The sequence below is a fragment of the Paenibacillus sp. FSL W8-1187 genome (assembly GCF_037965485.1).
GTDB lineage: Bacteria > Bacillota > Bacilli > Paenibacillales > Paenibacillaceae > Paenibacillus_O > Paenibacillus_O pasadenensis.
This window is the reverse complement of sequence record NZ_CP150181.1, coordinates 897,843-1,359,215: the sequence shown is the minus strand read 5'-3', so window position 1 is coordinate 1,359,215 and position 461,373 is coordinate 897,843. Positions and strand designations below refer to the sequence as shown.

Sequence of the window (461,373 nt, the reverse complement as noted above, 5' to 3'; positions counted from 1 at the left end):
GCGGGCAACCTGATTACGGGCTACGCGCTCGGCGTCGGCATCGGCGCGCCGGTGCTGGCGCTCGCCACGGCACGATTTCCCAAAAAGCTGCTGCTCTCGCTGCTCATGGTGCTCTTCATCGCCGGCAACGCCGCCGCAGCGCTCGCTCCTACCTACGGCATCCTGCTGGCGGCCCGCATCTTCACCTCGCTGGCGCACGGCACGTTTTTCGGCATCGGAGCGGTCTACGCCTCCAGCCTCGTCTCCGCTCAGCGCAAGGCCGGAGCGGTCTCGGTCATGATGGCCGGACTGACGATCGCCAATGTCCTCGGAGTGCCGTTCGGCACGTTCATCGGCCAGGAGCTCGGCTGGCGGATGTCCTTCGTCGCCGTCGCGGTCATGGGCGTCGTCACGCTGATCGGCCTGGTCGTGCTGATTCCTTCCGTCAAGCAGGAAGAAGATACAAGCCCGGCCCGCCAAATCCGCGCGCTGCTGCAGCCAAAGCTCGGACTGGCGCTGCTCACCGGCGCGATGGGCTGCTGCAGCCTGTTCGCGCTGTTCAGCTACATCAAGCCGCTGCTCACTGACGTGACGGGCATGTCCGAGGGCATCGTCCCGTGGGTGCTCGTGCTGTTCGGCTGCGGCGTGACGCTCGGCAACATGATCGGCGGCAAGCTGGCGGACCGCGCGCTCATGCCGACCGTCATCGGCTCGTTCCTGGCGCAAGCGCTGCTGCTCGCCCTGCTCGGCCTCGTCGACACGACGCCTGCGGCGACGCTCGCCGTCGTCTTCCTATGGGGCGCGGCTTCGTTCGCCTCGATGCCGGGCTTGCAGGTGCGCATCATGACGCTCGCCAAGGACGCGCCGGCGCTCGCCTCTACGTCCAACCACGCCGTGCTGAACTTCGGCAACGCCTTCGGCGCCTTTTTCGGCGGCTGGATCGTCGTCCGCTTCGAGCTCTCCTCCGGCGCCTACGACTACAGCGTGCTCCCGTGGACGGCAGCCGCGTTCTCGCTGCTCGGCCTCCTGCTCGCCTGCGTGATGCTGGCCTGGGATCGCCGCGGCAAGGCCTTCTCTTAAGCTAGAACCCAAACGGCCACGCCCCCCACTCCTCAGCCGTTCAGCGGCAAAACGCAAAAGGACGAAGCAGAACCGATCGGTTCCGCTTCGTCCTTTGTTTTGCGTCTGGCCGAAGCTTGGCTCAGCCCGCTTTCTGCGGCTTGCCGCCGCCGGGCATGAACACCGCGAGCACGCCGGCAAGCGGCAGCACGCTGGTCCAAAACATCATGCTCTGCAGGCCGTACAGGTCGCCCAGCCGGCCGAGCACGACGGCGCCGAGCGCGCCCATGCCGAAGGCGAGTCCCGTGATCAGGCCCGAAGCCATGCCGACGCGTCCCGGCAGAAGCTCCTGCGCATACACGACGCTGACGGAAAAGCCGGACTGCAGCACGAGGCCGAGCAGCGCGGCGAACGGATACATCGCGATCAGCGGCAGATGCGGCAGCAGCAGCGCGAACGGGGCCGCTCCTAGCAGCGACAGCAGCATCATGCGCTTCGCTCCGATTTTATCCGAGACAATCCCGCCGAAAAAGGTGCCGACGACGCCGAAGATCATGAACAGGAACACCGGCACCTGCGCCGCCTGCTTGGTGAGGCCGTAGTCGTGGATGAGGTAGAATTGATAAAACGTGCCGATCGCCGCCCCGTACCACGAGCGCGCGAAAACGAGCGTAATGAGCAGCGCCAGCGCCAGCGCGACGAGCTTTTTCCGCTTGCGCGCGTCAGCCGACAGCTCGCCGCGCGGCACGGCGGCTTTCTTGACCGGCTTGCCGTGCTCCGCCAGCTGGCGGCTGTACCATGGCACGACCTTGAGCAGGACGAGAATGCCCGCCACGGCGAGCAGCGTGCCCCAGATCGCGCCTTGCTGGCCGAGCGGGATGAAGATCAGAATCGTCATGAGCGGCGCGAGCGACTGGCCGAAGTTGCCGCCGACCTGGTAGATCGACTGGGCGAAGCCGCGGCGGCTGCCGGCCGCGAAGTAGACGACCCGCGAGCCCTCCGGGTGGAACACGGCCGAGCCGAGCCCGACGAACAGGATGAAGAACACGAGCCACCCGAAGCTCGGCGCGTAGGCCAGCCCGGCGATGCTTATCATGCTCATGATCATGCCGCCGACGAGCAGCCAAGGGGACGGCCGGCGGTCCGAGAACAGGCCGACGACGGGCTGCATGACCGAGGAGGTCATCTGCAGCGTGAAGGTCAGCCACCCGATCTGGGTGTAGCTGATGTGCAGCGTATCCTGGAAGATCGGGAACAGCGCGGGGATGACCGACTGCATCGAGTCGTTGAGCATATGGACCACGCTGATGGCGATGAGGATCGCATAGACGGTTCCGGTGCGCGCCGCGCCGATCCGGGCCGTTTGCGAAGCGGACATGGACAGGACTTCCTTTCGGTTGAACTTGAAAATGAATAGCTACAGAAAACGGATGCAGACCGGAGACGGCAGGCTCAGAACGGAATCCGTCCCTTGCAGCAGGCCCGTCTGCGGATCGCGGCGCAGCACGTTCACGCTGCCGCTGTTCTGATTGGCGGCAAGCAGCCAGCCCCCGTCCGGCGAAAGCGCGAAGTTCCGCGGGTAGCTGCCGCCGGTCGATTCATGCTGGATCAGCCGCAGCGTGCCGTCCGCCGCATCCGCCTCGAACACGGCGATGCTGTCATGGCCGCGGTTGGACACGTACAGGAAGCGGCCGTCCGCCGACAGATGGATGTCCGCCGCCCAGCTTTCCCCGGCGAAGCCTTCCGGCAGGGCGGACAGGCGCTGCACCGGCTCCAGCGAGCCGTCCTCGCCGAGCCTCGCGACGGTCACATGGGAGTCCAGCTCGCCGATGATGTACATGTAGGGTGAGCCTTCGCGAGCCGCCGCATGGCGCGGTCCGGAGCCCGGCTCGACGCGCAGCGCCGATGTCCGCAGCAGCGAGCGTCCGTCGACCGAGCGCCGGTGGATGTAGACCGTATCCGTGCCCAGATCGGCGACATAAACGAACGGCGTGCCCGGAATCGGTCCGATGCTGTGCGCATGGGCCTTGTCCTGGCGGCTCGTCATCGGGCCGAGCTCGCCCGGATTCTCGATCACGGCCGATGCCGGCTCCTCCAGCCGCCCGGCTGACGAGAGCGGGAACACAGCCGCGTTGCCGCCGCTGTAGTTGGCCGCATAGAGCGAGGCTCCCTCCGGAGAGACGCTGACATAGCAAGGATGCTCGCCGTGCGTCAGCTGGCTGCCGAGCGCCTCGAGCTCGCCGGTGGCGCCGTCGATCGCGAGCTCATGCACGGAGCCGCCCGGCTTGCCGCGCGTCTTGCCGACCTCGCTGCAGGCGTACAGGATGCTTCCATTCGGATGCGCCGCCAGAAAGGAGGCCTGCTCGACGCCGGCCAGCCGCTGGAATACAGCCAGCCTGCCGCTCTCTTCGTCGAGCCGGCAGCCGTAGATGGTCGGCTCCGCCGCCTCTCCATAGGCGCCGATATAAAAGATGCCGCTGTTGTTAGCCAAACGAGTCGCCTCTTTTCCCCCGTCCCGGGGTCTATTTTTTGTGACCATACCATAATCTACCCATTCCTACAATTCGTCCAGCGACCGTTTTCGGAGGCCAGGGCCGGGCTTCCCCCCGCATCCGCGGCCAAGCTCGCCCGCAGCGCGCGCGTCTCTGCCGCAGGCGACCATTCGACTTGCTGCGCCAATCTCTTACAGAAAGGGTACACAATTGATATACTTGTAGAGCAGGTATTTCCCGGGGAATAGGAGGGGAGGCGAAGCATGAGGAATCGTGTCGACATCATCCGGACATGCCGCCGCGCGGCGCTGACGGCGGCCGCGGCCGCCATCGTCGTCCTGGCCGCGCCGCTGCCGCACGCGCACGCCGGCATCTGGAGCAACATCAAGGAGATCTACGACACTCCGGCCAAGGTCGAGGAGCTGCAGAAGCAGTATAGCGAATCGGTCGGGCGCCTGGAGGAGCAGCAGCGGAAGCTGCAGGAGGACTACTCGCGGAAGCAGGCCGAGCTCGAGCAGCGCCAGCAGGAGCTGATGCGGCAGAACGAAGCCTACCAGGAGCAGAACGGGCGGCTGCAGGAGCGGAATGCCGCGCTCGAGGCGGAGCTCCATCAGGCCGCGGAGCGAAGCGCCGCCATCAAGAGAGGCATCGCCTGGACCGTGCTCGTCCTCTCCTCGGCGTTTCTCGGCTACATCGCGGCCGTCCGCATCTGGCGCTACCGGGCTTATCGCGCGCAGAGCCGCAGCGGCGGAGGGGCCGCTTCATGAAGACGACCGCGCCGCCTCCCCAAGGCTATGTGCGGGTCGAGCTGGAGGCCGGCGAAGCGCTGCATGTGCTGCATCCAAATGCGATCCTCGCGTATCGGGGAGCGGGGCGCGGCCGCGAAGACCGCATCATGGACGCGGGCGGCATCTACCGCAAGCGCAAATGGATCCGCTCCCTGCTGCGCGGGCAAAGCGAGCTGCTGCTCGGCCTGCCTCCCGGATTCGGCCTGGAGACGGTCGCCATCCCGGCTGGCAGCGATCTGCTGTTCGACTTCCGGCATGTGATATTCTACAGCGACGGCATGGCGCTGAAGCCGCGCATCCAGAAGCTCAAGACCGCCTGGATCACGAAGGAGCTGACCCGCATGCGCTTCAGCGGTCCCGGCTCCATCGGCATCCTGACCGCAGGCGGCCTCGCCCGAATCGATCTTGACGAGGAGCAGCCGCTGTTCATCGACGCCTCCGCGCTCGTCGCCTTTCCCGAGTCCGCGAGCATCCGGCTCTCCGTCTACGGCAATCCGCTGGCCTCTCAGCACATGAACGTGCAGTGGGAGCTGCGCGGGACCGGCTCCGCGCTCATCCAGACCGGCTCGTTCGACCGCGCGCTGCCCGAGCTGCTGGACAAAGGCGGCTTCATCCGCCGCACGCTGCGCGAGCTGCTGCCGTTCGGCGGCGTCTACATCAAATAACGAGAAAAACCCCCGTACGGGGGTTTTTCCTTTTCAACACCTCGTCCGCATCCTCCCCGGCTCTAGCGGGCCAGCGGATCCAAGTCTGCCGGCGCCTCCGCCGCGCCGCGGCTTCTCGCCTCCGACGGAGCGTAGCCCCGGTAGCGCCGGAAGATGCGGCTGAAGTAGCTCAAGTCGTTGTAGCCGGCGGCCATCGCGATTTCGGCGATCGTCTTTTCGCTGCTGCGCAGCAGATACTCGGACTTGTTGATGCGGATCCGGTTCACGTAGTCCGTCACCGTCCGTCCCGTCAGCTGGCGGAACAGCCGGCTGAAATGATAGCGGCTGAGCGAAGCTCTGGCAGCCAGCTCCTCCACTGTGATGTCTTCTGTATAGTGCGTCTCGATATAGTCGAAGATCGGCTCGAACCGCGCGAGATTGCGCAGCCGGGCCGACGACTCCTGCTCGCTCAGGCGCAGCTCCACATAGCCGCGCAGCAGCAGCGTCAGCATGGCGTACAGCTGCGACTTGACCGACAGCTCGAAGCCGGGCTGGCGCTCGCGGAACTCCTCCGCCAGCCGGTCCAGAATCGCGGCCAGGCCCGCGTCGCCGCTGATCCGGTTGCAGAACAGGATGCGGTTCTGCGCCATCGGCGTAATGTACTTCGTCTCCGCGGCGTCCGGGGACTGGCTCTGCAGCAGCGCAAGATCGGCGATGAGGATGTCGTACTCCACCGCATCCGAGCTCAGCAGTCCCATATGGATGTCGTTGCTGTTGAACACCATCACATCGCCGGGGCCGGCGTCGAACGGCACATGGTTGACCTCCACCCGCGCGTGCCCGGAGAGGAAATGCAGCACCTCGATATGGTTGTGCCAATGGGCCGGAAACAAGGTCGCTCCCTTCCCGGCCGCCTTCATCTTGCCGAGCTTGACCGGAAAGCGGGGATCCGGCATGCTCATCGGCTCCAACAGGGACAGCGGACGTTCCATATTCTTCAACCGGCTCCTTCCCGTTGCTCCCGCGCCGCCGCACATTTGTCCAAATAGTCCGCATGATCGCCCATGCCGAACCGCCGCGCGCGCCGCTATACTTTCCGTATATCAAGGTTACCAAGCAAACGAGGAGTGAGGCAAGCATGAGCATCCGAATCGGCGTCATCGGGGCAGGATCGATATCCGAGTTCCACCTCAAATCGTACGCGGCCAATCCGAGCTGCGAGCTTGTCGCCGTATGCGACCTGAATCGCGAGCGCGCCCAGGCGGCGGCGGACAAGTACGGCGCAGCCAAAGCGTTCTCCGACTACAAGGAGCTGCTCGCCGATCCCGAGATCGACGCGGTCAGCATCTGCACCTGGAACGACACGCATGCGGAGATCAGCATCGCGGCGCTTGAGGCCGGCAAGCATGTGCTCGTCGAAAAGCCGCTTTCCCGCAAGCTCGAGGAAGCCTATGCCGTGCAGGAAGCCGTCCGCAAGTCGGGCAAGACGCTGATGGTCGGCTTCGTGCGGCGCTACGATCCGAACGCGCTCATGCTCCGCTCGTTCGTCGACGGCGGCGAGTTCGGCGAGCTGTACTTCGCCAAGGCGTCCTACATCCGCCGCATGGGCAACCCGGGCGGATGGTTCTCCGACCGTTCCCGCTCCGGCGGCGGGCCCGTCATCGACATCGGCGTGCATGTCATCGACCTGTGCTGGTACATGATGGGCCGCCCCAAGGTGCGATCCGTCAGCGCCAATGCCTACAGCAAGCTCGGCAACCGCGACAGCGTCAAATATTTGTCGCGCTACAAGGCGGCGGACTACAACGCCGAGCTGAACGACGTCGAGGACATGGCGAACGCGCTCATCCGCTTCGACAACGGCGCCTCGCTGCTCGTCGACGTCAGCTTCTCGCTGCACGCCTCCAAGGACGAGGGCATCGTCAAGCTGTTCGGCACGAAAGGCGGCTTCGAGATCGATCCCGAGGTCGTGATGGTGACCGAGAAGCATGATACGATCCTCAACGCCTATCCGCAGACCGACAGCAAGGGCATGCAGATGAACCTCGCGTTCCAGAGCGAGATCGACCACTTCGTCGACAGCGTCATGACCGGCCGGGCTCCGATCAGTCCGATCGAGGACGGCGTCGAGGTCATGAAGATTCTGGACGCGATCTACGAGTCCGCCGCCAAGGGAGCCGAGGTGACGTTCCCATGAAGCTCGGCCTCAGCACCTACAGCCTGTACGCCGCCTTGCAAAAGGGCGAGATGACCGTGCTGGACGCGATCGACTTCATCGCCGACAACGGCGGCGAGCATGTCGAGATCGTGCCGCTCGGCTACGATCTGGCCGGCAGCCCGGAGCTCGTCCGGCAAATCGCCCGGCATGCGGCCGCGCGCGGGCTCGACATATCCAACTATGCGGTCGGCGCGAACTTCCAGGGGCTGGCCGACGAGGCGCTGCGCGCCGAGATCGACCGCGTCAAGCGCGAGGTCGACATCGCCCATGCGCTCGGCGCGCGCTTCATGCGGCATGACGTGGCGAGCGACGACGACCGCTCGATCCAGAACTTCAACCGCTCGCTGCCGCGCCTGGCGGACGCCTGCCGCGAGATCGCCGACTACGCTGCGGCCGCCGGCATCACGACGAGCGTCGAGAACCACGGCTACTTCATCCAGGCGAGCGACCGCGTGCAGGCGCTCGTCTCGGCGGTGGACCGGCCGAACTTCCGCACGACGCTCGATGTCGGCAACTTCATGTGCGCCGACGAGGATTCCGTCTCGGCCGTCCGGAAAAACCTGCCGATCGCCTCGGTCGTGCATGTGAAGGATTTCTATTTTCGTCCTTCCCATCGTCCTCCGGGCGAGGGCTGGTTCCCGACCGCCTCCGGCAATTTCCTGCGCGGCGCGATCGTCGGCCAGGGCGACATCGACATGCCCGAGGCGATCCGCGCCATCAAGGCCTCCGGCTTCGACGGCTACATCTCCGTCGAGTTCGAAGGGCTGGAGGACTGCCGCTTCGGCTCCCGGGTCGGCATGGCGAACGTGCGCCGGCTCTGGGACGCCTGCTGAAGCGGCGAGGCCGCCCGTCCGATCGTCAAAAAGGCTTTCCCCAATCCGGCTGGAGACGCCGGATGCGGGAAAGCCTTTTTTGGAGGAAAAATCAGGTCGAGCGCGCAGCGGCGCCTTCTTCGAAGGCAGTCGTAAGCGCATGGATCAGAAAGAAGCGCCGGATCGGCTTGACCAGCATCGTGCGCGGCTCCAGTCCCGACGCCGCCGGCCTAGCTCCGCCGAGCGGCGCCATCAGCACGAGCGGAAGGCCGCAATCCGAGGCCCGCTCCACGAGGCTCGTCATCGCCTGCGACGAGGCGAAGCTCTCGTCAGCCAGCAGCACGTCGAAGCGTCCCTCCGCGGCCAGCGCCCGCATCGCTTCCTCCGGCTCGGCGCAGCCGGTTACGGCTACGCCCCATTGCTCCAGCTGCTTGCCGACGATTCTCCGCAGCTCCTCGCTGCCGTCGAGCAGCAGCGCCCTCTTCCCTGCGACAGGCGCATGGTTCAGCTGGACGAGCGGCGTCGGCTCCGCGCGGAGCATCATCTCGAACGTGAAGACGCTGCCTCGGCCCGGTACGCTCGACGCGCGCAGGCTGCCCTCCATCCGCTCCGCAAGCTGCCGGGAGATGTACAGGCCGAGCCCGGTGCCGACCTCCTGCTTCCGCTTGCCCTCATGCGGACGGCTGTACTTGTGGAACAGCTGCTCCAGCTCCTCCTCCGTCATGCCGCTGCCCGTGTCCGAGACGGACAGGCTTACGCGCAGCCGGCCCGGCTGCTGAGGAAGGCGCTGCGACCGGATCTGGACCGTGATGCTGCCCGTCTCCGTGAACTTGACCGCGTTGCTGAGCAGATTGAGGAGCACCTGGCGGATCTTGCCCGCGTCTCCGTACAGGAGAGGCAGCTCCTCCTCCGCGTCGATCAGCAGCTCGAGCCGCTTCGCGAGCGCCTGGGAAGCGAACAGGAAGACGCTGTCCTCGACGACCGACAGCAGATCGATCGGAAACGCCTCCAGGCTCACCTCGCCTTCGTTCAGCTTGCTGTAGTCGAGGATGTTGTCGAGCAGCTGCAGCAGATTGCGGTTGCTGTCCTCCATGAAGCGGAGGTAGACGTCCTGCTCCTCGGTCGTGCCGCTCTGCTGCATGAGATCGGTCATGCCGATCGTGCCGTTGAGCGAATTGCGGATCTCGTGGCTGAGCATGGCCAGCAGATCGGAGCTCTGAGCCAGCTTGGCCTGGGCTGTGCGATGCCGCTCCCTCAGCCGCTTGAGCCGCAGCTCCGCCTGCTGCCTGCGCAGCTTCTGCCGCTCGCCGCGACGCCGCTCGCGCTCATGCTCGCGCTCGAGATCGATCGTATAGGATAAAAAGACGGACATCGAATTCAGCGTGCGAAGCTCCCAGCTGCTGACCGGGTAGCCCGGTTCGTCCATCGCGCAGAGGGTTCCGTAGAGCGTGCCGTCGGCGAGCCGGATCGGCACGCCGACGAACGAACGGTCGCCGAGCGCGTCCGTGACCGCCATGGCGGAGGCGGACGCATGGCTGCGCGTGCTCGGGATGACGACGAGTCCGCCGCGGCGGTTGGGAACGAGGCTGCAGTAGGCTTCGGGGAGCGGCAGCAGGCTGCCGGCCTCGACGAGCCGCTCGCCGCGGTTGAACGCCCGGATAATATGGTTCGTGCTGCCGTCGTTGACGGCGATAAACAGCGTATTCAGCTGAAGAAGCCGTGACAGCAGATCGAGAATGTGATCGGCGGCCTCATTGAACGTCTCGATCGCTAGATGCTCTCTGCTCATTCTTCACCGGCTTTCTTTAGAACGTTAAGGATTAGTCCATTATACCAGAGCCGGGCGCGAAATCCTACGGCGGACGCGAAAGGAGCCGTTCTCCCGCTTCCCAAAAAAGCCGCGCTGTGCTATGATATGTAAGCGTTATCAATAAATCAGCATTTGCAAGGGGGAAACGGAATGGAAAACGTGCCATTAAAGGACCGCAACGTTTACGAGGACTTTGATGTCGAAACGGACATTCTGTACTACAGGCTCGGCAGCTCGGGCCTCGTCAGCTTCCACGGCAGCAACTACAACATAAAAAAGAAACTGTCTGCCGACCAGATCGGCCGCCTTCGGAGCGGCTCCTTTTACCCGCTCAGCTCTGACTGCTACGTCAATACCTCCCTCATCAGCGACATCGTCGACAACACGATCTACTTCGGCAGCAAGGGCCCTGAGGCGAAGCGGGTGCCGATCTCGCGCTGGAAAGCCTACCTGCTGCGCAGCCATTTGAGCCGCCTGCATAGCCCTACCGCGCAATAGCGGCCTCGCCGCCGCTGGCCGCGCGAATGAGAAAAAGACGTTCCGCCTTTTCAGGCGGAGCGTCTTTTTTCATGCCGTCACGGCAGCAGGTCGCTATCGCGCTTGACGCCTAGAATCTTGTACTCCGGCTCGGGTCCGTACAGTTTGGAGTTGACCATGAACCAGCGGAACAGATGCGTGACGAACACCTTGAGCACGGCATAGCCGGGCACGGCCAGGATGATGCCGAGGAAGCCGAACAGCTTGCCTGACGTCAGGATGACGAAGATGATCGTGATCGGATGGATCTTGAGCGACTTGCCCATCACCTGCGGCGAGATGAACTTGCCCTCGATCAGCTGCACGATCGTCCAGACGGCGATCATCTTGAGCAGCATGATCGGCGAGGTGAACGCCGCTACGACGAGCGCAGGCGTGATCGCGATCGCCGGCCCGATGTACGGCACGACCGCCGTGCACGCGGCGACGATGGCGAGGATGAGCGAGTACTCGAGCCCGATGACGAGATAGCCGACGTACAGCAGGCAGCCGATGCAGATGCTGACGATGATCTGGCCGCGGATGTACGAGCTGATCTGGTCATTGGACTCGCTCAGCACGCGGCGCGTTTCCGGACGCAGCCCCGTCGGCAGCAGCTTGAGGATGAACTCCGGCAGCCTGCGGCCGTCCCTCAGCATGTAAAACAGGATGAACGGCAGCGTCACGAGCGCGAGCACGAACTCCGTCACGGTGCCGAGGAAGCCGCCGATGTTGGTCAGCGTCGTCTGCACGATCGAGCCGGCGCGCTGGGACACCTCCCGGGCGAGCTGCTGCGGATCGAAGTTGAACTCCCGTTGAAGCTCCGTCACGGTATCGTTGCCGAGATAGCGCGCGAACGTGTCCTGCACGTACTTCGTATAGGCAGGCACGTTGTCGATCAGTCCCTGGATCTGCTCCCGGACGACGGGAACGACGATCGTGACGAGCAGCGTCAGCAGGCCGAGGATGATGACGTAGAGCGCCGCGATGATCCAGCCTCGCTTCATGCCTCTCTTTTCCATCCAGTCGACGAGCGGATTGAGCAGATAATAGGCGACTCCGGCCAGCAGGAGCGGCAGCAGCACCGTCTTCACCAGGACGATCAGCGGAGCGAAGATGAACGTGATATGCGCCAGGACGTAGACGTTGACGCTGACCAGAAGCAGGACGAGCAGAAACAGGACGAACTTGTTGTTGATGAAAAAGGTGCGGAATCGGTTGAAGCGCGCTTCTTCCTGGCGCTCCTGCTGGATTTGGTCCAAAAGGCTTCCCTCCAATTATGCCAAGTATTGCTGTTCCCCACATCATAATCATCCGGCCCTGCGACTGCAAATACTAAGCGGGCCATGACGCTCTTATACGGGTGGGAAAGCCTTCTGGATTCAGCTTTCATCCCTTTACGAATCCGCACCGTTCCGTTTATAATAAGGTTAAAGCGGTTTTTGAAATGAAGTTTTACTGTGTGAAACCATGCCTGACCGATGCCTGTTTGCCGGAAGTTCCGCCCCCCGGCGCTTCGTCATGTCCGGCCGGCCGCGTTTCACGCCTGCCTGGAGTCGCCCACCCGACGCTCCCGCAGCCACACTTTCGTTTCATCAATTGCAAATCCGCCTGAGGGGAGCATAAGCCTGATGCCATTGCAGAACCAGTATTCTGTCCGTTCCACGCTGGAAGTCGGCGGCAAGTCGTACACGTACTACCGCCTGGAAGGCCTGGAAGAGAAGGGACACGGATTCATCTCCAAGCTGCCTGTCTCCATTAAAGTCCTGCTCGAGGGCGCCATCCGCCAGTTCGACGGACGCGGCATTACCGCCGACCACGTCTCGCAGCTCATGAACTGGGCTCAGAAGCGCGAGGACAAGGAAATCCCGTTCATCCCCGCCCGCATCGTGCTGCAGGATCTGACCGGCGTGCCGGTCGTCGTCGACCTGGCCGCCATGCGCGAGACCGTCAAGAAAAACGGCGGAGATCCGAAAAAGATCAATCCGCTCGTGCCGGTCGACCTCGTCATCGACCACTCCGTCATGGTCGACGCGTTCGGCTCGCCGGACGCGCTTGAGATCAACCAGCGCATCGAGTTCGAGCGCAACGCCGAGCGCTACAAGTTCTTCCGCTGGGCGCAGACCGCGTTCGACAACTTCCGGGCCGTGCCGCCGGATACGGGCATCGTCCACCAGGTCAACCTGGAGTATCTCGCCTCTGTAGCCGCGACCAAGGTCATCGACGGCGAGACCGTCGTCTTCCCGGACTCCCTCGTCGGCACCGACTCCCACACGACGATGATCAACGGCCTTGGCGTCGTCGGCTGGGGCGTCGGCGGCATCGAGGCGGAAGCCGGCATGCTCGGCCAGCCGCTCTACTTCGTCGCGCCTGAAGTCATCGGCTTCAAGCTGACGGGCATGCTCGCCGAGGGCGCGACCGCGACCGACCTGGCGCTGACCGTCACCGAGATTCTCCGCAAGCGCGGCGTCGTCGGCAAGTTCGTCGAGTTCTTCGGCCCCGGCCTGTCCAACATCAGCCTGCCGGACCGCGCGACGGTCGCCAACATGGCTCCGGAGTACGGCGCGACGGTCGGCTTCTTCCCGGTCGATGCGATCACGCTGAACTTCCTCCGCCAGACGGGCCGCACCGAGGAGCAGATCGAGCTCGTCGAAGCGTACTACAAGGCGCAAGGCATGTTCCGCACCGACGATACGCCGGACCCGACGTTCACCGACGTCATCGAGCTTGACCTGTCCACGATCGTGCCTTCCCTGGCCGGTCCGAAGCGTCCGCAGGACCGCATCGAGCTGACCGCCATGAAGGAAGCTTGGAACAGCACCGTGCGCACGCCGGTCGACAAGGGCGGCTACGGCCTGTCCGACGCCAAGATCGAGGAAGTCGTCGAGATCAAGCATGCGAACGGCAAAGTGAGCAAGATGGGAACGGGCGCCGTCGTGCTCGCCGCCATCACGAGCTGCACGAACACGTCCAACCCGAGCGTCATGCTCGGCGCCGGCCTCGTCGCCAAAAAGGCCGTCGAGAAAGGCCTCGTGAAGCCGGAGTACGTAAAAAGCTCGCTGACGCCAGGCTCGCTCGTCGTCACCGACTACCTCGTGAAGGCTGGACTGCTGCCGTACCTCGAGCAGCTCGGATTCCATGTGGCCGGCTACGGCTGCGCGACGTGCATCGGCAACTCCGGTCCGCTGCCGGAGGATGTCAGCCAGGCGATCGCCGACAACGACATGACCGTCGCGGCCGTCCTGTCCGGCAACCGGAACTTCGAGGGCCGCATCCATGCCCAGATCAAGGCGAACTACCTGGCGTCCCCGCCGCTCGTCGTCGCCTATGCTCTGGCCGGCACGGTCAACATCGACTTCGCGAACGAGCCGATCGGCCACGATCAGCAAGGCGAGCCGGTCTACCTGCGCGACATCTGGCCTTCCTCCGAGGAGATCGCCAATGCCGCCAGCTCGGCGATCACGCCGCAGATGTTCCGCGACAAGTACGACAACGTCTACACGCATAACGAGCGCTGGAACCAGATTCCGGTGCCGGAAGGCGAGCTGTACGAGTGGGATGAGAATTCCACCTACATCGCCAACCCGCCGTTCTTCGAGAACCTGGCGGACGGCATCCGCGACGTCGCGGACATCAAGCATGCCAAGACGCTGCTCCTGATGGGCGATTCCGTCACGACGGACCACATCTCCCCGGCCGGCAGCATCCGCGCCGACTATCCGGGCGGCAAGTACCTCCTGGAGCACGGCGTCGAGAAGAAGGACTTCAACTCCTACGGCTCCCGTCGCGGCCATCATGAGGTCATGGTGCGCGGTACGTTCGCGAACATCCGCATCCGCAACCAGGTCGCTCCGGGCACCGAGGGCAGCTTCACGACCTACCTGCCGACCGACGAAGTGACGTCCGTCTACGAAGCCTCGATGAAGTACCAGGCCGACAAGACGAACCTGATCGTCATCGGCGGCAAGGAATACGGCACCGGCAGCTCCCGCGACTGGGCCGCCAAGGGCACGTTCCTGCTCGGCGTGAAGGCCGTCATCACCGAGAGCTTCGAGCGGATCCACCGCGCGAACCTCGTCGGCATGGGCGTCCTGCCGCTCTGCTTCCAAGAAGGCCAAGGCTGGAAGACGCTCGGCATCACCGGCCGCGAGACCTTCGACATCGAAGGCCTCACGAACGACGTGAAGCCTGGCGACCAAGTGACCGTCACCGCGACCCGCGAAGACGGCAGCAGCTTCCAGTTCCAGGTTACGGTACGTCTGGACTCCCTCGTGGAGGTCGACTACTACCGCAACGGCGGCATCCTGCAGACCGTTCTGCGCCAGATGCTGAGCGAGCAGAAGTAAGATTTTTCCCTTTCCGCGCCGGAAGCATCCGCTTCCGGCGCTTTTTTTGTATTCCGCTCCCGATCCGAGTAGAAATGGTCCCAGCTGAACGACGAGCGCTCCTGCAGCAGAGCGTCCAACATCGCCAAGACATCCTCCTTCGATCGAATTTCCTCTGCTCCCATTGAACTTCACCCCTTCTCAGCTCTACATATCCTGCTTTCATTCGACAGCATTCGACTTCATAAAACGCTTGGCAAGCATCCAAAGAAGCAGATTTAGCGCTTCAACCGAAAAAAGCAATTCCTTCCTAATTCTACCTGAAGTCCTACTCCGGCACATCCTCCCCGGGACTTAATGATGAGATGCCGTGAGCTTTCCTTGAACTTTCACTTCTAAAGAATCAATTGTTACTTTTTAGAATTTTCTGTATTTACGAACGATTTCTCCCGTGATAGATTTATTCACACGGCTGCAATCTGGAAATATCAGATCGGTTATTGCCGAATAAATTAATGGGGGTGCATAAATAATCTCTTTTCATGCGGTTTAGCTTTGTTTAATCTGCACTTACTAAAAAAACGAATTGGAGTGAATTAATTTCATGAAAAGATCCGTCTCGGCCCTGCTGGGAAGCATTTTGCTGCTTTCTTCCGTTTCTTTGGTTAACGCCGCCCCTTCGATGAGCGTCATTCCCGAGGATTCGCTCGCGCCTCAATTCATCGGCGGCGATACGAATGCGGCTGCCGCTGGCGGCACATCCGAGGATAAGGTATGGGCTTTCCTGCGCAGCCAGCAGACGAAGCTCGGCCTGACGACGTCCGATCTCAAGACCGCCTTCCAAATCAAGGACAAGCAGCTGGACGCGGGGTCCGGCATCGAGCATTTCCGCCTCCAGCAGGTCGTGAACGGCGTCCCGGTCTACGGCGCCGATCAGACGATCCATGTCGACAACAAAACCGGAAAAGTGACCTCCTTCCTCGGCGCCGTCATTCCTTCCAAAAAGCAGGAGCAGTTCGCCGCGAAGGCGCTCCAGCCGCAGCTCAGCCCGACCGACGCCATCGCCGTCGCGACCGCGGAAGCCGCCTCGCGGATCGGCAGCCTCGGAGCCTCGGAAAAGGCGCCTTCCGCTCAGCTGTTCGTCTACGCCGAAAACGGAGCGAACAATCTGGTGTACGAGACGGAAGTGAACGTGCTGGAGCCTGAAGCGCTCCGCACCCGCTATCTGATCGATGCCGTCGACGGCCATATCGTGCTGCAATACGACCTGCTGCAGCATGCGACCGGCACCGGCACCGGCGTCGCTGGCGATACGAAGACGTTCCAGACGACGCTGTCCGGAAGCACGTATCAGCTCAAGGACACGACGCGCGGCAACGGCATCTCGACGTATACGGCTTCGAACCGCACCTCCTTGCCGGGCACGCTGCTGACCGACAGCGACAACGTCTGGTCGGACCGCGCGGCGGTCGACGCGCATGCGTACGCCGGCCAGGTGTACGACTTCTTCAAGAACAAGTTCGGCCGCAACAGCCTCGACGGCAACGGCTTCGCGATCCGCTCTACGGTCCACTACAGCTCGAGGTACAACAACGCTTTCTGGAACGGCTCGCAGATCGTATTCGGCGACGGCGACGGAACGACATTCACCTATCTGTCCGGGGACCTGGACGTCATCGGCCACGAGCTGTCCCACGGCGTCATCGAATACACGTCGAACCTGCGCTACCTGAATGAATCCGGCGCCCTCAACGAATCCTATGCGGACGTGCTCGGCAATTCCATCCAGGCGAAAAACTGGCTGATCGGCGACGACATCTACACGCCTGGAGTCGCCGGCGACGCGCTGCGCTCGATGTCCAACCCGACGCTGTACGGCCAGCCGGACCATTACGCCAACCGCTACACCGGCACGGCCGACAACGGCGGCGTCCATACGAACAGCGGCATCACGAACAAAGCGTTCTACCTGCTCGCCCAAGGCGGCACCCATAACGGCGTGACCGTCGCCGGCATCGGCCGCGACGCCGCCGTGAACATCTTCTACAACACGGTCGCCTACTACCTGACGTCCACGTCGACGTTCGCTTCCGCCAAAAACGCCTCCATCCAGGCGGCGAAGGACCTGTACGGCACGAGCTCTCCGTATGTGACGTCTGTGACTAATGCGTTCCGCGCCGTCGGCCTTTAGCTCCGCTACGGATTGACGGCAGCGTTCCGCGCCGTCGGCCTTTAGCTCCGCTACGGGTTGACGGCAGCGTTCCGCGCCGTCGGCCTGTAGAAACCGGCGAGGCGATTGGACGCTGCGGCGAAGCGGGTAGAAGGAGAAGATCCGACCATCCCGTCCGCAAAGGAGAATCGCCATGACCGCACCGAAAGAACCGATGCCCTCTCCCGCCGAGCTGCCGGCCCGCTCGGTCGACGCCATCGAGGAGCTGGCCGGGAGCCACCCCGGCCAGCGCCGCGCGCATGCCCGCGGCATCTGCGCCCGCGGCGTGTTCACGCCAAGCGGCGAGGCCGCCCGCCTGACCGGCGCCGCGCATCTGCAGCGGGAGCCGAGCGACGTCGTAGTGCGCTTTTCCAATAGCGCCTCCGACCCGTCGACGAGGGACCTGCTCTCTCCCGCCAAAGGAATGGCCGTGCAGTTCCAGCGCCCCGACTCCGCCGGCGTAAAGCCGGTCATCGTGGCGGTGACCGCGTCCGTGTTCGTCGCCCGTACGCCGGAGTCGTTCCTCGAGATGATGCTCGCCGCTCGCGATCTGGCCCGCGACGGCTTGTCCGTCAAGGAGCGGCTGAAGTCGCTGCTCGGAAGCTTTCCCCATGCCGGCGAGGCGCTGACGATCCTCTCCGAGCTGAAGCCGCCCGCGAGCTTCGCCTCCGTGCCGTACCATTCGATCCATGCGTTCTACCTCGTCGACGGCGAGGGGCGCAAGCAGCCGGTCAAGTACGAGTGGATCCCGGATGCCGAGGTGGCCTATCTGCCTCTGCTGAAGACGGCGGCAGCAAGCAAGGACTACCTGGAGGACGAGCTGCGCGAGCGGCTGGAGAAGCTGCCGGCCGGCTTCACGCTGCGGATCGCGCTTGGCGAGCCGTGGGATCCGGTGGACGACTCCAGCGCGCGCTGGCCGGCCGATCGGCCGACGCTCGATATCGGCCATCTGTCGATTGCGGAGCTGACGGACGAGCCGGCAGGGCTGCTCATGGACCCGACCGCGACCGGGCAAGGGATCGAGATTACCCCCGATCCGATTCTGAGCTTCCGCCGCGAGGCGTACGCGGTCAGCTATGAGCGCCGCATGAAGGGCATTTAGCCGGCGCAAATGTCAAAAAAACAGCCTGCGGACCGATCGGTCCGCAGGCTGTTTGGTTTTGGCATGCCGATATTTTGGAATGAATGGCAAAAGCTGCTCTCGGCGTCCGAAACCCGCTCCTCTGCCGTTAGTAGGTCAGTCCCCACTGGGCGCGGATCCGATCCATCGTCTCCAGGATGCGGACGCTCTCGGCGATCGGCATGATCTCGCTGGACGTCCGGCCCTCGCGCAGGGCGTCCATCGCCTCCTCCGCCTCGAACGCATAGCCGTTGCAGACGCGGCCGTCCTCGAACACGACCGGCTCCTCGCCCTTCACGCGCAGCTCCGCCCCGCGGCTCCAGAGGAAGCCGGGGATGCGGATGCGGCCCTTGGTGCCGTAGATCCAGGCGTCGTTCTCCATCTCCAGCCGGATCGAGCCGTGCAGCGAGGCCGCGCGGCCGTCGCCGTAGCCGAGCAGCAGCGAGAACTGCTCGTCGACGCCCGTCTCGCCGATGCGCGCGACGCTCTCGATCCGCTCTGGCTGCGCGCCGAAGACGAACGAGGCGAACGACACGGGATAGATGCCGGCATCGAGCAGCGTGCCGCCGCCGAGGTCCTTGTTCAGCAGCCGCCCGTCCGGATTCCATCCGGCGTCGAAGCCGAACTCGGCCTTGAGCAGCCGCACCTCGCCGATCGCTCCCTCGTCCAGCCAACGCCGCGCCTGGCGGATCGCCGGCAGGAAGCGCGTCCACATCGCCTCCATCACGAACACGCCCTTGGACTCGGCCAGGCCGGCGATCTCCCGCGCCTCGGCCGCGTTCATCGCCAGCGGCTTCTCGCACAGCACCGGCTTGCCCGCCGCCAGAGCGGCGAGCGCATGCTCCTTGTGCACGGGATGGACCGTGCCGATGTAGACGATGTCGACCTCGGGATCGGCAGCCAGCTCCTCGATGCTGCCGTGCGTCTTTGCGATGCCGAACTTGCCGGCGAACGCCGCCGTCTTGTCCGGATCGCGTCCGGCTACGGCCGCGAGCTCCGCTCCTTGCGCGTGCGCCAGGTCCTTGGCGAAGCCTTCCGATATGCCGCCCGGCCCCATGATGCCCCAGCGGATCGTCTTTTTGCCTTCCATGCGCTCAGCTCCTGTCGGATAGTGATTGCCTTTCCTTACCCGAAATCAAAGATGCTTCATCACGATCCGCTCCACATGCTCCAGATGGGCCTGCATCTCGGCGGCGGCGAGCGCTTCGTCGCCCGCCTCCACCGCCAGCAGGATGCGCTCATGCGCGTCGGCGAGCCTTCCTGCGACCTCGCGGCTCGCATACAGCTCCGTCCGGCGCACGGCGCGGATCGCCCGCTCGATCGGCGCCATCAGCGACTCGTACAGCCGCGCCATCATGCGGTTGCCGGTCGCATGGGCCAGCGCCAGATGGAACTCCATGTCGTAGCGCTCGCCCTCGAGGTCGTCGCCGAGCGTGCCGCTCATGCCCTCGGCCAGCTCGCGCAGCCGGGCGACGTCGTCCGCGCTGCGCTTGCGGGCCGCGAGCGCGACGTTCGCCAGCTCCAGCGAGCGCCTCGCCTCCAGCAGCTCCAGCAGCTCCTCGCGCGTCGCGCCGGCGGCCGCGAGCAGCGGCGGCAGGCCGCCCGCCCGCTCTTCCGGCGGACGCACGACGCTGCCGCCGCCCTGGCGGATGTCGATGTAGCCCATCGCCTTGAGCGCGCTCAGCGCCTCCCGCATCGTCGACCGCCCGACGCCGAAGCGCTCCGACAGCTCGCGGGCCGAGGGCAGCTTGTCGCCCGGCTTGACGCTGCCGTCGTCGATCAGCCGGCGCAGCTGCCCGGCGATCGCTTCATAGTGATTTTGCTTGTTCAGCGGCTTTACCTCCACGGCTGCCGTCCCCCTTTGCCCTCCATGCTACCCGATGAGCAGGATCGTGACAATGCCGGGGCCGTGCACGCCGATCGTCAGGTCGTTCTCGATGTCGGCCGAGCGGCTCGGTCCGGAGATGAAATGCACGCCCGCCGGCATCGCCTCCCGTCCCGCCTCGTCGAGCGGCAGCAGCAGCTCGCCGAGCCGGGTGGCGAGCCGCTCGCGCGGCAGCACGACGAACAGCGCCGTCGGCAGCAGGCTGACGCTGCGCCCCTTGTGGGGAGCGGAGCGGACGCACACCGAGCCGGTGTACGCCGCCGCTCCGTCGGCGAGCACGACGCCGAAGTCGGCTTCCGCCGCCCGCGGCAGCCAGCTCTCGCGGCCTGCGCCGTCCTCGTTCCAGACGCGCACCTCGCAGCCTTCGGGCTCGAGCGCGGGCTCCAGGCCGAGCCGCGCGAGCTCCGCCTCGTCCTGCCGCAGGATGCGCCGCGCCTTCATCTCCCGCGCCTGCTCGGCGATGAAGCGGCCCGCCGCCTCCAGGTCCGGCAGCTCCGCGAGCTTGCCTCCCGCCGCCTCGAAATGCTCGCGCAGCTTGGCCGCCCGCTCCTCCGGGCTCCACTGGAACTCGCGCCAGAACGCAGGCGCGCCGCGCCGCGGCTGCACCGGCCGCTCCAGCTGCCGCGGCCGGCCGAGCTTGGCCGCGATGCCGTCCATGAACGCCTGCTGGCGCCGCTTGGACTGCTCCTCCAGCTCGCTCAGCCATTCGCGCCGACTCGCGGCCGACTCCGGCGGCGCCGTGCCGCCGGGCGGCTCGGCTTGCGCCGACTCGCTCTGGCCAGCCGATGCGGCCGCTTGAGTTGCCGCTTCCGGCGGCGCCGCGCTTTCGCGAGTCGACGCAGTCGATTGAGCGGCCGAATCCACCGCCCGGCCGGCTCCGACGCCCTCGCCGCCTGCGGCGCTAGCTTGCTGCCGCTTCATGTCCTCACCCATGCGAGTCTCCTCCTTTGCGCCCGCCCCGGCGCGCGAGCTCCTCCAGCCGGTTTTTCACCGCCGGGTCCATCTCCCGCAGCTCCCCCGTCAGCTCCTGCTCCAGCGTGCTCCACCGCTTGCGGAAAGGCTGCTTCGCCAGCGTCGGCGTCACGCGATACTTGTTCCAGCCCTTCAGCGGCCCGAGCCGCAGCCGGATCTCCCCGCCGCGGGCGACGAGCCGCTGGCCGAGCCGTCCCGCTCCGAGCGCCGCGCCCATGAGGCCGGCGCGGCCGGCGACCGCTCCGAAGCCTTTCATGCCCAGCGTCTCAAGCGCATCGGCGCGGCCGGCCTCGACCTTGCGCCGCCGCAGCGACACGAGCATGTCATGCAGCGGGATCTTGACCGGACACGCCTCATAGCAGGCGCCGCACAGGCTCGATGCGCTCGCGATGTCGTCCCACTCGGCGACGTTGCTCTTGAGCGCCGGCGTCAGCACCGCTCCGATCGGTCCGCTGTACGTGCCGCCGTAGGCATGGCCGCCGATGTGGCGGTACACCGGGCAAGCGTTCAGGCAAGCCCCGCAGCGGATGCAGTTGAGCAGCTCCTGGAATTCCGGGTCGCCGAGCTGGTTGGAGCGCCCGTTGTCGAGGATGATGAGGTGCATCTCCTCCGGACCGTCGGCGTCGTCCGCGCGCTTCGGCCCCGTGATGCCCGACATGTAGACGGTCAGCCGCTGGCCGGTGGCCGAGCGCGGCAGCAGCGTCGCCATCGTTTCGAGATCCTCCCAGGAGGGGATGATCCGCTCCATGCCCATGAGGGTGATCTGCGTTTTCGGCACGGTCGACACCATGCGGGCGTTGCCTTCATTTTCAAAAAGCACCATCGACCCCGTCTCCGCGATCGCGAAGTTGCAGCCGGTCATGCCGATGTCCGCCTCGAGGAACTTCTCGCGCAGCTTGCGCCGCACGAAGCCCGCGAGGATCGTCGTATCCGGCGGCAGCGTCTCGCCCGCCTCGGCCGACAGCAGCTCGGCGATCTGGTAGCGGTTCTTGTGGATCGCCGGGATGATGATATGCGACGGCGTCTCGCCCGCCAGCTGGATGATGTACTCGCCGAGGTCCGTCTCCACCGCCTCGACGCCGATCGACTCCAGCGCATGGTTGAGATGGAGCTCCTCGGTGACCATCGACTTGGACTTGACGACCGAGCGCGCTCCGGCCGACTCCGCGATCGCGAGCGACAGCGACACCGCCTCCTCGGCGGTCGACGCGAAATGCACCTGGACTCCGTTCGCCCGCGCGTTGTCCGCGAACAGGTTCAAGTAATAGTCCAGATGCGCGATCGTATGCAGCCGGATCTGCCGCCCTTGCTCGCGCCATTCGTCCCAATGGCCATGCGCCTCGGACGCCGCCTTTTTGCCCGAGCGCAGCCGCTCGGTCGTGAACTTGACCGCCTGGCGGAGGAACTCGTCGTTCAGCGCCAGTCCAGCCCGCTCGCGCACCGTGTCCGGCTGCGCTGGCTTGGCCTGCTCCTTGATCATCCGACTCTCGCTCCTTCCTCCAGCAGCTCCGCCAGATGCAGCACGCGAACCGGCTCGCCCCGGCGGCGCAGGTTGCCGGCGATGTTCATCAGGCAGGCCATGTCGAGGCCGACGAGCACCTCGGCTTCCGTCTCTTTCACATGGTCGGCCTTTTCCGTCACCATCGCGCCGGAGATATCCGCCATCTTGACCGCGAACGTGCCGCCGAACCCGCAGCAATCCTCGGCGAAAGGCAGCGGCACGAGCTGCAGCCCATCGACGCCGCGCAGCAGCTCGAGCGGCTCCTCCTTGACGCCGAGCAGACGGCTGCCGTGGCAGGACGGATGGTAGGTCACCTTATGCGGGAAGCGCGCCCCGATGTCGGTCACGCCGAGCACCTGCACGAGGAACTGAGTGAACTCGTATGTTTTGGAGCGGAGCTCCCGCGCCTCGCGCAGCGCCTCCGGCTCGTCCTTGAACAGCTCCTCGTAGTGATGGACCATGTACGTGCAGGAGCCGGACGGCGAGACGACGAAATCGCTGTCCCGGAATGCGGCGAGGATCGTGCGGGCGGTCTTGCGCGCCTCGTCCCAATAGCCGCTGTTGTACGCCGGCTGTCCGCAGCAGGTCTGGACTTTGGGAAAGTCCAGCTTGACGCCTTGCCGCGCCAGAATGCGCGCCATCGCTTCGCCGACCCGGGGATAGATCGCATCGCTCAGGCAGGTGATGAACAGGGAAACTTTCATGAGTGCACCTCTCCGTCAATTGGTCAGGTTGTCAGACAAGTTGAGTTGATGCCATTATACGCCAGCCTGCTTCGCCGCGCTAGAGCGAATTGCGCCGAGGGGCTGCTTCGGGAGAGCCCTCGTCCTCGTCCGCTCTCGCTGGCGGCGCTGCGGATCGAGCTTCCTTCGGGCGACTGCAACCCGATTTTTTTCGGGTTGCAGCCTTAGATTCGCCCTCTCGCACGCCTGGAACCCGACTTTTTCGGGTTGCAGCCTTAGATTCGCTCTCTCGGGCGACTGCAACCCGATTTATTCGGGCTATCGCCGACGGAACGCTCACCTCGGTGCCCAGTAACCCGATTTTTTCGAATTATTGCCCACTGATCGCTCACTTCGGAGCCCAGTTACTCGGTCTTTCCGCGCAACTCCCCTGCTCCGCACCCTCTTCGAGCCCAGTTACTCGGTTTTTCCGCGTTATTCCCCCGCTCCGCACTCTCTTCGAGCCTAGTTACTCGGTCTTTCCGCGCAACTCCCCTGCTCCGCACCCTCTTCAAGCCCAGTTACTCGGTTTTTCCGCGTTACTCCCACGTCCGGTCACTCTGTTCGAGCCCAGTTGCTCGTTTTTTCCGCGCAACTTGCAGGAAAACAAAAAAGGGACGAAGCCGAGCATAGCTCAGCTCATCCCTTCCCTTCTAGAACACCACGCTGAGCCGCCACTCAGTGGCACACCCAGCGGAGCAGCGCATCTCCTAGCATCGCCTACTCAGGATCCGTGCCTGCGACCGGCTCATCCGGCTCCGCCTGCCGCGTACCTCCGTCGGCTCACCCAGCCCCGCCTTCCGCCGGCTCCTCCTGCTAAGCGCGGCGCGCCCGGCGGCGGCCCAAGGCCAGCCCCGCGCCATAAACGGCGAGGAGCAGCGCCATCGACAGCGCCGCCCAGCGGTACATGACCGCATAACCGGTCGCGGCCGCGACGGCGCCGAGCAGCATCGAGCCGACCGCGACGCCGAGGTCGGTCGAGTTGTAGAACAAGCTGTTCGCCGACGCCTGGCGGGCAACCGGCATGCTGCGCAGCATCCACGCCTGCGCGGTCGGCTGAATCGAGCCGAAGCCGAGTCCGTACAGCAGCGCCGAGAGCAGCAGCAGCCCGGTCGTATCGGACCAGCTGAGCAGCAGCAGGCCGCCCATCAGCAGCAGCGAGGCCGCGGGCAGCACCGCGAGATGCCCGAAGCGGTCGAACAGCCGGCCGGCGATCGGCCGCACGAGCAGGATGGCGACGGCGTTCAGCAGAAAGAAAAGGCCGATATTCGGCAAGCCCATTTCCCGTCCGAACAGCACCAGGTAGCTCAGCAGGCCGCCATAGGTAACCGCCATCAGCGTATTCAGCAGCGCGGGCAGCCAAGCTGGCCCCGCCTCGCTGCGCCCGAGCTCCTCGCGCGCTCCTGCCGCTGCCGAGCCGACGCTCGCCCTCTCCGCGGCCGTGCCTCCGATTGCCGCAGCAGGCACTCTGACCCGGACCGGCGGGATAGCTCGAAAAACGAGCAGCAGCGGAATGATGACGAGCGAGGACGCCGCTCCCGCCAGCGACAGCGCGCGGAAGCCGAGGCCGTCCATGATCGACAGGCCGATCATCGGACCGAGCGACATGGCCATGCTGCTGGAAAGGCCGAAGTAGCCGACCCCCTCCCCCATCCGCCGCGGCGGAATGATGCCGGTCACCAGCGTCGGCAGCACGGTGCTGGCCATGCCGAAGCCGATGCCGAACAGCACGCGCAGCGCCAATAGCGCTCCGATGCCCGACACGGCCGAAAAGCCGAGCGTCGCCAGCGCGGATACAGCCAATCCCGCGAACAGCACGATGTTGCGCGAGATGCGGCCGAGCATCCACGCCGTCGCGAAGCGGGCGGCGATCGCCGCGAGCGCGAACAGGCTCGTCACGAGGCTGATGACGAACGGTCCCGGCGCGAAGCGCTCTTCGACATACGAGGGCAGCGGCGACATGAGCATTTGCAGGCAAAGGAACATGAGGAACGCTCCGATCGTCAGCACGATGAACGAGCGTGTCCATAACGGCTCCTTGCGCAGCGTCAGCGGCTCAGCGCTCATCGGCTTCCTCCTGCGCCTCAGCCAAGGACGATGCCGGCGGCTGCACGATGCGCTGCAGTAGCTGCCGCAGCTGCGCCCGATCTTCCTCCGTCAGCGCGCGGAGGCCGATGTCGAGCGCCTTGCGCTCGACCGGCCTGGTCTCGGCCAGCAATCGCTCGCCCTGAGCCGTCGCATGGATCCGCTGCGAGCGCCGGTCCTTCGGATCGGGCTGCTTGACGATCAGTCCCTTTGCCTCAAGCAGCTCCAGAATGCGCGTCGTCGTCGGCTTGTCTTTTCCGGTCAGCTCGCCAAGCTCCCTCTGGATCCGGCCTCCGCGCTCGCAGATCCGTGCGAGCATCGACCACTGTTCCGGCGTAATATCCCAGTCGCGCAGCTGCTGCAGCAGCGTCAGGCTCACCTTTCGGTAAGCCGCTCCGAGCAAAAATCCGATCGAATCGTCCAGACCGGCGCCGGACGCCGGACCAGATCGAGGATGAGTCAAGTCTTCTGATTCATGCATGATGGCCTTCCTTCTTTCTGTCCTGTTCATTAGTTGTCACAACAACTATACGCCTTTGAACGAAAAGGGTCAACCTGCGGGCATGGCGCCATGATACAATGGCCATCATAACGACAAGAAAGCGAGTCCTTCCATGTCCTCGAAAGCCGCCCTCCGGTGGCTGGCTGCAGCCGCTGCCGCCGCCGTCGCCTATGTGCTCTACAAATCCTATCTGGCCGACCCGCAGGCGGCCGGCTTTCTGGCGCTCAAGCCGCCCGGACAAGGGCCGGACAAGCTCGGCTCATGGCTGGCCGTGCTGCAGCTCCACATCGCCGCCGCCTGCGCGGCGACCGCTTGCGGCCTGCTCGGCTTCGCTCCGGCCGGCCGCCGCACGCCGCGACGCTTGCCGTTTCACCGCTGGAACGGCTATCTCTATTTCATCTGCGTCTTCCTCGTCTGCTTGACTTCAGGCTACATGGCGCCGTATGCGACCGGAGGCAAATGGGCCAGCGTCCCGTTCAACCTGCTCAACATGCTGTGGCCGGCGATCACGCTGCTCGCCATCCTTCGCGCCCGCAAGCGGCGGCTGGCCGCCCACAAGCGGCTGATGATCCGCAGCTATGCCTTTTGCTTCAACAACATGACGCTGCATCTGTTCACCGGCTTGTTTACGGGCTTGCTTGAACTGCCCTATGCCGCCGGCTATGCGGCCGCGCTTTACGCCAACATCGCCTTCCTGCTGCTCGCAGGCGAGCTCGCTATCCGAATGCTGCGGGTGCCCCGAGATGAAGGAGGCCGCGCTTGAGGAAAAGGATGCCGCAAGCGCGGCCCTTTTTCGGACCGGGAAATGACGACCGGGAATAGAATTGGAACTTGGCCGCCCCGCTCCGAATCCGCTTCAGCTTCAGCGAAAGCTGAAGCTTATTCCCGTTTCAACCGGTAGTCCAGGATCGGCCAACCTCTTTTGCATCGAAAATAGGATTCATTTTGCATAAGAAAATAACCTTTTTAACGTAAACTCGATCTTTCATCCGCAAATCCGACTGAATAGTTTGAATATTTTACCCTTTTAAACTACGTCAATAAACCTAACTCCATCTAGCATTGGCATCCATAAATGGGACTAAAGCCTCTTCCTCTTGCTCAAATGAAGCGCTTCCATATCAATTAAAACAAATAAATATCTGTAATAATGAGTATTTATTCACTATTTACGAACACACAGCTTTTGATTTACAATCAGTGTCACGAAATATGACGTATTTTCTTGCAGCTTTGCCGTTGTCCTCCTTTATTTCTCAAAAAAAGAAATTAAATCAACGCATTGCTTTCATGATGCATCAACGCATTAAAGTAAATAACATCCAAAACGTCATGAGGGAGAGATGGCATGGCACCGAGCCTGCTGGAATTGACAGACCTGCATACGCACTTCGCCACCGATCGCGGAGAGCTGCCGGCCGTGGACGGGATCGACCTGACGATCCGCTCCGGCGAGATTGTCGGCATCGTCGGAGAATCCGGCTGCGGCAAAAGCGTCACCTCCCTGTCGATCATGCGGCTGCTGCCCGAGCCGCTTGCCCGCTATGCGGGCGGATCGATCCGCTTCAAGGGCGAGGATCTGCTCCGCGCCAAGGAAAAGCGCATGAAGCAGGTGCGCGGCAACGAAATCTCGATGATTTTCCAGGAGCCGATGACCTCGCTCAACCCGCTGCTGACGATCGGCGAGCAGATCGGCGAGACGCTGCGCGTCCACCGTCCGGTAGGGCGCAAGGATGCCGCAGCGAAGGCGGTCGAGATGCTGCGCAAGGTCGGCATCCCCCGCGCCGAGGGCGTCGCCAAAGCTTATCCGCATCAGCTGTCCGGCGGCATGCGCCAGCGCGTCATGATCGCCATCGCGCTTTGCTGCGAGCCGGAGCTGCTCATTGCCGACGAGCCGACGACAGCGCTCGACGTGACGATCCAGGCCCAGATCCTCGACCTGATGAAAACGCTCAATCGCGAGACGGGCACGGCGATCATGATGATCACCCACGATCTCGGCGTCGTCGCCGAGCTATGCGAGCGGGTCGTCGTCATGTACGCCGGCAAGATCGTCGAGGAAGGCTCCGTCCACGATATTCTGACGGACCCGCGCCATCCGTACACGCAAGGACTGATCCGCTCCATCCCGCGTCTGGACGAGGAGCGCGAACGGCTGTACTCGATCCCCGGCCAGGTTCCGCGGCCCGGCGCGATCGCCCAGGGCTGCCGCTTCGCCCCGCGCTGCGAGCATGCGATGCCGATCTGCGGCGAGCAGCTGCCGGAGCTGATCGCGGGCGCCCGGCCGGCCCATCGCTCGCGCTGCTGGCTGAACACGGCCCAGGAGGTGGCGAATTGAACGCGGCGTCGAAGATCGAAACAACCCCGCAGGCCGAAGCGCTGCTCGAAGTCGAGGAGCTCCGCACCCATTTCCCGATCCGCAGCGGCCTGTTGCAGCGGGTATCCGGCCATGTGAAGGCCGTCGACGGCGTGAGCTTCCAGGTCCGGCGCGGCGAATCGTTCGGCATCGTCGGGGAGAGCGGCTGCGGCAAGTCGACGACCGGCCGCTCGCTGCTGCGGCTGCTGGAGCCGACGAGCGGACGGGTCCGTTTCGACGGCGAAGACTTCCTTGCCTTGAAGGACGAGGCGCTGCGGCGCAAGCGCCGGGACATGCAGATGATTTTCCAGGATCCGTTCGCCTCGCTCAACCCGCGGCACCGCATCGGCAAGATCCTCGAGGAGCCGCTGATCGTGCACGGCATCGGCAGCGCGGCGGAGCGCCGCGAGCGGGTCGCCCGTACGATGGAGACGGTCGGCCTCAGCGCCTGGCAGCTCGACCGGTATCCGCATCAGTTCTCGGGCGGCCAGCGGCAGCGCGTCGCGATCGCGCGGGCGCTCATGCTGGAGCCCAAGCTGATCGTCGCCGACGAGCCGGTATCCGCGCTCGACGTGTCGATCCAGTCGCAGATCCTCAACCTGATGCAGGACCTGCGGGAGCAGATGGGGCTGACGTACGTGTTCATCGCCCATGACCTGAGCGTCGTGAAGCATTTTTGCGACCGGGTCGCGGTCATGTACCTCGGCCGGGTCGTGGAGATCGCGGACAAGCGCGGCCTGTACCGGGAGCCCCGGCATCCGTACACCAAGGCGCTGCTGTCCGCGGCTCCCAGCCCGGTGCCCGGCGCGGCCGCCGAGCGGATCGTGCTGCAGGGCGACGTGCCCAGCCCCGCGAACGTGCCGGAGGGCTGCGTGTTCCACACGCGCTGCCCGGTCGCGATGGACGTCTGCCGCTCGCAGCGGCCTCCGCTGAAGATCGACGGCGAGGGACATGGAACGGCTTGTCATCTCTATCCTTGAGGCTCGAAGGCAGAGATTTCAACATCATACAGCAAGGCATAGACCACACTCGGCATCAACCAACGACAAGGGGAGGAATCGATCTTGACCATCATCAAAGGCACCAAATGGACTTCCACCACGGCGATGCTGCTCGCCGCGACGCTCGCCTTCGCCGGCTGCAGCGGCAACAGCAATGCGCCTGCGGCACAAAACGGCGGCGCGACCGGCAGCCCGGCGCCGACCACGAGCACGGCTCCGTCCGATGGAGCGGCCAGCTCCCAGGACACGCTCATCGTCGCTCGCGGCGGAGACTCCGCCGCGCTCGATCCGGCCATCGTCACCGACGGCGAATCGACCAAGGTGACGGAGCAGATTTTCGAAGGGCTGCTGTCCTACAAACCGGGCACGACCGAGGTCCAGCCTGCGCTCGCCGAGAGCTATGAGGTGTCGGACGACGGCCTCACCTACACGTTCAAGCTGCGCCAAGGCGTCAAGTTCCATGACGGCACCGACTTCAACGCCGACGCCGTCGTCTTCAACTTCAACCGCTGGAGCGATCCGAACAGCCCGAACAAGTACGAGGGCGACTCGTTCTACTATTACGACTCGATGTTCGGTCCGGAAGGGTCGCGCGTCATCAAGGAAGTGAAGGCGATCGATCCGGCCACCGTGCAGTTCACGCTGAACAAGCCGCAGGCGCCGTTCCTGCAGAACATCGCCATGCCGTCGTTCGGCATCGCGTCGCCCAAGGCGGTCGAGGAGAAGAAGGACAAGTTCAAGAGCGAGCCGGTCGGCACCGGGCCGTTCGTCTTCAAGGAGTGGAAGCGCAGCGAGTCGATCACGGTCGAGAAGAATCCGAACTACTGGCAGTCCGGCCTGCCGAAGCTGGCGCGCGTCATCATCACCGTCATCCCGGACAACTCGGCTCGCCTGACGGCGCTGCAGAACGGCGAGATCGACCTGATGGAGGGCGTCAACCCGGACGACCTCGGCACGCTGGAGAGCAACGCCGAGCTGCAGAGGATCGAGCGTCCGTCGTTCAACGTCGGCTACGTCGGCTTCAACCTGAAGAAAAAGCCGTTCGACGATCCGAAGGTGCGCGTCGCCCTCAGCCACGCCGTCAACAAGGAAGGCATCATCAGCGCCTTCTACGCCGGCCTCGCTGAAGCGGCGGTCAACCCGATGCCGCCGAGCACGCTCGGCTGGAACGCGGACGTCAAGGATTATCCGTACGATCTCGAAAAGGCGAAGCAGCTGCTCGCCGACGCCGGCTACCCGAACGGCCTGCCGGAGGAGATGGTGTTCTACGCCATGCCGGTCGCGCGCCCGTACATGCCGGACGGCAAGAAGGTGGCCGAAGCGATCCAGGCCGACTTCGCCAAGATCGGCGTCAAGACGCGCATCGAATCGCCGGAGTGGGCGACCTATCTCGACGACGCGAAGGATGGCGAGAAGGACGACCTGTTCATGCTCGGCTGGAACGGCGACAACGGCGATCCGGACAACTTCCTGTTCACGCTGCTGCACAAGGATACGATCGGCAGCAACAACTACAGCTTCTATTCCAATGAAGAAGTGAACAAGCTGCTGAGCGAAGGCCAGGCCGAGACGGATCCGGCCAAGCGCGAGGAGCTGTACAAGCAGGCGCAGGTGCTGATCAAGCAGGACGCGCCGTGGATTCCGCTCGTGCACTCGACGCCGCTGCTGGCGGGCAAGGCGAATCTCAAGGGCTACGTGCCGTCGCCGACCGGCGGGGAGCCGTACAGCGAAGTCTATTTCGAGTAGGCCGATATGCTGAACTATGCGATTCGCCGCCTGCTGATGCTCGTCCCCGTGCTGCTCGGCATGACGGTCATCGTGTTCATGATCATCCGGGCCATCCCCGGCGATCCGGCTGAGGTCATCCTCGGGGAAAAGGCCAGCCCGCAATCGAAGGAAGCGCTCCGTCAGGAGCTGAAGCTCGACGAGCCGCTGTACGTCCAGTACGGCGACTATCTCGGCAAGCTGCTGAGCGGCGACCTCGGCAAGTCAATCCGCAGCAAGGAGCCGATCGCCACCGAGATCGGGCCGTACCTGGCGGCGACGCTGGAGCTGACGGCGTTCGCGATGCTGTTCGCGATTGTCGTTGGCGTCAACGCCGGCATCGTCAGCGCCTGGCGGCAGAACTCCTGGTTCGACTATGCCAGCATGCTGATCGCCCTCGTCGGCGTGTCGATGCCGATCTTCTGGCTCGGCCTGATGGAGCAGTGGATCTTCGCGCTGGAGCTCAAATGGCTGCCGTCGATCGGCCGCGCGAATCCGCGCGACCCGGTCGACGCCGTCACCGGCCTGTACCTGATCGACACGCTCGTCGCCGGACGGTTCGACCAGTTCGGCACCGTGCTCAAGCATCTGGTCCTGCCGGGCGTCGCGCTCGGCACGATCCCGATGGCGATCATTGCGCGCATGACGCGCTCGAGCATGCTGGAGGTGATGCGCTCCGACTACATCCGCACCGCCAAGGCCAAAGGACTGTCGCAGCTCGCGCTCATCTACAAGCATGCGCTGCGCAACGCCTTCATCCCGGTGCTGACCGTCATCGGCCTGCAGTTCGGCCTGCTGCTCGGCGGCGCGGTGCTGACCGAGACGATCTTCGCCTGGCCGGGCATCGGGCGTTACATCTTCGACGCGATCAGCTCGCGCGACTATCCGGTCATCCAGTCCGGCATCCTGATCATCGCGTTCCTCTTCGTCCTCATTAATCTGCTGGTCGACCTGCTCTACGCGGCGGTCGATCCGCGCATCAGCTATAAGTAGGAGGGGTATCCGTGTCGCAACCGGCTGTGCGCCTGCCCGTCCCGCTGCCCAAGCCGGAAGAGGCGTCGTCCCCGTGGCGGGACGCCTGGCGCAGCTTCCGCCGCAATCGCATGGCGATGGCGGGGCTCGGCATCATTGTCTTTTTCATCCTCGTGGCCGCGCTCGCTCCGGTGATCGCCCCCTACGACTACAAGGAGCAGGAGCTGATGAACCGGCTCCAGCCTCCGGGCGGGGAGCACTGGCTCGGCACCGACGACCTGGGGCGGGACATCCTCTCCCGGCTCATCCACGGCGCCCGCATCTCCCTGTGGGTCGGCGTCTCGTCGGTGGTCGGCTCGATCGTCGCCGGCACGATGCTCGGCATCCTTGCCGGCTACTACGGCCGCTGGTGGGACGCGATCATCTCGCGCCTGTTCGACATCCTGCTCGCGTTCCCCGGCATCCTGCTGGCGATCGCCATCGTCGCCGCGCTCGGGCCGTCGCTGCAGAACGCGCTGCTCGCGATCGCCATCGTCAACGTGCCGGTGTTCGGCCGGCTCGTGCGGGCGAAGGTGCTCAGCCTGCGCGAGGAGGAGTACATCGTCGCCGCGCGCTCGCTCGGCATGAAGAGCTCGCGCATCCTGCTGCAGCATATCCTGCCTAACAGCCTCGGGCCGATCATCGTGCAGGGCACGCTCGGCATCGCGACCGCGATCATCGAGGCCGCGGCGCTCGGCTTCCTCGGCCTCGGCGCGCAGCCGCCGGATCCGGAGTGGGGCAAGATGCTGTCCGACTCGCGCCAGCTCATCCAAAAGGCGCCGTGGACGGTGCTCTTCCCCGGCCTTGCGATCATGCTCACCGTGCTCGGCTTCAACCTGATCGGCGACGGCCTGCGCGACGTGCTCGACCCGCGCATGAAGCGCTGATCGGGGCGCGGGGCGGGGCGCGCAGCGATTGGCTGGGCGCGGGACGCGCGGCGATTGGCTGAGCGCGGGCGCGCAGCGATTGGCTGAGCGCGAGCGTGCAGCGATTGGCTGAGCGCGGGACGCGCGGCGATTGGCTGAGCGCGGGCGCGCAGCGATTGGCTGAGCGCGAGCGTGCAGCGATTGACTGAGCGCGGGCGCGCGGAGCTTGCGCGGGTAGCCGGGCGCGGGACGCGCGGCGACCTTTGCGCTCCATACATCCGCCGCTCCTAACCCGCCCATCCCGGCGCGTTCCCGCCCATCCAAGGCTCATTTGTGCCTTGGATTTCCTATTCCGACGCCTCTCCCGCCCATCCAAGGCACATTTGTGCCTTGAATTTCCCATTCCGGCGCGTTCCCGCCCATCCAAGGCACATTTGTGCCTTGGATTTCCCATACAGGCGCGTTCCCGCCCATCCAAGGCACATTTGTGCCTTGGATTTCTCATTCCGGCGCGTTCCCGCTCATCCAAGGCACATTTGTGCCTTGGATTGCCCATTCCGGCGCGCTCCCGCCCATCCAAGGCACATTTGTGCCTTGGATTTCCTATTCCGGCGCGTTCCCGCCCATCCAAGGCACATTTGTGCCTTGGATTTCCCATTCCGGCGCGCTCCCGCCCATCCAAGGCACATTTGTGCCTTGGATTTCCCATTCCGGCGCGTTCCCGCCCATCCAAGGCACATTTGTGCCTTGGATTTTAATTTCTATCATCCCAGGTTGGCAGTCCCCTAGCCGAATCAGGTACACTAGCAGCAAAGAGGTGACAAGTCATGAAACAACATCGCTCTACATCCGGCGAGGTTAGGACCCAAGTAGTTCGAGAGTCGCTCGACGGCGTTCCCACGGCTGAGCTGGCCCAGAAGTACGCGGTTTCCCAAAGGTCGATTCGCGCCTGGGTGCGGGAGTATCAGGAGAAAGCTGCCCTTGCGAAAAAATCGACAGCATCGACAGGAGCTAGGCCCGACAACGCTCAGCGGCTGGCGGAGATGGAGGCGAAATACGAGCAAGTGCAGAAGCTTCTTGCGGAAAAGGAGCTCGAGTCGGAAATCCTGCGTGCCTTGATCAACACGAAAACGAATAGCCCTGCCTCGATGAACGACTCGAAGTCTCGAAATCATTCATCGGGCAGGGGAAATCGATAGCCCGCTTGCGCGGGCAGCATGAGCTGACGATCAGCAAGTAGAAGTTGCTTCGCTTCGGCCTTCGCTTCGGCCAAGAACTGATCTTGCTGAACTCTCGCAAAAGAAAACCTGGCTATGCGCCGCTACGCCAAATCCGGACGAAGGCGATAGCGGCATACTTTTCCTCCGGCCGCAACAGACTCGAACAAGCCTTTTTCCGCCAACCGCTTCAAATGGATCGCCGCCGTCCGCCGATGGACGCCGATCGCTTCCGCAGCCTTGAACGGATAGATGTCTCCTCCATGAGCGCGAGCGTAGCGCAGCAAAGCAGCATCGACTCGATTCATGCCTTCCCCTGCTCCATCCCCCTTGATGCCGACCGAGAAGTCCGAGCCGCTGCGGGCGATTTGCGCGATCAGATCCCGGACTTGATCCGGCTCCTCCTTCAGGGAGTCGTACGCGACGGTCAAGGTGCGGAACCCATGCGAGTGGAGAAACATTTCCCGCATCGCCTCTCTCCTGTAGCCGCTCCGGTCCATCTGCTGCACATGAGGGCCGAATCCTTTGACATCGATGTTGAAGCGCACGCCTTCGGCGAACCAGGCGAAGTCCAGATAACAGGCGGCTCCTCTCCAGTCCTTGACCTCATATTCGGGATGGAGATCGTCAAAATGACCGAACAGCGGCCACCATACCGCCCGCAGGAAAAGGATCTCTCCGTGAGCATGTCCGCGCTTGAGCCGGTCCTTCCGCTCTCCCGTCCGGGCATCGACATGCCGCTGAAGCCACGCCGCATGCGCCGAATCGAAAGACTGCCCTCGCCGATGCCCGGCGTGACGGGAAAAATCCATGCGGCTCAACGCCGCCTCCAGCCTTGGGGCAATTCGATATAACGGTAGACTCTCCGCTCTGACGGGAACAAGCCGAACTTCCCTTGATCCGCCTTTTCCTTAAACGAAGCCATCAGCGAACGAATCTCCGCTGGATCTTCCACCAGCGCATCATAAGCGATCGGCAGCATCCGGTATCCGCAGATCGTCATGTAGGCGTTGAACATCATCTCCCGGTTGCGCTCCTCTTCCGTCTGCCTGGCATACGTCTCGAATTCCTTGACCGCAATATGGAAATATTGATTGCCCTGCAGCCAGGCGAAATCAAGAAAAACCGGCGCTCCCTTCTCGTCCTGGACTTCATATTGCGGATGCAGATCGTCCAATCGACCGAACACCGGCCACCAGATCTCTTTCAGGAAAAGCATATCCTTCTCTTTCTGCCCCTGCTCCAGCCGCCGCCTCCGCTCCTTCGTGCTGCTTCGCAGATGGCGCTGAATCCAAGCCAGGCGCGCTTCCTCGAATCGCTGCTCTTGCTCTTGCCGATCCTCCATGCTCGTACAGCCTCCTCTTGAAAAAATGGATGCAAAAAAGCCCTGTACCGCCTCCCTGCCAGCCGGACGGTCTCAGAATTACGAGAGCTGTCGCTGACAGAAAAGATGGAACAGGGCGTTCTTCGCCACGAAACCAATCGGTCGGCACTCTTACATCCGTGCCGCTACAAGCCTATTCTAGCCAAGCGGCCGTCTGCTGGCAAGCCCCTTCTTCCGCTCGACGCTGCGGCCTCGCGTAGCTTGATCTTGCCACGCCTTGCCACGCCTTGCCATGCCTTGCCACGCCTTGCCATGCCTTGCCATGCCCTGCCACGCCTTGCCACGCCTTGCCATGCCTTGCCACGCCTTGCCTTGTCATGCCATGCCATTTCTGCGCGAAAACTCCTCACAGCGCCCCAAGCGCCCACAGCCCGGCCTGGCGGACGAGCTTGCGGTACTCCGGATGCTGGAACGATTCGCGGCGATGGCCCGGCGACAGGTAGGCGACGCGTCCGAGACCAAACGCATGAGCCCAAGCAGCCGGCCAGCGGCTGCCTTCATGCTCGTACTCCAGCAGCACGGACGCCGTCGTTACGGTCGCTGGATCGAACCGGTAGGGCTCCTCTTCCATCCGGAAAGGCTCCACGCCGTCCAGCATCGGATGCGCGCAGCCCGCCTCGGTCGGCGAGTAGGCCAGCTCCGTCCAGTCCGGATGCCCGGTGAAAAAGCCCCCGATCAGCTTCGCGAGCTCCGGATCCGTCTGCAGGGAGATGCCGTTGTGCAGGACGAGCAGAGCTCCGCCCGCCTGTACGAACGACAGCAGCCCTTCGATCTCCTCCGGCTGCTTGCCGGTGCGCCAGTTGTCCGAGTAGGAAACGACGAGGCGATAAGGAGCCAGCGCCTCCGCGCGCAGCCGGCTGTAATCCTCCGTCGGCTCCAGCTCCAAGGCGCCGGCGAAAATCGTCTCCAGCTCCGGATAAGCCGCGTCCAGCGGATGATACGGCGCCCGCTCCCCTTTGTCTCCGATTACGAGCGCTCGCGGCAGATGTCCATGGGATGTTGTCATGGGATGATTCCTCCTTGGAAAAAAATGCGTCATCGTCCGATGACGGAACGCAGCGAAGCGGGAGGCCCCGCTCGCTGACGGCTCCCTACGTCCAGCTCATCTCCGCGCCGGTGTTGTCGATGAACGCCGGGTGATCCCGAGGCGTCCGATCCGCCCGATGCCCGTCGATGACGGTCGCGATGCCGGCGGCCGACTCTGCGGCCGTGTAGGTGCCCTCTTCGCTCAGCTTGCCGCTCATGTAGCTGCGCACCCAGCCGGGGTGGATGACGAGCACGCGGCCGCCGCGCGGCTTCAGCTCGTTGTGCAGGATGTTCGACTCGATGTTGAGCGCGGCCTTGGACATGCAGTAGCCGTACCAGCTTTCCCGCCACGTCTGATTGATCTGTCCCGCCTCGGACGAAATGTTCACGACCAGCTTGTCCTCGCCGGCGAGCAGCAGGCCGCTCAGCGCCTGCACGACCCGCAGCGGTCCGACCGCATTGACGGCGAACTGCCGGAACATCGCGTCATAGTCGATCTCGCCCAAGGCGCTTCCTTCCTTGTCGCCGACGACGCCGGCGTTGTTGACGATCAGCTCGAGACGGTCCGTCCGGCGCGCGACCTCCTCCGCTGCGGCGCGCACGCTGTCCCCGTCGGCGACGTCGATGGCGAGCGGCACGAGCCGCTCCTTCCATTCCTCCGGCACCGGCTGCGGCTCCTGCCACTCCGGCATGTAGCGGCCGGCGAACACCGTATAGCCGCGCTGCAGCAGCTCCAGCGCCAGCGCGTAGCCGACGCCGCGGTCGGCTCCTGTTACAAAGGCATGTTTCATGCCCTTCCCTCCTCTATCGGTTCTGTTGAAAAGGCGACGGACGCTCGGCATGATCCTTCAAGCCGAACGGCCTGAAGCCGCGCCTGTCAAAACGCAGCCCCTGCTTATGAATGCGCTTCCCTCTCATTCTACCTGCAGAAGCCTGCCGGCGCCAACGCCCGAATCGGGCAGCGCGCAGCCTGCCTCCCGCTCACCGCCAGCTCCGCGTCGGCTGCCAGCCGAGCAGCCTCTTCGCCTTGGCGTTGCTCGACCAGGCCGCATGCGGCGGGCCGGAGCGGGCGAACTCCAGCAGCGACGGGTAAAAGCGAGCGGCCAGCTGCTCGTTCGGCACGAGCGAGCAGGTGTCGTCCGCCGTCACGTTCACCGCCTCGAAGCCGAGGCCGTCCGCTTCCACCGCGAGCCGGCAGGCGGCGGCCGCGTCGCGCGAGTCGACGTGGCTCCACAGGAAGCGCTCCGCGCCTTCGTAGCGGCTCAGCCACTCGTATTCCTCGGGGAGCGGCACATGCCCGAACCGCAGCGCGACCGCCTGCATGCCCGTCCGCCGATGGAACATCGCCATCGCCTGCTCGCCGGCGATCTTGGACAAGCCGTAGCTTTCCTGCGGCAGCAGCGGATGCGACTCGTCGACCGGCGCATGCTGCGGGGCGAAGCGATGGCGGGCGAAGCACCAGCCGTAGATCGACTCGCTCGAAGCGGCGGCGACGCGAGAGATGCCGAGCCCGGCGGCCGCTTCCAGCACATGGTACGTCGACAGCGAGTTCAGGCGGAAAAGCTTCTCCGGCGACAGCTTGCCCGGCGCGTTGACGCCGGCCAGATGAAGGACGGCGTCCGCACCCTGGAGCGCGCCGTACACCTCTCCAAGATCGGTCAGGTCGGCGATCGCCGTCCGGCAGATCCGCTCCGCCGGCGCGGCGAGGTCGACGTTCACCGGCTCGTGGCCGTGCTCCAGCAGCTCGCGCAGCACGAAGCGTCCGATCCGTCCGCTGCCTCCGGTGACGGCGATCTTCATCGTCTCTCCTCCTTTTTCAGCCGGGCTGACGGACGGTTCCAGCAGAGAGGGAACGGGGCACAACCCCCTTGAGTCCAGCGCCGCTTCATCGCCCCGCCTCCTCGTCGAGCGCCCTCAGCATCGTCAGCGCCGCCCGCATGTAGCCGAGCGCATACGCCATGCCGGCATGCCACGGCGCCGCGCAGGCGACCGAAGGCGTATGGTCGGGAATGAGCACGCCGCCGAAGCCGCCGTCCCGCAGCAGCCGCAGCGCCTCCACCATGTCGATATCCCCCTCGTCGAGGAACACTTCGTCGTAATGCGGCACCTTGCCCCGCACGTTGCGGAAATGCACGTAGCCGATCTCGCCGGCATGCGCTCGGATCGTCTCGTACACGTCGCCGTCCGTCATCTCCGCCGTCGTCCCGAGGCACAGCTCCAGCCGGCTGTTCGGACTCGGCACGAGATCGAGCAGCCGCCGGTAATAGTCCGTCCGGTAGACGAGCCGCGCCGTGTCGCGGACGACCGGCAGCGGCGGATCGTCGGGATGCGCCGCGAGCACGACGCCCGCCTCCTCCGCCACCGGCACGAGCTCTTCGAGGAAGCGCCGCACGCGATCCCACAGCTCCGCCTCCGAGACCGGCGCGATGACGCCCGGACCGGCATCCGGATCATAGATGAAGTTCCATACCGAGCCGCTCGGCATCGGCGACTGCGGCGGATCGTGGAACACCGCCGTGCGCGCCCCTCCGCGCGCGGCTTCGACGTAGCTCAGCCCCCATACGCCGGCCAGGCTGAAGTTGTAGCCGAGCATGCGGATGCCCGCGCGGCCCGCGTCGCGCACGATCCGCTTCAGCCGGTCCATCTGCTGCGCTCGCTTCGGTCCGTCCAGCAGCACGTCATGCCAGTGCGCCGGGCAGAAGTTCTCGATCGCATGCAGCTCCACGCCCTCCGCGTTCATCTGCGCCTTGAGGCGCAGCATCGTATCGAGCGAGTACATCTCGTCGTGGCGCGCGAGATCGAGGACCGGCTCCGTATAGTCGGTCAGATGCGCGACGATGTCGGTGCAGCCCATCTGCCGGGCAAAACGGAAGTTGTCCCGCGTCAACGCGCGCTGGCCAAGTCCGAGTCCGAGCCTCATCGGCGGCCGCCTCCCTTCGGCGCGCCGGCCGCAGAGGCTGCGTCGGTCGAATCCGGCGCATCGGCCGGATCAGACGAATCGGACGCATCACGCGGATCGGACGCCTCGCGCGGACTGGCCGCAACGCCTCCGCCGCCTGCCCCGGCCTCTGCGGCCGGAACGTCCGCAGAGGCTGCGTCCGGGCCGTACACGGACAGCCTTCGCAGCTCCAGCCCGAGCGTGCCCGCAGGCCGGATGGCCGCGAGCCGGACATGAGCCGCTTCGATCGTCGGAAAGGCCAGCTCCTCCGCGCCTGCCCCGCCAGAAGCGCTCGTGTCGGACGCGAGATGATTCAGCCGCATGTTCGCCTCCTCACCGTTCCGCTCCAGCACGGCCGTCCAATTCGCGCCGTCCGCCGAGGCTTCGAGCCGGTAGCGGGACGGACAGCCCTCTCCCCACTCCAGCTTGACGCGCCCGATGCGGCGCAGGCCGTCCAGACGGACGGCGATCTCATGCTCGCCGCGGACGCGGGTCCGCCACGCCGTATGGCGCAGGCCGTCGACGGCGCATTCCGGCCCTGAGCCGCGATGATGCAGGCTGATGCTACCGCTTGCAGGACGGCCGCGCGCCAGGTCGCCTTCACCGGCGAATGGCTGGACGCCCCAGCTCAAGCCGAAGGCTTCCGGCCGCTGCGGCTTCCGCTGCGGCTTCCGCTGCGCCTCCCGCCCGGCTGCCGCATCAGTCGTCTGCCGGCTTGCCGTCTGCCGACCGTGCGGACCGTCCTCCGGCATTGCCGTCGTGACGAACAGCACGCCCGGACCGTCCAGCTCCAGCTCGATGCCGCGCGCCGCATCGGCGCCGGACAGCGTCAGCGCCGGCGCGGGATAGCCGTCCGCATCCGCCGGACGCTCCCGCTCGCTGCAGCGGTAGACGGCCAGGTCCGCGCCGCCGGACGCCTGCGGCAGCACGAGCCGCAGCGACTGCCGCCCCTGCCGGTGGCTGACGATGGCGGCGCTCCAGCCGTGGCCGCCGCCGTCCAGCGGCACGAGCGCGGCGACGCCCCGGACGCCTGCCAAGACGGGCTCGCGCCATCTGCCCGGCTCCCCTACGCTCACGCTGCCGCTGCCGCTGCCCCCGGTCCCCGGCCCGGCTCCCTCTCCACCTTCGATGCCTCCGGCTCCCGGCTCGCCTACGCTCACGCCGCCGCTGCCTCCGGTCCCCGGCCCGGCTCCCCATGCGCCTTCGTCGTCCCACACCGAGGCCGCCACGATCCGGCTGCCGCGCGGGAACAGCCGCGACAGCAGCGCCATCGGATCGTACCACGGCCGCAGCGCGCGCTCCTGCGCGTCGCCGGACGAATTCCAGAACCCCCACGTCTTCCACTCGCCGGAGCTCCACGGATAACCCTTGGCATGATGCATGACGTCGTCGAGCATCCAGGCGATCACACCCGACTGGCCGCCGCGCATCGCCTGCAGCGCGAAGTCCGCCATGAGCACGCCGTACTCGAACGTCCGCACGCGCGGCTGCTGGTCATGCGCCTCGTCCTTGCCTTCGACGATGCCCGCCTCGGTCATCAGATACGGCTTCGCCGCGCCATCCGGATCGTTGCGGTCGATGAAGCGCCGCTTCTCGCGCACCTGCCGCTCCAGCCGGCCCGAGATCAGGTCGGCGTCCTGCACGTAGCGGTGGATGTCATAGGCGGACAGCAGGCCGCCGACGCCGTACACCGCAAGCTCGACCCACTCGTCCTCGTTGGACGAGTCCGGGCCGATCAGCCCGATCCGCCCCGCCAGGCCGCGCCGCTCCAGCACCTGCGCGAGCTGCAGCATCCCCCGCCGCCACAGCGCGAAGCGGTCGCCGTCCTCCGTCGCCCAGTCGCCGTTCGGCTCGTTGATGAAGTTGTACCAGCGCGCGCAGCGGTAGCCGCGCACGTCCAGCAGCTGATGCAGGAACTCGCCGATCAGCTCCGCCCACGCCGGATCGTCGGAAGCCGTCAGCCCGAGCTCCGGGCTGCGGCTCCATTCGCCGACGATGGCGTCGATGCCGCGCCGCTCGCAGTGGTCGAGGATGCGCCACAGCCTCCGCATCATCGGCGTCTCCCAGTCGTAGACCGGCTCGCCGCGCCCGTCCCAGCCCGCCGTATAGGCATTGGCCCGCAGCATGACGCGCACGAGCGGCGTCCGCGTGAAGTCCACTCGCTCCAGCAGCGTCTCCCACTGCTCGTCCGTATGCTCGTACGTATCGCAGGGGTCCCACTCGAAGCCGATGCCGTCGAAAGCATCCACGAGCACGTCGTCCGCATCGATGCGGACCGTCCAGGCGGCTGCGCCTTCCAGCCTTTCCGCTACCGCCTTCGTCTCCACGCTCATCCTCCTTGCCCCTTTCCATCCGCTTCCCGTTGGTCCTCCGCCTCGCCGCCGCGCAGCGGCAGCCAGTCCAGCACGTCCCGGATCGCCGTGTCCCAGTAGCTCCATTCATGGCCGGCTCCCGGCGTCTCGACATAGGTCAGGCCGATGCGCCCCTCGAACTGCCGGCGGAAGTCCAGGTTCAGGCCATAGTTGAAGTCCGCCGTCCCGCAGCCCTGGTAGAAGCGCGGCAGCTCCGTGCCCGCCGCCAGATGCCCCTCCAGCACATGCGCCAGATCGTCGGGACTGCCGTCGTACGCCTCCGCCGAGCCGAACGTCAGCTTGGCCATGCGCAGCATCGCCTCGTTCGCGATCGGCGACTCGCCGGTCAGCCGCGTCCGCTGGCTGAGGCTGCCGGACAGGCTCGCCACGGCGGCGAACCGCTGCGGACAGCGGATGCCGAGCTTGAACGCGCCGTAGCCGCCCATCGACAGCCCGGCCGCGAACGTATCCTCGCGCCGGTCCGACAGCCGGAACATCGCCCCTGCGACGGCCGGCAGCTCCTCGCTCAGGAACGTGAAGTAGTCCAGTCCCTGCTTCTGATCGGAATAAAAGCTCAAGTGGACCGACGGCATGAGCACGGCGATGCCCTTCTCCTGCGCGTAGCGCTCGATCGAGCTGTAGCGCAGCCAGCTCATATGGTTGTCCGTCGCCCCGTGCAGCAGGTACAGCACCGGCCAAGGCGGCCCGCCTGCGGACGGCCCGGCCGCTCCGATCGCCGCCCCGCGCTGCGGGATGACGGCGGCGAGCGAGCTCGACAGGCTCAGCGTTTCCGAGAAAAATTCGACTTGCGCCAGCGGCATGGTTCATGAAGCTCCCTTCCGGATGAAAAATGAAAAGCAGCCCCCGGACGCCAAGATCCGGGAGCTGCTTCGCGTCAGCCTTTGACGGAGCCGATGAGGGCTCCTTTCACGAAATGCTTTTGCAGGAACGGATAGACGGCCAGGATCGGGGCGCTCGAGACGAGGATGGACGCCATTTTCACCGTGAACGGGTTGACCTGCTGCTGCACCGCCACCGAGATCCCCGCCTGGGAGATCGCCTGCGACGTGTTGCTGATGAGGTCCTTGAGCACCATCTGCAGCTGCCACATATCCTTCTCCGTCGCATACAGCACCGAGGAGAAGAAGTCGTTCCAGTAGCCGACCGCGATGAACAGGCCGACCGTCGCCAGCACCGGCTTGGACAGGGGCAGCACGATGCGGAAGAACACGGTCAGGTCGTTCGCGCCGTCGATCTTGGCCGCCTCCTCCAGCTCGTCGGGGATGCCCCGGAAAAAGCTGATCATGACGAAGATGTTCCACGCGCCGATCGCGCCGGGCAGGATGAACGCGCCGTAGCTGTCGATCAGGCCGAGCATCTTGACGAGCAGGTACGACGGCACGAGGCCGCCGCTGAACAGCATCGTGAACAGGATGAGCAGCGAGAACAGCTTGCCGCCGCGCAGCCTTTTCTTGGAGACGGCATACGCCATCCCCGCCGAGAGGAACGTGCCGATCAGCGTGCCGGCCACGGTCGTGATGATCGTCACCTTGAAGCCCGACAGGATCGAGACGTTCTGGAACACCGCCTGGTACGCCGTGATCGAGAAGCCGGCCGGCACGAGGAACAGCCCGCCGCTCGCCGTCAGGTCGGGGTCGCTGAACGACGCCATGATCATGTACCAGAACGGGTAGATCATGAGCGCCATCAGCAGGATGAAGAACAGGATGTTCGCTACATTAAAGACGCGTTCGCCACGGGACAATGCCATCTTGCCCTCGCCTCCCTTACCACAGGCCTTCCTGGCCGCTTTTTTTGACGATCGTGTTCACGGTCAGGATGAGCGTCATCGCGACCGCCGACTTGAACAGTCCCGCCGCCGTCGCATAGCTGTAGTTGGCTTCCTGGATGCCGACGCGGTAGACGTACGTGTCGATGATGTCGGCGACGTCGTAGACGAGCGGATTGTACAGCAGGAAGATCTGCTGGAAGCCGGCCTCGAGGATGTTCGCCAGGCTGAGGATGACGAGGATGAGGATGACCGGCCGGATCGCCGGCAGCGTCACATGCCAGGTCTGCTTCAGCTTGTTCGCGCCGTCGATGCGGGCCGCCTCGTACAGGTCGGCGCTCACGCCGGCGATCGCCGCCAGATAGATGATCGTGCCCCAGCCGACTTCCTTGTAGATGTCGCTGATGACGAGGATCGAGCGGAAGTACCGCACGTCCCCGAGGAAGTCGATCGGCATGACGCCGAACCGCTGCAGGATCAGGTTGACGAGGCCGTCGACCGGATTGAGGAACGTGATCAGGATGCCCGAGAAGATGACCCAGGAAATGAAGTGCGGCAAATAGACGACCGACTGCGCGAAGCGCTTGAACAGCTTGCTGCGCAGCTCGTTGAGCAGCAGCGCGAGGATGATCGGCAGCGTGAACGACGCGATCAGCTTGTAGACGCTGATGATGATCGTATTGCCGAGAATCTCCGTGAAGTCCGGCGAGTTGAACAGGCGGGTGAACTGGTCGAACCCGACCCATTCGCTGCCGGTGATGCCTTTGTAGATGTTGTACTCCTGGAACGCGATGATGACGCCGTACATGGGCATGTACTTGAACACCAGCACCAGAAGCAGGCCGGGCAGCAGCAGCAGGTACAGATAGCGGTCCCGCAAGATGTCCTTCAGCAGCGATCCGCGGGCCTCCCGCGTCCGCTTGCCGGCCATGACGGCCGGCTTCGTTGCAGCCATGTGGCGCTCCTCCTTCAGGCGGGCTTATTTGTACGGCGTGATGTTCTCCTCATACCACTTGTCGTACTCGACATGCTCGGCCTGCTGCTTCTCGAACAGCCCGGCCGCTTCCTCGTCGATCTTCTTGCCGCCGAGCTTCTCGTACTGGGCCGGCCACTTGTCGAACGCGTCGAGCGGCGTCTTGCCCGTGATGATGCCCCAGAACAGCTCGTCGCGCACCTTCTTGACGTCGGCGGAGTAGCGGTCCCACTCGGGACGGTCGATCGCCTTGAACACGACGATCTTGTCGCGCATCGGCTGGCTGGTGGCGATCTTTTCCTCGAACATCTTCGTCACTTCCGGCGTGTTCTTGATGTTGGCGGCGTCCTTGCGCTGGATGTACCAGCCGAAGTTGCCGAGACCGAGCTTGCTGCCTTCCTCCGGCTGGATCGTCGGCGTGAAGATGCCGCCATCCATCTTGTAGTGCTCGCCCTCGTTGCCGAACGTGATCGTCTTGAACACCTCCGGCGTCGCCATCGTGTTCAGCACCTGCACCGCGCTGTCGACGTCCGTCGCGTCCGTCACGACGAGGTAGCACCAGCCGATGCCCGGATCGGGCAGGTCGGAGCTGAAGCCGTCCGGTCCCTGGATCGGCGCGATCGAGATGTACTCGCCGTCCGGATTGAGCTTCTTGAAGCTGATGTTGACCGAGTTGCCCGGGTTGAAGTAGTCGACCCAGCGGTAGAATGAGCCGACCTTGCCGGAGGCGTAGATGTCGTTGACCTTGTTGTCGTCGTTGTTGGCGCTCGTCGTCATGCGCGGGTCCATGACGCCTTCCTTGTACAGCTCGCTGAGCAGCTTCAGCACGTCCTTGACCTTCGGATCGAGCGCGCCGAACTGGATCGAGCCGTCGGCGTTCTTGACGAAGTTCTCCACGTCGAGGCCGTTCGCGTAGAAGAACGGCGCCAGCGAGCGGTAGTAGTTGTCGCCGGAGATGCCGTACGTATCCTTCTTGCCGTTGCCGTCCGGATCGCCGTTCGCGAAGGCGCGGAGCACCTCGACGTACTCGTCGAGCGTCTTCGGCGCCTGCAGGCCGAGCTTGTCGAGCCAGTCCTTGCGGACGATCGTCGTCATGTAGCTCGCTTCCGGCACGTCGCCCGGGATGCGGAAGATCTTGCCGCTCTTGTCCCAGTGGTAGAACAGCGTGTCCTTGCGGTAGTAGTCGAGGATCTCCTTGCCGTATTTCTGGAGGGATGGGGTGACGTCCTGCGCGATGCCGGCATCGACCCACTTGGTGTACTCCTTGGTGTCGCCGGTCCACAGGATGCCCGGACGCGTGTCCTTGGCGCTCATGAGCAGGTTGATCTTCGTGTTCAGCTCCGACCAGTCGGGCAGGAAGATCGGCTGCACGTCGACCTTGCGGCCCATCGATTTTTCCAGCTCGCCCTCAAGCGCCTTCTCCGCCCAGGAGTCCGGCGTCTTCGGTCCGGCCATGAGCGCCATCTTGATGGTGAAAGGCTCCTTCGGAGCTTCGGCTTCGCCGCCGCTGCCGGCCGCGTTCTGCGCGTTGTTGTCCGTGCCGGCCGCCGCGCCTTCGTTGCCGCCGCCGTTGCCGTTTCCGTTTCCGTTGCCGCCGGAGCAGCCGGCCGCCAGCAGCGCCATCGCCATCGTCGCGCTGAGCAGCATCGTCGTCTTTTTCATTCTCCCAATCCCCCAATTGTGAAGTGGATGCGTCATGCAAGCGAGTCATTGATTACGCTTACAAGGAACGGTTTGATTATACGCCCGGCCTGCGGGATCTGTAAACAACAAAATTTAATTTTATTTAATTTGTTTCATTTTGTTTATTTCGTGTCGAAGCTTGGTGGAAAAGGCGGATGCAGCTCAGTTGGACGGGTAGGTCGGGAGCTGGGGAAGGCTGGGCGATCGGATGGGTGCGTGCCGAATTGGAGATGCGTTTCGTGGACTAATTTCACAACATGCGTATTTGTTGAAGGATGTGGAAAAAGAGCGGAGCCTGGGCGATCAGCTGCTTGCAGCTGCGGGCGGAGCCTGGCGCGGGGCGGCTCAGCGGCGCGAGGGGCGGCATCTCCGCTACCGTTGCACGTACGCTCTACGCTCGTCGCGTTGCTCCATCCGGCCGCGCTCGGCGTCAGCTGGCTCCGCCTGCGTGAAAAAAGCATCCCGACCGCGTGCGGTCGGGATGCTTTTTGAGGCGCGCCTGGCGCGCGGGCTGCGCGCGTGGTGAAACCGCGCGTAGCCGGCGGCTTCGCTCCGCAGGCGAGCCCTACGCGCGGAAAAACCGCGCGTTGCCGGCGGCTTCGCGGCGCTAGCGCGCCCTACGCGCGGTAAAACCGCGCGTAGCCGGCGGCTTCGCGACGCCAGCGCGCCCTACGCGCGGAAAAACCGCGCCTAGCCGGCGGCTTCGCGGCGCTAGCGCGCCCTACGCGCGGAAAAACCGCGCGTAGCCGGCGGCTTCGCTCCGCAGGCGAGCCCTACGCGCGGAAAAACCGCGCCTAGCCGGCGGCTTCGCGACGCCAGCGCGCCCTACGCGCGGAAAAACCGCGCCTAGCCGGCGGCTTCGCTCCGCAGGCGAGCCCTACGCGCGGAAAAACCGCGCGTAGCCGGCGGCTTCGCTCCGCAGGCGAGCCCTACGCGCGGAAAAACCGCGCGTAGCGGGCCGCTTCGCTCGCCGGCGCGGACGTTTCCCTCTCGACGACTAGATGCCGCTTACGTTTTCGAAAGAATTTCCCAGAACGACTCCGCATTGAACTGGATAGCCGCTTCGCGAATCTTATTCAACTCATGGTGAGGAATTGTCGAGGTATTTCGGTTCATGTGCGTCATCCCGTCAAGAAATACCGTTGCGAATTCGTTGATCCGGGCTAAATAGATCTCCCGGTCCATCTCCGACCTTTCCAAGCCCGCCATCAGTTTGGATGCCTTCTCAAAGCCGAGCCGGATCTCTCGCCATGCTTCGTGATCGGATTCATCGATGGTCTCCATCTGAAGCGACAATTGGCCTAGGTTTGAAAAAGCAACGAAACAGGCAAGGAAACGATCATCGAGTTTCATTTTAGCCGAGGAAGGATTGCTTGCCTCGGGCAGAAACGAATCCAAGAAGGCAGCATTGCTCATCATGGAAGAAACCGCCGCTGCAGCGACATGATTCTTGATTTCCGCCAGCTCGGCGGATTTTCGATCCATTTCCCTCTCATGAAAAGCATAAAACAAGCCTGCTGCAATCAAAACCGCAGCTGCCATCACAAGCCACAGACGCTTTTTCTGTCTTCCTCCTTGAATCTCGGTGTCTGTCTATTGGGAGGCGGAAAGCCGCTGGAAATGATCGGGCGTCGTCGAACGGGCATCACCGTCCAGCCAGTCAGCCTACTGTTCGATGACCGGACCGAGCCGATACTGGATGAGCCGGCCGTCCTTCCCGAGGTAAGCCTCCCGGCCGACACGACTGATTTCAACGAAGCCGAGCTTTTCCAGCATCCTTCTTGAACGGGCGTTTTCCTCGTTCGTCTCGGCGTTGAAAAGGGTGATTCCGTATTTCTCCCTGGCCAATTCCATCATCTTCCCGGCGGCCAAGGATCCGATCCCCTTTCCCCAAAGGCCGCTCTCCCCGATTGAAATTCCGAGTTCCGCTGCATTCGTCCGGATCTGGGCCAGGTCCGCATATCCGATCAGCCTCCCCTCGAACTCGATTGCCATGCGAACCTGCGAATCTAGCATTTCAGATTCCTCATTCCGATTCAGGATTCAGCATGCCGAATGACGGCAGTCCCGCCCCCTTCACGCCCCGTACAAAAAGGACCTCATTCCGCCTGAAAGGCACGAAATGAGGTCCTCGCCTGACCTACGCCTACACCACCACGACCGCCAAGCCGCTCTCCCGCAGCGCCTGAGCCGCTTCGGCCGTGATGCGGTCGTCCGTGACGAGCCGCCCGACCTGCTCCAGGCTGCCGAAGCGCGTGAACGACTGCAGGCCGATCTTGCTGGCGTCCGCCAGCAGCACGACCTCGTCGGCCATCCGCAGCATCTGCTGCTTGACCCGCGCCTGCAGCTCGTTCGACTCGCTGAGGCCGCGCTCGACATGCAGCCCCTTGCACGAAAGGAACGCCTTGTCGACGTGATACTCCTCCAGCGAGCGCTCGGCCGAAGGGCCGACGAAGCTGAGCGAGGCGCGCGACAGCTGCCCGCCGGTACAGATGACCTGGATCTGCTCCTTGGCCGCCAGCTCCACCGCCACGCGCGCGGAGTTGGTCAGCACAGTCAGCGGCATGTCCGGCAGCTCCCGCGCCATGTACCACGCCGTCGAGCTGGCATCCAGCAGGATGCGCTCGCGCGGGCGCACCTGCCGCGCCGCCTCCGCCGCGATCCGCCGCTTCTGCGCGGCGAATGTCACCTCGCGCTCCGCGAACGGCGTCTCCGGCTGGGCGTCGCGGACGCTGACCGCGCCTCCGTGCGAGCGGCGCAGCCGCCCCTCCTGCTCCAGCCGGTCCAGGTCGCGGCGGATCGTCTCCTCCGTCACCCGGCACAGCTCGCTCAGCTCGGTGACGCGGATGCTGCCGCGCTCGTTGACCAGCTGCACGATCTGCTCGTAGCGCTCTGCCGCCAGCATGCTTCCTTCCTCCTCGCGGCCGCCGCGTCCGCTAGCGCAGGCGGCGGTCCTTCATTTCGTCCTGTTCATGAGCCGCCCCGCGTTCCTTACTCCGAGCGGCGGCCTTTGATCTAGTCTTGGGCGTTACCCCGAGCGGCGGCCCTTCCTCTTGTCCTTGAGCGCCTGCAGGCGTCCGTACGCTTCCGCCATCCGCTCGCCCGAGCCGGGCGTCGGCTCGTACGTCTCGACGCCGAACGAATCGCCGATGACGCGCCGCGCCTCGGACAGGCCGGACAGCTCGCCCGCCGAGATCCACTGCACGGCGAGATTGCCGATCGCGCTGCCCTCCGCCGGTCCCGCCCACACAGGGCGGCCGATGCTGTCCGCCGTCCACTGGCAGAGCAGCCGGTTCCGGATGCCGCCGCCGACCATATGGAGCCCGGAGAACGAGCGTCCGCTCACGAGCTCCGTCTGCTTCAACACATACCGGTATTGTAAAGCCAAGCTTTCCAGAATACAACGGGCATGCCCGGCATAGCCTTGCGGCTCCGGCTGGCCGCTCTCGCGGCACCACTGGCGGATGCGCGGCCCCATCGGGCCGGCAGGCAGGAACAGCGGATCGTCCGGGTCGATGAGCGGCCCGCCCGCAGGCAGCGCCCCCGCTCCGGCCAGCAGCTCCTCGTAGCCTGGACAATGGCCCTCACGCTGCCATTCGCGGCGCAGCTCCTCCAGGATCCATAGGCCCATGATGTTCTTCAGCAGCCGCCATGTGCCCGCCGCACCGCCTTCGTTGGTGAAGTTGTACGCCAGCGCCTGCTCGCTCAGCACCGGCTCCGGCACCTCCGTGCCCATGAGCGACCAGGTGCCGCAGCTCAGGTAGGCGAAGCTCTCCTCGCGCGCAGGCACGGCGACGACGGCTGAGGCGGTGTCATGCTCCGCCGCGCACAGCACCTGCACCTGCGCGGACAGGCCGAGCTCGGCGTGCACGGCGGCGGTCAGCTCGCCCGCGGCGTCGCCCGGCTGGGCCAGCGGGGCGAACAGGCGCACCGGCACCCCGGCCGCCTTGAGCAGCTCGTTGTCCCACTGGCGCGCGGACGGATTCAGCAGTCCGGTCGTCGTGGCGTTCGTGAACTCCTGCTTCTTTTCGCCGGTGAGGAAGTAGCGCAGCAGGTCCGGAATCATGAGCAGCGTCTGCGCCTGCCGGAGCTGAGGCGAGCGCCGCTCGCCCATCGCCGCCAGCTGGTAGATCGTGTTGAAAGGCAGGAACTGCAAGCCGCTCCGCCGGAACAGCCACTCGTCGCCATAGCGCTCGCGCAGCCGCTCCATCATGCCTTCCGCATGGCGGTCGCGGTAGTGGAGCGGATTGCCGAGCAGCGTCCCGTCCCGGCCGAGCAGGCCGAAGTCGACCGCCCACGAGTCGATGGCGAGGCTCGCGGGAGGCGCTCCGCCCTCGCGGGCGGCCAGCCGCAGCCCCTGCTTGAGCTCATGCAGAAGCCGCAGGATGTCCCAGTACAGCCCGCCGCCGGCCTGCACCGGCTCGTTGGCGAAGCGATGCACCTCCGTCAGCTCCATGCGGCTGCCGCCCAGCCGTCCGAGCACCGCGCGGCCGCTGCCCGCTCCGAGATCGAAGGCGAGCCGCGTCGTCATACGCGGGCTGCCTCGCCGCGCGGCAGCTGCACCTCGCGCTCATACGCCTTGACGTCGTCCAGCCACGCCTCGCGGGCCGGCACGCCGCTGCGCTCGCAGTAGTAGTCCCACACCGCGCCGAACGGATACGACTTGAACTCCTCGGCCAGCGCCAGCCTCGTCGTGTAGTCGCCGTCCAGCTCGGCCTGCCGCAGCGCTTCCGCCGGCTCCAGCAGCGCCCGCAAGAGCGCTTTCAGCGTGCTGCGCGTGCCGATGACCCAAGCGGCGACGCGGTTGATGCTGCCGTCGAAGAAGTCGAGGCCGATAAACGTGCGCTCCAGCAGCTCGCCGCGCACGAGCTCGCGGGCGATCTCCAGCAGCTCGTCGTCGAGGATGACGACATGGTCGCTGTCCCAGCGCATCGGGCGGCTCACATGCAGCAGGATGCCGCTCGCGAACAGCGACAGCGAGCTGAGCTTGTTCGAGATCGTTTCCGTCGGGTGGAAATGGCCGGAGTCGAGGCAGATCAGCTTGTCGTTCTGCAGCCCGTAGCCCATGTAGAACTCATGCGAGCCGACGACGTACGCCTCGGAGCCGAGCCCGAACAGCTTGCTCTCGACCGCGTCGAGATGATGCGCCGGGTCGAGCGGCTCGGCGAACACCTCGTCGAGCGCCTCCTTGAGCCGCCGGCGCGGAGCGAGCCGGTCGGCGGGCAGGTCCTTGTAGCCGTCCGGCACCCAGACGTTCGTGACGCATGGCTGGCCGAGCTGCTCGCCGAACGACGCGCCGATGCGGCGCGACGCCTGGCAGTGCTCGATCCAGAAGCGGCGCACGGCCTCGTCCGGATGGCTGAGCGTGAAGCCGTCGGCGGCTTTTGGATGCGAGAAGCAGGTCGGGTTGAAGTCCAGCCCGAGCCCCTGCTCCTTAGCCCAGTCGACCCAGCGCTGGAAGTGCTTCGGCTCCAGCTCGTTCAGGTCGACCGCCTCTTCGGTGTCGGCGTAGATCGCATGCAGGTTCACCTTGTGCTTGCCGGGGATGAGCGAGAACGCCCGCTCCAGGTCGGCGCGCAGCTCCTGCGGCGTGCGGGCGGCTCCGGGATAGGAGCCGGTGACGGAGATGCCGCCGGACAGCTCCTGCTCGCGGAACAGGAAGCCGCGCACGTCGTCCCCTTGCCAGCAATGGACGGACAGCTTGATGCGGGAGAGCCGCTCCAGCGCCTCGTCGGTATCGATGCCGTGGGCGGCGTATTGGGCGCGGGCGAGCTCGTAGCTCTGCTTTACGGTTGGATTCATCGGCGATTGAGCCTCCTTGTCGGGTTCGGTTATCGGGTAAAGGCGGCCGGCACGCCGCCGTCGACCGTCAGCATGCAGCCGGTCGTCTTCTCCGCGCGGGCGGAGGCGAAGAAGGCGATGCCCTCCGCGATGTCGCGCGGATAGATGTTGACGCGCAGCGTCGTCCGCTGGCGGTAATACTCCTCCAGCTGGTCCGGCTCGATGCCGTAGGCGGCCGCGCGCTCCTCGCGCCAGGACGAGTTCCAGATCGCCGAGCCTTGCAGGATCGCGTCCGGCAGCACCGTGTTGACGCGGATGCCGAGCTCGCCTCCCTCGGCCGCGATGCAGCGGGCCAGATGGGCCTCCAGCGCCTTGGCCGCGCTGTAGGCGGAGGCGTTCTTGCCGGCGTAGACGGAGTTTTTGGAGCCGATGAACACCATGCTGCCGCCGCGCGCCTGCTCCTTCATCTGCCGGAACGCCTCGCGCGCCACGAGGAAGTAGCCGGTGCCGAGCACGTTCATGTTGAGGTTCCATTCCTTGAGCGTCGTCTCCTCGAACGGGCTGGACGTCGCCAGTCCGGCGTTGTTGACGAGGATGTCGACGCCGCCGTACGCGAGCGCCGTCTCGGCGAATGCCGCCGCGACCTGCTCCTCGCTCGTCACGTCCATCCGCACGGCGAGCGCGCGGCCTTCGCCGAAGCGGGCGTTGATGTCGTCCGCGACCTTCTGCGCGCCTTCGAGGTTGAGGTCGGCGAGCACGAGATGCGCGCCGCCCTCGGCCAGACGGCGTGCCGTCTCGCTGCCGATGCCGCCCGCGCCGCCGGTGATGAAGGCGATCTGGCGGGAAAATTCCGCTTCGGCCGGAGCGAGCGACAGCTTATACAGCTCCAGCGGCCAGTACTCGACGTTGTAGGATTCGTTTTCGCTCAGGGAGACGAACCGGCCGAGCGCCGTCGCGCCGCGCATGACCGCCACCGCCCGATGGTACAGCGCGCCGCTGACGCGGGCGCTGGCAAGGCTCTTGCCCGTATTCACCATGCCGACGCCCGGGATGAGGATGACGCGCGGCGCGGCCTCGAAGCGCCGGTCGCCTTCGTTCTTGTTTCGCTCGAAGTAGGCCTTATAGTTCTCCTTGTACGCCTCGATTCCCTGCCGGAGGGCGGCCTGAAGAGCCGCGATGCCCGCCTCCGAGCTGTCCGGCGTCCAGTCGGCGAGCAGCGGCACGACCTTCGTATGCACGAGATGGTCCGGGCAGGCGGCGCCGACCTGCGACAGCTGCGGCGCGTCCGCTCCGCCTGCGAAGGCGAGGATGTCGTCGCCGTCGTCGAACGACAGCACCATGCGCTTCTCGTCGCTGACGAGGCCGCGGATGAGCGGCATGACGGCCGCGGCGACGCGGCGGCGGTCCGTCTCCGGCAGCGGCGCGGACTTCAGTCCGCCGAACAGGCGCGAGCCGTCGACGCGGGCTTCGATGAACGCCTCCGCCTCGGAGATGATTCGGATCGTCTGCTCGTAGCACGCCTCCTGCGTGTCGCCCCAGGTGACGAGGCCGTGCTTCTCCATGAGCACGAGCTCGGCGTTCGGGTTGGCGCGGACGCCGTCCGCGATCATCTTGGAGAGCGTGAAGCCGGGGCGGATGTACGGCACCCAGACGAAGCGCTCGCCGAAGATCTCGGCCGCCAGCTCGCGGCCGTTGTCCGCGCAGCAGAGCGAGATGATCGCGTCGGGATGCGTGTGGTCCACATGCTTGAACGGCAGGAAAGCATGCAGCAGCGTCTCGATCGACGCCCGCGGGTGGGACGCGTCGATCATGCAGTGGCCGAGGTAGGCGACCATCTCCTCGTCGCTCATCGCCTCGCGCTCGCGCAGCTCAAGCACGTCGTCGAGGCGCAGGCCGGTGAAGTTCCGGGCCGTCATCGACGCGAGGTCGGAGCCGCTGCCTTTGACGTACATGACGTCGATCTCGCGTCCGCGGAAGTCCTTCACCGTCGTTTTCGTCGACGTGTTGCCGCCGCCCCAGTTGCAGACGGAGCGGTCCGCCCCGATTCGGTTGGAGCGGTAGACGAGCCCCGCCAGTCCCTCGAGCGATTCGTTCTGCTCCTTTGCCGCTTTTTCCGCCGCTTCCTGATTCCACAAGCTTTGTACCATGCGAGTCCGCCTCCGTTTGGCTTTGAATGATGGATGAATGCCAGAGATGAATCCGTTCTCTTCGTTTTCATGATGTCCGAATGAGTTTGAATTCGTTTGATTCATTTTAATCCAACTATATCATGTTTGTTTTTGTTTGGATATATGGATTTATTTTTGAAAAGGCTCCCGGCCGATCACCAGCGAGCGGACCGCGAGCCGGATCAGGCCGTAGGCGAACCCGTTGGCCGCGCCGGAGAGAACGAACAGCCATCCGAAGCCGCCAGGCGCCAGCGAGCCGGGCTCGGCCAAGGCGTTGAAGGCAAGCATCAGCGCGCCTCCGGCCGCCCCATGCAGCAGCACGGAAAGCAAGGCGCGTCCCGAGCCGTCCTTTTTCCCGACGATCCGGCCGATCATCCAGGAAACCGGCATCGCGACGCATAACGTGCCGATCCAGCTGAATAGTAGGACGTAGATCAGCGCGGCAGGCTCGAGCAGAAACAGGCTGATTCCGATGGAGGCGAGCAACGGCGCGACAAACAGAGCCGCCAGATGGGAAGCCAGCTCCGCCTTCATCCGCCGCTCGGCCGCGTTCCGCCGGATGCGCCGTTCTTGCTCTTTTTCTCCCTCAGCAGCCCTCTCGAAGTCGCGCGGGCGCGCTTCCTCGTGGTCATTCGGGCCTGCTCCGTCGTGCTCGGCTTCATCTTCGTGCTTGTCTGCTATTGCTCCATCGTGCGCGTTCGGGCCTGCTCCTTTGTGCTCGGCTTTATCCTCGTGCTTGTCTGCTACTGCTCCATCGTGCTCAATCGGGCCTGCTCCGTCGTGCGCGTTCGGGCCAGCTTTCTCATGCTCAGGCACATCCTCATGTTCGGCCGCTACCGCTTCCTCGTACTCGTCTGCCACTGCTCCCTCTTGCTCGCGAGCTCTCCCCTTCACTCCCTGGCAATCCTCCGTCTCTCGACGAGCGTATTTCCCCATGCCCTGCCCCGCTCCAGCACCTGCTTGCTCCGGTTTCTTCGTCTCTTCATGCGGCATTCGGCGCGCCTCCTTCATCAGGCAGATCCGTGCGGTTCCAGAGCCCGCGCTCCCGCGCTCGGGACCGTGAAGCTGGAGCTCCGGCTATCGGATTCCGCCTTTTCTTTTCCAGCCTAACCCAGCTTCTCCATGCCGCCCAGTACGAACTTTCATAGGCCCATCAGTGGGACAGCAAGTTGGAGATGGCGATCCATAAGAAACAACCTCATCCGGAATCTGTTATACTGCAATTAATTTAGTTATAAGATATTTTCATGGACAAAGGAGAACTGAAGATGAGAAAGCTCGTTCTTTTCCTGCACGCATCGCTTGACGGCTTTGTCGAAGGGCCGAATGGCGCGATGGATATCGGCTGGGTTTCCTACGATGCTCATTTGGAAAAGCATGCGAAAGAAATTCTGAGCACAGCCGACACGGTCATCTGGGGACGCGGGACTTACGAGATGATGTACGGGTACTGGCCGTCCGTGCCGTCGGATCCATCCGCTTCGCAGCATGAGCGGGATCATGCCGAGTGGATTGAAAAGACAACCAAAATCGTGTTCTCCACGACGCTGGAGAAAGTCGAATGGGCGAATTCCCGACTCGTGAAAGAGGAGGTCAAGGAAGCGATCCTAGCCCTCAAGCAGCAGCCAGGCAAGGACATGGTCATTCTCGGCAGTCCTAGGCTCGCGCACCGCCTTATGCAGCTTGATTTGATCGACGAGTTTAAGATTACGGTTTCTCCGGTCCTGATCGGCAAAGGATTGCCGTTGTTCCAAGGCATCGAGGAGAAGATCAGCCTGGAGCTGGTCGAAAACAAAACCTTTGACTCTGGAGCCATCGGGCTCGTTTATCGAAGGGCAAGATGAGCACGGCATTGGATTTTCCATTGTCCAAAGGAACGTACATGACCGTTCCGGTCACGCATCATCCATGAAAAAAGGCTTCCTTGGTTGCCCCGGCAACCAAGGAAGCCTTTTTGGATAGAGGGAAGCTAGGCGTTAAGCGGCGCCGCAGCAGAAGAAACCCCCGGTCGCGCCGAGCTGCTCGGGTTTTCCGCGCAACTCCGACTCGTTGGCACCCGGTCGCGCTCAGTTACTCGGTTTTTCCGCGCAAATCCGACTCGTTGGCACCCCGTCGAGCCGAGTTACTCGGATTTTCCGCGCAACTCCGACGTGGAGGCACCCGGTCGCGCCGAGCTGCTCGGGTTTTCCGCGTAACTCCGACGTGGAGGCGCCTGGTCGCGCCGAGTTACTCGGGTTTTCCGCGTAACTCCGACGTGGAGGCGCCTGGTCGCGCCGAGTTACTCGGGTTTTCCGCGTAACTCCGACGTGGAGGCACCGGGTCGCGCCGAGTTGCTTGGGTTTTCCGCGTAACTCCGACGTGGGGGCGCCTGGTCGAGCCGAGTTGCTCGGGTTTTCCGCGTAACTCCGACGTGGAGGCGTCTCGTCGAACCGAGTTACTCGGGTTTTCCGCGTAACTCCGACGTGGAGGCGCCCGGTCGAGCCGAGTTGCTCGGATTTTCCGCGTAACTCCGACGTGGAGGTGCCTGATCGAGCCGAGTTGCTCGGGTTTTCCGCGTAACTCCGACGCGGGGGCGCTGGGTCGAGCCGAGTTGCTCGGATTTTCCGCGTAACTCCGACGTGGAGGCGCCTGGTCGCGCCGAGTTGCTCGGGTTTTCCGCGCAACTCAGACGCAGGGGCGACGAGTGCGCCTTCCTTAGCGGTAGTTGGAATTGGGGAGCGCCGCGACTCACGCTGCGGGACGCTCGAAGTGGTTTTTTTGCAAAACAACCGGCTGTAACCCGAAAAAATCGGGTTACTGCCTCCACCGAGCGCGATTCCAAAGCTGTAGCCCGAAAAAATCGGGTTACGGCCTCCCTCGAGCGCGATTCCAGTGCTGCAACCCGAAAAAATCGGGTTACTGCCTACCCGGAACGCGATTCCAGAGCCGTAACCCGAAAAAATCGGGTTGCAGCCTCCCCCGAGCGCGGCTCCAGTGCTGTAACCCGAAAAAATCGGGTTGCAGCCCTCCCCGTTCGCTTCCATCCCCTGATCTCAGCAGCCTGCAAAAATAAAAAGCCGCCTCCGGAATACCGGAAGCGGCTGAAGCGAACAGCCTTCGCACGCACGGTGCCGATAGGCTCGGCGCCTACAGATCCTGCATGAACTGCAGGATCCTATCGTTCAGGCCCGGCAGCCCTTCGTGGCCGAAGTCGGGGTAGATCTCCAGCGACTTGGGCGCGGTGATCTTGTTGTAGGCGGCGAACTGGGTGGACGGCGGGCAGATCGAGTCCATCAGGCCGACGCCGAGCAGCGTCTCGCCCTGGATGCGCGGCGCGAGATTCTGGATGTCGATGTAGCCCAGGCGCGTGAAGATCTCCTGCTCGCGCTTGTGCTGCGGATCGAACAAGCGGAAATAGTTCCGCAGCTCGGCGTAAGCGTCCTTGGCCTGATCCATCTCCCAGACGCGGCGGTAGTCGCTCAGGAACGGGTAGACCGGCGCCAGGCGCTTCACGCGAGGCTCCAGCGCGGCGCAGGCGATCGTCAGCGCGCCTCCCTGCGACCAGCCGGTCGCGCCGATGCGCTCCGCGTCGACCTCCGGCATGTCCATGGCGATGCGGGCGAGCTGCGCCGTGTCGAGGAAGATCTGCCGAAACAGCAGGTCGTCCGGCTCGCCGTCGAGGCCGCGGATGATGTGACCGTTCAGCGTGTTGCCTTTGACGCCGCCGCGGTCCTCGGAGCCGCCGCCCTGTCCGCGGCAGTCCATGGAGAAGACGGAGTAGCCGAGCGAAGCGTAGCTGAGCTTGTCGGCCCAGTCGCCGGCGTTGCCGGAGTAGCCGTGGAACTGCAGCAGCGCGGCGTGAGGCTCGGGCACGTTTTTCGGACGGATGTACTTGGCATGGATGCGCGCGCCGCGCACGCCGGTGAAGTACAGGTCGAAGCAGTCTGCAGTCGGCACCTGGAAGGCGGACGGCACGAGCTCGACCTCGGCCGCGGTCGCGTCGAGCTCCTGGAGCGCGCGCTCCCAGTAGGCGTCGAAGTCGTCCGGACGCGGATTGATGCCCTCGTAGCGGCGCAGCTGCTCGAGCGGCATGTCTAGCATTGGCATGACGAATACCTCGCTTTGTTAGGTAGGATGAGATCGCTTTCCTTCCTTTTACCACGCTTTTCTTGGCAGCGTCAATTATTCAAAATAAAACAAGGACAGCTAATACCGCTAATAAAGGGATGAGAAAATAGGCTTACTTTAGAAAAGTCTACGAAAGGAGAGAGCCGGATTCACATGAAGGAAGAAAATGATGTCAATCCCAAAAGCAAACCCCGGGCCCTTCTGGAGCTATTCGCGGCATCAACCAAGCTGGGACTGACTTCATTCGGAGGTCCGATCGCCCACCTTGGCTATTTTCACGACGAATACGTAACTCGCCGGAAATGGATCGACGAGCGCGTTTACGCGGAGCTGGTCGCATTGTGCCAGTTCCTTCCCGGACCAGCCAGCAGCCAAGTCGGCATTGGAATCGGCCTGATCCGTGCAGGGCTGTTGGGAGGGGTGGTCGCCTGGATCGGCTTTACCCTCCCCTCCTTTCTTGCCCTGACTCTGTTCGCGTTCTTGCTGCAAGGCTATCCTATGGATGCTGCAGGATGGATACACGGGCTTAAAATCGTCGCCGTAGCCATCGTCGCTCATGCGATTATCGGCATGGGACAGAAACTGACGCCTGACCGGAATCGGGTGGCAATCGCGGTTATTTCGGCGACCGTCACCCTCTCGTGGCAGACCGCGTTCAGCCAAGTGCTGCTCATCGTTGCGGCAGGGCTGATCGGGCTTTTGATGTACTCTAAAACGGCCTCATCTGATTTTTCCAGCCTATCCGTGCCAGTAAGCCGTGGAACCGCTGCGCTATGTCTCGGCCTCTTTGCAAGCTTATGGATTGCGCTGCCTCTGCTTCGACCCTTTTCAAACACGGGTTTTCTCCCTCTGTTCGACAGCTTCTACCGTGCAGGCTCCCTTGTATTCGGAGGGGGACATGTCGTACTCCCCTTGCTTGAACGTGAGGCTGTGCCCGCCGGATGGGTTACGAGCGAGGACTTCCTGGCCGGTTACGGCGCCGCTCAGGCGGTCCCTGGACCCTTGTTCACCTTTGCCGGCTATTTGGGAGCCATGGCATTCGGCTTTTCTGGCGCTGTGGTGGCTACCCTTGCTATATTCCTGCCTGCCTTCTTCATGATCATCGGCGCCTTGCCCTTTTGGAGCTCCTTGCGCAGCATTCCGAAGGTGCAAGGCGCATTGATGGGGATCAATGCGGCGGTTGTCGGCATTCTGCTCGCTGCGCTATATGATCCTCTATGGACGACAGCCATTTTGTCCCCCGCTGATTTTGCGTTGGCCATGATCTTGTTCGTTCTGATTGCGCTCTGGAAATGGCCGCCTTGGATCGTTGTCGCGGCAAGTGCCGCAGGAGGAATGATGATAAGCTGAGCTCCCGGGTCCTCTGTGAGGACGGTCACATCCCTTCCGTGCGGTATTTGCTACAGTTAGGGCATCAACGGAAGGAGGGCACGATCATGGATGCAGCAAGCGGCGTCACTAAGCCGGAGACGGCTCCGGGCAACTCGGCCGCCTTTTCTGCGGACAGCCTCGCGAAGCTGTCGGCGCTCATGCGCAAGCATCGGATTCCTGCGGGCGGCCACGTGTTCTGGGAGGGCGAGCCGGCGGAATACTGGTACTACCTCGAGCACGGCCATGTCAAAGGCATGAAGACGAGCGCCGAGGGCAAGGAATTCACGATGTACCGCTACAAGCAGGGCGATTTCTTCGGCCAGCTCGGCTTCGACGGAGAGCCGTCGCAAAGCTTCAGCGCCGTCGCGCAGACCGACTGCGTCATCAGCTTCATCCCGCGCGGCGAGCTGGAGTTCGCGCTGTGGCGGTTCGGCGGCCTGGCGCTGGAGTGCATCGGCTGGATGAGCCAGATGAACCGGCACACGCAGACGAAGCTGCGCGACCTGATGCTCTACGGCAAGCCCGGCGCGCTCTGCTCCACGCTCATCCGCATGGCCAATACGTACGGCATGCCCGTCGACGACGGCATCCTGATCACGCAGCGCATCACCAACTCCGAGCTGGCCGAGACGATCGGAGCCGCGCGCGAGAGCGTCAACCGGCTGCTCGCCGATTACCGCCGCGCGGGCGCGCTGTCGATGCGCCAGGGCCATATCGTCGTCCACGACCTGGAGCAGCTCATGCAGCACTGCCGCTGCGAGGGCTGTCCGAAGGAAATCTGCCGCATGTAGCTCATGCGCTGGCCGGACCGGGACCGGACCGCAGCCAGCGGCACGGCCGGCGGCCGCAAAGGCGCAGAGCCGCGGCGTCGATCGCAAAGAAGCCGTCCGAGAGGACGGCTTTTTGCTGCGGGGCGGGGGGACGCCAGGCGCTGGCTAGTCCTTCAGCACCATGCCGAACAGCGCGGCGAAGATGAACGCCTGCTCGCGCGAGATGATGCAGCCCCGCAGATCGTCCGGATTGCAGGACAGTCCCGTGAACTCGCTGTCGCTCAGGTCGATGCCCCTCAGCGGCGTGCCGAGCAGCGCGCCGTCCAGCTTGCAGCGGTGGAATTCCGTCTTGGCGAGCTTCGCCATGCAGAAGTCCGCGCGGTTCAGCGAGCTGTCGGCGAACACGACCCCCTTGAGGTCGGCAGCGCGCAGGTTGGCATAGTCGAGCTGGCAGTCCTCGACGAGCACGTTGCGCAGCATCGCTTCGCTCAGATCGGCTCCGACGAGCTTGCAGGAGCGGAACTGCGCGCGGTGGACGACCGCTCGGCTCAGATCGGCGTTGGACAGATCGCAGCGGTCGAACAGCACGTCCGTGAGCTCCAGGCTCCGCAGCTTGGCCGAGTCGAATGTGACGCCTCGGAACACGACGCCGTCGAACACGACCTTGTCGGCGTCCAGCTCTTCCAGCCGCTCGCCTTCGACGAGCCCGTGCTCGAACGCATCCCGCGTGCCCAGCCGCGCCGGCAGCGACAGCCTTTCCGGCTCCGCCGGCAGCCGCGGCGCCTCCAGCTTCAGCCTCTTTCGCGTCTCGCTCATCGGCTCACCTTCTTCATTAGAAATAAGAACATCCGTTCCAGCATAGCGCATCGCGCCGCAGCCGCGCAAGCCGCCAGCCGCAATGTCGCCGGCGCTCGGGGCGCTTGCACGCGGGGCGCTGCAGGCCGCATGAGCATCGCAAAAAGGCCTTCCCGCAGGAAGGCCTTGAATTCCGTTCCGCCGCCTAGCAACGCTCCAGGATCAGCTGCGTCTTGAGGGAATCCTGCGGCGTCAGCCAGCCCTTGCCCTGCAGGAAGGCGATCCGCTTATCCCGCTCCGCCGCGGCCTCGGCGAGTGCGTTAAATCCGCCGTTAAAGGTTGAATGCCGCCCAAGGTTTATTGAATCTGTTCCCAGCCCTGCAGCAGCTCCATCATGCTATCCAGCGGGCCGGAGTGATGGCGGTCGCGGTTGGTGGCGCAGCTGATCTTGCGCCGATGGCGGAATTCCGGGATCGCTCTTGCCAGCAGCTGGCCTCTGGCCACCTCTGCCTGGATCGCGAGTCCCGATGCGAATGTAACATGCCCGCCCTGAATGACCATCTGCTTGATCGCTTCCAGCGAATCCAGCTCCAGATGCTGCTCCAGCCGGACTCCATGCTGCTCCAGCCAGCGGTCCGTCAGCTCGCGCGTGCTGGAATGCGGTCCATGGAGCACAAAATCAGCCGTGCATAGGAGGCCCGGGGTCAGCTCAGAGCTCGCGGCCAGATCATGGCTCGGAGCATGCGCCAGCACCAGCTCGTCGTCGCAGAGCTCGCGCACGTCCAGCATCGGCAGGCGGAACGGCTCCGCCGACAGGACGCCGAGATCGATCTCGTGATTCAGCAGCATCTCCTTGATCACGGCGGAGGGCTTGACCGCCAGCGTGACCGTCACCTTGGGATGGCGCGCTGCGAACTCCTTGAGCAGGCGCGGCAGCATATAAGTAGCCGGGACATAGCTGGCTCCGACGCGGAGGGTCCCTCTGCCGGGAGTTCCGTATTCCTCGACGGTCCGCTTCGCCTCGGAGGCCAGGCAGTTGATTTTGCCGGCATAATGCAGCAAGGCGCGTCCAGCTTCGGTCAGAATCACCTTGTCCATCCGAGGCTCGAACAGCTTCACGCCGTACTCCTGCTCCAGCGACTTCATATGGTAGGTGACCGTAGGCTGCTTGAGGCCCAGCGCCTCTGCCACGGCGGTTATTTTGCGGTGCTTGTCGAGCAGCTCGACGATCTGGAATTTAAGCAGGTTCATCTCCCTCACCCGCCTCCCAATCGTTGATGGCGACAGCGGCTTGCTCCTGACCCGGACCAGCGGGAGAAGTCGGACAGGAATAGTCCTTGCGTCCGGTCAGATCGACGAGCGTCAGCCGCAGGCCATGCTTGGCCCCGGTATCGATGCCGAGCTTGCCGGGACCGCGCCACAGCTCTCCCGGCGGCGCTCCGATCTTGTGCGTCGGCGTATGCCCGAACACGATTTGTACTTGCGGCAGCCATTCGCCGCTTGTCTCCAACGTCCCGCCGCCATGCATCGGCGGCGCCTCTGCGGCCTCCGCGGCCCCCCAGAATTCTTCCCGGATGCCGATGAGATCGCGCTCCGCCTGCCGCTCCAGAGGCACTCCGGGACGGATGCCGGCATGCACGAACAGCCATCCGCCAGCCGCGGCATGCAGCGGCAGGCGCTTCAGAAACTGCAGCTGAACGGAGCTGCCGTGATCCAGGCTCCCGCGGCTCTCCAGCTCCTGCTCCAGATGCCGCTGCAGATGCCGCTCCATGTTGCCGGCGAGCGCGACGGCGCCGCCGGCCGTCAGCTCCATGATTTCGTCCAGAGAACTCCATGTACACGGCTCGTAATCGATATAATCGCCCAGCAGAAAGAGCTTGTCCCGGCCCGGCTCGTAGGCGGCCGCTTGCAGCAGCCGGCGAGCCTCGGCGGTGAAGCCATGGATGTCGGACAACGCGAGTATTCGGGACATGAGGATCAGTTGGCCTCCAGTATGGGATAAAGGTACAGATCGGTCGGGGATATCGTCAGCAGGCCCTCGTCGCCGGCTGCGAGCGGCCGATGATGCAGGAACGTCAGCGGCTGTCCGTCGGACGTGCGGGCCAGCACTCTCCAGCCCTTGCCCTCAAAGACGCTGTGCACGACATGCACGGGCAGACGGTTCCGCTCCCAGGCCGGCTCCAGCGAAGCCGCTGATTCAGCGGCCTCGCCCGAGGTGCAGACGACATGCGGCTGAAAATCCGCCGCATCCGGACGGAAGAGCAGCTGAGCGGGTCCTTCTGCGTTGGACGCAGCCAGCTGGCCGGGCCACACCCCGGCCAGCTTTGCCTCTCCGACCGATACGCCCCCGCCGATCCTGCCCATGACCTCCAGCCGATTGCCCGCTCCCAGCAGCTTGGCCGCCGATGCGGATGCCGGCCGGCGCCAGCATTCCTGAGGCGTGCCGATCTGGTCGATCGCGCCTTCGCGCATGATGACCAGACGGTCGGCCATGGAGAAGGCTTCTTCCGGATCGTGGGTCACATGGAAGACCGTCGTGCCCAGCTTTTTGAACAGATAGGCCATCTCCGTGCGCATCTCGACGCGCAGCTGCATGTCGAGGTTCGAGAGCGGCTCGTCGAGCAGCATCAGATCCGGCTTGGTCGCGAGCGCCCGCGCGATGGCGACGCGCTGCTGCTGGCCGCCGGACAGCTGCGGCGGCAGGCGCTGCTCCAGTCCTTCCAGCCTGAGCAGCGCAGCCAGCTCCGCCACGGAGGCCTTGATGCCGGCCTGGTCCTGCCTGCTCCGGCGCATGCCGTAGGCGATATTTTCGAACACCGTCATATGGGGCCACAAGGCATAATCCTGGAATACCATGTTGATGCCGCGCTTCTCCGGCGCCAGCATGGCCGACCGGGAGGCGGCCAGCTTGCCGCGCAGCAGGATCTCGCCGCGGTCCGGCTGCTGCAGGCCGGCGATCAGCTGCAGCAGCGTCGACTTGCCGCAGCCGGACGGACCGAGCACGCTGATGATCTCTCCAGCCTGCACGCTCAGATCGACGCTCCCCAGCACCTCCTGCTTGCCGTACGATTTGCCTACTTGCTTGATCTCCAGCATCGCTGTCATGAAGTCGTTCTCCTTGAACGTCGGCGCGTCCCCCGGGCCAGCAGGTCCACGCTCAGAATGATCAGGACGACCAGTCCGGCTCCCGTCAGCGTCGCCGCCGATGCGTAGCCGAACCGGAGGTCCTCGAAGGCTTTGTTGATGACGACCGGCAGTGTCATATAGTTGGGCGGATACAGCACGGAGGACAGCGCCAGGTCGAATACGCTGGAGCCGAACGCCGTCAGTCCGGCCGAGAGGAGAGCGCCCTTCACGAGCGGCGCCAGCACCGTCCGCAGCCGGGAGAAGAAGCCGGCCCCCTGCAGCTGCGCCGCGGCCAGCAGTCGTTCCGGCACCTGGGCCATCGCTCCCGCCATGATGCGGGTGATGACCGGGATGGCGCCGGCCACGCCGCCGAGCGCGAGAATCCACGGCGTGCCGTACAGAAGCAGCCCGATGTGCTGCAGCCAGGCCTGGTTCCAGATGAAGATATAGCCGATGCCGAGCACGATGCCCGGCACCGCCAGCGAGACGAGGGACATGACGTCGATCGTCTTCTTCAGCCTGAAGGAGGTATAAGTCAGGACATATGCCGTCAGGAAGCCGACGACAAGTCCGATTGCCGCCGCGGTCAGCGCAATTTCCAGGCTATGCGCCAGACCCTGCGCGAGGCGGCTGTCCCCCTGGAACAGAGCGCGGTAGTTGTCCAGCGTGAACTCCCCGCCGGCGGAGTCGCCCTGCAGCGACATCAGCAGATTGGAGCCGAGCGGGATGCCGATGGCGATCGCCAGAAAGGCCGAGTTGGCCAGCGCCAGCAGCGCGCCGCCTTTGGCCGGACGGCGAGGCTGCGACTCCACCGCGCGCGAGGAGAGAAAGTCGAAGCGCGACTTGCGCATGGCATACAGCTGGACACTCATCGCGAGCGCGATCAGCAGCACGAGATAGAACGACAGCGCCCCTGCCATGTCGAAGCGGATCGGGGATGTGTACAGCGCGGAGTAGATGGAATAAGGCAGCGTCGGAAAGCGGAACACGGCTGCGATGGAGGCAGGCAGGCCGAAGTCGCCGACCGTGTCCATGAACACCAGCATCGCTCCCGAAGCGATGGCGGGCAGCAGCAGCGGCAGCTCCACGGTGCGCAGCACCGTCCATGGAGAGGCGCCCGACAGCCGCGCCGCGTCGCTCAGCCTCTCGACCCTCCACTGCAGCGCCGCCTTCACCGTCAGATAGGCTAGCGGGAACTTGCTCAGCGTCATGACGGCGATCAGCCCCGCTGGCTGGAACACCAGCGCGGCCGCTCCGTTCCAGCCCAGCCGCTGGGCGGCGAGGCCGTCCGGAGCCGCGAACATGACCCATCCCTGCGCCAGAATGAAGGAAGGGGTGATCAGCAGCAGCCAGACCGAGATGTCCAGCAGTCTGGCCGTCGGAAAGGCCCAGCGGGAACGGGCAAAAGCCAGCGCTCCGCCGAGGAGCGTGGCCAGAACCGTCGTGCCCAGGCCGAGCAGGACCGAATTTTTGAGCGAGGCATACCATAGCGGCCGTCTGAAGATGTCGAGCAGCAGGGAAAGATCACCGATCTTCAGGGTGCCGAAGAAAATGCCGGGAAAGAGCACCTGGATGACGACGGCGAGCAGCGGCAGCAGAATGAGGACAAACAGGACGGCCAGCATCAGCCAGCCCGTCCTGTTGCCTTGACTCGGCAGGAGCTTCATTCCGTCACTTCACCGCTTTGTCTGCGAACCATTGCTTGATCTCGCCTTCATGCTCGCCGGCCCAAGCCGCTTCAGCCAAAACAAGCTTGGCATCTCCCGCGCGGTCGGCCTTGGCGTTCACGCCTTTGGCGGAAGGCTCGAAGTAGCTCTCCTCGCCCTTGTCGATCAGCGCCTGCTGCGTCTTGGGATCGAGCAGGAACTCGACAAACGCCTTGGCGGCTTCCAGATGCTTCGTCTCTTTCTGGATCGCGGCGACGCGCACCGACGCAGGGGCTCCTTCGGCAGGCCAGATGATATCGATCGGCTCGCCTTTGTTTTTCAGCGCGTAGGCGTTGCTTTCCTGAAGGGCGGCTGCCTTGATTTCCCCGCCGGTCAGCGCTTTGGCGACGTTCGGATTTTTCGGGTACACATGCATGCCGTTTTTGAACAGGCTGTCGAAATACCCTTTAGCGGCATCCATCCCTTGGCTTTGGAAGAAATAGGAGACGAACGGATAGGCCGGGGCGGCGACGGCAGGATCAGCCATGCCCAGCGCATTCTTGAACTTCGCATCGGCCAGATCGGCCCATGTCTTCGGAGCCGTGTCCTTCGTGAAGGCTTTCGTGTTGTAGGCGATGACGGCGGCAGCATGGGCGCCGGTCGGGTAATAAGTTCCGTTCGCCGGCACGAGTCCGCTGGCGAAGTCGGTCAGGTTGCCGATGTCCGCCGGCGTCCAGCCCTCCAGCAGTCGGCCGGTTTTGCCCAACTGGTCGATCAACGGCATGGAATCCATCCAGACGACATCCCAGTGCGGATTGCCCTTCTCCGCTTCGATGCGGGAGGCCAGCTCGGCGCCGTTGCCGGATACGAGCTCCAGCTTGTAGCCGGTCGCCTGCTCGAACATCGGCTGGATGATTTCGTCGAAGTCGTTCAGGTAGACGACGAGCGGCTCGTCCGATTTGGACGGCGCCGTCGATGCCTCCGGAGCAGCCGATGCTTCCGTGCCGGCCGGAGCCTGTCCTTTTGCAGCGGGACCGGCTGCATTCTGGGACGCGTTCTGGGCTCCGCATGCGGATACGGCGAGGGAGAGCGACAGCGCGAGAAGGGCGGTAACGGTCTTGCGGCGGACCATTGCTGGCATATCGAAACCTCCTGATCAATGTCTTGATGCTACAAGCATAGAAGACCTGTGTCAGGGATCCGTCAACGTCAGGGTAAGGTTTTATTAAATAAATTCGATAAAATTGGATGGAATCATAGATTTATTCGATATCGAAATCGAAGTATTTTTTAGGAAACGGCTCCTTCTCCAACGTGTAATGCCACCATTCCTTGCTGTACGGCTTGAAGCCCGCCAGCTCCATCGCCCGCTTGAGCAGCGCGCGCCGCTCCGCCGGCGCCTTGCCGATCTCGGGGGTGCCGTGACTCGAGATGTCCCCGAAAAAATCGAACGGCGAGCCCATGTCGGCCTCCTTGCCCGTCTTCCGCTCGAACAGCGTCAGATCGACCGTGCTTCCCCGCGAATGGCCGGAGCGCGAGGAGATATAGCCGAGCTTGAACGCCTTCGCCTTGTCCACCTCGGGGTAGAACTCCTCCTTCATCCGCTGGTCGGAGGCGTCCTTGGACCAGGCGACGAACTGCCGCACCGCCTTGGCCGGACGGTAGGCGTCGAAGATTTTCAGGCCGTAGCCCTTGGGCGCCAGGAAGTCATGGGCTTCCTTGAGCGCCTCGGCCGCCTGCTTCGTGAGGATCGCGTAGGGGGCATTGTAGCCGTCCAGCCGCGCTCCGACGAAGTTATAGTCCGTGAAATAGCGGATCTCGTATTGCGCCGTCGGAATGACTTCGTCCACATAGACGAAGCCGGACGGCAGCTTGCGCTTGCGTTCGGGCACGGGCTTCTTCTCCTCCCTGGGCGAGGCGGGCTTCGGCGACATCGCCGGAGCCGGCGAAGCGGCCGGCTCGGCCGGAGCCGGCGATGCGGCGGCGCTTGGCGATGCGGCGGCGCTTGGCGATGCGGCGGCGCTTGGCGATGCGGCGACGCTTGGCGATGCGGCATTCGCGCTGCCGCCGGCCGCTTCAAGGCTGCCGCTGGCGGCACCTTGGCCGCCTGCGTCGCAGGCGCTCAGCAGCAGCGCGGCGGCGGCTGCAAGCATGGCGGCTTTTCGCGTTCGACTCATCGACTCTCTCCTCCTTCGCACTCGCTTCTACTCCTACGATTCTATCGGAGTCGGACGAAAAATCATACAAAACAAAACGCCCCGTACCGTCCCTCTCCGCCGATGCGCCTCCACCAGTGGTACATTTACCACATACGGGCTCCCTTTCCACCGATGCGACATCACCTCGTCTAGCCGCATGGACAGTGAGACGGACTCTGGATCCGCTCAAGGAGTTCTTTTACGCGAAAAAACCGTGCAGTAGACTCTCCGAGAGCGCGAGGCTAGGGATGTCACCCAATAATTGGGCACAGCCTCCCCTGTTCGCCTCCATTCCGATCTCGGCAACCTGCGCAGATATACAAAAATCCAAGGCGCCCAAGCGCCTTGGATTCATTCATTCTTCTCATCTGCCGCCTTGCCGAGCTAGACGCCGCTGCCGCCCGCGCAGCGCAGCTCCTGACCTGGTGCGGGGGCTGTTCTGCGATCGAAGCTCTGCTTGCAAGGCCTGCCTGCGCTGCCCACGTCCTCCGGCCCGGCGGCGCCTCGCACCGTCTCGGCCATGCCGCCATTCGCCGCGGCCGTCCCGTCTTGGCGCCCTTGCTCGGCGACCTCCCTGCTTCGGCGCCCTTGCTCGGCGGCCGTTCCTTCTCTGCGCCCTTGCTCGGCGGCCCCTTCCCGGCGGCCTTGCTCGATCCATTTCACGGCGCGATCGACTTCTTTGGCGTCCGGTTCGCGGTAGCCTTCCAGCGAGTACGGACGTCCGAGCTGCTGCCATTTGAATACGCCCATCCGGTGATAAGGCAGCACCTCCACCTTCTCGACCGTGCGCAGGCCGGAGATGAAGCGTCCAAGCTTCATCAGATCGGCGGCGTTGTCCGTCAGTCCCGGCACGAGCACGCGGCGGATCCACATCGGGATGCCCATGCGCGACAAGCGGCAGGCGAACGTCAGGATGCGCTCGTTGGGCTGCGTCGTCAGCTTGCGATGTCCTTCCGAATCCATGTATTTCAGATCGAGCAGCACCAGATCCGTCGCCTCGAGCAGCGCCTCCGCGTGATGCGGATCGCAGAAGCCGGAGGAGTCGAGCGCCGTGTGCAGCCCCCAGCGCCTCTTGCACTCGCGGAACAGCTCGGCGACAAACGGCGCCTGCAGCGTCGGCTCGCCGCCGGTGACCGTGATGCCGCCGCCCGAGCTTTTGTAATAGTCGACGTACGGTTCGATTTCGGCCAGCACCTCCTCGACCGTGCGCGGCTGTCCCGCGGCCGTATCCCAGCTGTCCGGGTTATGGCAATAGCGGCATTGCAAAGCGCAGCCCTGCATGAACAGCACGAAGCGGATTCCCGGACCGTCGAGCGTTCCGAACGTTTCGAGAGAGTGGATTCTCCCGGTGTGCATGATGGTTCCCTCCCTCTGCCGTTTCGGGGCTTTCGTCCGCCCTGTTCTTCTATTACCAAATTCTACCATCTCATCCAAGGCACTCTCGACTCCCTGGATCCGGCCAGTCGGCTCTTTCCTCTCATCCAAGGCACTCTCGGCTCCCTGCTTCCAGCTGACCGGCTCTTTCCTCTCATCCAAGGCACTCTCGACTCTCACGGTCCTGCTAACCGGCTCTTTCCTCGCATCCAAGGCACTCTCGGCTCCCTCGGTCCGGCTGACCGGCTCATTCAACTCTTGCGGGAGGGTGCGATTGAATCGGAGAGCATTCGGACTGCTAGCCGTCGGCGTTCAGAACATCAGCTTGCCGCTCTGCGACAGCCACGTAGGTGCTCCTCCGCGCAGCGGCTATCGGCTTGAATGTTTGAATGTCTTTTTCCTTTCGCGCAGCGGCCTTTAAGCTCCGGGGCTAAGCGGCATCCTCTTCAAGGGCCCGCCAGCGGAGCGAAGGGAAGGAGCCTGGAGAAGCGGACGCGTTCGCCTTTGAAGGCGGGAATCCACCTTTTTGGAAAAGAGGATCGGGGATTCCTGCGTTCAAGAGCGATCGGAGGGCCCTTCCCTTCGCGGAGCGGTTATCGGGCTCCGAGCTCCTCGTGACGGCTCAGCTCCATGCGCGCCCCGAGCTCCTCGCACCGGCTGCCATGCGCCCGCTCCAATTCGCTCCCACCTATCGCCAGCGCCGTCCCGTCACACCGAGCCGTGGAACGTCCGGTTGATCACGTCCAGCTGCTGCTCGCGCGTCAGCTTGATGAAGTTCACCGCATACCCCGACACGCGAATCGTCAGCTGCGGGTACTGCTCCGGATGCTCCATCGCGTCCATCAGCTGCTCGCGGTTGAACACATTCACGTTCAGATGGTGCCCGCCCTTGGCGCTGTAGCCGTCGAGCAGCGAGACGAGGTTCCTCACGCGGACGTCGGCCTCCTTGCCGAGCGCCTTCGGCACGATCGAGAACGTGTTCGAGATGCCGTCGAGGCTGCTGTCGTACGGCAGCTTGGCGACCGAGTTCAGCGAGGCGAGCGCGCCCTTGCGGTCGCGGCCGTGCATCGGGTTCGCGCCGGGGGCGAAAGGCTCGCCGGCCTTGCGGCCGTCCGGCGTGCTGCCGGTCTTTTTGCCGTAGACGACGTTCGAGGTGATCGTCAGCACCGACTGCGTATGCACCGCGCCGCGGTACGTCTCATGCCGCTTCAGCTTGTTCATGAAGCGCTCCGTCAGCTCCACGGCGATGCGGTCGACGCGGTCGTCGTTGTTGCCGTACTGCGGGTAGTCGCCCTCGATCTCGAAGTCGACCGCCAGCCCGCGCTCGTCGCGGATCGGACGCACCTTGGCGTGCTTGATCGCGCTCAGCGAGTCGGCGACGACCGACAGGCCGGCGATGCCGCAAGCCATCGTGCGCACGAGGTCAGTGTCGTGCAGCGCCATCTCGATGCGCTCGTAGCTGTACTTGTCGTGCATGTAGTGGATGACGTTGAGCGTGTCGATGTACAGCCCCGCCAGCCAGTCGAGCATGCTGTCGTAGCGCTTCAGCACTTCCTTGTAATCAAGCACGTCCGCCGTGATCGGCGCGAACGCCGGTCCGACCTGCTCGCCGAGCTTCTCGTCGACGCCGCCGTTGATCGCATACAGCAGCGCCTTGGCCAGGTTCGCCCGCGCGCCGAAAAACTGCATCTGCTTGCCGATCCGCATCGCCGACACGCAGCACGCGATGCCGTAGTCGTCGCCGTACAGCGGACGCATCAGATCATCGTTCTCGTATTGGATCGAGCTCGTGTCGATCGACACCTTGGCGCAATACTCCTTGAAGCCCTGCGGCAGGCGCGCCGACCAGAGCACCGTCAGGTTCGGCTCCGGCGCGGGACCGAGATTGTACAGCGTGTGCAGGAAGCGGAAGCTGCTCTTCGTCACCCGCGAGCGTCCGTCCAGCCCCATGCCGCCGATCGATTCCGTTACCCATGTCGGGTCGCCGCTGAACAGCTCGTTGTAGTCCGGCGTGCGCAGGAACTTGACGAGCCGCAGCTTCATGACGAGGTGGTCGACCAGCTCCTGCGCCTGCGCCTCGTCGAGGCGCCCTTCCCTCAGATCCCTTTCCACATAGATGTCGAGGAAGCTGGAGATGCGCCCGATGCTCATCGCCGCGCCGTTCTGCTCCTTGATGGCCGCGAGGTAGGCGAAATACAGCCACTGCACCGCTTCCTTGGCCGTCGCGGCCGGCTCCGACAGGTCGAAGCCGTACGAGGCCGCCATCTGCTTCAGCTCGCCGAGCGCCCGGATCTGCTCGGACAGCTCCTCGCGCTGGCGGATGAGGCTCTCGCTCATCGGCGTGCCCTCGCGCTGCTTCAGCTCGGCCTTCTTGTCGGCGACAAGCCGGTCGATGCCGTACAGCGCCACGCGGCGGTAGTCGCCGATGATGCGGCCGCGGCCGTAGGCGTCCGGCAGGCCGGTGATGATGCCGGCCTTGCGCGCCAGGCGCATGTCGGCCGTGTAGGCGTCGAACACGCCCTGGTTATGCGTCTTGCGGATGTCGGTGAACGTCTTCACCATCGCCTCGTCCGCCTTGTAGCCGTAGGCCTCGCAGGCGTCGATCACCATGCGGATGCCGCCGAACGGCTGCACGGAGCGCTTCAGCGGCGCGTCCGTCTGCAGGCCGACGACCTGCTCCAGCGGCCGGTCGATGTAGCCGGGGCCGTGCGAGACGATCGTCGAGACGACGTCCGTGGAGATGTCGAGCACGCCGCCGCGCTCGCGCTCCTGCTTCATGAGCCGCAGCACCTCCTCCCACAGCGCGCGCGTCGCTTCCGTCGGCTCGGCGAGGAACGCCTCGTCGCCCTCGTACGGGGTCAGATTGGCGCCGATGAAGGCATTGACGTCGATGGCGCGCTGCCATTTGCCGGGACGGAAGCCTCTCCAGGCGTCCAGGCCTCCGATGGCTCGGATGTCCTTTTCATTGATGGCCATAGCTGTACTCCTCCTTCGCTTGGTCGCCGCGCCGCGACGATCGCTTGATCGCCGCAGCGCGGCCTCCCTCCTAGAACCGTCCGTAGAAAGCGCCCCGATAGACGTCGGCCAGCTCGGCGACGAGCGGCATGCGCGGGTTGGCGGTCGTGCACTGATCCTCGAAGGCGCGGTCGGCGAGCTCGTCGACGCGGGCCTCGAAGTCGCTCTCGTCAAAGCCGAGCGCCTGGAACGACTCCGGAATGCCGAGCGAGCGGTTCAGGCCGCGGATCGCCTCGATCAGGCTGGCGACGGCCTCCTCCGTCGTGCGGGCCGGCAGGCCGAGCAGGCGGGCGATGTCGGCGTAGCGCTTGTCGGCGACGAAGTGGTCGTATTTCGGGAACGAAGCGAACTTCGACGGCGCCGACGCGTTGTACTTGATGACATGCGGCATCAGGATCGCGTTCGTGCGGCCGTGGGCCGTATGGTACTGGCCGCCCCACTTGTGCGCCAGGCTGTGGTTGATGCCGAGGAAGGCGTTCGCGAACGCCATGCCGGCGATCGTCGAGGCGTTGTGCATTTTCTCGCGGGCACGCGGGTCTGCCTGATGGTACGACGCCTCCAGGTTCTCGAACACGAGCTGGATCGCCTTGAGCGCGAGACCGTCCGTGTAGTCGTTCGCCATGACCGAGACGTACGCTTCGATCGCATGCGTCAGCACGTCCATGCCAGTGTCGGCGACCGCTGTCTTCGGCAGCGTGTACACGTAGTCCGGGTCGACGATGGCGACGTCCGGCGTCAGCTCGTAGTCGGCGAGCGGGTACTTCGTGTTACCCTTGTTCTTGTCGGTGATGACGGCGAACGAGGTCACCTCCGAGCCGGTGCCCGACGTCGTCGGGATGGCGACGAACTGGGCCTTGCTGCCGAGGCGCGGGTACTTGTAGATGCGCTTGCGGATGTCCAGGAACTTCATTTTCAGCGAGTCGAAGCTCGTGTCCGGGTACTCGTAGAACAGCCACATCGCCTTGGCCGCGTCCATCGGGGAGCCGCCGCCGAGCGCGATGATGCAGTCCGGCTTGAACGCCGCCAGCATGCGCGTGCCGCGCTCGACCGTCTCGACCGACGGATCGGGCTCGACGTCGGAGAAGATCTCGATGGCGACCGGCAGCCGGCGCTTGCGCAGGTAGTACTCGACCTTCTCGACGTAGCCGAGCTTCACCATCGCCTCGTCGGTGATGATCGCCACGCGGGTGATGTCGGGCATTTTCTCCAGGTACTGGGTCGCGCCGCGCTCGAAGTAGATTTTCGGCGGGATCTTGAACCACTGCATGTTGTTCGTCCGGGTCGCCACGCGCTTGATGTTGATGAGGTTCACCGCCGATACGTTGTTCGTCGTCGAGTTGCTGCCGTAGGAGCCGCAGCCGAGCGTCAGCGACGGCAGGTTCGTGTTGTAGATGTCGCCGATCGCGCCGTGCGTCGAAGGGGAGTTGACGATGATGCGGCCGGTCTGCAGCCGCCCCGCGAACGCCGCGATGACCGCGTCGTCGTGCGAGTGCACGACCGAGGAGTGGCCCATGCCGCCGAAAGCGACGACCTGCGCGGCCCGCTCGATGCCGTCCTGCGCCGTCTTGACCTTGTAGCAGGCGAGCACGGGGCTCAGCTTCTCGGCCGACAGCGGGTATTTCTCGCCGACGCCTTCAAGCTCGGCGACGAGCACCTTCGTGGCGGCCGGAACGGAGATGCCGGCCATCTCGGCAATCTTGGCCGCGGACTGGCCGACGATGACGGCGTTGACCGCGCATTTGTCCGTCTGGATGACGAGCTTGGAGACGGCGGCCTTTTCCTCCTCGTTCAGGAAATAGCAGCCCTTCTCGCTCATGAGCCGCTTCGCCTCGGCATAGATCGGCTCGTCGAGGATGACCGCCTGCTCGGAGGCGCAGATCATGCCGTTGTCGAACGTCTTGGACAGGATCAGGTCGGTGACCGCCTGCTCCAGGTTCGCCGTGCGCTCGATGAAGCAAGGCACGTTGCCGGGACCGACGCCGAGCGCCGGCTTGCCGGTGCTGTACGCGGACTTGACCATCGCCGAGCCGCCGGTGGCGAGCACGAGCGCGATGTCCTTGTGGTTCATGAGCAGCTGCGTCGCTTCGACGGACGGATGCTCGATCCACTGGATGCAGTGCTCGGGAGCGCCGGCGGCAACGGCCGCCTGCAGCAGCGTGCGGGCCGCCTCCGAGCTGGAGCGCTGCGCCGACGGGTGGAACGCGAACACGATCGGGTTGCGGGTCTTGGCCGCGATCAGAGCCTTGAACATCGTCGTGGACGTCGGGTTGGTCACCGGCGTGATGCCGGCGATGACGCCGACGGGCTCGGCGACCTTGCGGTAGCTTTCGTGGACGTTCTCCTCGATGACGCCGACCGTTTTCTCGTTCTTGATGCTGTGGTAGATGTATTCCGTGGCGAAAATATTCTTGGTGATCTTGTCCTCGTAGACGCCGCGCCCGGTCTCCTCGACCGCAAGCTTGGCGAGCGGCATGTGCCGGTCGAGGCCGGCCAGCGCCATCGCCTGCACGATCCGGTCGACCTGCTCCTGGTCCAGCTTCATGTAGGCCGCCTGGGCTTTTTTGGCCCTTGCGGCCAGCCGGTTCACTTCATCCTGCGCGGAAACGACCTGCTGCTGGGCTTTTTCCTTCATCGCCATGACTCTCCTGCCTCCTGTCGGTCCTTTGCGGACCGTTTCTATGGATGCCGATCGCATGAGGAGCCGGCGGACCGCCGACCCCTCATGCCCCGGCGAGCCGGATCTGGATCAGATTCGGCTCGGATCTTCGTGGAGCTGTCTATGAGGTGCTGCCTGGATGAGCGTCTTGCTGGCGCTGGACTCGCGCCGGTTCAGTGCTTGGCGGCTTTCTTGGCGAACAGTCCGCGTCCGGCGCCGGCGTCCTCGCCGCCGCGCTCGTTCCACCACTTGCGCAGATGCGGCTTCAGCAGGCCGTCCAGTCCGAACCGTCCGGCGTTGGCGCCGGCGAAGAAGATGATCGTGCCGATCAGCAGCAGCCACGGGTTCGTGCTTACGGTGCCGGCGAAGAGGAAGAGGAAGTTGAGCATCATGCCGAAGAAGGCTGCCGTCAGCGTCAGTCCGCCGACGATGAGGCCAAGGCCGATCAGGAACTCGCCGACCGGGATGAGGAAGTTGATGATCTTCACGTTCGGCAGGGCGACATGCTCGATGAACCAGGTGTAGGTCGGGAACAGCACCTCCTGCGTCGCCCGATCGGCGACCGGCTTGGCGACCGCGTTCTGGAGGAAGCCTCCGGCATCGAAGCCGTCCCTCATCTTCTCCCACCCGTGCGTCATCCAATCCCAGCCTACATATACCCTCAGCAGCAGGATCGCTGCCCCTACCCATGCGTTTTCTCTGAAAAATTTGGCGACCATGACGGTCAACCCCTTTCGTGGATTAGACTTGCTTGCCTGGCTGTTTCTTCCTTGCTCCTTCATTATGCTTCTTGCCGGAAGGCTCGGATGTGCGGTTTGTCACGTTTGCCGTATTTTATTGTGAATATTTTCACTTAGTTCGGCGCGGCTAGGGTGTGTTTGCATCCTTCGAAGGAAGCAGATAGGGCCGAATTTTTGATCCCTGCGAGGAACGTAGGCGAAGGCGTACCGGGGGTACGTCGAGTCTGCGTGACGAAGCAGGGGGCAAAAAGGCGGTGATAGACGCTCCTGAGCGGGGTTGCAAACACGCCCTAGAAATCGTACCGGTTGGACCGGTCCTTCAGCTGCTGCACGAGCTCCTCTTCCTCCAGCATGCGGTTTTTGAGGATCGCATACGCTTGGAGCAGATGGGAGGTCAGCTTGCGGGCATCCTCCGGCTCCAGCGGCACGGCTGCCTGGCCGAGCCGTTCGTTGAAGCGCTCCAGGCACCGTTCGGCGAGCTCGTATTCATGGTCCATGAGCGCGAACAGATCGGGCTCCTCTCCCCAGTACCACGTCACATACGGCAGAAACTCCGTCTCCACCCAGCGGCTGTGCGCCTGCCAGTCCTCCTGCAGCTTCAGCACCTGGCTCGTCAGCTTGCGGAATTCCCGGCTCAGCCTCACCGGCTCTTCCGCCTGACGGACGGAGCAGGTCTGCCGGACGAGCGCCTGCAGCTCGGCGTGCAGCCGCTCCTGCTCCCGGGATGCCCGCTCGACTGCGATGTCGGGAGCGGGATGCGTCAGCGTCGAGAGCCTTTCCTCTTGCGGGGCCATGGTTCTCATCTCCATCAACCTCCTTGTTTCATGGCTTTAGTGTATCCTGCTTCTCACGGTATGTATGTGAAATAAATCACATTATAGAGAAAAGAAAGCCCGCCTCGCCCATCGGGCGGGGCGGAGCAGGGGCGGAGCAGGGGGCGTTGCCGCCGGGACGGGGCGCTCCCGCCGGGGCGAGGCGCTGCCGCTGGGCGGGGCGCGGGTGCTGGGCGGGGCGCTCCCGCCGGGACGGGGCGCTGCCGCCGGGACGGGGCGCGGGCACTGGGACGGGGCGCTGGCGTTGGGCGGGGCGCGGGTGCTGGGCGGGGCGACGCGTTCTCACTACGGAGGCATCCTCGGCGCTAACGATACTAGGAAACGCTATTCGGCGGTTTTGCAGGCTTTTTTTCCGCTAACGAAACGGAGGATCGCTATTTAGTTGGAAAGGCGGCTTTGGGAGCGGTTTGGACAGCAATAAGGCGTGTCCGTTTCGTTAGCCGGTTAAACCAGCACAAATCAGAACGAATAGAGCTCGTGAGTATCGCTAGCTTCGAGCAGAGGCATGTGATTGCTCCTGCACACCCGGTTTTTCCGCGCAGCTCCCCTCGTTCTTCCGTCTCCGCTACCCAGTTACTCGGTTTTTCCGCGCAACTCCGCTCGTTCGTCCGCCTCCATACCCGAGCTGCTCGGTTTTTCCGCGCAACTCCCCTCATTCGCCGCCTCCGCACCCGAGCTGCTCGGTTTTTCCGCGCAGCTCCCTCTCTGCATCAGCTAAGCCCAGCGCAGCTTCACGGCTGCTTCCGCTCCGCGGGCAGCGTCAGCTTCACCTCGGTGCCGAGGCCCGGGGCCGACCGCACCTCGAGCACGCCGCCGGCGGCGCGGGCCCGCTCCTCCATGCTGAACAGCCCGACGCCTCCGCCGCGCGGCTGCAGCGGCTCGAAGCCGGCGCCGTCGTCGCGGACGAGCGCCTCGAGCCGGCCCTCCTCCTCCTTCAGGGAGACGGAAGCCTCGGACACGCCCGCGTACTTGGCCAGATTGGTCAGCGCCTCCTGCACGACGCGGTAAAGCGCCGTCTCCGCGCCGAGCTCGGGCCGCCGGGACAGCGTCGAGACGAAGCGGACGCGGATGCCGTAATGACGCTCGAAGCTCTGGATGTAGGTGCGCAGCGCCGGCACGACGCCAAGATCGTCCAGCACGGACGGACGCAGCTCCCAGGCCATGCCGCGCACCTCCTCCATGAGCTGCGACACATCGGTCCGCAGCGACTCGAGTCGCGTATCGGCGCCCTCCAGCAGCATGCGGTCGAGCGAGATCTTGAGCGAGAACAGGCTTTGTCCGATCCCGTCATGCAGCTCGCGCGAGAAGCGCCGCCGCTCCTCCTCCTGGATCTGCATCATGCCCGCCATCGCCTGCTGCAGCTGGTCCTGCGTCTCCTTGAGCTCCGTCACCTCGTGGCGGATCGCCAGATACTGGTACGGCCGGCCCGACTCGTCGGCGAACGGTACGATGGTTGTATCGACCCAATACAGGCGGCCGTTTTTGGAGCGGTTGCGGATCTCGCCTTTCCATACCTGTCCGGAGGAGATGCGGCTCCATAGCTCGCGAAAAAAAGCCGGATCATGATGGCCCGACTTGACGATGCGATGCGTCTGGCCGATCAGCTCCTCGCGCGCGTAGCCCGAGATCGCGCAGAAGCGGTCGTTGACGTAGCGGATGCGCCCCGCCGCGTCGGTGACCGCCACGATCGAAGCCTCGTCGAGCGCGAACTTGACATTCGACAGCTGCCGCAGCGACTGGCGCAGCAGCTCCCGGAACCGCGGATCGTCCATCCGCGAGCCGATGCCCTCCAGCAGCAGCTCCACGTTCGCCCCGATCTCGCCGGGAGCAGGGGAGGACGCGGACGCTCCTGCCACTTCGGCAGCCTGCTCCAGCGCGGTCGAGGCCGCTTCCGCATGCTCCGCACATGCTCCTGCCGCTCCGGCGGCCTGCTCCGGCGCAGACGCTCCCGCTCCCTCCTCCGCCGCAGACGCTCCTGCCGCTCCGGACTCCGGACGCGGCTCGCCTTCCTTTTCCCGACCTGTCTCAGTCAAAATTCAACAGTCCCTTCTTGGCCGCGTATTTCACCAGGTCCGGCCTCGTGCGCAGGTCGAGCTTATCCATCAGGTTGCTCTTGTGGCTCTCGACCGTCTTGACGCTGATGAACAGCTGCTCGGCGATCTCCTTGTTGGAGTAGCCCTGCGCGACCTTGGCGAGAATCTCGCGCTCCCGGTCGGACAGCGACTCGAAGCTGCCGGCGAACTCGCCGCTGCGCGCCTTGTCGAGATAGTCGCTCATGAGCCGCTTCGTCGCCGCCGGGGACAGATATGCCTGGCCGTCCGCCACATGGCGCACCGCGCCGAGCAGCTCCTCGTAAGGAGCGCTCTTCAGCACATACCCCGACGCCCCCGAATGGATCGCGCGGAACAAATACTCCTCGTCGTCGTGCATCGTCAGAATGAGAACGGCGACATCCGGCAGCAGCTTCTTGAGCTCCGACGTCGCGCTCAAGCCGTCCTTGCCGTGCGGCATGCTGAGGTCCATCAGCACGACGTCCGGCCGCAGCTCCAGCGCCCTCGCGATCGCCTCGTCTCCGTCCGCCGCCTCGCCCGCCGCCTCCAGCCCGTCCCGGCCGTCCATCAGCTGGACGAGGCCGGACCGGACGACCGCATGATCGTCTACGACCAATACCCGTATCAAACGCCCGCCTCCTTGACCTTGCGCATTTTTTTCCAGTGTATCACAGCTGTCCGCTCCGCGGCTCGCCCGGCGGCGCCGCGATCCCTGACGCATGCGGCTCGCGGCCCCCGCCTCGATCCGATCCGAGATCCGATCCGAGATCGGGTTCAAGATCCGATCCGCGCCCGCGGACGGGGCGCTCCTCCAGCATCGCCTCCAGCCGTCTCGCTCCGGCATCCGCCGCGCTCCGGTCCGCAGCGGAAAACGCTTTCGGACCGCGGCAGCCGACGAGCAGCACGCCTCTCGGCCGGCCGGACGCCAGCAGCGGCACGGCATACGCCGAGCAGATGCCCTCCGCGATAAGCAGCGGATAGTCCTGCAGCTGCCGCCCGGCCCGCAGCTCCGCCGCCTGCAGCGTCATCGGCCGCCCGACCTTCAGCACCGTGCCCGCCAAGCCGCGGCCCGGCCGCTCCGCCATGATGCGGTAGCGCTCGCTCACCGCGCCGGACGCGACCCGCCAACGCAATCCGCCTCCAGCCAAGGCGAGCCCCGCGATCGCCAGGTCGCAGCCCAGCTCGCGCCGCAGCCGCTCCAGCTCCTCGCGGCCGCCCCTTTCCCCCTCCGTCATTGCCGTTCCCTCCTCTGGCGCATCCGCAGGCTGCGGCTCGATCCGCCTACCCCATGCGCCGATGACTTCCCTATGATCCAGTGTACGATGCCCGAGCGCGCAAGTAAGTCCGGGAGTTCCCTGATTCGATCCGGGAAAACTCCCCGAACTGCCCTTCGGATGTGATCAATCTCACCAACAAATAGGGGAATTCCTCCCCCTCGGTTCAGGCGGTTCCCTGATAACGGCAGCCGGCCGCATCCCGTATGATGGAATCAGAAAAGAAGCAAGGGAGCGAGCGGACATGGCGATGAGGCAGCCGGCGGCGGGATCCGCCTATGCGAAGGAAGCGGCAGAGGCTCAGCGGAGCGGATTTTCCGCCTTTTTCACGGCGGAGCAGTGGAGGAGCATCGAGGCGCTCATGACGGAGCGCCGCGTCGAAGAGGGCAGCTTCCTGTTCTGGGAAGGCGAGCCCGCCGACAAGCTTTATTTCATCCTTTCGGGCAAGGTGAAGCTGCGCAAGTCGACCGAGGACGGCAAGGAATTCATCCTGTCCATCCTTCAGGAAGGCGACCTGACGGGCGGCCCCGAGGCCGGGCGGCAGTCGGTGTACGGCTTCAGCGCCGAGGCCGCGCGGGAAGCGCGCATCGGCGTCATCGCCTGGAAGGAGCTCGAGGCGCTGCTGCTGAGCAGCGGAGAGCTCGCCGTGCGCTGGATGAACGGAATGGCGCTCCAGCAGCGCATCGCCGAGTCGAAGTTCCGCGACCTGCTGCTGTACGGCAAGCCGGGCGCGCTCGCCAGCACGCTGATCCGCCTGTCCAACAGCTACGGCCGGCTGCGGCCGAACGGCCTCGAGATCGGGCTGCGCCTGACCAACGCCGAGTTGGCCGAATTCATCGGCACGACGCGCGAGAGCGTCAACCGCATGCTCGCGTCGATGAAGGACGAGGGCATCGTCTCGGTCAAAGGCGGCCTCATCACGATCGCCGACCTGCCCGCCCTGCGGCGGCTGTGCGGCTGCCCGAGCTGCCCCGCTTGTCCCAAGGAAGTATGCCGCATCTGAAGCGCAGGCCCGGCTTCCCGCTCCGCGTCCGCGCGGCCAAACAGCCTCCGCCCCATCAGACGATGGAGCGGAGGCTGTTTCCCTGTGTCGATCAGCTCATTGCCGTGAGCAGCACGGCGATCGTATTGAACGCCCCGTGGATGATCATGCCGGGTATGACCGATCCCGTCCGCTCATAGGCCCATGCAAACACGATTCCGCTTACGAAATTGACAGGCATCGCATTCAGGGTCGGGTAATGGGCAAGCGTGAAGATCAAAGAGCTGACCGCGATCGCCCCCATCCTTCCCATGCGGGTCCTTAACCAGCGATACATGAATCCGCGATAGAAAATCTCTTCATACACCGGCGACACGATGCCGGCGGATACGATGCCGATCAGCACCGCGACGAGAGAGGCGTTCTGCTTCAAGCTCTCGGTCTTGCTGTTGTCCACCGTATTTCCGAAAAAGCTCGTCAAATAAACGACCGCTACGCTTCCTGCAATCAATACGAGCAGCCAGAGCAGAATTTTCCACCATGCCTTCGCCGGAAACCGTTTCAGACCGACTTCCTCCCATGACGCCCGTTTCGGCCGCAGAGCGACCACATACACCCCGGCCAGCAAAACAATCGCAATCGTCGCCCCTGTAAGCGTTCCTGAGTACAGCGTATTTCCGAGCCATTCCTCGTAGATCGACTGCATGCCGTACTTGACCGCGACCATGACAAAGAAGAATTCCAGCGCGAGCAAGGCGGCGAATTCACGCCAAGTCCACTCATCCCTCTTCCACTCGATAACCGTTCCTTTCATCCCGTTCCCTCCGTACTCTGTGATATCCTTGTACTCAGGATAGACGGTGACGCAACGTCACCTGCAAGCTTTTTTTCGGGAGGAAGGAAACGATGTCTAGATGGACGACAGGGCAAGTATCCAAGCAGCGGAACATTTCCGTTCGAACCTTGCGGTACTACGATCAGATCGGTCTTTTGACGCCCAGCGAGAAGGAAGAGAACGGCCGCAGGTATTATTCGGAGGAGGATCTGTTCACGCTCGAAAAGATCACCTTGCTCAAATCCCTCTCGCTGCCGCTCGAGGAGATCCAGCATGTCATGGACAAGCTGTCCTTCCGCCATGTTCTGGTTGCCCATCACAATCATCTGCAGGAGCAGCTCGCCGCTCTGCAGAGCAGCATGGAAAATACGACTTCCTTGATCAACATGATGGATCTGGAAGGCACGCTCTCCTGGGACCGGGTGTCTCATCTGGTCCGGACCGTCCAGCCCAAGTCGAAGCAATGGATCGATTATTTCAACGATGACGAAAGCTCCTTCCTGCAGGACGCCCTTCCGAGCCTCAACCGCGGCGACAAGACTTCTCAACACTATGTTTCCTTGCTGCGCCGGATCGAATGGTGCGTGCGGCAATCCATTCCGCCGGAATCGGAAGAAGGCCTCCGCATCGCGAGCGAGCTGATGAAGCTGTCGCTCGAGACCTTCCAAGGGGACGAACAATTGATGAGCAAGTTCTGGGAGGTAAGGAAGCTGCCTGCCGAGCAGTCGGGCCTCTATCCCGTATCCAATGAAGTGCTGGAGTTTGTGGAAAAAAGCCTAGCTTACGCATCCGAAAAAGACGGGGATTAGGGAGCAAAAGCAAACAAGCTGACGCCGGTGGATAACCGGCATCAGCTTGTTTTTTTGCAGCTTCGTTCCGTATAAAGGCGAAAGCGGGGGAGGCGGGGGCCGAAGCCCCCGTCATCCTCCCGGACGGCGCAGCAGCGAGCTGACGGTGTCCAGCCGGAAGCGCGCCGCCAGCTCCGGCAGCGCGCGCTCGAGCGCCTCCACCGTCTGGCTGCGGTCGCCGCCCGCGTCATGCATGAGCACGACGTCTCCCGGCCTGGCGCGGGAGAGCCGCTCCGTCAGCGCATCGGCTCCCGGCAACCGCCAGTCCTCGGTGTCGACCGACCAGAGGCAAAAGCCGAATCCGAGCTCTCCGGCCAGCTCGAGCAAGCGGTCGTCATAGGTGCCGTAAGGGCTGCGGAACAGGACGGGAGCGCGCCCGGACAGCCGCTCCAGCAGCTGCTGGGCTTGTCCGATCTCGCGCCGCGCCGTTTCCTCCGGCTCGGCCGTCAAGTCGGGATGCAGCCACGTATGATTGCCGATCTCATGTCCTTCGGCCGCGATGCGCGCCGCCAGCTCCGGCTGCTCCGCCGCCCGCATGCCGAGCAGGAAAAACGTCGCCTTGGCACCGTAACGGGCGAGCAGCTCCAGCACCCGCGGGGTGAACTCCGGGTCCGGTCCGTCGTCGAACGTCAGGGCAATGCCCTCCGCTCCTTCGCCCAGGCTTTCAATGATCCTTGCCGCTTCTCGATCCATGCCCTCCCGCCTTTCTCCTTTGCGCTTGCCTTCATTATAGAGCGGATTCCGGCGGCGGGCCTAGATCAATATTGCATCAGCAAGGATACGTTTTGCCAGCCCGCTCCGACGGTCCAGAACACCAGGTAGTCGCCGCGCTCGATGCGCCCGGCCTTGATGGCGTCATGCAGCGCCAGAATCGGGCTGTTGCTCGCCGTGTAGCCGTACTTGTCGCCGACAAAATGGATTTTGGACTCGTCGAGTCCGAGGCGCTCCGCCACGAGCCGGTTGTTGCCGATCGAGAACTGGGAGAACAGATAAGCGCCGACCTGCGAAGGCTGGACGCCGCTGCGCTCCATCAGCTCGCGCAGCGAGTCGACCGCCGAGTCGACGCAGACCGAATCGTCGAACGGCGTGAACTGGACCTGGATGTCCGCCGCCGAAACGCCTTCGCCGTAAATGCGGGACAAGCCCGTGCCCGGGAAGAGGGAGTTGTCGATGACATGCGTGTCGGTCTGGTAGACCGAGTCGATGAAGCCGCCTTCTCCTTCTTCCGCTACGAGCAGCACGGCTGCGGCCGAATCGGCGAAGGTGGAATGGTAGACCGGATTGTCCGGGCTATGGACGGAGAAGTGGTCCGCTCCGACGACCAGCGCCTTGCGGATGCGGACATCGCCCTGCATCAAGCAGCTCGCCTGCTCGATCGCGACGAGCATGCCGGCGCAGTTGGCGTTCACGTCGAAGCATCTCGTCTGCTTGCCTCCGCCCAGCGCATGATGCAGCTTGAGCGCCATGCTCGGCAGCAGATATTCCGGAGTCTGGGACGCGAACAGGATCAGGTCGAGCTCCGAGCCCTGCTGTCCGGTCGCTTCCAGCACCTTGCGGGAAGCCTCGACCGACATCGTGTACGTATTTTCATCCGCATTGTCGATGACGAAACGCTTCTCCCGGCCGAGCGCCTTCAGCAGCCCGGATACCGGCACGCCGGCAGCGGAGAAGCGATCGATGTAATAGTCGTTGCCGACCTCCAGCTCAGGATGATAGATCTCGATGCCACGAATGCGAACCGCTGTCATGGAACTTCCCCCTCGGAATCTTCTTATTTTTCGATGATCTCGCAGTTTTCCAGGCCGACCGTGCGGGCGACGCGTCCGAGCTGCATTTTCAGGATCGGGTTGCGGGCGAGCGTCAGCACGACCTTCTTGAAGCCGTCCTGCTTGTACATCTGGAAGCAGCCTTCCAGAATCGGCAGCGCCGACGGCGAAGAGACGTTCAGCTCCGTGCAGTCGATATGGATCTCGTACTCCGGCACGGCGATCGTGGCGATCTCTTTTTGATAGGCTTGTACGGACGCCATGCCCTCCTCCGGCGTGAACGTGCCCTCTACTACGGCATGGAATACCTGGTTTGTGCGATCTACGTTGATGTTGAAGCTGCCCATCATGATTCCTCCTCGTGTTGGTTGAAAATAAAGCGGGAAGACGCTCAGCTGCTGACAAGCGCCTTGAGCCGATCGAGAATCGGAGCCGGCTCGCTGCCGTCCGTGACGACCTCGATGACGCAGGGACCGTCGAGTCCGTCCACGAAGGAGCGGACCTCGTCCATCTGCTCCAGCTGCCGGACGGTCATCGAGCGGACGCCGGCCGCCTCCATCATCGCGGCGATCGAGATCCGCTCCTGCTTGTAGTCCGGCAGCGTGCGCTTGAACAGGAACTGCTGTCCTCTCTCGACATAGCTTAACATGGCGTTGTTGATGATGACATAGATGATTTTATAGCCATATTCCTTGGCCGTGAGAATGTCCATGCCGTTCATGAAGAAGCAGCCGTCGCCGGCCAGCACCGCGATCGGCCGCTCCGGCTCGGCCACGGCCAAGCCTGCCGCTCCGGCGATCGCAGAGCCCATCGCTCCGTAGTCGAGGTTGATCTCGAAGTCGCCGGCGGCCGGAACGGTCAGGTACTTCAGCGCGAAGTTGGTGAACTCGCCGATGTCGCAGGCATAGCGGGTGTCGGCTGGCAGCGCTTCGCCGAGCTCCTCCAGGAACAGCCGCAGCGACAGTCCCGTATGATCGCGCACGTACGGATCGTTGATCGGACGCTCCGCGGCATAGGGCTCGCGGGCCGATCCGGCCTGCTCGAGCAGATGCGGCAGCACGTCGCCCAGATCGGCCTCGATCGGGATGTCGGTCGGGAACACCTTGCCGAGCTCGGACGAGTCGCGGTCGACATGGATGACCTTGCGGCCCTTCACGAGCACCTCGTTGAAGTTGCAGGTCGACGCCTCGCCGAGGCTCGTGCCGAGCACGAGCAGGCATTCCGGCTCGCTGCCGTTCACATAGCGGAAGGCTGCGTCCGAGCTCGAAAAGCCATAATTGCCGAGATAGAGCGGATGATCCGAGGCGACGGCTCCCTTGCCCGCAGGCGTCGTGATGATCGGCCAGCCGAGCCGCTCGGCCAGGCGCTCGATGTCGGCGCCGAAGCCTCTGCCGCCGCGGCCGACGAAGATGAGCCCCCGGCTGGCCGCCTGCAGCGCCGCGGCCGCCTGCTGCAGCAGCTGCGGATCAGGCCGCCTGCGCTCCGGCAGCGGAGCGAGCGCCGGCGGCTGCGGGAGCGGACCGTTGAACGCCGCGCGCTGGATGTCGATCGGGATCGACAGGTACACCGGTCCGCAGGGCGGCGTCAAGGCCGCCCGCACGGCGCGATCGAGCTCCGTCAGCACATCCTCCTCGCGCAGCACGGTCGCGCTGTATTTGGTCACGACCTTGACCATCTGCTCGCCGTCCAGCTCCTGGATCGCTCCCTTGCCCATCTGCCAGCGGTTGACCGCGCCGGCGATGACGAGCATCGGAGCTTTGGCTCGCTTGGCGTCGGCGATGCCGTTCATCATGTTGCTGACGCCGACCGCGCCCGCCCCCGCGCATACGGAGAGCCGGCCGGTCGTGCTGGAGAAGCGGGCCGCCATATAGGCCGATCCCGCCTCGTTTTTCGTGATGACCGGCTTGATGCCGACATCGATGAGCGAGTCGTAGATCGGTCCGATGATGCCTGCGGGAATGCCGAACAGATGCTCGACGCCCTGGTCCTTCAAATAACGAAGCATGGCTTCTGCGACGATCATGGAATCCACTCCTTGGTTGATCTAGATCGATCTCTGTCTCTATCTCTGTCTTCAGCTCTTTATCTGTCCCCCAGCAGCGCCGCGAGCTCTTCGGCCGCAGCCGCCTCCTCGTCCGTGAACGTGTGCAGCTCGCCGATGGAAGCGGCGATCAGCAGCCCTTCGACCTCGTCGCCGCGCCGTACCGGGGCGATCATCAGGCTGTCGATGCCGAACAGGAAAAACTCCTCCTGCGAGCGCGGATCGTTGGCTACATCGTCCAGCCGCACGACTTCCGGACGCTCCAATAGCGCCGTCAGCAGCGAATCGTTGCGGATGTACACCGGGTTGTCGGCGTGCACCTGCTTCCAGCGCTCCATGCCGAGCCGATCCGTCTCGGTCTTGAGCAGCGGGATCAGCTTGCCGTCCGCGATCCGATGGCAGGCGATGTCCTTCACTCCGGTCGCGGCCCTCAGCCGGTCCATCACGTCGGCGATCAGCGAAAGATCCTCCGTCATCGAGCCTCTCCCGCCTCTTCCAGAACCGCCAGCTCCTGCAGGCGCGCGGCCTGCTCGCGCAGCTGGCGCGCATGATTCAGCGTCTGCTGGATGGATTGCAGCTGGTCGTCCACGCACAAGGCGATCTCCTTGGAGCTGGCCATCGACACCTCGGTGCTGTCCGACGTCTGGCGCACGGAGACGAGAATCTCCGACGTGCCTGCGTTCACCTGCTCCGTCACGCTGGAAATCTCCTGCACCTTCTCCGAAACCCGCGCCGTCATCTGCACGATGTGGTGGAACGCTTGGCCGGCTTCGCCGACATGCTCCACGCCGGAGCGCAGCTCGCCTCCGAAGCGGTTCATCGCTTCCGCCGACTGCTTGGAATTGCTGCGGATGTCCGCCGCCGTCTTGCCGATGTCGCGGGCCGACGCCGCGGACTGCTCGGCCAGCTTGCGGATCTCGTCGGCGACGACCGAGAAGCCTCGTCCGTACTCTCCGGCATGAGCCGCCTCGATCGCCGCGTTGAGGCTCAGCAGATTGATCTGGCTGGAAATCTGGCCTACGATGAGCGCGATCTGCTCGATCTCCTCGTTCAGCCGGTTCATGCGGGTCATCGACTCGATCTGCAGCTCGGCATAACGGGATACCCGCTCCATCTGCTCCACCGCGCGGTCGATCGTGCCGAGGCCGACTTCCGCCCTGCCCGTCACGTCCGCCGTCTCCTGAGCCAGCGCATAGGAAGAGTCGGCGATATGGCTCATCCCGAGCGACACCTCCTCGAGCATCGCGCGGTTGGACAACGCTCCGGCGGCGATCGACTCGCTGCCCTGCGACACCTGCTCGATCGAGAGCGCGATGCCCTCCGCCATTTCAATCGTGAATTCCGCTTCCTTCACCAGCTTGGAGGACGTCGCCGCCATCTCCTCGGACAAGCCGCGGATGCCCTCCAGCGCCGCGCGCTCCCGGGCCGAAGCCTCGTCTTGCCGATGAGGCGGCAGCCCCGCTCCCGGCCGCTCCTGCTCCCGGCCGTTCTTCTCCTCGCGGCTCATGCCGCTGCGCCAGCGCTCCGGAAGGACCTTCAGCCAGCGCGGCCATGTTGCTTTCGTTTTCAACGATTTCTCCTCCATCTTCGCGACTAAACTGGATGCTTCGCGTTTCACAAGACTCCGTGCCCACCTCCTCGAGAATGCCGCATGTCATGTTATATCGGATCAAGTGACATTAAATTTCATCTTTCGGAGCGCCTGCGACGGCAACGAATCGGATTCCGACAAGAACTCCTCTGCTTTCTCTCTGGCAGAAAAACGCTTTTCAGCCTAAACTGGCAGCGCCGCACAAGAAAGGAGGGAATCAAGGAATGGCAGATGTCGAATGCCTATCGGACGAGCTGGGCTGCGCCAGCAGAAGCAGGCCGGCCTTCGGTTCCGCGCCGGCGGCCGACGAGCGGTTGGCTCGGGTCGTCCGCTATATTCACGAAAACTACGCGCAGCCGCTTTCCCTGTCGCTGCTCGCCAAGGAATTCCATTTCAGCCCGTTTTATCTCAGCAAGCTGTTCAAACGGACGGTCCGGCTCACCTATCGGGATTATCTCGCCACGGTCCGCATCATGAAGGCGCAGCAGCTGCTGCGCGAGACGCCTTGGAAGGTCAGCCTCATCGCCGAGAAGGTCGGCTTTCGCGATCCGGCTCGCTTCGGCAAGACGTTCAAGGCGCAGACCGAGTGCACGCCTCTGCAGTATCGCAAAAAGCACCGGAAGGACCCGCTTCGCTTCCCGGCTCAAGGCCGGAGCTGACCAAAAAAAGCATCCCGCGGCGGGCGCGGGATGCTTTTTTGGTCATGGCTTATGGCGTATACAGGTCGGGAACGGGCTGAGCCGCCATCCCTTCTCCCAAGTAGAAGCCCGTATGGGGAGGCTGGTTGTAGGCGACGTTCTGCCAGGCGATCGACAGCCGATAGACCGGATCGTGCATCAGCGTATAGAAGCGATGGCTCGTCTCGTACGGCGTCGTGTAGATGCGCAGCGCCGAGTTGTCGCTCTTGCGCCAGATGACTTCTTCCCGCCAGTCGCCGAATAGATCGGCCTGCAGGCTCGGCGTGCCCTTCGTATGGTTGTTCGACAGCGTGCCGGAGGCGGTCAGCAGATTGGTCACGCTCGAGGTCGCGTAGTTCCACTTCTCGATCTTGCCGACGCCCGTGCTCGTGCTGCCGCTCCACGTATGATCCAGCAGCTCGCGCTGCAGATCGCCGTCCCACCAGATGCCGAAGTTGACCGAGGCTGGGGACGAATTCGTAATCAGGACCCCTTTGGCCGTCCGCAAGCCGACCCCGTTCGTGGCCCACATCTCCTCGCCCAAGTAGCGCGGATCGATGTCCGCCGTCATGCCGCGTCCGGTATCCGCGCTGGCCGTGACGCTCCATAGGATCGAGCCCGTTTTCGGATCGTAGGAATAGGCGCCGTAAGGCGAGCTTTCGTTGACCTTGAACACCTCGAGGCCGGGACGGGACGGATCGAGATCGCCGACATGCAGCGCATCGCCATGCCCTCTGCTCGTGTTGACCAGCTTCGTTCCGTTGTCATCGACGACGAACGCGCCGTATACGATCTCATCCTTGCTGTCGCCGTCGACGTCGGCGACGGCCAGCTGATGATTGCCCTGTCCGGCCGTTCCCGCATTGGCCGAGCTGTTGCTGTCGAACGTCCAGCGCTTAGTGAGGGCGCCGTTGCGCCAGTCGTAGGCGACCAGCACGGCGCGGGTGTAATAGCCTCTGGCCATGACGATGCTCGGCCGGACTCCGTCCAGGTAGGCGACGCCGGCGAGGAAGCGGTCCACCCGGTTGCCGTAGCCGTCGCCCCAATCGCTCACGTTGCCGCGCGGCGGGTCATAGCTGACCGTGGATAGCGCAGCTCCCGTATTGCCTGCGAATACGGTCAAATATTCCGGCCCGGCCAAAATGTAGCCGCCGCTGTTGCGATGATCGGCTGTGGCGCTTCCGATCGTTACATTTGTGCCGTCCACCGTGCCGTCGGCTGTCTTGCAGACGACCTCCGCCTTGCCGTCTCCATTGAAGTCATAGACGAGGAACTGCGTATAATGCGCGCCAGCGCGGATGTTCCTGCCGAGATTGATCCGCCAGAGGCGGGTGCCGTTCAGCTCGTAGGCGTCCAGATACACGTTGCCGGTATAGCCGCCTTGCGAATTGTCCTTCGCATTGGTCGGGTCCCATTTCACGACGATCTCGTAGCTTCCATCTCCGTCCAGATCGCCGACGCTCGCGTCATTCGGCTGATACGTGTAGCTGACGCCGTCCGGAGTCGTTCCCCCGGCAGGGATCTGGAGCGGCACGTCCAGGTAGTTGTTCGCCCACACCGACGCCGGCGGCGATGCCGCCTGCTCTACGCCTCCGACGATGGCGCGAACCGTGTAGCTCGAAGAGGTCGTGCCGGCCGCATCGAGGTAGTTCGTCTTGGAGGTGATCGGACTGGCGTTCACCTTCGTGCTTCCGCGGTACAGATTGAAGCTGACCGAGCCGGCGTCTGTGCCGAGCAGCCTCCAGCTCACCAGCACGCCTCCATTGATCTTGACCGCCGTCAGGCCGCGGTCGAGCTTCTCCATCTGCCTGGCCGCGGCGGCCTGAGCGGGAGCGCTCGTCAGCAAGGCCGTGCCCAAGATAGCGCTGGACAGGGCGATTACAGCCCATTTCAGCGGCTTGCGGTACCATGAGTTCATCAATTTCTCCTCCTTGTTTCATTAAAATAGCGATGGCGTCGGCTATGCGTTCCGACGGGTTGCATTCTCGCCTCCCCTCTTAATGTAAACGCTATCATTTATTTTCGCCCTTAGTGTAGCATCGAAAGGTTCACGGAAACAGGGCGTTTTTTGCCTTTTTCAAGAAAAACAGGTTTATTTTGTCCGTATATTCGACTTGCCTGCCGTCCGATCGGCATGGCAAAGCCTCCGTCTTCTGCGCATGGCAGGAACAGAGGCTTCATCACGTGACGCGGCTTGCAAGCCTGCGATACTTCCCCGGGCGGCGCTCGCCGCAGAGCAGCGCCGTCAGCGCGGCTGCTGCAATCCGCGCACCCAGGCCAGCGCGGAGTCCAGGCTGTCTCCGTCCACTTCTTCCAACGACAGGTCGAGGAGCGGCTTGGCCGCATGCAGCCGCGCGAGAAACGGCTCCGTCGCGAACTGTCCCTGGCCTGGAGGCAGGTGGCGCAGCTCGGAGCCGGCGGTAGCCGCATCCTTGAGATGCGCGAGCACGATCCGGCTGCCGAACCGCTCGAACGCCTCGTCGAGAAACGCTTCCTGATCATCCATGAGGCTGACAGTCAGCAGGTTGACCGGATCGAACACGACGCCAAGCGTCGACGAAGGCACCTCGCCCAGCAGCCGCTCCATCTTGGCTGCGCTGGACAGCGTATGGTAACTGACCGGCTCCAGCCCGATCGTCACTCCCCAGCGCTCCGCTTCCTCGGCCAGCTCCTCTACCGTCTCCTTGAGGACGCTCCAGCCGAACGCTTCGTAATCGTCCGGACGCCGGCTCGCATACGTCTGGAGCGATGCCGTCTCCGTCGCCACGATCGGCGCGCCGAAGTCTCTGGCGAACCGCAGATGCTCCTTGAACCTCCCGATTTCGCGCCTGCGCGCCTCCGGATCGGGATGGATCGGATCGATGTAGCAGCCCAGCACTCCGATCCGCACGCCGACGCGCTCAAATTGTTCCGCGATATGGTTGGCAAGCGCCGGACTGAGCTTGCCCGGGCTCGTGTCGATATCCGCAATCGCCTTGGAGAGCGCCAGCTGCACGAAGTCGATGCCCCGGCCGGCAAGCTTGCCGGTCAGCTCGCGCAGCGGCAGCCGGCCGACCGTATGCGCCAATGTGCCATAACCCATCTGCCCATTCTCCTTCCCGCTGCAGACTCGCCATCTCATACAGAAGACGCGCAGCATCTTCATTTTACAATGCCCATGGTCCAAAAACCCGGCTGAAATCAGTGGAAAACGGTTGCAAAACAGACCCCCTGAACCGTCCTTGGAGCTGAAAAGCCTCCAAAGCCGATTCAGGGGGCAGCCATTCCTTTTAGCTAGCTCGCTGCTCCGCCGCGAACCGGCGCGAGCAGGAACCAGCGCGGATCGGAACCGAGCCTCCGGTCATGCTTGAATTCGCTGCCTTCCGCCAGGATCAGCTCGCCGCTCTGGCGATCCTCCGCCATCGCCAGCGCCAGTCCCGATTGCCGGTGGATCAGCATGCCCCTCTCCTCGTCGATCGGCAGCAGGCTCCATTCATGCTCGCCGGCCGCTTCGGCGGCGGCCAGCATGACCTTCCTCTGTTCGGAGTCCGCTGCAAGATAGCGTCCCGTCCGGACATTCCGAAGGCGCATGCTTCCCTCGGCGGCGGGCTCGACCGCCCAGATCTGCTCGGCGGCCTGATAATGGAGATTCGTGCCGATCGCCGCTTCGCCGTCCGCTGCGAGGTACAGCCGCTCGCCTACGTCGCGGATTCGGATCCGCTGCTCCTCCGGCTCTTGGACGACAGCCTCGACCCGCCCCGTCTCGAAGTCGATCTCCAGCGTATCCGCCCAGCGCATCTCCATCGTCCGGTCGTCCGGGAACTCCAGCAGAAGCAGCGCATAGCCGGACTGCTGGTAGTCGGTCGGATCCCAGCGGTCTCCCAGGTAGAGATAGGAGGTCGTCTCCGTGCCGCGTACCGGCACGATGAACGTCGGCTGCGTGTCATAGGTCGTCGCGTCCCCAAGCGGCAGCAGCGGCGACCAGCGGCCGGTCAGGCTATCCGCGTACGCATAGGCTCCGGGATTGGGATGCCAGCCCGTGCAGGCCGAGGTCGTCATGAAGTAGACGCCGTCGCGCTTCATCACCGCCGGGGCCTCCCGGTATTGGCCCGGCCACAGCGTCTTGACGAGCTCCTCGATGACCAGGTAGTCGTCCGACAGCCGGTAGACGAGCAGATCCGCATTTTCCCTGGCCGCCGACAGGAAGTAAGCCGTGCCGTCGTCGTCTTGGAACAGCGTGCAGTCCCGGGACATGTGGCCGATCGGATTGAAGCTGCCGCGATACGTATAGTCGCCGTCGACCGTGTCGCAAGTCGCGACCGCGCAGCGGGCATCCCGATAGTCGTTGCCGTTCTCCCAATGCATCCACATGACGTATTGCCCCGTCTTGGCGTTGAACAGCACCTTCGGCCTTTCGATATTGGCTCCGATGGCCGTCGAATACGGATTCAGGTCGAGCGAGGAGCGGCAGTAGAGCGGCTCGACGTCGGAATCCAGCGTCAAAACGTCGCCTCGCCATTCCCAGTCCGACAGCGTCCGGGACCGGTAGCAGCTCACCTTGCGGCGGCCGGTCCGGTTCTCGCCGAACAAATAATAGAAGCCGTTGTCGTACAGGATGCCTCCGCCATGCGCATGGAGCGGCTCCCCGTCCTGGTCCAGCCACGGCGCACCGTTTTGGTTTTGGATGATCTTCGTTCGGCTCATGCTTGCTTCCCCTCCGTTAAGCTCTATTTCAGTCCCATATTAGCCATCGTATCGACTTTCTTGACGTCGCTGTACCACTCGTTCACTTCCTTGGCGATCTGCTCTCCGCCCTTTGCATACCATTGCTTGACGAAGGTGTCGAACGCCTCGAGAGGCTCTTTGCTGTAGATGATTTTCGTATACGTCTCCTGCTCCATCGTGTTGAGCTGCTCCAAAGTGCTTTGCATCGTTTTCGTCGGAGGCCCGTTGAACGCGTTCGGCAGCAGCACATCCGCGTTCTCGTAGGAGATGACGTAGCCTTTTTGAGTCGTCGCATCGTTCGAGTTCGATCTCATCAGAACGCCGTTGTCCGGCTTCACGCCTTGCGCGAGATCATAGAACGATTTGCCGGGACCGTCGACGGTCGGCGTATTTTTCGTGAAGGACATCTTTCCGACGCTCTGCACCGCATCCAGCGGCTTGTTGAACTTCTGCGGATCGAAGGTGACCTCGCCGTTCACGATATCGTAGTCGTACCCTTGGGCATAGCCGTACACGAAGTCTCCGGTGCCGAACGCCGCATCGTACAGCTTGTCGTAGTAAAGGAAGAAGGCATCCATCTGGTTGAAGTCCTTGTTGAACATGAATACGCCGTCATTGAGCTGGCCCGACTGGTACGTCTTGCCTCCGTCGATGCCGTTGATCGTCGGATAAGCCTCGATCTTGGCGCCTTTGACGTTCTTCTCCACGTCTTTGACCGAGCCGTACAGCCAAGGACGGCCTACGATGATGCCGGCCTTGCCTTCCGTGAAGTCGGCCAGCGCGTCCCAAGCGCCTTTCGTCGCCAGCTCCTTGTTCAGATACCCCTTGGAGTACCAGTCCCTCAGCTTGGCCAGCGCTTCCTTGTTGCCCGGATCGACCGAGCCGTAGACGAGCTTGCCGCTGCTGTCCTCATTCCACTGGCGCGGGATGTTCTTGCCCGTGAAGGCGCTGAAGATCATGACCGGATCGCTGACCCAGCCGGTATTGTAGGAATCCTTGCCGGACAGCGTGAAGCCGTACGTGTCTTTCTTGCCGTTGCCGTCCGGATCTCCGTCCGTAAAGGCGGCGATGACCTGCTCGAACTCCTCGATCGTCGTCGGCGCCTTCAGCTTCAGGTTGTCCAGCCAGTCTTGGCGGATCAGCATGACTTCGCCTTCGGTCAGGTTGGGCGCGATCGCCATGCCGTACACCTTGCCGTCCCGGATGACCGGATTGAACGTCATCGGATATTCCTTGTAGATCTTTTTCAGCCGCTCCGGCATGTAGGACTTGATGTCCTCCGTGATTTCCTTCACGCGTCCCGACTGGATTAGGTCGTTGGCCAGCATCGTATCGTAGACCGGGATGATGTCCGGCAGCTGCTCGGAGCCGGTCAGAGCCAGCCGCAGCTTGTTGTTGTATTGAGCCCCGTCTCCGCCGAGCAGCGTCGTCTCGACCTTGATGCCGAGCTTCTCGACTCCCCAGCGAGTCAGCACGTTGTCGTTCAGGCTTTCGCCCGGCAGATACTTGCCTGCGTTCTCGTCCTGCTGCTTGGCGATCTTCAATGTAATCGGAGGATCGAACTTGCCGTCTTTCAGGGTGCTTCCCTTTTCGGAGGAAGGCTGGTCGCCGCCGCTGCAGCCGGCGAGGAGGCCTGCCGACAGAAGGGCCGTCATCAGAATCGAGCTGGCTTTTTTCATCGTTCTGTCCCCTTTTCATTGTTTGCTTTATATGGGTTGAGTCATTGAAGCCGCTATTCTTTTACCGCGCCCAGCACGATCCCTTTGACAAAATACCGCTGGAGGAACGGATACACCAGGATGATCGGCAGCGTGCTGATGAAGATCTGCGCCGCCTTGATGCTCTGCTCGGCCATCGCGTCGACTTCCGCCTGGCTCATCGCCAGGTTCTGCATCGTGTTCTGGACGACGACCGTCTGCAGGAACGACGCCAGCGGATACCGCGAGGTGTCGGACATGTAGAGGAGGCCGTCGAACCAGGAGTTCCAGTGGCCCACCATGATGAACAGCGCGACCGTCGCCAGTCCGGGCAGGGACAGCGGCAGATAGACGCTTCGGAAGATCACGAAGAAGGAGGCTCCGTCGATGAACGCCGCTTCCTCAAGCGCCTTCGGAATCGTGCGGAAGAAGTTCATGAGCAGGATCAGGTTGTACGCTCCGAACGCTCCCGGCAGCACGAGCGCCCAGATCGTATCCTTCATGCCGAGGCCGGTCACGAGCAGATACGACGGGATCAGGCCGCCGGAGAAGAGCATCGTGAAGACGAAGATCCACATCAGCGCGTTCCTGCCGCGGAACTCCTTAGACAGCGCGTAGCCGGCCGTCGTCAAGATGGCCATGCTGATCGCGGTGCCCAGAATCGTCCGGATGATCGAGATCATCATCGAGCCGGTGAAGTTGGAGTTGTTGAACGTCTTGACGTAGGCGTCGATCTGGAAGGACACGGGCCAGAACGAAACCATATTCCCGTTGATGGCCGCTTTGCTGCTGAATGACTGGGCCAACAGGTGGAGGAGCGGCAAGAAGCAAGACAGTGCGATCACGATGAGAAGGAGATGATTGAAGATCGAGAATACCTTGTATCCCGTCGTTTTATGGTACAATTCGCACCCTCCTTTTTAAAAGATCCTGTAGTTGGCGAACTTGTAGGCGAAGCGGTACGATAGGACGATCAGGATGAGGCTGATGACGGACTTGAACAATCCGACCGCCGTGCCGAAGCCGTATTGTCCGTTCAGCAGCGAGGAGCGGTAGACGTAGGTGTCGATGATGTCCCCGGTGCTGTACACAAGCGGATTGTACAGGTTGAAGATCTGGTCGAAGCCCGCGTCCAGGATGCCTCCCAGGCTCAGCGTGGCGATGACGATGATCATCGGCAGCATCGACGGCAGCGTCACATGCCAGATCTGCTGGCGCCTCGTCGCGCCGTCGATCTCGGCCGCTTCATAATAAGAGGGATCGATTCCGGCAATGGTGGCGAGATAGACGATCATGCCGAACCCGAAGTTTTTCCACAGGTCGCTCAGGACGACCGTCGGCCGGAATAGAGACGGATCGCCGAGGAAATAGATCGGCTCGGTTCCGAAAACGCTTGTCAGGATGTGGTTGATGCCGCCTTCCAAGCCCAGGATGTCGATCATCATGCCGGCCACCGTCACCCAGGACAGGAAATGCGGCAAGTAGACGAGCGTCTGGATGCTCTTCTTGAGCCCCATGCTCCGGATCTCGCTGAGCAGGATGGCCGTCACGATCGGAACGACGATGCCGACCGAGATTTTGGACACCGCGATGATCAGCGTATTGTAGATGGCCTGAGAGGCCTCTTCGTACTGGAAGATCCTGCGGAAGTTCTCCAGCCCGATCCAGCTCGATCCTGTGAGGCCGAGCCACGGCTTGTAATCCTGGAAGGCCATGATCAAGCCGACCATCGGACCGTAGGCAAAGGTAAGCACAAAGACTAATGCGGGCAGGCACATCAAGTAAAGCGGCCAGCTGGCTCGGATTTCCTTGCTCCATGGCTTCTTGCTGCTCCTGACGGAGCGGACCTTTTTCGTCGTGCCGGGCACGGGTTGCGTCGCGCTGTCGATGGTCATCCCCTCCTCATGTAACCGGTTTCTGCAATCATCTTAGCAAAAGCGCTTCCACTCCGAAATGTCCCGATTTTAACATCATGGCTATAATCTGAATCACTTTAAGAGCGCTTTCATCAATTGCTGGAAACGGCTTTTTCTTTTTGGAAATCGAGCTTATGATAAAGGGAACGGAATTGATCTAGCTCTGCGCCGCGGAAAGGAACGCTACCATGAGAAGAAAAGTCACGATGAAGCAGTTCATCTATTTCTTCATCATTTATTTCCTGCTTACGCTCGCCCTGTTCATCGTCATGAACCAGCTCAGCTCCCGCACGGTCGAGTCGAGCCTGATCCATTCGTCCAAAAACCAGATGGAGTATGCGGACGAAATTCTGGACGGCATCATTTCCGAAGCCGCCCTGTATGGAACCCGCTTCGTCTCCGACATCGACGTCCGCTTCTATCCGCAGCAGCGGCGGGAGCTCGGCAATTATGACTATCAGATGAAGAAAAACGAGATTCTGCGCCGCCTGGAGGACATCCTCATCTCCAGCCATGTCGTCGAGTCCATCGGCATCTATTGGCCATCCGACGGCACCTTCATTACGACGAGCCATGACTTGCTCGCCAGCCAGATCTACCAAAAGGTCCAGGCCAAAGGGTGGCAGACGGTCGGCGGCAGCCTGTACTATTTCGCCAAATATCCTTATATCCAGACCGATGCCGGAGCGTTTCCGGAACCGTATATCGTCGGCGTCCAGCTGAAGACGGACTACCTCCGAAGCCTGCTTGGCAAAGCGGTCAGCGATGCCGCCAGCTCGAATGCCTTTTATGTCGTGAACGGAAAGGAGCTGTGGAGCAGCCGGAAGGTGGATGAGCAAATCGCCGCCGCCATGCCGGAGCTGATCGTCGAAGGCCTCGGAGACGGCATCCAAGACGGCGAGATTCGGAAGTTCGACTACAAGTCGAGCGAAGGCGACTTCTACATCCTCGCCCAATACATCGCGCAGATCGACACCTATCTCGTCACCTACACGCGCATGAGCGATTTCCTGCTCCCGCTCGACCGCAACCGCCAGGCCTTCCTGCTCAGCATCGCGGCCGTCGTCTTGCTCGGACTGTTCGTGATCCAGATGTTCTACCGCAATTTCTATCGGCACGTCCATCTGCTGCGCAAAAAGTTCCAGCTGGTCGAGCAAGGGAACTACAATACCCGGATCCCGCACAAGAACGACAATGAATTCTCGAGCCTGTTCAACGGCTTCAACCATATGATGGGAGAGATCCAGGGGCTGTTCGCCTCCCTCGAGACGGAGACGGAGCTGAGGCGGACGGCCGAGTTCAAGCAGCTGCAGGCCCAGATCAATCCGCATTTCCTGTACAACAGCCTCTTCTACATCATGTCGGTCGCCCATTCGTCTCCCGATGCCATTATTAGGATGAGCAAGCACCTCGCTGAATATTACCGGTATATGACGAGACTGGACACAAGGCCGGCCTCCCTCGCTTCGGAGCTCCAGCTGGCGGAGCACTACCTGGCGATCATGTCTCTCAGCAAGCAGATCCGCTACGAGATCGACCTGCCGCCCGAGCTGGCGGATCAGCCCGTCAAGCCGCTGATGATCCAGCCGCTCGTGGAGAACGCGATCCAGCACGGCATCGAAGGACGGCAAGGCGCCTGCGAGGTGTCGATCCAGGTCCGGCATGACGAGGAAGGGGGCGTCGTCATCGCCGTCTCCGACGACGGCAAGGGACTCGATCCGGCCGAGATCCAGCTGCTGGCGGAGCGGATCGAGCGCAGCGAGCCTCCGGAGGGAGATCGCGGCATCGGGCTGTGGAACGTCAGCCGCCGATTGAAGAATACGTACGGCGAGTCGAGCGGCTTGCGCTTCGTCGCCAACAGCCGGGGCGGGCTGTCCGTGCTCATGACGATCGCTTCGCCGACGGAAGGAGGAGGATAAGATGCGGGTACTGATCGTAGATGACGGGCATTATGTCGTGGAGTATTTGAAGCATCTGCTCGATTGGAAAAGCTTCGGCATCAACCGCGTGGAGACGAGCACGAATTCGATCGAAGCCAGGGAGCTGCTGGACGGGAACGGCATCGACCTGCTCATTACCGATATCCGGATGCCGGAGGTATCGGGCATCGACTTGCTGGAGCATATCGACCGCTCCAAGCTGAAGACGAAGGTCATCTTTTTGTCCGGATACTCCCAGTTCGACTACGCGCAGAAAGCGATCCGCCTCGGCCTCCTGGACTATCTGCTCAAGCCGGTCGACAAGGACGACATGGAAAAAGCGGTCCGGCATGCGACCGAATCCGTGCGCGAGCACGAGCGGACGCGTCCGCTCGTGTGGGAGCGGTTCGACGGCTTGCGCTTCCTGCTGTCGATCGTCGCCGAGAGCCGAAGCATGGCGAGGGAGGACGAGCCCGCCCTCCGCCTGCTCGGGGAGGAGCCGTTCTGCTTCTTCAGGCTGCCGGAGCCTTCGGACATGGAGGAGGCGTCCGTGCGGGACCGTCTGGGCAAATTCGACCGCTTCGCCTGGAGGACGGAGTCCGCGCTCTCCGGAGCGATGCCTCATGCCGCGGCCGAGGCGCTGGCCGGACGGATCGGATCGCTCGCTTTTTCCGAGCCGTTCTCGTTCGCCCATCCGCATCAAGTCCGGCATCGCTTCTATTCGTTCTTCCTCCAGGAGAACGTGAGCTTCGCCGAGGTGGAGCGCATCTCCAGGGACCTGCCGAGCATCGGCGAGAAGGAGCCGCGAGGGAAGCTGTGGAGCAAGAGGTACGACCAGCTCGACGGGGCCAAGCAGCAAAAGATCTACGTCATGGAAATCATCGCGAGCCTGCATGCAGGCAGCGGGTCCGACCGGACGGCCGATGCCGCCGAATGGATCTTCGATCTGCTGCCCGATCCGCAGCTCGCCTTTCAAGCGATCGTGCGCGACAGGAGCGAGACGGAAAAGAGCAGCCGGCACTGCAACGCGAACGTCGTGCGGATGGTCCGCGACTACGTCGACGAGCATCTGGCCTGCGGCCTGAGCCTGGAGGAGCTCGGCGAGCATGTCCATCTGCATCCGGTCTATCTGTCCAAGCTGTACAAGCAGGAGACCGGCCAGAACCTGTCCGCCTATATCGCGCTGAGACGGCTGGAGAAGGCTTCCCGCCTCCTGAAGGAATCGAGCCTGCATGTCGCCGACATCTCCCGGATGGTCGGGTACAAGAAGCCGCAGTATTTCATCAAGCTGTTCAAGGACGAGTACGGCATCACGCCCCACCAGTACCGCAGGCTGCAGCTGGGGTGAGCGGCGCCGGCTCCGCAACAAAAAGCCTCCGCCTCCTGCATCCTGCAGGAGGGGAGGCTTTTTCATCATGCGATGGTTCTAACGTCTGGCGCCAGGTTTTTTCCAGAACGCCGCCAGGCTGTAGATCAGCCCCGTGATGGCCAGGCCTGTGATCAGGCCCTGCCAGAAGTCGCTCAGCGGCGTGCCGAGGCGATGGACGAGCAAGCTGGCGACGACGAGCACGAGCGTAGCGATGGGAACGATCAATTTCATGGCATTCTCTCCTGTCCGATAAAAGATGGCGTTCCGAATATCCTCAAGCGTTGATGGCGTTGATGCCGAGCAAGACGAGGGCTCCCGTCCCGACCGCCCACACGACGATGGCGACGGTCTGCCATAGGACGACGGACCGCTTGGGCGCGCCGGAGGCGATGCAGATGAGAGCGGCGATATGATCGCCGATCAGCAGCGGCCCGAGGAGGGATACTCCGGGCACGCCGTATTTATGAAACAGCTTCTGGCCTTTCTGCCAGCGCTTGTTTTCTTTTTCCTGCGTCCGCTGCGACTTGCTCCGCCCCTGCATCCACTGGCGGAACCGGTCGCTGGCCAGGATGACGGCCATCACGGACACCCAGTTGCCGACGATGGCCGCGCCGATCGTCAGCAGCGCCGGGAAGCCTACGGCGATTCCGAGCGGGACCGCGAAGTAGCCCTCGAGAAACGGAATCATCGCGACGACCATGACCCCGAAAAATTGAACCAGCGGATTGGATTCTCTAAGCTGTTCAAAAAACGATTCGAATTCCAACGAATTTACTCCCCTTGAGATCAGATTTTATAGGCCTTCATCGCCTTGCGCAGCTCCTTGAAGCTCGGTCGCTTGCCGTAGAGCAGCACGCCGGTGCGGTAGATCTTGGCCGACAGCCAGCCGAAGACGTAGATGCTGACGAGCATGATGATCAGCGAGACGCCGATCTCCCAGTATTCGACGCTGCCGACGCCGGAGCGCAGCACCATGACGTACGGCGAGAAGAACGGGATGAACGAGGTGATCTTCACCAGCATGCTGTCTGGAGCGGCCAGGTTGAACATGCCAAGGTAGAAGCCGCCGAGCGACAGGAACGTGAGCGGCATGACCGCCTGGCCGAGATCCTCGGTGCGGCTGACGAGCGAGCCGACGGCCGCGTACAGCGTCGCGTACAGGAAATAGCCGGTCAGGTAGAACAGCAGCGCCACGATCAGCAGGTCGGGGCTGACCTCGGACAGATGGATGTTCATGTCCCCGAGCGCTCCCTTGTTCGTCGGCAGGCTGACGTTGACGAACACGGCCAGCACGTAGATCGCGATCTGCAGCAGGCCGACGAGGAACATGCCGAAGATTTTGCCGAACATGCTGTTCAGCGGCGATACGCTCGTGATGAGCACCTCCATGATGCGCGAGCTCTTCTCCGTCGTCACCTCGCTGGCGATGATCTGTCCCGTCGCCATGATCGACATGAACAGCAGGAACAGGATCGCGTAGACGAGGCCCATGTTGATGCCCTGCTGGGTAGCGGAGCGTCCGTCCTCCTCGCCGGTGCCCGCGTTGATCTGCACCGACTTGACGTCGACCGGCGAGTAGAGCAGCTGCTTCTGCTCGGGCGTCAGGCCGGCGGCGTTCGCCTTGACGAGCTGCAGTCCGGCCCGCAGCTCCTCGGCGGAAGAGCCGTCCATCATCTTCTCGGACTTGTAGACGGCGTCGTAAAAGCCCGTGTCCGCGTTCGGCTGGAGCTGGATATAGCCGTCGATGCGGCCGTCCGCGATCGCAGCCTTCAGCGCGGCTTCATCCGCGGCCGCATCGCCGGAGGCGTCGATCGGCACCATCGCGAGGCTGCGCGCCTCCTCCGGCTGGGAGGCGAAATACTCCTCCAGCCAGCCGCCGACGAGCGTCGGCGTGACGCGGCTCTCCGCCGCCTCGGCCTGGACGGACGCATAGCCGACCTGCTTGGCGCTGGAGCCGCCCTCTCCTTTGAACAAGGAGATGATGTAGGGCAGGTTGATGACGAGCGAGAGGATGGCGACGAGGATGATCGTCGTAACGATGAACGCCTTGCCTCTCGTCTTGTTGCGGAACGTGAATCCGGTTACGTTCAGGAAATCATTCATGCGTCTCACCTACCGTCTTGATGAAGATTTCGTTGAGCGTCGGCTCGAGGATCTCGAACCGGCTCACTTCCGCCTGCGCCATCGCATGGCGCAGGATGCCCCTGCCGGACGCCTCGTCGGCGATCCGGATCTCCCAGCCTCCCTGCTCGAGCGCCTTCACGCCGAGCACGCCCGGCAGCCGCTCCAGTCCGTCGATGTCGCCGTCGGCGGCAAGCCGCACCTTTTCTCGCGGGAAGCGGCCCTTGATCTCCTTGAGGCTGCCCTTGAGCACCTCATTGCCGTACCGCAGGATCGTGATCTGGCGGCACAGCTCCTCGACATGCTCCATGCGGTGCGTCGAGAACAGGATCGTCGAGCCGTTGTCGCGCAGCTCCTTGACCGTCGCCTTGAGCAGCTCGACGTTGACGGGGTCGAGGCCGCTGAACGCCTCGTCGAGGATGAGCAGCTGCGGCTGGTGGATGATCGTCGCGATGAACTGGATCTTCTGCTGGTTGCCCTTGGACAGCTCCTCCACCCGCTTGCCGTAATACTCCGGCACGCCGAAGCGCTCCAGCCACTGCTTGAGGCTCCTGTCGGCGTCGGCCGCCGACATGCCCTTGAGGCGGGCGAGATAGACGAGCTGGTCGCTCACCTTCACCTTCGGGTAGAGGCCCCGCTCCTCCGGCAGGTAGCCGATGCGGCGCAGCTGCTCCTTGGAGTAAGGCTTGCCGTCGTACAGGATCTTTCCTTCGTCCGGGAAGATCAGTCCGAGCACCATGCGCATCGTCGTCGTCTTGCCGGCGCCGTTCGCTCCGAGCAAGCCGTAGATCTCCCCGCGGTCCACCTCCAGGCTGATGCCGTTCACGGCGGTCTTGTCTCCGTACTGCTTGACGACCTGGTCGACTACTAGCGGCTTCATCGTTCGCATTCCCCCATTCGTTGGTAAAAAAAGCTTATCGCGCCTGCCGGATCAGCTGCTCCATGATCTCGTCGAGCTCGAGGGCGCGCTGGCCGGTGATCGGCAGCCCTCGCTCCCGGCACCAGCCTTCCGCCTCCCAGGCCCGGCTCGTCACGACGCGGCAGGTGCCGCCTCCCGACTCCTCGGCCTGGACAAGGCCGGGCAGGTCGGCGACATCGCCTTCCGACACGGCGCCCCCGAGTCCCGGCCCGACGTAGAACCGGTGCCAGGAGGAGAGCAGCTCATCCTTCTCGTACACGCCGATGATCCGGCCGTCCGCCATGATCGCGATGTAGTCGGCCAGCCGCTTGACCTCGTCCAGAATATGCGTGGCCATCAGGATCGTATGCCGCCCCCGCTCCATATAGCGGTGCAGCTCGCCGACCAGCTTGCGCCAGGACAGCGGATCGAGGCCCGAGGAAGGCTCGTCGAGCAGCAGCAGCTCCGGCTCGCGGGCGAGCGCCAGCGCCAGCTCGAACTTGCGCCGCATGCCCTTGGACATCTTGCCGAGCCGCTTGGACGGCTCTACCTCGAATTCCCGCAGCAGCCGCTCGAACTCGCCTTGATTCCAGTCCGGGTACCAGGCGGAGACGAACTCCGCCTGGCTCGTGCCGCGGAGCGAGGCTTCGATCTTGCTGTCCTCCTCCGGCACATAGGCCATCCGCCGCTTGAGCTCCGTATCGTCGAGGCCATCGCCGACGCGCTCTCCGAGCAGGCGGATCTCCCCCTCGTCCGCCGCCGTCAGGCCGAGCAGCAGCCGGAACGTCGAGCTCTTGCCGCTGCCGTTCGGGCCGACGATCGCGGTGACGCAGCCGACCGGCGCTTCCAGGTTCAGCGGCCCGAGCCGGAACGCCTTGCGCAGCTGGACCGCCCCGTGGAGCCATACCGCCGCTCCCGCCGTTTCCCGCTCGGCGGCTCTCGCTTCCGTGTTCATCTCCCGCATGCCAGCCTCTCCCTTCTCCGTCATGATGGGTCCTGCCTATCGCCTGTCTTCGGTCCGCAGCGCCGGTCCAGCTCGACGGCGAACAGCCGCTCCAGCTCCGCCCGCTCCAGCCCGGCGGCCAGTCCGGCGTCGACGGCCGCGCGGATCGCTTCCTCGGCCGATTGCCGCAGCTGCCTCGTGCCCGCCTCGGAATCGACCTTGGCGACAAAGGTGCCGCTGCCCTGGCGAGAGCGCAGCAGCCCCTCGGCCTCGAGATCCTGATACACCCGCCGGATCGTGATGAGGCTGCAGCCGAGCGACTGGGCCAGCTCCCGATTGGACGGGAGCAGCGTATTTTCGGTCAGCTGCCCGCTGACGATGAGCGCCCGCAGCTGCGATTCGATCTGATGATACAGCGGTTCCGCGCTGTTGTCGTTGATTTGGATGGGAAGCCGCACGGCCGCACCTCGTTTCGTTCGTTATCGCCCTCAGGCGTGCAGGCTGCGCCTGCCGATCGAGCGCGCCATCAGCCGCTGGACGACGAGCGTGACCGCCGCTCCCGCGGCTGCCGTCGCCAGCATCGGCAGCCAGCGGCCGGCCGCGGCCTGCTCCAGCGCCCAGCGCATGATCTCGAAGCCGCTCACGGAGAGGACCACGCCGACGCCGATGAGGACGACCGTGACGACGGAGCAGAAGAACAGGTAGCGCTTGCCGTCCATCACGATCTCCATCCAGGCGTACAGGCTCCCTCCCGCCGCCGCATAGCCGATCCAGAACAGCGAGTAGAGCGCCATCCCGGCTGGATCGACCTCATGCCTCAGCACCATCGCGTATTGAAGGACCAGCAGCAGCAGCAGCGACGGCACGAGCAGCGACAGCATCGTCAGCAGCCGGCCGGCCGCGATCTGGCTGCCGGTGATCGGCAGCTGCCTCCATGCGGCGAGCTTGCCGGACATATAGTTCAGCCGCCATCCGCCCAGCGTCGCCCGGTTCAGGAAAAAGCCGAAGCAAGGCAGAAGCGCCAGCATGATGAAATTGGCCGCGCCGCCCGGGTACCAGGCGCCGTCCCTCGCCTGCGGCTCGGTCACATCGCCGAGCAGCGGAATGGTCATCAGCGTGAAGTACAGCACCAGGATCAGGTTGAACCAGGATCCGTGTCCGGCCAGGCTCCATTCGTATCGGGCCAGCCTGACGGCCCCTTTCCACGTGCTCACTTGCGTAGCCTCCCTGTGCGCCCCGGCCGCCAAGCGGCCCTATTCGGTCTATATAATGTATATATCTTTATATACACTATACACAGCGTTTCCTGCTTCTGTCAATAGGTCGAGACGATAAAAAACCCGCATCGCCCCGCCTCCTCGGCGGGTTCGATGCGGGCTGCCGCATGCGGCGGCGCTGGTCACAAGCGATCGCTTGGACGCGGCGCAATTCAATCGTTCGGCCAGCTCGGCCAAGAGGCGGAGCGGCGGCGCTATCCGCCACGGACCGGCTCGCCCCGACTAGACGGATTCGGCCGCCTCGGCCTTTTCCTTCAGCCGCTCCAGCTCCTTCGACACCTTTTCGATCATGCCGATGAACAAGCCGAGCTCCGTGGAGCTCGCCGCCTGCTCCTGCGCCGCTCCCGACGTTTCGGCGGAGAGCGCCTGCACGCGGGACAGCGCGGCCGTGATCGCCTCCAGCTTGTCCTGGATGAGGTCGAGCGACTCCTTGGAGTGCCGGGCAAGCTTGCGCACCTCGCCGGCGACGACCTCGAAGCCTCGCCCGGCCTCGCCGGCCCGAGCCGCCTCGATGGCGGCGTTGAGCCCGAGCAGATGGGTCTGCTCGGAGATGCCGTTCATGACCGAGCCCATCGATTCGATGCCGCCGATCTGCTCGCCGAGCAGATCCAGCTGCGCCATCGTCTGCTCCTGCGATTCTACGGTCCGCACCGCCAGGCGGCCGACCGTATCGGCGCTGCGGCCGACCTGCTCCATGCCGGCGGCCAGCTCCTGCACGGCGGCGTTGACTCCGTGCAGGATGTCGCTCTGGCTGTCGCTGATGCGCTGCAGCTTCGCCTTTTCGTCCCGCTCGTACGCCTCCAGCACGAGCTGGGAGTCGAGGTTGAACATCTTGGTCAGCGCATGCAGCACCGGCCGCCAGCGGTCCGGCAGCGCCGCCGCCAGATGCGCGGAGGCGAGGTCGAGATAGATCATGTACGTGCCGAGATACCACTGGCTCGTCAGTCCGATCCGCGAGTGGATCGCGCCAATCTTCAGCCTCTCCTCGAAGTAGCGTTCATCGATCGCGCCCTCCGTCATCGACAGGAAATAGCGCTTCTGCGCCCCCATGAGCCGGTCCAGCGAGCTGTGCCGCTCGATCAGCGCCTTCAGCTCGGGCTGCCGCACGATCTGCCCGTAAAGCGCCTCCACGATGCCGTCGGCCGCCTCCTCGAAGACGGGCGCCGCTCCCCGCAGGAGCTGCAAGTCCTCTTCCTTCAGTCCGATGTAGTCCAGCTGTTTCTGCCTTGCTTCGGATAAGGCGATCACCGTGTCCATCTCCTTGTTGCGCGATGTAGTACCATCTGACTCATATCGGATTGCGATCCGGGAAAATGAAGGGCGTCCGCCGCCAGGCGGACGCTCCTGCCTCCTGCTGCCGGACGCGCTCAGCGGCTGCCGGCGAGCAGCTCCTCGACCTCATGCGGCCTCGGCAGCGCCGCGATCGCGCCCGGCCGCGTCGTCGTAATCGCCGCCGCCGCGTTGGCGTAGGCGAGCAGCTCGCGCGCCGCCCGCTCGTCGATGCCGGAGCGGAAATCCGGCCGCCGCTGCACGCCGTACAGCAGCGCTCCGATGAACGAGTCGCCCGCCGCCGTCGTATCGACCGCCTTCACGGCATGGCCGGGCACGTCCGCGCGGAAGCCGCGGCTCAGCCACGTCGCGCCCGCCGGGCCGCGCGTGTAGATGACATGCTCGACGTCTCCGGCCAGCAGCGAGCTCAGCGCCTCCTCCTCGTCGTCGATGCCCGTGATGAACGCGAGCTCCTCGTCGCTGATCTTGACGATCCGCGCGAGCGGCAGGAACTCCAGGATCGCCTGGCGGCAAGCTTCCGGCGACGGCCAGAGCGGCAGCCGCACGTTCGGATCGAAGCTGACGATGCCTCCCGCCTCGCGGCACCTGGCGATGGCCGCTCGATGGGCCTCCTTGACCGGAGCGTCGATGAGGTCGACCGAGCAGAAGTGGAGCACGTCTCCTGCCGCGAACCAGTCGCCGATCTCCTCCGGCCGCAGCAGCATGTCCGCGCTCGGGCTGCGGTAGAAGCTGAAGTCCCGGTTGCCGTCTTCCTTGAGGCTGACGAACGCCAACGCCGTATTCGCCTCGCGTGTGCGAAGGACGCGCGTCGTGTCGACGCCGACCTCGTCCATCGTCTCTACGAGGAAGTCTCCGAACGCATCCTCTCCGAGCTTGCCGATGAAGGCGCTGGCTCCGCCGAGGCGGGCGACCGCGCAGGCGACGTTGGCCGGAGCGCCGCCCGCCGCTTTCGAGAAGGCCGTCACCTCCTTCAGTCCGACTCCCTTCTCCGCCGGAATCCAGTCGATCAGCGCTTCTCCGATTGTGAACACGCGACTCATCCTTCGCCTCTCCTCTCGATGCTTCCGATGCTCGGCCATCACCCTTGATATGCGCATTATAGGATGAGCCGGCATCATGTGTCAAACGTTTGACATGACAGCTGAAAAATAAGCTCTCCCGCGCGGCCGAAGCCGCCTCGGAGAGCATCAGGTCGTGCCGCGCTGGACCAGCGTGACCGGCAGCGGCCTCGCCGGCTCGAGCGGAATCCCCTCCAGCTGCCGCACCAGGCAGTCGACCGCCAGCGCCGCCATGTCCGCAAGCGGCTGGCGGATCGTCGTCAAGCCGGGCTGCAGCCAGCGGCTGACGCCGGAGTCGTCATAACCGACGAGCTTGATCCGTTCCGGCACGCGCCAGCCCGCCTCGGCGCAGGCTCGCAGCGCATAGGCCGCCATCAGATCGCTCGTAAAGAACAGTCCGTCCGCCCGGGGATGCTGCTTGAGCACGCGCGCCATCAGCTTCGGATAGCCGGTCTCGTCCAGCGCGTCCCCGACCGTCTCGACGATGTCGGCCTGCACGCCGGCTGCGCGAGCGGCTTGCAGGAAGCCGCTCGCGCGCCCGGCCGTGAACATGTCCGGCTTGTAGCGGCCGCTGACCATGATGAGCCTGGAGCAGCCTCTCTCGATCAGATGCTCGGCCGCGAGGCGCCCTCCCTGCTCGTTGTCCGAGGTGAACCACGGAATGTCGGGCGAGAGCCTGCGGTCGAAGCTTGCCATCGGCGCCTTCAGCTTGCGGTATTCCTCGACGTCCAGCTCATGGCTGCCGAGGATGATGCCGTCGACGCGGTTGCGCGCCAGCAGCCCGAGCAGCTCCCTTTCCTTGGATGCGTCGAACCCGGAGTGGCAGAGCATGAGCTTGTAGCCGCGCTCGCAGGCCGCGGCCTCGACATGATGGGTCAGCTCGCCGAAAAAGGGATGCGCCGTCGTCGGCACGATCAGGCCGAACACATGCGACTGCTTGCGCAGCAGCGAGCGGGCGATCTCGCTCGGCTCGTAGCCGAGCTCGTCCATCGCCCGCCGCACCTTCGCTCTCGTCGCCTCGCTGATATAGCCCCGGTCGTTCATGACCCGGGATACCGTCGTCACGGACACGCCCGCTCGGGCCGCGACATCATGGATGGTCGCCATGCGCAGCGCTCCTTACAGCCGGAACAGGATGTCGAATACCGGCTTCGTATGTCCGCCCGGATACATGATGTACAGCATGATGTAGACCGCCACGCCGGTGATCGCGGTGATGAACCAGATGACCGAGGTGACGCGTCCGAGCCGGCGGTGCTTGGCGAACTTCTCCTTGAAGCCGAGCGTGAGCGTCGTGATGCCGAATACGGCTGCGACCGTCGCCAGCACGATGTGGAAGATCAGGAAGACGTAATAGTACGGGGCGAGGCTATCCGGGCCGCCCCAATCCGTATTGCCGACAAGCAGCGTACGGGACGAATAGATGATGAAGAACACGATCGCGGCGATGGCGCCGGCGATCATCATTTTTTTGTGGGCCTCGAGCCGGCGCTTGATCGCCAAGCTCCAGCCGATGGCGACCAGAATGGCGCTGACGACGATGAAGAATGTGCTGATGGTCGGAAATAACGTGTACAGATCCAAGCTGATTCCTCCGCTTCGGGATGTAGGCGCGCGAGCCGTCCGGTCAGACCGGATCGGCTCCGCGCACGTCGCTGTCGTTGCCGGCATTTTCGTGGCGGTACCACTGGGCGAAGATGATGCCCAGGATGCAGCCGTACATGATCTCCTGTACGAGCTTCATCAGGATGCCGCCGAGCTGCTGGTCTTCCTTGGCGCTCATGAGGTTGAAGAACATCGGCCCCTGGAAATTGTCCAGCAGCCATTTTGTGTCGCCGGAGACGCAGAAGCTCATTGCTTGCGCCCAGACGTTCGGATCGTTGTACACCGCGTACATGGACTCTCCGGCGAAGATGATGAGCGCGCAGGCCGGCGTCAGCAGCACGCCGCTTGCGAATACGTAGGCCATCTTGCGCAGGCCGTTCAGGCGCGTCCACTCCGGCACCGGAGAGGTGATCTGCCACCACATGATCATCGCGGCGATGAAGAGCGCCAGATAATACGCCTCATGCAGCCAGTAGCGCGTCATCACATAGTCATGGATGTCCGGCAGATGGTAGAGCGAGAACAGGACATTGAACAGCAGCAGAGAAAAGATCGGGTTCATGACCGGGCTCAGCCGCTTCCAGAACGGAGCGCCGAAGGCCGAGCGCCATATGTACGCGGGCGTGCCCAGGATAAGGAGCGGCGGCGCGATCAGATAGCTGATCGACATGTTCGCCATATGGAAGCTGAACATGAGATGGCCGAGCAGATTGAGCGGTCCGCCCTGCGCGAGATAAAGCAGCACGAGGCCGGATACGGCCATCACCTGCTGCCAGAAGCTCGGCCGTTTCTCCAGCGGATGATGCTTTTGCCTCCACGGTCCGATCAGGTAGAAGTAGCCGATCAGCATCGCCAGCATAATGAAGAGCAGCCAAGGGCTCCAGAGCGCCTTGAAGCTGAAGTATTCGAGTCCAAGCATAACGATTCATCTCCTTCAAGCTTACTTTACCGGATGCGGACAGCCAAGGCAAAGGGCAATATTGCGAACGCTGTCATGCCCGCCGCCAAAATAAAAAAGAGGAGGTCTGCGGGCAGACGCTCCTCTATGGTCATGCGCGGCTTACCACCAAGTCCAGTATTCCGCCATGATGACAATCGTAAACACGACGAACACTCCGGTGAGAATGCCGACGATCGGGAACAGATGTCCCCGGTCCTTCATATGCATCCAGAAGCCCATCTGGATGATAACCTGCAGCACGGCCATGACGAGCAGCAGGATGTACGTGAAGGAGGCGTTGATCTCTCCGCCGATGACCGTCGCGAAGGCGACGAGCGTCAGCAGCATCGAGAAGATGTAGGCGACGATATGCTTGCGCGGGCCTTCGTGCTTATGCCGCTTGGCGGGTTCTTCGGAATGGGTCGTATGATTGGCTGCCATTCGTTACCCCACCTTTCCCATCAGATAGACGACGGTGAAGATGAATACCCATACGACGTCGATGAAGTGCCAGTACATGCCGGCGACGTATACCTTCGGAGCCGTCACGACCGTCAGTCCCTTGCGGTAGACCTGCCCGATCAGGAGCGAGATCCACACGATGCCGAACAGGACGTGCGCGCCGTGGAAGCCGACGAGCGTATAGAACGACGAGCTGAAGGCACTCGTGCTGAACTTATGTCCCTCATGGACGTAATGGAAGAACTCATAGATCTCGAGGCCGAGGAAGCCGAGGCCGAGCACGACCGTCACGATCAGCCACAGCTGCATCGACTTCACCTGATTGCGGTGCATCGCCTGGATGGCGAACACGCTCGTCAGGGAGGAGGTCAGGAGCAGCACCGTCGCGATCGCGACGAGCGAGAGCTTGAACAGCTCCTGGCTGGTCGGGTTGCCGTCGCCGACCTGGTCGCGGAGCGCCAGGAAGGCGGAGAAGAGGGTGCCGAACAGCACCGTCTCGCCTCCGAGGAACAGCCAGAATCCGAGAACCTTGTTGCGTCCTTCCAGGGTCGCGCGTTCCGGCTCATGAGGCAGCTGGCCGTCTAGATGCGAATGTGCGCTCATGCCTTAACCCCCTTGCCCGTAATTTCATCCGGCTCGATGTGGAAGCCGTGGTCGTCCTTGAGGGAACGGACCACCATGCAGCCCAGCGTAATGAGCAGGCCGGCGCCTGCTACCGCATGCGAGGCGAACAGGTCGTGCATGATGCCGGTCCATTCGTTCTCGGCGTACATGAAGCCGTAGCCGGCGATGAACAGACCGAGCGACATCAGGAACGGCAGGATCGACGGAGACGGCATATGGATCGGTCCGATCGGCTCGGCCGGCGTCATCGCGTCGTTGCCATCCATTTTTTCTTTCCAAAGCGCGTCGTAGCCGCGGACGAGCGGAGTCTGCGCGAAGTTGTATTCCGGAGCCGGGGAAGGAATGGACCATTCGAGCGTGCGGCCGTCTTCCCACGGATCGTCGCCTGCCGTTTTCGGCTTGGCGGCCGTGACGATGATGTTGATGATGAACAGGATCGTGCCGACGCCCATCAGGAACGCACCGATCGTGCTGATCAGGTTCATCGTGTTGAAGCCCAGTCCGTCCAGATACGTCCAGACACGGCGCGGCATGCCGAGCAGGCCGAGGAAGTGCTGCACGAAGAACGTCAGGTGGAAGCCGATGAAGAACGTCCAGAACGTCAGCTTGGCGAGACCCTCATTCAGCATGCGGCCGAACATCTTCGGCCACCAGTAGTGGAGGCCGGCGAACAGGCCGAGCACGAGGCCGCCGACGATGACGTAGTGGAAGTGGGCGACGACGAAGTAGCTGTCATGATATTGGAAGTCCGCCGGAGCGGCCGCCAGCATGACGCCGGTGACGCCGCCCATGACGAACGTCGGGACGAAGCCGACCGCGAACAGGTTGGCAGCCGTGAACTTGATCGAGCCGCCCCACATCGTGAAGATCCAGTTGAAGATCTTGATGCCGGTCGGCACGGCGATCAGCATCGTCGCGATGGAGAACAGCGCGTTGGCTACAGGACCGAGGCCGACCGTGAACATATGGTGGGCCCATACCATGAAGCCGAGGAAGCCGATCAGCACCGTCGCGAACACCATCGAGCTGTAGCCGAACAGGCGCTTGCGCGAGAAGGTGCTGATGACCTCGGAAATGATGCCGAAGGCCGGAAGGATCAGGATATAGACCTCAGGGTGACCGAAGATCCAGAAAATATGCTCCCAAAGGACGGTATTGCCGCCGCCGCTGACTTCGAAGAAGTTTGCGGAGAACAAGCGGTCGAACATCAGCGCGACCAGGCCGACCGTCAGCGCCGGGAAGGCGAACAGGATCAGCGCCGAGGTGATGAACACGGTCCAGGTGAACATCGGCATGCGCATGAAGCTCATGCCCGGAGCGCGCATGTTGATGATCGTGACGAGGAAGTTGATGCCGCCGATCAGCGTGCCGATGCCCGCGATCTGCAAGCCGAGGACGTAGTAGTCGACGCCTTTGTGCGTGCTGTAGGTCGGGCTCGCCAGCGGCAGGTAAGAGGTCCAGCCTGCATCCGGCACCGCCTGGGCGATCCAGCTGAGGTTCAGCAGCAGGCCGCCGAACAGGAACGTCCAGAAGCCGAGCGCGTTGAGGAATGGAAACGCGACGTCGCGCGCTCCGATCTGCAGCGGCACGATGGCGTTCATCATCGCGAAGATGACCGGCATCGCCGCGAGGAAGATCATCGTCGTGCCGTGCATCGTCAGCAGCTCGTTGTATGTATCCGCTCCGACAAAGTCGTTGAGCGGCTTCCAGAGCTGGACCCGGATCAGCAGCGCCTCGAGGCCGCCGATCAGGAAGAAGAATCCACCGGCAATCAGGTAAAGGATGCCGATTTTTTTGTGGTCAACAGTCGTAAGCCAGTCCATAAGACCGGTATAACGCTTGACCGGATGTGCATGAGCCAAGGCTGGTACCCCCTTCATTACCGATAGGTTATTGCTCCACGTTCAGCTTGTATTCCGACAGATACTTGGCGATGCCTTCGATCTGTTCCGGAGTCAGGTCAACCTTCGGCATGGAGTTGCCAGGCTTAACCGCTTGCGGATCTTCGATCCAGCGCTTCAAGTTGTCATGCGTCGTGCCTTCGTTCTTGTACTGCGGGTCGTCCGTATTGACGAGGATGCCTGCGATGGTCTCCTTGTCGCCGATGCCGGTCAGGTTCGGATACAGCTGCAAGCCCTTGTCGCCGACGGCGTGGCAAGTGAGGCATTGCTTCTCGAACACTTCGGCGATCGCCGGATCGGCCGGCAGCTTGCCCGGCTCCTTCATCGCCGCTACCCAGCGGTCGAAGGCGCCTTCGTTGACGGACTTGACCTTGAAGTCCATCAGAGCATGGGAAGGTCCGCAAAGCTCGGCGCATTTGCCGAGGTAGACGCCGTCGTGATCGGCGCTGAAGAACATCGTATTGACGTTCGCGCCCGGGTTCGTGTCGATCTTGCCCGCGAGCGCCGGAATCCAGAACGAGTGGATGACGTCGGCAGACTTCGCCTGCACCGATACCGTCTTGCCCGTCGGGATCATGAGCTCCTGGGAGGTCTTGATTCCGTATTGCGGGTATTCGAATTCCCACCAGTATTGATGAGCGGTTACGATGACTTGAACCGCATCGGGATCTTTCGTGTAGTCCTTGGCCAGGCCGAATACATGCTTGACCGTAGGCACGGCGAGGATCAGCAGCAGCACGATCGGAACGACCGTCCAGATGATCTCCAGCTTGTGGTTGCCTTCCACCTGCACCGGAATCTTGTCGTTCGGACGCCGACGGAACTTGACGATGACGTAGAACGCCAGCGCGAATACGACGATGACGACGAGCACCATGATCAGAATGGACAGCTTCATCAATCCAAATTGAGCTTCCGCCACCGGACCTTGCGGATTTAGAGTGGACAAATCCTCCCGTCCGCAAGCGGACAAGAGCAAGGCCATCCCTGCGAGCAGCGGCAGGAGACGTCGTGCAAGGTGCCACCTTTTCATCATTCATCAACCCCACTTTTGACATTTTAGCCATTTGCCCAAGCAAAAACGGAGAACCGCCGGAGGGCGGCTATCCGTTTACGGAATCAATTTAGAAGTTGGAAAACCCGCCGGCAAAAGCCGGTTAAACGCTTTCTCTTCCTTATGTACGGCTTGCGGCAAATGCTTCATGCACAGCTGTAAAATGGCAACTCCTGCATGTCAATTACACTTTATTAAATATAAAGTTGAAGCCCTTGATTGTCAATGTTCCACAGAGAGTTCACAAATTGTTCTCAAAGCTGTCAAAAAAGCGATTTCGCGCGATTTGACCGGTCTTGACGGATGTTTCTCCCGCCGGCTCCTTATCATTTTTAACCAAAGCCGTGGGCATTTATGTATGCTCCCGAGGACGCATATTTGAAGCTCTGGAGCGAACCCTAACGGCATGGCTCGAAACTCTGAAGGAGGCCTGATGACCGATGCCAATCCCGCGCAAGACCGCCCTGCTCCACTCGCTGCTCGTCCTGTCGATCGCCGCTTCGGGCTGCGGCTACAAGCAGCTCGTGCAGGACAGCGACCAGAACTACGGCACCCGCCAGAAGAACGATCCGAAAGCGTACGGCAGCAAGATGTACGGCAAGTCCGGCTCCACCCCCGGCCAGCACGACAACCGCTTCATGGAATACAGCGCCCATCTGTCGCGCGAGGTGACGGGCCTGAACGGCGTCGCCCAAGGCATCGTCATGCTGACGGACCGCAACGCCTACGTCGGCATCGTGCTCGACTGGACCGCGACCCAGCCCGTCAAGAGCGGCAGCAAGATCATGCGCGAGCAAGACAACGGCGGCTGGATGGAAGGCGTCTACGACAACAAGACCGGCAGCGACACCTGGACCAACCGCCAGCTCGTCACGCCTTATAATTCCTACTTCTCCGTCAACGACCACAACGAGCTGTCGTCCAAGCTGAAGCAGACGATCGCCATCCGCGTGCGCAAGCTCGCTCCATCCGTACAGGAGGTCCATATCACGGCCAATCGCGACGTCGTCAACCAGTTCGTCGAGTACGCGCGCGAGTCATGGGGCGGCCGCGATCTGAACCGCTACGTCAAGCCGTTCAACGTGCTCGTGCAGAAGCATTTTGTCGGCGGAGCCGCCATGCCGGTGCCGCTCAACCTCATCAAGGAACGCGCCGCGAAAGGCAAGAGCGTCGAAGGAACCTCGATCTCGCAGAGCGGCCATGCCGGCAGCAACCCGAGCAGCGGCAGCTTCGGCAGTCCGGGACTGGCGCGCGGCGAGAAGCCGCGGCGCTGACAGCCCTCGTTCTGTTTCTTCATATTATATAGTAGCTATTCGAGCGGGAGGTCACTTCAGCTCCGGCTGCGCCTGGCGAATCACTTGCTTCAGCTGGCGCGAGCAGGAGAGAAGCGCCTCCCGCTCTTCTTCGCTGCGGGCGAACCGGCCGAACTGCTCGAAGTCCGACTCGCATTGCTGCAGCGTCTGCAGCAGCTGCTGGCGCGCGGTCTGCTTGGCCGGAGCGAGCGATCCGTCCTGCGAGCCGGTCTGCACGTCCAGCTGGCCCTGATCGTCGATCTGGGCGAGGAATACGCTATCCGGCTTCACCTTGAGCTTCGCCAGCTCATGGCGCAGCCACTGCTCGTCCTTGCCGGTGCTGCGGAGCGGCTCCTGAAGAACCTCGCCGTCCATCATGACGGTCTGCGGCTCCGTCTCCTTCGACATCTTCCAGCCGAGCATGGCGGGCGTGAGCGGCTGGTTCTCCTTTTTCAGCAGAAGGTTGATCTCTCCGCTCTTCTCCATGACGGCGAATTCGACCTCCGCCACCTTGAATACGCTCTTCTTGCGCAGCTGCTCGAGCAGCTCGTCGAGCGTGATCCGCTCCTTGAACAGATTCGTCTCCAGGATGGACCCGTTCTTGATGAGCACCGTGCCTTGCCCGTCCGCGATGCCGCGGACCCAGCGGCTCTTGAGCGTCCAGAACTCGATGCCGACGGATACGATCGTCCAGGTGCCGATGGCGACGAACCCCAGGTACCACTCTGTATCGGTGTCGAGCGAGATGTAGCCGGCGATGTTGCCGATCGTGATGCCGGTAATGTATTCGAACAGGGACAGCTGGGAGATCTGCCGCTTGCCGAGCAGCTTCGTCACGAGGAACAGGACGACGACCGAGCTCAGCGTTCGCAGAATAATCTCGAGCCATAACGACATTCAGGCTCCTCCTTCCTTCCGTATGTTTCCTAATCTGCTCCAATCCCCTTACGTCCATGCGCGCGAAAAAAAGTTGTTGCCATCCTCACCTTCAAGATGGTAGGATATTTTTCCGCTCTCTGCCGCATTTCACCTTATTTTCCGGACATTTCAGGATGATCTTTCGAAATGAGGTGCCTCATGGTCTTTTTCGCGCTTGCGCGCGCCAGCTTTTCCCGCAACCTGCAGTATCGGGCTTCCCATCTGCTCCATAATGGAGCAAGCGCCATGTTCGGCTTCATCTACCTGTCGATCTGGATCGGCATCGGCGAAGGCCGCGATCTCGGCGAGTACGGCCTCAGCGGGCTCGTCTCCTACGTCGCCCTCAACCAATGCCTGCTCTGGGTCACCTCGTTCACGACGTTCGGCCTTGGCATGCCGCAGCTGGTGAGAACCGGCGCGATCGCCATCGAGCTTGCTCGTCCCGTGCATCTGTTCTACAGCATGATGAGCCGCGAGTGGGGCACGATCGCCTACCAGCTGCTGTACAAAAGCTTGCCGATCTACTTGCTGTACGTATTCCTTGTCCCGCTGCGCCTGCCCGCCGGCCTCGCCGAGACGGCCGCATTTTTCGCCGCGCTTCTATGCGCCGCCTACCTGGCACTCTGCATCCAGTATCTGATCGGGGCCGTCTCGCTCTGGACGACCGAGGCGATGTGGCTGCACTGGGTCAACAACGCGCTGCTGATGCTGTTCTCCGGCTTCCTCGTCCCGATCGAATGGCTGCCCGGCTGGCTCGCCTGGCTGAGCCGCTGGTCGTTTTACCCGTCCCTGCAGTACATACCGACCCGCATCTATCTCGGGATGGACGGCATCGCCGCCGTGCTGCCCTCGCTGGCCTGGTGCGCGGCGCTCACCGCGCTCTGCTTCGCCGCCACCGGCGCGATGCGCCGCCGAACGGAGGTGCAGGGAGGATGACGACGCTCCGCTCCGTGCGCGGCCTGATCGCCATGCACCTGCTGCTGATCCGCTTCAGCTTCCGCAGCAGCATGCAGTACCGCTTCAACTTCTGGTTCGGCACGATCGCCTCCGCCGTCATCGCGTCGGTGGAGTTTTCCTTGCTCGCCGTCATCCTCGCGCGCTTCGGCGCGATCCAGGGCTGGACGCTGACCGAGTCCGCCTACCTGTACGCGGTGCTGGTGCTGGCCAAGGCGCTGTACCGCTCATTGGCCTCCGACGTGCATCATCTGGAGAAATACCTGGTCAGCGGCGATCTCGACGGTCTGCTGCTGCGGCCCGTGCCCGTGCTGCTGGCGCTCATGACGAGGAACTTCTCGGTCCGCGTCGGAGAGACGCTGCTCGGCGCCTCGATGCTCGCCTACAGCTTGGCCGCGCTCGCGCGGGACGGCGCGATCGAGCTGTGGGTCGCGCTGCCGCTTACGCTGGCGGCCGTCGTGAACGGAGCGCTGCTGCTGTTCGGCATCGGGCTCGCGACCGCGGCCATGGGCTTCTGGATGACGCGGATCGAGGTGCTGCAGAACATGACGGAGGATGCCGCCCACACGGCGGTGCGCTATCCGCTGTCGATCTATCCGGGATGGCTGAAAGCGCTGCTTTCGACTGCCCTTCCCGTCGCCTTCGTCAATTACTGGCCGGCGATGTTCATTCTCAAAGGCGCTGTCGGCGGCTGGACGCTCGCGCTGAGCGCAGCTGCCTCCGCCGCGGCGCTGGCCGCAGGCGGCTGGCTGTGGAGCCGCGGCCTGCGCAGCTATCAGAGCACCGGCTCGTAACAGCGCTTTCGCTTCCAATTCCAATCCAATTCCGATTCCAATTCAAACAAGGAGGCCTGTCTCTCATGATCGAAGCCGCCCATCTGCATAAGTCCTTCAAGCTGCGAAAGCCCGGTCCGCGCAAAGGACTACGCTCGCTGATCGGCGGACCGACCTTCGTCAAGGAAGCGGTGCGCGACGTCAGCTTCACGATCGCCTCCGGCGAGTTCACCGGCTTCATCGGCCCGAACGGCGCCGGCAAGTCGACGACGATCAAGATGCTGTCGGGCATCCTGCATCCGAGCTCGGGCTCGGTCCGGCTCGGCGGCATCGATCCCCATCGCCGCCGGGTCGAGACCGCGCGCACGCTCGGCGTGCTGTTCGGGCAGCGCACGCAGCTGTGGTGGGACCTGCCGCTGCGGGACTCGTTCGAGGTGCTCGGCGCGATGTACCGCATGGATCCGCAGCGCCGCCGAGCGCGGCTTGCCGAGCTCGACGGCCTGCTGCGGCTTGGCGAATTCCTCGACACGCCGGTGCGCAAGCTGTCGCTCGGCCAGCGCATGCGCGGCGACCTCGCTGCCGCGCTGCTGCATGAGCCGCCCATCCTCATTCTCGACGAGCCGACGATCGGCCTCGACGTTTCCGCCAAGCGGGATATCCGCTCCCTGCTGCGCGGCATCAACGAGGAGCTCGGCACGACGATCCTGCTGACGACCCACGACATGGACGACATCGAGCAGCTGTGCGGCCGCGTGCTCGTGCTCACGGACGGCACGCTCAGCTACGACGGGCCGATCGGCGGATTGCGCTCGCGCATCGGCATGCCGGCGTCGATCGAGGCGACGTACCGGACGCTCGAGCAGGCGCAGGCGGCGTGGAGCGCCCTGCAGCGGCTGGACTCCGCAAGCCTCGCCGCAGTCGGCCTCCAGGAGCGGACGCTCACCGTCCAGTGCAGCCTGGAGCAAAGCCGCTTCATGGACGTGCTGCGCAAGCTGGAGGCGTACGGAGAGCTCGAGGACGCGCGCATGCGCGAAGCCGATTTCGAGGATGCCGTCCAGCGGCTGTACGCGAATTAGCGCGGCGCATCGCCGCAACAGGAAAAAGGCTGTCTCCCGTCGATGAAGTCGACGGAGGGACAGCCTTTTTTTGGCGAAAGAGGCTCGTTCAGGCAGCCCGGCGGCGGGGCTTGCCAGTATGATTCGGCATTCTGCTGTCAGCGGGTCGGCTATAGCGACGGAGAGCCGTCGCGCGCATCCATCATCCGCATGAGCAGAACCGCCGCTTCGGCACGCGTGGCCGCGGCAGCCGGGCCGAAGCTTCCGTCCGGCCGGCCGCCAGCCAAGCCGCGTGCGATCGCTGCGGAAACGTAGCCCGCCGCCCAGGCTGGAATGCGGGAGCGGTCGGCCACATTGCGCAGCGCCGAAGCGGCGGCCTCTTGAGCGAGCGGCTCCAGCCGCAGCGCGTTGCCGGCCATGACGAGCATTTCCGCGCGCGTGACGACCGCGTCCGGGCGGAAGGTGCCGTCCTCGTAGCCGCGCACGATGCCGCGCGCTCGAGCTTCACCGACCGCCTGCAGCGCCCAATCCGGAATTCGGGCCGCGTCGCGGAAAGATGCCGCGACGTCGGCGCCGGATCGCGGGCCGGCGCCGTCCGGCAGCGGTTCCAGCGCGTTCAGGAGCATGACTGCGAACTGCGCTCGCGTCAGCCCGTTGTTCGGACGGAACGTTCCGTCCGCGAAGCCGCTCACGATGCCGCAGCCGAACGCTTCGGCAATCGCCTGCGAGGCCCAGTGGCCTTTCAGATCCGTAAAGGGCGCCGCGTTGCCGGAAGCGCAGCGCGGCGGCGCAGGAGTCTCGGCAGGCATGCCGCCTGGCGTCGGCTCTGCCGGTCCGGCAGGCGCCGTACTGGGCGCCGGCGTGTCCGGCGGCTCCGTCGGAACCGGCTGCGGACTCGGTGTCGCTGTCGCAGGCGGGGCAGACGTACCTGGCTGCTCCGGGCTCGGTGTCGCGGGAGGCTCCGGCGTCGGCGTTCCCGTGGGTTCCGGTGTCGGCGTTGCCGGCACTTCCGGCGTCGGCGTTGCCGGAGGTTCCGGTGTCGGCGTTTTCGGAGGCTCCGGCGTCGGCGTTGCCGGGGGCTCCGGCGTCGGCGGCGGTTCGGCGCGGTAGATCGTCAGCTCATAAGCCTGGACGGTTGTCCCGTCCTCTGCCGTCACGACAAGGCTCACCGTCTGCTCTCCGACACGGAGGAGCAGCGGATTCGGAGCAGGCGCGCCTCCGATCTCGAGCCGCACCGATGCGCCGGCATGAGCCGGCTCAGCCTCGATGTACGCCTCCTCCATCTCAAAAGGAGCATTCGCTGTGTAGCGGTAGGTCGTTTCCGTCACCGTCTCGTTCAGCTTCAGTCCCGTCACGGCCAGCGCGCGCAAGCCGGAGTTCCCCGACACGACGGTGAATCGCAGCGGCACGGACAGCGGGCTGGCGTGTCCGGCCCGATCGACGGCCTGGGCTTGCACGGCGTAGGTCCCCAGCTCGAGCGAGCGATCAGGGACGTAGCGCCAGCTTCCGGCTTCGTCGGCTTTGATCGTACCGATGCTCTCGCCGTCCAGATACAGCCGGACCTGCGCGAAGCTTTCCGCGACGCCGCTGAGCAGCGGCCTAGCAATCGACGAGCTGCTATCCGCTGCTGGCAGCAGAATGGACGGCGCATCAGGAGGCCTTGTATCCACCGTCCACGCCGAAGGCTCGGATTCCGGACTGGCATTGCCTGCCGCATCCGCCGCCACGGCGCTCAGCCGATATGTTCCGTCGGCGAGCGGACTCGGAGCCGGCAGGCTCCATGCGCCGGGAATTCCGTTGTAAACAGCGTAAGTGACGCCGACGACCGTATCGTTCAGCAGAACGGTTACTCGAGCGCCCGGCTCCGCCGTTCCGGAGAAGCTTGCCGGCGCTGCGGGGAGCCAGGCATCCGGGTCAGGATCGAGGACGATCGGCGCCGCCGGAGCCTCCATGTCTACGGAGAAGCTTCTTGCCGCGCTCGGACCGCTGCGGTTGCCGAGCGCATCCGCAGCATGCAGCACGACCGAGTAGCTGCCGTCTGCCAAAGCCGCAGGAGCGGCGAGCGACCAGCGGCCTTCCGCATCCGCCGCATCCTCTCCCCACAATTCTCCGCTCACCGTCACCTGGACGATCGCCATCGGCTCGGCGATCCCTTCCAGCACGATCTCGCCCGTGTTCAGGCTTGCGCCATCCGCCGGAGACTGAAGCTGTGGAGCCGCAGGGGCCGTACGGTCGATCTTCACAACGGCCGATGCGGCCGGGCTGGTGTTGCCCGCCCGGTCCACCGTCCGCGCCTCGATGGTCGTCTCGCCTTCCGCGCTTACCGTCAGCGGGCCGCTGTAGGTTGTCCAGCCCAGCATCGTCGCTCCCGTCAAACGGTACTCCGTCCGGCTGACGCCGGAGCCGCCGCTGTCCGTGCCGGCCGCTACCGTCACGCTCACGCTGGCCGCGTTCGTCCAGCCGACCGCGCTCGGCGTCACCGTCGGCGCGGTCGGCGCGGCGCGGTCGATGAGGATCGGCTCCAGTACGAGCGACCCGACATTGCCCGCCCGGTCGACGGTCCGGGCATGCACCGTCGTCTGGCCGGGAGCCGTCACGGCAAATGGGCCGGTGTAAGTCGTCCAATCTTGAACGGTTGCCGCCGTAAGTCGATATTCGACGCGAGCAACGCCCGAAGCCGCGTCCGTTCCCGGCGCGATGCTGACCTGAACTTCCGCCTCGCGAGTCCAGCCGACGACGCTCTGGCTGATCGTCGCAATACCCGGCGCCGTGCGGTCGATCCGCACGACGGCGGATGACGACGGCCCGGCGTTCCCCGCGCCGTCTACCGTGCGCGCCTCGACGGTCGTCTCGCCTTCCGCGCTCACCGCCACCGGGCCGCCGCTGTAGGCGGTCCAGACTCGCGTCGTCGCTCCCGTCAGCCGGTACTCCGTCCGGCTGACGCCCGAGCCGCCGCTGTCCGCTCCCGCCGCCACCGTCACGCTGACGCTCGCCGCGTTGCTCCAGCCGGCCGCGCCCGGCGTCACTGTCGGCGCGCCCGGCGCCGTGCGGTCGATCCGCACGACGGCGGATGACGACGGACCGGCGTTCCCCGCTCCGTCCACCGTCCGCGCCTCGACAGTCGTCTCGCCTTCCGCGCTCACCGCCACCGGGCCGCCGCTATAGGCCGTCCAGATCCGCGTCGTCGCTCCCGTCAGCCGGTACTCCGTCCGGCTGACGCCCGAGCCGCCGCTGTCCGCTCCCGCCGCCACCGTCACGCTGACGCTCGCCGCGTTGCTCCAGCCGGCTGCGCTCGGCGTCACCGTCGGCGCGCCCGGCGCCGTGCGGTCGATCCGCACCGTGCCGGTCCCCGCAGAGCTGACATTCCCCGCGCCGTCCACCGTGCGCGCCTCGACGGTCGTCTCTCCTTCCGCGCTCACCGCCACCGGGCCGCCGCTGTAGGCGGTCCAGCTCCGCGTCGTCGCTCCCGTCAGCCGGTACTCCGTCCGGCTGACGCCCGAGCCGCCGCTGTCCGTTCCCGCCGCTACCGTCACGCTGACGCTCGCCGCGTTGCTCCAGCCGGCTGCGCTCGGCGTCACCGTCGGCGCGCCCGGCGCCGTGCGGTCGATCCGCACGACGGCGGATGACGACGACCCGACATTCCCCGCGCCGTCCACCGTGCGCGCCTCGACAGTCGTCTCGCCTTCCGCGCTCACCGCCACCGGACCGCTATAGGCCGTCCAGCTCCGCGTCGTCGCTCCCGTCAGCCGGTACTCCGTCCGGCTGACGCCCGAGCCGCCGCTGTCCGCTCCCGCCGCCACCGTCACGCTGACGCTCGCCGCGTTGCTCCAGCCGGCTGCGCTCGGCGTCACCGTCGGCGCGCCCGGCGCCATGCGGTCGATCCGCACCGTGCCGGTCCCCGCAGAGCTGACATTCCCCGCGCCGTCCACCGTGCGCGCCTCGACGGTCGTCTCGCCTTCCGCGCTCACCGCCACCGGGCCGCCGCTGTAGGCGGTCCAGACTCGCGTCGTCGCTCCCGTCAGCCGGTACTCCGTCCGGCTGACGCCCGAGCCGCCGCTGTCCGCTCCCGCCGCCACCGTCACGCTGACGCTCGCCGCGTTGCTCCAGCCGGCTGCGCCCGGCGTCACCGTCGGCGCGCCCGGCGCCGTGCGGTCGATCCGCACGATGGAGCTTGCCAGCGGACTGGCGTTGCCAGTCTGGTCGATCGTGCGCGCCTCGACCGTCGTCTGTCCTTCCGCCGTTATGACGAAGGTCCCTTCAGCCGGCACTTCCGTCCAATCCTGGACCGTCGCGCCGCTCAGCCGATATTCGGTCCGGGCGACGCCGCTCTCTCCGTCCGTGCCCGGCACGACGGACACCGTCACTTCCCCGGCATTCGTCCAGCCTCCCGGCGCTCCGGACAGAACCGGCGACGTCGGCAGCTCGAAGTCGAACGTAAGCTGGTAAACCTTGCGGCTTAGCTCGTACGTGTCTTCGTTGTAGCCGCCGATGACGAACACCTTGCCTCCTGCCTGCACCAGGCTGGCGTTCGACAAGCGGCCGACGTTGGGGCTGTCCAGGCTCCATTTCCCCGTCGACGGATCGTAGAGGGAGAAATTCCGGTTGCCCATGACAAGGACAAGCCCGTTGTCGAGCGTCAGCTGGGCATGCCGGAAATAGATGTCCCAGCCGTCGTAAGGCAGCGAGGCCGTCTTGCTCCATCCGTCCAGAGCCGGGTCGTACAGATAGCTGTTGAACGAATAGGCATACCCGCTCAACCCCCCGGTCAGCAGCACTCTGCCGTCCTTCAGCGTGCTTTGCGCCGCTCCATAGACGGGAATCGGCAGCGGCGAGCCCTCGCTCCAGGCGTCGCGGGCCGGATCGTACAGATACACGTCGTCATACGTCTCGCTCCGGCCTGCCGAGTAAATCTCGTTGGAGCCGCCGGCGATCATGGCGCGACCGTCCCGCAGCGTCGACTGCGCGTTGCCCAGCATCGTCTTCGGCAGCGGAGCCGCCGAAGTCCATAAGCCTGTCGCCGGATTGTACAAGCGGGCTTCGTCGGTATAGACATAGCCGATCCTGTCGCGGAAAGAGTTCCCGCCCGTCACGAGAACGCTGCCGCCGCTCAGCTCCGACTGCTGATGATAGGCGAGCTGGAGCGGGCTGCCGAACGGCGACCAGGTGAGCGTGCGGGGATCGAACCGGTACGAGCTCGGCGCGAACCCGTTGTTCGAAGCATGCTGTCCTCCCGTCGCCACGATCTCGCTGCCTCCGCGGGCCGAGCTTGCCCGGATTCCGCTTAGCGCAGCGGGAAAGTCGGAGGTAGGAGGCAAAACCTCCATCTTCACCGCTGCCGCGGCCTGGCCTCCCCACGCCAGTCCCGCAGCGGCGGCGATCGCCAGCGCCAGCAGCCCCGGCCTTCGTTTTCTTCTCCTCATCTAGCGGCACCCTCCTTGCTTGTCCATCGTTTTTCACAGGAGTCTTCAGTGTAGGACCATCGGCCCTGTCCCGCCTATTGACGAACGTTAACGGCAGACGAAAAACGGCCGCAAGCAAAAGGTTGCAGCTTGAATCGCGCATGAGAGCATTCTCATTTTTTTCTCACAAACGGACCGAATCCCTTGGCAGCGCTCGCCTTGGCATCTCAGAGGAAAGGCTTGGCAACAAATCGATGTGGTATGGTTGTCTCACCGGATCAGCAAGCAGCTCGGCCGACCCCAAGCGGCGGTCAGGGCCCACGGGAATCCCCTTACATTCAAACGAAAAGAGGAATAGACATCATGAACTACATCATCGGAAAATCGTTCACGAAAAAACTTGCCGCTGCAGCGATCGCGCTGTCCATCGCCATTGCCGGATCGGTCGCGCTTCCCGCGACCAGCGCTGCCGCAGCCGAAGTGTCGACCTCTTCCAAAGCCTCCACCGTCGTCTCCGCAGCGCGCAGCCAGATGGGCACGCCTTATAAATTCGGCGCTTCCACGAGCACGACGAGATACTTCGACTGCTCCAGCCTGATGAAATACGCCTATAAAAAAGCCGGCATCAACCTGCCGCGCACGTCCAAAGCCCAATCGAAGGTCGGCAAGTACGTCTCCAAGAGCAATCTGAAGGCCGGCGACCTCGTATTCTTCTACTCCCCGATCTCCCATGTCGGCATGTATATCGGCGGCGGCAAGATCATCCACACGTACGGCAAGCCAGGGGTGACGATCGACACGATCAACTCCGGCTGGTGGAGCAACAACTACACGACGGCCCGCCGCGTGCTGTAACGATTCCTTGGATCGATAAACGGATTAAAAAAGCTGCTTCCGCCGCCCGAAAGGGCGATGGAAGCAGCTTTTTCTGTTGCCGCGCGGCGAGGAGCCGGCTCTGGCGCAGCGGACCAATCCAGCCCCCGCAGTCCGCAGAGGCATCAGAGCTGCTGCAGCGGCAGCCATTCCAGGACGCGCCGGATCTGCGCGTCCCAGTAGCCCCATTCATGCTCGCCGGGGCCTTCCTCGTACGTCAGCGGCAGGCCGAGCGACCGGGCATGCTCGCGGAAGGCGACATTTTCTCCGTAGAGGAAATCCTCCGTGCCGCAGCACTGGTACAGGAGCGGCTGCCGTGCCTTCGGAAGGCTGGACAGCTGTTCCGCAAGCGCGAACAAATCATTCGGCCCGCCGACGGCTTCCTCCCGCTTGCCGAGGATCGACTCGACCTCGGCGAGAGCCACCACGCCGGCCCTGTCGTAACGGCCGCGAATGTCGAGCCCGCCCGAGAGGCTGGCGACCGCCGCGAAGCGGTCCGGACAAGCCAGTCCCAGCTTGAACGCGCCGTAGCCGCCCATCGAGAGGCCTGCGGCGAACGTATCCTCGCGGCGGTCCGACAGCGGAAACAGCGCGCCCGCGATCTCGGGCAGCTCCTCGCTGACGAACGTCCAGTAGCGGTGGCCGACCTTCATGTCCGTGTAAAAGCTGCGCGCCACGGCCGGCATGACGACCGCCAGGCCGTACTGGGCCGCATAACGCTCGATCGACGTGCGGCGCAGCCAGATCGAGTGGTCGTCGGACAAGCCGTGCAGCAGGTAGAGCACCGGGAAGCGGCCGTCGGCCGCCTTGCCCTCCAGTCCGATCTGCCGCTTCGTCTGCTGCGGCAAAATGACGTTCATCGAGCAGCTCAGTCCGAGCACGTCGGAGAAGAAACTGGTTTGCGCAAGCGCCATGAGCAAAATCCCCTTTTCAATAGGATGGTAAGGCTGGTTCAGCCGCGCAGCAGCTCCCAGGCCTGCCGCAGGAGCAGCAGCGTGCTGACGGCGATGAACAGCGGCCGCACGTAGCGGGCTCCGCGCCGGATCGCCAGGCGCGAGCCGGCGAGCGAGCCGAGCACCATGAAGGCGCCCATCGTGAGGCCGATCGTCCAGTCGATGCTCTGCAGCAGGGCGAAGGTCGCCAGGCTGGCGACGTTGCTGCCGAAGTTGAGCGCTTTGGCGTTGCCGGCGGCCCGCACGAAGTCGTATCCGGCCATCAGGAACACGAAGATCAGGAACGAGCCCGTGCCCGGACCGAAAAAGCCGTCGTACCCGCCGAGCGCGAACGCCGCGCAGGCGATCAGCGCCGCCGAGCGGCGGGTGAACGCCCGCCGCGCCTGGCCGTCGACGCCCCAGCTGCGCTTGAATACGGTATAGACCGTGATGAGCGAGAGCAGGACGACGACGAGCGGGCGCAGCCAGTCGGACGGCAGCAGTTGGAGCAGCAGCGTGCCGCCGGCCGCGCCGGCGACGGTCAGCGGGAACAGGCGCCGCACGATCCGGCCCTCGATCTTGCCCGAGCGGAGGAAGGCCAGCATGCTCGTCAGCGAGCCCATCGTGCCGGCCAGCTTGTTCGTGCCGAGCGCCAGATGCGGCGGCAGTCCCGCCGACATCAGCACGGGCACCGAGACGAGCCCGCCGCCTCCGACGACAGAGTCGACGAAGGCCGCCAGGAAGCCGCCTGCCGCGATCCAGACGAATAGTTCCCAGCTCATCTTAGCCGACCTCATTTGTTAGGTAGAATTAGGTGCCGCCGCCGGGCGGCGACGCTCTTTCATTGTAGGCTCGCTGCACGGAAGCTGTCTACGGGATCTGTCGGTCTGCCGCTTCAAAAAGCGCCGCCGCCAGCGCAACGCAAACGGGACGAAGAAGGGAGACCCCCCTCTTCGTCCCGTTCGTGGCGCAAAGAACGCCTTTCCTGTCGATTCAAGCCTGCGCCTTGGCCGTGGCAGCCGGCGCCGCCGGCTTGCCCTTGCCCGCGCCGGGCGTACGCCGGCGCGCGCCTTCGTTGCTCTCCAGCCGCTTGGACAGCAGCGAGAGGCTGTAATTGACGGCGAAGTACAGCACGGCCGCGAGCAGCAGCACCGGGAACACGTACGATACGTCGTGCCCGTAGACGATGTTGGCGCTGTGCATCAGCTCCGGCAAGGAGATGACGACCGCAAGCGACGTATCCTTGAGCAGCGAGATGAACTGGCTGACGAGCGGAGGCACCATGCGGCGCATCCCGATCGGCAGCACGACATGCCGCAGCGTCTGCGCCTGGGTGAGGCCCGACGAGCGCGCCGCCTCCACGAGCCCTTTATTGACCGACTGCAAGCCGCTGCGCACGATCTCGCTGATCATCGCGCCTTCGAACAGCGTCAGCGCCACGACCGCCGCCCAGAACGTGGACAGCTGGATGCCGACCTCCGGCAAGGCGAACTTGACGAAGAAGATGATGAGCAGCAGCGGCAGGTTGCGGATCGTCTCGACGACGAGCATCGTCAGCGTCCCCAGCCCTTTGATCCGGCTGTAGCGGATGAGGCCGAGAGCCGTGCCGAGGATGAAGCTGAGCACGATCGCGACGGCGGCGACGATAAGCGTCATGCCGAAGCCTTTGAGCAGGAATAGCAAATTGTCGGAGCTGAATGCGCCTGCGAAGTCCATGCCGATTCCTCCTCTCTAGCCCGTCCGCGCCAGCTTGCGCTCAAGCACGTTGGTCGCATAGGCCAGCGGAACGGTCAGGATCAGATAGAACGCCGCCGCGACCATATAGGTCTCCATCGTCTGGAACGTATAGCTGTTGACGTTGTCGGCGAAGTACATCAGGTCGAAGCCAGCGACGACCCCGAGAATCGACGAGTTCTTGACCAGGTTCAGAAACTGGTTGGTGATCGGCGGAATGACGATGCGCACCGCCTGCGGCAGAATGACGAGCCGCATCGCCTGCACGTAGCTGAGGCCGGTCGAGCGCGCCGCCTCCATCTGCCCGGCCGGGACCGACTGGATGCCGGCCCGCACCGCCTCGGCGATGAACGCCGAGGTGTAGATCATGAGGCCGAGCGTGCCGGAGGCGAAGCCGTCCAGATCGGCGCCGAGCGACGGCAGGCCGAGGTAGAAGATGTACACGACGAGCAGCAGCGGGATGTTGCGGAAAAACTCGACGTACGCCGTGCCGATCGCCCGCAGCGCCTTCCACGGCGCGATGCGCATGACGGCGAGCACGAGGCCGAGGACAAAGCTGCCGGCCAGCCCGAGCAGGCTGGCGTAGATCGTATTCTTAAAGCCCTCGAGGAAATCTCCGGAGTAGGAGCCGACAAAGGAGAAGTCCATCCGTTATTCCTCCGGCGGCTTCTCGCCCATCCATTTCTCATAGAGGGCCGCGTAGTCGCCGCTGTCCTTCAGTTCCTTGAGCGTCTCGTTGACGGCGGCGACGAGATCGGCATTACCCTTCTTGGCGGCGATGCCGTAAGGCTCGTCGGTGAACGTGCCTCCGACGACGACATACTCCGGATCCTGCTGGCTCATGCCGAACAGAATCGCGTTGTCGGTCGTCAGCACCTCGCCCTTGCCGGCCTTGAGCGCGGTGAACGCCTCCTGGTAGTTCTCGTACTGCTGCACGCGCAGGCCCGGCACCTTCTCCTCGATGTTCTTGATCGAGGTGGCGCCCTTCTGGCCGATGACCTTGGTGTCCTTGGTCACGTCGTCGATGCTTTTGATCGCGCTGCCCTTCTTGACGAGCAGCGACTGGCCGGCGTGGAAATACACATCCGAGAAGTCGACCTGCGTCTTGCGCTCCTCGTTGATCGTCATCGTCGCCACGATGAGATCGATCTCGCCGTTGTCGAGCATCGGGATGCGCGTCTTGCTCGTCACTTCCTTGAGCTCGAGCTTCGTCTCGTCGCCGAGGATCTTCTTGGCGATCGCGCGCGCGACGTCGATGTCGAAGCCTTCGACCTCGCCGCTGCCGGGATCCTTCAGGCCGAACAGCTTCGTGTCGAACTTGACGCCGACGACGAGCTTGCCGCGGTCCTTGATCGCCTGCACGGCGGAGCCATCGTCTGCCGGAGCGGTCGACGCCGAGCCGCCCGTATTCGTCGACGCCGGCTCGTTTTTCGCGCCGCATCCGGTCAGGGCGACTGTCGCCAGCAGCAGCAGGGATGCCCCTGCGCCAAGCCATCTTCTTTTTCTCATCTTTTCTCGTCCCCTTTCGATCTCGTGCTAATGGTTGATGACGCGGCTCAGGAAGTCGCGCGCCCGCGGCTGCTCAGGCTGCCGGAAGAAGTCGGCCGGAGCGGCCTGCTCCACGATGCGGCCCTCGTCCATGAAGACGACCCGGTCCGCGACCTCGCGGGCGAAGCCCATCTCATGCGTCACGACGGCCATCGTCATGCCTTCCTTGGCCAGCAGCTTCATGACGGAGAGCACCTCGCCGATGACCTCCGGATCGAGCGCCGACGTCGGCTCGTCGAACAGCATGACGTTCGGCTTCATCGCGAGCCCCCTGGCGATCGCCACCCGCTGCTGCTGGCCGCCCGACAGCTCCGACGGATAGGACTCCGCCTTGTCCGGGATGCCGACCTTCTCCAGGTAGTGCATCGCCGTGCGCCGCGCTTCCTCCTTGCTCACCTTGCCGGCCTGCACCGGCGCGAGCGTGATGTTGTCGATGACCTTCAGATGCGGGTACAGGTTGAAATGCTGGAATACCATGCCGATGCCACGGCGCAGCGCGTTGATGTCCGTCGTCTTGTCATGCACGGAGACGCCGCCGATGGTAAGGCTGCCGCCGGAGATGTCCTCCAGGCGGTTGATGCAGCGGAGCAGCGTGCTCTTGCCGGAGCCCGAAGGGCCGATGATGACGACGACCTCGCCCTCGGCGATATCCAGATCGATGTCCTTCAGCACGTGAAAGCTGCCGTAATGCTTGTTGACCTGCCGGAAAGAGATCATGCCTGGCCTCCCATTCGGAATTTTGAACTACCTCTAGGCCATGAACTCGATAAAACGTCATGGTCGTGTCAAATATCATAACCTAACCCTCCGATATTTTGAATAAAAAAATAAATCCGGGCTCATTTATGCGACTTTTTTCCCATAAATAGAAAAAAATCCACCCAATATGTCAGGTAGATTAACGCGAATGATGTCGAATGCTTTCCTATCGTCGGCCTCAACCGTGCGGCTGGTCCTGCCGCTTTTGTCTCAGAGCCTCGTACAGGTCGCCCGCGGATCTCATCGCATAGACGATCCGGTACGGGACGCCGTCCTCCAGCAACGCGAGCGCCGGCACGCTGGCGATCTTCCACCGCTCCCGCAGCGTCGGCGCAAAGTTCACGTTCAGCTTCTGCACCGGCATCGTCCCCGGCGCGGCCGCGGCGATTTCCAGCATGCGCTCGGCTACCTTGCAGGTGCCGCACAGCGGCGTCGCAAAAAAGACCGCCTCCTGGCGGTGAAGCCTTCCGATCGCCATGAATTCCTTCTCGCTCGTTTCCGTCAACCCCATGCTTCCCCAGCCTTTCTTTTTTTCTTCGTTGCGGCGCGGCGCCAGGCTGGCCCGGCTCCCGTTTCTGCGCTTTCGACTTTCGGCTTTCGGCTTTCGGCTTATCGTTTTCCGCTTTTCACTTTTCTGCTTTTCGTTTTCCGCCAGGCCAGTCCCGGCTTGTTTCGGCATCGCCGCCGCGCCTTTCCTGCTTGCCATTCCCATGCGCCGGCAGCTTGCCGGCCATCCAGCGCGGCATGTAGTCGCTCCTCCCAAGGATGCGAGTCGTTCGAGGCCTCCTCTTCAGGCTTTTCATGCCCGCGCGGGCGCCGGCTCAGTCAGTCGGCTTCCGGAGGAGAGGCGGGACGGGCAGTCAGCATCCGGTAGGCGATGAAGACCGCCGCGAGGAACGCCAGGTAAGCGAGCACGAGCGCGCCGATCCGCAGCGGACCGCTGCCGCCGCTGCCGCCGAGCGTGGCGAAGAACAGCATGCCGGGCGCCTTGCCGAGCAGCGAGGCCGCCGCATAGGTCCGCAGCCGGATGCCGGTGAGCGCGGCGTAGGCGTCGACTGTCATTTCCGGCACGACGGGCACGACCCTCGCGACGAGCACGAACAGGAACGGGCTGCGCTCCGTCAGCCGCACGAGCCGATCGAGCCGGCCGGTCCGCTCCAGCCAGGCGCGGCCGCGGTCGCGGAACAGCAGGCGGAAGCCCGCGTAGGATGCGAGGCATGCGAGCCAGGTGGCGCTCAGGCTGATGACGCCGCCTCCGAGCGCGCCGAACAGATAGCCGAGCGTGGCGATGACGGCCGCGTACGGGAACACCGGGAAAAACGCCAGCGCAAACGCCGCCGCCAGCATCGGCAGCGGCGCCGGCCGCGCTCCGGCCAGCCAGGCCGAGATCGCCTCGCGCTCGTACCAGACGAGCGCGAGCAGCGCCGCGTACAGCAGCACGGCGAGCAGGCGCGGCCAGATGCTCCTCGGCCCGCTCTCTCGGGCACGGGCCGGATGGCTCGGCCCCGCCGGCGTGTCCTCTCGGGCGCGGGCCGGACGGCTCGGATTCACCGGCGCGTCCTCTCGGGCGCGGGTCGGACGGCTCGGATTCTGCGGCATCTCCTCTCGGGCGCGGGCCGGACGGCTCGGATTCACCGGCGCGTCCTCTCGGGCGCGGGCCGGATGGCTCGGATTCTCCGGCACGTCCTCTCGGGCGCGGGCCGGACGGTCCGAGCGCTCTTCAGGCTCCTGCCCGCCCAGCCGGCTTCCGCCACCGGAATCGAAGCTTCTATTCACCTCCATCCCCCTTTCGGCTCATCGTTCGTTTCGTCCATGGCGCGACTGGCGCCTCGCTCCGCGCAGGTCAGGGCTTGTCATCCATTATATGCCCAAGCGATGCGAAAAGATCAACTTCGGCAAGCCCGATCCGATCCCATCATCCTGGAGCGACCGCCTCCGTCCGAAGCCGAGCAGGCGTACGGCACCTCCCCTTGCCGGGCTGCCTGCCGGGAAGCCTGCCGGCCGCAGGCGCTCATATGCGGGCCGGACGGCTCATACAGTAACAGACGATCTCGTGAAAAGGAGGCTTTTTCCATGACCTGGGTGCCGACCGACGACGGCGTCTCGCTGTATGCCCATCAGTCCGGCCCTGCCGGCGGCCAGACCGTGCTGCTCCTCCACGGCTGGCCGCTCAGCCATCGCATGTTCGATCGCCAGCTGGCGCTGCTGCCGGAAGCCGGCATCCGCTGCGTCGCGCCGGACCTGCGCGGCTTCGGCCGCTCCGACGCGCCGGCGGACGGCTACGGCAGCGACCGGCTTGCCGACGACTTGCGGCGCATCGTCGATGCGCTCGGACTGGAGCGCTTCGCGCTTGCCGCCTTTTCCTCCGCAGCCGCGACGGCCGTCCGCTACATGAGCCGGCACGCGGGCAGCGGCGTCAGCGGCCTGCTGCTGATCTCGCCGGCCGCGCCGTCCCTGCTCCAGCCGGATGCTCCGACAGCCGACGAGGCGAGCGGACGGCTCGAGCGGCTCATCCGCCACGCCCGGCTCGACCGGCCGCAGATGGCGGCGGAGTTCGCCCGCCAGCTTTTTTACCGCTACCACAGCCCGGAGTATACGAGCTGGTTTTCCGGCCTCGCGATGGACAGTCCGCTTAGCGCGACGCTCGGCCTCGCCCGCGCCATGCAGCAGGAGCGGACGAGCGCGGAGGAGCTCACCCGAATCGCCGTTCCGACGGTGGTGTTCTACGGCGCCCACGATCGGGTCGTCACGCCCGAGGCAGCCCAAGGACTGGCCGCCGCCATACCGGGCGCGTCGGCGGTCCGGTTCGCCAAAAGCGGCCACGGCTTGTTCCAGGACGAAGCCGACCGCTTCCAGCAGGAGCTGGAGCAGTTCGTCCGCGGCCTGCCTTGAGGGCAAGTCGCCGCCCGAGGGAACCGGAGCGGTTTGCCCGCAGCTTGCCCGCGGCTTGCCTGCAGCTTGCCTGCAGCTTGCCTGCGGCTTGCCTGCGGCTTGCCCGCAGCTTGCCTGCGGTTTGCCCGCAGCTTGCCTTGATGGCGTCGGCTCTGTTTCACAGTCGCAGACACTTGCCAATCTGAAGCCGTTACCAGTTGCCCACGGCATCCGTCCTTAGGCGCGCCGCCACAGGCTAACGACGGATCAGATTGTTAGAGGGGCTAAATCACGACTCCGAAAAATGCAACGACTCGTGAGACGCTTAGATGCAGCAAAACTCCCCAAAAGCCTGCAAAAACGAGGAGCGGGCGGCTTTAAGCGTCTGAGCCGTCGTTAGAAATCCGCACAGGCGAAAAAACGGTCTGTAAGCGTCTCAGTCGTCGTTAGCAAAGCCGCCCTCAGCGTAGCCGGCAGGATCGAGCACTTAGGAATCCGGCATCGGGCAAGGGCATGCAACAATAAAAGAGCGGGCTGCCGGGAGCAGCTCGCTCTTACTTCATGCTCCGCGGCCATCCACGGTTCATCCTCTTCCATCCTCTTCCATCCGCCGTCCATCTGCCGTCCATCCTCGTCCATCTGCCGCCCATCCGCCGTCAAAGCCTCGTCAAAGCCTCAGTCCCAGCGCACGCCCGTCTGCTGCTCGCTCCATGCCCACAGGCGCCGGGCCGCGTCGAGATCCTCCGCCTTGGCGGCGGGCCGCAGCGGCTTGCTGTCGGCGTAGTACAAGCTCCCCTCGCGGCCGCCCTCCTCGGACAGCGCCAGATGGATCGCCGTCGCGGCTCCCTCCTCCGCCGTCTGGAAAAACGGCCGCAGCAGTCTGTAAATGCCGCGCCCGAAGCCGGTTTCCCGGCTGACGCCGAGGCTTGTCGCCACCGCTCCAGGATGGAGCGCATGGGCGCGGACCGCCGTCTCCCGCAGCCGCTCGCGCAGCTCCAGCGTGAACAGCAGGTTTGCGAGCTTGGACTGAGCGTAGCCTTTGACCACGTTGAAGCCTTTGCGCAGATGCGGGTCGGGATCGTGAATCCGCCCCGCCTTATGCGCCCCGGAGGACACGACGACGACTCTCGCCGCCGGGGCTGCGAGCAGCGCGGGCAGCAGGCGCCCGGTCAGCGCGAAATGGCCGAGATGGTTGACGCCGAGCATCCGCTCGAAGCCGTCCTCCGTCTCCTCGCGCCGGATCGTGACGACTCCGGCGTTGTTCACGAGCACGTCGAGCCGCGGGTAGCGGCTGTGGAACCGCTCTGCGAAAGCCTCGATGCTCGCGAGCGAAGCGAGGTCGGCGGTCACCAGCTCGATGTCCGCCGGACCGGGCCCGCTGCGCCGCAGCGCTTCCTCCCGAGCCGCCGCTCCGCGTCCCGGATCGCGGCTCAGCAGCACGACCCTCGCTCCCGAGCGGGCCAGTCCGATGACCGTCTCGAGACCCATGCCGGCGTTCCCGCCGGTGACTAGCATGATTGGCTGCGCCATCGCTCAAGCCCTCCTTTTCTTCTCCATTACCACGGAGAGGCTCCGCCGAAGCCGCGCGGATCGTCCCGACCTGCCCTAGCCGTCGTTTCTCGCGCCAGTCAGTCTCGCCCCCTTCCCGCAGCCGCCTCGCGCCCTATTCAACGCTTGTCCGCCGCTGCCGCTGCCGCCTCCATGCGGAACTCGTAGTTCTGCTTGCACAGCTGGAGCAGCGAATGCTTCAAGCCGCGCTTCGGCTGCGTGATGACGAGCGCAGGCCGCGAGCGGTCCGCAGGGCGCCGCAGCGCACGGCGCACGGCCGCCGGGTCGGCGATGCGGTTGACGATCAGCTCGTCCGGCAGCTGCTGCTCGCGGTAGCGGCGGATCAGGAAGCGGTCGCAGGCCGCCTCCCCGCCGCCATCAAGGCCATGCAGCTGCAGCTCGCGCAGCATGCCCTGCTGCACCTTGGCCACGAGCACGGTGTCCTCGCCGAAGTAAAGCACCTCCTGCATCAGATCCGTTTCCCGGTCGACGATCTGCTTCTCCGGCGTCTTCTCCAGGTTGCGGATGTGGCTCAGCATGTTCTGGGCCTTCTCGAACTTGAGCTGCTCCGCGTACTCCGTCATCTGGGCGTACATGCGGGCGACGAGCGCAACCTTGCTCCCGTCGAACAGCAGCTCCGACACCTGGCGCACCTGCTCTATGTATTCCTCGCGGCTCATATGGCCTTCGCAGATGCCGCCGCAGCGCCCGATATGGTACAGCAGGCAAGCCCGCTTGGGCAGCTTCGTGCAAGAGCGCAGCTTGTAGTGGTCGGCGACGAACTCCAGCAGCTCGTTGCGGAAACGCGCGCTCGCGAACGGCCCGAACCGCTTGCCCGGAGCCGCCGTGGCGGCGATCCGCTCCTCCGTCTCCCTGCGGTCGCGGTAATGCACAGCCAGACGCGGAATTTCCTCGTCGGTGAGCATCAGGTAGGCGTAGCCGCTGTTGTCCTTCTTGAGCGCCCGATTGTACGGAGGCTTGTGGATCTTGATGAGATTGTTCTCGAGCAGCAGGCTCTCCGTCTCGTTGTTGACGAGCAGCACCTCGATGCGGGCGATGTTCGCCACCAGCTCCCGCAGCCGCTTGCTCTTGTGGTTCGTATGGAAATAGGACCGCAGGCGGCTCCTTAGATTCTTCGATTTTCCGACGTACAGCAGCCGGTCCTGCTCATCGCGCATCAGATAGCAGCCGGGCTTCTCGGGATAGTCGCCTGCCTTGAACATAAAGGCCATCGCCTGAAGTTCCCCCTCGCATGCGGAGTTCCTGGAGCTCCAACAGCCAAACAAACGTTCCAGGAGCTTCATTGTACCCTCGGCCTCTGGAAAAGGGAAGATCAGTCGCGCCCCATATGGAAGGTGCTGGTCGATATGTTATAATTCAGACAATTCTCGATTTAAGGAGGCTGACTGCCATGGCGTCGACTGCCCGCCGTCCCAGCGCTGCGTCATCGTTCCGCATTATCGAAAAGGATCCTGTCTTCTCTGCGCTCGACATTTTCAGGGGAGCCTATCTACGCCTCGCCTTCGTCTCCGCGCTGTCGGCGCTCACGCTCCGCCGTAGTCCGGCGATCGAGCGCTGGCGCGCCTACGCCGCCCGGCTCGCGCAGGAAAGCCGGCGCGTTTGACTGCCGCAAGCTGGAATTGCACGTCTGAGGAAATCCAGCCTTGAAAGACAAAAGAACCGCTCTAAGGGGCGGTCCTTTGGGTTTAACTTAGTTTGGAAATACATCGATATATGAGTTCTTCTAAGTGGCTCTCATCGGTTACTGATTCAATCGTTGCAAGCAGGATCTCCTTTGAGTCAGCTCGCCTCCAATCTATAGAATAACCGGCGCGAAGAGCCAAGCAACGAATAAATTCTCGCAGACTGCGACCGTTGCCTTCCCGAAAAGGATGCAGATGATTTAGATCGGCCATAAGTAGAGCAGACTTTCGAGAAAAGTGTTCCCTAGGCAAAGGTTTTTCAATCAACTTAAGATTTGCATAGGTTGCGACAAGGTTTTCAAAAGCAGTTAGCTGCTCTTGATTCTGAAACCCTGGAATATTTATAAGTACATCCGTGCCTGGGTAGCAGTACTTGGACTGACTCGAACTTTTCCTATACACTTCGTGCGATCTCAAGCGCACGCTTTAAAAACTCATCATCCGACATTTCGCCTCGCGCATGACTTAAAATAAGCGCTTCTCCGTCTTCAGTCAATTTTTGACCTTCTATCTCCAGAGATGCTTTAGCGATGCCAAATGCAGCATCGGTTTGGTTTTCAATACTAGCCGTTACTGGTGGTGTCATAGGATCGCCTGCTTTCTTCATCGCTTCATTATGTCCATTATATCCGAAATAAACTAATACTATTTTCTAAAGAGGGAGCACAGCAAACAGCCATCTTCTTATCCAGCTCCATTCCGTCCGGCCTCTCAGCCCTTGCCCGCCACATGCTCCACCGCATCCCGCAGCGGCTGCAGCAGCTCGCTGCCCTCGCGGCCGACGAGGCTCTTGTGCATCCAGATCGCCGCCTGCGAGCCGTCGCCCATGGCGATCGATGCCTGCTCCGAGTGGGCGAGCACGTCGCCGGCCGCCCACACATGCTTCACGTTCGTCATTTTCGTGCGCGGATCGGCCTCGATGTGGCGGTTGGCATGCAGCTTCACGCCGAGCTGCTCCGCCAGCTGCGAGCGCACCTCGTTGCCGCCGAAGGCGACGAACGCGCGGCCGCCCTCGATCCACTCCCCGCCCGCCAGCCGCACGCCGCGCAGCTGGTCGCCTTCCGCGTCCAGCTCGGCGATCGGCTCGTCCACGATGCGGATCCCCTTTTCCCCCAGCTTGTCCCGCAGCTCCGCCGACACCTCCTTGCGTTCATGGTTGATGTACACCAGATCCTCGGTCCAATAGGCCAGGATGCGAGCCATCGAAGCGCCGGCATCGCCCGAGCCCATGACGATCGCGCGCCGTCCCGTCAGCTCGTAGCCGTCGCAGTCCGGGCAGACGTAGACGCTGATGCCGAGGCACGGCCGCAAGCCCTCGAGCGGCGGCAGCCGGTCCATGACGCCGGTCGCGAGCAGCAGCCGCCGGCCCTCGTACGTCTCGCCCGACTCCCCGTGCACGGCGAAGCCTTCCCCGTCGAGCGCCAAGGCGCGCACCGCCTTGTCCTTGACGAAGCGCACGCCAGCCTTCTCCGCCTGGATTCTCCCCGCCTTGCGCAGCTCCGGCCCGCTGACGCCGTCGGTCCAGCCGATCAGGTTGTGGTAGCGGAGGCAGAAGCTCGAGCGCCCGTCCTCCGAATCGACGACGAGCACGCGGTGATTGTACCGTCCGAGCTGCACGGCGGCGCTGAGCCCGGCCAGTCCGCCTCCGACGATGAGCGCATCATATCGCATCGGTTCCTCTTCCTTTCCTCTCCAGCCTGTTTCCGTATTATTACCGAATCGAGGCGGCTCCTAATCGGACCTTCTGCCGGATCGGCCAGCCGGCAAGCCCTTTGGCGGATGCCCGTTTTTCCCGTCGCGGGTTGGAATATCCAGAGGGGAGGAGTACAATATAGAGGACGGAAGTGTGCGGATTAGGTTCATCTCGTCTCCTCGGAGACGGTTTTTCTTCGCGTTCGGAGAGGTCGTGGAGCCTCCCTATTCTCGGCTACGATCCGGGTCCGGCCAGCCCTGGAAAGGATCTGAAGCGCCTTTATGGCAGACACTTATTTATGGAAGCGCAACTTGATCGTCCTATGGACCGGCGTCTTTTTCTGCAGCACCGCTTATTCGATCTCCATCCCCTTCATGCCGATGTTCCTGCGCAACGATCTCGGCGTCACGAGCCATCTGACGCTCTGGTCAGGCATCGCGTTCGGCATCACCTTCCTCGCCAGCGCCCTGATCGCCCCGTACTGGGGTTCCCTCTCGGACAAATACGGACGAAGGCCGATGCTCATCCGCTCCGGCTTTGCGCTCGCCGCGCTGTACATGGCGACCTACTTCGTCCATGATCCCTACCTGTTCCTGGCGCTGCGCATCGGCCAAGGCCTGCTCGCCGGCTACGTACCCGCGGCGATCGCGCTCGTCGGCACCAACACGCCCGAGAGCAAGGCCGGCTACGCGCTCGGCATCATGGCGACGTCCGGGGCGACCGGCGGCATCATCGGTCCGCTCATCGGCGGCGTCGTCAGCCATTACTTCAGCAACCGCGAGAGCTTCCTGTTCTCCGGCTGCATCGTGCTCGTCTCGGCGCTGATCGCCGTCTTTTTTGTCAAAGAGCATAAGTTCAACCGCCAGGCCGTGCGCTCGCCGATCCGCGCCGACCTCAAGGAGGCGTTCTCGAACCGCGTCTTCGTCACGATGCTCGGCCTCGTCGCGCTCGGCACGTTCTCCGTCATGATCCTGGAGCCGCTGCTCACCGTCTACATGATGGATCTCGGCGGCAACGAGGGCAACGCCAGCCTCGTCGCGGGCTTCGTGTTCTCCGCCGTCGGCATCGCCACGCTCATCGCCGCTCCGCAGTGGGGCAAGTTCGGCCCGCGCATCGGCTACACCAACGTGCTCGTCATCGGCCTCATGGGCGGCGGCATCGGCAACCTGCTGCAGTTCTTCGTCCATGACTTCGTCGCGTTCGGCGCGCTGCGCTTCCTGTATGGCCTCTGCTTCGCGGGCGTCTATCCGGCGCTGAACGCGCTCATCGTCAAAGTGACCGCGCCGGAATTCCGCGGCCGCGCCTTCGCGCTCAACCAGTCGGCGACGCAGCTCGCCACGATGATGGGCCCGATCATCGGCGGCGTGCTCGGCGGCATCCTGCCGATCCGCTGGGTGTTCGTCATCAACGGCGCGATGCTGATCGGCGCCGCGCTGCTCATCCGCAGCCGGCACCTGGAGCGGCACGCGGTTTTGGCGGCGAAGAGTTCTTGATTCTCTCGAAGCCGCTATCGAAATGGAAAGAACCTCTCGAAATTCCGAGAGGTTCTTTTGATTCACAAACTTAAGATGCTTTATAAGAAAAAATCAGCCCGATATTCCGTTGAAATTTCAAAAATAACATAGACGATAATGGCCAAGTTAATCAAACTTAATTCAATAGGCCGCGCTTTTTTTTCGGTACGCGATACAAACCCTTGGTTGAGCTGGAATCCCAGCGAAATGCTTACGCCAATTAAATTTATCGGCAGCACCACAACGCTATACACCACGACGAACAACACGTTTTCCAGAAATTGACCGATCAATAACGACATGAATAAGACGCCCAAATGAATGATCGGCCATGCGATGATGATATAAGATACAACGGAGGATTCGCGAATGAGGTATGCAAGCACGAATCCAAAGCCTAGGAGCAAGAGCGCAAATCCGACCGAATATGGAATGGGGATAGCTCTATGACTAAATAATTCTGCATCTAGTCGATCAAAAACGATATAACCGATCACAGAAGCAAAGAGAGCTAGAACGACCAGTAAACCTGCAAGCAGCTTTCTCATTTCGGGCTCAATATCGTTTATTTTTGTCTTCATGGGATCATCGACTTTCTTCCCCGTTTCCGAAAATCAGGTGCGTGGGCAAGGTCAGAATAACCTTGCCGATCAAGTCTTCCTCATCCACAAAAGGCGTCTCCCACATATGAGCATCGTAACTTTGGTTGCGGTTGTCGCCTAGAAAGAAATACTGCTTCTCCGGCACTTGGATCGGACCAAACTCATACCTCATCGGCTCTTTAATATAAGGCTCCTCGATTCTTTCCTCGTTCCGATAAAGCACGCCGTCTTTAATTTGAATCGTATCTCCCGGCAGTCCGATAAGCCTCTTCACATATCTCTTGCCTGCCTCCTCTTCAACCGGCGGATAGAAGACGATCCTGTCGCCATGACGGAGATGCGTGATCGGCAGAAGTTTTTCGACAACAACACGGTCCTTGACCTGGATGGTCGGAATCATCGAGCCGGTCGGGACGACCATCGCCTCGACGACATAGGTTCGAATGAGCAGAGAGCAGACTAACGCGATCATCAGACTAGGAATCCATGTTTTCAAGAAACGCTTCAATGCGCCACCTCATTCGGGTTTAAATGCCTTCCCTGTCTTCACGTTTTCATTCGGCTCAAGCTTTCCCTGATCGATGCAAACAGCATATTTCACTTGATTTTGAGCTGTTCGGCCAGTCCAACTAGAATCCCTTCGACGCCACGAATGTAGCAGAGCCGATAGGAGTCGCCGTACTGGACCACTTCGCCAACGAGCTCAGCCCCGTGCTTGCGGATCAGGCGAGAGACCAGCTCGTCTATATCTTGAACGGCAAACATGACCCGAAGATAACCGAGCGCATTTACCGGAGCCGTCCGATGATCGGATATCGTAGGCGGAGTGAGGAATCTCGAAAGCTCAATTCGGCTATGGCCGTCTGGAGTAGCCATCATGGCGATCTCCACGTTTTGATTTCCTAGCCCAGTTACACGCCCGGCCCACTCTCCTTCGACATTGGCTCGCCCTTCGAGCCTCAAACCGATCTCCTCGAAGAAAGCAATTGCCTCATCAAGGGATTCGACAACGATGCCGACATTGTCCATTCGGAGCAGGTTGTTGGTGGTCATGGAATTACCTCCTATGAAATCTCATTCATGTCATCGCGTCAATTCCGCTTTCCAATTTCACGACTCCTAGGTTAGTCAATTAATAATCATCAGAGGTATAACTCTTTTGGCACTGAGGGCATTCCAAGGAGAAAGTCTTCTTGAATTCCTTCATATACGAATATCTCCCCATAAAATTAGACCATCCTTCACCAAGAAATTGATCATGGGAGACTCTTTTTAGTCTAGTATCACAGTATTTGCAGTTGTGTCTTTTAAAAAAATAATCCTTGACCTGATCTATCGTCAGCTCTATTTCATAGATTCTGTTGTTTCCATATCGAGCAAGAAAAAGTCCAAGACCAACTACAGCAATAGCGGCTACAACAATGAATACAATTAATCTTGAGTCCGTCATGCCTTTCTATCCTTTTGTTCGCTCCATAGCCTTGTTACCGCTTGCAGTTCCAAGCCTTCAAATTGCAATTTGTACACGTCCGGTTTGGTCGTCTGATTCATGAAGTCGAATTCGTACCGGAAATCAAAATAGTTCATCATCAACGTCATCACATTGCCGTGGGATCCGATAGCAATTTTCCGTCCTTTGCATTCATCTAAAATCTTCTTCAGCACTCTTACCGATCGATTCTGACAAACCGTGCTTGATTCTCCTCCTGGCAATGCAAAGTCAGGGTCTTCGAACGATTTCTTTAGAGCCGGCATGAAGTATTCATCCGAGATGACATCGTCTGAAAAATGTCTCTCTCTTAAATCCTCGTCCGTTTTGATCTCCACACCCAACTCCTTGGCCAATCCCTCCAAAGTGAGCACGGCTCGAGCATAAGGACTGGATATGATTCTGTCTATTCCTTCGCCCCTCAGCATGCTTGTTATCGTTTCTGCATCCAAGATTCCCTTTGAGGTCAGGCCTCTCGTTCTTTCATTTCCTTCTGAATAGGACGACTCTGCATGCCTGACCATGTAGATGATGGTGTTCATTGAATCCTCCTCGGAAATGCCTGGCATCCTTATCCCGTGCTGAGAGCGATCATCAAACCGATGTCTTATTCCGTTCCTTCCTATGTCGATATAAATTCATGATTCCAATAACAACAAATAAAAATGCAGGAATTAAAAATCCGTACCTATATTTTGAATCACTTGAATCAGAGATGATAACATACATGGTAAAACAAATTGCAGTAAAGAAATTAAAAATAGCTGTATTTCGATAACTTTGTTTTTTCATTTAATCCAACTCCTAATAAGGTATTTAGCTGATTTTGCAGGTTTATCTCTATCTCTGAAGATAGCTTAAGATGAATAGAGCTGCAAAAGGGACTTATTTGATTTGGTTCACATTTTGCGGCGTAACTAATTTCAAAGAAAAAATATGTCCACAGTCTTTACATGCAATAGCTTGGATAACGGAATAATTCTTCGTGAATGGGAGTTTTCTTTGCGATGTTATTGTTGTAAAAACGACACCACCAAAACCTGTTGAAAGCTTTCCCTCTATAGTATTTTCTGAATTACATATTTCACAATTCATAATAATTGTGCTCCTCCATCTATACACTGAGCCATCTATCATCTCATGGAGCCATCGGAGTAGGATAAGCGTACATCGAAGCGCGATTAAGATGATAAAAAATGTGGCCTACTTCTTCGAATCAACGTGTACAGTTTTAGTCTGTAAACTTAAACCCTGCTTAATTTTTCGATAGCCTGTTCTTCATTGGACAAGAAAAATATATCCCTTCCATTATTGCTCTCATATATAAAATCCTTAAGGCTCTTACTTGAATAACTTGAGAAATCACCAACAATTGCGATCTTCGTTCGATAATTAATGAACTTTTGAAGTATTTCTCCCGCAAGGCGCGTTTTCAAGTCAAAGAACTCCTCGCATATTGCTGATTTATTTAAAACTATTCTATTACAGCCTGTTTCATAACTAACCGTTGCCATAAAATCCAAGGCTGACTGGACATCGGTAATGAGTTCTTCATTGCTCTTAACAATAGCAATCTCTACTCCATTTTGTTCAATTTTTCTTGTATTCATAGTCATCCTCCAGTTGATATTAGTTTTTAAAAACTTCTTTTAGTTCTGATCTATTTTCGGGTTTCGGCCATTTCTAATAATGTTGTTGTATTGACGACGCCAACCACCTTAAGGCATCGATGGGTGCCGGCCGCGATGCGATTATCCAGTTTTCATCTGACTAATAATTTCAAGGCTTTGTCCATTCATACTTTATATCTTCAAGCTCCTCTTCATTTTCATTTCCTCTACAAACGATCTTAAATCCGTTTCTCTCATAAAATTTCTGAGCTTTCTTATTCACTTCAAATGTGTATAAAAATAGTCTTTTATCAGATTGCTGTTTAGCAAGATCTAAGAGCCTTTTCCCTATTCCTCTCCCTTGATATTGAGTATGAATATATAATTGATTAACCCAATTCTCATTACAGGCGAGTATGCCTATTACTTGCTTGTTTGTATCTTCAATTGCTAGAAATACCTTATTATTATCGATCAATATATGGTTCAGAAAATATACATGGTCTTCAAAAGAATGTTTCTCTTTTTGTCCAATTGCTTGTTCCTTGCTGTCTCTCCACATCTGAACTGTTTGTAACGCAAAGGTAGGATCATATTCGATAATTGTAAATTCCATTCGTACCAGCTCCTGCTACTCTGTTCTAGATACTATAAAGTATTCTGAAACTGTTTTTCGAACTCGGAGATTTCCGATAACGTTGTTTCCTCCCCGAACCTCACTCGCTTAAGTGAGCGTCAGCGAGCGGGTCGTAGAATTAGCCAGTTCAGGTTGTCCAGCTGTTACTACTCCCCCGAAATCTCTTCGGTCCGTATTTAAGGCGTCAGCCCGAAGTGGGGATGCGGTGTTGCGGATGTGTCCGGCTGATTATGCTTCTTCGCCACTGAAATGCCTCATCGATTTACATCGAGCTGCCGCCGGACCGAGGGGCGCCAACGTTGACCCGATGCGTGAATATGATGTCTTCGGCACTTGGAAGATCTGAGGCTCTAATTGAGTATATATTTCTCGATCTTCTATTGACGTTTTTATCGTTAGTGTTATTCCATCTTCCTGGAGAACAGCAAACACTTTATTCTTAAGTCGGAATGAAGGTTTTCCCCAATGTCTGCCTCGTAGGATTCAGGCAAATTCATAATATATTCTCGGATCTCATGAACTGGTATCATTTCATCCCCTTTTGAATTTCTGTGGTTTGAGTGATGTTCTTACCGAGTTTTCACCTAACGTCTTACGCATTCACGAACCCAAAAGGCTTAAGCTGCCGCGCGATCAAACGAAGTTATCGCCACGCCGGGTCCAAGACTTAGTCTCTCAGGTGTTGTCCGCTGAATCCGCTTCTCCGAATTGCCTCCGGCGAACCGAGGGAGCGACAGCGACCGATGCGTGAGTGCGGTGTTAGGTGATGCCCTAGCCCTCTTGATTCGCTCCAATTGGTCTTTCTATTCTTCCACCTCAAAGATGGAGTCTACAATGATTGGGAGATTGCCCCTCACAGAAGTTGCCCCAAAAACAGATCTTGCATGTATGCCTTTATCTTTAAAAACTTCGAACATCAATTCCGAAAATCCATTTAAAACTAAGTGATGCTCCTCAAAATCTGGCTCGGCGTTCACAAACCCTTGAACCTTCACTACTCTCTTTACTTTATCTAATGAACCAAGCCCCTCTTTGACTACGGCTAGCACTTCTATGCCCGTCTGCCGTGCAAATTCGTAGCCATCTCGGGTATTATAATCCTTTCCTAACTTGCCCTTGGGGTTCCCGCTTGGTCCTTTTCCGGAGACAAACATCAAGCCATTCACAATTACAAAGTTTGTATAACTGGCTGCCGGATTACTTGCAAGCGGAAGTGTAATCCCTAGGCTTAGCAAATGCTCTTCAATTTGTCCCATCCTTGAATTCGCTCCTTTACAATATCTCGCTGGGATTTCACCTAACGTTTCGTATATTCACGACGTCCGACGAAGTCGGATGTGTCTGGCCAATCTTTAACCAGACCAAGGGCCGTATGGCCCGCAGCGTGAACTCGATGTTATCAGATGTCAGCGACTACTTTGATATACTTCCAATTTGCTTTTAACTACCTAATTGTTCATCAATTGCTTGGATAGCTAATTCCAATGATTTTATTCTTCTTTGTAAAAGTGTCTTCTGAGGACTACCCTCTCTTGCCTTATCATAACTGGATTTAATCGATGGAAATAATCCAGCAAGTACATTGCGAGCTGCTTCTATTTCTTCTTGGTTATACTGATGTGATCTTTTATTCCAAACATATTCTAGTGTGGCAAGGCCAATGTATAAGGCTTTAAGTCTTTTCGTTGTTAATGTGATATTTGCTCCTTTCATAGTCATCTGAGCATTGGCATTTTCCAACTTACTGATTGTAGATTGGAATGACTTTATAGATTCTAATTTCTCTACATCAGAGACATATTCCATTCAAGGCCGTCCTCTCTAGTTTTGTTTTGAAGGCGATCGACATATTCACTAATAACTTTAACGCTGATTTCTGATAACGTCTCTTGTGTTCACGAACCCGAGAAGCTTAAGCGACCGAAGGAAACGGGGCGGAGCCTTAGCCTCGCAGGAGTTGTCTGGCTGCATCAGCTTCCTCGACCACTCCTCTACCAGACCGAGGGCGTCAGCCCGAAGCGTGAACACGGTGTTATATGAAGCCCAAAGAATCTACAACATTAGGTATGGTGTTATATGAGTGATATGCCTTTTGAGCTTTACATACAAAAAACCATTATCTATAGCCTTCATTTAAGTAAGTAATTTCGTCCCCTCTAATTAATTCATGAATTCCTTTGTTATAAAAAGGAAGTAACTTGTCTGCTTCTTCAAACTCTATCCATGCAATTTCAGAAATTTCATCGGGTCTTTTAATTCCTGTTTCTCCGCTAGTAATTTCAGCTCTAAATGTAATGAAAATTGCATGGTTCTGAGACTTCGTGAATTTACATTCATTTATTGCAACAATTCCAAAGAGTTTAACATCAAGTCCTGTTTCTTCTTTTACTTCTCTTATTGCAGCTTCTTCTAAAGTCTCATCCTTCTCGACAGCCCCTCCAGGAAAAGACCAGCTTCCATTGCCGACGTTCTTGACTAATAACACTTTAGATTTTGAATTATCAGTAATCAACGAGTAAGTAACGTCAACTCTGTTCATAGGTTGAGTTCCTTTCTAATTTTGAATTTGGACTGCATATCTTTCATATAACGTTGTTGTATTCACGAACCCCGCAAGGGTTGTCCGGCTGATTCTACTTCTTAGAATCGTCACTTCGGTCGGACCAAGGCGCGATAGTGACGTAGCGTGAGTACGGTGTTAGGCGATTTAACCGACTCCTATGAATTACTTACAAATATGTCATACATATTGGTTCTATCAGAATCGTTATATAAATTAAATTCAATGAACTCCCATGGGTTACTTATCTTATTAGTTTCAGTACTTAAAATAATCATTGGCAAATTATCAAATTCCATATCCATCTCAACGGTTAAGCAATTGTAATCAAGATCAAAATATTGTTTGTAGCCTTTATGCTTAGCACTTGGAAAGTTTTCAATAAAATTTGTATTGTAATAGGGTTTGAAGTAATTAATCATTGCTGCTTCTGTGATGTTAATTACTTGTTCATAGACTGGAAGATTACTAAGTACCTTCTCTAAATGCTCTTGATCTTCTTGTTCACTTACTTGGTATTTTTTTGAGATGCCATCCATTGTGGTATTTAACATTGGAGTCATCTCTAGCAATAATAGATAAATTCTTTTATCATGGTATTTACTATGAAAATCAGTAAGTATTTTTTGTAAAGTGGAGTGTGCCGACAACCTGTGTTGAGCAAACCTATGACCCCCAGCATAGGATTGCCCAATATATAAAACTTCCATTTGGAGAGGCTTCCATGATTTACTTAACTGTTTGTTTAAAAACACTTGTGCATCAATGGGGGAACTAACTATTCTCAAAAATTCTGATAATGACAAATTTGTTTCACTTAAATTCTGATAATAGAAATCGGCAAGAAAACCATTGTCAACTTTGCAAATTAATTGAGTGTATGGGTAATTAATTTCAAAGTTTAAGGTTCTATGGTCAAGTCCCGGAAATAATGAAAAGTGATCAATTTCTATTAATTCTTCATTATCCGGTGTTATTTTTTTAAGAGTAAAATTAAATCCCTCTTCATCAACTTTAAAACTATTCTTGTCGATGACTACTCTAGGAAGACTTAAAATGAAATATATGTGATATCTTGCGTTATCTAATACTTTGTCTAGATGTTCCACTGGAATTAATGTTTTATATGATGTAAAGACATTCAGTCCAAATTCAGAGATATATTTCCTCATGATTTAGCACTTCTTTCTTGTTTGTTTTCGGTTATATCGCCTAACGTTTTGTGGGTTCACGAACCCGAGAGGCTTAAGTGACCGAAGGGAATGGGGCGCCAGCCTTAGCCTCGCAGGGTGGTCCAGCAGCTTTCGCTTCCTTGGAACAATCCCCTGCCGGACCGATGGCGTCAGGCCCGAAGCGTGAACACGATGTTAGGCGATGCTTTGGCTTCCCTGAAACTAAATTGAATTTAATATCAGTATAACTTTCCCGACTATTCTCCTAACGATCAAGGAGTGAAAAACCTTATGCTTGTCCCTTGTTGTACTTGTCAAATATTAGTTTACTTCGATAATCCAAGTCATAAACAAGGTTCAGTACATCCTCTATTACTAATATCGCTAGTTTTAGGTCTTCTAACTCTGGTTGTGTCAATTCATGAGCTGCAGTGTTGCCTAGAAACCGAAATCCATGTAAATTATTTCTGATATTCTCAGGAACGAAACTTGCTCTATCGATTTTCTCAAATAAGTTATTACCATCAACACCTTTATCTACACATATTCCCTCTAATAATGCCCTTAAGCCAATCCCACATAACAATTTACAGTTATCGTTATAACTAATTATAATTTCTTTATATATATTTTCTAACTTATCTGGAATTCGTTTAAATACCTTTGGTTTATGCTGTTCTCTACCTCTCTTCGGGAAGTATTCTGTATGAGTAATTGGACTTCCATCATAATCAATATCCTCCGAGAATTGATGCGTCTTGACACCTGTTAGCTCGTCACATCCTCGGCATTGCCAAACATACCAAGCATCAGTCCAATATATCTCCAACTGATGTTCTACTTCCTCACTTCCGTGTTGGACATAGTCAGCAACTAAAGTGTGCTTTGTGTTTCTATTGCAATCATTGCAAAATATATGTTCAATTTTTTCTTTATTTTCCGTCATTATTTTACCTACCTCTCCTTTAATTATTCTCTTAGATATTCCAGAAATTTCGTCTAACGTTCTTGTATTTATGATCCCGAGAGCCTTAAGTGACCGTAGGGAACGGGTCGTCAGACTTAGGCTCGCAGGGTTGTCCGACTGAATCCACTTCCTGGCTTCTTAACTTCGGTCGGACCAAGGGGCGTCAGCCACGCAGCGTGAATACGGTGTAGCCGATGTACTCTCTTCTTAGAAGATACCTTCATCCCATAATATTAAGTCTTTAATTTCGATTTCAATATAATCATTTAGTTTAAGTTCTTTAATATTTATTTCATCACTATTAAAGGTAAAATCAACATCCCAAATATTTAATACAGCAATTTCTTTATCATCACTAATGAAACTTATTTCTCCTGTAAGATTAATTCTCTCATCTGTACTTTTGTATTCAATATTAGGTGTTCTGTTTTCAGTTTTAATATATGTAAGTGTTTTTTCTTGTGAAGTCTCAACAGAATAGTCTGTATTAAGTATTATTTCCTCAGGTTTCTTATTATAGGGTACAAAATTTGCTGTACCTTCAAAATCTGAGTGTGTAAATCTAATCCAATACCCATGGATCAATTGGGTTCCTGCATGTCTAATTAGTTTCCTACGATTAAGATTGATATCAACAATCTGAATAATCATTAGCTTTCCTCTTTATTAAATGGTTTAGGGTATTTCGGCTAACGTTATTGTATTCACGACGTCCCACCACCTTAAGCCCGAAGGGGGGCCGCGATGCGGTTAGGTGGTGCGGATGTGTCCGGCTGATTCTCTCCGATCCAACTTCTAACTTCTGCCGGACCGAGGGCGAATGCCCGATGCGTGAATATGGTGTTAGACGAAGCCACATTGAGATACTTTCAACAGGTTCTACTCCTTAATAATCCAATCTGTGTACTCTACTGGTTCAATATTAAATCTACTGGTTTCTATCCATTCTTTAGTCGCCATTACTATAGGCGATGAATTATCTTCATTTAGTTCAGCAGTATCTATCCATACAGCTCCTGATGAGTCTTCAATATTGGGAGAAGAATTGATATGTCCGGCAATATATTCGACCTCATAGAGTACAAATATATGATGACAATGTGTATGCTCATATCCCGCTCGAGTCCAAGGAATTATAATATCTTTGGACCCAATTTGCCCTTTGACTTGCACTACTAAGCCTGTTTCTTCTTTAAACTCCCTAATTATAGTACCGAGCATAGTTTCATTAGGTTCTATACTTCCTCCTGGCATATCGTATCGCCCCGAATATGGTCCTCTATTTTTATTAATAACCAGCAAGCTTTTTTGTCTTTTGCATACTCCATAAATTCCAATATGTCGATGATACCTTTTCTCCACCCTGAGATGCCTCCATTTTAAATCTATCTCTTCGTGGTTTCGTCTAACGTCTCTCGCATTCACGAACCTCCGAAGGAGGTTGTCCGCTGAATCCGCTTCTGCGAAATGCTCCAGGCGGACCGAGGGAGCGACAGCGACCGATGCGTTGAATGCGGTGTTATCTGCTGTTTCTGCCCTCTTCGAAATCGCTTATCTAGCACCTACACTTACCATACGTTATAAGTATCTGCGCCCTTGCAATCTAGCAATTTATATTGAGATATTTCCGAAAAGGATTTTGTACCATAATGATCCATCATTATTTTTTCTATCTTCTGCTTTTGATCACTAATATATTCGACTGCAATTGTTATCATATCTCTCAGAATAACTGCATTTTCCTTATACAAAAATTTTCGTCGCATATAAACTTGGGCTATTTCTACAGGTTTTTGAGTATAAACATCAACTGTAATACCAACTTTGCTGTCTCTAAAATCACCCTCATCATGAGCAAGGGTACGATTTCGTATATCTCGAAGATCATTGAATTGTTTTAGGTAACTATTCTTTCCAATACTCTTGGCAAATGAATCGAAGACTTGTTTGGCGTCTATTTGAGAACGACCTTTTCCCCCAGGATTTGAAAAGCACTTTACTAAAAGCTGTATTGCGCTATTTATTAATGCCCCATCAATTAATGTTGAGTCCACTGTATAAAACATTTGGTCAATGTATGCTCTTGAATATATTAGATCATGTTCACTAGCAAGTAGTGATTGGTATCTAATCAGCGTTCCTTGAAGTTTCCCTAAATTACAATCTTCGATTTGAAATACTTTAAACCTATTATCTTTGTCATCGTTTACCACAACTTGATCAACAGAAATGGTATATGTTAATTGCATGGTTATACTCCTAACTAGTTTTAACTTATTGTCTGGCCCTAAAGCAGGAATTGCAGATAACGTTGTTGTGTTCACGAACCCGAGAGGCTTAAGTGACCAGCGGGAACGGGGCGTCAGCCTTAGCCTCGCAGGTGTTGTCCGGCTGATTCTACCCTAGGCTTTTTTACATCGGTCCGGACCAAGGGCGAATGCCCGCAGCGTGAATACGGTGTTAGACGCTTTGCCATCTTTGAGCTACTAGCAAGACTCGATCCCGTTCCCGCATAGGGAACATACCTCAGAGAAAAGCCTGTACTTTCAATCTCGTTCCCGCGTAGGGAACCTACCTTAGAAAAAGCCCTATTGGTCAGTTTCGTTTCATAATCCTGTAGTCATTTTCTGGTTTTGCATGGCGTCTAACGTCTTATTTCTGTATTTCTATATATTCACTGCTATCCGGGTATCTCCGAACTTTTACGTGAACACCTAGCATTGTCATTGCTATTAAGAACTGGAACGCTCAAGTTGTTTAGCAGCCTTAACCCGGTCCACAGATGCGATATACTCAATTGATCATTGAGCATTATCCAATTTGTTTTTTTCTTCGATTTCCCTTTTTCTCAAATCAACTTCTTTAACATAATTTTCATAAAACTTTGAGTTGATAATGAGGCCTGCCATTCCCAAAACAGCGATTAAAGCACCCATCCAATAATTCAATGATAAATCAACATCATAAAACCCGTTTCGAGGAACAAGTTGTTCTGCAATTTTAGAGCTTGTAATTATACAAACACCTACAATGATAAATATGTAGGAGAAAATAACGTTGATTTGTTTCAAGTCTTCACCATCCTTAAGATGTGTTTTCTCCGCTATTCGTGCTTTAATCAGAGGATTTACGAACACGGCCCCTCGTTCCTATCTCCTCAAAAACAATATATAGTCCGTCCCGACACCGGGATGTCCCAGCGAACGCAGGATCGTCGTAATATTCCCTCGGTGATAAGCGCCGTGATACAAGACATGCTGGATTATGTCTGCGATCGTGCTTTGAAACTCCTTGCCGGCTGAATTGCGGTACGAAACGACTTCCTCCGCGTTCGGGTTGCCCACCAAGAAATGCCGTGTGTTTTCGTGCAATCCCTCAAACGCCAAGCGAGCCTGCTCCACCGTCTGGAATGGACGTGGAGTCAATGAAGGCGCCGGCTCTCCCTTCAGACGGGCAAGCCAGATCTCTTCCGTCGCGGCCAGGTGGCCCAGCACTTCCACCAGGCTCGAGAAGCCGAGCTGGACTTCCTGGGTCAGCGTACCGGCGGGCAATGTTTCCAGATGCTTCAGCACCCGCATCGAAGCCCAAGCATGATACTCATAGTCGTCATGAAGTCGGGTCATTCCATCATCTCCCCCATTCTCCTGCGAGCCTTCATTCTTCAAGCCCGATCCCGTCCAAAGGACTCCGGATCCGGCGAACGTCCCGGGTGCTGACATGCGTGTAGCGCTCGGTCGTCCGGCTGCTCTGATGGCCAAGCAGCTCCTGGATATAGCGGAGGTCGGTTCCATTCTCAAGCAGATGGGTGGCGAACGAGTGGCGAAGGGAATGCACGCTGACCGGCTTGCGAATGCCCGCACGGCTCCGTACCTGCTCGAACAGCTTCTGCACGCTGCGCTCCGTGAGATGCCGACGCCCGTCCTGTCCCGGAAACAGCCAATCTCCGGACTGCCCGCTGCCGACATAACGCTCGACCGCTCCCCGAGCGATGTCCGAAAGCAGCGTGATGCGGTCCTTGCGCCCTTTGCCCTGACGTACGGTGATGGTCCTGCGCTCCAGATCAAGGTCGCGCAGCCGGAGCCGGACGACTTCGCTGACGCGCAGTCCGGCCGAGTACAGCAGGCAGAGGATCGCGCGATGCTTCTCGTTGGAGACGGAGCGGAGCAGCTGCGCCACCTCGCCGGTGGACAGGACGTTCGGGAGCTTGTTTTCCTTCTTCGGCCGCACATAGGCGCTTGCTGCGTCTTCGCCCTCGATGTTCTTCCTATAGAATTTGAGGGCGCTGATCGCCTGATTGACGAAGGAGTGGGACTTCCCCTCCTCCAACAGCTGCAAGGAGTAGGCGCGGACGCTGATGCCCGGCGAATCCTCTACCGGATCATGGCTCGTCTCGCCATCCCTGACGTTCTCCCCCTTCTGAAAAAAGCGCCGCACATGCCCGGTGTACGCCCGGATCGTCTTGGGACTGTAGCCTCGGAGCTTACGAGCATTCCTCCAGCAAATCAGGCGCAATGTCGAGACGCCGAATTCTCCCTTGCAGCGTCTCCCACAGCTGCTCCAGGCTGGAGATCGTGTAAGGAATCAGCCAAGCTTTGTCCTCCGGCATCCACTTTCGTCCCGCTACTCCCTTGATGGCTTCAATATCGTTTTTGGCGAAGACGATCGTGTTCAAAGAAATCCAGCGGTCGTCTTTCTTTGCGATCCGTAGATCCATGACGCTTCATCTCCTTCAGTATACCTCGCCTGCCTAAATGTGGAAATAAAAAAAGAGATTCAAGTCCGCCTCGGAAGGAGGCGGTCTGAATCTCCGATGCTTTCGGATAAAAGGATGCTTGTCTTGCATAAATTGGCTAGCCGACAACAACTTCAGTATACAAGGCAGACCTTGATTTGGAAATAACCCCGCCGCTTCAACGATTCGAATTCAGCCGAGCCAGCTTGGCGGCATGACTTCCCACGAGGAGCAGCCAGGCGACTTCCGTCAAAATCAGGAATCGTCCATACAGACCGGTCCGAACCTCGGGACCGAATTGTCCATCTTGGGGAATTTGCAGCACGAATGCGAGCATCGCAACGATGGCAAGAACCGAACTGGCGATCAGCGCTTTTTTCACAGGCCGCCAAGCCTCGAGCCGCCCTAACGAAAGACTGATGAACAAAGCGGCTGCCGGCGTGTAGTCCAGCATCGCCCCGATGGAGTGCATGCTGCCGCTGAATGTGGCGTCATCCGGATGAATGGAGATCGGATCGGTGGCGAAGATGCCCGCGATCGCGACGCCTATGGCGCTGATGCCGAGGATGACAAGCCCGATGGATCCCGCAACCGAGCGGACATGCGGAACGATCGCGAGCGCCACGCAGATTTGCGCCGTACCCAGCAATCCGAAAGCCAGATGCATGATCCAGCCAAAGTCGCCTAGCGCGTATTCACTGATAAAACGCCAGGTTGGATCAAATTCGGGCTGCAGCAGATGCAGGCTGACCAAGAGAACCACGAACAGTCCGCTGCAGAAGACGGATGCAAGCGCGAGCCGGAGAGCCTTCTCCGTCAATGGTTTTGCCAGGACGGGCTTCTGAATCATCGCTTGAAATCCACGACAGCTTGTGCCACGGCTTCAGGGGCCATGATGACTGCGGAATGGTCTTGGCCGACGAGGGAATGAGCCGTCGCCCTTGGCAGAAGCTCGACAAGCGCGCGTGCCGCCTCATGGAGAAACGGCTCGCTGTTCTCCCCGGTCAGGATCAAGGTCGGAGCGCTATGTTCCCATCTGCCGGCCGGCAGCGGGTTTCCGGATTGCGCCGTTCCCATGATCGTTCCATCGTAAGCGAGCGTATGGGCCAGCAGCTCCATTTTGTTCCACGAAGGATCGGCTTTCATGTACCCGATGTATTCTTCCGGTATGCCTAAGGCTTCGGATGCAAAATATTCGACGGCTTCGGATCTCTTTCCAGCTTCGACAAGCGAATTCAACTGGTCGACATAGCCGCCAGGAACAGGCTTGCGGCTGTCGCTCACAATGAACGGCGGCTCGAATAGAAAGACCTTCGCGATCGAATCCGCCAGCCTGTTGGCCGCCTCGAGCGCCAATACGGCTCCGGACGAGCTCCCGAACAAGCTGGCTTGTCCGCCGGCGGCGGCAATCAGCGCTTCGATGTCTTCCACCTCTCGGACTGTATCGTAAGGCGCGGTATCTGCACTGCGTCCGCGTCCTCGTCGATCGTAATTGTAAACGGTGAAATGGCCCGACAAGCGTTCGGCTAACGGCTCGGCATCCTGATGATCCGCCGCTGCCGATGAAATCAGGATCAGGGCCGGACCGGTCCCTTGTTTGACATAAGCAATTTTTGTCCCATCCTTCGAAATGACAGTCTCCATTGAGTCCTTGCCTCCCTGTAAAGTTTCCAAATAGTCTTCCAGCCGGTCATAGGCATCCGTGAAGCCTTCGATCATGCCCATCGCCTCCGCGTTGTCCAGTTGGTCGCTGGAAGCGAATCGCGTCACGATGCTGATTTTTGTTCCGCCGCTTTGCGCCTCGAAGGATACGGTCGTATGCATTTCGCTGTCCGAAACGATCTTCCACTCGCTGTCGGCAAAACGGTCGGTGTACACCAGCCTGCTCGGCGCCTCGACTTCATCGTAGGCCGCTCTGCAATAGGCGGTCTCGCCGCTGCCGTCATCCGCTTGGAGACTGTAGCGCCACGCTCCTCCTGGCCGTACGTCCATTTCATAGACGGTCGTGGTCCAGCCCTTTGGGCCCCACCACCGGACGATATGCATCGGCTGCGTCCAGCCTTCCCATGCAAGCTGGGCAGGCATCGCAACGGTTCGTTCGATCGTGAGCTCCCTGCGCTCGCGGTCTTTGCGAACGGTCGTTTTTGTTTTCATCGAATATCACCTTTCTCGTGGGCTCGTGGATTGTCCATGCCTGTCATTGATCCTCCTTCTTAATGGAATCCAGCATTGTCTGCTCAAACGCATCCAGACGCTCTTCCCACAGAATGCGGAAGGAATCGAACCATTCGTCCAGCTCCTGGAAAGGCCCGGCTTCGAGGCTGTAGATCCGCAATTGAGCCTTGCTGCGCGATCGCACGAGACCGGCTTCTCCCAAGATGCGCAAATGACGGGATACTTGCGGCTGGCCCAATCCCAAGGCTTGAACGATTTCTCCTACGGATTTCGGTCCGTTTTTCAGCAATTCGACGATGTTGAACCGACTCGGTTCAGCAAGGGCAAGCAAGGTCAGCTGCATGGTTGTTGTTCTCATGAGCCTAATATATATCAATTGGTGTATATACGTCAACATATATATAAAAAGAAGACCATCGCCGCCGCGGCCATGAGATGCCTGCCGGAGCGCTTGGCCTGCCTTGCCGTACCGAAAAAAGCCCCGAACGGATTCGTTCGGGGCTTCTTTTCCCATCTTAGTCATGCTGGTACCTCAACGCTACCGCTTCACCACGACTGTCAGCTCGCCGCTCGCCGTCACGCCGGCGGCGTTGGCCAGCTCGACGCGGTAGACGTACGTGCCCGGAGCCCGATCCGCGACGTCGGTGAACGCTCGCTGCGCCGCAGGAGTGTTCGCCTCCAGCGCCTGCGTGTCGATCAGCGCGCCGTTCTCGTACAGGCGGTATTCGGTCGCATTGGTGCCCCACCACAGGTTGGCGGTGATCCGGTAGCGGCCGTCGCCGTCCCAGTTGTCATGCGATACGTCCGGCTTGCCCGGCGCCGCGTCGGTCACCTGCACGGTGAGCGGCGCGCTCGCCGTCGTGCCGGAAGCGTTGCTCAGCTCGGCGGTGTAGACGTAGGTGCCGTTCGGCTTGCCTTCCAGCTCGGTCCGCACCGACTGCGCCGCCGGCGTCCGGTCGTCCAGCAGGACGGTCCGGATGAGCTTGCCGTTCTCGTAAAGGCGGTACACCGTGCCGTTGTTGCCCCACCACAGGTTCATCGTGACGGCGTACTTGCCGTCCTTCAGTCCGTAGGCCTGGCCGCTCGTATCGCTCAGCTGCGGCTTGCCCGGAGCGAGCTTGGCGTCTCCGCCTTCCCTCACCGTGACGGTGGCCGGCGCGCTCGCGGCGCTTTCGTTGTGCGCGCGGTCCAGCGCCGTGACGACGTAGGTGTAGGTGCGGCCCGCTACGGCCGAGTCATCCGTATAAAGCGGCTCGGCGCCGAGCGCGCTGCGGTGCAGCACCGCCTGGATGGCGGATGCTTCCCCGATGCTGCCCGCCTTCGCGCCGTCGAAGCGGTAGATCACATAGCTGGCCGCGTCCGCGGATGCGCTGGCTTGCCAGCTGACGAGCACGTCGCCGCTCGCCTGGGCGGCTGCCGCCGCGCCCGGCGCGGCCGGAGGCTCGGCGTCCAGCCAAGGCATCGCCGGCACGAGCGCCGGATCGCGATGCAGCTCCGCCTGCAGCCGATCGGTTACGCCGAGCGGATTCAGCTCGAACCATTTCGCGCTGAAATACATGCTGCCCTTCACGGCCTCGTAGCCGCGGTTCAGGATGATCTGGCCGGGCAGCTCCTCGGGATTGCGCCAGCCCTCGGCATCCGTGCCGACGCGGTAGATCGCCTGGCCGGCGTACAGATGCACGTTTTTGCCCGCGACCTCGCGGCTCCACCAGTCGACCAGCTTCTCGTAGGCGGCCGGCGAGTAGCCCATGTTCCAATAGATCTGCGGCGTGATGTAGTCGATCCACTCCTCGGCGATCCAGGTGCGGGAGTCGGCGTAGATCGCGCTGTAGCTGCTGAGGCCGTTCGTGTCCGAGCCGGTCGGGTCCTCGCTCTTGTTGCGCCAGATGCCGAACGGACTGATGCCGAACTTGACGTACGGCTTCTCGGCCTTGATCGCCTCGCCCATCGTCTGCACGAACGTGTTCACGTTGCTCCTGCGCCAGTCCGCCTTGGCGAGCGTGCCGCCGGACGCCTGGTAAGCCGCGTACTGGACCTCGTCCGGGAAGTCGACGCCCGTCACCGGATACGGGTAGAAGTAGTCGTCGAAATGCACCGCATCGATGTCGTACTTGCCTACGACCTCCATGATGCTGTCCCGGATATGCTGCTGCGCCTCGGGAATCGCCGGATTCAGGTACAGCTTGCCGCCGTAGCTGATCCGCCATTCGGGATGGAGCACCGCGACGTTGTTCGGCGCGAGCTTGCTCACGTCGTCCTGGATGCTGACGCGGTACGGGTTGAACCACGCATGGAATTCCATGCCGCGGCGGTGGACCTCCTCCAGCATGAACGCCAGCGGGTCATAGCCGGGATCTTTCCCTTGCGTGCCCGTCAGCCATTCGGACCACGGCGCCATTGCCGAGGGGTAAAAGGCGTCCGCCGTCGGCTTCACCTGCACGATCGCGGCATTCATGCCGGCCGCCTGCAGCTCGTCGAGCAGCGCGATGAAGTCCTGCTTCTGCTGCTCGGGGTCGGTGACGCCCTTGCGCGGCCAGTCGATGTTGTCGACCGTCGCGATCCAGGCGGCGCGCATCTCGCGCTTCGGCGCGGCCATCGTCTCGCCGACGACGAGATAGACGCTGCTCGTCTTGCCTTGGTACGTCGCCGTGATGCGGGCCGCGCCCTTGGCCTTGCCTGTCACGACGCCGCTCGCGGCGATCTCGGCGACGGCCGGATTGCTGCTCGTGTAGGCGACGCCTTCGGTCAGCTTGACCGGCGCCGGCAGCCGCGTGTACGTGCCCGTGACGAGCGTCTGCGCGCTGTCGCCCGGATTCAGCGAGCGCAGGCTCGCCAGCTCGATCGACTGCAGCACCGGCACCGGATCGGCGACGGTCGCCTGCATCGTCGCCTGCTGGCCGCCGAAGCGCGCCGTCAGCACGGCGGAGCCGGCCTTCAGCGCCTGCAGGCGGCCGTCCGGCGACACGCTCAGCACCGCCGGATCGCTGCTCGACAGCTCGGCTCCGGCGATCAGACGCACGGGAACTTCAGGCGCGGAGGCGTAGATGGCGAAGGCTTTCAGCTCCGCGGCCGCTCCCGTCTCGAGGCGGGTCGGCGCCGACAGCTCGACAGTCTGGACGACCGGCGCCTCGTAGGTGACGGCCACGACCGTCGATGCCTCGACCGGCTGTCCCGGCACCTGCGCGGTGATGATCGCCGTGCCGGGCATGCCGGCGACGACCGTGCCGCTCGCATCCACGGAGGCGACCGTCTCGTCGCTGCTCCGGTAGGCGAGGCCCGTGGAAGCGAGGCGCTCCGGGGCGGTGCGGCCGGCGTATGTAGCTTCGACGAAGCTCGCTCGCGTCTCGCCCGTCTGCAGCGGGCCGAGTCCTTGAAGCGTCAGCTCATGCGTCGGCGGCGCGGCGGCGAACGCCGTCAGCTGGTCGAAGCGGAGCGCGCCGGCGTTTTTGTTCGTATCCTTCGTCTCGGCGAGGTAGATCTGGGAGAGCTTGAGCGGACGGGGCAGGTTGGAAGGGATATTGGCGGTGACGTATTTCCAGCCGGTCCAGTTCACGCTTGCCGCCAGGTCGACGACCGACTTCACGCCGGCGGCGTCGATGACCTGCATGCGCAGCCAGTGGTTCTGGCCGTCGCCGTTGACCCAGAGGCCGAGCTGCGCGGCGCTGCCCGGAATCGGCTTGCCCAGCGTGCCGTCGCTGTGGTTGAAGTTGAGATAAGCCGCCGACGTCCCGGTCGTGCCGGTAAAGTCATACGACAGCTTCATCGCGTAGCGGCCATGCGGAATTTCTTCCGGCCGCGCGGCCGGATCGAGGCGCGCCGACACCGCGCGCACCGAGGTGACCTGCAGATGGCTCGTCTGCTCAAACGGGTCGACGAGCGCTTGCGAAGCGGCAGCCGTTTCCAGCGCAGCGGCAGGCGCGGGAGCTGCGGCAAGCGCAGATGCGTCGAGCGCAGCGGCAGGTGCGGGAGCTGCGGGAGCGTCGGGCGCAGGAGCTGCGGGAGCGTCGGGCGCATCGGCAGGCGCGGGAGCTGCGGCAGGCGCGGGAGCAGCAGCAGGCGACGATTTTTCGGGCGCCTCCGCTGCAAGCGCCGGCGGGGCTGCAAGCTCGGACGCGGCGATTGCCGGTAGAGCGGCGAGCTGCTCTGCCGCATGGGCCGGCAAAGCCGCAAGCCCGGCCGCATCGGCCGTGCCGGCCAGGCCGAGGCCCGGCAGAACGGCGGTCCAGCCGAGCACGAGCGCCGCCGCCATCGGGAAAGTCCTTTTCAACGCATTTTTCAACACCAACTTCACTTCTCCCCTTCCAGTGGCTTTGAAATCGTTTCCACTTTCAGAGTAGTAGATTTATTTTAAGATTTCAATATATTTTGAAATTTAATTTTACTTTGGAGCAAAGTTTTGACACTTTGTACAGTCAAGAGCAATGGACGGGAAGCTTTTGCGATTCCGTTGAAGCTCCGATTTTAGGAGGTTCAGCTCCCTCGCTGTGCGATAGGAACCTTTCCAATTCTGCATCATTGCCCCACGGCAGCGCGCGAAGGATTTTACAGGTGGGCAGGAATCCGGTGCAGAGGCTCGACGAGGGAGTCGAGAGGGCCTTCACGGGCAGGAACTCGGCGCGGCTGCTTTTAACGAGAGAGTCGAGAGTACCTTCGCGGCCTGGAATCCGGCAAAGGGGCTCGACGAGGGAGTCGAAAGTTCCTTCGTGGGCTGAAATCCGGCGCAGCTGCTTAACGAGGGAATCGAAAGTGCCTTCGTGGGCAGGAACTCGGCGCGGCTGCTTAACGAGGGAGTCGAAAGTTCCTTCGTGGGCAGGAACTCGGTGCGGCTTCTCGACGAGGGAGTCGAAAGTTCCTTCGTGGGCAGGAACTCGGCGCGGCTGCTTAACGAGGGAGTCGAAATTTCCTTCGCGGGCAGGAACTCGGCGCAGCTGCTTAACGAGGGAGTCGAAAGTACCTTCGCGGGCAGGAAATCGGCTTAGCGGCTGCCGGGCAGCCCCTAATTGAGCCGCCTTCCGTTCAATAGAATGAAGTTCGGCTTCAGCCCTTTGGAATCTATTTCCCAAAAGCACCACGGTTCTGCAGCCGATAGACGACTCCATCCTCCACGACGGCGATCGCTTCCTGCGGGTCTATGTCACGGATGGAGTAGATCTCCGCTCCGGTCCGGAACCGATTGGAGCCGAAATTGCCGGACTCGGCTGCTTCGTGATCGGAGTAGGCTTTGATCCGGCCCAGCTTCTCCTGCAATTGATCGGCGGAGATCGAGTCCTTCAGTTCGTAGATATGATCCCTGTAGATGACGAAATGAAACGCCCAGTCAGAGCTTGAAACCGAGCAGCCGCAAAGCAGAAGCAACACCAGCATGCCGCTTGCCCATCTTTTCAATGCAATCAGCTCCTTCGGACTTTCCTCCATTGTCGGATCAATTCCCTGCCTTTTCAAGGAGAGATAGGATACTACGAGCTCGACTACTATTTTATATGAAACGTCGTACAAACTCTCTATGAAATAGGTCTATTCCGACCGATTTGTACGATAAAACACACAAAATCTCCAACGGGATTTCCAAGACGGTCGAATTTGTAAGATAAATCATACAAATACGCTCTGAATGCTCTCCATGAGATCAAAGTTTGTATGATTAATCACACAAGCAGCTTCATTCTTTTTCGTCATGCGTCGCCAAGAGCCCTGGTCCCCTTGCGCGACAGGCCTTCGACATGATTCCGGCGCTTCAACAAGTTGCTGGCCTTCACCACTCTGCGAAGCATGCGGCGGTCAGTCCGCCCTGCTTGCAGAGACTGCTCCGGAGGATCAAGGAATCCGGGGTTCAGAGCAATCGGAGGGAGGGACTGCCCGCGCAGCGGGGGTTCGCTCTCGGCATGTCATGCCGAGCTGCACGCGAAGCGCAGCCAGCCCGCAGCCAGCCCCTGCGCCTCCCGACCGCACGCTGCCGCGCAGCGCAGCCGGCCCTCCCAACAAAAAAAGGCCCAGGCGCCATTCCGCGCCCAAGCCCGATCCCCATCCTTTACAGCCGCCCCGCCAACTCCCAATCCTTACAGCAGCCCCACCAGCTCCAGCCCATGCCGGATGCCGTCCTCGGCCACATCCTTCGTCACATGCTTCGCCGCCTTCTGCACGCTCTCGACCGCGTTGCCCATGGCGACGCTGTTGTGCACCGTCTGCAGCATCTCGATGTCGTTCAGCCCGTCGCCGAACGCATACACATCCTCCGGGCGCACGCCGGCGAGCTTGCGGTACGTCTCGATGCCCTGCGCCTTGGAGCCGCCGAGCGGCAGCACGTCCATCGAGAACTGATGCCAGCGGATGAACCCGAGCTCCGGGAACTCCTCGCGGTACTTCATCTCGTCGCCGATCGTGCAGAACAGCAGGCACTGGTAGATCTCGCGGCCGATATGGTAGTCCTTGTCCCAGGCCATCGTCTTGTCGACGAGCTCGAGCGAGGCCATGCTCTCCTCGATATAGTCGTGGCGCTCGATGTTCGCCTTCATCGCCTCGTCGTTCATGTAGACGATCGCATGGTCGAGCTCCAGCGCGCGCTCGGTGATCTTCTGCACAAGATCAGGACGGATCGGATTGCGCAGGATGACCTCTCCCCGACGCACCGCGAACTGGCCGTTGTAGCTGATGTACGAGTCGATGCCGAGCTCCTCGCGGATCTCCCGGAACATGAACGGGCCGCGGCCCGTGGCGATCGCCACCTCGTGTCCGGCGTCCTGCAGCTCGCGCACGGCCTGCTTGGCCGAAGCCGGGATGCGCTTGTCATGGTCGAGCAGCGTTCCGTCCACGTCGAAAAAAATCAGTTTGCCTGTCATCGATAGTCCCCCTTGAATGTCTCTTAAGCGGTGGCCGCTCCGTCCGCCGCCAGCGCCGCGCGCAGCCGCTCCGGCAGCTCCCGGCTCCGGCGCTCGGCCGCGTCCAGGCAGACGCTCGTCACCTCGGCATCGGCGCGCGCCGCGCCGCCGGCATCAAGCAGCTCCTGACGGAGCGCGTAGCTCGTGCGTCCGATCCGCAGCGCGGACGTGCGGACGACGAGCTTTTCCCCCTGCACGCACTCGCGGCGGTAGTTGATGTTCACGTTGACCGTCACCGTCTGGATGCCCATCTCCAGAAAAGCCGCGTAATCCAGCCCGGCGCGCTCATACCAGTCCTCCCGGCCCCACTCCAGATACTCCAGATACTTCGCGTTGTTCACATGCCCGTTGACGTCGATCTCCGTCGAGCGGACGACCAGCTCCAGCTCCGATGGCATCCCGAGCCCTCCTCCCCGCCACTCCGCCGGATACGGCAAAAAATCCGCCGACGGCGGATGGATCATGAAAGCGTTGCCGCCCAGCGGGCCAATCACAGACAGGATAACACAGGTTCCGGACAGGGGCAAAGCGCCTCCCCGGGCGCTCTTCGAGGCCGGGCATCGAGAGCAGGCTCTTTCCCGCATCGGGACGGGCCTGTATACTTACTTTTGCGAGCGGTTTTGGAAGTTCATGCCTTTGAAGGGGATGCTTGAATGACGATATCGAGGAGGCCGAGGGCGTTCATCGGCAGCTCCGCCGAAGCGATCCCGATCGCGCGGGCGGTCGCCGAAGCGATCGAAAGGCAGGTCGAGGTGAACGCCTGGTACGCCAATACGTTCCAAGCGAACGATTATACGATGGAGGCGCTCGAGCGCGAGCTGGATGCGAACGACTTCGGCATCTTCGTCTTTGCCGCCGAGGACGTCGCCACCATCCGCAATGAAACGCACTTCATCACCCGCGACAACACCTTGTATGAAATGGGGCTGTTCTGGGGGCGGCTCGGACGCAGGCGCGTCTTTTGCCTCGTGCCCAGCGTCGTGCCGCAGCCGAAGGAGGCCGGCCCGGCCTCGATCCATCTGCCGTCCGATCTGGACGGCCTCACCCTGCTCCGCTATGACGCCGCTCATTCGCGAGGTCCGCACAGCGGAGTATCCACGGCATGCGGGCGGATCCTGACGGCGATGCGCAGCGAAGGCCCGTTCAAGCAGCGGCATGAGATTCTCGCCGAGAGCGAGACGCTCGTCCAGCGCAAGGACAGCGTGCTGCATTTTTTCTGGGAGTTCCTCAAAAACGTCGACATCGCGGATGCGGAGCAGCGCTATGCCGCCTACGCCGAGGCGATCCGCAATTCCATCCTCCCTCCGGCCGGCTACCGCACGACAGGCGCCGCGCTCTGGAAGCTCACAGACGACGGGCATATCCGCCAGGTCGGCGGCAACGTAGGCCGCGGCCGGACGTTCCCGATCCGCGTCGACCAGGGAAGATCCGCGGAGGACGAGCCGATCATCGTCGTCAGGGTCCATCTGGACGGACGCTGGAGCTTCTTCAGCCGCAGGGCGATTGCTGACGTGCATGTCCTGTGTTATCCTTTGGGTAGTGAACATGTTCTGTCGGTCCATTTTTCGGGCAGCCGGCCTCTGGCCGCCGACCGATTGAAGGAGATTGTCGAGATGAACGACGATCTTCTGGCGACCGTCCGCAGCCTGATCGGAGGCGATTCGAGATGAAGCGTACCGGCAAGTCGAATAGTCGTGGATTCGGATCCATCAACGGCCGCAGCCGCGCCGGCCAGGCAGGAGCTCGGGCCGCAGCCGCCCGTCGGCTCAGGCCGATGATGGGCAGCCTGGCGGAGGACCCTGCAGCGGTCGTCGGCAGCCGGGTGTTTGTCGGGCCTTCCGTCGAGGGCGCCGATGTGGAGTTTATCGAGATCGTACGGGGCCCGGTTTCCGAACGGAAGCCGTCCTTCGCCCGCTAACGAAATGCAAGAGCGCATGGCCTCGGCCATGCGCTCTTTTCGTTTGGCTGACAGATCAGCCGGACACGGCAGTCGAGCCCGCAGCGGCGGCGGCCGGAGCGGCGGCAGCCGGAGCAGCGGCGACTGCGGAGGCCGCCTCCCGCTCCTCCTCGCGGACGAAGCGGGGCAGCGTCGCCAAATAGATGGCGGCCGCGACCAGCAGCAGCGCGCCGATGAACAGATGCAGCCCCTCGACCGAGAACAGGCTCGGGAACAGCCAGGCGATCAGGCCGAGCATCAGCGTCTGGCCGCCCATCATGATCGGGTCGATCCAGGCGTTGACCCGCCCCATCTTCTCCGGCGCGACGAGCTTCGGCAGCCAGCCGCCGATCGCGATATTGAACGGAGCGAGGAACAGCGCCGCGACGAAGGTGAAAGTGAGGTAAGCCCAGGGCGAGGTCGACCAGCCGAGGCCGAACACGCAGACCGCCGCAGCGGACATGCAGGCGATGATGACTTTGTGCAGGGCGAACTTGCCGACGAGCACCGAGCCGATCGTGCTTCCGATCAGGAAGCCGACGCCCATGAACACCGAGAACATCGAGACGTAGAACGGATAGTTCTCTCCGGCGAGCTTGTATTTCATCGTCAGCATGGGCAGCATGGCGAAGCAGCCGTTGATGAGGCCGAACAGGATGAAGCCGGCGAGCAGCGAGGCGAGCAGCTTGCGGCTCAGGATGTAGCGGAGGCCTTCGCGAAAATCGCCCCATACCGACGGCAGGCGCAGCGAGGAAAGGCGGCTGCGGCCGTTCGGCAGGCGGACCGCCTCCGGCACGCGCAGTCCCCGCAGCAGCAGCGCGCCGATCAGGAAGCCGATCAGATCGACCGTCACTGCGCCGAGCACGCCGACCGAGTGGTAGACGAGCGCGCCGAGTCCCGTGCCGAACAGCATGAACACGCCCATGATCGACTGGTTGAGGCCGGCCGCCCTGACGTACTGGCTGTCATGCAGGATGCCCTGCAGCATGGCGCTTTCCGCCGGATAGTAGAACTTCGTCACCGCGCTGCGGAGAAAAAGGAGCAGGAAGATCATCGGGATCCAGACGTCGGAGGCGATGGCTCCGACGATGAGCGCCGACAGGCCGGCGCGGATCCAGAGCGAGTTCTCGGCGATCCGCTTGCGGTCGAAGCGGTCGGCGAACACGCCGACGAACAGGAAGACGAGCAGCGTCGGCGCGGAGTACATCATCTCGGCGACCGTCGCGTAGGCGGGCTGGCTGGAGAAGCGGTCGAGCAGGTAGAACGCGAACGCCATCATGCCGATCGTCGCGGCCAGCTGCGAGCAGACCGTTGCGAAGAACAAGCGGGCGAACGTGCGGTTGCGGAACAATTCGATCATGGCGGATCCCATCCTTTTTCCGGGGAAGTAGTTCATCTGCTTCCAAGTATAGGATGGGAGGCCGTGTCCGATGAAGCGGCGCGGGGATGAACCTGCGCTCGTTCCCTGGCCTGCGAAGGGACTCGGTCCCGAGACGGAGGCGGGCGGGGACGGAGACGGGATGGAGGCAGGGCAAAAAACGTGAAGGTACCTGTTCGAGCCTAGTTGCTCGGTTTTTCCGCGTAACTCCGCCGCGAAGGCACCTGTTCGAGCCTAGTTGCTCGGTTTTTCCGCGCAACTCCGCCGTGAAGGCACCTGTTCGAGCCCAGTTGCTCGGTTTTTCCGCGTATCTCCGCCGTGAAGGCACCTATTCGAGCCTAGTTGCTCGGTTTTTCCGCGTATCTCCGCCGTGAAGGCGGTGGAATCACCGCTCAGGCCGCCCGTCGGCAGCCGAGCAACGCCGCCATCGCCAGCAGCGCGAGCGCCTGGGCGCCTGCGATGACGAGCGCGAGCGGCAGCGCGCTCGATACGCCGCCGAGTCCGGACAGCGGCGAGGCGAGCGCGCCGGTCAGAAACTGCAGCATGCCGAGCAGCGCCGAGGCGCTGCCGGCGGCTTGGCCGGCGTTTTCCATGGCGAGCGACGAAGCGCAGGTGCCGACGATGCCGACGCTCGAGACGACGACGAACAACGAGGCGAGCACCGCCCACAGCCCCAGGTCCAGCAGCGCCGACAGCAGCAGGCTGGCTCCGCCGGCCATCGCGAACCAGACGCCGGTCCGCAGCAGCCGCTCCGTGCTGTAGCGCAGCACGAGCCGGCCGGTCAGCTGCGAGGCGAGGATGATGCCGATCCCGTTGGCCGCGAAGATGAAGCCGTACGCGGACGAGCTGACGCCGTACACGCCCTGCAGCACGAACGTCGAGCCGGAGATGTAGGCGAACATCGCGCCGGACACGAGGCTCATCGTCAGCACGACGCCCATGAAGGAGCGGTCCCGGAGGAAATGGCCGAAGTTGCCGAGCGTCTGCCCCAGCCCGCCGGTCGTACGCCGCTCCCGCGGCAGCGTCTCCGGCAGCGCCAGCGCCGCCGAGACGAGCAGCAGCACGCCGAGGACCGTCAGGAAGTAGAACGTGCCGCGCCAGTCGGTGAAGCGCAGCAGCTGGGCGCCGAAGATCGGCGCGAGGATCGGGGCCGCTCCGTTGATGAGCATGAGGCGCGAGAAGAAGCGCGTCATCTCCCGGCCGGAATACAGGTCGCGCACGACGGCGCGCGCGATGACGATGCCGGCCGCTCCCGACAGCCCCTGCACGAGCCGGCAGAGCAGCAGCATGCCGATCGTCGGGCTCAGCGCGCAAAGCAGCGAGGCGGCCGCGTAGATGCCGAGCGCCAGCAGCAGCGGACGCCTGCGGCCGAGCGCGTCGCTGAGCGGTCCCGCCAGCAGCTGGCCGGCGGCGAGGCCGACCAGGCAGGCGGTCAGGCTGAGCTGGCCGAGCGACTCGGAGGCGCCGAGATCGCGGGTGAGCTCCGGGAGCGCCGGCAAGTACATGTCGAGCGAGAAAGGGCCGATCGCCGTCAGCGATCCGAGCATGACGGCCAGCCCCCAGTTGCGCGAGGCGGGCGCCGATGCCGCGACGGACGCTTCAGCTGGATTCGGCGGGTTTGATGGATTCAAGTCAAGTTCCTTCTTTCGAATTGTCGATGCTTTGGATTACTTGTTTATCCATGGGTTGAAAACGGAAGCCTTGCAACGCTCCAAGCCATGCACATTGCGGGTTACAACCGTTAAATGATGGGCAATGGCTGTAGCTGCAATCAGGCTGTCCATGACCGGCAGCGGCGTTCCGTTTCTTTCCGCTTGTCCCTGGATGCTGCCCCACGCAAGCAGGGTATCCAGATCAAGGGGGAGAACTCGCCCGTCAAACCGACTGCTCAAGTCCTGGTCGATCCAGACTTGCAATCGTTCGGCACGGTTTTTGTCGCTTAATTTGGAAATCCCTTTTTGTAATTCTCCAAACGTGATGACGCTTAAGAATAGTGTGGATTCGTCTCGTTCATCAATCCAGCGTAGGACGCCTGAATCGGGTTCCTTCTTTACAAGTTCGGAAATTACGTTCGTATCCAGAAGATAATTCATAAATCAACTTCCCGGGCGATATCCTGGCTTCGATCCAAATCGAGATCGTACAGAGGAGAGTCCTTGAAAAAATCCGTCAGACGCGTTTTCGGTTTCGTTAAACGTTGATATTCTTCCATCGACAGAACGACTGCTGCAGGCATCCCCCGTACCGTTATCATTTGCGGGCCTTCATCGGCTGCTTTCTTCACGACGGAGCTTAATTGATTCTTAGCGTCTTGAAGCTGCCACTGCATCATGAAAATCTCCTCCAATCGCAATCGGCTAGACTGTCTAGCTATAATTAGTATAGCACATCCTTAGCGTTTCATTCGCCCAAAATGGAAGCTATGCTAGCCCCATGGAGTGAAATAAAGTAAAATTCAATCATCACCAAATTATGTAAGAATTTCATCAACATTCAACTCCGATAAAATTGAGGTGCACGATGAAAGCAAAAATGATTGTCCTGCTGTTCGCTTCAACCTTGCTCCTGGCGTTCAGCTGCCCGGCCTACGCAAGCCCGCTTTATGACATTTATGAAGACGTAACGGAAACGGACTTAAAAGGCAGCTTGATCCTTTCTCCCGAAAGCTCCTTGGCGTTCATCAACGGGCACGATGTCTCCGGCGTCCAGCCGATCGTCAGAGAGGGAAGGACATTGGTCCCCCTTCGCTTTGTGTCGGAAGGATTGGGCGCTAAGGTTGCTTTCCATCCGAAAGACCAATCCATCACGATCCAATACGCCGGCAAGTCGATTCTCCTTCAAGCTGGAAAAAAGACGATTTCAATAGATGGCCGCGCGCACGAGATGGATGCAGCAGCAATCCGGTACAACCAATCCACCTATATTCCCTTGAGGCAGATCGGCGAGGCGCTTGATAAAAAAGTCGTCTATTTGAAAAAGACAACCTTCCAGCCCTACAGCTTGATCGTCATCCGGGATGCTGATGCCGCGGCGATCGAAAACTCCAGCCTCATGCTCGTCTGTCAATTGCTTTACCAAGGAAAAGCCATGGTTTACAGCGACCGCTTTACGAGCTTCATCAAAGAAGACGGCCAATTGTTCATCAGCACTAATTTCTACTCTTTCCATCCTTTTGTCTATCATGACTATGTTCCGGTGAAAAACGAGGTTCGGCTCGGGGACATCTGGTTCAATACCGACATAGGCCATTTTTATTTGAATTATGCCTTCGGCACGACTCAGGAATTTATTTTATATCGTGTGGATGGAGAAACGATCACCCGGGTAGCGGTTGAAAAAGCCCCGATCAAGGCAGTGAAAACGTATCGGGACGATGTCTACTTTTTGACAAGCTATGAGCGCGGCTTGCTCAATGCCCATGAAACGACCAATCTGAAAGCGGCAACGTTCCACGACGGGAAATGGACGGCGGACTTTTTGGGGGAGCCCGGCTATTATTACGGCTTTGACACGTTGGGCAAAGCCTATGAATGGCCGATCACGGATGACGGCATCTCTACCTTCGGCTATCAACGCTCCGGGAATCTAAGCTCGGAAGAAAGGAAAAAAACGTTTGGGTTTTATCAGCTCGATCTGAAGGGGCATCGCCACGAGCGTATGACGCGATAAAAGCAACGGCCCGTCGAAGCTCTCCTTGAGAAGAGTTTCAACGGACCTTTGCTTCAATGCGGATGTTCGGCATGCTCCCTGCGCTAGCGAGGCAGCTTCACAGCCATAAGCCTGCCCTTCGTCTGCACGATCAGCACATCGCCTGTCTTGAGCGTCGGCCCGTACTCGCGCGAGCCTGTCGCCACCTTGAGCAGCGGCTCCGTCGTCTGCAGGTCGAAGCCGTACAGATACCCGTCCGACTGCGCGCTGAAGATGCGGTTCCCGTAAATCTCGCTGCGCACGACCGGGTTGTCGGCCAGCCACGTCACCGGATGGCCGTTGGCCGTCTTGATTCCATACAAGCCGCCGTTGTCCTGGCTGACCAGCAAAATGCGCCCTCCCTGCGGCGGTCCGGCCAGCTGCATCCGCTCATTCCGCTTGAAGTAGGTCTCGACGGGTTTGGCGCCTGCCGCATAAGACTTGAAATCAAACTTGAACAGCTTCGCGCCGCCCCCGTCCACGTACAGGTCGTTTTTATCCAGCGCCAGGATCGGGCTGCGGATCGGATAAGGCGGCGAGCCTTCCACTTCATAGTCGTAGAGGCGGGTTCCCTTGACGGCTCCGCTCCTCAGGCTCAGCACCGGCATCTCAATCTGCCGCTCGGGCGTACGATCCATGTCCGCGAGCATCCACATCTCTTTCACCGTATAAACGAGCCCGTCCCGGACGAGCAGAGGCGCGCCTGTTCGGTTCGCCGTCCACAGCAGCTTGCCCGTCGCCGCGTCGACCGCATTGAGCTGGGTCGAGGTGATCGCTCCGGATACGACATACGTCAAAAGCAGCACTCCGTCATGCTCGGACAAGCTGTACGGCCCCATGCCCATCGGCTCCTTGACGTCCGCCCACAACCGCTTCCCGTCGGAGGCGCGCAGCGCGGTCAGGCCATCGTCGTTGAGCGCATAGATGCGGTCCTTTCCGATGAACGGAGTTCGGCCGTCCGCCTGCATGCCGGCCTGGGAGATCCATTTCCTCTTGCCGGTGGCAGCCGACAGCGCCGCGATGCGGCCGTCCTTATGGACGACGACCGCCAGATCCGCGGCCAGCTTGACGAAAGGCCTCAGGTCCTTTCCGTAAGAGAAAAGCACCTTGCCGTCAGCCGCGCTGCGGGCGACGAGCTTCGAGCCGGAGATCGCGTACACGATGCCGTTCTCTGCCGCCGCGTTGCCTTCATAGAAAAAGCCGTTCGCTCCCGGTACATCGATGGAAGCAGTCCATAGGGGCTTCGCCAATGGAGCGGTCCGCTCCGCCGGGGCATAGCCCGGAACCGACAGCGACGGCATTTCCGCTCGCACCGGCGCAGCAGACAGGACAGGGACGAGCAGCAGCGCGGCGCCGAGGATGGCGCAGCCGGCTCGACGAAAAGCTTTCGAGGCCATTTTCTTCCTGCGAAAATCAATCATTTAAAATGACTCCTCTCCACGACCGGCCGAAGAAGAAGCCTTTCGAACGGCCTGATCGGTCTAATAGGGCGACTCCCATTTCCAGTTGCACCCATATCTAGACGAGCCATCCGGCAAAAGGTTGCGCGTCGTGGAAGGAGCCTGATCGCAAATGAATTCGCTCTTGCTGTCGACCGGCTCGGTCGCCCTTGCAGCCGCCTGCCTCGTGCTGCTGTCCATTCTCGGCTGGCTGCTCGCGGCGACGCGGCGCAAGCCCGGCGGCGCGGCCGCCGCTCCAGCCCCCCTCCCGGACCCCGCCGATCACGGCTTCCTCCGCATGCTGCGGTGCGCAGGACCGATCCTGCTCGGCATGCTGCTCGTGCTGGCGCTCGGCCTCGCCTCGATCGGCTTCAGCCTGCTCGGCAGCGTGGATGGCCCGCGCTCTCAGCCGGGCGACATCGCCTTCCGGCTGTCCGTCGATCGTGGCCTCTACGAGATTCAGCCGGTCTGGCAGCGCGAGCCCGAAGGCTCCGATCTCGGCCGCGATGCGGTCCTGCTCGTGCTCCCGTACGGCACGACTCCAGCCGATGCCTCTCCCGCTCTCCAATCGGAGAGCATGGAGACTCGCCGGCTGCGCAGCGAATTCGTCGCGTGGGGTCGTTCCTTGCCCGATCCGCCTGCGGCTCCAGCCTACCTGATTCCCGTCGATCCGGCACGGCCGGAGATCGTCTCCTTCCGCCTGCCGGAATCCGTCGATCCCGGCTCGGTCCGCCTCTTCTACGCCCATGGCCGAGCGGAGCCGATGGACCTCCCCGAGCTCTGGTTCCGTGAGATCCGGCACTCCGATCTCGCCTCGCCGCCTCGCCGCTGACCGGCACTCCGATCTCGCCTCGCCGCCTCCCCGCTGACCGTCACGCCTGCTCCGCCCGCTCCCGCCGCTGCTGCCGCCCGTACCAAGCCGCCAGCGCCGCTGCGATCGCCATGAAGATCGCGCTGGACGCGACCCCGGCCTGCAGCCCGTACCGTTCGACCGCCGCGCCGCCGACGATCGGGCCGATGATCTGTCCCGAGGCGAAAAAAGCCGTCGCCAGGCTCAGGCAGGCCGCATACGCATGGTGCGGGACTTGCCGGCGAAGCAGCGCCGTCGTCATGAGCGGCGGCGTAATGAACGACACGAGCCCGACCCCTGCCGCTCCCATCACGGTGACCCACATCTCGTCGAAAATCGCCCCGCCCGCGCCGAGCGTCCCTAGCGCCAATCCGATCGCAAGCGTATGCCCGCTCGGCCACCGGTCGATCGCTTTGCCTCCGATCCATCCGTTGAACAAGCCGGCGAAGCCGATTCCCGACCAGATCAGCCCGGCATAGAGGGTCGGAACGCCTTTGCTCGTCACATAGGGAATCAGATACGTGAAGTAGATGATGTAGCCCCAGCCGAAAAAGAAATACGAAGCGACCAGCAGCAGATGCTTCTTCGGGCTGAGCAGGAGGCGATATGCCCTTTCGCTCGCATCGTGCTGCTGCGGCTCCGGCCGGGAGCCTGCGGGATGGGCTGCGGCTTTCCTCGCGGAAAGCTCGAATCCGCAGGCGGCCACGATGCCGAATGCGCCCATGAGCGCCCAGGCATGCCTCCACCCTTGCAAGCGCGCAGGATCGATGGCGAAGGGGGCGAGAAATCCCGTCAGCAGAATGCCGGCGGAGCCGCCGAGCCAGATGAGGCCCGAGGCCGTCCCTCTTTCCTCCGGCCGGACAGCATCCAGCGCGATCGACAGCACCAGCACGGTCGCGAACGCCGACAGCCAGCCGGTCGCCAGCCGCCACAGCCCGAGCTGCACGAGGCGCCCGCTGAACGCCGAGCCGATCAGCGTCAGACCGAGCAGCAGGCAGGAGGCCCGGTTCATCGCCGCCCTGCGGCCAGGGAACCGCGCGATCAGCAGAGGGAGGCTCAAGGTTCCGGCCAAATACCCGATGAAGTTGACGGTGCCCAGCGTCCCCAGCTGGCCGTAGCTTCCCCCGATCGCCCTCTGGATGCCCGGCAGGAGCATGCCGTAGGACAGCCGGGAAAAGCCGAGGATGACGGCAAACAGCAGCGACGCCCAGAGCGTGAGCGGATTGAACGCGGAGCGCATCTCCAGGACGGCCCCCTGCTCCGTCGCAGCCGTCATCCGTGCAACCGGACGATCTCCGCTTCGATGCCCATCTGCTCGCAAAGCTTGCGGATGCGGCGCATGTCCAGCGCGGTCGAGATCCATTCGCAGCCTGCGGCGGATGCCTCCTGAGCCGCCCATTGCAGCACATAGACCAAGGCATCGGCATGCGCCTCCTTCGTCGCGAAGTCCTCCAGCACCAGCGTGCCGCCCTTGACCGAAGCACGCGCGTACGCCCAATGCTGGCCGGCGAAGCTGCGGGCGGCGAACCGCGTCGCCCCCTCCGCTTGGACGGCGGCGGAGAGCATCTCCAGCCATTTCCCGTAAGCGCCGGCTCCCGTCGGAGCTTTCGGATTCCCCCATTCCAGCGAATCGGCGGCCAGCCTGCGCAGCTCCTCGCCCTCCTCCACCCGTCTCCACTGCTCGCCCAGGAACGCGCTCGAAGGATCCGCCTTGAAGCGGACCTGCCAGGCGCGCTCGCGGATCGGGATGCCGTCCGCATGCAGCAGCTCGGAGACGGGAACGGAGGCCAGGCCTTCGGCTTGGGCATGGCGGACGAGCGAGCGGACCGCCTGCGGCGTCTCTTTTGCGTTTTCGTTGGCATGGAACACGAGGATCGCCCCCGGGATCAGCGCCGGAATCGCCCGCTCCACGAGCTGGGCGCTCGGCGGTCCCGACCAGTCGACCGTATCCTCCCCTTCGACGAGCAGGTAGTCCCACTCCCGCAGCCATTCCAGGTTCTCTTCCCGATAAGAGGCGTAAGGAAACCGCAAGATCGCCGGAGCCGGCCGGCCCGTCGCTTCCTGATAAGCGAGCTCGGCCAGCTGCAGCTCCTCGAAAAAGACGTCCCGGCTCACCTCCGCCATCCGGCGGTGATGGTACGTATGCATGGCGAGCTCATGGCCTCTGGCCAGCAGCTCCCTTGCCTTCTGCGGATGGCGGTCGAACCACTCGCCCGTCAGGAAAAACGTCCCTCGCGCGCCCCCCTGCTCGAGCGCCTCGAGCCAGGCGTCGATCGAGATCCGCATCGGACCGTCATCGAATGTAAAGGCGCATACAGCCGCCTCCGGATTGCCGTGAGTTATTGTTGCCGCTGTCATGGTGCATCCCCCTTTGGAGGCATCGCTTCCATGCGGATGCCGTCGGCCCTATTGTAAAAGGCGAGGAATGTTTTGTAAAATTGAATAATATGAACCATTCATTCGATAAACGCAAACAAAGGAGAGAGCCATGGATCTTCGTGCCTTAAAAACCTTCGAGGCCTGCGCGCGTCTCGGACATTTCCTGAAAGCCGCCGAGGAGCTCCAATACGCCCCCTCTACGGTCACCTTGCAGATCCAGCGCCTCGAGGCGGATCTCGGCGCTTCCTTGTTCCTGCGCGACGGCAAGCGCATGATCGTGACCGAGGCCGGCCGCTGGCTGCAGCAGGAGGCCGCGGCGCTGCTGAAGTCGATCGGGACGATGAGGCAGACCGTATCGGATATTGCGGCGGGTGAGAGCGGCTCGGTGCGCTTCGCCGCGATCGAGCCGGTCGCCAGCCAGCAGCTCGCGGCCGTCGTCGCGGATTTTTGCATGAAGCGGCCGGACGTGGACGTGTCGATGGAAGTAAGCGGCAGCCGGTCGATCGCGGAGCGGGTTCGGGACGGCGAGCTGGACTTCGGCATCTGCTCGGCCCCGCCGGCCGCGCTCCTGCTGGAGTTCGAGCCGCTGATCGAGGAGCGGCTGGGGGTCATGCTGCGCAAGAGCCATCCGCTGGCCGGCCGAGACCGCATCGAGGCCCGCGATCTGGCGGGCCATGCCGTGCTCGTCAAGGAGCCGACCTGCATCTATCGGGAGCTCTGGGACAAGGCGATCGGTCCGACGGGACGCGACCGGATCGCCTGCCGGGAGGTCGGAAGCTTCTACGTCATCCAGCGAATGGTCAAGGCCGGCTTCGGCATCGGCATCGTCCCGATGTACAGCGGGCTGGAGCAGGACGGCTCCTTGTCCATCCGGCCGCTGGCCGATCTGGAGCCCGTCGTGCAGGTCGGCCTCGCTTCCCGAACCAAGCCTTTGCTCGGCAAGGCGGCCCTGTCGTTGATGGAGGCGGTCCGAGGCATCGGAGAGCCCGTCCCGAACGCCGGGTAAGCTCCGGGCTCTCGCCCCCGGATGCAAAAAAAACCGTTTCGAGCCATGTCTCCATGGCTCGAAACGGCTTTCCTGCCGGCGAGGCTCCTCAGCCGGCCAGATCCTCGATGGACGAGACGTCCATGTACGACGGCACGACCAGGCCGAGCTTCGTTCCCTTCAGGTTCGCGCCGAGGTCCTCGTACTTGCCCTCGTACTGCTCCGCATAGTCCTTGTGCGTGATCGGCAGCCAGGCCGCGACCATCGCGTCGGCGTCGCCGCCGGCTACGCCTGCCCACATCGGGCCGGCCTCGACCTGCATCAGCTCGGTCTTGTAGCCGAGCCGGTGCTCGAGCACCCAGCCGACGACATTCGTGCTGGCGATCTCGGAATCCCAGGCGACGTAGGCGAGCTTGATCGTCTCGCCGGCGCCCGGCTCGATGCCGTCGACCCAGCCGTCGATCATCGCCGCGTTGTCCTCCGCCCAGGCGGCGGCAGCATCGGCCGGCTCCGCGCCTTCCTGCACGGCCGCCATCACCTTCGCCATGTCGGCGTCGGTCCACTCAAAGCGGTCGAGGAAGGCATAGGCCGACGGAGCATCTTCCTTGAGGCCGAGACGGGCGACCGTGCGGATCTCCTCGTCCTCGCCGAACGACTTCTTCGGATCGTCCAAGTACTTGAGGTCGTACTTGGCGAACATCCAGTGCGGCGTCCAGCCGGTGACGATGATCGGGTCCTCGTTCTTGACCGCCTTGTCGAGCGCGACGGCCATCGCCGCCGAAGAGCCCTCGACGAGCGTCCAGTCCGTCAGGCCGTAGTCCGTGACGGCGCGGTCCGCCGCGGCCATCAGGCCGGCGCCGGGGTCGATGCCGATGATCTTGTGGCCTACCGCCGCGCCGATGGAGCCGCTGCCGCCGCTCCCGGACGCTTCTCCGCCTGCGTTTGCGCCCTCATTGCCGTTCGACGAGCAGCCTGCCAAGACCAGCGCCGTCGCGATCGCGGCGGTTCCAAGCGTCTTCATCCATTTTTTGTTCAACGTTTACCCTCTCCTGTCTGCTTGTCTTTTTCCTTTGACCAGATGCTGCGTCAGGCGGTCCAGGAAGATCGCCAGAATGACGATCGCCAGCCCCGCCTCGAAGCCTTTGCCGGTCTTGATCTGGCTGACCGCCCGATAGACGTCCGCTCCGATGCCCTGCGCGCCGATCAGCGACGCGATGACGACCATCGACAGCGCCAGCATGATCGTCTGGTTGATGCCCGCCATGATGGAAGGCACGGCCAGCGGCAGCTGCACCTTGACCAGCTTCTGCGCCGGCGTCGAGCCGAACGAGTCGGCCGCCTCCACGAGGTCGGCCGGCACCTGGCGGATGCCGAGGTTCGTCAGCCGGATCGTCGGCGGCACGGCGAAGATGACCGAAGCAATGACGCCGGGCACGACGCCCAGGTTGAAAAACGTCACGGCCGGGATCAGATAGACGAAGGCCGGCATCGTCTGCATGAAGTCGAGGATCGGCGTCACGATCTGCTGCGTCCGCTTGCTGCGGGCGCAGGCGATGCCGATCGGGATGCCGATGACGATGCTTACGATCGCCGACGTCAGCACGAGCGCGAGCGTATCCATCGTATGGTCCCAGTACCCGAGGTTGTCGATCAGGAACAGTCCGACGAGCGTGAACAGCGCCATCTTCCAGCGCATGAACCGCCAGGCGAGAGCGGCCAGCAGCACGATCATCGCCAGCGCGGGCAGCAGATGCAGCACGTAGGAAATGCCCTCGACCGCGCCTTCGATGCCGGCCGCGATCGGATCGAGCACGAACCCGAGGCTGCTCTCGATCCAGTCGACCGCCGCGTCGACCCATTTATCCAGCGGAAGTTTCGGAAGCATCTCCGTCCACCTCCCGTCCCGGCACATGTCCGGCCAGCGCGCCGAGCACCGCTCCGCGCACGATGACGCCGACAATGCGGCCGGTCTCGTTCACGACGGCGACCGGCACCTTGCTGCTGCCGACGAGCTCGAACAGCTCGTTCAGCAGCACGCCGGGAGCGACCGTCGGCGCATCGCGGATGACGATGTCCTCGAGCGGCAAGCCGCGGCGCGCCGCCTCCGAGGCGTCCTCCGCCGTCAGCACGCCGATCAGCCGGCGGCTGCGGTCGGTGACGAACAGATTGGAGATGCCGCTCTCCCGCATGAGCTGCAGCGCGACCCGCGCGCCGCGGTCGATGCCGATCGTCTCCGGCCGGCGCATCACATGCGCCGCCGTCAGCACCTTGGACAGATCGACATCCTCGACGAAGCGCTCGACGTATTCGCTCGCCGGATTGACCATGATCTCCTCCGGCGTGCCGATCTGCACGATCGCGCCGTCCTTCATGAGGGCGATCCGGTCGCCGATGCGCAGCGCCTCGTCGAGGTCATGCGTGATGAAGACGATCGTCTTTTTCATCGTGTCCTGCAGATCGAGCAGCTCATCCTGCATGTCCTTGCGGATCAGCGGATCGAGCGCGCTGAACGCCTCGTCCATGAGCAGGATGTCGGGATCGTTCGCCAGCGCGCGGGCCAGCCCGACGCGCTGCTGCATGCCGCCGCTCAGCTCGTCGGGATAGCTGTCCGCCCGCGTTTCCAAGCCGACCAGCTTCAGCGCCTCGCGGGCTTTCGGCTCCCGCTCGGCCTTCGGCACCTTTTGCACCTCGAGCCCGTACTCCACGTTCTCGAGCAGCGTGCGATGCGGGAACAGGGCGAACTTCTGGAACACCATGCTGATCTTTTTCTGCCGCACGGTCCTCAGCTGATCCGCCCCGAGCCGCGTAATCTCCTGCCCGTCGATCTCGATCATGCCCGATGTCGGCTCGATCAGCCGGTTGAGCAGCCGGACGAGCGTCGACTTGCCGCTGCCGGACAGCCCCATGATGACGAAGATCTCGCCCGGCTCCACCGAAAAGGACACCCGATTGACCCCTACCGTATGTTTCGTCTCGTTGAAAATGCGGTCCTTCGACCAGCCCTGACCGAGCAGGGCGGAAATCCGTTTCGGATCCTCGCCGAATACCTTGGTCAGGTCCTTGACTTCAATGATGGGCAAATGCCTGCACCTCCTTGCGCCGCGGCCCCATCGGCCGGGCATTCACTCGAACCAGTCTAGCGAATGAAACCCGAAACCGTCAACCGTTAATTCCGTATATTTCGTATGTACGGTTTTTACTGTACAAAGTATATCTCCCATATCCTCCCGTTTCCTTACCGATCCTCCCCATCGCGTCGCTTTACTTTGGGGAATTTGTCTCATACAATTATTTTGTCAGCCGAGAAGGCGATGAAGGAGCGGACAAGATGAACGACAAATTTGCCGGACTGGAGCCAGATCAGGAGCAGGCGATCCACAAAGCCCGCAAGCGGGTGATCGAGTCCATCGGCAAGAACATGGATCTGTACGGGATCACGCAATCGACCGGGCTGCTGTACGGCCTCATGTTTTTCCAGGACAAGCCGATGAATCTCGACGAGATGGGACAGGCGATGGAGATGAGCAAGACCAGCATGAGCACGGGCATCCGGACGCTGGTCGATTTGAATATGGTCAACAAGGTGTGGGAAAAGGGCTCGCGCAAGGACCTGTACGAGGTCGAGCGGGACTGGCATCAGACGTTCGCGGACTTTTTCGTCTTGAAATGGCGGAAAGCGGTGGAGATGAACCTGACGGCGCTGCGGCGCTCGCAGAACGAGCTCGTCAAGCTTGCCGAAGGAGCGTCCGCGGAGACAGCCGAGCCGGTGCGGGCGGCCGTGGCCGGCGATCTCGACAAGATCGGCCAGGCGATCGCCTATTACTTGTGGCTGGACCGGGTCATCGACTTGCTGGAATCCGGCGGCATCTACGAGCATGTGCCCAAGGAGCCGGACTCCGACTGAGGCATGGCGCGGACGGACAAGCCCCGCGCGGGCAGCGGCTCGTCCCGAGCCTTGAGCCTGCGCGAACGAGAGCGGGAACGGAAGGAAGCTTCCGTCCCCGCTTTTCGGCATGCCTTTTTTCGCCTTCCGACCTCTAATTTAAATGGGATTTTTCGTCTATTTTTGCGGGTATTTCCTATTCCTTCCTTCATGCTAAAATGCAGATGCGCCCTCATGATAGCGCTTCCAATAAGAAGCGCCGAGCGCCAATCCACAAGCGAAAGGAGGACCGCAGCCCGCCGCTGCCGGCCTTGCCCGGCCTCTCAACCCGAATCGTAAATCAAAGGAGATGAACGTAATGAAAAAAACAACGCGCATGACCGCCTTCCTCAGCGTGCTGATCGGCTCGCTGCTGCTGTCCGCCACCGCCTTCGCCGCCGTCTGGACAAGCTCGGCCCAATGGGGCAGCTGGTCGAACGGCGGCTACACCGTCTACAACAACATCTGGGGCAGCGGCGCCGGCACGCAGACGATCTGGGCCGACTCGTACAGCAAATGGGGCGTGACCGCCAACCATCCGAACACGGGCGGCATCAAGTCGTACCCGAACAGCACTCGGCCGATCAACACGCAGCTGGCGGCGCTGTCCAGCCTCAAGAGCTCCTTCAACGTCACCGTGCCATCGAGCGGCTCGAGCTTCGTCGCCGCCTACGACATCTGGAGCGGCAACAACGCGCATGAGATCATGCTGTGGATGAACAAGCAGGGCGCCGTCGGTCCGATCGCCGGCTCCTGGGATTCAAACGGCAATCCGGTCGCGAACTTCACGAACGTGAGCGTCGGCGGCCATACGTGGAACGTGTACAAGGGCAGCAACGGCTCCAATGACGTGTTCTCCTTCGTCCGCACGAGCAATACGAACTCCGGCACGGTCGACGTGCTCGCCATCCTGAACTGGTGCAAGTCCAAGGGCTGGATGGGCAACGAGATCGTAAACAGCGTGCAGTTCGGCTACGAAATCACCTCCGCGCCGAACGCCACGTTCACGACGAACAGCTACTCCGTCAGCTTCTCGTAAGCCGCAGCCGGATCGGACGAGCGCACCGGCGGAGCCGCTCTCTGCGCCGCCGCCGGTGCGCCGTCATCCGTTCCATCCCTGAAAAAAGGGGCTGTCCCACGAGGCCGAATCGAATCGGCCTTGCGGACAGCCCCTTTTTCCATGCCGCTTCCCGGCAAGGGAAGCGGCGGCTTCGGGCGGTTCATTTGCGATGCATCTTGAACTCGAGGAACAGCTCGTTGTAATGCGACAGCATGCGCTTGCCGAGGTTGTCGTACACCTCGAGCCGGCTCGTCAGCTGCGGCGGCGGATAAAAGCGCTCGTCGGAGCGGATCTCCTCCGGCAGCAGCGGCACCGCGTCCTTGTTCGGCGTCGAGTAGCCGACGTACTCCGCGTTGCGCGCGGCATGCTCGGGCTCGAGCATGAAGTCCATGAACCGGTACGCGCCGTCCAGGTTGCGGGCCGTGCGCGGGATGACCATGTTGTCGAACCAGACGTTGGAGCCTTCCTTCGGAATCACGTAGTCCAGCTTGTCGTTCTCGTCCATGATCTCGGCCGCGTCGCCCGACCAGACGACGCCGGCAGTAGCTTCCTCGTTCGCCAGCAGCATCTTGATCTCGTCGCCGACGATCGCCTTGACGTTGGGCGTCAGCTTCTGCAGCTTGGCCAGCGCCTCCTGCAGATGGGCTTCGTTCGTATCGTTGAGCGAGTAGCCGAGGCTGTTGAGGCCGAAGCCGATCACCTCGCGCGCGCCGTCGACGAGCATGAGTCCGTTGCCCAGGCGCGGGTCCCACAGATCGTCCCAGCTGTCGAACACGAGCCCGTCCGGCACGAGCTCCGGATTGTAGACGATGCCGACCGTGCCCCAGAAGTACGGGACGGAATAGCCGTTGCCCGGATCGAAGCGCAGGTCGAGGAAGCGCTCGTCGATATGCTTCAGGTTCGGCAGCTTGGCATGGTCAATCGGCAGCAGCAGCCCCTCCTGCTTCATCTTGTCGATCGCGTACTCCGAAGGCATCGCCACGTCGTACGTCGTGCCGCCCTGTTGGATCTTGGTCATCATCGCCTCGTTGGAGTCGAACGTCTGGTAGATGACGGTGATGCCCGTCTCCTTCTGGAACTCCTCGAGCAGCTCGGGGTCGATGTAGTCGCCCCAGTTGTAGATGGTCAGCGTATTGGCGCCCGAGTAGCCCTGGCTGGAGTTCAGCCAGGACGTGAGATACAGGCAGCCGAGCGCGACGACGAGGATCGCCGCGAACGAGCGGATCAGGCTTTTCATGGCGTTCCCTCCTTGGCCGCTCCACGCGCCGCGCCGCCGCGGCCGGCCGCCGCCTGCGCGCCCGTGCCGCTGCGCCGCGTGAGGAAGTAGTACCCCGCCACCAGCAGCATCGTGAACAGGAAGATGAGCGTCGACAAGGCGTTGATCGACAGCGAGATGCCCTGCCGCGCCCGCGAGTAGATCTCCACCGACAGCGTGGAGAAGCCGTTGCCCGTCACGAAAAACGTGACGGCGAAGTCGTCGAGCGAATACGTCAGCGCCATGAAGAAGCCGGCGAAGATGCCGGGCTTGATGAACGGCAGCACGACGCCGGTCAGCACCTGCCAGCGGCTCGCGCCGAGATCGCGCGCCGCGTCGATGAGCGTCGGGCTCATCTCCTGCAGCTTGGGCAGCACCATCAGCACGACGATCGGCACGCTGAAGGCGATGTGCGCGAGCAGCACCGACACGAAGCCGAGGCGGATGCCGATCATCGTGAACAGGATCAGGAACGACGCGCCGATGATGACGTCGGGGCTGACGATCAGCACGTTGTTGAAGCTGAGCAAAGTGTTTTTCGTCCGGCGGCGGCGCGCCTCGTGGATCGCCAGCGCGCCGAGCACGCCGAGCACGGTCGACAGCAGCCCGGACAGCAGGGCGATGACGAGCGTGTTCAGCACGATGATGAGCAGCCGCGTATCGGCGAACACCTCGCGGTACCAGTCGAGCGTGAAGCCGTCGTAGCCGTGCATCGTGCCGCCGCTGTTGAACGAATAGGCCATCAGATAGAAGATCGGCGCGTACATGATCGCGAACACCGCGATCAGATACAGGTTGGACCAGCGCCAGCGCCTGCTCTCGCTCATCGGATCACCCCCTTGCGCTGTCCGGCCGCGAACATGATCGCCACCATGACGAGGATGAGGAACACCGCGATCGTCGAGCCCATGCCCCAGTCCTGGGTGACGAGGAAATGCTGCTCGATCGCCGTGCCGAGCGTAATGACGCGGTTGCCGGCGACGAGGCGCGTAATCATGAACAGCGACAGCGCCGGGATGAACACCGCCTGGCAGCCGGCCTTCACCCCGTCGATCGTCAGTGGGAACACGACCTTGGCGAACGTCGTCCACGCCGAGGCGCCGAGATCGCGCGCAGCGAACACGAGCGACGGATTGAGCTCCTCGAGCGCGTTGAAGATCGGCAGGATCATGAACGGGATGAAGATGTACACCGAGACGAACACGAAGCTGAAGTCGGTGAACAGAATCTGCTGCGTGCCGATGCCGACGAGCTCGAGCAGCTGGTTGACCGAGCCGTACGTGCCGAAGATGCCGAGGAACGCATACACCTTGAGCAGCAGGTTGATCCATGTCGGCAGGATGATGAGCAGTAGCCACAGCTGCTTGTGCTTGGCGCGCGTCAGCGCCCATGCCGCCGGATAGGCGACGAGCAGCGAGAACAGCGTGATCAGCAGCGCGTACCAGAACGAGCTGACCGTCATCCGCAAGTACACCGGAGTGAAGAAGCGCGCGTAGTTGTCGAGCGTCAGCGCGCCCTCCACGTCGAACAGCGAGCGGTACGCGATGAGCGCGATCGGCGCCGCCACGAACAGCACGATCCACAGCGTGTACGGCACGAGGAAAAGATTGCGGCTGCGGGCGGACACTAGCTGTTCCCTCCCGGGCGGCCGGTCTCGACGATCGGCGGCCCTTCGCCAAGCTCGCGCCGCTTTGCGGCTTCCTCGGCAATTTCCGCTTCCTCATAGCCCTCGAGGCGGCGGTCGAAGTCCTCCTCCGACTCGCCGAAGCGCATGACGTGGATCGCCTCCGGGTCGAAGTCCAGCCCGATCGCCTCGCCGACGACCGCCTTGCGGGTCGAGTGGACCATCCACTCGTTGCCGGAGTCGTCCATGCAGATGATCTCGTAGTGCACGCCGCGGAACAGCTGCGTGTCGACGGTCGCGGCCAGCTTGCCCGCTCCCGCCGCCGTCATCTCCAGATCCTCCGGGCGGATGACGATCTCGACCGGCTCGCCGCGCCGCAGGCCGCGGTCGACGCATTCGAACTCCTTGCCGGCGAACTCGACGCGGTAGTCGTCGAGCATGCGCCCCGGCACGATGTTGGACTCGCCGATGAAGTCCGCGACGAAGCGGTTGATCGGCTCGTCGTAGATGTCGGTCGGCGTGCCGCTCTGCTCGATGATGCCTTTGTTGAGCACGAAGATCTCGTCCGACATCGCCAGCGCCTCCTCCTGGTCATGCGTGACGAAGATGAACGTGATGCCGAGGCGGCGCTGCAGCTCGCGCAGCTCGTACTGCATCTCCGTGCGCAGCTTGAGGTCGAGCGCCGACAGCGGCTCGTCGAGCAGCAGCAGCTTCGGCTCGTTGACGATCGCGCGGGCGATCGCCACGCGCTGGCGCTGGCCGCCGGACATCTCGCGGATCTCCCGCTTGCCGTAGCCCTCCAGGTTGACGAAGCGCAGCGCCTCCTCGACCTTGCGCTCGATCTCGTCCTTCTTGAGCTTGCGGATGCGCAGGCCGAAGGCGACGTTGTCGAACACGTTCAGATGAGGAAACAGCGCGTAGTCCTGAAACACCGTATTGACCTGCCGCTTGTTCGCGGGCAGGTCGTTGATGAGCTTGCCGTCCATGCGGATCTCGCCGCTCGTCGGCTCCATGAAGCCCGCGATGAGGCGGAGGATCGTCGTCTTGCCGCAGCCCGACGGGCCGAGCAGGGTGTAGAACTTGCCCCTCTCGATGTCGAAGGATACGTCGTTCAGCACGGGAACGCCGTCCTCGTATTGCTTGGTTACTCCCCGGAACGAAATGACCGGTACCTGCTCCATGCCGCAGCTTCCCTCCTGTTCAGCGCCTGTGCGTCTGTCCGCCCGGCTTTGCGAGCCGCTGCGGGACAGGCTTGATCATGCCCCCATTATACCCCAAACGGCGCGCTCTGGGACGTTTTTCCGCCAGATGCGGCTCCTCCGGCGGGACGCCGGAGCCGACCGGAGCCTTACGCCGCAGGCCGCAAGGCCCAGCCCGGACCGTCCGGCGTTTGATTTTTTGCCGTCGCCGGCCCTCTCGGCCCCGATCTATCGGGATAAGAAGAGCGGACAGGGACTTTCGAAGGGGATAGATGAAAATCGAAATGACGCAACTATCGTGACGCAAGTCCGATTAACAGAATTCGACATCCTGTTATAATTCAGGTTGATCCGGCCCTTTTGGCCCCCTTACATCATGACGAGACCAGGAGTGAGTTCATGCGACGTTTGATCCAGACCGGCACCGCCTTTGCCCTGCTCGCAGCGGCAGGAGCGGGAGCCGCAGCACCCGCCGGAGCCAGCCTCCCATCCCCATCCGGCTCCCCTTACGGCAGCCCTTATGCCGATGCCGCCTCCGCTCGAGTGCTCGCCGGCATGGCCGGCGCAGGCGCGCCCTCTTCCCTGTCCGCCGAAGCCGACGCGCCTTTCTCGGAGCGGGGAACCCCTCAGGCGCTCGGCGGCGCGATCGCCGACTATGCGCTCGACTACGTCGGCACCCCCTACCAGTACGGCGGCGCTTCGCCCGCCGGCTTCGACGCTTCCGGCTTCCTGCAGTACATCTATCGCTTCTCCGCCGCCGAGGTCCAGCTGCCCCGCACGATCGCCGCGCAGTTCGAGAACGGCGCGCCGGTAGGCGGGCAAAGCCTGCTGCTGCCCGGGGACGCCGTCTTTTTCCGCAGCGGGTCGGCCGTTTCCTTCGCCGGCATCTACATCGGCAACAAGGAATTCGTCTCCGCCACCGTCGACGGCGTCAAGCGCTCGTCGCTCGCCTCCGCCTACTGGCAGGAGCGGTATGCCGGCGCACGCCGCATGACGGAGAAGGCGCCATCCGCAGGAGGCGGGTCGGGCACGAGCGCAGGCTCAGGCACAGGCTCGGGGACGAGCGCAGGCAGCGGCTCCGGCTCCAGCAACGGGCTGGCCGGCCCCGATCAGACGCGCGCCGCGATGCGGGAGAACGTCTATTTCGCCTCCGTCTCCCGGTTCCTGGACAAGGCCAAGCCCGTTCTGGACGCCTCCGCCTACAACCGGCTGGCGGACAAGGCGGAGCTCGCCTTCCAGCAATACGAGCAAGGCCTGTACCCGGCGATGCTCGCCGCGCATGAGGAAATCATCGACGAGGTCGAGTCGCTCCCTGCCGACGCGCGGAGCCGGATCGGCATCAAGGGCAGCGAGCTGTACGGCTCCTCCATCCCCGCCGGCCTGTACACGGTCGCGGACAACGGAGAGCTGAAGCTGAAGAACGAGAGCGGCTACTCCGTCACGCTTTCCCAGCGCGCCGCCGCGGAGCAGCTGTGGAAGCAGGTGCAGGCCGCGTATCCGAAGGCTTATCTCGCTCTCGTCAAGGAGCTGCGGCTGGACGTCCATCGCGGCGGCCTGTCCCGGGTGGAGACGCTTGCCAAAGGAAGCGTGCGGCTCGTGCTCGACCCGTCGGATCTGACTCCGGGAGCGGTGCAGAAGACGCGCTGGTCGCTCGCTCGCGAGCTCGGCAAGCTCGTCACGCAGCAAGGTCCCGCCGGCTCGCAGCTCGATCATCTCGGCGGCGCCTCATCCGCGCTCGGCGGCGCGGGCGGCCTGGTCGGAGGCGCCTTCGCCGGTCCCACCGCCGGCAGCAGCCAGTGGCTCTATGCTCGCAAGGACTCGCTCCTGACGGCCTACTACGGCAAGTTCTGGCCGGCCGAGGTCGCCTCCGCGGCGCGCGCCGGCAAGCCGATGACGACGCTCTATACGAAGCTGTTCTTCCGCGACGCGAGCGCCTATCAGGCGCAGGAGGACATCGCCGACGCCTGGGCCGCGTTCCTGCTGTACGACAAGCCGGCCAAGCCCGCCGATCGCCGCGACGAGAAGATCCTCTTCTTCTACGCCAAGCCGGAGCTGGTCTCCGTGCGCGCCCAATACCGCAGCGGCGTCGGCCTCTCCAAGTCGTATCCGAAAACGACCACCTTCGCCGACCTGATCGGTCCGCGCACCTGGTAGCGGCTGGCGCCGGCTCGCCGGCGAAGCGACGATAGCCGACGCCGTGGGCGGCTCGGGCGGCAGTTGGCGCAGCTGGCGGCCGGCGGCCCCCTGGCGAGGCGCCGGCTGCCGATGCCTTGATAGACGAACGAGACGCAGCGGAGCGAGGCTCCGACTCGGCTCGTTTTTTCATTTTCCCTTCATGGAGCAAGGGAGCTTTTTCCCTTGTTCGCGGTCATCCAGCATGTTTCGCGCAATCCTCGCTATTCCTAACCCGCCATCCTCATCATTTCGCCGCAATCGCCCCATTCGCTTCATCCTCCCAAGCCAAAGAAAGATGCCGAGCCGGCCTTGACCTCTTTCCTTTTAGACGCTCGCGCGCAGCCGCCCCTGCAAGTCCGAATTTTTCCGCGCTCCCCCCGCCTGTTGTCCCTTTCCAACTGCCGCGGCCGTTCATATGGTAAGAGATAGAGCGGAAGGAGTGGAAGATCGGCACATGAACGGATCGGACGTCGTCATGACCATATGGGCGGAAAAAGGGCTGCGTCAGATCTACTGCGACCGCGCGTCGGACTCATCCTTCGTCCGCGAGCTGGCCGGGGCTGGCCGGCGGGCAGGCTTGTCCGTCCACGGCTGCTCCAGCCTGGCAGCCGCGCTGAGCGCTGCGGAAGGCTATGCGCTCGCCTCCGGCTCCCCGGCGGCTGCGATCGGGACAAGCGCAGAGCTGTCCCGCGCCGAGGCGGCCTCGATCCGGGCGCTGTCGGCCGCGAGCGTGCCGCTGCTGCTGCTGCTGCCCGGCTGCGCGGGCAGGCCGTCGCGGTCCGGCTCAGGCTTCAAGTCGAGCGCGCTGCTGCGGCACGAGGACGACTGCCGCAGCACGCTGGAAAAAGCTTATTTCCTCGCGGCGCGGCACGGCCGGAAGGGTCCTGCGCTCGTGCGGCTGGCTCCTTCCTTCGCCGGCGGGCGCTCGCGCCGCCCTCCCTTCTCCATGCCCGCCTACGAGGACAGCGAGGACTATATGGAACGGCTCGTCTCCGAGCCGCCGATCCGCGACGGGCAGCTGGACCGGATCGCGGACGGACTCGCGCGCGCTCGGAGGCCCCTGATCGTCGTCGGCGGCGGCGTGCTTCATGCCGGAGCGGCGGCGGAGCTGGGCGAGCTCATCGCCCTGACCGGCATCCCTGCGGCAGCGACTCCCGGCGGCTGGAGCGCGCTGCCGGGGGGCGTTCCGACTGCACGCGAATTGCCGGCTCAAGTTCGGCAGGCGCCCGCCGACTATGCGCTCGTGCTCGGCAGCGGCGAGCCGGCTCCGGCCGCATCCGGGGCGCGCATCGACATCGATCCGGCTGCGCTGGCGCGACCGGAGGAGGCCGCTCTCGAACGGCTGCAAAGCGACATCCGGCTGTTCCTGACCGCGCTCTCCGCGCGCTGGCTCGCACGCGGACTGCGGCGGCAGGCGGCTCCGCCCTCGCAGGCGCCGGAGACGGCACCCGGCTGCGAAGCTCCATGCGGTCCGAATCTCCCGGCCGCGGCGCTGCACCCGGCTACGGCGCGCCCTCCAGCCTCCGCGCTTCCTCCTGCCGCCCCGGCTCTAGCGTCCAGCCCCGTCGATCCGGCTATCCCGAACGGCGCGGAAAGCGGCAGCCTCCCCGGCTCCGTGCTGCTCGCCCGCCGCGGCTGGTCCGGCTTGCCCGAGCTGCAGCGCCTGCTGCTGCTCGCGCCGGGACAGCGGCTGCTGCTGCTCGCGGGGCCGGCGGGGCATGAGGCGGACGCCGCGCTCGGCGCGTCGCACGGCGCTCCGAGCGCGGACGTCACGCTGCTTTTGCCCTGCGCCGCGGGCAGGGGCGCGCAGCTGCTGCGTCCACTTGGCCGCGGCGCCCCATCGGCGCGGGTGGCGCGGCTGAGGCGCCCCGCCGCCCGGCCAAAGCCAAAGGCCTGAGCGGCTGCCGTCCGGCAGCCCTCAGGCCTCGGGATATGCTATAATCGGGGGAACGGCCGGTCCGGCATCAGCTGCCGGCCAATCGGTCCACGGCTTGCTGCACGCCGGCCTCGGCGATGCCGTTCAGCTGCGGAAAGCCCTTGTCCTCCAGGCTGACGGTGCGTCCGCCCTGAATCGGGTAGACGCCCTGCAGCAGCCCGAGCGGCACATAGCTGTCCGTGCCTTCGAGCTTGTGCAGGAACAGCAGGTAATCCGGTCCCGTCGCCCATGCGCCTGGATAGCGTTCGTTGGCCTCCAGCTGCGACGGCGGCGGCAGCGGCTCGATCCCGGTCGTGACGACCGTCAGCTCGTTGCTGCCGCCGCCTTTGATCCAGCGCTTGACCGTGAACTTCTGCACGAAGTTGACCAGCCTGCCCTGAGGGGCGTTCTGGCCGGTCTGCACCATGCGGTCGCTCTCGCCGAAGCTCCCCACGGCGATGCCGTCCGCATGGCGGACAAGCTCCGACGCGCTCGCCTGGCTCTGCTCCGGCACGACATCCTGGTCGAGCCGAAATGGCGCCGCCTGCGCCGTGCCCGGAGCCGCCAGCGCGCCGGCCGCCGCGACCGCCAGCACCGCCGGCAGCGCCGCCAGCCGGCATGCCAGCAGCCCTCCCGGAGCCTTGCCTCGCAGCAGCTCCTGCAGCTTTTTCTTCAATCGGGAATACATCGCTCGCTTCACCCTTCCAGTCGTTTCCTAGCGGTAGTATGCATAGGAGGCTGGAAAATCATCCATCACCTCGAATCAGGAGGAGGAACGTTCCCATGACCATGACGTACCGCAAGCTCGGCGCGAGCGGCCTGACCGTCTCCGCGCTCGGCCTCGGCACGAACGCCTTCGGCAAGCGGACCGGCGAGGAGGAGAGCATCCGCATCGTCCACGCCGCGCTCGACGCCGGCATCACCTTCCTCGATACGGCCAACATCTACGCGGGCACGCTCAGCGAGACGATCATCGGGAAGGCGCTCGCCGGCCGCCGCGCGGATGCCGTACTGACGACCAAGGCCGGCCTGCCGCGCGGCGAAGGGCCGGGGAAGCGCGGAGCGTCGAGGTCGCATCTGACGGCCGAGCTGGAGGGCAGCCTGCGCCGGCTCGGCACCGATTACGTCGACCTGTACCAGATCCATACGTTCGATCCCGAGACGCCGCTGGAGGAGACGCTGCGCACGCTCGAGGACATGGTCCGCTCCGGCAAGGTCCGCTACATCGGCGCGTCCAACTATCAGGCGTGGGAGCTGATGAAAGCGCTCGGCATCAGCGACCGGCTGCAGCTGGAGCGCTACGTCTCCATCCAGACGAGCTACTCGCTCGCCGACCGCACGCCGGAGCTGGAGCTCGTGCCGCTCTGCCTCGACCAAGGCATCGGACTCATCCCTTACTTCCCGCTCGCGGGAGGCATCCTCACGGGCAAATACGCCGCCGGAGCGGAAGCCCCGCCCGGCTCGCGGCTCGACAAGGACGGCTCGTTCGGCCGCTTCCTGAAAGGCGACGTCATCGGCCTCGGCCAGGATGTCGCCGAGCTGGCCGAAGAGGCGGGCTGCGAGCCGGCCGCGCTGTCGATCCGCTGGCTGATGGACAAGCCGGCCGTCTCGACCGTCATCGCCGGCGCGACGAGCGTCGAGCAGCTGACGGCCAATCTGCGCAGCCTCGAGCTCGCGCTCGAGCCGTCCATCCAGGACGAGCTGGAGCGCATCAGCCGGCCGTTCCGCTACGGCGAGCCGTTCGCCCGCTACCGGATCTGACGCGCCACCGATGAGGAGGAATCGAAGCTCATGACATCCGCTTCCGACCTGCGCTATTTCCAGACGACCTGGCCGCGGCTGATCGGCCTGCTGCTGTTCGCCGCGCTGATGGTCGCGGCCTGCCTGTACCACTTCCGCGAGCCGGACGGCTTCGCGGCGATGCTGCCGGACTGGGTGCCGCTGCGGCTGCCGATCGTCTACGCGACCGCCATTCTCGAGCTGGCCATCGCCGCGCTGGTCCTCGTGCCGGCGACGCGCGGCTGGACCGGCCTGTTCGCCGCGCTTTACCTGGTCGTGATCGTCGTCGCCAACGTCTACGCCGCCGCGCGCGGCATTCCCGCTCCGGGCAGCGACAGCGCCTCCAAGACGGCGCTCTGGCTGCGCGTCGCCGCCCAGCCGCTGCTCGTCTGGTGGGCGCTCTGGTGCACCCGCTACCCTTCCCGCGACACGTCGCTCAAAGGCCCGCCGCGCAAAGCCCGCTGACCGCCCTGCGGCCGCTGGCCATGAGCGCGCCCCGGTCCGCCTGACGACCGCATGCGGGCCCTGCTCCGCCAAAAAGGCGCTTCGCTCCCCGCAAGGGGACGCGAAGCGCCTTTTTGCTGCTGCGGACCTGCTTCATGGACGAAGCGAAGCGTCAGTGCCCGCCCATCATCATGCTCGGCTCGGAAGAAGACGCGGCGCCTTCCTGCGGCCTCGGACGGCTCAGCAGGAAGCCAAGCACGACGCCGGTCGCCGCGATCCAGATGAGCAGCGCGAACGTGTCGCCGTACGAGGCGCTGAGCAGCTCGGCGGGCTGCGCGCCCAGCTCCGGACCGTTGTCCTTGATGCGGCCGGTCAGGTAGGTCGAGAGGCCGGCGATGGCGAACGAGCTGACGACCTGCTGCGCCGCCGCCGTCAGCGAGGTGACGCGGCCGACCAGCTGGGCCGGAGCCGACTGGATGATATGCGTGTTGAGCGGCATCATCGACAGGCCCATGCCGGCGCCGATCAGCGCGAGCGGCAGGATGAGCGAGCCGACGCCCGTGTCCGCCTCGATGCCGGAGAGCAGGAACGCCGCCACGCTCACGAGCGCCATGCCCGTCATGACGAGCGGACGCGCTCCGACCTTGTCGTACAGCCTGCCGCCAATCGGCATGAACAGGCCGGCGGCGAGCGCCTGCGGCAGCAGGATGAGGCCGGTGTCCAGCGCCCCGTAGCCTTTGGCCGTCTGCAGGAACAGCGGCAGCAGGAAGATCGTGCCGAACAGCGCCGCCTGGGAGATCCACTGCACGAGGATGCCCTTGGTGAAGTTCGGCGAGCGGAATACGCGCAGCTCGAGCAGCGGGTTCGAGCGGCGGAGCTCCGCGAGGATGAAGACGACGAGCGCGACGCCGCCGACGATGAGGCCCGTCAGCGTGCGCGCCGACGTCCAGTCCGTGCCGCCCTCGGAGACGCCGTAGGCGAGCGCGGCGAACGCCAGCGGGCCGAACACGATGCCCATCATGTCGAGCACGGGCACCGTCTGGCGCTGGATGACCGGCAGCGTGCGCAGCGCGACGATGACGGCGATGACGCCGATCGGCAGGTTGATGAGGAAGATCCAGTGCCACGACACGTACTCCACGAGCCAGCCCGAGACGACCGGACCGAGCGCCGGAGCGAGCAGCATCGGGATGCCGATCATGCCCATCACCGCGCCGACCTTGCCCGGAGGCGCGATCCGGTACGTGAACGCCATCGCGATCGGCGCGACCATGCCCCCGCCGAGCCCCTGCAGCACGCGGAACGCGATCAGCTGCTCCGCGCTGCCGGCCATCGCGCACAGCGCGGAGCCGAGCGTGAACAGCACGACGGACAGGATGAAGATCGTCTTGGCTCCGAACCGGTCCGACAGCCAGCCGGCCAGCGGGATGACCGCGGCCTGCGCGAGCGCGTAGCCGGTGATCGTCCACTGGATGAGCGACAGCGACGCGCCTCCGAAGTCCTGCTGCAGCTTCGGCACGGCGACGTTCATCGCCGTCCCGTCCAGAATGACCATGAACATTCCGATGATGATCGCCACCAGCGGCGCCAGTATGGCCCGCATCGACAGCTCCGGTCCGGCCGGGCCGCCCCCTGCGACTTGCGACATGCTCTCCACTCCTTCATCTCTCTTTTCCTTCCCTCCGCCCGGAGGCGCCCGCCGCGGTCCGCCCTTCATTGACCCCTGCCCGCAGAAGGGATAAAATAAGGCAGCAAGCGGCTTCGAGCCGTCCGGTACGGCAAGCGGACAATTGTCCGCTTATGGGAAACGTTTTGACTATAGCGGACAATTGTCCGCCTGTCAACGACGTTTTTTAGTTGTAAACTTTTCAGGAAAGAGATGAAAGCGCATGCCGATTCCGGATAAACGAAAAGGATCCCGCGAGCTGAGCGCATCCATATTGGATACGGCGCGCAGCCTGTTCGCCGAGCATGGCGTCGATGCGGTCAGCATGCACCAGATCGCCAAGGCGGCCGGAGTCGGCCAGGGCACCTTGTACCGCCGGTACGCCCAGAAGGGCGACCTGTGCCTATGCCTGATGGAGGAGGAGTTCCACAGGCTGCGGGAGTCGATCCTCGTCCGGCTGGAAGCGCTCGCCGGCGAGCCTCCATGCGTGCGTCTGGCGGCGTTGGCGACGCTCGTCGTCGAGCATCTGATCGCGGACAGCCGCATCGTCGAAGCGATGCACACGGCGATCTACAACGGGCGCAACACGTTCAAGGAGATCGAGCAGTTCTATGAGAGCCCTCCCTACCGCTTCCTGTACGAGACGATCCAGACGCTGCTGGACGAGGCCCGGACCAAGGGACAGACGATCGAGGCGGTCGATCCGGCCGTGAGCGCCCATCTGCTCATCTCGCTGTTCTCGCCGCAGTCGCTGCTTCATCTGCACGAAAAGCTGGAGGTCGATCCCGAGGAGATCGTCCGGCGCATCGTCTGCACCGCGATCCGGCCGCTGTTCCGCGAGGAGTAGCGCCGCGCCGTCCGCTTTTTTCACACGCGCGGCTTCCCCGATCCGAGGCATCGCGCCCGCGATGCTTCGGATTTTTTCTGTCGGCGTCCTCCCGCATCGCCTTGGTCCGACGCGAAAAAGCCGCCCCGGCCGTTCGGAAGAACGGTCGGGGCGGCCGAAGCCAACCCTGCTGTCGCCAGGGCACAGCCGGCTGGCGCGAACGCGCCTCAAGCCTCAAGCCTGCTGCAGCGCCGCTTCGACCTCCTCGCGCGAGGGCAGGCCGTCCTGCGCGCCGAAGCGCGTCACCGCCAGCGAGGCCGCCTGCACGGCGAAGCGCAGCGCCTCCAGCAGCTCGGCGTCGCCCGCGGCGGCTCCCTGCGCGGCCAGCTCCGCGAGCTTGACGCACAGCGCCGCGTTCAGCGTGTCGCCGGCTCCGGTCGTATCAACGACCTCGACGCGCGGCGCCGGCACCGTCACGAGGCGTCCGTCTTCGCCGAGGAACGAGCAGCCGGCGGCGCCGCGCGTGACGATGACGCGGCCGCCCACGCTTGCCTGCCAGGCGGCGATCGCCTCGCGCAGCTCGTCCTCCGACTCGGCGGATGCCCCCGTCAAGGCGGCGAACTCGGTCTCGTTCGGCGTGATGTAGTCGGCGAGCTCGAGCAGCTCCCGGGGCAGCTGCTGCGCCGGCGCGGGATTGAGCACCGTCGCGACGCCGGCCTCGCGGGCGATGCGCAGCGCCGCGCGCACGCCCTCCAGCGGGATCTCGAGCTGCACGAGCAGCGCCTGCGCGCGCTCGATCGACTCGCGCCGGCTTTCCACCCACGCCTCGCCGCATTCCCCGTTCGCGCCGGCGACGATGACGATGCAGTTGTCCTCCGGCGTATGATAGATCGAGGCGACGCCGGTCGGCTCGCTCGGATGGACGCCGATGCCGGAGGCGCCGACCCCCATCCGCCGCATCTGCTCCAGCAGCTGCTTGCCGAAGGCATCCTCGCCGACGCGGCCGATCATCTCGGTCGCCGCTCCAAGCCGGGCGCAGCCGGCCGCCTGATTGGCGCCTTTGCCGCCGGGCAGCGTATGCAGCGCGCTGCCGCTGATCGTCTCTCCGGCCAGCGGCATCCGGCCCATGCTGATGACCAGATCCATATTGAGGCTGCCGGCCACGGCGACGCGCGGCGGCGCCGCCGCGCGTCCCGGGACGTCCCGCCTTTGCGGCGCGGCTTCCGGAGCCGCTCCGTTCCTCTCGTTCGCTCCTTGCTTCATCATGCCTGCACGCACCTTTCCTTCATTTCAGCCTCTCTCATTCTAGCTCATTTCAAGCTTCCTGCGCAGGGGAGCGATGGCGGGAAAGCACGGCTATAAGGAAATTCGCCTCCACCGGCAATCGCCGATCCGGTATAATGGAGATTGTTTCCTGCAGGACGACAACGATAACGAAAGAGGTGTCCCTCGTGTTGAAATTCAGCGAATACCGCTACGAACGGCCGGACCGCGAAGCGGCAGCCGACGCCTTCAAGGAAAAGATCGCCGCCATGCGCGCCGCCGCCAGCCTCGAGGAGCTGCTGGAGGCGATCTCCGCCGTGAACAAGCTGCGCAACGAGATCGAGACGATGTTCCAGCTCGTCTACATCCGCCACTCCATCAATACCGAGGATGCCTTCTACAAAGCCGAGCAGGACTACTCCGACGAGACGTCCCCGATCCTCCAGGAGTACGTCACGGACTACTACCGCGCCCTCACCGAGTCCCCGTTCCGCAGCGGGATCGAGGAGAAGTACGGCACGCAGCTGCTGCGCACGGCCGAGCTCGCGCTCAAGACGTTCAAGCCGGAGATCATCGAGGACCTCCAGCTCGAGAACAAGCTGCGCACCGAATACAGCCAGCTGATCGCCTCCGCCCGGATTCCGTTCGACGGCGAGGAGCGCACGCTGTCCCAGCTGACGCCGTATACCCAGTCGACGGATCGCGCCACCCGCAAAAGCGCCAGCGAAGCGGCCTTCGGCTTCCTCGCCGGCAACGAGGCCGAGCTCGACCGCATCTACGACGAGCTCGTCCAGGTGCGCACGCGCATCGCCCGCCAGCTCGGCTACGAGAACTACGTGCAGCTCGGCTACGACCGCCTCGGCCGCACCGATTACGACGCGGCGATGGTCGCGAACTTCCGCCGCCAGGTGCGCGAGCATATCGTGCCGGTCGCCTCCCGCCTGTACGAGCGCCAGCAGGCCCGCATCGGCGTGGACAAGCTCCATTACTACGACGAGGGCTTCCGCTTCAAGAGCGGCAACCCGACGCCCAAGGGCGATCCCGACTGGATCCTCGAGCAGGGACGACGCATGTACCGCGAGATGAGCCCCGAGCTCGACGAGTTCTTCACGTTCATGTCCGAGCGCGAGCTGCTCGACCTGCTGAGCAAGAAGGGCAAGGAAGGCGGCGGCTACTGCACGTACATCTTCGATTACGAGTCGCCGTTCATCTTCGCCAACTTCAACGGCACCTCCGGCGACATCGACGTGCTGACGCATGAGGCGGGCCACGCGTTCCAGGTGTACATGAGCCGCGGCTTCGACGTGCCGGAGTATTTGTGGCCGACGATGGAGGCGGCGGAGATCCACTCCATGAGCATGGAGTTCCTCGCTTGGCCGTGGATGGAGCTGTTCTTCCAAGAAGATACGGACAAATACCGCTTCGACCATCTCGCCTCCGCGCTCAGCTTCATTCCGTATGGCGTGAGCGTCGACGAGTTCCAGCACTTCGTCTACGAGCATCCCGAGGCGACGCCGGCCGAGCGCAAGGCCAAGTGGCGGGAAATCGAGCGCGTCTACACGCCGCATCGCAGCTTCGACGGCAACGCCTACCTTGAAGGCGGCGGCCGCTGGCAGCGCCAGAGCCACATCTACCAGACGCCGTTCTACTATATCGACTACACGCTGGCCCAGCTGTGCGCCTTCCAGTTCTGGAAGCGCTCGAGGGAGGACTTCGACGCCGCCTGGCAGGACTACCTCGCTCTTTGCCGGCTCGGCGGCAGCAAGTCCTTCACCGCGCTCGCCGCTAGCGCGGGGCTGCTGTCTCCGTTCGAGGACGGCTCCGTGACGAGCGTCATCGGCGAGATCCGCAGCTGGCTCGACAGCGTCGACGACAGCAGCTTCTAAGCCCTTTTTTCCGCAGCCCTTTCCTTGAATTTCAAGGAAAAGGGCTGTTTTTTGCCACCAAATCGCTTTTATTCCGTATAATAAGGGTAATTAGCTAACAAAAAGGGGGGAAAGGTCATGATGAATCGCTCGGGCTCGCCCGCACGCTGGCTTACGCTGCTGCTGGTCGCCCTGATCCTGATCTGCTCCACGCCCACCCCTCCGATCCTGCTGCCGGAAGCAGCCGCCGCCGGGGCGGCCGCCGAAAGCGCCATGTCCCGTTCGTTCGACACCGGCGTGCCCGTGACGGCCCGCTCCTATGCGGCCGAACGGGAGCAGTCGGGTCCGCTCCATCGTCCCGATCCTCCGTCGCAAGCTCCGTCCGCGCTCGCGCCGCCCTTGGCCGCCGCGATTTTGATGCTGGCCGCGGTATTCGCCGCTCCCGCCTGGTCGCGCAAGCTGCGCACCGCGCCATCCGTCGCCCGCCGGCTCGTCCGCTGCCTGCTCGCTCCTGTCCGCAGCGCCTCTTATGCCGCCTGACGCAAGGCTCGTCCTCCCCCCGCCCGGCCTGTCGCCGCGCGGAGCGGACGCTCTCTGCTTTTTCGGCGGGGAGCGATAGGATTCGGCTTTTTTCGGCAAGCTAACGCACTAGAGGAGAGAACCCACTACAGGAGGTAGATGTATGGACATCAGAGAGACGTACCTGCCGGGAATCGGCAAAAAATTCCAGATCAAGTCGCGCGGGGGCGACGTGCTGATCGTCGTCGTGCATGACGACGGCCGCCGCGAGTGCTATATGGAAGCGGATCGGGACAACGACTTCAAGCCCGTCTTCTCGCTCGACGACGACGAGGCGCGCATGCTCGCCTCCATCGTCGGCGGCATGCAATACAAGCCGCGCGCGCTGGAGAACATCGAGATGGTGCTCGACGACCTCATCATCGAATGGTACCGGGTGGAGCCGACCTACAAGAGCGTCGGCAGCTCCATCGGGCAGCTCGGAGTCCGCAACCGTTCCGGCGCGAGCGTGCTCGCCGTCGTCGAGAAAGGCGGAGCGACGAAGCATATCAACCCGGGACCCGATCTGGTCCTCACCGAGGAGGCACTCCTGATCGTAGCCGGCGAACGCAGCCAGCAAAAGGCGTTCCGCGACATCCTGAAGAACGGATGTGAGTGACGATGGACCATCTCGTCATGGAAATCGGCCTCGCCATCGGCCTCGTCGCGCTTGCAGGCATACTGTCCGCCAAGCTCAAGTTTTCCGTCATCCCGTTCTACATCATTGTCGGCATGCTCGTCGGCCCGCATGCGTTCAAGATCGGACACTTCGACTTCCGCTTCGTCGAAAGCGCCGAGCTCATCCACTTCTTCGGCCGCATCGGCGTGCTGTTCCTGCTGCTGTACCTCGGCCTTGAATTCTCCGTCGGCCGGCTCATTAAGTCGGGCAAGTCGATCGTCGTCGGAGGCAGCATCTACATCGGCATCAACTTCACGCTCGGCCTGCTCTACGGCTTCCTGACCGGCCTGCCGCTGTCCGAGGTGCTGATCATCGCCGGCATCACGACGATCTCCTCCAGCGCCATCGTCGCCAAGGTGCTCGTCGACCTGAAGCGGACCGCCAACCAGGAGACCGAGATGATCCTCGGCATCATCATGTTCGAGGACGTCTTCCTGGCCCTCTACATCTCCATCGTATCCGGCCTCGTGCTCAGCTCGTCCTCGAGCCTCGGCGGCGTGCTGCTGTCGGCGCTGATCGCGCTCGTGTTCATGCTCGGCGTGCTCATCGTCGGACGCAAGCTCGTCCCTCAGCTGAACCGCTGGCTCGACATCCGCTCCAACGAGCTGTTCCTGCTCATCGTATTCGGCTCGCTGTTCCTGATCGCAGGCTTCGCCGAGACGATCCACGTCGCCGAGGCGATCGGCGCGCTGCTCGTCGGGCTCGTGCTGGCCGAGACCCAGCATGCCCACCGCATCGAAAAGCTCATCCTGCCGTTCCGCGATTTCTTCGGAGCGATGTTCTTCTTCAGCTTCGGCCTCACGATCGATCCGACCGCCCTTGGCGGAGCCGTATGGATGGCGCTCGGCGCTGTCGCGATCACGCTGGTCGGCAACTTCGCCGCAGGCATGCTCGCGGGCCGCAGCGCGGGCATTCCGCCGTACGCCTCCGCCAAGATCGGCCTGACGATCGTCGCGCGCGGCGAGTTCTCGATCATCATGGCCAATCTGGCGATGGCCGGCGGCCTGGCCGCCATCATTCAGCCGTTCGCCGCGCTGTACGTGCTGATCCTCGCGATTCTCGGGCCGCTGCTGACCAAGGAAAGCAAGTGGGTATTCCGGATGCTCGATCCGATCTTCAAGTTCAACGCTCGCTACGACCGCCGGCAGCAGCAGGCTCCGGAGACGAGCAGCTGACGATCCGCCGGCCGGCGCCTTGCCGCCGCGCCGGTTCCTCCACTCGCCAAAAAGCGGTCAGAGCCCTAGGCTGCTGACCGCTTTCTTTTTTGCCGGCTTGCCCTACGTGTCGGAGGAGCCGATGAAGTTGAAGCTTTCCGGTCCGACGCGCGTGGCGCCGAGAGCCGAGACCGAGGCGAATACGGTGTAGGTCTGGACGGCGTTCGGAGCGAAGAAGTCGGAGCCGGCGATATTGATGAGCTGCGGTCCGAGCAGGCTGATGTCGAGCACCTGGGCAGCGGAGAAGACAAGCGTATCCGTCGGCAGCGTGCCGCGCACGACGCTGATCGTCACCGTCGTCGCCACCGGCAGCAAGCCGAGCTGGATGGCCATCATGCCGACAAAATCGACCCGCGTCTGACCTGAGACTCCGGCAGTCAGGTCGAGCGTCTGCTGGGCGATAAGCTGATCTTCGTTGATGATCGTGATCGGAATTGCGATCGAGTTCGCGAAGCTGGCGTTCTGGCTAGTCTTAAGATCAAGGAAGCGGGACATAGGAACCCTCCTTTCCAACGAGGATAGGATAGCATATGATAGGTTTCTAGATTTGGAATGGATGGAAGCCCCTTCGCGCCATATTTCTCTCCATCCGCATTCTTGCCGCCAAAGGAGTGAGTCCGCATGAAGCAGCTGCGCAAGCGCCTGAACCGACAGGAGCTGAACGAGGCCGTCGCCCTCGCCGACCGGATTTTCCGCGAGGAAGGCGAGCCCTCGATGGGGACGAGCTTTCCCCGCATCTTCGATCCGGCGATCGGCTTGTCGATCGGCATCGCCGAGGAGGGCCGCCTCGTCTCGTTCATCGGGTTCGTGCCCCATCAGATCCGGATCGGCCCCGCGCTGCTGAGCGTCTGCGCGCTCGGCTCCGTCTGCACGCATCCCGACTATCGGGGGCAGGGACATGCCAGCGTGCTGCTCCAGGAAGCGTTCCATCAGGCGGAGCGGATGGAAGCGGCGCTCATGCTCGTCTCCGGCACGCGCTCCCTCTACCGGCGGGGCGGCTGCCATGCCTTCGGCTCGGTGCGCCGCTACCGCCTCGCCGCCGCGCCGGACGCGGCGCAGACGCTGCCGCCGGGCATGCGCGTCCGGCCGATGGCGGCCGACGACTGGTTCCGGCTCAAGGAGCTTGCCGACGCCAAGCCGGCCGGCTATTTGCGCAGCATCCCCGACTTCGCGTCCGAGCTGGCGAGCGAAGCGGTCGCGGCGATGTACGGCTTCCATCACGAGGTGCTCGTCGCCGAGGCTGCCGGTCGGCTGCTCGCCTATGTCGTCATCGCCGCCGGACCGATCCCGGACGGCTCCGACCTGGAGCCGTTCGTCGTCGAATGGGGCGGCAAGGCCGCCGACGTCCTGCCGCTCGCGCGCGCAGCGATGGCGCAGCTGGAGCTCTCCTCCCTGCTGCTGTTCGCTTCCGCCCATGAGCGCCGCATGATGCAGCTGCTGGAAGGGCATCCTTACACCGACAGCCACAACCAAGGCACCGTCCGCATCATGAACCTGCCGCTGCTCTGGCGGCAGCTGCAGCCATACTTCGAGGCGAAAGCGGCGGCAGCCGGCAGCCGGCTCCCGGACTGGACCGTCGAGCGGCTGGCCGAGGGCGAGCATGCCCTCGCGCTTGACGGGCGCCTCATACCGCTGAGCGCGCGCGACTGGACGCTGCTCCTGTTCGACGGACCCGACGCCGAGCCGGATGACGGTCCTGACGCCTTCGTCCGGCAGCAGGCCGCGGAGCGCGAGCGCGATTCGGCGGATCTGCTGCCCGCGCTCGCCGGCGCCTCCGGCGGCAGCGCCGAGGCCGAATCGGCGGCCGCGAGCGAGAGCGGCGGCGCTTCGAGCCGGGCTCGGGCCTCCGGCCGCACCGGCAAGCCCGGCACGGCCGCAGCCGCGGCGGAATGCCCGGCCGACCCCCGCCCCTCGAGCGGGACGAGCCGCCATTTGCCTTTGACCGATGCCGAAGCCCGGCAGCTGCGGACCTACTTTCCGCTCCCGTTTCCGTATACGGCCGGACTCAGTTATATTTGACCGGCTCCTGCGTCCTTCGCCCGTGCGCCTTGCTGCCCGCGAAGGACGCTTTCTGTTTCGCGGCAGAGCATTAGCGCGAGCTTTTGACGGAAAGGCGGGGCGCATGGTAGAATCTGCCCGGCTTCACCCTCGGCTTGTACGAGAGAAGGATATGCAGAAGGGATGAATAGAAGATGGCGTTTAGACTCGAGCATGACTTTCTTGGAGAAAAAGAAGTTCCGGAGAGCGCCTATTACGGCATCCAGACGCTCCGCGCCGTCGAAAACTTCCCGATCACCGGCGTGCCGATCCATCCGGAGCTGCTCGTCGCGCTGGCCCATGTGAAAAAAGCCGCCGCACGCGCCAATATGGACGTCCATCTGCTGCAGTCGTCGATCGGCGAAGCGATCGTGAAGGCGTCCGAAGAGGTGATCGAGCAGCAGCTGCTCGACCAGTTCATCGTCGACAGCATTCAAGGCGGCGCCGGGACGTCCATCAATATGAACATGAACGAGGTGCTGGCCAACCGGGCGCTCGAGCTGCTCGGACGGGAAAAGGGCGACTACTTCCACTGCAGCCCGAACAACCATGTGAACATGTCGCAGTCGACGAACGACGCGATCCCGACCGCGCTGCGCATCGCCGCCTATACGCTGACCCAGCATCTGCTCGAGGCGCTGCAGGCGCTGCAGGACGGCTTCCTCGCCAAGCGCGACGAGTTCGACAGCGTCATCAAAATGGGCCGCACGCATCTGCAGGATGCCGTGCCGATCCGCCTCGGCCAGGAATTCGGCGCCTACGCCGCCGTGCTCGGCCGCGACATCGGTCGCATCCGCAGCGCGGCCCTTCATGCGCTGACCGTCAACATGGGCGCGACGGCGGTCGGCACCGGCCTCAACGCCAAGCCGGAGTACATTTCCTCCGTCATCGCCCATCTGCAGGAGCAGACGGGGCTGCCGATCCGCGCCGCCGACGATCTCGTCGACGCCACGCAAAACAGCGACGCCTACACCGAGCTGTCGGCCGCCCTCAAGGTATGCGCGGTCAACCTGTCCAAAATCTGCAACGACATCCGCCTGATGGCTTCCGGTCCGCGCGTCGGCCTGGCCGAGCTGTCGCTGCCGCCGCGCCAGCCGGGCTCGTCGATCATGCCGGGCAAGGTCAATCCCGTCATGGCCGAGGTCGTCAACCAGGTCGCCTTCCAGGTGATGGGCAACGACCATACGCTGTGCATGGCATGCGAGGCGGGACAGTTCGAGCTCAACGTCATGGGTCCGGTCATCGCCTTCAACCTGCTGCAGTCGCTCAAGATTCTGCGCAACGGCGTCGACGTGTTCCTCCGCCATGCCGTCGAGGGCATGCAGGCGAACCGCGAGCGCTGCGAAAGCTATGTCGCGAACTCGTTCGGCATCGTCACCGCGCTCAACCCGCATCTCGGGTACGAGGTGGCGGCCCAGCTCGTCAAGGAGGCGCTCGCGACCGGCCTGACGATCCGCGAGCTGATCCTCGAGCGCGGCCTGCTCACGCCGGAGGAGATGACCGAGATCCTCGATCCGTACGCGATGACCTCGCCCGGCATCGCCGGCGAGCATCTGCTCGAGGACGCGAAGTAATTTCCGGTTCTAAAAGAAATGTTGCCGCCCTGCCCGTCCGCCTTGTTTGCGCCGCTTGTCCCCTTGGTGATGTTCTGAGTAGCTCGAGCTGACAGAGAGGACATTCGACCAACCGAGGAGGAATCGAGATGACGGCACCAGTGGTAGGGATATTCCGAGCGGAGAAGGATGCGCTGCATGCGATGGAGGAGCTGAAGGCCGCCGGCTGGAGCAAGGAGCAGCTGTCGGTCATACGGCGGACCCGCGAGGAGGTATGCCGGGTCGAGTCGCAGACGGGAACGAACGCTTCGGAGGGCATGGTGTCCGGAGGGCTGGCCGGGGCCGTGCTCGGCGGGGCGGCGGGCGTGCTGGCGACGGCGGGCTTGCTGTTCGTGCCCGGCATCGGGCCGCTGCTGGCGGCCGGGCCGATCGCTACGGTGCTGGCCGGAGCGGCGTTCGGCGGCAGCGCCGGCACGCTTGTCGGCGGCCTCGCCGGCCTCGGCATCCCGGATCATCAAGCGGAGCAGTACCGGACGCTCGTCGAACAGGATCATGTGCTCGTCATCGCTACGGCCGACGCAGGCAATCAGGCGCTGGCGGAGCGGATCGTGACGGCATGCGGCTCGCTCGAAGGGGCTGCCGCCGAATCGGCGGCAGCAGAGGCGATAGCGCTGGACGGGGGCCGGCTGCGCGACGAGGCCGCGGCTCCCGGCTCGGCGGACCGCGCCGTCCGCCTGAACCGGGTGCGGGAGGAATCCGCCGCCGCGGCCGGAGCCGCATCGGGCGCAGCGGCCGAGGACGTGCGGGTGCTGATCGGTCCGCGGCCCGGCGAGAGCACGGTCGACGCTCCCGCTCCGGCGCAGGAGCTGATCGTGCCGATCCCGCCGGCGGGAGAGTAAGCGATGACGCTCGCCGGAGCAAGCGCCGCACTCGCCTCCCTGTCCCTGGCCGCAGTCGCCTGGTTCGGCATCCAGTCGCTGCGCAAGCTCCGCTCGACGCTCGACGAGGTGCAGCAGACCGTAGCCGAGCTGCGGAGCCGGATCGATCCGCTCGCGGGCGAAGCGACCTCCCTCGTCCGGACGGCGAACAGCACGATCCGCGAGGTGAAAGGCCGCATCACGACGGTCGATCCGCTGCTGGACAGCGCTCATGACGTCGGCGACGTCATCCATCAGGTCGCCGAATCGTTCAAGCAGGCGATGGCCGAAAAAAGCGGCGGCTCCCGCCCTGGCGCCGCCCCGCGTCCGAGCCGCTCGCTCCCGGGAGAAGCTGTCTCGATCCGCATCGGCGGCCCTTCGGCGGCTCCAGGCCCGCGCAGCCGGTAGCGGAAGGGCGGCTTGCGCTTCCGCCGCAGCCGGTAGTGGATCGGCTCGCGAGGACGAAGCGTCGGACGCGACGGCAGCCCGCATGTCGCGGACCGCGCTTCCGCCGACCGACCAAAAGCCCCTCTCGCGATGCGAGAGGGGCTTTTTCGGGCCGCTGGAGCGTGTATGGAAACCACTGGCATGAGCCGAGGCACTTTACGCTCCCTCATGGAGCCGATGCGCACGTTCTGCGCGAGCCGAGGCACTTTACGCTCCCTCGTGGAGCCGATGTGCACGTTTTGCGCGAGCCAAGGCGCTTTCCGCTCCCTCGTGGAGCCGATGCGCACGTTCTGCGCGCACCGAGGCACTTTACGCTCCCTCGTGAAGCCGATGTGCACGTTCTGCGCGAGCCGAGGCACTTTCCGCTCCCTCATGGAGCCGATGCGCACGTTCTGCGCGAGCCAAGGCACTTTCCGCTCCCTCATGGAGCCGATGCGCACGTTCTGCGCGAACCGAGGCACTTTCCGCTCCCTCGTGGAGCCGATGCGCACGTTCTGCGCGAGCCGAGGCACTTTCCGCTCCCTCGTGGAGCCGATGCGCACGTTCTGCGCGAACCGAGGCACTTTCCGCTCCCCGGCGCCGCCAGTCCAGAGGAAGTGAGGACGCATCCCATCCTGCTCCCGATGGACCTGCTCGCTTCACATGCGGACGAGTCCGCTACACCAGCTCCAGCACCGGCTTATACGTATAGCCGAGGTCGCGGGCGACCGCCTCGTAGGTGATATGGCCGCCCATCGCGTTGACGCCCTCGCGGATCGGCTGCGAGGCGCGGATCGCGGCCGCGGCGCCGAGCGAGGCGAGCTGCAGCGCGAACGGCAGCGTCGCGTTCGTGAGCGCCATCGTCGATGTGTACGGCACCGCGCCAGGGATGTTGGCGACGGCGTAGTGCAGCACGCCATGCTTTTCGAATACCGGATCGTCATGCGTCGTGATGCGGTCGATCGTCTCGACGCTGCCGCCCTGGTCGATCGCCACGTCGACGATGACGGAGCCTTTCTCCATCGAGCGCACCATCTCCTCGGTGACGAGCTTCGGCGCCTTGCCGCCTGGGATGAGCACGGTCGAGATGACGAGATCCGACTCGCGCACCGACTCCGCCAGATTGTGCGTCGTCGACTGCAGCGTCTGCAGGCGGCTGCCGAAGACGAGCGCCAGCTCGCGCAGCCGGTTCGTGTTCGTGTCGAGCACGGTCACGTCCGCGCCAAGGCCGACCGCCAGCTGCACCGAGCTCGTGCCGGCGATGCCCGCGCCGATGACCGTCACCTTGCCGCGCTTCACGCCGGTCACGCCGGACAGCAGCTTGCCCTTGCCGCCGTAGGCCTTCTCCAGCATCTGCGCGCCGACCTGCACCGCCATCCGGCCGGCCACCTCGCTCATCGGCGCGAGCAGCGGCAGCGCGCCGTTCACGCGGATCGTCTCGTAGGCGACCGCCGTCACGCCCGACGCGCGCAGCGCCTCCGCCAGCTCCGGCTCGGCCGCCAGATGCAGATAGGCGAACAGCAGCAGCCCTTCCCGGAAGAAGCCGTATTCGGCCGGCAGCGGCTCCTTCACCTTCATCACCATCTCGCTCCTGCCCCATACCTCCGCCGCTTCCGGCGCGATCGACGCGCCGGCCGCCTCGTACAGCGCGTCGGCGAATCCGCTCTCCTCGCCTGCGCCGCGCTCGATCAGCACGCTATGGCCGGCCCGGATCAGCTCGGCCGCTCCCATCGGGGTAAGAGCGACGCGGTTCTCGTTGTTTTTGATTTCCTTCGGAATTCCGATTTTCATGGGACAGGCACCTCGTCTATAATAGGGTTGTTTTCCTTTTTCTATGGTACGGCAGCGCGGGACGGGCGGCATCTTACACGTTGTCGAAGCTTTCGCCGCCGCGGGTCGACGTGTTGCCGATAGCTGACATGAACCGGAAGGCGTCTCCTTGCTTCAACTATATGCTCCACGGAAAGGTGTTGTCCCTCCATGAACGTGACGGACTTGCAAGTACGGGACATCCTGCAGCGCCCCTTGTTCGCAGGCGCCAGGCTGGCCGCGGGCGGCCTGGGGATCGGCCGTCCGGTCGGGTGGGTGCATGTGATCGAGATCGTGCGCAACGCGCCTTTCGTCAGCCGCCATGATCTTATTCTTACCACAGGACTGTGGCTCAAACAGTCGATCCAGGATCGGCTCGACTATGTCCGCCAGCTGATCGTGCAGGAAGCGGCCGGCCTCATCCTCGAGCTCGGCACGAGCATCGACGAAGTGCCGGAGGAAGTGCTGGAGCTGGCGGAGGAGCATGGCTTTCCCGTCATCGTCTTTGACCGGCCGGTCCGCTTCTCCGATATTACCCAGGATATCCACGCCCTCATCCTCGGCCGGCGGCGCGGGCAGCAGGATGCGGCCGACCGCTTCGCGCGGCGGCTGCAGCAGCTGACGCTGCAGCACAGCGACATCGCCGCCGTGCTGCGCCTGCTGCATGCCGACACCGGCCGGCAGACGCTGTTCTACTCGCTGCTGGAGCCCGACCGGCATCACCCGCCGCTCGCCGCCGAGCCGGAGCTGCGCGAGCTGGCCGGGCTCGATGTGCGCGAACTGGAGCAGGCGGGGCGCTTCGGCGACGGGCGCGCTCCGCTGCTGCTGCCGCTGGAGCAGGGCGGGCAGCTGCTGCTGCGCCCGGTGCTCGGCTACGGCCAGCTGCTGGCCGCCGTCGGGCTCGTCGTCGAGGACGCCGAGGAGGCGGAGCTGCGCTCGCCCTATCTGGAGGCGGCCGCCTCCGCCGCGGCCGCGCTGACGCTGCGCACGCAGTTCAGCCGCGAGCATGACGCGCGCCGCCAGGACCGCCTCATCCCTGAGCTGATGGAGGGAAAAGCCCGCAGCGAGGAGCAGGCCCGCTCGCTCGCCGGCCTGCCTGCCGGCGGCGCCGGCGCCGCGCTCGCGCTGCTGCTCGAGCTCGATGCCGACGACGGCGAGGATCGCGGCGACCGGCTCGAGGGAGCGGCGCGCGACCTGCCCGTGCTGCTGCGCACCTTGCTGCGCAAGCACGGACTGCGCGGCAGCCTGCACGCGGAGTCGGCCTCGCTGACGCGGCTGCTGCTGCTGGCGGACGGCTCGTTCGCCGCCGCCGAGCAGCGGCTGCTCGGCGGCGCGCGGCGCGTGCTCGAGGACGCGCTGCGCTACGCCGGCGAGCAGCTCGGCGGCATGCGGCTGCGCGCCGCCGCGGGCAAAGCCCGCGGAGCGCTGCTCGACGCGCCCGCCGCGTTCCGCGAGGCCGGCCAGGCGCTCGAGATCGCGCGGCGCGTGCCGGAGCTTGGAGAGGCCGTCTTTTACCACGAGCTCGGCGCTTATCAGTTGCTGCAGGCGATACCGGACGCGCAGCTGCTGGGCGGCTACGTACAGGACCATCTCGGCCCGATCCTGCAGCTGGAGAAGGAAGCCCGCCGGCAGCTGCTCGAGACGCTGGACATGTACCTCAAATGCTTCGGCTCCAAGCACGAGACGGCGCGGCGGCTGTTCATCCACCGGCAGACGCTCTACAACCGGATGGAGCGGCTGAACGAGCTGATCGGCGATCCGTTCCGCGAGCCTCACAAGCGGATCGGCCTGGAGATGGCGCTCATGGCGTACAAGCTCCGCACCGGAGCCGGAATCTCCCGCGGCCCCGGCCCGGGCCAGGCGTAAGCTCTCCATGAGAGACGCGGCGAACAAGGGAACTTTTTCCCTTGCGGGGCCACGAAGCCAAGAGACGCGGCGCGCCAGTCTCCTTCCCAACAAAAAGAACGTCCCCGCCAGGCTGGCGGGGACGTTCTTTGGCATTCGCGCGCATGAGCGCCCGAGCTTAATAGCGGTACGATCCGTAGCCGCTGCGGCGGCGCCGTCCGCCGATCAGGCCGGCGATCCGGTGGACGAGCCATGCGGCGGCGGCGACGAGCATCATGTCGGAGGCCGCGTTGTAGAGGAACAGATGCTTCTCCAGGTCGGCCAGCCCGTCTCCGACGACGGGGATGACGAACGAGAAGACGCCGACAAACGCGACGAGCAGCATCAGCTCCGCCGTCATGCGGCCCGCCGTGCTGCGGGCGCGCAGCCATTCGACGACGCAGACGGCTGCGTAGAGCAGGTAGAAGAGCGCCACGAACCACAGCGAGCGCGGCATGAACTCCGCCTTGAGCCGGCTCCAGCCGCTGTAGCGCTCGCTGAGCGCGAGCGCCGGCTTGCCCTCGCTCTTTTCGTAGTTGCCGAGATAGCTGATCTTCAGCTGCACGCCCCGCTCGGCCGCCCGGTCGAGCAGGCCGATCAGCCGCTGCGGATGCGTCGCGTAGAACAGCATCACCTTGCCATGCGACATGCGGTCGTAAAAGTCCTCCTTCATCTCCGGCGCCTCCTGCTTGATCGGGGCGTCCGTCTGGAAGAAGTTCGTGCCCGCGTTGACCGCCAGCTTCTCCGGCAGGCCGAGATCGCGCAGGTCGCCCTTGACGTCCGGCGATTCGTTGAGGATGCCGAAAAAGACGGTCTGGTACAGGTTGATATGCTTGAGCCCATCCGGCGCGAACGCGTAGAGCAGCGCGGACAGCAGGAACAGCGTCGAGCAGCCCCACAGCACGCAGCGCCGCCACGCCCGGTCCCAGCGCAGCGGGAGCAGCCGCAGGCCGTACAGCGCCAGCACGATGCCGATCGGCGTATTCTGCAGCTTGGCCGTCGCGAGCATGAACGCGCAGACGAAGAAGAGCAGCGCCGCCCCGGTCGTCGGCTTGTCCTGCTGAGCCAGCCTCAGGCCAGTCGCGGCCGTGAGCAGCAGGAAGAGCAGCGACACCGGCTCCGCGAAGAACGAGTTGAAATACGCGACATACCGGACGTCGAGGAATACGAACAGCAGCCCCGCCGCCAGCATGAGCGCCGCGGACAGGCTATGCCGCCTGCCGGAGCGGACGATCAGGAAGACGGCGGAGACGAGCAGCGCCGAGTAGACCGCGCCGAGAAAGCGCACGTTGAACAGCGTCTGGTCGTACAGCCAGCCGAACGAGCGGGCGATGTAGACCGGAATCAGCTGGGAGGTGATGTAGGCGCCGCGAAGGCCTTCGTAGGCGAACACCGAGTTGGCCCAGCCGAAAAACCGGTCCTCGTAGCTGACGGCCGCCGGATTGTAGTCGAGCCCCGCCGTCATGAGCACGCGCAGGAAATCGCCGTTGTCGGCCATGCCGACGAACGGCGAGGCGAACAGCAGCCCGATCAGGATGCCGATCGCGGCCGCGGCCGCGGCATATTCGAGCTTGATGCGTTCGTTCAAGCCTGGCACCCCCTAGTACAAGGCAGGAGCAGGAGCGGCAGATGCCCCTTCCTGCTCTGCCTCGTCTTGCTCGCGAACCGCGCCCTCGCCCCTCCGCCGCACGGCCGGAGGCAGCTCCCGCTCGACGATGTACAGCGGGCGACGCTTCACCTCGCGGTAGATCTTGCCGATGTACTCGCCGATCAGGCCGATCGAGAGCAGCTGCACCCCGCCGATGAACCAGAGCGAGACGATGAGCGACGACCAGCCGCTGACTGCCCGGCCCATCAGGTTGGAGACGATGCCGTAGATGGCCATGACGATGCTGACGGCGAACACGGCGAAGCCCGCCGCCGTCACCATCCGGATCGGCTTCACCGACAGCGAGGTGATTCCCTCCAGCGCGAAGCTGATCATCTTTTTGAGCGGATACTTGGACTCTCCCGCCGCCCGCTCGAGCCGCTCGTAATAGACGATGCCGGTCTGGTAGCCGAGCATCGGCACCATGCCGCGCAGGAAGATGTTGACCTCGGAGAAGCGGGACAGCTCGTCCAGCGCGCGGCGGCTCATGAGCCGGTAGTCGGCGTGGTTGTTCACGATGCGCAAGCCGAGGCCTTCCATCACCTTGTAAAAGCCTTCGGCGGTCGTGCGCTTGAACCAGGTGTCGCGCTGCCGGCTGCTGCGCACGCCGTAGACGATGTCGCAGCCTTCGCGGTAGCGCAGCACCATGTCGCGGATGACGCGGACGTCGTCCTGCAGGTCGGCGTCGATGCTGACGAGGCAGTCGGCATGGCGCCGCGCCGTCATGAGGCCGCCCAGCAAGGCGCTCTGATGGCCGACGTTGCCGGCCAGATTGAGGCCGGAGACGCGGCGGTAGCGCTCCTTGAGATCGGCGATGAGCGGCCAGGTGCGGTCCCGGCTGCCGTCGTTGACGAACAGGATGAAGCTCTCCGGAGACACGAGCCCTTCCTTTTCCAGGCCGGCCAGCACCGCGTCCAGCTCGACGACGGTCAGCTCCAGCACTTCCTCCTCGTTGTAGCACGGCACGACGATGCCGAGTATCGGCTGCTGCTTGAACATAGCTTTCACTCCTACTCTGAGCCCGAGGCAAAATGATGCCTAATTATACCTCATCCTTCGGCAGAAATCCTTAATCATGCATGAACGGACGAAAACTTCCCCCATCGCATGCCGGAATCGTCCCCCTCGACGCTTCTGCCGGGCGGCGCCGGCCCTTCCCTGCTCAGCCTTGCCCGAAGCGCGTCGCTTCAATCAAAAAAAGCGTCCAGGCCGCCTGCGAGGGCGGGCCTGGAACGCCTGTCTGTCTGTCAGCCGAGCACGAGCCGGTCGTCGGCCAGCTTTTGGCCGCTGATCTGCTCGAACTCGCCGAGCAGCCGCTGGACGGTGAGGCCGTCCTTGCGGCTGGCCGGGATGTCGAGGATGATGCGGCCCTTGTCCATCATGATGAGGCGGTTGCCGAGGCGGATCGCCTGCTCCATGTTGTGCGTGACCATGAGCGTCGTCAGGTTCATCTCGCGCACGAGCGTCTCCGTCAGCCGCGTGATCAGCTCGGCGCGGGCCGGGTCGAGCGCCGCCGTATGCTCGTCGAGCAGCAGGATGTCCGGCTCGGTGAACGTCGCCATCAGCAGGCTGAGCGCCTGGCGCTCGCCGCCCGACAGCAGGCCGACCTTGGCGGTGAGCCGATTTTCCAGGCCGATGCCGAGCTTGGACAGCTGCGCGCGGAATACGGCGCGGCGGCGGCTCGTCACCGCCCAGCTGAGGCCGCGCTTGCGGCCCCGGTTGTACGCCATCGCGAGATTTTCCTCGATCGTCATGTTCGGCGCGGTGCCGGCCATCGGATCCTGGAACACGCGGCCGATCCAGCGGCTGCGCTGCGCTTCGGAGCGGACGGTGATGTCCGTGCCGCCGATCGACACCGAGCCGAGATCGGGCTTCATGACGCCGGAGATGAGGTTCATGAGCGTCGACTTGCCGGCGCCGTTGCTGCCGATGACAGTGACGAAGTCGCCCTTGTCCAGATGCAGGTTGACGTCCATCAGAGCGACCTTCTCGTCGACGGTGCCGGGATTGAACAGCTTGGAAGCGGATCGGATCGTCAGCATGTCATTTCCCTCCCTTGGCCGAGGCGGAGGCGATCTCCGCCGTGCGGCGCCGCGCCTGGCGCCGCTGCTTGAGCGCGCGGTTGGCCGTCGGCACGACGAGCGCCACGATGACGATGGCCGCCGTGATGATCTTGAGATCGGAGCTCTTGAGATGGAGCCAGTCCGCGTTCAGCGCGGCCGCGATGACGACGCGGTAGACGACCGCGCCGACGACGACGGCGAGCGTCGTGCCGAGCACGCCGCGGGCGCCGAAGATCGCCTCGCCGATGATGACCGACGCCAGGCCGATGACGATCATGCCGATGCCCATGCTGATGTCGGCGAAGCCGGCATCCTGGGCGATCAGCGCCCCGGAGAGCGCGACGAGCCCGTTGGAGAGGCTGACGCCGATGATCGTCGTCCGGTCGGTGTTGCCGCCGAAGCTGCGGATCATGCGCTTGTTGTCGCCGGTCGCGCGCAGCGACAGGCCCAGGTCGGTCTTGAGGAAGGCGAACAGCAGCAGCCAGACGAAGCCCGCGACGACGGCGAGCACCGCCAGATACAGCCACGAGATGCCGCCGATCGTCCAGGCATCGGACTTGATGAAGCCGCCGAACAGGCTGTCCTGGACCTTGACCGGCAGGTTCGGCTTGCCCATGATGCGCAGGTTGATGCTGTACAGGGCGATCATCATGAGGATGCCGGCCAGCAGGCCGTTGATCTTGCCCTTCGTATGAAGCAGGCCCGTGCAGGCGCCTGCCGCCATGCCCCCCGCCATGCCGGCGAGCGTAGCCAGCAGGGGCGATTGCCCGTGGCTGATCATCAGCACCGAGATGGCGGCTCCGGTCGTGAAGCTGCCGTCCACGGTCAGATCGGGAAAATCAAGGATGCGGTACGTGATGTAGACCCCGAGCGCCATCAAGGCATAGATGAGTCCGAGCTCAAGCGCTCCGTTGAAGGAGACGAGGGACATGATCGACACGGCAGAAACACCTCTTATTGGATAATATTCGCTTCCGGATCCTTCACCTGGCTCTTCATGGCGTCGGTCACCGTGATGCCTTGGGCTTCAGCGGCTTTAAGGTTGAGGATCAGATCAAGCTTCTCTTGCATCTTGACCGGCATGTCGCCGGGATTTTTGCCGTCCTTGAGCACCTCGGCGGCCATTTGGCCGACCTGGTAGCCGTGGTCGTAGTATTTGAAGCCGACCGTGGCGAAGGCGCCCTTTTCGACCGTGTCGCGGTCGCTGGAGAAGAACGGGATCTTGTTGGCATTGGCGACCTCGATGATGGAGTCCACGCCGCTGACGACCATGTTGTCGAGGGCGATGAACAGCGCGTCGGCCTTGCCGATCAGCGATTCGGCGGCCTGCTTCACCTCGGAGGTGTTCGTGACGGGCGCCTTGACCAGCTTGATGTCATGCTTGGCGAGCGCCTGCTCGGCGTTGTCGGCCATGATGACCGCGTTGGACTCGCCCTCGTTGATGACCATGCCGACGCTCTTCACGTTCGGGAAGTCGGAGGCGATGAAGTCCATCAGCTGCACGACTGCCGCCGGATTCGTATCGGAGGCGCCGGTGACGTTGCCGCCCGGCTTGTCCAGGCTCGGCACGATCTCGGAGGCGACCGGATCGGTGACGGCGGCGAACAGCACCGGGATCGCGGTCACGTTCTCCACGAGCGCCTGCGCCGACGGCGTCGCGATGCCGAGCGCCAGATCCGCCTTGCTGCCGGCGATCTTCTGCGCGATCGACAGGTTGTTGCTCTGGTCGCCCTGAGCCGAGTCGAAGTCGACCTTGAGGTTGTCGCCCTCGACGATGCCCGCGTCCTTGAGCGCGTCAAGGAAGCCTTGGCGCGTCGCGTCGAGCGACGGATGCTCGACGATCTGCGAGATCGCGATCGTATAGGACTTGCCGTCGGCGTTTGCCGCCGCCGTCGGAGACGGGCTCGCCGCGCCGCCCTCGTTGCTCGATTTGGCGCCGCAGCCGGAGGCGACGAGCGCGAGCGACACGAGTGCCGCCGCCAACATTCTCTTGTTCATTTCAGATCCCCTTTTCGTGTATGAAATGGAAAAGACAAGCATTTTTTCACCAATAACTTTACCAAATGTAAAACTCAGTACCACCAGTTTAAGTCCCTTTGTTCCATTCGTCAATTAAAGCATGACTGCCCAAGCGGGTCGAAGCGTCGGTTCGGAGCAGGAGCAACGCCCTGTCCGGATGATCCGCCGGCGCGCGGCAAAAAAGCGGGAAGGCCGGCCTGGCCTTCCCGCTTCGCGGCCAATCATTCGGAGCGCACGTCCGGCGCTCCTTCTGCCGCCTCGGCGTCGCTGCGCACCTTGCGCTCGTTTTCCTCCAAATAATAATGGCGGATCGGCCGCAGGCTGTCATCCAGCTCGTAGACGAGCGGCGTGCCGGTCGGAATGTTGAGCGTCGCGATGCCGTCGCCCGGGATGTCGTCCAGGTAGCGGACGAGCGCGCGGATCGTATTGCCGTGCGCGACGAGCAGCACCCGCCGGTTCTCGTGCAGCGACGGCTCCACCTTTTCCCGCCAGTAGGCGAGCACCCGCTCTTCCGTGTCGTCGAGGTTCTCCGTCACCGGCACCCGGTCCGCGATCGCCTTGTATTTCGGATCCGTCCCCTCGTACCTCGGATCGGACTTGTCCAGCGCGGGAGGACGCACGCTCACCGAGCGCCGCCACAGATGCACCTGCTCCTCCCCGTACTTGCGGGCCGTCTCCTCCTTGTTGAGCCCCTGCAGGGCGCCGTAATGGCGCTCGTTGAGCATCCACGTCTTGTCGGTCGGAATCCACAGCAGCCCCATCTCGTCCTGCATGATCCAGAGCGTGCGGATCGCCCGCTTCAGCACCGACGTGCAGGCGATGTCGAAGACGAACTTGTTCTGGCGGAGGATCGCTCCCGCTCTCCTCGCCTCCTCCTTGCCCCGCTCGGTCAGATCGACGTCGGTCCAGCCGGTGAACCGGTTCTGCTCGTTGTACTCGCTTTGCCCATGGCGGACAAGCACGATTTTGATCACTTACAGGCCGCCTCCTTCCTTCTGTATCCGCTCTCTCTTTCAGTTTACCCGTCCCGGGCGGAATGAGACCAATCCCCGTCTACCCGGGGGATTTCCTTCATACGGTAGAAGCAGCGTCTCCACGCGAAAGGAGCCTGAAGCCATGAAGGAAACCTGGACGCTGCACGAGCCCGATTTGAGTTTGAAAGGCTCTCGCCCCTGTTCCGCAGCGAGTCCGCCTGGCGCGGCCATCTCGCCTTCGGCTACGACCTCGTCGCCAACCTGCGCCCGGCCGCCGTCGTCGAGCTCGGCACCCATTACGGCGCTTCCTTTTTCAGCTTTTGCCAGGCGGCCAAGGATCTCGGGCTCGCGGATACGGCGCTGCATGCCGTCGATACATGGGAGGGCGATGCCCATGCCGGCCGCTACGGCCACGGCGTCTATGAGCTCGCCAGCCGCGCCGCCGCCCTCTATCCGGGCGCCCGGCTCGTCCGCGCTTCGTTCGACGAGGCGTGCGGCCGGTTCGCCGACGACTCCATCGACATCCTGCATATCGACGGGCTCCACACGTACGAGGCCGTCCGCCATGACTGCGAGACGTGGCTGCCCAAGCTCGCTCCCGGCGGGCTGCTGCTGCTGCATGACATCGAGGTGAGGATCGGCGACTTCGGCGTGTGGAAATGGTGGGCGGAGCTGGCCGCGGGCTGCCCGTCCGTATCGTTCGGCCACTCGGCCGGACTCGGCGTCGCCGCTCCGAAAGGAGAGCATCCCGCGATCGGGCTGCTGCGCGGCCGGCTCGCGGAGCTGCAGGCGCATTATGCCCGCGGCTGATGCCGGCATCCGGCATCAGCAAAAAAATCGCGTTTCCTCCGGTCCGGGACCGGAGGAAACGCGATTTTGCCGCAAAAGGGCAGACGCGCGGCGCGCGGCAGGCTCCGAAACGCTCAGCCCTGCAGCCGCTCGCGGGCATGCTCCCGCATCCATTCGTTGAGCTCCCACAGGTCGGCCACCGGCTGCCGGGTGAAAGGGAGCGTCGGCAAGTAGCCGGGCGGGCCGAACTCCGCCGTGAACGTAAGCTGCGGGCTGTCGGCAGCTCTCCGGACGGCCGCGATGTCCCGCCACCAGCCCGTGAACAGCTCCAGCTCGCGGGCGTATTCCGGCGCGGCGGGATGCGGCACCTGCGGGCCTTGGGGATGGCCGATCCGCCCATGGATATGGAAGGAGCGGGCGATCGCCTGCTCGAGATGGTCCTGCTGATTCTCCAGATGCGACTCGCATACGGCCATCCAGTGGCTGAAGTCGGCCGCCAGCTTCAGCTCGGGAAACTTGCGCAGCAGCCGCGACGTCGTCCACGGCGTGAACATCGCGCGCCCGCGATGCGTCTCATGGCAGACGGCCGCTCCATGCCGCCGCTCGATCTCCAGCGCCGCGTCGAAAAAGCGGTCCTGCTCCTCCTCCGGCATGGCGTCGCGCGCGCTGTGCGACACGATCGCCGCCGGCCGGAACGCCGCCGCCCGCTCCATCTGCTGCCGGAACGAGGCGACATGATCGCCGTCCGTGAACAGCTGCAGAATCAGCTGCAGTCCGTGCCGCTCCAGCAGCGCCTCCAGCCGAGCCTCCTCTCCGACCGGCGGCAGAGGCATCTCGACCCCCGCATAGCCATGGGCGGCGGCACGGGACAGCTTGTCCTCCAGCGTTCCCTCCATCCCCCACAGCGCCTTGAAAAACAGCAGCTTCATCGGCTTTCCCCTTTCTGCGCCTTTGAGTCCGGCTGCGGACGGCTTGATTACGGATATAAAATCGGGTTGAGCCGGCTCGCGGCGGCATCTCCCGGCGAGAGCTCGGGGAACCAGCGGGCCAGATCGCTCCGGCGCGCGCCGCTGTCCGGCTCGGCGATCGTCAGCCCGTCGGCGATGTAGATGACGGTCATGACCTCGCGCATGAGGCTCGTCGGGTTGCCCGGAGCGCTGTGCAGCGTCCAGCCGGCGTGGAACGTGGCGTCGCCTGCCGCCATCGCGCCGTAGTTGATCTGCGGCAGTCCTTTTTGCTCGATATAGGCCTTCAGCGTCCGATGCGACTCGTCCGATATCTCCTGCTTGGAAATGTAGCCGTTCTTGTGGGAGCCCGACACGAAGGTCATCGAGCCGACCTCCTCGGGCACCGGTACGAGCGGCATCCAGAGCGTGATCGTCTTGTCCGTATCGAGCGGCCAGTAGATTTGATCCTGATGCCAGGGCGTATGCCCGCCGCCCGGCTCCTTGAACAAGGCCTGGTCATGGTAGATTCGCACCGCAGGCACGCCCATCAGGTCGGCGGCGGCTTTGGCGAAGCGGCGGGCGAACACGAACCTTCGAGCCGCCTCGCTCAGCTCCCAGACGTTGCCGATCTGGATGAAGGCCTTGCCGTACGTATCGCGCTCCTCCAGCGGCTTGGTGTGATAGTTGTGCTCCCGCACGACCTCGCCGATCACCTCGCGGTAGGCGGCGATCTCGTCCGGCCGCGCCAGCTGCCGGATGATCGCATGACCGTCGCGAAGATAGCCTTCCCGCTCGGCGGCAGACAGCTCCACCGTGTCGTTCAGCTCCGGAAGTTGGTTCCCTATGCTCATGGCTTTCGCGCTCCTTATCGGTAAAATCGCTTTCATAAAGGAGTTTATCCCGATTTTACTTTCCTGTATGTGCATGGCATGATGATTGGAGTTGCCTAAAATGACTGACTTGCGAAAGGAGCCGCCATGGACCTGCTTCCCGACTCCGCCGCCCTTCCGATCGTCCCCTACATCCGGGAAAGCGACTTCGCCGTCCGCCCGGCTTATTACTTCCCCTTCCGCAAGCTGCTCGACTACCTGTTCATCTACATCCGCAAGGGCGAGCTCCATGTCGTGGCCGACGGGACGAGCCATCGGTTCGAGGAAGGCCAGTTCTGCCTGCTCCAGCCGGGCACGGTCCACGATCTGAGGGCGGACGGGGCCAATGAGACGCCTTTTGCGCATATGGATATTTTCTATGAGCCCCAACGGGAAAAAAGCTTTCCTACGCGGCCGGGCCAGCTGGACCTCGCTTCATTTGCCCACCTGATGCAGCCGAGGCTGAACGACTTCGACGGCATCGCCATCCCTGTCCTGCTGCAGCCGCAGAAGCCCCATCTCTACCGCCACCTCCTTATCGAGATGGTGGAAAGCTGGCAGGACCGCGACCCGCTGTCCAAGCTGAAGGCGCAAGCGGCGGCCACCCGGCTCGTGCACCTCATCTTGCAGGATCACGCGCATCCCGCCGCTTCCAAGCCGGGCCGCCCTCAGCTGGACTGGATTCCGTCCTACTTCTCCTTTCATCTGGCCGACCCGCTGGACATCGAGGAGCTGGCCCGGCGCGCCCACCTGTCGACGTCCCGCTTCCGGGCCGTCTTCCGCGAGCGCTTCGGGCTTCCGCCCCATCGCTATCTGATGGAGCTGCGGCTCGAGCATGCGCGGGAGCTGCTCGCCGGCTCGGACCATACCGCGTCCCAAATCGCGGATTATTGCGGATTTTCGAGCCTCAGCCACTTCCATCATGCTTTTCGGGCGCGGATGGGCGCCTCGCCCGGCGCTTACCGCGAGCAGAGCCGAAAAGCCGGCCCGCCGGAATGAGGAGCTCCGAGGGGCGCCAGCATGCGGCCCGGACCGAGGGGCGCCAGCATGTGGCCCGGACCGAGGGGCGCCAGCATGCGTTTCTCCGGACCGCGGCGGCGCGCTCAAGACGGCGAGCGGGCGGCTCCGTACCAGGACAGCGGCTTGGGCGCCCAATCGTACTCGTAGAGCACCGCCTCGATCCGATGCTGGACCACGATGTCGGCGCTGGCGCGCGCAGCCCATTCGTCATCCTCGCCGTAGCCGATGTCCAGGTACCGATGCCGCAGCGCCAGCTCCCGGCGGTAGGCCATCAGATGGTTGGGCTTGCGGGTATACCCCTCCGCGTCGCTGCCATGATCCAGCTCGATTCCGTACCGGCATAGGCGGGAAGGCGATCCGTCCGCGTGCACCCGCACGTCGAACACGATGCAGTCCGCGTCCGGCTCGCTGCGGATCGCCGCGAGCAGCCGCTCGGCATAGCCGTCGGCGATCCGGTCGTCGTCGTCGACGAAGGCGACGAACTTCCCTTGGGCGAGCTCCAGCAGCGCGTTGCGCTTGGCTCCGGTCGTCCGCAGCCGGTTGTCCGTCAGCGCCAGCAGCTCCACCGGACGTCCGTGCGACTGGGCCCGCAGCCGCTCCAGCAGGACGGACAGCGAGGCGCTCCGCTCCGGCAGCGAGGGAATCAGCACGGACAGCAGCGGCTGCTCCGAGCCGCCCCCGCTCATGCGCTCCGCCATCATCTCCCGATTGGCCTCGATGCTGCGCTGCCCCGGCGGCGCGTGGACCGCCGCCGCTTCGTTGCTGAGCCAGGCCAGCTCCGGCCGGCCGAGTCGGTCGTCGCAGACCGCCAGCTGAAGCCTCGGCAGCCAGCGCAGATCCGGATCCAGCCGTCTTCCGAGCTGGCGCTCGCAGGAGACGGCGAGGTCGGCGAGACGGAGCCAGACCGACGCGCTCTCGTAGTCAAGCTCCTCCATCGCCTTCGCTCCGGCGCGGTAGCAGGCCAAGGCCGGGGCCGACAGGTCCAGCTCCGGCTCGGAGCTGCGCAGCGTGCGATGCCAGTAGCTGCCCCTCCTCCACGTAAGCCGCATGAAGCCCGATACGCGCATCCAGGCATCGACCCTTTTTTCGAACAGCTCTCCGCCGTAAGCCGGGTACCGCTCCGATGCCGGATGGCGCTCCCCGTAGATGCGCGCGCGAAAATCGAGCGTCCGCACGAGGTAGCACTGGTCGGAGAAGCCATAGCCGAGATGGAAGTCGCCGTCGGTCAGCAGCGCCTCCCGCGCCGCTTCGTCCATCCGCCCGTTCGGCACCGGATTCGCCGCGACGATCGACCGCTGCAGCCGCATCCGCTCCAGGCACGGCCGCAGCCAGTCGGTCGGCTCCTCCAGCATGCAGTCGCCCGCATAATGGAGCAGATATTCCGTGCGGCAGCGATAAAGGGCGACCAGCTCGGCGATCGAGTAGCGATAGCCTCCCTGGAAGTCCTCCTCCGTCAGGCCGAAAAAGAGCAGCGCCTCCTCGCTATGCTCGTCGACGAGCACGCAGTCCGTCAGCACGCCTTCGTCGACGAGCCGCCGCGCATGGCGGAGGACGAGCTCGGGCCGTTCGACATTGTTGACGTACAGGATCCGCTCGGCAAACGGAAACCGATGCTGCGCGATCGCCCGGCTCAGGCGGTCGGTCAGCAGCAGCTCGCGCCAGTCCCGCTCGTAGCACTTCGTCTCAAAGGTGACACCGGGCCGCAGCACCGGAGCCGGACCGCCGCCGGTCGGCCTCGCCAGCGGCGCGGCGTACCCGCCGGCGGCGGCGTCCCAGCGCGGACGCGCCGACGCGAGGACCAGGCGGCTGGCCGCCGCGTCCCGCAGCCGTGTCGGCTGGACCGCCTCGGCCGCGAGCCGCTCGCCCTCGGCCGCCTCCGGCTGCGCCGCCGGGACCTGCATCCCCTCGCGCCCGGCCGCCCCCGGCTGCGCCGTCGGGACCCGCAGCCGCACCGGCTCGATCGCCGCCAGCGGCTCCTCCGGCCGCCGCAGCCGGGCCAGCAGCCGGCGCGCCTCCTCCGGCGCGAGCTCCTCGCCGGCGCGCAGCCACAGCGCATGCTCGCGGCCGGCCTCCTCCAGCGCGGCCCTCGCTCCGGCCGGCTCGCCGAGCTCGGCGCGCACCGTCTTGAGGTCGCGCTCGCGGCCGAGCCGCGCCGTCCGCTCCCAGCCCTCGCGGCCGTGATGGACGAGCAGGATCTCGTCCGCCAGTCCGCGGATGGAGGCGAGCGTCGCGTCGAGCGCCGCCTCGTCCGCCTCGCCGCCGATGCCGATCGAGCAGCTGACGGCCGGCGACCGCCGATACAGCAGCTCGACCGGATCCTCTCCCCACTTGGCCCGCGCCACCTGGCGGCCCTGCTCCAGCAGCATGCTCAGGTCCTGATCCTCCAGCGCGTTCATCGTCACATGTCCGTAGTGATGCACGAACGAATCGCAGGCGACGAGCAGCCGCCAGCCGTCGCGCCGCAGCCGCAGGCACAGATCGTCGTCCTCGTAGTTGCCGAGACCGTAGCCTTCGTCGAAGCCGCCCATCTCCAGCGCCAGCCGGCGGCGCAGCAGCAGGCAGAACCCGACGAGCCGCGGCAGCTCCCAGCTGCGTCCGCGCCAGCCGGCCGCGCGCTGCGCCGCGAACGGCTCCAGGCCGTCGATGCCCGGGCCGTACGGGGCGTCGACCCGCTGCGGCCCGCTGACGTAATTCGAGACCGGACCGACCATGCCGCATAGCGGCTCCCGCTCGAGCAGCCTTTCCATCGCCTCCAGCCAGCCGGCCGTGACGACGGTGTCGTTGTTGAGGAACAGCACGTTGTCCCCCTCGGCCAGCGCCAGCCCCTGGTTGCAGCCCTTGGCGAAGCCTTCGTTGCGGCGGTTGAGCTCCGTCTTGAAGCCGCTCTGCCGGAGCAGCTCCGCCGTGCCGTCCGTCGAGCCGTTGTCGACGACGATGAGCTCGTAGTCGGACGTATGCGCCTGCACGCTCTCCAGGCAGCGGAGCGTATAGTCCAGCTGGTTGTGCGTCAGTATGACGATGCTTGTCTTCATAGCAAAAGCCGCCTCCTCTGCCTCATCTATATGAGGCTTGGAAAGGCGGCATGACGATCGATCTCCGCTCGTTCAGCAAGGCGGCCATTTGGCGGCCGAGCCGACCTTTTCGTGGGATTGGAGCTGACGGATCGTCCCTGACAACAGGCTGTCAGCTATTGCCGCAGCGTCCCAGCATCCAGTCGGCGGCGCAGGCGAGCACCTCCTGCCGGCCCGCCTCGGCATGCAGCTCATGCCGGAAGCCCGGCCATTCGCGGTAGGAGCAGCGCTCTCCCGCGCGCTGCGCGAAGCGCCGGCTCGCCCGCGGCGACGTGATGCGGTCGGCCCCGCCGTGCATGAGCAGCAGCGGCACGCTCAGCTCCGGCGCGTGGCTCAGCGCCCAGCGGCCCGCCTGGCTGACGGCGGCGAACGTGCGCAGCGTGATCCGTCCGTGCCGCAGCGGATCCTCGTCATAGCGGCGCTGCATGTCCGGGTCGGAGGTGCCCCGGCGGTTCGCGCCGACCAGGCGATAGCCGGGCTGCATGCGCTCGCGGAGGCGGCCCCACAGCAGCTTTGCCGGCGGCGGCGCCGGAGCCAGCTTCAGCCACGGTCCCGCCACGACGGCTCCGGCGAGCGGCGGGCGGCGTCGCAGCATGAAGTTGAGCGCTACATTTCCGCCCATGCTGTGGCAGAACAGGAACCGCGGCAGCCCCGGCCAGCGGCGCTGCATGTCCTCGACGATCCGTTCCACGGGCTCCAGCAGCGCGTCGTAGCCGGGGCAGTCGCCGCGCCGGCCTTCTGTCCGGCCATGCCCCCGCTGGTCGAAGGCGATCACCGCGAAGCCGCGCTCCGTGAAGAACGAAGCCACATGCGCGTAGGCGCCGCAATGCTCGCCCAGCCCGTGCACGATGCCGACCGCGGCGACCGGCTCGCCCTCCGGCATCCAGCGGCAGCCGTAGATGCTGACGCCGTCGCGGCTTTTCCAGCTCAGCTCCTCGTAGGACATCGATCCTTCCTCCTTTGACGTTTCGGTTTGCCTTTTCTTCCTATTACCCTGTATGCAGGACGCTCTGTTGCCGTGCGGCGAAAAAAGGGCTTGGCCCCGGCCGGACAGGCATGGAATAATGGCGAGAGAAGATTCGTCGCCCATAACCTGTGAAGCTAGGGCGTGTTTGCAAACCCGCTCAGGCTTTTTGCCCCCTGCTTCGTCACGCAGGCTCGACGTACCCCCGGTACGCCTTCGCCTACGTTCCTCGCAGGGATTAAAAATTCGGCAATATCGGCTTCCTTCGGAGGTTGCAAACACGCCCTAGAGAACCTGCGGCTGCGGCCGCGAGCGAAAAGGAGCCTTTCCTTCCATGAGAAACCTGCTTATTACCGGCTTCGAGCCCTTCGGGGGCAGCCGCATCAACCCGACCGAGGCGCTGATGGCATCCATCCGCGAGGAATCGTTCCCCGGCGCCGCCGTCCATACGCTGCTGCTGCCGGTCGTCTTCGGCGAGTGCGCCGAGCGGCTCAAGCGGGAAATCGACCGCCTGCAGCCGGATGCCGTCCTCTGCTGCGGCCTGGCCGCCGGACGCGCGGCCGTCACGCCGGAGCGGATCGCCGTCAACGCGATGGACGTGCCGGCCGGCGCCGCTTTTGGCGACAACGACGGCAATCGCCCGCAGGACGAGCCGATCCGGGCCGGCGGGCCGGACGGCCTGTTCGCCACGCTGCCGATCCGCCGCATCGAGCTGGCGCTGCGAGCGGCGGGCATCCCCGCCTCCATCTCGGACACCGCGGGCTTGTTCATCTGCAACAATACGATGTACGCCGCTCTCGACCATGTCCGCGACAGCGGGTCGGGCGCCCTCGCCGGCTTCATCCACTTCCCCGCCTCGACGGAGCTCGCGCTTGACAAGCCCGGCCTGCCCTCGCTGCCCCAGTCCATGCTGCATGACGCGCTGCGCATCGCGATCGCCGAGACGCTGGCGGAGCTGGACGAGCGGAGCGGAGCCTGAACAGCTTGACGCGCGAAAGGGGAGGCTCCGGAACGTTCCGGAGCCTCCCCTTTGTCCATGGCGCTGCCGCTCGCCGGCTGCCATGGCCTTGCTGCGCTACACCGCCGTATATCCGCCATCGACGAGCAGGCTCGCTCCGGTGACGAAGGAAGCGTCGTCGCTGGCGAGGAACAGCACCGCCGCCGCGACCTCCTCCGGCCGGCCGAGCCGCGCCATCGGATGCAGCGACACGAGATGCTGCGTGATCGCCTCCGTGCGGCCGCCGATGAGCGGCGTGTCGATGTAGCCCGGGCAAACGGCGTTCACGCGGATGCCCCTAGCCGCGTAATCGGCGGCCATCGACTGAGTCAGCAGCTTCACGCCGCCCTTGGCGGCCGCGTAGGCGCTGACCGAGCCTTTGCCGACATGGCTGTGGATCGAGCCGCAGTTGACGATGACGCCGCCGCCCTGCGCCAGCATCTGCTGGACGGCGTACTTGTCGCACAGGAAGACGCCCGTCAGGTTGATGTCGATCGTCCGCGCCCAAGCCTCATGGCTCAGCTGGTCGACCGGCGCGTCCTTGGCGATGCCCGCGTTGGCGAACAGGATGTCCAGCCGCCCGAACGTCCGCACCGTCTCGTCGACCATGCGCTTCACCTGCTCCTCGCTCGTCACGTCCGTCTTGACGAACAGCGCCTCGTGGCCAAGCCCCTTCAGACGCTCCGCCTCGGCCTGTCCTTGATCGGCGAAGTCCGCGATGACGACCTTGGCGCCCTCCTCCGCGAACTTCTGCACGGTCGCGGCTCCGATGCCGCTCGCGCCGCCGGTGACGACGGCGACCTTGTCCTTGAACCTCATGTCCATCTCTCCCATCCGGATCGGATCGCGGGAGCCGTGGCCCCCGTTCCACTCTCTAGATTGGTTCGGCTTTCCTTTTCCTATGCAGATTCACGGATGCCGCTCTGGAGATCGGACCGATGCGCCGGGAAAAGGAAAGGAGCTGCCTCAAGTCGAGGCAGCTCCTGGCTCGGGTCCAAGGCATAGGACTGCCTTGGATTGGCGAAGTCGGGCCCGAGCACCGAATCCAAGGCATATTTCTGCCCTGGATGGAGGAATTCAGGCCCGATAACCAAATCCAAGGCACATTTCTGCCCTGGATGGAGGGAATTCAGGCCCGAGAATCGAATCCAAGGCACATTTCTGCCCTGGATTGAGGAATTCGGGCCCCGATAACCGAATCCAAGGCACATTTCTGCCCTGGATGGAGGGAATTAAGGCCCGACAACCGAATCCAAGGCACATTTCTGCCCTGGATTGTGTAATTCGGCCCCGAAAATAAAATCCAAGGCACATTTCTGCCTTGGATTTCCCGCCTCAGGCCCGCCGCGCTCAGCGGATGCCGCGGCGCTTGCGCGAGCCCGGCTTGTTGACGGCTTTGCCGCCGCCGCCGACCGCGTCCTGCTGCCATGAGCCCGGGGCTGCCGATCGCGGAGTTCGTGCCGCCCGTGCTGCTTCGGCCGGCCCCGCTGGCGAGCTGCGTGGCGGAGGAACTCTGCGTTCCCTTCGCCAGCCTGCCGCGTCTCCGCCCGCTCGCCGCCCCACCTTCCTGCCCGGACGTCCCGTCGCCGCGCCGGCCCCGCTTCCTGCCGCGCCTCCGCCCTCTTCGCCTCGGCCTATGCGGCCGCGTGCCTGCCCGGCCGCCGCTACTCCTTGACTCCAGCCGCTCCAGCCGCTCCTGTCGCCCCGGCCGCTCCGGCCGCACGCAGCTCCTGCGCATACTCGTCGAGCCGCACGGGAACGCCTCCGGAGAGGCGCGATTTCTCCGCCGCGAACGCCATCAGATGGCTGCGCACGGAAGCGGCCGCGGACGTCAGGCTTTCCTGCCCGCCGTAGTTCCGCACCTCCTCGATGAAGCTGCGCACGATGCCGCTGTCGCCGCCGCCGTGGCCGGACCAGGTCACCGGCGGGTGGATGATCGTCTTTTGGCCGGTCAGAAAGTCGTACACGGAGATGAGGTCGTCCTCGCCGCGGATCTCGCCGCGCGTGCCCATGATCTGGATGCGCCGCTCCTGCTCATGCGTGAAGCCGCTCATGCTGAACATCGCCGTCGCGCCGCCGTCGAACTCCATCGCCACGACCTGATGGTCGACGACGTTGTTGTCGCTGCGGTAGACGCAGCGGCCGTAGTCGGTCGTGCGCAGCCCGTGCAGGATCGTCTCCCGCTCCAGATCGTCGCAAAAATGCCCCGCCCAGCCCATATACGGCTTGCTCAGGTAGAAGCGCGTCGCCGAGTAAGGGCAGTCCGGCTCGACGGCGCAGTCGAGGCAGCGGTCCGCCGAGCCCGGCGGCGCCTGCTCCTCGCGGAAATGCATCCGCGAGCCGAACGAGCTGACGCTCGTGCAGGGCTTGTCGATCAGCCAGCTCAGCACGTCCATGTCGTGGCAGGACTTGGCGAGGATCATCGGGCTCGCCTTGTCGGAGTTGTTCCAGTTGCCCCTCACGAAGCTGTGCGCGATATGCCAGTAGCCGACGTTCTCGTTGAGCTGGATCGAGGCGACCTCGCCGATCGTCCCGTCCGTGATCAGCTTCTTGATCGCCGCCCAGAACGGCGTATACCGCAGCACATGGCAGATCGTCAGCAGCCGGCCGTGGTCGCGGGCCGCCTGCTCCATGTCGAGGCATTCCAGCGGATCGGGCGACATCGGCTTCTCCAGCAGCACGTGGTAGCCTGCCGCGAGCGCGCGCATCGTCGGTTCGTAGTGCATCCGGTCCTGCGTGCAGATGATGGCGATGTCCGCCTTCCGCGGTCCGTCCAGCAGCGGCTCCCAGCTGGCGTAGCGCTCCTCGGGAGGCACGCCGTGCTGCTCGGCGGTCCGCTCCAGCCGCACCGGGTCGAGCTCCGCGACCGCCGTCAGCTTCAGCTCATGCGGACGATCGAGCGCATAAGGAGCGTAGCCCTTGGCTCCGCGCGCCCCCGCGCCGATCAATACAGCCGTCAGTTGTGCCATGTTGTCTCTCCTTGCTTCTATAATATAGATGGCTCCGCCTGCGTCCGAAGCCTACCCGTTCGAGCCGATCGTGCGGTCGAGGGCGGACTGGTAGATCTCGATGTACCGCTTCAGCCCCATGCTCTCCAGCGTCGAGACATAAGCGTCCCACTCGCCGGTTCCATTCAGGATGAACTTGTCGCGCATCTCGTCGACGTACGTCTGGATGTCCGTGCCGAGCGTCCCCATCTCCTCCTGCTCCTCTTGGGCGAAGTTGAAGCCCGGCCAGACCTGATCCGCCTGCAGCGTGTACGGGTCGGCCTTTTTCGAGTTCTCGACCGAGGTCGGCAGCCCTTCGGCGCCTTTGAAGTACTTGTGCGTGACGAAGCCCGGATAGTAGCCGCCCGGCCAGATCAGATACTGGCTGACCGCCTGGTCGAGGCTGAGCCCGTCCTTGTTGTTCTTGATGTCCTCCGTGTAGTCGACGCTGCCGTCCGCGTTCTCCACGTACGTCTCGTCCTTCCAGCCCATGAAGAAGTTGCGGATGCCCTCGTCCCCGTAAAAATAGTCCATCCAGCGGATCATCGCCTCGGGATGCTCCGCCTTGTCCGTCAAGGCGAACATGCCGATGTTGCCGAGCGGCGCGCCGAGGTACGTGTACATCCGCTCGCCGTGCGGCCCTTCCAGCACGGGCAGGCCGACGTAGCCCTGCTGGTTGTAGATCGCCACCGGGTCGACGTTGTCGACGACGCCGAGCAGCCCTTCCGCGCCTTTCGCGTCGATCTCCTCCGCCTTGACCGAAGCGATGTCCTTCTCCAGCAAGCCGTCCTTGTACAGGCCGTGCACGAACTCCAGCAGCTCCTTGTAGCGCTCGGAGGAGGGCACGAAGCGGATCTTGCCGGCCGCCTCCGGATCCTCGTCCACGTACGGGTTGGCCGTGCCGTGGTTGTTCAGGCCGTAGGCGCCCTTCAGATAGTTCACGAGGCCGAGCGTGCCGACGCCGCCCCAAGCGATCTCGTCGGGCTTGCCGTTGCCGTTCGGATCGCCGGTCTTGATCGCCTTCAGCATTTCCTTGAACTGCTCCAGGTTCGCCGGCTCCGCGACGCCGAGCTTGTCGAGCCACTCCTTCTTGATCCACGGCGTGTTGAAAAAGACGGAGCGGAATTCCGGGTCGTACACCGTCGGCAGCGAGTAGATGTTGCCGTCCGGCATCGTGATGCCTTGCTTGATGACCGGGTACTTTTCCATCAGCGCCTTGAAGTTCGGGGCGTAGCGGTCGATCAGATCGTTCAGCGGCAGGAACACGCCCTGGTCGCCGTACTTGGCCACATCCGTCTTTGGAAAAGCCGAGGCGAAAAACAGCTCCGGATAATTGCCGCCGGCGAGCAGCAGGTTGCGCTTCTCCTTGAGCACGTCCTTCTGCACCGTCTCCCATTCCACATGGATGTTCGTGCGCGCCTCATAGTCGGTCCACAGCTTGAGCGTGCTCCAGTCGACGTTGGCCATGAACTTGCCGGCGAAGCCGCTGACCGTGATCTTCTCGCCGACAATCGGGAAGCCGCTCTCGTTCAGTCCGGCCGGAGCGGCAGCGTCGGACTTGGCCCCGCCGTCTCCGCCTGCGCCGTTTTCACCGCTGCCTCCACTTGCGTTTCCTGCGCCGTTGCCGTTGCTGCATGCCGCCAGCATTGCCGCCGCGAGCGCCAGCGCCAGCATCCCCTTCGTCCGCTTCCGTTTGCTTCTCTCCATGTTCCTACCCCTCCCGATTGATCGTTCGATATGGATCGATATGGAAGATCAGCCCTTGATGGCGCCGACCAGAATCCCCTTGACGAAATACCGCTGCAGGAACGGATAGAGCAGCAGCATCGGAATGTTCGCGACGATCAGCACGGCGTACTTGATGCCCTCGACCGCCTGCCTCGCCTTGATCGCCGACTCGGTCGAAGCCCGCACCATGTCGTCGGTCTGGCCTTGGATCAGAATCTCGCGCAGGATGAGCTGCAGCGGGAATTTCGGCCGGTCCGACAAATAGAGCAGCGCGTTGAAAAAGGCGTTCCAGTGGCCGACCGCATAGAACAGCACGGTGACGGCGAGGATCGGCATCGACAACGGCAGCACGACGCGCAGCAGCGTGCCGAAGCTCGAGCAGCCGTCGATGACGGCCGCCTCCTGGATCTCCGGCGGAATCGACTGCTGGAAGTAGGTGCGCATGATGATGATGTTCCAGATCGACACCGCTCCCGGCAGGATCATGACCCAGAACGTGTCGAGCAGGCCGAGGTTTTTGATGAGCAGGTACGACGGGATGAGGCCGCCGCCGAAAAACATCGTGAACACCATCAGGCCCATGAACAGGCTGCGGCCGACGAAGTCGGAGCGCGACAGCGGATAGGCGGCGAGCACCGTCATCGTCAGGTTGAGGGCGGTTCCGGCCACGGTGTAGAGCACCGTGTTCAGGAAGCCGCGCAGGATCGCATCGTTGTCCAGAATTTTCGCGTACGAGTCGATGGTGAAGCCTTTGGGCCAGAGCCAGATCTCGCCGTTCATGATCTTGAGCGGCTCGCTGAAGGAAGCGATCAGCACATAGTACAGGGGATACAGGACGATCAGCGAAACGATGCCGAGCACGGCGTAGACGACGATGCCGAACGCTCTGTCCTCGCGGGTAGCGGGCATGGCGGTTCCCTCCTTACCACAGGCTGCTGCCGCCGGCGCGGCGGGCGATCGAATTGACGGTGACGAGCAGGATGAAGTTGATGACGGCGCTGAACAGTCCGATCGCCGCCGAGAAGCTGTAGTTCGCGTCCAGGATGCCGCTGCGGTACACATAGGTGTCGATGATGTCCGAGCTCGCGAGGTTCAGGTTGTTCTGCATGAGCAGCACCTTCTCGAAGCCGATCGACATGATGCTGCCGACGTTCAGGATGAGCAGGATGAGGATCGTCGGGCGGATGCCCGGCAGGTTGATGTGCCAGATGCGCCGCAGCCGGCTCGCCCCGTCGACGCGGGCCGCCTCGTGCAGGGCGGGATCGATGCCGCCGAGCGCGGCCAGGTAGATGATCGAGCTCCAGCCCATCGTCTGCCAGACGTCGGAGAGCACGTACAGCGTCTTGAACCAGGCGGGATCGGCCATGAAGTTGACGGATTCGCCTCCGAGCGAGACGAGCATCGTGTTGACGAGGCCGTAGCGGGGGTTGAGGAAGATCATGAGCATGCCGACGACGACGACCGTCGAGAGGAAGTGCGGCGCGTACGTGACCGTCTGCACGAACTTCTTGAACCTCTCCGAGCCGGCCTCGTTCAGCAGGAGGGCGAGCAGGATCGGGATCGGAAAGCCGACCGCCAGCAGATAGGCGCCGAGCTCGAGCGTGTTCGTCAGCAGCCGCTCGAAGAAGTAGCTGTCGAAGAAGCGCTCGAAATGCTTGAAGCCGGCCCACGGGCTGTCCCAGATGCCCTTGTTGATGCGGAAGTCCTTGAACGCGATCTGGATGCCATACATCGGGGCGTAATGGAACACGAGATAGTAGGCGATGACCGGCGCGATCATGACGTACAGCTGCCAGTTGCGGGCGATCCGGCGGCCGAGCGGCGCTCCGCCGCCGGCACGGGCGAGCGGCCGGCGGAGCCGCATAAGCCGCTGAGGCGCGGACGCCCCGCCGGTTGCGGGCGGCGCGGGCGGCGGCGACGCAGATGCCGCGAGCGCAGCCGGCGGCGCGGGCGGCGACGCAGATGCCGCGAGCGCGGCAGGCAGCGCGGACGGCGACGCAGATGCCGCGAGCGCGGCAGGCGGCGCGGGCGGCGACGCAGATGTCGCGAGCGAGGCAGGCAGCGCGGACGGGGCGGGCGGCGGGCCCAGTGGCGACGCAGGCATCGCGCCGGCTTGCTGCTGAAGGTTGGCCACGACTGTTCTCCCCTAGCACGTTAGTTTAGCGAATCCATTGTCAGCTTCTCTAACACAGCTCGATAGTAGCAGGCTTCGCTCCAAACCGTCAACCAAAAATTCCAACTATTCATTGGATTTGGAATGAGAGTTTAGCTTGTTCGTTGCATCGGATGCCGCCAAACGCCACTTCGTTGTCGATTTTAAGATAAAGATAGCGCTTCCAAAGATATGATGCTTAGATTATCAGATTTTTTTTCGGTCGACAAGATCAATTTTTGGTTTCCCACATCCAAATAATTTGGATTCGAGCCCATATAGATCAAACCAGACGATTTCTCGCCCGACGCTTTGCGAGCAAAACACAAAAAGACGAGGCCAGGGCGGCTGGCCTCGTCTTTTTGTGTTTTTTCATCCTGCCCGGCCCGTTCGGTCCGCTTCGCTCGGTTTTTCCATCGTAGCGCGCGATCCGCCTTCTTGGTTGGCTGAATCCTGGCACATCGTCGCGACGAGGGAGTCGAGAGTGCCTTGGGTGGCAGTAATCCGGCACATCGTCGCGACGAGGGAGTCGAGAGTGCCTTGGGTGGCGGTAATCCGGCACATCGACACGACGAGGGAGTCGAGAGTGCCTTGGGTGGCAGTAATCCGGCACATCGTCGCGACGAGGGAGTCGAGAGTGCCTTGGGTGGCAGTAATCCGGCGCGCCGGCGCGACGAGGGAGTCGAGAGTGCCTTGGGTGGCAGTAATCCGGCGCGCCGTCGCGACGAGGGAGTCGAGAGTGCCTTGGGTGGCAGTAATCCAGCACATCGACACGACGAGGGAGTCGAGAGTGCCTTGGGTGGCAGTAATCCGGCGCGCCGTCGCGACGAGGGAGTCGAGAGTGCCTTGGGTGGCGGTAATCCGGCGCGCCGGCGCGCCCTACTCATGGTTTTTTCGTGCGTAGCGCAGGCTCGCGGGCTACACGCGGTTTTTCCGTGCATAGCCCGACCAGGGCTTGCGCTTGTGGAAGGCATTGTCCGAGCCGAATGGCGGCCGTCCTGACACCTTCAGCGCCAATAAGTCCTCTCCCTCGATTGCGCCAATGGCCATAAGTCCGTCATGGCCGCGCCTCCAGCTTCTCCGCCGCTCTCTCCGTCGACCACTCACCGGCTTCGCCAGGCCCTACTCGACCGCCTTCTCCGCGCCCTTCTCCACCGCCCTCTCCGCCAACGATTCCGCCGCTCTCTCCGCACCATTCTCCACCGACTGCTCCGCCGCTTCCGCATCCGCGCCACCCGGCGCCGCGCCGGAGGACTCGCGAACGATCAGCTCGCAGGGGAGCAGCAGCTTCCTCGCGCCATGGTGCTCGCCCTGCGCGTAGTCCAGCAGGAACGTGCAGGCGGCGGCGCCGATCTCCTCCCGGGGCACGTGGACCGAGGTGAGCGGCGGCGACGTGTACTGGGCGAACTCGATGTTGTCCATCCCGACGAAGGCGATGTCCTCCGGGATGCGCAGTCCCGAGTCGATGACCGCCCGCATGGCGGGGATCGCCAGCGAATCGCTCGCGCAGAAGATGGCGCTCGGCCGTTCGGCCGGCCCCAGCCTTCTCAGCATGTCGAGCGTCTCGCTGTAGCTTTTTTCGATGATCCACTCGGAATTGACGATCCAGCGCGGATCGGGATGCCGATCCGCCTCCAGCATCGCGAACTTGTAGCCGATGTAGCGCTCGTCCCGCTCCAGAGTGCGGTCGAACGCCGGTCCTCCGACGAAGCCGATCCGCGCATGCCCTCTCTCCTGCAAATGGCGGACCGCCAGCCGAGCGGCCGCCAGCCGGTCGCAATCGACGATCGGGACGCCGAAGATGGATTCGTCGTTGAGGCTGACGCCGACGATCGGCACGCCCGCCGCCGCCAGCTGCCCGTACAGGCGCGAATCGTACCAGCTGAGCGCCAGCACGCCGCGGGTGCCGCTTTCCTCCAGCATGGACGCCAGCCGTCCCGGCTCCCGCAGCTCCTCGCTCGCCCGCATCAGCGCCGGCGGCTGGCCGAGCTCCTCCAGCTTGCGGTGAAAGCCTTCCAGCACGGCGGTGAAATAAGGGTGATGGCCCATCAGGCCGCCCGGCAGGATGCAGGCCAGCTGGACGCGATCCGCTCCTGCCGCATGAGCCGGTCCCCCTGCAGCGGATAGCCCAGCTCCCGCGCGGCATCCAGCACCCGGCGCTTCGTCTCCTCGCTGACCGGACGAGTCCGGTCTCCGCTGATCGCGCGGGAAACGGTCGATATCGATACGCCGAGCCGCTCGGCGATGTCTTTGAGCTTAGCCAATGCTTTCTTCCTCTCCGGCATCGCGCCTGAATTGCTCTCATCTTAGCACAAGAGGCGAACCGAGTTACAGCGCCCCCGAATCTGCCGATAGCGCGCTGACGCTTCATCGTGCTAGAATAAGAGATCATGTTCCTTTCGCACGGAGGTGTCTCATGGATACGATGGTGCTGCGCGTCGCCCGCAACCTCAAGAGAATCCGCAAGTCCAGGGGCCACAGCCTGGACAAGCTGTCCGAGCTGACCGGCGTCAGCAAGACGATGCTCGCCCAGATCGAGCGCGCCGACTCCAACCCGACGATCACGATCCTGTGGAAAATCGCCAGCGGCCTGCGCATCTCGGTGTCCGACCTGATCGAAGAGGACCGCTCGAGCGTGACGCTCGTTCCCGCCTCGACGGTCGTGCCGATTACGGCCGACGACGGCCGCTACGCGAGCTATCCGCTGTTTCCGTACCATGACGAGTCCCGCTTCGAGATCTACCGCGTCGTCATGCAGCCCGGCTGCGCCTACGAGTCCGAGCCCCATCACGAGGGCGTCGAGGAGTACGTCGTCGTCACGCGCGGCGCGCTGCGCCTGCGCATCGGCGAGGAGTGGCACGCGGCAGCCGCAGGCGACGCCATCCGTTTCAGCGCGGACCAGCCTCATGCCTACCACAACGAATCCGCCGAGGAAGTCACCGAGCTGCAGAGCATCATCCGCTATCCGTTCTGAAGCGGACCCCATCGGCTCGATCCCGCCCCATCGCTCGATCCGGCCCGCCGGCTCGAGCCGGCGCTGAACCTGCGTCGCATTCCCGCTTCCACCACCCAAGCCGGCCCTGCGCCGGCTTTTTTTGTTGTTTACAAAAGACCGCCGCCTAATATACTATTACATACGCGGTTGTTCTTTATAGTGAACATATGTACTTTATCAAGCGCTGCCATAACGGAGAAAAGCGTTCAAGCGGCATCCCGTCCCCATCCCGCCGCGCAAAAAAGGAGAATGCCCCATGCCAACGACGATGACCGGCCTCGTAAAGGCCGAACGCAAGCCCGGAGCCGTGCTCCGGGAGCTGCCGATTCCGCAGATCGGACCGGACGAGGTCCGCATCCGCGTGAAGGCCAGCTCCATCTGCGGAACGGACATGCACATCTATCGCTGGGACGAGTGGGCGGAGCAGAACGTCGTCACGCCCAATGTGTTCGGCCATGAATTCGCCGGCATCGTCGACGAGGTCGGCAGCTCCGTGCGCGGCATCGCCCCCGGCGACCCCGTGTCCGCCGAAGGCCACATCGTCTGCGGCGTCTGCAAGCAGTGCCGCTCGGGCAACGCCCATGTGTGCCCGCACACCCGCAGCTTCGGCATCAGCGCGCCGGGCTGCTTCGCGGATTATGCCGTCACCAAGGCGGTCAACGTTATCCCGAACGACCCGTCGCTGCCGCATGAGCTCGCTTGCCTGCAGGACCCGCTCGGCAACGCGGTGCATACGGTGCTGTCCGGCGACATCGTCGGCCGCTCCGTCGTTGTCGTCGGCTGCGGGCCGATCGGCCTGATGGCGATCCAGGTCGCCAAGGCGGTCGGAGCCGGCCGCATCATCGCGGTCGATCTGCATGACTATCGGCTCGGCATGGCGGCGAAGCTCGGCGCGGACGCCTGCCTGAAGCCGTCGCCCAGCCTCGACACGGCCGAGGAGCTGCGGCGCCTGACGGACGGAGCCGGCATCGAGGTCGGCCTGGAGATGTCCGGCAGCGGCGCCGCGATCTCCAGCCTGCTCGAGGCGATGGCTCCCGCCGGCCGCGTCTCTGCTCGGCATCCCGCCCAAGGCGGTGCCGATCGATCTGGGTCGCCATGTCATTTTCAAAGGACTCGAGGTGCACGGCATCACGGGGCGGCGGATGTACCGGACGTGGCATCAGCTCAAGGGGCTGCTCGACTCGAAGCGGATCGACCTGCAGCCGCTCGTCGACCATACGTTCACGCTGGACCGCTTCGAGGAAGCGTTCGAGCTGATGGGCTCGGGACAGTGCGCCAAGATCGTGTTTAAGCATTAGCGCCAGCATTCATGACGGGCAGCCCGCCGGCTGCGGAAGGAGAGGAAAGCGATGGCAGGATTGGACTTTCTGAAGGGCGAGCTCGAGGAGCTGAAGCGGCAAGGGAAATACCGGCTGCCCGCCGTCTGGGAAAGCGGCTCGGGAGCGTGGATGGAAATCGGCGGCAGGCGCGTGCTGCAGATGGCGTCCAACAACTATCTCGGCTTGACGGACCACCCGCGGCTCAAGCGCGCGGCCATCGAGGCGACGGAGAAGTACGGCGTCGGCGCCGGCTCCGTCCGCACGATTTCCGGCACGCTGGACATCCATGAGCAGCTCGAGCTGGAGCTGGCGCGGTTCAAGGGCACGGAAGCCGCGCTCGTGTTCCAGTCCGGCTTCACGACGAACCAGGGCGTGTTCGGCACGCTGCTGCAGGAAGGCGACGTCGTCATCAGCGACGAGCTCAACCACGCCAGCATCATCGACGGCATCCGGCTGACCAAGGCGGCGCGCCGCATCTACAAGCACAAGGACATGGACAGCCTGGAGCAGGCGCTGCGGGAATCGTCCGGCTACCGGACGCGCTTCGTCGTGACCGACGGCGTGTTCAGCATGGACGGCGACATCGCGCCGCTGCCGCAGATCGTGGAGCTGGCGGAGCGCTACGACGCGGTCGTCTGCGTCGACGACGCGCATGCGAGCGGCGTGCTGGGACGGTTCGGCAAAGGCTCGACGGATCATTTCGGCCTCCACGGCCGGGTGCACATCCAGATCGGCACGCTGTCCAAGGCGGTCGGCGTCGTCGGCGGCTATGCCGCCGGCAGCCGGGAGCTCAAGGAGTATCTCATCCACAAGGCGCGGCCGTTCCTGTTCAGCACGTCGCAGACGCCGGCCGTAGCGGCCGCCTGCCTGGAAGCGATCCGCGTGCTGCAGGACAGCCCCGAGCTGGGCGAGCGCCTGCACGCCTCCGCCGCGTCGTTCCGCGGGCAGCTGCAGGCGGACGGCTTCGACACCGGCGTCAGCGAGACGCCGATCCTGCCGATCGTCATCGGCGACTCGGCGCAGACGATGCGCTTCTCGGCGCGGCTGCTGGAGCTCGGCGTGTTCGCGCCCGGCATCGTCTACCCGACGGTCGCCGAGGGCAAGGGCCGCGTCCGCTTCATCGTCACCGCGATGCACAGCGACGACGACCTCGCCTTCGCGCGCGACGCGCTGCTGCAGGCCGGACGGGAGTTCGGGCTGATCGGCTAGCAGGGCCGATTCGACGTGACGGCTGCACTTTTCGCATCCAAGCCACCGTCCACGTTCCATCCGCAGGCGAAGTACAAGGCGCTCATCGACCATTGCCGCGGCTGCAGGCATTCTTCCACAAGACCAGATCGGAGCAGGGATGGGATTCTTCCAAGGCGCGCTCTATCTTGGAGCAGGATCAGGAGCGAGCCTCATAGGAGCTTTCCTGTATTGCCGTCCTGGTCGCCTTGATTATGTGGATAAGTAAACCTGTGGGTAAGTGAGCAAGTTTTTCAAATTCATTAAAATCCCTCCTCTTAGGCTGTTCAAAGCGGGGATAACTCTGTGTATAACCTGTGAACTCACAAAAAAGCCGGCCCGCGGATGCGGAGCCGGCTGATGCTGTTCCAGGTCGGCGTTCATCGGGGCGGCGGCGCTGGCCCCGCAATGGCGGATCTCCGCTACCCCTTCACCGCTCCGGCCGTCATGCCGGCGACGAAGAACCGCTGCAGGAAGACGAACAGGACGACCATCGGCAGCGAGGCGAGCGCCACGCCTGCCAGCAGCATCGTATAGTTGGTCACGTACTCCCCGCGGAACTGCATGAGCGCGAGCGGCAGCGTCAGGTTGTCGCGGCTCCCGAGCAGCAGCATCGGCATCAGCAGGTCGTTCCAGGACATGACGAACAGGAAGGCCGTGACCGATGCGACCGCAGGCTTGGACAGCGGCATGGCGATGCTGGCGTACAGCCGCCATTCTCCGCAGCCATCGATGCTGCCCGCCTCGAGCAGCTCGCGGTGCAGCCCCTGCATGAAGCTGCTCAGCATGAAGACCGTGATCGGCAGCAGCAGCGCGGCCGACACGAGGACGAGGCCCCAGAGGCGGTCGGACCAGCCGAGGCTGCGGACGAGCGAGTACAGCGGCAGCATATTCACCTGGGACGGCACGATGAGCCCGAGGGTGAACAGGCCGGCGATCCACTTGCCCGCGCGGCCGCCCCAGCGGACGGAAGCGTAGGCGATGAGGCTGCCGAGCAGCAGCGTCAGCAGCACGGTGCCGAGCGTGACCGTCACGCTGTTGAGGAAGTAGGCCCACATCGGCTGGCTTTCGAACAGCCCCCGGATGTTGGCCAAAGTCATCGGCTTCGGCCAGCTCAGCGGCTTGGTGAAGAAGGCGGACGGCTCCTTCAGCGTGGAGACGAGCAGGAAATACAAGGGCGCGGCCACGACGGCCGCATAGAGCGCCAGGCAGGCGCGCCGAATCCATCGGCCCACGGTCGCCCCCTCCTTTCGGGAATCATCGGTCAATAGCTGGCGCGGTCGGCCCGCAGCGCCTTGAACTGCGCGTAGGTCAGCAGGCCGAGCACGGCCAGGAACAGCATGGAGCCGGCGGAGGCCAGGCCGAACCGGTAGCTTGCGAACGCGGTGTGGTAGATGTAGGTGGACAGGATCTCCGTCGCATGGTTCGGCCCGCCGTCCGTCATGACGAAGATGAGGTCGAACGCCTTGAACGACTGGATCGTCGTGTAGGCGACGACGATCGTCGCCGACGGCGCCAGCAGCGGCCAGGTGATGCGGCGGAAAATCTGCAGCCGGTTCCCTCCCTCGATGCGCGCCGACTCGTACAGCTCGGCGGGAATCGACTGCAGCCCCGCGATGAACACGATCATCATCTGCCCGGCGTGAGCCCACACCTGGACGAACGCGATCGAGTAGATGGCGATGTCCTTGCTGCCGATCCAGTTGCGCGTCCAGCTCTCCAGGCCCGCGGCGCGGAGCGAGGCGTTCAGCATGCCGATGCCGGGATCGTAGACGAACGACCAGATGAGCCCGACCGAGACGGAGGAGAGGATCGCCGGAAAGAAGTACAGCGCCCGCAGCGCCGTGCTCGAGCGGGAGTTCCGGGCGAGCAGGAGCGCCAGGCCGAGCGATAGGGCCGACTGGGCGATGACGACGGCCAGCATGAACTTGACGTTGTTGAAGACGGCTTTTTGGAACACGAGGCTCTCCAGGCTCGTCGCGTAGTTGTCCAAGCCGACAAAACGGAAGGACGGCGAGAGGCCGTCCCAGTCCGTAAAGGAATAAAACAGGCCCGCTGCCGTCGGGTAGAGGAACAAGAAGCCGTACAGAAGCACTCCGGGAAGCAGGAACAGCAGCAGCGTCCTTTTTCTCGCCATCCTATTTCACCAGGTTCTGGTCAACCGCAGCCTGGGCTTCGGATGCCGCTTCCTCCGGCGAGGAGCCGCCGAGCACCGCCTGAATGGAGCCGGTGACCGCCTTCTGGTTGTCGGCGTTCTTGATCGTGAAGCGCGGCTGGAACAGCGTCTTGCGCGTGCTCCACTCGGTCGCGACCTTCAGCTCCGGCGTCGAGTACTCCACGTCCTTGACGGTCACGTTCTGGCCGGTGGCGTTGGCGTATTCCGAGGCGATCTCCTTGCCGCTGAGGAAGTCGAGGAACTTGCGCGCCTCGTCCGGATGCTTGGAGCGGCTGTTCACGCCGAGCAGGAAGGTGCTCGTGTGCACGCCCTCGTACTTGGCCTCGCCCGCCGCCACCGTGATCGGAGCGAGCAGCTTCTGCTCCAGGCCGGGGTTCTGCTTGGCGTTCTGCGCGAGCTGGTAGGAGCCGCTCGCCAGCATGGCCGCCTTCTCCTGGATGAACAGCGCGCCTGCGGCCGCGTCCTTCGTGCCGAGCGCGTCCGGCTGGAAGTAGCCCTTGTCGTTCAGCTCCTTGATCTGCGAGAGCGTCTTGACCCACCACTCGTCGGTGAGCTTCGCTTCTCCGGCCTCGACCTTCTCGAAGATATCCTCGCTCGGCTCGTTGTTCATCACCATCGTGTTCATGAACTGGCCCGGGCCGATGTCCGCGCCGGCGAACGCGATCGGGATGACGCCGTTCTGCTTGAGCGTCTCGCAGAGGGCGAGGAAGCCTTCCCAGTCCTTGGGCGGAGTCAGGCCGTACTTGTCGAACAGCTTGACGTTGTAGATCGGATCGTTGTAGACGAGCTGGTACGGCACCGCCAGCTGCTTGCCGTCCTTGACGCCCGGCTGGATCAGGTCGGCGTTGAAGCGGCCCAGAAAGTCGGCGCCGGTCAGGTCCGCAAACTGTCCGGCCTTGGACAGCGCCTCGAACTGCGCGCCCGGGAACGAGGCGAACACGTCGCCGGCCGAGCCATCCGTCAGCTTGGCCGCCGCCGCCGTCTGGTACTGGTCGGACGGGAGCGTCTGCATGTCGACTTTGATGCCGGGATTCTGCTGCTGGAATTTCTCGATGATCTTGTTCAGCGCCTCGACGTCTTCCCCGCGCCAGTGAAGGAAGCTGATCTTGACCTCCTTTCCGCCTGACGAGCTGTCGCCGCCCGAAGAACCGCAGGCGCTGAGCATCGCTCCCAAAGCGATGGTGCCTGCCAGAAGCGCATTACGTACGTTGAACACGGGCCATACCTCCTGATGGCAGCTCCTGCTGCCGGGATGATTTCACTTGCAGAGCTCTCCATTTCTCGTGAAACTTCGGCATCGCCTCGCGGCCGAACCGCTCGGCCTCCTCCAGATGGGGATAGCCGGAAAGGATGAAGGACGTGACGCCGAGCTCGGCGTACTCGATCAGCCGGTCGCTGACCTGCTCCGCCGTGCCGACGATGAGGATCGCTCCGCCGGAGCGGACAGTCGACAGCCCCGTCCACAGATTCGGCCCGGCCACATAGCGGCTCGCCTCCGACTGCTCCCGCAGCTCGTTCTGGCGGCGCTGGTTCGTGGCGTCCGTGGCAGCGAAGCTCCGCTGCGCCTGCTCGCGCGCCTCGGGGGATACCTTGCTGATGATCTCCCACGCCGCGGCCCAAGCCTCCTCCTCCGTATCGCGGACGAGCACCTGCGCCCGCAGGCCGTACCGCAGCGGACGCTTCAAGCCCTCCGACTGCTCCAGCTCGGCGCGAATCCGCTCCACGTCCTCGATCTGCTCGCGGATCCAGTCGTGGGGCTCCCCCCACATGAGGAACGTCTCGGCGTGGCGGATGGCCGTTTCCTTGGCCGCCCGCGAGCTGCCGCCCAGATAGAACGGAGGATGCGGCCGCTGCACCGTGCGCGGCGAGCTGACCGGCCGCGAGAACTGGTAGTACTTGCCCTGGAACGGCTGGATCTCCCCGCCTGTTCCTTGCGCGCCGCCGAACTCCGAGGGCGTCAGGCCTTCCGCGCCCGTCCATGCCTGGCGCATCACCTCGAGGTATTCGCCGGCGCGCTCGTAGCGCTCGTCATGGGCATGGGCGAGCGGATCGCCCAGCTCCTCCAGGTCGGCGACGGAGCTGCCGGTGACGACGTTGATCATCGCCCTTCCCCCGGAGAGCACGTCGAGCGCGGCGCCCATGCGGGCGGCCAGGACGGGAGCGACGAGCCCCGGCCGCACGGCGACCAGGGGGCGCAGGCTCCGGGTATGGCTCATGACCGCCGATCCGACGACCCAGGCGTCGAGGCAGGCGCCGCCGGTCGGGATGAGTGCGAAGCCGAAGCCCGCCGCCTCGGCCGCCTTGGCCACATCGATCAGATAGTCAAGGGAAGGCTCCCTTTCCGGAGCGACGCCGACATAACGTCCGTCGCCCGCCGTCGGGAGGAACCAGCCGAACTCTACCGTTTCATTCGCCGCGTTTGCCATGCCTGCATCCTTCTTTCTGCTGTAAATTGAATCCATCATCAGCCGCCAGTTGACTGGAATATAACCAACCTATATAGTCGGATTACTGTGAGATTCATCATAGCAAGAGCGGAGCCTTCGCGGAATGTCATTTTGCGTGGTTCCCGGCTTGTCAATTTGTCGGGTGGATCCATTCGGAACAACGGAAAAAGGAACGGCACGGGGCCGTTCCTTGGCGGAGAGATGGAAAAAAGCGGGGACGAAGAGAAAGAAAGGAGAGGCGCGACATGCCTGTGACGAAGCGGGAAGACCATCAGGAAAAGCTGGAGATCGCCTTTTTCACCCCATCCGGCTATGAGCTGGCCTCGCCGGCCTGGCCGATCCGGATCGGCCGCAACCGGACCAAGGAAGGCTACCGCATCGGGCCGCGGACGACGCCCTTCCACTATCTGATCGCCGTCGCGGAAGGAGAAGGCGAATTCCTCCAGGGCGGCGGACGCTATCGCCTCGGGCCGGGCGACCTGTTCGCGCTGTTTCCCGAGACGATCCACGAGTATTATGCCTCGCCGGACAACCGGCTGCAGCAGCTCATCCTGGCCTTCGACGGACCGGAGGCCGCAGCCCTGCTGGAGCGCGGCGGGCTGACCCCGGAGCGCCCCCATCGGAGCGGGCTCTCGGCGGGAGAGCTTATGCGCTGCCTCGACCGCTTCCTGGAGGAGGCCGACGGGGAGCCGTCGGACCTCGCGCGGCTGGCGCGCTTCCATGAAGCGATGGCGCTGCTGGCCGAGGCCTCGCCCGGCGCGGGCCGCCGGCCCGCCGAGGAAGGGTGGCTGCGGCAGGCCCGCGATTACATCGACCTCCACTATGCGGGCGGCATCACCGTATCCGGGGCGGCCGACCATGTCGGCATCGACCGGACCCACTTCTCCAAGCGGTTCCGCGAAGCCTACGGCGTCACGCCGATCCGCTACATCCAGGGGCTCAAGCTGGCGGAGGCCGAGCGGCTGCTCGGACACACCTCGCTCACGTTGTCGGAAATCGCCTACTCGGTCGGATACCCCGACCTATTCTCGTTCTCCAAGGCGTTCAAGAAGCATAAAGGCCGGTCGCCCAGCGAGTGCCGCAGCAAAGCGGCGGGCCCGGACTGAAGGCCGGGGCCGCGCTGCCCGTCATTCAGCAAGAAGCCCCGATGCCTGCGCCGCGGCGGGCCGGCCCGCCGGCCGCGCGCCCAGCGCGCCCGCGGCCGGGCGCTCCAGGCCGAGATGGCCGCGCAGCGTGCGGCTCTCGTACTCGCGGCGGAACAGGCCGCGCCGCTGCAGGATCGGCACGACCTCGTCGACGAACGTGTCGAGATCGCCGGGCAGCACCGGCGGCATGATGTTGAAGCCGTCGCAGGCGCTCGAGCGGAACCAGTCCTCGATGAGGTCGGCGAGCTTCTCCGGCGTGCCGACGAACTGCAGATGGCCGCGCGCGCCGAGCAGCCGCCGCCCGAGCTCCAGGATGCTGAGCCCGTCCTTGCGGGCCAGGTCCATGATGAGCTGCACGCGGCTCTTCATTCCGTTGGACGCCTCCACCGGATCGGGGATGTCGGGCAGCGGCCCGTCCGGCGGATAGCCGGACAGGTCGAACTGGAGCATGCCGGAGAGGAAGCCGCTCGCCTCCTCCGGCCGGATCAGGTCGAGCAGCTCCCGCTCGCGGCGGCGCGCCTCCTCCTCGGTCGAGCCGAGGATCGGCGACAGCCCGGGCATGATGTGCAGGCTGCCCGGCCTCCGGCCGGCCTCGGCCAGCTTGCCTTTCATCACCGCGTAAAACGACCGGGCCGCCTCGACATGCGGCTGCGCGGTGAAGATCACCTCCGCGACGCGGGCGGCGAACGCCTGGCCCGGCTCGGACGAGCCCGCCTGGATGAGCACCGGATAGCCCTGCGGCGGACGGGGCACGTTGAGCGTGCCATGCGCCGAATACCAGCTGCCGTCGTAGTCGACGGGCCGGAGCTTGGCGGCGTCGGCGAAAATGCCGGACTGCCGGTCCATGACGAGCCCGCCGTCGTCCCAGCTGTCCCACAGGCTGGCGACGACCTCGACGAACTCCTCCGCCATCCGGTAGCGCACGCCGTGCTCGGGATGCCGGTCGCGGCCGAAGTTGCGCGCCTCGGCATCCGTCTGCGACGTGACGATGTTCCAGCCGGCGCGCCCGCCGCTGATATGGTCGAGCGTCGCGAACTTGCGGGCGGCGTTGTACGGCTCGTTGTACGTCGTGCTCATCGTCGCCGTCAGTCCGATCCGCTCGGTCGCCGTCGAGATCGCCGACAGCAGCGCGATCGGGTCCATCATGCCGGCGGCGGCATGGGTCGGGTAGATCAGATGCAGCAGGTCGGCGAAAAAGATCATGTCGAACTTGCCCCGCTCCGCCGTCCGCGCCATCCGCACGTAATTCGCGATGTCGAACATCGCCTCCACGCCGGAGTCCGGATGCCTCCAGCCGGCATGATGATGCCCCGTGAAATAAAGGAACGCCCCCAGATGGAGCTGCTCTCCCTCTCGCCTCTTGTCGCTCATAGTCCCTTCTCCTTTCCGTCCTGGAACGGCCGCCGCCACCGGAGCCAGCGCAGCTCCAGCCGCCTGACGCCGGCATCCGTCAGCTTGCCCGCCAGCATGAACAGCACGATGCCGACGAACACGAGATCCGTCTGCGCGTACACGCGCGCGTCCTGGATCATGTAGCCGATGCCCTCGCTCGCTCCCATCATCTCCGCCACCGACAGCATCAGCCAGGAGACGCCGGCCGACAGCCGCGCCCCGAGCAGGATGTTCGGCAGCGCCGCCGGCAGGATGAGGCCTCTCACCAGCTGCAGGCGGGTGAACTGCAGCACGCGCGTCACCTCGTACAGCTTGGCCTCCGCGCTGCGGACGCCCAGATAGGTGTGGAAGTACACCGGGAAAAAGGCGCCGAGCGCGATGAGCAGCCCTTTGGAAAACTCGCCCACGCCGAACCAGAGGATGAACAGCGGAATGACCGCGAGCAGCGGCACTGTCCGCAGCATCTGCAGCGACGGGTCGAGCAGCCGCTGCGCCCAGCGGCCGAGCCCGGTGAACAGGCCGAGCAGCAGCCCGGTCGCGCCGCCGAGCAGGAAGCCCGCCGCCGCCCGGCGGAAGCTCGCCCACGCATGCTCGCCGAGCTCGCCGCTTGCGAGCAGCCGCAGCGCCGAGGCGGCGATGACGCTCGGCGCGGGCAGCATCGCCGGCGAGACGAGGCCGGCGCGCGCGGCCGCTTCCCAGACGAGCAGGACGGCGAGCGGCAGCAGCCAGCCCTGCGCCCAGCGGGGCAGCCCGAGCCAGTCCCGCTGCCGCGCCGCCTCGGCGCGCGGCGCCGTGACGGCGCGTGCCTGCGCCTTCGCCGCTTGCGGATCAGCCGCCATCTACTCCACCCCCTTGAGCGTCGTCTGCCAGCGCAGCAGGCGGCGCTCCAGCAGCTTGACGATGGAGTCGGTGAGCTTGCCCGCCGCCGCGAAGACGAGGATGCCGACGAAGATGACCGACGTCAGCGAGAACGAGCGCGCGTCGTTCAAAATGTAGCCGAGCCCGTCGCTCGAGCCCATCAGCTCCGCCACGACGAGGCCGAGCCAGCTCACGCCGAGCGAGAGCCGGACGCCGAGCAGAATCGACGGCAGCGCGGCCGGCAGGATGAGATGCCGCAGCGTCTGGCTGCGCGTGAACTGCAGGACGCGGGCGACGTCGAACAGCTGCCGGTCGACCGAGCGCACGCCGAGGAACGCGTTGACGTACAGCGGGAAAAACGCGCCTTTGGCGATCAGCAGGATTTTGGACGCCTCGCCGAAGCCGAACCACAGGATGAACAGCGGCGCGACCGCCAGATGGGGCAGCATGCGCAGCATCTGCAGCGTCGGATCGACGAGCCGCTCGGCCCGCCAGGAAAAGCCGACCCACAGCCCGGCGGCAAGTCCGAGCCCGCCTCCGAGCACGAAGCCGAGCAGCGCCCGCCAGGCCGAAATGCCGAGGTTCAGCGGCAGCTCGCCGCTGCGGCTCATCGCTGCGAATTCCTCCGCGATCGCCGACGGAGGCGGCAGCAGCACTTCGTTCAGCCAGCCGCCCCAGGCGGCCGCCTGCCAAGCGGCCAAAATCGACAAGGGCAGCAGCAGGCCGATCAGCGCATTCAGCAGAGCCGCCTTGGTCCGGGATCGCTCCAGCATCGTCATGACCTCACTTTCCGCCGCTTGCTTCGGCTTCGGCTTGCTTCAGCGCTTCCTCGACGAAGCGGTTGTCGAAAACTTCCTTGACGTCGATCCCCTTGCGGATCGTGCCGAGCTCGAACTGGAAGTCGGCCGTCTGCTGCTGCTCGGCGATCACCTCGTCCGTCACCGGGACGTTGATGAACGCCGAGCGCTCCTGCATGCCCTGCACGAGCGCAAGCGGAATGCCGCGCTCGTCGGCGTACCGCTGGAACGCCTCTTCCTGATGCGCCTTCTCCCACTCGATCGCCTGCTGCAGCACCTTGAGGTACAGCGTGACCAGCTCCGGATGCTGCTCGGCGAGCTCCGCCCGCACGAGCTGGAACGACGGCGACAGGATGCCGCTCGACGCGCCGTCGGCGATCACCCGGCCTTTGCCGGAGAGCGCGTTCAGCGTGATGTACGGGTCCCAGGTCGCCCAGGCGTCGACCTTGCCGCCCTCGAATGCCGGCTGCGTCTCGTCCGGCTGCAGCTGGATGACCTGCAGGTCCGATTCGGACAGGCCCTCGGCGTCCAGCAGGCGGTACAGGAAGTTGTAGGCGTTGCTGCCCTTCGTCACCGCCACCTTCTTGCCCTTGAGGTCGGCGAACGACTGGATCGGACTGTCCTGCGGCACGATGAGGGCGACGTTGTTGCGGCCCTCGAGCACCTGCGAGACGATCTTGAACTTCACGCCGGCCGCCTGCGCGGAGATCGGCGGCATGTTGCCCATGCCCGCGAAGTCGAGATGGCTCGACGCCATCGCCTCGACCATCGGCGGACCGCTCTGGAATTCGATCCACTCCACCTTGGCGCCGAGCTCCCCGAACGCGTCCTCGAACCATTTCTCCTCCTGCGCCTTGCCGAACAGGCCGCCCTTGCCCTGCACGCCGATCTTGACCGTCAGCCCCTCGGCGGACGCGGCCCCGGCCGCCCCCGCATTGGTCTGCGCCGCTCCCTCGTCCGCTCCGCCTCCGCCGCAAGCCGACAGCGCAAGCGCTCCGAGCAGCAGCATGGCGGCGATCCAGCCCTTCTTTCCTTTTTTCCGTTCCATCTTTCGTCTCCCCCTCTTGTGCATGTCCGTCAAATGCCCGCGCCAGGATCCGGCACCGGCGCCTCCTCGACCTTTTCAAATTCCCGCAGCACGACGCCGCGGATCTCCTGGAACGGCGCTCCCGTCCGCTGGCGCGGGTAGGGCAGATCGACGCTCACGACGCGCCGGATGTGGCCCGGACGCGGGTTCATGATGACGACCTGCTGGCCGAGAAACACCGCTTCGTCGAGATCATGCGTCACGAACAGCATCGTCGTGCGGTCCGACTGCCAGATGTCCAGCAGCACCTCCTGCATATGCGCCCGGGTGAACGCGTCGAGCGCGCCGAACGGCTCGTCGAGCAGCAGCACCTTGGGCCGCCGCAGCAGCGCCCGGGCGATCGCCACGCGCTGCGCCATGCCGCCGGACAGCTCCGACGGATAGGCCTTTTCGAAGCCCTTCAGCCGGACGAGCTCGATCAGCTCCCCGACCCGGCGCCGCACGGCCGCGTCCCGCAGGGAGGCGTTGGCGGCGATGTTCTTCTCCACCGTCCACCACGGGAACAGGCGCGGCTCCTGAAAAATGACCCCCTTCTCCACGCTCGGCCCCTCGATCGGCCGCCCGTCCAGCGTGATCGAGCCTTCGTAGGAGGCGTCCAGCCCGGCGGCGATCTTGAGCAGCGTGCTCTTGCCGCAGCCGCTCGGACCGATGAACGTGACCAGCCTTCCTGGGCCGATCTCCAGCCGGATGTCCCGCAGCGCGACGACCTCCCCGGCCGGAGCCGGAAAGATCTTGGTCAGTCCTTGGATCGCCAGCATGCTACCCCATCCTTTCGATGACAGCGATAATGATTATTCCTCCCCGCTAACTGGGATTTTGAGGAATAAAAAAAGGAGATGCGCAGCCAGCCGAGAAGAGGGCTCTGTTCGAACAGTCAGCCCCTCTTCCTCAGCGGTCCGCGGCATCTCCGGTCGGTCCGGTCGATTCGCATTCCACAAACCGAATATCAATTCGGTTAGTATGCCTGAATTCTATCAAGCGTCTCTCCTCCTGTCAAGCGCTTCGCGCCGGCCGGCAAAAAGATCGACGACGCTCGACGCCCGCATCGGCACCGGCACCTCGGATCCCGGCATCCGCTGCAGCGTCAGCCCCTGGATCAGGCTCGTGAAGTAGAACGCCAGCTCCAGCGGATCGCCCTCCGGCGCCGTGCCCTCGGCTTGTCCCTGCGCGATGATCGCGGCGACCGGCTGCAGGTTGACGGTGAAGCGGCCGGTCACGTCGCGGCGCAGCTCCTCCGACGCCTCGGACAGCCGGGCCGTATGGATGAGGATCGTATGCGCCCAGCTGTTGCCGAGCGCCAGCCAGTTCTCCGCGATCGTCAGCAGCTTGGCGCGGGCGTCGCCGGGACCGTCCGCGACCGAGCGGACGAACTCGCCGTAGCCGGTCTGCCCCCGGCGCAGCGCCTCCGCGAAGATCTCTTCCTTGGACTTGAAGTAGTGGTACAGGTTGCCGATGCTGATGCCGGCCGCTCCGGCGATATGCTGCATCGAGGCCGAGCCGACGCCCTTGACCGCCATCACCTCGATCGCCGCGTCCAAGATGTCGTTCATGCGCTGCTCCCGCTGCTGCAGGTCCTTTTCCGCGTTTCTCGCCATGCTCGCTCGCTCCTCCCTTGAATCAACCGCCATTATATCCCAATCGAAGCGTCAGGTGAAGCAGGGCTTGTCGAGGAGCCGCGGATGGTTCAAGGCGCCGGGACACGCAGAATCGGGTTGCCGGAAGCGAATGCGCGCGGGGCCCGACCCCTCTCAGCTCCGCCGGAACGAAGCGCGGTACGCCCGCGGCGGCATGCGCACGATCGACTTGAACACTTTTTCGAAATGCGGAAAGCTGTCGAAGCCGACCTGCCCGGCGATCGCCGTGATGCGCTCGTCCGTCTCGCGCAGCAGCCGCTGGGCCGCCTTGATCCGCGTCAGCGCGACGTACTCGGTGAAGGCGAAGCCCATGTGGCGCTTGAACGAACGGCTCAGATGGCTCGGGCTGAGGAAAAAGCGCTCGCTCAACCCGCCCAGCGTCAGCGGCTCGGCATAGCTCTCGGAAATGCAGCGCGCCACCGCGGCCATCCGCTCGGCGGCCGGCGACGCCGACGGCTCCGGCTGGCGGCGGCTCTGCTCGCGGCGCGTCAGCCGCGCCGCGAGCAGCAGCGCCTGCTCGGCGAGGCGCCGAGCCGCCAGCCCGAGCCCCGGCTGACGCTCCTGCAGCTCGCGCAGCAGCTCATGGAGCAGCCGCTCGAGCCGCATTCCTTCCGGACCGGACGCGGCCAGCACCCGCCTGCCTTCCCGGAACGGCGAGCGCAGCAGCTCCGCCTCTTCCTCCGGCCGTCCCTCGAACCAGGCGTCGTCGTAGTAGATCACGATCCGCTCGTGGCCCGGCTCTCCGGCGTCGAACGTCTTGTGCACCTCGCCGCCCGGCACGAAGACGAGATCGCCGCTCCGCACCGGGTATACCCGGTCGCCGATGAAGTAGCTCCGCTCGCCTTGGAACAGGTAGTACAGCTCATGCTGCGGGTGCATGTGGTCCTCCGCCATCGCATAAAAGCCCTCGCGCCGGTTGTACTCGAGCCTGACGCGCGCGTCCTCCGAGACGTACCTCAGCTCCTCGGTTTCGTTCATCCCGCCGCCTCCTAGCGCAAAAATTGCGTCCTTTCTCTGAATTCTAGCATAATCGCAGAGGAAATACGCTTAATCTTGCGGTACGCTTGCCTCATCAACATCAACGGAAAGAGGAAAGGGAGAGTGCGAGCATGAGCGCGAAACGGAAGACCTATGCCCAGGTCGGCACCGGCGGCCGGGCCGAATTCTACTATGGAGCGATCGCCTCGACGTTCCAGGAGACGAGCGAGCTCGTCGCCTTTTGCGACATCAACGAGACGCGGATGGACTACGCCAACCGGATGCTGGTCGAGAAGTACGGCAGCCGCGCGGTGCCGACGTACCGGAGCGACCGCTTCGAGGAGATGATCGCGGCGGAGAAGCCCGACTGCGTCATCGTCACGAGCGTCGACCGCACGCATCACACCTACATCATCCGGGCGCTCGAGCTCGGCTGCGACGTCATCACCGAGAAGCCAATGACCGTCGACGCCGAGAAATGCCAGCAGATCCTCGACGCGGCGGAGCGGACCGGACGCAGCGTCCGCGTCACGTTCAACTACCGCTATGCCCCGCATCATACGAAGGCGCGCGAGCTGATCGAGTCGGGCGCGATCGGCGACGTGACGAGCGTGCATTTCGAGTGGCTGCTCAATACGCAGCACGGCGCGGACTACTTCCGCCGCTGGCATCGCGACAAGCGCAACAGCGGCGGCCTGCTCGTGCACAAGTCGACGCATCACTTCGACCTCGTCAACTTCTGGATCGGCTCCGAGCCGGAAACCGTCTTCGCGATGGGCGACCTGCGCTTCTACGGCCGCGAGAACGCCGAGGCGCGCGGCGTCACGGCGTTCTACGACCGGGCGACCGGCAGCGAGCTCGCTCAGGACGATCACTTCGCCCTCCATCTCGACCGCAACGAGCATCTGAAGGCGATGTACCTCGACGCGGAAAAAGAAGACGGCTACCGCCGCGACCAGAGCGTATTCGGCGACGGCATCTCGATCGAGGACACGATGAGCGTGCTCGTCCGGTACAAGAACAAGGCGCTGCTGACGTATTCGCTGAACGCCTACATGCCTTGGGAGGGCTACCGGATCTCGTTCAGCGGCACGAAGGGCCGGATCGAGATGAGCGTCGTCGAGCAGTCGTACGTCAACTCGGGCGGCGACAAGGCGCTCGAGGGGGCGGCCAAGGGCGTCAGCCTGCTCGTGCTGCCGATGTTCGGCGAGCCTTGGCAGGCCGAGATCGAGCGCAAGGAGGGCGGCCACGGCGGCGGCGATCCGGAGCTGCTGCGCGACCTGTTCGGCGAGCCGCTGCCCGACCGGTTCCGGCGCGCGGCGGACCATATCGACGGCGCTCGCTCCATCCTGACCGGCATCGCCGCCAACCGCTCGATCGCGACCGGCCTGCCGGTGCGGACGGACAGCCTGGTGCGCTTCGCTCGGTAGGGCGGGCGCAGGAGCTGGGGGCGAGGGGTGGCGCCGGAGCTGGGGGCAAGGGGTGGCGCCGGTGCGGCGGGCGTAGTGTGGCGCGGCGGGAACGTACAAACACAAAATCGCACTCCTCGCGGCTCCCCCCCTCCCGCCTTCCGGTCACTAACCAAAATCCAAGGCACTTTTCTGCCTTGGATTGGCCGATCCGGCCCGAAAAAGGTGACGTACAATAAGTTGTGTACCAACATTTGGAGCCTAGCTAGGCACAAAAAAAGTAGGGTATTCTCGGGGTTACGACGCCACCAAGAAAGGACCCTACTTCATGACTAGTATAACCGAAAACCACCTGAACCATCTCTTTGAAAATTCTGTCATCCCCTTCGTAAAGGAGCGGATCGAGTTCCTCATTCGCACGGAGATTCAGCACCACATGGCCGAGGCTGCAGCAGCAGGTATCCGCAACAGCCGAAACGGCTACTACTACCGGGATCTGCACACCCGCTACGGCCTGATCGAGGATCTGGAGATGCCCCGGGACCGAAACGGCGACTTCCAGACGCAGCTGTTCGAGCCCTATCAGCGGCGCGACGGCTGGCTGGAGGAGGCCGTCATTCAGATGTACAAAGGCGGCATGCCGACCCGCGACATCGCTCGGTTCATTGAAGGCATGTTCGGTCAAGCATACTCGCCGACCACGATCAGCAACATTACCTCGACGGTTCTGGAAGACGTGGAACGCTGGCAGACCAGGCCGCTCGGCAAGCGCTACTCCGTCATTTACCTCGACGGCATGTACGTCAAGCTCAAGCGCAGCACGGTCAGCGGCGAAGTCGTTTGTTTTGCGATGGGCATCGACGAAGACGGGTACCGATCCATCCTCGGCTTCTACGTCGGGGGAAAAGAGAGTGCCAACGTATGGCGCGACGTGCTGAAAGACTTGCAGCAGCGCGGCGTAGAGGAAGTTTTGCTTGGCGTATTCGATGGGCTGCCTGGGCTGGATACGGCCTTCCGGGAAGCCTTTCCCAAAGCCGACGTCCAGCACTGTGTCGTCCACAAAGTGCGCTCGACCTTTCCCAAGATCCGCATGCAGGACAAGACGGACTTCGTTGCCGATCTCAAAACCGTCTACAACGCTCTAGACCGGGACTTGGCTTTGGCTGCTTTTGACCGGCTTAAGGACAAATGGCAGAAGCGCTATCCCAAAGAAATTCAGTCCTGGGAAAACCAGCTCGACACGCTGCTCACGTTCTACTCGTATCCCGCCGAAATGAAGCTGGCCATCTACACGTCCAATCCGATTGAACGCATGAACAAGGAATTCCGCAAACGACTTAAGCCCATGAACAGCCTGACCAACATGGAGGCGGTCGAGAAAATCCTTTACCTGACGGCTAGCGAGTACAACGAGTATTATGGCAAAAAAGTCATTCGCGGCTTCGGCGACCCGTCGGTAAAACGTAGGTTGAAGCAGATGTTTGAGAAACGCTACCCCCACCACCAAGAGTGACGTCAACCCATTTTGACTGGGAATATCTTGCTGCTTACACATACTTCTTGACGCTACCCCGAAAAATTAAATCCAAGGCACTTTTCTGCCTTGGTTCGGCCGTCCCGGCCCAGAAAATTAAATCCAAGGCACTTTTCTGCCTTGGATTGGCCGACCCGGCCCGGAAAATTAAATCCAAGGCACTTTTCTGCCTTGGATTCGCCGACCCGGCCCGGAAAATTAAATCCAAGGCACTTTTCTGCCTTGGTTCGGCCGTCCCGGCCCGGAAAATTAAATCCAAGGCACTTTTCTGCCTTGGATTGGCCGACCCGGCTCGGAAAATTAAATCCAAGGCACTTTTCTGCCTTGGTTCGGCCGACCAGGCCCGGAAAATTAAATCTAAGGCACTTTTCTGCCTTGGATTCGCCGACCCGGCCGGAAAAATTAAATCCAAGGCACTTTTCTGCCTTGGTTCCGCCGACCAGGCCCAACCAGGCCCGACCAGGCCCGACATCAAAAAAGCTGTCCCATGGAGTCCATTGCCTGGCTCCAGGGACAGCTTTTTCGCGCCATCTGCACCTCTCGCGAGCTGCAGCCAGGCCAAGGTCAATTGCGCATGCCCCGCCCAATGTCGCCGCCACGCTCCTTCGACGAGGCGGCTTCACGCCACAATCGCATCTGCGCGCGGCGTAGACGGCTCAGCTGACTGGCGTGAACGGCTCCGACTCGAACGGCTCCGACCACGGTCCGGCCGCGCCGTCGGGCGCGATCGCCTGCACGCGGTACCAGGTCCTCGTCCCGTGAGCGCGGGTCGGGTCCTGCCATGGCATGTCGTGGTCCGCCGGTCGGGCGTCGAAGACGGCCGTCCACGGTCCGGCCGCTCCGCGCGTGCTCTTTTCAACCGTGTAGCGAGCCGCTCCGACGACGCCGCGAAAGACGACGCGCTCGGCCGCCGAGGAGACCGTCGGCGCATCCGGCACCAGGCACGAGGACACTTCGCGTCCGCTCATCCGAAAGGCATGGCTGCGCAGCTCGAGACAGCGCCGCTCATAGTCCCCGCTTACGCCCGTACCGGGATAGTGCAGGGAGAAGCCGTCGTAGTGGGGAACATAGCCGGCGTCATCCGCATGGGGAAACAGCGACCAGAACAGCGTGCCGGAGACGCTGCCGTCTGCTTCCGCCCGCTCCAGAAACGCCTCCAGCCCGTCCTCCGTCCAGCCGAATTCGCCGCAGATATATACCTTGCCGGCGGCTGCCGTCTCCGCCGCGTCGCGCGCCAGAGCCTCCGCGTTCGCGGGATAATAGTGAACGTCGAGGATGTCCAGCTCCTCGATGCCGAGCTTGTCGCGGTCCAGCTCGAACTGCTTGCCGTGCGCGACGAGATGGTTGCCGTCGAGGCTTTTGATGTAAGCGGCCATTTCCTTGACCCACTCCGCCGGCGCATCGTTCAGCTCGTTGCCGAGCTCCCACGCCAGAATCGTCGGATCGTCGCGGTACGCCACTCCTGTAAGCGCATTCACCCGAGTGAGCAGCATGGCGATGTAGCGCTTGAACACTTCCTTGATCTCCGGATCGGAATAAAAGGCCCGCGGATCCTCCAGTCCTCTCCAGCCCGCGAAGGTGGAGCGTCCGCCGTGGTAGTAGGACCAGTTGCAGACGAACGGCACGATCAGCCGCAGTCCTCGCGCCGCCGCCTCGCGGACCGCGAAGTCCACCCGGCGCAGCGCCTCTTCGTTGAAGCGATCCGGCTCCGGCATGATCGAAAGCGGATGCCCTTGAGACGCGCCAAGCGTATGCGAGCGAACGACGGTCGCCCCCATCTCCAGCGCCGTGTCCAGCGCGTCGCGGACGCGGAACTCCGTCGGCCAAGCCACTCCCTCGACATTCTCGTCGAGCCCGAGCCAGTAGACATTCGGTCCCGCGAACCGGAACGGCTCGCCGTTCAGCTCCAGCCGGCTGCCTGTGCGGGCAACAAACCCGTTGCTCCTCATGATCGATCCCCGCCTTACGTCCTTGGTTTCATAGTGTTGCCATGACAAGAATAGCATTTGCGGATCATGATTTCAACTTATTTTAACTTATTATAGTTAAGTTTCATTAGTTGAATTTTTCGAGAGGAAAAGAAGCGGCTCCAAGGAGTCCCTCGTACGGTTGGCTGATTGGGGCAGCTCCTTTCCGTGAGACGGGGGAGAAAGTCGGCGCTAAGGGCAATGGGGCGGTGAGGGACCAGCTGCGCTAACGAAACGGAGAGACGCTATTGGGTTGAAAAGAGGGGGGTTGGAGCTTCTAACGATACAGCGAATCGCTATGGGGGAGTTTTTCGTCGATTCAGCCGCTTGTTAAGCCAAATAGCGCTTTTGAGGTTCGTTAGCCTTTTTGTCGAGGCGTTTTGAACGAAATAGCGCTTCTGAGGTTCGTTAGCCATTTTGACGAGGCTTGATGGAATGCATCCTGCTGGGGAGGCTGGAGAAAACGGCAACGGGGCGCGGGCAGCCTGCTGCTGGTTGTGGGAGGAAAAGAAGCTGGTTTGGTGGCGGCCCGGCATTGCCGCGAACGGCGCTCCGCCAAGGGCATTCTCGCCCTTGCTTCACGGCTCCGCCGCAGTCGGCGCTCCGCCAAGGGCATTCGCGCCCTTGCTTTGCGGCTCCGCTGCAGACGGCGCTCCGCCAAGGGCATTCTCGCCCTTGCTTCGCGGCTCCGCCGCAGTCGGCGCTCCGCCAAGGGCATTCTCGCCCTTGCTTCGCCTCCCCCCGCCGGCAACCCTTCAAGCTCCGGCCGTAGCCGCGCTCTCCGCCTCCGTGTCTCCGCCCCCGGCGCCTGCCGCCGGAACGGTCGAGGCCCGCTTCACCAGCGCCGTCGACAGCATGACCAGCTCCGGCAGCTTCTCCGGCTCGGCGATGCGGCCGAGCACGATCTGCACCGCGCGCGAGCCCATCTCTTCCTTGGGCACCTTGACCGTCGTCAAGCCCGGCTGGTTCAGCTCCGCCAGCGTCAGATCGTCGAAGCCGACGAGCGAGACGTCGGCCGGGCACTCCAGCCCGAGCGGCTGCAGCACTTTGAGCGCGTCGAAGGCGATCAGGTCGTTGGCGCAGAACATCGCCGTGACCGGGCGCTCCGCCCGCAGCTCCCGCTCCAGCGAAGCCGCGAACTCCGGCTTGGTGTACATGCCGCTGCCGCTTACGCCCATCCCCCCGACGACCGCCAGCTCCGCCGCATCCTTGGGACGCTTGCGGTTGTGCGCGGCGATGGCGTCCTCGAACCCGCGGCGGCGCTCGGAGAAGCTCCACGTCGTATGGGCGTCGCCGACAAACGCCAGGCGGCGGTGGCCTTCGCGCAGCAGCAGCTGAGCGGCCTGGCTCGCGCCGAGATAGTTGTTGGCCATGACCAGATCCAGGTCGGGATGCTGAGCGTCCGGATCGACGAGCACGAACGGCAGCTTGCGCTTCGTCAGCTGGTCGGTGTAGGCTTCCGGCAGCTGGCCGAGCACGACGACGCCGTCCACCTTGCGCTCGGTGATGCCGAGGGGCATGCCGTCCTTCACCTTCATCGTCACGTCGATGCTCGACAGCAGCATGCTGTAGCCCTGCTTGGCCAGCTCGGCGTCAATGCCCTTGATGATCTTGCCCCAGTACTCGGGATCGTCCAGATAAGCCCGCGGCATGAGCACGGCCAGATTGCCCGTGCCCGGAGCCGAGCCCGGCTTGCGGCCCTTGATCCGGTAGCCCTCCTCCTCGGCGGTTTTCCAGATGATCTCGCGCGTCACCTCGTTCACGGCGCTGTCCCCGGACAGCGCCTTGGATACAAGCGCTTTGGAGACGTTCAATTTATCGGCGATCATTTGCAGCGTTACTTTTTTCATGAAGCCCATCCCTTCGGCATCGGAGCAAGAATTTGCTCCTTTCAGCATAACGTCTGGAAAGTCTTTTTTCAACTTTTTTCAATTCTTTATGCGGCAGGACGAGCTTCTCATCTCCCTCTTCTTCCTTTACGATAGAGGCAGGCAAAGAATGCCGCTCAAGGAGGAATCGCCATGCAGGTATGGTTCAAGTACAACTGGATCGTTCGCGACCAATGGTACGAATGGTGCGCCCAGCTGCCGGAGGAGGAGCTTGTTCGGGAAAGGATCGGCGGCATGGGGAGCATCCTCAAGACGCTTCAGCACATCCTCGACGTGGAATGGAGCTGGATCCAGCAGCTCCGGGAAGCCGACTTCGCCTCCGAGCCGGTTCCGTGGCTCGCCACGCTCGCCGAGGTGAGGGAGCTGGACCGTCAATACCGGTCCGACATCGAGCCGTTCATCCTCGGCTGGGACGACTCCATGGAGACGCGCCCGATGGAGGACGTCGCCTCCGACGGACACGTCGAGCAGCACGCCTGGGGCGAGGTCATGCGGCATGTGCTGGCCCATGAGATCCACCATATCGGGCAGTTGTCCATCTGGGCGCGGGAGCTCGGGCTGAAGCCGGTGTCGGCCAACCTCATCGGCAAGGGCCTGATTCCGATCCGATGAAGTACGTCAAGCTGCATGCCTACCATGTCCAAAAACAAAAGCGGGACGAGTACCTCGACCTTCAGCGCCAAGCCGCCGAGGTTTATGGCCGGCATGCTTCGTTCCGCACGCTCTTTTTGAACAGCATGGAAGACGAGACGAGATGGATCGAAATCACGACGTATGACTCCGAAGAAAGCTACGCCGAAGCGATCCGCCTCATCGACGAGGAGCCGGAAATAGGCGATCTGTTCCGGCGCTTCAAGTCCCTTCTTGTCCAGGAGAACGCCGAGATCGTCGAGGAAGACTTCAAGCTGGCCAAGGAAATCGTCGTCCGGACGACGGAATGAACCGAAAAAAAAGCGGGACGAGGCCGAGCGCTGCTCGGCTTCATCCCGCTTTTGTCCGGCTACGATCCGAACTTCACGAGGTAGTAGTTCTTCTTGCCGCGGCGCAGCACGAGGTAGCGGCCATGCAGGCGATGCTCCGCCGTCAGCGCCGTGTCGATGCCCGTCTGCTTGACGCCGTTCACGGCTACCGCTCCGCTCTCGATGTCCTGCTTGGCCTGGCGGCGCGACGGAGCGGCCTTCGTCTCGACGAGCAGGTCGATCAGGCCGGTCGACTCGGCGTCCGCGAGCACGGTCGTCGGCATGTCCGACAGCGCCTCGACGAGCTCGTCCTCGCTCAGCTGCGTGACGTCGCCGGAGAACAGCGCGGCCGTGATCTTCTCTGCGCTCTCCACCGCCTGCTCGCCGTGCACGATGCGCGTCACCTGGCGGGCGAGCTCGCGCTGCGCCTCGCGCTTCTCCGGCTGCGAGGCGACGAGCGCCTCGAAGCTCGCGATCTCCTCGCGCGTCAGGAACGTGAAGTACTTGAGGAAGCGGATGACGTCCGCGTCGTCGGTGTTGATCCAGAACTGGTAGAACGCGTACGCGCTCGTCTTGGAGCGGTCGAGCCAGATCGCGCCGGACTCGGACTTGCCGAACTTCTTGCCGTCGCTCTTGGTCACGAGCGGCATCGTGATGCCGTACGCCCCGCTGCCGCCGGTCTTGCCGATCAGGTCAAGGCCCGCCGTGATGTTGCCCCACTGGTCGCTGCCGCCGAGCTGCAGCCGCACGCCGTGGTCCTGGTTCAGCTTGTAGAAGTCGTACGCCTGCAGGATCATGTAGCTGAACTCCGTGAACGAGATGCCGTTGGCCAGCCGCGAGTCGACCGAGTCCTTGGCTAGCATGTAGTTGACGGTGAAGTTCTTGCCGATGTCGCGCAGGAACGTAATGATGTCGAGCGGCGCCAGCCAGTCGTAGTTGCTGACGAGGCGGGCCGGATTGCTCGGCGTCTCGAAGTCGAGGAAGCGCGACAGCTGCTTGCCGAGCGCCTGCGTCCAGCCGGCGACCGTCTCGTCCGTGTTGAGCGAGCGCTCCGTGGAGCGGCCGCTCGGATCGCCGATCAGGCCGGTGCCGCCGCCGACGAGCGCGATCGAGTTGTGGCCCGCCAGCTGGAAGCGGCGCAGCATCAGGATCGGCAGCAGGCTGCCGATGTGCAGGCTGTCGGCCGTCGGGTCGAAGCCGCAGTACAGCGTGATCGGCCCTTCCGCCAGCGCTTTTTCCAGCTCCTCGCGGTTCGTGACCTGGTAGACCAGGCCCCTGTACTCCAGATCTTCGAGCAGCGCCGCGTTCACGGCCGCTTGGTGCGTTGTCATCTCGTATCCCTCCATTATGGTCGTTCGTGGAAAGGTGGAAAAAGAAAAGACCCCTCCCTGTCCAAAGACAGGGACGAGTCATCGCGGTACCACCCTGAGTTGAGCCGCGGCGCAGGCTGCCTCAGAAGGCAAGCCCGGAGCGGGGCTCCGCTCTGCCGGATAACGGCCGGCTGCCGTCCGCGCCCTTCTGCCCGGGGGCAGGTTCGGACGCGCAAGCTCCAGGATGTAATTCGCGGGCGGCTGTCGCTCCGGCTCGCACCAACCGCCGGCTCTCTGATCCGCAGATTCGCTCCGCTACTGCTTCCCTTCCACGCTTCTATGCTTGTTCGCTCTCACTTTAGCGAATGGCGCGGCGCTTGTCAATCCGCTGCCGCGCCGCCCTAGACCTCGCCGCTGAACACCTCGGTCTCATAGTCGAAGTCGACCGTCCCGTCCTGCTGCGTCTCGTCGAAGATGCGGCGCAGCTCCGCCAGCATCGGCTCATGCCGCGGATCGCCGGCTTGCGGCGCGTAGGACGAGGAGAGCAGCCGCCCTTTGACGCCCTCGTAGTCGAACCGCTGGCGGTTCGGGAACGCGCGGCGCGTCATCGTGCCTTCGCGGAAAAACGCCTGCAGCTGCTCCGGCGAGATGTTGCGATGGTTGACGCGGGCGTAGTCGGTGCCGTGCTCGTGCAGCAGCGCCTCGTAGCGCTCGAGGAACGGCGTGCCGGACGTCAGCCGCGAATTCCATACGAGAAAGACGCGCTTGCCCGGCCGCAGGATGCGCGCGAACTCCGCCTTGGCCGCCTGCTGGTCGAACCAGTGGAACGACTGCGCGCAGACGATCGCGTCGAGCGACTCGCTCGCCAGCCCCGTATCCTCCGCCGGCGCCAGCATGATGCCGAACAGCTCGTTCGGGCCATGCGCCGCCCAAGCCGCGCGGGCCATGTCGGCGTTCGGCTCGATCGCCATGACGCGCAGTCCCCTTTCCATCAGGAGGCCCGAAAAAATGCCCGTGCCCGCCCCGATGTCGGCCACCGCCGACTCCGGCGCCAGTCCTCCCTGCTCCAGGATGGCGTCGATCGCCTCCGCCGGATACCCCGGCCGGAACTTGACGTAGTCCTCCACTCGGCTGGAGAAGCGTTCCTTGCTGTCCATGTCCATTCCTCCCGATCCCGCTTCCTTGGGGCGTGCTTGCAGCCCCATCGGCGGAAGCTTGTGCATCCCTTACCGTATCAGACCGGATCGTCCGAGGCAACCATCCTGCTGAAAATGAGCTCCGGATCGCCCACGTCCAGATGGTCGACGATGCCGCTCGGCTCGAAGCCCGCCGCCTCCAGCAGCGCCCGCATCGGCTCGTTGGAGCGGTTCGTCGAGGTGAAGGCGCGCTCGCCGGGGCCGCGCTCCAGCCAGCTCTGCAGCAGCCGGCGGCCGATGCCGGCGCGCCGCTCGCCGGGATGCACGATCAGCAGCTGCAGGAACGGCCGTCCGAAAAAGCTGCGGTCCCAGGCGGCGCAGCCGGACAGCCGGCCCTCCCGCTCGGCGACGAGGCAGCAGCCGGCCGCCGCGTAGGCGGCGAGCGCTTCCCGGCGGCCGCCGTGGCCGACGACGAGCGCGTCAAGCTCCGCCAGCGCGTCGAGATCGGCCGGGACGGCCGGGCGCACGGCGAAGCCGGAGGCCGGCGGCGAGCCGGCGCGCCGGGCGGCATCGGCGGCGCGGGCGGCGGGCGGCGCCGATGCGCGGCTGAGCGCCTCGCCGCTGCGGAAGCGGAACAGCTTGCCGAAGCCGTAGTACTCCATGTCCTCGTCCGTCTCCTCATAACCGCCGTCTCCGGCCGCGCCGAGCAGCGTCCTGCGCCAGAACGAGACCGCTCCCGCGTTGCGCTCCGACGCCGTCGTGAACAGCGCCCAGCGGCCCGGATGGCGGCGGAACACTTCGCAGGCGGCCCGTTCGGCACGGCCTTGTCCCCGGTAAGGCCGCAGCAGGAAAAATTCCTGCAGCGTGAACTCGCTGCCGTCGACCGCGTACGGGCCCGAAGCGACGAGCGCGAAGCCCGCCGGCAAGCCGTCCTCGACGATGAGGTAAGGGAACAGCAGCCCCTCTTTTTCCCACCAGATGGCGAACTCCGCCTGCTGCTCCTGCAGCGTCCGAATGTCGTCTTCCTCCTCGAAGACGCCGTGCCGGTTCGGCCGCACGCCGCGGATGCCCGCCAGATCATGGAGATAGAGCGGGTACAGGTTCATGAGAATCGGCTTGCGGTCGAGGCCGCAAGGTTCGATGATGAGCGTCATGCGATATCGTACTCCCGTCTTGAAGCGTTTCCTCCAGCCTAACAAGCGCGGCGCCGAAAGGACAGGCCCGATCCGGGTATAGCCGTTCTTGCCCGGCCATCCAACGCGGCAAGGATATCCTGGCTTCTCCCTGTTTCATGATGGAACGTTCCTGCTCGAGTCGGCTGTCCCGCTCCCCGACTCGCGTGCTACGCGCAGTTTTTCCTCGCGTAGCCGCCGCTTGCCATCCGTACTCGCGTGCTACGCGCAGTTTTTCCTCGCCTAGCCGCCTCTTGCCATCCGCACTCGCGTGCTACGCGCAGTTTTTCCTCGCGTAGCCGCCTCTTGCCATCCGCACTCGCGTGCTACGCGCAGTTTTTCCTCGCGTAGCCGCCTCTCCCCAGCCGCACTCGCGTGCTACGCGCAGTTTTTCCTCGCGTAGCCGCCTCTCCCCATTCGCACTCGCGTGCTACGCGCAGTTTTTCCTCGCGTAGCCGCCTCTCCCCAGCCGCACTCGCGTGCTACGCGCAGTTTTTCCTCGCGTAGCCGCCTCTCCCCATTTGCACTCGCGTGCTACGCGCAGTTTTTCCTCGCGTAGCCGCCTCTCCCCATTCGCACTCGCGTGCTACGCGCAGTTTTCCCTCGCTTAACCGCCTCTCCCCAGCCGCACTCGCGTGCTACGCGCAGTTTTTCCTCGCGTAGCCGCCTCTCCCCATTTGCACTCGCGTGCTACGCGCAGTTTTTCCTCGCGTAGCCGCCTCTCCCCAGCCGCACTCGCGTGCTACGCGCAGTTTTTCCTCGCGTAGCCGCCTCTCCCCATTCGCACTCGCGTGCTACGCGCAGTTTTTCCTCGCGTAGCCGCCTCTCCCCAGCCGCACTCGCGTGCTACGCGCAGTTTTTCCTCGCGTAGCCGCCTCTCCCCATTTGCACTCGCGTGCTACGCGCAGTTTTTCCTCGCGTAGCCGCCTCTCCCCATTCGCACTCGCGTGCTACGCGCAGTTTTCCCTCGCTTAACCGCCTCTCCCCAGCCGCACTCGCGTGCTACGCGCAGTTTTTCCTCGCGTAGCCGCCTCTCCCCATTTGCACTCGCGTGCTACGCGCAGTTTTTCCTCGCGTAGCCGCCTCTCCCCAGCCGCACTCGCGTGCTACGCGCAGTTTTTCCTCGCGTAGCCGCCTCTCCCCATTCGCACTCGCGTGCTACGCGCAGTTTTTCCTCGCGTAGCCGCCTCTCCCCAGCCGCACTCGCGTGCTACGCGCAGTTTTTCCTCGCGTAGCCGCCTCTCCCCATTCGCACTCGCGTGCTACGCGCAGTTTTCCCTCGCTTAACCGCCTCTCCCCATCCGAGCGAGTCAATCTCAGCCGCACGACGGCAGTCCGGACGTTTCCGAACGACATTTCCTCTCCAGCAAGGCGAGGGACGCTAGGCGTGTTTGCAAACACGCTTAGGGGCATCTATCCCCTTTTCCCCCTGCTTCTTCGTCACGCAGGGATCAAAAATCCGACCCCATCTGCTTCCTTCGGGGGATGAAAACACGCCCTAGCTCTCCCGCTCGAAAAACGTCAACCGATTGCCGGCAGGGTCCTGCACCGTCATCTCCAGTCCGCCCCAGGGCGGCTTTACGAGGCCAGGCCTCGCGTAGCGGTAAGCTTTCGCCAGCAGGGACTGCTGGTAGGCTTTCACGCCGCCGGTCTCGATCCGCACATTCGCCCCCGGGATCCCGTCGCCGAAGTGCTCCGACAGATGCAGCTCGCAGCCGCCCAGCGACAGGAACAGGTAAAGCGGCATCGACGGCTCGTGCCGATGCTCGCCGAGCAGCTCCGCCCCGAGGAAGTCCAGGTAGAACTCCCTCGTCTTTTCGACATCGAGCATCCTCAGCACAGGCACGATTCGTTTGCACTCCATTGGCTCATTCCCCTTTCATAGCGTCGATCAGCCGATCGAACTCGGCGCGGTCGAAGCCTCCGATAATGGTGTAGCTCTCGCTAGCATCGCGCTTGCCGATCGTGACGCTTTGGGATCTCAGCGTTACCATCGTCGGATCGTCTAGCTTGCCTTTTTCATAGATCGAGACGGAGTAGGTATTCAAAATGCCGTCGATCGCCGGCTCAGGACTGAACGGCCCGCGTGCCAGCTTCATCGGAGCGAGCGCCTCGAGCAGCGCGGTCATGCGCGCCATGCTGTCGGTCTTGATTGAGGTTTCCTCTGCCTGTTCATCCCACCTCATGACATAGATCCGATCGAGTTGGCCCGCTCCCCCCGGATCGATTCCCTGCTTTTCCAGCGTCGTCCGCCAAGGAAGATTCGCATTGGCCAGGAAGCCGAGTACGAGGATCGTCGCCAGTCCGAGGCGGATTACGATTTGTTGCCAGCTCCAAGCTCTTCTCTCTTTCAGCGTCCTGCTCATCCGCCGCCTCCTCCTTGTCCTCCGTGAGATTTATCCTAGCAGAGAAGCGCTTCCCTTGTAAGTCTTTTCCATAACAAACGGCCCGCCTATTCTATGGAATGGGCGGGCCGCTCGGGATTAGAGAAAGCGAGGGGGTTATTGCTGGACGGAGCGTCGGCGGTTGAAGCCTAACGACGAATCAGCTCGTTACGAGGCCGAATTCAACCCTGGCCAAAACGTAACGACTCGTGAGACGCTTAGAGTTGAAAAAAAGCGTCAAATGGGCGGAAAGAACGAGATTGGAGACGTGTAAGCGTCTGAGGCGTCGTTAGCGGATCGGGAAACGGAGAAAACGGCCTCTAAGCGTTTGACGCGTCGTTAGGACCTGTCGAGCGACCCGCGTTCTTTGAAAACTTCCGCAAGCCCCATGACGGCGGTCTGGACCCAATCGACGCCGCCTCGCATCACCCGTACGCCCCATGACGGCAGTCCGGCCCCGTCAGCGCATCATCTAACGCCGCCTAAAGGTACCTGCCGCCGCTATCTTCCTTAGGAGAAAGCGGCGGCCCGCCTTACGGCAGCAGCTTCAGCAGCCGCTGCAGGATGACCGCGGCCTGCGCGCGGGTCGCTTGGCCTTTCGGCTGCAGCGTGTCCGCGCCAGTGCCGTTCATGATGCCGGCGGCGACGAGCTCCGCGAGCGCGCCGCGGGCATACGCCGCCGCTCGGCCGGCGTCGCGGAAGCCGCTCAGCGCAGAAGCGTCGCCCGCCGGGGAAACCCCGGCATGACGCAGATAGCGCGCCGCCAGCACAGCCATCTCCTCGCGGGTGATCTCGCGTCCCGGCTCGAAGCGTCCGCCGCCGGTGCCGCTGACGAGCCCCAGCTCGGCCGCGGCCGCGACCGCCTCCGCATACCATGCGTCCGCCTTCACATCGCCGAATCCGCTATCCGTCCCCGTGGACGCCAAGCCGAAGACGCGATGCAGCATCGTGATGAATTCGGCGCGCGTGACCGGCTTGCCCGGCTCGAAGACGCCCGGAGCCGTGCCGCGCAAAATGCCCTTGGCCGTCAGCTCGGCGATCGCGTCGCGCGCCCATGGAGCAACATCCAGATCGCGGAACGCCGGCATCGGGCTCGACGTCGGAGACGGAGATGCCGTCGGGCCGGCCGTCGGCTGCGGCGCGACGCTCGGCGAAGCGCTCGGCGTCACGCTTGGCGTCGGCGTTGACGTCGGGCTTGGCGTCTCGCCTCCGCCTGGCGTCGGCGTCGGCTCCTCGCTCGGTGCTGGCGTCGGCGTCGGCTCCTCGCTCGGCTTCGGCGTCGACGTCGGATCTCCGCTCGGCTTCGGCTTCGGCGTCGGGTTCTCGCTCGGCTTCGGCGTCGGCTCGCTGCCGCCTCCTTCAAGCACGCTCGTCTTGACCAAGGTCAGGTCATCGACCTTGATCCAGTTGCCGCCGAGATCCTTGGAATGGATAGCAACGGTCAGCTTGCCCTCGCGCACCTCGAGGCCGCTCAGGCGGACGCTTGCCCAGCTCGCCTCGCCTTTCGGAATCGCCGCAGCCTTCGCAGCGCCGCCATCTCCGACCGCGATCACCTCCGCGGCGAGCTGGCCGCCCTTGGACTTCGTCCAGGCGCGAACCTCGTAGACGCCCGGCTCGAGCCCTGCCACCTCCTGCGAGGTCGTGACTTCATAGGCCGTGTCGTTCCAGTGGACGAGCGAGAACTTGTCCGTGCGGGCTCCGCCCTCGAGCTTGACGATGCCGCCCGTCACGTCGGCTCCGGCCGCGTCCTTGCTGCTCCAATGCTTCGGCAGCACCGGCCAGGCCGCCTCGTCGACGGCTTCCTCGAAGCCCGGATTGAGCAGCAGGTTCTTCACGACCGGCTCGGCGCCGTCGTCATACGTGTTGCCCGGCACGTCGACCTTTAGAACGAGCTTGTCCGTGGCTGCGGCCGTGCCGTCGAAGCGCTCCGCCACCGCGACGACCTCCTTCTCGCCGTTGGCGATGCGCGAGGTCGAGTACGACCAGCGTCCATCCGCTCCGACCGGCGCATGGAAGCGGTCCTTGCCGATGCTCAGGAGCACGTCCTTCACGCCGCTCGCCGTCCCGCGCAGCGTCGTCGGCAGCGTCTTCACCTCGGAGGCGGACTTGTCGATCGCCACCTGCGCGCCCTCCAGCTCCTCGAGGAAATTCGCGCCCTGGATGTCGTCGATGTAGATCGTGCCCGCGCTCGACCGCGAGTCCGGCGATCCGCCGAGATAAAGCGAGAACGTCTTGATCAGCCGGCTCGAATCCGGCCGCGCGTCGGCGCTGCCGCCGTACCAGCCCGGATGGCGGAACGCGTCGAACGGCACCTGCACGAGCCGCGGATCGCTGCCGCGCATGATCATTTTCGTTTCCCAGAACTTGCCGTCCTCGTCCGAGAACTGGATCGCCAGCTCGTTGCCAGCGCCGTCCGGCTGCAGCCAGAAGCTGAAGCCGTCATAGCCGCTCAGGCGTAGGTAGTCCGGCGAGAAGCTGCCTCCGGCATAGCCCGGCCCGCTGAAGTCATAGTCCATGCGCAGGCCGTAGCCCCCTTCGGACTTGCGCGAGGCGTCGAGCGACACGTCGAGCAGGCCGCCGCCGGCATTGCGGGCGAACGCCTTCTGCACAAGCGCGTTGTAGCCGCCGTAGCCCTCGAAGTTGTCCAGCTTGGACGCGTTCGCAAGCTTCACTTCGTCGATTGCGATCGACCCGGACGAAGCCGATGCCGACTCGCCCCCGCTCACGATCAGCGCGAACCGCTGGACCGAGCTCAGGTCCATCGCCCCTTCGCCGGCGGCGTCTTTGCTCCACTCCGGCTGGACGAAGTCCGCCAGCTTGATCTCGACGACGCGAGCCGCCGTCCCGGACAGCGCGACCGGCGCTTCCCAGACGCGCCCATCGCCGGCCGTCAGCTGGAAGCTCAGCTTGTTGCCGCTGCCGTCCGGCTTCACCCAGGCATGCAGCGCGTCGAAGCCGCTCAGATCCGCTCCGCCGAGCGGGCGGGACAAGCCGGCATATCCTGCCGAGCCGAGCTCGTAGCCGAGCCGGACGCCGTAGCTGCCCTTGAAGCGGGACTCGCCGTCCAGCGCGATCGAGATTCCGTCTCCGTTCTCATTGCGCTCATACCGGGCGGCGATCGAGTCGTCGCGGCCGAAGTCGTACTCGCCGTCCTCCATCACATTCGCCGGAGGAGCCTCCGTCAGCGGCACGAGGCTGCTGCCGTAGCCGAGCTCGACGCGGGCCAGCCCGATTCCGTCCGCCCCGTCCGGGAACAGCGCGCGGACATAGCGCACCGACGCCGGCAGATCGAAGCTCGAATAGGCGAGCTTGCTCCAGCCCTCGGCGGCCGCTTCCTTCGTCAGGGCAGGCTGCAGCGGAACGTAGGCGATGCCGTCGATGGACGCCTCCAGCTTCAGCCCCGCGCTGCCTTCCGGCGCATAGGCGACGAACCGGTAGGAGCTCAGATCGGCCGGCACCGAATAGACGAGCGACGCCTCGGCAGATCCCGCATTCGCCAGCACCGCCTGGCCGCCGGTCGCCTCGCTGCCGTCCCGCCGCTCCAGCGCGTCCGACTTGGACGCCGGCAGCTCCGCGAACTCGCGGTCGACGACGAAGCCCTTGCGGCTGCGCTCCGGCACCGCCTGCCAGCCCGTGCCGTCGTAGTCGTATTCCAGCTCGACGCGGTCGACCTTGACCCGCGCGCCGCCCTCGAGCAGCAGCTTGACGAAGCGGGTGTCCGCCGGCAGGCTGCCGGCCGTCGACCAGCCGTCCTGCACGTCCGCCGCGACCTCGGCATATCCCGCGTACGGCTCGCTCGACGCGAACCAGCGGACCTGGCCGGAGCCCTCGACCTTCGCCGCGGCGCGCTTCAGCGCGACCGGGGAAGCATACGTGATCGTGCCGCCGGACTCGCTGCCGACATGAGCCTTGAAGCCGATGCCGAGCTCGTTCCAGCTGTCCGCCGCGTTCGTCACGTTGGACGTATGGTCGAACGCATAGGTGCTGCGGGTTTCGAGCGGGCTCTGCAGCAAGCTCATCTCATCGGCGATGAGATGGCGCGCCGCCTCGACGGCGACGACGTTCGACCAGGCGGACTGGCCGCTCTCGTTCACGCCGCGCACCCGGTACTGGTAGCTGACGCCGGTGATGGCCCGCTCGTCATGGAACGCCTTCGTCCCGGCGCGTCCGCCGTCCGAAAAGCTTTCGACGACCGTCTCCCACGTCTCGCCGTCCTCGGAGCGCTGCACCTCGTAGCCGGACGCCCCGACCGAGCCTTGCCAGCGGATGTCCGCGACCGACTCGATCGGCAGCAGCTTCGGCGCGCCGTCCGGAGCCGGAATCGGCGGCACCGCCGTCGCCTTGGCCGCGTCGAGCTTGTCCATATAATGCGCGTACTTGTATACCGTGCGGATGATGCCGGTCTCGCCGTAATAATCGCCGGCCGAGAAGCCCGGCCAGTGGTAGGACGCCCAGTTGCCCGGGTTCTCGTCATGCCAGTAGAAGCCGCCGTCCTCCTTGTGCGGGCGCAGCGACCAGATGAGCGCGCCGGAGGTGCCGTTCTGCAGCGCCGCGTCGAACAGCGCGTCGACCGGCTCCTTGTCCGTGTAAAGGCCGAACTCCCCGAGGATGTACGGCTTCTTTCCTTTGGAGACGGCCCGGTCCCCGTTCACCTTGTCGATGAAGTTGCCGGTGTAGAAATGGTTGCCGACGACGTCGATGTTCGGGTCCGTCAGCGAATCCGGATGGATCGCGAACCGCCCGTCGAGCAGCAGCTGCTTCGGCTGCAGCTCCTCCTTGATGTAGCGGGCGATCTCCGTCGTCCACGCCTGCGGGAACTTGTCCTGGTTGTAGCCGCCGAGCTCGTTGCCGGTCTCCCAGGCGAGGATCGCCTTGTCGTCCTTGTATTTCACGCCGGTGATCGTGTTCGTCCGGTTCAGCATGTAGGCGACCGTCTGCTTGAACAGATCGATGACCTTCTCGTCCGTGTAGAACTTCCAGCCGTCCGGGTCCGTCGCCGCGTCGCCGGTGATCGTGCCGGGATAAACGAAGTTCACGAAGCTCTCGATGCCGCCGACCCACTGCCACTGGTCGACGAACGGCACGATGACCCGCACGCCGGTGCGGTTCGCCAGGGCAAGCATCCGGTCCATCTTGCGGAAGCCCTCCTCGCTGAACTGCATGACGCCGTCCGCGTCCGGACCGAGGATGAACGCCGAGCCGGCGTTGGAGCCGTCATAGCGCAGCACCGACGGCACGTAGGAGCGCGTCACCTTGCCGCCCATCGCGGAAATCGTGCGCAGCGCGTCGTCCTGCGCGAACTCGGGATCGCCGAGCGCGCCGGGATAGTTGAGCGAGGCGAAGCGGAACTCCTGCTCGCCGTCCATCAGCCTGTCGCCGTCTACGGTGATGTAGGTCTGGAATGCCGACGGCTCCGCGAGCCCGTATACGGCCTCGGCGGCCGTCGGCTCGTCCGGCTGGCCGGCAGGCGCAGCAGCCGCAGCCGAGCCGATGCCTCCTGCCGGAGCGGCCAGGGCCAGGATGAGAAGCCAGCATAAAAACGCTTTCATAATGGATTGCGGATGATGCTTGTTCATGAAGCTCATGCCTCCCGAATGTGATTGTGAGTTGCCCGAACTGCGGCCAAGCGGTTTGACTTGCCCTCCCTTCCGAGCTTGTTAGGCGAACGGATTGGCAGCGTTTCCTCTAATTCAACGAAATTATAGTTTTACCTAAACTTTATGTCAACAAATTTTAATTTAAATCAACTTTCCAAAAAAGCGGCCGCACCGCATAAGCTAAGGCAGAGGAATCCGCGCCGCTGCCGATAGCCGCTGCCGGTAGCTGCTGCCCGCTAGCCGCTGCCGGAAGGAAAGGAGGACGGCCCATGCCTTCCCGCCCCAGACGCCCGTCGCGTCTCGTCTGCCGCCATCAGGTCCGAGTCCGCCTGGAAGCTCCGGCCGCCGACGCCGCCCCCTCCTCGCCGGCCGGCCCGAAAAAACAACGCAAAGACGCCTCCGCTCCGAAGAGCGAAGGCGTCGCGATCCATGTCGCCGCCGGCGGCGTCTATCTGATCCGCGTCACGGCCGAGGGCTTCGCCGGCACGGCGCCGCTGCCCTGCCTGACGGTCGGCGGCAGCCTGCTCGCCGGCATGCTGTACGATCCGCCCGAGGACGGCCGCGTATCGGGCTGGCTGCTCGCCCGGCTGCCCGCGGGCTGCCTGCTGAAGCTCGAGGACCGCTCCTTTCCGCTCCCGCTGCCGCGCGGCGCCGCTCCGCCTGCGGCAGGCAGGCTGTGGGAGCTGACTATGGAGCGGGTAGGGGGATGACCGGCTCGTCCTCCGGCTTGAGCGGCAGATGCACCTCGCAGATCGTGCCTTGACCCGGCTTGCTGCGGAAGTAGAGCCTTCCGCCCATCGCCTGGATCAGATTGGTGACGACCATCAGGCCGAGTCCGGTTCCTTTTTCCTTGGTCGTGTAGAACGGCATGCCGATCCGCTTGAGCTGCTGCTCGTTCATGCCGATGCCGGTATCGCGGATGAAGATGAGCACCTTGCCGTTCTCCTTGCGGGAGCTGACCGTCAGCACGCCGCCCTCCGGCATCGACTCGACGGCGTTTTTCATGATGTTGAGCAGGCATTGCTGCAGCTTCTTGGAGTCGCCGACGACCGGCAGCTCGTCGTGGACGCCATGCCTCGACACGAGCTCCACCCCGGTCATGACGCACAGCGGCTTGACCCACTGCTCGACGCTCGCCAGCTCCTGGCGGACGTCGAGCAGCCGGGGCTCGTCCACGGACGGCTTGCTGTAGTTGAGGTAGTCGGTGATGATGGCGTTCGCTCCGTCGATGCCCTCCAGCGCGTTCGTCCGGTAGCGCTCGAGCGTCGCCGAGTCGAGGCCGGAGCGGCCCATCAGCTGCAGGAAGCCGCGCGCCGTCGTCAGCGGATTGCGGATCTCATGCGAGATCGAGGCGGTCAGCTGGCCGATGAGATGATATTTCTCAGCGTTGAAAAGCTCCTCCGTCAGCCGCTCCTGGTGCTTGACCAGATAGTAGGTGTAGGCGACGAGCGGAGACGACAGCAGCGTGCCGATGCCGGTCGCCAGCATCCGCTGATGGTCCATCGTCTCGGAGGTCGCCAGCGACACGCCGACGAACAGCGCCATGTAGCCGCTGACGAGCAGGAAGTGCATCGTCAGCATGCGCCTCACCGTCTCCGGCGACGGCATCCGGTAGTGGTAGGCGATGCCGGCCGCCGCGACGATCGTCGCGGAGATCGTTCCCGGCGCCCATTCGTTGCCCGCGATGAAGATGTTGCCCCAGATGAACGCGGCCGCTGTCGCCACTCCCGGGATCCAGCCCTCGTAGATGGCGATCAGCGCGACGCATACCGGCACCAGGTGGAAGGCATAGACGAGCGGATCGATCTCCTCGTAGCCCAGATAGAAGTAGGACATCAGCGCCAGGATGCCGACGAACAGCAGCTTGCGTCCGAAGCGCATGAAGGACACCCGCGGCGTGATGATGAGGAACAGCAGGCAGGCGGTCAGATAGTACATCAACCCCTGAAATTCGCGCGCAAGAATGTATTCGATCACGGCAAGGCTTTCCTTCCGATCAGCTAGCCGACAATCTTGCCGTTCCAGGGAAGGCCGTCTTCCCATCGGGACTTGTCGTTGCGCTGCCACAGCCCGAGCAGCTCGAACGCGTACATGTCCCAGATCCGGCATTTGTCGGCCTTGATCTCATAATGATCTATAATGGCGTTGACGGCCCGCCTGGCCGCCTCGTTGGCTCCCTCCATCGTCGCCAGGTCCGTATTGGTGCGGACATAGTCGGAGGCGAGGTAGAAATTGGGGATCGCGGTGTAGGCGTTCGGCCGCAGATCCCACGTATGGACCCGGTTCACGAGCAGAGGCTCCATGTTGGTCGCCCCGTGCGGATTCGGAAACTGGATGTCCTCGTCGAGGAACCACGCCTCCAGCAGCCCGTCATGGAGCACGTCGCCGCTATGGTTGAAATGGTCCTTGAGCTGCTGCCATACTTCCTGCTTGATCTCCTCGGCCGAGCATTGCATCGCCGGCTTGCCGAACAGGACGCCCTTGGACTCCCAGTCGGAGACGTCGACCGAGAGGATGCCCTTGACCTTGCCGTTGCCGTATTCGGACAGATCGACGCCCGGCCAGAACTGCTTCTGGGAGACGAGCGTCAGCGCCCACGGGCTGTCCATGCAGATGATATGACCGTGGATCAGCTCGACGTCCTCGTTCAGATAGAACTGGATGCCGTTCATCCACTCGACCGACTCGCTCAGCGGCTTGATGCTGCCGAGCAGCGGATCGGCCTGCACCAGCTCGTCGGTGAGCAGGCCCGCCATCACCTCGACCGGCAGCGCCGCGATGTAGCAGTCGCCGACGACAAGCTGCTCCTGTCCGTCCAGCAGCACGGTCGCTCCGACGATGGAGCCCTTCTCGCAATGGATCGCCTTGACCGGCGCGCCTCGGTAGAATTTTACGCCCAGCGATTCGAGATGATCGTACCAGGGGAACAGCCAAGCCTCGTTGGTCGGCCCGTTCAGCAGCCGGTCGGCGCTGCCGCCCGGCGTCACCATGTCGAGCATGAGCGTCGCGCCGACCGTGCCGATCGTGCAGGCGTTCGCTTCCTGCGCCTTGGCCGCGACGAGGATGCGGGAGAGGCCGACGAAGATGCGCTTGAACTGCTCCGACTGCTTGTCCGCCTCGATGAAGTCCCACCACGACACCCGCTGGTAGTCGAGGTAGCGGCGCAGCTTGCTGCTGGAGGCGAGCTCGAACAGCTTCGCGCCGTACAGCGCCGCCTCCTCCGCCGTCAGGCCGAGATGGTTTTCGAACAGCGACGTGAACAGCACCTTCAGATCGGAGATCGATTCGGGGAACTCCGTAATGAACGGGAGCATGTCGCGGTCGTCGAAGGCGAGCCCGAGCCGCGTGCCCTCGACCAGGTTGTCGAACACGCTCTTGCGTCCGTTTCCGAGCAGCTGGTCGAGCACGCCGCCGCGCGCGCCGCTTTGGAGCGGGATCCTCTTCATCGTGTCGGTCACATGCTGGTAGAACTTCGGGAAGAAGCGGAACCCGTGCTCTCCCGGCAGATCCTTCCTTCCGTCGATGCCCGTGCCCTTGGCCTCCATGCTGCGGGCCTTGCCGCCGGGAACCTCTCTCGCCTCGTAGACGGACACCTCGAAACCGCGTTCGGCCAGCTCATGGGCTGCGCTCATTCCCGCGACTCCGCCGCCCAATATGACAACTTTCGGCAGCCTTTTCTCCAAGCTTCCTTCTCCTCCTCTAGCATCCTCGATTTGATCGGCTTCACCAATAGGCCTGCACTCGTATAAACGCTCCCCATATAGTACCATCGCACTAATGTCAGTTGCTGTCGATTATTATCGGTTATTGAAATATTTCTCGTTAATGGTCGCTCTACGAGAAATGGAATCGCTTGGAAATCCGCGCAGCGCATCGCTTTCTCCAGCGGCGGGCGTTGCGCGGAAGCGGCTTTCGGCAGGCGGAAGGGCCGTTCCGAGGCGGCTTCCGGGCGCTCGGCCGCTGCCGCAGGAAAGCAAAAAAAAGAGAGACGGAAGGCCGCAGCCTCCGTCTCTCGCGCCATCGTTCGCTAGGGCGTGTTTGCATGCCCCGAAGGAAGCAGATGTGACCGAATTTTTGATCCCTGCGAGGAACGTAGGCGAAGGCGTACCGGGGGTACGTCAAGCCTGCGTGACGAAGCAGGGGGCAAAAAGGCGGGGATAGATGCCCCTGAGCGGGTTTGCAAGCACGCCCTAGACCTAATACAGCGTCCGCCACAAATAAAAAGTCGCATAGGCCTCCCAGCCTGCCCAGGCGCGGGCATGCTCGCGCACTTCGGGCTCGGTCGGCTTGCGCTCCAAGCCGGCCTGGACGCGGATCGCATGCTGCAGGCCGACGTCGGCGGCGGGCAGCGCCTCGGCCATGCGCAGGCAGCGCATCATGACGTAATGCGCGGTCCACGGCCCGATGCCGCGGACCGCCGTCAGCCTTTTTTCCGCAGCCGACCAGCCGGCCGCCGCCAGCTCCCTCTTGTCCAGCTCGCCGGCCGCGACATGACGCGCGACGCCGATCAGATACTCCGACTTGCGCGTCGTCATCTGCAGCGCCGCGATGTCGGACGGCTCCAGCGCGGCGACCGCCGCAGGCTTCGGGAAGCACCAGTACGTCCAGCCGCCGTGGCGGACCGAGCGGCCGAACGACTCCGTGAAGCGCTTCTTGAGCGCATAGGCGAACGGCAGGTTGATCTGCTGGCCGATGATGCCCCAGCAGGCGGCCTCGAACAGATCGGGGATGCCGACCATCCGCAGGCCGCGGAACGTCTCCGCCGCCTCTTTCAGCAGCGGGTCGGCGGCCGCCAGCCGGTAGAACGGCGCCAGGTCGCGGTCCAGGTCGAACCACTCCTCGGCGTAGCGCCGCACATGCGCCTGCATCGCCGGGGAAGGCCGGGCGGCGGCAGGCGCGGGCGGGTCGGCGGGCTCGAGCGCCGGGCGAGCGGCCGAGGGCTCAGCGGCGGACGTTGGCGCGACTGGAGCGGCGGGCGGGAGACCGCTCGCCGGGTCTTCAGGCGCGGGCTCGCTCGCTGGGTGAGCGGCCGAGAGCGCTGCGGGTGCAGCCGCGGCGGCGGACGGCGCTGCGGACGGCGACGAGTCGGCGGCGGAGGCGGTTGCCGGGAGGCCGCCGATTGATCGGGCGGACGTTGGCCCGGCGCGCCCCGCGGCTGGAGCGGCGGGCTCGGGCTCGCTCGCATCCGTGCCGATCGGCACGAATTCCGCCTCGAGCGCATGGACATCGTCCCGGCAACGGAAGCGGACCAGCGCCAGCTCGCCCTCCCGCTCGAACAGCTTCGTCACCTCGCTGCCGTCGACCCGGTACAGCGCCTCGTCGCTCGATCTCGCCAAGTAGCCCAGCACCGCCGGCCAGCTGAACAGCTCCGGCAACTCAATCCGCAGGCGGCTCGCCTCTTCCTGCGCCGCTCCGTTTCTATCGGTCGTTTCCATGCTGCTTCCTCCCTCCTGTCATTCCCTGACTCTACCTTTCTCGCGCCCAAGTTGTCCATAGCCGAATCTTGCGCTTTCATGGGACTCTCCGGGAGTGTTGCCTCCTACTCGTTCTATCTTTTCTCGGAGCTCGGCTAGCAGAACGGCGCCAGCATGATTCGGCGCGGCGACGCGACGAGGGAGTCGAGAGTGCCTTGATTAGTGAAAACCCGGCGCGGCGACTCCACGAGGGAGTCGAGAGGGCCTTGGTTGGTGGGAACCCAGCGCGACGACTCCACGAGGGAGTCGAAAGTGCCTTGGTTGGCGGAAACCCAGCACTTCGGCGCGACGAGGGAGTCTAGAGTGCCTCGCTTGGCGGAAACCCGGCGCGGCGACTCCACGAGGGAGTCGAGAGTACCTTGGTTGGTGAAAACCCGGCCCATCGACGCCACGAGGGAGTCGAGAGGGCCTTGGTTGGCGGAAACCCGTCATATCGATGCGACGAGGGAGTCGAAAGTGCCTTGGTGGGCGGAAACCCAGTACTTCGGCGCGACGAGGGAGTCTAGAGTGCCTTGGTTGGCGGATATCCGGCGCGGCGACTCCACGAGGGAATCGAAAGTGCCTTGGTTGGCGGAAACCCAGCACTTCGGCGCGACGAGGGAGTCTAGAGTGCCTCGGTTGGCGGATATCCGGCGCGGCGATGCGACGAGGGAGTCGAGAGCGCCTTGGTTGGTGAAAACCCGGCATATCGACGCCACGAGGGAGTCGAGAGGGCCTTGGTTGGTGAAAACCCGGCCCATCGACGCTACGAGGGAGTCGAGAGGGCCTTGGCTGGCGGAAACCCGGCGCGGCAACTCGACGAGGGAGTCGAGAGCGCCTCGGTTGGCGGAAACCCGGCGCGGCGACTCCACGAGGGAGTCGAAAGTGCCTTGGCTGGCGGATACCCGGCATATCGACGCGACGAGGGAGTCGAGAGTGCCTTGGTTGGCGGAAACCCGGCGCGGCGACTCCACGAGGGAGTCGAAAGTGCCTTGGCTGGCGGATATCCCGGCGCGGCGACGCCTCGAGGGAGTCTCATGTCCTCCACGAAAAACAAGCCGCTCCGAGCGTCCATACGGACGTTCGGAGCGGCTTCAATTATAAAGAGCTGGCTTCGCACGCCGCGCGCCGGCGCTATGCCCGCTGGCGGATGATCCGCACGCCGCGCGCCGGCACGCTGACGCGTCCGGCCGCCACGCTCGCGCCGCCGCCGAGCAGGTCGTCGCCGCCCGAGCTCAGCTCGGCCCAGCCTTCCTCGGCCGCATGGTTGAGCAGGAACAGGTAGCGCTGGCCGTCCTTCACGCGCGCCGCCGTCTCCAGCTCCGCCGACGCCTCGGCGACGAGCGGCTCGATGCCGTTCTCCGCGCACACCTCGCGCAGGAAGTCGCCGAGGAACGCCTCGTCCGGGCTCGTCGCGACGTACCACGCCCGTCCGGCTCCGAAGCGGTTGACGGTCAGCGCCGGCATGCCCGCATAGAAGTCGTCGCCATACACGGCCTTCACCTCGGCACCCTCGCTATGGATGAGGTCGCACAGCAGGCCGCACTCGTACTCGGCGAGCCCGGACGCGCCGCCAGCTATCCGCGCGGACGTCCCTGCCGCCGCCGTGCCGGCATGCTCCGAGCCCGCCGCGGTCTGCCGCTGCGCCTCGGCAGCTGCATCCTCCGCGCCGCCGCTCCAAGCCGAGCTCAGCACGATGCGGTTCCGCTGCTCCGGCAGCAGCGCGTCGATCTCCTCCGACCAGATGCCGAGCACCTGGCGCAGCTCGCCCGGGTAGCCGCCCGTACGCACGATGTCCCGCTCGTCGACGATGCCGCTGAAAAACGTCGTGATGAACGTGCCGCCGGCCTCGACGAACCGCTCGACCGCCGCGGCGAAGCCCGGCTTCACCATGTACATGACGGGCGCGATGACGACGCGGTAGCGCGAGAAGTCCGCGTCCACGCCGATCATGTCGGCCGCAACCTGCTGCTTGGCGAGAGCGTCGTAGTACTTGTGGGCTTCTTTCACATAATCGAGCGCCACGGTCGGACCGCTGCTGAGATCGATCGCCCAGCGGTTCTCCCAGTCGAAGACGATGCCGACCGCGGCGTCGCCGCGCGCGTCCAGCAGCTCGCCGCCGACCGCCTGCAGCTCGCCGCCGAGCTCCGCCACCTCGCGGAACACGCGCGTATGCTCATGCCCGACATGCTCGATGACCGCGCCGTGGTACTTCTCGCAGGCGCCGATCGAGCGGCGCAGCTGGAAGAACATGACCGTGTCCGCGCCGTGCGCGACCGCCTGCCAGCTCCACAGCCGCATGACGCCGGGCCGCTTGAGCGAGTTGTACGCCTGCCAGTTCTGCTGGCTCGGCGTCTGCTCCATGAGCATGAACGGCTGGCCGTCCTTCAGGCCGCGCATCAGGTCATGGGCCATGGCGGTCAGGCTGTGCGGGGTGTCGATCGACGGGTAGTTGTCCCAGGAGACGACGTCCATTTCCTTGGCCCATTTGAAGTAGTCGAGTTCGGGGTAAAATCCCATCAGGTTCGTCGTCACCGGAATGTCCGGGGTAAGCGCCTTCACCGCATCGCGCTCCAGCTTGAAGCAGTCCAGCAGGCTGTCCGACTGGAAGCGGCGGTAGTCGAGCGAGATGCCCTGGAAGTTCGTGCGGCTGCCGCCCCACTCCTCGCTCAGCGCGTTCGGCGGCACGACCTCTTCCCAATCATAGAACGTATGGCCCCAGAAACGGGTGTTCCAGGAGCGGTTCAGCTCCTCGAGCGAGCCGTAGCGCTGCTGCAGCCAGGAGCGGAAGCCCGCGGCGCAGTTGTCGCAGTAGCAGTAGCCGCCGTACTCGTTGCTCACATGCCAGATGAGCAGCGCCGGATGGCTGCCGTAGCGCTCGGCCAGCTTCGTCGCCAGCGCGGCGCTGAACTTGCGGTAGGCCGGGCTGTTCGGGCAGGAGTTGTGGCGGCCGCCGAAGCGCCGCTTGCGCCCGTCGAAATCGACGCGCAGCACGTCGGGATGGCGGCGCGCCATCCACGCCGGATGCGCCCCCGTGCCGGTCGCCAGGCAGATGCCGATGCCTTGGCCGTGCAGCAGCTCGAACTGCTCGTCGAGCCAGGCGAAGTCGTACGTGTCCTCGTCCGGCTGGTCGAGCGCCCACGAGAACACGTTGATCGTGGCGACGTCGATGCCGGCGAGCTTGAACATCCGATGGTCCTCGGACCATGTCTCGGCGTCCCACTGCTCGGGATTGTAATCGCCTCCATACCAGATCTTAGGCAGCTTGTTCGAGATCATCAGAAGCCCCTCTTTCGAATGGGATATAAGGATATCCCCATTGTATCCCTTCCCCAATTCCCTTGATATCCAAGGATATGGACATCTAATATAACAATATGGAACTGTCGAAAGGAGAGAGCCGCATGCAGCAGCCCGGACCGCGTCATCGCCGCATCGTCGCCGTCGAGCTCAAGGAAAGGCCGCTTCCGCTCCGGCTGGAAAGCCTCGGCTTCAATCCGGACCAGGAGCCGTTCCATCGTCCGGACGGCTATTCCGTCTACCACTGGCTGCAGACCGTCTCCGGAGAAGGCCGGATCGAATGGGGCGGACGCTCGGAGACGCTCCGCTCCGGAAGCGGCCTGCTGCTGCCTCCGGGAGCGCCCCACCGGTACCGGAGCGCGGACGACTCGATCTGGAAAACGGTCTACATGACGTTCAGCGGCGGCGAGGCCGCGGCGCTGCTCGCCTCGCTCGGCCTCGCCGCGCCGGGGCTGTACCGCTGGGAGGAGGAATCTCCGCTCGGCTCGCTGCTGCTCGGCTCGCTCGGCCAGCTCGAGGCCGCGTCCGATCCGCTCGGCCTGGAAGCGTCGCAGCAGGCGTACCGCTTCCTGCTCGCGCTCGGCACGTACGCCAGCGCCGACGCCGGCACCGCCGTCATGCAGCAGCTGCGCCAGCTGGAGCCGCTGCTCGCCTGGCTCGAGGCGAACCTGCACCGGCCGGCCGTCGGCCTGGACGACATGGCGGCGCAGGCCGGCGTATCCGGCCGGCGGCTGAACACGCTGTTCCGCAGCTTGTTCGGCCTCTCGCCCTACGCCTATCTGCTGCGGCTGCGCATCCGCCGGGCGCGCGAGCTGCTGCTCAGCCGCCCCGGCGCTCCGCTGCGGGCGATCGCCCAGGACAGCGGCTTCCGCGACGTCAGCCATTTCATCGCCACGTTCCGCAGGCTGACCGGCGATACGCCGGACCGGTTCCGCAGCGGCCGGCCGTAAGCCGGCGAAATCAGCCGATTCGGACCGTACTCGCCGAGTCGGCTCGCGGCGATGCGCCTTGACGGTGCACGTTGACAGTCTGCTTCATTGATTTTATAATGAATAAAATTTCATTCATTAAAGGGGAGGGTGAAGTGCCCCGTACACCGGAACAATATGAGGCCATGCGCCTTGCAACCCGAGTCAAAATCCAGACAGCGGCGATGCAGCTGTTCGTTCGTCAAGGATACGGTTCCACCAATGTTCAGCATATTGCCGATCAAGCGGGCATCAGCACGGGTCTGATGTACCGTCATTACAAGACAAAGGAGCAGCTTTTCGAGGAGCTGCTGCAGTTCGCCATCTCCGGATTGGAGACGCTGATCGCCAGATTTCAGACCTGCGACAAGCCTGCTGAGGAACTGGCACGGTTCGCGGACGAGGTGTATTCGGATCTGTCTTCCGGCGATGACTTGGGACACCTCATGCTGTTGATGACGCAATCCTTCTTCTCCGCGGAGACGGCCGATCGGAAAGCGGCTCTCATGCAGATCAATGCCGATCTTCTGCAAGCGACTGCCGCGCTCATCGTTCAAGGACAGCGTCAAGGCCAGATTCGCAATGGCAATGCTCTCGAGATGGCGCTCTATTTCTTTTCCTCGATTCAGGGACTGGCGACGATGAAGGTGATGCTGGGGGAAGGATTTTCGATGCCGTCGAGACCGCTCTTGACCTTGGTTTTCAAAAAGGAAGGGGAATCGTCATGAAGCATTCCGACGCCTTTGAAGTTGTTCGGGCCGACCGCGCGGGCCCAGAGGCCAGGAACCAAATGGCGGAGATTTTCGCCGAAGGCTTCTCGCAGTGGCTCTCGTTTTTTTCCAAGGACCGGGATATCATCGCAAAGGCATTCGCCCATATGTTCGTGCTGGATCAATTTTATGTGGCGCTCGCCGGCGATCGCGTGGCGGCCTTCGGCGCCTGCACCGACTGTCGCCGCTTCTCCGTAAACCTTCAGAGCGCGCCTCTCCGCCGGCATCTGGGCTGGTTCAAGGGCTCGATGGCCGCTCTCATTCTGAAGAGGGAATTCCAAAAGCCCTTTGTCGACCCGCCGGCGGAAACGGGGTCGGTCGAGTTCATCGGCACCGCCTTGTCCTTCCGCGGCCAAGGAGCGGCTTCGGCGGTGATTCGACATATGCTGGATCATCTGCCGTACCGCACCTATCTGATCGAAGAGGTCGCGGATACCAATGTTCCGGCCATGCGCCTGTATGAGAAGCTGGGGTTCACGGAATACAAGCGCAAGTCCCTATCCCCCAAGCAGGCCCGCAGAGCCGGGTTCCATCACATGATCTCGCTGCGTCTGGAGAAGGCGTGAGACGTTGCAAAGCCTGCCCGAGATTCGGGCAGGCTTTGTTCAACTCTCCATCATGGGACAATTCCTCGCCGGCATACACTGAGGCGCAGACACTCCGCATCCGCGTCCGGAAGGGAGGCGAACCGCCGTGCTCCAGCGCTTGCTCCGCAAGCGGATGATCCTCGTCATCGTGCCGAGGTACTCCATCCATCAGTTCCTCTGGTGCGACTTCGGCGCCAGCTCGCTTTGCGGATGGGTGATGGAGGAGAACGACTTCACCCGCGTCGCCGTTTTCGTCGGCAGCTCAGCGGTTCCCGTCCTGCTGCGCCGCTCCGTCAACTCCCCGCGCAGCCCGCTGCGGCCGCGCCTGCTGCAGACGCATGACCGCCTCTGGTCAAAGCGAGCCAAGGCGGTGCCGCTCGTCGCGGCTTCCGCAGCCGCTCCTTGCTGACGTTGACCGTTCACGGGATGAAAGGTCTCCCCTCAAATCATTTCATAAGGTAGACTATTATAGGAAAAGTGAAGGATAAGAAAGAGTTCATCGACGCGCCAAAACACGCCCCAAGGTCCTGATGTGGACCGGGGCGTGTTTGGTTTGCCGACAGGGTTCAGCTGCCTGACGGCGCCGTACCGCCGCTCCTACTGGATGCCCTTCTCGTCGAAGTAGGCGTTCGCCTGCTCCTGCACATAGGCGAGCACTTGATCGACACCGGCCGCCTTGAGCTGCTTGCGGTACGTCTCGAGCGCCTTGTCGACGTCCGGCACGAGGCCCATCATCAGCGGCATGCCGTACTGCTGGATGACCTGGTTGACGGCCGCCTGCTGCGATTTGACCGGCTTATAGTCCATGATGATCGGCGCGAAGATGTTCGGCTTGCTCTCGGCCTTGAACTCCTCCATGAGCGCCGGGAACTCCGTCCAGCCGCCCGCCTGCTGCTCCTTGGCGAGGCTCGTGACGCGCCAGCCCCAGCTCGTGATGCCGTAGCCCTTGAAGTTCTTGTCGTTCTCCTTGCCCTTCGGCGGCGAGATGGCGAGCTTGCCATCGTCGCTAAGCGAGTAATGCGTGTCCTGGATGCCGTACGTCAGCAGGTCGAAGTAGCGGGAGTCCGTGCGGATCTTCTCCAGCGCCATCAGCGAGCGCTCGGCGTTTTTGGAGCTTTTCGGCACGGCCATCGCGTTGTTGACCGACAGCGTCGGCATCGCGTAGCCATGGAAGCGCGTGAACGGGAAGTAGGCGTAGTCGGTGCCTTTGTTCGTCTTCTCGGCGTCGACGATGAAGCCGCCCGCGCCCGGCGCGTTGCGCCAGTAGGCGCCGCCGGTGCCGGCCTTCAGGGCATCGCCGGCTTCCTTCTGCGAGCTCAGCGTATCGGAGGTCCAGAAGCCTTTTTGCGACCAGGTCTTCATCCGCTTCACGAATTGCTCGAACTCCGGCGTCTCCGCGTAGTTGACGATGTCGCGCGGCGCATCATACGACTTGGCGACGATGACGCCGCTGTCTCCGCCAATCTGCTCGTAGCCGTGGTATGCCTTGAACAGCGTGAACACCTCGTTCCACGCCTTGCCGTTGATCGGCGTCACCTTCTTCTGCGTCTTGACCGCGTCCAGGTACGCCTCGATCGAGTCGAGATCCTTGATCTCCGGCACGTTCAGCTCCTTGCGCCAGTCCTCCCGATAGACGAGGCCGTCCGGCGTGTACTCGGGGTACGTGCTCGGCACGGCGTAGATCTTGCCGTTGACGGTCGCCTCGTCCCAGTCCTGCTTGGGCACCGCCTTCCACGTCTCGGGCATGTAGGTCGGGAGCAGGTCGTTCAGCTCCTTGAACGCCCCCTGGTCCGCGAACTTGTAGTAGTCGGCCCATGTCGAGGCGAACACCATGTCGACCTTCTCGCCGGACGTCAGCAGCAGGTTGTACTTCGTCTGCCAGTCGTTCCACGTCGTGAAGTTCAGCTTGATCGTCGCATTGATGTCCTTCTCCAGCATCGCGTTGATCTGGTCCTGGATCTTCGGGCTGTCGGCATGGCCGTCCCCGAGCACGTACCAGACGAGCTCGACCTTCTTGGACGTGTCGATCGCCTTCGCTTCGCCGGAGCCGCTGTTCGCCGCCGCCCCCGCGTTCGCGTTCGCCTCGCTGCCTCCGCTGCCGTTTCCATTGCCGTTGCCGCTGCAGCCGGCGAGCGCCGTCGCCAGCAGCGCCGTCGTCATCAGCAGGCCGATTGTTTTTTTGCTCACGTTGACTCCTCCTCTAGGTTCATCCCTATGCTTTGAAAAAGTCCTCCGCCGTCCGGTCGAGCCCGGCGAAGCGGCTGCCTCGGCAGAGACAGTCGCTTCGCCGGGCCCGATCGGACCCGGCCGTCCGCGCCTGATCCGGCTCCGGCACGGACGCGGAGAGGCCCGCTTTCGGTCAGCCTTTCACCGCCCCGATCGTCAGTCCCTTCACGAAGAAGCGCTGGACGAACGGATACAGGAACACGATCGGCCCCGTCACGATGATCGCCGCGGCCATCTTGAGCGTCTCCGCCGGCGGCTTGAAGTCCGGCGACAGGTTGCCGGCGATGCTCGTCTTGAGCACGGCGGCGCTGGCGAGGATCTTGTACAGCAGGAACTGCAGCGGGTACTTGGACTCGGTCGTGATGAACAGATTGGCCATGAACCAGTCGTTCCAGAAGCCGAGCGCCATGAACAGCCCGATCGTCGCCAGGCTCGGCGCGGACAGCGGCAGGATCAGCTTCAGGTAGATCGTGAACTCGCCGGCGCCGTCGATCTTGGCCGATTCCGGGATCGACTCGGGGATCGACTTCATGAAGTTTTTCATCAGGATGATGTTCCACGCGCTCACCAGCACCGGCACGAGCAGCGCCAGGTAGCTGTCCTTGAGCTGCAGGTAGTTGACGATGAGGATGTACCACGGGATGAGGCCGCCGCTGAACAGCGTCGTGAAGTAGATGAAGAAGCTCAAGCTGTTGCGGTACTTGAACTCCTGGCGGCTCAGCACGTAGCCCGCCATCGAGGTGAGGAACAGCCCCAGCGCGGTGCCGGCGAGCGTCAGCAGGATCGTGACGCGGTAAGCGTCGAAGATCTGCTCCGGATTGCTGAAGACGGCGCGGTACGCTTCGAGCGACCATTGGTCGGGGATGAGCTTGAAGCCCTCGGCGATGATTTCCTGCTCGGACGAGAACGAGCCGGACAGCACGAGCAGGAACGGCAGCAGGCAGAGCAGCGCGAACAGGCTGATGAGGACATAGCCGATCGTGTTGAACAGTACGGTCGAGCGTTCGGTACGGATCTTCACCTTTTCATTCCTCCTAGAACAGGGCGTAGTCTTCGCGCGTCTTGCGAATGACGTAGTTGACGGCCAGCACGAGGATGAGGCCGAAGAAGCTCTGGTACAGGCCCGCCGCGGTGCCCATGCCGATGTCGAAGTTGACGGCCAGCGACCGGTACACGTACGTGTCGATGATGTCCGTCGAGTTGAACAGCACGCCGTTGTTGCCGATGATCTGGTAGAACAGGTCGAACTGCCCCTTGAGGATGCCGCCGAGGCTGAGCAGTATGAGCAGGATGAACGTCGGCACGAGCAGCGGCAGCGTGATGTGGCGGATGCGCTGGAAGATGTTCGCCCCGTCGATCTTGGCCGCCTCGTGGTATTCGTCGCTGATGCTCATGATCGCGGCGAGGTAGATGATCGTGCCGTAGCCGAGTCCTTTCCACAGGTTGAAAAAGACGATGATGTACTTCCACGGCGCCGTGTTCAGGTAGAAGTCGTACGGCTGGAAGCCGAGCTGCACGAGCACCGTGTTCACGAGCCCGTTGCTGGAGTTGAACAGGTTGAACACGAACGCGCCGACGAGCACGAACGAGACGAAGAACGGCAGGAACATGACCGACTGCGTGATCTTGCGGAACCACTTGCCGGGCAGCTCGCTGAGGAAGATGGCGCAGATCAGCTGCAGCGCGTTGCCGAGCAGGATGAACGCCAGGTTGTAGAGCACGGTGTTTTTGGTCAGCGTCCAGAGCACGCCCGACTCGTACAGGAAGCGGAAGTTCTGCATCCCGACGAACTCGCTGCCGAACAGCCCTCCGTCGAAGCTGAAGTTGGTGAACGCGTAGTAGACGCCGATCATCGGCAGGTAGGAGAAGACGACGAAGAACAGCAGCGTTGGCGCGATCATGAGGAACAGCATCCGGTTGCGCGACCATTCCCTCAAGAAGCCTTGCATCAGAGCACCTCCGAATTTGTGTAATCGATTACTTATTATTGAAAATGGACGAGCCCCGAACGAGCAGCCGCGAGCCGACCTCGAAGCAGCGCGTGCCAGGGCAGCGGCCCTCGCCGAGCTGGTCGATGAGCTTCTCGGCGAGCAGCGCGCCCATCGCATGCTTGGGCGGATCGACCGTGCTGAGCGCCGGATCGACATGCCTGCCGACGCGGTTGTTGTCGACGCCGACGACGGCCATGCCCGCGGGGATCGGGATGCCGAGCTCCGCGCAGGCGCGGTAGATGCCGAGCGCCATCTCGTCGTTGGCGGCGAAGAGGGCCGTGAACGCGGACGATCGTTCGCGCAGCCGCAGGAACGCCTCGTAGCCTCCTGGCTCGCTGAAGCCGCCGCTGTCGATCAGCTCCGGGCGGAACGGCAGCGACGCCTGGCGCAGCGCCTTCATGTAGCCCTCGAGCCGCTCGTAGCTGTCGGTCGCGTCCGCGAAGCCGCTCAGGAAGGCGATCCGCTCATGCCCTTGCGCGATCAGATGCGTCACCGCCTCTGTCGCCGCGCCGACGTTGTCGGTATAGACGCACGGGATGGCCGGATGGTCGATCCGGCGGCCGATCACGCCGAGCGCGTAGCCGCGGTCGGCATAGGCGGCCAGCTCCGCGTCGCCGAGCATCGGCGCGATCAGGATGATGCCGTCGACGGTGCGGTCCATCGCCAGCGTCATGTAGTCGGCTTCCTTCTCCCGCTGGTTCTGCGCGTCGCAGATGAGGATCTTGTAGCGGAGCGCGCCGGCCGTGTTCTCGATGCCCTTGATGATCTCGGCATAATAGGAGACCAGGATGTCCGAGACGATGACGGCCAAGGTCGACGTCTTCAGGTGGCGCAGGCTCTTGGCCGAGGCGTTGGGCATGTAGCGGAGCCGCCGGACGGCCTCCTCGACCCGGCCGCGCGCCGACGGACTGACGGGACCGCTGCCGTTCAGCACCCGCGACACCGTCGCCGCCGACACGCCGGCCGTCCGCGCCACGTCTACAATCGTGGCATCCGGCTTGCGTGATGGCAAATGGCATCCCTTTCTCTCCCGAACCCGATTGGTATCGATTACATCGGACGAAGCCAAGCGGCCCCGAAAGCGCTCCTGCGGTCCGAACCGGCTCGCATCCGGCGCTTCTTCATCCGGTAAGCCGAATATATCAGCAATTTGTAATCGATTTCAACAACTTTTTTTCCGGTTGCCTCGGGCTGCGAATGTCGGCTAAAATGAAAGTTGGTCTGAAAACGATTACTCCGCAAAGAAGGTCGAGTCTACGATGGACGTGAAAATCATCGATGTCGCCCGCGCTGCCGGCGTCTCCACCGCAACCGTGTCGCGCGTGCTGAACGGGAGCCCCGGCGTCACGCCGAAGACGCGCAGCCGCGTCGAATCCGCCGTGCGGGAGCTCGGCTATCATCCCAACGCGGTCGCCAAAAACCTGCGCGTGCAGAAAACGAAGACGATCGCCGTCATCGTCCAGGACATCAACGTCTCCTACTTCACCGAGATCGTGAAGGGGATTGAAAATATGGCGTACGTCAAGCACTACAAGGTGCTCATCTGCGACTCGGAAAACCAGGCGGCCAAGGAGCTGGAGTACCTCAACCTGCTCATGAACCGCACGGTCGACGCGGCCATCCTCGTCTCGCCGCTCGTCGGCGACGAGCAGCTCGCCGAGATCGCGGAGCGCGGCTACTCGATCGCCGTCATCGGCCGGCATATCGGGCATGAGCAGATTCCGTGCATCTATACGGACAACGTCAAGTTCTCGCTCGAGGTCGTCCGCCATCTGGCCGAGATGGGCCACCGCGACATCGCGTTCTTGAGCGGCTTCGCCGACTCCATCGACAGCTACGAGCGGCTCGAGGGCTACATGAAGGCGCTCAAGGAGCAGCGCCTGCCGTTCCGGCCGGAGCTCATCGACAGCGGCGGCTTCAGCGAGAGCGGCGGCTACGAGGCGATGGGCCGGCTGCTCGACCGCTCCGGCGGCTCCGTGACCGCCGTCTATGCGGCCAACGACGAGATGGCGCTCGGCGTCTACAAATGCTGCCGCGAGCGCGGCCTCCGCATCCCCGAGGATATCGCCGTCGTCGGCGTCGACAACAACCGGATCAGCAAGTACATCTCGCCGTCGCTCAGCACGGTCAACCAGCCGAAGTACACGATGGGCGCGCTGCTCGTCGAGAAGCTGATCGACTCCATGAACGAGGACCAGTTCGGCGACAAGCGCGTGTTCAAGGTCGACTCCGAGCTGCTCGTGCGCGGCAGCTCGTCCTTCCGACGGGAAGGCTAGCCTGACTCTCAGCCGCCTGCCGAGGCGGGTTTCCGCCATCCAAGGTACTCTCGACTCCCTCGTGGCGTCGATGTGCCGGGTTCCCGCCAACCAAGGCACTTTCGAGTCCCTCGCCGCGCTGATGTGCCGGGTTTCCGCCAACCAAGGCACTCTCTACTCCCTCGCCGCGCCGGTGCGCCGGATTCCCGCCATCCAAAACACTTTCGATTCCCTCGTCACGCTGATGTGCCGGGTTTCCGCCATCCAAGGCACTCTCGACTCCCTCTGCGCGCTGATGTGCCGGGTTTCCGCCAACCAAGGCACTCTCTACTCCCTCGCCGCGCCGGTGCGCCGGATTCCCGCCATCCAAGGCACTTTCGACTCCCTCGGCGCGTCGCCGCGTTGGGTTTCCGCCAACCAAGGCACTTTCGATTCCCCTGTCGCGCCGTTGCGCCGGGTTCCCGCCATCCAAGGTACTCTCGACTCCCTCGTCACGCCGGTGCGCCGGGTTCCCTCCATCCAAGGCACTCTCGACTCCCTCGGCGCGTCGCCGCGCCGGGTCTCCACCAACCAAGGCACTTTCGACTCCCTCGCCGCGCTGATGTGCCGGGTTCCCTCCATCCAAGGTACTCTCGACTCCCTCGTTGCGCCGGTGCGCCGGGTTTCCGCCAACCAAGGCACTCTCGACTTCCTCGTGGCGTCGATGTGCCGGATTCCCGCCAACCAAGGCACTCTTGACTCCCTCGCCGCGCTGTTGCGCCGGATTTCCGCCAACCAAGGCACTTTCGAGTCCCTCGCCGCGCTGATGTGCCGGGTTTCCGCCAACCAAGGCACTCTTGACTCCCTCGCCGCGCCGGTGCGCCGGGTTTCCGCCATCCAAGGCACTTTCGACTCCCTCGCCGCGTCGCCGCGCCGGGTTCCCGCCAACCAAGGCACTTTCGACTCCCTCGTGGCGCCGGTGCGCGATTTCTCCCATGGCCCGACCTGTTTTTGCCGAGCGCGCACGAGAAAGCGACCTGCCGCGCGCACCTGAAAAAAAGGGGTTGATTTCCGGCCCATTCATCGAGTACGATATTCCCACTCCGCAGGAAACGCTTCCAGAAGCTGCATCAATGCAAGCCGTTTTCGGGCGAGTTTTTTTCAATGGAAGTTTGTAATCGATTACAAATTCATGCTTCTGAATCGAGGTGAGGCAGCCATCCGCGGCCGGCTGCAGAGCTGTCCGTGCCTGTCCGCATCAATTCTTCTCATCCCGACCCCATCCCCGAAAGGAGAACCCGATCATGTCCGACTGGAAGAAAAAAACCGCCGCCGTCGCGCTCGCCGCTGCCCTCGTCTCCGCCGGAGGCACTTATTCCGCCCCGCCCGCCAAAGCCGCAGGAGAGCAGGTCGAAGTGTGGATTTCCACGTCCGATCCGAACAGTGAGCCCGCCGTCGGCCTCAGCCCGAGCGCCCGCCTGACGCGCATCGGCGACAAAAGCTTCAGTACGAGCGCCGGAAGCGCCGACTTCACGATCAGCGTCGATGAGAACACGACGTTCCAGCAGATGGACGGCTTCGGCGTCTCCATGACCGATTCGTCGGCATGGCTGATGAACTACAAGCTGGACGCGAACAAACGCGCCGAGGTGATGGAGCGGCTGTTCGGACAGACCGGCATCGGCCTCAGCGTGCTGCGCCAGCCGATCGGCAGCTCCGACTTCGCCTGGTCCGCCTATACGTATGCCGATACGGCCAATGACACGGCGCTGAACCAGTTTTCCATCGGAAGGGATCTGCCCTACATCGTGCCGATGGTCAAGCAGGCGATCGCCAAAAACCCGAACATCAAGGTGTTCGGCTCCCCTTGGAGCGCTCCCGCCTGGATGAAGTATTCCAATACGCTCAACGGCGGCAAGCTGCGCGCGGAGCATTACGGCACGTACGCGAACTATTTCAAGAAATACATTCAGGCCTACCAGGCCCAAGGCATCCCGATCTACGCCGTCACCGTGCAGAACGAGCCGCTGTACGAGCCGACGCATTACCCTTCGATGGGCATGAACACGCAAGACGAGATCGGCTTCATCGGCGACTATCTCGGCCCGACGCTGCGCGGCGCCGGCATCAACACGAAGATCATCGCATTCGACCACAACTTCCTGGACTGGAGCTTCCCGAACACCGTCATCAACAGCCTGAAAAGCTCCGGCAAGGGCGGCTACATCGACGGCAGCGCGTTCCATCACTACGACAGCGGCGACGGCTCTACGATGACGCAGCTGCGGAACAACCATCCGGACAAGGGCATCTGGTTCACCGAGGGCGGCTTCGGCAACTGGAACGATCCGCAGAACGGCACGTCCCAGGGCTTCGACAACATGATGAACGAGTTCATCAACATCACCCGCAACTGGTCGAAGACGATCATCCTCTGGAACGCCGCGCTCGACCAGAAGGACGGCCCGGCGCTGCTCGCGGCCAACAACACCAACAAGGGCATGATTACGATCCGCAACTCCGACAACCGCAACGACGCGCCGGAGAACGTCGTGACGTATCACAAGCAGTATTATCTGCTCGGCCATTTCAGCAAGTTCGTCGTGCCCGGCGCGTACCGCGTGCAGAGCAATACCGGCAGCGAGATCAAAAGCGTCGCGTTCCGCAATCCGGACGGCTCCAAAGTCGTCGTCGCCTACAACTCGTCCAGCTCGGCCCGGAACGTCAAGGTCCAGTGGGGCAGCCAGTCTTTCAACGTCAGCGTGCCTGGCAAGTCCGCGATGACGTACAAATGGTACGGCAACCGCTCGTAGCGGAAGCCGGGAGAGCGGCGGGCAGGACGGGACGGCCTATCGGCCGGGATGGCAGGCGGCGACGGTGGGCGGAGGGCCATGGCCGATGCCCGAGCCGACGGCCACGACCGGTAGGTCGGGACGGCAGGCGGGCTCTTCCGTACAAAAAACAGGCTGCAGCCCGGGGAGACCGCAGCTCGATTCCAGTGCTGCAACCCGATAATATCGGGTTGCGGGCTCTCGGCAGCTCGGTTCCAATGCTGCAACCCGATAATATCGGGTTAGGGACTCCCCGCAGCTCAGTTCCAATGCTGCAACCCGATAAAATCGGGTTGCAGGCTCTCGGCAGCCCAGTTCCAGTGCTGCAGCCCGATAAAATCGGGTTGCGGGCTCTCCGCAGCTCAGTTCCAGTGCTGCAACCCGATAAAATCGGGTTGCGGGCTCTCGGCAGCTCGGTTCCAGTGCTGCAACCCGATAAAATCGGGTTGCAGGCTATCCGCAGCTCAGTTCCAGTGCTGTAACCCGATAAAATCGGGTTGCAGGCTCTCGGCAGCTCGGTTCCAGTGCTGCAACCCGATAAAATCGGGTTGCGGGCTCTCCGGAGAGCGGAGCCGCCCGCAAAGCAGATGTCCTCAAACGTGAATAAAATGGGGTAGACGACCGGAAAGCGGGACCGAAAAGGCCCCGCTTTTCAGAGCGGGCATCGAAACCGGCAAACCGCTTCGCGGAGCAGGGACTCGCTCCGATCTCCCTGCTGCCCAGATTCCATTGAACCCACTCCCCTGCAGGGGGGAATTCGGCCTCCAAGGGAACCGCTGCTGCTTCTCCACGAGTCCCCGTGCTCTTCGCTGCTGGTCCTTGAACATGCACCGCTTCGCGGGGGAGCCTCCGATTACTGAAATCGGACTCACATCCAAGCGCTCCGCTGACCATTGCTCCCTAATTCTCCAACTGTCTGCACACCCGAGTTACTCGGTGTTTCCGCGCAACTCCTCCCGTTTCCCCTACTGCGCACCCGAGTTACTCGGTTTTTCCGCGCAACTCCGCCCCTTTCCCATATTGCACACCCGAGTTACTCGGTTTTTCCGCGCAACTCCGCCCGTTTCCCCTGCTGCGCACCCGAGTTACTCGGTTTTTCCGCGCAACTCCGCCCGGTTCCCCTACTGCACACCTGAGTTACTCGGTTTTTCCGCGCAACTCCGCCCGTTCCGCCGACAGCGCACTCCAACCAACTCGATTTCTTCGACTTGCTGGCTCGACTTCGCGCCTCCAAGCACCTGCCAGCTCGATTTCGACTAAGACTGCCGTCTCCCGGGTATGCGGGAGGCAGTTCCCCTTGGCCTGCGCAGCGGCCTCCTTGTCCCATAAACCGGCTGCTCCCGCTCGTTCCGAAGGCCCGCTCAAAGCAGTCCTTTCACGCAAAAAATCAGCCCTGTCGCCAGGGCCGATTTTGATCTTGCGCAACCGCAACGAGGAGCAGGATCGGCCTTTCGGCCCCCCCCCCCTGGTCCCTTTATTTTTTGGACAGGATGTCCGTCAGAACCGGAACGACCTGCGACTTGCGGGACACGATGCCCTTCAGCGTCGCCTTGTTGTCGTCGAGCTTGACGCCGAACGCTTCCTCGAACGCGGCCGTATGCTTGCCGAGCGCGATCGCGACGGAGTCGTTGTTGAGGATGTCCGTCGTGACGAAGACGAACAGGTCCAGCCCTTTGGAGGCGATGATGTCGTTCAGCGCCGCTTCGACCTCGGCCTGGCGGGAGAACACGTCGTTCAGGTCGACCGCGTTCACTTGCGCGATCTCGACCTTGGCGGAGCCCATCGAGAACTCCTTGGAGTCGAGGCTGATCAGCTCGGCGACGGTTTTGTCGCTCAGGTCAGCGCCGGCCTTGAGCATGTTCAGGCCGTACTCGTCGGCGTTCACGCCGGCGATCTCGGCGAGCTCGCGAGCGGCCGCCACGTCCTGCTCCGTGCAGGTCGGGGACTTGAACAGCAGCGAGTCGGAGATGATCGCCGACAGCATGAGGCCCGCGATTTCCTTTTTGACCGGCACGCCGTGCTCCTTGTACAGCTTGAGCAGGATCGTCGCCGTGCAGCCGACCGGCTCGGCGCGGTAGTACAGCGGAGCCTTGGTCTCGAAGTTGGCGATGCGGTGATGGTCGATGACCTCGATGACCGTCACTTCGTCGATGTCGGCCGCGCTCTGCTGGCGCTCGTTGTGGTCGACGAGGATGACTTGCTTCGCTTCGGCGGCTACGGCTTCGACGAGACGGGGAGCGGCGACGCCGAACTGGTCCAGCGCATACTGCGTCTCGCTGCCGACCGCGCCGAGGCGGATCGCTTCCGCTTCGACGCCGATCTGGTTCTTGAGCTCCGCATAGGCGATCGCCGAGCAGATCGTGTCCGTGTCGGGATTTTTATGGCCGAAAACAAGTACTTTGCTCATGTCAATGTTCTCCTTCGCTAACTGGAATCGGGATTCGAATAAGACCTGTCCCCGATTATACCTTAAATCCGCCCCGAGAACCATCCCTTTCATCGTCAATCCGACCCCTCCGATCGCGCTGCGGCCCCCCGTTCCCGCTCGGTTTTTCTCCTCTGCCGCCGACGGACGCCCTCCCCGCCGGCCCGTTCAAACGCTGCCGGCCCGCGCCTCGTCTCCCTTCAGCCTCAACGCGTCCAGAAGCCCGCTCTGCAGGGCCGGGTTCGAGGCGACAAGACTGCGCTCGCTCAAGCGGTAAGGGCCGGCGGAGGCGGTCGTCGCCGCGCCGCCCGCCTCGAGCAGGATGATCAGCCCGGCCGCGACATCCCATGGATACAGCCCGTCATGCCAAAATCCGCTCAGCCTGCCGCAGGCCACGAGGCATAGATCGAGGCTGGCGGCGCCGAAGATCCGGACCGTGCGCGCCGTGCCGGCGATGCGGTTCATTTGCGCGATCGCTCGCGAGCCTTCGCGCCAGTCGGATGCCTGAAAGCCGGTCGCGAGCGTCGCGTCGGGCAAGGACCGCTCCTCGCTGACCCGGATCGGCTGGCCGTTCCGATAAGCGCCTTTGCCGGCGGAAGCATGGTACAGCTCCCCCGTCGAAGGATTGTAGACGACGCCATGCAGCAGGCAGCCGTCCTTCATGATGCCGATCGACACGGCGAAATGCTCGATTCCGTGCACGAAATTGATCGTTCCGTCGATCGGATCGACGATCCAGCCGCAGCCCGGCAGCGGCTGCTCCATGAAGCGGAACGGATCGCCCGCGCCGTCCGTCTCCTCCGACAGGATCCAGTGGTCCGGATAGTCTCGCGCGATCGCCTGCCGCAGCAGCTGCTCGCTGCGCAGATCGACCTCGGTCACCAGGTCGGCGTGGTTCGCTTTGTCGCGGATCCGGTAGGGCTCGCTCATGCCTCGCAGAATCTGGTCGCCCGCCTCTTTGGCATAACGGATCGCCGAAGCCAGCATCGCTTCTCCGCCTTCTTGGTCTCTATTCATTGAATCCGGAAACTCCCTTTCTTGGCCTAGAATCGCGGAGCGCCGCCTTTCAGCCGCCGATCTCCGCGTGGATCCGTCCGCGCGCCAGCAGGAGGCTCTCCCCCGGCGGCACCGATCCCGTCAGGCACAGCCTGCTCCCGGAGCCGCGAAGCATTCCGTTCCAGCGCTCTGCCAGCGGCTCCGCCCGCTCCGCGCAGATCGGGATGACGCATGCCTCCGGCCGCACCAGCTCCAGCAGCCAAGCCTGAAAGCTGTCCTCCAGCCCGTGATGCGGCGCCTTCCATATCCGGCTCGCCAGTCGGCTCCTTCGCGCCAGACGCGTCCAGCCCCCCTCCATCAGATCGCCGCCGAACAGCACGCCGACCGTTTCGTCGCCATCCGCCGTCAGCCGGTAGACCGAGCTGTCGTCGTTCGACTTGTCGAAAAAGCCGGCCAGCTCGGCCAGCCGCTCCTCCTCGGGACGTCCGTCCGCATCGAAAACGCTGTGGAGAACCTCAAGCGCGGGGAGCGGATCGTCCTGCCACGGGTACAGATGCTCCAGCCGGAAGCCGTGCTCCTCCCAGACGACGGAGCTCTCCGCCGATGCGTGCCGAGATCTCCAGCGGATCTCGGTTCCCCGAGCCTCCAGCAGCCGGATCAGCTCCCGATACGTCTCCAGGATGCCGCAAACGCGCCTGGTCAGCTCCGAAGCCTCCCGCTCCAGCTCCGGACGGAAGCGGACGGCCCGCTCGGGAAGCCCGTACGGCAAAATCGCGAGCGCGACCTCGACGCTGCGGACGACGTCGAGCAAGCCGTTCAGATGATCCTCATGCAGATGCGTCACGATCATGGCGTCCAGCCGGCGCAACCCGCGGCGCTCCATCCAGCGAAGCGGATGGTCCCGCCCCTCGGCGAGCGAGCCGTCTCCGCCATCGATCAGCGTCAACGCCCCGGACGGCAGCCGGATGAAATGGGCGTCACCCCAGCCGACGTTCAGAAAGTGGACGGATGCGTTCATGCGTCTCGCCTTCCTTTCTTTCGGAATCCGCCTCATCCGACAGGACATGGATCTTGTCGGCGGCGCACGACAGGCGGACCGTGCCGTCCAGCACGCCGGTGACGCTCGGATCGGCATCGTCCACGATCAGCGTCGTCTCCCCGCACTGCACCTCATACCGGACCTGGCGCCCCAGGAAGCTGCTGCCGGATATCGCCCCCATCCAGCGGTTCTCCGGCTCCGCATCGCCCTCGTCCGCTCCGATGCGGAGGCATTCGGGCCGGATCATCAGCGTCGCCCTGTCGCCCGGCCGGAACGTCCTCCCGGCAGAGGAGGCGCGCAGCAGCACGTCCCGGCAGCGGACGAGCAGGACTCCGTCCCGCACGTCCTCCACGATGCCGGCCAGCAGGTTGGCCGTTCCGACAAAGTCGGCCACAAACGCATTGGCCGGCTCGTAGTAGACCTCCCAGGGCGTGCCGGCCTGGCGAATGCGCCCTTTTTCGAACACCGCGACATAGTCGGACAAGGACAGCGCCTCGTCCTGGTCGTGGGTGACGAATACGGCGGTAATGCCGGCGCGCCGCTGCAGCTCGCGCAGCTCGCGGCGGACCTCGACCCGCATCTTGGCGTCGAGATTGCTCAGCGGCTCGTCCATCAGCAGGATGTCACGGCCGGTGACGAGCGCCCTAGCGAACGCCACCCGCTGCTGCTGCCCGCCGCTGAGCTGCTTCGGCAGCCGCTTTTCCAGCCCCTGCAGGCCGAACAGGTCCATCATCTCGCCGACCCGCGCGGCCGTTTCGGCCTTGCGGGCTTTTTGCAGCTTCAGGCCGTAGGCGATATTCTCCTGCACCGTCATATGGGGAAACAGCGCATAGTCCTGGAAAACGAGCGGCGTCTTGCGGCGGAATGCCGGAACTCCGTTCATCTCGGCTCCGTCGATGCGGATGCTTCCGCTGTCCGGCTCGTCGAAGCCGGCGAGCAGCCGCAGCAAGGTCGTCTTGCCGCAGCCGCTCGGCCCGAGCAGCGTCGTGAAGCTGCCTCGCGGAACGTCCAGCGTGACGCTCCGCAGGGCGGAGAAGGCGCCGAACGACTTGGTCACGTCGTCGATTCGAATATGCGGCTGAGCAGCGTTGTTCATGATTTCCTCCGATCGTAGGCGAACAGGATCAGCCGCGAGGCGGCCAGCAGGGCAAAGGCGATCAGGATGAGCGTGACGGTGAGCGCCGACGCGCCTCCCCAGACGCCGCTTTGGACGAGGCTCAGGATGGAGATCGTGCCGACGGATGTGGACGACGAATACAGGAAGATGATGACGCTCAGACAGGTGACCGAACGCAGGAACGAGAGCGTGAAGCCGGAGAGGATCGGGCCTCTCAGCAGCGGCAGCAGGACGCTTCGCAGCGTGCGGAGGGTGCCTCCGCCAAGGTTCAGCGACGCCTCCTCCAGCGATCTTCCGATCTGCTGCAGGCCTGCGAGGCATGCGCTGTAGCAGGTCGGCAAGTTCCAGAACAGCAGCGCCAGCACCATGATCGCGGACGTGCCTGCCAGCTCGAAGGGCGGCCCGTTGAACGCCATCGCGAAGCCGAGGCCGAGAAAGACGCCGGGAACGGCGCCGGGCAGAATCGCCAGGACGTCGAGCAGCCGGTTGATGCCGACCTGCTTGCGCTGGACGAGATAAGCGAGCAGCATAGCCAGCGCGACGGCGCCGAGAGAGGAGACGGCCGCGAAGCGGATGCTGTTCCATAGCTCGCTGCCTTTGGCGGTCACATACTTCATGTTCTGCAAGGTGAGGCTCCAGTCATAGCCCCATGTCCGGGCGAACGCCCCGTAGACCAGTACGCCGTATACGGCGAGCACGAAGAGCGAGACGAACAGGCAGCAGGCGAACAGGCTCCATTTGAGCGCCGGCGGCGCGGGATAAGCCTTGAGGCTCGATTCCTTGCCCGTGACGGTCACGTACGAGCGCTTCCCCACCCACAGCCGATTGACGAGAAAGAGGACAAGCGCGGGCACGAGCAGGGCGGTCGACAGCACGGACGCCGCCGACAGGTCGAACCAGCCGGACATCTGCATGTAGGCTTCCGTAGGAAGCAAGGCGAAGTTGCCCGCGATGATCATCGGATTGCCGAAGTCCGCGAGCACGTTCATCGCGGCGATCAGCGCGCCTCCGGCAATGCCCGGACGGCAGAGCGGCAGAAAGACATGCCGGAACGCCTGCCAGCGCGAGGCGCCCAGATTATGCGCCGCATGCTCCAGATGAGCGGCCGCGGCCTGCATCACGCCGTGGATGACCGTGAAGGCGTAAGGGAAAAAGGTGATCGTCTGCACGAGCCATAACCCCTGCCAGCCGTAAATGTCGAGGTTCAGATGAAGCAGATGCTTGGATACGAGTCCTTGCCTGCCGAACAGCAGGATATAGGAAAGCGCCACGATGAAAGGCGGCGAGACGACCGGAAGCAGCGTAATGAACCGGAAAAAGCCTTTCAGCGGGATGTCGAGCCTGACGATGGAATAAGCGAAAAGGAACGCGAGCGCGGTGCAGGATGCGGTCGACAGCACCGTCATGAACAAGCTGTTCAAGCCGGCGCGCATCCAGCGCTCGTTGGTCAGCAGCTGCAAATAATCGGCCGCGCCAGGATAGCTGACGACCTTGACGACCGGCCACAGCACAAATACGCAGGCAGTCGCCAGGACGGCGGCGAGGACAAGGAAAAGGACGGGCTCGCGCTTGAGCTTCTTGATGGCCATCTACCCCGTTTCAGAAAAAACTACCTGCTCCGACGCCGCTCTCCGCCCGGGTTCGGAGCGGAGCGAGACGGCGGAGCAGGCTGACTTCGGCGTTTCAGTTCGTGCCGGTCATTCCGACGAACCGCTTCACGACTTCTTCCTTCATGGCGGCAGCCTTTTCGCGGTCGTACTCGACGAGGCTGATCTCCTCGATTTTCGGCATGCCCTCCGGAGGCGCCACATCGGCCCGGACGGAGTAGCGGTTCGACAGCTTCGTGTTCAGCTCTCCGGCTTCTTTGGTCAGCAGCCAGTCCACGAACGCTTTGGCGTTGTCGACATTGGCCCCGCCCTTGACGATGCCGACGCCGCCGATTTCAAATGCGGTCTGCTCCGGCACGATCGCCTTGATCGGATAGCCTTGCTTCATCGTCTTGACGATGTCGTGCGCCCAGGACATGCCCGCGATGAATTCGCCCGTCGCGGTCAGGTTGATTCCGTCGCCGGCCTTTTGCGTGTAGTGATGGACGTTGCCGTTCAGCTTCTCGAGGTATTCCCAGCCCTGCTGCTCGCCGAGGCGGAACAGCTGGTCCGCGACGAAGATGTAGCCGCCGCCCGCGGTCGCCGGATTGGACGTGATGAACTGCCTCTTGTACGACTCATCCAGCAGGTCGTCCCATGTTTTCGGCTCCTGCACGCCCTTGGGCGCAAGCTCCTTCTCGAAGCGCTCCGTGTTCAGCACGATGCCGAGGACGCCCATATACCAGCCCTGCCAGTAGCCGTTCGGATCGTTGAACTTGGCATCGATCTGGCTGGCGTTGGCCGACGTATACTTCTCCAGCAGTCCTTGCTCGGCCAGCGGCTGGTAGAACTCGACCGATCCGCCGACCAGGATGTCCGCTTTGGGAGCATCCTTCTCGGCCTGGACCCGAGTGCTCGCCTCGCCAGCGCTGCCGAGGTTGAGCGATTCGATCTCGATGCCGGTATCTTTCTTGAACTGGTCCTTGAGCTGGATGACGTCATCCTCGTTCAACGCCGAGTAGACGACCAGCTTTTTCGACGCCGGCGCGCTCGGCGACGGCTCGGCTCCGGCCTCCGCTTGCGCAGAGCCCGACCCGGAATTCGCTTCTCCGGCGGAGCCGCCGTTCTGGCCGCAAGCCGTCACCGTCAATGTCGCGGCAAGCGCAGTCGCCAGAATCATGCCTTTTCTCGTTTTACCCCATCTCCACTCCATGCCAGATCCTCCTTTTATCTCTCCCAAGCTGTCTGACAGCTTTAGAATAACGGAGAATGATTTGCCCCATGTCAGCATTTTGTGAACCCTTTTTTAAGAAAAAAAAAGCATCCGCCATTAAGGCGGATGCTTCATGCTTCATGCTTCCTGATTCATGCTCATGCAGCCGGGGAGAAATCGTTCAGTCTCGCCGGACGACGAGCTTGAACGCGCTGCTTTTCAAATAATCCAAGGAGTAGAACACGGGACGGTCGTTCTCGTCGACATGCAGCTGCTTCAGCAGGATCAGCTCGCCGCCGAGCACCTCGGCCGCCTTCCGATCCCGTTCGCTGGCCGTGCCGACCGCGCTGATCTCGGTCAGCGCATAGGCGATGCGGATGCCGAGCTTGCGGTCTAAAAAGTCGAATATGGCGCCGGAGAAGCCTTCGTCGAAATGACCGCCTGCGATCTCCCGGGGAAAGATGTTGTAGTAGAACGCCACCTTCTGCCCGTCCGCCGTCCGAATCCGCTCCAGCACCACGACCGGCTCGTCCGTCCGCAGCTTCTCCATCCATTCCGGCTCGGCCTCGCGCGTATACACGCTGACGTCCGCCTCGCTCACCTTGTAGCCTACGCTCTGGATCATCTCGCCGAGACTGCGCAGCTTGTTCAACGAATTCTCGATCGAAAAAGGCCGTTCGTTCACATAGGTGCCGACGCCGTTCCGGCTGAGCAGGACGCCTTCCCTCTGCAGCATCTTCAGCGCCTCCCGCAAAGTGGGGCGGCTCACGTCGAATTGCTTGGCGAGCGCCGGCTCGGACGGAAGCTTGTCGCCCGGCTCGAGCTCCCCGGACTGAATTCTGCGCTCGATTTCTTCTTTGACCAGGATATAACGAGGTTTCTTTTCCATTTGGCGGGTTTCCCTTTGTCTTTGGCTAGAATACCCTCATTATTCCGCAAAAGGGAAGGCAACGCAATGCCGGAGCGCCGAGCGGCGCCGGTCTTTATTTCGCTTCGACGGATGCGGTCAGCTTGGCTTGGCCGTTGCTGGTCACGGCATTGACCCAGGACGCGGTCGTCCCTGGCGCCACGACGGCGGACACATAGCCCATGTCGTCGTCTCCCGACGTTCCGTCGGAATCATACACGTGGATCTCGACATTCGTATTCGACGGCTTGGCGACATAGACGGCATTGTAGCTGTCGGAGAATTGAGGTCCGAATTCCGCATCGTTGGCGCCGAATACGATCCGGTAGTCCTGCAATTTCGGAGCGTCGTTCTTTTTCCAGAACCTCGCATCCGTCTGCCCCTGGCCGTTGACGTACGCCTTGATGAAGATGTCGCTCTTGCCGCCGAAAGGATCCCGGTCCTCCAGGCTCTGCACGCTCTCGAGCACGATCTTGTGCGAGTAATACGGGTTGTGCACATACTGATGCGAAAACGCGCCGAGACCGTTCAGATGCACGTCGACATGATGGGCCGGATCGGACCAGTTCATGCCTTGCAGCGCAGGACCGTCGTCGCTGTCGTCCCAGCCCCAAGGCGCATTGGCGGAATTGGACGTGTAGTTGTCGCCTCGGATCGTTCCCCAGGACGAGAAAATCGAGGAATCATGCCTTTTTGCCCACAGGTCGCCCCACTCCAGGAGCGCATAGCCGTAATGATGGACGTAGCTGCCGGCAGCGTTCGTCGGGAACTCCGCCGTGCCCGTATAGTCGTATACGATGCCGTCGCCGCCAGGCGCGCTCGACCCGTCATAGGCTTTGATGCCGTGCCCGCCGCTCGGGCTTTGGCCGTTCGCCTGACTGAACACCTTCGGATGGCTTCCGTTGAACAGCACGCCTCCGTCCACGTTGTCCGAGCCGGAGGTGATGGTCGGATCGTTCGTGTAGTCGTACCACTGGTTATGCGCCATCGTCTCCATCAGATGGAACTTGCCGTATTCGGAGCCGTCCTTGCGGATGACGACGATGATGCCTTCCAGGTCGTTCTCATGCGCGTCGAGCGGTCTCGTATAGGCGTCGTCCCGAGGATGGAACAAATCGTACTCGATGAAATAATGCGTCAGCGTCTCCGCGACCTTGTAGTACACATACGCTTTCTGCTCGTAGTGGTGCAGATTGTCCCAGTTGTTGAGCGGCAGATAATCCCCGTCATAGTTGAAGCTGGAGATGAAGTCCGCCCTCGCGTCGAGATCTGCGTTGACGTCCTGATAAATTTGCGGCGCCCAATGAGCCGCCAGATCCGCATAGCTCGGCGCCGCATGGCTCGTCCCGCCTGCGCCTCCCAACAACGATGCCGCCAGTACCGATCCGACCAGAGCCAGTTTCTTCCACATTCCTTGCTCCTCCATTTCAAATCGAGCGTTATTTTTTGAAGCTGTCTGACATCTATGATTATAAGCACGCTCCTCTGCGCCGATCTAGACGCGCTTTGTTAAATGAAAAGCCGAATTGGATCAGGGAATCCAATCGAAAAAGGCCCCCGAAGGGGCCTTTCGCTCGAATTCAATCAACGTCCTTCGTCCGAAAGAGCCCGGGAGGAGCGGCTGCGGGCCAGCGCCAGGCCGAGCAGCAGCCCGAGCAGGGACAGGCCCGACATCGTCACATACATCGTCTGGCCGCCGAAGCGGTCGAACAGCCAGCCGCCGGCGTAGGAAGCGACGATGCCGGACACGCCGAAGAACAGCAGCGCCAGCACCGTCTGGCCGGTCGCCCTCCACTCCTGCGGCACGATCCGGTACAGGTACTGGATCGCCGCCGAGTAGAATACCGGGAACGTGATGATCTGCAGCAGCTGCAGCAGGACGAGCCCGAACGGCTCCGTGATCCATGCGCTCAGGAAGAAGCGGATGAAGTAGAAGAAGCCGGCGATGGAGATGAGCAGCAGCTCGCGGCCGCGGCGCAGCCACCAGAAGCTGAGCGCGAATACGGCGATCTCGCTGCCCGCCGCGAGGAACCAGGCTTGGCCGAGCAGCTCCGGCCCGCCTCCGAGCGAGCCGATGTAGACGCCGAGGAACGTGTCGTTCACGCGCTGCGGGACGGCGCTGATGAAGATCAGCAGCAGGAACAGCGCCGTCTGCCGGTTCCGCAGGAAGCCGGCCAGGCTGGCAAGCCGCACGGGCTCCCCGGAAGCGTCGGCATCCGGCATGAGGAATCCGGCCAGCAGGCATAGCGCGCCGACGGCGGCGAATGTGAGGCCGAGGCTGGAAGCGCCGAAGCCGGACATGATGTAGCCGACCGCCAGCGACATGACGGCATAGCCGAACGCGCCGTAGGTGCGGATCGAGCCGTAGCTGACGCCGCGGCTCTCCGCCGTGCGGAAGTTCAGGCTTTCCAGCAGAGGGTCGATCGGCATCAAGCAGAAGTACAGCAGCATCGCCAGGCCGAGCAGCAGCGGGAAGCTGGCCGTGCCGTAAAGGAAATACCCGATGACCGCCGAGCAGACGGTGAGCAGCAGCATGATCTTGCGCACCGTGCGCAGCCGGTCGCTGATCATGCCCCAGAGCGGCTGGGCGATGATCGTGACGAAGCCGCCGGTGCCGGTGATGAGCCCGATCTGCATCGGGGTCAGTCCCTTTTGATCCAGATAGACGGGCATGAACGAGACGAACATGGCGAGCAGGGAGAAATAGAGGAAGTTGTAGGCCTTGAGAGTGGACGTTCCTTGGCGCATCGGATGGTCAAGCCTCTTTCACGGAAATTCGCGCGCATGCGGATCGTGGCGTCGGACATGGGAAGCGCGTCTACCCAGCATACCACAGCCGAGGGGCTGGCCTGCGCAAAAAAAACCGGAGGCCGCAGGAAAATCCCTGCAGCCCCCGGTCCGGGGAACGCATGCATGAGCTCAATGGGCCGAAGCGTACTCGCGCTCCTGCTCGGCGACGGCCGCGGGGTCCATCTTGCCGTTGCCCATGAAGAAGGCGCATAGCAGCGCCAGCGCCGCCGGCACGATCGCCCAAGCGAACGTCTGCACGATCGACGACGACAGGCCGCCCGTAATCCGCTCGAGCAGATCCGGCGGAATCTGGGCGCGCAGGGCGGGGTCCATCAGCTCGCGCGGATCATGCAGCGTGAAGCCGGGAAGGCCCGCTCCGTCGGCCGCGCCCGCGACCGCTCCGCCCGCCGTGCCCGCGGCTCCCGCCGCGTCGGCGCCGGCAGCCGCCCCCGGCTGGGCGCCGCCGGCCGCTCCGCCAAGCGCCGATTCCAGCTTGCGCGTGAACAGATGGCTCTGGATGATGCCGAACACCGTGATGCCGACCGCCATGCCGAGCGTGCGCAGGAAGCTCAGCGTCGAGCTCGCCGCGCCGCGGTCCTGGACCGGCACCGAGAACATGCAGGCGTTGCTCAGCACGGAGAACGAAGCGCCGATGCCGAGGCCGACGAGCACCATGAACAGGCGCATCACCCAGATGTTCGTGCCGGCGCCGATCGTCGTCAGCAGCGCGAGGCCGACCACGAGCAGCGCGAGCGTCGGAATCATCAGCGTGCGGTACTTGAACTTGGTCATGAGGAAGCCGCCGAGCGTCGCCGTGACGACCGAGCCGACCATCATCGGCAGCAGCACGAGGCCGGAGTTGGTCGCCTTGCCGCCCATGACGCCGGAGATGAAGATCGGAATGTACATCGAGGCGGAGATGAACGCCGCGCCGGCGAAGATGCCGACGAGATTGCTCGAGGCGTAGACGCGGCTGCGGAACATGCGGAACGTAATGATCGGCTCCTTGGCCCGCAGCTCGAACAGCACGAACAGCACCGTCAACACGGCGAAGCCGCCGAACAGCCCGAGGATGGGCGCGGAATCCCAGCCGTACGTCGTGCCGCCGATCGTCTTGCCGCCGAGCTCGAGCGCGAAGATGAGGCAGATGACCGCCCCGACGAGCGTCGCCGCTCCGCCCCAGTCGATGATCTGGCGGCTATGCTTCTGCGACTCGCGATAGAAGCCCCAGACGAAGATCAGCGAGATCAGTCCGAGCGGCAGATTGATGTAGAAGATCCAGTTCCAGTGGATGTAATCCGTAATGTACGCTCCGAGCAGCGGCCCGAAGATGCTGGAGAGGCCGAACACCGCTCCGAACAGGCCGCCGAGCTTGCCGCGCTGCTCCGCCGGCACCGCGTCGAACATGATCGTGAAGGCGACCGGAATCATCGCGCCGCCGCCGAGGCCCTGGATCGCCCGGTACAGCGCCAGCTGCTCGATCGAGGCGGCCGTGCCGCAAAGGGCCGATCCGATCATGAAGACGATGAGTCCGAACACGAAAAACCGCTTGCGCCCGTACATGTCGGACAGCTTGCCGAAAATCGGCATGCCGGCCATTTCGGCGACCATGTACGCCGAGGTGACCCAGACGAACTTGTCGAGTCCGCCGAGCTCGCCTACAATGGTTCCCATAGCGGTCGACACGATCGTCTGATCCATCGAGGCCATGAGCATGCCGAGCAGCAGCCCGGCAATGACCAGCCCAACGGGATTGCGGGTGGCTTGTTTCATTTGCTGATCCTCTTCCTTTCCTGCTTGCGTCCCTTTGGCCGGGACGCGTCCTTCATCATTATAGCCACGGCAGCCGTCCGCAAAATCAGCCCGCAGACGGATGTCCCCGGCGATATTTTTATTCTAAAGCAAATCCCCTGACAGCTGCCTGTCAGGGGGTGGACGCAGGTGCGGAAGCCTCTTCCTCCGCCGCCGGCTTCATGAATTTCTTCTCGATCGCCTTGCAGGCCGCCCACGAAAGGAACAGGAGCAGCGCGACGAAGGCGAGCTGCAGCGGGTCGCGGTAGAAGCGCCCGACGTCGTGGCCGACATAGGAGACGACCAGCGCCATGATGCCCTTGCCGACGCCGACCGCCGCGAAAAAGCGGCCGATCGGCATGCGGGACACCGCGGCCGCCATGTTGACGAGCACGAACGGTCCGACCGGGAACAGGCTGAGGACGAACACGTAGCTGAACGCGTTGCGCCGGATCCAGCTCATGCTCGCCTTCACCTTGGGCTTGTCCGCCCAGCGGCGGGCGAGGCGGTGGCCGGAGGCGGCCCGCACGGCCAGGAACGTCGTCATGCAGCCGGCGACGAGTCCGAGCCAGGAGTAGAGGAACCCGGCCCAGAGGCCGTACGCCGCGGCATTCGTGCCGATGAGCAGCAGCGTCGGCAGCGGGGGCACGAAGGATTTGAGGAAAGGAAGCAGGATGCCGGGCAGCGGACCATAGGATCGGTACCGCTCGAGCAGCTCCAGCAGCCGTTCTTCCGTCATATAAGACATCAATTGGTCAAGCATGTGGCATGGACTCCTTCCGCAGGAGCCGGCGCGGCCGGAAGCTCCTTGGACTATCGGCTTCATTGTACTCCGTGCCTGGCGCGGAAGGAAGCCTCGGACGCGGCATATTATCCCTTGATCGGCATATCCTACAAAACGAACCTACCGGCCAGCCGGCCGGCACGAAGGAGAGTCTATGAATCCCATCCTGCTCGGCAGCATCGCGACGGCGGTGTGCACGGTCATCGGCGCGCTGCCCGCCCTGTTCATTACGAATATCACTCACCGCGGCAAGGACATCCTGCTCGCCTTCACGGCCGGCATCATGGTCGCCGCCTCGACGTACGGGCTCATCCCGAGCGCGCTCAAGCTGTCCGGGCTGCCGGCGGTCGCGATCGGCATCCTGCTCGGCACGATCGTACTCATGCTGCTGGAGCTCATCCTGCCCCATACCGATCCTTCGCATGACTCCGACCTCGACCTGTCGCCCGGCTCGGCCGCGGCGCGGCGCGGCTGGCTCGGCATGGACCGCAGCTCGATGCTGTTCTTGACGGCGATGGCGCTGCACAACCTGCCGGAGGGGCTGTCGGTCGGAGTCAGCTACGGCAGCAGCGAAGCCCAGCTCGGCCCGATCGTCGCAATCAGCATCGGCCTGCAAAACATTCCGGAGGGCTTCCTGACGGCGCTGTTCCTCATTACCCAAGGGATGCGCCGCGGCTACGCCGTGCTCATGGCCATCGGCACCGGCGTGCTCGAGCTGATCGCCGCGCTTGTCGGCGTCAGCTTCGTGGCGGCGATCGAGACGGTCGTCCCTTACGGCCTCGCCTTCGCCGCCGGCGCGATGCTGTTCGTCGTCTACAAGGAGCTCATCCCCGAGAGCCACGGCGACGGCAACGAGCGCGTGGCGACGTTCTCGTTCATCATCGGCCTGCTGACGATGATCGCGATGACGCATTCGCTCGGGTGAGGCGGGGCGATGCCGGAGGCCGCTCCAATTGTATGAAAAGAGGTCATCCCTCATCAGGATGACCTCTTTTCAATGTTTAACTTCTATACCGGCTGCTGTCTCCGAAAAGGTCTGATCGAGTTCGTCCAAAACTTGGAGAATGTCAATATCCTTTTTCCGAATATATGGAGTCGTCTTGATTATTCCGGCTCTCCAGTCGGTTGTTCTGACAATAAGTTCATTTCGTCTCAGGTATTCAAGAGAATCGAGTTCTGGGGAAGACTGTCCGCCAGCCCGTTTTCCACTCGCTCCGACAACCGGTTTCAACATTTCCCTCATGACTTCAACCCCTTCATACATCAACTCAGAATTTTGAAAGTCGCCTGAATAGCATACCTTGTTTGGTAACACAAATTTACCATTATCCATGTGGAGATTCAATGATATCCTATAATCTTCTACGAATGATTCCTTCAGTTCGGTAAGCTTGTCCAGCGGAGTAAGGTCGGCAAATGCAGGACTTCTCATTTCAACATTCATGTAATAACCGGAGTCCTGAAACCATTTCATTTGCAAAGATTTAGAAGAAGTAATGCCTAGCAGATCAAACATACGGTAATGCAGGACATGTCCATATTCATGCATTAAACTTTGTGCGCATCTCTCATGCACACTCAAAGTATTTAAGTTCTCAATAAGCCTGCTCTGATCTTCAGATTCCATAGCTTGCATGACGAGGGTCAGATAGTTGGCCGCGTCCAAATAGGCCCGACGCTCTGCCTGTATCCGTCGGACAGTGTCGTCTGGAAGAAGCAGAATCCACTCCTCTTTTTTCATCGGGGGTCTGCACATGGCTGCAATGCCAGTTCCATCAACATGACCTTTGAATCGAAAATACAAATTATAAACGGAGCACTCCGAAAGGAAAGCTCCTTTCTTCATAGCCCTCTTATAGCCTCCGCGCACCTCATGTTTATGTCGAACCGGATGTGTGTAATCAATCTCTGATTCGTTTCCGATCAGAGCGGCCACCATTTCTGAGGTTCTACGTATGTTGATTACTTTGTCTTTATCAAGCTCAAGCAGTCCGAGATCAAGTTCTTGAATACTGATTTCTACCTCGTCATTCTCTCCTTCATTCTCTTGGTTTATAAGCTCGGCTTTCATGAAGAGCCCCATCAATTTCCAATACCCCTTTATGCTTATGTATTTCTGTTAATTTACCATATTTTGAACAAAATAGATTGGTTCAAATTAAAAAGCCGAGTTCGCGGCACAAGGCCCAAACTCGGCTTTCAGACGATAGCGGTATGCTTTGACTCAATGTCTGTCCGGCAGCTCGCAAGCCTCGTCGCCCGGAGCGCAGGCCGCGCCCGCATCGCCGGCAGACTCGGGGGCCGCGCCGGCGGCTTCCGCCTGGCGCTCGTCCCAGGCCTGGCGGAGCACCTGCAGGAAGGCGTCGGGATGCTGCGCGCCCGAGACGCCGTATTTGCGGTCGAGCACGTAGAACGGCACGCCCTGGATGCCGAGCTGCGCCCCGTCCTGCTCCTCCGCCCTCACCTGCTCGAAGTAGCGGTCCGACTCCAGCACCGCGAACGCCTCCGCGCGCGGCAGCCCCGCTTCTTCCGCCAGCGCCTCCAGCACCTTGCGGTCCTCGAGCAGCAGGCCGTCGGTGAAGTAGGCCTTGAACAGCCGCTCGGCCATCGCGTCGCCCTTGCCTTGCTCCTTGGCCCACGCCATGAGGCGATGCGCGTCGAACGTATTGCCCGGCTTCATCGCCTCGAAGTCGAACTTGAGGCCAAGCTGCGCCGCCTGCTGGCCGAGATTCTCGTTGCTCTGGCGCGCCTTTTCAATCGACATGCCGTACTTGGCGGCGAGCAGCTCATGAATGCTGCGGCCCGGCTCGTGCACGGCCGACGGGTCGAGCTCGAAGCTGCGGTAGACGACCTCGATGCCGTCCTTGTGCTCGAACGCTTCGAGCGCCTCCTGGAATCTCCTCTTGCCGATAAAACAGAACGGACAGGCGTAGTCCGACCAAATTTCAACCTTCATCGTCATACCCGCTTTCCGGCGGCTGCAGCCGCCTTTGAACTGTAACCATATTGGTTACATGGTATCATACGACATCGCCCGCGGGCAAACGTACGGCCTTGCCGCCGGCTACGAGCCTCCGCCTTCGCCAGCCGGCTGATCCTCCGCCGGGCCGCCTGCCTCCGCCGGCTCCGGCCCTTCCACATGCAGCCGGAGCGCCTGCAGCTTGTTTTCCCAGTAGCGGTCGAAATAGGCCAGCCAGCGCTTCAGCTCGCGCAGCGGATCGGCGTCCATGCGGTAGCGCGTCTCGCGGCCGGTCCTGCGCTCATGCACGAGCCCGGCATCGGCGAGGATGCGCAGATGCTTGGAGACGGCGGCTCGGGTCATGTCGAAATGCGGCGTCACTTCCTTGAGCGGCAGCTCGCCCGCGTCCTGAAGCAGCTGCAGCATGCGGCGACGGCTCGGGTCGGCGATCGCCTGATAGACATCCGCGCTGGGCTCCCGCAGCGGCACGGGCTCAGCCCTCCAGCACGGCGGCCAGCTTCTTCACGATGCCGGCCCAGCCTCCATTCATCCGCTCGCGCACCTCGCGGTGGGACTGGCCGAACTCGGTCACGCCGTCCTCCGACCAGCCGCCGTGGATGACGGTGAACTCGGTCACGCCGGGCTCCAGCTCCTTCAGCTCGAACGCGACGCTCCACTGCTCGCCCCAGTCGAAGCTCAGGCGATGCGGCGGGGACAGCTCGGTCACGCGGCAGCGCGAGTCGCCGAACGGCCCGGCATGCAGAATGAATTCGGCGCCCTCCTCGGCGACGAACGTATTCGGCATGAACCAGGCCTCAATGCCCGCCGAGGTGGCGGCTGCTTCCCATACTTTTTCGATCGGCGCTCGTAGCACCTGCACCTGACGGATTTCCGGCAGCTGGCGGTCGGATGACGATGGCATCATAATTCCTCCTTGAGTTCGTTGAACATAGAAAAAGGATACCATATGGTATCCTTTTTGGCAATTCCGGCGGGACGGAGACCTCCAACCGCCAGCTCCGCTTCCTGTTTAGAGCGCTCAGCGGTACGTCCGCTTCTCCATTCCGTCGAGGCTTTTGAACTCATAGCCTTGCGCGCGCGCGCCGTCGATGATCCGGCCCAGCGCCTGCGTATTGTCGCTCGACACCGCATGCAGCAGCAGCACCGCGCCCGGATGCAGCTGCTCCATCACGTTGCGGTAAGCGTAATCCGCTCCGCGCTGCGCGGACGTGTCCCAGTCCTTGTAGGCGACCGACCAGAAGACGTTGCGGTAGCCCTCGGCTCCGCTGGCGGCGAGCATCGGCTCCGAAAAAATGCCGCGCGGGGCGCGCAGATAATCCATCTTCTGGACGCCGGTCAGCTCGGCGACCGCCTTTTTCACATCGGCCAGCTCCTGCCTGATCTTCTCCGGCGGCAGCGTGCTCATGTCCGGGTGGCTCCACGAATGGTTGCCGATCAGATGGCCCTCCGCCGCCATCCGCTTGACAAGCTCCGGCTCCGTCTTGACGTAATGCCCGGTGATGAAGAAAATCGCCGGCACGTTCTTCTCCTTGAGCACGTCGAGGATCGTCCCCGTCAGCCCGTCCTTCTCGTAGCCGTTGTCGAACGTCAGGTACAGCTCCTTGCGGGACGTGTCGCCGAGGAATACGGCGCCATGCTTCTCCAGCATCGGCTGGAAGCCTTCCTCCGCGATCGACGGCAGCTCGCCGTTTTTGCTTTTCTTGAAGCCGAAATGGTACGCCTTGCTCCAGCCTGCGGCAGGAGCCGCATCCGCTGACGGCGGAGCCGGCTCCGCCGCCGCCCGGCCGAGCGGCAGCCCCGCGCTTGCGACCGCTCCCGCGATCAGCACAGCCGCTCCGGCGGCTTGCCACCAACGTTTCGCCATTCTGTTCCCCTCCCGCTTTCATGATGCGCGCTCTGCTTTGTTTTGCCGCAAACGGCGGCCGCTTATGCATAAGCCGAGGGGAATCCGTTACGACGTTTAATTTACATGTGCATAACTTTTCATGTGGATAACTGTGCAACCTTTTCACAAGCTTAACTTTCCTGGGCATAGCGGCTGTTCATAGTGGGGATAATTCTGTGCATAAAGCAAAAAGCCGGCTCCGCGACAAAACGCGGATGCCGGCTTCGGGGCCGAAGGGCTGGGGATGGACGATCAGCTCGCCGGAGGCTCGGCCTTGGCCAGCGACGTCAGCATCAGCTGCTTCGCCTGCGGGTCGCCCTCGACCGGCTGCTCGGTATACTCGAACGAGACGAGATCGCCCGGCTCCAGCTCGAAGGCCGCTTCGGCCGTTCCTTCGCCAAGCTGGAACGACTCATGCCGACCGTCCATCTCGATCTCGATCGTATGCGAATCGGCCAGGCCGCTGAACTTGCCTTCGCCTTTTTTGGCTTCCGGCTCGGACGGAGCGGCGGATGGCGCAGGCTCTTCCGAAGGCGATGCCGACGGTGCCGGCGGGCTTGGCGAAGGAGAAGGAGCCGCGGAGGGCGAAGGGCTGACGCTAGGCAGCGGCGACGGGGATGCCCCCTGCAGCGGCTCGTTCGAGCCGGAGCAGCCGGCCAGCGCCAGCAGCAGCACGGCTCCGGATAGAGACAGCAGCCTCGTTTTTGACCGTGATGTACGTTTGTTCATATGAAGTGACACCTCCAATCCCTACAACGAGCGGGGGCTTGGATAAGTTGCCCGCTGGCGCAAAACCCGACTAAAGTCCAGCTGGGAACGCAAAAAAGCTCCCGCCCATGGGCGGGAGCTTCACGGATGATGCGGGCCGCGATGCCGGCGTTGTCCGGCTCGTCGGCGATGGCGCTGCGAGCGCCCTCGCGCTCGGCACGGATCAGTTCATCTGCGTCAGCGTGATGGAGCCGTCCTTGGCGGCGAAAGCGACGTTCCAGTCCAGCAGCTCGGCGATGAAGCGCAGCGGCACGAGCGTACGGCCGTTCTTGTCGATGACCGGAGCGGCCGGAGCCGTCATGCTTTGGCCGTTGACCGAGTACGTTTTCTGGTTCACCCAGAAGCCGAGCTTGTCGGAGCCGGCGCTGATCCAGACTGCCTTGGCCTTGCCGTCGAAGCTGACCGTCGCGCCGATGCCCTCGCTCAGGAAGCGAAGCGGGATGTACGTCATGCCGTTCCACATGACCGGCGTCGTATCCATCTGGGTCGTGCCGCCGTTGATGTTCAGCTGCATGCTGTTCAGCTTCATCCAGACCGTCGTCATGGACGGCTCGACCGGAGCCGGAGTCGGCGTCGGTGTCGGCGCTGGCGTCGCTTCGGCGAACATCGACGGCTTCTGCTTGACGATCGCGTCGCCGAGGCCTTGGCCGACGCCGAAGACGAACTTGAAGCCTTCGCGGTCCGTCGCGTAAGCCGCATCGTAATTGCCGGCGGCGTAGCTGTCGAACGCCATCTGGATCTGGCTCTCATGCTTCAGAAGCGCTTCGGTAGCGGCGGCAGCCGGCAGCTTGCCTTCGGTGGCGGTGCCGAGGAACGAGCCGAAGTCCTTCGAGAACGTGTTGAAGCGCGCTTGAACGGCCTGCTTGGCGGCCATGTCGCCGGCCTTCACGGCGTTCACGTAGTCCGACTGGGCGTTGATGTGGTCGCCGGTCCACAGCTTCTCGAACGCGTCGGCTCCGGCGCTGCCGTACAGGGACGCGATCGCCGCTTTCCAGTCGGCGGTGTTCATCGCCTCGGCGCCGACGAGCGCGGAGGCGTCCTTCGCTCCGTCGAACTGCTTCTGCATCTGCAGCACCGACAGCGCCACATGCTCGGACACGAGCCTATTCAGCGTCGAGCGCAAATCGGCGGCCTTCGTATCGACGGAGGAGCCGCCGAACTTATCCGGCATCTGCTTGACGATCGCGCCGGACAGCGCCTTGCTGATCGTGAACATCGTCTTGTAGCCTTCGCGATACGCTTTGTACGCATCGGCGTAGTCGCCCTGCACATACTCGTCGAATACGGTCTGCACCTGCGCCTCATGCAGCTTCAGCGCGTCCATGGCGGCTGCCTTCGGGAGGTTGTTCGCGGTCGCCGCGGCGAGGAACGTGGAGAATTCGTCCACGAAGCCCTGCACCTTCGCTTCCGCCGCTTTTACCGCGTCGGCGTTGTTCATCTTCTTGGCCTTGGCCAGCTCGTCGGTGGAAGCGTTGTGCGAACGGAAGATGCGGCCGAACTCGTCCGCTCCGGCTTTGCCGTACAGCATCTCGATCGCCGGCAGCATGTCGAGCGCGTTCTGGTCGAGCGCCTTGAGGGCGGCCGCCGCATCCTTGGAGCCGTCATACGCTTTGGTCATCGCCGCGACGGCGAGCGCGAAGTGCTCCGAGAGCAGATGGTCGAGGCTGGCGCGCAGATCGGCGGCCGGCGTCACGGCCGTAGGCGCCGCGGCCGGGGCGGGGGCGGCCGCAGCCCATCCGGCTGGGATGGCGAGGGCGAGGGTCAGGACAGGGGCGAGCGCTTTCGTGATCTTCATGAACAGTCACTCCTTCGGGTATGGGGTCAATGCGGATTGCCGTGGCTGGCTCCGTCCGGGGATGATGCCCGGCGGTCGGCTTGAGCTGCTTTCATGGAGTGGAACGCAGGCCGGATCCGTTTGGATGACTCTTTTTTGCTTTATTTTTTATTTTTTAAACCGGTTTCAACCTGGTTTTATGGGGGTAATTCATTGCTTTCTTCTTCAACATCCCCTGACTTGCCCATGTAAAATTACATAATATTACATTAATTTAAAAGGAGCGCATGCGAAAAAGGATGGGAGGAAGCGGCTGCTTCCTCCCATCCTTTGTTGGCTGCACGATGCGTCTTCCTCTACAGCGTGCCGTACGATTCCAAGCCCATCTTCTCGACGAGCCGGCCGCTCTCCTCGTTGAGCCCGACGACGTCGCAGCTTTTGCCGGCCTCCAGGTACTTGCCCCGGATGCGGGCGATCGCATTGACGCCGGAGTGATCCCACACATGGGCGTCCGAAAAGTCGATCGTCACGCGCTCGGGATCGCCGGCCGCGTCGAAGGCGTCGCCGAAATCGGTCGCCGTCGCGAAAAACAGCTGGCCGCTCACCGCATAGCGCAGGCTGCCGTCCGGCTGCGGCTGCGCCTTCACGGCGATGCGCGAGATGCGCCGGGCGAAGATGACCGCGCTCAGCAGCACGCCGACGATGACGCCGAGGCCGAGGTTATGCGTGTACAGGACGACGCCGACGGTCGCCAGCATGACGATCGAGTCGCCGATCGGGGCGCGCTTCAGCTCGCCGAGCGACTTCCAGTTGAACGAGCCGATCGCGACCATGAACATGACGCCGACGAGCGCCGCCATCGGGATCTGCTTGACGACCGGACTGAGGAACAGGATCAGCAGCAGCAGGACGACGCCCGCCGTCAGCGTCGACAGCCGCGTGCGTCCGCCGGAGCGCACGTTGATGACCGATTGGCCGATCATCGCGCAGCCCGCCATGCCGCCGAAGAAGCCGGTGGCGAAGTTGGCGATGCCCTGGCCTTTGACCTCGCGGTTCTTGTCGCTCGGCGTATCGGTGATCTCGTCGAGGATGTTGGACGTCAGCAGCGACTCCAGCAGCCCGACGAGCGCCATCGAGGCCGAGTAGGGCAGGATGATGAGCAGATTGTCCAGGTTCGGAACGAAGTCCGGCAGATGCAGCATCGGCAGCGTGCCGGAGAAGTCGGCGATGTCGCCGACGGTCAGCGCGTCGAGCTTGAAGATCATGGCGACGGCGGACACGACGATGATCGCGGCGAGCGCGGACGGGAACGCGCGGGTCAGCTTCGGCAGCCCGAACACGATAGCGAGCGCGAGGCCGACGAGCGCGTACATCGTCCAGCCCTGGCCCTGGAAGTGCACGAGCTGGGCCATGAAGATCATGATCGCCAGCGCGTTCACGAAGCCGTTCATGACCGAATGCGGCACGAAGCGGATCAGGCTGCCGAGCTTCAGCCAGCCGATGACGAGCTGGATGATGCCGGTCAGGATCGTCGCGGCGAACAGGTATTCCACGCCGTGGTCGCGGACGAGGCCGACCATGAGCAGCGCGAGCGCGCCGGTGGCGGCGGAGATCATCGCCGGACGGCCGCCGGCGAACGAGATGATGATGGCGATCATGCAGGACGTGATGAGCCCGACCATCGGGCTGACGCCCGCGATGATCGAAAAGGCCAGCGTCTCGGGAATGAGCGCCAAAGCGACAGTGATGCCGGACAGGATGTTCGTTCCCGGATTCGGGAGCCACTCCTGCTTCCAGCGGGATATGCGGTTCAAGACAAATGTACCCTCCTGATGAGCGGAATTTCCGATGCACCTCTTCTAACCGAGCATTATAAGGCTTTTAGGAAAAGCCGGCGACAAGCCCGGAAGTCAAAGAAAGCGCAATCATCGAAATGAATCGCGCCCATTCTCGCTGCTGCGGCTCTTTTCTATGGGGATCGATTCAAGTAAGGTCAAGATCGGGGCGGGAGACGGCCCCCTGCCCCGTGGGGATTCGCGCCATAAAAAGCGAACCGGCGAAGCAACGAGTGCTTCGCCGGTTGGCGGACGCTTGTTCAGGCGATGCGGCGCGGGAGAGGCCGCCGTGCCGGCAAGCCCTTACGGCCTCCCCTGGCTTCCCGATTTCCCATGCCGATCGTTCAGCGTGATCTCGACGACGGTATCCAGCTCATCCGGCAGCGGATAAGTGAAGTGCTCCGGCTGCGCGAAGTTGAAGAATTCATCGTTCGGATACAGCCGGGCATTCCACGGACGCGAGACGAACAGCTCCGAGCCGTCTTCCAGCAGCCTCGCTTTTTTCACCTGGCCGCCCAGACCGGACAGATTGACCGGACCGACGCTTTCTTCAAAGATATGCGCATACAGCTTGTCGCCCTTGCGCGTGTAGCGGCCCCACTCCGGCTTGTCGAGGTCCGCTTCCCCGCAGCCGTAGACGCTTTCCCCGTTCCGGCGCATCCAGGCGCCTACCTCCGCCAGGACGCTCAGCGATCGCCGCGGAATCTCTCCCTTCGCGTCCGGTCCGACATTGAGCAGCAGATTGCCGTTTTTGCTCACGCACTCGACCAGCTTGCGGATGACGGTTTTCGCCGACTTGTACGCATGGTCGTTCGCCGCATAGCCCCAGTTGTTGTTCAGCGTCATGCAGGCTTCCCAGGGGATCGGTCGGCCGTCCTCGTCCGTAATGCCCTGCGGAGGGATGATCTGCTCCGGCGAAGCGAAATCGCCCGAGAAGAAGCTCGGGGTCCGGGAACAGATCGAGCCCCCTTCTTCCCCGCTCGCCTCGAGCCGGTTGTCGACGATGATCTGCGGCTGGAGCTCGCGGATCATCGTCATCAGCTCGGTCGCCCGCCATTTTTCCCCTCTCATGTCGTCGTAAGAGAAGTCGAACCACATGATGTCCAGCTTGCCGTACCCGGTGAGCAGCTCGCGCACCTGCGCATGCATGTCGTCCAGGTAGGCGTCGAAGCGCTCCGGATCGCGCCGGAAGCTCTCGTCGTCGCGCATCGGATGGATGCGGTCGCCGTACGCCGGGAAATCCGGATGATGCCAGTCGATGAGCGAGAAGTAGAGGCCGACCTTCAGCCCTTCCTCGCGGAACGCATCGAGGAACTCGCGGACGAGGTCTCTTCCGCATGGCGTGTTCGTCGACTTGTACGTCGTATGCTTGCTGTCGAACAGGCAGAAGCCGTCATGATGCTTGGCCGTCAGCACCGCATAGGTCATGCCTGCATCCTTGGCCGCCTTCGCCCATGCTTTCGGATCGTACCGGTCCGGGTTGAACTCGTCCACATAAGTCTGATAGTCCTCGTCGCTCATCCTCTCGAAGCTGCGCACCCATTCGCCTCGTGCCGGAATCGCATAGATTCCCCAATGGATGAACATGCCGAAGCGGTCATGTCGGAACCACTCCGTCCGTTCGGTACGTTGCCTGATCAACTCATTCATGCCCTAGCGCCTCCCCATGTTCGGTATAGCCCAAGTCTAGCAATGAATTGTGATAAGCTATAGGCAGCAAGTTAGCTTCCTGCGGGGATGAAATTAACCAATTGAACGAGGGATGCGGATGCACGACCATGACGCCATGCCGGGCGCGATGCTCCAGCATCTTCAAGTCAGCCTGGTCGAAGCCTACTACACGGAGTGCTCGCCCGAGTGGCGCGAGCTTGATTATGTGCCGTCTTACAATAAGTTCTATCTGATCTGCGGCGGCGAGGGCTGGATCGACATCGACGGCCGCTCCTATGCCCCCGTCGCGGGCCAGCTCTGCCATATGCCGGCGCATGTCCGCCAGTCCTACTCCGCCATAAGCGACCGCCCCTACCGCAAGTATTGGTGTCATTTCACCGCAGCGCTGGGAGGGCTGGATCTGTTTCAATGGATCGACGTCCCGCCGCTGCTGAACGTTCCGCCGGACCGGCTGGATTCGCTGACCCGGCTGTTCCGCGAGCTTGCGGAGCTGCATGCCGACGGCGGCTGGCTGGCGCGGATCCGGGAGAAAGCAGTCCTGCTCGAAGTCATCGGCTTTTTCCTCGCCGAGTCGAACCCGCAGCTGCGGATCACCCCCGGCAAGCGAGACGAGATCGAACGCCTGCGGCAGATCGACTCCTTCATCGAAGAGCGCTTGTCCGAGGCGCTTACGCTGGACGACCTGTCCCGGCATGTCCATCTGCATCCCAACTATCTCGTGCGCTACTTCAACAAGCATCTCGCCGTCTCTCCGCTCAAGTACCTGAACCGCAAGCGCATGCAGCGCGCTCGCGCCCTGCTGGAGGCCGGCGGACTCAGCATCAAGGACATCGCCGCGCAGGTCGGCTTTCCGGACACCAACCACTTCTCCAAGGTGTTCCGCAAGGAGATGAGCTGCTCTCCGTCCGAGTACCGGGCCAGACAGGCCTCCAGAGCGAGGGCGGCACGCGGCGAAGAGCCGGTCTGACTTGAAGGGGAAGAGAAGAAGGGCCGGGTCTGTCCAGCCTCGATTGCCGCGTCAGCTCCATGGCGGATCAGACGCACGAAAGCCCTCCTTTGGCAACGAAAGGAGGGCTTTTTTCAAGAGCGCTCAGCCAGCCAGTCCGGTTACGATGATGTTGTCGAACCGGTAGTCCGCGGACTCCGCCCGCAAGCCGACCGTCCCTTTCAGGAAAGGCTGGTTCAGGTCGGTGATCGTCGCCTTCTGCTGAAGATCGACTTCAACCGTCAGGCGGTTCCCTCGGCAGGTCAGCTTCAAATAATGGTAGCTTCCCGGCGAATAGACGTGCGCGCCTGACGCCAGCTCCGTCCAGGTGGATCGGCCGTCGAATTTATATAGCTTCCAGGAGGCTCCGTCCCTCAGCTCCAGCTGATAGAAGCCTCCGCTTTTCTGCATCCGGGCCAGAACAGCGGCATTATGGGCCGTGTTCGGCAGGTAGACATGGCCTTCGACGCTGTAGTCCCCGGTATTGAAGCCGCGAATGTAGTTCACGACGCTGTTGGCCGCGGCGGCCTTGAGCTCTTTGGTCGCTCCGGCAGGCTGGGACACCTGCCAGGAGCCGCTGACGTTCTGCCAGCCGGCCGGCATAGATTCGACCGATGCGTCCTCGAACGTTTCCGAAAGCGCCGTGCCGCTTTCATTCGAGCCTTTCTCGATCCAGATCATGACCCAGTAGTGCAGCTTGGGCACCGTCAGCGAGACATAGCTGCCACCGGCATCCGATCCGGTCGAGTAGCTCAGGCTGTACGCCTTGCCATGGTCGTAGTCCGGCGACGCCACCCAGACCTTGGCGTTCGGGCGCAGCGTTCCCTCGTAGTAGATCTTCGCCGGAACAGCGGCGAATTGATCCGGCGCCGCGTAGGCTGCGTTCTCATCGCGCCAGCGGGTCGAGACGTTGTTTTCCAGGTTGATGAGGTGGATGATGTCGTAGCCGTCCTTCGACTTCGAGAACTTCCACACCGCTCCCGCATCGCCCTCCGTGCTCGACGGCAAGCCTGTCAGCTCGATCCGGCTCGACCCGCTGACGACGCCGTCCCTCAGCAGGTTCTGATAGGCTGTCAGGAACCCGTAGTAATTCTTCATCGCCGCCTTGAGGCTGTCGCTCATGACCAGATTCTTGTTCGGGAAATACTCGTTCGACAGCATGCTTCCGCCGTCGCCGAGCTCGATGTGCGAGGCGCCTGCAGCGAACATGGCGGCATCCGCCAGCCTGACCGACGCTTCGTTGAACAGTCGCTGCGTTCCTCCTGGAGTCTCCTGCGAATGCTTGTAATTCATGTACGCGGCGAATACGACGGCCTTGTCGCTGCGCGCCTTGGAGCGCTCCACCAGACGCAGCAGATCGATGTAGTCGTCGTTCGATTCGTCGTCATCCCACAGCTCCGTGTAGACGAATTCCGCGCTCGAGTCCGCGGACACCTGATCCTGTCCGTAGGCCAGGACGCTGTTGAAGACGACCTCTTTCTGAAGGCGCGCCTTCGCGGCATTGATGAATCCGGCATACGTCGAGTCCAGCTGGACCGCATTGCGGTTCCAGTCGTAGAGCGTGCCCCGAGGACCGAGCGTATCCATGTGCCACCCGTCGAATGCGAAGTTCTGGAACACCTCCTCTTCCCTCGTGAAGATGTAGTTCCGCCAGCCGGGGTTCGCGGGATTGAACAGATAGATCTTTCCTCCCCCGCCTGCCCAGCCGCCCGGAAGCCCGTGAAGATCCTGGCGGCTCGGGTCGTAGCTGCCGCCGCTGTCCTTGAACAGTCCCCATGCGACCTGCACCCCGTCGTTCCAATAGTTGTCGAAGGCGCCGTTGATCAGATTGTAGTTCATCGCCTTCATGCCGTAGTGGTGAGCGCTGCTTATGTAGCCGTTCACCGTCGAGCGCGCCACCCGGCGGTTGGCGATATCCTGCCAGGACGGGGACTGCGGATCCGGGTTCGGACGATGGTGCTGCCAGTGCCAGTCATAAAATTGCAGCGCGTTGATATGGTAGTTTTTCAGCTGCCACGTCGAGTTCGCCGTATCGACCGTATCCGCGAACTCGCTCACATAGCCGTACCGCGGAAATCTGGTCCAGTTGCTCGAGACGTCGATCGCCGTCGATCCGGAGTCGACGACCGCGCCGCTCTGGTCCCGGACCCATGCCTCCACCAGATACCCCCGATAGTCGGTCGACGGGGGCGTCCAGGCATACGTCAGCGTTGTCGCTTGTCCCGCGCCGAGGGACACGGTCCGGGTCTGGTCCGGGCCTGCCTCCGCTCCTAGATGGCGGAAATAAAGCGTCACCGAGCCGGCGAAGCTGGACCCGGTCCCGTTTTTCAAATCCAAATAGATGGCGGCTTGCTCGCCCGGATTGTAGCGGGCCTTGTCGGTATTGACCCGCTGCAGGAGCGGCGCGGTGCCGGCCGAAGCTTGTTCCGGCGCCATCCCAGCCAGGCCGAGCAGCAGGACAACCAGGCCGAACACAGGCAAGAGCTTGCTGGTCATGATCGTTCCTCCTCGTTTTGTTCATCGCTTGTCGCTTGCGCATGGAATCCAGCATCGTCCGGATTCCAGGACATCGCCTCCCTTCCGCTGGATGGAAAAAAGGGGCGGAAAGCCACACTTGCAGCCCTCCGCCCCTTGCCTGCGCCATCTCGTGCCGTCCTCGCCAGGACGGCGTCAGTCCGCCGCGGCCGTCCGCTCCAGCAGCCGGTCCAGCACGGCCGCAATCTCGGCCCGCGTGCTGGCGGCCTGCGGCCGGAATTGTCCCCGGGCGTCGCCGAGCAGCAGCCCGGCCTGCTCCAGGCGGCTCACCGCCGCCTGAGCCCAGGCCGCGATCAGCGCGCGATCCGAGAAGGAAGAGGACGCGGCGGCTGCCGGCGCCTGCTTCTGCCCGCCCAGGTAGTCGAGCGTGCGATCCAGCATCACCGCCAGCTCCTGTCTCGAGACAGCGGCATCAGGATCGAACCGGCCATCCTCCCGTCCGAGGATCAAGCCGGCCGAGACGGCGGAGGAGACCGCATCGGCATGCCATGCGCCTGCCGGAATATCAGGGAAAGCGGATGGCTTGCCGCCGGATGAGAGGCCAAGCGTCCGGACGAGCAGCGCCGCGAGCTGGGCTCTGGTGGCCGTCGCCGACGGCTCGAAGCGGCTCTCCGTCATGCCGGTCACAATCTGCTTGGCGGCCAGCGACGCGATCGCTTCGTAGCCCCAGTGGCTGGGCGGCACGTCCGCGAACGTCTTGAGATGATCCATGACAGCGTAGGAGCCGGATTCGGTCCAATCCGCACGCAGGACGCGCTCTCCCGGCCTATAAACGCCGCCGGCGTAGCTCCACTCGGCGTCCGTTGCGCCCGCCCGGTACAGGCCGAGCGTCTTGCCTCCGAGCAGCGGAGCCTGCACCCGGAATTCCAGCTGGCCTTGAGGGTACAGCGCCGCGCTGCCCACCGCTGTTCCGTCGGAGCCGACTGCGCTCAAGCGGGCTTCATAGACTGCGCTCCTCGGCGTCCACGCCGCGTGCGGAGCCTTGGCCTCCCCTGCCGGCCGCAGCTCCAGCTCAAGCCAGGCCGCTCCATCCTTGGCGGCGGCAGCCAGCAAGGCGTTCAGCGCGGAGCTTTTCCAAACGGCTGCTGCCCCATCGTGTCCGATCCGGACTTCCTTGGCCGAAATCTTGCCCGCGGCTGCCACCGGAATCCGCGCCCGGCCGGTTCCAGCCTCGAGACGCAAGTCGATCCGGCCTGCCGCGCCTTCGCCCGACAGCTCACTCTCGCCGATGACGCGGACTGCCGGCGCTGGCGATGCGGATGGCGAAGGAGCGGCCGATGCCGCTGCGCCGGACGCCGGCGGCTCGGCCGGAGGCGACGTCGGGCTTGCGCTTGGGGACGGCGTCGGGCTCGTCTCGGAGCCGTCTCCGCCGAACAACGCCTGCGGCTCCGGCGACTGCGGCTGCCGGTCGATGACGAGCATCGTCCAGTAGTCGAGCTCCGGCACCTGGATCACGATGGAATCGCCGTCCCAGACATAGTCGAGCTCCTGCATGGCGCCCTCGCGGCTGTCCGGCGTGGCCGCGTACACCTTCAGCTCCGGCCGCTCCGCCGCCGGGCCGCCGATCGCATAGCGGACCGCAAGATCGTGCGCCGCCTTCGGCTGCCGCGCCTCGTTCCGCCAGTTGGAGTCGTTGTCCAGCAGGTTGATCAGATGGATGACGTCGTAGTCGGCATACCCCTCATTGCCGGCGTTGGTGCGGACGGTCGTCCAAAGCGTCCGCTCCGAGCCGTCCCGGCTCGTCGGCAGCGCCTGCCCCGAAGCGTCGAACGCCTCGACCGCCGCATCCGCATCCGCCTTGCTGTCGAACAGCAGGTTCTCGTAGGCGGCGAAGAACTTGTAGTAGTCCTTCATCGCCTCCTTCGTGCTCTCGGTCATCTTCTTGCTGCGGTTCGGGTAATACTCGTGCGCCAGCATGTTCGGCCCCTCGCCGATCTGCTCCGCCGTCCCGAGCTCGATGTGGGTCGCACCCATCGATGCCAGCGCCGCGTCCATCAGACGCACCGAAGGCTCGTCGAAATACCCGACCGTCACGCCGCGCAGCTGGATCGATCCCGGCACGTCGTCGGCTTCCATTTTCAGCGTCACCTGATGCGCTCCCGCTCCGAGATGCGGCAGGATCACATAGCCGTCGCCGCTGAACGCGTCCTTGCCCTTCGTGCCGTCGAGTCCGATCTTGAGCGGATTGCCGCCCGCATCCTTGGCCCGCTCGCCGTCGATATAGACCGAGCGGGTCGTGAAGGCGCCCGCGTTGGCGTAGGTGAAGATGAGGCTCTGCTCGCCCGCGGCCGGCACTTCGAGCGGGTACGTGACCTGCTGCCCGACCTCGCCGAAGTTCACGACCGTGTCCTTGACGAGAGCGAAGCTCGTGTCACTTCGCGGGTTTTCCGCCTCATAGCTCCGAACGGCACCGGAGCCTTGCGCCGGCCGTACGTCCAGCCGGTCCAGCTGGATCGAGCCTGCCTGCCCGGCCTCCTGACTGATGACGACGACGTTGCTGCCCTGGCGAAGCGCGACGCCCGCCTGGCGCTTGTCCGTCCACGCTGCGGCCGGATCGAGCGTCAGCTCGCCGGCGGCGCTGCCGTTCACCGACACGCTGCGGACCGCGGCTGCCTGTCCTTGGGCGCGGTAGATCCAGTCGAGATCGTAGAGGCCGTCCTCCGGCGCCTGCACCTCGAAGGCGACGCGGTCGTTCACGTTGTCGAAGCCGGAAGCGTACCCGACGACAGGCTGGACGCCGCCCTCCGGCGCCGCGCCGCCGGAGCTGTACAGCCGTCCGTCTGCTACGATGCCGGCTACGTTCGCGTACTGGCCCGAAGTCGCCATTTCCAGCCGCACCTCATGCGCTCCGGCTTCCAGGCGGAGCGGCAGCAGCTTGAGCTGCATGTCTCCGCCCCAGCCGCCCGGCGTGCGGGAGAACGGCACCTGCTGCGCCTGAGGCGCAGGCTGGCCGTCGACCTTCACGGAGAGGGCGGGCTCGTTGTCCGTGCGGTAGAGCACGCCGATAGAATCCACGGCTCGGTCGGCATAGACCCGGTAGGTGACGCTCTGTCCCGCCTGGCCGAAATTGTCCGTGCTCGAAGGCGTCAGGACGATGCTCGCGGCCGGAGGTATTTCCGCGAAATAGGCGGGCAGCTTCTGGTCTCCGACCGTCATGTCCCGCAGCTTGATGCCCAGATCGTCCGCCGGAGCGCGCAGCTCGACGATGTTCTTGCCGGCCTTGAGACGCGCCTGGGCCAGCACGCCGGACGGGACGAACGACTCCCAGCCGCCCGCCGCCGGGAATACGACGTCTGCCTGCCGCTCCCCGTCGACCCTCAGCTCGCGAGATGCTTCCTGCCAGTCGGACGCATAGGTGAACGACAGCGGATAGTCGCCCGCTTGCGGCGCTTCGACCTCGAAGCGGATCGTGTCGCCCTTCGTCTCGAAGCCGTACACATGGCTGTACTGGTCCACGATGACGTTGTCCAGCTCGGCGTCCGCGGCGTCGTACCGCTTGTCGGAGCCGTGGCCGCTGACGGTCAGGCTGGCCAGGTTGAGCCAGAGCCCGTTTGTGTTCAGCGTCAGCCTGACCTCGTTCTCGCCTTTGACAAGCGCGGCCTCGACGACCGCTTCCGCCGTCGGCTCGCCCCATCCGGTCTTCTCCGGGAACGGAATCGCGGCTGCGGCCGTCGCGCCGTTGACGGCCAGCCTTCCTTCCGGAGCTCCTCCGTCGTTGCCATGGCCGTAGCCGAGCTTGAGCCGATAGCTTCCGGCCGCAGGAACCGTGACGCGGAACGTCACCGCGTCCGTATCCTTGCGGCCGAAGTTGCCGACCCAGCCATGGGCCTTCGCGATCCTTGACGGGGACTCGGCTGCAGCCGGCACGTCCCGGGCAGCCGTGCCGCGGGTCTTGACCCCGGTCGCCATCTTGTAGTTCATGTAGCCGGCGATGACCATCGCCTTGCCGCCGTTTTTGGACCGGGTATCCTCGACGACCTTCTGCAGGTCACGGTAATGGTTGCGGTCGCTCCAGATCTCGCTGTAGTCGAAATCGGTCTTGGTCGCCGGATTCGGCACCGCGCTGTACTCGGCGTTGCCTCCGACCATGTTGAAGGTGACGTCGCTTTTCGCCGGATCGTTGGCGGCCAACGCGTCCTTGGTCGCGTTGATGATCTTGTCGTAGTCGAGCGAGTAGTAGCGCTGGCTGCCGTCATACCCGTAGAGGAAGTTCTTGTCGTTCGCCCCCCACTGGTCCAGATGCATTCCGTCGAAGCCGAACTCGTTCGCTGCCCGGACGAACTGTCCGGCGATGTACCGCTGCCATTCCGGGTTGCCCGGATCCTGCAGGAACAACGAGGTCGTCTTGCCGTTCACGTCGAAAGTGAAGCCGTCCTGGCTCTTCTGCGGCTCGGCGGGATCCGGCTTGGCCTTGAACAGGCCCCATCTCGGCGACACGCCGAAGTCCTCGTAGTTCTCGCGGGCCGCATAGTTCATCTGATAGGCCATCGCAGCAGAGCCGTACTTTTGCGCCGCCGCCACCTGCTGCTTGATCGAGAGCGGATACAAGTCCCGCCCGAGCAGATCGGCATAATGCGCCTCGGGCGTAATGGCTTCCGTGACGAAATTCCCTTGCTCGTCCCGGACCGGCTTGCCGCTGGCATCGGTTTTGGAATAGACGCTGACATCGTGGCGCCACATCCAGTCGTAGAACTGGTAGCCGTTCAAGTAATACTCCTGCGAGAGCTGTTTCAGCTTGGCGTCGCTTTCGGCCGCCGTCTCTCTCGGGAACTCGCTCACATAGCCATATCGGGGGAAGCGCTTCCAATCGCTCGAAACGTCAATGGCCGCCGTAACTGCCTCCTCTTCCCTGCCTTTCAGCCAAGCCTTGACCAGATAACCGGTGAAGTCCCTGTCCGGCGGGTTCCAGCTGAAGGACAGCTCTCCTTGTCCCGGCTGCGCCTGGATTGTTTTCGTTCCTTGGGCAATCAGCCGGTTCAGATGGTGGATCTCGACATGCAGCTGGCCTTGCCAAGGCTGCTCGTCGCGGAAGCGCAGCGTCAGCTGCGCCGCCTCGCCCGGAGCATAGCGGGCTTTGCCTACAGCCAGCGATTCGATCGGCGACGCCGGAACGGATGCTGCGGGACCGGCAATCTGCGCCGCCGCAGCGGCTCGTGCCGCGTTCCAGGAAATCGCTCCCGGCAGGACCGCTTGCAGGGCAAGCGCGGCCGCCATGGCGCGAGCGGCATGTTTGACGATAGGTCTCATCATGTTCCTCCTTGATCAAGCATGGATAGGGGTGAGGCTATGGATGCAAAGCAAGGGCATCCCGCGAACCGGCATGCCCTTGCTCAAACCTGCTGTCTCTCTTCCTACTTGCCGTTGGCCTGTCTCCAGGCGTCCAGCTGCTTCTGCGCTTCGGCGATCACTTTATCGGAGCCAGCCGCCTTCATCTTGTCCAGCATTTTCGGGACGTTCTCCTCCGGATCGAGCTGGCCGGACTTGATGCCGTCGACATAAGGCTTGATGGCCGTGTCGATCGCGATCATCTCGTTCTTGACCGGCTCCGGATCAAAGATGAAGCCGAAGATGCGGGAAGGATTTTGCGAGATCGCCTCGTTGAACTTCTTGTAGTTCTCGTATTTGTTCGGATCTTCGCCGACGCGGGTGTAGTTGAGCATCTGGTTGCCGATCTGCCACATGATGTCGTGGCTGTAGCCGACATCGCTGCTCGTCTTGCCTTCCGGCAGCGCGATCTGGCCGTCCTGCAGCACATAGTGCTTGCCCTCGACGCCGAAGTTGAACAGCGTGAGCAGTTCTTTGTCCTTGTAGAACAGGTTCAGCAGCATCATGGCGCGGGCCGGGTCCTTGCTCGTCTTGGAGATCGCCTGCATCGTCGCCGTCATCTTGCCGGTCTGGAGGCGGTCGATGTTGAGCGGAATCTGCAGCACTTCCCGTCCCGCCTTGAGCGTGCCGTTCGGCGATGTCGCCACGGAGCCGATCGACATGTCGGCGATGATGTCCATGTCGCCGACGAACGCGAACGCCTTGCCGGCCTGGAACTTCTTCCACACGTCCAGTCCCGGCGTCAGCGCGTCCTTGTTGATGTAGCCCGCCTTGAACCACTTGTGGGTCAGCTTGGCCAGCTCCATGTAGCGCGGCGTCGTGAACGTATTGACGACCGTGAAGTCGTCCGGGTCCGTATTCAGCACGTTCAGGACGGCGACGCTGGCGATCGCATCCGTCGTGCCCGAGCCGTAGTAGGCCTCGAGCGGGAAGCTCGGCGCGACGAGCGGCGTGACGCCCGGCTCCTTGTCCTTGATCGCCGCGAGCATCGGCTCCAGCGCTTCGACTTTGCCTTCCTTGAACACGCTGAGATCGAAGCCATGCTTCTCCGCCAGCGCCTTGTCGACATAGACGCCCTGCGTGCCGCCGAGCTCCTGATGCGTATGGATGCCGTACAGCTTGCCGCCGCGCTTGGCCGGGTCATGGAAGTCCTTCTCGACCGCCTCGATGTCCGGTCCGTACTTGGCGAGCAGATCGTCCAGCGGCAGCAGGCCGCCCTTGGTCACCTGCTGGTTGAAGCCAAGCCAGTCTGCCGTAAAGATCAGGTCGAACTTCTCGCTGGACGCCATCATCAGGTTCGTCTTGTCGCTCCAGGCGCCCCAGTCGATCGGATTCAGCTTGACCGACACGTTCATCTCGGGATAGGTCTGCTTCAGGTAATCGTTCATCGCGCTTTGGACCGTGCCGAGATCGTTCTGCGGTCCGTCCGGATACACCATGACGACCTCGTATGGCGCAAGCGCTTTCGTTCCGTCGGACGAAGGAGCCGGCGAGATGCCGGCCGCGCCGTTCTGGCCTTCGCCGCCGTTGCCGCCGGAGCAGCCTGCCGCACCGAGCGCCGCCGTAAGCAGCAGCGCGGTCAGCATCGTGGAGCGTTTCTTCCATCGTTTCATGAATATTGCCTCCCCTTGAATGCCTGTTTTCTTCTATGTGCTCAACCGGCCGGAGCCGGAATCAGCCTTTGACTGCCCCTACCGTCAAGCCTTTGACGAAGTATTTCTGCAGGAAGGGGAACACGAGCACGAGCGGCCCGATCGCCACCATCGCCATTGCCATCCGGATCGATTCCAGCGGCTGCGCGACGGTCGCGGTATTGCTGTACGCCTTGTCGGCGATCGCCTGCAGGAACGCCGCGTTCATCAGCGTCTTGTTGAGCAGGTACTGCAGCGAGTACAGCTTCTCGTTGTTGATGAACACAAGGCTGGTGAACCAGTCGTTCCAGTACGCGACGATGGTGAACAGCCCGATCGTCGCCATGACCGGCAGCGACAGCGGCAGGATGATGCTGAAATAGGTGCGGTACTCGCTCGCCCCGTCGATCTGTGCGGAGTCGATGAGGGACGGGGGGATGCTGTTCGTGAAGAACGTCCGCATGATCAGCACGTTGAAGCCGCCGATCAGGCCGGGCAGAATGAGCGCCAGCAGCGTATCCTGGACGCCGAGGAAGCGGGTGTACACCAGATACCAGGGAAGCAGGCCGCCCGAGAACAGCATCGTGAAGAAAACATAGAAACTGAGCGCGCCCCGGTAAGGAAAATCCTTGCGGGACAGCGTGTAGGCGAGCGCCGAGGTAATGAACAGGCTGACCGCGACGCCGATGATCGTGACGAGGATCGTCACGCCGTACGCCCGCAGGATCGACGCGGAGTCCTGCAGCAGATAGCGGTAGGCGACCAGGTCGATCTGCTTCGGCCAGAAGCTGTATCCGTGCTTCGTCACGTCCGTTTCATTGGAGATCGAGATCGTGAACACGAGCCAGAATGGCAGGATGCAGGCGAGGCTGAACAGGCTCAGCCCGATGATGATGAAGGGATTCGTTCGTTTATTGTCCAAGATGCCGCATCCTCCTTAGAACAGCGCGTTCTCTTTGCTGATTTTGCGCACGACGTAGTTGACGGTGAGGACGAGCACGAAGCCGACGATCGACTGCATCAGGCCTGCGGACGAGGCCAGACCGGTATCGCCCGTGACGAGCAGGGCGTTGTAGACGTAGGTATCGATGACCTCGGTCGTTTCCTTGAGCATCGAGGACGCCATCGTCGCCTGGTAGAACAGGCCGAAGTCGGCATTGAAGATGCGTCCGATCGCGAGCAGCGTCAGGATGATGATGACCGGCGTGATGAGCGGCACGGTAATCTTGGTCATCTGCTGCCAGCGGCTCGCTCCGTCGATGCGCGCCGCCTCGTAGTATTCCTGGTCGAGTCCGACGATCGCCGCCAGATAGACGATGGCCGAGTAGCCGACCGTCTTCCACGTATTGACGAGGAGGAGGATGTAAGGCCAGTATTCCGGCGAGGCGTACCAGGCGACCGGATCTTTGCCCATCGGCTCCAGGATCGACTTGTTCACGAAGCCGAGATCCGGATTGAGGAAGCCGAATACGAGGTAGCCGACGATGACCATCGAAACGAAGTTCGGCAGGATTGCCGCGCTCTGGAAAAACCTGGACAGGATGCGGCTTCGCACCTCGTTGAGCACGATCGCCAGCAGCACGGCCAGAACGGTGCCCAAGACGAGGAAGGCGAGGTTGTACAGCAGCGTATGCTTGATGATGCGCCACACGTCGTTGGAGGCGAACAGGAACTCGAAGTTCTTGAGCCCGACCCAGGCGCTGCCCCAGATGCCCTCGGTATAGTTCAGATCCTTGAAGGCGAGGAAAATGCCGAACATCGGCAAATAGTTGTTGATGAAGAGCATGAGGATCGCCGGCAGAGCCAGGACGATGAGCGCCCGGTACTGCCAGGCCTGCTTCAGCCCCCGCCTCGGACGCGCCTTCGCCCTTGGCTCGGGCAGCTCTTCTTGAGTTTGTTGCGCGAAATCTACTGCAGCCACTTCGTCCACCTTCTTGTCGGTTTGGTTTCCATGACCTTAGTATAGAGAGGCAGACAACGGCGCTCCGCCGTTTTTGATACCTCTCCCTAGTCGTTTCGTGACATCCGGTATTCCTGCGGATTGACGCCGAACTGCTTCTTGAACATTTTGGTGAAATGGGAAAAGTTGCTGTATCCGACCTGCTGGGCGGCGGCCGCTACCGTGATCGACGGATCGCCGAGCAGCTGCCGGGCCCGGTCCAACTTGGCTGCAATCAGGCAGTCGATCAGGCTCGAGCCCGTTTGCTTCTTGAACAGCCGGGACAGATAAGCCGGGTTCAGATGCACATGCGCCGCTACGTCGTCCCGTGAAATATCCTCCTCGACGTTCTCGTGTATGAACTGGACCGCCTTGCGCACGGCTCCGTCCTCCTCCTTGGGCGAGAAGGCGGCTTCCAGAACGGCGAAGACGATATTTTCCGCCCAGCTCCGGTACTGCGTCAGGCTGCGGATCCGTGCCGATTCCCAGAGCGAGAACTGCGGCACCGCCGCGGCCGGGATGCCCTTGGCCTGCAGGAAGCTGTAGACAGCGTGCAGCGTGTCCTGGCAGTACCGCTCGATCTGCCGCAGCTGGAGCGCGGGACTCGCCCCTAGCGGCTCGACGCTTCGCAGGATCAGCTCCGAAGCTCCCGCGCCGTCCCCCGCCAGCAAGAGCGACGCTAGCAGCGGCGCGTCGAGGCTGTCGGAATGATCCCCGCCCGGAAGGCGGGATGGCTGCGGCTCATAGACGACGACCGATCCTTTCGGTCCGAGACGGGTGCGCTCCAGTCCGCGCAGCTGCTCGGCGCATCGCGGAAGCTCCGGCAGCGGCACGAACCGCCCGATGTAGCAGGATGCCCTGCAGTAGAAATGAGCTTCGCATACGGCGATCAGCTTGTACGCCGCGTTTCGCCAGCGCTCCGCCGCGAGCTCCTCGCCGGAGCAGGCGATGGCGATCAGCACGCCGCTGCGATCCTGGGCGACGTGGCCGTCCAGCCCGTCCAGCAGGATCTCCCCGGCCGCCTTGCGCACGGCGTATTCCATGATGTCCTCGTCGCGGCCCTCGAGCGGCTTCAGCCACTCCTCGATGCTGACGAGAATCGGCATTGCGCGGGAGGAGGGCGCGAGCTCCAGCTGCGCGTCCTTCAGCGAGCGCTCCAGAAAATCGCCGAACGAGAGAATGCGACGCGACAGCAGATCCTGCCAGAAGCGTTCGGCCAGCAGCGGACGCTGCTTTCTCCACCACTCCCTGTCGTTCCGGTACTGCTCGTCCCGCAGAAGCGCCTCCTCCCGTTCCCGGATCGTCCCCAGCATCCGGCCTACGACCTGCTCGAGCTCCTCGCTGTCAACCGGCTTGAGCAGGTAGTCGGAGCTGCCCAGCTGCATCGCCTGCTTGGCGAACGAGAACTCCGAGTGGCAGGTCAGGAACAGCGTTTGCGTATGCGGGGAATGCTCCTTAGTCCAGCGCACGAGCGACAGCCCGTCCTCGTCCGGCATCTCAATATCGCAGATGAGAATGCCGACGCGGCGCTCGCTCAGCAGCGATTTCGCCTCGTCCGCATGCAGGGCCGCGTGCACGCGCTCGATGCCGAGCGCCTGCCAGTCGACGCATGCCAGAATCCCCTCCACCGCGAACCGCTCGTCATCAACGATCAGCAGCTCCGTCATGAGGCCTCACGCTCCTTTTTTGAATCATGTCCGCTCCCCCGTCAGCCGCCTCCGTCTCCAGCGGCAGCGCCAGGCAGGCCCGCAGTCCTCTCGGCTCCGCTGCCCGGAAAGTCAGCGAAGCCCGCTCTCCGTAGCGGATCGACAGCCGCCTGCGGACGTTCCAGATGCCGATATGGGCGTCGTCCGCCCCCGGTCCGTGGCCGTCCGAGGAGAGGAGCTGCCGCTGCTCCGGGGACATTCCCTTGCCGTTATCCCGCACTTCGACCGCCATCCTCTCCCCCCCGTCCTCCTTCGAGACGAAGATTGCCAGCTCGAACGGTTCTCCCTTCCGCACGCTCATGCCGTGCAGCATCGCGTTCTCGACGAACGGCTGCACGATCAGCGACGGCACGCGCGCCTCCAGCAGCTCCGGATCGATGTCGATCCGGAACGCGAAGCTTTCCTGGTAGCGCAGCTTCTGGATCTCCAGGTAGTTGCGGATATGCTCCAGCTCCTCCGCCATCGGAATCGTCTCGCGGCTCGAGCCGAGCATGAAGCGGAAGTACCGGACCATGTGCCGGACCGTCTTCTTGACGAGCTCGTCGCGTCCGGTGTTGGCCAGCTGGTAGATGATGTTCATCGTATTGAGGAAAAAATGGGGATTGATCTGCAGCTGCAGATGCTTGAGCTCCGCCTTCTGCGCCTGGAGCCGCTCCTCGTAGACGTCGATCTTGAGCTCCTTGATCTCCTTCACCATGCCGTTGAAGGTGCGGTAGATGATGTCGAACTCGGCGATCGGCGAGCCCGGCAGCTTCATCTCCATGTCCCCGTCCTTCGTCCGCCGGATCGCGCCGAGCAGCTGCAGGATCGGGCGGTAGATGATCCGGCGCAGCATGACGAGATAGGCGAGCAGGATGACGAGGACGAACAGCGGCAGCAGGCTGACAAGCGTCTGGAATCCCTTTAATCCTCGCAGCAGCTCGGACGAGGGCAGCACGACCGCCATGCTGAGGCCGGCCGTCTCCGAGCGGCTCGTCACGACGAACAGCTTGCGCCCGCCATCGGCATAGGAAAAGGAAGCGTCCTGCGCCAGCCGCTCCGGCGGGAGGCGGAACGCCGGACTCAGCTCGGCGGACCGGTCGGTCAGGACGGTCCCGTCGGGCGAGGCGAGCAGCAGGTCGCCGCCCTGGCTCAGGTCCAGCCCCGACAGCGGGATGCGGAGCGTATTGACGTTGATCAGAGCGCCGATGAACGTACCCGCGCCCATCTCGTCGCTGACGGCGCGATGGAGGAAGGACTGGCTGCCGATACGCACCGTCGACCACTTGTACAGGAGCGCCTTGCTCCTCTCCGGGTCGTTCAAGGAGCCGGTGATCCAGCTTCCCACCTGGTCATGGTCGGAGCCGGGAATGACGTTGGTCGCGGCGAGCCGGCCGCTGGCTCGGGAGTAGATGTAGAACATGTCGACGGTATGATAGTAGGAGCGATAGGCCGTGTTCCGCTGGAGCAGCTCCATCTCTGCGAAAAAAGCGTCCGAATCCGACAGTCCTGCCGCGCCGAACTTGCGGAAGTTCTCGTCATGCTCGGCGATGAAGACCATGTTGGTCGTAATGTCGCCGAGGCTCCTCTCGATCATCTGCAGGTTGGAGTCGACCAGATTCCGGTAGGAGCTGGCAACCTGCGCGAGCACGACCGACTGTGCGTAGTGGCCCGCCGCCAGCAGCAAAAGCAGCAAGGGCAGCGTAGCGGCGAGAAACAGCGCGATGAAGCGCGTGCCGAGCCTTTTCGTCCGGGTCTTGTGGATCATGAGGAAGCGCCTCCGGGGAAGAAAATGGGAAAAAACGCGGGCAGACCTGCCTTGCGGCAGATCGGCCCGCGCCGGTTCGGCCGATCAGGCGAACAGCCGGTAGACTTGAGCTTCGTACGGCCGCAAGAGGGCGCGGCGCAGATTCGCGGGCGGGTCATAGTTGCCGATCAGCCGTTCTGCGCGGCTGAACCCGATCTCCTCGGGGAGCCGGAACTCGGCCTGATCTCCGAAGAAATTGAGTACGACGAGCAGCGACTCTTCCCCTCGGGAGCGGACGTAGGCGAAGACGCGCTCATCCTCCTCCCCGATCAGGCGGAACCCGGAGTAACCGGTTACGTCATGCTCGCGGCGAAGCGCGATCAGCTGCCGATAGTAGTGGAAGATCGAATCCGGGTCGTTCACTGCCTGCTCGGCGTTGATGTCGGGATAGTTCGGATTGACGGCGATCCAAGGCGTGCCGGTTGTGAATCCCGCATGCTCCGATCCGTCCCACTGCATCGGCGTCCGCCCGTTGTCCCGGCCTTTGGCGTAGATGGCGTTCATGATGTCCGCCTCGTCGCGTCCCGCCGCAAGCTGCTCCGCGAACATGTTGAGCGTCTCGATGTCCTTGTAGCTCTCGATCGAGGCGAACCTAACGTTCGTCATGCCGAGCTCCTCGCCCTGATAGATGTACGGCGTGCCCTGCAGCGTATGCAGCAGCGTCGCCAGCATCTTGCCGGATTCCTTGCGGTAAGTCCGGTCGTCGCCGAAGCGCGACAGCATGCGCGGCTGGTCGTGGTTGTTGAGGTAGAGGCTGTTCCAGCCCTTGCCCTCGAGCCCGGTCTGCCACTTGGCGATGATCCGCTTGATGTCGCGCAGGTCCCAGGGCTTGAGATCCCATTTGCCGTGCGGGCCGGAGTCGACGTCCATGAGCTCGAAGTGGAACACCATGTTCAGCTCGTTCCGCTCCTCGCCGACGTACAGCGCGGCATCCTCCGGCGTCACGCCGATCGTCTCCCCCACCGTCATGATGTCGTACTTGGACAGCACCTCTCGGTTCATCTCCTGCAGGTATTCATGCACGCGGGGGCCGTTCATGAAATGCTCGCCGCCAAAGCGCCAGCCTTCGCCTTGCTCGACCCGCGGGAGAGCGGGGTTCTTGGAGATGAGGTTGATGACGTCCATCCGGAAGCCGTCGATGCCCTTGTCAAGCCACCAGGCCATCATGTCGTACACGTCCTGCCGCAGCTTCGGATTTTCCCAGTTGAGGTCCGGCTGCTTCTTGGAGAAGAGATGCAGGAAATATTCTTCCGTCCGCTCGTCGTACTGCCAGGCGGAGCCGCTGAAGAAGGAGCCCCAGTCGTTCGGCTCGCCGCCGTCCGCCCCCGGACGCCAAATATAGTAGTCGCGGTACGGATTGTCCTTGGACTTGCGCGACTCGACGAACCAGGCATGCTCGTCGGAGCTGTGGTTGACGACCAGGTCCATGATGAGCTTCATGCCGCGCGCGTGGATCTGGGCCAGCAGCTCCTCCCAGTCCGCGATCGTGCCGAACTCGCTCAGGATCGACCGGTAGTCGCTGATGTCGTAGCCGTTGTCGTCGTTGGGCGATTCATAGACCGGACAGAGCCAGATGACGTCGACGCCGAGCCGCTTCAGATAGTCGAGCTTCGAGAGGATGCCGGGGATGTCTCCGATTCCGTCTCCGTCGCTGTCCATGAAGCTGCGCGGGTAGATCTGGTATACGACGCTGTCTTTCCACCACTTGTCTGCCATTTGTCCTCTTCCTTTCGTCGTTCATGCTCATGTGGAAAGGCTCCGAACGCTCTGCCGCTCGACAATCCGATGGGCGATCCGGACGGACTCTCCCGGCTGCCCCGTCTCGGCCATGGCGATAAGCTTCTCGACGGCCGTCCGCCCCAGCTCCGCCAGCGGCTGATGCACGGTCGTGAGCGGCGGATGCACCATCCGCGCCAGGCGGATGTCGTCGTAGCCGATGACCGACAGCTCCTCCGGCACCCGGATGCCCGCCGCGAGCGCATGATGCATCGCGCCGGCCGCCATCTCGTCGCTGGCGGCGAATACCGCCGTGAAAGGGAGGCCTCTCTCCAGCAGCCGCCGCATGGCGACGGCGCCGCTCTCATAGAAGAAGTCGCCGTAGACGACCCGCTCCGGTACCCATGGCAGGCCGTGATCGAGGAGAGCTTGCCGGCAGCCCTGCACTCTCGGCGCGCCGGCGACCGGATCCTTCTCGGTGCCGGCGATCATCGCGATGTCGCGATGGCCCTGCGCGATCAAGTAGGATGCGGCATCGTAAGCGGCTTGGGCGTCATCCACCTTGACATGGGGGAATCGGGGGTCGGCCGTCTCCGAGTTGATGAGCACGACAGGCACGTCCATTCGGCGGAGCGCCGCGAGATACGGCTCCGTCAGCGCCTCGCTGACGAACAGGATGCCGTCGGCCTGCTTCTCGCGCAGCGTCTGCAGGTAGTCGAGCGTGCGCTTGCCGTCCTCGTCCGTATTGCAGACGAGCACGCTGTAGCCGCACGCATGGGCATAGCTCTCGATGCCCTGCAGCAGGCCTGCGGCGAACTCGCTGGAGAGCATCGGGAACAGCACGCCGATCGTCCGCGTCCGCTTGTTCGTCAGCGAGCGGGCGACCGCGTTCGGGTGGTAGCCCAGCTCTTCAATCGTCTGGAGCACCTTTCGCTTCGTCTTGTCCGAGTAGCCGGCGAGGCCGTTCAGCACGCGGGACACCGTCGCCACCGACACCCCGGCCTCGCGGGCTACATCGCGGATCGTAAGCATTCGCCGCCTCCTATAGGTTGTTGCCCGTAACGTAACCGGTTACGTCAAGTATAGGAGCCGGCCGCCAGTCCGTCAATCACCGGCCGATCGGCTCGATCGGCGCCATCCGTCCGTAGACGGCCGGAGCTCCCGGAGTCGGCGCCGCCCAGCGCACGGCGTTGCCGATGACCTGCAGCACGTCCGGATGATGGTAGACGGGGAACGTCTCATGTCCCGGACGGAAATAGAACAGCCTGCCCTTGCCGCGCCGGTAGCAGCAGCCGCTGCGGAACACCTCGCCGCCCTCGAACCAGGAGATGAACACGAGTTCGTCCGGCGCCGGAATCTCGAACCGCTCGCCGTACATCTCCTCCTTGGGAATCTCGATAAATTCTCCAAGCCCGTCGGCAATCGGATGGCCGTGCTCGATCACCCAGAGGCGCTCCCGCTCGCCGTCATCCCGCCACTTCAGCGCGCCTGTGCGCGTTCCGAGCAGGCGACCGAACACTTTGGAGCCATGTCCGGAGTGGAGCACGATCAGGCCCATGCCCTGCAGCACGCGGTCCTGCACGCGGCTCGCGATCTGGTCGCTCACCTCGTCATGGGCCAGATGGCCCCACCAGAGCAGCACGTCGGTCTGCTCCAGCACCTCTTCGGTCAAGCCATGCTCCGGTTCGTCCAGCGTCGCGGTCCGTACCTCGAACGAACCTGCCCTACGCAGATGGGCGGCGATCGCGCCGTGGATGCCTTCCGGGTAGATTTCCGCTACCCGGGGATTGGTCTTCTCATGCCGATATTCATTCCATACGGTGACTCGGATCGCTGCCATGCTGATCTCCTCCTATTCAATCGTTACCCATCGCCGCTGCTCGAACGACTCTACGATGGCGTCCACCGCCCGCTGATTCGCCAGCCCATCCTCGATTGTCGCGTCGAGCCCGTCTCCGCCGCCCTGCAGCAGCTCGATGAAGGATCGCATTTGATCAGCATGGAACGCCTCCGGGATGTCGACCGAGCGGAACGCCTCGTCGCCGTCCAGTCGGATGCGGAGCGTATCGTCCTCCTCCAGCCGGTAGACGAGCGCGCCCTTCGTGCCGTAAATCTCGATCCGCTGGTAATTGCCGCGACCGCTCGCGAAGCGGGAGATCGCCATCGTTGACGAGATGCCGCCCTCGAGGCGGGAGAGCACATGGCAAAAGTCGTCGACGTCGACCTCGCCTTGCCCGGAGCCGTCCAGCAGGTCGCGCTGCGGCACGATCGTGCCGGCATCGGCGACGACGCGCTCGGTGCCGCCGATCAGGAAGCGGGTCAGGTCCAGAATGTGGCTGCCCAGATCGCCGATCGCGCCCGATCCCGTCTTCTCCTTGCGGAACCTCCAGACGAGCGGAATGCGCTCGTCCATCGCCCAGCCCTGCATGTACTGGCTGTGGACATGCAGGATCCTGCCCAGCCGCCCCTCGTTGATGAGCTGCCTCGCGTACCGGGCGGCTTTTTTGTAGCGGTAGGAAAAACAGATCAGATGCGGAACGGGAGACGCTTTCAAAAGCTGCGCCAGCTCCGCCGCTTCCGCCGCGTCCATCGCCACCGGCTTCTCCAGCGCAAACGCCTTGCCGCTCGCGATCGCCAGCTTGGCCAGCCCGCAGTGGCTCTCGTTCGGCGTGCCGATCATGACCGCGTCCAGCTCGGGATCGCGCAGCATCGCCTCGGGCTCCTCGTACACGCGCGCTGCCGGCAGCCCCCACTCGACCCTGCGCCGCTCGAGCGGCTCCGGGCTGCTGTCGCAGATCGACCAGATTTCCGCATCGGGAATCTTCTTCAGTCCGTCCGCATAAAAGGAGGCTATTCCTCCGACTCCAATGAATCCGATTTTCAAGGCCGCCATTTCATCTCACCTCTGTTGTCCATTGGGATTGAACTCCACTCCCAGCATAGGATAGGATGGACGGGATGAACATGGCCGTTTCGGGCATCATTTATCCAATTCCGACTTTTATGCTGAAAGGGGAGCACGCTTCCTCGTGATCTCGATCAATCTGGAATTCGCTCCGCAGGTGGCTCTGGTCGGCTTCATCTCCTACGGCAGCCCCTGGATGCATTTCAGGCGCGTCTCCGACGAGCCCATCCTCTACCTCGTCAAAAGCGGCGAGCTGCATCTGCTCGAGGACGGGCAGCCGCATGTCCTGCGCAGCGGCGACGCCCTCCTGCTCGAGGACGGACTGGAGCATGAAGGAACGGCCGCCCATGCCTGCGACTATTACTACATCCACTTCAGGCACCCGGAGCTGATCCGCCTGCCGTCCGGCGAGACGGAGCCGCTCGTCTCCTCCTTCTTCCGTGAAGAAGAGGAGGAGGCGGACAGCCGCTGCCGCTTCCCGAAGCAGTTCCACATCCCCGCCCTGTTCTCCCGCTCTCCGGCCGCCGGCGTCCTGAGCGAGCTCATCCAGCTGCAGCGGCGCAAGCAGTACAACCGCGTCCTAGCCTCGCTGAAGCTGGCGGAGCTGTTCGTCTGGCTGTCGCGCGAGCATATGCTGGCGCAGCTGCAGCGCAGCCGCAAGCGGACGTCCCGACTCGACCTGGCCGCGCATGAGCTGCTCGACCGCATCCACCAGGACGATGCCGGCAAATGGACGGGCGAACGGATCGAGCGCGAGCTCGGCTGCAGCTTCGACGCCCTGAACCGCTCGTTCCGCCAGCTCGCCGGCATGCCGATCGCGCAGTACGCCAACAAGGTGCGCATCGACCGCGCCTGCGAGCTGCTGCGGACGACGACGCTTCGCGTCGGCGAGATCGGCCGCCTCGTCGGCTTCGAGGACGTCTATTCCTTCAGCAAGGCGTTCAAGAAAAGCAAAGGCGTCCCTCCCAGCGCCTATGGCGCGGGAGGGACGGAGAAGGTTGAAATCAGACTATGATGGCATAGCTGCCGCGAAGGCGCGCGGCCTTACTCCGGCTGCTGCCGGTCCAGCCGAGTGATCAGGCTCACCATCACCGCAGCCGCCTGCGCGCGGGTCACCGGCTCGCCAGGAGCGAAGCGTCCGTCTCCCAGCCCGTTCATCAGGCTTGCCGCTTGCACCGCCGCGACAGAGCCGCGCGCCCAGGCCGGTATGGATCCGGCATCGGCAAAGCGAGGGCTGCTACCGGCTGCCGGCTTGAGTCCGGCGGCACGGGCCAGCACGACCGCCAGCTCGGCGCGCGTCAGCTCGCGCTGCGGACCGAAGCTGCCGTCGGCATACCCGGCGATGACTCCGCTGGCAGCGGCAGCTTCCGCATAGCCGGCCGCATAAGCCGGCATCGCGGCCTTATCGGCGAAGCGGCTCGATCCGGCAGGCTGCTGCCAGCCGAGCGCGCGGCCAAGCATCGTCACGAGCTCAGCGCGGCTGACGGGTGCGTTCGGGCGGAACGTCCCGCCGGCATCGCCGCGGATGATGCCGCGCATGAATGCTTCCGCAATCGCAGCGCTCGCCCAGTGGCTCGCTGTGACATCCTTGAATGCAAGCGGAGGCGACGGACTCGCGCTCGGCGACGGCGTCGGGCTCGCGCTCGGCGCAGGCGTCGGGCTCGCGCTTGGCGCCGGCGACGGACTCGCGCTCGGCGACGGCGTCGGGCTCGCGCTTGGCGCCGGCGACGGACTCGCGCTTGACGCCGGCGACGGACTCGCGCTTGGCGCCGGCGACGGACTCGCGCTTGGCGCCGGCGACGGACTCGCGCTCGGCTTCGGCGTCGGGCTCGCGCTCGATGTCGGCGTGGCTGCCGGCACAATCACGGTCAGCTCAGCCGTCGAAGCTTTGCTCTCGTCCGACAATCGCGTCACCTCAAGGACGAGCTTCACCTCCGCTTGCGCTGCCGGAGGCTTGATCGTGCCGTTCAAGGCGACGATTTCCGGATGGCTGCTCGAAGCGATCGCCACCTGGAATCCTGCCGGAACGGTCGGCAGGGCGAGCTTCGTCGCGTCCTTGTCCGGTGCCGGGATGCCGGAGATGCCGGCAGCGACTTGAGCGGCCGTCTGCTCCGCCGGCTCGGCTGGACCGCCGATGACGATCTCTTTTTCGAACATGTTGTTCGTGTAGTCCATCTCCTGCACGCGGAAGATGTCGTTCACCTTGAATCCAATCGTATAAGCGCCGTTGTTGTCGATGTGCCAGTGAGGAGGCCCGGACGGACCTGCATTCGCCGTCCACTGGGCGGACTGGCCGGGAGCGATCGCGGCTACCGGCAAGTCGCTCCATGCGACCGTGCCGCCGTCGACAAAGAACACTCCGCCGACCACTTTGCCGTCTTCGGTCGGCTTCGTGCCGATGTTCTTGATTGTCGCCCTCAGCACGACGCTGTCGCCGGCCTTCGGATTTTCCTCTACGATCTCCACATCCGTGACCGTCAGGTCGATTCCCGTCCGGACCGGAGAGCTCTTGATGCCGTAATACTTGAACTTGTAGAGCGCGACCGTGCCGGATTTGACGACGATTTTCACCGTATGCAGCCTGGCTTCAAGTCCTTCCTTCCGGAACACCTCGCGGTCGAAGCCTTCCAGCCCCGCCTTGTTGAGCTCGACGACGCCAGCCAGCTCTCCGTCCACATATACTTCGGCGACGCCTTGGTCGGCCGACTGGATGCGGGAGTTCCAGGCGAAGCCGGTTCCGCGGAAAGCGAAGGCGGCGGAAGCGCCGGCCGTCGACGAGTCATGCGAGGCCCCGTTCGGATTGGGCTCGAAGCCGTCATACTCGATATACTCGCTGCCATGCGGCAGCTCCTGCCACTCCGGCTGCGGCACATATTCGCCCGGCACAAGTTCGAAATAATCGATGTCGGCCGCGTTAGAAACGTTGGAGATGACGATGGTGGCGGTGCCTGCCGTCAGCTGCAGCGTCGTCTTGGCGTCTACGTACTTGCCGCTGTTGGACCAGCCGCCGGTCGCCGGCAAGCTGACCTGGACCGAGTCGCCTCCCTCGACGCTCAACTGCTTGGCTCCGTCCGTCGCGGCGGCATAACGGATCGTGAACGTATACGGCCCCGTCTCCGGCACGTGGATGTTCATCAGCTTCAGCGCGCCGTTCTGCGTTTGGCCGACGGCCTTTCCGCCCGAGGCGCCGCTGTCGTCAACGATGGAGAGGCCTGAAGCGAGCTCGGCGAGCTCCGCCTCGTAGCGCGGGCCTCCAGGCGTGACCGGCATTTGCGGCGTAGTCGCGGCAGCCTGCTCCGAAAAGCCGGAGAGATGTCCGGAATCGTCGAAGGCGACGACCCGGTACGTGTACGTCGACTCCGGCGCGACGCCGAAGTCACGGTACGAGGTCACCGTGCGAGGCACCGTGTTGATGCGCTCTTCGCCGCGGTAGATGAAATAGCCGGCCACGCGCGTATCATCCTCAGAAGCGTTCCAGCTGACGTCGATCTGCTTGTAGGATGCGGCAGATGCGACGACTCTGTCCGGGACCGTCGGATTGCCGGCATCCTCCTTGACGAGAATATACTGCACCGACTCGCCGGGCTCCAGCGTTACCGTAAGCGATACATAGGGATCGGCTGTCAGCGAGACCGCCTCATGAGCGGCTTCGTAGCTCTCGCCGGCGCCATAGCGGCTTCCGACATAGCTTCCGGCTTCAGGCAGCGCGACCTTGACCTTCATCGTCACCGGCTGCGTATCGAAGCTGGTGAAGTTCAGCAGCAGCTTGTCGCTGCTCGCGCCGACGGCGGACGTGCCGAGACCGGACGTATCGACGCCGCGGAACAGCACCCGCTTGTCGACAAGCTCGGCGCGGTTCTCATACGCGTAGGACAGAGGCGCTCCATGCGTGGCATACGCTGTCGCGAGCCTTCGGAACGACTTGAGGCGCGTCTCACCGGGCTCTTTGGCGTTGCCCCAGGCCAGCGTGTCTTCCGGACGGTGGGTGTTCCAGTCGATGCGATGGTCGAACAGGCCGAACACCGTCTCCCCTTCCTGGAAAAACGCCGCATGCTGCATGATATGGTCGACATAGCCGATGTTGGCCCGCATCTCGCGGTCGAAGACGGCGGCGAACCGCTTTTGGCTCGTGCCGTAGGCGGCGTTGTCGGCATGCGAATCGTTGCCGCCGGTCTCGCTCATCGCCATTTCCTTCGGAATCTCGCCGTTGGCGCTGTCGTAAGCGCGCAGCGTCTCCGGCAGCGAGGACCCCAGCGGATGCGCCGTGCCTCCGGCGCCGTAGCTATGGCCGTTGGTCAGATCCGACAGCAGCTCGATCGGACGGCGCTGCTCCGGATCCCGCTCCCAGCCGTCCGGCGTGCCGTTGCTCGGCCAGTAGGCCCAGCCCGGAGCGACGATGTTGAGGTTCGGCTGGATCTTCTCCCGCTCCTCGCGCAGCAGCTCCGTCAAGGCGACGATCGATTTCTGATGCCAGCCGAACAGGCCCGGCTCGTTCTGCACCTCGAGGTACTGGTACAGGTCGCCATACCGGCTCACGAAGTCGCGGTAGCCGTCGCGCGCCGCTTGCGAGATCTGGCCTTGCTGCAGCGTCGGATCGTCCTTGAGGCTGCCGCCGAAATAGTTCATCATCGGCTGCAGGTTCAGGTCGCGCAGCGTTTCCAGGTACGCCCTGCCTTCCGGCTGCCATTCCGGCTCCAGTCCGGACCAGAACGGCACGCGGATCCAGTTGCCGCTATAGGCGATGCCCATCCATTCCGAGAGAGCAGGCAAATTTCGCGTTTCGTTGTTGGAGAAGGTGAACAGGTTGCCGAAGTTCGTACCGAGATGCACGTAGCGTCCGTTGAGCGGCTCGACGGCCGGCTCGTCCAGGCGCTCCAGCTGCACGTAATCCCAGACGTACCAGTTGAACGGATCGCCCGCCTCGGTCGCATACAGACCCCGGTCGACTTTGAGCGTGAGCGTGTTCTCTCCCGCCTGCAGCAGCTCCTTGGGCACGTGCACCTGGTACGTCTCGACAAAGTTCATCGGGCGGCCGTCGACATAGGTCGCGCCGCTGCCGTTCACGCCGGCAATCTGCACGAGGCCGGCCATGATGCCGTTGGCATAGACGCCCATCTGCGGCGTGGACTTGTAGGCGTCCAGATTGCGGAAGCTGAAGCGGACGCCGTTTTCCGGCACCTCGCCGAGCTGGAAGCGGATCGCGATCTCTGCATTAAGGTCGCCTTTCATGCCTTTGGAGTAGCCGCTCCAGTCGGCGCGGGCGCTCCAGTCAGCCGGCACGTCCACCGTTTCGTTCGTCGCGGCGAAGTCGCGGAACTCTGCGCTGGAGCGGTCGTCGCGGCCGATTCGCCAAAGCAGCGTGGCCGCTTCCTGGCCAGGCTCTGCCGCACGCGTCGCCTTGCCGGGGAACGCCTTGCCGGAGGCGAGCGCATAGCCCGGAACGCCGCCTTCCGCCGCCTTCACCCGCACCTGCACCGCTCCGGCATGATGGAAGCGCGCCGGCACCGGCTGCGGATTGGCGGCCGCCGGCTGCCACGATTCGCCGGAGTCCAGCGAGTATTCATAATCCGAGACGTCGCCATAACCCGGCGCCGGCGTCCAGCCGAACGTGTACGCGTCGCTGTCCACAACCGGCTCCGTCGGCGCTGCCGGACGTTCGTGCGCCGGATCGGCATACACCGTCCAGGAGAAGTCGTCGATATAGACGCTTTCCCCGATGCGCCCTCCGCTCCACTGGGCCAGATCCCACTCGGCCTGCACCTCCAGCGGCGCGAATCCGGCTTCGGAGACGAAGCGCATGTCCGTGCCCTTGAGATAATACGTTTCCGTCTCTCCCTGGCGCGCTCCGCCCTGCATCGTCAGATCGCGTCCGTCCTTCCACTCGATGTTGGCGCTGTCCGCCGTCTTCGGATTGGAATTGACGAGCGACCAGTACAGGAACGAGCCTCCGTCCCAGCCCGCAGGCTGCCAGCGGCGAAACTGGATGCGGACAAGGTAGTTTTCCTTGCCCGACAGCTCGGCGAGCAGCTCCTTCCCCATGCCGAGCTGTCCGACATGGCTCTTCGCGAGGCTTTTGTCCTTCATCGTCACTCGAATCGCCTTGTCGCCGCCGTTATGCGGATTTTCCATCCACTCGGCATTGTGGCCGTCCCATGTGCTTTCGGCGCGGGACCATGGCAGCCCGTCTTCATCGAACGTCCAGCTGCCGACCGCTTTGGCCGTGTACTCGACCCCTTCATGCACGAGCGCATCGCCCGGCCGGGTCGCCAGCGTCTTGACCGCCGCCGCCGGACTCGCTTCGGACAAGTTGCCCGCCTCGTCGCGCGCCTTGACCGTCAGGAGATACGAAGCATTTTGCGCCAGCCCTCGGGCCGCATAGGTCGTCTGCGCGCCGGTCTCGGCGAGCAGGCTGTCGCCGCTGTAGATGCTGTAGCCGACCACGCCTTCATTGTCGGCCGATGCGCCCCAGCTCAGCGTTACCCCGTCTTCGCGGACGTCGCTGACGACCGGCTTTCCAGGGGCTGTCGGAGCTTCCGCGTCCGGCACGATCGGCCGGATCGAGAAGTTGTCGTAGCGGACTTCCGCCGACCCGTTCCAGATGCCGGCCTTGGCGCCATCGCCGCGCAGCGGGACGTTGTCGCGCGTCCAGACAAGCTCGCCGTCGACATACATTTTGGCCGCGCTGCCCTGCACGACGAGCTTGATCCGGTACGTCTGCCCGTATTCGAACGAATACGGCTTCTCCTCGTAGCTGGTGCAGCTTGCGTTCTCGAACTTGCAGCTGCCGATTGCATCCTGCCCCGGCTTGAAGCCGAGCGTCACGCCGCCGCTCTGCGGATCCATCAGGATGAGACCGGCATCGCGTCCATTGGCGATGTTGACGTCGACCTCGATGGCAGCGTCGAGGTACGTCCGGTCATTCAGCCAGATCGTTCCGGATTCGCTTGTGGGCGAAGACGCAAGCCGGCCTTCCGCCGCTTCCCAAATTCCTTTGTCCACCGTCCAGGCGGACAGATCGCCGTCGTTGTCGAACCCGTCCTCGTACGTCAGGCTCGGCGGCTGGCTCGGCGGCTCTTCTGCCGCGGCGGCGTAGCCGGCAGGCAGCACGAGCAGCACCGCCAGAAAGACGAGGAGCGCCTTCGACAGTCCCGAGCGGATTCGCTGGTTTCGTTTCAATCTTTTCACCCTCCTTGATAATGGAAGCGCTTGCTATGAGGCGTAAAGCAGCTCGCCGATCCCTCCTCTGCGTTCATGCCGGCCGTTTAAGTCCGGCTTGTCCTTTATTGTGGCGCGCAATTCCCCGCCCGTCGATGACAGATGTTTCTTCCTCTGTGACCTTTATTAAGCAAGAGAAAGCGCTGCCAGAAGTGAAAAAAGCCAGGGCGGCGGCGCCCCGGCTTGAACCTTCACACGCTTCCGGACGAAGCCGGAGCGGTTATTTGCCGTTTGCCTGCTTCCAGGCATCGAGCTGCTTCTGGACTTCGTCGGCGATCGCTTTCAGGCCGGCGTTCTCCAGCTTTTCATTGCGCTTTTTGAGGATCGGCTCCGGATCGACCGAGCCGGTGCGCAGGATGTCCTTGTACTCGTCCCAGATCGTATTGAACGCCGCGACCTGCGTCTTGACCGGATCCGGGTTGAAGTTGAAGCCGAGCAGCGGCGAACGCTCCGCCGTCTTGTTGAATGCCACGTACTGCTCGTATTTGTTGTCCGCCTCGTTGTCGAGCAGATAGTTGTTGAGCTGGTTGCCGATGATCCAGGCGTTGCCCGGAGCGTATCCGGAATCCGGGATCTGCTGGATCTTGTTGTCGGCGATCTTTTTGTAATGCTTGTCAGCAAGGCCGAATACGACCGTGTTGAGCAGCTCCTTGTCGGTATAGAGCTGGTCGAGCACCATCATGGCCCGCGCCGGATCTTTGGAAGAGCGCGCGATGGCGAATTGCGAGCCGGTCGCCATCGACGTCGTCACGAGCGGCGACTGCGTATCGACGACGATCCAGTCGAAGAACTCCGGCCCTTGCCCGCTCGTATTTTTGACGCGCATCGCCTCCGCGCGGCCCGGCGAGGTCGTCGTCGGCATGAACCAGATCTTGCCGGCCATGACCACGTCCCCGATCTTCTCCTGCGTCGTCGGAGCTGTCTTGTTGACAAGGCCTTCTTGGTACCATTTATGCAGCAGCTTGTAGTTGCCGAGTTCTTTTTCGACGAATGCCGGATCGGTGACGGTGACGACTTTGTTCGGATCTCCGTTGCGGTTGATGAACACTCCGTTGTTGAACAGCGGCTGATAGCCGTAGTCAGGCGCCCAGTCGACAGCCGAATCCTGCTTGTTGGCATAGACCGGATAGATATTCGGCTCTTTTTCCTTGATCGTCTTCAGGAACGGCTCCACGTCCTTGAGCTCCTTGACGCCCGATACGTCGAACCCGTATTTCTCGACGATGTCCTTGCGGAACGCGATGCCCCGTCCTTGAGCGATCTCCTTGTTCGTTGGAATCGCATACAATTTTCCATCTACGACAGGAGCCTCCAGATAGAGAGGATCAATGACGGACTTGATGCCTTGGCCGTATTGTTCCAGCAGGTTTCCTTGAGGGCTGCTGTCGTCGTTCAGCGCGAGGAACGCTCCTTTGGCCGTATTGGAGAAAAATTGGTACCATTCCGGCGCGAACACGAGATCCGCCGGCTCTCCTGTCTGCAGCATCAGGTTCGTCTTCTGCTGGTACGCGCCCCAGTCGATGTAATTCAGCTTCACGGACGTATTCGGCACCTTGTCGGCGAGCAGCTCCTTGATGCGCTCCTCGACGGCAGCCTGATCCTTTTGCGGCGATCCCGGCATGTAGATCGACACTTCATACGGCGCGAGCTCGGCTGGCGCCTCCGGACTTGCAGTCGCAGCGGGATCTCCGCTGGCGGACGGACTCGGACTTGCCGCCGGAGCGTTGCCTCCCCCTCCGTTGCCGCAAGCGGCGAGCGCCAGGGAAGCGGTCATGAGCATCGCGATGGAAAACGTGGCTGCATGGCGTTTCTTTTTCATCTGTGTACCCCTCCATGGAATAAATATGCATTGAATGAAATTTAATCTATGCCAACCAGGGCGGCGAAGCCCCGGGGTCAGCCTTTCACGGATCCGACCGTCAAGCCCTGGATGAAATAGCGCTGGAAGAACGGATAAGCCAGCACGATCGGACCGATGCCGACGGCGACCATAGCCATCCGCAGCGTCTCGCCCGGCAGGTCGGCCAGATTGAGGTTGGCCTGCGCGACCGGATCCATCTGCTCCTTGATGAACTGCACGTCGTTCATCACCTTCATCATCAAGTACTGCAGCGGCAGCTTGCGGGCATCGTCGATGAACAGCAGCGCGTTGAACCAGTCGTTCCAGTAGTTGATCGTGCTGAACAGCGCTACGGTCGCAAAGACGGGCAGCGACAGCGGCACGATGATGCGGGCGAAGATGCGAAGCTCTCCGGCGCCGTCCATCTTCGCCGACTCCAGGATGGCCGGATGGATCGTCGTCTGGAAAAACGTCCGCATGACGATGACATAAAAAGGCATCATCAGGAGCGGGAGCAGCAGCGCCGTATACGTGTCCTTGATGCCAAGCACGCTCGTGTACACGAGATACTTGGTGACCGTGCCGCCGTTGAACAGCATGACGAACACGAGCAGGAACGTGAACACATGGCGGCAGGGCAAGTCCCTCCGCGACAGCGGATAGGCGTACAGCCCCATGATGAGAATGTTGAGCACTGTCCCGATGATCGTCAGGCCGATGCTGACGCCATAGGCGCGCAAGACGGTCGTATAGTCCTTGAACAGGAATTCGTACGAGGACAGCGACCATTCGGCGGGCCAGAAGCGGTAGCCGTGCTCCACGATCGACGTCTCGCTCGTCAAGGAGACGACGATGACGAGCACGACCGGAACGATGCAGGCGATCGACAGCAGGATGAACGCCAGGTGGATGAGGAAGGTCGCGGCCGGACCCGCCTTGTTTTCGCGCCGCCCCGGCTTGCGCGGGGCGGCGAGCGCTGCTTGTTTCATGGTCATTTCCTCCTTGCAATGGACGATCGATGCGAATCGGCGGCAACCCGCCGGTCCGTGCGCCAGGCCGTGCTTGCGCACACGCCCTAGAACAGCGCGTCCTCCTTGCTGATGCGGCGCACCAGAGCGTTGGAGCCGAGGACGAGGATGAAGCCGACGACAGACTGGACAAGCGCTGCGGCAGACGACATGCCGATGTCGTTGAGCGTAATGAGCGCCCGGTAGACGAAGGTATCGATGACGTCGGTCGAGTCGTACAGCACGCCGGAATTGAGCGGCACCTGGTAGAACAGGCCGAAGTCGGAGACGAAGATGCTGGACATCGACAGCAGCGTCAGGATGATGATGAGCGGCCGGATCATCGGGAGGGTGATATGCCATGCCTGCCGCCAGCGGGAAGCGCCATCGATGACCGCGGCCTCGTAATATTCCGTGTCGATGCCGGCGATGCCCGCGATGTAGACGACGGCGCTGTAGCCGATGTTCTTCCACAGCGTGACGATGACGAGGATGTACGGCCAGTGAGCCGTAGACGTATACCAGTCGATCGGCTCCATGCCGAAGCTCTCGAGCACCGTATTGAGAAATCCGCCTTGCGGACTCAGGAACGCCAGTACGAGATAGCTGACGACGACCATCGAGAGGAAGTAGGGCAGGATCATGAAGCTCTGGTAAAATTTCGCGGCCAGCTTGTTCTTGAGCTCGTTGAACAGCAGGCTTACGATAATCGCGCCGATCGTCGTCAGCGTCATGAACGTGATGCTGTACAGCACCGTGTTGCGGACGGCCCGAAGGGCGTCGGGATTGTTGAACAGAAACTTGAAGTTGCGCAGTCCGACCCACGGGCTGCCGAAGATTCCGTCGATATAGTTGATGTCCTTGAAGGCGACGAACACGCCGAAGATCGGCAAGTAGTTGTTGACGATCAGGACGAGCAGACCCGGCAGGAACATCAGATAGAGCGTCTTGTAGGATAGCAGCCTGCGCCACGGCCGCGCTTTGCTCTCCTTCCGTGCGGCTCCTTCCAGGCGCTCCGCAGCGTCCGAAGACGGGGGCTGCAGCGTGTTGCTTGCCATGCGAGGTTCCTCCTTGCGGCATTACGCCTTGGTTTCCATGTCTCCATTATAGAAGCCGCAGGAGGCCGGTTCGATGACGGGTATACGCATTATCGTGACATATATTCATGCGCTGCGAGCTCGCCGGCGCGGTCATCGCAGCGCCATGCAAAAAGCTGCCGCCGGCACGAGGCCGGAGGCAGCTGTTCAGGGCGCGGCCGAGCCGCAAAGATGATGCCGGACGCGCCGGCTGCTCATGCCCGCGCTCCAGCGCCGGACACCGAGAAGGAGCGGTATCGCGTCCGGCTGCCTTCCGCGTTGGAAAACCCGACCTGCCCCCGCAAGTAGGGCCGATCTTCATCCTCGTGCTCGATCAACGTCACGCCGTTCACGCGCAGGCGCAGCCGCGCTCCGGCCGCTTCCACTTCCAGCTCGCAGGCTTCCCCCGGCTTCCAGGGAAAATCCGCTTCGGCAAGGACGGAATAGCCGTTGTCGTTTTTATACAGCGCGGCTTTGCCGTTTGGAGCGAGTCCGGCCGCATAGGACCGTATGGCTCCCTGCACGCGGAACGACAAGCGATGGCAGGCTCCTGTCTGCGGGACGAGCACGGCCTTGAACGTATAGTCGGTCCAGTAAGGATCGCCTGTGTAGCACTCCGCCGTCTCCCCGCAGAAGCCGCCGCTCAGCTGTCCGTCCTCCAGCTCCCAGAGCCCGCGCAAATAGGTGAACTGGCTCACCTCCCGATGCTGCGGGAACCAGACTTCCATCCTCTCTGCCGCGAAATCGGTCTCGTAATCCGGCTCGCCGCTGAAGGACATCTCATCCACATAGGCGATGAAGGACGAGTCCCAGCCCTCGGCCGGAACGTACTCGACGCCCGCTTCCCCGATGCAGGCCGACGCCATGCGCGGAATGTCGAGCCGCAGCGGCGTCCATCGGTCCGGCTGAAGCTCGACCGGCTCGCCATAGATCCGCTGGCCGCGGTTCACGTCCTTGACATAGACTCTGGCCGTCACGCGTCCAAGCGCCAGATCCGGCACCATCGTCTGCAGGCAGACCGTCTGGCCGGGGTACAGAATCGGGGAGAACGACGGGTCGTAGCGGCTGTCATTGAAGTCTTCCGGCCGATAATACGTCTGGACATACGCCCGATAGCCGTAGCCTCCGCGCGTCCGGTCGAACGCCACCTTCAGCGACCGCTCGCCCGCAGCCGCAGCCTCGTCCGTATTGACGACGCGGCCGGTCACATGCCAGTCGGCATCGGAGTCCAGCCGGAACGCGTGCGTGGAGCCTGGATATTCGAAGTGGAAATAGCGGCCGTCGCTGAGCAGCGCCGGACGAAGCCGCTCGGGAATCGGCTGCTCTGCGATTCGGTAGCCGAATCTTGCCGTATACGAGGCGCAGGCTGGAAGGTCGGTTATGTTCAGCGCTCCGAGCACGCTCGAGCAGCAGAGAAAATCGTTGATCGGCTCGCGCCACGAGGCGTCGATGCCTTCCAGGCCGTTGCGCACGCCCATGATCGAGCCTACGTTCGCGACGTTGCAGTCGGTGTCCCATCCGCACCTATTGCAGATGTTGATCGCTCTTCCGAAATCTCCTTCCCCGTACAGGAGGGACAGCACGATGATCGCAGAATTCGGGATGATATGGCAGACGCCCGGATGCTTGTCGTAGCCGAAGTTGTCCACGACGAACCGGCGGCACGCCCGCCAGTCGCCCGGATTCTCTTCGTGGAACGCGGCCACGGCCCGAACCATGCGCGCGTAGCCGCAATCGGACGGAATGACGGACAGCCCCGCCTCCAGAATCCGGCGCAGGTCCTGCTCGACGAATGCTTCGGCGATGCAGGCGGCGATGAACATCCCCCCATACTTGCCGTTGCCGTCATGCGTGACGCTGGCCATCTTGCCTGCGTACTCGGCGGCGAGCCGCGGATTTCCAGGCGCGATCATGCCCCAGGCGTCGATGAAGATCTGCCCCCCGATCTGCTCCGCCACCGTCTTTCCGTTCTGAGCGATGGAGCCTGACGCCGGTGCGGGAATGCCGTTCTTCAAGTTCATATAGGCGGTATGCTCCGTAGAAATTCCGTAGCCTCCCCACCAAAAGAAGCTATGCCCGTCCGGAGCATAGTTGAGCAGCGTCAGCCCCATCTGCTCCGGCGTAATCGCCGACGTGTGCGTGTAATCCTCCAATGCCCGCAGAAAGAACGGCGGGCCGTTCGTGTCGTCGTCCGCGGCGAAATTTTTAAAGGTGTGCAAATAGCCGGAAACTTCGCCAAACGTCCGCTCGATCCGCTCGTAAGACCAGTTCTCCACATTGGCGCCATGCCGCACGCCGATCGCCTTGCCCAGCCATCCGGCATAGACTCGCGAAGCGTAGTCATCCCGCAGGCGGGACGATGCGGTCCCCTCTGCCCTCCGTCCATGTTCCAATCCGCTCATCCTTTTGTCCCCTTCCTGTCGTTCCCATCGTGTATCCGCTGATTTTGCTTCTGCTCCTCCGCCTGCTCCTCCCGAAGCAGCGGCATGCGCAGCTCGGCTCGAGTGCCGCCCTCCGGACGGGCGCTGTAGCGGATGCCGTAGCGATTGCCGAAATGCAGCTTGATCCGCCGATCGACGTTTCGCACGCCGTAGCCTTCCCCGTCGGAACGGGACATCAGGCGGTTCATCTTGTCCGGATCGGCCGCCTTGAAGCCGTTGTCCTCGACGACAAGCAGCAGCTCCGAGCCGCTCGGAAGGATACGCACCCACACCTCGCCCTCTCCGTCCATCTTGCCGACGCCGTGCAGAATCGCATTCTCGACGATCGGCTGCAGGATGACTTTGGGCACGACCGTCTCCAGCATCTCCTCGGCGACATCCCAGTGCACCGCGAACACATGATTGTACCGCTCCAGCTGCAGCCTGACGTACGCCTGGATATGCTGCAGCTCCTCGCGCACGGGGACGAGCTCGCGTCCGCGGCTCAAGCCGATGCGCAGCAGCGAGGACAGGTCCTTGACCATGCGGGCGAGCTCCGGCTTGTCCTTGTCGATCGCCATCCAATAGATCGAATCGAGCGTGTTGTAGAGCAGATGGGGCGTAATCTGCGTATGGAGCGTCATCAGCTCCATCTCCTGCTGCTTCATCTCCAGCATGTAGCGTTCCTTGACCATCTGATTGACGCGCTCGGTCATGCGCTCGAACGAGGCGTACACCTTGCCGATCTCGTCGCTGCGCCGCAGCGTCGGCCCGAAGCTGAACGTCATGCCAGGCTCGTATTTCTCCGACATGCGGGCCAGCTTGTTGAGCGGGCCGAGCATGAGGCTGACGAGATAGATCAGATACCCTGCGACCAACACGAAGCACGCGGCCATCACGAGCAGCAGCACGCTCTGGTAGGACTGCTGCTGGCCGATCATCGACTTCACCGGCACCTCGTAGACGAGCCGCGTGTCGAACCTGGGCAGGTAGATATGGGTGAACAGCTCTTCCCCTCCGCGCCAGTCGAGCAGACGATAGCTCGATTCGGGACGATCGATCGCGGCGGGCAGCTCCAGCTTCTCTCCGCGCCCCCGATCGGGCATCGAGGCGAGAATCTCGGACCGGTCGTTGAGGAGGAAGACGCCGCTGCCCTCCGGGATCTGGGAGGTCCAGATATCGCTGTACAGAAGCAGCTCCAGATTCGTCACGTACAGCACCCCGAGCACCTGCTGCGGAATCCCCGGATCCATGATCGCGCGCACGAAGCAGATCGTCGGCGAGCTGTCGCCGAACGGAACGTAACGGATGACGCCGCGGCCCTTCAGCTCCGCCGCTTCCTCGTAATACGGCGGCAGCTCGCCGGACGAGCGGAAGATCAGACCGGACTTGCCCGTAGCGTACGGGAGCATGTCCTGCTGGCCGGCCATCGCCTCGGCATACAGCACGTACGGCGTCCCCTCGAGCGAGTAGCGCGAGATAAGGTCGCTGACGGCGCTGTATTTGGACAGGTCGGAGATCGCCCGCAGGTCGATCGGGCTCTTCGCGTCCTCCGTGAAGTACTCGTCGATGAACTTGAGCGTCTTTTCGTTCATGCTGCCCAGCGTACGCTCGATCGTCATGCCGTTCTGCTTGGCGAGGCGGTACAGCGTCAGGCTGACCTGATCCTTGGTCATGTCATAGGCCTTGCTGCTCGACAGCCAGCCGACGAACAGGAACGGCACGACGATGAACGCAAGGAAGCTATAGATGATCTTCTGCTTGATCTGCATCGCTCTAGCCTCCCGCTTCCGTCCTTACTTGCGGAAATCCGCCGGACTCACGCCATAATATTTCTTGAACACGCGGCTGAAATGCTCCGGCGACTCGTAGCCGATCGACTCGGCGATCTCGTAGCGCTTCATGTCGCTCGACAGCAGCAGCCGGCGCGCCTCCTCCATCCGCAGCTCCGTCAAGTAGTCCCACAGGTTTTTGTCCGTCGTCTTCTTGAACAGATAGCTGAAATAGTTCGGGCTCAAATGCACCTCGCGGGCGACATCCTGCAGCTTCAGCCCTTTGTCGCTGTAGCGGCGCTTCATGAACTCCATCGCGCGCTGGACGGTCGAGCGCTCGCGGCGCAGGTTGCCGGCGATGACCGCCGCCGCCGCTTGCGCCAGATAGCGGCGCACCTCGGGCAGCCGCTCGCGCGAGGCGACGGCCGCGGACAGCGTCTGCGGCTCGGGCGGCAGCTCCTGCGGCTCCAGCATGCCCCGGCTGTCGTCGAGCAGGCCGTGCAGGCAGTAGGCGGCTTGCAGCAGGCAGCTCGAGCGCCGCTCGTCGACGATCCCCGCCCGCTCCAGTCCGTCCATCAGCGAATCCGCCGCCGCCGCGGCCTGCGACGGATCGGTCGACTGCCGCAAATCCTTGACGAGCTGCTCCAGCTGGACCTGCCAGGCGAGCATACGCTTGTCGGCGCTGCGCTCGATATCGCCGATGAACGTTACCGGCAGCCCCCACGCAGCCGCGGATCCGTCGCCGATCGCCTCGCGCGCCTCCTGATGCAGCCGCGGGATGGAGGCCAGTCCCTGCTGCGTGCGGCTGATGCCGATCCGTCCTTCGATGCGGAGATAGTCGCGGAGATTGCGGCAGGCGCTGCGCGCGACGAGATTCACCTGAGCCAGCGCGTCGCCGCCCCACAGGCGCAGCTCCTCCTCCGTCAGCGAGAAGATCGTCGCCAGATGGCCGCCTTGCATGTAGAAGCTCAGCGACTCCCAGCCGGCCAGGCTTTCCTCGACGATGTTGAGCGCGGCGAACAGCAGCAGCTTGCGGTCCTTGACCGTAAAGCGCGTCTGGCGCAGCCTGCCCGCGCCGTCCAGATCGAGATCGATGCTCCAGACGCAGTAATACGGCCCCGGCAGACTCAGCCCAAGATCCGCCAGCACGGATCCGATCTCCTCCTCGTCCCACTCCGCTTCCTCCCCGAACCACTCGTTGAGCAGCACGGTCTTGGTCGTGATCAGCTGCTCGAAAGCGTACTTGTGCCGGATCGCAGAGTCCCAGGCGGCAATGCCGCCGCTCTGCCGCTTGTCCAGAATGCCCTGCACGACCTTGCCCAGATGCTCGGCATCGACAGGCTTGATGAGGTAGTCCAGCGCGCCGAGCCGCAGCGCCTGCTGCGCATAGTGGAAGTCCTCATGGGCAGAGATGACGATGACCGGCAGTCCGGGATGCTCCGAGAAGATGATCTCCATCAGCTCGATGCCGTTCATGCCGCCCATCTGGATGTCGGTGACGACCAGATCGAACGGCTCCAGCCGCAGGTAGTCCAGCGCCTCGAAGCCGTTGAGCGCCGTCTCCACCTTGTCGATGCCAAGACCGGAACGCAGCAGGAAGCGGCTGACCGCTCCGCAGATGATCGGCTCGTCGTCCACGATCAGCACGTTCGCCATAGCGGGATGCCTCCTTCTAAGATGTGAAAAAATCAACTTCGCGCGAGCGTCAGCCCGGCAGCTCGACGAGCGCCCAGCCGCCGGCAGGCAGCTCGAGCCGCAGCTCGCCGGCCTCGCTCCAGGCGGCGACTCTGTCGCTGGAGCGCCTCAGCGCGACAGCCGCTTCGGCAGGGAGCCGCTCTGGCAGGCGCACGCCCGATGCGACTCGCGCTTCCGACAAATTGGCGGCCGCCAGCACGCGCGGCCCGCCCGGCTTCGTCCACAGCGCCGTGAACAGATGCCTTGAGGACGGCTCCGCCGCATCGTACCGGCAGCTGCAGCCGCTGAGCCGGTCCCGCTCGCGAAGGAGCAAGGCGAAAATCGGCTCGCGCTTCTCCAGTTCTTTATACCATACAAATGGAATCGCGTCCGTCATCAGATGGACGAAGCTGACCGCGTCGGCCAGCGGATGCGACTTGGCAAGGTCGACGAAGCGCTCCAGATCGTGGTTGGCTCCGAACGCCGCCCGCCACGCTCCGTCCGGCCGCGCCTGGTGCGCGAGCGACAGATGCCGCGTCCAGCTCCTTCCGTCGAGCAGCGGCCGGCCGGTCAGCCAGCCGGTATTCATGCGGCCGAGCAGCCAGCCGTTCTCATACGTCGCATCGTGGCCGCGCTGGAAGATCGGCCCCCATACTTCGCCGATCAGCGCCGTCTCCGGGAACTCGCGCTTCATCTCGGCGCGCAGCTCCTCGATCAGGCGCACGCCGCCAAACGTCGTCTCCCAGGCGGGGCGGCCGAGATCGCGGCGCAGGTTCGCTTCCTTCCAGTGCATCGCGTCGGTCCGAAAGCCGTCGATGCCGAACGTCCGCAAGTTCCACATCGCCCAGTCGATGATGAAGCGGCGGTAGTCGGGGCTGCCCCAGTCCATGCTGTATGTGCCGTGCTCCGGGACAGGCGCGCCCGCATCCGGTCCCCAGCCGTGGGAAGCGCGGGGACGGCCGAGCTCGTCGACGGACAGCCACTCGGCATGGTCGCGGCTGAACGCCGTGCCGGTGCCGATCCCTTGCGGGATCAGGTCGAACAGCACCTTGAAGCCGAGCTCATGGGCATAGGCGACAAAAGCTTTCAGCTCCTGCTCGCTGCCGACAGGGAACGGATTGTCGTTCCAGACCGGGCTCATCCCTTCCGGATAGGCCGCCCATTCCTCGCGGCGGCTCGTATCGTCGTCGATCCGGTAATGGTCGATCAGCGCATACGGATTGCCCTGATTTTGCCATACGGGCAGCAGGTACAGCGTATTGAAGCCGAGCTCCCGATAGCGCGGCAGCCGCTTCGTCCACACCGGCAGCGGCCGGGCGTCGATCTGGAGCAGGCGCGCGTCGCGCAGCCACGCCGGCCGATCCGGCGCGCACGCGAGGCTAGTTCCGTAGGCTTCGCTGCGGAAGCGGGCCAGATGCGCCTTTAGCGAGCCTCGCGTCAGCAGAATGCCATGGCTGCCGGAGCGAAGCTTCACGCCCGGACGCAGCCAGCAGGTCAGCTTTTGCCGATGAGCGGCGGTCAGCCGCTCGCCCGTGCCGTCAATCGTCGGAAAGACGACCGCCTGCTCCGAGAACATCCAGGCCGAAGCGATCCTTCCTTCCGTCCGGTTTTCCACCGCGATCAGTCCGGATGTCTGGTCCGGGGCCGATTCGAGCCAGCCCTGCGGATAATCGGGATGCGGCTCGTTCCAGACCGTCGCGTCCAGCCTCTTTTTGGCTTCCGGAGCATAGGGACTGTCGGGAGCCGCAATTTGCCCCGGCAGCTGCAGCAGGCATTCGGCAGGATCGCCCACAATGAAGTCCGGCAGCGTGAAGCGGATCTCGGTGAGCAGCCGCTCCCCGCCGGCCCGGCATTCGAGCTCGACCGACTGGCGCACGAGGCCGTCGGCGACTTGGATGGACTGGACAACGGCGATTCCCGCCTCTTCGTAAGCGAGGAGGAGACGGTCCGGGCGGCCGGAGCCGCCGGGCTCCGCCTCGATGCCGAGCACCCGCCGGCCGGAGCCGAGCAGCGGCCGGCCTTCGATATAGGCGTCAAAAACGTGGATTGGCCCGGCGAGCACCGAATCCGCCTCGCCATCGAAGCGCAGCGCAATCCAGCGGCCGGTCGCCGCTTCCAGCTCCAGCACGGCGCCGCCATGCCGCAGCTCGAGGATGTCCGGAAAATGTCGGCGCGATGTCATCGCGTCCCCTCCCCGGTCCGGTATGCCCGGTGATGAAAGGCAAGGAATGGCATGACGAAAAAGCCCCTCTCTCCAGATCGTTGTCCCTCCAGTATAGGAGACGGTCCGGGAAGGAGCGATGATCGTTATCCGGTTTGGCGTGACGGATATTAAGGCAAGGCAGCCGGCTCAAGGTTTACGCCTCGAGCGGCCCTGCTCCCGACATCAGCGTCGCCGGCACGAGCTTCGCTAGCGGCGGCGGCATCGGCTTGCTGGCAAGCGGCGCCGCTTCCTCCAACCATTTCATGACCTGAGCGCAAAGACAGCAAGCGGCCCGCCGATCCGGCGGGCCGCTTGCTGTCTGGTCATATCGTATACACCTGCTCGCGCCGCCGCTCGGCCTCCGCATCCCGTTCGAGGATGCGGCCCAGGATCGTCCGCTCGTAATGCGCGAACGAGCTGTCATGCAGACGCGGGCGGTCGAGCCGGATGTCGAGGTCGAGCCCGATGCGCCCCTCCTCGATCAGGATGACCCGGTCGGCCAGCGCCACCGCCTCGCTCACGTCATGCGTGACGAGCACGGCGGTGAAGCCCTGCTCGCGCCACAGCCGCTCGATCAGCTGCTGCATCTCGATGCGCGTCAGCGCGTCCAGCGCGCCGAGCGGCTCGTCGAGCAGCAGCAGGCCGGGCTGCCCGCCGAGCGCGCGGGCAAGCGCGACCCGCTGCCGCTGTCCGCCGGACAGCACGCCCGGCCACTCGTCCGCCCGGTCGCCGAGGCCGACCTGCTCCAGCGCGCGCTGCGCCTGGGCGCGGTCGGTCCCGCCGCTGGCGACGCGCACGTTGTCGAGGGCGCTTTTCCACGGCAGCAGCCGCGCGTCTTGGAACAGCATCCGCGTCCGGTCGCCGATGCCCGCTACCGGCTCGCCGTCGAGGCTGACGCTGCCCGAGCTCGGGGCGTCCAGCCCCGCGATCAGCCGCAGCAGCGTGCTCTTGCCGCAGCCGCTGCGTCCGACGATGGCGACGAACTGGCCCGCCGGCACGTCGAGCTCCACTTCATGCAGCACCTGCTTATCCCCGAACCGCTTTGCCGCCTGCCGGATCTGCAGCCTCGCTCCGGATGCCGCCCGCCTCTGCTCTGCGCCCACGCCGCCCGCCTCCTTTCCTGTCGACCGCATAGTTGGGATTCCATTGCAGCAGCCGCTCCTCCAGCGCCTTGGCCGCGAGGTCGGACAGCTTGCCGAGCGCCGCATAAAGCAGGATCGCCAGCACGACGATGTCGAGCCGCATGAACTCGCGGGCGTTCATCGCCATGTAGCCGATGCCGCTGTTGGCGCTGATCGTCTCGGAGACGATCAGCGTCAGCCACATGAGGCCGAGCGCGTAGCGCACGCCGACGAGGATCGAGGCGAGAGCTCCCGGCAGGATGACATGCCGGTACAGCGCCGCGCCGCGGATCTTGTACACGCGCGCCATCTCCAGCAGGCCGGGATCGATCGAGCGGATGCCGTGCAGCGTGTTGAGGTAGATCGGGAAGAACACGCCCAGCACGACGAGAAACACCTTGGCCGTCTCGCCGATGCCGAACCAGAGGATGACGAGCGGGATCAGCGCCAGATGGGGCACGTTGCGCACCATCTGGATCGTGCTGTCGAGCAGCCGGTTGGCGCTGTGGGACAGGCCGTTCAGCAGTCCCAGCGCGAAGCCGATGCCGCCGCCGATGAGGAAGCCGAGCAGCGCCCGCTGGGTGCTGCTCCAGATGTAGCGCAGCAGCTCGCCGGTGCGGGCGAGCTGGATGCCCGCTTCCGCCACCTTGAGCGGCGTAGGAAGCGTGCGCGAGGACACGGCGCCGTAATGCCCGAGCAGCTGCCAGGCGACCAGGATGGCCGCCGGCACCAGGAACGGGGTCAGGCGGCTGTCCGTCCAGGAACGTTTGGATGCGGACCTTTCGATGGGTACCTCCTCCTTCTGCCCTCGAATGACGGGCCTAGCGTCCGCCGGAGGCGACCGCGTCCGGCAGCAGGTCGTTGGCGACGATCTCGCCGGACGCCCGCAGGCGCGTGCGGATCGGCTCGGCCTGCGGCTTCAGGTCGAGCAGCGGGAACAGCAGCTCGGCGGTGCGGTAGGCTTCCTCCAGATGCGGATAGCCGGACAGGATGAACGTGTCGATGCCGAGCGACTCGTATTCGCGGATGCGCTCGGCGACCGTCTGCGGATCGCCGACGAGCGCCGTGCCGGCTCCGCCGCGCACGAGGCCGACGCCGGCCCACAGGTTCGGCGAGATCTCCAGCTTGGAGCGGTCTCCGCCATGCAGCCGGGCCATCCGCTGCTGGCCGACCGAGTCGTAGCGGGCGAACACCTTTTGCGCCTCGGCGATCGTGCGGTCGTCCACATGGCGGATGAGCTCGTCGGCCGCCTGCCACGCCTGCTCGTTCGTCTCGCGCACGATGACATGCAGCCGGATGCCGAAGCGCAGCTTGCGCCCGCGGGCGGCGGCCGCCACGCGCGCCTGGTCGAGCTTGGCGGCGACGTCGGCCGGAGGCTCGCCCCAGGTCAGGTAGACGTCGGCATGGTCGGCGGCGACCTCCTGGCCCGCCGGCGACGAGCCGCCGAAGTAAAGCGGCGGATACGGCTGCTGCAGCGGCGGATAGAGCAGCTGCCCGCCGTCGCTTCGCAGATGCTTGCCTTGGAAATGCACCTTTTCGCCGGACAGGAACTGCCGATAGATGCTCAGGAACTCATCGGTCAGCTCATAGCGCTCGCCATGCGGCAGGAACAGGCCGTCTCCGGCCAGCTCCTCCGGATCGCCGCCCGTCACGATGTTCACGAGCAGCCGCCCGCCGGACAGCCGGTCGAACGTGGACGCCATGCGCGCCGCCGTCGCCGGCGCCATCATGCCAGGGCGGATCGCCACCAGATACTTGAGCCGCTGCGTCGCCGGGATGAGCGCCGAGGCGGCGACCCAGGCGTCCTCGCAGGAGCGGCCCGTCGGCAGCAGCACGCCGCCGTAGCCGAGCCGGTCGGCCGCCACGGCGATCTGCTTCATATAGTCGTAGTCGACGACGCGGGCGCCGTCGCTCGTGCCGAGATAGCGGCCGTCTCCATGCAGCGGGATGAACCAGAACAAATCCATTGTTTTCTCCTCCTCAAGGCTTCTTCCAGGCGGCTTCCTTCACGTCGAGCTTCTCGGGAATGAGCTTCAGCTCCAGGAACGCGTCGGCGATGCGCTGCTGCTCGGCAAGCGTCCCGTCGTCGATCTCCTCGATGCCGAAGGCGCGATGGCCCATCGCCTGCTCCAGGGACGGCACGTCGATGCCGAGCTCCGGCGACAGCAGCTCCGCCGCCCGCTTCGGATCCTCCTCCGCCCACACGTCGGCTTCCTTCAAGGCGTCCAGCACGACCTCCACCGCCTCGGCATGCTTATCCGCGAACGAGCGCGAGGCGAGCACGAACTCATAGTTCTTGACGAGGCCCTCTCCGTCGGCGAGCACCCTCGCCTTGGTCGCGAGCTGCGCCGCCGAGTAGAATGGCTCCCAGATGACCCAGGCGTCGACGCTGCCGCTCTCGAACGCGGCCCTCGCGTCTGCCGGCGGCAGGAACACCGTCTCGATGTCGCCGTACGGGACGCCGGCCTGCTCCAGCGCCTTCACGAGCAGGTAATGCACGTTCGAGCCTTTGTTGAGCGCGACCTTCTTGCCCTTCAGGTCGGCGACGGACTGAATCGGAGAGTTCTCCGACACGAGGATCGCCTCCGCCTTGGGACTTGCGGGCGAGCGGGCCAGGTAGACGAGCGGCGTGCCGGCCGCCTGCGCGAAGATCGGCGGCGCCTCGCCGGTGTGGCCGATGTCCACGCTGCCGACGTTCATCGCCTCGAGCAGCTGCGGGCCGCCGGGGAACAGCGTCCATTCGGCCTTGTAGCCGATCTCCGCCAGCTTCTCGTCGAGCCCGCCCTTGCCCTTGAGCAGGTTGACGCTGCCGTACTTCTGGTAGCCGATATGGATGACGCCGCCTTTTGAGGCCGGGTCGGAGCTGCCTCCGTTCGCCGGCTCATCGCCGGCGCTGCCGCATGCTGCGGCAGCCAGCAGAAGCGCCCCGCTCAGCAGCAGGCCGACGGTTTTGCGCCATGATCGTTCTCTCATCTTCATCCACTCCATCCGATGTCAATTCCAACTAATCAACTTTGAATAATCGAAAATTATCACCGCCATAAGAAGATGTCAACAAAAGGAGGAAAAAGGAGGAGCTGCGAGGACGAATGAGGAGAAATGAGGAACATCGAGAATGCGGCGGCACGGCGGGGATTGATCTTTGCACCTCCGTCCGCTAAAGTGAATCTTATATAATTCCCACCTGTTAACTTGGATAAATGAATCGCTCGACTATCTGCCGATCGGCTACCCGAGGAGGAGACCTGCCCATGCAAGCGTTCAATCTGATTCCGCTTCAGGAAGCGATGCAGCTGCTCGGCGTCAGCCGGGCTACGATCGACCGCTGGCGCAAGGAGCGGCAGCTGCCTGTCGTCAAGCTCGGCAAGGAGGTGTGGGTCGACCGCTCGCAGCTGGAGCAGTGGGTGCGCGCACGCGGCGGGCTCGCCGGGACGGACGCCGGCCGGTTTGCCGGGACGGAGCCGTCGCCGGACGCCGACGGGGCCTCAAGTCCGCTCCGAGCGGAGCTGCCCCCGGCAGCCGGCGCTTTTCCCAGCTTTGCCGGGTTCGCGGCTGCCGCGCGGACAGAGCGCTTCATCACGGTCGGCTATCAGAGCGGCGCCGCCCTGCTCTGGAGCGCGCTCGTCGTCAAGCGCCTCGGCTGGTTCGAGGAGGAGCTGGCTCTGCTCGAGCCGCATGCGCGGTGGCGCGTCTCCTGGCGGCATGCCGACAGCGGCATGGAGCTGGTGGAGGAGCTGATCGCCGGACGCGTGCAGATCGCCTCGGTCGGCGACTACCCGATCGCCGCGAGCCGCGAGCTCGGGCGGCTACTGCCGCGCTTCCGGCCGCAGATGCTCGCCTTCGACGGCAAGAGCGAGGGCGGCTCCGGCATCTCGCTCGTCGTCCGCGCCGGCAGCGGCATGCGCCGGGAGGAGCAGCTCGGCTCCTCGCTCATCTCGACGGTCGGGCGCTCCAGCGCCTCTCGCCGGCTGCAGGAAGTGCTGCGGCGCGGCCGCCTCGACGGCACGCCGGTGCTGCATCACGGACGGATGGCCGATTGCCTCGGCGGACTGCTGGACGGACGGACCGAGGCGGCGATGCTTTGGGAGCCGTATCTGACGTGGGTGCGGAGGATCGGAGCGGGCGTCGCCTTGGAGGGAGAGAGCGGCGGCGGCGACTACCTGACCGGCATCATGGCGGATGCCGGCTGGGCCGAGGCCCAGCAGTCCGCTGCGGTCGCCTATCTCAAGGCGCATCTGCGGGCCCATGCGCTCATGCGCCGCGATCCCGGAGCCGCCGCCGTGCTGATCGGGGAGGAAAGCGGCTTTCCGCTCGAGGTCGTCGCCTCCGTCCTCGGCTCCATCCGCTGGGATGCCAGCGTGTCGAGCCGCGACCTCGCGACGCTCGACCGGCTCGAGCCGGCGGCCCGCGCGGCCGGCGCAGACACGCCGGATCGCGGCGAGGCGCTGCGCAGAGCCATGCAGGAGGCGGCGTCTCCGCCGGCGTTCCGGCCGTCCTATCTGCAGGAGGCGGTGCGGGCGCTCCGCCTGCCGAGCCTGCCGGACATCCCTCTTCCGCAGGAGTGGGCGGAGGACGGCATTTATTGAGGGCGACGGCGGGCGATCAACCAAAAACAAATGACCGCAAGGAGGAACCAGGCCGATGAAAGCAAAGGCTCGCCGGATAAGCTCAAAACTCCGGTCCGCAAACGTTGTCCTCCATGACGGAGCAGGCTCGCCTCCACGCGCCGAGCCAGCTGCGGGCCGCCCGGAAGAAGCCGAGCTTTATCGGCCTCTTACGATCAACTTCGGCTCGCTCGCGCTGCCTCCGACGCTGCGCCTGCTGCAGCGGTGGAACGAATCGCTCGGCGACTCCGAGACCTTTTACGGCCTTTTCGGATTTTACTTGCAGACCGGCGGCTTCAGATATGCGAATACGCCCTGCGATGCGGTCGTATTCGGCTCGACGGGCATGGACGGCATTCACTTCGCGCTGCTGACGGACTTCGGCCGCTCGGCCGATCTGGGGCAAGCGCCGGTCATCTGCGTGTCGCCCATGGAATTCGACGATCCGAGCACCGTCATCGCGCGCAATCTAAGAGAGTTCCTCTCCTACGGGGAGCAGGATTGGGCGCTGTTCTACAACGTTTTTGCCGATGAGCGGCAATGGAGAAGCTTCCAGGAGAAGTCCGCCCGAGAGCAGGCCGAATCGCAATGGCGAAGGAGCGACGAGGAGGAAAGCCGGCTCGGCGCGCTCCGCAAGCAATTCCTGGCAGAGGCCGGCCTCAGCGCGATGGCTGACGGCTGGACGAACCTGCAGGCCGTCCGTCTGGAGCGGGCGGAGCGGCGCTCCATCCCGACCGCCGACAGCCTGGGCGTCATCGAGCCTGCCGAGCCGGGCTGGAACGGGACGCTCCCTCCGCTCGGCCGCGACACATCCCCGGATGAAAGCGAGCTGGAGCCGTGGCTGCGCCAAGCGCCGCGTCATGCCAGGCTGGCGGCGATCCGCCTGCTCCAGCATCACGGACTTTCCCCCGCCCTCGCGGCGCTGCTCGCCGACGAGCTGCAGGCGCTAGGTCTCGGCGAGGACGCGCTTCGACTGCTGTTCGAATGATTTCATGCCCTTCGAGCTTTCATTCCAAGAATCTTGATTTGATTCACGCCGGAATAGTAAAATGAATGGGCTTGGAAGAATCATCCCGAATGAAGACGGAAGCGGAGGAGCCGAGCCCCTATGCTGGACATCACCATCAATGAGCCCGATCGGCTGGTGCAGATCGCGCATGCGTTGTCGACCCGGGCCAGGGTCGACATCCTCCGGCTGCTGAACGCGAAGAGCCTGAACGTCATCGAGATCGCGGAAGCGCTGCAGCTGCCCGTATCGACCGTGGCCAACCATGTGAAGCTGCTGGAAGCCGCCAAGCTCATCCACACCGAGCTGCTGCCGGCGACGCGAGGCGCGATGAAGGTATGCAGCCGCAGCTACGACGACATCCTGATCACGCTCAATACATCGGTCCACTGGTCCAAGGACGACGTGTCCGTCTACGAGGTCGAGCTGCCGATCGGCCAGTACAGCAACTGCGAGGTGCATCCGACCTGCGGCCAGGCCAGCGCCGAGGGCATGCTCATCCGCGAGGACGAGCCGGCCAGCTTTTATCACCCGAACCATGTCGGCGCGCAGCTCATCTGGTTCCGCAAAGGCTACCTGGACTACCTGCTGCCGCTCGAGCTGCCGAAAAACGCCCGCCCCGAAGCGATCGAGTTCTCCATGGAGCTGTGCTCGGAGGCGCCGAACTTCGACAACGACTGGCCCTCGGACATCACGCTCTGGATCAACGACGTCGAGATCGGCACGTGGACGAGTCCCGGAGATTTCGGCGACCGGCGCGGCAAGCTGAACCCCGACTGGTGGATCGACTGGGCGACGCAGTACGGCCTGCTCAAAACCTGGCGCGTCGACAAGGAACGGACGACGATCGACATGGACAAGGTGTCCGACGTCTCGCTCGCCGATCTGGCGCTGGAGGGCCGCCACCATCTGAAGCTGCGGATCGGCATCAAGTCCGACGCGCTGCACAAGGGCGGCATCAACCTGTTCGGGCGGCAATTCGGCGACTATCCGCAGGATATCGTCATGAAAGTGCATTACGTTCTTGCCGATCCAGATTGAACACTCCTCCACCTAAAGAGGCGGGGGATTCTTGGGTAGTTGCTTCTATCGAAGCAGAGTTCACCAAGCGATCCCTGCGGTTCCCGCAGTTCATAGGGCAAGGCCGTTAGACAGCCATCTGTTCGATGTTGTGTGCGGCGTTCTCGTCCCGATCATGCAGCGTCTGGCAGACGGGACAGGTCCACTTCCGAACGGACAGGTTCTTGACCTCCGGGTGAACGTGGCCGCACACGTGGCACGTCTGACTCGTCGGCGCAAAGGAGTCGGCCACCTTCAGCTGGCGACCATACCACTCCGACTTGTAGGTTATCTGTCGCCTGAATTCGCTCCAGGACGCATCGGCGATCGACTTGGCCAGACGAGGGCTCTGCAGCATGTTCGCCACCCGCAAGCCTTCGATGTGGATCGTTTGGTTTTCACGAACCAGCTTCGTCGTCAGCTTGTGCAGGAAGTCATGGCGAACGTTGGCGATCTTCTCGTGGATGAGGGCGACCTGGCGCTTGGCTTTCTGCCAGTTGGCTCCGCCCTTTGTGCGGCGAGCCAGTCGGCGTTGCCAAGCCGCCAGCTTGCGCTCGTAGCGGCGGAACGTCCTGGGATTCTCGACACTGAGTCCGTCCGAACAGACGGCAAATTCCTTTAGTCCCAGGTCGATGCCGACGGTCTTATTCTCCTGCGGCAAGGGCTGGACGTCGAGCTCGCAGACGATGGCGACAAAGAATTTGCCTGCCGCATTCCGACGGACCGTGGCCGACAGAATTCGGCCTTCCAGCGGCCTTGATGCCGCAAAGCGGATCCAGCCGAGCTTGGGCAGTTTGAGCTGATTGCCGTTTACCGCAATGTTGCCATTCGTCTGCCGAGTGGTATAGCTCTGCACCGGATTTTTACGGCTCTTGAACCGTGGCTGTCGATTCTGACGTTTAAAAAAGCGGTCAAAGCTGTCCGCCACGTGTCGAACGGCGGATTGCAAGGCAATGCTGTCGACCGCCTTGAGCCACTCGTGCTCGCCTTTCAAGGCAGGCAGCTGTGTGGCACAAGCGTTGTAGGACAGCCCGTTGCCGGTCTCCTCATAGCGTGCGTTCCACAGGCTCAGGAAATAATTGAAGACAAACCGGCAACAGCCGAACATCTGCCCGATGAGCTGTTGTTGCGACTCTGACGGGTAGATCCGGTACTTGTACGCCTTATGCACCAACATGCCACACACCTCCTGGATGTTTTTTTGATATTATAGCACATACGTTCGCTCCAAAACACCAAAACCGCCGGTTCATCTCCTTCCATGAATCGGCTGTAATGATAAAGAGGCTTATGCTACAAGATATCTGTAGCATAAGCCTCTTTATTTTATTTATTTTCGTATTTCCGCATGAAAGCGTTGACAAAGACCGTTTTCAGCTTTATATTCGGCTTAAAGGTACATGTTTCATGTAATAAAACATAATTGTTGTCCTTGTGCCTTTGAGGAAGAACGATGAAAAGGGAGGCTCGACATGAACTCAAGACGTAGATGGGCGACCGCTCTGCTGCTCTCGCTCGCGCTGGCGGTGAGCGCCTGCAGCGGAGGCAATGAAGGCGGCCAAGGAACCGGCGGCGACGAGAGCGGCAGCGGCGACGGAAAAGGCGGCAAGGTGACGCTGTCGTCGTGGACGCTGTTCAGCGGCGGCGACGGCGACAACATGCAGGCGATGATCGACGCGTTCAACAGCGAGCATCCCGACATCAAGGTCGAGAACACGGTGCTCGAGTGGGGCGAGTATTACACGAAGCTGATTACGGCGGTCGGCAACGGCAACGGTCCCGACATCGGCATCTCCCACACGTCCCGGCTGCCCGATCTGATCAACCAGGGCGTCGTGTCCAGCATGGACGACGCGGCCGAGGCGGCCGGCATCGACTGGTCGACGTTCAACCCGAACATCCTCGGCGCGACGGTCGTGGACGGCAAGCATTATGCCGTGCCGATCGACACGCATCCGTTCGTCATGTACTACAACAAGAAGCTGCTGAAGGAGGCCGGGCTGCTCGGCGAGGACGGCAAGCCGGTGTTCGACAATACGGCCGACGGCTTCGTGCAGCTGCTGACGGCGCTGAAGGAGAAGCTGCCGAAAAACGCCATGCCGCTCGCGCTGCCGAGCGCCAACGACGACGTGTTCCGCCTCTGGTGGGCGCTGTACCATCAGCTCGGCGGCAACGACGTCATCAGCGACGACCTGAAGTCGGCCGCGCTGGACAGCGGCAAGGCGGTCCAGGCGATGCAGTACGTGCAGGACCTGTTCCACAAGCACAAGGTCATCCGCCTGAACGACCCGGACTTCGTGAAGAGCTTCCAGAGCGGCACGGCGGCGATCATCATGACGGGCGTCTGGACGACCGGCGTCTGGGAATCGACCAAGGGCCTGGAATTCGGCGCGATGCCGATTCCGAAAATCTTCGACAAGGAAGCGACCTGGGGCGACTCCCACACCGTCATCCTCCCGGTCACGAAAAAGGAGGATCCCGAGAAGCGCAAGGCGGCCGCGATCTTCGCCGACTACCTGGCGCAAAAAGGCGCCCTATGGGCGAAGGCGGGCCATATCCCGGCGAAGCCGGCCATCTTTGACAGCGCGGAGTTCAAGGCGCTGCCGTACCGGAGCGACTACGTCTCCGTGGCGAGCACCGTCGCCTTCAACAAGCCGTCGGAGAAAAACTGGCAGATCCGCGACCTGGCGATGTTCAAGTTCCTGAACGAGGTATGGGCGAACAAGATGAGCCCCGACGACGCGGCCGTGAAGATCCAGGCCGAAATCGACAAGGTGCTGAAGCAATAGCCGCCTGCCGGCGGGCGATCCGGTCCGTCCGGGCTCAGCCGGCAAGCGAAGCTGCGTTCAAGGCCGCATCCGGCGGGCGAGTCCAGGCATTCGGCCGGCTCGCCCGCCGGATGCGCGCACACAAGGAGGGGATGAAGAGTGGCAATCGGTCCAGGGGCGAAGGCGGAGCTGGCGCCTGCCGGCGCCAAGCGCAAAAGACGCTGGGCGGGCGCGCAGGCGTTCGTGTTCCTCGCGCCCTTTTTCGCCGTTTATGTGCTGTTCACGATATGGCCGATGCTCAAGGGCGTGCAGATCAGCTTTTTCAAATGGACGCTGATCCGCAAGATGGAATATGTAGGCCTCGGCAACTTCAGCAAGCTGATGCAGGATGCGGAGTTCTGGGCGTCGGTCTGGCATTCGACGATCTTCGTGCTGCTCACGACGCCGCTCATGCTGGCGCTGTCGCTCGGGCTCGCGCTGATCGCGAACCGCCATTCGCGGCTGCGCAAGCTGTACCGCATTTCCTTTTTCATGCCGAGCGTCATGTCGGTGGCCGTCGCCTCCTTCCTCGGCCTGTTCATCTTCCAGCCCTATACGGGCCTGCTGAACTCGCTCCTGCATCTGGTCCGGCTGCTGCCGGCCGAGCAGGAGATCTTCTGGCTGTCGGAGGTGTCGCTGTCGTGGATCGCGATCACGGCGCTGACGCTCTGGTGGACGGTTGGCTTCAACTTCGTGCTGTACCTCTCGGCGCTGCAGGAGATGCCGGAGGAGCTGTACGAGGCGGCGCGGCTCGACGGCGCGACGAACGGCCAGATCTTCCGCCGCATCACGCTGCCGCTGCTCGCCCCGATCACCCGCATGATCATGATGCTGCAGATCATCGCCTCGTTCAAGGTGTTCCTGCAGATCTACATCATGACGGGCGGCGGCCCGCTCGACAAGACGAGGCCGGTCATCCAGTACATCTGGCAGACCGGATTCCGCCAGAACGACCTCGGCTACGCTTCGGCGATGTCGTACGTGCTGTTCTTCATCCTGCTCGCGCTGTCGGCGCTGCAATACGGCTTCAATCGACGGAAGGAGGCGGACTAGCCGCATGAAATGGATCTACCGCATCGTGTCACTGCTGGTCGCGGCCGTGTTCCTGCTGCCGATCCTCTGGATGCTGACCGTCTCGGTCAAGGAGGAGGGCATGCCGATCGTCACCGTGCTGGACTGGGTGAAGCCCCCCTACTCGCTCGCCGTCTACGGCGAGGTGCTGCAGGCGACGAAGCTGCCGCTGTGGGTATGGAACAGCTTCTTCATCGCCGTCTGCGTCACCGCGCTGACGATCGTGATCGCGGCGATGGCCGGCTTCGCGCTGTCCAAGATCAAGTTCCGGATGAAGGCGGCCGTCTTTTTCGCCGTGCTGGCCGGCCTGCTCATTCCCGGCGAGGCGATCCTCATCCCGCTCTACCAGGTGGCCAAGGACATGGGCCTGCTGAACACCTACCTCGGACTCATCCTGCCTTCGCTGGCCTCGCCGATCGCCATCATCGTGCTCAAGAGCTTCTTCGACGGCGTCCCGAACGACCTGCTCGAAAGCGTGCAGATCGACGGCGGCGGCAACTGGCGGATCTTCTTCAGCATCATGCTGCCGCTCACCCGGCCGGCCGTCGCCTCGATGGCGATCCTGACGTTCATCGGCTCGTGGAACAACTTCCTCTGGCCGTTCATGTCCGTCACCGACGACAATCTGTTCACGCTGCCGATGGGCATCCCGACGCTGATGAGCCAGTACACGGTCGACTACGTCAAGCCGATGGTCATCAATACAATCTCCTCGCTGCCGATCTTCCTGCTGTTCCTCGTCTTCGAGAAGCAGATCATCAAAGGGGTCAGCCTGTCGGGCATCAAAGGATGAGCGCCTCCCTGCAGCCGCCCCGCGAGCGGGCGATCGACCGGTTCAAGGGCCTCCTCGTCATCGGCATGGTCTATGGCCATGTCCTGCAGTTCTTCAGCGATCCGGCGATCTTTCCCGCGGCCGGCCGGATCATCGACGCCGTCAACCTGATCACGTTCTCCGGCTTCGTCTTCAGCTTCGGCTACGTGTCGCGGCTGGCCTATTACGCCAAGCCGCTGCGGCGAGCCGCTCCGCGGATGCTGCTGGCCGCGCTCAAGACGCTGCTCGCCTTCTACATCTCCGGGCTGGCGTTCCGCCTATTCATCGACCGGCGGCCGCCGGATTGGGAGACGCTGAAGCCGATCCTGCTGCTGCAGGACATGCCGGGCTGGTCGGAGTTCCTGCTGTCGTTCACCTACTTGACGCTGGCCGGCCTGATCCTGTTCGTCCCTCTGCAAAGGCTGGCGGAAAAGCCGCGGCTCGCCTTCCCGGCCGCCGCCCTGCTGCTGCTGACGACGTTCCTGCCGTACGAGGCGGTGACGTGGCCGCCGCTCGGACCGCTCCTCGGCACGCGGCAGTTCGCCTCGTTCCCGGTGCTGCAGTATTTCCCGTACTACTTGCTCGGCATGCTGTTCGCCCGCTGGCGCATCGGCTGGCATCCCGGCGTGCTGGCGGGCTCGCTCGCGGCCTCCGGCCTGTTCGTCTGGCTCGTCCTCGATGCAGGCGGACTGCCCGAGCGGTTCCCGCCGTCCATCGGGTGGATCGCCGGGCCGGCGCTGGCGCTGTACGGCTATTATCTGCTCTCCCGGCTGATGGAGCGCTGTCCGCGCCCGTTCGCGCCGCTCGAAGCGCTGGGCCGGAACGTGCTCTGGTGCTTGCTGTTCAGCAACCTGCTCGTCTTCTCGCTCAAAAGCATCCAGGCCGACGATCTTCCCCGCTCGCCCGCGGAAGCGCTGCGGCTGGCGCTGATCGTGCTGGCCGTCGTCGGCTTCAGCATCGGACTGATCGTCAAAGCCCCGCGCCGAAGCGGACGATGACGGACAGAGGGCGCGGGACGCCGGCCGCGCGCTGCGGCGGACGGCCAAGGGCGCGGCTGACCCTCGGACGGCGGAGCCGTCGCTCGGCTGAGCCGTCGTCCGGCGTCCCGCAAGAGAGTTCCCGCATACGGACATTCCTTCCCGTCATAGGGTAAGCCTAGCGCGCCTATGGCGAAGAAGGAGGCCTGTCCATCGCATGAGCGTTTATGTCGCCAACAGCGGCTCCAACACCGTGTCGGTCATCGACCAGACGACGAACAGCGTCGTCGCGACGATTCCCGGCTTTTTCACCCCCCAGCAGCTGGACGCCACCCCCGACGGAACCCGCGTCTATGTCGCCAACCTGGCGAACGGAACGGTATCCGTCATCGACACCGCCGCCAACGCCATCGTCGGCACGATCGCGGTCGGAGGCGGGCCGAACAGCATCGTCATCGATCGGACCGGCACGCGGGGCTATGTGACCAACTCGACCGACGGCACCGTCTCGGTGCTGGACCTGACGTCCGACACGGTGATCGCGACCGTTCGCGTCGGCATCAATCCGGTCGGCGTCGACGTCACGCCGAACAATCAGTTCGTCTACGTCGCCAACCAGATCTCGAACACCGTGTCCGTCTTCCGCACGTCGGACTACGCGATCGTCGCCACGATCCCGGTGGACGTGACGCCGATCGGCGTGCGCGTCGCTCCGGGCGGCGCCTACGTCTATGTGACGACCCGGGCGCTCGGCGTCGTCGACATCATCTCCGTGACGAGCAATACGGTCGTCGGCACGCTGCCGACGGGCATCGCGCCGATCGGCGTGGCGACAGACGGCGTCCAGGTGTTCGTGGCGAACGAGGTGTCCGGCTCGGTCTCGGTCATCAATCCGATCTCCAACCAGCTCGTCTCGACGATCGCGACGAACGCCTTTCCGCAGTACATCGCCATCGACGCCAGCACCCGCTACCTGTATGTGAGCACGCGCACGAACGTCGTCTCGGTCATCGACCGCCAGTCGAACCGGATCGTCGCGTCCGTGCCGGTCGGCGACCAGTCCATCGGCATCGTCGTCGTGCCGAAGTTCAACCGCAATCCCGCGATCCGGGCGGAAAAAACGGTCAACGGCCTCGAATCGGTGACCGCGATGCCGGGAGATACGGTGTTCTTCCAGCTGCGCGTCACGAATATCGGCAACACGCTGCTCAGCCAGATCCAGGTGCTGGACGCGCTCGATCCGCCGGGAGCGGCGCTGCTGAACGAGACGATCGAGAGCCTCGCGCCCGGCGCCTCCATCACCCGCGAGCTGAGCTATGTCATCCCCTCGCCGCCCCCGGCGTCCATCCTGGAAAATCGGCTGACGGCATCGGCGCCGCTGTCGGGCGTCTCGGCCGAAGCCGCCGCCTCCATCCTCGTCGAGACGCAGCAGCCCGGCTTGTCCGTCGTCAAGGCCGGCGACCGGACGGAAGCGGCTCCCGGCGACACCGTCATCTATACGGTCACCGTGACCAATACCGGCACGACGGACCTGACGGACATCCTCATCGCCGATCCGCTGGTCGGCTTCGACCAGACGATCAGCCTGCTTCCCGCCGGCGAGAGCTTGCAGCTGCAGTACGGCTTCGTCGTGCCGGCAGGGACGGAGGCCGGTCTCGAGCTGGTCAACACGGCGACCGCCTCGGCATCGGACGGCACGAGCGCCGAGGACAGCTTCTCCGTCGTCGTCGCCGCCGTCCCTTCGCTCGCGTTCACCAAGGAAGCCGATCCCGCCACCGCCGTCGCGGGAGAGAGCATCCACTACACGTTCCGCGTCGTCAACACCGGCAACGTGCCGCTGAGGGACTCGTCATCTCCGACCCCGGCATCGGCGTCTCCTTCACGATCGAAAGCCTCCAGGTCGGGGCCGCCGCCGTGCGGGAAGCCGATTTCGTCCTGCCCGAGGGGACGCGGCCCGGCCTGTTCGTCAACACGGCGACGGCGACGAGCCGGGAAGGCGTGCAGGCGAGCGCCTCCGCCTCGGTCGAGATCGCGCCTACCCCGCATCATCCTCAACAAGTCGGCTTCTCCGACGCAGGCGGCGCCGGGAGAGACGGTCGTCTACACGATTACGGTCATCAACGCCGGAACCGCCGTGCTGACGAACGTACGGGTCCGGGATCCTTTCCTCGGCCTCGATCAGGTCGTCGACAGCCTCGTACCGGGAGCGCGCGTCTCGTTCACGGAAACGTATACGGTTCCGGAGGGCGCGCTCGCCGGCACCGTCATCGCCAATACCGCCTCCGTCGTCACCGACCAGACGCCGCTCATCGAGCAAGGCGCCACCGTGACCGTGACGGAGGTGCCCGACATCCTTCTCGTCAAGACCGTCTCGCCGGAAAGCGCGCGGCCGGGAGAGACGGTCGCCTACACGCTCGTCGTCACGAATACGGGCAACACCGTCCTGACGTCAGCGCTGGTGGAGGATCCGCAGGCGCGGCTGACGCAGAACCTGCCCGATCTGGATCCGGGCGAGAGCCAGACGGGAACGGTGCTCTACGTCGTCCCCGAGGACGCGCCGGAGACGGTCGTCAACGTCGCGATCGCCGAGGAAAAAGCTCCACGGCGACCGTCAGCGACGAGGACGAGGCCGACCTGTTCGTCATCCGCGAGGCGATCGCGCTGAGCAAGATCGCCGATCGCGCCGAGGCCAGGCCGGGCGACCGGATCAACTATACGCTCGCGGTGGAGAATACCGGCAATGCCGCGCTGAGCAATCTCGTGCTGACCGACGAGGAGCTCGGCTTCACCGTCGACATCCTCGAGCTGGAGATCGGACAGACGCTGCTGTTCACGCTCTCCTACATCGCGCCCTACGAGCCGGGCGGCACGGTCGTCGCCAATACGTCCGTCGTCTCCAATGCGTTCGTCTCGGCCGAAGCCTCCGCCGCCGTCGTCATCGCCGCAGTGCCGGGGCTGGCGCTGCGCAAGACGGCGTCCGAAACGGCCGTCGCTCCAGGCGACGTCGTCACCTATACGATCGTCGCGACCAACACCGGCAACGTGCCGCTGCCGGACGTAGCGGTCTCCGATCCGCTGCTCGGCATCGCCACACCTCCGGCTCCGCTCGCGATCGGCGAGAGCCTGACGCTGACCGGCACCTATACGATCCCGCCCGGCACTCCGGGAGGCACGATCGTCGGGAACACGTCGACGGCGACGTCCTCCCTGACGCCTCCGGCGCAGAGCGGCGCCTCGGTCATCGTTACGCCCGCTCCGGTGCTGAACATCGCCAAGACGGCCGACCGGGCGATCGCGGCGCCCGGCGAGACGATCGCCTATACGATCGTCGTCTCCAATCCGACGACGGGGACCGTCGCCGGCGCGACCGTCGCCGACGACCTGCTCGGCTTCTCCGAGACGATCGCGAGCCTGCCCCCGGCGGCCAGGCGACGTTCCAGGCCGTCCGTCGTGCCGGCAGACGCGCCGGCCGGGTCGGTCATCAGCAACGTCTCCACCGTCTCCGTGCCGGGGGCGCTGACCTTCAGCGCCGAGGCGAGCGTGACGGTCGCGGCGGCGCCGGCTCTCTCGGTCGTCAAGACGCCGAGCGTCGAGAGCGCCCCGGCCGGCAGCCTGGTGACCTACGAGGTGACGCTGGTCAACACGGGCAATACGACGCTGACGAATCTCGTGCTGACCGACTCGGTGTTGTCGGCGACGGTCGTCATCCAGTATTTGCTGCCGGGCGAGTCCCAGAGCCAGCTCTTCTCGCTGAAGCTGCCGCTCGGCGTCGAGCCGGGAACGACGCTGACCAACACCGTCACCGTGCAGACGGACCAGCTGCCGCCCGCGCAGGACAGCGCCGGCGTGGTCGTCCTCCCGCCTCCGGACGTAGAGATCGTCGCTTCTCCGCTGCCCGCCTACGCGCGTCCCGGCCAGAGCGTGCCCGTGACGATCGTCGTCACGAACCGCTCGGAGACGACGCTGACGAATCTCGTCGTCATCAACGAGCTCACCGGCACGAACAGCGTCTTCCCGAGGCTCCTGCCCGGAGGCGTCATCACGCTGGAGCGCCTCGTCGCGATTCCGCCCGGGACGCGGGCCGGGACGGAATTCCCGAGCGTCGCCACCCTTGAGACGGATCAGACGCCGATCCAAACCGCGCCGATCCTCATCATCGTCCTGGCCGTCCCGGCGCTCCGGCTGGAAAAGAGCGTCAGCACGCCGCAGGCGATCGCCGGAGAGACGATCCGGTTCCGCATCCTCGGCGAGAATGTCGGCAATACGACTTTGAACGGCATCCTGACGGATCCTCTGCTCGGCATCACCGTCGGTCCCGGCACGATGCTCTACCGAGGACGGGTGCTGATCTCGCAGCCGTATGCGATTCCGGTCGAGACGGCGAACGGCACGATCATCACGAACACCGTGCGGGCCGAAAGCGTGCCGCCCGGCATCGGGACCTCCGCCTCAGCGTCGGTGCAGGTGCTGCGCGTGCTCGACGTGACCAAAAAGGCGGACGCTCGCGACAGCTACATCGGCGCCGTCCTCCGCTTCTCCGTCCATGTCGCGAACGACAGCGCCTTTACGGCAACGAACGCCGTCCTGACGGACGCGCTGCCGCCGTCGCTGGCCTTCGTGCCCGGCAGCCTCGTCGTCGGCGGCGTCCCGCAGCCGGGACGGGCGCTGTCCGGCGGCGTGCCGCTCGGCACGATCGCGCCGGGACAGCGGGTCGTCGTCGAATTCGCATCGCGCGTGCTCTCGATTCCGCGGAGCGACGCCGCCGCCGGAGATGCGGCGAGCGGCACCCTCTTCAACCAGGCTGTCGTCACGTTCGGCGTGCGCTCGCCGTCGGGCCGCGCGATTACGACGCGCGCCGTGTCCAACCGGGCGCAGGTGACGATTACGGAAGAGGAGGAATAGGCGGGCAACAAGAAAAACCAGGAAGAAGCGGAGCCGGCTCCGCTTCTTCCTGGTTTTTGGCGTTCATGCGGCCTAGGCGCATGCAAGGCAAAGCGCCTGCGAGCAAGGCGGACAAGGGAACTGGTTCCCTTGCTGCGAGTGCCGAGCCGGCCCGACGCCGGAATCGGCCTACTTGTTCGTAAAGTAGGCTGTGTCTCAAATGAAGAAGGGGCTGCTCCCGCTCGTTACGACCGAAACAGCCCCTTCTTGCGATTGGTGTTGAATATAATAGTGAATTTTTTTAAATGCTATAGGGATGCCGAAAGAGTTCTCTTCAGTCTATCTATAGGATGGACTATTTGTCTCTGTTCTTCCTATATCTAAAAATACCTATCGCTAACAGTACTGAAGAGAGAATGCATCGCCATAAAAATTCCTTGAAAATTTGAGTTTTAGGTGGCAACTCTCCAATTACACCTGTTTCCGGAACATACAATTGGGTCATTAGACTTAAAAAGGCAAATATAAACATGAGGGAAGAACTAATTATCATTACAATAGACCAAGTCTTTTTACTTATTTTTCTCAAATTTGATTCCTCCTATTTACATCCCTTCATTAATATGACATATTTAAAATATCAAAAATAAAAGGATGTGAAATTTATTGATTAAATTATATCATAAGAAAAAAATGGTTTCAATTTTTATTGGCGCTATGCTTGTTCTGAACTCTTCTATTCCAGTTGCCAAAGCAGAAGCACAACCTCCCCTCATTCAAACTAATATTGAAAGCTATTCAATTGAAACGCTCTCTGATACAAAAAACAAAGATGGCTTCTATGTCGAAACAGGACATAAAAATGTTAATTCTGTAACTAGCTTTTATAAAGTTGATAGTGTTACTCATACTAAACTTCAAACTGTTGAGGATTATTACGATTTGAACGGCGCTTTTCAGTACTCCCTTGTTTCAGAACAGGAATTTCAGAACGACTATGATACTGGAGAGGCGAATCAGACTAAATCGGAAGAGAGATTTAGTGTTAAGAAAACTGTGAGTTTTGAAAGTGAAGATAAATTGAGATTGACAGAGAAAGAACAAGAATATAATGAGTCTGTTATTAAAAATAATGTTGACATTTTAACTAATGAGATTTCCAAGAATCCGATTGTAAAAGTTAATGGATTTAAAAAAGAGGATATTGACGAGATTAAAAGAGATATTGAGGATATAAAAGAGAAGTATACTTTGGAAGTGGATCCTTCTGCTCCTTCAGGACAAAAAATTAAAATTATCCCTAAAGACGGGATTACAACGTTAGGGAGTTGTGGCACGTATTCTTGTGCTGGCGCTTATGACAATTGGTATAATTATTATTACACAACGGGTAACTTTACTGTTCAAGCGTTATCGGCTGTACCCCATAACTACATCCGCTTATCTGGAAGCACCTTGAATAGCACAAAAAATTCAACTTCACTACAGAAATTTCAAGGGTACATTGATAGTTTTGAAGATGTCATGATTGAACAAATGAAATATAATGTATGGGAAGATATTTTCACGTGGTTCTTTTCAATCGCGGGTCTTGTCTCTCTTGTGTCTGGAATTGCAGGTGGGCCAGCTGGTTGGGTGGCCATAACATTAACTGTAATTGCTGCAATTGACGTTTTCAGAGATTTTACTAGTGCAGGTTATGCCACAGGCCATAATTTAAATTTAAGTAGAGTTGCATGTCAACATCAAGAGAATGCTCGTAACATGTTGTTTAACTATCCGCAATATTTTGCTAGTGTCACATTTAGTTCGCATGTTGGTTACTAAATTCTTTAGTTCATATTAGCAATTTTTTTAATACCTATATTCACCAAAACAAAGAAGATGATCTCGACTAGAATCATCTTCTTCTTCATTTCTGTGGCATTATGGAAGAGCAGTCGAATCAACATCCCTATTGTCGATTGCCTTCACTTTCTCGTTCGCTCAGCCTTGACGATTAGCTGATTCTTGAAGCGGGCGAGCGGGGAAACTCCTTGGCCTGTATGCTTATGACCGAAAAGACGAGGAAGTTTCTGGATAGCAAGTGCCGGAGCATGTTGCGCACCATCGTTTTGATCGACGCCAGCACCCACTACCTGTATGTGAGCACGCGCACGAACGTCGTCTCGGTCATCGACCGCCAGTCGAACCGGATCGTCGCGTCCGTGCCGGTCGGCGACCAGTCCATCGGCATCGTCGACGTGCCGAAGTTCAATCGCACTCCCGCGATCCTGGCGAAAAAAACGGTCACCGGCCTCGAATCAGTGACGGCGATGCCGGGAGATACAGTGTTCTTCCAGCTGCGCGTCACGAATATCGGCAACACGCTGCTCAGCCAGATCCAGGTGCTGGACGCGCTCGATCCGCCGGGAGCGGCGCTGCTGAACGAGACGATCGAGAGCCTCGCGCCCGGCGCCTCCATCACCCGCGAGCTAAGCTATGTCATCCCGTCGCCGCCCCCGGCGTCCATCCTAGAAAATCGGCTGACGGCATCGGCGCCGCTGTCGGGCGTCTCAGCCGACGCCGCCGCCGGAGACGCGGCGAGCGGCACCCTCTTCAACCAGGCTGTCGTCACGTTCGGCGTGCGCCGCCGTCGGGCCGCGCGATTACGACGCGCGCCGTGTCCAACCGGGCGCAGGTGACGATTACGGAAGAGGAGGAATAGGCGGGCAACAAGAAAAACCAGGAAGAAGCGGAGCCGGCTCCGCTTCTTCCTGGTTTTTGGCGTTCATGCGGCCTAGGCGCATGCAAGGCAAAGCGCCTGCGAGCAAGGCGGACAAGGGAACTGGTTCCCTTGCTGCGCGCCGATCTCTTGCCGCGCCTGCGAACAAGGGCATTTCTTCCCCTTGCTGCGCGTGCCGAGCCGGCCCGACGCCGGAATCGGCCTACTTGTTCGTAAAGTACAGCACCTGCGGCCCGGACGAGCCGCCGGTCAGGCTGAGCCGCGACGGCACCGTCTTGCCCTTCTTGCCGACCTTGAGCTCGGCGAACTGCCATGCCTGGGTGTAGTTCAGGTAGCCCGAGCTGAGCCGCTTGTTCGCCCAGCCGAGCGTATAGTGGCCCGAGCCGCCGGACGGGTTGAGGTAGACGTCGACCGTGCGCTTGCCCTCGCTCTTGTTGTCGATCTGCACGTTGAAATCGTAGATGACGCCGTAGTTGCCGCTGTTGACGACGCTCTCGCCGGTCGTCGCGTCGACGCCAGGCTCGTACTCGCCTGGCATGAAGTCGGCCCACTGGCCCGACGGCGCGGACGAGACGCGGATGAGCGCATTGCCCAGCGAGGTGTCGTAGACGAGCGTGCCCGTGCGGTCATAATGGGGGAACGTGCCCCGCACATGCTTGTCGCGCGGCAGGATCGGCTCCGCCAGCGGATCGGGACGCGCGCCGGCGTAGCCGAGCGTCGTCACCGTGACCGGCGCGCTGCCGCCGCCGGGCGCTTCGGCGCGCAGCTGCAGGAAGCCGCTCGCCGTGTACGTGACCGGCACCGCATGCGACACCCAGTAGCTCTGCCCCGGCAGCAGCACGGCGACCGGACGGCGCGAGCCGCGGTCGGCCAGGAACGCCTCGAGGCCGAGTTGGCCGGCGATGTCCGGGTAGTAATCGACCCCGGCCCCGGCTCCTTCCTCGTAGAGCTTGACCTTGTAGCCGCTCGTGTTCGTGACGGCGACGGCGACCTGCAGCTCCGCGCCGGTCTTGTTGTAGTGGTGGTAGAACACCCGGAACGAGCCGCTGACCGTATCCCGGTAAAAGCCTCCCGGAGTCGTCGGCGACTCCGGCGAATCGCTCAGGATGAGCGGTCCGCCGGCAGGCGAGAGCGCCGGCTTGCTCAAGGCGACGGCCGGCTTCAGCGTCTCGATCGGCACGATGAGGTTCGGCGTGGCCAGCGCCGCCGCCTGCAGCGAGGCCGAGCCGGACGCGCTCCCGCCTCCGAGCCCGGCGGCCGCGGAGGCGTCCCGTTCCGGCAGCGGCGTCCCGTCCGCGGCGCGCAGCGCGGCGGCGCTGCCGCCCTCCGGCTCCGCCGGACCGAGCCCCGCCTGCGGCGAGGCCATCGCCGATCCGCTTGCCAGCAGCGCTGCGGCCAGTACGGCCGGCAGCAGCTTTTTCCCGTTCCATCTTCTTCTCAACCTATCCCTCCTCCAAAATGATCATTCCCGACCCGGCGTCCCGGCATGCCTGAAGCATGCCGTCCTTCCGCTTCGCTTCGGAGCGGCCACCACCTCCTTCGAGAGTTGCGGCTGGCTTACTTCGGCGCTTCCACGACCTCCTGCGCGACCCGATCCGACCAGTGCAGCTGCACGCCATGCGCGCTCAGCCGCTCCTGGTAGCCCGTCCTCAGCGCCGCGTCGCCGTGCACCTCGCGCGGACGGCGCGAGACGTCGAGGCAGTACGCCGCGAGCAGCCCGGCCGCCTCGCCGACGTTCCACTCGGTCGGATGGAGCCGGTAGCAGCCGTTGGAGATCTGGGTGACGCCGATGTTCTTGCATGCGGGCAGCAGATTGGCCGTGCGGACCGGGATGAGCGCGCCGAGCGGAATTTCGTACGGATAGCTCGGGATGTAGAAGCTGCGATGCGTGACGGTCGTATGATGCAGGTCCAGATGGTAGCTGCCGACGCCGACGCTGTCCTCGTACCGCCGGATGCCCTCCGCGCCGCGCAGCTCCTGGCTCACGTCCGCCTCGGTCACCGTCTGCAGCGCGCGGATGCGCCGCGACTCGCGGATATAGACCGACTTGGCGAGGCCGTCCTCCGTGCCGACGATGTCGCCGCGCAGCCGCAGGCCGGGCCAGCCCTTGCCCCCGTCCAGCCGCGGCGCGTCCGTCTGCAGCCAGTACACGACGGACAGCGTCAGCTGGCGCGCGGCGTACAGCCGGTCGCGGCGCACGTCGTCCGGCACGTCCATGATGGAGCCGAGATAATAGTCGTTCTGCGCCCAGTTGAGCAGCGACTGCTCGCCGGGGTAGAGCGGGACGGCCAGATGGCGCGGGTCGATGATGCGGCGGTAGTCCCACAGCGAGGTGACGCCCTGGCCGTTCGGCAGCAGCGTGAACTCCTTCTTCTTGGTCGTATCGTTCGCGTCGGTGGCGAACCAGCTCAGCAGCGGATACGGGCTGAAAGGCGGCACGAGCCGGCTCCAGTAGCCGTACATCTCCGGCGGCCGCTCCATCGTGAAATCGGCTCCCGGCACGTACTCCATCGCGCCGACATGGGTGAACGCCTGCACGTCGTCCGGCAAAGCCTCCTCCGGCGCATGCGGCTCCCCGGTCTCGGCGCGCGACTCCGCTCCGATCCGGTATTCCGTGCCGGTCAGCGGCAGCAGCTCGCCGGTCTCCGTCGCATCGAGCACATAGGCTCCGGCGAGCTCGATCCGGCGGCTGCCGCCGCGCACGCTCACCGTCACCGAGCGCACCTCGTCCCCTTCGACCTGCGCCGAGGCGGGAGAGGCATGATAGAGCACGCGCAGCCGTCCGCTGTTCACATACGGCGCGAGCATCGCCTGCAGCACGGCGAGCGCGACGCGCGGCTCATGCGCGAGACGGCTCACCCAGCCGCTGCCGGGGTTGAGGATCGGGTTGGCCCGCGCCTGCTCGGTGAGCGGATAGCTGTCGCGGTAGTAGTCGCGGATGCGCTCGCGCAGCTCGCGGAATGACGCCGTGCAGCCCTCCGTCTCGATCCAGCGGTGCTCGTCGGGCGGCACCGCCTGCGAGGTGAGCTGACCGCCGATCCAGTCGGTCTCCTCCGTCAGGATGACGCTTTTGCCGGCGCGCGCCGCGGCCAGCGCGGCCGCCGTGCCGCCAAGGCCGCCTCCGATGATGACGATGTCCGCCTCCAGACGCTCGTCCGGACGCTTGCCGCCCCTCTGGCTTGTCGGTTCGTTCATGACGATTCCTCCTTCGTGATGCCGGGCTCAAGGCCGGCTTCGTTGCTGCTGTCGATGCCGCCTTCGTCGGCGCCGGAGCGGGCCAGGCCGCCGTCCAGCCGCTCGGCCGCCATCAGCGCCGCGCCGATGCAGCCGGCGAGCGGACCGAGCTGCGCCGGGACGACGGTCAGCCTGGCCGCGCCCTCCGCCGCCAGCGCCTCGTCCAGCAGCGGCCGCCAGGCGGCCAGCGACTCGGCTCCGCCGCCGCCGAGCACGACGGCCGCAGGATCGAGCCCCGCCTGCAGGTTGGCGAGAAAAAGCGCCAGCCGAGCCGCGTACTCCCGCATCGCATCCTGCGCCGCGCCGTCGCGCTCGAACAGCAGCCGCTCCAGCTCCGCAGGCGACAGGCCCGGCCGGCCCAAGCGACGCGCCGCGCCGTGCATCAGAGCGGAGCCGGACAGATACGTCTCCGCGCAGCCGCGGCGGCCGCAGTTGCAGGGCCGCCCGCCCGGCACGAGCACGGCGTGGCCCCATTCGCCGCCGCTCCAACCGGCGCCGCGGACAATCCGGCCGCCGACGAGATTGGCGCCGCCGACGCCGGTGCCGAGCGTCAGCAGGACGGCGTCGCTCAGGCCGCGCGCGGCCCCGAGCCGCGCCTCGCCGAGCAGCGCGGCGTTGGCGTCGTTGTCGGCGCAGGCCGGCAAGCCGAAGCTGCGCTCGGCCCAATCGGCCAGGCGCAGCCCGGTCCAGCCGGGCAGATTGGCGGTCGCGTACACGACCGCGCCGCGCTCCGCGTCGATGCGCCCGGCGCTGGCGATGCCGAGCGCGGCCGCGTCCGGGCAGCGCTCCAGCAGCTCGAGGACGAGCGCCTCCGCGGTCCGCAGCACCGCCTCCCGGCCGCGCGCCGCCTCGGTCGGGAGAGAAGCCTGCGCGAGCAGCCGCCCGCTCGGCGAGAGCACGGCTCCCTTGATGCCGGTGCCGCCGATGTCGATGCCGAGGACCGGCTTGTCTCGGGCGACGCCGGGTTGGCGGCCGTCCGCCGGGCCTTCCCGGACGACGCCGGCTCTGCGGCGTTCGTCCACGGGTCCGTCCACGGCGATGCCGATTCTGCGGCGTTCGTCCACGGCGCTGCCGGCTCTGCGGCGGCCGTCCGCCGGGCCCTCGCCGGCGATGCCGATTCTGCGGCGTTCGTCCGCCGAGCCTTCCCTGGCGACGCCGGTTTCACGGCGGCCTTCCGCCGAGCCTTCCCTGGCGATGCCGCCGCCAGCAGGGCCGACAGCTTCTTTTTCCCGGCTCATGCCCGCTCCCCCCTCCCGTCTCAATAGATCCGCTCGATGACCGCCTTGGCCATGCGCTCGCGCATCTCGCGAGTGCGTGGCAGGTCGTGACGGGCCAGACCCTCGCAGATGAGGTCGATGACGAGCAGCTGCGACATCTTGGCGCCGATGGACCCGCCCTCGAGCGGGGACTCCTTGCCTGCGGTCAGCAGCACGAGATCGGCCTCCGCCGTGATCGGCGACTTGGCATAGTTCGTGATCGCGATGATGTACGCGCCTTGCTGGCGCGCCTTGGACAGCAGGTCGACCGTGTCGAGCGTGCTGCCGCTCAGGCTGATGCCGACGGCGACGTCGCCCGGCCCCATCGTCACCGCCATCATCGCCTGGATATGGGCGTCGGTCGCCGCTTCGGCCCGGAGGCCGATGCGGAGCAGGCGGTTTTTGGCGTCGAGCGCCGTCAGCCCGGACGTGCCGACGCCGAACAGCTGCACGTACCCCGCCTCATGGATGCGCCGCACCGCCTCTTCCAGCTTGGTCCGGTCGAGCAGGTTCATCGTGTCGGCGAGAATCGAAGCCAGCTCGCGGTGAACGAGCGACGGGTAGTCGCCGTCCTCCTCGCCCGCCTCGGGCGAGCCTTCCCCCCGCTGGCGGCGCGTGCTGTAGTCCTGGGCCAGCGCCAGCTTGAAGTCCTGGTATCCTTTGAACCCGATCGCCCGGCAGAAGCGCATCACCGTCGTCTCGCCCACGCCCGACAGATCCGCCAGCTCCGTGACGGAGCGGTACATGATCGACTCCGGAGCGCCGAGCACGTAGTCGGCGACCTTCTGCTCGGACTTCGTGAGCGACGGATAGTACGAGCTGACTTTCAACTTCAGATCCATCGAATCGCTCCCTTCCCCCCCGCCGCTGCCGCGGCAAAACGTTCCGTAATGAGCTGCGGCCGCGTAATCGCCGAACCGACGACGACCGCATGCGCCCCTCTCGCCAGCAGCGCCGGAATCTGCGACGGCTCGGTGACCCGGCCTTCGGCGAACACCGGCACGTCCAGCCGCTGCGCCGCGCGCTCGACGAGCGCATAGTCGGGGCCGGTGCGGCTGACCGAGTACGGCGTGTAGCCCGACAGCGTCGTGGACACGCAGTCCGCTCCGATCCGCTGCGCCTCGATCGCCTCCTCCAGCGTGCTCACATCGGCCATCGCCAGCGCTCCGCTGCCGTGCATCCGCCGGACGAGCTCCGCCGCAGAGCAGCCGCCCGGCCGCGCGCGCAGCGTCGCGTCAAAGGCGATCATGTCCGCTCCGGCGTCCAGCAGCTCCTCCACCTCCCGCAAAGTCGGCGTGATGTAGACCGGGCTGCCCGGATAGTCCCGCTTGACGATGCCGATGACCGGCAGCCCCGTCGCCTCCTTGATGCTGCGCACGTCCGCCGCTCCGTTGGCCCGGATCGCCGCCGCCCCGCCCTGCTTCGCGGCGAGCGCCATGCGCGCCATGATGTCCGCTCCGTGGAGCGGCTCCTCCGGCAGCGCCTGGCAGGAGACGATCAGTCCCCCTCTCACTTGCTCCCATAGGGTCGCCATGTCTTCACTCCCTGTCTTCGCTGATCGTCGGCGTTCCCGCCTCGCCTGCCGTCGCCTCCACCCGCAGTCCGACCTCGAACATGCGGCTCCACGGCAGGCGGCAGTCCTCGATGCGGATGCGAAGCGGCCCGTCCTTGAACCCCTCCCGTTCCAGAAAAAGCTCCAGCGCCTCCCGCACGAGCCGCGCCGCTTCGCCGCGCTCGCCGTCGACGTTGAAATAGTCCATGCCCCGCTCCCGGATGGCGCCGTCCGCCAGCGGCCGGCGGACGGCGGCGCAGTAGCCGTAGTCCTCGGCGATGCGCAGCCCGAGGAAGTCGAGCTGCGCCGGCGTGCGGCCGCAGCGCGCATGCAGCAGCAGCTGCGCGATCGCCGTGCCGAGCGTATTGCCGCTCGTGTTCCAGCCGGCGATGCCGGCCAGCTCGGGGAGCAGGCCCCTGGCCTGGAGCAGCCTCAGCAGCTGCAGGTCGCCGCCGTTCGCATAAGCGACGTCGGCGAGCGCCGCGGGCTTGCCGAGCGTGCGGACCGCATGCTCGGCGTATTCCGCCAGCTCCTGCACGCTGCGCTGCACGTCGTAGGCGGCATTGGGCCGCAGCTGGTCGTTCGACTCCGCCATCAGGCCGCCCGGCGAATTGACGAGCAGCACGAGCTGCGCGTCGGCCGCGCTCTCGGCGAGCAGCGCTCCTGCCGCCAGCAGCTGCGCCTTGACGCTTTCGCCGAGCGGACGGTCCTCGTAGAGCGGCACGACTTGCGGCCCGAGCGTGCTGGCGTAGCGGGCGTAGACGAGCGGGCGCGATTGGTTGGTCCGCTCGACCGCGAGCCGGGCGAGCAGCGTGCAGCCGGCCTCGTCCGCGCCGGGATACATGAGCGTGCGCGTCTCGGCGCCGAGCTCGCGGATGCGCTGGCGGACGGCCTGCTGGTCGAGCGCGGTCCAGCCGTACGGCGCCGCGTCGTCCTGCGGCAGCGCGAGGAAGTCGATCGTGCCGTCGGCCGCCAGCTCGAGCGAGGCGCGATTGGCGGAGGCGTTGACGGCCCGTCTTTCTAAGTAATCGTCGCGCACGTCCTCCGGCAGCCGCATGCGGATGCGGCTCAGCTCATGCTGCTCCTCGGCGATGGCGAGGCCGAGCTGCTCGCGGTGGCCGAGGTAGCCGAGCCGGAACAGCTCCCGCCCCCAGTCGGCGTAATAGTCCGGCTCCTCGTCGCTGCTCGAATATTGCGGACAGCGCATGATGAGGTGGAACGCGTACAGCCGGATGTCCGGCCTGCGCTCGCGGATGCGGCGCAGCCGCTCGAGCGGACGCGCCGCCTCATGCTCGCCGAGCCGATGCAGCCGCGACGGGACGATGCCGCCGTACAGCAGCGTGTCGATCGACACGATCGCCGCCTCGGCGTCCTCGGCCTCGCGCTCCAGCCAGTCGCCGAGCTCGGCGATGCGGCCGAGGCGCTTCTTGCGCCCCATCCACTCAAGCGGCGGCCGGACCAGCTCGAGCTCAGTGTCCCTGGCGAGCAGCCAGGGAAAGTCATAGTTGCAGGGCCGCTCGTCCAGCGGCAGATACACCACCTTGCCCCGCTTCGGATTGTCCATGCTCCTCCTTGCCTCCTTTCGTCGCTTGGCGGCCGGGCGGCGGTCGAAGCCGCTCCGGGACCGGAGCCTCCGGTTCGACTGGCCGCTGTCGCCGCTCCGGGGACGGAACCTCGGGTTCGACTGGCCGCTGGCGCCGCTCCTGGGACGGAACCTCTGGTTCGCCCTTTCCGCTGACGCCGCTCCGGGGACGGAACCTCTGGTTCGACTGGCCTCTGACGCCGCTCCGGGACCGGAGCCTCCGGTTCGACTGGCCGCTGGCGCCGCTCCGGGGACGGAACCTCGGGTTCGACTGGCCTCTGACGCCGCTCCGCGGACGGAACCTCTTTCCGATTCCGCTGAAGCCCAGATTCCTCTGATCTCCCCTTCCGAAACGGAAGGAATCCGGCCTTCAAGGGAACCGCTGCCGCTTCTCCAAGAGGTTTCCGTCCCCTCCGCTCCTGCTCTCGAATCACCATCTGAACGCGCACCTCGAACCCCGAGTAACTCAAGGTTTGTTCACCTGCAACCAGTTTTTTTCGGGTTGCATCTCACCGACCGCGCTTCTGGATACCTGTAGCCGGACTTTTTCGGGTTGCATCACCCGGACCGCGCTTCCGGACACCTGTAACCGGACTTTTTCGGGCTATACCTCTCGAATCGCTTTTCTGGACACCTGTAACCGGACTTTTTCGGGCTACACCTCTCGAATCGCTTTTCTGGACACCTGTAACCGGACTTTTTCGGGTTATTGCCTGCAGGGCGCTCTCCTCGAACCCCAGTAACTCGATTTTTTCGAGCTATTGCTCGCCGGACGCCTACCTCGAACCCTAGTAACCCGATTGGCCTCGTGGATCGCACCCGAGTTACTCGGTTTTTCCGCGTTACTCCGACCGTTGGAGCCTTCTCGCACCCGAGTTACTCGGTTTTTCCGCGTTACTCCGACCGTTGGGGCCTTCTCGCACCCGAGTTACTCGGTTTTACCGCGCAACTCCGACCATTTGGGCCTTCTTGCCCCCGAGTTACTCGGTTTTTCCGCGCATCTCCGACCGTTGGGGCCTTCTCATACCCGAGTTACTCGGTTTTTCCGCGCAACTCCGACCGTCCGAGCCTTCTTGCCCCCGAGTTACTCGGTTTTTCCGCGTTACTCCGACCGTTGGGGCCTTCTCGTACCCGAGTTACTCGGTTTTTCCGCGTAACACCGATCTTCGTGCGTGTTGCTTTAAGGTTGTGCCCGTATCTTCTTCAGCGAGTAGAAGGTCTGCGTCGTTAACGTTCAGCAGAGCGAACAGTTAACGCGAGCTCGACGCAGCAACTTCTATTAAATATAGAAGCCTGGAGCTTCGCCAGAGCGGGCGCAGCCGGCGGTTGGCAAAAGCCTTTCGGCTGCGACTGCGGCCGGGCTCGCCCCGCTTGCTGCGTTCCCGCCAGAGCGGAGCGCCTCCGTTGTCCTGTAGAAGCGGCAGCGGTCGCATTTGTCGGCGGATTCCCTCCTCGTCAGAGGCAGGGAAATCAAGGAATCCGACGACAAGAGCGGATCGGAAGGACAATGGAGAGCGCGCAGCGGGGTTGGCGGACTCCAGCACGGTTCGGCGCGCACAGCGAGCTCGGCAAGCTTCCCGCACGGCTCGCCAGAAACCGGCTTCGGCTCCGCGAGCCTCCACCACGGCTCACCCAGCAAAGGCTTCGGCTCAGCGGACTCCAACTCATTCGTCGCGAACCCCGCCGAAAGCTACCCTTTCACCGCCCCGGAAATGCCCTCCATGTAATAGCGCTGCGTAAACAGGAACACCACGATGATCGGCAGCACCGACAGGATCGTGCCCGCGGCGATCCAGCCGAAGTTGTACGCGAACTGGCCGTTCAGGTAGGTCAGCGCCGACGCGAGCGGATACTGGGCCGGGTCGTCCAGCACGACGATCGGCCAGAGGAAGCTGTTCCAGTACGACATGAACTCCAGCAGCGCGATCACCGCGATGCCCGGCTTGACCATCGGGACCATCAGCCGCCACCAGATGCGCAGCTCCGACGCGCCGTCGACCTTGCCGGAGTCGCGGATGTCGTCGGGCACGCCGAGGAACGTCTGCCGCATGAGGAAGATGTTGAACACCGACACCGCCGAAGGAAGCACGACGCCGAAAAACGAGCCGAGCAGCCCGAACCAGGTGATCGTCAGATAATGCACGACAAGCGCCGTCGCAGAAGGGATGATCATCGTCGCGACGAGCACGCCGAACACGAGCGAGCGTCCCTTGAAGCGCATCTTGGCGAGCGGATACGCCGTCGACAGCGAGAGCAGGATGTTCAGCACGAGGCCGAGGCCGGTGATGATGAGCGTGTTGCCGATGTACTTGGGAAAGTCGATGAAGCTCCACACCTGCGTATAGTTGTCGAGCTTGATGAACGTCGGGAAGATCGCCGGGGGAAACTTGAACACGTTGGTGCCCGGCATGAGCGAGACGCTGAGCAGCCACAGGAACGGCCCCATCATGAACAGCGCGAGCGCCAGCAGCAGCGCATAGCCGACCAGCAGTCCCGGGATGCGGCGGACGAGCCGCCAGCCCCGGCTTCGGCCTGAGCCCGCCGGCTCCGTGCCGCGGCGGCCCGGACCGGCGCCTGCCGTTAGGCCGCCGCGAAGCGGATCTGCTCCTGGCGCGCCGCCCAGAGCTCCCGCCTTGATTTCCGCTGCCGCCGGGCCGCCGCCTTCAGATAAGTTCATCATCCGTAAGGATTCACCCCTCCCTGCCGGTTGAACCGGAACACGATGACGCTCAGCACGCCGACGATGACGCTGACGATGAGGCCGAGCGCGGAGGCGTAGCCGAAGTTCAGCTGCTCCAGGCCCTGCTCGTAGATGTACAGGCTGCTCGTCAGCGTCGACGTGCCGGGCCCGCCCTGCGTCAGCACGAACATCTCGTCGAAGACGCGGATCGCGCCCATGAGCGAGATGAGGCTGCAGAAGAAGATGTACGGCCGCAGCAGCGGAATCGTGATCAGGCGGACGCGCTGCGCGCGCGAAGCCCCGTCGACGATCGCCGCCTCGTAGAGGTCGGCCGGGATCGACTGCAGGCCGGCGAGATACAGCATCATGTAGTAGCCGAGCCCTTTCCACAAGGTGATGAACATGAGCACGTACAGCGCCGTCGAGCTGGTCGACAGCCAGCCGATCTTCTGGTCGGTGATGCCGAGGGTGATGAGGATGTAGTTGACGACGCCGTTCTGGCTGAGCAGCCAGTTCCACATGAGGGCGACGGCGACCATCGACGTCACGACCGGGATGTAGTAGGCCGCCCGGAACGCCTGGATGCCCGGGATGCGGCTGTTGACGAGGATCGCGATCAGGATGGACAGGATCTGCAGCACCGGCACGACGATGATGTAGAGCACGGAGTTCCAGAGCGAGACGAGGAAGCTGTCGTCGGCGAACGCCCGGCGGAAGTTGTCCAGTCCGATGAACTTCGTCTCCCCCAGCACCGAGTAGTCGGTCAGGGCGAGCGGGATGCTGTACACGATCGGGAAAAGCACGAACACGCCGATGACGAGAAGGCCCGGAGCCATGAAGCTCCAGGCCGGCAGCGCGTCGGAAGCAAGCGTTCTTCTGCGCATCGGAATCTCACCGTCCTTGACGTTATTTCGGAGCGATCGCCTCGTTCACCTTGGCGGCGGCAGCCTCGACGCCCGCCTTGACGTCGCCGCCGTTCAGGATGATCTCCTGCAGCTGGCGGGCGATCGCCGAGTTGATGTCGCCGGCGGCCGGGATGCCGAGGTAGTACTCCTGCGCCTTGTCGAGGCTTTTCACCGAAGCGATCTTCGCCTGCGACTCGAGCGTATTGTCGGATTCCGTGAAGAACGGATCCTCGATCGACGCCTTGGTCGACGGCAGCGTGTTCGCGAACTTGGCGAAGGCCGTCTGGTTGGCCGCGTTGGTGACGAAGACGGCGAAGTCGGCGGCGGCCTGCGGGTTCTTGGCGTTTTTCGGCACGACGAGGTTCATCGAGTTGGAATAGATCAGGTCGGCCTTGCCGGTCGGCAGCGGCACGGCGATCGTCTTGGCGTACACGTCGGGCGCCGCCGACTTGAGCTTGTTGATGAATGTCGGTCCCGACAGCTCGAAGGCGACCTGCTCGCTGGAGTAGTATTCGACCTGCTTCTGGAAGTTCGCGTCGTCCTTGACGATGACGCCGTCATCGACGAGCTTTTTCAGCTGCTCGACGACCGCGATGCCGGCGTCCGTGTTGAACGCGGCGCTCTTGCGCTCGTCATCGAGGATCGGCACGCCGTCGCTCGGCAGCAGGTTCGCCCCGAACTGCGTCGCGTAGCCGGCGGCGCCGGTCTTTTCCTTGACCTGGCGCGACCACTCGTACAGCTCCTCCTTCGTCTTCGGCGGGTTGGCCGGATCGAGCCCGGCCTTTTCGACGAGCTCCTTGTTCATGTAGAGCACCTGGGTGCCGGTGTACCAGGGCAGCGCGTACGGCTTGCCGTCGAACACGGTGGAGTCGAAGATGCCGGGGAAAAAGCTGCTCTTCGTCTCGTCCGAGATGAGTGCGCCGAGATCGGCCAGCGCCCCCTTCGTCGCGAGCTGGCTCGCGAACTCGGTGTTGAGGTTGACGACATCCGGCGCGTTTTTGCCGCCGGCCGTGGCGAGCAGCTTGGTCGTGATCGCGTCGTACGGATAGTCCTTCCAATCGACCGTCACGCCGGGATGGGCTTTTTGATACTCGTCGATGAGTCCGTTGATGTAGTCATTGAACGTCGGCTGAAGCGAGATCGTCCAGAACTCCAGCTTCGCTTCCTGCACGGAAGGAGCGGGGCTGGCGCTGTCGCCGGGACTGGCGCCCGGGCTGGCCGTCGGCGCGGAGCCGGGGCCGTTCGAGCCACCGTTGCCGCAGGCGGCTGCCAGCAGCATCAGCGCCGCGAGCGCGCCGGTCGAGGCGAGACGGATCGGATGGAGCGGACGGGAGCTTCGGGAGGCGCGAAGGACGGCTGTCGGCGGAATCGTGGAGCGATGGGCGGTTGAAGCGCTCGAATTACTGCGGTTCGTCGGGTCGGAGGAAGCAGGGGCCAAGCCGGATGTTGCGGAGCTGCGGTTAACCATGTCATGAGCCACCCTCTCTTGATTTCTTGAGACTTGTTGGACAAGTTCTGCAGAAGCCACGGAGCGAATCGATGATGCCGGCCAATCCATGCGGTCGCAAAGGAAGGATGAGGCTATGGAGATTTCGTTAAGTCACCGCTAGTATAACAGCGGTTTCCAGCATTGGGAAGTATTTTTCTCCATATTATTTTTATTTTCTGGAGAATATTTTCGGAATTGGGCATGAAAAAGGCGCCTATCGCGGCGCCATGGACGACCCGGCCGTTCAAGCGGAAGCTGTTCACGGCATGATGGAGATCAGCAGGCTGACGACGTACAGCCCGAGCCCCCACCAGGCGGCGGCATGCTTCTGGTCCTCGTTGAGCTTGGACCTGGGACGAAGCAGGAAATAGAACAGCAGGAAGCCGAGCGGGATCGGAAGAAAGATCAGCCGCAGGCCGAGGGTCGCCAGAAACAGATAGCCGAACAGCTTGAGGAAGAGGAAGTCCTCGTCCTCCTGGCGGCCGTTCAGCAGTACGAGCGCGATGATGACCGGCACGGCGGTAGATCAGCAGGAACAGCATGGTCATGAACCTCCAAGCGTCAAGAGTCGGCTCCTGAAAAAGCCGCGGCAGCAAATAAAAGAGCAGGCAGGCGAACCGGACGGAGACAAGTCAGCCCGGCTGGACGTCCTGCGTCGGAATGACATGCCAGACGAACTTGTCCTCCTTGCCCTGCTCGGAATCCGTCTTGCCGCGCGCCTGCAGGATGTAGCCGTGAACCGGCTCCTCGCCGGCCGGCTTGATGCCGTCCGCCTGCAGCAGGCGCCGGATCGGAGAAGGCTCGACCGGCCCCGCCGGGCCGTTGAACAAGAGGAGCTCGAGCTCACGCAGCTTGGCCGGGCCGCTCGCCGCCTCCATCGTCATCCTCTCCAGATTGTCCGGCGACAAAAGCTGCAGGAATCGCTCCGGATCGATCCGGTACACGCCGGAGGAGCCGCTGGCGAACGAAAGCGCGGCTTCATCGTTCAGAGAGCGGCGCCTCGTCCGCTCGACGATCGCTTGGCCGCTCTCCGGCTCATAGCGCACCTCGATCGTATAGTCTCCCTTGCTGTCGCGGGCCGTGACTTGGTACTGCAGGCTGCGGATACGGCCGTCCGGCTCCTGCACGAGCTGGAACCGGTCGAGCCGCTCGTCCGTCGACTCGCCGCCTCCCGCGATGCGCCGCCAGTCGCCGGCCAGATCGAGCCGCTCCGCCTGTCCGGACTGGACGGCGAAGCTGCGCTCCCGCTCGAACAGGCGCTGATCGAGCGCCGGAATGGCGATTCCGGCGGCGAAAATCGCCAGCCCGGCGATCGCCGCGCCTCTTTTGGCCCGGACGTTAGGCTTGGCCCGAGCAAGGAGCATCAGGCAGATCAAAAAGCCGAGCGGGAACGAGAACGCAGGGAAGCGGAAGGAGAACGCCCCGAGCGCCGCATAGCCGATGAGCTTCCACCCTCGGTGCGGCTCGTCGGGGCTGCTCTTCCGGTACAGCCAGACGAGCCCCGCCGCTGCCAGCAGCGTCGGAACCCATTCCACCCAAGCTGGAACCAACAATCCCACTCCTTTCTACTTTTTCCATCATAGAGAAAAAGCCGGAGGACGGGAAGAAGGAATCTGCTTCCATACCGGACTCATCGCGCCTCGGACGTCAGAAGATCAGTCCGACCACCAGCCGAATGAGAAGCACGCCGAGGCCCCAGAACGCCGCGCTTTCCTTGACGGCCCGGTTGGATCGCATCTTGCCGTGAAGCAGCAGCCAGTAGAGGATGAATCCGAGCGGCACCGGCAGCACGGAGAGGAACAGCACGAAGCCTCCGAGCAGGTAGCAGCCGATCAGCTTGAGGAAGAGCCATTCCTCCTCGCGCTCCCGCTGGGCATACAAGGAAGCCAGAATGACGATCGCCACCAGCAGCCAGAACAGCATAAGCACCGAACCGAGCATGAGCCTCGCCTCCTCGGGTGGAGTTGCCTGAGACGCCTTCCTCCAGCTTATGGCCGGTGAAGCGCTCCCATGTCGCCGCGGACAAAAAGGACGGGCCGAGGCCCGTCCAGGGGGAGGGCCGGAGGGCGGAACGGGAAGGCGGAACGGGAAGGCGGGGCAGGACGGCGGGGCGGGACGGCGGGGCGGGACGGCGGGGCGGGACGGCGGAGCGGGCGAGCCGGAGGTTCAGGGCCCAAGGGGCGAGTCGGAGGTTCAGGGCCCAAGGGGTGAGGCGGAGAGGCGAGCGGGAGGCCGGGCGCGCGAGGAGCGGAATGGGCGAGGACGGGCGAACTCCAGATGGCCGGAAAATCCGGTGAAGACCGGCATCCGCCTGCCGCGGACGCAGCGGCCGAAGCTCGAATCACGCGCTCGCCTGTCGTGGCCGGCCGCTTTAGAACAAGTAGTATGCGGGCGCGGCGCAGCCCTCGAACAGCTCCGGATCGCGGCAGCCGTACACGACGACCGCAGCGGCTGTCTCGTACGGCTCCGCTACGTTCGGCAGCGGCTCGACCTCGCCGTCGTGGCCGATCCGGAAGGCGGGCTGGAAGCCCTTCGGATCCAAAAACGCCGTACCGTTGGCGAACCACATCGTCGGCACCTCCAGCCGCAGCCGGTCCGCATCCGCCCTCTCCGGCGCGGGAGCAAGCTCGGCCAGAACTTCCGGCCGCAGGCGCTCCAGCACCAGTTCGGCGCTTAACCCATCGGGAGGCGAGCCTCCGCCATCTCGGCCGAGCCGCTGCACGACCGCATGGCCTTTCTCCGGCGCGTACTCGACCTGGTAGCGATACGAGCCGTTCCCGCTCCAGACGCTGACCGCATAGTTCAACTGAATCACCGCTCCGCTCCGGTCATAGACGAACTCGAAGCGCTCCAGCCGATCCTCGGAGCTCGCGGCGTCTTCTCCCTTGAACCGCTCCCAGTCATCCTGCAGGGACAGCTGCGAGATCTGGGCCGCCTCCACCGGATAGCTGCGCTCGCGTTCGAGCCAGCTCTGCTCGGCTGCCGGCAAGGCAAGCGCCAGGAAAAACAGCAGCAAGCCCGCGAACGCGGCGCTGTGCTTGGCGGCGCGGTTCGGCTTGGGCTTCGCCTGGAGCAGCAGCAGGAACAGCGCATAGCCGAGCGGCAGCGGGAAGCCGTTCAGGCGCAGCATGAAGGCGCCGAGCAGCAGATAGCCGAGCAGCTTCCAGAGCAGATGGCGCTCCTGCTCCTTGCGGCGGCTATAGATGAAGGCCAGCGCCAGCACAGCCAGCACGGGCAAGGGCCAGAGCCAGGGGGATATCGTCATGGGCGCCTCTCCTTTCACAATCCAGATATCGATATGAACATCGGTTAGACGCGCCATGGGACCGATTCGTTGCGGGGCAGTCCGATGCGCATGCGCCTGCTTGCTTCGAGGCTTACGACGCCTGAGCTCGTTAGACAGCAGAAAACCGCCTGTTGGCGAAGCTAACGACGCGTGAGACGCTTAACCGCTGAAAAACGGCTGAAATCCCTCGTTTTCAGAGGAATTTGGCTTTCTTAGCGTCTGGCGCGTCGTTAGATTCCGGGGAGACGTGAAAAAGAGGCTCTAGCGAGCTGATTCGTCGTTAGAGCCGCAGCATGGGGCAGCTGCGCCGTCATGCACGCTGCCGGCACCATGCCTGGCTCGTGCTCATGCGCGTTCCCTCCATTCGGCGCCGTCCTCTCCTTCCTTACCCGATCCGGGCGGATGATACCGTGAATTCCGTCACACGCATGCCCGCCGGAGGCGAAAAAAACCGGCAGCCCCGCTGCCGGTCCATCGTTACTTGCCGTCCCGGATCGGCCTGATCCGGGCTCCGCCCTCGCCGATCGCGAGCTCGAACACATCGGGATTGCGCATCGCGCGCCACCCGTCATAGCCGAACGCCGGGTCGAACGCCCCGACGAGCAGCGCCAGCAGGTTGCCGTGCGATACCGCCGCCGCGGCCTTGCCCGCGCCCACGCTCCGCTCCAGCTCCGCGATTGCGGCTTGGCCTCGCTCCAGCGCCTCGCGCCCGCTTTCGCCGCCGTCCAGCCGCAGCTCCGGATCGAGGAAGGAGGCGCGCAGCCGCTCCTCCCAATCCGGCAGCGGCGCGGCGGACAGCACGCGCTCGGCCAGCCGCGCGTCCTCCTCGACCGGCAGTCCCGCCGCCGCCGCGAACGGCGCGATCGTATCCAGCGCCCGCAAGTACGGGCTCGAGACGATGCGCTCGATGCCGCGGCCGGCGAGAAGCTCCGCCAGGCGCTCCGCCTGGACCGCTCCCTCCGCCGTCAGCTCGGCCTGCGGCTCCTGACCGGACGCGCGGGCGTGGCGGATCAGGTAGATCGTCTTGTCCGCGGCCGGGCTCATCCGAACGGGTAGTCGACGACGACGACCTGCTCCACGAGCCCTTCCAGCCGCGAGACGAACGCCTGATGCGCCGGATGCGGACCGTAGTCGCGCAGCGCCTCCCGATCCGTGAACGTGACGCGCAGGCCGAGCGTGAAGCCGTGGATGTTGTCCGTCTCCTCCGTCTCGTTGAAGCCGCAGGTCAGCTCGATGATGCCCGGCACCTGCCCCCGCAGCCCGCGCAGCAGCGCGAGCAGCTCCTCCTGCTCGGCCGCCTCCAGCGGCCGGTTGAATTTGAACGATACGAGATGCTCCATCATGGGCTTCTCCTCCTTTTTCATCTAGCTCCCGCCGCCCGTGCCGCTCAGCCGCAGCAGGAACGGCGAGGCTTCCTCGCCGCACTCCGCCAGCGAATAGACCGTATCCTCGCCGGCCTCCCCTTCCTCCAGCCGCTTGCAGAAATAGATCCGGGGATGCTCCTTGGTCGCATAGCCGTCGAAGCGGTCGTCTCTCCGGTAGCGGATCGTGCCGTCTTCAAGCGACAGGTTCTCGAAGATCGGAGCCCCCTCGATCGTATACGACGTGATCTGGACGGCCGCCTCCTCGCCCCGCCCGACCTTCTCGGCGAACGCCTGCCAGACGTCCGCGTTGAACTGTCCTCGGAGGCCGAAAACGACGTCGCCGTTCTTGACAGCTTGCTCGGACGTGTAGCCCTTGCTCAAGACAAGCTCGGCCAGCTGCTTCGCCGCCGCCGCAGAGATCGTGTACCCGGTATGGGTATTTGCGACCTCCATCGCCATGCCCTTCATCCCTTCCGTCCGGGGACCGCCGAGCGGAAGCCACAGATGATACGCCTTCCTCGCGCCGCTCTCGCTCTGCAGCACGAGGTCGAGGTCGGGCTCGGCCACGTCCAGGATGCCCTCGATCCGCTCGCTGGAGCGGATCGCTTCCTCGAAAGGCTCGATCTCCGCGCTCTCCTCGAACAGCGCGAGCGGAGCCGGGTTGACCTCGCCGAAGCCGAGCGAGCGGCTGACGACGGCCGCCCGTCCTTGCTCGGGCAGCGCTCCGGCTTCTGCCTGCGCCTCAGCCGGAGCGGGGCTCCCGGACGAGGCCTGAGCTCCGCTGCCGGACGGCAGCTCCGGCCCGGACGAGCAGCCGCCCGCCAGCAGGCCGGCGAGCAGCAGCGCCGCCAGCGCTTTTGGGTGCAGCATTCGTTTCATGACTTTCCCTCCTCTTCCTTCCTACGGACGCGCTGCATGGAGAAAAGGTTCCCGTCTCGCAAAGAGAGGCGCGTCGGCCATGCGGCAGACACGCCTCGGACGCGCCTCGGGCGCGGGCTGGAGCGCGGCCGCCGCGGTGCCGGGCGGAGCCTTGAATCCGGCCGGCCGGGGCGCTAGCGCTGTCCCGTATCGCTTTTCACCTCGAGCAGATAGCGGCGCACGCGGCGCTCCTCCTCCTCGTCGTACGCCAGGCCCAGCCGGGCGGCGACATCGCGCGCCGACGAGCGGAACAGCTCGGCCATGCGCAGCAGCGCCGTCCAGACCGACTCGCGGTCCGCGGACGGGTAGGTCGCGAGCAGCGCCTGCCACGATTCGGCCGGCAGCCAGCGGTCCAGGTACTTGCCGCTTTTGCCCGTGCTGACGGCGAAGCCGTGCCGAGCTCCCGCCTGCCAGTCCAGCATCTGCAGCAGCATCGCCCGCACCGGGCCGTTCAGATGGTCGAGCGCGTACAGCGGCTCGTCGCGCCACAGCCCCTTGGCGACGTAGGTCGATACCCACCAGAACTCATTCGCGCAGTCGGCGAACTCGCTTCCGCGCGGCGGCCGGACATGGAAGTCCGCGTCGCTCGGCTCCGGCAGCTCCGGCAGCCTGCCGTCCTTGTCGAGCAGGATGCGGGTCAGCCGGTCCTCGGCCAAATATGCGTCCGTCTGCTCCAGCGGGATGAGCCGCAGGTCGATCCGGTTGCCGTCCGCCAGCTGCATCAGATAGGCGAAGCGCCCGCCGCCGTCCGGGGGGATCAGCCCCATCCGCTCCGGCATCTGCAGGATGACGCGCTCGCCGAACACGTCGATCCAGCTGTCGTCGGTGAGGTATGCGTCCAGCTCCGTCACGAGGTAGACGACGTCGTAGTCCTGGAGCTTGTCTCGCGGCGCCAGCGGATTGACGCGCGAGCCGTTCAGGCAGACGGCGCGGACGCGCTCGTCCGCCCGGGCGACGCCAAGGATAAGCGCCGTCATCTCGTCCTCGGAACGGCGCGGCGGACGGGCGGAGTCTTCTCCGGACTCGCTCTCCAGCTTCCGCGCCTCGGCATCTCCAGCCGCCATCCTTTCCGCCGCCTCCGCCCATGCCTCCGCCTCCTGCACGAGCCGCTGCACGAACGGCTGCTTGGCCTCCTGGTATGCATGCGTATCGTCCGGGAACCGCTCCGCCAGCTCGCGCTTATGCTCGCCGTACGCTCGCGCGCGCTCCGGATGCGCCTCCAGATAGTCGCGGAACCGCAGGTGGACGCCGATCTGCGGCGCTCCCGCCTCGAACGCATGCAGATGCGCGGTTCGCCGGTCTCCTCCCTGGGCATAAAAGCGACGTCCAGGAATTCCGTTCTCTCCCTTGGCCTCGTACCCGAGCTGCGCAAAGGCGTCCTCCAGCGCGTCCAGCGCCTGCACGCTGCGCACGACGGCGAGCAGGTCGACGACCGGCTTGGCCCAGCCGATCGCCTCGACCGACGTGCTGCCGATGTGATGCAGCTCCAGCAGCTCGCCGCCGAGCATCGCCTCGAGCCAGGCCATCTCCGTCTCCGCCCGCTCCCGCCATTGCGGCGTCCACGGACGGACATCGGTCTTCCGCATTCCAGCTCCCCCTTTTGACTTACTATAGTTGAGAAACATTATATTTTATAGTATGATGAAGCCATGAAGCATCTAGATTGGAGATGAACGATATGGCATCGATGGAAATCGGCATCAGCACGTTCCTAGAGGCGGCGCCGCATCCGGGGACGGGCCAGCCGAAAAATCACGCCGAGCGGCTGCGCGAGGCGGTCGAGGAGATCGTGCTCGCCGACCAGGTCGGGCTCGACGTCTACGGCATCGGCGAGCATCACCGCCCGGACTACGCCGGCTCCGCGCCGGCGGTCATTCTGGCGGCCGCGGCCGCGCAGACCAAGCATATCCGCCTGACGAGCGCCGTGACGGTGCTGTCGTCCGACGATCCCGTGCGCGTGTACCAGCAGTTCGCGACGCTCGACGGCATCTCGAACGGACGCGCCGAAATCATGGCGGGACGGGGCTCGTTCATCGAGTCGTTCCCTTTGTTCGGCTATAGCCTCGACGATTACAACGAGCTGTTCGACGAGAAGCTCGAGCTGCTGCTCGACATCGCCAAGTCGGAAAAGGTAAGCTGGCGCGGCGGCCTGCGCCCGGCGATCGAGGACCGCGGCGTCTACCCGCGCGCGGTGCAGGATCCGCTGCCGGTCTGGATCGCCACCGGCGGCAACTCGCAGTCGACGATCCGCGCCGGCCTGCTCGGCCTGCCTGTCGCCTATGCGATCATCGGCGGCATGCCGGAGAGCTTCGCGCCGCTCGTCGACCTGTACAAGCGCGCCGCCGCCCAAGCCGGACATGACGTGTCCAAGCTGCAGATCGCGACGCACTCCCACGGCTTCCTCGCCGACACGAAGCAGGCTGCGGCCGACCTGCTGTATGAGCCGTACCGCGCGCAGATGAACAAGATCGGCGCCGAGCGCGGCTGGCAGGCGAGCTTCGACCGCCGGGCGTTCGACGCCGCCTGCGATCCGCGCGGCGCGCTGTACGTCGGCGATCCGGAGTACGTCGCGGAAAAGATCCTGCTGCTTCACAAGAACCTCGGCGTGACGCGCTTCTTCCATCATGTCGACGTCAGCGCCGTGCCGCATCGCGACGTGCTGCGCTCGATCGAGCTGCTCGGTACGAAGGTCGCCCCGATCGTGCGGCGCGAGCTGGCCAAGCTCGGCTGAGCAGCGTCCTCCGGCGGTCTGCCAAGGCCCTCGTCCCTGATCGGGACGGGGGCCTTGGTCGTTGTTTCGCCCGAAACCGGCTGCGCTAGCCGAGCCGGCGCGCCAGCTCGATCTGCCCGAACGTCGAAGCGCTGAGCACGGCGTCGCCGACCACCTTGACCGCCTCGGCGAATCCCAGCGTAACCCAAAAGCGGAGTCCGGTCCAATTTTTCAAATCAACCGCCGCCCTTATCCTGCGAAAGCCGAGAGCTTCGGCCTGCGCGGCGATGCCCTCGACGAGCTCGCGCCCGATGCCAGTCCCCCGCAACGAAGCGTCGACGCCAAAATAACCGATGTACAAATCCTCCTCGCCCGGATAACCGTGGTACAGCTCCAGGATGGCGGCCGGCCGCGCGGCGCCGTCCTCCTCCCGCAGCCAGGCGAGCTGCAGGCGGACCCGATCCGCGCTGCCGCCAGGGGGCACATCGGGATTCCCTTTCAGCACCCGACCGACATAGCCTTCTTCGGCCGAACGGCCGGTCCATTCCGGCAGCGGACCCGCCTCGACGAACAGACGGCTCGCCGCCGTCTCGTCCTCCGGCGACACCTCCCGAACCGTCAGGCGCTCCGTGCTCCAACAGGCGGGAATCAGCTTAGGCGGCCGCTTCGAAAGCCCCGTCATGCCATCACTCCTTCGATTACAATCTAATTAGATTATAATCGAATTTGTGTTGATTGTCGACAGGCGAACGCGTCGCAACTGGAAGAGAATAGCATCGCCTGACGCAGCAGCAACCCGAAAGGTTGCGGTAAAATCAGGTTTTTTTCCGCCTTGGGCATGCAACCTTCCGACGCAGCGGCGCGTTTGGGAGAAGGAAGACGGGTAATAACTCGTATCCAGACCCCCATAACCGAACAGGAGTGACTAAAGCAATGAAAAAACCGACCAAGACGATTCCAGCCCTGCTGTCCGTCGCAGCCCTGTCCCTTGCCGCATCTTCCGTCATCGCCGCCAGCCCGGCGGGAGCGATCGTGCCGATCTCCGCGCCGCTGCCGGACTCGAGCGTCCAGAACGAGCAGCAGCAGCCGGCCGTGCCGAACTATATGAGCGTCACCGGAACGGTGAAGGAAATCTCCGACAGCAAGACGAAGGAAGGCGCCAAGACCGTCTCCCTCCAGGATGACAAAGGCGAGATCATCGCCAACGTGACCGTCTCCGGCGACACCTACGTCGCCGCCCCGGACAAGCTGCAGGCGGGCACGAAGTGGAACGCCTACTACGACGCCAAGAAGCCGATGCTCATGATCTACCCGCCGCAATTCGAGGCCGAGGTGCTCGTGCCGGTCGAAGAAACTGCTTCGTGGAAGGTCGACCGCTTCAAGGCTGCGGAAGGCGACGCCGGACAGCTGATCAGCGAGGACGGCCAGCTCGTGCTCAACGTTTCCGAGCAGACCCCGCTCGTGCTTGAGGACGGCACGGCGTTCACCGGCGACCTGAAGGGCCGCGCCCTGGCGGTCAAATACAGCGTGACGACACGCAGCTTGCCGCCGCAGACGTCGCCGGAGCAGATCGTCGTGCTGTTCGAAGAAGCCGTGCCGCCGATCGGCACGCTGCCGGAGCCAGGCGAAGGCGGAACGATCGACGTCGCCGGCTTCCCGATCGTCGTCGAAGGCAAGAAGCTGGCCGGTCCATCGCCGTATACGAGCAAGGACGGCACGGTCATGGTGCCGCTGCGCGCCGTCGTCGAGGCGCTCGGCCAGAAGCTGACATGGGACGCGTCCACCAAGTCGAGCCGCATCGGCCTCGCCACGACGCTGACGATCGGCAAGGACTACTACGTCTACAACAAGATGGCTCCAATCGAGCTCGGCGCCGCTCCGGCGCTCGTCGACGGCAAGACGTACGTGCCGCTGCAGTTCTTCCGCGACGTCATGATGCTGAACAACGCCTACGTGTTCGAAGGCCAGATCGACATCAACAACCAGGAGAAGATGGAGTAGGATCTATGGAATGAACGCAGGGCTGTTCCCGACGCCGTCTCACGGCGCGGGGGCAGCCCTGCTTGGCTTTCAGACGGCTTCGCGTGGAGGCAGGTTGGAGGCGATGGAAGCACGGCGCTTCCGGCCCGATAAGGAAGACATTGGCAGCGTAATGAAGATCAAGTATGATTGAAAGTAGAGCGGGTGCTTGGTGCGAATGCCAAGCTCCCATGAAAACCCCGGGGGATTCGCACCTCGAAACTTGTCGAATCGAGCCTGAAATCACACTTTATCGATTATGTCAAGAATGTGGTCATACTTTTTAAGTTGATTGAAGTAGGAAAAGAGGATGGTTACATACCTGCAGGGTATGTAACTGCATTTTTTCGCTGTCGCTCCCCGTACCGGGAGCGTGGATTGAAACTTCGCGGTCGGCGCGGGTGCTGGCTGCGGCCTGATGTCGCTCCCCGTACCGGGAGCGTGGATTGAAACCTTCGCTTCCTCGATCATATCCGTGTATTCCCTCGTCGCTCCCCGTACCGGGAGCGTGGATTGAAACCCCAAGGTCATCAAGATGGACACGAAGGGGGAGAGGTCGCTCCCCGTACCGGGAGCGTGGATTGAAACCTGTTCCATCAAAAAGACATTCGCGTTGATCTCCTGTCGCTCCCCGTGTGGGGAGCGTGGATTGAAACGCAAATGTATTGTCAAACATTAAGTTTGCATACTCGTCGCTCCCCGTGTGGGGAGCGTGGATTGAAACGAGATGTTGCCGATTTTGGTCGAGAGCGTCGCGTAGTCGCTCCCCGTGTGGGGAACGTGGATTGAAACTCGGGACCGGTCAGGCGGCGCTTGTTGCCCGTCTCGTCGCTCCCCGTGTGGGGAGCGTGGATTGAAACCGATACCCTCCAGAGCCAATCCGTTACGACCCTTGCCGTCGCTCCCCGTGTGGGGAGCGTGGATTGAAACGGACGGATAACGGTTATGGAACACCGCCTCGTCCGTCGCTCCCCGTGTGGGGAGCGTGGATTGAAACCATGATGCGCCGGCATCAGCAGAAGGAGCGTCAACGTCGCTCCCCGTGTGGGGAGCGTGGATTGAAACGGTATTGGAAGTCCCGACGTAAAACAGCCCAACGTCGCTCCCCGTGTGGGGAGCGTGGATTGAAACATGGCGTCCCGTTGCTCTGGATTTTCAAGCTCTCCGTCGCTCCCCGTGTGGGGAGCGTGGATTGAAACCGCGTCAATCATCTCATTGGCAAACTGGTGTCGGTCGCTCCCCGTGTGGGGAGCGTGGATTGAAACGCAATCAAGGCACGCACAAGATCGCCCGGGCCGGCGTCGCTCCCCGCATGGGAAGCGTGGATTGAAACTTCGTAGACCATCGCCAGCACGTTTCCGATCATCGTCGCTCCCCGCATGGGAGCGTGGATTGAAACGAGAACTCGACGCTGATCGGCATGTACTTCATCAAGGTTACTCCCCGTACGGGGAGCATGGGTTGAAACGGTCAGGAGGGCTCGGGGCCAGAAAGGGGCTTTGAGTTACTCCCCCATGGGGAGCATGGACTAAAACTAAACATGGCTACGTATGGCACAATAACATCCTAACGTCGCTTCCTACACGGGAAGAAGGAAGAAATGCCCGAGCTCCAGCGATTAACGCCTGCCACACCCTGCCCTTCCCCGCACTCCCCCACGACAACGAGAAAAACAGGTAAACGCGACATGCAGCCGCGCTTACCTGTTTTGTATTCTTCCCGCAGCCAAAGCTTAATCCAAGTCAGCCAGGCAAGTGTCCGAGTTTCCAACAAGAATTTTCCTCATGTCTATTCCGTCATCGCCCTCTCCCCATTGCTCCTTCGGAGAACATAAGAGTTGTACTCATCCTGCTCGATCTCCAGCCTGCCCTGAAAATCAAACCCGCATTTTTCGAGGACTCGATTGGACGGCAGGTTGCGGACAAGCGCGACCGCGCACAGAGCCTCGACATCGGCCTGATCAAACAAATAACGTATCATCGCTTGTGCCGCTTGAGCCGCATAGCCTCTGCCTCGATGATCCTTGGAGACGGCGTACATGATCTCGCGGTTCGGCCAGGGCAGCTCATCCTTGATTCCGGAGCAGCACCAGCCGATCAGCTCCCCCGTCTCCTTCAAAAAATACCCAACCGAAGACGCAGCTCGCCGACGTCTTCTTTTTGCTTGACCGCCTGCAGAAACCGCTTGGTCTCCGGAATCTCATATTGGAGAAGCCACTCCTTGCGCGTGTCCTTGGATACGTTCCAGCCCGGCAAGTAGGAATGAATCTCCGGCTGCCAGGTCAAGGAGTGAAAACGATCCAGATCCTCGGCGATGAACTCTCTCAGCATGATGTGCTCCCCGTCGAGCTGGAAGAGCTGATCCTCCCCGCTAGATGAAACATGATTTCCCATGAATCTGCCCCCTATCGGCCATCGAATGATGTCTTCTCATTCATCCTAACACCGCCGGGAGCTTCAAGGCGGAGCAAAAACGACTATAACGGGTTCCAACCGAAAAAGCGTCCGAACCGCTCGTTAGAACGGTACGGACGCTCCTTTAGTCGTTGCTCCTACGCCGCCTGTCTAATCGCTAATGTGTATACGTATAATGCGGCGAATCATACTGAGGGCCGCTCTTCTCGTAGGTGAACCACAGCTCGATCGACTGCCCGGAGGCCAGCCCCTGGATCGTGTGCGTCCAGGTCGAGCCGCTCTTGACCATGCGCACGTTCTGCTGGTTCGCTCCGTTCACAAGATAGTGGACGTCCACATAGACCGCGGCGGTGCTGGGCGTGAACGCGATCGACTCCGAGGAGCCGCTCTTCGTCACCGTGGCGGTGAAGTCCGCATGGGTGTAGGTCTGGCCAGCCGGCGGCGTCGGTGTCGCCGTTGGCGTCGCCGTCGGCGTTGGCGTTGGTGTAGGCGTCGGGGTCGGATTGCTGCCGCCCGCGCCTTCCGTCGCCGAGCCGTTCGCCGGCACGCTCATCGTCTTGCCGTCGGAGAACGTCACCGTGATCGCCGAGTTCGTCAGGTTGTAGGCGGTGTAGGTCTTCACGCCGTTTTTGTTGAACACGGCATAGGCCGGCGTATTGGCCGTGACCGTGCGGTCCTGGTTGCCGATCGCGTCGAGATTGTAGATCCAGTGGTACGCGAACGCTTTGGAATTGCCCGCTTCTGCCGACAGCGCGCCGCCGCGCGAGGTCCAGAAGCTTTTGGCTTCGCCGGGGTTCGAGATCGCGCGGTACATGTAGATCAGGTCCTCCCACGCGTCAAAGCTCGTGCCGCCGTTCTCCGACACCAGCGCGTTGTAGTTGCGCGTCGTGTAGTCCGGGTACTGCGTCAGGTAGAGCGAGGCGCCGGTGAAGGGCAGCCAGTTGATGCCGTGCACTTCCTCCGGGTTGCCGGTCCACCAGGTGCCGTCGCCGACGGTCTTGCCGCCCCATACCATGCTCGCCGTGGAGCGCGTGAAGCCGGCCGGTCGGTTCTGGTTGTTGACGTCGAACCAGTATTCGTTGATCGCGTTCATCTCGGTCGTGTACAGGTAGATGCCCGTGTCGCGCGCGGTCGTGTCGCCGGTCGCCTGGCCCCACAGGATCATGCCCGCCCAGGCGTTCATGCCCTCGGAGGAGGATTCGTTGTTGTTGCCGTCGCCGAAGCGCGCATGGCCGGCCGCCCAGGAGTGGCCCGCGTACGGATCGAAGTTGCGCAGGTACGGGAACATCGAGTCGCTGCGGCTGCTGCTCGCGATGTCGCGGATGAGCAGGTTGACCATCGGTCCCCACTGCGTCGCCCAGGCTTTGTCCACGCGTGCGATCTCGGCGGCCGCCTTGATGAAGTAGCCATAGTGGAAATGATGGTCGTTCAGCTCGTTGTTCGAGCCGTAGCTGGCCGGGTAGCCGATGACCGTTCCCCAGGTGTTGTTGTAGTAGAACACCTGCGACGATTTCAGATTGCCGGCGCTGTCGCTCGACTTGAACCAGCTTTGCAGGATCGTCTTGATCTCGCTGCGGAACTTGTTCGCCGCCGTCGTGTCGCCGACCTGGTCGGCGATCGGGGCGAGCGAGGCGAGCTTGCCGAGGCGCTTGCCGATCCAGTACGTGTCGCCGTCGCCCGTGTACGTCTCGGCTTCCGCCTGGTCGACGTACTGCTGCAGCTGCTGGCGGTTGTACGAGCCTTTGTCCGGCAGGCTAGGCAATACTCCGTAATACTTCATCTTCGTCTGGAAGGAGCTTCCTTCCCCCACCTTCATCTGGCCGCGCACGGAGTTGTAGGTGTACGAAGTCAGCGCCGTGCTGCTGTTCTTCCACTGATGCGGATAGAGCGCGAACAGCGTGCCCGTCTGCGTGCCCTGCTTGGCCTGAGTCGTGAACGCGTACGTCGTCGTCACCTCGCTGGCGGAGGCGTTGTACGAATAGCTGGCCGTCGTGCCCGTCACATGCGAGTAGGCGTACTGGGCGAACTTCGACAGCGTCGCCGCGGAGTTGTCCGGCAGCGCCGCGACGGAGAAGTAGCTCGTGCCGCTGTTCGTCAGCGTCTTGCCGCCGATGCCGCTCCACGTCGTGCCGCTGGCGCCGAACAGGCCGTAATGCGCGCCCGCGACCGTGATGCCGAGCACCGGCGTCGAGGCGCTGCCCGACCAGATCGTCGGCGTGTCATAAAAGCTGATTTTCGGGCTGCCGCCCGCGTAGGTGAAATACACATACGGCGAGCCGTGGCCGTAGCTGACGTTCATCTCGCTCGCGCCGCTCTTGTACTGGGCTTTGACGAACCAGTCGCTGAAGCCGTCGACCTTGGCGTCCGGGAAGCTCGCGACGGCCGAGTGGCCGACCGTGAAGTCGTGGATGTCGTTGATCCAGCCGCAGACGCAGCTCGAGTTGGCCGTGATCCGGTTGCCCGGATAGTAGATGCGGATGCCGCCGGAGCCGTTTTTCATCGCCAGCGGATGCGGATACTGGGCTTCCGAGTACGTGTCCCAGGCGAGGTTGCTCCACCAGTCGTTGGTCGGCATCGCGCCGGTGACGTTGCCCGTCTTGTAGATCTGGCTTTGCACGTTGACCGCTCCGGGCGGCAGCACCGTCGAGTACGAGCCCGCGCCGAGCGCGACCTCGCCGCTATAGGCGGTAGCCGCTCCGGCCGGGACGGCGACCGCGGCGAGCAGGCTGAGCAGCAGCAGCCAGGCGATTCGTTTGTTCATCATGGTCCTCCTTGGGAAATGGGATGGAGATCAAGCCGATAAGGAAACGCTTTCATATTTTGTCGCCATCAGCTCCTCTCTCCTCCAGCGTAGCAGGACGGGACAACCGTTCCTAGGCATCGGATTTCAGGTCGATTCCCATTATTTCACATGGATGGCTGCGCTTGGCCCGATCTCTCCAAGCCCAAAAAAAGCGCCAGGGAGGCGCCTAAGCCGCCTCCATGGCGCTTGTCGGTTTCGCTGCCCGCTCGGAAGAGCCGGCCTAGCCCTGCTGCCTTGCCTACCAGTAAATCATCATCGGCACCTTGCTGCTGACGTCGATCGGAATCTCCTTGGAGCCGAGCGCCGCCGCCGCCTTGGCCGTCAAGTCGCTCCGAATGCCGATCGTCTCGAGGGTGATCGTACGGCCCGACTCCAGCAGGAACTTCGGCTTGCGCTCGTACGGGAACTCCAGTCCGCCGTTCGGCAAGCCTTCGTTGCGCCGGGCCGTCTCGCGGGCGGCCGCGCTGATGCGGCCCGACTGGCGCTTGACCGTGTCGTAGAGCAGATCGCCGTTGCGCGTGGCGGTGAAGGAGTCGGCGAAATACCGTTCCCGGACGATGCGCATCCAGTTGTCCGACAGCCAGCCGGCATCGCGAAACCGCTCTTCCTCGACGATCTCGTCATAGAGGCGCTCGTCGTCGAATTCGCCCCGCTCGGATGGCAGAGCGCTCGGCGTCGGCGTGGCGGTCGCGTCCGGCAGCTCTCCCGCCGGCGAGCTCGGCGTCGGCGTCGGCACGGGCGTAGGAGTCGGCTCCGGCGTCCTCCGCGCCTCCTGCTCGCCTTCATGCAGCTTGCGCGCCTGGACGCCCGCCTCCTGCTCCAGCGCTTCCTCGTACAGCTCCTTGATCGTCTCCACCGCCGCCAGCGCCGCCGCGTCCGCGACGTTCTGCGCCTGGCGCTTCTCGATGAACACCGTGTAGAAGTAGAACAGATAGATCGCGAGCAGAATGAACATCGCCATCATGCCGATGCCGAGCAGCGACATGCCTCCGCGTTCGTCGCGCAGCAGCCGCGCCAGCCGGCCGCGCCTCGCTCCGTCGAGCGCGTCCATCTCAGTCCTCCGCCTCGACTTCGGCATTCTGCGTGATCCAGTAGGCCGCCTCGGCGCGCGTGACCGGCTTTTGCGGCTCGAGCTTCTTGTCCGCTCCGAACGTATCGAGGTACGGCGGCGTGTCCCAGTTCGAGCTGACGTAGGCTTGAACGCCGCCGAGAAAGATCTTGCCGACCTTGTCCCGATCCTCGAAGTTGCGCAGATTGACCTCGGATACCTCCGCCGCCAAAGGCTTGACGACGAGGCCGTAGCGCTGGTACCAGCCCCACAGCACGGTCAGCTGCTCGCGGGTGAGCGGCTCGGACAGCCGCATCGTGCCGTCGGGGAAGCCCGAGATGATGCCGGCCTGCGTCAGGCCCTCCACCAGCTCGTAGCCTTCGTCCTGCTGCTTGACGTCGGAGTAGGTCGGCTCCGGCGCGCGGAAAGGAATGACGCCCTTGTCGTCATACGCCGCCATCCAGCGGATGAACTCGAAGCGCAGGATCGGCTCGTCCGGGCGGAAAGCCCCCGAGCCGTCCAGCACGCCGGCGACCTGTCCGGCCAGCTTGGCGACGGCGGCTTCGCGCTTGTGGCCGGCGATGTCGGACGGGGCGGCAGCGGGGGCGGCCTCCTCGATGCCTTGGACCTCGACCTGCACCTTAGGCGCGGGAGGCGAGAAGCCGTCTCCGCCCGACTCCTCGCCCGCGTTCTCGACGATCCAGTACGCGGCCTGCGAGCGGCTGACGAGCGCCTCTGCCGCCAGGCGGGACGTGTCGCCGAACGTCCGGAGATACGGCTTCCCGTCTGCCACGGATACATAGTGCGCGACCGCGCGAATGTAAGGCTCGGGAATCTCCTTGCGGTCCTCGCGGCTCATGATCACCACCTCGGATGAAAGACGGTCCCGATCGGACTCCTTGATCGACGCGCGGTCCTGGTACCAGGCCCACAGCCGCGCCAGCTCGCCGCGCTGCAGCGGCCCGTCCAGCTGCAGCGGCTTGCCCGGCTCGGCCCCGAGCCGGCCTGCCTCGACCAGTCCATGGATCCAGCCGTAATCGGGACTGTCCGCTTCGAGATCGGGATACATCGGCGGCTTCGACAGGTCTGCGTCCTCCAGGCCTTTGTCGTCGTAAGCGGTCATCCAGCGCAGGAAATCGCCCTTCGTGACCGGCGCGGAAGGCTCGAACAAGCCTCCTGAAGAGGGCGTCGCGATCCCGCTCTCGAGCAGCTTGACGATCTGCTCGCGGAACTTGTGATCGCCGATATCCGTGACGACGACGGATGCCGGCGCCGCGGATGCGGTCGGGACCGGCGTGCCGACCGGTCCTTCGGTCGCGGACGGCGAAGCGGCCGCCGACGGTTTGGGCGACGGCTGCTCGGCGTTGCCGCCGGAGCAGGCTGCGGCGACCATGCCGGTGAGCAGCAGCAAGGCCGCGGCCTTGCTCGTAGAAGAGGGCTTCATCGATTCACAGCCTTTTTTCCGGCTTGCGCAGCCGGGTAGTAGAGTCACAGAGTCAATTCATATAGAAGCGATACAGGTTGAGCCCGCCGAACACGACGACCGCCAGCACGATCCGGATGAGGTAGGAGCGCCGCGTCTGCGCGTCGCCCCGGATGTACATCAGGATCATGACGGCCAGCGCGGGCAGGAAAAACAACAGGAAGAGCCAGATGCCCGTCTCGAAGGTAATATAGTCATGGTTGCCGCCGAGATACGCGATCAGGAAGCAGCCTGCGATGAAGAAGATATTGGCCGCCGTCATCGCCTTGGTCAGCTTCTTTTCATCCATGCGTCTGATTTTTTCGATCATGGAAAGCTTCCTTTCCGAGTCAATTCTTGTCCAGCAGCGGCTTGCCTTGCTTGATCGCCTCGTCGCCGCCGACCTCCACCGCTTCCTGCAGCGATCCTTCGCGGCTCTGCAGCCGGTCGAGCGCGTCCTGATTCCGCTGCAGCTGGTCGAGCTGTCGCTGGGTCACGCGATTGCCGCTATCGTCCCAGCGGCTGATGTTGTTCGCGTTCGCCGTGTCGTTCCAGATCCGATTGAGCTCAATGTTGGTGATCGTCCGGTTGCGGTTCGGAACGACCGTTTCGACGGTCCGCCCGCCCAGATCGGAGAATGAGGTGCCGATGTCCTGCTCGGAGCGCAGCCGGTTCAAGCGGCCGCCGAACAGGCTTTGCAGCACGAAGCCTTTGAAGAAGCCGGACGCCGCGGCTGTCTCGGGATCCAGCTTTTCCTTGGGCTTCGCCAGCGCGACCATGACGTTCTCGAACGTCTGGGAAAAGGTCGCCGCCACCCGCTTGCCGAGCGGGCTGCGCGCCGCCGCTCCGAGAGCGTCGCCGACCCGGTCGAAGACAAGCGCGCCGACGAAGCTTTCGACGGCCATCAGGCCGACTTCGCCTACTGTCGGCAGCTTGCCTTCAAACGTCATCTTGATGCCCATGTTCATGACCATGTTGACGGCCGTGCTGAACTGGAACGTCTTCGACGTCAGCGTGCTTTTCAACGCCGCCACCGGATGCTTCGCCATGTTCAGGAAGCCGCTCTTGAGATTGCCCATGGCGGACTTGGCAAAGCTGGCCATGCGGGAGCCTGCCGTGCGCAGCGCGCTCTTGAGGCCGGCAGAGCGGACGAGCTGGATGCCTCCGCGCACCGCTCCGAACACGCCGGCGTGGCCGAGCGTCAGCACGGTTCCTGCCGCCAGCCCGCCGATGCCCATCGCCTTGACGAAGCTGAAGCTGTCTCCGGCGACGAGCGCGTAGATGCCGCCCGCGATCGCGCCGACGACGAGCGCCGCGATGATGACCGGCGCCGCGAACGTGATGCCGATGATTGCCGCCACCCCGACGACGACGCCGACGACGATCGCTGCGCCGAGCAAGCCTCCGCCGGCGCCTTTGGCAAACTGCACGGTATTGTCCCACAGCTTCTCATACCACGGCTTGCCGCCGTCGGTGTCGGCGCCGCCAGGATCGGACTTGCCGGGATCGGAAGTGCCTGGATCGATGTCTCCGGGATCGGTGTCGCCGGAGCCAGTGTCGCCGGAGTCGGTGTCACCGGGCTCGGTGTCGCCGCCATCGGTGCTGCCGGGATCGGTTGTACCATCCGGATCGGTTGTCCCGTCCGGATCAGTCGTGCCGTCCGTGTCGGTCGTCCCATCCGTGTCGGTCGTCCCATCCGTGTCGGTATTCCCGCCATCGACGCGGCCCGGATCGGTCGTTCCGTCCGGATCCGCCCCGTCCGGATCTGCCCCGCCGGGATCCGTGACGCCGGGATCCGCCCCGCCCGGATCGGTCTGGCCGGGATCGGCGCTGCCGGGATCGGCCTCGCCCGGATCCGCCGATCCCGAGTCCGTATCGTCGCTGTCGCCGGCCGACCCCGGATCGGGCGGTCCCGGCGAGGCGGCATCGCCGGCGTCGTAGTCCGGCCTGCTGGTCGAGCCGTCCGGCACCGCGACCTCGATCGAGGAGGCCGGCTTCTCCGCGCCTTTGTCGGGAATCTCATAGGAGTCCAGCCCGGTGCCGATGCCGCTGTCCGCCTCCGCCAGAGCCGGCACGGCGGCATGCGCCGCGCCGCCCAGCAGCAGCATCAGCAGGATCAGGGCGCGCGTCCAGCTGCGGATTCGAATCGGTCTCACCTCCATGAACCTATTCGTTCGCTTTTTCCTTCATGACCGTCACTTGCGTGCTTATCGGCACCGCCCAGCCGGAGCCGAACAGCGAACCTGTCACCATCGGCGACTCCAGCACGACGCGCACGGTCACATATTCACCGCTCTCGGAGCGGGAGATTTCACGGATGCCGTAGCTGCCCGCCGTGTTGCGGACCGCTTGTTCATAATGGGGGCCGGCGCCGTCCGCGACCATCGCGGCGCGAGCGCCTTCCATCGCGGCCTGCTTGGCCACGACGGCCGTCATGCCGACGAGCGCGAACTGCACGACGACGAGCACCATGAGCAGGAACAGCGGGACGATGCCGACGAACTCGATCGCCTGCGCCCCGCGCTCGTCGCGCAGCGAACGGAAAAGCGGGCGGACCGCTTGCCGTCCGCCCGAAGCGCTCTTAAATCTTGATCTTGTCGATGAAGCCTTCGATTTTCTCCTTGAGCTTCGAAGCAATGCCACCATCCCCAAACATTGAGAGTAACGCGATGATCAGCACGACGGCTACGGCCGCGATGCCGATGTACTCGATCGCCTGCGCTCCGCGCTGGTTGCTCAGATAGCTGCGCGCTTGCTGTGCTTTTGCATACAGATGAATGCCAAGAGTCCGGATCATTGGGAAGTCACCTCCTCTCAAGTCGAATGCGGCCTGCCGGAAGCGGGAATCCCGTCCGCTTACAGCCCGTTCAGCCCGTCCCAGCTGAAGCCGATGCCTTCCGGGTTGTAGATGAAGTTGAGCACCAGCATGCCGACGATGAACAGGATGACGCCGGGCAGAATGACGAACGTCGTGATCAGCGTCACCTTCGGCCCCGCCTTGGCGGCCCGTTCCTTGACGGCCGAGACGCGCACGTCGCGCATGTCCTCGGCGAGCGTCTTGAACGTGCTCGAGATCGGCACGCCGAGCCGGCTGCCCTGGAGGAGCGACAGGATGAGCATCTCGAGCGGCTTGGACTGGTTGCGGTTCATGAGCCGCATGTAGGCCTGCTCGCGCGGCACGCCGATGTCCAGCTCCTGCTGGAAGCGGCTCAGCTCCTCGCGCAGCGGCCCCTCCATCGTGCGCACGATCTGCTTCATCGCCGGATCGAGCGGCACGCCCGCCTGCAGCGTCACGCTCATCGCGTCCATGAAGTCCGGCAGGTCGACGCCGATCTGCTCCTGCCGGCCCGCCGCGGCCGAGCGCAGCCAGAGCGACGGCCAGACGAGGCCGAGGCCGAACAGCAGCAGCACGAAGATCGAGCTGAAGCCGATGAGCGAGAGCATCGTGCCGGCGAGCAGGCCCGCGAACAGGCAGAGGAAGCGGAAGCCGTAGAACGTGTCCAGCGTAAGCCCGTGCGGGTGCCCGGCCAGCGCCAGCCGCCGCTCCAGCAGCTCGTCGCTGGCGAACAGCTTGAACCTGCGCCCGAGCGGCGTCAGCCCCTCGGACCAGCGGAAGACGAGGGCGGCGATCCGGGCCGGCAGCCGGTCCTTCTTCTTCTTTTCCTTTTCGATGAGTCCAAGCCGCTGCATCAGCGAGATCCGCTTGATCCAGAACCAGCCGAACAGCGCCATCGACAGCGCCCACAGTCCGAGGGCCGCGTAGAGCAGCCTGACCGGCCATTCCATCTGCATCACGCCTTTATCCGGGATACTTTCTGGATCAGCACGAAGCCGATCGCCATCAGCACGACGACCGCCGCCAGCAGGATCAGGCCCGGCAGCGTGAAGATGGGGGTGATGAAGCCTTTGAACACCATGTTGAACACGAAGACGAGAAAGACCGGCATGAGCGCCAGCGTCACCGCGATGTAGCGGGACTCCGCCGTCTGGTTGCTGATCTCGCGGTTCACCCGCTCGCGCTCCTCGAGCGTGCGCGCCAGATGGTCGAGCGCCGCGCCGAGGTTGCCGCCCGCCTGCCGCTGCACGAGGATCGTCTGCGTCATGAGCCGGATGTCCTTGCTCGTGAAGCGCTCATGCACCCGCTCCAGCACGTCGCCGACGCCGGTGCCCATCTGCAGCTCGCGCGACATCGTCTGGAACAGGAAGCCGGCCGGAGGCTTGATCTCGCGCGCGACCATGTCGATGCCCTGCTGGATGCTCATGCCGGCGCGCACGCAGCTCGAGAGCATGCGGCAGATTTCCGGCAGCTGCCGGTTGATCTGCTCGCCGAACTTTTGCCGGCGGCTCTTGAGAATCTGCTTGGAGCCGAGGTTGACCGCCAGATAGGCGATGAGCAGGTTGTACGGAAAGCCGAGGCTGAGCAGGCTCGCGATCAGCAGGCTGATGACGGCCCATGCGCCGCTCAGCAGCGACAGCCACTGCAGCGGCGTCAGCTTGATATGCGCCGCCTGCAGGCGGTCCGCCCAGCCTCGCCCGTAGTCGGAGGCGTCGAGCCGCAGCGACAGCCGGCGGACGGCGCTGCGGCTCGCGCGCGCCTCCTCGGTATGCAGCGGCGTCAGCTTGCGGCTGAGCGCGTTCATGCCCCGCCGCGCCTGCACGAGCTCGATCATGCCGTACAGGCCGAGCGCGGCCGCGGCGAACACGGTCAGCAGGAACAGGCTATGCTCCGGCATGGCTCATCTCTCCCTCGCGGTCCTGCAAGTAGAAGTCGAGGCCGAGGTCGTAGCCGAGCGCGGCGATCTTGCCGTGGCACTCCGGCACGTAGCCCGTCGTCTCGAAATGGCCGATGCCGAGCCCGTTTTTATCCGTCCCGGTCCGCCGGTAGCGGAACAGCTCCTTCAGCTTCAGCTGTCCGTCCTCGTCCGCCGCCTCCGCGATCGAGACGATCTTGCGCGTGCCGTCCGGCAGGCGCAGCGTCTGCACGACGAGCTGGATCGCCGCGCTGATGAACGGGCGGACGACATCCGCCGTCATCGAGGCGTTGGACATAAGGATCATCGCCTCGAGCCGGCTCATCGCATCCTTGGGCGAGTTGGCGTGGATCGTCGTGAGCGAGCCCTCATGGCCGGTGTTCATCGCCTGCAGCATGTCGAGCGCCTCGCCGCCGCGCACCTCGCCGACGATGATGCGGTCGGGGCGCATGCGCAGCGCGTTCTTGACGAGATGGCGGATCGTGATCTCGCCCGTCCCCTCCATGTTGGCGGGGCGAGCCTCGAGCGAGACGCAGTTTTTGCGGCCGAGCCGCAGCTCGGCCATGTCCTCGATCGTGATGACCCGCTCGCCGACCGGGATCGCCGCGGAGACGATGTTGAGCAGCGTCGTCTTGCCGCTGCCCGTGCCGCCCGAGATGAGCAGGTTCATCTTGCCGGCGACCGCCGCCTCGAGGAACCGCGCCATCTTTTCGGAGAGCGAGCCGAAGCCGAGCAGATCCTTCATGCCGTACGGATCCTTCTTGAACTTGCGGATCGTCAGCACGGGGCCGTGCAGGGCGATCGGCGGGATCGCGGCGTTGACGCGGCTGCCGTCCTCGAGCCGTCCGTCGACGAGCGGCGAGCTCTCGTCCACCCGCCGTCCGATCGGGGCGACGATGCGGTCGATGATGTGCCGGATATGGTCCTGGTTCTTGAACTGGACGCTCGCCTGGCTGATCCGGCCCTTTTTCTCGATGTAGATCTCGCTCGGGCCGTTGACCATGATCTCCGTGATCTCGTCGTCCTGCAGCAGCGGCTCGAGCGGCCCGTAGCCGACGGAATCGTCGAGGATCATGTCGAGCAGGCGCGTCTTGTCCATCTGCGTGATGATGACCTTCTCCTGCTCCATCATCTCGGTGATCAGCTTCTCGATCGTCTTGCGCTTCTGGTAGGTCGGGAGCCGGATCAGCTGGTCGAGGTTCGTCTCCTTGAGCAGCCGCTCCTTGTAGTGGTTGAACAGTCCGTCCAGAAAGTCCTGCGGCTTCTCAGAAGCCGGCCTGTCGTCCAAGCTGCTGCTGAGCCGCTGGAAGATCGACATGGACCTCGCCTCCTTCTTCCTGGAGCAGCCGCTTCGCCAGCTCGGCGTATTCCTTGAGCGGGCCGCGCATCCGCTTGATCTTCATGCCGGGCTCGACATGCAGCGGCTTGCCGACGTTCATCCGGGTCTGCAGGCCGCGCTTGACGTCCTCCGGGATGACCCCGATGACCGGCACCGACACCATCTTGGCGAGATCGTCCAGCGTCACGTCGGCCTTTTTGCTGTGGCGGTTGACGACGATCGACAGCTGCTCCGGATCGGTCAGATGGTAGCGGTCGATGATGTCCAGCGCATGCTTCATCCGCACGATCGACGGACGGTCGACGGCGAGCAGGTACAGCACGCGGTCGGCGTTGCCGAGCGCCGCGATCGACACCTCGTCGAGCGGCTTGGGCAGATCGAGCACGATGTAGTCGAAATGCTGGCGGCAAGCGCTGAACAGCAGCTCCATGTCGCTGCCGCCGAACGTCTCCGCCTCCTGCGGATGCGCCGGGGACAGCAGCACCTGGACGCCGGACGGGTCCAGCTTGTACAGGACGTTGCTCAGCTGGCTGTACGTCAGCTCCTGCAGCACCGACTTGAGGTCGCCGAGATCCCGCTCGGCCTGGATGTCCAGGTAGTGCTGCAGGCCGCCGTACTGCATGTTGAGGTCGACGAGCAGCACGCGCGCGCCGGGCTTCATCGCCAGCATCTGGGACAAATGGAGCGCGGCGGTCGTCGTGCCGGAGCCGCCGGACGCGCTGTACAGGGCATAGATGCGGCCGCCGGACGCGCGGCTCGCGCGCCCCGCAGGTCCGCCCCGGTAGGCGCGGACGAGGCGCTGCGCCTTTTGCACCGACGCCTCCAGCTGATCGAGCTCGTCGGGGATGCGCAGCACGTCGGCGATGCCGGCGCGGTACAGCTCGCGGATCTGGGCGAAGTCGCCGCTGCGGCTCAGATAGAGGATCGGCGCCGATTCGTTGACCTTCTTGAGCTGCTGCACGACCGCCGTCAGGTCGATCGCCTCCAGCGGCTCCGCCAGCAGGACGACGCGCGGCTCCGCCGGGCTCAGCTCCATGTAGGCCTCGCGCGGCTTGGCGATCTGCTCGCCGATCGTGAAGTTGAGGAACGTCACGTTCTGCCGCAGCTGCTGCATGAGCCGGCTGTCGTCGGTGATGAGGGCGAGCTTGGCGTTGTCGCTCATGTCATTGTCCTCCCTTCGCCGGCGAAGCGGACGGAGACGGCTTCACGGACGGGCTTGGCTTGGCGGCGGAGTCCGGGGCAGCCTGCGTCTTGGCGGCCGAGCCGGAGCCCGGTGCGGCGCCGGCCGTGCCGGAATTCGGCGCGGTCCCGGCAGCGCCGGAGCTGGATGCGGAACCGGATGCGGCGCCCGCGGCCGGCGAGGCCGACGGGACCGGAGACGCGGACGGCGAAGCGCTCGGCGCGGCTGCGTCCGGCAGGGACCCTTTTTCCTGCGCGGCCTTGGCGTTCCCGGTCTTGAGCAGCCGCACCTCCTTGCCGTAGTTGAGCGCCCACACGACGCTCTTGGCATCCGCGAGCTTGACCATGACGCCGACGGCCGTAATCTCGTCGCCGGTCTTGTGCACGCTGCTGACGGTGACGCCCTTGAGCAGCACCTGCGTCGTGCGCCGGTCGGCTCCGGCCGCCTGGCCGCCCTCGCCGTCCTGCTCGTAGGAGATGAGCAGGTCGACCTGATCGTAAGCGTCGATCTGATCGTCGAACACCGCCAGCGGGGCGCGCAGCAGCACTTGGCGGAAGTCGCCCGAGACGAGGCTGTTGTCGCGCAGCATCGCCTGCGTGATGACGGCTCCTTTGACGATCGGAACCATCGAGACGCGGCCGATCAGATCGGCGGGCGATTCGATCAGGCTGTCGAGCATGTATTTCCGAGGCAGCTCCTGCTCCTCGAGCAAGGTCTCGTCGATCACCCTGCCGGCCGGAATGTCGCTGCCCGCCACCTGCACGGTGACCAGCTCGCCGAGACTGTCTTTCGTTTCCTGCATGTAGCTGGAGAAGAGAATGACGGCCGCCGCTCCGAAGGCTAGCGAGAGCAGCAGCAGCAGCAGCGCGCGCCGCTTGGATTCGAACATCGTCTGAACACCTCTTGGTCGATGATGTAGGGGCAATGCGGTGAATCGTCGGAGCCCAGATCCGGGCGGATGGGAGCCATGCCGCGCTGGGCGGACGTTCGGAATCGGATGCGGGCGGCATCCGGATGCGGCAGGCAGCCGGGCTCAGCCCGCCCACGCCGCCAGCATCACGGCGCCGGCGCCGACGGCGAAAAACGGCGCCATCGGCAGCTCTGCCGCGCTGACGCGGCGGGGCATGAGCCTGCGCAGAAGCAGCAGCGGCCAAGCCAGCAGCCCTGCCGCGAGAAATCCCGCCGTCATGGCGGCCAAGCCGCCCAAGGCTCCGAGCGCCGCGCCGATGGCGGCCAGCAGCTTGATGTCTCCCCCTCCGAACAAGCCTCGGGAGAGGAAGGCGACGAGCAGCCCGGCGGCCAGCAGCCCCGCCGCTCCGCCGAGCGCGGCGAGAATGCCTGCTCCCGCCGGATGGACCGCATGGAGCGCGACGAAGTACAGCAGCGCCGGGATCGTGGCATGATCGTAGATTTTCCGTACGGCGAGGTCGGTCGCGACGCTGTATGCCAGCAGCAGTCCCAAAGGCACATATAGCCAGCCGCTCAAAATCGGATCCCTTCCTTCTAATGCCACCCATTGTGTCAAAAAAAGTTTTGCCAAGTAAATAAGGCTTTTGGCGCGGACGGTTTTTCAATTAACTTTCTTTTTGTAACTCTAGTGCCAAAACGATCGAGAATTTCTTCTTTTTTCCTGTTCTCGTGTATATAAACCGTTTTTTTTCGTTTGAAAACAGTTCTTTCGGCTTAGTAACTTTTGCTCAGAAGAATGGTATCAATATATCGTTATTTCCCGAGCCTCCCAACGGGAATGCGACTTCCGTCGGACAATGCCTGCAGCAAAAAAGCCGCCTCGCCGGTCATCGTGACCGGCGAAGCGGCTTTGCAGGTTCGTGCTTCGAGACGGCGGCGCAGGCGCCGCTCAAGCGCCGCTCGGCAAGGCTCAGCTTAGGCTGCCGAGCGCCTCGCGCGAGAACGGCTGCAGCTCCGACACGCGGCCGTCGCGGATCTTCTCCGCCCAGGCCGGATCGGTCAGCAGCGCGCGGCCGACGCCGACGAGATCGAATTCTTCGTTGTCCAGCCGCTTGATCAGCTCCTCGATGCGCGGCTCCTCGCCGCCCTTGCCATCGGGGGACACGCTAGCAAACGCGGCATCCAGGCCGACCGAGCCGACCGTAATGACCGGCTTGCCGGTAATGCGGCGCGTCCAGCCGGCCAGGTTGAGCGGCGAGCCCTCGAACTCCGGCTCCCAGAAGCGGCGCGTCGAGGCGTGGAACACATCGACTCCGGCGGCGCTCAGCGGGGCGAGGAAGCGCTCCAGCTCCTCCGGCGTCGACGCGAGCTTGTTGCCGTAGTCCACATATTTGAACTGCGAGAAGCGGAACACGATCGGGAAGTCCGGTCCGACCGCCTCGCGCACGGCCTCGATCACCTCGACGGCAAAGCGGGCGCGCCCCGCGAGATCGCCGCCATATTCGTCGTCGCGCTGGTTCGTGCGCTCCCAGAAGAACTGGTCGATCAGGTAGCCGTGCGCGCCATGGATCTCGACGCCGTCGAAGCCGATGCGCTTCGCCTCGGCGGCCGCATCCGCGTAAGCCTTCACGAGGCCGCGGATTTCCTCCACGGTCAGCGGCTCGGATACCTTTTCGCCGGTCAGCGACAGTCCCGACGGACCGATCGGCAGCGCGTCCGACTCGGGGAAGGCCGATGCCTCGCGGACGGTCCCGACATGCCAGATCTGGGGAATGATCTTGCCTCCGGCCTCATGCACCTCGCGCACGACATTCGCCCAGCCCTCCAGCGCGTCGGCGCCGTAGAAATGCGGCACGTCCCGGTCCGATGCGGCCGCCGGATGGTCGATGATCGTGCCTTCCGTAATGATGAGCCCTACGCCGTGCTCGGCGCGGCGGCGATAATAGGCGGCGACGTCGGCGCCAGGCACGCCGCCGGGCGAAAAGCTGCGCGTCATCGGCGCCATCACGACGCGGTTGTCGAGCTTCAGCTTGCCGCCCTCGAACGGACGGAACAGCGGCGCGGCATGGGTAGCGGTAGACATGATCAAAGGCCTCCTCGACGATCCTGAATTTGTATATCTATATTTATAAATATATAGATTCATTCTCCTGAAAGCAACCTTTACTTTTCGGCTGCCTTCAGCTCTGCTTAATTAAACGCCGAGCTTTAGCTGGCATATAGCTGCCTTATATTTTCCTAGTTGTAAGCAGGGTCGCCTTTAATTCAGACACTTGCGTTGATTCAGTGGAACCACGAATTCAACCCGCCTGCCCCTTATGAGCTACGAGCCACCGAAGCAACCTTGTTGTATTCGCTTATGGCCACCTAAGCCTACTCGTAGTTGATGACATTGATCCAACTCTGGCTAAGCTAAACGACGTAATTTTCCAGCATCGTGGATGATTCGCCACATGAATGTTAGGAAATTACTACCAGCATCTATGAGCACAATAAATCTGTACGAATGCAAAAGAACCCGTCTCGCTCCCAGGTTGGCTGGAAAAAGCGGGTTCATTTCTTTTCGTTTTTGAGTCTTTTAAATATGTTTATAGCTAAGAAAACAAAGCTGATACAGAGCAAATAAATTCTATCATATTTAAGAATAACTGTGGTATAGGTATCATAACCATCTCTATAAAAAGAGTATGTGTTGTAAAAAAACTCATATCCAATATGGTGAGAACGGTCAGAGGCTTTCATAACGGTTGTTCTGCTACTAAGATCGACCATCCAACATGCTAAAAAGTAAACAAGTATTAGTCCAAATGTTAAACCTAGTTTTTTATTCATTAGTCCAAACTAGCACCCCCTCTTTTTTATTTTTGTTTTGGTCAAAGAGATAAGTGCACTCTCCGTTTTTTCACCGGTATGATCTTGATAGATAATTATACCCATTGCATTATTCCATACATCCATTTTATCCGCAATTTCTGTACCTGGATTATGGTCTTCATGAATATCACCTGCTTGTTTTGCTTGACTCTGCCCAATTTCTTTTGTCATTAATACATGCCAGTAAGAATGTCTAAAAACATCTTGTTTACCATCTTCTGCTCCAGTATAACCAGAATTCCGGGCAGCTGATTTTACTTTCAACAACTATTTTAAATTAACATATTTAATTTATATTGGAAATAGTGCATACATACCATTTCTCGCATTTATAACGCCTACGATTTGGATCAGGCACGCTCGGCCTGCGCCTCGCTGCGGATGTGCATCGGGACAATGACGGCCAGCGCGGAAAAAAGCTGGAAATCTAGAACGTCACTATAATATATATAAGTAAATTATTCACAAATAATTCTATTGCCAGCGTACGTAGACAACAATAATCCTCTATGGCCTGCTGCATAGCAAAAAATCCGCCTCATCGTTTTCGCCGATGAGGCGGATTTCTTTATCTACCTTAAAGCCTCGCGCCTCAGCTCAGGCTGCCGAGCGCCTCGCGCGAGAACGGCTGCAGCTCCGACACGCGGCCGTCGCGGATCTTCTCCGCCCAGGCCGGATCGGTCAGCAGCGCGCGGCCGACGCCGACGAGGTCGAATTCTTCCTTTTCCAGCCGCTCGATCAGCTCCTCGATGCCAGCCGTCTCGCCGCCCTTGCCCTCCGTGAACACGCTCGTGAACGTCGAATCCAGGCCGACCGAGCCGACCGTAATGACCGGCTTGCCGGTAATGCGGCGCGTCCAGCCGGCCAGGTTGAGCTCAGAGCCCTCGAACTCCGGCTCCCAGAAGCGGCGCGTCGAGGCGTGGAACACATCGACTCCGGCGGCGCTCAGCGGGGCGAGGAAGCGCTCCAGCTCCTCCGGCGTCGGCGCGAGCTTGGCGTCGTAGTCCACCGGCTTCCACTGCGAGAAGCGGAATACGATCGGGAAGTCCGGTCCGACCGCCTCGCGCACGGCCTCGATCACCTCGACGGCAAAGCGGGCACGCCCCTCGAGATCGCCGCCGTACTCGTCGTCGCGCTTGTTCGTGCGCTCCCAGAAAAACTGGTCGATCAGGTAGCCGTGCGCGCCGTGGATCTCGACGCCGTCGAAGCCGATGCGCTTCGCCTCGGCGGCCGCGTCCGCGTAAGCCTTCACGAGGCCGCGGATTTCCTCCACGGTCAGCGGCTCGGATACCTTTTCACCGGTCAGCGACAGCCCCGACGGGCCGATCGGCAGCGCGTCCGACTCCGGGAAAGTCGAGGCTTGGCGAGCGGTGCCGACATGCCAGATCTGGGGAATGATCTTGCCTCCGGCCTCATGCACCTCGCGCACGACGCGAGCCCAGCCCTCCAGCGCCTCCGCGCCGTAGAAATGCGGCACGTTCCGGTCCGCTGCAGCCGCCGGATGGTCGATGACCGTGCCTTCGGTAATAATCAGCCCTACGCCGTGCTCGGCGCGGCGGCGGTAATAAGCGGCGACGTCGGCGCCAGGCACGCCGCCGGGCGAAAAGCCGCGCGTCATCGGCGCCATCACGACGCGGTTGTCGAGCTTCAGCTTGCCGCCCTCGAACGGACGGAACAGCGGCGCGGCATGGGTAGCGGTAGACATGGTCAAAAATTCCTCCTCGACATCCTGTTTTGTAATTCTATATTCATGAATATATAGATCAATGGACGCAAGAGCAACCCTTATTCTTTGGTTGCCTGCAGCTCCGCGGCTAGATCGGCGAGGAACGCCTTGATCGCCGCTTCGTTGCGCCGGTAATAGGTCCACTGTCCGAAGCGGCGCGACTCCAGCAGGCCGGCCTTTTGCATCGAGGCGAGATACGAAGAGATGACCGACTGCGTCAATCCGGACTTGTCCTGGATGCTGCCGACGCAGACGCCGCCCGGGAACTCGGAGCGCACCTGCTCCGGGGACAGAGGGAACTGGCCGTCTACATCTCGCAGCCAGCACAGGATGTTCAGCCTCGTCTCGTTGGAGATCGCCTTGAGGATGCCTAGTCTTTCGTCGTTCGACATCGGTACCGTGCTCATGCCTATGCCTCCGTTTCTTAGGTCTGGTCTTCCCAGTATAGCAAAAGTCCTGTCGATGAGAAAAATGAAACCGAGATTATAATTCCTTCAGACTCGTCTGCCGGAGCATTCCGTCATGCTAAGATCGAGCAGGCGACCAAAGCTTGGAAAAAATCGCCCTCGGAATCCGCCGCCGTGTCCGCGCCGGCCCGCCGATTCCAATCCATTCGCTACGGGAGGATATCGACTATGAGAACGATCGACGAGCTTGAACATACAGCAAGGGTACATACCGTCATTGAAGTCGTGAAGGAGGTGCTCGGCGACACTGTGCTGACCGATGAGTTCATCGCCAGCCTGCGGCGCATGAGCTTCGAGGAGCTCGGCCAGTTCGTGCTGCGCCTCGTGACGACGCGCGAGCTCGATGCGGCTTTCCTGGCCGTCTCGGCCATGGATGCCGAAGTCCAGCAGCAGCAGCTCGGCTTCGCTTGAGCAGGGGCTGCTAGCTGCAGGAGCAGGCCCTATAGGCCGCGCCGGGCGGCTGGTGGCGCGCCGGGCGGGCTGTGTTGCTGCGCCGGGCGGGCTGTTGGCGCGCCCTGCGGGCTGCGGCTACGCTCGCGGAGCGCGGCTACGCCCGGGGGAGCCGACTGAGGCTCCTCCCGGGAAGCGCTGCGGCATCCTGCGCACGAAAGAGGCTGTCCCAGGTCGTTCGAACGACCTGGGGCAGCCTCTTTGCCTTTCATGAAGGCACTTCCGACTCCTTCAATCCATCCAACGCGCCTGACACGCCCGATGAAGGCACTCTTGACTCCCTCCATTCATCCCCACGCACCCAACCGCCCCATGAAGGCACTCTCGACTCCCTCCATTCACCCCCACGCACCCAAGCGCCCGATGAAGGCACTCTCGACTCCCTTAATTCATTCCCACGCACCCAAGCGCCCGATGAAGGCACTCTCGATTCCCTCCATTCATCCCCACGCACTCAACCGCCCCATGAAGGTACTCTCGACTCCCTTAATTCATCCCCACGCACTCAACCGCCCCATGAAGGCACTCTCGACTCCCTCCATTCACCCCCACGCACCCAAGCGCCCGATGAAGGCACTTCGACTCCATTAATTCATCCCCACGCACCCAACCGCCCGATGAAGGCACTCTCGACTCCCTTAATTCATCCCCACGCACCCAAGCGCCCGATGAAGGCACTCTTGACTCCTTCATGCGAGTCAACACATCTCCTCCCATAGCGCGAGCTGGCCGGCATAGCCTTCCTCCGCCAGCCGGCTGCGGGGCACGAATCGCACCGCCGCCGAGTAGACGCGATAATGCCCTCCGCCGCCTGTCGCGTCCGCCTCCCGCAGCGCATAGCCGAGGAACAGCCCGCTCAGCCGCGACAGCAGCGCCGTCCGCGGCGGGCCGGAGCCGAGCTCCGCCTCGCAGACGATCAGGCCGTCATGAAGCGGCCGCCGGAAGGCCGGCCATCCGTCGCCGGCATCGAACTGATCCGGCGTGCCGAACAGCGGATCGCCCGTCAGCAGGTCGACGTAGATGCCTTGCTCCGGCTGGCTCCAGTACGCATTGGCATAAGCCGGCTCGGGCCGGCGCTCCAGCGCGGTCAGCCTTTGCTCCGCCGTCAGCAGGCTTTCCAGCCGCTTGCGGTCCCGCTCCCGCTTCCAGTGGCGGCGCAGGAAAGCATCCCTCCCCGAGGCCTGGCGATACAGCCGGTAATGGCCGAAGCGCCGCCGATGATACTGCTGATGCTCGTCCTCTGCCGGGTAGAACGGGCCTGCCGCCACGATCTCCGTGGCGATCCGTCCCTTGAAGCGCCCGCTCCGCTCCAGCGCCCGCCGCGAAGCCTCCGCCAGCTCGCGCTGCCGCTCGTCCTGGACGAAGATCGCCGTCCGATACGAAGCGCCTCGATCCTGGAACTGGCCTCCCGCATCCGTCGGATCAATCTGCCGCCAGAACAGGTCGAGCAGCCGCTCATACGGAAAAAGGCGCGGATCGAACTCGATCCGCACCGCTTCCGCGTGGCCGGTCGTCTCCGACGCCACCCGCTCGTACGTCGGGTCGTCCGTCCAGCCGCCCGTGTAGCCCGACGTGACCGACAGGATGCCCGGCAGCCGCTCGAACGGCTCGACCATGCACCAGAAGCAGCCCCCGGCAAAAACCGCGACGCCGACAGCAGGCTCCCTGCCGTCGACAGCATCGGCATCGCTCCCGTCCGGCGCTGCCCCGCGACGCCGCAGCCAGCGGCCGACTAGCCGCCGCATCGGCTAGAAGCCCGCGACGATGCCGTCCGTGCGGAAGTCGGTGCCGCCGCACAGCACGCCCGTCGCCGGATCGCGCAGGATGATCTGTCCGCGACCGAACGAGCCGAAGCCGTCTTCACGCCGCACGGCATGGCCCATCCGCTCCAGCGCCTCCGCGACGTCCGCCGGGAAATGCGGCTCGACCGAGACGCTGAGCCCCTCGTGCCATTGCCAGCGCGGCGCGTCGAGCGCCGCCTGCGGATGCAGGTTGTAGTCGACCAGGTTCATGACCGCCTGCACATGGCCCTGCGGCTGCATATACCCGCCCATCACGCCGAACGGACCGACCGGCTGGCCGCCGCCGCGCGTGAGGAAGCCGGGGATGATCGTGTGGTACGTCTTTTTGCCCGCCAGCAGCGCGTTCGCATGGGACGGATCGAGCGAGAAGTCCGCGCCGCGGTTCTGCAGCGCGATGCCGGTGCCCGGCACGACGATGCCCGAGCCGAAGCCCATGTAGTTGCTCTGGATGAACGACACCATGTTGCCCTCGTTGTCTGCCGTCGCCAGATAGACCGTGCCGCTGCCGCCTGGACGGCCGGGCTCCGGCATCATCGCCTGCGGCCCGATCAGGCCGCGTCGGAGCGCCGCATATTCCGGAGAGAGCAGCTGCTCGGGCGCGACCTTCATATGGCGCGGATCGGTCAGATGCTTCAGTCCGTCGGCAAAAGCAAGCTTCGTCGCTTCGAGCTGCCGATGGATCGCTTCCGCCCCAAGCCTTTCCTCCGGCCGGAACTCGAAGCCGTCCAGAATCGACAGCGCCTGCAGCGCGACCAGCCCCTGGCCGCTCGGCGGAATCTCCCACACCTCGAAGTCGCGGTAGCGGACATGGATCGGGTCGACCCACTCCGGCGCATAGGCGGCCAGATCGGCCGCGGTCAGGAAGCCGCCGCGCTCCCAGATGCAGGCGTGGATCCGCTCGGCCAGCTCGCCCTCGTAAAAGCTGCGCGCCCCGCTGCGTCCGATCGAGCGGAGCGTCTCGGCATGCGCCGGCGAAGCCCACAGCTCGCCGGCCCGCGGCGCGCGGCCATGCGGAGCGAAGGTCTCCATCCAGGCGGCGACGTTCTCGGTGGACAGCTGCTTGCCGTAGGACTGAAAAGCCCGGTCCCAATAATAAGCCGCGACCGGCGAGACCGGAAAGCCTTGCTCCGCATAGCTCGCCGCCGGCTCCAGCAGCTCGTCCAGCCCGAGCCGCCCGAAGCGGGAGCTCAGCTCGGCCCAGGCGGCCGGCGCGCCCGGCACCGTCACCGGGATGGCGCCGAGGCGGGGCATCGCTTCATGGCCGCGCTCCCGCAGCGCGTCGATCGAGATCGACGCCGGCGCCGGGCCGTTGCCGCTGAGGCCGTGCAGGCGGTCGCCCGTCCAGACGAGCGCGAAGGCGTCGCCGCCGATGCCGTTGGAGCAGGGCTCGACGACCGTCAGCGCGGCCGCGGCCGCGACGGCGGCGTCGATCGCGTTGCCGCCTTGGCGCAGGATGTCGAGCCCGGCCTGCGCCGCGAGCGGCTGCGAGGTCGCGACCATGCCTCTGCGGGCGTAGGCTGGCTGACGATAGGAAGGATGCGGATGATGGAGCGGATCAAAGGTCATGGACACGTTCGGTAAGCCTCCTTGGAAGGGAAAATTCTTCCTCAAGTATACCACCCGCGGCCCGCAGGCGCGCGCCGCACCGTCTCCCTACGTCCTTCCACCGTCCTCCCACCGTCCTCCCAACGCCCTCCCATCAGCCCGCCGCTGCTTTAATGTCCGATCCGATGCGCCGCCTCGTCCGCGTCCGCCCAGCCGCTGGCTGCCAGCAGCAGCAGCGCGCACAGGATCAATCCCGCGCCGACGGCCGCTGCGTAGCGGCTGTTCGGGCGCGAGCCTTTGCGGGCGGCGAGCAGCATCGCCGCCCCTACGGCGGCCAATAGCGCCGCGACGAGCCCTAGTCCGGCATGTTCCCCCATGGTGCCTTCGCCTCCTTCGCATCGAATGCCAGCGTCCACTATACTACAAGGAGAGAACGCGCAGCCCAAGGATATAGATTCGCATAGGAAGGGGAGACGACGAATGAAAGCATTGGTTTTTCACGCCTTCGGAGGACCGGAGACGCTCCGATACGAGGAGCTGGCCGATCCTGTCATCGGGGAGGGAGAGGTGCTCGTCCGCTTGGAGGCGATCGGCCTGAACTTCGCGGACATCTATCGCCGCAGCGGCAACTACCATCTGGCCGGACAGCCGCCCTACATCCTCGGCTACGAGGGAGCGGGAGTCATCGAGCAGACGGGAAAAGGTGCCGGCGCGCTGCGGCCGGGCGATCGCGTCGCGTTCGCCGATGTCCCCCACGCCAACGCCGAGCTGGTCAAGGCGCCGGTCGACCGGATCATTCCGCTCCCGGACGACATCTCCTGCGAGCAGGCGGCGGCCTTGCTGCTGCAAGGGCTGACCGCCCACTATCTCGTGCAGGACAGCTATGCGGTCTCGGCCGGCGACGACGTGCTCGTCCATGCCGCTGCCGGCGGCGTCGGCCAGCTGCTCGTGCAGATGGCGGCGGCCAAAGGCGCGCGCGTGCTCGGCCTGACGTCCTCCGCGGCCAAGCGCGAGGCCGCCCTGCGGGCAGGCGCGGACGAAGCGCTGCTGTACGGCCCGGACTGGGCCGGCGAGGCGCGCCGGTGGAGCCGGGACGGCCAAGGCGTGTCGGTCGCCTACGACTCCGTCGGCTCGACGCTCCCGAGCAGCTTCGCCGCGGTGCGGACGCGGGGAACGGTCGTCTTTTACGGCATGGCCGGAGGAGATCCGGAGCCTGTCGATCCGCGCATGCTCATGGACACGTCCAAGACGCTGACCGGCGGCGACCTGTGGAACCACGTCACGACGGCGGAGGAGCGCGTCGCCCGCTCGGGCGAGCTGTTCCAGTGGATCCGCGACGGGCGGCTGCGGCTGGCGGACATCCGCCGGTTTCCTTTGAAAGACGGCGCCGAAGCCCACCGCCTGCTCGAAAGCCGGCTGCACAGCGGGAAGATCGTGCTGATTCCCTGAACCGCCGGCACAGCTGCATCGTTGATGCCCGCCTGCATTTAAAAAGCCCATTCGCCGCATGGCGGATGGGCTTTGGAGCAACGCTCAGCTCGGCCGGAAGCGCTCAAGCACGCGCCGGACCGCCTCCTCGGCGGACACGGCCTCCTTGCCGAGGCCGCTTCTCTCGACGTATTCGACTGCGCCGTTCACGGCATCGCGGCCGACGACGAGGCGCACGGGGATGCCGATCAGATCGGCGTCCTTGAACTTCACGCCGGGGCGCTCGTCCCGGTCGTCCAGCAGCGTCTCCACGCCGGCGGCGGAGAGCTGATCGTAGAGGCGCTCGGCGAGCGCCTGCTGAGCCTCGTCCTTCGCGGACACCGCCATCACATGTACATGAAAAGGAGCGAGCGCATCCGGCCAAACGAGGCCATGCCCGTCCTGCGACTGCTCCGCCGCAGCGGCGAGCGCGCGCGAGACGCCGATGCCGTAGCAGCCCATGACGATCGGCCGCTCCTTGCCCGCCTTGTCCAGGTAGAGCGCGCCGAGCTTCTCGCTGTACTTCGTGCCGAGCTTGAACACATGGCCGAGCTCGATGCCCCGGCTGAGCGTCAGGCGGCCTTCCTCGCAGCGGGGGCAGCCGTCGCCCTCGGCCGCGTTGCGGAAAGAGCCCGTCCGCTCCAGCGGAAAGTCCCGTCCCGGGACGACTCCAAGCAGATGGAAGCCTTCCTCGCCAGCTCCGGCGACCGCCGAAGCGAGCGCGGCCACGTCCCGATCGACGAGCAGCGGCACGTCGAGGCCGACCGGCCCGGCGAAGCCCGGCTTGGCGCCGGTCGCGCGCAGCACCGTCTCGGCATCCGCCAGCTCGAGCGCGTCCTCCTCGCGAGCGAGCCCATCCTCCCGCAGCCGCTGCAGCACCTTGAGCTCGTTGATCTCATGGTCTCCGCGAACGACGACGGCGACGGGCGTGCCGCCGACGACGAACAGCAGCGTCTTGAGGATGCCGGCCGGCGGCACGTCCAGATAAGCGGATACTTCCGCGATCGTCCGGGCATCCGGCGTCGCTGCGCGCTCCGGCGCCGCGGCGGCGGCGATGGGAGCGGCCGCGGCAGATGGCGGGTCCGTTGCGGAGAAGTCGTCTGCGGCGGGCGTCGAGGGCTCCGCTCCGTGGGACGGGGCGGCCGCGGCAGCCGGGAGGCCCTTTGTCAGGGAGGAAGCGGCGGTGGGGGCGGCCGGCCGCGCCTCGGCCTTTTCCAGGTTGGCGGCGTACTCGCAGCGGCTGCAGGAGACGATCGTATCCTCGCCGATGTCCGCCAGCGCCATGAACTCATGCGTGCCCCCGTCGCCGCCGATCGCTCCGGCATCCGCCTCGACGGCGCGGTAGCGCAGGCCGAGCCGGCTGAAGATCCGGTGGTATGCCGCGAGCATCGCGCCGTAGGCGCGGTCCAGCCCTTCGCGGTCCGCGTCGAAGGAATACGCATCCTTCATCAGGAACTCCCGTCCGCGCAGCAGGCCGTAGCGGGGGCGGCGCTCGTCGCGGAACTTCGTCTGGATCTGGTACAGCGCGAGCGGCAGCTTGCGGTAGCTGGACACTTCCGCTCCGACGAGGGCGGTCACGACCTCCTCGTGGGTCGGCCCGAGCGCGAACTCGCGGTCGTGACGGTCGCACAGCCGCATCAGCTCGGGGCCGTACACATCGTAGCGGCCGGACTGCCGCCACAGCTCGGCCGGCTGCAGCGCGGGCAGCAGCGTTTCCTGAGCGCCGGCGCGGTCCATTTCCTCGCGGATGATCCGCTCGATCTTGCCCAGCACGCGCCGCCCGAGCGGCAGGTACGAGTAGACGCCGGCGGCGAGCTGGCGGATCATGCCGGCGCGCTGCATGAGCGCATGGCTGGACGCTTCCGCGTCGCCGGGGGCTTCGCGCAGAGTCGGGAGCAGCATTCGGCTTTGACGCATGGGATTCACACTCCTATGGGATGGGATGGATAAAAATGCAATGCATGGGCAGCCAGACATCGAAGGAATTCGTCCGAGCCGTCGATTCGAACCTCCTGCGCGGGGCCAAGACGCTCTCGCTTTATTCTGGAAACGAGGTCCGTTCTTATCCCTCGCTCGACCCGCTAGCACGGCACTGATCGTCGGACTAACCAATGTCTCATCACGCCAAGGCACTCTCGACTCCCTTATTGAGCCGGTGCGCCGGATCTCCGTGAACCAAGGCACTCTCGACTCCCTCATCGAGCCGATGCGCCGGATCTTCGCGAACCAAGGTACTCTCGACTCCCTCGTCGAGCCGGTGCGCCGGATTGACGCGAACCAAGGCACTTTAGACTCCCTGGCGCTGCCAGTGCGGACGGAGCGACACATTGCCTAGCCGGACGATCGGATGCTTAAAAAAACAAAAAGCGACGCACTCGTCTAGGGACGAATGCGTCGCGGTACCACCCTGGTTCAGCTGTCGGCCGCCTCATCGGCAGCGCCAGCCCTCTTGCGGATAACGGCCGCTGCCGGCAGCTCGCCGCCGCCATGGGACAGGGCAGGACGGGCTGCAGCTCGCAAGGTGGGAATCCGATCCTTCGCACGGGAAGCCTCTCAGCCGGGAGCTTCCTTTCTGGGCGGGCGAATGGTGGAGCGGGGTGGCCTTGGTCGTCGCTGTTGCTGGATTGATTAGGCATTACGATACTCCATGAAGCCCGAGGGCGTCAAGGGGCGGCTGGCTCAGCCTGGCATCTGGCCTGTCGCTAGGTCCGATGGACGCTCACGTTCTCCCTTGCCCAAAATTGCAGCCGATCCAGGAACGGCCCGACTTCAAGCTCGCCCCGGCGGACCTGACCGAGCAGCTCGTCCGCCTTCGCAGAGAAGGCCGTCCAGAATGAAGCCGGCAGCTCGCTCCCGCCACCGTCCAGCGAAGGCTTCAAGGCATACAAGGAAGCGAGCTCGCGTCCTCCATTCCTGCAGCCATCCAGATTCTACCTCCTCTAATTGCCATTTGTAAATAACATTTACTTTTAATGGGATCAACCAGCCGCAGAGACGGCAAAGAACCCGATCCAGGAAACCGGATCGGGCTTCTTTTCGCTTCAGCCAGCGTCTCAGCTCTTTCCGGCCGCGACCCGCTCATGCAGGAAGTCGACCACATGCATGACCTTCATCGTCGCCGGATCGCCGTGCTTGTGCACGCCGAGCTTCATCTGCAGCAGGCAGCCGGGGTTGCTCGTCAACAGGTAGCTCGCGCCGGTCGCGCCGGCATGCTCCATCTTGTGCTCCAGCAGCTGCCCGGCCATCTCCGGCTGCAGCACGTTGTAGATGCCCGCCGAGCCGCAGCAGCGGTCGGACTCCCGCATCTCCACGAACTCGACGCCGCCGGTCTGGCGGATGAGCTGGCGAGGCTCGGACGAGCCTTTCATGCCGTTGCGCAAATGGCAGGAATCCTGGTACGTGACCCGCACCGGCGGGCCCGTCTCGCCAGCGGCAGCCGGGTCCGTGCCGAGGGCGGAAGAGCATCCGCCGCCGCAGGCCGAGTTCGACCACGCCGCAGCGGCGGCCTCGCCTGCCGCCTGCAGCGCGCCTTCCAGCGGCAGGCGGCCGCTGGCGACGAGCAGCCGGCTGACGTCGACGACGCGCACCGCGAAAGCCTGCGCCAGCTCCGCATAATCCGGATCGTCCTGCAGCAGATGCCCGTACTCGACGAGCTGCGCCCCGCAGCCGCCCGCATTGGAGACGATCCACTCGATGCCGCCGTCGCGGAACGCCTCCAGATTGCGCCGGGCGAGCCCGCGCGCCTGATCCAGCTCGCCGCTGTGCGCATGGAGCGCTCCGCAGCAGGCCTGCTCGCGCGGGATGACGACGTCATAGCCCGCCTGTGCCAGCAGCTCCGCCGTATTCACGTTCGTGCCGGCGAACAGCACATCCATGATGCAGCCGCGGAACAGCGCCACCCGCCCGAGCGATTCGCCTTGGGCCGGCAAGTACGTGCCGATCCGCTCGATCACCCCGCGTGAAGAGGCATCCGGCAGGATCTCCTCCATCTCGCGGATCGGCGCGGGGAACAGCTTCATGATGCCGGCGCCGCGCGCGACGCGGCGCAGCCCCGACTTCTGGTACAGGGCGAGCGCGCCGCCGAGCGCCCGCAGGCTGCCTCGCTTCGGAAAGACGCCGCGGAACAGCGCCGCGCGGACGCCTTTGACAGGAACATTATGGTCGGAGTGGTCCTCCAGCGCGTCGCGCGCCTGCTCGATCAGCTGGCCGTACTTCACGTCCGCCGGGCAGGCCGGCTCGCAGGCGCGGCAGCCGAGACAGTGGTTCATCTGCGCGCGGAAGCTCTCGTCCGGGTCCATCAGGCCGTCGGCGACGGCCTTCATGAGCGCGATCCGGCCGCGCGGCGACTCCGGCTCGATGCCGGTCTCGCGGAACGTCGGGCAAGCCGGCAGGCAAAAGCCGCAGCGCATGCAGTTCGTCAGCTGGTCGTAATCCAGCTTGGCGAGCAGCGTGCGGGCCAGCGGATTGGCATGCTCGATCTGCGGCTTGCCGAAGCCGGAGCCGGAGCCGTGCGACGGTCCGGAACCGGGATGAGTCGCGCCTGGCAAGCCGTGCGGTGCCGCTTCCGTCGAAGCGCCCGCCGCCGTGCCGGTGCCCGGCAGCGCCGCGTGCAGGACGCCGCCGGCGTCCGCTGCCGAGCCCCCTGCCGACGCCATCCAGGCCGACGCCGAAGGCCGGCGCTCGGCCGGCAGCTCCTGCGCGAGCGCGGCCAGCCCGGCCGGCGCGGACGTCCATCCCAGGCCGAGCGAGAGCGCCGCCGCCCGCCGCGGCTTCAGCCGCTCCTTCAGGCTCATGCGGTCAGCCATGCTGGATCACCACCCTTTTGCGCCGGTCCTTGGCGAACATCTTGCCGGGGTTGAGCAGGCCAAGCGGGTCGAACGCGGCCTTGATGGCCTCCATCACCGCCATGCCGCTCTCGCCGACCTTCCACTCCAGGTACGGCGCCTTCACGACGCCGACGCCGTGCTCGCCGGTGATCGTGCCGCCCATCGAGATCGCCGCTTCAAAAATTTCCGCAAACGCCTCCTCGACCCGGTGCACCTCCTCCGCGTCGCGCGCGTCGGTCGTCGCCGTCGGATGCAGGTTGCCGTCGCCGGCATGGCCGAACGTCGCGATGTTCACCCCATGCTTGGCCGCGATCTCGCCGATGCGCCGCACCATGTCCGCGATGCGCGAGCGCGGCACGGTCGCATCCTCGAGGATCGTCGTCGGCCGCAGGCGGGCGAGCGCCGTGAAGGCGCTGCGCCGCGCCGCGATCAGACGCTCCGCGTGCTCGCGCGTCTCGGCGACCTCGACGCGGTCGGCCCGCTCGGCAAGGCAGACCGCGCGGATCGCCTCCATGTCGCGCTCGACGACCTCCGGCTCGCCGTCCTGCTCGATCAGCAGGATCGCCTCCATGTCGCGCGGCAGCCCGAGCTTGGCGAAATCGTCGACGACCCGGATCGTCGGGTTGTCGAGAATTTCCAGCGTAGCGGGAATGATCCGGCTCTCGATGATGCGCGAGACGGTGCGGGCCGCTCCCTGCAGGTCGCGGTACATCGCGAGCATCGTCTTTTTCGCCGCCGGCGGCGGCACGAGCTTCAGCGTCGCTTCCGTCACGATCGCCAGCGTCCCCTCCGAGCCGACGAGCAGCTTGGTCAGGTCGTAGCCGGCGACGTCCTTCACCAGCTTGCCGCCGGTGCGGATGATCTCGCCGCTCGCCAGCACCGCTTCGAGCCCGAGCACATAGTCCTTGGTCGTGCCGTACTTCAGCCCGCGCAGGCCGCCGGAGTTCTCGCTGATGTTGCCCCCGATCGTCGAGATCTTCATGCTGCTCGGATCCGGCGGATAGAACAGCCCGAGCGACTCGACATGGTCGGTGAACGCCTGCGTGATGAGTCCCGGCTGCACCGTCGCCGTCAGATTGTCCAGATCGACCTCGAGGATGCGGTTCATGCGATGCATGACCAGCACGACGCCGCCCTGCAAAGGCACCGTCCCCCCGCACAGGTTCGAGCCCGAGCCGCGCGTCACGACCGGCACCCGATGCTTCGTCAGCAGCTTCATGATCTCCGACACCTGCTCCGTCGTCTCCGGGTACACGACCCCGTCCGGCAAGCTCTGCAGCATCGGCGTCCCGTCGTACGAATGGGCGACCCGCGCCTCCATGTCGTCACGCGCATGCTTCTCCCCGACGATGGCCTGCAGCCGCTCCAGCAGCGATTGTTCCAGCATGTTCGCTCCTCCTATGCAACCCGATCTATTCATCAGGTCATCAGATGACTTATGTCGCTCATTATATGCTATAATGCTGGCATTGACTAGGGAGCGTTTGCAAAAACGCTCTGAGGAATCCGGAGGGCGAGGCTGCATGAAGATCACATCCGCCAAAAACCACGAGCTCGTCGCGGGCCATATGCTGGAGCAGATCCAGAGCGGCGCCTGGCAGCCGGGGCAGCGTCTGCCGTCGGTCGTCGAGCTGGCCGAGCAGTACGGCGTCGGCCGCTCCACGATCCGCGAGGCGACGAGCGCGCTCAAGGCGACCGGCTGGCTCGACGTGCGCCATGGCGGCGGCACGTTCGTCAAGGCGGTGCTGCCGAGCGATCCCCGCCACGGCGCGGACATGCTGTTCGAGAGCGCCGGCTCGCTCGCCGAGCTGCTCGAGGTGCGGCGCGCGCTCGAGGCCGGCGCGGTGCGGCTTGCCGCCTTGCGCCGCGGCGAGCCGGAGCTGGCGCGGCTGCGCGAGGCGTTCGCGCAGATGCGCCAGGCGCTGGAGCTCGGCGACACGGCCGCCGGGGAGCGCGCGGACACCGCGTTCCACATGGCGATCGCCGGCTCGGCCGGCAACCCGCTGCTCGCCGGCATGATGGAGTCGCTCGCGGACCGCTTCGAGGCGACGATCCGGCAGACGCGGGAGCTGCGCTTCTACCGCGAGCCGGGCACGGCCGAGCGGCTGCTCGACGAGCACGCGGGCATCCTGGACGCGATCGAGCGCGGCGACGCCTCGCTCGCCGAGCGGCGGCTGACCGCCCATCTCGACGGCGTGCTCGCCGCGCTGCAGGAGGCGATTGCCGGGGGAAAGTCAAACCTAGAGACTATGAACAAAAACAATAAAATCAATTAAAGACAAAGCAGGCTACCGCCTGCTTTGTCTATTTTAGCATCCTTATTTGGGATCTGTTCTAATAACAAAAGCAATCTCTCTTTGTTCTCCCCCCCATTTTCCAATTACTCTAAATCCTCTAAACGTAGAACCTTGGTTATAATCGCTTATATTTGAGCTTAAGTTTGTTGCGAAATGTTCCAATATTGGAATCCTATATAATTCGCCTTTTTTCTGTAATTCGATGGTTTTTTGGGACCCTCTATATTTTAATGTCCCGTCTTGATTTAGAATATCATCAAATAAAATGAGCGAATCAGGGTTCTCTTCTTTAAATTCAATTGTAATCATCTCTCCTATTTTAATATAAGGTATATTCTCTTTATCCTGTTTCATTAATTCCTTTAAAGAATATATATTTTCATAATCAAAACTCTTTGTATTACTAGATAAATATCTTAATATATTTTCATTGTTTTTTATAACAATAGTACCTTTAACTTGACTGTCCAAGGTTTTCTCTTCACATCCATAAGTAACTATAGAAATACCAAACAATAAAAGAGTTATAATCATTTTCCTAATCATATACTAATACAACCTCCACAAATTTATAAAGCTCAGTATAAATATACTGAGCTTTATAAATTAATTCTTTTTCCAAATTGTTAAAGTACTAGAGTCATAAGGAGAATATCCTGCTGTATGTTTCATTACAGGGCCTTGTCCCCATTTTGAAATTATTTTTAACGAAGTAGCACTTGCTATTGGCCCAGCTGCTTCATACACAATTCCAGAGTGGTCACCATTATTATAAAAGACCCTAGTGTTTATACCTGCATTAATTAAGTTTGAGAAACTTGAATAACTTCCATCTGACATATATTTACTGGGGTCATTCATCCAATACGTATTTCCAGTACTATTAGAGTACCATGCATAAGAGTGACAGTTAAAATTAGTTGTTGATGTAGAACTATAGGTAGCATTTGGATATTGCTGTTGTACCGATTGATTCAAATCAGATTTTTGAATAAGTGTTAGCTCCTCACCTCTTATTATAACAGGAACAATAGATCCTTTAGGAGTTTGAACTGTTGCTGATGTATACGCTACCCTAGTAGATGCATCTGATTCAGAACTAAGATACTTATCCATTTTTTCTTGAGCATCAAGTTTATTACTGACCTTACCCCATATAGTTTTATCACTCAAAAGAATTGCTATTGATAATTGATCCAATGATTCCCCTTGTTTTAATTCCAAGTTTTTATTAAGTGCTTCTAAAAGTTTTTCACCAGCATCATTTCTTTCGAGTAGAGCCTTAAAAGCACTAGATTCATTTTCCAAAACTTTTAGACCTTGCTCATATGAATTAAAAAGATAAATTGTAGAATCAAGTAAAGGATAGTCTAGTACAGCTTTAATAAGGTCTTCAGTTGACATATTATTTAACTCTGTGCTTGAAATTTTAGAGGCCTCAACCATCTCTCTTTTCGTTTTTAATTTGGACCATTCAATTTTATTCTCAGGAGTAAGCTGATATTTAAAACCCTTTGAATTGGCACTGGCAGTCTGTCCACTAAAATTAATACTTAATGCAAGGAGTAGTGATAAGGAAATTGTTAATGTTTTTTTCTTCAAACAAATACCTCCATTTTTAATTCATGTTATTTCGGGTTTTTAATTTTTAAGCACCGAATAAATAAATATTATAATATAACCCTTTTCTTGTAAACGTATATTTCTTAAAATGGTAAGTTAGTCTCGGTAGACTTTGTGACTTAGAGGCTATATCATCGGTTTTCCTACATTTTTCGACATTTATTAAGACAACTTTTTTGTCTTCGCTAATGAAATGGGAGGCTAGCACAAACTATCCATTTAAGGTAGAGCAATTTTTCTTCGCAGAAGCTTTTTAGTTGCTTTTTTCGCAGCCTTGTCTGCCTCAGAGGCTGCGGTCGACGGCAGCGGCCGCAGGCGATGCTGCTCCAGCACGATCTTGCCGACATGCTCGCCTGCCGTGAGCCGCGCGAAAGCCTCCTCATACCGCTCCAGCGGGTAGACGCGGTCGATGGCCGGCCGCAGGCGATGCTGCTCCAGCGCGCGGATCATCGCCTCGAACATGTCCCGGCTGCCGACGCTGACCGCTTGCAGGCGCGCCCGGTGCTGGATCGCCGGCACGATGCGGAAGCCCTCGACCGCGCCGCCCGACAGCAGTCCGACGAGGCTGATGCGTCCGCCTTGGCGCAGCGACTCCACCGAACGGTTCAGCGTGTCCGCGCCGCCGACGTCCAGCACATGGTCCGCTCCGCGTCCGCCGGTCAGGCGCAGCACCTCGCGTTCCCACTCCGGGTGCTCCCGGTAGTTGATGCCCTCGTCGGCTCCCAGCTCCCGCGCCCGCTGCAGCTTGTCCTCGCGGCTCGACAGCACGATGACGCGCGCGCCTTGCAGCTTGGCGAGCTGCAGCGCGAACACGGCCACGCCGCCCGTGCCCTGCACGACGACGGTATCGCCAGCCTTCACCCGCCCCTCCTCCACGATCGCCTGCCTGGCGGTCACCGCCGCGCACGGGAGAGCGGCCGCCTCGGCATCGCTCAGATACGCCGGCACGGCGACGAGCGATTGCTCCGGGAATACCCGGTATTCCGAGAACACTCCGTCCAGCGGGCCTCCGAGCGAGCTGGCCCGGCTTTCCACCGTCACCTCGCCGGAGATCCACTCCTGGAAAAAGATGCCGCTGACCCGCTCGCCGACCGCGAACCGGCTCGTTCCGGGTCCGAGCCGCATGATCTCCCCGACAGCGTCGGAGCCGAGCACGAGCGGCTGCGCCAGATCCCAGCCGTATACCCCCTCGATGAATCCGGCATCCCGCGCATTGAGCGACACGGCCCGGATGCGAACCAGCGCTTCCCCTGGCCCCGGCTCCGGAATCGACCGGCTCGCCAGGCTCACTCCCTCCATCCCAAGCTTCCCTTGCAGCTGCAGCGCCTTCATCGTCATCCTGCTCACGCTTCCTCTCTCCGTCCAGCCGCCGGCGGAACGCCTCCTATTCCCGAGTTGCGTTCTCGGGTATGGCCTTCATGCTAGCAGATCGGCTATACTCGGGGTAGAAGGCACTTTGTCGTGCACGGGTTACCCCAATGTGACCTGGGAGGCGTTGGATCGATGAGCAATGCCGAAACATCCGGGCTGGCCGCCAAGCGAAAGCCCGACATCTCGCCCGACCGCTGCGACTACACCAAGTTCCTGGACATCGTCTCGAGCAAATGGAGCGCGCTGATCCTGTACGCGCTGGAAGACGGCCCCGTGCGCTTCGGCGAGATGGGGCGGCGCATCGAGGGCATCTCCAAAAAAATGCAGACCCAGACGCTGCGCCAGCTGGAGAGGGACGGCCTTGTCCATCGCGAGCTGACGCCGCTCGGCCAGTCGCTGATCGGACCGCTGCGCGAGCTGAAGCGGTGGGCTTCGGCTCATCACGGCGAGGTGGTGCAGGCCCGGGACAACTATGACCGAACCTTGGAGCGCGCCGACTGACGGCCGCCTAGCCGGGCGGCTTGGCTGGAGGCATTCCGCCAAATCCGCGCCTCGGTCCGGCCTAGGCCAGAGCTGTCTCTTCTCCGCACTTCTCCGCACTTCTCCGCACTTCTCCGCACTTCTCCGCACTTCTCCGCCTGGCGGGAGCCGCCTCTTTCCCCCCTGCTTGACAACCTTCGAACCGATGGCCTATACTCTTCCCTAATTCAAGCTTTGCTTCATACCTTCAAAAGTCATGATTAGAACCAGTAGGATGGAATCGACCTTTCAGAGAGCCGCCGGGTGGTGCGAGGCGGCAGGAGCGCTCCGTCCGAACTCCTCTATGAACTGCTGCCTGACAACGTAGGGCCAGCCGGAATTCCACCGTTACAGGGATAGATGGTGATGGCCATCGAAAAAGATCATGCCTGCGTTCAGGCATGAATTAGAGTGGTACCGCGGGTTATGCCCCGCCTCTATGCGTAGAGGCGGGGCTTTTTGCGTTCCGGCGGTGAGTGGCGGGGCTCCTGAGCCCCGCCACTCACCGCCGCGAGGCGCGAGAATAGCGCCGGCTCGTCCGTCAGGACGGAAGCCTTGGACGCATGCTGCCGGAAGGATTCCGGGTCCTTCCGGCCCCGCTTCACATACACGGCCTTTCCACCCAACCGAACCCTAAGGAGATGACGAGGATGAACCGCAACATCATCGTACTGGACACGACGCTGCGCGACGGAGAACAGGTGCCGGGAGCGAAGCTCAACATGCCGCAAAAGATCGAGATGGCCCAGCAGCTGAAGCGGCTCGGCGTCGACATCATCGAGGCGGGCTTCCCCGCTTCGTCGCAGGGCGACTTCGAGGCGGTGCAGGCGATCGCGCGCAGCGTCGGCGACTCCGTCTCGATCACCGCGCTCGGACGCGCCGTCAAGAGCGACATCGACGCCGTCTACGAGAGCATCAAGCTCGCGCAGGACCCGCTCATCCATATCGTGCTCGGCACGTCGAACATCCATGTCGAGAAGAAGTTCAGCCGCTCCAAGGAAGCCGTGCTGCAGATGGGCGTCGACGCCGTGCGCTACGCCAAGACGCTGCTGCCTGCCGTGCAGTATTCGACCGAGGACGCCTCGCGCTCGGAATTCGAGTACCTGTGGGCGACGATTGAGGCGGTCGTGAAGGCCGGCGCGACGATGATCAACGTGCCGGATACGGTCGGCTTCGCCGTGCCGGAGGAGTTCGGCGACCTGATCCGCCGCATCAACGAGCGGCTCAAAAACCTCGACGATCGCGTCGTGCTGAGCGTGCATTGCCACAACGACCTCGGCCTGGCGACGGCCAACACGCTGAGCGCGATCCGCGGCGGCGCCGACAAGGTCGAGGTGACGATCAACGGACTCGGCGAGCGCGCCGGCAACACCTCGCTGGAGGAGGTCGTCATGGGGCTGAAGGTGCGGGAGAGCTTCTACCGGGCGCAGACGAACATCAACACGAAGGAGCTGATCCGCAGCTCGCGCCTGCTCACCCATCTGACCGGCCTCGACGTGCAGGTCAACAAGGCGATCACCGGGGAGAACGCCTTTGCCCACTCCTCCGGCATCCACCAGGACGGCCTGCTCAAGGACAAGAACGTGTACGAGATCATGTCGCCCGAGGACGTCGGCGCGGACAGCATGGAGCTCGTGCTGACCGCCCGCTCCGGCCGGCATGCGTTCAAGCATGCGGTGGAAAAAATGGGCTTCGACACCTCGGACGGGGCCGAGTTCGAGGCGCTTTTCGCGCAGTTCCTGGAGCTGGCCGACACCAAGAAGGAGGTGTACGACCATGACGTCTATTACCTCGCCTCCAGCCGGTCCGGCGCGTCCCGCAGCGGCGGCAAGGAGCTGTACGAGCTCGATTCGTTCCAGGTCATCACGAACGACCTGTACCCGACCGCGACCGTGCAGCTGCGCAAGGGCGGCGAGGCGGTGAAGGGCAGTGCCGTCGGCGACGGCCCGATCGACGCGCTGTATACGGTGCTGCGCCAGCTCGTCGGCATCGACGCGGAGCTGAAGGACTACAAGATCAGCAGCCTGTCGCGCGGCAAGGAAGCGATCGGACGCGTCAACATCCGGCTCGCGGTCGGCGGCCGCTCCTACTCCGGCCGGGCGATGGACACCGACATCATCAAGGCGAGCGCAGGCGCGTTCCTGAACGCGGTCAACGCGGCGCTGCTGGACGAGGGGGCCGGGACGACGGCGGAGCAAGCGGCGGCGAACGAGGGCTCGGAGCAGGCGGCAACGGGGCAAGTCGCAGAGCACGCGGCGGCAGTTTCAACGTCGGGGCAGGCGGCAGCGGAGTAGGCAGCGGGGGCATCGTCGGAGCAAGCGGCAGGCGCCGCTGTGACCGGGGACGCGGCGGCAGCGGCGCCATCCGCCTCCGCGGCGGAGTAGCGGCATGGCGGACACGTCCTGGAAGCTGGATCAGGTAACGGAGCATGATTTGCAGGAAGTGCGCGGGGGCATTCCGTTCGGCGCGGGACAAAGCCGACAACCGGCTGGAGCCGGCGTTCGAGCAGGGCGAGACGCTGCAGAGGATCGGCTTCGCCCACGCCGACTGCTGGTTCAAGTGGTTCGATCTCGCCGTGTTCGGCGGCGTGAAGCCGTAGAGTTTCACACAAAGATTCATTAGCATTTCCTCATTTGGGTTTAAAATCCATAATACGGGTGTTAAGGTAAGGTAAAACATTCCGGGTGGACAACGAACGCCATGAACGATGTTTCTTTAGACAACAAGCTCGTCTATTTGGATGGCTTGCGCGGACTGGCGGCCTTTGCCGTCGTGATTTCGCACTACATGCAGGTATTCTATCCCGCTGCGCTCAGCGGCAATCCGCAGCAGGCCCATTCGCAGTGGGATGTCGGGTACGGACAGACTCCGCTCAACCTGTTTTACAACGGCCAATTCGCCGTATGCTTGTTTTTCGTGCTCAGCGGATACGTGCTCAGCGTGCGCTTTTTCAAGCGACAGCTTGATCCGGAAGCTTTTCTCCAATCGCTGCAATCCAGTGCCGTCCGCCGTTACCTCCGTCTTGCCGTGCCGGCTGCGGCGTCCGTAGGCCTTGTCTACCTCGGCTTGATGACGCATGCTTTTCATCTGAAGGACATATGGGAAGCGACTGGGACGGACATGAAAAAGGACTACTATGCTCTGGACCAGCATCTTTACACCGTCATCAAAGCAGCGGTCTTTGATCCGTTTTTCCGCTTTGAAAGCCACCCCTACAATCCCGTCCTGTGGACGATGAGCTACGAGCTGCTGGGCTCATTCCTCATTTTCGGCTTCATCGCCCTGTTTGGACGGGCGAAAAGGAGATGGATCGTCTATGTGGTGCTGTCCCTCGCGTTCATCCAGACTTACTTCGTCGCTTTTCTGTGGGGAATGCTGCTGGCCGATCTGCTCCGTGGCAGATGGATCCGCCGGACGAGGTCGACCCTTCTCGTGCTGGCCGCAGGAATCTATCTCGGTTCAGCGCCTTACATCCCACTGAAGGGAACGATGTACGAGCCGATTGCGGCCACGACCGCCTTGATCAATGGGTGGATTCAGCTCGACCTGGATTCCCGGCTGCTCGCTCGCACCGCAGGCGCGGCCATGATCCTGTTTGCCCTGCAGCGGCTGAAGCTGCTGCAGCTTCTATTGGCCTGGAGACCGTTCGCTTATTTAGGAAAAGTGTCCTTTTCGCTCTACCTCGTCCATTTCACGGTCCTGACGACGTTTTCCGCGTACATGTTCAGCAAGGCGATGGCCCACTTCGGCTACAACATCGCCTATGCGATTACGTTCGCGGCTTCTATGCCGCCCTTGTTCATCCTGTCGCATTTTTACATGAAGCACATCGATCAAGGCGCGATCAAGCTCGCTCGAAGCGTAGAGCGGAAGATGACGGCGCCATCCGCGATGCGCCGCCGAGCGGAAACGGACGACTCTACCCTGTCGGGATGAACGTTTTCGTTAAAAACTCCTTAAAGCGCGAGTTTCCCCACTCGTTCAAGACTATTCAAAGGCTATTCCGCTAGGATTCCATATGCTTCAATGCTTATTGCATTTGAATTTGATTTATAAAGTCGTTTGAACTCCTGTACTCTTTTGGAGGATCATGGACAAAAGCTTGAATCTGACGAGCTGCCAGAGTACGATTCAAAGACTGTATGCTCGAAATAAAACTCCCGTAATAAGCGGATTCAACCTTTTCACATCCCTTCCTTCATCAGCATCAATTAAAAACGAAGCGCCTTCCGAGGAAGACGCTTCTTTTTCATTCCCGACCCTTCAGCCCTTCGCTGTTGGCAGCGGCTTCAGCTTCGCCTCGATCGTTTCGATTCGAGGGGATTTTTTTGGAGGTATTTTAAGTTGTCGTTTTGCATATAACGTTTATTATGGATATTGAAAAATCACAAACAGATGAAGTAAAATGGAAGGAGATGAAGGAGCTGATGCATATGAGCAAGGCTGTCTTTGATTATGCTCAAGAACAAATTGAAATGGCCTATCATGAACAAAATCCAGTTCTGTTGGAAAAAGAAACGGATTATGTTTTCACGAAACTGCTTGCCAGCTTATCCACGTTGTTTCCTGAACAGCTAGTTGGCATTTCCATCAAGCCGTTTTCGTTTTCGACAAGTCATTTATTCTCCTCCACCCATAAAAATAAATTGTTCAAGTGGCTGGATCGCCTGTACCAGTTGGATCTGCCTGCTTCCGACATGGATTTCGGCAAACTGAAGATCGACTTTGAACTTTGGTATTACGAACTGGGCGGCGATTTCATCGAGTTCTCCTACCAGAAAAGCTACTTGATGAAGCCATCTGAAGCAGCAGAAGCGCTTGGCATATCGACCGTCACGCTGCACAAGTACATCAAACAGGGACTGGAATGTTTGGATAACGGATCTCAAAATAAAATCCCTAAACATGCCGTGGAGTTGCTGAAGGATCCTGTTTATGGCGTTCTCATGCAATTGATCGGACAAAAGAAAAAGCGCCTTCATCAAAAGCCTGCCGAACGATTGGGAGAAATTTACAAAGAAATTGCGGAGTACCAAATTCGTTATGGGGCGGCAACGGTTCACGAAGCTTTTGCTGAATATGACGGAGATGAAATGGATGATCCGACCGACTATTACCGATGGAAGGATCTAACGGAAGAAATAACTGAAATTTTAAAAGACACAGGAGGGGGCAAGTGAGGAAAACGAATGCTCCCTCGCTCCTATTCCCTGCAGATATTCCGGAGCTTCTTGAAGAGTTCCATGATCTTTTTCAAACGTATGAAAGATTTCAGGACAGAGAGTCCATCTATGCCGATTTTAGGATGGACCGTAAACGGCTCGAAGTCGTTTTTCCCTTAAAGGAACATCCCATTCATGGAATTACCGGACTGAGGGCTTATGAAAAATACGACGATCAGGGCTGCGTAGAAAAATATGACTATCAATGGAAACGCATCCTGCCTAAAGGCGGCATTCAGGCCACTCATATCTCTTCCTGGGGAAACGAGCCGCATGACGCGCCCGGGACACCTGAGGAATACCGAACTGAGACCGAACCTCATCATCATCACTATGATCCCGCTGATCGAAGGAAACGGAGAGAAAACTGGACGGTCAGAACTTTGCGAGACGCTTTGCTCTTTGTAAAAGAATACATAGATAGCGGCAGGGAGTACACGGGTTGACGGTAGAACCAGCCCGACAGGCAGCAACAAAAAAAGCGCCTTCCTCGGAAGGCGCTTCTTTTTCATTCCCGACTCTTCAGCCCTTCGCCGTCGACAGCGGCTTCAGCCTCGCCTCGATCGCCTCGCGCTTCGGCTCGAGGAACGGGGGCAGCGCCAGCGCCTCGCCGAGGCTGTCCAGCGGCTCGTCGGTGTCGAAGCCGGGACCGTCGGTCGCCAGCTCGAACAGGATGCCGCTGGGCTCGCGGAAGTACAGCGACCGGAAGTAATACCGGTCCACATAGCCCGAGTTGCCGAAGCCCGCCTGCCCGATGCGCTCCACCCACTCGCGCAGCGCCTCTTCGTCCTCGACGCGGAACGCGACATGGTGCACGCCGCCGCGGCCGAGCCGCTCGCGGTCGAGGTCGTGGCGCTCCTCGACATGCACCTCGGCGCCGCTGCCGCCCTCGGCGACTTCGACGACGACGATGTCCGGCTGTCCCGGCACATCGGCCGGGTAGGCGCTTTTGCGGCGGAAGCCCATCAGCTCCGTCAGCACCCGCAGCGTCGGCTCCGCATCCGCCACGGTGAGCCGCACCGGGCCGAGCCCGAGCACGCCGTGCTCCGGCGGCACCGGGCCGCCTTCCCAGGCGACGCCGGCCGGCACGCCGACGTTGCGCTCGTCGGAGACCAGCCGCATGCGCTGCCCTTCCGGATCGCGAAAGTCGAGCGTCAGCTTCCCGTCGCGCTCCTGCGGCTCGTCATGCTCGACGCCGAGCCGGTCGAAGCGGTCGATCCACCAGCCGATCGAGGCGTCGGTCGGGATGCGCAGCGACGTCGTCGAGATGCTGGAGACGCCGTCCCGGTTGCGCCCCATCATCGGGAGCTCGAAGAAGGTCAGCTCCGTGCCGGGATTGCCCTTTTCATCGCCGTAGAACAGATGGTACATGCTCGTGTCGTCCTGGTTGACCGTCTTCTTGACGAGCCGCATGCCCATGACCTGCGTGTAGAAATCGTAGTTGTTCGCCGCTCGGGCCGTCATGGCCGAGACGTGGTGGATGCCTTTAAGTCCGTTTGCCGCCATTGTCGTTTCCTCCTCCGCTCAGTTCTGTCCCGCCTGGCCGAACGTCCGCTTGAACCATTCCGCCGCCGCCCGGGCTTCCGTGCCCGTCAGCTGGTGGCCGTAGTTTTCCCAATGCACCTCGACCTCGGCGCCCGCTCCGCGCAGCAGCTCCGTCAGCTCCTCCGTCTCATGCGGCGGGCAGATGCGGTCGTTCGCTCCCGCTCCGATGAATACCGGCATGCCGCCGAGCGCCGGCAGCTGCAGGCCGCGCCGGGGCACCATCGGGTGATGCAGCGCCGCGCCGCGGAACGACTCCTGCTCATGAAAGATCAGGCTCGCCGCGATGTTCGCGCCGTTGGAGTAGCCGACCGCGACCATATTGCTCCGGTCGAGGCCGTATTCGGCCGCCGCCGCATCCAGGAACGCATGGAGCTCGCCGGTGCGCAGCACGAGATCCTCCTCGTCGAAGACGCCTTCCGCCAGCCGGCGGAAAAAGCGGGGCATGCCGTTCTCGAGCACCTTGCCCCGAACGGACAGCAGCGCCGAATCGGGCGAGATCATCGCGCCGAGGCCGAGCAGATCATGCTCGTTGCCGCCCGTGCCATGCAGCAGCACGAGCGTCGGAGCCGCCGGGTTTTTGCCTTCTTGGTAAACGTGGATCATGTCCAGGCTCATTGTTGTCCCTCCTTCAGCTTGCGGACCTCGATCGGCAGCAAGCCGTCCTCGATCTGCTGGCGATGCGGCTCGTACCAGGACGGCAGCATCAGCTTGGCGCCCATCTCCTCGGCCGGCTCGTCGACCGCGAAGCCGGGAGGATCCGTCGCGATCTCGAACAGGATGCCCCCGCTCTCGCGGAAGTACACGGCGTTGAAATACTGGCGGTCGATGACCGGAGTCGGCTGGAAGCCCGCTGCCGCCGCGGCTTTGCGCCACTCCTCATGCTCGTCGAAATCCTTGGCGCGCCAGGCGATGTGGTGGACCGTGCCCGCGCCGCCATTGCCCCAGTCCATGTCTCCGACCGGCACGTCGATGACGTTGCCGAGCTCGCCTTCGCCGCGGAAGCGGGCATAGCCGTCCTGCTCGCCGTCCGGCGTCAGGCCGAGCGTGCCGACGAGCGTGCGCCGGGTGCCTGCGCTGTCCGTGCTGTAGAGCACGGCGCCGCCGAAGCCCTTGATCGCGCGATCCGCCGGAATGTCCGCGAAGCCCCATGTATTCAGCGGGCCTTCCTCGCGCTCGACGATTTCCAGCCGCATGCCTTCGCGGTCCGCGAACTGCAGGAACGTCTCGCCGAAGCGCTCGGTCCGCCGCGCCTCGACGCCGAAGCCGGCCAGCCGCTCCTCCCAGTACGGCAGCGCGCCGACCGGGACGCTGAGCGTCGTGATGCCGACCTGGCCGCCGCCGATCCGGCCCTTGCGCGAGCCCGGATGCGGGAAGAACGTCAGGATCGTGCCCGGCGAGCCGCCCTCGTCGCCGAAGTACAGATGGTATACTTCCGGCGCGTCGAAGTTGATCGTCTTTTTGACCATCCGCAGCCCGAGCACGCCGGCATAGAAGTCGACGATGCCCTGCGGGTCGGTCGCGAACGCGGTGATGTGGTGGATGCCTTTCGTCACAGGCTTCATGAATGATGCCTCCCTATTATCTTAAAGTTAAAGTATTAGACCTGAAGCGGCGAATTATGCAATGCGCGCGGCGCGGCGGGCAGGAATGCGCGTCTGCGCCCGCCCCTTCCGCTCCTACCCGGCCTCCGCCCCTTTGCCGAGCTTCTTGAGCAGCTCGGACAACTGCCGCTTCTCCTCCGTGTCGAGCGCGCCGGTCAGCCGGTGGATATGCTCCGCGTGGGAGGGAAAGATCGAATCGAACAGCTGCCGTCCCTCGTCCGTCAGCTCTGCGAACGTCACGCGGCGGTCATCCGGAGACGGGATGCGCCGCAGCAGCCCTTTCTTCTCGAGCTTGTCGATGTTGTAGGTGACGCTGCCGCTCGTGACGAGGATCTTCTCGCCGATCTGCTGCAGCGGGATGCGTCCTTTATTGTAGAGGACCTCCAGCACGGTGAACTCGGAAGGCGACAAGCCGTAGCCCTTCATGTCGCGAATCGCCGGATCCATCACGGAGCGGTACGCCTTGGAGAGGACGACGAACACCTTGAGCGAAAGCTCCCGGTCCGCAGCGGCATCCGCTGAGCCAGGCGCCGCGTCTGCGCCCGTCGCTTCTGGCGCGCCGGGTCCCCCTGTCGTTTCGTTCAGCTCCCGATCCATTTCGTCCTTCATGACGGCATCCCACTTTCGTTTCTTCTTTAATTCAAATATCTTAAATTAAAGATAATAGAAATTGCAGCGGTTGTCAACCTTAGCCGCGGCTGCTCCGCGCAGCGATGCTAATTTGGAAAAAGGAGCCGTCCGAGGTCGTCGCGTCGACGCCCGTGGACAGCCCCTCCTTTCAAGGTCCTGCTTAAAGCACCCGCTTCGCGAAAAGGAAGCGGCCTTTCCAATAGTCGTTGAACTCGTCGATGACGACGCCCGGATCGCCGTAGGTGTGGATCATCTTGCCGTTGCCCGCGAAGATGCTGACATGGCCGACGACCTTGTTGCTGTCGAAGCGGCCCGGCGTGTAGAAGAAGAGCAGATCGCCCGGCTGAAGATCGCTTTGGGATACGCTCCTTCCCAGCTGTCCCTGCTCCCTCGACGTGCGCGGCAAGGATACGCCGACCTTCTCGAACACATACTGGGTGAACGACGAGCAGTCGAAGCGCTTCGTGCTCTCGTACGTGCCGCTGCCGAAATCGTACGGTGTGCCGAGGAAGCGGCGCGCGAGCGACAGCAGCTTGTCCGCATCGGCGGCCGACAGCGTGCCGTATCTGCCGCCGATCGTCTGCGGCCGCGACGTTTCGCTCATCTGCATCGAGATGCCGCGCTGCGTGCTGCTCTTGGCGCTGTCCTGGATCGGCGTGAACCGGAGCTCGCGCGACTGCGCGTTCCAGCGCACCGGCGTCTCGAGCAGCGCCGTCAGCGATTCCGCCGACACGCTCGACTTGCCGCCGATCGACTGCGGCGCGGACGGCAGCTGCACGACGCGGCCGCCGCTCATCGCGTTGCGGTCGCCAAGCCGCAGCCGATAGGCCGCGTCGGTATCGCCGATCGCGTAGCCGTCGCGCAGCTCGCGCACCTGCATGTTGAGCGCCCGCGCGGCATGCTCGATCGGCAGCCATACTTGGCCATCCGCGCCCGTCGCCATCGGCACGCCGGTGACGCGCGTCTTTCCGACGACGATCGTGCCCGCTTCCAGCTGCTGCGAGACCTGCTGCATCTTCATGCGCGCCTCGTCGTACGGCCGCTCCGCCTGCGTGCCGCAGCTCGCCGCCAGCGCAGCCGACGCCGCCAGCAGCGCCTTCAGCGCCGCCCTTCGCGCGGCTTGCGGCCGCTTTTCCTTTGCCATGTCCAACACTCCCCGGAGTCAATGTAAGCTCTCTCCTAGGGTGGATCGGATGCGGAAAATTATGCGCGCGCTCCCTGCGGCTGCGGCAGTCAGTTCGACGTCGGCAGCTCCGCGATGCCGGTGTTGGCCTTGACGAGCACCTCGTCGAACTTGGCCTCGTCCGTCCGGGACGAGAAGTACGTGCCGAGGAAGGCGCCGAGGAAGCCGAGCGGGATCGAGATGATGCCCGGGTTGGTCAGGTCGATGAGCGGCGTGCCGACGAGGATCGCCTTGCCCGCGACCGGATTCCAGACGTTCGGGCTGATCATGACGAGGAACAGGGCCGAGATAAGGCCGGTCAGCATGCCGGTGACCGCGCCGGCGGTGTTGAACCGCTTCCAGAACACGGTGAACAGGATGACCGGCAGGTTCGCGCTTGCCGCGACGGCGAACGCCAGCGAGACGAGGAAGGCGACGTTCAGCTTCTGCGCGAACAGCGCCAGGAGGATCGAGACGATGGCGACGCCGACGGAGGCGTACTTGGCCATGCGCACCTGCTCCTTCTCCTTGGCCTTGCCTTTGCGCAGGATATGGTTGTAGAAGTCATGCGAGAAGGCCGAGGCGGCTGACAGGACGAGTCCCGCGACGACCGCGAGGATCGTGGCGAAGGCGACAGCGGAGACAAAGGCGAACAGGAACTCGCCTCCGAGCACCTTGGCGAGCAGCGGCGCGGCCATGTTGCCGGCGGCGTTGGCCTCGACGATCGCGGCCTCGCCGACGAAGGCGGCTGCGCCGAAGCCGAGGAACAGCGTCATGACGTAGAAGACGCCGATGATCCAGGTCGCGACGACGACGGACTTGCGCGCGGTCGGCGCGTCCTTGACCGTGAAGAAGCGGATCAGGATATGCGGCAGGCCGGCGGTGCCGAGCACAAGCGCCAGGTTGAGCGAGATCGTGTCGAGCCCGTTCGTGAACTTGTTGCCCGGATTGAGGAACGCCTCACCGAGGCCGGTGGCCGTCTTCATCTCGGTGAACATATGGCCGACGTTGAAGTCGAACTTGGCGAATACGATGAGCGAGATGATGAGCGTGCCGGCCATGAGCAGCACGCACTTGATGATCTGCACCCAGCTCGTCGCCGTCATGCCGCCGAAGACGACGTAGACGGTCATGAGCACGCCCACAATGAGCACGCTCGTCGTATAGTCGAGGCTCGGGATGAGCAGGGCGATCAGGCCGCCCGCGCCGACGAGCTGCGCGATCATGTAGAAGATCGAGATGACGATCGAGTTGAGCGCGGCGACGCCGCGGATCTTCGCCTGGTTGAAGCGCGCGGCGATCATGTCGGCCATTGTGTAGCGGCCGAGGTTGCGCAGCGGCTCGGCGACCAGGTACAGCACGACGAGATAGGCGACGAGGAAGCCGATGCTGTAGAAGAAGCCGTCGAAGCCGAACAGCGCGATCATGCCGGCGATGCCGAGGAACGAGGCCGCGGACATGTAGTCGCCCGCGATCGCGAGCCCGTTCTGCCAGCCGGTCAGTCCGCCTCCGGCGGTGTAGAATTCATTGGCGGTCTTCGTTTTTTTGGAGGCGTAGTAGGTGATGACGAGCGTGCCGAGCACGATCAGCAGGAACAGCAGGAACGCGGTGTTCATGACGTCTTCCGTCCTTTCTTGTCCGGGGCTTGGCCGCGCTCGGCGACCTCGGCCTTGATGGCTTCGACCATCTCATCGAAGCGGGCGGCCCTGCGGGTGTAGATGATGCAGAGCGCCCACGTCATGATGAACTGCGCGCTGGCGAGCAGCCACGCCCAGGAGACGGGACCGACGGCCGGCTCGTTGAGCACGGTCGAGAAGGCGGTCAGGAGCGGGAGCGTGAAGTAGAAGGCCAGGAAGAAAACGCTCATGGGAAGCAGAAACTGTTTCTTCTTGCGAAGCAGCCTGCGGAACGAATCCGAATGGGCTACATCCGTGTACGTCAGTTTGGACACCGGACTTCCTCCTTTATGAAAACGCTTCCCTATAACTATAGCGAGCGTCGGGCGAAGAAGGAACGGGGTCGGCGCGAAACGTCGGAATCGGGGCGCGAACGGTTGGAAATTCAAACTTGACTCGCCAGCGAGCGAACACAGCGTCCTGGCCGCATTAGGGTCAAGAATGATCCTGCAGGGAGGGCCACGCTGTGCGCCAGGCGCGCTCCGCCAGCCCCGCCGCCCATCGCGACGAGCGAGTCGGGCGTTCCCATTCGCCTGCTCCGCCAGCTAATGATACTCACAGCCCTTATTCCTTCCGATTCGCGCCGAATGGAATGCTAACGATACGGACAGGCCTTATTGCTGCCCAAGTCGCTCCCAAAGCCGCTTTTTCGACAAAATAGCGCTCCTCCGTATCGATAGCTCCGAAAAAGCCATCCAAACCGCCAAATAGCGCTTGCTGGTATCGTTAGGGTCAGGCAGGGGGCGCTGCGCCGCCAGACGCATCCGCTCAGCTTCCTTCCAGCAGCCGCAGCATGTCCTTCGCGGCTGCGCGCGAGACCGGAATCCGCTCTCCCTCGGCATGCTTCAGCACCAGATTGTACGCACCGTTGAACCAGGGCTCGATCTCCTTGATATAGTCGAGATGGACGAGATAGCTGCGATGCGGGCGAAAAAATCCGCGGCCGAGCCGTTCCTCCAGCTCCTGCAGCGTCTGCCGGGTGAAATGGTCCGAGCCGTCGGCCATGCGCAGGCGCGTGGACTTGTCCTCCTTGGCGGCGTACAGCAGCAGCGCCGCGTCGAGCACGATCATGCGGCCGCCGTCCTCGACGAGCAGCCGTGCCTTGCGCGGGACGGAGGCGGCTGGATCTATGCCAGCGTGATCGATTCTCGGGACGGCTCCGGCGGCGGGAGAAGCGGCGGCCGAGGCCACCTCGCCCTCTTGCTGATCGGACGGCCGGACCGAGCCCTCCAAAGACGGGGCGGCGGACAAGTCCGCTACGGCCGCCGCCTCGGCGAGCGGGCGATCCGCGCCGCCCTCCGTCTCCGGCAACATGCCACCTGCCGGACCGCCCTCCCGGCTCGCCGGCTCCGTCCCCGCTTCCTTGCGCTGCCGCAGCCGGGCCAGCGCTTCGCGCAGCCGCTCCTCCTCGTACGGCTTGAGCAGGTAGTCGACCGCCTCGACGCCGAACGCCTCCACCGCATAGCGGTCGTAGGCGGTCGTGAACACGATCATCGGCGCGGAGCCCTCCTCCCGCAGCCGCCGAGCCGCCTGCAGGCCGCTGCCCTCCGGCATCTCCACGTCGAGGAACAGCGCGTCCGGCCGCAGGCGGCGGGCCTGCTCCAGCGCCTCGCGCCCGCTGCACGCCTGGCCGACCAGCTCGACGCCGGCCTCCCGCGACAGCAGGTAGACGAGCTCCTCCCGCGCGAGCCGCTCGTCGTCGGCAATGAGCACGGTCAGCGATCGCCCCGTGCCTTTCTCCAAGTCTCTCAATCCGCATCCCTCCTCGCCCGCGGCAGCCGGAACGTCACGCGGCTCCCGCCCTCGGGCAGATTCTCATATACGAGCGCGGCCTCCGCTCCAACGAGCCGGATGAGCCGCTGATTGACGTTGTACACGCCGAGACCGTTGCTCGCCCCCGCCGCGTCCGGCTCTGCGGCCGGAGGCTTCGCGTCCAGCGCGGCGCGGGGCCCGGCTTGCAGCGGCGCCTGCGACGCTGCGCCGAGCGGCGCCTGCGGCACCGCCTCCAGCGTCGCCAGCGGCGCGGCCCCTAGCAGCGGCAGCAGCTCCGCCCGGATGCCGGTGCCGTTGTCCCGCACGGAAATGAGGATCCCTTCCGCATCCGCCTCCGCTTCGACGGCAGCCGCTCCGCCGGCCGGCCGGCTCGCCAGCCCGTGGCGGATGCAGTTCTCCACGAGCGGCTGCAGCGTCGACGGCGGGATGAACGCATCGGGCAGCCCGTCGCCCGAGAGGCCCCGCAGCTCCATCTGGTCGCCGAAGCGCACGCGCAGGATGTCCAGATACGCGCCGAGATGCTCCAGCTCCTGGCTCAGCGGGATGAGCGGCGAGTGCGCCGTGCGCAGGCTCGCCCGCATGAACTGCGCGAGCTGCCGCGTCAGCTGCCGCGCGTCGTCCGGCGCGGTGCGGATGAGCGTGACGATGGAATTAAGCGTGTTGAACAGAAAATGAGGATGGATCTGCGCCTGCAGCGCCCTCAGCTCGGCGTCCTTGGTCAGCACCTCCAGCTCCGCCGCCCGCGACAGCGTCAGCTGCGTCGAGAGCAGGCGGGCGAGGCCCGCCGCGAACTCCTCCTCGATGCGCCGCACCTGCCGGCGGCTGCGGTAGAACAGCTGCAGCGCGCCGACCGGCTGGCCGGCCTGCCGGAACGGGATGAGCACGACGGCGCCCGGCCCCTGCTTGCTCTCCAGCACGCCGCGCCTGGCGAGCGCCGCGGCCCGCTGCCGCAGCCTTCCCCCTGCCGGATGCGGCGGCTCGTCCGCCGTCCGCGTCGGCTCGGCGACGAGCACCCGGTCCTCTTGCAGCGCGCGTCGGCACGGCGCCGAGGCGAGCGGATGCTCGGGCCGGAACCGCTCCGCGCCGGGACCGCAATGCGCCAGCACGGCGGCCGTGTCCGCCACGGCGACCGCGTCGACTCCGAGCGCGCCCGCGAGCTCGCGGGCCGCGGCGGCCGCCCGGTCGGGCGTGAGCTGGCCTTCCAGATGCGGCAGCACCGTGCCGGCGACCGCGAGCGCCCGCTGCGTCTCCGCCGCCCCGGCGCGCTCCTGCTCGCCAAGCGCGACCTGGATCATCGCGACGAACAAGGCGATGCCGAGGCTGCTGGAGATGACCATCGGCATGCCGATCTCGTTGACGAGGCGGATCGACTCCGGCGACGCGGTCGTGGCGATGAGGATGACGCCCATTTGCAGGATCGGGGCGAACACGCCGATAAAAAACGCCTTGATCGGCGCGATGATCCGCTCTTCATAGAAGAAGCGGGCGACCAGTCCGGCGAGCAGCCCGATGATCGGCGTCGAGATGAGGTAGGCGTCTGCGGCCATGCCGTCGAGCGAGGCGGCGTACGCGCCGGCGATGAGGCCCGCTCCGGCCCCGACGCTCGCTCCGCCGAGCAGCCCCCCAAGCACGACGCCGATCAGCGCCGAGTGCGCCAGCAGCTGATCCGGCCGCGCCTCGCGGATCCAGAAGGCGGCGTCCATGCCGCCCGGTCCCGCCAGCACGCCCGCATGCGTGCCGGCGATGCCGATGAGGCCGAACATGACGGCGTGCAGCAGCCCCGTCCGCAGTGTGACGGCGCGGTCGAGCAGCATGCGGAACAGCGGCAGCCGGGTCATGATGAACATCAGGATGAGCAGCATGCCCATCCGTTCGATGAGCGCGCGCGTGTAGGCTTCCATCGCGTCCGTCCTTTCGGTTCTTTTCATATGGTAGCGCATACATGGTTGAAAATGGACAATCGCTTGCCTGTATTGTACCCGATCCGGCGCTCCGCCGGAATGAGGCTCCGCGCACAAAGAGTCTCGAGCCGGACGAGCGGCCGAACGGACGCCTTCCGTCAGGATGGCGATCCGGAAGAAATCCGCCTCCCCTGGTTCGGTTATGCTTAGACGTGAAAGCACACTCCCCTTCGAAAGGTTGGAATCCTCCATGGCCAAGCTTACTCCGTACCTCATGTCCGTCAACGCCCGTCAGCAGGCGGAATTTTATATCGAAGCGCTCGGCGGCGAAATTCTGAACGTCATGACGCATGACCAGATGCCCGGCGCCGGACCGGACGCCTCGGACAAGGTGCTCCACATGACGATCGTCGCCGGCGGCGTGACGTTTTTCCTATGTGACGGCATCCTGACGCCGCAGCCGGGCAGCCATACGTTCCTGTCGCTGGAGTTCACGGACGACGCGGATGCGCGCAGCGCCTTTGACCGCTTGTCGCAGGACGGCCAAATCTACCATCCGCTCGAGCAGGCGTTCTGGGGCACGCTGTTCGGCCAGCTGACGGACCGCTTCGGCGTGAACTGGATGATTACGACGGAGCAGCAGACCCGGTAGCCGGAGCTTCGCCGTTTCGTCGGAAAATCAAAAAAGGGCTGTCCCCGGTCAACCTCGTTGACCTTCGAGGACAGCCTTTTTGGGCCGTTCAGCCGGTCAAGCCCGGCTCAGCTCGTAGAATACGCCGTCCAGAATCATCAGCAGCGTCGAGTCGTCCTTGATGAAGAACATGCCGCTCGGTCCCGCGAAATCTTTGATCTCGACTGTCTGCGCCGACTCTCCTTCGATGCCGAGGTCGCTCAGCTGCATCCGGTAATCCTGAGCGAACTGCTCGGCGGTCAAGGACTTCTCCTCGTACACGGGATTCGCCGTCTCGGCGTCGCCGAAGCGGGCCGATTCCTTGGAGAAGGACGCCTCCTGGCCGATCAGGGATTCATCCGGTCCGGCGGATACGGGCGTGCTGGCCACGTCGCCGGTCACCTTCCACTCGCCGAAATAGCGGACGGCTCCGGCCTCGGCCCCGCTGCCGGCATTGTCCGCGCCGCCGGTCTCGGCGGGCGGCGCCGCCCCCGACGGCTGCACGCTCGCCGACGCTTGCGGCGATGGAGCCGCGGCCGTCGGGGACGGGCTCGGCTCGTTCTTCGCATTGGAGCAGGCGGCGAGCGCGATCGAGGCTCCGAGCAGCAGCACGGCCGCTTTTTTCGTTTTCATGGTCATGGGATTGCTCCTCCCTCGTTGTCGGTGAAATAGCAAAAAAGCCTGCCTGAGCAGCAAGCTCCTTTCCCTTCCCTTACCTCGTTCCGCTTCCACCTAATCGCCGCGATCCGGAAACGCCCGCTTCAAGCTGGCCGCCAGCTCGGCTCGAACCGCCTTGGGCAAGCCCGCCACGACGAGCAGATAGCTCTCCTGGAGCATGCCCTCCACGACGTCGTCCGGCACGGCGCCGCCGAGCACGACGGTGTTCCAGTGCCGCTTGTTCATGTGATAGCCCGGCAGCACCGCGTCCGGGTACGTCTCCCGCTGCAGCCACGCCTCGTCCGGACTGACCTTGAGATTGACGCTCTCGACCCCTCCGGTGGAGCCGAGCAGGGCGAACATCTTGTCCTTCACGAACAGCACCGGCATATGCGGGTCGAACGGGGTTTTCACGCTCGCGCCGGGGTAGCCGAGGCCGATCCGCAGAAGCTTTTCGTGGTTCATCGTTTACCTCCCGAATGGTTGATCCTGCTACTGGTTATCGCACTTAATCGCTTGCCGGTCAAGGGATGCGCGGCCCGTGTCCGTGATTGCCCTGCAACCTTCTCGTGTAAGAACCGTCTGAGAGAGCAACCGCAGCATCCCATCCAACACAGGAGGAGATCATCATGAAAAAGAGGTTGAAAACGACAGCCGCATCGCTGCTCGTCCTGTCGCTGACGGCTGGCGGAGCCGGCTCCGCCTTCGCGCTGGAGGGCCAGCCGGCCCCGGCGCCGGGCCATGCGGCCATTACGGCCGTGACTGAAGCGTCCTCGTCCCAGCAGCACTACCGGGAGTACATCTCGATCCTCGCCTCCGGCAATCTCGCCCGAGCCGTCAACTACCTGAACAACCATCTGTCCAAGGTCGACAGCTGGACCGCCTCGATGATGGCGCTGCGCCTGGAGAACGCCCAAAACGCCGCGCTCGGCAAGCTGCAGCAGCGCTATGAGCAGAGCGGCGTGCAAAAGGCGATCGACGACGCCTGGAGGGCGGGCGGCAGCGGCACGTATACGTCGCTGCTGAAGCATGCGAAGGGCGAGAGCGTCCGCAAGCTGCTAGCCGATTCTCGCGATCAAGGCTATGCCGTCGCGACGGCGGAGGGCATGTTTTTCCCGGTGATCAACTACCCGCTGTACGAGAACTGGAAAAGCCGCGTCACCGCCGACATCCAGCTGTACGTCAAGCTGATGGCCGACGAGGTGCGCAAGCCGACGCTGCGCGACGCCGGTCTCGTCATCGGCTGGGGCGAGCTGCTGCAGCGCGATCTCGACGCGGAGAGGTTCCTGCTGCAGTACAGGAGCTCGAACCGCTACAAGGCGGTGAGCGAGCGCTACGAGCAGCTTAAGACGCATCTGTTCTACGGCAGCAACAATACGCCGCTGTTCGACTACGATACCAAGAAGATCGACGCCGAGGCGCTGGCCGCCTACAAGAAGGCCGTCGCCGACGCCGCCAGCTCCAGCAGCTTCACTCCGATGCTGATGAAGGTCAAAAACTTCCTGACGGTCGTCGAGCGCAATGACGGGAAATACACCGACGACGTGAAGAAATGGCTGAGCGTCCAGGCGCCGAACGGAGCTTGACGGAGCGAGGACATCCCGAAATGGGTCGGGCTGCGCGGCGCGGGCGGACTCGTTCGGCGGCTGCAGCCCGATAAATTCGGCTTGCGCGGCGCCGCCCACTTGTGCCTCCTTCCAGATTCAAGAAACTAAAAAAAGCAAAAACCGGCTGCGACAGCCGGTTTTTGCTTTTTTTAAGGAGCAAGAACTCTTAGGGCTGCCCCGGCGCCGGCTGCTGGCGCGTCCTAACGCCATTTTTGCCGTTTAGGAGCTCGCTTTCTTCGTTGCGGCGCGTCCTAACGCCATTTTTGCCGTTAAGGAGCTCGCTTCCTTCGCTGTGGCGCTTCCTAACGCCATTTTTGCCGTTAAGGAGCCCGCTTCCTTCGCTGTGGCGCTCTGCTGGGATACCGATGCGCATTTCAACCCGAGGCCATGCTTCCCGCAAGGCCGCGCCTCTCAGGGTTCGCCCCTTCCGCTCATTAAGATCCGCTTCTCTCGGAATCCGCCTATCAGGATCCGCCCTCTAGGATCTGCTTCGCTCAGAGCTCGCTCCTCTCAGGCTTCGCTCCCCGCGGAGAAGACCCACAAGCGCTGCGCGTCTCCACGCTTCAGCTTCAGCGTCAGCGGCTGACGACGACCTGGATCGTGTCGCTCGACGTGACGCCGGCGGCGTTGACGAGCTCGACGCGATAGCTATAGACGCCGGGCGCACGGCCGGCAAGGTCCGTGAACGCGGCCTGCGCGCTCGGCGTCGACGCGCTCAGCGCCTGGACGTCGATGAGCGTGCCGTTTTCGTACAGCCGGTACTCCGTCGCGTTCGTGCCCCACCACAGATTGGCCGAGATGCGGTAGCTGCCGTCGCCGTCCCAGTTGTTGTGCGACACGGACGGCTTGCCCGGATTGGCGTCGGTCACGGCGACGCGGAGCTGCGCGCTTTTCGTGACGCCATGCGGATTGATCAGCTCAGCCGTGTAGACGTAGACGCCGTTTTTCTTGCCGCTGAACTCGGTGCGGACCGATTGGGCGGCCGGCGTGCGGTCCGCCAGCACCTCGGTACGGACGAGCATCCCGTTTTCATAGAGTCGGAAAATGGAGCCGTTCTCGCCCCACCACAAATTCATCGTCACGGCATACTGGCCGTCCCGCAGCCCGTTCTTGTGGCCGCTGTCGTCGCTCAGCACCGGCACGCCCGGAGCGCCGGACGCGCCGCCCGCTTGCGCCCGCACCTGGAACGCCGTCGTCTGCTCCGCCACGTTGCCCGCAAGATCGGTCACGACATAACGGATCGTGTGGCTGCCGAGTCCAAGATCGGCCGCGAGCCGCGAGCTGCCGCTCTCGATCGGCAGTCCGTCCAGCAGCAGCTCGCTCGCCGCGATGCCGGAGATCGCGTCGGAGGCGGCGAGCTCGAAGCGCAGCTCGTCCGTAAAGCCAGCGTCCGTCACCGGAGCGCCGGACTGCGTCAGCTGGACGGTCGGCACGGTGCGGTCGAGGCGCACGACGGCGGTTTTGGCCGCCTCGCGGTTGCCGGCCGCATCGACGGAGTAGTAACGGATCGTCGTCTCGCCCTCGCTTTCGACGGACGCCGGTCCCGCATAGCGGATCGGCTCCCCGCCGTTCAGCGTGTAGAAGGTCGCCAGCTCGCCGGCCCGGTCATCCGTCGCAGCCAGCGTGAACGCGGCCGGCTCGCGATGCCAGCCTGCCGCATTGGGCTCGCCGGACAGCGTCAGCGCGGTCGAAGGCGCGATGCGGTCTGCCGGGGCGGCGATATCCTCCAGTCCGCGCGGCTTGAGCTGATAGGTTCCCTTGAAGATCGAGGCGATGCCCTGCAGCACGACGCGGTCGCCGTTGCCGTAGCCGAACTCGCTCCGGCTCAGGCCAGTGCGGACGTCGACGCGGATACGGGTCTTGGTGCCGGCATCGGTCGTCGCATCGAACTCGAACGATCCGCTCGGAGCCGCGTCGGCGAGATTCGAGATGACCGCCTCGCCGATCGAGACAAGCATGCCTTGGTTGGCGTCCGAGACGCCGACGGCATCGGCGGCCGCCGGCGGCGCTCCGCCGCCGACGACGCTGAGCGCGCTCAGGTCGGTCAGCTCCAGCTCGGTGTTGTAGACGGCGAGCCGGCCGGTCAGCGTCACGCGGTCGCCGGCCTTGACGCCGGGCGCGCTCTGGTAGACGTAGATGCCGCCGCTCTCGTCCTGCAGGTAGAACGACTCGCCGCCGCCGTAGATGCCCGGCTCATGCAGCGCCGTCCCGGTCAGCGTCACGGTCGTGCCGGCGGGCAGCGCCCGCGCCGCGGCAATCGACAGCGCCGGCGTCGGGCTTGGGCTGACGCTCGGCGTCGCGCTCGGGCTTGGCGTCGGCGTTGCCGTCGGCTCCGGCGTCGCGCTCGGCGTCGGCGTCGCCGTTGGCGTCGCGCTCGGGCTGGCCGGCGGCGTTGCTGTCGGCGTCGGCGTCGGCAGCGGCTCCGCCGGCACGTCGCCCAGCGTCGCCGGGGAGGTCTTGAGGTTCGTGCCGTTCAGCCGCAGCCGCATGTTGGCAGCGCCGCTGGAGCCGGGCTTCAGCCGTACGGTCAGCTCCTTGGACGCATAGCCCGCGCTGTCCGCCTGCAGGCTGAACGCCGCGCTGTACGCATAAGCGCTCGGCCAGCTGCCGTCGGCATTCTGCACCTGGGCGATCTGCGTGCCGTTCGCTGTCGTGTACACGCCGAAGCTGTACCCGGACACCGTCTGTCCCGGCGTCAGGCCGCTCGCCGTGACGCGCAGCGGGAACTCGGCGCCGGAATTCGGCAGCACGGCCTGCGCCTCGAAGCCGTAGCCGACCGTGCCCGGAGCCGGCGTCGGCGAGCTTGTCGGCGTCGGGGTGCCGCTCGGCGACGCCGTCGGCGAAGCGCTCGGGCTTGGCGTCGAGCCGCCGACATAGCCGTAGGAGCCGGCCTTGAACGTCGCCGGGTCGTACCATTTGTAGCCGGCGCTCGGCGCGGCCCAAGGCTCGGCCTGCGGCTCGGTCGACGCGGCCGGATTCTCCATCGCGAGCAGCGGCGTCGGCGAGTCGAGCTGCAGCCCGTCCACCTGGGCGAAGCTCGTGTAGCTTTCGTCCACGGACAGCCAGTCGATCAGGTTGACGAGCAGCCGGCCGTCGTCCTGCTCCTTGAAGCCGTCATACGTCGTCTTGCGCGCGCCCGTCTCCTCCCGCAGGTACTTCGGCGTCGCATCCTCGACCGGCGAGGAGTCGCCGATGAACGCCGCCTTGCCTGCGCCCTTCTTGGAAACGGCGACGTACGGGCCTTCCTCGACGCCGCCGCCGTTGTAGACGCCCTGGTCGACGGCGCTGCCCCATTTCTGGGTCGTCTTCGGCACGTAGACGATGCCCTTGGCCTTGGCCGGGTCGACGATCGCGAGCGTGGAGCCGGCATGCATCGCGACCGCTCCCACGCCCTGCGTGATGCCGAAGGACTGCGCCGGAGGCACGATGACGTTCGCGTTCAGGTCGCCGAGCGCATTGTAGCGGAAGCGGATGCCGAACTGCTCGGCCAGCCAGTCGGAGCTGACGACGCCCTGCATCGCGGCGGACGCGGCTTCCTCGGCGCTCATCCCTTTGGCCGGATTGCTCCACGCTCCGCGGCGGTAGCCGTTGTACACCTCGCTGCCGTCCCAGCGGTTCTTGTTGCGGTCGGCGTTGTAGTGGTCCCCGATGAAAAAGACGCTGCCGCCCCCGTCCACGTACGCGGCCAGCGCCGCCTGCTCGCTCGCCTTCAGCGGCACTTGCGCCTCCGCCGTCACGAACACGTCGTACGGCTGCAGGTCCGCCAGCGCGATCGGGCCGGACTTGCGCAGCTCCTGCACATCGTAGCCGTTCTGCGCGAGCGCGTTGCCGAAGTCCGAGAAGCCGCCGTCGATGACCCAATCGGCCGCTCCGGCCGTATTGCCGTGCGCGTTGTCGAACAGGATCTTCTTGCCGGCATTGTGGTTGACGACCTTGGCCTTGATGAACGGCGCCGGGTCGGCGGGTCCTTCGGCATGGGCGACGCTGCCTCCCCAGGCGAGCGGCGCCGCAGGCAGCGCGACGGCTGCCGCGAGCAGCGCGCTCATCCATCTTTTGCCCCAGCTGCGGGACGGGTGCTTGTCCTTCATCCGGATCCTCCTCCGAGATCTGCTGCGAATCAGCCGCCTTCCCGGCGGACTGTGGCCCTATCGTAGCATGCACATCGGTTCTCGAGGGTTGAAAATTTGTAAAAAAAAGAAGATCAGGAAATTCGTCCTGATCTTCCAGTCACGCTTCGACAGCGGCGGGGAAGGGCTTTTCGCCCTTCCTTTTCCGCGCGCGCACGATCTCTGCCGCGGCCGCGTCAGCTTCGGAGCGGCGGCTGGCCGCCGCTCCCGCCTGCGGCTGCCCTCTCCGCCTCCAGCCGGCCGAGAATGTCCCGCAGCTCGCGCACCCGCTCCGGCAAAACCTGCCGCAGCGGATGCCCGTCGACGCGGACGGACGATCCCGCATGCACCTCCCGGATGCCCGTCTCGCGGACGAGCTCCGCCAATCCGACGGCCCGGATGCCGCTGCCGGCGAGAATCTCGATGCCCGTGCCCGCCGCGGCCTGCACGAGCCGGCGCAGCTCCGGCGCCGCCTCCGGCGCGGTCCGGCGGCCGCCCGACGTCAGGATGCGGTCGATCTGCGGGTAGCGGGCGAGCGCCGCCAGCGCTTCCTCCAGGTCGCGCGCCTCGTCGAACGCGCGATGGAACGTCACGCTCAGATGCTCGGCTTCCCCGAGCAGCAGCTCCAGCGCCGCCGCGTCGACGGTCCGCTCGGCCGTCAGCGCGCCGAGCACGATGCCCGCCGCGCGCGTGCGCCGGATGGCGCGGATGTCCGCGCGCATCACCGCAAGCTCTTCCCGGTCGTAGCGGAAGCTCAGGCTATGCGGCCGGATCATGACGTTCACCGGGATCGACGCCCGCTCCGCCACCGCCTCGGCCAGCCCGATGCTCGGCGTCAGCCCGCCTTCGAGCATGCCGCTGACGAGCTCGATCCGGTCCGCTCCGCCGCGCTCGGCGGCCAGCGCGTCCTCCGGCCTCGTCGCGATGATTTCCAGCTTCATTTTGCGCATCTCCCTTTTCGCGACTCGTCGCTTTTCGTCTTTTTTTGCCCATCATGGCGATCCAGAAGAAACGGCCCCTCGGCGGAAGGGCTACAATAGGCTCATCCCCGAATCCGCCTGATTAAAGGAGAGATCGAACATGGCTTACGCGCCGAAAATGACCTTCATCAACCTGCCCGTGCAGGACATGGAGCGCTCCACAGCATTCTACCGCTCGCTTGGACTGGAGTTCAACGAGCAGATGACGAACGACGAGGGCGCCTGCGTCATCCTCAACGAGAACACGTTCCTCATGCTGCTGATCCACCCGTTCTACAAAAAGTTCATCCGCAAGGACATCGCCGACGCGCGCACGAGCGAGCTCATCCTCGCCCTCTCCGCCGACAGCCGCGAGCAGGTAGACGAGCTGATCGGCAAGGCGCTCTCTGCCGGCGCGGCCGAGGCGGCCGATCCGCAGGACATGGGATTCATGTACTCCCGCAGCATCGAGGACCTCGACGGCCATCTGATCGAGATCATGTTCTACGATCCTGCCGCGGCCGCAGCCGCCTATGCGGAAGGCCAAGAACAGCAAGCCTAACCAAGGCTTGCCGTGCTCGCTCCCCTCCCGGGCTCGTCTTCATCCCCTATTTTAGCGATTTTTCGGCAGCCAGCGCAGATAGACTTGATTCCATATCAAAAAAAGGACGAAGCCGAGCAGGAGCCCGGCCTTCGTCCTTTTTGGCTTATTGCGTCGTCCGCTCGTCCAGCACCGGACGGTAGGCGTCGATGACGATCTTGGCCGCCGATTCGGCGCCAAGCTTCATCGACTCGTCCAGCGCCTGGGCGATCTCCATCTGCAGCCGCGCCACCTTGCTGACGCGCTGGGCTTCCAGCAGCTCCAGCAGCTCGGGCAGCGCCTCCTCCGCCGTTGCCGGCTCCGGCTCCCTGCCGGGGCGCTTGAGCAGCAGCAGCTTGCCGTCGGTCATGAGCAGGCTTCCGTCCAACAATCGGTATTCGTTCATCTTCACCGACCTCCGCTTCGGATTTCCTATTCCCTTCTTTTACCCATATGGGCAAGAAATTAGCAGCATCGGAGAAAATAACGCTCAGAACGGCAGCAATTCCAACGCCAGCGCGACGGATTCGTGAAGGACCGACCCGAGGAAAACCAGCACATGGGCCGCGATCAGCAGGCGCAGCGGCCGATTCAGCCAAGCCGGAAGATGCCGCAGCGAGCGGCTTATGCGGAAGCCGGTGACAATATGGCCGTGGCGGATGACGTCATTGAACGGCTCGCGGTCCTTCAGCTCCTCGGGCATGGACGGCGGCACGGTAAGATGGAGCGACTTGTCCTCAAACGGATTGTAAGCCATGGAAATGCCTCCTTTGCAAAGTCGGACGGCGTATCGGCCAGGCGGAAGTCGGCGGCCGGCCGCCGCAAAAGCTGCGGCAAGCCGGCGCGGATGTCATGCAATTTCTGGTCTGATTCCATTTTAATGGAAGATGACTTGAAACTCCAGCTTTCTCGCCCGAGGGGTCCCGCCGCAGGCTGGGCTTTTTAGGGTATAATCAGTCGCAGAACCCGATCCATAAAAGCGAGGGAATGCCCGTGGTCCATCTGCTGCCGCTCATGCTGGAGCGCGTCGGCCTGCTGCTCATCATCGTCTTCCTGCTCTCGCGCATGAAGTCGTTCCGCCAGATCATCCGCCACGAGCATCGGCTCAAGGACAAGCTGCTGCTCATCGCCATCTTCGGCGTGTTCGGCATCGTCAGCAACTATACCGGCATCAAGATCAGCGGCGGCCTCGTCGCCACCGAGCCGTGGCAGACCGCCGTCGACGCGGACAGCGCGATCGCCAATACGCGCGTGCTCGGCGTCGCGCTCGGCGGCCTGCTCGGGGGGCCGCTCGTCGGCCTCGGCGCCGGCCTCGTCGCCGGCCTGCACCGGATGTCGCTCGGCGGCTTCACCGCTTATGCCTGCGGCTTCTCCACGATCTTCGCCGGCATCGTCACCGGCCTGCTCGGGCCGCGGCTGCGGCGCGCCGGCAAGCGCATGACCGGCTGGGCCGTCGTCATCGGCATCGTCATGGAGTGCATTCAGATGGGACTGATCCTGCTGTTCGCGCGGCCTCTCGATACGGCGCTGCAGCTCGTCGAGGTGATCGCGCTGCCGATGATCGTCATCAACGGCTTCGGCACGCTGCTGTTCATGCTGTTCATCCAGTCGATCCTGCAGGAGGGCGAGCGCACGAGCGCGCTGCAGACGTACAAGGCGCTGCATATCGCCGACCTGACGCTGCCGTATTTCCGCCAGGGGCTGAACGTCCGCTCCTCGCGCGAGGTCGCCGCCATCATGCTGCGCGAGACGACGGCCGACGCGATCTCCATCACCGACCGCGAGACGGTGCTCGCCCACGCCGGCGCCGCCTCCGACCATCACATCCCGCTGCAGAGCCTGTCGACGCAGCTCACCCGCAACGTGCTGGAGCACGGGACGCTGCTCAAGGCCAAGACGCGCGAGGCGATCGCCTGCGAGCATGAGGGCTGCCCGCTGCGGGCCGCGATCGTGCTGCCGCTGCGCGTGCACGGCCAGACGGCCGGCACGCTCAAGCTGTATTTCACCGATCCGCTGCAGATGGACCTTGTCGAGCAGGAGCTGGCCGAAGGGCTCAGCCGCCTGTTCTCGACCCAGCTGGAGCTCGCGGAGGCCGAGCGGCTCAGCCGCCTGCTCAAGGACGCGGAGGTCAAGGCGCTGCAGGCGCAGGTGCATCCGCATTTCCTGTTCAACGCGATCAATACGATCTCCGCGCTCGTCCGCACCGAGCCCGAGACGGCGCGCAAGCTGCTGCTGCAGCTCGGCGTCTTTTTCCGCAGCAACCTGCAGGGCGCGCGGCAGATGCTCATCCCGCTGCGCAGCGAGCTGGAGCATGTCGAGGCGTATCTGACGCTGGAAAAGGCCCGCTTCCCCGGCCGCTACGACGTGCGGCTGGACATCGATCCGGAGCTCGAAACCGTGCTCGTGCCGCCGTTCACGCTGCAGCCGCTCGTGGAGAACGCCGTCCGCCATGCCTTCGGCCCGGCGCTGAAGGGGAAGCGCCCGTTCCGCGTGTCCGTCCGCGCCGTCCGAGACGGCGAGCGGATGCGGCTGGAGACGCAGGACAACGGCGTCGGCATCGCGCCGGAGCGGCTCTCGTCGATCGGCAGCGAGCCGGTCGAATCGGCAGCGGGCACCGGCACGGCGCTTCATAATATCCGCACCCGCATCGAGGAAATCTATCAGGGAGAGGCGTCGTTCGAGATCATCAGCCGCCCCGGCGAGGGCACGACCGTCGTGCTGGCCGTGCCGGTCCGCTCCCAGGCGCAGACAGGAGGAGAGCCCTATGTTGAAAGTCTATCTCGTCGAGGATGAGCCGCTCGCGCGCGACGAGCTGGCCTATCTGCTCCGGCGGACGCGGAAGGTCGACATCGTCGGCGAGGCCGAGACGGCGGAGGAGGCGCTGCGCGGCATCGCCGACTCCGCGCCCGACGTCGTCTTCCTCGACATCCAGCTGTCGGAGGCGAGCGGACTCGACGTCGCCCGCCGGCTGCAGCGGCTGGAGCGGCCGCCCGCGATCGTGTTCGCGACCGCTTATGACGAGCATGCGCTCCAGGCGTTCGACCTGGACGCGGCCGACTACATCCTCAAGCCGTACGACGAGGAGCGCATCCGCCAGACGATCGACAAGCTGTCGCGGCGGCTCGAAGCGGCTTCGCAGCCGGGCGGCGGCAGCGCAGCCGGCGGCGGAGCGGCGCATGCCTCGGCAGCTCCGGGAGCTTCGGCGCCGAGCCGCACCGGCAAGCTCGCCGTCGCCGTCGACGAGCGCATCATGCTGCTGCCGGTCGGCGACATCCTTTACCTCGCCTCCGAGGAGGGCAAGACGCGCATCGCGCTCGCGGACGGCAAAGCCTACGTCAGCGCCGAGCCGCTCGTCGCGTTCGAGCAGAAGCTGCAGGGCACGCCGATCGCGCGCGTGCATCGGGCGTTCCTCGTCCATGTGGACGCGATCGCGGAAATCCAGCCGTGGTTCCACTCCACCTGCACGCTCATCCTGCGCTCCGGCGACAAAGTCCCGGTCAGCCGCACCCATCTCAAGGAGCTGAAGCA

Annotated in this window: 386 protein-coding genes, 3 pseudogenes, 1 CRISPR repeat array and 1 other annotated feature (2 of these 391 running past the window's edge); of the genes and pseudogenes, 103 read left to right on the top strand and 286 right to left on the bottom strand. The window is 63.5% G+C overall.

Annotated elements, in window-relative coordinates:
- A protein-coding gene (locus NYE40_RS05910; RefSeq protein ID WP_028597868.1) for an MFS transporter crosses the window boundary here: on the top strand, nt 1–1,059 show its 3' portion. The gene continues 171 nt to the left of window position 1, outside the view; the window shows 1,059 of its 1,230 coding nt (coding positions 172–1,230); its start codon lies off the left edge, out of view; it ends in the stop codon at nt 1,057–1,059.
- Nucleotides 1,060–1,180: 121 nt separating this feature from the next.
- On the opposite strand, the gene NYE40_RS05905 is transcribed toward NYE40_RS05910, so the two are convergent.
- A complete protein-coding gene (locus tag NYE40_RS05905; protein ID WP_339279523.1) occupies nt 1,181–2,416 on the bottom strand; it encodes an MFS transporter in 1,236 nt (411 codons plus the stop codon).
- Between the two features lie 39 nt (nt 2,417–2,455).
- Nucleotides 2,456–3,529: a lactonase family protein gene (locus tag NYE40_RS05900; protein WP_043111001.1), complete on the bottom strand. Its 1,074-nt coding sequence runs from the start codon at nt 3,527–3,529 to the stop codon at nt 2,456–2,458.
- A 264-nt stretch (nt 3,530–3,793) separates the two neighbouring features.
- Here NYE40_RS05900 and NYE40_RS05895 point away from each other — a divergent pair, with 264 nt between their 5' ends.
- Both NYE40_RS05895 and NYE40_RS05890 read left to right on the top strand, forming a co-directional pair.
- A complete protein-coding gene (locus NYE40_RS05895) occupies nt 3,794–4,297 on the top strand; it encodes a hypothetical protein (RefSeq protein WP_028597865.1) in 504 nt (167 codons plus the stop codon).
- Nucleotides 4,294–4,983, top strand: a complete 690-nt coding sequence (locus NYE40_RS05890; RefSeq protein ID WP_101808655.1) for an AIM24 family protein — start codon at nt 4,294–4,296, stop codon at nt 4,981–4,983. Before NYE40_RS05895 ends, NYE40_RS05890 begins: the two co-directional genes overlap by 4 nt.
- Before the next feature lie 62 nt (nt 4,984–5,045).
- Here NYE40_RS05890 and NYE40_RS05885 read toward each other — a convergent pair whose 3' ends face one another.
- Nucleotides 5,046–5,954, bottom strand: a complete 909-nt coding sequence (locus NYE40_RS05885) for an AraC family transcriptional regulator (RefSeq protein ID WP_052333014.1) — start codon at nt 5,952–5,954, stop codon at nt 5,046–5,048.
- A gap of 146 nt (nt 5,955–6,100) precedes the next feature.
- On the opposite strand from NYE40_RS05885, the gene NYE40_RS05880 reads away from it, so the two are divergent.
- Both NYE40_RS05880 and NYE40_RS05875 read left to right on the top strand, forming a co-directional pair.
- Nucleotides 6,101–7,159: a Gfo/Idh/MocA family oxidoreductase gene (locus tag NYE40_RS05880; protein ID WP_028597863.1), complete on the top strand. Its 1,059-nt coding sequence runs from the start codon at nt 6,101–6,103 to the stop codon at nt 7,157–7,159.
- Nucleotides 7,156–8,013, top strand: coding sequence for a sugar phosphate isomerase/epimerase family protein (locus NYE40_RS05875; RefSeq protein WP_153783001.1), 858 nt, complete (start codon nt 7,156–7,158; stop codon nt 8,011–8,013). The genes NYE40_RS05880 and NYE40_RS05875 overlap by 4 nt, the downstream gene beginning before the upstream one ends.
- 91 nt (nt 8,014–8,104) lie before the next feature.
- On the opposite strand, the gene NYE40_RS05870 is transcribed toward NYE40_RS05875, so the two are convergent.
- Complete coding sequence (locus NYE40_RS05870) at nt 8,105–9,781, bottom strand: ATP-binding protein (protein ID WP_153783000.1); 1,677 nt, start codon at nt 9,779–9,781, stop codon at nt 8,105–8,107.
- Nucleotides 9,782–9,952: 171 nt separating this feature from the next.
- On the opposite strand from NYE40_RS05870, the gene NYE40_RS05865 reads away from it, so the two are divergent.
- Nucleotides 9,953–10,300: a hypothetical protein gene (locus NYE40_RS05865; RefSeq protein WP_028597861.1), complete on the top strand. Its 348-nt coding sequence runs from the start codon at nt 9,953–9,955 to the stop codon at nt 10,298–10,300.
- 77 nt (nt 10,301–10,377) lie between these two features.
- On the opposite strand, the gene NYE40_RS05860 is transcribed toward NYE40_RS05865, so the two are convergent.
- The gene (locus NYE40_RS05860; protein WP_323744190.1) at nt 10,378–11,580 is read right to left on the bottom strand and encodes an AI-2E family transporter; all 1,203 of its coding nucleotides are present in this window, start codon (nt 11,578–11,580) and stop codon (nt 10,378–10,380) included.
- Between the two features lie 369 nt (nt 11,581–11,949).
- Between NYE40_RS05860 and acnA the strand changes: the two genes are divergently transcribed.
- The 3 genes from acnA to NYE40_RS05845 all read left to right on the top strand — a co-directional run bounded on the left by acnA (nt 11,950) and on the right by NYE40_RS05845 (nt 17,954).
- Complete coding sequence (gene acnA / locus NYE40_RS05855) at nt 11,950–14,664, top strand: aconitate hydratase AcnA (RefSeq protein WP_153782999.1); 2,715 nt, start codon at nt 11,950–11,952, stop codon at nt 14,662–14,664.
- Between the two features lie 583 nt (nt 14,665–15,247).
- Nucleotides 15,248–16,834: a M4 family metallopeptidase gene (locus NYE40_RS05850; protein WP_028597858.1), complete on the top strand. Its 1,587-nt coding sequence runs from the start codon at nt 15,248–15,250 to the stop codon at nt 16,832–16,834.
- Nucleotides 16,835–17,006: 172 nt separating this feature from the next.
- Nucleotides 17,007–17,954 (top strand): catalase, encoded by a 948-nt coding sequence (locus tag NYE40_RS05845; RefSeq protein WP_084136725.1) that lies wholly within the window; start codon nt 17,007–17,009, stop codon nt 17,952–17,954.
- Between the two features lie 127 nt (nt 17,955–18,081).
- On the opposite strand, the gene NYE40_RS05840 is transcribed toward NYE40_RS05845, so the two are convergent.
- The 7 genes from NYE40_RS05840 to NYE40_RS05810 form a co-directional block, all read right to left on the bottom strand.
- Entirely contained in the window at nt 18,082–19,062 is a 981-nt protein-coding gene (locus NYE40_RS05840) for a Gfo/Idh/MocA family oxidoreductase (RefSeq protein WP_028597856.1), read from the bottom strand.
- 45 nt (nt 19,063–19,107) lie between these two features.
- Nucleotides 19,108–19,818 (bottom strand): FadR/GntR family transcriptional regulator, encoded by a 711-nt coding sequence (locus NYE40_RS05835; RefSeq protein WP_028597855.1) that lies wholly within the window; start codon nt 19,816–19,818, stop codon nt 19,108–19,110.
- A gap of 27 nt (nt 19,819–19,845) precedes the next feature.
- Complete coding sequence (locus NYE40_RS05830) at nt 19,846–20,559, bottom strand: LUD domain-containing protein (protein ID WP_028597854.1); 714 nt, start codon at nt 20,557–20,559, stop codon at nt 19,846–19,848.
- Nucleotides 20,560–20,782: 223 nt separating this feature from the next.
- On the bottom strand, nt 20,783–22,309 hold the full coding sequence (locus tag NYE40_RS05825; protein ID WP_052333012.1) for a LutB/LldF family L-lactate oxidation iron-sulfur protein: 1,527 nt from the start codon (nt 22,307–22,309) through the stop codon (nt 20,783–20,785).
- Nucleotides 22,306–23,034, bottom strand: coding sequence for a (Fe-S)-binding protein (locus tag NYE40_RS05820; RefSeq protein ID WP_028597852.1), 729 nt, complete (start codon nt 23,032–23,034; stop codon nt 22,306–22,308). The genes NYE40_RS05825 and NYE40_RS05820 overlap by 4 nt, the downstream gene beginning before the upstream one ends.
- Before the next feature lie 834 nt (nt 23,035–23,868).
- The gene (locus NYE40_RS05815; RefSeq protein WP_339279519.1) at nt 23,869–25,119 is read right to left on the bottom strand and encodes an MFS transporter; all 1,251 of its coding nucleotides are present in this window, start codon (nt 25,117–25,119) and stop codon (nt 23,869–23,871) included.
- Nucleotides 25,109–25,618, bottom strand: a complete 510-nt coding sequence (locus NYE40_RS05810; RefSeq protein WP_052333011.1) for a MarR family winged helix-turn-helix transcriptional regulator — start codon at nt 25,616–25,618, stop codon at nt 25,109–25,111. Before NYE40_RS05810 ends, NYE40_RS05815 begins: the two co-directional genes overlap by 11 nt.
- A gap of 133 nt (nt 25,619–25,751) precedes the next feature.
- On the opposite strand from NYE40_RS05810, the gene NYE40_RS05805 reads away from it, so the two are divergent.
- The 7 genes from NYE40_RS05805 to NYE40_RS05775 all read left to right on the top strand — a co-directional run bounded on the left by NYE40_RS05805 (nt 25,752) and on the right by NYE40_RS05775 (nt 33,836).
- Nucleotides 25,752–26,402 carry a DUF2306 domain-containing protein gene (locus NYE40_RS05805; protein ID WP_101808654.1) on the top strand — a complete coding sequence of 217 codons (651 nt, stop codon included), beginning with the start codon at nt 25,752–25,754 and terminating at the stop codon, nt 26,400–26,402.
- 585 nt (nt 26,403–26,987) lie between these two features.
- Entirely contained in the window at nt 26,988–27,977 is a 990-nt protein-coding gene (locus NYE40_RS05800; RefSeq protein WP_153782990.1) for an ABC transporter ATP-binding protein, read from the top strand.
- Nucleotides 27,974–28,975, top strand: a complete 1,002-nt coding sequence (locus NYE40_RS05795; protein ID WP_228551303.1) for a dipeptide ABC transporter ATP-binding protein — start codon at nt 27,974–27,976, stop codon at nt 28,973–28,975. Before NYE40_RS05800 ends, NYE40_RS05795 begins: the two co-directional genes overlap by 4 nt.
- Nucleotides 28,976–29,101: 126 nt before the next feature.
- Nucleotides 29,102–30,742, top strand: coding sequence for an ABC transporter substrate-binding protein (locus NYE40_RS05790; protein WP_101809427.1), 1,641 nt, complete (start codon nt 29,102–29,104; stop codon nt 30,740–30,742).
- A gap of 6 nt (nt 30,743–30,748) precedes the next feature.
- Nucleotides 30,749–31,753 carry an ABC transporter permease gene (locus tag NYE40_RS05785; RefSeq protein WP_153782989.1) on the top strand — a complete coding sequence of 335 codons (1,005 nt, stop codon included), beginning with the start codon at nt 30,749–30,751 and terminating at the stop codon, nt 31,751–31,753.
- An 11-nt stretch (nt 31,754–31,764) separates the two neighbouring features.
- Nucleotides 31,765–32,658 (top strand): ABC transporter permease, encoded by an 894-nt coding sequence (locus NYE40_RS05780; RefSeq protein ID WP_043110998.1) that lies wholly within the window; start codon nt 31,765–31,767, stop codon nt 32,656–32,658.
- Nucleotides 32,659–33,464: 806 nt separating this feature from the next.
- Entirely contained in the window at nt 33,465–33,836 is a 372-nt protein-coding gene (locus NYE40_RS05775; protein WP_101808652.1) for a helix-turn-helix domain-containing protein, read from the top strand.
- Between the two features lie 122 nt (nt 33,837–33,958).
- Here NYE40_RS05775 and NYE40_RS05770 read toward each other — a convergent pair whose 3' ends face one another.
- The 18 genes from NYE40_RS05770 to NYE40_RS05685 all read right to left on the bottom strand — a co-directional run bounded on the left by NYE40_RS05770 (nt 33,959) and on the right by NYE40_RS05685 (nt 54,958).
- Nucleotides 33,959–34,666 carry a hypothetical protein gene (locus NYE40_RS05770; RefSeq protein WP_101808651.1) on the bottom strand — a complete coding sequence of 236 codons (708 nt, stop codon included), beginning with the start codon at nt 34,664–34,666 and terminating at the stop codon, nt 33,959–33,961.
- 5 nt (nt 34,667–34,671) lie between these two features.
- Nucleotides 34,672–35,073 (bottom strand): hypothetical protein, encoded by a 402-nt coding sequence (locus NYE40_RS05765; RefSeq protein ID WP_180968460.1) that lies wholly within the window; start codon nt 35,071–35,073, stop codon nt 34,672–34,674.
- A 511-nt stretch (nt 35,074–35,584) separates the two neighbouring features.
- Nucleotides 35,585–36,244, bottom strand: coding sequence for a ThuA domain-containing protein (locus tag NYE40_RS05760; protein ID WP_153782985.1), 660 nt, complete (start codon nt 36,242–36,244; stop codon nt 35,585–35,587).
- Between the two features lie 85 nt (nt 36,245–36,329).
- A complete protein-coding gene (locus tag NYE40_RS05755) occupies nt 36,330–37,055 on the bottom strand; it encodes an SDR family NAD(P)-dependent oxidoreductase (RefSeq protein WP_194843285.1) in 726 nt (241 codons plus the stop codon).
- Between the two features lie 190 nt (nt 37,056–37,245).
- Nucleotides 37,246–38,064 (bottom strand): NAD(P)-dependent oxidoreductase, encoded by an 819-nt coding sequence (locus tag NYE40_RS05750; protein ID WP_153782983.1) that lies wholly within the window; start codon nt 38,062–38,064, stop codon nt 37,246–37,248.
- Between the two features lie 85 nt (nt 38,065–38,149).
- Entirely contained in the window at nt 38,150–39,184 is a 1,035-nt protein-coding gene (locus tag NYE40_RS05745) for a mannonate dehydratase (RefSeq protein WP_153782982.1), read from the bottom strand.
- The gene (locus NYE40_RS05740) at nt 39,181–41,535 is read right to left on the bottom strand and encodes a discoidin domain-containing protein (protein WP_339279514.1); all 2,355 of its coding nucleotides are present in this window, start codon (nt 41,533–41,535) and stop codon (nt 39,181–39,183) included. The genes NYE40_RS05745 and NYE40_RS05740 overlap by 4 nt, the downstream gene beginning before the upstream one ends.
- Complete coding sequence (locus tag NYE40_RS05735; RefSeq protein ID WP_339279512.1) at nt 41,532–42,374, bottom strand: alpha/beta hydrolase family protein; 843 nt, start codon at nt 42,372–42,374, stop codon at nt 41,532–41,534. Before NYE40_RS05735 ends, NYE40_RS05740 begins: the two co-directional genes overlap by 4 nt.
- 74 nt (nt 42,375–42,448) lie before the next feature.
- The gene (locus NYE40_RS05730; protein WP_101808645.1) at nt 42,449–43,324 is read right to left on the bottom strand and encodes a carbohydrate ABC transporter permease; all 876 of its coding nucleotides are present in this window, start codon (nt 43,322–43,324) and stop codon (nt 42,449–42,451) included.
- A gap of 16 nt (nt 43,325–43,340) precedes the next feature.
- On the bottom strand, nt 43,341–44,297 hold the full coding sequence (locus NYE40_RS05725) for an ABC transporter permease subunit (RefSeq protein WP_228551300.1): 957 nt from the start codon (nt 44,295–44,297) through the stop codon (nt 43,341–43,343).
- A 24-nt stretch (nt 44,298–44,321) separates the two neighbouring features.
- Complete coding sequence (locus tag NYE40_RS05720) at nt 44,322–45,977, bottom strand: ABC transporter substrate-binding protein (protein WP_339279509.1); 1,656 nt, start codon at nt 45,975–45,977, stop codon at nt 44,322–44,324.
- Between the two features lie 1,029 nt (nt 45,978–47,006).
- Nucleotides 47,007–47,543 carry a hypothetical protein gene (locus tag NYE40_RS05715; RefSeq protein WP_127464544.1) on the bottom strand — a complete coding sequence of 179 codons (537 nt, stop codon included), beginning with the start codon at nt 47,541–47,543 and terminating at the stop codon, nt 47,007–47,009.
- A gap of 120 nt (nt 47,544–47,663) precedes the next feature.
- Complete coding sequence (locus NYE40_RS05710; protein ID WP_240479064.1) at nt 47,664–47,993, bottom strand: GNAT family N-acetyltransferase; 330 nt, start codon at nt 47,991–47,993, stop codon at nt 47,664–47,666.
- Between the two features lie 151 nt (nt 47,994–48,144).
- Nucleotides 48,145–48,903, bottom strand: a complete 759-nt coding sequence (locus tag NYE40_RS05705; protein ID WP_028600385.1) for a DeoR/GlpR family DNA-binding transcription regulator — start codon at nt 48,901–48,903, stop codon at nt 48,145–48,147.
- Nucleotides 48,904–49,026: 123 nt separating this feature from the next.
- Nucleotides 49,027–50,529, bottom strand: coding sequence for a rhamnulokinase family protein (locus tag NYE40_RS05700; protein WP_028600384.1), 1,503 nt, complete (start codon nt 50,527–50,529; stop codon nt 49,027–49,029).
- Nucleotides 50,526–51,800, bottom strand: coding sequence for an L-rhamnose isomerase (gene rhaA, locus NYE40_RS05695; RefSeq protein ID WP_028600383.1), 1,275 nt, complete (start codon nt 51,798–51,800; stop codon nt 50,526–50,528). Before rhaA ends, NYE40_RS05700 begins: the two co-directional genes overlap by 4 nt.
- A gap of 29 nt (nt 51,801–51,829) precedes the next feature.
- Complete coding sequence (locus NYE40_RS05690) at nt 51,830–53,926, bottom strand: bifunctional rhamnulose-1-phosphate aldolase/short-chain dehydrogenase (RefSeq protein ID WP_028600382.1); 2,097 nt, start codon at nt 53,924–53,926, stop codon at nt 51,830–51,832.
- A gap of 150 nt (nt 53,927–54,076) precedes the next feature.
- Nucleotides 54,077–54,958 (bottom strand): hypothetical protein, encoded by an 882-nt coding sequence (locus NYE40_RS05685; RefSeq protein WP_339279507.1) that lies wholly within the window; start codon nt 54,956–54,958, stop codon nt 54,077–54,079.
- 257 nt (nt 54,959–55,215) lie between these two features.
- On the opposite strand from NYE40_RS05685, the gene NYE40_RS05680 reads away from it, so the two are divergent.
- Nucleotides 55,216–55,791: a dihydrofolate reductase family protein gene (locus tag NYE40_RS05680; RefSeq protein ID WP_028600379.1), complete on the top strand. Its 576-nt coding sequence runs from the start codon at nt 55,216–55,218 to the stop codon at nt 55,789–55,791.
- A 1,282-nt stretch (nt 55,792–57,073) separates the two neighbouring features.
- Here NYE40_RS05680 and NYE40_RS05675 read toward each other — a convergent pair.
- On the bottom strand, nt 57,074–58,033 hold the full coding sequence (locus NYE40_RS05675) for an acetylxylan esterase (protein ID WP_028600378.1): 960 nt from the start codon (nt 58,031–58,033) through the stop codon (nt 57,074–57,076).
- 174 nt (nt 58,034–58,207) lie between these two features.
- Between NYE40_RS05675 and NYE40_RS05670 the strand changes: the two genes are divergently transcribed.
- Together NYE40_RS05670 and NYE40_RS05665 are read left to right on the top strand one after the other, a co-directional pair.
- On the top strand, nt 58,208–59,404 hold the full coding sequence (locus tag NYE40_RS05670; protein WP_101808641.1) for a chromate transporter: 1,197 nt from the start codon (nt 58,208–58,210) through the stop codon (nt 59,402–59,404).
- 86 nt (nt 59,405–59,490) lie between these two features.
- On the top strand, nt 59,491–60,216 hold the full coding sequence (locus NYE40_RS05665) for a Crp/Fnr family transcriptional regulator (protein ID WP_101808640.1): 726 nt from the start codon (nt 59,491–59,493) through the stop codon (nt 60,214–60,216).
- 144 nt (nt 60,217–60,360) lie between these two features.
- Here the strand turns inward: NYE40_RS05665 and NYE40_RS05660 are convergent, their stop codons facing one another.
- The 15 genes and pseudogenes from NYE40_RS05660 to NYE40_RS05590 form a co-directional block, all read right to left on the bottom strand.
- The gene (locus NYE40_RS05660; RefSeq protein ID WP_101808639.1) at nt 60,361–61,011 is read right to left on the bottom strand and encodes a pentapeptide repeat-containing protein; all 651 of its coding nucleotides are present in this window, start codon (nt 61,009–61,011) and stop codon (nt 60,361–60,363) included.
- Nucleotides 61,012–61,347: 336 nt separating this feature from the next.
- A complete protein-coding gene (locus NYE40_RS05655; RefSeq protein ID WP_101808638.1) occupies nt 61,348–62,241 on the bottom strand; it encodes a LysR substrate-binding domain-containing protein in 894 nt (297 codons plus the stop codon).
- Nucleotides 62,228–62,962, bottom strand: coding sequence for a metallophosphoesterase (locus NYE40_RS05650; protein WP_101808637.1), 735 nt, complete (start codon nt 62,960–62,962; stop codon nt 62,228–62,230). Before NYE40_RS05650 ends, NYE40_RS05655 begins: the two co-directional genes overlap by 14 nt.
- Before the next feature lie 5 nt (nt 62,963–62,967).
- Nucleotides 62,968–64,095: an ABC transporter ATP-binding protein gene (locus tag NYE40_RS05645; protein ID WP_101808636.1), complete on the bottom strand. Its 1,128-nt coding sequence runs from the start codon at nt 64,093–64,095 to the stop codon at nt 62,968–62,970.
- Nucleotides 64,092–65,783 carry an iron ABC transporter permease gene (locus NYE40_RS05640; protein ID WP_339279503.1) on the bottom strand — a complete coding sequence of 564 codons (1,692 nt, stop codon included), beginning with the start codon at nt 65,781–65,783 and terminating at the stop codon, nt 64,092–64,094. Before NYE40_RS05640 ends, NYE40_RS05645 begins: the two co-directional genes overlap by 4 nt.
- A 4-nt stretch (nt 65,784–65,787) precedes the next feature.
- Nucleotides 65,788–66,903 (bottom strand): extracellular solute-binding protein, encoded by a 1,116-nt coding sequence (locus NYE40_RS05635; RefSeq protein ID WP_339279502.1) that lies wholly within the window; start codon nt 66,901–66,903, stop codon nt 65,788–65,790.
- Between the two features lie 121 nt (nt 66,904–67,024).
- On the bottom strand, nt 67,025–67,939 hold the full coding sequence (locus NYE40_RS05630) for a M15 family metallopeptidase (RefSeq protein WP_339279501.1): 915 nt from the start codon (nt 67,937–67,939) through the stop codon (nt 67,025–67,027).
- A 654-nt stretch (nt 67,940–68,593) separates the two neighbouring features.
- Nucleotides 68,594–69,316, bottom strand: a pseudogene (gene pflA / locus NYE40_RS05625) (pyruvate formate-lyase-activating protein); the annotation flags it as partial.
- A gap of 726 nt (nt 69,317–70,042) precedes the next feature.
- Nucleotides 70,043–72,310 (bottom strand): formate C-acetyltransferase, encoded by a 2,268-nt coding sequence (pflB, locus tag NYE40_RS05620; RefSeq protein WP_101808633.1) that lies wholly within the window; start codon nt 72,308–72,310, stop codon nt 70,043–70,045.
- Nucleotides 72,311–72,380: 70 nt separating this feature from the next.
- The gene (gene adhE, locus NYE40_RS05615; RefSeq protein ID WP_101808632.1) at nt 72,381–74,987 is read right to left on the bottom strand and encodes a bifunctional acetaldehyde-CoA/alcohol dehydrogenase; all 2,607 of its coding nucleotides are present in this window, start codon (nt 74,985–74,987) and stop codon (nt 72,381–72,383) included.
- A 191-nt stretch (nt 74,988–75,178) separates the two neighbouring features.
- Nucleotides 75,179–75,724 carry a DoxX family protein gene (locus NYE40_RS05610; RefSeq protein WP_028600365.1) on the bottom strand — a complete coding sequence of 182 codons (546 nt, stop codon included), beginning with the start codon at nt 75,722–75,724 and terminating at the stop codon, nt 75,179–75,181.
- A gap of 311 nt (nt 75,725–76,035) precedes the next feature.
- A complete protein-coding gene (locus tag NYE40_RS05605) occupies nt 76,036–76,548 on the bottom strand; it encodes a hypothetical protein (protein ID WP_127464484.1) in 513 nt (170 codons plus the stop codon).
- 761 nt (nt 76,549–77,309) lie between these two features.
- On the bottom strand, nt 77,310–78,350 hold the full coding sequence (locus tag NYE40_RS05600) for a PAS domain S-box protein (RefSeq protein WP_084137553.1): 1,041 nt from the start codon (nt 78,348–78,350) through the stop codon (nt 77,310–77,312).
- A gap of 253 nt (nt 78,351–78,603) precedes the next feature.
- Nucleotides 78,604–79,257, bottom strand: coding sequence for a response regulator transcription factor (locus tag NYE40_RS05595; RefSeq protein ID WP_028600362.1), 654 nt, complete (start codon nt 79,255–79,257; stop codon nt 78,604–78,606).
- 40 nt (nt 79,258–79,297) lie between these two features.
- Nucleotides 79,298–79,864, bottom strand: a complete 567-nt coding sequence (locus NYE40_RS05590; RefSeq protein ID WP_052333565.1) for a GAF domain-containing protein — start codon at nt 79,862–79,864, stop codon at nt 79,298–79,300.
- Nucleotides 79,865–80,147: 283 nt separating this feature from the next.
- On the opposite strand from NYE40_RS05590, the gene NYE40_RS05585 reads away from it, so the two are divergent.
- Nucleotides 80,148–80,906 carry a Crp/Fnr family transcriptional regulator gene (locus tag NYE40_RS05585; RefSeq protein WP_052333564.1) on the top strand — a complete coding sequence of 253 codons (759 nt, stop codon included), beginning with the start codon at nt 80,148–80,150 and terminating at the stop codon, nt 80,904–80,906.
- A gap of 91 nt (nt 80,907–80,997) precedes the next feature.
- On the opposite strand, the gene NYE40_RS05580 is transcribed toward NYE40_RS05585, so the two are convergent.
- Entirely contained in the window at nt 80,998–81,699 is a 702-nt protein-coding gene (locus NYE40_RS05580; protein ID WP_028600360.1) for a type II CAAX endopeptidase family protein, read from the bottom strand.
- Between the two features lie 92 nt (nt 81,700–81,791).
- On the opposite strand from NYE40_RS05580, the gene NYE40_RS05575 reads away from it, so the two are divergent.
- On the top strand, nt 81,792–82,529 hold the full coding sequence (locus NYE40_RS05575; RefSeq protein ID WP_028600359.1) for a MerR family transcriptional regulator: 738 nt from the start codon (nt 81,792–81,794) through the stop codon (nt 82,527–82,529).
- Nucleotides 82,530–82,640: 111 nt separating this feature from the next.
- Here the strand turns inward: NYE40_RS05575 and NYE40_RS05570 are convergent, their stop codons facing one another.
- From NYE40_RS05570 to NYE40_RS05545, 6 genes are all read right to left on the bottom strand, one after another.
- Entirely contained in the window at nt 82,641–83,261 is a 621-nt protein-coding gene (locus NYE40_RS05570; protein ID WP_052333563.1) for a polysaccharide deacetylase family protein, read from the bottom strand.
- 65 nt (nt 83,262–83,326) lie between these two features.
- Nucleotides 83,327–84,316: a ketoacyl-ACP synthase III gene (locus NYE40_RS05565; protein ID WP_028600357.1), complete on the bottom strand. Its 990-nt coding sequence runs from the start codon at nt 84,314–84,316 to the stop codon at nt 83,327–83,329.
- A gap of 23 nt (nt 84,317–84,339) precedes the next feature.
- Nucleotides 84,340–84,684: a hypothetical protein gene (locus NYE40_RS05560; RefSeq protein ID WP_228551292.1), complete on the bottom strand. Its 345-nt coding sequence runs from the start codon at nt 84,682–84,684 to the stop codon at nt 84,340–84,342.
- 41 nt (nt 84,685–84,725) lie between these two features.
- Nucleotides 84,726–86,357 carry a thiamine pyrophosphate-binding protein gene (locus NYE40_RS05555; RefSeq protein WP_028600355.1) on the bottom strand — a complete coding sequence of 544 codons (1,632 nt, stop codon included), beginning with the start codon at nt 86,355–86,357 and terminating at the stop codon, nt 84,726–84,728.
- Nucleotides 86,358–86,416: 59 nt separating this feature from the next.
- A complete protein-coding gene (locus NYE40_RS05550; RefSeq protein ID WP_028600354.1) occupies nt 86,417–86,851 on the bottom strand; it encodes a GAF domain-containing protein in 435 nt (144 codons plus the stop codon).
- Nucleotides 86,848–87,945, bottom strand: coding sequence for a methyl-accepting chemotaxis protein (locus tag NYE40_RS05545; RefSeq protein WP_028600353.1), 1,098 nt, complete (start codon nt 87,943–87,945; stop codon nt 86,848–86,850). Before NYE40_RS05545 ends, NYE40_RS05550 begins: the two co-directional genes overlap by 4 nt.
- Nucleotides 87,946–88,190: 245 nt before the next feature.
- Between NYE40_RS05545 and NYE40_RS05540 the strand changes: the two genes are divergently transcribed.
- Nucleotides 88,191–88,625, top strand: a complete 435-nt coding sequence (locus NYE40_RS05540) for a helix-turn-helix domain-containing protein (protein ID WP_052333562.1) — start codon at nt 88,191–88,193, stop codon at nt 88,623–88,625.
- Nucleotides 88,626–88,674: 49 nt separating this feature from the next.
- Here NYE40_RS05540 and NYE40_RS05535 read toward each other — a convergent pair whose 3' ends face one another.
- The 6 genes from NYE40_RS05535 to NYE40_RS05510 form a co-directional block, all read right to left on the bottom strand.
- Nucleotides 88,675–90,447 carry a rhamnogalacturonan lyase gene (locus NYE40_RS05535; protein WP_127464485.1) on the bottom strand — a complete coding sequence of 591 codons (1,773 nt, stop codon included), beginning with the start codon at nt 90,445–90,447 and terminating at the stop codon, nt 88,675–88,677.
- 441 nt (nt 90,448–90,888) lie between these two features.
- A complete protein-coding gene (locus tag NYE40_RS05530; RefSeq protein WP_339279495.1) occupies nt 90,889–91,725 on the bottom strand; it encodes a sugar phosphate isomerase/epimerase in 837 nt (278 codons plus the stop codon).
- 191 nt (nt 91,726–91,916) lie between these two features.
- Nucleotides 91,917–93,326 (bottom strand): family 43 glycosylhydrolase, encoded by a 1,410-nt coding sequence (locus tag NYE40_RS05525; protein ID WP_339279494.1) that lies wholly within the window; start codon nt 93,324–93,326, stop codon nt 91,917–91,919.
- A 23-nt stretch (nt 93,327–93,349) separates the two neighbouring features.
- Complete coding sequence (locus NYE40_RS05520; protein WP_339279493.1) at nt 93,350–95,026, bottom strand: hypothetical protein; 1,677 nt, start codon at nt 95,024–95,026, stop codon at nt 93,350–93,352.
- Nucleotides 95,027–95,079: 53 nt separating this feature from the next.
- Nucleotides 95,080–95,949: a carbohydrate ABC transporter permease gene (locus NYE40_RS05515; RefSeq protein ID WP_028600350.1), complete on the bottom strand. Its 870-nt coding sequence runs from the start codon at nt 95,947–95,949 to the stop codon at nt 95,080–95,082.
- A 15-nt stretch (nt 95,950–95,964) separates the two neighbouring features.
- Nucleotides 95,965–96,939 (bottom strand): ABC transporter permease subunit, encoded by a 975-nt coding sequence (locus NYE40_RS05510; protein ID WP_339279492.1) that lies wholly within the window; start codon nt 96,937–96,939, stop codon nt 95,965–95,967.
- A 209-nt stretch (nt 96,940–97,148) separates the two neighbouring features.
- On the opposite strand from NYE40_RS05510, the gene NYE40_RS05505 reads away from it, so the two are divergent.
- On the top strand, nt 97,149–98,879 hold the full coding sequence (locus tag NYE40_RS05505) for a histidine kinase (protein WP_339279490.1): 1,731 nt from the start codon (nt 97,149–97,151) through the stop codon (nt 98,877–98,879).
- 1 nt (nt 98,880) lies between these two features.
- Nucleotides 98,881–100,227 (top strand): response regulator, encoded by a 1,347-nt coding sequence (locus NYE40_RS05500; RefSeq protein ID WP_339279488.1) that lies wholly within the window; start codon nt 98,881–98,883, stop codon nt 100,225–100,227.
- 78 nt (nt 100,228–100,305) lie between these two features.
- Here NYE40_RS05500 and NYE40_RS05495 read toward each other — a convergent pair whose 3' ends face one another.
- The 16 genes from NYE40_RS05495 to coxB all read right to left on the bottom strand — a co-directional run bounded on the left by NYE40_RS05495 (nt 100,306) and on the right by coxB (nt 114,403).
- Entirely contained in the window at nt 100,306–100,479 is a 174-nt protein-coding gene (locus NYE40_RS05495; protein ID WP_153782959.1) for a hypothetical protein, read from the bottom strand.
- 43 nt (nt 100,480–100,522) lie between these two features.
- Entirely contained in the window at nt 100,523–101,014 is a 492-nt protein-coding gene (locus NYE40_RS05490; protein WP_028600346.1) for a small multi-drug export protein, read from the bottom strand.
- Between the two features lie 20 nt (nt 101,015–101,034).
- Nucleotides 101,035–102,351 (bottom strand): ABC transporter permease, encoded by a 1,317-nt coding sequence (locus tag NYE40_RS05485; protein ID WP_153782920.1) that lies wholly within the window; start codon nt 102,349–102,351, stop codon nt 101,035–101,037.
- Entirely contained in the window at nt 102,344–103,249 is a 906-nt protein-coding gene (locus NYE40_RS05480; RefSeq protein WP_153782919.1) for an ABC transporter ATP-binding protein, read from the bottom strand. Before NYE40_RS05480 ends, NYE40_RS05485 begins: the two co-directional genes overlap by 8 nt.
- Nucleotides 103,250–103,283: 34 nt before the next feature.
- Nucleotides 103,284–104,231 carry an ABC transporter ATP-binding protein gene (locus tag NYE40_RS05475; RefSeq protein ID WP_228551280.1) on the bottom strand — a complete coding sequence of 316 codons (948 nt, stop codon included), beginning with the start codon at nt 104,229–104,231 and terminating at the stop codon, nt 103,284–103,286.
- Nucleotides 104,232–104,251: 20 nt separating this feature from the next.
- A complete protein-coding gene (locus tag NYE40_RS05470) occupies nt 104,252–104,668 on the bottom strand; it encodes a GntR family transcriptional regulator (RefSeq protein WP_028600342.1) in 417 nt (138 codons plus the stop codon).
- A 30-nt stretch (nt 104,669–104,698) separates the two neighbouring features.
- Nucleotides 104,699–105,424 carry a hypothetical protein gene (locus NYE40_RS05465; RefSeq protein WP_028600341.1) on the bottom strand — a complete coding sequence of 242 codons (726 nt, stop codon included), beginning with the start codon at nt 105,422–105,424 and terminating at the stop codon, nt 104,699–104,701.
- Nucleotides 105,425–105,709: 285 nt separating this feature from the next.
- Complete coding sequence (locus tag NYE40_RS05460) at nt 105,710–106,735, bottom strand: globin-coupled sensor protein (RefSeq protein WP_028600340.1); 1,026 nt, start codon at nt 106,733–106,735, stop codon at nt 105,710–105,712.
- A gap of 119 nt (nt 106,736–106,854) precedes the next feature.
- On the bottom strand, nt 106,855–107,817 hold the full coding sequence (locus NYE40_RS05455) for a PfkB family carbohydrate kinase (RefSeq protein ID WP_028600339.1): 963 nt from the start codon (nt 107,815–107,817) through the stop codon (nt 106,855–106,857).
- Nucleotides 107,818–107,964: 147 nt separating this feature from the next.
- A complete protein-coding gene (locus NYE40_RS05450; protein WP_028600338.1) occupies nt 107,965–108,942 on the bottom strand; it encodes a LacI family DNA-binding transcriptional regulator in 978 nt (325 codons plus the stop codon).
- Nucleotides 108,943–108,954: 12 nt separating this feature from the next.
- The gene (locus NYE40_RS05445) at nt 108,955–109,419 is read right to left on the bottom strand and encodes a DUF420 domain-containing protein (protein WP_028600337.1); all 465 of its coding nucleotides are present in this window, start codon (nt 109,417–109,419) and stop codon (nt 108,955–108,957) included.
- Between the two features lie 43 nt (nt 109,420–109,462).
- Entirely contained in the window at nt 109,463–110,359 is an 897-nt protein-coding gene (ctaG, locus tag NYE40_RS05440; RefSeq protein WP_028600336.1) for a cytochrome c oxidase assembly factor CtaG, read from the bottom strand.
- A 141-nt stretch (nt 110,360–110,500) separates the two neighbouring features.
- Complete coding sequence (locus tag NYE40_RS05435) at nt 110,501–110,821, bottom strand: cytochrome C oxidase subunit IV family protein (protein ID WP_028600335.1); 321 nt, start codon at nt 110,819–110,821, stop codon at nt 110,501–110,503.
- A gap of 3 nt (nt 110,822–110,824) precedes the next feature.
- Nucleotides 110,825–111,445: a cytochrome (ubi)quinol oxidase subunit III gene (locus NYE40_RS05430; RefSeq protein ID WP_028600334.1), complete on the bottom strand. Its 621-nt coding sequence runs from the start codon at nt 111,443–111,445 to the stop codon at nt 110,825–110,827.
- On the bottom strand, nt 111,442–113,346 hold the full coding sequence (gene ctaD, locus NYE40_RS05425; protein WP_043111810.1) for a cytochrome c oxidase subunit I: 1,905 nt from the start codon (nt 113,344–113,346) through the stop codon (nt 111,442–111,444). The genes NYE40_RS05430 and ctaD overlap by 4 nt, the downstream gene beginning before the upstream one ends.
- 10 nt (nt 113,347–113,356) lie before the next feature.
- On the bottom strand, nt 113,357–114,403 hold the full coding sequence (coxB, locus tag NYE40_RS05420) for a cytochrome c oxidase subunit II (RefSeq protein ID WP_028600332.1): 1,047 nt from the start codon (nt 114,401–114,403) through the stop codon (nt 113,357–113,359).
- Between the two features lie 458 nt (nt 114,404–114,861).
- Between coxB and NYE40_RS05415 the strand changes: the two genes are divergently transcribed.
- Nucleotides 114,862–115,695 carry a hypothetical protein gene (locus tag NYE40_RS05415; RefSeq protein ID WP_180968456.1) on the top strand — a complete coding sequence of 278 codons (834 nt, stop codon included), beginning with the start codon at nt 114,862–114,864 and terminating at the stop codon, nt 115,693–115,695.
- Between the two features lie 51 nt (nt 115,696–115,746).
- On the opposite strand, the gene NYE40_RS05410 is transcribed toward NYE40_RS05415, so the two are convergent.
- The gene (locus NYE40_RS05410) at nt 115,747–116,610 is read right to left on the bottom strand and encodes a DUF421 domain-containing protein (protein ID WP_101808622.1); all 864 of its coding nucleotides are present in this window, start codon (nt 116,608–116,610) and stop codon (nt 115,747–115,749) included.
- A 180-nt stretch (nt 116,611–116,790) separates the two neighbouring features.
- Between NYE40_RS05410 and NYE40_RS05405 the strand changes: the two genes are divergently transcribed.
- The 3 genes from NYE40_RS05405 (at nt 116,791) to NYE40_RS05395 (ending at nt 119,434) form a co-directional block, all read left to right on the top strand.
- On the top strand, nt 116,791–117,567 hold the full coding sequence (locus tag NYE40_RS05405; protein WP_028600330.1) for a hypothetical protein: 777 nt from the start codon (nt 116,791–116,793) through the stop codon (nt 117,565–117,567).
- Complete coding sequence (locus NYE40_RS05400) at nt 117,564–118,379, top strand: ABC-2 family transporter protein (RefSeq protein WP_043111808.1); 816 nt, start codon at nt 117,564–117,566, stop codon at nt 118,377–118,379. Before NYE40_RS05405 ends, NYE40_RS05400 begins: the two co-directional genes overlap by 4 nt.
- A 65-nt stretch (nt 118,380–118,444) precedes the next feature.
- Nucleotides 118,445–119,434: an ATP-binding cassette domain-containing protein gene (locus NYE40_RS05395; protein WP_028600328.1), complete on the top strand. Its 990-nt coding sequence runs from the start codon at nt 118,445–118,447 to the stop codon at nt 119,432–119,434.
- Nucleotides 119,435–119,583: 149 nt separating this feature from the next.
- Here the strand turns inward: NYE40_RS05395 and NYE40_RS05390 are convergent, their stop codons facing one another.
- A complete protein-coding gene (locus tag NYE40_RS05390) occupies nt 119,584–124,833 on the bottom strand; it encodes an Ig-like domain-containing protein (protein ID WP_339279484.1) in 5,250 nt (1,749 codons plus the stop codon).
- A 342-nt stretch (nt 124,834–125,175) separates the two neighbouring features.
- Between NYE40_RS05390 and NYE40_RS05385 the strand changes: the two genes are divergently transcribed.
- Nucleotides 125,176–125,667: a C40 family peptidase gene (locus NYE40_RS05385; protein WP_028600327.1), complete on the top strand. Its 492-nt coding sequence runs from the start codon at nt 125,176–125,178 to the stop codon at nt 125,665–125,667.
- Nucleotides 125,668–125,810: 143 nt separating this feature from the next.
- On the opposite strand, the gene NYE40_RS05380 is transcribed toward NYE40_RS05385, so the two are convergent.
- From NYE40_RS05380 to NYE40_RS05345, 8 genes are all read right to left on the bottom strand, one after another.
- Nucleotides 125,811–126,599 carry an alpha/beta hydrolase family protein gene (locus NYE40_RS05380; protein ID WP_101808620.1) on the bottom strand — a complete coding sequence of 263 codons (789 nt, stop codon included), beginning with the start codon at nt 126,597–126,599 and terminating at the stop codon, nt 125,811–125,813.
- 38 nt (nt 126,600–126,637) lie between these two features.
- Nucleotides 126,638–127,399 (bottom strand): TSUP family transporter, encoded by a 762-nt coding sequence (locus tag NYE40_RS05375; RefSeq protein ID WP_101808619.1) that lies wholly within the window; start codon nt 127,397–127,399, stop codon nt 126,638–126,640.
- Nucleotides 127,400–127,610: 211 nt separating this feature from the next.
- Nucleotides 127,611–128,333, bottom strand: a complete 723-nt coding sequence (locus NYE40_RS05370) for an amino acid ABC transporter permease (RefSeq protein WP_084137545.1) — start codon at nt 128,331–128,333, stop codon at nt 127,611–127,613.
- Nucleotides 128,334–128,348: 15 nt separating this feature from the next.
- The gene (locus NYE40_RS05365; protein ID WP_028600324.1) at nt 128,349–128,999 is read right to left on the bottom strand and encodes an amino acid ABC transporter permease; all 651 of its coding nucleotides are present in this window, start codon (nt 128,997–128,999) and stop codon (nt 128,349–128,351) included.
- Between the two features lie 3 nt (nt 129,000–129,002).
- The gene (locus tag NYE40_RS05360) at nt 129,003–129,860 is read right to left on the bottom strand and encodes a transporter substrate-binding domain-containing protein (protein ID WP_101808618.1); all 858 of its coding nucleotides are present in this window, start codon (nt 129,858–129,860) and stop codon (nt 129,003–129,005) included.
- A 27-nt stretch (nt 129,861–129,887) separates the two neighbouring features.
- Nucleotides 129,888–130,616 (bottom strand): amino acid ABC transporter ATP-binding protein, encoded by a 729-nt coding sequence (locus NYE40_RS05355; RefSeq protein ID WP_101808617.1) that lies wholly within the window; start codon nt 130,614–130,616, stop codon nt 129,888–129,890.
- A gap of 220 nt (nt 130,617–130,836) precedes the next feature.
- Nucleotides 130,837–131,169, bottom strand: a complete 333-nt coding sequence (locus NYE40_RS05350; RefSeq protein WP_052333570.1) for a thioredoxin family protein — start codon at nt 131,167–131,169, stop codon at nt 130,837–130,839.
- 314 nt (nt 131,170–131,483) lie between these two features.
- Complete coding sequence (locus tag NYE40_RS05345; protein WP_339279480.1) at nt 131,484–132,434, bottom strand: VTT domain-containing protein; 951 nt, start codon at nt 132,432–132,434, stop codon at nt 131,484–131,486.
- Nucleotides 132,435–132,731: 297 nt separating this feature from the next.
- On the opposite strand from NYE40_RS05345, the gene NYE40_RS05340 reads away from it, so the two are divergent.
- Nucleotides 132,732–133,550, top strand: a complete 819-nt coding sequence (locus tag NYE40_RS05340) for an alpha/beta hydrolase (protein ID WP_339279479.1) — start codon at nt 132,732–132,734, stop codon at nt 133,548–133,550.
- 654 nt (nt 133,551–134,204) lie between these two features.
- Here the strand turns inward: NYE40_RS05340 and NYE40_RS05335 are convergent.
- Both NYE40_RS05335 and NYE40_RS05330 read right to left on the bottom strand, forming a co-directional pair.
- Nucleotides 134,205–135,059, bottom strand: coding sequence for an SDR family NAD(P)-dependent oxidoreductase (locus NYE40_RS05335; RefSeq protein WP_028600318.1), 855 nt, complete (start codon nt 135,057–135,059; stop codon nt 134,205–134,207).
- A 137-nt stretch (nt 135,060–135,196) separates the two neighbouring features.
- Complete coding sequence (locus tag NYE40_RS05330; RefSeq protein ID WP_339279477.1) at nt 135,197–136,300, bottom strand: GIY-YIG nuclease family protein; 1,104 nt, start codon at nt 136,298–136,300, stop codon at nt 135,197–135,199.
- A 188-nt stretch (nt 136,301–136,488) separates the two neighbouring features.
- On the opposite strand from NYE40_RS05330, the gene NYE40_RS05325 reads away from it, so the two are divergent.
- Nucleotides 136,489–136,701: a hypothetical protein gene (locus NYE40_RS05325; protein ID WP_339279475.1), complete on the top strand. Its 213-nt coding sequence runs from the start codon at nt 136,489–136,491 to the stop codon at nt 136,699–136,701.
- 82 nt (nt 136,702–136,783) lie between these two features.
- Here the strand turns inward: NYE40_RS05325 and NYE40_RS05320 are convergent, their stop codons facing one another.
- From NYE40_RS05320 to NYE40_RS05310, 3 genes are all read right to left on the bottom strand, one after another.
- Nucleotides 136,784–137,182: a Fic family protein gene (locus tag NYE40_RS05320; protein WP_339279473.1), complete on the bottom strand. Its 399-nt coding sequence runs from the start codon at nt 137,180–137,182 to the stop codon at nt 136,784–136,786.
- Nucleotides 137,175–137,387, bottom strand: coding sequence for an antitoxin VbhA family protein (locus tag NYE40_RS05315; protein ID WP_339279472.1), 213 nt, complete (start codon nt 137,385–137,387; stop codon nt 137,175–137,177). The genes NYE40_RS05320 and NYE40_RS05315 overlap by 8 nt, the downstream gene beginning before the upstream one ends.
- A gap of 104 nt (nt 137,388–137,491) precedes the next feature.
- Entirely contained in the window at nt 137,492–138,451 is a 960-nt protein-coding gene (locus tag NYE40_RS05310) for an NAD(P)/FAD-dependent oxidoreductase (protein ID WP_339279471.1), read from the bottom strand.
- A gap of 303 nt (nt 138,452–138,754) precedes the next feature.
- On the opposite strand from NYE40_RS05310, the gene NYE40_RS05305 reads away from it, so the two are divergent.
- Nucleotides 138,755–139,966, top strand: a complete 1,212-nt coding sequence (locus NYE40_RS05305; protein WP_153782905.1) for an MFS transporter — start codon at nt 138,755–138,757, stop codon at nt 139,964–139,966.
- Nucleotides 139,967–140,046: 80 nt separating this feature from the next.
- Here NYE40_RS05305 and NYE40_RS05300 read toward each other — a convergent pair whose 3' ends face one another.
- The 25 genes from NYE40_RS05300 to NYE40_RS05180 form a co-directional block, all read right to left on the bottom strand.
- Nucleotides 140,047–140,568, bottom strand: coding sequence for a hypothetical protein (locus NYE40_RS05300; RefSeq protein ID WP_339279469.1), 522 nt, complete (start codon nt 140,566–140,568; stop codon nt 140,047–140,049).
- Nucleotides 140,569–140,572: 4 nt separating this feature from the next.
- A complete protein-coding gene (gene lepB / locus NYE40_RS05295) occupies nt 140,573–141,097 on the bottom strand; it encodes a signal peptidase I (RefSeq protein WP_194843273.1) in 525 nt (174 codons plus the stop codon).
- A gap of 89 nt (nt 141,098–141,186) precedes the next feature.
- Nucleotides 141,187–141,642, bottom strand: a complete 456-nt coding sequence (locus NYE40_RS05290) for a VOC family protein (protein WP_153782903.1) — start codon at nt 141,640–141,642, stop codon at nt 141,187–141,189.
- A gap of 393 nt (nt 141,643–142,035) precedes the next feature.
- The gene (locus NYE40_RS05285; RefSeq protein ID WP_339279468.1) at nt 142,036–142,620 is read right to left on the bottom strand and encodes a histidine phosphatase family protein; all 585 of its coding nucleotides are present in this window, start codon (nt 142,618–142,620) and stop codon (nt 142,036–142,038) included.
- Nucleotides 142,621–143,322: 702 nt separating this feature from the next.
- On the bottom strand, nt 143,323–143,688 hold the full coding sequence (locus NYE40_RS05280; protein WP_339279467.1) for a DUF4180 domain-containing protein: 366 nt from the start codon (nt 143,686–143,688) through the stop codon (nt 143,323–143,325).
- Nucleotides 143,689–143,857: 169 nt separating this feature from the next.
- Nucleotides 143,858–144,304 carry a GNAT family N-acetyltransferase gene (locus tag NYE40_RS05275; RefSeq protein WP_153782900.1) on the bottom strand — a complete coding sequence of 149 codons (447 nt, stop codon included), beginning with the start codon at nt 144,302–144,304 and terminating at the stop codon, nt 143,858–143,860.
- 824 nt (nt 144,305–145,128) lie between these two features.
- The gene (locus tag NYE40_RS05270; protein ID WP_153782899.1) at nt 145,129–145,581 is read right to left on the bottom strand and encodes a RidA family protein; all 453 of its coding nucleotides are present in this window, start codon (nt 145,579–145,581) and stop codon (nt 145,129–145,131) included.
- A gap of 184 nt (nt 145,582–145,765) precedes the next feature.
- The gene (locus NYE40_RS05265) at nt 145,766–146,131 is read right to left on the bottom strand and encodes a hypothetical protein (RefSeq protein ID WP_339279466.1); all 366 of its coding nucleotides are present in this window, start codon (nt 146,129–146,131) and stop codon (nt 145,766–145,768) included.
- Between the two features lie 310 nt (nt 146,132–146,441).
- On the bottom strand, nt 146,442–146,864 hold the full coding sequence (locus NYE40_RS05260) for an NUDIX hydrolase (RefSeq protein WP_339279464.1): 423 nt from the start codon (nt 146,862–146,864) through the stop codon (nt 146,442–146,444).
- A gap of 179 nt (nt 146,865–147,043) precedes the next feature.
- Nucleotides 147,044–148,057 carry a hypothetical protein gene (locus tag NYE40_RS05255; RefSeq protein ID WP_339279462.1) on the bottom strand — a complete coding sequence of 338 codons (1,014 nt, stop codon included), beginning with the start codon at nt 148,055–148,057 and terminating at the stop codon, nt 147,044–147,046.
- Nucleotides 148,058–148,346: 289 nt separating this feature from the next.
- Nucleotides 148,347–149,003, bottom strand: a complete 657-nt coding sequence (locus NYE40_RS05250) for a DUF4145 domain-containing protein (RefSeq protein ID WP_339279460.1) — start codon at nt 149,001–149,003, stop codon at nt 148,347–148,349.
- Nucleotides 149,004–149,231: 228 nt separating this feature from the next.
- Nucleotides 149,232–149,675 carry a hypothetical protein gene (locus NYE40_RS05245; protein ID WP_339279459.1) on the bottom strand — a complete coding sequence of 148 codons (444 nt, stop codon included), beginning with the start codon at nt 149,673–149,675 and terminating at the stop codon, nt 149,232–149,234.
- Nucleotides 149,676–149,903: 228 nt separating this feature from the next.
- Entirely contained in the window at nt 149,904–150,386 is a 483-nt protein-coding gene (locus NYE40_RS05240) for an NUDIX hydrolase (protein ID WP_339279458.1), read from the bottom strand.
- A 206-nt stretch (nt 150,387–150,592) separates the two neighbouring features.
- Nucleotides 150,593–151,273: a hypothetical protein gene (locus tag NYE40_RS05235; protein WP_339279457.1), complete on the bottom strand. Its 681-nt coding sequence runs from the start codon at nt 151,271–151,273 to the stop codon at nt 150,593–150,595.
- A gap of 552 nt (nt 151,274–151,825) precedes the next feature.
- The gene (locus NYE40_RS05230; RefSeq protein WP_339279456.1) at nt 151,826–152,095 is read right to left on the bottom strand and encodes a hypothetical protein; all 270 of its coding nucleotides are present in this window, start codon (nt 152,093–152,095) and stop codon (nt 151,826–151,828) included.
- A gap of 78 nt (nt 152,096–152,173) precedes the next feature.
- A complete protein-coding gene (locus NYE40_RS05225) occupies nt 152,174–152,647 on the bottom strand; it encodes a DinB family protein (RefSeq protein WP_339279454.1) in 474 nt (157 codons plus the stop codon).
- 31 nt (nt 152,648–152,678) lie between these two features.
- A complete protein-coding gene (xerA, locus tag NYE40_RS05220; RefSeq protein WP_339279453.1) occupies nt 152,679–153,536 on the bottom strand; it encodes a site-specific tyrosine recombinase/integron integrase in 858 nt (285 codons plus the stop codon).
- Nucleotides 153,505–153,738, bottom strand: a complete 234-nt coding sequence (locus NYE40_RS05215; protein WP_339279451.1) for a hypothetical protein — start codon at nt 153,736–153,738, stop codon at nt 153,505–153,507. Before NYE40_RS05215 ends, xerA begins: the two co-directional genes overlap by 32 nt.
- A gap of 196 nt (nt 153,739–153,934) precedes the next feature.
- Nucleotides 153,935–154,606 (bottom strand): DUF998 domain-containing protein, encoded by a 672-nt coding sequence (locus NYE40_RS05210; RefSeq protein WP_153782893.1) that lies wholly within the window; start codon nt 154,604–154,606, stop codon nt 153,935–153,937.
- Complete coding sequence (locus tag NYE40_RS05205; RefSeq protein ID WP_228551275.1) at nt 154,603–155,910, bottom strand: alpha/beta fold hydrolase; 1,308 nt, start codon at nt 155,908–155,910, stop codon at nt 154,603–154,605. Before NYE40_RS05205 ends, NYE40_RS05210 begins: the two co-directional genes overlap by 4 nt.
- Nucleotides 155,911–155,953: 43 nt before the next feature.
- Complete coding sequence (locus NYE40_RS05200; protein ID WP_028600310.1) at nt 155,954–156,274, bottom strand: metalloregulator ArsR/SmtB family transcription factor; 321 nt, start codon at nt 156,272–156,274, stop codon at nt 155,954–155,956.
- Between the two features lie 195 nt (nt 156,275–156,469).
- On the bottom strand, nt 156,470–160,213 hold the full coding sequence (locus tag NYE40_RS05195) for a family 10 glycosylhydrolase (RefSeq protein ID WP_339279449.1): 3,744 nt from the start codon (nt 160,211–160,213) through the stop codon (nt 156,470–156,472).
- 770 nt (nt 160,214–160,983) lie between these two features.
- Nucleotides 160,984–161,316: a hypothetical protein gene (locus tag NYE40_RS05190; RefSeq protein WP_146000501.1), complete on the bottom strand. Its 333-nt coding sequence runs from the start codon at nt 161,314–161,316 to the stop codon at nt 160,984–160,986.
- Between the two features lie 671 nt (nt 161,317–161,987).
- A complete protein-coding gene (locus tag NYE40_RS05185; RefSeq protein WP_339279447.1) occupies nt 161,988–162,767 on the bottom strand; it encodes a Cof-type HAD-IIB family hydrolase in 780 nt (259 codons plus the stop codon).
- Between the two features lie 23 nt (nt 162,768–162,790).
- Nucleotides 162,791–163,204 (bottom strand): acyl-CoA thioesterase, encoded by a 414-nt coding sequence (locus NYE40_RS05180; RefSeq protein WP_339279445.1) that lies wholly within the window; start codon nt 163,202–163,204, stop codon nt 162,791–162,793.
- A 255-nt stretch (nt 163,205–163,459) separates the two neighbouring features.
- On the opposite strand from NYE40_RS05180, the gene NYE40_RS05175 reads away from it, so the two are divergent.
- Both NYE40_RS05175 and NYE40_RS05170 read left to right on the top strand, forming a co-directional pair.
- Nucleotides 163,460–164,476, top strand: a complete 1,017-nt coding sequence (locus tag NYE40_RS05175) for a nucleotide-binding protein (RefSeq protein WP_339279443.1) — start codon at nt 163,460–163,462, stop codon at nt 164,474–164,476.
- A complete protein-coding gene (locus NYE40_RS05170) occupies nt 164,473–164,724 on the top strand; it encodes a hypothetical protein (protein WP_127464482.1) in 252 nt (83 codons plus the stop codon). Before NYE40_RS05175 ends, NYE40_RS05170 begins: the two co-directional genes overlap by 4 nt.
- A gap of 55 nt (nt 164,725–164,779) precedes the next feature.
- Here the strand turns inward: NYE40_RS05170 and NYE40_RS05165 are convergent, their stop codons facing one another.
- From NYE40_RS05165 to NYE40_RS05150, 4 genes are all read right to left on the bottom strand, one after another.
- Nucleotides 164,780–166,102 carry an MFS transporter gene (locus NYE40_RS05165; RefSeq protein WP_180968452.1) on the bottom strand — a complete coding sequence of 441 codons (1,323 nt, stop codon included), beginning with the start codon at nt 166,100–166,102 and terminating at the stop codon, nt 164,780–164,782.
- Nucleotides 166,103–166,512: 410 nt separating this feature from the next.
- Nucleotides 166,513–167,751, bottom strand: a complete 1,239-nt coding sequence (locus NYE40_RS05160; protein ID WP_339279442.1) for a multidrug effflux MFS transporter — start codon at nt 167,749–167,751, stop codon at nt 166,513–166,515.
- A gap of 36 nt (nt 167,752–167,787) precedes the next feature.
- On the bottom strand, nt 167,788–168,213 hold the full coding sequence (locus NYE40_RS05155; RefSeq protein WP_339279440.1) for a type II toxin-antitoxin system VapC family toxin: 426 nt from the start codon (nt 168,211–168,213) through the stop codon (nt 167,788–167,790).
- A complete protein-coding gene (locus tag NYE40_RS05150) occupies nt 168,210–168,452 on the bottom strand; it encodes a type II toxin-antitoxin system Phd/YefM family antitoxin (protein WP_101808600.1) in 243 nt (80 codons plus the stop codon). The genes NYE40_RS05155 and NYE40_RS05150 overlap by 4 nt, the downstream gene beginning before the upstream one ends.
- A 188-nt stretch (nt 168,453–168,640) precedes the next feature.
- On the opposite strand from NYE40_RS05150, the gene NYE40_RS05145 reads away from it, so the two are divergent.
- The gene (locus NYE40_RS05145; RefSeq protein WP_339279438.1) at nt 168,641–169,789 is read left to right on the top strand and encodes a copper amine oxidase N-terminal domain-containing protein; all 1,149 of its coding nucleotides are present in this window, start codon (nt 168,641–168,643) and stop codon (nt 169,787–169,789) included.
- Between the two features lie 83 nt (nt 169,790–169,872).
- Here NYE40_RS05145 and NYE40_RS05140 read toward each other — a convergent pair whose 3' ends face one another.
- Nucleotides 169,873–171,228, bottom strand: a complete 1,356-nt coding sequence (locus NYE40_RS05140) for a PQQ-binding-like beta-propeller repeat protein (RefSeq protein WP_153782887.1) — start codon at nt 171,226–171,228, stop codon at nt 169,873–169,875.
- Between the two features lie 151 nt (nt 171,229–171,379).
- On the opposite strand from NYE40_RS05140, the gene NYE40_RS05135 reads away from it, so the two are divergent.
- Nucleotides 171,380–172,078: a hypothetical protein gene (locus tag NYE40_RS05135; RefSeq protein WP_153782886.1), complete on the top strand. Its 699-nt coding sequence runs from the start codon at nt 171,380–171,382 to the stop codon at nt 172,076–172,078.
- A gap of 40 nt (nt 172,079–172,118) precedes the next feature.
- Here the strand turns inward: NYE40_RS05135 and NYE40_RS05130 are convergent, their stop codons facing one another.
- Entirely contained in the window at nt 172,119–173,372 is a 1,254-nt protein-coding gene (locus NYE40_RS05130; RefSeq protein ID WP_244912766.1) for a YbfB/YjiJ family MFS transporter, read from the bottom strand.
- Nucleotides 173,369–174,454, bottom strand: a complete 1,086-nt coding sequence (locus tag NYE40_RS05125) for a polysaccharide deacetylase family protein (protein ID WP_339279436.1) — start codon at nt 174,452–174,454, stop codon at nt 173,369–173,371. Before NYE40_RS05125 ends, NYE40_RS05130 begins: the two co-directional genes overlap by 4 nt.
- Before the next feature lie 130 nt (nt 174,455–174,584).
- Between NYE40_RS05125 and NYE40_RS05120 the strand changes: the two genes are divergently transcribed.
- Nucleotides 174,585–175,481: a LysR family transcriptional regulator gene (locus tag NYE40_RS05120; protein WP_101808595.1), complete on the top strand. Its 897-nt coding sequence runs from the start codon at nt 174,585–174,587 to the stop codon at nt 175,479–175,481.
- An 88-nt stretch (nt 175,482–175,569) separates the two neighbouring features.
- Here NYE40_RS05120 and NYE40_RS05115 read toward each other — a convergent pair whose 3' ends face one another.
- Genes NYE40_RS05115 through NYE40_RS05105 form a run of 3 tightly spaced genes read right to left on the bottom strand, consistent with a single transcriptional unit; the run spans nt 175,570 to nt 178,540 of the window.
- Entirely contained in the window at nt 175,570–176,481 is a 912-nt protein-coding gene (locus NYE40_RS05115; protein ID WP_101809416.1) for a glycine betaine ABC transporter substrate-binding protein, read from the bottom strand.
- Nucleotides 176,482–176,499: 18 nt separating this feature from the next.
- Complete coding sequence (locus NYE40_RS05110) at nt 176,500–177,345, bottom strand: proline/glycine betaine ABC transporter permease (protein ID WP_028598076.1); 846 nt, start codon at nt 177,343–177,345, stop codon at nt 176,500–176,502.
- A complete protein-coding gene (locus NYE40_RS05105; RefSeq protein ID WP_101808594.1) occupies nt 177,320–178,540 on the bottom strand; it encodes a glycine betaine/L-proline ABC transporter ATP-binding protein in 1,221 nt (406 codons plus the stop codon). The genes NYE40_RS05110 and NYE40_RS05105 overlap by 26 nt, the downstream gene beginning before the upstream one ends.
- A gap of 248 nt (nt 178,541–178,788) precedes the next feature.
- Between NYE40_RS05105 and NYE40_RS05100 the strand changes: the two genes are divergently transcribed.
- Together NYE40_RS05100 and NYE40_RS05095 are read left to right on the top strand one after the other, a co-directional pair.
- A complete protein-coding gene (locus NYE40_RS05100) occupies nt 178,789–179,364 on the top strand; it encodes a transcriptional regulator (protein WP_028598078.1) in 576 nt (191 codons plus the stop codon).
- 337 nt (nt 179,365–179,701) lie between these two features.
- On the top strand, nt 179,702–180,421 hold the full coding sequence (locus NYE40_RS05095) for a glycosyl hydrolase (protein WP_101808593.1): 720 nt from the start codon (nt 179,702–179,704) through the stop codon (nt 180,419–180,421).
- Between the two features lie 181 nt (nt 180,422–180,602).
- On the opposite strand, the gene NYE40_RS05090 is transcribed toward NYE40_RS05095, so the two are convergent.
- From NYE40_RS05090 to NYE40_RS05075, 4 genes are read right to left on the bottom strand one after another with little or no spacing between them, the layout of a single operon-like run.
- Nucleotides 180,603–181,679 carry an ABC transporter substrate-binding protein gene (locus NYE40_RS05090; RefSeq protein ID WP_101808592.1) on the bottom strand — a complete coding sequence of 359 codons (1,077 nt, stop codon included), beginning with the start codon at nt 181,677–181,679 and terminating at the stop codon, nt 180,603–180,605.
- Nucleotides 181,676–182,524, bottom strand: a complete 849-nt coding sequence (locus NYE40_RS05085) for an ABC transporter permease (protein ID WP_101808591.1) — start codon at nt 182,522–182,524, stop codon at nt 181,676–181,678. Before NYE40_RS05085 ends, NYE40_RS05090 begins: the two co-directional genes overlap by 4 nt.
- Nucleotides 182,521–183,324, bottom strand: coding sequence for an ABC transporter permease (locus NYE40_RS05080; protein ID WP_028598081.1), 804 nt, complete (start codon nt 183,322–183,324; stop codon nt 182,521–182,523). Before NYE40_RS05080 ends, NYE40_RS05085 begins: the two co-directional genes overlap by 4 nt.
- Nucleotides 183,324–184,502 (bottom strand): ABC transporter ATP-binding protein, encoded by a 1,179-nt coding sequence (locus tag NYE40_RS05075; RefSeq protein ID WP_084136834.1) that lies wholly within the window; start codon nt 184,500–184,502, stop codon nt 183,324–183,326. Before NYE40_RS05075 ends, NYE40_RS05080 begins: the two co-directional genes overlap by 1 nt.
- Nucleotides 184,503–184,919: 417 nt before the next feature.
- Between NYE40_RS05075 and NYE40_RS05070 the strand changes: the two genes are divergently transcribed.
- Together NYE40_RS05070 and NYE40_RS05065 are read left to right on the top strand one after the other, a co-directional pair.
- A complete protein-coding gene (locus tag NYE40_RS05070) occupies nt 184,920–186,674 on the top strand; it encodes a C40 family peptidase (RefSeq protein WP_084136837.1) in 1,755 nt (584 codons plus the stop codon).
- 475 nt (nt 186,675–187,149) lie between these two features.
- On the top strand, nt 187,150–188,592 hold the full coding sequence (locus NYE40_RS05065; protein WP_028598082.1) for a hypothetical protein: 1,443 nt from the start codon (nt 187,150–187,152) through the stop codon (nt 188,590–188,592).
- 67 nt (nt 188,593–188,659) lie between these two features.
- On the opposite strand, the gene NYE40_RS05060 is transcribed toward NYE40_RS05065, so the two are convergent.
- Nucleotides 188,660–189,298 carry a hypothetical protein gene (locus tag NYE40_RS05060; RefSeq protein ID WP_052333059.1) on the bottom strand — a complete coding sequence of 213 codons (639 nt, stop codon included), beginning with the start codon at nt 189,296–189,298 and terminating at the stop codon, nt 188,660–188,662.
- Nucleotides 189,299–189,399: 101 nt separating this feature from the next.
- Here NYE40_RS05060 and NYE40_RS05055 point away from each other — a divergent pair, with 101 nt between their 5' ends.
- Together NYE40_RS05055 and NYE40_RS05050 are read left to right on the top strand one after the other, a co-directional pair.
- A complete protein-coding gene (locus tag NYE40_RS05055; protein WP_028598083.1) occupies nt 189,400–190,371 on the top strand; it encodes an aldo/keto reductase in 972 nt (323 codons plus the stop codon).
- 30 nt (nt 190,372–190,401) lie between these two features.
- Nucleotides 190,402–190,854 (top strand): hypothetical protein, encoded by a 453-nt coding sequence (locus tag NYE40_RS05050; RefSeq protein WP_228551270.1) that lies wholly within the window; start codon nt 190,402–190,404, stop codon nt 190,852–190,854.
- Between the two features lie 151 nt (nt 190,855–191,005).
- Here the strand turns inward: NYE40_RS05050 and NYE40_RS05045 are convergent, their stop codons facing one another.
- Complete coding sequence (locus NYE40_RS05045; protein WP_028598084.1) at nt 191,006–192,481, bottom strand: DHA2 family efflux MFS transporter permease subunit; 1,476 nt, start codon at nt 192,479–192,481, stop codon at nt 191,006–191,008.
- A gap of 241 nt (nt 192,482–192,722) precedes the next feature.
- Between NYE40_RS05045 and NYE40_RS05040 the strand changes: the two genes are divergently transcribed.
- Nucleotides 192,723–193,346 (top strand): TetR/AcrR family transcriptional regulator, encoded by a 624-nt coding sequence (locus NYE40_RS05040; protein WP_052333060.1) that lies wholly within the window; start codon nt 192,723–192,725, stop codon nt 193,344–193,346.
- A 213-nt stretch (nt 193,347–193,559) separates the two neighbouring features.
- Here NYE40_RS05040 and rbsK read toward each other — a convergent pair whose 3' ends face one another.
- The gene (gene rbsK / locus NYE40_RS05035; RefSeq protein WP_339279430.1) at nt 193,560–194,591 is read right to left on the bottom strand and encodes a ribokinase; all 1,032 of its coding nucleotides are present in this window, start codon (nt 194,589–194,591) and stop codon (nt 193,560–193,562) included.
- Nucleotides 194,592–194,779: 188 nt separating this feature from the next.
- On the opposite strand from rbsK, the gene NYE40_RS05030 reads away from it, so the two are divergent.
- The 4 genes from NYE40_RS05030 to NYE40_RS05015 all read left to right on the top strand — a co-directional run bounded on the left by NYE40_RS05030 (nt 194,780) and on the right by NYE40_RS05015 (nt 198,865).
- Complete coding sequence (locus NYE40_RS05030; protein ID WP_228551811.1) at nt 194,780–196,474, top strand: M3 family oligoendopeptidase; 1,695 nt, start codon at nt 194,780–194,782, stop codon at nt 196,472–196,474.
- 117 nt (nt 196,475–196,591) lie between these two features.
- Nucleotides 196,592–196,993 carry a hypothetical protein gene (locus NYE40_RS05025; protein WP_153782876.1) on the top strand — a complete coding sequence of 134 codons (402 nt, stop codon included), beginning with the start codon at nt 196,592–196,594 and terminating at the stop codon, nt 196,991–196,993.
- A gap of 142 nt (nt 196,994–197,135) precedes the next feature.
- Nucleotides 197,136–197,630 (top strand): TrkA C-terminal domain-containing protein, encoded by a 495-nt coding sequence (locus NYE40_RS05020; protein WP_028598088.1) that lies wholly within the window; start codon nt 197,136–197,138, stop codon nt 197,628–197,630.
- 2 nt (nt 197,631–197,632) lie between these two features.
- On the top strand, nt 197,633–198,865 hold the full coding sequence (locus NYE40_RS05015) for a cation:proton antiporter (RefSeq protein WP_101808581.1): 1,233 nt from the start codon (nt 197,633–197,635) through the stop codon (nt 198,863–198,865).
- A 102-nt stretch (nt 198,866–198,967) separates the two neighbouring features.
- Here the strand turns inward: NYE40_RS05015 and NYE40_RS05010 are convergent, their stop codons facing one another.
- A complete protein-coding gene (locus NYE40_RS05010; protein ID WP_101808580.1) occupies nt 198,968–199,399 on the bottom strand; it encodes a hypothetical protein in 432 nt (143 codons plus the stop codon).
- Nucleotides 199,400–199,525: 126 nt separating this feature from the next.
- On the opposite strand from NYE40_RS05010, the gene NYE40_RS05005 reads away from it, so the two are divergent.
- From NYE40_RS05005 to NYE40_RS04985, 5 genes are all read left to right on the top strand, one after another.
- Entirely contained in the window at nt 199,526–200,923 is a 1,398-nt protein-coding gene (locus NYE40_RS05005; RefSeq protein ID WP_101808579.1) for a GNAT family N-acetyltransferase, read from the top strand.
- A 173-nt stretch (nt 200,924–201,096) separates the two neighbouring features.
- A complete protein-coding gene (gene aspA, locus NYE40_RS05000) occupies nt 201,097–202,515 on the top strand; it encodes an aspartate ammonia-lyase (RefSeq protein ID WP_101808578.1) in 1,419 nt (472 codons plus the stop codon).
- A gap of 128 nt (nt 202,516–202,643) precedes the next feature.
- Nucleotides 202,644–203,393, top strand: a complete 750-nt coding sequence (locus NYE40_RS04995) for a general stress protein (RefSeq protein ID WP_101808577.1) — start codon at nt 202,644–202,646, stop codon at nt 203,391–203,393.
- 3 nt (nt 203,394–203,396) lie between these two features.
- Nucleotides 203,397–203,819, top strand: a complete 423-nt coding sequence (locus tag NYE40_RS04990) for a DUF948 domain-containing protein (RefSeq protein ID WP_101808576.1) — start codon at nt 203,397–203,399, stop codon at nt 203,817–203,819.
- A gap of 180 nt (nt 203,820–203,999) precedes the next feature.
- Nucleotides 204,000–204,458: a hypothetical protein gene (locus NYE40_RS04985; protein WP_101808575.1), complete on the top strand. Its 459-nt coding sequence runs from the start codon at nt 204,000–204,002 to the stop codon at nt 204,456–204,458.
- A gap of 57 nt (nt 204,459–204,515) precedes the next feature.
- Here the strand turns inward: NYE40_RS04985 and ald are convergent, their stop codons facing one another.
- Complete coding sequence (gene ald, locus NYE40_RS04980) at nt 204,516–205,628, bottom strand: alanine dehydrogenase (RefSeq protein ID WP_101808574.1); 1,113 nt, start codon at nt 205,626–205,628, stop codon at nt 204,516–204,518.
- A 189-nt stretch (nt 205,629–205,817) separates the two neighbouring features.
- Between ald and NYE40_RS04975 the strand changes: the two genes are divergently transcribed.
- Nucleotides 205,818–207,512, top strand: coding sequence for a PucR family transcriptional regulator (locus NYE40_RS04975; RefSeq protein ID WP_101808573.1), 1,695 nt, complete (start codon nt 205,818–205,820; stop codon nt 207,510–207,512).
- 157 nt (nt 207,513–207,669) lie between these two features.
- Here NYE40_RS04975 and NYE40_RS04970 read toward each other — a convergent pair whose 3' ends face one another.
- The 7 genes from NYE40_RS04970 to NYE40_RS04940 form a co-directional block, all read right to left on the bottom strand.
- Nucleotides 207,670–209,118, bottom strand: coding sequence for a hypothetical protein (locus NYE40_RS04970; RefSeq protein ID WP_101808572.1), 1,449 nt, complete (start codon nt 209,116–209,118; stop codon nt 207,670–207,672).
- Nucleotides 209,119–209,130: 12 nt separating this feature from the next.
- Entirely contained in the window at nt 209,131–210,177 is a 1,047-nt protein-coding gene (locus NYE40_RS04965; protein ID WP_339279427.1) for a glycosyltransferase family 2 protein, read from the bottom strand.
- Nucleotides 210,178–210,425: 248 nt separating this feature from the next.
- Complete coding sequence (locus NYE40_RS04960) at nt 210,426–211,220, bottom strand: ABC transporter ATP-binding protein (RefSeq protein WP_101808570.1); 795 nt, start codon at nt 211,218–211,220, stop codon at nt 210,426–210,428.
- Nucleotide 211,221: 1 nt separating this feature from the next.
- Nucleotides 211,222–212,172 carry an ABC transporter permease gene (locus tag NYE40_RS04955; protein WP_101809412.1) on the bottom strand — a complete coding sequence of 317 codons (951 nt, stop codon included), beginning with the start codon at nt 212,170–212,172 and terminating at the stop codon, nt 211,222–211,224.
- Between the two features lie 23 nt (nt 212,173–212,195).
- Nucleotides 212,196–213,239 carry an ABC transporter substrate-binding protein gene (locus NYE40_RS04950; RefSeq protein ID WP_339279426.1) on the bottom strand — a complete coding sequence of 348 codons (1,044 nt, stop codon included), beginning with the start codon at nt 213,237–213,239 and terminating at the stop codon, nt 212,196–212,198.
- Between the two features lie 242 nt (nt 213,240–213,481).
- Nucleotides 213,482–214,234 (bottom strand): 2,3-diphosphoglycerate-dependent phosphoglycerate mutase, encoded by a 753-nt coding sequence (gene gpmA / locus NYE40_RS04945; RefSeq protein WP_052333065.1) that lies wholly within the window; start codon nt 214,232–214,234, stop codon nt 213,482–213,484.
- Between the two features lie 39 nt (nt 214,235–214,273).
- Nucleotides 214,274–214,765: a hypothetical protein gene (locus NYE40_RS04940; RefSeq protein WP_339279424.1), complete on the bottom strand. Its 492-nt coding sequence runs from the start codon at nt 214,763–214,765 to the stop codon at nt 214,274–214,276.
- A 120-nt stretch (nt 214,766–214,885) separates the two neighbouring features.
- Here NYE40_RS04940 and NYE40_RS04935 point away from each other — a divergent pair, with 120 nt between their 5' ends.
- Nucleotides 214,886–215,044, top strand: coding sequence for a hypothetical protein (locus NYE40_RS04935; protein WP_339279423.1), 159 nt, complete (start codon nt 214,886–214,888; stop codon nt 215,042–215,044).
- A gap of 113 nt (nt 215,045–215,157) precedes the next feature.
- Here NYE40_RS04935 and NYE40_RS04930 read toward each other — a convergent pair whose 3' ends face one another.
- Together NYE40_RS04930 and NYE40_RS04925 are read right to left on the bottom strand one after the other, a co-directional pair.
- Nucleotides 215,158–215,952, bottom strand: a complete 795-nt coding sequence (locus tag NYE40_RS04930) for a TIM barrel protein (protein WP_339279422.1) — start codon at nt 215,950–215,952, stop codon at nt 215,158–215,160.
- A 47-nt stretch (nt 215,953–215,999) separates the two neighbouring features.
- A complete protein-coding gene (locus tag NYE40_RS04925; protein WP_101808566.1) occupies nt 216,000–216,821 on the bottom strand; it encodes a phytanoyl-CoA dioxygenase family protein in 822 nt (273 codons plus the stop codon).
- Nucleotides 216,822–216,947: 126 nt separating this feature from the next.
- Between NYE40_RS04925 and NYE40_RS04920 the strand changes: the two genes are divergently transcribed.
- Nucleotides 216,948–217,838, top strand: coding sequence for an AraC family transcriptional regulator (locus NYE40_RS04920; RefSeq protein ID WP_339279421.1), 891 nt, complete (start codon nt 216,948–216,950; stop codon nt 217,836–217,838).
- A gap of 104 nt (nt 217,839–217,942) precedes the next feature.
- On the opposite strand, the gene NYE40_RS04915 is transcribed toward NYE40_RS04920, so the two are convergent.
- Nucleotides 217,943–220,891: a glycosyltransferase gene (locus NYE40_RS04915; protein WP_339279420.1), complete on the bottom strand. Its 2,949-nt coding sequence runs from the start codon at nt 220,889–220,891 to the stop codon at nt 217,943–217,945.
- A 151-nt stretch (nt 220,892–221,042) separates the two neighbouring features.
- Nucleotides 221,043–221,876, bottom strand: coding sequence for an alpha/beta hydrolase (locus NYE40_RS04910; RefSeq protein ID WP_153782860.1), 834 nt, complete (start codon nt 221,874–221,876; stop codon nt 221,043–221,045).
- Between the two features lie 352 nt (nt 221,877–222,228).
- Here NYE40_RS04910 and NYE40_RS04905 point away from each other — a divergent pair, with 352 nt between their 5' ends.
- On the top strand, nt 222,229–222,873 hold the full coding sequence (locus tag NYE40_RS04905; protein ID WP_153782859.1) for a pyroglutamyl-peptidase I: 645 nt from the start codon (nt 222,229–222,231) through the stop codon (nt 222,871–222,873).
- 96 nt (nt 222,874–222,969) lie between these two features.
- Here NYE40_RS04905 and NYE40_RS04900 read toward each other — a convergent pair whose 3' ends face one another.
- From NYE40_RS04900 to NYE40_RS04870, 7 genes are all read right to left on the bottom strand, one after another.
- Nucleotides 222,970–223,710: an SDR family oxidoreductase gene (locus NYE40_RS04900; RefSeq protein WP_153782858.1), complete on the bottom strand. Its 741-nt coding sequence runs from the start codon at nt 223,708–223,710 to the stop codon at nt 222,970–222,972.
- Nucleotides 223,711–224,555: 845 nt separating this feature from the next.
- The gene (locus tag NYE40_RS04895) at nt 224,556–225,860 is read right to left on the bottom strand and encodes a Gfo/Idh/MocA family oxidoreductase (protein ID WP_339279416.1); all 1,305 of its coding nucleotides are present in this window, start codon (nt 225,858–225,860) and stop codon (nt 224,556–224,558) included.
- A gap of 51 nt (nt 225,861–225,911) precedes the next feature.
- On the bottom strand, nt 225,912–227,585 hold the full coding sequence (locus NYE40_RS04890) for an extracellular solute-binding protein (RefSeq protein ID WP_028598107.1): 1,674 nt from the start codon (nt 227,583–227,585) through the stop codon (nt 225,912–225,914).
- A gap of 48 nt (nt 227,586–227,633) precedes the next feature.
- Nucleotides 227,634–228,515: a carbohydrate ABC transporter permease gene (locus NYE40_RS04885; protein ID WP_101808562.1), complete on the bottom strand. Its 882-nt coding sequence runs from the start codon at nt 228,513–228,515 to the stop codon at nt 227,634–227,636.
- Between the two features lie 13 nt (nt 228,516–228,528).
- The gene (locus NYE40_RS04880; RefSeq protein WP_339280018.1) at nt 228,529–229,470 is read right to left on the bottom strand and encodes an ABC transporter permease subunit; all 942 of its coding nucleotides are present in this window, start codon (nt 229,468–229,470) and stop codon (nt 228,529–228,531) included.
- 1,410 nt (nt 229,471–230,880) lie between these two features.
- Nucleotides 230,881–231,807: a substrate-binding domain-containing protein gene (locus NYE40_RS04875; protein WP_339279415.1), complete on the bottom strand. Its 927-nt coding sequence runs from the start codon at nt 231,805–231,807 to the stop codon at nt 230,881–230,883.
- Nucleotides 231,807–232,022, bottom strand: coding sequence for a LacI family DNA-binding transcriptional regulator (locus tag NYE40_RS04870; RefSeq protein WP_339279413.1), 216 nt, complete (start codon nt 232,020–232,022; stop codon nt 231,807–231,809). The genes NYE40_RS04875 and NYE40_RS04870 overlap by 1 nt, the downstream gene beginning before the upstream one ends.
- Before the next feature lie 152 nt (nt 232,023–232,174).
- On the opposite strand from NYE40_RS04870, the gene NYE40_RS04865 reads away from it, so the two are divergent.
- From NYE40_RS04865 to NYE40_RS04855, 3 genes and pseudogenes are all read left to right on the top strand, one after another.
- Entirely contained in the window at nt 232,175–232,732 is a 558-nt protein-coding gene (locus tag NYE40_RS04865) for an XRE family transcriptional regulator (RefSeq protein ID WP_028598110.1), read from the top strand.
- A 277-nt stretch (nt 232,733–233,009) separates the two neighbouring features.
- Nucleotides 233,010–234,051 (top strand): annotated as a pseudogene (gene tdh, locus NYE40_RS04860) (L-threonine 3-dehydrogenase).
- Nucleotides 234,052–234,102: 51 nt separating this feature from the next.
- Nucleotides 234,103–235,281, top strand: a complete 1,179-nt coding sequence (locus NYE40_RS04855; protein WP_339279411.1) for a glycine C-acetyltransferase — start codon at nt 234,103–234,105, stop codon at nt 235,279–235,281.
- Between the two features lie 440 nt (nt 235,282–235,721).
- Here NYE40_RS04855 and NYE40_RS04850 read toward each other — a convergent pair whose 3' ends face one another.
- Genes NYE40_RS04850 through NYE40_RS04835 form a run of 4 tightly spaced genes read right to left on the bottom strand, consistent with a single transcriptional unit; the run spans nt 235,722 to nt 239,901 of the window.
- Entirely contained in the window at nt 235,722–236,534 is an 813-nt protein-coding gene (locus tag NYE40_RS04850) for a carbohydrate ABC transporter permease (protein WP_339279409.1), read from the bottom strand.
- A gap of 29 nt (nt 236,535–236,563) precedes the next feature.
- Nucleotides 236,564–237,436, bottom strand: coding sequence for a sugar ABC transporter permease (locus NYE40_RS04845; protein WP_028598114.1), 873 nt, complete (start codon nt 237,434–237,436; stop codon nt 236,564–236,566).
- A gap of 1 nt (nt 237,437) precedes the next feature.
- Nucleotides 237,438–238,640, bottom strand: a complete 1,203-nt coding sequence (locus NYE40_RS04840; RefSeq protein WP_052333070.1) for an extracellular solute-binding protein — start codon at nt 238,638–238,640, stop codon at nt 237,438–237,440.
- Between the two features lie 34 nt (nt 238,641–238,674).
- Entirely contained in the window at nt 238,675–239,901 is a 1,227-nt protein-coding gene (locus NYE40_RS04835) for an LLM class flavin-dependent oxidoreductase (protein WP_052333067.1), read from the bottom strand.
- Between the two features lie 266 nt (nt 239,902–240,167).
- On the opposite strand from NYE40_RS04835, the gene NYE40_RS04830 reads away from it, so the two are divergent.
- Nucleotides 240,168–241,028 (top strand): AraC family transcriptional regulator, encoded by an 861-nt coding sequence (locus NYE40_RS04830; protein ID WP_028598116.1) that lies wholly within the window; start codon nt 240,168–240,170, stop codon nt 241,026–241,028.
- A 21-nt stretch (nt 241,029–241,049) separates the two neighbouring features.
- On the opposite strand, the gene NYE40_RS04825 is transcribed toward NYE40_RS04830, so the two are convergent.
- The 7 genes from NYE40_RS04825 to NYE40_RS04795 all read right to left on the bottom strand — a co-directional run bounded on the left by NYE40_RS04825 (nt 241,050) and on the right by NYE40_RS04795 (nt 247,813).
- Entirely contained in the window at nt 241,050–242,438 is a 1,389-nt protein-coding gene (locus NYE40_RS04825) for an LLM class flavin-dependent oxidoreductase (protein ID WP_028598117.1), read from the bottom strand.
- A complete protein-coding gene (locus NYE40_RS04820; protein WP_028598118.1) occupies nt 242,435–243,298 on the bottom strand; it encodes an ABC transporter permease in 864 nt (287 codons plus the stop codon). Before NYE40_RS04820 ends, NYE40_RS04825 begins: the two co-directional genes overlap by 4 nt.
- Nucleotides 243,299–244,090: an ABC transporter permease gene (locus tag NYE40_RS04815; protein ID WP_244912764.1), complete on the bottom strand. Its 792-nt coding sequence runs from the start codon at nt 244,088–244,090 to the stop codon at nt 243,299–243,301.
- A 10-nt stretch (nt 244,091–244,100) separates the two neighbouring features.
- Nucleotides 244,101–245,162 (bottom strand): aliphatic sulfonate ABC transporter substrate-binding protein, encoded by a 1,062-nt coding sequence (locus tag NYE40_RS04810; RefSeq protein ID WP_244912763.1) that lies wholly within the window; start codon nt 245,160–245,162, stop codon nt 244,101–244,103.
- 29 nt (nt 245,163–245,191) lie between these two features.
- Entirely contained in the window at nt 245,192–245,959 is a 768-nt protein-coding gene (locus tag NYE40_RS04805; protein ID WP_101808558.1) for an ABC transporter ATP-binding protein, read from the bottom strand.
- Between the two features lie 216 nt (nt 245,960–246,175).
- On the bottom strand, nt 246,176–246,796 hold the full coding sequence (locus tag NYE40_RS04800) for a TetR/AcrR family transcriptional regulator (RefSeq protein WP_101808557.1): 621 nt from the start codon (nt 246,794–246,796) through the stop codon (nt 246,176–246,178).
- A 153-nt stretch (nt 246,797–246,949) separates the two neighbouring features.
- On the bottom strand, nt 246,950–247,813 hold the full coding sequence (locus tag NYE40_RS04795) for an AraC family transcriptional regulator (protein WP_101808556.1): 864 nt from the start codon (nt 247,811–247,813) through the stop codon (nt 246,950–246,952).
- Between the two features lie 131 nt (nt 247,814–247,944).
- Here NYE40_RS04795 and NYE40_RS04790 point away from each other — a divergent pair, with 131 nt between their 5' ends.
- Together NYE40_RS04790 and NYE40_RS04785 are read left to right on the top strand one after the other, a co-directional pair.
- Complete coding sequence (locus tag NYE40_RS04790; RefSeq protein WP_101808555.1) at nt 247,945–249,243, top strand: Gfo/Idh/MocA family oxidoreductase; 1,299 nt, start codon at nt 247,945–247,947, stop codon at nt 249,241–249,243.
- Between the two features lie 307 nt (nt 249,244–249,550).
- On the top strand, nt 249,551–250,735 hold the full coding sequence (locus NYE40_RS04785) for an IS256 family transposase (protein WP_101807766.1): 1,185 nt from the start codon (nt 249,551–249,553) through the stop codon (nt 250,733–250,735).
- A 53-nt stretch (nt 250,736–250,788) separates the two neighbouring features.
- Here the strand turns inward: NYE40_RS04785 and NYE40_RS04780 are convergent, their stop codons facing one another.
- The 3 genes from NYE40_RS04780 to NYE40_RS04770 form a co-directional block, all read right to left on the bottom strand.
- On the bottom strand, nt 250,789–251,355 hold the full coding sequence (locus NYE40_RS04780) for a hypothetical protein (RefSeq protein ID WP_339279402.1): 567 nt from the start codon (nt 251,353–251,355) through the stop codon (nt 250,789–250,791).
- 57 nt (nt 251,356–251,412) lie between these two features.
- Nucleotides 251,413–252,705: a cellulase family glycosylhydrolase gene (locus NYE40_RS04775; protein WP_028600309.1), complete on the bottom strand. Its 1,293-nt coding sequence runs from the start codon at nt 252,703–252,705 to the stop codon at nt 251,413–251,415.
- Nucleotides 252,706–253,478: 773 nt separating this feature from the next.
- On the bottom strand, nt 253,479–254,573 hold the full coding sequence (locus tag NYE40_RS04770) for a LacI family DNA-binding transcriptional regulator (RefSeq protein WP_084137540.1): 1,095 nt from the start codon (nt 254,571–254,573) through the stop codon (nt 253,479–253,481).
- A 171-nt stretch (nt 254,574–254,744) separates the two neighbouring features.
- Between NYE40_RS04770 and NYE40_RS04765 the strand changes: the two genes are divergently transcribed.
- On the top strand, nt 254,745–255,224 hold the full coding sequence (locus NYE40_RS04765) for a DinB family protein (protein ID WP_028600308.1): 480 nt from the start codon (nt 254,745–254,747) through the stop codon (nt 255,222–255,224).
- A complete protein-coding gene (locus NYE40_RS04760; RefSeq protein WP_028600307.1) occupies nt 255,221–255,553 on the top strand; it encodes a hypothetical protein in 333 nt (110 codons plus the stop codon). The genes NYE40_RS04765 and NYE40_RS04760 overlap by 4 nt, the downstream gene beginning before the upstream one ends.
- A 59-nt stretch (nt 255,554–255,612) precedes the next feature.
- Here the strand turns inward: NYE40_RS04760 and tyrS are convergent, their stop codons facing one another.
- The 6 genes from tyrS to NYE40_RS04730 form a co-directional block, all read right to left on the bottom strand.
- Complete coding sequence (gene tyrS, locus NYE40_RS04755; protein WP_028600306.1) at nt 255,613–256,902, bottom strand: tyrosine--tRNA ligase; 1,290 nt, start codon at nt 256,900–256,902, stop codon at nt 255,613–255,615.
- 380 nt (nt 256,903–257,282) lie between these two features.
- The gene (locus tag NYE40_RS04750) at nt 257,283–258,038 is read right to left on the bottom strand and encodes a class I SAM-dependent methyltransferase (RefSeq protein WP_028600305.1); all 756 of its coding nucleotides are present in this window, start codon (nt 258,036–258,038) and stop codon (nt 257,283–257,285) included.
- 77 nt (nt 258,039–258,115) lie between these two features.
- Nucleotides 258,116–259,171, bottom strand: coding sequence for a GNAT family N-acetyltransferase (locus NYE40_RS04745; protein ID WP_052333549.1), 1,056 nt, complete (start codon nt 259,169–259,171; stop codon nt 258,116–258,118).
- Nucleotides 259,172–260,687: 1,516 nt separating this feature from the next.
- On the bottom strand, nt 260,688–261,053 hold the full coding sequence (locus NYE40_RS04740; RefSeq protein WP_339279396.1) for a glyoxalase superfamily protein: 366 nt from the start codon (nt 261,051–261,053) through the stop codon (nt 260,688–260,690).
- A gap of 4 nt (nt 261,054–261,057) precedes the next feature.
- Complete coding sequence (locus NYE40_RS04735; protein ID WP_028600303.1) at nt 261,058–261,555, bottom strand: hypothetical protein; 498 nt, start codon at nt 261,553–261,555, stop codon at nt 261,058–261,060.
- A gap of 551 nt (nt 261,556–262,106) precedes the next feature.
- A complete protein-coding gene (locus NYE40_RS04730) occupies nt 262,107–267,149 on the bottom strand; it encodes a CIA30 family protein (RefSeq protein WP_194843269.1) in 5,043 nt (1,680 codons plus the stop codon).
- Between the two features lie 290 nt (nt 267,150–267,439).
- On the opposite strand from NYE40_RS04730, the gene NYE40_RS04725 reads away from it, so the two are divergent.
- Nucleotides 267,440–267,880, top strand: a complete 441-nt coding sequence (locus NYE40_RS04725; protein ID WP_153782840.1) for a hypothetical protein — start codon at nt 267,440–267,442, stop codon at nt 267,878–267,880.
- On the opposite strand, the gene NYE40_RS04720 is transcribed toward NYE40_RS04725, so the two are convergent.
- The 4 genes from NYE40_RS04720 to NYE40_RS04705 all read right to left on the bottom strand — a co-directional run bounded on the left by NYE40_RS04720 (nt 267,858) and on the right by NYE40_RS04705 (nt 275,902).
- Nucleotides 267,858–269,147, bottom strand: coding sequence for a HAMP domain-containing sensor histidine kinase (locus NYE40_RS04720; RefSeq protein WP_052333547.1), 1,290 nt, complete (start codon nt 269,145–269,147; stop codon nt 267,858–267,860). The genes NYE40_RS04725 and NYE40_RS04720 overlap by 23 nt on opposite strands.
- A 23-nt stretch (nt 269,148–269,170) precedes the next feature.
- Nucleotides 269,171–270,823 carry an FAD-dependent oxidoreductase gene (locus tag NYE40_RS04715; protein ID WP_228551805.1) on the bottom strand — a complete coding sequence of 551 codons (1,653 nt, stop codon included), beginning with the start codon at nt 270,821–270,823 and terminating at the stop codon, nt 269,171–269,173.
- A 543-nt stretch (nt 270,824–271,366) separates the two neighbouring features.
- Nucleotides 271,367–272,605 carry a DNA-3-methyladenine glycosylase gene (locus NYE40_RS04710; protein WP_052333546.1) on the bottom strand — a complete coding sequence of 413 codons (1,239 nt, stop codon included), beginning with the start codon at nt 272,603–272,605 and terminating at the stop codon, nt 271,367–271,369.
- A gap of 1,152 nt (nt 272,606–273,757) precedes the next feature.
- A complete protein-coding gene (locus tag NYE40_RS04705; RefSeq protein ID WP_028600299.1) occupies nt 273,758–275,902 on the bottom strand; it encodes a beta-galactosidase in 2,145 nt (714 codons plus the stop codon).
- Nucleotides 275,903–276,027: 125 nt separating this feature from the next.
- On the opposite strand from NYE40_RS04705, the gene NYE40_RS04700 reads away from it, so the two are divergent.
- The 4 genes from NYE40_RS04700 (at nt 276,028) to NYE40_RS04685 (ending at nt 278,657) form a co-directional block, all read left to right on the top strand.
- Complete coding sequence (locus NYE40_RS04700; RefSeq protein ID WP_052333545.1) at nt 276,028–276,873, top strand: AraC family transcriptional regulator; 846 nt, start codon at nt 276,028–276,030, stop codon at nt 276,871–276,873.
- Between the two features lie 134 nt (nt 276,874–277,007).
- Nucleotides 277,008–277,619 (top strand): TetR/AcrR family transcriptional regulator, encoded by a 612-nt coding sequence (locus NYE40_RS04695; protein WP_028600297.1) that lies wholly within the window; start codon nt 277,008–277,010, stop codon nt 277,617–277,619.
- The gene (locus tag NYE40_RS04690) at nt 277,616–278,227 is read left to right on the top strand and encodes a GNAT family N-acetyltransferase (protein WP_043111758.1); all 612 of its coding nucleotides are present in this window, start codon (nt 277,616–277,618) and stop codon (nt 278,225–278,227) included. Before NYE40_RS04695 ends, NYE40_RS04690 begins: the two co-directional genes overlap by 4 nt.
- Before the next feature lie 127 nt (nt 278,228–278,354).
- Nucleotides 278,355–278,657 (top strand): hypothetical protein, encoded by a 303-nt coding sequence (locus NYE40_RS04685; protein ID WP_028600295.1) that lies wholly within the window; start codon nt 278,355–278,357, stop codon nt 278,655–278,657.
- A 188-nt stretch (nt 278,658–278,845) separates the two neighbouring features.
- On the opposite strand, the gene NYE40_RS04680 is transcribed toward NYE40_RS04685, so the two are convergent.
- The 4 genes from NYE40_RS04680 to NYE40_RS04665 form a co-directional block, all read right to left on the bottom strand.
- On the bottom strand, nt 278,846–280,435 hold the full coding sequence (locus NYE40_RS04680; protein ID WP_307719991.1) for an extracellular solute-binding protein: 1,590 nt from the start codon (nt 280,433–280,435) through the stop codon (nt 278,846–278,848).
- Between the two features lie 172 nt (nt 280,436–280,607).
- Nucleotides 280,608–281,495: a carbohydrate ABC transporter permease gene (locus NYE40_RS04675; protein ID WP_028600293.1), complete on the bottom strand. Its 888-nt coding sequence runs from the start codon at nt 281,493–281,495 to the stop codon at nt 280,608–280,610.
- Between the two features lie 13 nt (nt 281,496–281,508).
- The gene (locus NYE40_RS04670) at nt 281,509–282,423 is read right to left on the bottom strand and encodes an ABC transporter permease subunit (RefSeq protein ID WP_028600292.1); all 915 of its coding nucleotides are present in this window, start codon (nt 282,421–282,423) and stop codon (nt 281,509–281,511) included.
- 28 nt (nt 282,424–282,451) lie between these two features.
- Nucleotides 282,452–283,477 carry a LacI family DNA-binding transcriptional regulator gene (locus tag NYE40_RS04665; protein ID WP_339279390.1) on the bottom strand — a complete coding sequence of 342 codons (1,026 nt, stop codon included), beginning with the start codon at nt 283,475–283,477 and terminating at the stop codon, nt 282,452–282,454.
- A gap of 247 nt (nt 283,478–283,724) precedes the next feature.
- Between NYE40_RS04665 and NYE40_RS04660 the strand changes: the two genes are divergently transcribed.
- From NYE40_RS04660 to NYE40_RS04650, 3 genes are all read left to right on the top strand, one after another.
- Nucleotides 283,725–284,741: a LacI family DNA-binding transcriptional regulator gene (locus tag NYE40_RS04660; protein WP_028600290.1), complete on the top strand. Its 1,017-nt coding sequence runs from the start codon at nt 283,725–283,727 to the stop codon at nt 284,739–284,741.
- Nucleotides 284,742–284,811: 70 nt separating this feature from the next.
- Nucleotides 284,812–285,753, top strand: a complete 942-nt coding sequence (locus tag NYE40_RS04655; protein WP_028600289.1) for a hypothetical protein — start codon at nt 284,812–284,814, stop codon at nt 285,751–285,753.
- Between the two features lie 250 nt (nt 285,754–286,003).
- Complete coding sequence (locus tag NYE40_RS04650) at nt 286,004–287,512, top strand: glycoside hydrolase family 30 beta sandwich domain-containing protein (protein ID WP_028600288.1); 1,509 nt, start codon at nt 286,004–286,006, stop codon at nt 287,510–287,512.
- 1,492 nt (nt 287,513–289,004) lie between these two features.
- On the opposite strand, the gene NYE40_RS04645 is transcribed toward NYE40_RS04650, so the two are convergent.
- From NYE40_RS04645 to NYE40_RS04595, 11 genes are all read right to left on the bottom strand, one after another.
- The gene (locus tag NYE40_RS04645) at nt 289,005–289,937 is read right to left on the bottom strand and encodes a manganese-dependent inorganic pyrophosphatase (protein WP_028600287.1); all 933 of its coding nucleotides are present in this window, start codon (nt 289,935–289,937) and stop codon (nt 289,005–289,007) included.
- Nucleotides 289,938–290,123: 186 nt separating this feature from the next.
- The gene (locus tag NYE40_RS04640; RefSeq protein ID WP_084137532.1) at nt 290,124–290,972 is read right to left on the bottom strand and encodes an inositol monophosphatase family protein; all 849 of its coding nucleotides are present in this window, start codon (nt 290,970–290,972) and stop codon (nt 290,124–290,126) included.
- 49 nt (nt 290,973–291,021) lie between these two features.
- Complete coding sequence (locus tag NYE40_RS04635) at nt 291,022–291,969, bottom strand: MBL fold metallo-hydrolase (RefSeq protein ID WP_028600286.1); 948 nt, start codon at nt 291,967–291,969, stop codon at nt 291,022–291,024.
- Complete coding sequence (locus tag NYE40_RS04630) at nt 291,929–293,086, bottom strand: ABC transporter ATP-binding protein (RefSeq protein WP_052333544.1); 1,158 nt, start codon at nt 293,084–293,086, stop codon at nt 291,929–291,931. Before NYE40_RS04630 ends, NYE40_RS04635 begins: the two co-directional genes overlap by 41 nt.
- A complete protein-coding gene (locus tag NYE40_RS04625; RefSeq protein ID WP_028600285.1) occupies nt 293,083–294,696 on the bottom strand; it encodes an iron ABC transporter permease in 1,614 nt (537 codons plus the stop codon). Before NYE40_RS04625 ends, NYE40_RS04630 begins: the two co-directional genes overlap by 4 nt.
- A gap of 94 nt (nt 294,697–294,790) precedes the next feature.
- Entirely contained in the window at nt 294,791–295,906 is a 1,116-nt protein-coding gene (locus NYE40_RS04620; protein ID WP_164820200.1) for an ABC transporter substrate-binding protein, read from the bottom strand.
- 181 nt (nt 295,907–296,087) lie between these two features.
- The gene (locus NYE40_RS04615) at nt 296,088–296,795 is read right to left on the bottom strand and encodes a GntR family transcriptional regulator (RefSeq protein WP_028600283.1); all 708 of its coding nucleotides are present in this window, start codon (nt 296,793–296,795) and stop codon (nt 296,088–296,090) included.
- A gap of 94 nt (nt 296,796–296,889) precedes the next feature.
- Nucleotides 296,890–298,224, bottom strand: coding sequence for a hypothetical protein (locus tag NYE40_RS04610; RefSeq protein WP_339279387.1), 1,335 nt, complete (start codon nt 298,222–298,224; stop codon nt 296,890–296,892).
- A gap of 173 nt (nt 298,225–298,397) precedes the next feature.
- On the bottom strand, nt 298,398–299,561 hold the full coding sequence (locus tag NYE40_RS04605) for an MFS transporter (RefSeq protein WP_028600282.1): 1,164 nt from the start codon (nt 299,559–299,561) through the stop codon (nt 298,398–298,400).
- A gap of 171 nt (nt 299,562–299,732) precedes the next feature.
- On the bottom strand, nt 299,733–301,376 hold the full coding sequence (locus NYE40_RS04600) for an MDR family MFS transporter (protein ID WP_339279384.1): 1,644 nt from the start codon (nt 301,374–301,376) through the stop codon (nt 299,733–299,735).
- A 151-nt stretch (nt 301,377–301,527) separates the two neighbouring features.
- Nucleotides 301,528–302,157 carry a TVP38/TMEM64 family protein gene (locus tag NYE40_RS04595; RefSeq protein ID WP_339279382.1) on the bottom strand — a complete coding sequence of 210 codons (630 nt, stop codon included), beginning with the start codon at nt 302,155–302,157 and terminating at the stop codon, nt 301,528–301,530.
- Nucleotides 302,158–302,332: 175 nt separating this feature from the next.
- On the opposite strand from NYE40_RS04595, the gene NYE40_RS04590 reads away from it, so the two are divergent.
- Nucleotides 302,333–303,103, top strand: coding sequence for a ZIP family metal transporter (locus NYE40_RS04590; RefSeq protein ID WP_101808552.1), 771 nt, complete (start codon nt 302,333–302,335; stop codon nt 303,101–303,103).
- Between the two features lie 69 nt (nt 303,104–303,172).
- Here NYE40_RS04590 and NYE40_RS04585 read toward each other — a convergent pair whose 3' ends face one another.
- From NYE40_RS04585 to NYE40_RS04545, 9 genes are all read right to left on the bottom strand, one after another.
- A complete protein-coding gene (locus NYE40_RS04585; protein WP_146000498.1) occupies nt 303,173–304,249 on the bottom strand; it encodes a hypothetical protein in 1,077 nt (358 codons plus the stop codon).
- Nucleotides 304,250–304,402: 153 nt separating this feature from the next.
- Nucleotides 304,403–305,134, bottom strand: a complete 732-nt coding sequence (locus tag NYE40_RS04580) for a DsbA family oxidoreductase (RefSeq protein ID WP_339279379.1) — start codon at nt 305,132–305,134, stop codon at nt 304,403–304,405.
- A 108-nt stretch (nt 305,135–305,242) separates the two neighbouring features.
- Nucleotides 305,243–305,626 carry a metalloregulator ArsR/SmtB family transcription factor gene (locus NYE40_RS04575; protein WP_101808550.1) on the bottom strand — a complete coding sequence of 128 codons (384 nt, stop codon included), beginning with the start codon at nt 305,624–305,626 and terminating at the stop codon, nt 305,243–305,245.
- Between the two features lie 4 nt (nt 305,627–305,630).
- Nucleotides 305,631–306,059: an SRPBCC domain-containing protein gene (locus tag NYE40_RS04570; protein WP_028600276.1), complete on the bottom strand. Its 429-nt coding sequence runs from the start codon at nt 306,057–306,059 to the stop codon at nt 305,631–305,633.
- 117 nt (nt 306,060–306,176) lie between these two features.
- Nucleotides 306,177–307,022 (bottom strand): delta-lactam-biosynthetic de-N-acetylase, encoded by an 846-nt coding sequence (gene pdaA, locus NYE40_RS04565; protein WP_028600275.1) that lies wholly within the window; start codon nt 307,020–307,022, stop codon nt 306,177–306,179.
- Nucleotides 307,023–307,295: 273 nt separating this feature from the next.
- Nucleotides 307,296–307,772 carry a hypothetical protein gene (locus NYE40_RS04560; protein WP_194843266.1) on the bottom strand — a complete coding sequence of 159 codons (477 nt, stop codon included), beginning with the start codon at nt 307,770–307,772 and terminating at the stop codon, nt 307,296–307,298.
- A gap of 202 nt (nt 307,773–307,974) precedes the next feature.
- A complete protein-coding gene (locus NYE40_RS04555) occupies nt 307,975–309,606 on the bottom strand; it encodes a copper amine oxidase N-terminal domain-containing protein (protein ID WP_153782836.1) in 1,632 nt (543 codons plus the stop codon).
- Between the two features lie 335 nt (nt 309,607–309,941).
- On the bottom strand, nt 309,942–311,399 hold the full coding sequence (locus NYE40_RS04550) for a SulP family inorganic anion transporter (RefSeq protein WP_228551264.1): 1,458 nt from the start codon (nt 311,397–311,399) through the stop codon (nt 309,942–309,944).
- Between the two features lie 324 nt (nt 311,400–311,723).
- On the bottom strand, nt 311,724–313,070 hold the full coding sequence (locus NYE40_RS04545) for an alpha-L-fucosidase (RefSeq protein ID WP_153782834.1): 1,347 nt from the start codon (nt 313,068–313,070) through the stop codon (nt 311,724–311,726).
- Between the two features lie 118 nt (nt 313,071–313,188).
- Between NYE40_RS04545 and NYE40_RS04540 the strand changes: the two genes are divergently transcribed.
- Nucleotides 313,189–314,058, top strand: coding sequence for an AraC family transcriptional regulator (locus NYE40_RS04540; RefSeq protein ID WP_028600270.1), 870 nt, complete (start codon nt 313,189–313,191; stop codon nt 314,056–314,058).
- A 123-nt stretch (nt 314,059–314,181) separates the two neighbouring features.
- On the opposite strand, the gene NYE40_RS04535 is transcribed toward NYE40_RS04540, so the two are convergent.
- From NYE40_RS04535 to NYE40_RS04480, 12 genes and pseudogenes are all read right to left on the bottom strand, one after another.
- Nucleotides 314,182–316,572, bottom strand: a complete 2,391-nt coding sequence (locus tag NYE40_RS04535) for a glycoside hydrolase family 66 protein (protein WP_052333541.1) — start codon at nt 316,570–316,572, stop codon at nt 314,182–314,184.
- Nucleotides 316,573–316,746: 174 nt separating this feature from the next.
- Nucleotides 316,747–321,861: a glycoside hydrolase family 66 protein gene (locus tag NYE40_RS04530; protein WP_240479060.1), complete on the bottom strand. Its 5,115-nt coding sequence runs from the start codon at nt 321,859–321,861 to the stop codon at nt 316,747–316,749.
- Between the two features lie 101 nt (nt 321,862–321,962).
- On the bottom strand, nt 321,963–323,549 hold the full coding sequence (locus tag NYE40_RS04525; RefSeq protein ID WP_028600269.1) for an ABC transporter substrate-binding protein: 1,587 nt from the start codon (nt 323,547–323,549) through the stop codon (nt 321,963–321,965).
- Nucleotides 323,550–323,610: 61 nt separating this feature from the next.
- Complete coding sequence (locus NYE40_RS04520) at nt 323,611–324,489, bottom strand: carbohydrate ABC transporter permease (RefSeq protein ID WP_028600268.1); 879 nt, start codon at nt 324,487–324,489, stop codon at nt 323,611–323,613.
- A 15-nt stretch (nt 324,490–324,504) separates the two neighbouring features.
- Nucleotides 324,505–325,353, bottom strand: coding sequence for an ABC transporter permease subunit (locus NYE40_RS04515; RefSeq protein ID WP_084137537.1), 849 nt, complete (start codon nt 325,351–325,353; stop codon nt 324,505–324,507).
- A gap of 221 nt (nt 325,354–325,574) precedes the next feature.
- Nucleotides 325,575–327,173 (bottom strand): response regulator, encoded by a 1,599-nt coding sequence (locus NYE40_RS04510; RefSeq protein ID WP_028600266.1) that lies wholly within the window; start codon nt 327,171–327,173, stop codon nt 325,575–325,577.
- Entirely contained in the window at nt 327,151–328,959 is a 1,809-nt protein-coding gene (locus tag NYE40_RS04505) for a histidine kinase (RefSeq protein WP_052333539.1), read from the bottom strand. Before NYE40_RS04505 ends, NYE40_RS04510 begins: the two co-directional genes overlap by 23 nt.
- A gap of 84 nt (nt 328,960–329,043) precedes the next feature.
- Nucleotides 329,044–330,714, bottom strand: a complete 1,671-nt coding sequence (locus NYE40_RS04500) for an alpha-glucosidase (protein WP_028600265.1) — start codon at nt 330,712–330,714, stop codon at nt 329,044–329,046.
- A 27-nt stretch (nt 330,715–330,741) separates the two neighbouring features.
- Nucleotides 330,742–331,557 (bottom strand): substrate-binding domain-containing protein, encoded by an 816-nt coding sequence (locus tag NYE40_RS04495; protein ID WP_307719984.1) that lies wholly within the window; start codon nt 331,555–331,557, stop codon nt 330,742–330,744.
- A gap of 57 nt (nt 331,558–331,614) precedes the next feature.
- Nucleotides 331,615–331,749, bottom strand: a pseudogene (locus NYE40_RS04490) (LacI family DNA-binding transcriptional regulator); the annotation flags it as partial.
- A 73-nt stretch (nt 331,750–331,822) separates the two neighbouring features.
- A complete protein-coding gene (locus tag NYE40_RS04485) occupies nt 331,823–332,554 on the bottom strand; it encodes a ThuA domain-containing protein (protein ID WP_028600263.1) in 732 nt (243 codons plus the stop codon).
- A 12-nt stretch (nt 332,555–332,566) separates the two neighbouring features.
- The gene (locus tag NYE40_RS04480; RefSeq protein WP_028600262.1) at nt 332,567–333,607 is read right to left on the bottom strand and encodes a Gfo/Idh/MocA family oxidoreductase; all 1,041 of its coding nucleotides are present in this window, start codon (nt 333,605–333,607) and stop codon (nt 332,567–332,569) included.
- Between the two features lie 136 nt (nt 333,608–333,743).
- On the opposite strand from NYE40_RS04480, the gene NYE40_RS04475 reads away from it, so the two are divergent.
- Nucleotides 333,744–334,634, top strand: coding sequence for an AraC family transcriptional regulator (locus tag NYE40_RS04475; protein ID WP_339279373.1), 891 nt, complete (start codon nt 333,744–333,746; stop codon nt 334,632–334,634).
- A 29-nt stretch (nt 334,635–334,663) separates the two neighbouring features.
- Here the strand turns inward: NYE40_RS04475 and NYE40_RS04470 are convergent, their stop codons facing one another.
- The 12 genes from NYE40_RS04470 to NYE40_RS04415 all read right to left on the bottom strand — a co-directional run bounded on the left by NYE40_RS04470 (nt 334,664) and on the right by NYE40_RS04415 (nt 356,920).
- Complete coding sequence (locus tag NYE40_RS04470; protein WP_339279371.1) at nt 334,664–340,795, bottom strand: S-layer homology domain-containing protein; 6,132 nt, start codon at nt 340,793–340,795, stop codon at nt 334,664–334,666.
- A gap of 259 nt (nt 340,796–341,054) precedes the next feature.
- Complete coding sequence (locus NYE40_RS04465) at nt 341,055–342,653, bottom strand: ABC transporter substrate-binding protein (protein ID WP_339279369.1); 1,599 nt, start codon at nt 342,651–342,653, stop codon at nt 341,055–341,057.
- Nucleotides 342,654–342,730: 77 nt separating this feature from the next.
- Entirely contained in the window at nt 342,731–343,663 is a 933-nt protein-coding gene (locus NYE40_RS04460) for a carbohydrate ABC transporter permease (RefSeq protein WP_339279368.1), read from the bottom strand.
- Nucleotides 343,664–343,749: 86 nt separating this feature from the next.
- Nucleotides 343,750–344,739 carry an ABC transporter permease subunit gene (locus NYE40_RS04455; RefSeq protein ID WP_339279367.1) on the bottom strand — a complete coding sequence of 330 codons (990 nt, stop codon included), beginning with the start codon at nt 344,737–344,739 and terminating at the stop codon, nt 343,750–343,752.
- 233 nt (nt 344,740–344,972) lie between these two features.
- The gene (locus NYE40_RS04450; RefSeq protein WP_339279366.1) at nt 344,973–347,159 is read right to left on the bottom strand and encodes an ADP-ribosylglycohydrolase family protein; all 2,187 of its coding nucleotides are present in this window, start codon (nt 347,157–347,159) and stop codon (nt 344,973–344,975) included.
- Nucleotides 347,156–348,949 carry a histidine kinase gene (locus tag NYE40_RS04445; protein ID WP_339279365.1) on the bottom strand — a complete coding sequence of 598 codons (1,794 nt, stop codon included), beginning with the start codon at nt 348,947–348,949 and terminating at the stop codon, nt 347,156–347,158. Before NYE40_RS04445 ends, NYE40_RS04450 begins: the two co-directional genes overlap by 4 nt.
- A 24-nt stretch (nt 348,950–348,973) precedes the next feature.
- On the bottom strand, nt 348,974–350,605 hold the full coding sequence (locus NYE40_RS04440; protein ID WP_339279364.1) for a response regulator: 1,632 nt from the start codon (nt 350,603–350,605) through the stop codon (nt 348,974–348,976).
- A gap of 49 nt (nt 350,606–350,654) precedes the next feature.
- Complete coding sequence (locus tag NYE40_RS04435) at nt 350,655–352,805, bottom strand: hypothetical protein (protein WP_339279363.1); 2,151 nt, start codon at nt 352,803–352,805, stop codon at nt 350,655–350,657.
- A 344-nt stretch (nt 352,806–353,149) separates the two neighbouring features.
- Nucleotides 353,150–353,929 (bottom strand): ATP-binding cassette domain-containing protein, encoded by a 780-nt coding sequence (locus tag NYE40_RS04430; protein ID WP_339279361.1) that lies wholly within the window; start codon nt 353,927–353,929, stop codon nt 353,150–353,152.
- Entirely contained in the window at nt 353,853–354,677 is an 825-nt protein-coding gene (locus NYE40_RS04425; protein WP_339279359.1) for an ABC transporter permease subunit, read from the bottom strand. The genes NYE40_RS04430 and NYE40_RS04425 overlap by 77 nt, the downstream gene beginning before the upstream one ends.
- A 91-nt stretch (nt 354,678–354,768) precedes the next feature.
- A complete protein-coding gene (ssuD, locus tag NYE40_RS04420) occupies nt 354,769–355,914 on the bottom strand; it encodes an FMNH2-dependent alkanesulfonate monooxygenase (protein WP_339279358.1) in 1,146 nt (381 codons plus the stop codon).
- Between the two features lie 13 nt (nt 355,915–355,927).
- Nucleotides 355,928–356,920 carry a sulfonate ABC transporter substrate-binding protein gene (locus NYE40_RS04415; RefSeq protein WP_339279357.1) on the bottom strand — a complete coding sequence of 331 codons (993 nt, stop codon included), beginning with the start codon at nt 356,918–356,920 and terminating at the stop codon, nt 355,928–355,930.
- 278 nt (nt 356,921–357,198) lie between these two features.
- Between NYE40_RS04415 and NYE40_RS04410 the strand changes: the two genes are divergently transcribed.
- From NYE40_RS04410 to NYE40_RS04400, 3 genes are all read left to right on the top strand, one after another.
- The gene (locus NYE40_RS04410; protein WP_339279356.1) at nt 357,199–358,533 is read left to right on the top strand and encodes a helix-turn-helix domain-containing protein; all 1,335 of its coding nucleotides are present in this window, start codon (nt 357,199–357,201) and stop codon (nt 358,531–358,533) included.
- A 55-nt stretch (nt 358,534–358,588) separates the two neighbouring features.
- Nucleotides 358,589–359,539, top strand: a complete 951-nt coding sequence (locus NYE40_RS04405; RefSeq protein ID WP_339279355.1) for a hypothetical protein — start codon at nt 358,589–358,591, stop codon at nt 359,537–359,539.
- A 120-nt stretch (nt 359,540–359,659) separates the two neighbouring features.
- Nucleotides 359,660–360,598, top strand: a complete 939-nt coding sequence (locus NYE40_RS04400; RefSeq protein ID WP_339279353.1) for an ArsR family transcriptional regulator — start codon at nt 359,660–359,662, stop codon at nt 360,596–360,598.
- A 106-nt stretch (nt 360,599–360,704) separates the two neighbouring features.
- Here NYE40_RS04400 and tnpB read toward each other — a convergent pair whose 3' ends face one another.
- Nucleotides 360,705–361,793 (bottom strand): IS200/IS605 family element RNA-guided endonuclease TnpB, encoded by a 1,089-nt coding sequence (gene tnpB, locus NYE40_RS04395; protein ID WP_339279351.1) that lies wholly within the window; start codon nt 361,791–361,793, stop codon nt 360,705–360,707.
- Nucleotides 361,794–362,088: 295 nt separating this feature from the next.
- On the opposite strand from tnpB, the gene NYE40_RS04390 reads away from it, so the two are divergent.
- The 8 genes from NYE40_RS04390 (at nt 362,089) to NYE40_RS04355 (ending at nt 373,847) form a co-directional block, all read left to right on the top strand.
- Nucleotides 362,089–363,405 (top strand): ABC transporter substrate-binding protein, encoded by a 1,317-nt coding sequence (locus NYE40_RS04390; protein WP_339279349.1) that lies wholly within the window; start codon nt 362,089–362,091, stop codon nt 363,403–363,405.
- Nucleotides 363,406–363,543: 138 nt separating this feature from the next.
- Entirely contained in the window at nt 363,544–364,476 is a 933-nt protein-coding gene (locus NYE40_RS04385; RefSeq protein WP_228551261.1) for a sugar ABC transporter permease, read from the top strand.
- 4 nt (nt 364,477–364,480) lie between these two features.
- Complete coding sequence (locus tag NYE40_RS04380; RefSeq protein ID WP_028600251.1) at nt 364,481–365,287, top strand: carbohydrate ABC transporter permease; 807 nt, start codon at nt 364,481–364,483, stop codon at nt 365,285–365,287.
- Nucleotides 365,284–366,303: an acyltransferase family protein gene (locus tag NYE40_RS04375; protein WP_153782822.1), complete on the top strand. Its 1,020-nt coding sequence runs from the start codon at nt 365,284–365,286 to the stop codon at nt 366,301–366,303. The genes NYE40_RS04380 and NYE40_RS04375 overlap by 4 nt, the downstream gene beginning before the upstream one ends.
- Before the next feature lie 196 nt (nt 366,304–366,499).
- The gene (locus NYE40_RS04370) at nt 366,500–368,947 is read left to right on the top strand and encodes a cytochrome D1 domain-containing protein (protein ID WP_339279346.1); all 2,448 of its coding nucleotides are present in this window, start codon (nt 366,500–366,502) and stop codon (nt 368,945–368,947) included.
- Nucleotides 368,917–371,184, top strand: a complete 2,268-nt coding sequence (locus NYE40_RS04365; protein WP_339280015.1) for a hypothetical protein — start codon at nt 368,917–368,919, stop codon at nt 371,182–371,184. The genes NYE40_RS04370 and NYE40_RS04365 overlap by 31 nt, the downstream gene beginning before the upstream one ends.
- Before the next feature lie 645 nt (nt 371,185–371,829).
- Nucleotides 371,830–372,990: a hypothetical protein gene (locus NYE40_RS04360; RefSeq protein ID WP_127464461.1), complete on the top strand. Its 1,161-nt coding sequence runs from the start codon at nt 371,830–371,832 to the stop codon at nt 372,988–372,990.
- A 269-nt stretch (nt 372,991–373,259) separates the two neighbouring features.
- On the top strand, nt 373,260–373,847 hold the full coding sequence (locus tag NYE40_RS04355; RefSeq protein ID WP_339279344.1) for a hypothetical protein: 588 nt from the start codon (nt 373,260–373,262) through the stop codon (nt 373,845–373,847).
- Nucleotides 373,848–374,090: 243 nt separating this feature from the next.
- Here NYE40_RS04355 and NYE40_RS04350 read toward each other — a convergent pair whose 3' ends face one another.
- The 17 genes from NYE40_RS04350 to NYE40_RS04270 all read right to left on the bottom strand — a co-directional run bounded on the left by NYE40_RS04350 (nt 374,091) and on the right by NYE40_RS04270 (nt 393,740).
- Complete coding sequence (locus NYE40_RS04350) at nt 374,091–375,329, bottom strand: hypothetical protein (protein ID WP_028600247.1); 1,239 nt, start codon at nt 375,327–375,329, stop codon at nt 374,091–374,093.
- Nucleotides 375,330–375,445: 116 nt separating this feature from the next.
- Entirely contained in the window at nt 375,446–377,083 is a 1,638-nt protein-coding gene (locus NYE40_RS04345; protein ID WP_052333538.1) for an FAD-dependent oxidoreductase, read from the bottom strand.
- The gene (locus tag NYE40_RS04340) at nt 377,080–378,360 is read right to left on the bottom strand and encodes an ROK family protein (RefSeq protein WP_052333537.1); all 1,281 of its coding nucleotides are present in this window, start codon (nt 378,358–378,360) and stop codon (nt 377,080–377,082) included. Before NYE40_RS04340 ends, NYE40_RS04345 begins: the two co-directional genes overlap by 4 nt.
- Before the next feature lie 20 nt (nt 378,361–378,380).
- The gene (locus NYE40_RS04335) at nt 378,381–379,220 is read right to left on the bottom strand and encodes a MurR/RpiR family transcriptional regulator (protein WP_028600245.1); all 840 of its coding nucleotides are present in this window, start codon (nt 379,218–379,220) and stop codon (nt 378,381–378,383) included.
- Nucleotides 379,211–379,912: an N-acetylmannosamine-6-phosphate 2-epimerase gene (locus NYE40_RS04330; RefSeq protein ID WP_028600244.1), complete on the bottom strand. Its 702-nt coding sequence runs from the start codon at nt 379,910–379,912 to the stop codon at nt 379,211–379,213. The genes NYE40_RS04335 and NYE40_RS04330 overlap by 10 nt, the downstream gene beginning before the upstream one ends.
- A 4-nt stretch (nt 379,913–379,916) precedes the next feature.
- On the bottom strand, nt 379,917–381,494 hold the full coding sequence (locus NYE40_RS04325; protein ID WP_339279341.1) for a DUF4127 family protein: 1,578 nt from the start codon (nt 381,492–381,494) through the stop codon (nt 379,917–379,919).
- A gap of 1,708 nt (nt 381,495–383,202) precedes the next feature.
- A complete protein-coding gene (locus tag NYE40_RS04320; protein WP_228551260.1) occupies nt 383,203–384,192 on the bottom strand; it encodes a carbohydrate ABC transporter permease in 990 nt (329 codons plus the stop codon).
- A complete protein-coding gene (locus tag NYE40_RS04315) occupies nt 384,189–385,076 on the bottom strand; it encodes a sugar ABC transporter permease (RefSeq protein WP_043111755.1) in 888 nt (295 codons plus the stop codon). The genes NYE40_RS04320 and NYE40_RS04315 overlap by 4 nt, the downstream gene beginning before the upstream one ends.
- A gap of 22 nt (nt 385,077–385,098) precedes the next feature.
- Nucleotides 385,099–386,565 (bottom strand): extracellular solute-binding protein, encoded by a 1,467-nt coding sequence (locus tag NYE40_RS04310; protein ID WP_228551259.1) that lies wholly within the window; start codon nt 386,563–386,565, stop codon nt 385,099–385,101.
- Nucleotides 386,566–386,845: 280 nt separating this feature from the next.
- Nucleotides 386,846–387,103 carry a hypothetical protein gene (locus NYE40_RS04305; protein WP_101808546.1) on the bottom strand — a complete coding sequence of 86 codons (258 nt, stop codon included), beginning with the start codon at nt 387,101–387,103 and terminating at the stop codon, nt 386,846–386,848.
- Nucleotides 387,104–387,218: 115 nt separating this feature from the next.
- On the bottom strand, nt 387,219–388,136 hold the full coding sequence (locus tag NYE40_RS04300) for a hypothetical protein (protein WP_153782814.1): 918 nt from the start codon (nt 388,134–388,136) through the stop codon (nt 387,219–387,221).
- A 97-nt stretch (nt 388,137–388,233) separates the two neighbouring features.
- A complete protein-coding gene (locus NYE40_RS04295; protein WP_028600238.1) occupies nt 388,234–388,527 on the bottom strand; it encodes a hypothetical protein in 294 nt (97 codons plus the stop codon).
- 430 nt (nt 388,528–388,957) lie between these two features.
- Nucleotides 388,958–389,851 carry a hypothetical protein gene (locus NYE40_RS04290; protein WP_153782813.1) on the bottom strand — a complete coding sequence of 298 codons (894 nt, stop codon included), beginning with the start codon at nt 389,849–389,851 and terminating at the stop codon, nt 388,958–388,960.
- Between the two features lie 498 nt (nt 389,852–390,349).
- Nucleotides 390,350–390,916 carry a histidine phosphatase family protein gene (locus tag NYE40_RS04285; RefSeq protein WP_153782812.1) on the bottom strand — a complete coding sequence of 189 codons (567 nt, stop codon included), beginning with the start codon at nt 390,914–390,916 and terminating at the stop codon, nt 390,350–390,352.
- On the bottom strand, nt 390,913–391,215 hold the full coding sequence (locus tag NYE40_RS04280; RefSeq protein ID WP_153782811.1) for a Dabb family protein: 303 nt from the start codon (nt 391,213–391,215) through the stop codon (nt 390,913–390,915). The genes NYE40_RS04285 and NYE40_RS04280 overlap by 4 nt, the downstream gene beginning before the upstream one ends.
- Nucleotides 391,216–391,236: 21 nt before the next feature.
- Nucleotides 391,237–392,115: a DUF4362 domain-containing protein gene (locus NYE40_RS04275; protein ID WP_153782810.1), complete on the bottom strand. Its 879-nt coding sequence runs from the start codon at nt 392,113–392,115 to the stop codon at nt 391,237–391,239.
- Between the two features lie 173 nt (nt 392,116–392,288).
- A complete protein-coding gene (locus tag NYE40_RS04270; RefSeq protein WP_194843263.1) occupies nt 392,289–393,740 on the bottom strand; it encodes an aminoglycoside 6-adenylyltransferase in 1,452 nt (483 codons plus the stop codon).
- A gap of 83 nt (nt 393,741–393,823) precedes the next feature.
- On the opposite strand from NYE40_RS04270, the gene NYE40_RS04265 reads away from it, so the two are divergent.
- Nucleotides 393,824–394,885: an LLM class flavin-dependent oxidoreductase gene (locus NYE40_RS04265; RefSeq protein ID WP_028600232.1), complete on the top strand. Its 1,062-nt coding sequence runs from the start codon at nt 393,824–393,826 to the stop codon at nt 394,883–394,885.
- Nucleotides 394,886–394,970: 85 nt separating this feature from the next.
- Here NYE40_RS04265 and NYE40_RS04260 read toward each other — a convergent pair whose 3' ends face one another.
- Nucleotides 394,971–395,546 carry a GNAT family N-acetyltransferase gene (locus tag NYE40_RS04260; RefSeq protein WP_052333535.1) on the bottom strand — a complete coding sequence of 192 codons (576 nt, stop codon included), beginning with the start codon at nt 395,544–395,546 and terminating at the stop codon, nt 394,971–394,973.
- 251 nt (nt 395,547–395,797) lie between these two features.
- Here NYE40_RS04260 and NYE40_RS04255 point away from each other — a divergent pair, with 251 nt between their 5' ends.
- Nucleotides 395,798–396,865 carry a copper amine oxidase N-terminal domain-containing protein gene (locus NYE40_RS04255; RefSeq protein ID WP_339279332.1) on the top strand — a complete coding sequence of 356 codons (1,068 nt, stop codon included), beginning with the start codon at nt 395,798–395,800 and terminating at the stop codon, nt 396,863–396,865.
- A 370-nt stretch (nt 396,866–397,235) separates the two neighbouring features.
- Nucleotides 397,236–398,419: direct repeats of the CRISPR family, unit length 33 nt; unit sequence GTCGCTCCCCGTGTGGGGAGCGTGGATTGAAAC.
- Nucleotides 398,420–398,671: 252 nt separating this feature from the next.
- Here NYE40_RS04255 and NYE40_RS04250 read toward each other — a convergent pair.
- The 19 genes from NYE40_RS04250 to NYE40_RS04160 all read right to left on the bottom strand — a co-directional run bounded on the left by NYE40_RS04250 (nt 398,672) and on the right by NYE40_RS04160 (nt 417,796).
- The gene (locus tag NYE40_RS04250; protein ID WP_339279330.1) at nt 398,672–399,001 is read right to left on the bottom strand and encodes a GNAT family N-acetyltransferase; all 330 of its coding nucleotides are present in this window, start codon (nt 398,999–399,001) and stop codon (nt 398,672–398,674) included.
- Nucleotides 398,998–399,276: a hypothetical protein gene (locus NYE40_RS04245; protein WP_339279328.1), complete on the bottom strand. Its 279-nt coding sequence runs from the start codon at nt 399,274–399,276 to the stop codon at nt 398,998–399,000. The genes NYE40_RS04250 and NYE40_RS04245 overlap by 4 nt, the downstream gene beginning before the upstream one ends.
- 178 nt (nt 399,277–399,454) lie before the next feature.
- Nucleotides 399,455–402,058 (bottom strand): glycosyl hydrolase, encoded by a 2,604-nt coding sequence (locus tag NYE40_RS04240; protein WP_101808542.1) that lies wholly within the window; start codon nt 402,056–402,058, stop codon nt 399,455–399,457.
- Between the two features lie 280 nt (nt 402,059–402,338).
- On the bottom strand, nt 402,339–403,151 hold the full coding sequence (locus NYE40_RS04235; RefSeq protein ID WP_028600227.1) for a pilus assembly protein TadG-related protein: 813 nt from the start codon (nt 403,149–403,151) through the stop codon (nt 402,339–402,341).
- A 1-nt stretch (nt 403,152) separates the two neighbouring features.
- Nucleotides 403,153–404,592, bottom strand: a complete 1,440-nt coding sequence (locus tag NYE40_RS04230; protein WP_028600226.1) for an S-layer homology domain-containing protein — start codon at nt 404,590–404,592, stop codon at nt 403,153–403,155.
- Between the two features lie 52 nt (nt 404,593–404,644).
- On the bottom strand, nt 404,645–404,941 hold the full coding sequence (locus NYE40_RS04225; RefSeq protein WP_028600225.1) for a hypothetical protein: 297 nt from the start codon (nt 404,939–404,941) through the stop codon (nt 404,645–404,647).
- Nucleotides 404,942–404,960: 19 nt separating this feature from the next.
- A complete protein-coding gene (locus NYE40_RS04220; protein WP_339279326.1) occupies nt 404,961–406,766 on the bottom strand; it encodes a hypothetical protein in 1,806 nt (601 codons plus the stop codon).
- A gap of 10 nt (nt 406,767–406,776) precedes the next feature.
- A complete protein-coding gene (locus NYE40_RS04215) occupies nt 406,777–407,247 on the bottom strand; it encodes a TadE/TadG family type IV pilus assembly protein (protein ID WP_194843261.1) in 471 nt (156 codons plus the stop codon).
- Nucleotides 407,192–407,407, bottom strand: coding sequence for a hypothetical protein (locus NYE40_RS04210; protein ID WP_043111752.1), 216 nt, complete (start codon nt 407,405–407,407; stop codon nt 407,192–407,194). Before NYE40_RS04210 ends, NYE40_RS04215 begins: the two co-directional genes overlap by 56 nt.
- A gap of 59 nt (nt 407,408–407,466) precedes the next feature.
- Nucleotides 407,467–408,402 (bottom strand): type II secretion system F family protein, encoded by a 936-nt coding sequence (locus NYE40_RS04205; protein ID WP_339279324.1) that lies wholly within the window; start codon nt 408,400–408,402, stop codon nt 407,467–407,469.
- Nucleotides 408,402–409,343: a type II secretion system F family protein gene (locus NYE40_RS04200; protein ID WP_028600222.1), complete on the bottom strand. Its 942-nt coding sequence runs from the start codon at nt 409,341–409,343 to the stop codon at nt 408,402–408,404. The genes NYE40_RS04205 and NYE40_RS04200 overlap by 1 nt, the downstream gene beginning before the upstream one ends.
- A complete protein-coding gene (locus NYE40_RS04195; RefSeq protein WP_339279321.1) occupies nt 409,330–410,679 on the bottom strand; it encodes a CpaF family protein in 1,350 nt (449 codons plus the stop codon). The genes NYE40_RS04200 and NYE40_RS04195 overlap by 14 nt, the downstream gene beginning before the upstream one ends.
- Nucleotides 410,627–411,862: an AAA family ATPase gene (locus NYE40_RS04190; protein WP_028600221.1), complete on the bottom strand. Its 1,236-nt coding sequence runs from the start codon at nt 411,860–411,862 to the stop codon at nt 410,627–410,629. Before NYE40_RS04190 ends, NYE40_RS04195 begins: the two co-directional genes overlap by 53 nt.
- Nucleotide 411,863: 1 nt before the next feature.
- A complete protein-coding gene (locus tag NYE40_RS04185; RefSeq protein WP_339279320.1) occupies nt 411,864–412,769 on the bottom strand; it encodes an SAF domain-containing protein in 906 nt (301 codons plus the stop codon).
- A 144-nt stretch (nt 412,770–412,913) separates the two neighbouring features.
- The gene (locus tag NYE40_RS04180) at nt 412,914–413,366 is read right to left on the bottom strand and encodes a prepilin peptidase (protein WP_052333532.1); all 453 of its coding nucleotides are present in this window, start codon (nt 413,364–413,366) and stop codon (nt 412,914–412,916) included.
- 393 nt (nt 413,367–413,759) lie between these two features.
- Entirely contained in the window at nt 413,760–414,872 is a 1,113-nt protein-coding gene (locus tag NYE40_RS04175; RefSeq protein ID WP_153782801.1) for an NADH:flavin oxidoreductase, read from the bottom strand.
- Between the two features lie 758 nt (nt 414,873–415,630).
- Entirely contained in the window at nt 415,631–415,930 is a 300-nt protein-coding gene (locus NYE40_RS04170) for a hypothetical protein (protein ID WP_127464603.1), read from the bottom strand.
- Nucleotides 415,931–416,255: 325 nt separating this feature from the next.
- The gene (locus NYE40_RS04165; protein WP_101808538.1) at nt 416,256–417,368 is read right to left on the bottom strand and encodes an NADH:flavin oxidoreductase; all 1,113 of its coding nucleotides are present in this window, start codon (nt 417,366–417,368) and stop codon (nt 416,256–416,258) included.
- Between the two features lie 80 nt (nt 417,369–417,448).
- Nucleotides 417,449–417,796, bottom strand: coding sequence for a metalloregulator ArsR/SmtB family transcription factor (locus NYE40_RS04160; RefSeq protein ID WP_228551258.1), 348 nt, complete (start codon nt 417,794–417,796; stop codon nt 417,449–417,451).
- 228 nt (nt 417,797–418,024) lie between these two features.
- Between NYE40_RS04160 and NYE40_RS04155 the strand changes: the two genes are divergently transcribed.
- A complete protein-coding gene (locus tag NYE40_RS04155; RefSeq protein WP_127464601.1) occupies nt 418,025–418,267 on the top strand; it encodes a hypothetical protein in 243 nt (80 codons plus the stop codon).
- A 737-nt stretch (nt 418,268–419,004) separates the two neighbouring features.
- Here NYE40_RS04155 and msrA read toward each other — a convergent pair.
- From msrA to NYE40_RS04140, 3 genes are all read right to left on the bottom strand, one after another.
- Nucleotides 419,005–420,051 carry a peptide-methionine (S)-S-oxide reductase MsrA gene (msrA, locus tag NYE40_RS04150; RefSeq protein WP_084137493.1) on the bottom strand — a complete coding sequence of 349 codons (1,047 nt, stop codon included), beginning with the start codon at nt 420,049–420,051 and terminating at the stop codon, nt 419,005–419,007.
- A gap of 3 nt (nt 420,052–420,054) precedes the next feature.
- Nucleotides 420,055–421,674 (bottom strand): gamma-glutamyltransferase family protein, encoded by a 1,620-nt coding sequence (locus tag NYE40_RS04145; RefSeq protein ID WP_028600116.1) that lies wholly within the window; start codon nt 421,672–421,674, stop codon nt 420,055–420,057.
- Between the two features lie 149 nt (nt 421,675–421,823).
- Nucleotides 421,824–422,030 carry a hypothetical protein gene (locus tag NYE40_RS04140; RefSeq protein ID WP_028600115.1) on the bottom strand — a complete coding sequence of 69 codons (207 nt, stop codon included), beginning with the start codon at nt 422,028–422,030 and terminating at the stop codon, nt 421,824–421,826.
- 103 nt (nt 422,031–422,133) lie between these two features.
- On the opposite strand from NYE40_RS04140, the gene NYE40_RS04135 reads away from it, so the two are divergent.
- Nucleotides 422,134–423,102 carry a quinone oxidoreductase gene (locus NYE40_RS04135; protein WP_028600114.1) on the top strand — a complete coding sequence of 323 codons (969 nt, stop codon included), beginning with the start codon at nt 422,134–422,136 and terminating at the stop codon, nt 423,100–423,102.
- Nucleotides 423,103–423,186: 84 nt separating this feature from the next.
- Here NYE40_RS04135 and NYE40_RS04130 read toward each other — a convergent pair whose 3' ends face one another.
- The 3 genes from NYE40_RS04130 to NYE40_RS04120 all read right to left on the bottom strand — a co-directional run bounded on the left by NYE40_RS04130 (nt 423,187) and on the right by NYE40_RS04120 (nt 429,333).
- Nucleotides 423,187–425,037 (bottom strand): proline--tRNA ligase, encoded by a 1,851-nt coding sequence (locus tag NYE40_RS04130; RefSeq protein ID WP_028600113.1) that lies wholly within the window; start codon nt 425,035–425,037, stop codon nt 423,187–423,189.
- 1,136 nt (nt 425,038–426,173) lie between these two features.
- The gene (locus NYE40_RS04125; protein WP_339279315.1) at nt 426,174–427,925 is read right to left on the bottom strand and encodes a (Fe-S)-binding protein; all 1,752 of its coding nucleotides are present in this window, start codon (nt 427,923–427,925) and stop codon (nt 426,174–426,176) included.
- Nucleotides 427,918–429,333 carry an FAD-linked oxidase C-terminal domain-containing protein gene (locus NYE40_RS04120; RefSeq protein WP_339279313.1) on the bottom strand — a complete coding sequence of 472 codons (1,416 nt, stop codon included), beginning with the start codon at nt 429,331–429,333 and terminating at the stop codon, nt 427,918–427,920. Before NYE40_RS04120 ends, NYE40_RS04125 begins: the two co-directional genes overlap by 8 nt.
- Before the next feature lie 136 nt (nt 429,334–429,469).
- Between NYE40_RS04120 and NYE40_RS04115 the strand changes: the two genes are divergently transcribed.
- Nucleotides 429,470–430,222, top strand: a complete 753-nt coding sequence (locus tag NYE40_RS04115; protein ID WP_339279311.1) for a FadR/GntR family transcriptional regulator — start codon at nt 429,470–429,472, stop codon at nt 430,220–430,222.
- Between the two features lie 42 nt (nt 430,223–430,264).
- Here NYE40_RS04115 and NYE40_RS04110 read toward each other — a convergent pair whose 3' ends face one another.
- From NYE40_RS04110 to NYE40_RS04100, 3 genes are all read right to left on the bottom strand, one after another.
- Nucleotides 430,265–430,789, bottom strand: a complete 525-nt coding sequence (locus NYE40_RS04110; RefSeq protein WP_127464499.1) for a hypothetical protein — start codon at nt 430,787–430,789, stop codon at nt 430,265–430,267.
- Between the two features lie 60 nt (nt 430,790–430,849).
- Nucleotides 430,850–431,845, bottom strand: coding sequence for a hypothetical protein (locus NYE40_RS04105; RefSeq protein ID WP_127464498.1), 996 nt, complete (start codon nt 431,843–431,845; stop codon nt 430,850–430,852).
- Nucleotides 431,846–432,085: 240 nt separating this feature from the next.
- Nucleotides 432,086–433,204: an NAD(P)-dependent alcohol dehydrogenase gene (locus tag NYE40_RS04100; protein WP_228551803.1), complete on the bottom strand. Its 1,119-nt coding sequence runs from the start codon at nt 433,202–433,204 to the stop codon at nt 432,086–432,088.
- A gap of 165 nt (nt 433,205–433,369) precedes the next feature.
- Between NYE40_RS04100 and NYE40_RS04095 the strand changes: the two genes are divergently transcribed.
- The 6 genes from NYE40_RS04095 (at nt 433,370) to NYE40_RS04070 (ending at nt 439,424) form a co-directional block, all read left to right on the top strand.
- Nucleotides 433,370–433,738 carry a helix-turn-helix domain-containing protein gene (locus NYE40_RS04095; protein ID WP_052333502.1) on the top strand — a complete coding sequence of 123 codons (369 nt, stop codon included), beginning with the start codon at nt 433,370–433,372 and terminating at the stop codon, nt 433,736–433,738.
- A 226-nt stretch (nt 433,739–433,964) separates the two neighbouring features.
- Nucleotides 433,965–434,198: a binding site (T-box leader), on the top strand.
- Nucleotides 434,199–434,406: 208 nt separating this feature from the next.
- Entirely contained in the window at nt 434,407–436,050 is a 1,644-nt protein-coding gene (locus NYE40_RS04090) for a 2-isopropylmalate synthase (protein ID WP_101808535.1), read from the top strand.
- Nucleotides 436,051–436,184: 134 nt separating this feature from the next.
- Nucleotides 436,185–436,355, top strand: coding sequence for a hypothetical protein (locus NYE40_RS04085; protein WP_156876716.1), 171 nt, complete (start codon nt 436,185–436,187; stop codon nt 436,353–436,355).
- 101 nt (nt 436,356–436,456) lie between these two features.
- Entirely contained in the window at nt 436,457–437,692 is a 1,236-nt protein-coding gene (locus NYE40_RS04080; RefSeq protein WP_339279308.1) for an acyltransferase, read from the top strand.
- A gap of 497 nt (nt 437,693–438,189) precedes the next feature.
- Nucleotides 438,190–438,936 (top strand): hypothetical protein, encoded by a 747-nt coding sequence (locus tag NYE40_RS04075; RefSeq protein ID WP_043111710.1) that lies wholly within the window; start codon nt 438,190–438,192, stop codon nt 438,934–438,936.
- Entirely contained in the window at nt 438,933–439,424 is a 492-nt protein-coding gene (locus NYE40_RS04070; protein WP_084137491.1) for a DUF6516 family protein, read from the top strand. Before NYE40_RS04075 ends, NYE40_RS04070 begins: the two co-directional genes overlap by 4 nt.
- 76 nt (nt 439,425–439,500) lie before the next feature.
- Here NYE40_RS04070 and NYE40_RS04065 read toward each other — a convergent pair whose 3' ends face one another.
- From NYE40_RS04065 to NYE40_RS04025, 9 genes are all read right to left on the bottom strand, one after another.
- On the bottom strand, nt 439,501–440,484 hold the full coding sequence (locus NYE40_RS04065) for a ring-cleaving dioxygenase (RefSeq protein WP_101808533.1): 984 nt from the start codon (nt 440,482–440,484) through the stop codon (nt 439,501–439,503).
- Between the two features lie 18 nt (nt 440,485–440,502).
- The gene (locus NYE40_RS04060; protein ID WP_180968524.1) at nt 440,503–441,126 is read right to left on the bottom strand and encodes an alpha/beta hydrolase; all 624 of its coding nucleotides are present in this window, start codon (nt 441,124–441,126) and stop codon (nt 440,503–440,505) included.
- Between the two features lie 8 nt (nt 441,127–441,134).
- Complete coding sequence (locus tag NYE40_RS04055; RefSeq protein WP_028600104.1) at nt 441,135–442,085, bottom strand: VOC family protein; 951 nt, start codon at nt 442,083–442,085, stop codon at nt 441,135–441,137.
- 114 nt (nt 442,086–442,199) lie between these two features.
- Nucleotides 442,200–442,733: a MarR family transcriptional regulator gene (locus tag NYE40_RS04050; RefSeq protein WP_280522975.1), complete on the bottom strand. Its 534-nt coding sequence runs from the start codon at nt 442,731–442,733 to the stop codon at nt 442,200–442,202.
- 181 nt (nt 442,734–442,914) lie between these two features.
- On the bottom strand, nt 442,915–443,898 hold the full coding sequence (locus NYE40_RS04045; RefSeq protein WP_101808532.1) for a C40 family peptidase: 984 nt from the start codon (nt 443,896–443,898) through the stop codon (nt 442,915–442,917).
- 89 nt (nt 443,899–443,987) lie between these two features.
- Nucleotides 443,988–445,532: a cation acetate symporter gene (locus tag NYE40_RS04040; protein ID WP_028600103.1), complete on the bottom strand. Its 1,545-nt coding sequence runs from the start codon at nt 445,530–445,532 to the stop codon at nt 443,988–443,990.
- Nucleotides 445,529–445,867 carry a DUF485 domain-containing protein gene (locus tag NYE40_RS04035; RefSeq protein WP_028600102.1) on the bottom strand — a complete coding sequence of 113 codons (339 nt, stop codon included), beginning with the start codon at nt 445,865–445,867 and terminating at the stop codon, nt 445,529–445,531. The genes NYE40_RS04040 and NYE40_RS04035 overlap by 4 nt, the downstream gene beginning before the upstream one ends.
- A 493-nt stretch (nt 445,868–446,360) precedes the next feature.
- Complete coding sequence (locus tag NYE40_RS04030; RefSeq protein ID WP_084137490.1) at nt 446,361–447,344, bottom strand: LytTR family DNA-binding domain-containing protein; 984 nt, start codon at nt 447,342–447,344, stop codon at nt 446,361–446,363.
- On the bottom strand, nt 447,341–449,266 hold the full coding sequence (locus NYE40_RS04025; RefSeq protein WP_028600100.1) for a LytS/YhcK type 5TM receptor domain-containing protein: 1,926 nt from the start codon (nt 449,264–449,266) through the stop codon (nt 447,341–447,343). The genes NYE40_RS04030 and NYE40_RS04025 overlap by 4 nt, the downstream gene beginning before the upstream one ends.
- Nucleotides 449,267–449,516: 250 nt before the next feature.
- On the opposite strand from NYE40_RS04025, the gene NYE40_RS04020 reads away from it, so the two are divergent.
- Nucleotides 449,517–449,918 carry a VOC family protein gene (locus tag NYE40_RS04020; protein ID WP_028600099.1) on the top strand — a complete coding sequence of 134 codons (402 nt, stop codon included), beginning with the start codon at nt 449,517–449,519 and terminating at the stop codon, nt 449,916–449,918.
- Nucleotides 449,919–450,014: 96 nt separating this feature from the next.
- Here the strand turns inward: NYE40_RS04020 and NYE40_RS04015 are convergent, their stop codons facing one another.
- Together NYE40_RS04015 and NYE40_RS04010 are read right to left on the bottom strand one after the other, a co-directional pair.
- Nucleotides 450,015–450,575, bottom strand: coding sequence for a hypothetical protein (locus NYE40_RS04015; RefSeq protein WP_101808531.1), 561 nt, complete (start codon nt 450,573–450,575; stop codon nt 450,015–450,017).
- Between the two features lie 93 nt (nt 450,576–450,668).
- Nucleotides 450,669–451,058 carry an MmcQ/YjbR family DNA-binding protein gene (locus NYE40_RS04010; protein WP_043111682.1) on the bottom strand — a complete coding sequence of 130 codons (390 nt, stop codon included), beginning with the start codon at nt 451,056–451,058 and terminating at the stop codon, nt 450,669–450,671.
- A 164-nt stretch (nt 451,059–451,222) separates the two neighbouring features.
- Here NYE40_RS04010 and NYE40_RS04005 point away from each other — a divergent pair, with 164 nt between their 5' ends.
- The gene (locus tag NYE40_RS04005; RefSeq protein WP_339279305.1) at nt 451,223–452,179 is read left to right on the top strand and encodes a hypothetical protein; all 957 of its coding nucleotides are present in this window, start codon (nt 451,223–451,225) and stop codon (nt 452,177–452,179) included.
- 596 nt (nt 452,180–452,775) lie between these two features.
- On the opposite strand, the gene NYE40_RS04000 is transcribed toward NYE40_RS04005, so the two are convergent.
- Nucleotides 452,776–456,288: a chitinase N-terminal domain-containing protein gene (locus NYE40_RS04000; protein WP_146000493.1), complete on the bottom strand. Its 3,513-nt coding sequence runs from the start codon at nt 456,286–456,288 to the stop codon at nt 452,776–452,778.
- A gap of 215 nt (nt 456,289–456,503) precedes the next feature.
- Nucleotides 456,504–457,247, bottom strand: a complete 744-nt coding sequence (locus tag NYE40_RS03995; protein WP_052333498.1) for a copper homeostasis protein CutC — start codon at nt 457,245–457,247, stop codon at nt 456,504–456,506.
- Nucleotides 457,248–457,386: 139 nt separating this feature from the next.
- On the opposite strand from NYE40_RS03995, the gene NYE40_RS03990 reads away from it, so the two are divergent.
- Entirely contained in the window at nt 457,387–457,827 is a 441-nt protein-coding gene (locus tag NYE40_RS03990; protein ID WP_028600096.1) for a VOC family protein, read from the top strand.
- A gap of 145 nt (nt 457,828–457,972) precedes the next feature.
- On the opposite strand, the gene NYE40_RS03985 is transcribed toward NYE40_RS03990, so the two are convergent.
- Nucleotides 457,973–458,251 carry a hypothetical protein gene (locus NYE40_RS03985; RefSeq protein WP_127464496.1) on the bottom strand — a complete coding sequence of 93 codons (279 nt, stop codon included), beginning with the start codon at nt 458,249–458,251 and terminating at the stop codon, nt 457,973–457,975.
- A gap of 84 nt (nt 458,252–458,335) precedes the next feature.
- Nucleotides 458,336–458,602: a hypothetical protein gene (locus tag NYE40_RS03980; RefSeq protein ID WP_043111681.1), complete on the bottom strand. Its 267-nt coding sequence runs from the start codon at nt 458,600–458,602 to the stop codon at nt 458,336–458,338.
- Nucleotides 458,603–458,838: 236 nt separating this feature from the next.
- Between NYE40_RS03980 and NYE40_RS03975 the strand changes: the two genes are divergently transcribed.
- Entirely contained in the window at nt 458,839–460,638 is a 1,800-nt protein-coding gene (locus tag NYE40_RS03975) for a sensor histidine kinase (protein ID WP_028600094.1), read from the top strand.
- Nucleotides 460,610–461,373, top strand: the 5' portion of a protein-coding gene (locus NYE40_RS03970; protein WP_028600093.1) for a LytTR family transcriptional regulator DNA-binding domain-containing protein. 16 nt of this gene lie beyond the right edge of the window; 764 of the gene's 780 nt are visible here — the first part of the coding sequence; the start codon lies at nt 460,610–460,612; its stop codon lies beyond the right edge, outside the window. The genes NYE40_RS03975 and NYE40_RS03970 overlap by 29 nt, the downstream gene beginning before the upstream one ends.

Excerpts from the sequence above, each read along its gene's own strand:
- NYE40_RS04120 (WP_339279313.1), bottom strand. The coding sequence starts at position 429,333 with ATGCTGGAACAATCGCTGCTGGAGCGGCTGCAGGCCATCGTCGGGGAG.
- NYE40_RS04555 (WP_153782836.1), bottom strand. The coding sequence starts at position 309,606 with ATGAAGATCACGAAAGCGCTCGCCCCTGTCCTGACCCTCGCCCTCGCC.
- NYE40_RS05210 (WP_153782893.1), bottom strand. The coding sequence starts at position 154,606 with ATGATTCAGAAGCCCGTCCTGGCAAAACCATTGACGGAGAAGGCTCTC.
- NYE40_RS04540 (WP_028600270.1), top strand. The coding sequence starts at position 313,189 with ATGCACGACCATGACGCCATGCCGGGCGCGATGCTCCAGCATCTTCAA.
- NYE40_RS04800 (WP_101808557.1), bottom strand. The coding sequence starts at position 246,796 with ATGGCGAGAAACGCGGAAAAGGACCTGCAGCAGCGGGAGCAGCGCATG.
- NYE40_RS04050 (WP_280522975.1), bottom strand. The coding sequence starts at position 442,733 with ATGAAGGACGAAATGGATCGGGAGCTGAACGAAACGACAGGGGGACCC.
- NYE40_RS04775 (WP_028600309.1), bottom strand. The coding sequence starts at position 252,705 with ATGAGGAGCAACGGGTTTGTTGCCCGCACAGGCAGCCGGCTGGAGCTG.
- NYE40_RS04560 (WP_194843266.1), bottom strand. The coding sequence starts at position 307,772 with ATGAACAAACGTACATCACGGTCAAAAACGAGGCTGCTGTCTCTATCC.
- NYE40_RS04615 (WP_028600283.1), bottom strand. The coding sequence starts at position 296,795 with ATGGAAAAGAAACCTCGTTATATCCTGGTCAAAGAAGAAATCGAGCGC.
- NYE40_RS04795 (WP_101808556.1), bottom strand. The coding sequence starts at position 247,813 with ATGAACGAAACCGAGGAGCTGAGGTACGTCTCGGAGGACGCGCGCGTC.
- NYE40_RS05365 (WP_028600324.1), bottom strand. The coding sequence starts at position 128,999 with ATGGACTTCTCCTTTGTCGGCTCCTACTCCGGAGATTTCCTCGAGGGC.
- NYE40_RS05495 (WP_153782959.1), bottom strand. The coding sequence starts at position 100,479 with ATGAAATTGATCGTTCCCATCGCTACGCTCGTGCTCGTCGTCGCCAGC.
- NYE40_RS05730 (WP_101808645.1), bottom strand. The coding sequence starts at position 43,324 with ATGGCATTGTCCCGTGGCGAACGCGTCTTTAATGTAGCGAACATCCTG.
- NYE40_RS04225 (WP_028600225.1), bottom strand. The coding sequence starts at position 404,941 with ATGATCGAAAAAATCAGACGCATGGATGAAAAGAAGCTGACCAAGGCG.
- NYE40_RS05400 (WP_043111808.1), top strand. The coding sequence starts at position 117,564 with ATGACGACGCTCCGCTCCGTGCGCGGCCTGATCGCCATGCACCTGCTG.
- NYE40_RS04525 (WP_028600269.1), bottom strand. The coding sequence starts at position 323,549 with ATGAAACGATGGAAGAAACGCTCCACGATGCTGACCGCGCTGCTGCTT.
- NYE40_RS04985 (WP_101808575.1), top strand. The coding sequence starts at position 204,000 with ATGAGCCGAGGCACTTTACGCTCCCTCATGGAGCCGATGCGCACGTTC.
- NYE40_RS05150 (WP_101808600.1), bottom strand. The coding sequence starts at position 168,452 with ATGATGCAGTGGCAGCTTCAAGACGCTAAGAATCAATTAAGCTCCGTC.
- NYE40_RS04100 (WP_228551803.1), bottom strand. The coding sequence starts at position 433,204 with ATGACGATGAAGGCGCTGCAGCTGCAAGGGAAGCTTGGGATGGAGGGA.
- NYE40_RS04645 (WP_028600287.1), bottom strand. The coding sequence starts at position 289,937 with ATGAGCAAAGTACTTGTTTTCGGCCATAAAAATCCCGACACGGACACG.
- NYE40_RS04620 (WP_164820200.1), bottom strand. The coding sequence starts at position 295,906 with ATGGAGTGGAGATGGGGTAAAACGAGAAAAGGCATGATTCTGGCGACT.
- NYE40_RS04355 (WP_339279344.1), top strand. The coding sequence starts at position 373,260 with ATGTTGCGCACCATCGTTTTGATCGACGCCAGCACCCACTACCTGTAT.
- NYE40_RS05565 (WP_028600357.1), bottom strand. The coding sequence starts at position 84,316 with ATGACAGCGGTTCGCATTCGTGGCATCGAGATCTATCATCCTGAGCTG.
- NYE40_RS04910 (WP_153782860.1), bottom strand. The coding sequence starts at position 221,876 with ATGTCCTACGAGGAGCTGAGCTGGAAAAGCCGCGACGGCGTCAGCATC.
- NYE40_RS05555 (WP_028600355.1), bottom strand. The coding sequence starts at position 86,357 with ATGATCGTCGCAGAAGCCATGCTTCGTTATTTGAAGGACCAGGGCGTC.
- NYE40_RS04730 (WP_194843269.1), bottom strand. The coding sequence starts at position 267,149 with ATGAACAAGCATCATCCGCAATCCATTATGAAAGCGTTTTTATGCTGG.
- NYE40_RS05170 (WP_127464482.1), top strand. The coding sequence starts at position 164,473 with ATGAAGCGTACCGGCAAGTCGAATAGTCGTGGATTCGGATCCATCAAC.
- NYE40_RS05660 (WP_101808639.1), bottom strand. The coding sequence starts at position 61,011 with ATGAGCGAGACGCGAAAGAGGCTGAAGCTGGAGGCGCCGCGGCTGCCG.
- NYE40_RS04245 (WP_339279328.1), bottom strand. The coding sequence starts at position 399,276 with ATGGGAAATCATGTTTCATCTAGCGGGGAGGATCAGCTCTTCCAGCTC.
- NYE40_RS05670 (WP_101808641.1), top strand. The coding sequence starts at position 58,208 with ATGAAGGAAGAAAATGATGTCAATCCCAAAAGCAAACCCCGGGCCCTT.
- NYE40_RS05825 (WP_052333012.1), bottom strand. The coding sequence starts at position 22,309 with ATGATCAAGGAGCAGGCCAAGCCAGCGCAGCCGGACACGGTGCGCGAG.
- NYE40_RS05175 (WP_339279443.1), top strand. The coding sequence starts at position 163,460 with ATGACGATATCGAGGAGGCCGAGGGCGTTCATCGGCAGCTCCGCCGAA.
- NYE40_RS05820 (WP_028597852.1), bottom strand. The coding sequence starts at position 23,034 with ATGAAAGTTTCCCTGTTCATCACCTGCCTGAGCGATGCGATCTATCCC.
- NYE40_RS04480 (WP_028600262.1), bottom strand. The coding sequence starts at position 333,607 with ATGGCGGCCTTGAAAATCGGATTCATTGGAGTCGGAGGAATAGCCTCC.
- NYE40_RS05390 (WP_339279484.1), bottom strand. The coding sequence starts at position 124,833 with ATGAGGAGAAGAAAACGAAGGCCGGGGCTGCTGGCGCTGGCGATCGCC.
- NYE40_RS04160 (WP_228551258.1), bottom strand. The coding sequence starts at position 417,796 with ATGAGCACGGTACCGATGTCGAACGACGAAAGACTAGGCATCCTCAAG.
- NYE40_RS04400 (WP_339279353.1), top strand. The coding sequence starts at position 359,660 with ATGCTGGACATCACCATCAATGAGCCCGATCGGCTGGTGCAGATCGCG.
- NYE40_RS05010 (WP_101808580.1), bottom strand. The coding sequence starts at position 199,399 with ATGTCCCGCTTCCTTGATCTTAAGACTAGCCAGAACGCCAGCTTCGCG.
- acnA (WP_153782999.1), top strand. The coding sequence starts at position 11,950 with ATGCCATTGCAGAACCAGTATTCTGTCCGTTCCACGCTGGAAGTCGGC.
- NYE40_RS05075 (WP_084136834.1), bottom strand. The coding sequence starts at position 184,502 with ATGGAGCAGGTACCGGTCATTTCGTTCCGGGGAGTAACCAAGCAATAC.
- NYE40_RS05045 (WP_028598084.1), bottom strand. The coding sequence starts at position 192,481 with ATGTCGCAAGTCGCAGGGGGCGGCCCGGCCGGACCGGAGCTGTCGATG.
- NYE40_RS05250 (WP_339279460.1), bottom strand. The coding sequence starts at position 149,003 with ATGACGGAAAATAAAGAAAAAATTGAACATATATTTTGCAATGATTGC.
- NYE40_RS05110 (WP_028598076.1), bottom strand. The coding sequence starts at position 177,345 with ATGCTTCCGAAACTTCCGCTGGATAAATGGGTCGACGCGGCGGTCGAC.
- NYE40_RS05205 (WP_228551275.1), bottom strand. The coding sequence starts at position 155,910 with ATGAAAACAAAAACGACCGTTCGCAAAGACCGCGAGCGCAGGGAGCTC.
- NYE40_RS05520 (WP_339279493.1), bottom strand. The coding sequence starts at position 95,026 with ATGAAAAAAGCCAGCTCGATTCTGATGACGGCCCTTCTGTCGGCAGGC.
- NYE40_RS05025 (WP_153782876.1), top strand. The coding sequence starts at position 196,592 with ATGATGAATCGCTCGGGCTCGCCCGCACGCTGGCTTACGCTGCTGCTG.
- NYE40_RS04640 (WP_084137532.1), bottom strand. The coding sequence starts at position 290,972 with ATGAATAGAGACCAAGAAGGCGGAGAAGCGATGCTGGCTTCGGCGATC.
- NYE40_RS04330 (WP_028600244.1), bottom strand. The coding sequence starts at position 379,912 with ATGGCGACCCTATGGGAGCAAGTGAGAGGGGGACTGATCGTCTCCTGC.
- NYE40_RS04390 (WP_339279349.1), top strand. The coding sequence starts at position 362,089 with ATGAACTCAAGACGTAGATGGGCGACCGCTCTGCTGCTCTCGCTCGCG.
- NYE40_RS04285 (WP_153782812.1), bottom strand. The coding sequence starts at position 390,916 with ATGAGCCCGGCCGCGGACAAGACGATCTACCTGATCCGCCACGCCCGC.
- NYE40_RS04585 (WP_146000498.1), bottom strand. The coding sequence starts at position 304,249 with ATGAAAGCCGAGCTTATAAACCAAGAGAATGAAGGAGAGAATGACGAG.
- NYE40_RS04435 (WP_339279363.1), bottom strand. The coding sequence starts at position 352,805 with ATGACATCGCGCCGACATTTTCCGGACATCCTCGAGCTGCGGCATGGC.
- NYE40_RS04090 (WP_101808535.1), top strand. The coding sequence starts at position 434,407 with ATGAACCGCAACATCATCGTACTGGACACGACGCTGCGCGACGGAGAA.
- NYE40_RS05760 (WP_153782985.1), bottom strand. The coding sequence starts at position 36,244 with ATGACAACATCCCATGGACATCTGCCGCGAGCGCTCGTAATCGGAGAC.
- NYE40_RS05800 (WP_153782990.1), top strand. The coding sequence starts at position 26,988 with ATGGCACCGAGCCTGCTGGAATTGACAGACCTGCATACGCACTTCGCC.
- NYE40_RS04110 (WP_127464499.1), bottom strand. The coding sequence starts at position 430,789 with ATGATTAGGAAAATGATTATAACTCTTTTATTGTTTGGTATTTCTATA.
- NYE40_RS04185 (WP_339279320.1), bottom strand. The coding sequence starts at position 412,769 with ATGTTCGAATCCAAGCGGCGCGCGCTGCTGCTGCTGCTGCTCTCGCTA.
- NYE40_RS04060 (WP_180968524.1), bottom strand. The coding sequence starts at position 441,126 with ATGATCCACGTTTACCAAGAAGGCAAAAACCCGGCGGCTCCGACGCTC.
- NYE40_RS05575 (WP_028600359.1), top strand. The coding sequence starts at position 81,792 with ATGTCTAGATGGACGACAGGGCAAGTATCCAAGCAGCGGAACATTTCC.
- NYE40_RS04790 (WP_101808555.1), top strand. The coding sequence starts at position 247,945 with ATGAGCGCGAAACGGAAGACCTATGCCCAGGTCGGCACCGGCGGCCGG.
- NYE40_RS05585 (WP_052333564.1), top strand. The coding sequence starts at position 80,148 with ATGGCGATGAGGCAGCCGGCGGCGGGATCCGCCTATGCGAAGGAAGCG.
- NYE40_RS05040 (WP_052333060.1), top strand. The coding sequence starts at position 192,723 with ATGCCGATTCCGGATAAACGAAAAGGATCCCGCGAGCTGAGCGCATCC.
- NYE40_RS04840 (WP_052333070.1), bottom strand. The coding sequence starts at position 238,640 with ATGCTCAGCGCCTGCGGTTCTTCGGGCGGCGACAGCTCGTCAGGCGGA.
- NYE40_RS04745 (WP_052333549.1), bottom strand. The coding sequence starts at position 259,171 with ATGACGCTCATCATCGAACCTTGCGGCCTCGACCGCAAGCCGATTCTC.
- NYE40_RS05180 (WP_339279445.1), bottom strand. The coding sequence starts at position 163,204 with ATGCCATCGGAGCTGGAGCTGGTCGTCCGCTCGACGGAGATCGACGTC.
- NYE40_RS04940 (WP_339279424.1), bottom strand. The coding sequence starts at position 214,765 with ATGCAGGATGTCGATGGAGTCGTCGGCGAACCGGCCGCACGCCTCGTC.
- NYE40_RS05560 (WP_228551292.1), bottom strand. The coding sequence starts at position 84,684 with ATGATGGGCAGCTTCAACATCAACGTAGATCGCACAAACCAGGTATTC.
- NYE40_RS04820 (WP_028598118.1), bottom strand. The coding sequence starts at position 243,298 with ATGGCGGCTGATCCGCAAGCGGCGAAGGCGCAGGCACGCGCCGTCACG.
- NYE40_RS05330 (WP_339279477.1), bottom strand. The coding sequence starts at position 136,300 with ATGTTCAAGGCAGGCGACTATCCCGAGAAGCCCGGCTGCTATCTGATG.
- NYE40_RS04700 (WP_052333545.1), top strand. The coding sequence starts at position 276,028 with ATGCAGCAGCCCGGACCGCGTCATCGCCGCATCGTCGCCGTCGAGCTC.
- NYE40_RS05235 (WP_339279457.1), bottom strand. The coding sequence starts at position 151,273 with ATGCAATTAACATATACCATTTCTGTTGATCAAGTTGTGGTAAACGAT.
- NYE40_RS05380 (WP_101808620.1), bottom strand. The coding sequence starts at position 126,599 with ATGGCGCTTGCGCAAACCAGTTTCTTCTCCGACGTGCTCGGACTGAGC.
- NYE40_RS05340 (WP_339279479.1), top strand. The coding sequence starts at position 132,732 with ATGACCTGGGTGCCGACCGACGACGGCGTCTCGCTGTATGCCCATCAG.
- NYE40_RS04165 (WP_101808538.1), bottom strand. The coding sequence starts at position 417,368 with ATGTCTACCGCTACCCATGCCGCGCCGCTGTTCCGTCCGTTCGAGGGC.
- NYE40_RS04760 (WP_028600307.1), top strand. The coding sequence starts at position 255,221 with ATGAAGTACGTCAAGCTGCATGCCTACCATGTCCAAAAACAAAAGCGG.
- NYE40_RS05850 (WP_028597858.1), top strand. The coding sequence starts at position 15,248 with ATGAAAAGATCCGTCTCGGCCCTGCTGGGAAGCATTTTGCTGCTTTCT.
- NYE40_RS05745 (WP_153782982.1), bottom strand. The coding sequence starts at position 39,184 with ATGAGGCTCGGACTCGGACTTGGCCAGCGCGCGTTGACGCGGGACAAC.
- NYE40_RS05870 (WP_153783000.1), bottom strand. The coding sequence starts at position 9,781 with ATGAGCAGAGAGCATCTAGCGATCGAGACGTTCAATGAGGCCGCCGAT.
- NYE40_RS05845 (WP_084136725.1), top strand. The coding sequence starts at position 17,007 with ATGACCGCACCGAAAGAACCGATGCCCTCTCCCGCCGAGCTGCCGGCC.
- NYE40_RS05535 (WP_127464485.1), bottom strand. The coding sequence starts at position 90,447 with ATGGAGAAGCTCGACCGCGGCCTGACGGCGGTCAAGATCAATGGAGGC.
- NYE40_RS04080 (WP_339279308.1), top strand. The coding sequence starts at position 436,457 with ATGAACGATGTTTCTTTAGACAACAAGCTCGTCTATTTGGATGGCTTG.
- NYE40_RS04930 (WP_339279422.1), bottom strand. The coding sequence starts at position 215,952 with ATGAAGCTGCTGTTTTTCAAGGCGCTGTGGGGGATGGAGGGAACGCTG.
- NYE40_RS05885 (WP_052333014.1), bottom strand. The coding sequence starts at position 5,954 with ATGGAACGTCCGCTGTCCCTGTTGGAGCCGATGAGCATGCCGGATCCC.
- NYE40_RS04345 (WP_052333538.1), bottom strand. The coding sequence starts at position 377,083 with ATGAACGAACCGACAAGCCAGAGGGGCGGCAAGCGTCCGGACGAGCGT.
- NYE40_RS05120 (WP_101808595.1), top strand. The coding sequence starts at position 174,585 with ATGGATCTTCGTGCCTTAAAAACCTTCGAGGCCTGCGCGCGTCTCGGA.
- NYE40_RS04415 (WP_339279357.1), bottom strand. The coding sequence starts at position 356,920 with ATGAGAGAACGATCATGGCGCAAAACCGTCGGCCTGCTGCTGAGCGGG.
- NYE40_RS04315 (WP_043111755.1), bottom strand. The coding sequence starts at position 385,076 with ATGCGCAGAAGAACGCTTGCTTCCGACGCGCTGCCGGCCTGGAGCTTC.
- NYE40_RS03990 (WP_028600096.1), top strand. The coding sequence starts at position 457,387 with ATGGCTTACGCGCCGAAAATGACCTTCATCAACCTGCCCGTGCAGGAC.
- NYE40_RS04535 (WP_052333541.1), bottom strand. The coding sequence starts at position 316,572 with ATGACCAGCAAGCTCTTGCCTGTGTTCGGCCTGGTTGTCCTGCTGCTC.
- NYE40_RS05720 (WP_339279509.1), bottom strand. The coding sequence starts at position 45,977 with ATGAAAAAGACGACGATGCTGCTCAGCGCGACGATGGCGATGGCGCTG.
- NYE40_RS05310 (WP_339279471.1), bottom strand. The coding sequence starts at position 138,451 with ATGCGATATGATGCGCTCATCGTCGGAGGCGGACTGGCCGGGCTCAGC.
- NYE40_RS05270 (WP_153782899.1), bottom strand. The coding sequence starts at position 145,581 with ATGGGACAAATTGAAGAGCATTTGCTAAGCCTAGGGATTACACTTCCG.
- NYE40_RS04770 (WP_084137540.1), bottom strand. The coding sequence starts at position 254,573 with ATGAAAAAAGTAACGCTGCAAATGATCGCCGATAAATTGAACGTCTCC.
- NYE40_RS04200 (WP_028600222.1), bottom strand. The coding sequence starts at position 409,343 with ATGCCGGAGCATAGCCTGTTCCTGCTGACCGTGTTCGCCGCGGCCGCG.
- NYE40_RS05895 (WP_028597865.1), top strand. The coding sequence starts at position 3,794 with ATGAGGAATCGTGTCGACATCATCCGGACATGCCGCCGCGCGGCGCTG.
- msrA (WP_084137493.1), bottom strand. The coding sequence starts at position 420,051 with ATGCGGCGGCTAGTCGGCCGCTGGCTGCGGCGTCGCGGGGCAGCGCCG.
- NYE40_RS04195 (WP_339279321.1), bottom strand. The coding sequence starts at position 410,679 with ATGTCGATCTTCCAGCGGCTCAGCAGCAGCTTGGACGACAGGCCGGCT.
- NYE40_RS05370 (WP_084137545.1), bottom strand. The coding sequence starts at position 128,333 with ATGGACTTCGCAGGCGCATTCAGCTCCGACAATTTGCTATTCCTGCTC.
- NYE40_RS05395 (WP_028600328.1), top strand. The coding sequence starts at position 118,445 with ATGATCGAAGCCGCCCATCTGCATAAGTCCTTCAAGCTGCGAAAGCCC.
- NYE40_RS05275 (WP_153782900.1), bottom strand. The coding sequence starts at position 144,304 with ATGGAATTTACAATTATCGAATATGATCCTACCTTTGCGTTACAAACA.
- NYE40_RS04370 (WP_339279346.1), top strand. The coding sequence starts at position 366,500 with ATGAGCGTTTATGTCGCCAACAGCGGCTCCAACACCGTGTCGGTCATC.
- NYE40_RS05255 (WP_339279462.1), bottom strand. The coding sequence starts at position 148,057 with ATGAGGAAATATATCTCTGAATTTGGACTGAATGTCTTTACATCATAT.
- NYE40_RS04015 (WP_101808531.1), bottom strand. The coding sequence starts at position 450,575 with ATGACCATGAAAACGAAAAAAGCGGCCGTGCTGCTGCTCGGAGCCTCG.
- NYE40_RS05705 (WP_028600385.1), bottom strand. The coding sequence starts at position 48,903 with ATGCTGGCGGCAGAGCGCTACGAGCAGATCGTGCAGCTGGTCAACGAG.
- NYE40_RS04075 (WP_043111710.1), top strand. The coding sequence starts at position 438,190 with ATGAGCAAGGCTGTCTTTGATTATGCTCAAGAACAAATTGAAATGGCC.
- NYE40_RS05305 (WP_153782905.1), top strand. The coding sequence starts at position 138,755 with ATGGCAGACACTTATTTATGGAAGCGCAACTTGATCGTCCTATGGACC.
- NYE40_RS04205 (WP_339279324.1), bottom strand. The coding sequence starts at position 408,402 with ATGCAGATGGAATGGCCGGTCAGGCTGCTCTACGCGGCCCTCGGACTG.
- NYE40_RS04630 (WP_052333544.1), bottom strand. The coding sequence starts at position 293,086 with ATGAACAACGCTGCTCAGCCGCATATTCGAATCGACGACGTGACCAAG.
- NYE40_RS04975 (WP_101808573.1), top strand. The coding sequence starts at position 205,818 with ATGAACGTGACGGACTTGCAAGTACGGGACATCCTGCAGCGCCCCTTG.
- NYE40_RS05510 (WP_339279492.1), bottom strand. The coding sequence starts at position 96,939 with ATGACCATCGACAGCGCGACGCAACCCGTGCCCGGCACGACGAAAAAG.
- NYE40_RS05880 (WP_028597863.1), top strand. The coding sequence starts at position 6,101 with ATGAGCATCCGAATCGGCGTCATCGGGGCAGGATCGATATCCGAGTTC.
- NYE40_RS04905 (WP_153782859.1), top strand. The coding sequence starts at position 222,229 with ATGAGAAACCTGCTTATTACCGGCTTCGAGCCCTTCGGGGGCAGCCGC.
- NYE40_RS04235 (WP_028600227.1), bottom strand. The coding sequence starts at position 403,151 with ATGGACGCGCTCGACGGAGCGAGGCGCGGCCGGCTGGCGCGGCTGCTG.
- NYE40_RS04190 (WP_028600221.1), bottom strand. The coding sequence starts at position 411,862 with ATGAGCGACAACGCCAAGCTCGCCCTCATCACCGACGACAGCCGGCTC.
- NYE40_RS04805 (WP_101808558.1), bottom strand. The coding sequence starts at position 245,959 with ATGCTGGCGATCCAAGGACTGACCAAGATCTTTCCGGCTCCGGCCGGG.
- NYE40_RS04130 (WP_028600113.1), bottom strand. The coding sequence starts at position 425,037 with ATGCGTCAAAGCCGAATGCTGCTCCCGACTCTGCGCGAAGCCCCCGGC.
- NYE40_RS05165 (WP_180968452.1), bottom strand. The coding sequence starts at position 166,102 with ATGATCGAATTGTTCCGCAACCGCACGTTCGCCCGCTTGTTCTTCGCA.
- NYE40_RS05485 (WP_153782920.1), bottom strand. The coding sequence starts at position 102,351 with ATGAATGATTTCCTGAACGTAACCGGATTCACGTTCCGCAACAAGACG.
- NYE40_RS04145 (WP_028600116.1), bottom strand. The coding sequence starts at position 421,674 with ATGACCTTTGATCCGCTCCATCATCCGCATCCTTCCTATCGTCAGCCA.
- NYE40_RS04785 (WP_101807766.1), top strand. The coding sequence starts at position 249,551 with ATGACTAGTATAACCGAAAACCACCTGAACCATCTCTTTGAAAATTCT.
- ctaD (WP_043111810.1), bottom strand. The coding sequence starts at position 113,346 with ATGAAGGGGGTACCAGCCTTGGCTCATGCACATCCGGTCAAGCGTTAT.
- NYE40_RS04045 (WP_101808532.1), bottom strand. The coding sequence starts at position 443,898 with ATGGCAAAGGAAAAGCGGCCGCAAGCCGCGCGAAGGGCGGCGCTGAAG.
- NYE40_RS04325 (WP_339279341.1), bottom strand. The coding sequence starts at position 381,494 with ATGGACAATCCGAAGCGGGGCAAGGTGGTGTATCTGCCGCTGGACGAG.
- NYE40_RS05630 (WP_339279501.1), bottom strand. The coding sequence starts at position 67,939 with ATGAGTCGAACGCGAAAAGCCGCCATGCTTGCAGCCGCCGCCGCGCTG.
- NYE40_RS05135 (WP_153782886.1), top strand. The coding sequence starts at position 171,380 with ATGAATTCGCTCTTGCTGTCGACCGGCTCGGTCGCCCTTGCAGCCGCC.
- NYE40_RS04115 (WP_339279311.1), top strand. The coding sequence starts at position 429,470 with ATGAAGATCACATCCGCCAAAAACCACGAGCTCGTCGCGGGCCATATG.
- NYE40_RS05765 (WP_180968460.1), bottom strand. The coding sequence starts at position 35,073 with ATGCTTTTCCTGAAAGAGATCTGGTGGCCGGTGTTCGGTCGATTGGAC.
- NYE40_RS05600 (WP_084137553.1), bottom strand. The coding sequence starts at position 78,350 with ATGGACGATCCGCGGTTCCGGGAGCTGCTGCGCCAGTCGCTGCGGCAG.
- NYE40_RS04025 (WP_028600100.1), bottom strand. The coding sequence starts at position 449,266 with ATGGAAGCCTACACGCGCGCGCTCATCGAACGGATGGGCATGCTGCTC.
- NYE40_RS05015 (WP_101808581.1), top strand. The coding sequence starts at position 197,633 with ATGGACCATCTCGTCATGGAAATCGGCCTCGCCATCGGCCTCGTCGCG.
- tnpB (WP_339279351.1), bottom strand. The coding sequence starts at position 361,793 with ATGTTGGTGCATAAGGCGTACAAGTACCGGATCTACCCGTCAGAGTCG.
- NYE40_RS05500 (WP_339279488.1), top strand. The coding sequence starts at position 98,881 with ATGCGGGTACTGATCGTAGATGACGGGCATTATGTCGTGGAGTATTTG.
- NYE40_RS04405 (WP_339279355.1), top strand. The coding sequence starts at position 358,589 with ATGAAAGCAAAGGCTCGCCGGATAAGCTCAAAACTCCGGTCCGCAAAC.
- NYE40_RS04885 (WP_101808562.1), bottom strand. The coding sequence starts at position 228,515 with ATGCCCGCTACCCGCGAGGACAGAGCGTTCGGCATCGTCGTCTACGCC.
- NYE40_RS04135 (WP_028600114.1), top strand. The coding sequence starts at position 422,134 with ATGAAAGCATTGGTTTTTCACGCCTTCGGAGGACCGGAGACGCTCCGA.
- NYE40_RS04465 (WP_339279369.1), bottom strand. The coding sequence starts at position 342,653 with ATGAAAAAGAAACGCCATGCAGCCACGTTTTCCATCGCGATGCTCATG.
- NYE40_RS04320 (WP_228551260.1), bottom strand. The coding sequence starts at position 384,192 with ATGATGAACTTATCTGAAGGCGGCGGCCCGGCGGCAGCGGAAATCAAG.
- NYE40_RS05145 (WP_339279438.1), top strand. The coding sequence starts at position 168,641 with ATGAAAGCAAAAATGATTGTCCTGCTGTTCGCTTCAACCTTGCTCCTG.
- NYE40_RS04265 (WP_028600232.1), top strand. The coding sequence starts at position 393,824 with ATGAACGATATGGCATCGATGGAAATCGGCATCAGCACGTTCCTAGAG.
- NYE40_RS04765 (WP_028600308.1), top strand. The coding sequence starts at position 254,745 with ATGCAGGTATGGTTCAAGTACAACTGGATCGTTCGCGACCAATGGTAC.
- NYE40_RS04085 (WP_156876716.1), top strand. The coding sequence starts at position 436,185 with ATGATTTGCAGGAAGTGCGCGGGGGCATTCCGTTCGGCGCGGGACAAA.
- NYE40_RS04960 (WP_101808570.1), bottom strand. The coding sequence starts at position 211,220 with ATGCTGACGATCCGATCCGCTTCCAAGCTGTTCAATCCCGGCACCGTC.
- NYE40_RS05130 (WP_244912766.1), bottom strand. The coding sequence starts at position 173,372 with ATGACGGCTGCGACGGAGCAGGGGGCCGTCCTGGAGATGCGCTCCGCG.
- NYE40_RS04815 (WP_244912764.1), bottom strand. The coding sequence starts at position 244,090 with ATGCTGGAGCGATCCCGGACCAAGGCGGCTCTGCTGAATGCGCTGATC.
- NYE40_RS04855 (WP_339279411.1), top strand. The coding sequence starts at position 234,103 with ATGGCAGGATTGGACTTTCTGAAGGGCGAGCTCGAGGAGCTGAAGCGG.
- NYE40_RS05840 (WP_028597856.1), bottom strand. The coding sequence starts at position 19,062 with ATGGAAGGCAAAAAGACGATCCGCTGGGGCATCATGGGGCCGGGCGGC.
- NYE40_RS05335 (WP_028600318.1), bottom strand. The coding sequence starts at position 135,059 with ATGGCGCAGCCAATCATGCTAGTCACCGGCGGGAACGCCGGCATGGGT.
- NYE40_RS04925 (WP_101808566.1), bottom strand. The coding sequence starts at position 216,821 with ATGAGCATAGGGAACCAACTTCCGGAGCTGAACGACACGGTGGAGCTG.
- NYE40_RS04875 (WP_339279415.1), bottom strand. The coding sequence starts at position 231,807 with ATGGGCCATCACCCTTATTTCACCGCCGTGCTGGAAGGCTTTCACCGC.
- NYE40_RS05605 (WP_127464484.1), bottom strand. The coding sequence starts at position 76,548 with ATGAGAACCATGGCCCCGCAAGAGGAAAGGCTCTCGACGCTGACGCAT.
- NYE40_RS05790 (WP_101809427.1), top strand. The coding sequence starts at position 29,102 with ATGCTGCTCGCCGCGACGCTCGCCTTCGCCGGCTGCAGCGGCAACAGC.
- NYE40_RS05710 (WP_240479064.1), bottom strand. The coding sequence starts at position 47,993 with ATGGCAATCGAGTTCGAGGGGAGGCTGATCGGATATGCGGACCTGGCC.
- NYE40_RS05055 (WP_028598083.1), top strand. The coding sequence starts at position 189,400 with ATGACGTACCGCAAGCTCGGCGCGAGCGGCCTGACCGTCTCCGCGCTC.
- NYE40_RS05580 (WP_028600360.1), bottom strand. The coding sequence starts at position 81,699 with ATGAAAGGAACGGTTATCGAGTGGAAGAGGGATGAGTGGACTTGGCGT.
- NYE40_RS04455 (WP_339279367.1), bottom strand. The coding sequence starts at position 344,739 with ATGGCAAGCAACACGCTGCAGCCCCCGTCTTCGGACGCTGCGGAGCGC.
- NYE40_RS05280 (WP_339279467.1), bottom strand. The coding sequence starts at position 143,688 with ATGAATACAAGAAAAATTGAACAAAATGGAGTAGAGATTGCTATTGTT.
- NYE40_RS03985 (WP_127464496.1), bottom strand. The coding sequence starts at position 458,251 with ATGAACGAATACCGATTGTTGGACGGAAGCCTGCTCATGACCGACGGC.
- NYE40_RS04230 (WP_028600226.1), bottom strand. The coding sequence starts at position 404,592 with ATGAAGCCCTCTTCTACGAGCAAGGCCGCGGCCTTGCTGCTGCTCACC.
- NYE40_RS05005 (WP_101808579.1), top strand. The coding sequence starts at position 199,526 with ATGAAGCAGCTGCGCAAGCGCCTGAACCGACAGGAGCTGAACGAGGCC.
- NYE40_RS04260 (WP_052333535.1), bottom strand. The coding sequence starts at position 395,546 with ATGACGGGGCTTTCGAAGCGGCCGCCTAAGCTGATTCCCGCCTGTTGG.
- NYE40_RS04595 (WP_339279382.1), bottom strand. The coding sequence starts at position 302,157 with ATGCTTGACCAATTGATGTCTTATATGACGGAAGAACGGCTGCTGGAG.
- rbsK (WP_339279430.1), bottom strand. The coding sequence starts at position 194,591 with ATGATGAAGCAAGGAGCGAACGAGAGGAACGGAGCGGCTCCGGAAGCC.
- NYE40_RS05770 (WP_101808651.1), bottom strand. The coding sequence starts at position 34,666 with ATGGATTTTTCCCGTCACGCCGGGCATCGGCGAGGGCAGTCTTTCGAT.
- NYE40_RS05410 (WP_101808622.1), bottom strand. The coding sequence starts at position 116,610 with ATGTCGTTATGGCTCGAGATTATTCTGCGAACGCTGAGCTCGGTCGTC.
- NYE40_RS04590 (WP_101808552.1), top strand. The coding sequence starts at position 302,333 with ATGAATCCCATCCTGCTCGGCAGCATCGCGACGGCGGTGTGCACGGTC.
- NYE40_RS04500 (WP_028600265.1), bottom strand. The coding sequence starts at position 330,714 with ATGGCAGACAAGTGGTGGAAAGACAGCGTCGTATACCAGATCTACCCG.
- NYE40_RS04530 (WP_240479060.1), bottom strand. The coding sequence starts at position 321,861 with ATGATGAGACCTATCGTCAAACATGCCGCTCGCGCCATGGCGGCCGCG.
- NYE40_RS04750 (WP_028600305.1), bottom strand. The coding sequence starts at position 258,038 with ATGGACAGCAAGGAACGCTTCTCCAGCCGAGTGGAGGACTACGTCAAG.
- NYE40_RS05095 (WP_101808593.1), top strand. The coding sequence starts at position 179,702 with ATGAAAAAAACAACGCGCATGACCGCCTTCCTCAGCGTGCTGATCGGC.
- NYE40_RS04650 (WP_028600288.1), top strand. The coding sequence starts at position 286,004 with ATGTCCGACTGGAAGAAAAAAACCGCCGCCGTCGCGCTCGCCGCTGCC.
- NYE40_RS04635 (WP_028600286.1), bottom strand. The coding sequence starts at position 291,969 with ATGAACGCATCCGTCCACTTTCTGAACGTCGGCTGGGGTGACGCCCAT.
- NYE40_RS05700 (WP_028600384.1), bottom strand. The coding sequence starts at position 50,529 with ATGACGACGCGGCTCGCCTTCGATCTCGGAGCGGGCAGCGGCCGCGCG.
- NYE40_RS04020 (WP_028600099.1), top strand. The coding sequence starts at position 449,517 with ATGGCCAAGCTTACTCCGTACCTCATGTCCGTCAACGCCCGTCAGCAG.
- NYE40_RS04065 (WP_101808533.1), bottom strand. The coding sequence starts at position 440,484 with ATGGCGGCAAACGGACTTAAAGGCATCCACCACGTCTCGGCCATGACG.
- NYE40_RS04725 (WP_153782840.1), top strand. The coding sequence starts at position 267,440 with ATGCCTTCCCGCCCCAGACGCCCGTCGCGTCTCGTCTGCCGCCATCAG.
- aspA (WP_101808578.1), top strand. The coding sequence starts at position 201,097 with ATGGCGTTTAGACTCGAGCATGACTTTCTTGGAGAAAAAGAAGTTCCG.
- NYE40_RS04610 (WP_339279387.1), bottom strand. The coding sequence starts at position 298,224 with ATGTGGAAGAAACTGGCTCTGGTCGGATCGGTACTGGCGGCATCGTTG.
- NYE40_RS04835 (WP_052333067.1), bottom strand. The coding sequence starts at position 239,901 with ATGGCAAACGCGGCGAATGAAACGGTAGAGTTCGGCTGGTTCCTCCCG.
- NYE40_RS05570 (WP_052333563.1), bottom strand. The coding sequence starts at position 83,261 with ATGGATCGAGAAGCGGCAAGGATCATTGAAAGCCTGGGCGAAGGAGCG.
- NYE40_RS04625 (WP_028600285.1), bottom strand. The coding sequence starts at position 294,696 with ATGGCCATCAAGAAGCTCAAGCGCGAGCCCGTCCTTTTCCTTGTCCTC.
- NYE40_RS04040 (WP_028600103.1), bottom strand. The coding sequence starts at position 445,532 with ATGAACACCGCGTTCCTGCTGTTCCTGCTGATCGTGCTCGGCACGCTC.
- NYE40_RS04825 (WP_028598117.1), bottom strand. The coding sequence starts at position 242,438 with ATGAGCGACAAGAGGCGAGAGGGAGAGCAGCTCCATCTGGGGGCGTTC.
- NYE40_RS04280 (WP_153782811.1), bottom strand. The coding sequence starts at position 391,215 with ATGATGGAGCATCTCGTATCGTTCAAATTCAACCGGCCGCTGGAGGCG.
- NYE40_RS04600 (WP_339279384.1), bottom strand. The coding sequence starts at position 301,376 with ATGAAACAAGCCACCCGCAATCCCGTTGGGCTGGTCATTGCCGGGCTG.
- NYE40_RS04410 (WP_339279356.1), top strand. The coding sequence starts at position 357,199 with ATGCAAGCGTTCAATCTGATTCCGCTTCAGGAAGCGATGCAGCTGCTC.
- NYE40_RS04270 (WP_194843263.1), bottom strand. The coding sequence starts at position 393,740 with ATGCGGAAGACCGATGTCCGTCCGTGGACGCCGCAATGGCGGGAGCGG.
- NYE40_RS04915 (WP_339279420.1), bottom strand. The coding sequence starts at position 220,891 with ATGAAGACAAGCATCGTCATACTGACGCACAACCAGCTGGACTATACG.
- NYE40_RS04880 (WP_339280018.1), bottom strand. The coding sequence starts at position 229,470 with ATGCGGCTCCGCCGGCCGCTCGCCCGTGCCGGCGGCGGAGCGCCGCTC.
- NYE40_RS04125 (WP_339279315.1), bottom strand. The coding sequence starts at position 427,925 with ATGGCTGACCGCATGAGCCTGAAGGAGCGGCTGAAGCCGCGGCGGGCG.
- NYE40_RS04990 (WP_101808576.1), top strand. The coding sequence starts at position 203,397 with ATGACGCTCGCCGGAGCAAGCGCCGCACTCGCCTCCCTGTCCCTGGCC.
- NYE40_RS05755 (WP_194843285.1), bottom strand. The coding sequence starts at position 37,055 with ATGAAACATGCCTTTGTAACAGGAGCCGACCGCGGCGTCGGCTACGCG.
- NYE40_RS05360 (WP_101808618.1), bottom strand. The coding sequence starts at position 129,860 with ATGAGAAAAAGAAGATGGCTTGGCGCAGGGGCATCCCTGCTGCTGCTG.
- NYE40_RS04515 (WP_084137537.1), bottom strand. The coding sequence starts at position 325,353 with ATGCTCTTCATCAACAACTATTTGCCGATGTTCGGCATTTTCCTCGCC.
- NYE40_RS04450 (WP_339279366.1), bottom strand. The coding sequence starts at position 347,159 with ATGAGCGGATTGGAACATGGACGGAGGGCAGAGGGGACCGCATCGTCC.
- NYE40_RS04440 (WP_339279364.1), bottom strand. The coding sequence starts at position 350,605 with ATGGCGAACGTGCTGATCGTGGACGACGAGCCGATCATCTGCGGAGCG.
- NYE40_RS05430 (WP_028600334.1), bottom strand. The coding sequence starts at position 111,445 with ATGAGCGCACATTCGCATCTAGACGGCCAGCTGCCTCATGAGCCGGAA.
- ald (WP_101808574.1), bottom strand. The coding sequence starts at position 205,628 with ATGAAAATCGGAATTCCGAAGGAAATCAAAAACAACGAGAACCGCGTC.
- NYE40_RS05405 (WP_028600330.1), top strand. The coding sequence starts at position 116,791 with ATGGTCTTTTTCGCGCTTGCGCGCGCCAGCTTTTCCCGCAACCTGCAG.
- NYE40_RS05775 (WP_101808652.1), top strand. The coding sequence starts at position 33,465 with ATGAAACAACATCGCTCTACATCCGGCGAGGTTAGGACCCAAGTAGTT.
- NYE40_RS05590 (WP_052333565.1), bottom strand. The coding sequence starts at position 79,864 with ATGACGGAGGGGGAAAGGGGCGGCCGCGAGGAGCTGGAGCGGCTGCGG.
- NYE40_RS05525 (WP_339279494.1), bottom strand. The coding sequence starts at position 93,326 with ATGAGCCGAACGAAGATCATCCAAAACCAAAACGGTGCGCCGTGGCTG.
- NYE40_RS05225 (WP_339279454.1), bottom strand. The coding sequence starts at position 152,647 with ATGACCCGACTTCATGACGACTATGAGTATCATGCTTGGGCTTCGATG.
- NYE40_RS04445 (WP_339279365.1), bottom strand. The coding sequence starts at position 348,949 with ATGCAGATCAAGCAGAAGATCATCTATAGCTTCCTTGCGTTCATCGTC.
- NYE40_RS05090 (WP_101808592.1), bottom strand. The coding sequence starts at position 181,679 with ATGAAAAGCCTGATCCGCTCGTTCGCGGCGATCCTCGTCGTCGCGCTC.
- NYE40_RS05245 (WP_339279459.1), bottom strand. The coding sequence starts at position 149,675 with ATGATTATTCAGATTGTTGATATCAATCTTAATCGTAGGAAACTAATT.
- NYE40_RS05100 (WP_028598078.1), top strand. The coding sequence starts at position 178,789 with ATGAACGACAAATTTGCCGGACTGGAGCCAGATCAGGAGCAGGCGATC.
- NYE40_RS04900 (WP_153782858.1), bottom strand. The coding sequence starts at position 223,710 with ATGAGGTTCAAGGACAAGGTCGCCGTCGTCACCGGCGGCGCGAGCGGC.
- NYE40_RS05890 (WP_101808655.1), top strand. The coding sequence starts at position 4,294 with ATGAAGACGACCGCGCCGCCTCCCCAAGGCTATGTGCGGGTCGAGCTG.
- NYE40_RS05300 (WP_339279469.1), bottom strand. The coding sequence starts at position 140,568 with ATGAAGACAAAAATAAACGATATTGAGCCCGAAATGAGAAAGCTGCTT.
- NYE40_RS05650 (WP_101808637.1), bottom strand. The coding sequence starts at position 62,962 with ATGTCCCGAATACTCGCGTTGTCCGACATCCATGGCTTCACCGCCGAG.
- NYE40_RS05020 (WP_028598088.1), top strand. The coding sequence starts at position 197,136 with ATGGACATCAGAGAGACGTACCTGCCGGGAATCGGCAAAAAATTCCAG.
- NYE40_RS04140 (WP_028600115.1), bottom strand. The coding sequence starts at position 422,030 with ATGGGGGAACATGCCGGACTAGGGCTCGTCGCGGCGCTATTGGCCGCC.
- NYE40_RS05065 (WP_028598082.1), top strand. The coding sequence starts at position 187,150 with ATGAACGGATCGGACGTCGTCATGACCATATGGGCGGAAAAAGGGCTG.
- NYE40_RS05355 (WP_101808617.1), bottom strand. The coding sequence starts at position 130,616 with ATGATCTCTTTCCGGCAGGTCAACAAGCATTACGGCAGCTTTCACGTG.
- NYE40_RS05315 (WP_339279472.1), bottom strand. The coding sequence starts at position 137,387 with ATGAAGAAAGCAGGCGATCCTATGACACCACCAGTAACGGCTAGTATT.
- NYE40_RS05635 (WP_339279502.1), bottom strand. The coding sequence starts at position 66,903 with ATGCCAGCAATGGTCCGCCGCAAGACCGTTACCGCCCTTCTCGCGCTG.
- NYE40_RS04335 (WP_028600245.1), bottom strand. The coding sequence starts at position 379,220 with ATGGATCTGAAGTTGAAAGTCAGCTCGTACTATCCGTCGCTCACGAAG.
- NYE40_RS05085 (WP_101808591.1), bottom strand. The coding sequence starts at position 182,524 with ATGAGCGAGAGCAGGCGCTGGCGCTGGTCCAACCTGTATCTGATCGCG.
- NYE40_RS05200 (WP_028600310.1), bottom strand. The coding sequence starts at position 156,274 with ATGCAGCTGACCTTGCTTGCCCTTGCTGAACCGAGTCGGTTCAACATC.
- NYE40_RS05665 (WP_101808640.1), top strand. The coding sequence starts at position 59,491 with ATGGATGCAGCAAGCGGCGTCACTAAGCCGGAGACGGCTCCGGGCAAC.
- NYE40_RS05375 (WP_101808619.1), bottom strand. The coding sequence starts at position 127,399 with ATGAGCTGGGAACTATTCGTCTGGATCGCGGCAGGCGGCTTCCTGGCG.
- NYE40_RS04655 (WP_028600289.1), top strand. The coding sequence starts at position 284,812 with ATGTGCCGGGTTCCCGCCAACCAAGGCACTTTCGAGTCCCTCGCCGCG.
- tyrS (WP_028600306.1), bottom strand. The coding sequence starts at position 256,902 with ATGACAACGCACCAAGCGGCCGTGAACGCGGCGCTGCTCGAAGATCTG.
- NYE40_RS05155 (WP_339279440.1), bottom strand. The coding sequence starts at position 168,213 with ATGAATTATCTTCTGGATACGAACGTAATTTCCGAACTTGTAAAGAAG.
- NYE40_RS04055 (WP_028600104.1), bottom strand. The coding sequence starts at position 442,085 with ATGAAGCCTGTGACGAAAGGCATCCACCACATCACCGCGTTCGCGACC.
- NYE40_RS04485 (WP_028600263.1), bottom strand. The coding sequence starts at position 332,554 with ATGGCAGCGATCCGAGTCACCGTATGGAATGAATATCGGCATGAGAAG.
- NYE40_RS04660 (WP_028600290.1), top strand. The coding sequence starts at position 283,725 with ATGGACGTGAAAATCATCGATGTCGCCCGCGCTGCCGGCGTCTCCACC.
- NYE40_RS04380 (WP_028600251.1), top strand. The coding sequence starts at position 364,481 with ATGAAATGGATCTACCGCATCGTGTCACTGCTGGTCGCGGCCGTGTTC.
- ssuD (WP_339279358.1), bottom strand. The coding sequence starts at position 355,914 with ATGGATTTGTTCTGGTTCATCCCGCTGCATGGAGACGGCCGCTATCTC.
- NYE40_RS05265 (WP_339279466.1), bottom strand. The coding sequence starts at position 146,131 with ATGGAATATGTCTCTGATGTAGAGAAATTAGAATCTATAAAGTCATTC.
- NYE40_RS03995 (WP_052333498.1), bottom strand. The coding sequence starts at position 457,247 with ATGAAGCTGGAAATCATCGCGACGAGGCCGGAGGACGCGCTGGCCGCC.
- NYE40_RS04010 (WP_043111682.1), bottom strand. The coding sequence starts at position 451,058 with ATGAACCACGAAAAGCTTCTGCGGATCGGCCTCGGCTACCCCGGCGCG.
- NYE40_RS04095 (WP_052333502.1), top strand. The coding sequence starts at position 433,370 with ATGAGCAATGCCGAAACATCCGGGCTGGCCGCCAAGCGAAAGCCCGAC.
- NYE40_RS04000 (WP_146000493.1), bottom strand. The coding sequence starts at position 456,288 with ATGAAGGACAAGCACCCGTCCCGCAGCTGGGGCAAAAGATGGATGAGC.
- NYE40_RS05385 (WP_028600327.1), top strand. The coding sequence starts at position 125,176 with ATGAACTACATCATCGGAAAATCGTTCACGAAAAAACTTGCCGCTGCA.
- NYE40_RS04995 (WP_101808577.1), top strand. The coding sequence starts at position 202,644 with ATGACGGCACCAGTGGTAGGGATATTCCGAGCGGAGAAGGATGCGCTG.
- NYE40_RS04605 (WP_028600282.1), bottom strand. The coding sequence starts at position 299,561 with ATGCGCCAAGGAACGTCCACTCTCAAGGCCTACAACTTCCTCTATTTC.
- NYE40_RS05690 (WP_028600382.1), bottom strand. The coding sequence starts at position 53,926 with ATGGTACAAAGCTTGTGGAATCAGGAAGCGGCGGAAAAAGCGGCAAAG.
- NYE40_RS05805 (WP_101808654.1), top strand. The coding sequence starts at position 25,752 with ATGTCCTCGAAAGCCGCCCTCCGGTGGCTGGCTGCAGCCGCTGCCGCC.
- NYE40_RS04890 (WP_028598107.1), bottom strand. The coding sequence starts at position 227,585 with ATGGAGAGAAGCAAACGGAAGCGGACGAAGGGGATGCTGGCGCTGGCG.
- NYE40_RS04955 (WP_101809412.1), bottom strand. The coding sequence starts at position 212,172 with ATGTCCCTCGTCTCCTTCAACGGAGCGCTTGAGCTCGGACTCATCTAT.
- NYE40_RS05350 (WP_052333570.1), bottom strand. The coding sequence starts at position 131,169 with ATGGGGTTGACGGAAACGAGCGAGAAGGAATTCATGGCGATCGGAAGG.
- NYE40_RS05185 (WP_339279447.1), bottom strand. The coding sequence starts at position 162,767 with ATGACAGGCAAACTGATTTTTTTCGACGTGGACGGAACGCTGCTCGAC.
- NYE40_RS05530 (WP_339279495.1), bottom strand. The coding sequence starts at position 91,725 with ATGGGTTATGGCACATTGGCGCATACGGTCGGCCGGCTGCCGCTGCGC.
- NYE40_RS05050 (WP_228551270.1), top strand. The coding sequence starts at position 190,402 with ATGACATCCGCTTCCGACCTGCGCTATTTCCAGACGACCTGGCCGCGG.
- NYE40_RS05285 (WP_339279468.1), bottom strand. The coding sequence starts at position 142,620 with ATGAACACCATCATCTACATGGTCAGGCATGCAGAGTCGTCCTATTCA.
- NYE40_RS04210 (WP_043111752.1), bottom strand. The coding sequence starts at position 407,407 with ATGATCCGGACTCTTGGCATTCATCTGTATGCAAAAGCACAGCAAGCG.
- NYE40_RS04375 (WP_153782822.1), top strand. The coding sequence starts at position 365,284 with ATGAGCGCCTCCCTGCAGCCGCCCCGCGAGCGGGCGATCGACCGGTTC.
- ctaG (WP_028600336.1), bottom strand. The coding sequence starts at position 110,359 with ATGCTTGGACTCGAATACTTCAGCTTCAAGGCGCTCTGGAGCCCTTGG.
- NYE40_RS04175 (WP_153782801.1), bottom strand. The coding sequence starts at position 414,872 with ATGTCTACCGCTACCCATGCCGCGCCGCTGTTCCGTCCGTTCGAGGGC.
- NYE40_RS04005 (WP_339279305.1), top strand. The coding sequence starts at position 451,223 with ATGAAAAAGAGGTTGAAAACGACAGCCGCATCGCTGCTCGTCCTGTCG.
- NYE40_RS05675 (WP_028600378.1), bottom strand. The coding sequence starts at position 58,033 with ATGCCAATGCTAGACATGCCGCTCGAGCAGCTGCGCCGCTACGAGGGC.
- NYE40_RS05905 (WP_339279523.1), bottom strand. The coding sequence starts at position 2,416 with ATGTCCGCTTCGCAAACGGCCCGGATCGGCGCGGCGCGCACCGGAACC.
- NYE40_RS05640 (WP_339279503.1), bottom strand. The coding sequence starts at position 65,783 with ATGAAGCTCCTGCCGAGTCAAGGCAACAGGACGGGCTGGCTGATGCTG.
- NYE40_RS04740 (WP_339279396.1), bottom strand. The coding sequence starts at position 261,053 with ATGGAGTGCAAACGAATCGTGCCTGTGCTGAGGATGCTCGATGTCGAA.
- NYE40_RS04895 (WP_339279416.1), bottom strand. The coding sequence starts at position 225,860 with ATGGCACAACTGACGGCTGTATTGATCGGCGCGGGGGCGCGCGGAGCC.
- NYE40_RS04920 (WP_339279421.1), top strand. The coding sequence starts at position 216,948 with ATGGACCTGCTTCCCGACTCCGCCGCCCTTCCGATCGTCCCCTACATC.
- NYE40_RS05290 (WP_153782903.1), bottom strand. The coding sequence starts at position 141,642 with ATGACCACCAACAACCTGCTCCGAATGGACAATGTCGGCATCGTTGTC.
- adhE (WP_101808632.1), bottom strand. The coding sequence starts at position 74,987 with ATGGCGATGAAGGAAAAAGCCCAGCAGCAGGTCGTTTCCGCGCAGGAT.
- NYE40_RS04950 (WP_339279426.1), bottom strand. The coding sequence starts at position 213,239 with ATGAACAAGAGAATGTTGGCGGCGGCACTCGTGTCGCTCGCGCTCGTC.
- NYE40_RS05455 (WP_028600339.1), bottom strand. The coding sequence starts at position 107,817 with ATGAGTCGCGTGTTCACAATCGGAGAAGCGCTGATCGACTGGATTCCG.
- NYE40_RS05750 (WP_153782983.1), bottom strand. The coding sequence starts at position 38,064 with ATGAAGATCGCCGTCACCGGAGGCAGCGGACGGATCGGACGCTTCGTG.
- NYE40_RS05725 (WP_228551300.1), bottom strand. The coding sequence starts at position 44,297 with ATGGCTGCAACGAAGCCGGCCGTCATGGCCGGCAAGCGGACGCGGGAG.
- NYE40_RS04690 (WP_043111758.1), top strand. The coding sequence starts at position 277,616 with ATGAAGCATTCCGACGCCTTTGAAGTTGTTCGGGCCGACCGCGCGGGC.
- NYE40_RS05435 (WP_028600335.1), bottom strand. The coding sequence starts at position 110,821 with ATGGCAGCCAATCATACGACCCATTCCGAAGAACCCGCCAAGCGGCAT.
- NYE40_RS05540 (WP_052333562.1), top strand. The coding sequence starts at position 88,191 with ATGGCAGATGTCGAATGCCTATCGGACGAGCTGGGCTGCGCCAGCAGA.
- NYE40_RS05875 (WP_153783001.1), top strand. The coding sequence starts at position 7,156 with ATGAAGCTCGGCCTCAGCACCTACAGCCTGTACGCCGCCTTGCAAAAG.
- NYE40_RS04290 (WP_153782813.1), bottom strand. The coding sequence starts at position 389,851 with ATGACGATATCCCCCTGGCTCTGGCCCTTGCCCGTGCTGGCTGTGCTG.
- NYE40_RS04310 (WP_228551259.1), bottom strand. The coding sequence starts at position 386,565 with ATGGTTAACCGCAGCTCCGCAACATCCGGCTTGGCCCCTGCTTCCTCC.
- NYE40_RS04570 (WP_028600276.1), bottom strand. The coding sequence starts at position 306,059 with ATGCCATCGTCATCCGACCGCCAGCTGCCGGAAATCCGTCAGGTGCAG.
- NYE40_RS04275 (WP_153782810.1), bottom strand. The coding sequence starts at position 392,115 with ATGAAACGAATGCTGCACCCAAAAGCGCTGGCGGCGCTGCTGCTCGCC.
- NYE40_RS05125 (WP_339279436.1), bottom strand. The coding sequence starts at position 174,454 with ATGACAGCGGCAACAATAACTCACGGCAATCCGGAGGCGGCTGTATGC.
- NYE40_RS04505 (WP_052333539.1), bottom strand. The coding sequence starts at position 328,959 with ATGATCCACAAGACCCGGACGAAAAGGCTCGGCACGCGCTTCATCGCG.
- NYE40_RS05645 (WP_101808636.1), bottom strand. The coding sequence starts at position 64,095 with ATGACAGCGATGCTGGAGATCAAGCAAGTAGGCAAATCGTACGGCAAG.
- NYE40_RS05060 (WP_052333059.1), bottom strand. The coding sequence starts at position 189,298 with ATGTATTCCCGATTGAAGAAAAAGCTGCAGGAGCTGCTGCGAGGCAAG.
- NYE40_RS04240 (WP_101808542.1), bottom strand. The coding sequence starts at position 402,058 with ATGAACAAACGAATCGCCTGGCTGCTGCTGCTCAGCCTGCTCGCCGCG.
- NYE40_RS04155 (WP_127464601.1), top strand. The coding sequence starts at position 418,025 with ATGAGAACGATCGACGAGCTTGAACATACAGCAAGGGTACATACCGTC.
- NYE40_RS04710 (WP_052333546.1), bottom strand. The coding sequence starts at position 272,605 with ATGGAAACGACCGATAGAAACGGAGCGGCGCAGGAAGAGGCGAGCCGC.
- NYE40_RS05865 (WP_028597861.1), top strand. The coding sequence starts at position 9,953 with ATGGAAAACGTGCCATTAAAGGACCGCAACGTTTACGAGGACTTTGAT.
- pflB (WP_101808633.1), bottom strand. The coding sequence starts at position 72,310 with ATGGCCATCAATGAAAAGGACATCCGAGCCATCGGAGGCCTGGACGCC.
- NYE40_RS05415 (WP_180968456.1), top strand. The coding sequence starts at position 114,862 with ATGCCAATCCCGCGCAAGACCGCCCTGCTCCACTCGCTGCTCGTCCTG.
- NYE40_RS05070 (WP_084136837.1), top strand. The coding sequence starts at position 184,920 with ATGCGACGTTTGATCCAGACCGGCACCGCCTTTGCCCTGCTCGCAGCG.
- NYE40_RS05215 (WP_339279451.1), bottom strand. The coding sequence starts at position 153,738 with ATGGATCTACGGATCGCAAAGAAAGACGACCGCTGGATTTCTTTGAAC.
- rhaA (WP_028600383.1), bottom strand. The coding sequence starts at position 51,800 with ATGAATCCAACCGTAAAGCAGAGCTACGAGCTCGCCCGCGCCCAATAC.
- NYE40_RS05480 (WP_153782919.1), bottom strand. The coding sequence starts at position 103,249 with ATGAAGCCGCTAGTAGTCGACCAGGTCGTCAAGCAGTACGGAGACAAG.
- NYE40_RS05475 (WP_228551280.1), bottom strand. The coding sequence starts at position 104,231 with ATGCGGGAGATGAACACGGAAGCGAGAGCCGCCGAGCGGGAAACGGCG.
- NYE40_RS05505 (WP_339279490.1), top strand. The coding sequence starts at position 97,149 with ATGAGAAGAAAAGTCACGATGAAGCAGTTCATCTATTTCTTCATCATT.
- NYE40_RS04295 (WP_028600238.1), bottom strand. The coding sequence starts at position 388,527 with ATGCTCGGTTCGGTGCTTATGCTGTTCTGGCTGCTGGTGGCGATCGTC.
- NYE40_RS04865 (WP_028598110.1), top strand. The coding sequence starts at position 232,175 with ATGGATACGATGGTGCTGCGCGTCGCCCGCAACCTCAAGAGAATCCGC.
- NYE40_RS03980 (WP_043111681.1), bottom strand. The coding sequence starts at position 458,602 with ATGGCTTACAATCCGTTTGAGGACAAGTCGCTCCATCTTACCGTGCCG.
- NYE40_RS04255 (WP_339279332.1), top strand. The coding sequence starts at position 395,798 with ATGAAAAAACCGACCAAGACGATTCCAGCCCTGCTGTCCGTCGCAGCC.
- NYE40_RS05680 (WP_028600379.1), top strand. The coding sequence starts at position 55,216 with ATGAGAAAGCTCGTTCTTTTCCTGCACGCATCGCTTGACGGCTTTGTC.
- NYE40_RS05815 (WP_339279519.1), bottom strand. The coding sequence starts at position 25,119 with ATGAGCGCTGAGCCGCTGACGCTGCGCAAGGAGCCGTTATGGACACGC.
- NYE40_RS05140 (WP_153782887.1), bottom strand. The coding sequence starts at position 171,228 with ATGATTGATTTTCGCAGGAAGAAAATGGCCTCGAAAGCTTTTCGTCGA.
- NYE40_RS05115 (WP_101809416.1), bottom strand. The coding sequence starts at position 176,481 with ATGAAGACGCTTGGAACCGCCGCGATCGCGACGGCGCTGGTCTTGGCA.
- NYE40_RS05655 (WP_101808638.1), bottom strand. The coding sequence starts at position 62,241 with ATGAACCTGCTTAAATTCCAGATCGTCGAGCTGCTCGACAAGCACCGC.
- NYE40_RS04510 (WP_028600266.1), bottom strand. The coding sequence starts at position 327,173 with ATGACGGAGCTGCTGATCGTTGATGACGAGCGGTTCGCGGTGGAGGGG.
- NYE40_RS04705 (WP_028600299.1), bottom strand. The coding sequence starts at position 275,902 with ATGATCTCGAACAAGCTGCCTAAGATCTGGTATGGAGGCGATTACAAT.
- NYE40_RS05550 (WP_028600354.1), bottom strand. The coding sequence starts at position 86,851 with ATGACGGAGGATCTTTCGCTGATCGCCGACGTGATGGACCGGCTGAGG.
- NYE40_RS04810 (WP_244912763.1), bottom strand. The coding sequence starts at position 245,162 with ATGGAACGGAAAAAAGGAAAGAAGGGCTGGATCGCCGCCATGCTGCTG.
- NYE40_RS04545 (WP_153782834.1), bottom strand. The coding sequence starts at position 313,070 with ATGAATGAGTTGATCAGGCAACGTACCGAACGGACGGAGTGGTTCCGA.
- NYE40_RS04965 (WP_339279427.1), bottom strand. The coding sequence starts at position 210,177 with ATGTTCAAGCAGCAGCCGATACTCGGCATCGTCGTGCCGTGCTACAAC.
- NYE40_RS04830 (WP_028598116.1), top strand. The coding sequence starts at position 240,168 with ATGCCTGTGACGAAGCGGGAAGACCATCAGGAAAAGCTGGAGATCGCC.
- NYE40_RS05450 (WP_028600338.1), bottom strand. The coding sequence starts at position 108,942 with ATGGCGACCATCCATGATGTCGCGGCCCGAGCGGGCGTGTCCGTGACG.
- NYE40_RS05685 (WP_339279507.1), bottom strand. The coding sequence starts at position 54,958 with ATGAAGGAGGCGCGCCGAATGCCGCATGAAGAGACGAAGAAACCGGAG.
- NYE40_RS05810 (WP_052333011.1), bottom strand. The coding sequence starts at position 25,618 with ATGCATGAATCAGAAGACTTGACTCATCCTCGATCTGGTCCGGCGTCC.
- NYE40_RS05610 (WP_028600365.1), bottom strand. The coding sequence starts at position 75,724 with ATGGTCGCCAAATTTTTCAGAGAAAACGCATGGGTAGGGGCAGCGATC.
- NYE40_RS04340 (WP_052333537.1), bottom strand. The coding sequence starts at position 378,360 with ATGAGCCGGGAAAAAGAAGCTGTCGGCCCTGCTGGCGGCGGCATCGCC.
- NYE40_RS05740 (WP_339279514.1), bottom strand. The coding sequence starts at position 41,535 with ATGAGCGTGGAGACGAAGGCGGTAGCGGAAAGGCTGGAAGGCGCAGCC.
- NYE40_RS04580 (WP_339279379.1), bottom strand. The coding sequence starts at position 305,134 with ATGAAGGTTGAAATTTGGTCGGACTACGCCTGTCCGTTCTGTTTTATC.
- NYE40_RS05785 (WP_153782989.1), top strand. The coding sequence starts at position 30,749 with ATGCTGAACTATGCGATTCGCCGCCTGCTGATGCTCGTCCCCGTGCTG.
- coxB (WP_028600332.1), bottom strand. The coding sequence starts at position 114,403 with ATGATGAAAAGGTGGCACCTTGCACGACGTCTCCTGCCGCTGCTCGCA.
- NYE40_RS05260 (WP_339279464.1), bottom strand. The coding sequence starts at position 146,864 with ATGAACAGAGTTGACGTTACTTACTCGTTGATTACTGATAATTCAAAA.
- NYE40_RS04845 (WP_028598114.1), bottom strand. The coding sequence starts at position 237,436 with ATGGCGAGAAAAAGGACGCTGCTGCTGTTCCTGCTTCCCGGAGTGCTT.
- pdaA (WP_028600275.1), bottom strand. The coding sequence starts at position 307,022 with ATGGCGAAACGTTGGTGGCAAGCCGCCGGAGCGGCTGTGCTGATCGCG.
- NYE40_RS04735 (WP_028600303.1), bottom strand. The coding sequence starts at position 261,555 with ATGAGCAGGACGCTGAAAGAGAGAAGAGCTTGGAGCTGGCAACAAATC.
- NYE40_RS04460 (WP_339279368.1), bottom strand. The coding sequence starts at position 343,663 with ATGAAACAAGCAGCGCTCGCCGCCCCGCGCAAGCCGGGGCGGCGCGAA.
- NYE40_RS04670 (WP_028600292.1), bottom strand. The coding sequence starts at position 282,423 with ATGCAAGGCTTCTTGAGGGAATGGTCGCGCAACCGGATGCTGTTCCTC.
- NYE40_RS05735 (WP_339279512.1), bottom strand. The coding sequence starts at position 42,374 with ATGCCGCTGGCGCAAGTCGAATTTTTCTCGGAAACGCTGAGCCTGTCG.
- NYE40_RS05325 (WP_339279475.1), top strand. The coding sequence starts at position 136,489 with ATGGCGTCGACTGCCCGCCGTCCCAGCGCTGCGTCATCGTTCCGCATT.